General features: G+C 67.3%; 487 protein-coding genes, 7 tRNA genes, 3 rRNA genes, 4 pseudogenes and 2 riboswitches (1 of these 503 cut by a window edge). Of the genes and pseudogenes, 194 read left to right on the top strand and 307 right to left on the bottom strand.

Annotated features, from left to right (window positions below):
- The 9 genes from HPY32_RS23630 to HPY32_RS23590 all read right to left on the bottom strand — a co-directional run.
- Positions 1–600, bottom strand: the 5' portion of a protein-coding gene (locus HPY32_RS23630) for a PD-(D/E)XK nuclease-like domain-containing protein (protein WP_067596226.1). 204 nt of this gene lie to the left of the window's left edge; 600 of the gene's 804 nt are visible here — the first part of the coding sequence; its start codon is at positions 598–600; its stop codon lies off the left edge, out of view.
- Between the two features lie 373 nt (positions 601–973).
- A complete protein-coding gene (locus HPY32_RS23625) occupies positions 974–1,291 on the bottom strand; it encodes a hypothetical protein (RefSeq protein ID WP_067594371.1) in 318 nt (105 codons plus the stop codon).
- Positions 1,288–2,181 carry a hypothetical protein gene (locus tag HPY32_RS23620; protein ID WP_067594374.1) on the bottom strand — a complete coding sequence of 298 codons (894 nt, stop codon included), beginning with the start codon at positions 2,179–2,181 and terminating at the stop codon, positions 1,288–1,290. Before HPY32_RS23620 ends, HPY32_RS23625 begins: the two co-directional genes overlap by 4 nt.
- Entirely contained in the window at positions 2,178–2,891 is a 714-nt protein-coding gene (locus HPY32_RS23615) for a hypothetical protein (RefSeq protein WP_156674715.1), read from the bottom strand. The genes HPY32_RS23620 and HPY32_RS23615 overlap by 4 nt, the downstream gene beginning before the upstream one ends.
- Entirely contained in the window at positions 2,888–3,073 is a 186-nt protein-coding gene (locus HPY32_RS23610; protein WP_156674716.1) for a hypothetical protein, read from the bottom strand. Before HPY32_RS23610 ends, HPY32_RS23615 begins: the two co-directional genes overlap by 4 nt.
- An 87-nt stretch (positions 3,074–3,160) precedes the next feature.
- Positions 3,161–3,457, bottom strand: coding sequence for a hypothetical protein (locus HPY32_RS23605; protein ID WP_156674717.1), 297 nt, complete (start codon positions 3,455–3,457; stop codon positions 3,161–3,163).
- Positions 3,454–3,630, bottom strand: coding sequence for a hypothetical protein (locus HPY32_RS23600; RefSeq protein ID WP_156674718.1), 177 nt, complete (start codon positions 3,628–3,630; stop codon positions 3,454–3,456). The genes HPY32_RS23605 and HPY32_RS23600 overlap by 4 nt, the downstream gene beginning before the upstream one ends.
- Before the next feature lie 70 nt (positions 3,631–3,700).
- Positions 3,701–3,874, bottom strand: a complete 174-nt coding sequence (locus HPY32_RS23595; RefSeq protein WP_156674719.1) for a hypothetical protein — start codon at positions 3,872–3,874, stop codon at positions 3,701–3,703.
- Positions 3,871–4,098, bottom strand: a complete 228-nt coding sequence (locus HPY32_RS23590; protein ID WP_067594384.1) for a helix-turn-helix domain-containing protein — start codon at positions 4,096–4,098, stop codon at positions 3,871–3,873. The genes HPY32_RS23595 and HPY32_RS23590 overlap by 4 nt, the downstream gene beginning before the upstream one ends.
- Positions 4,099–4,269: 171 nt before the next feature.
- Here HPY32_RS23590 and HPY32_RS23585 point away from each other — a divergent pair, with 171 nt between their 5' ends.
- The 3 genes from HPY32_RS23585 to HPY32_RS23575 all read left to right on the top strand — a co-directional run bounded on the left by HPY32_RS23585 (position 4,270) and on the right by HPY32_RS23575 (position 6,033).
- Positions 4,270–4,557 carry a helix-turn-helix transcriptional regulator gene (locus HPY32_RS23585; RefSeq protein WP_171983031.1) on the top strand — a complete coding sequence of 96 codons (288 nt, stop codon included), beginning with the start codon at positions 4,270–4,272 and terminating at the stop codon, positions 4,555–4,557.
- Between the two features lie 393 nt (positions 4,558–4,950).
- Positions 4,951–5,244, top strand: coding sequence for a helix-turn-helix domain-containing protein (locus tag HPY32_RS23580; protein WP_067594387.1), 294 nt, complete (start codon positions 4,951–4,953; stop codon positions 5,242–5,244).
- 66 nt (positions 5,245–5,310) lie between these two features.
- Entirely contained in the window at positions 5,311–6,033 is a 723-nt protein-coding gene (locus HPY32_RS23575) for a hypothetical protein (protein WP_156674720.1), read from the top strand.
- On the opposite strand, the gene HPY32_RS23570 is transcribed toward HPY32_RS23575, so the two are convergent.
- The gene (locus HPY32_RS23570; RefSeq protein ID WP_082871750.1) at positions 6,034–7,506 is read right to left on the bottom strand and encodes a recombinase family protein; all 1,473 of its coding nucleotides are present in this window, start codon (positions 7,504–7,506) and stop codon (positions 6,034–6,036) included.
- Between the two features lie 40 nt (positions 7,507–7,546).
- Here HPY32_RS23570 and HPY32_RS46945 point away from each other — a divergent pair, with 40 nt between their 5' ends.
- The gene (locus tag HPY32_RS46945) at positions 7,547–7,651 is read left to right on the top strand and encodes a DUF8836 family protein (protein ID WP_507236501.1); all 105 of its coding nucleotides are present in this window, start codon (positions 7,547–7,549) and stop codon (positions 7,649–7,651) included.
- A gap of 75 nt (positions 7,652–7,726) precedes the next feature.
- Positions 7,727–7,930, top strand: coding sequence for an Rv3202a family protein (locus HPY32_RS23565; protein ID WP_067594396.1), 204 nt, complete (start codon positions 7,727–7,729; stop codon positions 7,928–7,930).
- On the opposite strand, the gene menD is transcribed toward HPY32_RS23565, so the two are convergent.
- On the bottom strand, positions 7,924–9,549 hold the full coding sequence (gene menD, locus HPY32_RS23560) for a 2-succinyl-5-enolpyruvyl-6-hydroxy-3-cyclohexene-1-carboxylic-acid synthase (protein ID WP_067594399.1): 1,626 nt from the start codon (positions 9,547–9,549) through the stop codon (positions 7,924–7,926). The two genes, HPY32_RS23565 and menD, sit on opposite strands and share 7 nt — an antisense overlap.
- Positions 9,550–9,638: 89 nt before the next feature.
- Here menD and HPY32_RS23555 point away from each other — a divergent pair, with 89 nt between their 5' ends.
- Positions 9,639–10,463: a siderophore-interacting protein gene (locus HPY32_RS23555; RefSeq protein WP_067594402.1), complete on the top strand. Its 825-nt coding sequence runs from the start codon at positions 9,639–9,641 to the stop codon at positions 10,461–10,463.
- Positions 10,464–10,537: 74 nt separating this feature from the next.
- On the opposite strand, the gene HPY32_RS23550 is transcribed toward HPY32_RS23555, so the two are convergent.
- Positions 10,538–10,984: a DUF6918 family protein gene (locus tag HPY32_RS23550; protein WP_067594405.1), complete on the bottom strand. Its 447-nt coding sequence runs from the start codon at positions 10,982–10,984 to the stop codon at positions 10,538–10,540.
- A gap of 85 nt (positions 10,985–11,069) precedes the next feature.
- Positions 11,070–11,726, bottom strand: a complete 657-nt coding sequence (locus HPY32_RS23545; protein ID WP_067594408.1) for a PaaI family thioesterase — start codon at positions 11,724–11,726, stop codon at positions 11,070–11,072.
- 220 nt (positions 11,727–11,946) lie between these two features.
- Here HPY32_RS23545 and HPY32_RS23540 point away from each other — a divergent pair, with 220 nt between their 5' ends.
- From HPY32_RS23540 to HPY32_RS23505, 8 genes and pseudogenes are all read left to right on the top strand, one after another.
- Positions 11,947–12,840 carry a 1,4-dihydroxy-2-naphthoyl-CoA synthase gene (locus tag HPY32_RS23540; RefSeq protein ID WP_067594411.1) on the top strand — a complete coding sequence of 298 codons (894 nt, stop codon included), beginning with the start codon at positions 11,947–11,949 and terminating at the stop codon, positions 12,838–12,840.
- A gap of 192 nt (positions 12,841–13,032) precedes the next feature.
- Positions 13,033–13,425 (top strand): VOC family protein, encoded by a 393-nt coding sequence (locus HPY32_RS23535; protein WP_067594413.1) that lies wholly within the window; start codon positions 13,033–13,035, stop codon positions 13,423–13,425.
- A gap of 113 nt (positions 13,426–13,538) precedes the next feature.
- Positions 13,539–14,717: pseudogene (locus tag HPY32_RS23530) on the top strand (inorganic phosphate transporter); the annotation flags it as partial.
- A 538-nt stretch (positions 14,718–15,255) separates the two neighbouring features.
- The gene (locus tag HPY32_RS23525; protein ID WP_171983030.1) at positions 15,256–15,546 is read left to right on the top strand and encodes a hypothetical protein; all 291 of its coding nucleotides are present in this window, start codon (positions 15,256–15,258) and stop codon (positions 15,544–15,546) included.
- An 18-nt stretch (positions 15,547–15,564) separates the two neighbouring features.
- Positions 15,565–15,873 (top strand): DUF3349 domain-containing protein, encoded by a 309-nt coding sequence (locus HPY32_RS23520; protein WP_067596229.1) that lies wholly within the window; start codon positions 15,565–15,567, stop codon positions 15,871–15,873.
- Positions 15,874–15,976: 103 nt separating this feature from the next.
- Entirely contained in the window at positions 15,977–17,110 is a 1,134-nt protein-coding gene (gene menE, locus HPY32_RS23515; protein WP_067594419.1) for an o-succinylbenzoate--CoA ligase, read from the top strand.
- A gap of 149 nt (positions 17,111–17,259) precedes the next feature.
- Positions 17,260–18,270, top strand: coding sequence for an ATP-binding cassette domain-containing protein (locus tag HPY32_RS23510; protein WP_067594423.1), 1,011 nt, complete (start codon positions 17,260–17,262; stop codon positions 18,268–18,270).
- A complete protein-coding gene (locus HPY32_RS23505) occupies positions 18,267–19,106 on the top strand; it encodes an ABC transporter permease (RefSeq protein ID WP_067594426.1) in 840 nt (279 codons plus the stop codon). Before HPY32_RS23510 ends, HPY32_RS23505 begins: the two co-directional genes overlap by 4 nt.
- Before the next feature lie 340 nt (positions 19,107–19,446).
- Here the strand turns inward: HPY32_RS23505 and HPY32_RS23500 are convergent, their stop codons facing one another.
- Positions 19,447–22,860, bottom strand: a complete 3,414-nt coding sequence (locus HPY32_RS23500) for an AfsR/SARP family transcriptional regulator (protein WP_231951891.1) — start codon at positions 22,858–22,860, stop codon at positions 19,447–19,449.
- Positions 22,861–23,314: 454 nt separating this feature from the next.
- On the opposite strand from HPY32_RS23500, the gene HPY32_RS23495 reads away from it, so the two are divergent.
- Positions 23,315–24,184, top strand: coding sequence for a 1,4-dihydroxy-2-naphthoate polyprenyltransferase (locus HPY32_RS23495; RefSeq protein WP_067596231.1), 870 nt, complete (start codon positions 23,315–23,317; stop codon positions 24,182–24,184).
- A 115-nt stretch (positions 24,185–24,299) separates the two neighbouring features.
- Positions 24,300–25,388, top strand: coding sequence for an IS630 family transposase (locus HPY32_RS23490; RefSeq protein ID WP_231951339.1), 1,089 nt, complete (start codon positions 24,300–24,302; stop codon positions 25,386–25,388).
- 7 nt (positions 25,389–25,395) lie between these two features.
- On the opposite strand, the gene HPY32_RS23485 is transcribed toward HPY32_RS23490, so the two are convergent.
- The 4 genes from HPY32_RS23485 to HPY32_RS23470 form a co-directional block, all read right to left on the bottom strand.
- Positions 25,396–25,779, bottom strand: coding sequence for a phage holin family protein (locus HPY32_RS23485; RefSeq protein WP_067594429.1), 384 nt, complete (start codon positions 25,777–25,779; stop codon positions 25,396–25,398).
- Positions 25,780–25,845: 66 nt separating this feature from the next.
- A complete protein-coding gene (locus HPY32_RS23480) occupies positions 25,846–26,436 on the bottom strand; it encodes a Clp protease N-terminal domain-containing protein (RefSeq protein WP_067594432.1) in 591 nt (196 codons plus the stop codon).
- Positions 26,436–26,657 carry a helix-turn-helix domain-containing protein gene (locus HPY32_RS23475; RefSeq protein ID WP_067594435.1) on the bottom strand — a complete coding sequence of 74 codons (222 nt, stop codon included), beginning with the start codon at positions 26,655–26,657 and terminating at the stop codon, positions 26,436–26,438. The genes HPY32_RS23480 and HPY32_RS23475 overlap by 1 nt, the downstream gene beginning before the upstream one ends.
- A 72-nt stretch (positions 26,658–26,729) precedes the next feature.
- Positions 26,730–27,065: a DUF4229 domain-containing protein gene (locus tag HPY32_RS23470; protein ID WP_067594438.1), complete on the bottom strand. Its 336-nt coding sequence runs from the start codon at positions 27,063–27,065 to the stop codon at positions 26,730–26,732.
- 234 nt (positions 27,066–27,299) lie between these two features.
- On the opposite strand from HPY32_RS23470, the gene HPY32_RS23465 reads away from it, so the two are divergent.
- Together HPY32_RS23465 and HPY32_RS23460 are read left to right on the top strand one after the other, a co-directional pair.
- Positions 27,300–27,533 (top strand): BldC family transcriptional regulator, encoded by a 234-nt coding sequence (locus HPY32_RS23465; RefSeq protein ID WP_067594441.1) that lies wholly within the window; start codon positions 27,300–27,302, stop codon positions 27,531–27,533.
- A 74-nt stretch (positions 27,534–27,607) separates the two neighbouring features.
- Positions 27,608–27,808 carry a hypothetical protein gene (locus HPY32_RS23460; protein ID WP_067594444.1) on the top strand — a complete coding sequence of 67 codons (201 nt, stop codon included), beginning with the start codon at positions 27,608–27,610 and terminating at the stop codon, positions 27,806–27,808.
- A 28-nt stretch (positions 27,809–27,836) separates the two neighbouring features.
- On the opposite strand, the gene HPY32_RS23455 is transcribed toward HPY32_RS23460, so the two are convergent.
- Both HPY32_RS23455 and dapA read right to left on the bottom strand, forming a co-directional pair.
- The gene (locus HPY32_RS23455) at positions 27,837–28,760 is read right to left on the bottom strand and encodes a LysR family transcriptional regulator (protein ID WP_171983028.1); all 924 of its coding nucleotides are present in this window, start codon (positions 28,758–28,760) and stop codon (positions 27,837–27,839) included.
- Between the two features lie 57 nt (positions 28,761–28,817).
- Positions 28,818–29,708 (bottom strand): 4-hydroxy-tetrahydrodipicolinate synthase, encoded by an 891-nt coding sequence (dapA, locus tag HPY32_RS23450; protein ID WP_067594450.1) that lies wholly within the window; start codon positions 29,706–29,708, stop codon positions 28,818–28,820.
- A gap of 70 nt (positions 29,709–29,778) precedes the next feature.
- Between dapA and HPY32_RS23445 the strand changes: the two genes are divergently transcribed.
- Together HPY32_RS23445 and HPY32_RS23440 are read left to right on the top strand one after the other, a co-directional pair.
- Positions 29,779–30,684: a LysR family transcriptional regulator gene (locus tag HPY32_RS23445; protein ID WP_067594453.1), complete on the top strand. Its 906-nt coding sequence runs from the start codon at positions 29,779–29,781 to the stop codon at positions 30,682–30,684.
- A 313-nt stretch (positions 30,685–30,997) separates the two neighbouring features.
- Entirely contained in the window at positions 30,998–31,381 is a 384-nt protein-coding gene (locus HPY32_RS23440) for a hypothetical protein (RefSeq protein WP_067594456.1), read from the top strand.
- Positions 31,382–31,434: 53 nt separating this feature from the next.
- Here HPY32_RS23440 and HPY32_RS23435 read toward each other — a convergent pair whose 3' ends face one another.
- On the bottom strand, positions 31,435–31,908 hold the full coding sequence (locus tag HPY32_RS23435; RefSeq protein ID WP_067594459.1) for an NUDIX domain-containing protein: 474 nt from the start codon (positions 31,906–31,908) through the stop codon (positions 31,435–31,437).
- Positions 31,892–32,653 carry a helix-turn-helix domain-containing protein gene (locus HPY32_RS23430; RefSeq protein ID WP_067594462.1) on the bottom strand — a complete coding sequence of 254 codons (762 nt, stop codon included), beginning with the start codon at positions 32,651–32,653 and terminating at the stop codon, positions 31,892–31,894. The genes HPY32_RS23435 and HPY32_RS23430 overlap by 17 nt, the downstream gene beginning before the upstream one ends.
- Positions 32,654–32,861: 208 nt before the next feature.
- Between HPY32_RS23430 and HPY32_RS23425 the strand changes: the two genes are divergently transcribed.
- The 5 genes and pseudogenes from HPY32_RS23425 to HPY32_RS23405 all read left to right on the top strand — a co-directional run.
- The gene (locus HPY32_RS23425) at positions 32,862–33,044 is read left to right on the top strand and encodes a hypothetical protein (RefSeq protein WP_156674722.1); all 183 of its coding nucleotides are present in this window, start codon (positions 32,862–32,864) and stop codon (positions 33,042–33,044) included.
- A 673-nt stretch (positions 33,045–33,717) separates the two neighbouring features.
- The gene (locus HPY32_RS23420; RefSeq protein WP_067594464.1) at positions 33,718–34,020 is read left to right on the top strand and encodes a type VII secretion target; all 303 of its coding nucleotides are present in this window, start codon (positions 33,718–33,720) and stop codon (positions 34,018–34,020) included.
- A complete protein-coding gene (locus HPY32_RS23415) occupies positions 34,017–35,951 on the top strand; it encodes a T-complex 10 C-terminal domain-containing protein (RefSeq protein ID WP_067594465.1) in 1,935 nt (644 codons plus the stop codon). Before HPY32_RS23420 ends, HPY32_RS23415 begins: the two co-directional genes overlap by 4 nt.
- Positions 35,952–35,976: 25 nt before the next feature.
- Positions 35,977–36,864 (top strand): hypothetical protein, encoded by an 888-nt coding sequence (locus tag HPY32_RS23410; protein ID WP_156674723.1) that lies wholly within the window; start codon positions 35,977–35,979, stop codon positions 36,862–36,864.
- A 267-nt stretch (positions 36,865–37,131) separates the two neighbouring features.
- Positions 37,132–37,278 (top strand): annotated as a pseudogene (locus HPY32_RS23405) (ATP-binding protein); the annotation flags it as partial.
- Positions 37,279–37,704: 426 nt separating this feature from the next.
- Here HPY32_RS23405 and HPY32_RS46215 read toward each other — a convergent pair.
- Positions 37,705–38,148, bottom strand: coding sequence for a pyridoxamine 5'-phosphate oxidase family protein (locus HPY32_RS46215; protein WP_067594467.1), 444 nt, complete (start codon positions 38,146–38,148; stop codon positions 37,705–37,707).
- Between the two features lie 447 nt (positions 38,149–38,595).
- On the opposite strand from HPY32_RS46215, the gene HPY32_RS23395 reads away from it, so the two are divergent.
- Positions 38,596–39,366, top strand: a complete 771-nt coding sequence (locus HPY32_RS23395) for a GAF and ANTAR domain-containing protein (protein ID WP_067594469.1) — start codon at positions 38,596–38,598, stop codon at positions 39,364–39,366.
- Between the two features lie 137 nt (positions 39,367–39,503).
- Entirely contained in the window at positions 39,504–39,875 is a 372-nt protein-coding gene (locus HPY32_RS23390; RefSeq protein WP_067594472.1) for a hypothetical protein, read from the top strand.
- Positions 39,876–40,470: 595 nt separating this feature from the next.
- Here the strand turns inward: HPY32_RS23390 and HPY32_RS23385 are convergent.
- Complete coding sequence (locus HPY32_RS23385) at positions 40,471–41,673, bottom strand: helix-turn-helix domain-containing protein (protein WP_067594475.1); 1,203 nt, start codon at positions 41,671–41,673, stop codon at positions 40,471–40,473.
- A 229-nt stretch (positions 41,674–41,902) separates the two neighbouring features.
- Between HPY32_RS23385 and HPY32_RS23380 the strand changes: the two genes are divergently transcribed.
- Complete coding sequence (locus HPY32_RS23380; RefSeq protein ID WP_156674725.1) at positions 41,903–42,145, top strand: hypothetical protein; 243 nt, start codon at positions 41,903–41,905, stop codon at positions 42,143–42,145.
- Positions 42,146–42,262: 117 nt separating this feature from the next.
- A complete protein-coding gene (locus HPY32_RS23375; RefSeq protein WP_156674726.1) occupies positions 42,263–42,544 on the top strand; it encodes a hypothetical protein in 282 nt (93 codons plus the stop codon).
- Positions 42,545–42,983: 439 nt separating this feature from the next.
- Here HPY32_RS23375 and HPY32_RS23370 read toward each other — a convergent pair whose 3' ends face one another.
- The 3 genes from HPY32_RS23370 to HPY32_RS23360 all read right to left on the bottom strand — a co-directional run bounded on the left by HPY32_RS23370 (position 42,984) and on the right by HPY32_RS23360 (position 45,384).
- Positions 42,984–44,336 carry a DUF3631 domain-containing protein gene (locus tag HPY32_RS23370; protein WP_067594485.1) on the bottom strand — a complete coding sequence of 451 codons (1,353 nt, stop codon included), beginning with the start codon at positions 44,334–44,336 and terminating at the stop codon, positions 42,984–42,986.
- Positions 44,333–45,100, bottom strand: a complete 768-nt coding sequence (locus HPY32_RS23365; RefSeq protein ID WP_082871754.1) for a bifunctional DNA primase/polymerase — start codon at positions 45,098–45,100, stop codon at positions 44,333–44,335. The genes HPY32_RS23370 and HPY32_RS23365 overlap by 4 nt, the downstream gene beginning before the upstream one ends.
- Before the next feature lie 89 nt (positions 45,101–45,189).
- Positions 45,190–45,384: a helix-turn-helix transcriptional regulator gene (locus HPY32_RS23360; RefSeq protein ID WP_067596233.1), complete on the bottom strand. Its 195-nt coding sequence runs from the start codon at positions 45,382–45,384 to the stop codon at positions 45,190–45,192.
- Between the two features lie 151 nt (positions 45,385–45,535).
- Here HPY32_RS23360 and HPY32_RS23355 point away from each other — a divergent pair, with 151 nt between their 5' ends.
- Both HPY32_RS23355 and HPY32_RS23350 read left to right on the top strand, forming a co-directional pair.
- Positions 45,536–46,177, top strand: coding sequence for a helix-turn-helix domain-containing protein (locus HPY32_RS23355; RefSeq protein ID WP_067594488.1), 642 nt, complete (start codon positions 45,536–45,538; stop codon positions 46,175–46,177).
- The gene (locus HPY32_RS23350) at positions 46,174–47,436 is read left to right on the top strand and encodes a tyrosine-type recombinase/integrase (protein ID WP_067594491.1); all 1,263 of its coding nucleotides are present in this window, start codon (positions 46,174–46,176) and stop codon (positions 47,434–47,436) included. The genes HPY32_RS23355 and HPY32_RS23350 overlap by 4 nt, the downstream gene beginning before the upstream one ends.
- 45 nt (positions 47,437–47,481) lie before the next feature.
- Here HPY32_RS23350 and ccsB read toward each other — a convergent pair whose 3' ends face one another.
- Genes ccsB through hemL form a run of 6 tightly spaced genes read right to left on the bottom strand, consistent with a single transcriptional unit; the run spans position 47,482 to position 53,548 of the window.
- Positions 47,482–48,465 carry a c-type cytochrome biogenesis protein CcsB gene (gene ccsB, locus HPY32_RS23345; protein ID WP_067596234.1) on the bottom strand — a complete coding sequence of 328 codons (984 nt, stop codon included), beginning with the start codon at positions 48,463–48,465 and terminating at the stop codon, positions 47,482–47,484.
- A 2-nt stretch (positions 48,466–48,467) separates the two neighbouring features.
- Positions 48,468–50,117 (bottom strand): cytochrome c biogenesis protein ResB, encoded by a 1,650-nt coding sequence (gene resB, locus HPY32_RS23340; RefSeq protein WP_067594494.1) that lies wholly within the window; start codon positions 50,115–50,117, stop codon positions 48,468–48,470.
- Positions 50,117–50,950, bottom strand: coding sequence for a cytochrome c biogenesis CcdA family protein (locus tag HPY32_RS23335; protein WP_067594497.1), 834 nt, complete (start codon positions 50,948–50,950; stop codon positions 50,117–50,119). Before HPY32_RS23335 ends, resB begins: the two co-directional genes overlap by 1 nt.
- The gene (locus HPY32_RS23330; protein WP_067594500.1) at positions 50,947–51,543 is read right to left on the bottom strand and encodes a TlpA disulfide reductase family protein; all 597 of its coding nucleotides are present in this window, start codon (positions 51,541–51,543) and stop codon (positions 50,947–50,949) included. The genes HPY32_RS23335 and HPY32_RS23330 overlap by 4 nt, the downstream gene beginning before the upstream one ends.
- Positions 51,540–52,214 carry a histidine phosphatase family protein gene (locus HPY32_RS23325; protein WP_067594503.1) on the bottom strand — a complete coding sequence of 225 codons (675 nt, stop codon included), beginning with the start codon at positions 52,212–52,214 and terminating at the stop codon, positions 51,540–51,542. Before HPY32_RS23325 ends, HPY32_RS23330 begins: the two co-directional genes overlap by 4 nt.
- Positions 52,211–53,548 (bottom strand): glutamate-1-semialdehyde 2,1-aminomutase, encoded by a 1,338-nt coding sequence (gene hemL / locus HPY32_RS23320; RefSeq protein WP_067596235.1) that lies wholly within the window; start codon positions 53,546–53,548, stop codon positions 52,211–52,213. Before hemL ends, HPY32_RS23325 begins: the two co-directional genes overlap by 4 nt.
- Before the next feature lie 254 nt (positions 53,549–53,802).
- Here hemL and HPY32_RS23315 point away from each other — a divergent pair, with 254 nt between their 5' ends.
- Positions 53,803–54,189: a hypothetical protein gene (locus HPY32_RS23315; protein WP_067594506.1), complete on the top strand. Its 387-nt coding sequence runs from the start codon at positions 53,803–53,805 to the stop codon at positions 54,187–54,189.
- Position 54,190: 1 nt separating this feature from the next.
- Here the strand turns inward: HPY32_RS23315 and HPY32_RS23310 are convergent, their stop codons facing one another.
- The 6 genes from HPY32_RS23310 to trxA all read right to left on the bottom strand — a co-directional run bounded on the left by HPY32_RS23310 (position 54,191) and on the right by trxA (position 57,360).
- Entirely contained in the window at positions 54,191–54,427 is a 237-nt protein-coding gene (locus tag HPY32_RS23310; protein WP_067594509.1) for a hypothetical protein, read from the bottom strand.
- On the bottom strand, positions 54,424–54,924 hold the full coding sequence (mce1N, locus tag HPY32_RS23305; RefSeq protein WP_067594512.1) for a transport-regulating membrane protein Mce1N: 501 nt from the start codon (positions 54,922–54,924) through the stop codon (positions 54,424–54,426). Before mce1N ends, HPY32_RS23310 begins: the two co-directional genes overlap by 4 nt.
- A 297-nt stretch (positions 54,925–55,221) precedes the next feature.
- Positions 55,222–55,743, bottom strand: coding sequence for a hypothetical protein (locus HPY32_RS23300; protein WP_082871755.1), 522 nt, complete (start codon positions 55,741–55,743; stop codon positions 55,222–55,224).
- Positions 55,740–56,717 carry a porphobilinogen synthase gene (gene hemB / locus HPY32_RS23295; protein WP_067594518.1) on the bottom strand — a complete coding sequence of 326 codons (978 nt, stop codon included), beginning with the start codon at positions 56,715–56,717 and terminating at the stop codon, positions 55,740–55,742. Before hemB ends, HPY32_RS23300 begins: the two co-directional genes overlap by 4 nt.
- Positions 56,714–57,010: a hypothetical protein gene (locus HPY32_RS23290; RefSeq protein WP_156674727.1), complete on the bottom strand. Its 297-nt coding sequence runs from the start codon at positions 57,008–57,010 to the stop codon at positions 56,714–56,716. The genes hemB and HPY32_RS23290 overlap by 4 nt, the downstream gene beginning before the upstream one ends.
- Before the next feature lie 20 nt (positions 57,011–57,030).
- Positions 57,031–57,360, bottom strand: a complete 330-nt coding sequence (gene trxA, locus HPY32_RS23285; RefSeq protein ID WP_067594524.1) for a thioredoxin — start codon at positions 57,358–57,360, stop codon at positions 57,031–57,033.
- A gap of 223 nt (positions 57,361–57,583) precedes the next feature.
- Between trxA and HPY32_RS23280 the strand changes: the two genes are divergently transcribed.
- On the top strand, positions 57,584–57,853 hold the full coding sequence (locus HPY32_RS23280; RefSeq protein ID WP_067594526.1) for a hypothetical protein: 270 nt from the start codon (positions 57,584–57,586) through the stop codon (positions 57,851–57,853).
- 138 nt (positions 57,854–57,991) lie between these two features.
- Here the strand turns inward: HPY32_RS23280 and HPY32_RS23275 are convergent, their stop codons facing one another.
- Genes HPY32_RS23275 through HPY32_RS23260 form a run of 4 tightly spaced genes read right to left on the bottom strand, consistent with a single transcriptional unit; the run spans position 57,992 to position 62,911 of the window.
- The gene (locus HPY32_RS23275; RefSeq protein WP_067594529.1) at positions 57,992–59,560 is read right to left on the bottom strand and encodes a bifunctional uroporphyrinogen-III C-methyltransferase/uroporphyrinogen-III synthase; all 1,569 of its coding nucleotides are present in this window, start codon (positions 59,558–59,560) and stop codon (positions 57,992–57,994) included.
- The gene (hemC, locus tag HPY32_RS23270; RefSeq protein WP_082871756.1) at positions 59,557–60,681 is read right to left on the bottom strand and encodes a hydroxymethylbilane synthase; all 1,125 of its coding nucleotides are present in this window, start codon (positions 60,679–60,681) and stop codon (positions 59,557–59,559) included. Before hemC ends, HPY32_RS23275 begins: the two co-directional genes overlap by 4 nt.
- Positions 60,678–62,069, bottom strand: coding sequence for a glutamyl-tRNA reductase (locus HPY32_RS23265; RefSeq protein WP_067594532.1), 1,392 nt, complete (start codon positions 62,067–62,069; stop codon positions 60,678–60,680). The genes hemC and HPY32_RS23265 overlap by 4 nt, the downstream gene beginning before the upstream one ends.
- Complete coding sequence (locus HPY32_RS23260; RefSeq protein WP_067594535.1) at positions 62,066–62,911, bottom strand: redox-sensing transcriptional repressor Rex; 846 nt, start codon at positions 62,909–62,911, stop codon at positions 62,066–62,068. The genes HPY32_RS23265 and HPY32_RS23260 overlap by 4 nt, the downstream gene beginning before the upstream one ends.
- Before the next feature lie 376 nt (positions 62,912–63,287).
- Here HPY32_RS23260 and HPY32_RS23255 point away from each other — a divergent pair, with 376 nt between their 5' ends.
- Together HPY32_RS23255 and HPY32_RS23250 are read left to right on the top strand one after the other, a co-directional pair.
- Positions 63,288–63,548, top strand: a complete 261-nt coding sequence (locus HPY32_RS23255; RefSeq protein ID WP_067594537.1) for a glutaredoxin family protein — start codon at positions 63,288–63,290, stop codon at positions 63,546–63,548.
- 65 nt (positions 63,549–63,613) lie between these two features.
- Positions 63,614–64,654: an HAD family hydrolase gene (locus tag HPY32_RS23250; RefSeq protein ID WP_373686659.1), complete on the top strand. Its 1,041-nt coding sequence runs from the start codon at positions 63,614–63,616 to the stop codon at positions 64,652–64,654.
- On the opposite strand, the gene HPY32_RS23245 is transcribed toward HPY32_RS23250, so the two are convergent.
- The 9 genes from HPY32_RS23245 to HPY32_RS23205 all read right to left on the bottom strand — a co-directional run bounded on the left by HPY32_RS23245 (position 64,644) and on the right by HPY32_RS23205 (position 72,974).
- On the bottom strand, positions 64,644–65,660 hold the full coding sequence (locus HPY32_RS23245) for a lysophospholipid acyltransferase family protein (RefSeq protein WP_067594540.1): 1,017 nt from the start codon (positions 65,658–65,660) through the stop codon (positions 64,644–64,646). The genes HPY32_RS23250 and HPY32_RS23245 overlap by 11 nt on opposite strands.
- Entirely contained in the window at positions 65,657–66,730 is a 1,074-nt protein-coding gene (locus HPY32_RS23240; protein WP_067594543.1) for an NAD-dependent epimerase/dehydratase family protein, read from the bottom strand. Before HPY32_RS23240 ends, HPY32_RS23245 begins: the two co-directional genes overlap by 4 nt.
- A gap of 211 nt (positions 66,731–66,941) precedes the next feature.
- The gene (locus HPY32_RS23235) at positions 66,942–67,043 is read right to left on the bottom strand and encodes a 30S ribosomal protein bS22 (RefSeq protein ID WP_003402602.1); all 102 of its coding nucleotides are present in this window, start codon (positions 67,041–67,043) and stop codon (positions 66,942–66,944) included.
- 317 nt (positions 67,044–67,360) lie between these two features.
- On the bottom strand, positions 67,361–67,585 hold the full coding sequence (locus tag HPY32_RS23230) for a helix-turn-helix domain-containing protein (protein WP_067596238.1): 225 nt from the start codon (positions 67,583–67,585) through the stop codon (positions 67,361–67,363).
- Between the two features lie 145 nt (positions 67,586–67,730).
- Positions 67,731–68,549 carry a pyrroline-5-carboxylate reductase gene (gene proC / locus HPY32_RS23225; protein WP_067594546.1) on the bottom strand — a complete coding sequence of 273 codons (819 nt, stop codon included), beginning with the start codon at positions 68,547–68,549 and terminating at the stop codon, positions 67,731–67,733.
- Positions 68,550–68,582: 33 nt separating this feature from the next.
- Complete coding sequence (locus HPY32_RS23220) at positions 68,583–69,413, bottom strand: thioesterase family protein (RefSeq protein WP_067596239.1); 831 nt, start codon at positions 69,411–69,413, stop codon at positions 68,583–68,585.
- Positions 69,414–69,574: 161 nt separating this feature from the next.
- Positions 69,575–70,441: a sugar phosphate isomerase/epimerase family protein gene (locus HPY32_RS23215; protein ID WP_171983162.1), complete on the bottom strand. Its 867-nt coding sequence runs from the start codon at positions 70,439–70,441 to the stop codon at positions 69,575–69,577.
- Between the two features lie 50 nt (positions 70,442–70,491).
- Positions 70,492–71,982 (bottom strand): Rv0497 family membrane protein, encoded by a 1,491-nt coding sequence (locus HPY32_RS23210; protein ID WP_067594550.1) that lies wholly within the window; start codon positions 71,980–71,982, stop codon positions 70,492–70,494.
- Positions 71,979–72,974 carry a Ppx/GppA family phosphatase gene (locus HPY32_RS23205; RefSeq protein ID WP_231951895.1) on the bottom strand — a complete coding sequence of 332 codons (996 nt, stop codon included), beginning with the start codon at positions 72,972–72,974 and terminating at the stop codon, positions 71,979–71,981. The genes HPY32_RS23210 and HPY32_RS23205 overlap by 4 nt, the downstream gene beginning before the upstream one ends.
- Positions 72,975–73,081: 107 nt before the next feature.
- Here HPY32_RS23205 and HPY32_RS23200 point away from each other — a divergent pair, with 107 nt between their 5' ends.
- From HPY32_RS23200 to HPY32_RS23190, 3 genes are all read left to right on the top strand, one after another.
- Entirely contained in the window at positions 73,082–73,933 is an 852-nt protein-coding gene (locus HPY32_RS23200; RefSeq protein WP_373686658.1) for a DUF3109 family protein, read from the top strand.
- 39 nt (positions 73,934–73,972) lie between these two features.
- Complete coding sequence (locus tag HPY32_RS23195) at positions 73,973–74,518, top strand: NADPH-dependent FMN reductase (protein ID WP_067594553.1); 546 nt, start codon at positions 73,973–73,975, stop codon at positions 74,516–74,518.
- Positions 74,519–74,640: 122 nt separating this feature from the next.
- Positions 74,641–74,964, top strand: coding sequence for a hypothetical protein (locus HPY32_RS23190; RefSeq protein ID WP_156674729.1), 324 nt, complete (start codon positions 74,641–74,643; stop codon positions 74,962–74,964).
- 49 nt (positions 74,965–75,013) lie between these two features.
- Here HPY32_RS23190 and HPY32_RS23185 read toward each other — a convergent pair whose 3' ends face one another.
- From HPY32_RS23185 to HPY32_RS23150, 8 genes are all read right to left on the bottom strand, one after another.
- On the bottom strand, positions 75,014–75,703 hold the full coding sequence (locus HPY32_RS23185; protein WP_067594556.1) for a winged helix-turn-helix domain-containing protein: 690 nt from the start codon (positions 75,701–75,703) through the stop codon (positions 75,014–75,016).
- Positions 75,700–76,956, bottom strand: a complete 1,257-nt coding sequence (locus HPY32_RS23180; RefSeq protein WP_067594559.1) for a sensor histidine kinase — start codon at positions 76,954–76,956, stop codon at positions 75,700–75,702. Before HPY32_RS23180 ends, HPY32_RS23185 begins: the two co-directional genes overlap by 4 nt.
- 409 nt (positions 76,957–77,365) lie before the next feature.
- Positions 77,366–79,417, bottom strand: coding sequence for a CocE/NonD family hydrolase (locus tag HPY32_RS23175; protein WP_067594563.1), 2,052 nt, complete (start codon positions 79,415–79,417; stop codon positions 77,366–77,368).
- Between the two features lie 311 nt (positions 79,418–79,728).
- Positions 79,729–80,475 (bottom strand): phosphoglyceromutase, encoded by a 747-nt coding sequence (locus tag HPY32_RS23170; RefSeq protein WP_171983027.1) that lies wholly within the window; start codon positions 80,473–80,475, stop codon positions 79,729–79,731.
- Between the two features lie 89 nt (positions 80,476–80,564).
- Complete coding sequence (locus HPY32_RS23165) at positions 80,565–81,458, bottom strand: ROK family protein (RefSeq protein ID WP_067594566.1); 894 nt, start codon at positions 81,456–81,458, stop codon at positions 80,565–80,567.
- 33 nt (positions 81,459–81,491) lie between these two features.
- A complete protein-coding gene (locus HPY32_RS23160) occupies positions 81,492–81,983 on the bottom strand; it encodes a type III secretion system chaperone family protein (RefSeq protein WP_067596245.1) in 492 nt (163 codons plus the stop codon).
- The gene (mshA, locus tag HPY32_RS23155) at positions 81,980–83,332 is read right to left on the bottom strand and encodes a D-inositol-3-phosphate glycosyltransferase (RefSeq protein ID WP_067594569.1); all 1,353 of its coding nucleotides are present in this window, start codon (positions 83,330–83,332) and stop codon (positions 81,980–81,982) included. Before mshA ends, HPY32_RS23160 begins: the two co-directional genes overlap by 4 nt.
- Positions 83,333–83,689: 357 nt before the next feature.
- Positions 83,690–84,514 (bottom strand): alpha/beta fold hydrolase, encoded by an 825-nt coding sequence (locus tag HPY32_RS23150; protein ID WP_067594572.1) that lies wholly within the window; start codon positions 84,512–84,514, stop codon positions 83,690–83,692.
- A gap of 85 nt (positions 84,515–84,599) precedes the next feature.
- On the opposite strand from HPY32_RS23150, the gene HPY32_RS23145 reads away from it, so the two are divergent.
- A complete protein-coding gene (locus tag HPY32_RS23145) occupies positions 84,600–85,334 on the top strand; it encodes an SDR family NAD(P)-dependent oxidoreductase (protein WP_067594575.1) in 735 nt (244 codons plus the stop codon).
- A 473-nt stretch (positions 85,335–85,807) separates the two neighbouring features.
- Here the strand turns inward: HPY32_RS23145 and HPY32_RS23140 are convergent, their stop codons facing one another.
- Together HPY32_RS23140 and HPY32_RS23135 are read right to left on the bottom strand one after the other, a co-directional pair.
- Positions 85,808–87,076, bottom strand: coding sequence for a L,D-transpeptidase (locus HPY32_RS23140; protein WP_195117229.1), 1,269 nt, complete (start codon positions 87,074–87,076; stop codon positions 85,808–85,810).
- Between the two features lie 41 nt (positions 87,077–87,117).
- Positions 87,118–88,191, bottom strand: a complete 1,074-nt coding sequence (locus HPY32_RS23135; RefSeq protein ID WP_269456541.1) for a UDP-N-acetylmuramate dehydrogenase — start codon at positions 88,189–88,191, stop codon at positions 87,118–87,120.
- A gap of 59 nt (positions 88,192–88,250) precedes the next feature.
- Between HPY32_RS23135 and HPY32_RS23130 the strand changes: the two genes are divergently transcribed.
- From HPY32_RS23130 to HPY32_RS23120, 3 genes are all read left to right on the top strand, one after another.
- Positions 88,251–88,736: a DUF2505 domain-containing protein gene (locus tag HPY32_RS23130; RefSeq protein ID WP_067594579.1), complete on the top strand. Its 486-nt coding sequence runs from the start codon at positions 88,251–88,253 to the stop codon at positions 88,734–88,736.
- Positions 88,737–88,797: 61 nt separating this feature from the next.
- On the top strand, positions 88,798–89,313 hold the full coding sequence (locus HPY32_RS23125; protein WP_067594582.1) for a DUF2505 domain-containing protein: 516 nt from the start codon (positions 88,798–88,800) through the stop codon (positions 89,311–89,313).
- Complete coding sequence (locus tag HPY32_RS23120) at positions 89,283–90,113, top strand: class I SAM-dependent methyltransferase (protein ID WP_171983026.1); 831 nt, start codon at positions 89,283–89,285, stop codon at positions 90,111–90,113. The genes HPY32_RS23125 and HPY32_RS23120 overlap by 31 nt, the downstream gene beginning before the upstream one ends.
- On the opposite strand, the gene HPY32_RS23115 is transcribed toward HPY32_RS23120, so the two are convergent.
- Positions 90,087–90,695 carry a hypothetical protein gene (locus HPY32_RS23115; protein WP_067594585.1) on the bottom strand — a complete coding sequence of 203 codons (609 nt, stop codon included), beginning with the start codon at positions 90,693–90,695 and terminating at the stop codon, positions 90,087–90,089. The genes HPY32_RS23120 and HPY32_RS23115 overlap by 27 nt on opposite strands.
- A gap of 118 nt (positions 90,696–90,813) precedes the next feature.
- Here HPY32_RS23115 and HPY32_RS23110 point away from each other — a divergent pair, with 118 nt between their 5' ends.
- A complete protein-coding gene (locus HPY32_RS23110) occupies positions 90,814–91,572 on the top strand; it encodes an LmeA family phospholipid-binding protein (RefSeq protein ID WP_082871760.1) in 759 nt (252 codons plus the stop codon).
- 4 nt (positions 91,573–91,576) lie between these two features.
- Here the strand turns inward: HPY32_RS23110 and deoC are convergent, their stop codons facing one another.
- Entirely contained in the window at positions 91,577–92,239 is a 663-nt protein-coding gene (deoC, locus tag HPY32_RS23105) for a deoxyribose-phosphate aldolase (protein ID WP_067594589.1), read from the bottom strand.
- A gap of 104 nt (positions 92,240–92,343) precedes the next feature.
- Here deoC and HPY32_RS23100 point away from each other — a divergent pair, with 104 nt between their 5' ends.
- Positions 92,344–92,904 carry a GNAT family N-acetyltransferase gene (locus HPY32_RS23100; protein ID WP_067594591.1) on the top strand — a complete coding sequence of 187 codons (561 nt, stop codon included), beginning with the start codon at positions 92,344–92,346 and terminating at the stop codon, positions 92,902–92,904.
- Between the two features lie 48 nt (positions 92,905–92,952).
- Positions 92,953–93,843, top strand: coding sequence for a formyltetrahydrofolate deformylase (purU, locus tag HPY32_RS23095; RefSeq protein WP_067594594.1), 891 nt, complete (start codon positions 92,953–92,955; stop codon positions 93,841–93,843).
- On the opposite strand, the gene HPY32_RS23090 is transcribed toward purU, so the two are convergent.
- From HPY32_RS23090 to HPY32_RS23065, 6 genes are all read right to left on the bottom strand, one after another.
- Positions 93,840–94,850 (bottom strand): alpha/beta fold hydrolase, encoded by a 1,011-nt coding sequence (locus HPY32_RS23090; RefSeq protein WP_067596250.1) that lies wholly within the window; start codon positions 94,848–94,850, stop codon positions 93,840–93,842. The two genes, purU and HPY32_RS23090, sit on opposite strands and share 4 nt — an antisense overlap.
- Positions 94,851–94,987: 137 nt before the next feature.
- Positions 94,988–96,007, bottom strand: a complete 1,020-nt coding sequence (locus HPY32_RS23085) for an alpha/beta fold hydrolase (protein ID WP_067594597.1) — start codon at positions 96,005–96,007, stop codon at positions 94,988–94,990.
- A gap of 141 nt (positions 96,008–96,148) precedes the next feature.
- Complete coding sequence (locus tag HPY32_RS23080; RefSeq protein ID WP_067596251.1) at positions 96,149–96,445, bottom strand: DUF2516 family protein; 297 nt, start codon at positions 96,443–96,445, stop codon at positions 96,149–96,151.
- A gap of 235 nt (positions 96,446–96,680) precedes the next feature.
- On the bottom strand, positions 96,681–97,346 hold the full coding sequence (locus tag HPY32_RS23075) for a heparin-binding hemagglutinin (protein ID WP_067594600.1): 666 nt from the start codon (positions 97,344–97,346) through the stop codon (positions 96,681–96,683).
- Complete coding sequence (locus HPY32_RS23070) at positions 97,343–97,792, bottom strand: helix-turn-helix domain-containing protein (RefSeq protein WP_067594603.1); 450 nt, start codon at positions 97,790–97,792, stop codon at positions 97,343–97,345. The genes HPY32_RS23075 and HPY32_RS23070 overlap by 4 nt, the downstream gene beginning before the upstream one ends.
- A gap of 94 nt (positions 97,793–97,886) precedes the next feature.
- Entirely contained in the window at positions 97,887–99,284 is a 1,398-nt protein-coding gene (locus HPY32_RS23065) for a DUF445 domain-containing protein (RefSeq protein ID WP_082871761.1), read from the bottom strand.
- 137 nt (positions 99,285–99,421) lie between these two features.
- Between HPY32_RS23065 and HPY32_RS23060 the strand changes: the two genes are divergently transcribed.
- The 10 genes from HPY32_RS23060 (at position 99,422) to HPY32_RS23015 (ending at position 108,122) form a co-directional block, all read left to right on the top strand.
- Positions 99,422–100,153 carry a TetR/AcrR family transcriptional regulator gene (locus HPY32_RS23060; RefSeq protein WP_067596253.1) on the top strand — a complete coding sequence of 244 codons (732 nt, stop codon included), beginning with the start codon at positions 99,422–99,424 and terminating at the stop codon, positions 100,151–100,153.
- Between the two features lie 302 nt (positions 100,154–100,455).
- A complete protein-coding gene (locus HPY32_RS23055; protein WP_067596254.1) occupies positions 100,456–101,892 on the top strand; it encodes an ABC1 kinase family protein in 1,437 nt (478 codons plus the stop codon).
- 13 nt (positions 101,893–101,905) lie between these two features.
- The gene (locus HPY32_RS23050) at positions 101,906–103,177 is read left to right on the top strand and encodes a saccharopine dehydrogenase family protein (RefSeq protein WP_067594606.1); all 1,272 of its coding nucleotides are present in this window, start codon (positions 101,906–101,908) and stop codon (positions 103,175–103,177) included.
- Positions 103,174–103,824 carry a class I SAM-dependent methyltransferase gene (locus tag HPY32_RS23045; protein ID WP_067594609.1) on the top strand — a complete coding sequence of 217 codons (651 nt, stop codon included), beginning with the start codon at positions 103,174–103,176 and terminating at the stop codon, positions 103,822–103,824. Before HPY32_RS23050 ends, HPY32_RS23045 begins: the two co-directional genes overlap by 4 nt.
- A 69-nt stretch (positions 103,825–103,893) precedes the next feature.
- Positions 103,894–104,307, top strand: coding sequence for a hypothetical protein (locus tag HPY32_RS23040; protein ID WP_156674730.1), 414 nt, complete (start codon positions 103,894–103,896; stop codon positions 104,305–104,307).
- On the top strand, positions 104,297–104,869 hold the full coding sequence (locus HPY32_RS23035) for a hypothetical protein (protein ID WP_067594615.1): 573 nt from the start codon (positions 104,297–104,299) through the stop codon (positions 104,867–104,869). Before HPY32_RS23040 ends, HPY32_RS23035 begins: the two co-directional genes overlap by 11 nt.
- Positions 104,870–104,952: 83 nt before the next feature.
- Entirely contained in the window at positions 104,953–105,591 is a 639-nt protein-coding gene (locus tag HPY32_RS23030; protein WP_324194621.1) for an ESX secretion-associated protein EspG, read from the top strand.
- Positions 105,592–105,756: 165 nt separating this feature from the next.
- The gene (locus HPY32_RS23025; RefSeq protein WP_067594622.1) at positions 105,757–106,605 is read left to right on the top strand and encodes a polyphosphate kinase 2 family protein; all 849 of its coding nucleotides are present in this window, start codon (positions 105,757–105,759) and stop codon (positions 106,603–106,605) included.
- 174 nt (positions 106,606–106,779) lie between these two features.
- Complete coding sequence (locus HPY32_RS23020; RefSeq protein ID WP_231951897.1) at positions 106,780–107,559, top strand: DsbA family protein; 780 nt, start codon at positions 106,780–106,782, stop codon at positions 107,557–107,559.
- On the top strand, positions 107,556–108,122 hold the full coding sequence (locus HPY32_RS23015) for a vitamin K epoxide reductase family protein (protein ID WP_067594625.1): 567 nt from the start codon (positions 107,556–107,558) through the stop codon (positions 108,120–108,122). The genes HPY32_RS23020 and HPY32_RS23015 overlap by 4 nt, the downstream gene beginning before the upstream one ends.
- Before the next feature lie 97 nt (positions 108,123–108,219).
- Here the strand turns inward: HPY32_RS23015 and HPY32_RS23010 are convergent, their stop codons facing one another.
- The gene (locus HPY32_RS23010) at positions 108,220–109,341 is read right to left on the bottom strand and encodes a S1C family serine protease (protein WP_067596256.1); all 1,122 of its coding nucleotides are present in this window, start codon (positions 109,339–109,341) and stop codon (positions 108,220–108,222) included.
- 125 nt (positions 109,342–109,466) lie between these two features.
- A complete protein-coding gene (locus HPY32_RS23005; protein WP_067594628.1) occupies positions 109,467–110,201 on the bottom strand; it encodes a ZIP family metal transporter in 735 nt (244 codons plus the stop codon).
- Positions 110,202–110,300: 99 nt separating this feature from the next.
- On the opposite strand from HPY32_RS23005, the gene HPY32_RS23000 reads away from it, so the two are divergent.
- Entirely contained in the window at positions 110,301–111,353 is a 1,053-nt protein-coding gene (locus tag HPY32_RS23000) for an NAD(P)-dependent alcohol dehydrogenase (protein WP_067594631.1), read from the top strand.
- Here HPY32_RS23000 and HPY32_RS22995 read toward each other — a convergent pair.
- Together HPY32_RS22995 and HPY32_RS22990 are read right to left on the bottom strand one after the other, a co-directional pair.
- Positions 111,320–111,466: a hypothetical protein gene (locus tag HPY32_RS22995; RefSeq protein ID WP_156674731.1), complete on the bottom strand. Its 147-nt coding sequence runs from the start codon at positions 111,464–111,466 to the stop codon at positions 111,320–111,322. The genes HPY32_RS23000 and HPY32_RS22995 overlap by 34 nt on opposite strands.
- On the bottom strand, positions 111,463–112,806 hold the full coding sequence (locus tag HPY32_RS22990; protein ID WP_067594633.1) for a phthiocerol/phthiodiolone dimycocerosyl transferase family protein: 1,344 nt from the start codon (positions 112,804–112,806) through the stop codon (positions 111,463–111,465). Before HPY32_RS22990 ends, HPY32_RS22995 begins: the two co-directional genes overlap by 4 nt.
- 114 nt (positions 112,807–112,920) lie before the next feature.
- Here HPY32_RS22990 and HPY32_RS22985 point away from each other — a divergent pair, with 114 nt between their 5' ends.
- Both HPY32_RS22985 and HPY32_RS22980 read left to right on the top strand, forming a co-directional pair.
- On the top strand, positions 112,921–113,478 hold the full coding sequence (locus tag HPY32_RS22985; RefSeq protein ID WP_067594636.1) for a TetR/AcrR family transcriptional regulator: 558 nt from the start codon (positions 112,921–112,923) through the stop codon (positions 113,476–113,478).
- An 81-nt stretch (positions 113,479–113,559) separates the two neighbouring features.
- Positions 113,560–113,979 carry a hypothetical protein gene (locus HPY32_RS22980; RefSeq protein WP_067594639.1) on the top strand — a complete coding sequence of 140 codons (420 nt, stop codon included), beginning with the start codon at positions 113,560–113,562 and terminating at the stop codon, positions 113,977–113,979.
- A 19-nt stretch (positions 113,980–113,998) separates the two neighbouring features.
- Here HPY32_RS22980 and HPY32_RS46840 read toward each other — a convergent pair whose 3' ends face one another.
- The 5 genes from HPY32_RS46840 to aceA form a co-directional block, all read right to left on the bottom strand.
- Entirely contained in the window at positions 113,999–114,283 is a 285-nt protein-coding gene (locus tag HPY32_RS46840) for a lipase family protein (RefSeq protein WP_067594643.1), read from the bottom strand.
- Between the two features lie 70 nt (positions 114,284–114,353).
- The gene (locus HPY32_RS22970; RefSeq protein ID WP_067594646.1) at positions 114,354–114,551 is read right to left on the bottom strand and encodes an antitoxin; all 198 of its coding nucleotides are present in this window, start codon (positions 114,549–114,551) and stop codon (positions 114,354–114,356) included.
- A gap of 57 nt (positions 114,552–114,608) precedes the next feature.
- Positions 114,609–116,918 carry a 5-methyltetrahydropteroyltriglutamate--homocysteine S-methyltransferase gene (gene metE / locus HPY32_RS22965; protein ID WP_067594650.1) on the bottom strand — a complete coding sequence of 770 codons (2,310 nt, stop codon included), beginning with the start codon at positions 116,916–116,918 and terminating at the stop codon, positions 114,609–114,611.
- A gap of 512 nt (positions 116,919–117,430) precedes the next feature.
- Positions 117,431–118,306 carry a 3-hydroxybutyryl-CoA dehydrogenase gene (locus HPY32_RS22960; RefSeq protein WP_067594653.1) on the bottom strand — a complete coding sequence of 292 codons (876 nt, stop codon included), beginning with the start codon at positions 118,304–118,306 and terminating at the stop codon, positions 117,431–117,433.
- Positions 118,307–118,584: 278 nt separating this feature from the next.
- Positions 118,585–119,871, bottom strand: coding sequence for an isocitrate lyase (gene aceA, locus HPY32_RS22955; RefSeq protein WP_067596257.1), 1,287 nt, complete (start codon positions 119,869–119,871; stop codon positions 118,585–118,587).
- 376 nt (positions 119,872–120,247) lie between these two features.
- On the opposite strand from aceA, the gene HPY32_RS22950 reads away from it, so the two are divergent.
- Positions 120,248–121,378, top strand: a complete 1,131-nt coding sequence (locus tag HPY32_RS22950) for a lipase family protein (RefSeq protein ID WP_067594656.1) — start codon at positions 120,248–120,250, stop codon at positions 121,376–121,378.
- Here the strand turns inward: HPY32_RS22950 and HPY32_RS22945 are convergent.
- The 4 genes from HPY32_RS22945 to uraD all read right to left on the bottom strand — a co-directional run bounded on the left by HPY32_RS22945 (position 121,334) and on the right by uraD (position 126,080).
- Positions 121,334–124,063: a molybdopterin-dependent oxidoreductase gene (locus HPY32_RS22945; protein ID WP_171983023.1), complete on the bottom strand. Its 2,730-nt coding sequence runs from the start codon at positions 124,061–124,063 to the stop codon at positions 121,334–121,336. The two genes, HPY32_RS22950 and HPY32_RS22945, sit on opposite strands and share 45 nt — an antisense overlap.
- Entirely contained in the window at positions 124,060–124,881 is an 822-nt protein-coding gene (locus HPY32_RS22940) for an FAD binding domain-containing protein (protein WP_067596258.1), read from the bottom strand. The genes HPY32_RS22945 and HPY32_RS22940 overlap by 4 nt, the downstream gene beginning before the upstream one ends.
- A gap of 372 nt (positions 124,882–125,253) precedes the next feature.
- On the bottom strand, positions 125,254–125,574 hold the full coding sequence (gene uraH, locus HPY32_RS22935; RefSeq protein WP_067594659.1) for a hydroxyisourate hydrolase: 321 nt from the start codon (positions 125,572–125,574) through the stop codon (positions 125,254–125,256).
- Complete coding sequence (gene uraD, locus HPY32_RS22930) at positions 125,571–126,080, bottom strand: 2-oxo-4-hydroxy-4-carboxy-5-ureidoimidazoline decarboxylase (RefSeq protein WP_067596259.1); 510 nt, start codon at positions 126,078–126,080, stop codon at positions 125,571–125,573. The genes uraH and uraD overlap by 4 nt, the downstream gene beginning before the upstream one ends.
- A gap of 79 nt (positions 126,081–126,159) precedes the next feature.
- Here uraD and HPY32_RS22925 point away from each other — a divergent pair, with 79 nt between their 5' ends.
- Together HPY32_RS22925 and HPY32_RS22920 are read left to right on the top strand one after the other, a co-directional pair.
- On the top strand, positions 126,160–126,792 hold the full coding sequence (locus tag HPY32_RS22925; RefSeq protein WP_067594662.1) for a nucleotidyltransferase family protein: 633 nt from the start codon (positions 126,160–126,162) through the stop codon (positions 126,790–126,792).
- 14 nt (positions 126,793–126,806) lie between these two features.
- Complete coding sequence (locus tag HPY32_RS22920) at positions 126,807–127,802, top strand: XdhC family protein (RefSeq protein ID WP_067594665.1); 996 nt, start codon at positions 126,807–126,809, stop codon at positions 127,800–127,802.
- A 118-nt stretch (positions 127,803–127,920) separates the two neighbouring features.
- On the opposite strand, the gene HPY32_RS22915 is transcribed toward HPY32_RS22920, so the two are convergent.
- Positions 127,921–129,000: an ABC transporter substrate-binding protein gene (locus HPY32_RS22915; protein ID WP_067594668.1), complete on the bottom strand. Its 1,080-nt coding sequence runs from the start codon at positions 128,998–129,000 to the stop codon at positions 127,921–127,923.
- A gap of 53 nt (positions 129,001–129,053) precedes the next feature.
- Between HPY32_RS22915 and HPY32_RS22910 the strand changes: the two genes are divergently transcribed.
- Complete coding sequence (locus HPY32_RS22910) at positions 129,054–130,085, top strand: hypothetical protein (RefSeq protein WP_156674732.1); 1,032 nt, start codon at positions 129,054–129,056, stop codon at positions 130,083–130,085.
- A 169-nt stretch (positions 130,086–130,254) separates the two neighbouring features.
- Here the strand turns inward: HPY32_RS22910 and HPY32_RS22905 are convergent, their stop codons facing one another.
- Complete coding sequence (locus HPY32_RS22905; RefSeq protein WP_067594673.1) at positions 130,255–130,632, bottom strand: nuclear transport factor 2 family protein; 378 nt, start codon at positions 130,630–130,632, stop codon at positions 130,255–130,257.
- Positions 130,629–131,399, bottom strand: a complete 771-nt coding sequence (locus HPY32_RS22900; RefSeq protein ID WP_067594676.1) for a hypothetical protein — start codon at positions 131,397–131,399, stop codon at positions 130,629–130,631. Before HPY32_RS22900 ends, HPY32_RS22905 begins: the two co-directional genes overlap by 4 nt.
- Before the next feature lie 216 nt (positions 131,400–131,615).
- On the opposite strand from HPY32_RS22900, the gene HPY32_RS22895 reads away from it, so the two are divergent.
- The gene (locus tag HPY32_RS22895) at positions 131,616–132,245 is read left to right on the top strand and encodes a phytanoyl-CoA dioxygenase family protein (RefSeq protein ID WP_171983022.1); all 630 of its coding nucleotides are present in this window, start codon (positions 131,616–131,618) and stop codon (positions 132,243–132,245) included.
- A gap of 51 nt (positions 132,246–132,296) precedes the next feature.
- Positions 132,297–132,728, top strand: coding sequence for a hypothetical protein (locus tag HPY32_RS22890; protein ID WP_156674733.1), 432 nt, complete (start codon positions 132,297–132,299; stop codon positions 132,726–132,728).
- Here the strand turns inward: HPY32_RS22890 and HPY32_RS22885 are convergent.
- The 3 genes from HPY32_RS22885 to HPY32_RS22875 all read right to left on the bottom strand — a co-directional run bounded on the left by HPY32_RS22885 (position 132,707) and on the right by HPY32_RS22875 (position 135,347).
- Positions 132,707–133,915, bottom strand: a complete 1,209-nt coding sequence (locus HPY32_RS22885) for an MFS transporter (protein ID WP_067596260.1) — start codon at positions 133,913–133,915, stop codon at positions 132,707–132,709. The genes HPY32_RS22890 and HPY32_RS22885 overlap by 22 nt on opposite strands.
- 185 nt (positions 133,916–134,100) lie before the next feature.
- A complete protein-coding gene (locus HPY32_RS22880) occupies positions 134,101–134,472 on the bottom strand; it encodes a DUF397 domain-containing protein (protein ID WP_067594683.1) in 372 nt (123 codons plus the stop codon).
- A 5-nt stretch (positions 134,473–134,477) separates the two neighbouring features.
- On the bottom strand, positions 134,478–135,347 hold the full coding sequence (locus HPY32_RS22875) for a DUF5753 domain-containing protein (protein WP_067594686.1): 870 nt from the start codon (positions 135,345–135,347) through the stop codon (positions 134,478–134,480).
- A 160-nt stretch (positions 135,348–135,507) separates the two neighbouring features.
- Here HPY32_RS22875 and HPY32_RS22870 point away from each other — a divergent pair, with 160 nt between their 5' ends.
- The 7 genes from HPY32_RS22870 to HPY32_RS22840 all read left to right on the top strand — a co-directional run bounded on the left by HPY32_RS22870 (position 135,508) and on the right by HPY32_RS22840 (position 139,538).
- Positions 135,508–135,819 (top strand): hypothetical protein, encoded by a 312-nt coding sequence (locus tag HPY32_RS22870; protein WP_156674734.1) that lies wholly within the window; start codon positions 135,508–135,510, stop codon positions 135,817–135,819.
- 350 nt (positions 135,820–136,169) lie between these two features.
- Positions 136,170–136,436, top strand: coding sequence for a hypothetical protein (locus HPY32_RS22865; protein WP_156674735.1), 267 nt, complete (start codon positions 136,170–136,172; stop codon positions 136,434–136,436).
- A gap of 255 nt (positions 136,437–136,691) precedes the next feature.
- Positions 136,692–137,132, top strand: a complete 441-nt coding sequence (locus tag HPY32_RS22860; RefSeq protein WP_156674736.1) for a hypothetical protein — start codon at positions 136,692–136,694, stop codon at positions 137,130–137,132.
- Positions 137,129–137,593 (top strand): hypothetical protein, encoded by a 465-nt coding sequence (locus tag HPY32_RS22855; protein WP_156674737.1) that lies wholly within the window; start codon positions 137,129–137,131, stop codon positions 137,591–137,593. The genes HPY32_RS22860 and HPY32_RS22855 overlap by 4 nt, the downstream gene beginning before the upstream one ends.
- Positions 137,586–138,473 carry a hypothetical protein gene (locus tag HPY32_RS22850; protein ID WP_156674738.1) on the top strand — a complete coding sequence of 296 codons (888 nt, stop codon included), beginning with the start codon at positions 137,586–137,588 and terminating at the stop codon, positions 138,471–138,473. Before HPY32_RS22855 ends, HPY32_RS22850 begins: the two co-directional genes overlap by 8 nt.
- A complete protein-coding gene (locus HPY32_RS22845) occupies positions 138,473–138,922 on the top strand; it encodes a DUF3558 family protein (protein ID WP_067594702.1) in 450 nt (149 codons plus the stop codon). The genes HPY32_RS22850 and HPY32_RS22845 overlap by 1 nt, the downstream gene beginning before the upstream one ends.
- Positions 138,923–139,091: 169 nt before the next feature.
- Entirely contained in the window at positions 139,092–139,538 is a 447-nt protein-coding gene (locus tag HPY32_RS22840; RefSeq protein WP_067594705.1) for a hypothetical protein, read from the top strand.
- A 20-nt stretch (positions 139,539–139,558) separates the two neighbouring features.
- On the opposite strand, the gene HPY32_RS22835 is transcribed toward HPY32_RS22840, so the two are convergent.
- The 25 genes from HPY32_RS22835 to HPY32_RS22715 form a co-directional block, all read right to left on the bottom strand.
- Positions 139,559–139,942 (bottom strand): YbaB/EbfC family nucleoid-associated protein, encoded by a 384-nt coding sequence (locus HPY32_RS22835; protein WP_067594708.1) that lies wholly within the window; start codon positions 139,940–139,942, stop codon positions 139,559–139,561.
- A 36-nt stretch (positions 139,943–139,978) separates the two neighbouring features.
- Positions 139,979–140,569: a hypothetical protein gene (locus tag HPY32_RS22830; RefSeq protein WP_067594710.1), complete on the bottom strand. Its 591-nt coding sequence runs from the start codon at positions 140,567–140,569 to the stop codon at positions 139,979–139,981.
- Positions 140,566–142,176, bottom strand: coding sequence for an alpha/beta hydrolase (locus HPY32_RS22825; RefSeq protein WP_067594713.1), 1,611 nt, complete (start codon positions 142,174–142,176; stop codon positions 140,566–140,568). Before HPY32_RS22825 ends, HPY32_RS22830 begins: the two co-directional genes overlap by 4 nt.
- Positions 142,173–142,469 (bottom strand): hypothetical protein, encoded by a 297-nt coding sequence (locus HPY32_RS22820; protein WP_067594716.1) that lies wholly within the window; start codon positions 142,467–142,469, stop codon positions 142,173–142,175. The genes HPY32_RS22825 and HPY32_RS22820 overlap by 4 nt, the downstream gene beginning before the upstream one ends.
- Before the next feature lie 359 nt (positions 142,470–142,828).
- Positions 142,829–143,221, bottom strand: coding sequence for a hypothetical protein (locus HPY32_RS22815; protein ID WP_067594719.1), 393 nt, complete (start codon positions 143,219–143,221; stop codon positions 142,829–142,831).
- Positions 143,218–144,192: a glycoside hydrolase family 25 domain-containing protein gene (locus HPY32_RS22810; RefSeq protein ID WP_067594722.1), complete on the bottom strand. Its 975-nt coding sequence runs from the start codon at positions 144,190–144,192 to the stop codon at positions 143,218–143,220. The genes HPY32_RS22815 and HPY32_RS22810 overlap by 4 nt, the downstream gene beginning before the upstream one ends.
- Positions 144,193–144,207: 15 nt before the next feature.
- The gene (locus HPY32_RS22805) at positions 144,208–144,630 is read right to left on the bottom strand and encodes a hypothetical protein (protein WP_067594725.1); all 423 of its coding nucleotides are present in this window, start codon (positions 144,628–144,630) and stop codon (positions 144,208–144,210) included.
- 6 nt (positions 144,631–144,636) lie between these two features.
- A complete protein-coding gene (locus tag HPY32_RS22800) occupies positions 144,637–145,503 on the bottom strand; it encodes a hypothetical protein (RefSeq protein WP_067594728.1) in 867 nt (288 codons plus the stop codon).
- Complete coding sequence (locus HPY32_RS22795; RefSeq protein ID WP_067594731.1) at positions 145,503–146,351, bottom strand: hypothetical protein; 849 nt, start codon at positions 146,349–146,351, stop codon at positions 145,503–145,505. The genes HPY32_RS22800 and HPY32_RS22795 overlap by 1 nt, the downstream gene beginning before the upstream one ends.
- 33 nt (positions 146,352–146,384) lie before the next feature.
- Positions 146,385–148,013, bottom strand: a complete 1,629-nt coding sequence (locus HPY32_RS22790; RefSeq protein ID WP_156674739.1) for a Gp37-like protein — start codon at positions 148,011–148,013, stop codon at positions 146,385–146,387.
- 43 nt (positions 148,014–148,056) lie between these two features.
- Positions 148,057–148,980: a hypothetical protein gene (locus HPY32_RS22785; RefSeq protein ID WP_067594734.1), complete on the bottom strand. Its 924-nt coding sequence runs from the start codon at positions 148,978–148,980 to the stop codon at positions 148,057–148,059.
- Positions 148,977–154,574 (bottom strand): phage tail tape measure protein, encoded by a 5,598-nt coding sequence (locus tag HPY32_RS22780; protein ID WP_067594737.1) that lies wholly within the window; start codon positions 154,572–154,574, stop codon positions 148,977–148,979. Before HPY32_RS22780 ends, HPY32_RS22785 begins: the two co-directional genes overlap by 4 nt.
- Positions 154,574–154,975: a hypothetical protein gene (locus HPY32_RS22775; protein WP_067594740.1), complete on the bottom strand. Its 402-nt coding sequence runs from the start codon at positions 154,973–154,975 to the stop codon at positions 154,574–154,576. The genes HPY32_RS22780 and HPY32_RS22775 overlap by 1 nt, the downstream gene beginning before the upstream one ends.
- 29 nt (positions 154,976–155,004) lie before the next feature.
- Positions 155,005–155,448: a hypothetical protein gene (locus HPY32_RS22770; protein ID WP_156674741.1), complete on the bottom strand. Its 444-nt coding sequence runs from the start codon at positions 155,446–155,448 to the stop codon at positions 155,005–155,007.
- 106 nt (positions 155,449–155,554) lie between these two features.
- Entirely contained in the window at positions 155,555–156,526 is a 972-nt protein-coding gene (locus HPY32_RS22765; protein ID WP_067594746.1) for a hypothetical protein, read from the bottom strand.
- Between the two features lie 8 nt (positions 156,527–156,534).
- Positions 156,535–156,921, bottom strand: a complete 387-nt coding sequence (locus HPY32_RS22760; RefSeq protein WP_067594748.1) for a hypothetical protein — start codon at positions 156,919–156,921, stop codon at positions 156,535–156,537.
- Positions 156,918–157,301, bottom strand: coding sequence for an HK97 gp10 family phage protein (locus HPY32_RS22755; protein WP_067594751.1), 384 nt, complete (start codon positions 157,299–157,301; stop codon positions 156,918–156,920). The genes HPY32_RS22760 and HPY32_RS22755 overlap by 4 nt, the downstream gene beginning before the upstream one ends.
- Positions 157,302–157,307: 6 nt before the next feature.
- Positions 157,308–157,658, bottom strand: coding sequence for a hypothetical protein (locus tag HPY32_RS22750; RefSeq protein WP_067594754.1), 351 nt, complete (start codon positions 157,656–157,658; stop codon positions 157,308–157,310).
- Positions 157,655–158,200 carry a hypothetical protein gene (locus tag HPY32_RS22745; protein ID WP_067594757.1) on the bottom strand — a complete coding sequence of 182 codons (546 nt, stop codon included), beginning with the start codon at positions 158,198–158,200 and terminating at the stop codon, positions 157,655–157,657. Before HPY32_RS22745 ends, HPY32_RS22750 begins: the two co-directional genes overlap by 4 nt.
- Positions 158,197–158,379: a hypothetical protein gene (locus HPY32_RS22740; RefSeq protein ID WP_067594760.1), complete on the bottom strand. Its 183-nt coding sequence runs from the start codon at positions 158,377–158,379 to the stop codon at positions 158,197–158,199. The genes HPY32_RS22745 and HPY32_RS22740 overlap by 4 nt, the downstream gene beginning before the upstream one ends.
- Positions 158,380–158,451: 72 nt before the next feature.
- Complete coding sequence (locus HPY32_RS22735) at positions 158,452–159,879, bottom strand: phage major capsid protein (protein ID WP_067594763.1); 1,428 nt, start codon at positions 159,877–159,879, stop codon at positions 158,452–158,454.
- A 15-nt stretch (positions 159,880–159,894) separates the two neighbouring features.
- Positions 159,895–161,058, bottom strand: coding sequence for a DUF6582 domain-containing protein (locus HPY32_RS22730; RefSeq protein ID WP_156674742.1), 1,164 nt, complete (start codon positions 161,056–161,058; stop codon positions 159,895–159,897).
- Between the two features lie 14 nt (positions 161,059–161,072).
- Positions 161,073–162,581: a phage portal protein gene (locus tag HPY32_RS22725; protein WP_082871767.1), complete on the bottom strand. Its 1,509-nt coding sequence runs from the start codon at positions 162,579–162,581 to the stop codon at positions 161,073–161,075.
- Entirely contained in the window at positions 162,581–162,883 is a 303-nt protein-coding gene (locus HPY32_RS22720; protein ID WP_067594768.1) for a hypothetical protein, read from the bottom strand. The genes HPY32_RS22725 and HPY32_RS22720 overlap by 1 nt, the downstream gene beginning before the upstream one ends.
- 13 nt (positions 162,884–162,896) lie before the next feature.
- Complete coding sequence (locus HPY32_RS22715) at positions 162,897–163,304, bottom strand: DUF1003 domain-containing protein (RefSeq protein WP_067594771.1); 408 nt, start codon at positions 163,302–163,304, stop codon at positions 162,897–162,899.
- A 209-nt stretch (positions 163,305–163,513) separates the two neighbouring features.
- Here HPY32_RS22715 and HPY32_RS22710 point away from each other — a divergent pair, with 209 nt between their 5' ends.
- On the top strand, positions 163,514–163,792 hold the full coding sequence (locus HPY32_RS22710) for a hypothetical protein (RefSeq protein ID WP_067594774.1): 279 nt from the start codon (positions 163,514–163,516) through the stop codon (positions 163,790–163,792).
- On the opposite strand, the gene HPY32_RS22705 is transcribed toward HPY32_RS22710, so the two are convergent.
- The gene (locus HPY32_RS22705; protein ID WP_197696601.1) at positions 163,789–165,453 is read right to left on the bottom strand and encodes a terminase large subunit; all 1,665 of its coding nucleotides are present in this window, start codon (positions 165,451–165,453) and stop codon (positions 163,789–163,791) included. The genes HPY32_RS22710 and HPY32_RS22705 overlap by 4 nt on opposite strands.
- A 37-nt stretch (positions 165,454–165,490) precedes the next feature.
- Complete coding sequence (locus HPY32_RS22700; RefSeq protein ID WP_067594777.1) at positions 165,491–166,021, bottom strand: hypothetical protein; 531 nt, start codon at positions 166,019–166,021, stop codon at positions 165,491–165,493.
- Between the two features lie 150 nt (positions 166,022–166,171).
- On the opposite strand from HPY32_RS22700, the gene HPY32_RS22695 reads away from it, so the two are divergent.
- Positions 166,172–166,537 (top strand): hypothetical protein, encoded by a 366-nt coding sequence (locus HPY32_RS22695; protein ID WP_067594780.1) that lies wholly within the window; start codon positions 166,172–166,174, stop codon positions 166,535–166,537.
- Between the two features lie 244 nt (positions 166,538–166,781).
- Here the strand turns inward: HPY32_RS22695 and HPY32_RS22690 are convergent, their stop codons facing one another.
- From HPY32_RS22690 to HPY32_RS22680, 3 genes are all read right to left on the bottom strand, one after another.
- Entirely contained in the window at positions 166,782–167,009 is a 228-nt protein-coding gene (locus HPY32_RS22690; protein ID WP_067594783.1) for a hypothetical protein, read from the bottom strand.
- A gap of 73 nt (positions 167,010–167,082) precedes the next feature.
- Positions 167,083–167,409, bottom strand: coding sequence for a hypothetical protein (locus HPY32_RS22685; RefSeq protein ID WP_156674743.1), 327 nt, complete (start codon positions 167,407–167,409; stop codon positions 167,083–167,085).
- 20 nt (positions 167,410–167,429) lie between these two features.
- Positions 167,430–167,783: a P27 family phage terminase small subunit gene (locus HPY32_RS22680; RefSeq protein ID WP_067594788.1), complete on the bottom strand. Its 354-nt coding sequence runs from the start codon at positions 167,781–167,783 to the stop codon at positions 167,430–167,432.
- Positions 167,784–168,141: 358 nt separating this feature from the next.
- On the opposite strand from HPY32_RS22680, the gene HPY32_RS22675 reads away from it, so the two are divergent.
- From HPY32_RS22675 to HPY32_RS22640, 8 genes are all read left to right on the top strand, one after another.
- On the top strand, positions 168,142–168,372 hold the full coding sequence (locus HPY32_RS22675; protein WP_067594791.1) for a hypothetical protein: 231 nt from the start codon (positions 168,142–168,144) through the stop codon (positions 168,370–168,372).
- 231 nt (positions 168,373–168,603) lie between these two features.
- Positions 168,604–169,719 carry a DNA polymerase III subunit beta gene (locus HPY32_RS22670; RefSeq protein ID WP_067594793.1) on the top strand — a complete coding sequence of 372 codons (1,116 nt, stop codon included), beginning with the start codon at positions 168,604–168,606 and terminating at the stop codon, positions 169,717–169,719.
- Positions 169,720–169,805: 86 nt separating this feature from the next.
- Positions 169,806–170,204, top strand: coding sequence for a hypothetical protein (locus HPY32_RS22665; protein ID WP_156674744.1), 399 nt, complete (start codon positions 169,806–169,808; stop codon positions 170,202–170,204).
- 87 nt (positions 170,205–170,291) lie between these two features.
- On the top strand, positions 170,292–170,855 hold the full coding sequence (locus tag HPY32_RS22660) for a hypothetical protein (protein WP_156674745.1): 564 nt from the start codon (positions 170,292–170,294) through the stop codon (positions 170,853–170,855).
- Complete coding sequence (locus HPY32_RS22655) at positions 170,852–171,160, top strand: hypothetical protein (RefSeq protein WP_156674746.1); 309 nt, start codon at positions 170,852–170,854, stop codon at positions 171,158–171,160. Before HPY32_RS22660 ends, HPY32_RS22655 begins: the two co-directional genes overlap by 4 nt.
- Before the next feature lie 8 nt (positions 171,161–171,168).
- Positions 171,169–171,396, top strand: a complete 228-nt coding sequence (locus tag HPY32_RS22650) for a hypothetical protein (RefSeq protein WP_156674747.1) — start codon at positions 171,169–171,171, stop codon at positions 171,394–171,396.
- A gap of 266 nt (positions 171,397–171,662) precedes the next feature.
- Positions 171,663–172,232: a hypothetical protein gene (locus HPY32_RS22645; protein WP_156674748.1), complete on the top strand. Its 570-nt coding sequence runs from the start codon at positions 171,663–171,665 to the stop codon at positions 172,230–172,232.
- Positions 172,233–172,534: 302 nt separating this feature from the next.
- Positions 172,535–172,843 (top strand): hypothetical protein, encoded by a 309-nt coding sequence (locus tag HPY32_RS22640; protein WP_156674749.1) that lies wholly within the window; start codon positions 172,535–172,537, stop codon positions 172,841–172,843.
- Between the two features lie 627 nt (positions 172,844–173,470).
- Here the strand turns inward: HPY32_RS22640 and HPY32_RS22635 are convergent.
- The 22 genes from HPY32_RS22635 to HPY32_RS22535 form a co-directional block, all read right to left on the bottom strand.
- Positions 173,471–173,842, bottom strand: coding sequence for a hypothetical protein (locus tag HPY32_RS22635; protein ID WP_067596263.1), 372 nt, complete (start codon positions 173,840–173,842; stop codon positions 173,471–173,473).
- On the bottom strand, positions 173,842–174,138 hold the full coding sequence (locus HPY32_RS22630) for a hypothetical protein (protein ID WP_067594801.1): 297 nt from the start codon (positions 174,136–174,138) through the stop codon (positions 173,842–173,844). Before HPY32_RS22630 ends, HPY32_RS22635 begins: the two co-directional genes overlap by 1 nt.
- Before the next feature lie 155 nt (positions 174,139–174,293).
- A complete protein-coding gene (locus tag HPY32_RS22625; protein ID WP_067594804.1) occupies positions 174,294–174,479 on the bottom strand; it encodes a hypothetical protein in 186 nt (61 codons plus the stop codon).
- Complete coding sequence (locus tag HPY32_RS22620) at positions 174,476–174,685, bottom strand: hypothetical protein (RefSeq protein ID WP_067594807.1); 210 nt, start codon at positions 174,683–174,685, stop codon at positions 174,476–174,478. Before HPY32_RS22620 ends, HPY32_RS22625 begins: the two co-directional genes overlap by 4 nt.
- A gap of 334 nt (positions 174,686–175,019) precedes the next feature.
- Positions 175,020–175,838, bottom strand: coding sequence for a hypothetical protein (locus tag HPY32_RS22615; protein WP_156674750.1), 819 nt, complete (start codon positions 175,836–175,838; stop codon positions 175,020–175,022).
- A 619-nt stretch (positions 175,839–176,457) separates the two neighbouring features.
- A complete protein-coding gene (locus HPY32_RS22610; RefSeq protein ID WP_067594812.1) occupies positions 176,458–176,691 on the bottom strand; it encodes a hypothetical protein in 234 nt (77 codons plus the stop codon).
- A complete protein-coding gene (locus tag HPY32_RS45750) occupies positions 176,688–176,819 on the bottom strand; it encodes a hypothetical protein (protein WP_269456527.1) in 132 nt (43 codons plus the stop codon). The genes HPY32_RS22610 and HPY32_RS45750 overlap by 4 nt, the downstream gene beginning before the upstream one ends.
- Positions 176,816–177,646 carry a phage antirepressor KilAC domain-containing protein gene (locus HPY32_RS22605; RefSeq protein WP_067594815.1) on the bottom strand — a complete coding sequence of 277 codons (831 nt, stop codon included), beginning with the start codon at positions 177,644–177,646 and terminating at the stop codon, positions 176,816–176,818. Before HPY32_RS22605 ends, HPY32_RS45750 begins: the two co-directional genes overlap by 4 nt.
- The gene (locus HPY32_RS22600) at positions 177,643–177,828 is read right to left on the bottom strand and encodes a hypothetical protein (protein ID WP_067594819.1); all 186 of its coding nucleotides are present in this window, start codon (positions 177,826–177,828) and stop codon (positions 177,643–177,645) included. The genes HPY32_RS22605 and HPY32_RS22600 overlap by 4 nt, the downstream gene beginning before the upstream one ends.
- Positions 177,825–178,265 (bottom strand): DUF6197 family protein, encoded by a 441-nt coding sequence (locus HPY32_RS22595; protein ID WP_067594822.1) that lies wholly within the window; start codon positions 178,263–178,265, stop codon positions 177,825–177,827. Before HPY32_RS22595 ends, HPY32_RS22600 begins: the two co-directional genes overlap by 4 nt.
- Complete coding sequence (locus tag HPY32_RS22590) at positions 178,262–178,756, bottom strand: WhiB family transcriptional regulator (RefSeq protein WP_156674751.1); 495 nt, start codon at positions 178,754–178,756, stop codon at positions 178,262–178,264. Before HPY32_RS22590 ends, HPY32_RS22595 begins: the two co-directional genes overlap by 4 nt.
- Positions 178,756–179,217, bottom strand: coding sequence for a hypothetical protein (locus HPY32_RS22585; RefSeq protein ID WP_067594827.1), 462 nt, complete (start codon positions 179,215–179,217; stop codon positions 178,756–178,758). The genes HPY32_RS22590 and HPY32_RS22585 overlap by 1 nt, the downstream gene beginning before the upstream one ends.
- Positions 179,214–179,666, bottom strand: coding sequence for a hypothetical protein (locus HPY32_RS22580; protein WP_067594830.1), 453 nt, complete (start codon positions 179,664–179,666; stop codon positions 179,214–179,216). Before HPY32_RS22580 ends, HPY32_RS22585 begins: the two co-directional genes overlap by 4 nt.
- A gap of 131 nt (positions 179,667–179,797) precedes the next feature.
- On the bottom strand, positions 179,798–180,166 hold the full coding sequence (locus HPY32_RS22575; RefSeq protein ID WP_067594832.1) for a hypothetical protein: 369 nt from the start codon (positions 180,164–180,166) through the stop codon (positions 179,798–179,800).
- Between the two features lie 69 nt (positions 180,167–180,235).
- Positions 180,236–180,577, bottom strand: a complete 342-nt coding sequence (locus HPY32_RS22570) for a hypothetical protein (RefSeq protein ID WP_067594835.1) — start codon at positions 180,575–180,577, stop codon at positions 180,236–180,238.
- Positions 180,574–181,623 (bottom strand): hypothetical protein, encoded by a 1,050-nt coding sequence (locus HPY32_RS22565; protein WP_156674752.1) that lies wholly within the window; start codon positions 181,621–181,623, stop codon positions 180,574–180,576. Before HPY32_RS22565 ends, HPY32_RS22570 begins: the two co-directional genes overlap by 4 nt.
- Positions 181,624–181,663: 40 nt before the next feature.
- Positions 181,664–182,677, bottom strand: a complete 1,014-nt coding sequence (locus tag HPY32_RS22560) for a hypothetical protein (protein ID WP_231951960.1) — start codon at positions 182,675–182,677, stop codon at positions 181,664–181,666.
- Between the two features lie 95 nt (positions 182,678–182,772).
- The gene (locus tag HPY32_RS22555) at positions 182,773–183,030 is read right to left on the bottom strand and encodes a hypothetical protein (protein ID WP_067594847.1); all 258 of its coding nucleotides are present in this window, start codon (positions 183,028–183,030) and stop codon (positions 182,773–182,775) included.
- Positions 183,027–183,980, bottom strand: coding sequence for a DNA-methyltransferase (locus tag HPY32_RS22550; RefSeq protein WP_067594850.1), 954 nt, complete (start codon positions 183,978–183,980; stop codon positions 183,027–183,029). Before HPY32_RS22550 ends, HPY32_RS22555 begins: the two co-directional genes overlap by 4 nt.
- Positions 183,958–184,242, bottom strand: a complete 285-nt coding sequence (locus tag HPY32_RS22545) for a hypothetical protein (RefSeq protein WP_067594853.1) — start codon at positions 184,240–184,242, stop codon at positions 183,958–183,960. The genes HPY32_RS22550 and HPY32_RS22545 overlap by 23 nt, the downstream gene beginning before the upstream one ends.
- Positions 184,239–185,315, bottom strand: coding sequence for a hypothetical protein (locus tag HPY32_RS22540; RefSeq protein WP_156674753.1), 1,077 nt, complete (start codon positions 185,313–185,315; stop codon positions 184,239–184,241). Before HPY32_RS22540 ends, HPY32_RS22545 begins: the two co-directional genes overlap by 4 nt.
- Before the next feature lie 3 nt (positions 185,316–185,318).
- Positions 185,319–186,170 (bottom strand): PD-(D/E)XK nuclease-like domain-containing protein, encoded by an 852-nt coding sequence (locus tag HPY32_RS22535; protein ID WP_082871770.1) that lies wholly within the window; start codon positions 186,168–186,170, stop codon positions 185,319–185,321.
- 77 nt (positions 186,171–186,247) lie between these two features.
- Between HPY32_RS22535 and HPY32_RS22530 the strand changes: the two genes are divergently transcribed.
- Together HPY32_RS22530 and HPY32_RS22525 are read left to right on the top strand one after the other, a co-directional pair.
- Positions 186,248–186,619, top strand: a complete 372-nt coding sequence (locus HPY32_RS22530) for a hypothetical protein (RefSeq protein WP_156674754.1) — start codon at positions 186,248–186,250, stop codon at positions 186,617–186,619.
- 85 nt (positions 186,620–186,704) lie between these two features.
- Positions 186,705–186,863, top strand: a complete 159-nt coding sequence (locus HPY32_RS22525; protein ID WP_156674755.1) for a hypothetical protein — start codon at positions 186,705–186,707, stop codon at positions 186,861–186,863.
- A 34-nt stretch (positions 186,864–186,897) separates the two neighbouring features.
- On the opposite strand, the gene HPY32_RS22520 is transcribed toward HPY32_RS22525, so the two are convergent.
- The 9 genes from HPY32_RS22520 to HPY32_RS22480 all read right to left on the bottom strand — a co-directional run bounded on the left by HPY32_RS22520 (position 186,898) and on the right by HPY32_RS22480 (position 192,139).
- The gene (locus HPY32_RS22520) at positions 186,898–188,172 is read right to left on the bottom strand and encodes a DNA cytosine methyltransferase (RefSeq protein ID WP_231951898.1); all 1,275 of its coding nucleotides are present in this window, start codon (positions 188,170–188,172) and stop codon (positions 186,898–186,900) included.
- A gap of 11 nt (positions 188,173–188,183) precedes the next feature.
- Positions 188,184–188,441, bottom strand: a complete 258-nt coding sequence (locus HPY32_RS22515; protein WP_067596265.1) for a hypothetical protein — start codon at positions 188,439–188,441, stop codon at positions 188,184–188,186.
- Entirely contained in the window at positions 188,438–189,244 is an 807-nt protein-coding gene (locus HPY32_RS22510; RefSeq protein ID WP_067594866.1) for a DUF6551 family protein, read from the bottom strand. The genes HPY32_RS22515 and HPY32_RS22510 overlap by 4 nt, the downstream gene beginning before the upstream one ends.
- Positions 189,237–190,133, bottom strand: coding sequence for a hypothetical protein (locus tag HPY32_RS22505; RefSeq protein WP_216676359.1), 897 nt, complete (start codon positions 190,131–190,133; stop codon positions 189,237–189,239). The genes HPY32_RS22510 and HPY32_RS22505 overlap by 8 nt, the downstream gene beginning before the upstream one ends.
- Entirely contained in the window at positions 190,130–190,645 is a 516-nt protein-coding gene (locus HPY32_RS22500; RefSeq protein WP_171983021.1) for a WhiB family transcriptional regulator, read from the bottom strand. Before HPY32_RS22500 ends, HPY32_RS22505 begins: the two co-directional genes overlap by 4 nt.
- Positions 190,646–190,661: 16 nt before the next feature.
- Entirely contained in the window at positions 190,662–191,078 is a 417-nt protein-coding gene (locus HPY32_RS22495; protein ID WP_067594875.1) for a hypothetical protein, read from the bottom strand.
- A 190-nt stretch (positions 191,079–191,268) separates the two neighbouring features.
- Entirely contained in the window at positions 191,269–191,676 is a 408-nt protein-coding gene (locus HPY32_RS22490; RefSeq protein ID WP_156674756.1) for a hypothetical protein, read from the bottom strand.
- The gene (locus tag HPY32_RS22485) at positions 191,658–191,882 is read right to left on the bottom strand and encodes a hypothetical protein (RefSeq protein WP_171983020.1); all 225 of its coding nucleotides are present in this window, start codon (positions 191,880–191,882) and stop codon (positions 191,658–191,660) included. Before HPY32_RS22485 ends, HPY32_RS22490 begins: the two co-directional genes overlap by 19 nt.
- Complete coding sequence (locus tag HPY32_RS22480) at positions 191,879–192,139, bottom strand: helix-turn-helix domain-containing protein (RefSeq protein ID WP_082871774.1); 261 nt, start codon at positions 192,137–192,139, stop codon at positions 191,879–191,881. The genes HPY32_RS22485 and HPY32_RS22480 overlap by 4 nt, the downstream gene beginning before the upstream one ends.
- A gap of 173 nt (positions 192,140–192,312) precedes the next feature.
- Here HPY32_RS22480 and HPY32_RS22475 point away from each other — a divergent pair, with 173 nt between their 5' ends.
- The 3 genes from HPY32_RS22475 (at position 192,313) to HPY32_RS43960 (ending at position 194,133) form a co-directional block, all read left to right on the top strand.
- Positions 192,313–192,918, top strand: a complete 606-nt coding sequence (locus HPY32_RS22475) for a hypothetical protein (protein ID WP_156674757.1) — start codon at positions 192,313–192,315, stop codon at positions 192,916–192,918.
- A 406-nt stretch (positions 192,919–193,324) separates the two neighbouring features.
- The gene (locus tag HPY32_RS22470) at positions 193,325–193,717 is read left to right on the top strand and encodes a helix-turn-helix domain-containing protein (RefSeq protein ID WP_067594887.1); all 393 of its coding nucleotides are present in this window, start codon (positions 193,325–193,327) and stop codon (positions 193,715–193,717) included.
- Positions 193,718–193,779: 62 nt separating this feature from the next.
- Positions 193,780–194,133 (top strand): hypothetical protein, encoded by a 354-nt coding sequence (locus tag HPY32_RS43960; RefSeq protein WP_067594891.1) that lies wholly within the window; start codon positions 193,780–193,782, stop codon positions 194,131–194,133.
- Between the two features lie 215 nt (positions 194,134–194,348).
- Here HPY32_RS43960 and HPY32_RS22465 read toward each other — a convergent pair whose 3' ends face one another.
- From HPY32_RS22465 to HPY32_RS22455, 3 genes are all read right to left on the bottom strand, one after another.
- Positions 194,349–195,437: a GAF domain-containing protein gene (locus HPY32_RS22465; RefSeq protein ID WP_156674758.1), complete on the bottom strand. Its 1,089-nt coding sequence runs from the start codon at positions 195,435–195,437 to the stop codon at positions 194,349–194,351.
- A gap of 110 nt (positions 195,438–195,547) precedes the next feature.
- A complete protein-coding gene (locus tag HPY32_RS22460; RefSeq protein ID WP_156674759.1) occupies positions 195,548–195,817 on the bottom strand; it encodes a helix-turn-helix domain-containing protein in 270 nt (89 codons plus the stop codon).
- A 161-nt stretch (positions 195,818–195,978) separates the two neighbouring features.
- Positions 195,979–196,182 carry a hypothetical protein gene (locus HPY32_RS22455; RefSeq protein WP_067594897.1) on the bottom strand — a complete coding sequence of 68 codons (204 nt, stop codon included), beginning with the start codon at positions 196,180–196,182 and terminating at the stop codon, positions 195,979–195,981.
- 117 nt (positions 196,183–196,299) lie between these two features.
- Here HPY32_RS22455 and HPY32_RS22450 point away from each other — a divergent pair, with 117 nt between their 5' ends.
- Both HPY32_RS22450 and HPY32_RS22445 read left to right on the top strand, forming a co-directional pair.
- On the top strand, positions 196,300–196,764 hold the full coding sequence (locus HPY32_RS22450) for a helix-turn-helix domain-containing protein (RefSeq protein ID WP_067594900.1): 465 nt from the start codon (positions 196,300–196,302) through the stop codon (positions 196,762–196,764).
- Between the two features lie 2 nt (positions 196,765–196,766).
- Positions 196,767–198,119: a site-specific integrase gene (locus HPY32_RS22445; protein WP_082871777.1), complete on the top strand. Its 1,353-nt coding sequence runs from the start codon at positions 196,767–196,769 to the stop codon at positions 198,117–198,119.
- A gap of 161 nt (positions 198,120–198,280) precedes the next feature.
- On the opposite strand, the gene HPY32_RS22440 is transcribed toward HPY32_RS22445, so the two are convergent.
- From HPY32_RS22440 to HPY32_RS22425, 4 genes are all read right to left on the bottom strand, one after another.
- Entirely contained in the window at positions 198,281–199,078 is a 798-nt protein-coding gene (locus HPY32_RS22440; protein ID WP_067596267.1) for an ABC transporter permease, read from the bottom strand.
- The gene (locus HPY32_RS22435; RefSeq protein WP_082871942.1) at positions 199,075–199,779 is read right to left on the bottom strand and encodes an ABC transporter permease; all 705 of its coding nucleotides are present in this window, start codon (positions 199,777–199,779) and stop codon (positions 199,075–199,077) included. Before HPY32_RS22435 ends, HPY32_RS22440 begins: the two co-directional genes overlap by 4 nt.
- A gap of 41 nt (positions 199,780–199,820) precedes the next feature.
- Positions 199,821–200,657 (bottom strand): ABC transporter ATP-binding protein, encoded by an 837-nt coding sequence (locus tag HPY32_RS22430; protein ID WP_067594909.1) that lies wholly within the window; start codon positions 200,655–200,657, stop codon positions 199,821–199,823.
- A gap of 67 nt (positions 200,658–200,724) precedes the next feature.
- On the bottom strand, positions 200,725–201,144 hold the full coding sequence (locus HPY32_RS22425) for a hypothetical protein (protein ID WP_156674760.1): 420 nt from the start codon (positions 201,142–201,144) through the stop codon (positions 200,725–200,727).
- 115 nt (positions 201,145–201,259) lie between these two features.
- On the opposite strand from HPY32_RS22425, the gene HPY32_RS22420 reads away from it, so the two are divergent.
- Positions 201,260–201,514 carry a hypothetical protein gene (locus HPY32_RS22420; protein WP_067594915.1) on the top strand — a complete coding sequence of 85 codons (255 nt, stop codon included), beginning with the start codon at positions 201,260–201,262 and terminating at the stop codon, positions 201,512–201,514.
- Positions 201,515–201,706: 192 nt separating this feature from the next.
- On the opposite strand, the gene HPY32_RS22415 is transcribed toward HPY32_RS22420, so the two are convergent.
- The 5 genes from HPY32_RS22415 to HPY32_RS22395 form a co-directional block, all read right to left on the bottom strand.
- Positions 201,707–202,540, bottom strand: coding sequence for a class II fructose-bisphosphate aldolase (locus HPY32_RS22415; RefSeq protein WP_067594918.1), 834 nt, complete (start codon positions 202,538–202,540; stop codon positions 201,707–201,709).
- 11 nt (positions 202,541–202,551) lie between these two features.
- Positions 202,552–203,487, bottom strand: coding sequence for a hexose kinase (locus tag HPY32_RS22410; protein WP_067594921.1), 936 nt, complete (start codon positions 203,485–203,487; stop codon positions 202,552–202,554).
- Entirely contained in the window at positions 203,484–204,662 is a 1,179-nt protein-coding gene (locus tag HPY32_RS22405; protein WP_067594924.1) for an N-acetylglucosamine-6-phosphate deacetylase, read from the bottom strand. The genes HPY32_RS22410 and HPY32_RS22405 overlap by 4 nt, the downstream gene beginning before the upstream one ends.
- A 405-nt stretch (positions 204,663–205,067) precedes the next feature.
- The gene (locus HPY32_RS22400; protein ID WP_082871778.1) at positions 205,068–205,994 is read right to left on the bottom strand and encodes an ROK family protein; all 927 of its coding nucleotides are present in this window, start codon (positions 205,992–205,994) and stop codon (positions 205,068–205,070) included.
- A gap of 10 nt (positions 205,995–206,004) precedes the next feature.
- The gene (locus HPY32_RS22395; RefSeq protein ID WP_231951899.1) at positions 206,005–206,913 is read right to left on the bottom strand and encodes an SIS domain-containing protein; all 909 of its coding nucleotides are present in this window, start codon (positions 206,911–206,913) and stop codon (positions 206,005–206,007) included.
- Positions 206,914–207,067: 154 nt separating this feature from the next.
- Between HPY32_RS22395 and HPY32_RS22390 the strand changes: the two genes are divergently transcribed.
- The 5 genes from HPY32_RS22390 (at position 207,068) to HPY32_RS22370 (ending at position 211,483) form a co-directional block, all read left to right on the top strand.
- Positions 207,068–208,312 carry an extracellular solute-binding protein gene (locus HPY32_RS22390; RefSeq protein WP_067594930.1) on the top strand — a complete coding sequence of 415 codons (1,245 nt, stop codon included), beginning with the start codon at positions 207,068–207,070 and terminating at the stop codon, positions 208,310–208,312.
- An 11-nt stretch (positions 208,313–208,323) separates the two neighbouring features.
- Positions 208,324–209,217: a carbohydrate ABC transporter permease gene (locus HPY32_RS22385; protein WP_067594933.1), complete on the top strand. Its 894-nt coding sequence runs from the start codon at positions 208,324–208,326 to the stop codon at positions 209,215–209,217.
- Entirely contained in the window at positions 209,214–210,134 is a 921-nt protein-coding gene (locus HPY32_RS22380; RefSeq protein ID WP_231951900.1) for a carbohydrate ABC transporter permease, read from the top strand. The genes HPY32_RS22385 and HPY32_RS22380 overlap by 4 nt, the downstream gene beginning before the upstream one ends.
- Positions 210,131–210,922: a DeoR/GlpR family DNA-binding transcription regulator gene (locus HPY32_RS22375; protein WP_067594936.1), complete on the top strand. Its 792-nt coding sequence runs from the start codon at positions 210,131–210,133 to the stop codon at positions 210,920–210,922. The genes HPY32_RS22380 and HPY32_RS22375 overlap by 4 nt, the downstream gene beginning before the upstream one ends.
- Before the next feature lie 126 nt (positions 210,923–211,048).
- On the top strand, positions 211,049–211,483 hold the full coding sequence (locus HPY32_RS22370; RefSeq protein WP_156674761.1) for a DUF4254 domain-containing protein: 435 nt from the start codon (positions 211,049–211,051) through the stop codon (positions 211,481–211,483).
- Positions 211,484–211,647: 164 nt separating this feature from the next.
- Here HPY32_RS22370 and HPY32_RS22365 read toward each other — a convergent pair whose 3' ends face one another.
- Entirely contained in the window at positions 211,648–213,261 is a 1,614-nt protein-coding gene (locus HPY32_RS22365) for an ATP-dependent DNA ligase (protein WP_067594942.1), read from the bottom strand.
- 95 nt (positions 213,262–213,356) lie between these two features.
- Here HPY32_RS22365 and ramB point away from each other — a divergent pair, with 95 nt between their 5' ends.
- The 3 genes from ramB to HPY32_RS22350 are packed head-to-tail and all read left to right on the top strand — an operon-like array spanning position 213,357 to position 216,256.
- Positions 213,357–214,766, top strand: a complete 1,410-nt coding sequence (ramB, locus tag HPY32_RS22360; RefSeq protein WP_067594944.1) for an acetate metabolism transcriptional regulator RamB — start codon at positions 213,357–213,359, stop codon at positions 214,764–214,766.
- A 26-nt stretch (positions 214,767–214,792) separates the two neighbouring features.
- A complete protein-coding gene (locus HPY32_RS22355) occupies positions 214,793–215,329 on the top strand; it encodes a carboxymuconolactone decarboxylase family protein (RefSeq protein WP_098699216.1) in 537 nt (178 codons plus the stop codon).
- Between the two features lie 33 nt (positions 215,330–215,362).
- Positions 215,363–216,256, top strand: coding sequence for an LLM class flavin-dependent oxidoreductase (locus HPY32_RS22350; protein WP_067594951.1), 894 nt, complete (start codon positions 215,363–215,365; stop codon positions 216,254–216,256).
- 63 nt (positions 216,257–216,319) lie between these two features.
- Here the strand turns inward: HPY32_RS22350 and HPY32_RS22345 are convergent, their stop codons facing one another.
- Positions 216,320–217,081, bottom strand: a complete 762-nt coding sequence (locus HPY32_RS22345; protein ID WP_067594956.1) for a TetR/AcrR family transcriptional regulator — start codon at positions 217,079–217,081, stop codon at positions 216,320–216,322.
- A gap of 110 nt (positions 217,082–217,191) precedes the next feature.
- Here HPY32_RS22345 and HPY32_RS22340 point away from each other — a divergent pair, with 110 nt between their 5' ends.
- The gene (locus HPY32_RS22340) at positions 217,192–217,599 is read left to right on the top strand and encodes a VOC family protein (RefSeq protein ID WP_067594958.1); all 408 of its coding nucleotides are present in this window, start codon (positions 217,192–217,194) and stop codon (positions 217,597–217,599) included.
- Here HPY32_RS22340 and HPY32_RS22335 read toward each other — a convergent pair whose 3' ends face one another.
- Positions 217,600–218,460: an NmrA family NAD(P)-binding protein gene (locus HPY32_RS22335; protein WP_067594960.1), complete on the bottom strand. Its 861-nt coding sequence runs from the start codon at positions 218,458–218,460 to the stop codon at positions 217,600–217,602.
- A gap of 95 nt (positions 218,461–218,555) precedes the next feature.
- Here HPY32_RS22335 and HPY32_RS22330 point away from each other — a divergent pair, with 95 nt between their 5' ends.
- The gene (locus tag HPY32_RS22330; RefSeq protein WP_067594963.1) at positions 218,556–218,954 is read left to right on the top strand and encodes a winged helix-turn-helix transcriptional regulator; all 399 of its coding nucleotides are present in this window, start codon (positions 218,556–218,558) and stop codon (positions 218,952–218,954) included.
- A 370-nt stretch (positions 218,955–219,324) separates the two neighbouring features.
- Here the strand turns inward: HPY32_RS22330 and lpdA are convergent, their stop codons facing one another.
- Positions 219,325–220,728: a dihydrolipoyl dehydrogenase gene (lpdA, locus tag HPY32_RS22325; RefSeq protein WP_067594966.1), complete on the bottom strand. Its 1,404-nt coding sequence runs from the start codon at positions 220,726–220,728 to the stop codon at positions 219,325–219,327.
- Positions 220,729–220,826: 98 nt separating this feature from the next.
- Between lpdA and HPY32_RS22320 the strand changes: the two genes are divergently transcribed.
- Positions 220,827–222,935: a prolyl oligopeptidase family serine peptidase gene (locus HPY32_RS22320; RefSeq protein WP_067594969.1), complete on the top strand. Its 2,109-nt coding sequence runs from the start codon at positions 220,827–220,829 to the stop codon at positions 222,933–222,935.
- Between the two features lie 56 nt (positions 222,936–222,991).
- Here the strand turns inward: HPY32_RS22320 and HPY32_RS22315 are convergent, their stop codons facing one another.
- From HPY32_RS22315 to HPY32_RS22280, 8 genes are all read right to left on the bottom strand, one after another.
- A complete protein-coding gene (locus HPY32_RS22315; RefSeq protein ID WP_067594972.1) occupies positions 222,992–223,852 on the bottom strand; it encodes an alpha/beta hydrolase family protein in 861 nt (286 codons plus the stop codon).
- A 9-nt stretch (positions 223,853–223,861) separates the two neighbouring features.
- Positions 223,862–225,544: an NAD-binding protein gene (locus tag HPY32_RS46210; RefSeq protein WP_067594975.1), complete on the bottom strand. Its 1,683-nt coding sequence runs from the start codon at positions 225,542–225,544 to the stop codon at positions 223,862–223,864.
- A 44-nt stretch (positions 225,545–225,588) separates the two neighbouring features.
- The gene (locus HPY32_RS22305; RefSeq protein ID WP_067594979.1) at positions 225,589–226,194 is read right to left on the bottom strand and encodes a TetR/AcrR family transcriptional regulator; all 606 of its coding nucleotides are present in this window, start codon (positions 226,192–226,194) and stop codon (positions 225,589–225,591) included.
- Positions 226,195–226,920: 726 nt separating this feature from the next.
- Positions 226,921–227,037 (bottom strand): 5S ribosomal RNA (gene rrf / locus HPY32_RS22300).
- An 80-nt stretch (positions 227,038–227,117) separates the two neighbouring features.
- Positions 227,118–230,228 (bottom strand): 23S ribosomal RNA (locus tag HPY32_RS22295).
- Positions 230,229–230,548: 320 nt separating this feature from the next.
- Positions 230,549–232,067 (bottom strand): 16S ribosomal RNA (locus HPY32_RS22290).
- The 16S, 23S and 5S rRNA genes sit together here, the layout of an rRNA operon.
- Before the next feature lie 619 nt (positions 232,068–232,686).
- On the bottom strand, positions 232,687–234,309 hold the full coding sequence (gene groL / locus HPY32_RS22285; protein WP_067594982.1) for a chaperonin GroEL: 1,623 nt from the start codon (positions 234,307–234,309) through the stop codon (positions 232,687–232,689).
- Between the two features lie 193 nt (positions 234,310–234,502).
- On the bottom strand, positions 234,503–234,793 hold the full coding sequence (locus HPY32_RS22280) for a DUF222 domain-containing protein (protein ID WP_067594985.1): 291 nt from the start codon (positions 234,791–234,793) through the stop codon (positions 234,503–234,505).
- Positions 234,794–234,887: 94 nt separating this feature from the next.
- Between HPY32_RS22280 and HPY32_RS22275 the strand changes: the two genes are divergently transcribed.
- The gene (locus HPY32_RS22275) at positions 234,888–235,661 is read left to right on the top strand and encodes a trans-aconitate 2-methyltransferase (RefSeq protein ID WP_067594988.1); all 774 of its coding nucleotides are present in this window, start codon (positions 234,888–234,890) and stop codon (positions 235,659–235,661) included.
- Here the strand turns inward: HPY32_RS22275 and HPY32_RS22270 are convergent.
- From HPY32_RS22270 to HPY32_RS22230, 9 genes are all read right to left on the bottom strand, one after another.
- A complete protein-coding gene (locus HPY32_RS22270; protein ID WP_067594991.1) occupies positions 235,658–236,383 on the bottom strand; it encodes a Clp protease N-terminal domain-containing protein in 726 nt (241 codons plus the stop codon). The two genes, HPY32_RS22275 and HPY32_RS22270, sit on opposite strands and share 4 nt — an antisense overlap.
- A 53-nt stretch (positions 236,384–236,436) precedes the next feature.
- On the bottom strand, positions 236,437–237,522 hold the full coding sequence (locus tag HPY32_RS22265) for an NAD(P)/FAD-dependent oxidoreductase (protein WP_067594994.1): 1,086 nt from the start codon (positions 237,520–237,522) through the stop codon (positions 236,437–236,439).
- 82 nt (positions 237,523–237,604) lie between these two features.
- Positions 237,605–238,492 carry an RNA polymerase sigma-70 factor gene (locus tag HPY32_RS22260; protein WP_067594998.1) on the bottom strand — a complete coding sequence of 296 codons (888 nt, stop codon included), beginning with the start codon at positions 238,490–238,492 and terminating at the stop codon, positions 237,605–237,607.
- A gap of 67 nt (positions 238,493–238,559) precedes the next feature.
- The gene (locus tag HPY32_RS22255) at positions 238,560–238,994 is read right to left on the bottom strand and encodes a hypothetical protein (RefSeq protein WP_171983019.1); all 435 of its coding nucleotides are present in this window, start codon (positions 238,992–238,994) and stop codon (positions 238,560–238,562) included.
- Positions 238,991–240,046: a helix-turn-helix domain-containing protein gene (locus HPY32_RS22250; RefSeq protein ID WP_156674763.1), complete on the bottom strand. Its 1,056-nt coding sequence runs from the start codon at positions 240,044–240,046 to the stop codon at positions 238,991–238,993. The genes HPY32_RS22255 and HPY32_RS22250 overlap by 4 nt, the downstream gene beginning before the upstream one ends.
- Before the next feature lie 265 nt (positions 240,047–240,311).
- Entirely contained in the window at positions 240,312–240,665 is a 354-nt protein-coding gene (locus HPY32_RS22245; protein WP_067595007.1) for a UBP-type zinc finger domain-containing protein, read from the bottom strand.
- A complete protein-coding gene (locus HPY32_RS22240; protein ID WP_067595010.1) occupies positions 240,665–242,125 on the bottom strand; it encodes an ATP-binding protein in 1,461 nt (486 codons plus the stop codon). Before HPY32_RS22240 ends, HPY32_RS22245 begins: the two co-directional genes overlap by 1 nt.
- A 13-nt stretch (positions 242,126–242,138) precedes the next feature.
- Complete coding sequence (locus HPY32_RS22235; RefSeq protein WP_067595013.1) at positions 242,139–243,812, bottom strand: NAD(P)/FAD-dependent oxidoreductase; 1,674 nt, start codon at positions 243,810–243,812, stop codon at positions 242,139–242,141.
- 53 nt (positions 243,813–243,865) lie between these two features.
- The gene (locus tag HPY32_RS22230; RefSeq protein WP_156674764.1) at positions 243,866–244,027 is read right to left on the bottom strand and encodes a hypothetical protein; all 162 of its coding nucleotides are present in this window, start codon (positions 244,025–244,027) and stop codon (positions 243,866–243,868) included.
- A 204-nt stretch (positions 244,028–244,231) separates the two neighbouring features.
- On the opposite strand from HPY32_RS22230, the gene HPY32_RS22225 reads away from it, so the two are divergent.
- Positions 244,232–244,690 (top strand): SRPBCC family protein, encoded by a 459-nt coding sequence (locus HPY32_RS22225; RefSeq protein WP_067595016.1) that lies wholly within the window; start codon positions 244,232–244,234, stop codon positions 244,688–244,690.
- Between the two features lie 93 nt (positions 244,691–244,783).
- Entirely contained in the window at positions 244,784–245,482 is a 699-nt protein-coding gene (locus tag HPY32_RS22220; RefSeq protein WP_067595019.1) for an SIMPL domain-containing protein, read from the top strand.
- On the opposite strand, the gene HPY32_RS22215 is transcribed toward HPY32_RS22220, so the two are convergent.
- On the bottom strand, positions 245,483–246,511 hold the full coding sequence (locus HPY32_RS22215; RefSeq protein ID WP_067595022.1) for a beta-ketoacyl-ACP synthase III: 1,029 nt from the start codon (positions 246,509–246,511) through the stop codon (positions 245,483–245,485). It abuts the gene before it with no gap.
- A gap of 277 nt (positions 246,512–246,788) precedes the next feature.
- Between HPY32_RS22215 and HPY32_RS22210 the strand changes: the two genes are divergently transcribed.
- The 10 genes from HPY32_RS22210 (at position 246,789) to mnhG (ending at position 258,258) form a co-directional block, all read left to right on the top strand.
- Positions 246,789–247,502, top strand: coding sequence for a phosphatidylserine decarboxylase (locus HPY32_RS22210; protein ID WP_067595025.1), 714 nt, complete (start codon positions 246,789–246,791; stop codon positions 247,500–247,502).
- Positions 247,499–248,392, top strand: coding sequence for a CDP-alcohol phosphatidyltransferase family protein (locus tag HPY32_RS22205; RefSeq protein WP_067595028.1), 894 nt, complete (start codon positions 247,499–247,501; stop codon positions 248,390–248,392). Before HPY32_RS22210 ends, HPY32_RS22205 begins: the two co-directional genes overlap by 4 nt.
- 35 nt (positions 248,393–248,427) lie before the next feature.
- On the top strand, positions 248,428–250,644 hold the full coding sequence (locus tag HPY32_RS22200; protein WP_067595031.1) for an AAA family ATPase: 2,217 nt from the start codon (positions 248,428–248,430) through the stop codon (positions 250,642–250,644).
- Positions 250,645–250,722: 78 nt separating this feature from the next.
- A complete protein-coding gene (locus HPY32_RS22195; protein WP_067595037.1) occupies positions 250,723–252,063 on the top strand; it encodes a hypothetical protein in 1,341 nt (446 codons plus the stop codon).
- A 203-nt stretch (positions 252,064–252,266) separates the two neighbouring features.
- Entirely contained in the window at positions 252,267–255,113 is a 2,847-nt protein-coding gene (locus tag HPY32_RS22190; protein WP_067595040.1) for a Na+/H+ antiporter subunit A, read from the top strand.
- Positions 255,110–255,493 carry a Na(+)/H(+) antiporter subunit C gene (locus HPY32_RS22185; protein WP_067595043.1) on the top strand — a complete coding sequence of 128 codons (384 nt, stop codon included), beginning with the start codon at positions 255,110–255,112 and terminating at the stop codon, positions 255,491–255,493. Before HPY32_RS22190 ends, HPY32_RS22185 begins: the two co-directional genes overlap by 4 nt.
- Complete coding sequence (locus tag HPY32_RS22180; RefSeq protein ID WP_067595046.1) at positions 255,490–257,106, top strand: Na+/H+ antiporter subunit D; 1,617 nt, start codon at positions 255,490–255,492, stop codon at positions 257,104–257,106. Before HPY32_RS22185 ends, HPY32_RS22180 begins: the two co-directional genes overlap by 4 nt.
- The gene (locus tag HPY32_RS22175) at positions 257,103–257,654 is read left to right on the top strand and encodes a Na+/H+ antiporter subunit E (RefSeq protein WP_067595049.1); all 552 of its coding nucleotides are present in this window, start codon (positions 257,103–257,105) and stop codon (positions 257,652–257,654) included. Before HPY32_RS22180 ends, HPY32_RS22175 begins: the two co-directional genes overlap by 4 nt.
- Positions 257,651–257,911: a monovalent cation/H+ antiporter complex subunit F gene (locus HPY32_RS22170; protein WP_067595052.1), complete on the top strand. Its 261-nt coding sequence runs from the start codon at positions 257,651–257,653 to the stop codon at positions 257,909–257,911. Before HPY32_RS22175 ends, HPY32_RS22170 begins: the two co-directional genes overlap by 4 nt.
- Positions 257,908–258,258, top strand: a complete 351-nt coding sequence (gene mnhG / locus HPY32_RS22165) for a monovalent cation/H(+) antiporter subunit G (RefSeq protein ID WP_067595055.1) — start codon at positions 257,908–257,910, stop codon at positions 258,256–258,258. The genes HPY32_RS22170 and mnhG overlap by 4 nt, the downstream gene beginning before the upstream one ends.
- Here the strand turns inward: mnhG and HPY32_RS22160 are convergent.
- The 5 genes from HPY32_RS22160 to napA all read right to left on the bottom strand — a co-directional run bounded on the left by HPY32_RS22160 (position 258,255) and on the right by napA (position 262,612).
- Positions 258,255–259,532 carry a phosphatase PAP2 family protein gene (locus tag HPY32_RS22160; RefSeq protein ID WP_373686688.1) on the bottom strand — a complete coding sequence of 426 codons (1,278 nt, stop codon included), beginning with the start codon at positions 259,530–259,532 and terminating at the stop codon, positions 258,255–258,257. The two genes, mnhG and HPY32_RS22160, sit on opposite strands and share 4 nt — an antisense overlap.
- A 163-nt stretch (positions 259,533–259,695) precedes the next feature.
- Positions 259,696–260,841 (bottom strand): glutamate--cysteine ligase, encoded by a 1,146-nt coding sequence (locus tag HPY32_RS22155; protein WP_067595061.1) that lies wholly within the window; start codon positions 260,839–260,841, stop codon positions 259,696–259,698.
- A gap of 13 nt (positions 260,842–260,854) precedes the next feature.
- Complete coding sequence (gene sodC, locus HPY32_RS22150) at positions 260,855–261,538, bottom strand: superoxide dismutase[Cu-Zn] (RefSeq protein WP_067595063.1); 684 nt, start codon at positions 261,536–261,538, stop codon at positions 260,855–260,857.
- A 105-nt stretch (positions 261,539–261,643) separates the two neighbouring features.
- Positions 261,644–262,222: a LytR C-terminal domain-containing protein gene (locus HPY32_RS22145; protein ID WP_067595065.1), complete on the bottom strand. Its 579-nt coding sequence runs from the start codon at positions 262,220–262,222 to the stop codon at positions 261,644–261,646.
- Positions 262,223–262,261: 39 nt separating this feature from the next.
- Positions 262,262–262,612 carry a nucleoid-associated protein NapA gene (napA, locus tag HPY32_RS22140; RefSeq protein WP_067595067.1) on the bottom strand — a complete coding sequence of 117 codons (351 nt, stop codon included), beginning with the start codon at positions 262,610–262,612 and terminating at the stop codon, positions 262,262–262,264.
- Between the two features lie 139 nt (positions 262,613–262,751).
- Between napA and HPY32_RS22135 the strand changes: the two genes are divergently transcribed.
- Genes HPY32_RS22135 through HPY32_RS22125 form a run of 3 tightly spaced genes read left to right on the top strand, consistent with a single transcriptional unit; the run spans position 262,752 to position 265,144 of the window.
- Entirely contained in the window at positions 262,752–263,342 is a 591-nt protein-coding gene (locus HPY32_RS22135; protein WP_067595069.1) for a peptide deformylase, read from the top strand.
- A complete protein-coding gene (locus HPY32_RS22130; protein ID WP_067595072.1) occupies positions 263,332–264,303 on the top strand; it encodes an N-acetylglutamate synthase, CG3035 family in 972 nt (323 codons plus the stop codon). Before HPY32_RS22135 ends, HPY32_RS22130 begins: the two co-directional genes overlap by 11 nt.
- A 25-nt stretch (positions 264,304–264,328) precedes the next feature.
- Complete coding sequence (locus HPY32_RS22125; RefSeq protein ID WP_067595075.1) at positions 264,329–265,144, top strand: exodeoxyribonuclease III; 816 nt, start codon at positions 264,329–264,331, stop codon at positions 265,142–265,144.
- A gap of 6 nt (positions 265,145–265,150) precedes the next feature.
- Here HPY32_RS22125 and HPY32_RS22120 read toward each other — a convergent pair whose 3' ends face one another.
- Together HPY32_RS22120 and HPY32_RS22115 are read right to left on the bottom strand one after the other, a co-directional pair.
- Positions 265,151–265,792, bottom strand: coding sequence for a hypothetical protein (locus HPY32_RS22120; RefSeq protein WP_171983018.1), 642 nt, complete (start codon positions 265,790–265,792; stop codon positions 265,151–265,153).
- Positions 265,793–265,881: 89 nt separating this feature from the next.
- Positions 265,882–267,708 carry an acyl-CoA dehydrogenase gene (locus tag HPY32_RS22115; RefSeq protein WP_067595081.1) on the bottom strand — a complete coding sequence of 609 codons (1,827 nt, stop codon included), beginning with the start codon at positions 267,706–267,708 and terminating at the stop codon, positions 265,882–265,884.
- A 239-nt stretch (positions 267,709–267,947) separates the two neighbouring features.
- On the opposite strand from HPY32_RS22115, the gene HPY32_RS22110 reads away from it, so the two are divergent.
- From HPY32_RS22110 to fahA, 3 genes are all read left to right on the top strand, one after another.
- Positions 267,948–268,574 carry a TetR/AcrR family transcriptional regulator gene (locus HPY32_RS22110; RefSeq protein ID WP_067595084.1) on the top strand — a complete coding sequence of 209 codons (627 nt, stop codon included), beginning with the start codon at positions 267,948–267,950 and terminating at the stop codon, positions 268,572–268,574.
- 140 nt (positions 268,575–268,714) lie between these two features.
- A complete protein-coding gene (locus HPY32_RS22105) occupies positions 268,715–269,923 on the top strand; it encodes a homogentisate 1,2-dioxygenase (protein WP_067595087.1) in 1,209 nt (402 codons plus the stop codon).
- Positions 269,920–271,107, top strand: coding sequence for a fumarylacetoacetase (fahA, locus tag HPY32_RS22100; RefSeq protein WP_067595090.1), 1,188 nt, complete (start codon positions 269,920–269,922; stop codon positions 271,105–271,107). Before HPY32_RS22105 ends, fahA begins: the two co-directional genes overlap by 4 nt.
- A 385-nt stretch (positions 271,108–271,492) precedes the next feature.
- Here fahA and HPY32_RS22095 read toward each other — a convergent pair whose 3' ends face one another.
- The gene (locus tag HPY32_RS22095) at positions 271,493–272,161 is read right to left on the bottom strand and encodes a TetR/AcrR family transcriptional regulator (RefSeq protein WP_067595093.1); all 669 of its coding nucleotides are present in this window, start codon (positions 272,159–272,161) and stop codon (positions 271,493–271,495) included.
- Positions 272,162–272,258: 97 nt separating this feature from the next.
- Here HPY32_RS22095 and HPY32_RS22090 point away from each other — a divergent pair, with 97 nt between their 5' ends.
- From HPY32_RS22090 to HPY32_RS22070, 5 genes are all read left to right on the top strand, one after another.
- Positions 272,259–273,650, top strand: a complete 1,392-nt coding sequence (locus HPY32_RS22090; protein ID WP_067595096.1) for a lipase family protein — start codon at positions 272,259–272,261, stop codon at positions 273,648–273,650.
- A 167-nt stretch (positions 273,651–273,817) separates the two neighbouring features.
- Positions 273,818–273,926: riboswitch (TPP riboswitch) on the top strand.
- Entirely contained in the window at positions 273,919–275,544 is a 1,626-nt protein-coding gene (gene thiC / locus HPY32_RS22085; protein WP_067595100.1) for a phosphomethylpyrimidine synthase ThiC, read from the top strand. It overlaps the preceding riboswitch by 8 nt.
- 282 nt (positions 275,545–275,826) lie before the next feature.
- Complete coding sequence (gene thiD, locus HPY32_RS22080) at positions 275,827–276,672, top strand: bifunctional hydroxymethylpyrimidine kinase/phosphomethylpyrimidine kinase (protein ID WP_067595104.1); 846 nt, start codon at positions 275,827–275,829, stop codon at positions 276,670–276,672.
- Between the two features lie 83 nt (positions 276,673–276,755).
- The gene (locus tag HPY32_RS22075; RefSeq protein ID WP_067595106.1) at positions 276,756–278,012 is read left to right on the top strand and encodes a bifunctional glycosyltransferase family 2/GtrA family protein; all 1,257 of its coding nucleotides are present in this window, start codon (positions 276,756–276,758) and stop codon (positions 278,010–278,012) included.
- 67 nt (positions 278,013–278,079) lie between these two features.
- Positions 278,080–278,232: a hypothetical protein gene (locus HPY32_RS22070; protein WP_167490537.1), complete on the top strand. Its 153-nt coding sequence runs from the start codon at positions 278,080–278,082 to the stop codon at positions 278,230–278,232.
- A gap of 29 nt (positions 278,233–278,261) precedes the next feature.
- Here HPY32_RS22070 and HPY32_RS22065 read toward each other — a convergent pair.
- From HPY32_RS22065 to HPY32_RS22030, 8 genes are all read right to left on the bottom strand, one after another.
- Positions 278,262–278,334 (bottom strand) — tRNA-Glu (locus tag HPY32_RS22065).
- A gap of 189 nt (positions 278,335–278,523) precedes the next feature.
- Positions 278,524–279,147, bottom strand: coding sequence for a TetR/AcrR family transcriptional regulator (locus tag HPY32_RS22060; protein WP_067595109.1), 624 nt, complete (start codon positions 279,145–279,147; stop codon positions 278,524–278,526).
- Positions 279,148–279,153: 6 nt separating this feature from the next.
- Positions 279,154–279,942: an enoyl-CoA hydratase family protein gene (locus HPY32_RS22055; RefSeq protein ID WP_067595112.1), complete on the bottom strand. Its 789-nt coding sequence runs from the start codon at positions 279,940–279,942 to the stop codon at positions 279,154–279,156.
- 15 nt (positions 279,943–279,957) lie between these two features.
- On the bottom strand, positions 279,958–281,118 hold the full coding sequence (locus tag HPY32_RS22050; protein ID WP_067595115.1) for an acyl-CoA dehydrogenase family protein: 1,161 nt from the start codon (positions 281,116–281,118) through the stop codon (positions 279,958–279,960).
- Between the two features lie 4 nt (positions 281,119–281,122).
- On the bottom strand, positions 281,123–283,183 hold the full coding sequence (locus HPY32_RS22045) for an acetyl/propionyl/methylcrotonyl-CoA carboxylase subunit alpha (protein ID WP_171983017.1): 2,061 nt from the start codon (positions 283,181–283,183) through the stop codon (positions 281,123–281,125).
- Positions 283,137–284,741: an acyl-CoA carboxylase subunit beta gene (locus HPY32_RS22040; RefSeq protein ID WP_067595119.1), complete on the bottom strand. Its 1,605-nt coding sequence runs from the start codon at positions 284,739–284,741 to the stop codon at positions 283,137–283,139. The genes HPY32_RS22045 and HPY32_RS22040 overlap by 47 nt, the downstream gene beginning before the upstream one ends.
- Complete coding sequence (locus HPY32_RS22035; RefSeq protein WP_067595122.1) at positions 284,738–285,886, bottom strand: acyl-CoA dehydrogenase family protein; 1,149 nt, start codon at positions 285,884–285,886, stop codon at positions 284,738–284,740. The genes HPY32_RS22040 and HPY32_RS22035 overlap by 4 nt, the downstream gene beginning before the upstream one ends.
- Before the next feature lie 5 nt (positions 285,887–285,891).
- The gene (locus HPY32_RS22030; RefSeq protein WP_067595125.1) at positions 285,892–287,607 is read right to left on the bottom strand and encodes an acyclic terpene utilization AtuA family protein; all 1,716 of its coding nucleotides are present in this window, start codon (positions 287,605–287,607) and stop codon (positions 285,892–285,894) included.
- 173 nt (positions 287,608–287,780) lie between these two features.
- On the opposite strand from HPY32_RS22030, the gene HPY32_RS22025 reads away from it, so the two are divergent.
- Complete coding sequence (locus HPY32_RS22025; protein ID WP_507236518.1) at positions 287,781–287,948, top strand: CG2302 family histidine operon protein; 168 nt, start codon at positions 287,781–287,783, stop codon at positions 287,946–287,948.
- A 3-nt stretch (positions 287,949–287,951) separates the two neighbouring features.
- On the opposite strand, the gene HPY32_RS22020 is transcribed toward HPY32_RS22025, so the two are convergent.
- The 6 genes from HPY32_RS22020 to thiO all read right to left on the bottom strand — a co-directional run bounded on the left by HPY32_RS22020 (position 287,952) and on the right by thiO (position 293,245).
- Positions 287,952–288,896, bottom strand: coding sequence for an adenylate/guanylate cyclase domain-containing protein (locus HPY32_RS22020; RefSeq protein ID WP_373686656.1), 945 nt, complete (start codon positions 288,894–288,896; stop codon positions 287,952–287,954).
- A 365-nt stretch (positions 288,897–289,261) separates the two neighbouring features.
- Positions 289,262–290,074, bottom strand: coding sequence for an ABC transporter permease (locus HPY32_RS22015; protein WP_067595128.1), 813 nt, complete (start codon positions 290,072–290,074; stop codon positions 289,262–289,264).
- The gene (locus HPY32_RS22010) at positions 290,074–291,006 is read right to left on the bottom strand and encodes an ABC transporter ATP-binding protein (protein ID WP_067595131.1); all 933 of its coding nucleotides are present in this window, start codon (positions 291,004–291,006) and stop codon (positions 290,074–290,076) included. The genes HPY32_RS22015 and HPY32_RS22010 overlap by 1 nt, the downstream gene beginning before the upstream one ends.
- A 121-nt stretch (positions 291,007–291,127) precedes the next feature.
- Positions 291,128–291,895, bottom strand: a complete 768-nt coding sequence (locus HPY32_RS22005; RefSeq protein WP_067596271.1) for a thiazole synthase — start codon at positions 291,893–291,895, stop codon at positions 291,128–291,130.
- A gap of 22 nt (positions 291,896–291,917) precedes the next feature.
- The gene (gene thiS, locus HPY32_RS22000) at positions 291,918–292,133 is read right to left on the bottom strand and encodes a sulfur carrier protein ThiS (RefSeq protein WP_067595134.1); all 216 of its coding nucleotides are present in this window, start codon (positions 292,131–292,133) and stop codon (positions 291,918–291,920) included.
- Positions 292,130–293,245 (bottom strand): glycine oxidase ThiO, encoded by a 1,116-nt coding sequence (thiO, locus tag HPY32_RS21995; RefSeq protein WP_067596272.1) that lies wholly within the window; start codon positions 293,243–293,245, stop codon positions 292,130–292,132. Before thiO ends, thiS begins: the two co-directional genes overlap by 4 nt.
- A gap of 593 nt (positions 293,246–293,838) precedes the next feature.
- Here thiO and HPY32_RS21990 point away from each other — a divergent pair.
- Positions 293,839–294,645 (top strand): hypothetical protein, encoded by an 807-nt coding sequence (locus HPY32_RS21990; RefSeq protein WP_156674765.1) that lies wholly within the window; start codon positions 293,839–293,841, stop codon positions 294,643–294,645.
- A 574-nt stretch (positions 294,646–295,219) separates the two neighbouring features.
- Positions 295,220–295,444 carry a hypothetical protein gene (locus HPY32_RS21985; RefSeq protein WP_156674766.1) on the top strand — a complete coding sequence of 75 codons (225 nt, stop codon included), beginning with the start codon at positions 295,220–295,222 and terminating at the stop codon, positions 295,442–295,444.
- 89 nt (positions 295,445–295,533) lie between these two features.
- Here HPY32_RS21985 and HPY32_RS21980 read toward each other — a convergent pair whose 3' ends face one another.
- The 31 genes from HPY32_RS21980 to HPY32_RS21830 all read right to left on the bottom strand — a co-directional run bounded on the left by HPY32_RS21980 (position 295,534) and on the right by HPY32_RS21830 (position 321,525).
- Complete coding sequence (locus tag HPY32_RS21980; RefSeq protein ID WP_156674767.1) at positions 295,534–296,769, bottom strand: hypothetical protein; 1,236 nt, start codon at positions 296,767–296,769, stop codon at positions 295,534–295,536.
- A complete protein-coding gene (locus HPY32_RS21975) occupies positions 296,747–297,100 on the bottom strand; it encodes a hypothetical protein (protein WP_067595146.1) in 354 nt (117 codons plus the stop codon). The genes HPY32_RS21980 and HPY32_RS21975 overlap by 23 nt, the downstream gene beginning before the upstream one ends.
- A 3-nt stretch (positions 297,101–297,103) precedes the next feature.
- On the bottom strand, positions 297,104–297,760 hold the full coding sequence (locus HPY32_RS21970) for a hypothetical protein (protein WP_067595149.1): 657 nt from the start codon (positions 297,758–297,760) through the stop codon (positions 297,104–297,106).
- A 52-nt stretch (positions 297,761–297,812) separates the two neighbouring features.
- Positions 297,813–298,109 (bottom strand): hypothetical protein, encoded by a 297-nt coding sequence (locus HPY32_RS21965; RefSeq protein WP_156674769.1) that lies wholly within the window; start codon positions 298,107–298,109, stop codon positions 297,813–297,815.
- 6 nt (positions 298,110–298,115) lie between these two features.
- Complete coding sequence (locus HPY32_RS21960; protein ID WP_067595153.1) at positions 298,116–298,316, bottom strand: hypothetical protein; 201 nt, start codon at positions 298,314–298,316, stop codon at positions 298,116–298,118.
- Positions 298,317–298,352: 36 nt separating this feature from the next.
- Positions 298,353–299,180: a peptidoglycan recognition protein family protein gene (locus HPY32_RS21955; RefSeq protein ID WP_082871780.1), complete on the bottom strand. Its 828-nt coding sequence runs from the start codon at positions 299,178–299,180 to the stop codon at positions 298,353–298,355.
- 102 nt (positions 299,181–299,282) lie between these two features.
- Positions 299,283–299,681, bottom strand: a complete 399-nt coding sequence (locus HPY32_RS21950; RefSeq protein WP_082871781.1) for a phage gene 29 protein family protein — start codon at positions 299,679–299,681, stop codon at positions 299,283–299,285.
- A complete protein-coding gene (locus HPY32_RS21945) occupies positions 299,678–301,420 on the bottom strand; it encodes a Gp37-like protein (protein ID WP_231951901.1) in 1,743 nt (580 codons plus the stop codon). The genes HPY32_RS21950 and HPY32_RS21945 overlap by 4 nt, the downstream gene beginning before the upstream one ends.
- Entirely contained in the window at positions 301,312–302,187 is an 876-nt protein-coding gene (locus HPY32_RS21940; RefSeq protein ID WP_067595155.1) for a hypothetical protein, read from the bottom strand. The genes HPY32_RS21945 and HPY32_RS21940 overlap by 109 nt, the downstream gene beginning before the upstream one ends.
- 47 nt (positions 302,188–302,234) lie before the next feature.
- On the bottom strand, positions 302,235–310,148 hold the full coding sequence (locus HPY32_RS43955) for a transglycosylase SLT domain-containing protein (RefSeq protein ID WP_067595161.1): 7,914 nt from the start codon (positions 310,146–310,148) through the stop codon (positions 302,235–302,237).
- A 21-nt stretch (positions 310,149–310,169) separates the two neighbouring features.
- Entirely contained in the window at positions 310,170–310,499 is a 330-nt protein-coding gene (locus HPY32_RS21930) for a hypothetical protein (protein ID WP_156674770.1), read from the bottom strand.
- 158 nt (positions 310,500–310,657) lie between these two features.
- Complete coding sequence (locus tag HPY32_RS21925; protein ID WP_067595167.1) at positions 310,658–311,035, bottom strand: hypothetical protein; 378 nt, start codon at positions 311,033–311,035, stop codon at positions 310,658–310,660.
- A gap of 34 nt (positions 311,036–311,069) precedes the next feature.
- On the bottom strand, positions 311,070–311,804 hold the full coding sequence (locus tag HPY32_RS21920; protein ID WP_156674771.1) for a phage tail tube protein: 735 nt from the start codon (positions 311,802–311,804) through the stop codon (positions 311,070–311,072).
- 88 nt (positions 311,805–311,892) lie between these two features.
- Positions 311,893–312,279, bottom strand: coding sequence for a phage tail termination protein (locus tag HPY32_RS21915; RefSeq protein ID WP_067595172.1), 387 nt, complete (start codon positions 312,277–312,279; stop codon positions 311,893–311,895).
- Entirely contained in the window at positions 312,279–312,722 is a 444-nt protein-coding gene (locus tag HPY32_RS21910; RefSeq protein ID WP_067595175.1) for a hypothetical protein, read from the bottom strand. The genes HPY32_RS21915 and HPY32_RS21910 overlap by 1 nt, the downstream gene beginning before the upstream one ends.
- Complete coding sequence (locus tag HPY32_RS21905; protein ID WP_067595178.1) at positions 312,722–313,057, bottom strand: hypothetical protein; 336 nt, start codon at positions 313,055–313,057, stop codon at positions 312,722–312,724. The genes HPY32_RS21910 and HPY32_RS21905 overlap by 1 nt, the downstream gene beginning before the upstream one ends.
- A 1-nt stretch (position 313,058) precedes the next feature.
- Entirely contained in the window at positions 313,059–313,442 is a 384-nt protein-coding gene (locus HPY32_RS21900) for a hypothetical protein (RefSeq protein WP_067595181.1), read from the bottom strand.
- A complete protein-coding gene (locus HPY32_RS21895) occupies positions 313,442–313,642 on the bottom strand; it encodes a hypothetical protein (RefSeq protein ID WP_156674773.1) in 201 nt (66 codons plus the stop codon). Before HPY32_RS21895 ends, HPY32_RS21900 begins: the two co-directional genes overlap by 1 nt.
- 142 nt (positions 313,643–313,784) lie before the next feature.
- On the bottom strand, positions 313,785–314,825 hold the full coding sequence (locus tag HPY32_RS21890) for a major capsid protein (RefSeq protein ID WP_067595187.1): 1,041 nt from the start codon (positions 314,823–314,825) through the stop codon (positions 313,785–313,787).
- Positions 314,826–314,867: 42 nt separating this feature from the next.
- Positions 314,868–315,281, bottom strand: a complete 414-nt coding sequence (locus HPY32_RS21885) for a head decoration protein (RefSeq protein WP_067595190.1) — start codon at positions 315,279–315,281, stop codon at positions 314,868–314,870.
- 32 nt (positions 315,282–315,313) lie between these two features.
- Entirely contained in the window at positions 315,314–315,997 is a 684-nt protein-coding gene (locus HPY32_RS21880; RefSeq protein WP_156674775.1) for a hypothetical protein, read from the bottom strand.
- A 21-nt stretch (positions 315,998–316,018) separates the two neighbouring features.
- Positions 316,019–317,110 (bottom strand): hypothetical protein, encoded by a 1,092-nt coding sequence (locus HPY32_RS21875; protein ID WP_156674776.1) that lies wholly within the window; start codon positions 317,108–317,110, stop codon positions 316,019–316,021.
- Between the two features lie 2 nt (positions 317,111–317,112).
- Positions 317,113–318,720, bottom strand: a complete 1,608-nt coding sequence (locus HPY32_RS21870; RefSeq protein ID WP_082871782.1) for a phage portal protein — start codon at positions 318,718–318,720, stop codon at positions 317,113–317,115.
- A 12-nt stretch (positions 318,721–318,732) separates the two neighbouring features.
- Complete coding sequence (locus HPY32_RS21865; RefSeq protein WP_067595203.1) at positions 318,733–320,436, bottom strand: terminase large subunit domain-containing protein; 1,704 nt, start codon at positions 320,434–320,436, stop codon at positions 318,733–318,735.
- 9 nt (positions 320,437–320,445) lie between these two features.
- On the bottom strand, positions 320,446–320,916 hold the full coding sequence (locus tag HPY32_RS21860) for a phage terminase small subunit (protein ID WP_156674778.1): 471 nt from the start codon (positions 320,914–320,916) through the stop codon (positions 320,446–320,448).
- Between the two features lie 69 nt (positions 320,917–320,985).
- Positions 320,986–321,071 (bottom strand) — tRNA-Ser (locus HPY32_RS21855).
- A gap of 2 nt (positions 321,072–321,073) precedes the next feature.
- Positions 321,074–321,146 (bottom strand) — tRNA-His (locus tag HPY32_RS21850).
- Positions 321,147–321,148: 2 nt separating this feature from the next.
- A tRNA-Pro gene (locus HPY32_RS21845) sits at positions 321,149–321,223 on the bottom strand.
- A gap of 9 nt (positions 321,224–321,232) precedes the next feature.
- Positions 321,233–321,305: transfer RNA gene (locus tag HPY32_RS21840), tRNA-Leu, on the bottom strand.
- A gap of 64 nt (positions 321,306–321,369) precedes the next feature.
- Positions 321,370–321,442 (bottom strand) — tRNA-Trp (locus tag HPY32_RS21835).
- Positions 321,443–321,451: 9 nt separating this feature from the next.
- A tRNA-Met gene (locus HPY32_RS21830) sits at positions 321,452–321,525 on the bottom strand.
- 18 nt (positions 321,526–321,543) lie between these two features.
- Here HPY32_RS21830 and HPY32_RS21825 point away from each other — a divergent pair.
- Complete coding sequence (locus HPY32_RS21825; protein WP_156674780.1) at positions 321,544–321,693, top strand: hypothetical protein; 150 nt, start codon at positions 321,544–321,546, stop codon at positions 321,691–321,693.
- A 247-nt stretch (positions 321,694–321,940) separates the two neighbouring features.
- Here HPY32_RS21825 and HPY32_RS46585 read toward each other — a convergent pair whose 3' ends face one another.
- Entirely contained in the window at positions 321,941–322,180 is a 240-nt protein-coding gene (locus HPY32_RS46585) for an HNH endonuclease (RefSeq protein ID WP_373686687.1), read from the bottom strand.
- 173 nt (positions 322,181–322,353) lie between these two features.
- Between HPY32_RS46585 and HPY32_RS21815 the strand changes: the two genes are divergently transcribed.
- Positions 322,354–322,647 (top strand): XRE family transcriptional regulator, encoded by a 294-nt coding sequence (locus tag HPY32_RS21815; RefSeq protein ID WP_067595210.1) that lies wholly within the window; start codon positions 322,354–322,356, stop codon positions 322,645–322,647.
- A gap of 23 nt (positions 322,648–322,670) precedes the next feature.
- On the opposite strand, the gene HPY32_RS21810 is transcribed toward HPY32_RS21815, so the two are convergent.
- Positions 322,671–322,931, bottom strand: coding sequence for an HNH endonuclease (locus HPY32_RS21810; protein ID WP_171983016.1), 261 nt, complete (start codon positions 322,929–322,931; stop codon positions 322,671–322,673).
- A 2,027-nt stretch (positions 322,932–324,958) separates the two neighbouring features.
- Here HPY32_RS21810 and HPY32_RS21805 point away from each other — a divergent pair.
- The 17 genes from HPY32_RS21805 (at position 324,959) to HPY32_RS21725 (ending at position 334,936) form a co-directional block, all read left to right on the top strand.
- Entirely contained in the window at positions 324,959–325,336 is a 378-nt protein-coding gene (locus HPY32_RS21805; protein WP_156674781.1) for a hypothetical protein, read from the top strand.
- Between the two features lie 89 nt (positions 325,337–325,425).
- On the top strand, positions 325,426–325,656 hold the full coding sequence (locus HPY32_RS21800; protein ID WP_171983015.1) for a hypothetical protein: 231 nt from the start codon (positions 325,426–325,428) through the stop codon (positions 325,654–325,656).
- 113 nt (positions 325,657–325,769) lie between these two features.
- On the top strand, positions 325,770–325,979 hold the full coding sequence (locus HPY32_RS21795) for a hypothetical protein (protein WP_067595213.1): 210 nt from the start codon (positions 325,770–325,772) through the stop codon (positions 325,977–325,979).
- A gap of 34 nt (positions 325,980–326,013) precedes the next feature.
- Complete coding sequence (locus HPY32_RS21790) at positions 326,014–326,727, top strand: hypothetical protein (RefSeq protein WP_067595216.1); 714 nt, start codon at positions 326,014–326,016, stop codon at positions 326,725–326,727.
- Positions 326,724–327,077: a hypothetical protein gene (locus tag HPY32_RS21785; protein WP_067595218.1), complete on the top strand. Its 354-nt coding sequence runs from the start codon at positions 326,724–326,726 to the stop codon at positions 327,075–327,077. Before HPY32_RS21790 ends, HPY32_RS21785 begins: the two co-directional genes overlap by 4 nt.
- Positions 327,074–327,346: a hypothetical protein gene (locus HPY32_RS21780; protein WP_067595220.1), complete on the top strand. Its 273-nt coding sequence runs from the start codon at positions 327,074–327,076 to the stop codon at positions 327,344–327,346. The genes HPY32_RS21785 and HPY32_RS21780 overlap by 4 nt, the downstream gene beginning before the upstream one ends.
- 142 nt (positions 327,347–327,488) lie before the next feature.
- Entirely contained in the window at positions 327,489–328,628 is a 1,140-nt protein-coding gene (locus HPY32_RS21775; RefSeq protein WP_082871785.1) for a DNA polymerase III subunit beta, read from the top strand.
- A gap of 122 nt (positions 328,629–328,750) precedes the next feature.
- Entirely contained in the window at positions 328,751–329,167 is a 417-nt protein-coding gene (locus tag HPY32_RS21770; protein ID WP_156674784.1) for a hypothetical protein, read from the top strand.
- 527 nt (positions 329,168–329,694) lie between these two features.
- Positions 329,695–330,165 (top strand): hypothetical protein, encoded by a 471-nt coding sequence (locus HPY32_RS21765; protein WP_067595234.1) that lies wholly within the window; start codon positions 329,695–329,697, stop codon positions 330,163–330,165.
- A gap of 96 nt (positions 330,166–330,261) precedes the next feature.
- Complete coding sequence (locus tag HPY32_RS21760; protein WP_156674785.1) at positions 330,262–330,903, top strand: hypothetical protein; 642 nt, start codon at positions 330,262–330,264, stop codon at positions 330,901–330,903.
- 98 nt (positions 330,904–331,001) lie between these two features.
- Positions 331,002–331,541: a hypothetical protein gene (locus tag HPY32_RS21755; RefSeq protein WP_067595241.1), complete on the top strand. Its 540-nt coding sequence runs from the start codon at positions 331,002–331,004 to the stop codon at positions 331,539–331,541.
- 395 nt (positions 331,542–331,936) lie between these two features.
- The gene (locus tag HPY32_RS21750) at positions 331,937–332,338 is read left to right on the top strand and encodes a hypothetical protein (RefSeq protein WP_067595244.1); all 402 of its coding nucleotides are present in this window, start codon (positions 331,937–331,939) and stop codon (positions 332,336–332,338) included.
- On the top strand, positions 332,335–332,847 hold the full coding sequence (locus HPY32_RS21745) for a hypothetical protein (protein ID WP_067595247.1): 513 nt from the start codon (positions 332,335–332,337) through the stop codon (positions 332,845–332,847). Before HPY32_RS21750 ends, HPY32_RS21745 begins: the two co-directional genes overlap by 4 nt.
- Positions 332,848–332,992: 145 nt before the next feature.
- Positions 332,993–333,229 (top strand): hypothetical protein, encoded by a 237-nt coding sequence (locus HPY32_RS21740; protein WP_156674787.1) that lies wholly within the window; start codon positions 332,993–332,995, stop codon positions 333,227–333,229.
- Between the two features lie 84 nt (positions 333,230–333,313).
- Positions 333,314–333,499, top strand: a complete 186-nt coding sequence (locus tag HPY32_RS21735) for a hypothetical protein (protein ID WP_067595253.1) — start codon at positions 333,314–333,316, stop codon at positions 333,497–333,499.
- A 179-nt stretch (positions 333,500–333,678) separates the two neighbouring features.
- Positions 333,679–333,996, top strand: a complete 318-nt coding sequence (locus tag HPY32_RS21730; RefSeq protein ID WP_067595256.1) for a hypothetical protein — start codon at positions 333,679–333,681, stop codon at positions 333,994–333,996.
- Between the two features lie 352 nt (positions 333,997–334,348).
- Positions 334,349–334,936, top strand: a complete 588-nt coding sequence (locus HPY32_RS21725; protein WP_067595259.1) for a hypothetical protein — start codon at positions 334,349–334,351, stop codon at positions 334,934–334,936.
- A gap of 647 nt (positions 334,937–335,583) precedes the next feature.
- Here the strand turns inward: HPY32_RS21725 and HPY32_RS21720 are convergent.
- Complete coding sequence (locus HPY32_RS21720; RefSeq protein ID WP_156674788.1) at positions 335,584–335,826, bottom strand: hypothetical protein; 243 nt, start codon at positions 335,824–335,826, stop codon at positions 335,584–335,586.
- A 21-nt stretch (positions 335,827–335,847) separates the two neighbouring features.
- Between HPY32_RS21720 and HPY32_RS21715 the strand changes: the two genes are divergently transcribed.
- The 12 genes and pseudogenes from HPY32_RS21715 (at position 335,848) to HPY32_RS44780 (ending at position 342,008) form a co-directional block, all read left to right on the top strand.
- Positions 335,848–336,270: a hypothetical protein gene (locus tag HPY32_RS21715; RefSeq protein ID WP_067595262.1), complete on the top strand. Its 423-nt coding sequence runs from the start codon at positions 335,848–335,850 to the stop codon at positions 336,268–336,270.
- The gene (locus tag HPY32_RS21710) at positions 336,263–336,931 is read left to right on the top strand and encodes a hypothetical protein (RefSeq protein ID WP_067595265.1); all 669 of its coding nucleotides are present in this window, start codon (positions 336,263–336,265) and stop codon (positions 336,929–336,931) included. Before HPY32_RS21715 ends, HPY32_RS21710 begins: the two co-directional genes overlap by 8 nt.
- Positions 336,932–337,124: 193 nt before the next feature.
- Positions 337,125–337,316: a hypothetical protein gene (locus HPY32_RS21705; RefSeq protein ID WP_156674790.1), complete on the top strand. Its 192-nt coding sequence runs from the start codon at positions 337,125–337,127 to the stop codon at positions 337,314–337,316.
- A 29-nt stretch (positions 337,317–337,345) separates the two neighbouring features.
- Positions 337,346–337,843 carry a hypothetical protein gene (locus tag HPY32_RS21700; RefSeq protein WP_067595272.1) on the top strand — a complete coding sequence of 166 codons (498 nt, stop codon included), beginning with the start codon at positions 337,346–337,348 and terminating at the stop codon, positions 337,841–337,843.
- 64 nt (positions 337,844–337,907) lie between these two features.
- Positions 337,908–338,309, top strand: coding sequence for a hypothetical protein (locus tag HPY32_RS21695; protein WP_156674791.1), 402 nt, complete (start codon positions 337,908–337,910; stop codon positions 338,307–338,309).
- A gap of 124 nt (positions 338,310–338,433) precedes the next feature.
- Positions 338,434–338,898 (top strand): hypothetical protein, encoded by a 465-nt coding sequence (locus HPY32_RS21690; RefSeq protein WP_156674793.1) that lies wholly within the window; start codon positions 338,434–338,436, stop codon positions 338,896–338,898.
- Positions 338,898–339,113 carry a hypothetical protein gene (locus HPY32_RS21685; protein WP_156674794.1) on the top strand — a complete coding sequence of 72 codons (216 nt, stop codon included), beginning with the start codon at positions 338,898–338,900 and terminating at the stop codon, positions 339,111–339,113. The genes HPY32_RS21690 and HPY32_RS21685 overlap by 1 nt, the downstream gene beginning before the upstream one ends.
- Entirely contained in the window at positions 339,106–339,456 is a 351-nt protein-coding gene (locus HPY32_RS21680; protein ID WP_067595285.1) for a hypothetical protein, read from the top strand. Before HPY32_RS21685 ends, HPY32_RS21680 begins: the two co-directional genes overlap by 8 nt.
- Before the next feature lie 80 nt (positions 339,457–339,536).
- Entirely contained in the window at positions 339,537–339,788 is a 252-nt protein-coding gene (locus HPY32_RS21675; protein WP_067595288.1) for a hypothetical protein, read from the top strand.
- 622 nt (positions 339,789–340,410) lie between these two features.
- A complete protein-coding gene (locus HPY32_RS43950; protein WP_067595294.1) occupies positions 340,411–341,235 on the top strand; it encodes a recombinase family protein in 825 nt (274 codons plus the stop codon).
- A pseudogene (locus tag HPY32_RS46580) lies at positions 341,132–341,356 on the top strand (hypothetical protein); the annotation flags it as partial. The gene HPY32_RS43950 and the pseudogene HPY32_RS46580, both read left to right, overlap by 104 nt.
- Before the next feature lie 265 nt (positions 341,357–341,621).
- Positions 341,622–342,008 carry a hypothetical protein gene (locus HPY32_RS44780; RefSeq protein WP_067595300.1) on the top strand — a complete coding sequence of 129 codons (387 nt, stop codon included), beginning with the start codon at positions 341,622–341,624 and terminating at the stop codon, positions 342,006–342,008.
- A 34-nt stretch (positions 342,009–342,042) separates the two neighbouring features.
- Here the strand turns inward: HPY32_RS44780 and HPY32_RS44775 are convergent, their stop codons facing one another.
- The 18 genes from HPY32_RS44775 to HPY32_RS21590 form a co-directional block, all read right to left on the bottom strand.
- Positions 342,043–342,660, bottom strand: a complete 618-nt coding sequence (locus HPY32_RS44775) for a hypothetical protein (RefSeq protein WP_067595303.1) — start codon at positions 342,658–342,660, stop codon at positions 342,043–342,045.
- Positions 342,661–342,980: 320 nt separating this feature from the next.
- Positions 342,981–343,511: a hypothetical protein gene (locus HPY32_RS21665; protein WP_156674795.1), complete on the bottom strand. Its 531-nt coding sequence runs from the start codon at positions 343,509–343,511 to the stop codon at positions 342,981–342,983.
- A gap of 53 nt (positions 343,512–343,564) precedes the next feature.
- On the bottom strand, positions 343,565–344,203 hold the full coding sequence (locus HPY32_RS21660; RefSeq protein WP_067595308.1) for a WhiB family transcriptional regulator: 639 nt from the start codon (positions 344,201–344,203) through the stop codon (positions 343,565–343,567).
- Positions 344,204–344,284: 81 nt separating this feature from the next.
- Positions 344,285–344,476: a hypothetical protein gene (locus HPY32_RS21655; RefSeq protein ID WP_067595311.1), complete on the bottom strand. Its 192-nt coding sequence runs from the start codon at positions 344,474–344,476 to the stop codon at positions 344,285–344,287.
- Positions 344,473–344,652, bottom strand: coding sequence for a hypothetical protein (locus HPY32_RS21650; RefSeq protein ID WP_156674797.1), 180 nt, complete (start codon positions 344,650–344,652; stop codon positions 344,473–344,475). The genes HPY32_RS21655 and HPY32_RS21650 overlap by 4 nt, the downstream gene beginning before the upstream one ends.
- A 5-nt stretch (positions 344,653–344,657) precedes the next feature.
- On the bottom strand, positions 344,658–344,993 hold the full coding sequence (locus HPY32_RS21645) for a hypothetical protein (RefSeq protein WP_067595318.1): 336 nt from the start codon (positions 344,991–344,993) through the stop codon (positions 344,658–344,660).
- Between the two features lie 550 nt (positions 344,994–345,543).
- Entirely contained in the window at positions 345,544–346,482 is a 939-nt protein-coding gene (locus tag HPY32_RS21640; RefSeq protein ID WP_067595321.1) for an AAA family ATPase, read from the bottom strand.
- The gene (locus tag HPY32_RS44770) at positions 346,476–346,748 is read right to left on the bottom strand and encodes a WhiB family transcriptional regulator (RefSeq protein ID WP_082871787.1); all 273 of its coding nucleotides are present in this window, start codon (positions 346,746–346,748) and stop codon (positions 346,476–346,478) included. The genes HPY32_RS21640 and HPY32_RS44770 overlap by 7 nt, the downstream gene beginning before the upstream one ends.
- A 63-nt stretch (positions 346,749–346,811) precedes the next feature.
- On the bottom strand, positions 346,812–347,591 hold the full coding sequence (locus HPY32_RS21635; RefSeq protein WP_067595324.1) for a PE-PPE domain-containing protein: 780 nt from the start codon (positions 347,589–347,591) through the stop codon (positions 346,812–346,814).
- Positions 347,588–348,037: a hypothetical protein gene (locus HPY32_RS21630; RefSeq protein ID WP_156674798.1), complete on the bottom strand. Its 450-nt coding sequence runs from the start codon at positions 348,035–348,037 to the stop codon at positions 347,588–347,590. The genes HPY32_RS21635 and HPY32_RS21630 overlap by 4 nt, the downstream gene beginning before the upstream one ends.
- 29 nt (positions 348,038–348,066) lie before the next feature.
- A complete protein-coding gene (ssb, locus tag HPY32_RS21625; RefSeq protein WP_082871788.1) occupies positions 348,067–348,516 on the bottom strand; it encodes a single-stranded DNA-binding protein in 450 nt (149 codons plus the stop codon).
- Between the two features lie 128 nt (positions 348,517–348,644).
- Positions 348,645–350,009, bottom strand: a complete 1,365-nt coding sequence (locus HPY32_RS46205) for a DnaB-like helicase C-terminal domain-containing protein (protein WP_171983013.1) — start codon at positions 350,007–350,009, stop codon at positions 348,645–348,647.
- Between the two features lie 168 nt (positions 350,010–350,177).
- Positions 350,178–351,020, bottom strand: a complete 843-nt coding sequence (locus HPY32_RS21615; protein ID WP_156674800.1) for a phage antirepressor KilAC domain-containing protein — start codon at positions 351,018–351,020, stop codon at positions 350,178–350,180.
- 30 nt (positions 351,021–351,050) lie between these two features.
- Positions 351,051–351,413: a hypothetical protein gene (locus HPY32_RS21610; RefSeq protein WP_067595339.1), complete on the bottom strand. Its 363-nt coding sequence runs from the start codon at positions 351,411–351,413 to the stop codon at positions 351,051–351,053.
- A 126-nt stretch (positions 351,414–351,539) separates the two neighbouring features.
- Positions 351,540–351,713, bottom strand: coding sequence for a hypothetical protein (locus HPY32_RS21605; RefSeq protein WP_156674801.1), 174 nt, complete (start codon positions 351,711–351,713; stop codon positions 351,540–351,542).
- A gap of 67 nt (positions 351,714–351,780) precedes the next feature.
- On the bottom strand, positions 351,781–352,554 hold the full coding sequence (locus HPY32_RS21600; protein ID WP_067595342.1) for a RecT family recombinase: 774 nt from the start codon (positions 352,552–352,554) through the stop codon (positions 351,781–351,783).
- A gap of 60 nt (positions 352,555–352,614) precedes the next feature.
- Positions 352,615–353,070, bottom strand: a complete 456-nt coding sequence (locus HPY32_RS21595; RefSeq protein WP_067595345.1) for a hypothetical protein — start codon at positions 353,068–353,070, stop codon at positions 352,615–352,617.
- On the bottom strand, positions 353,070–354,011 hold the full coding sequence (locus HPY32_RS21590; RefSeq protein WP_171983012.1) for a YqaJ viral recombinase family nuclease: 942 nt from the start codon (positions 354,009–354,011) through the stop codon (positions 353,070–353,072). The genes HPY32_RS21595 and HPY32_RS21590 overlap by 1 nt, the downstream gene beginning before the upstream one ends.
- Positions 354,012–354,407: 396 nt before the next feature.
- On the opposite strand from HPY32_RS21590, the gene HPY32_RS21585 reads away from it, so the two are divergent.
- Positions 354,408–354,809, top strand: coding sequence for a helix-turn-helix domain-containing protein (locus HPY32_RS21585; protein WP_171983011.1), 402 nt, complete (start codon positions 354,408–354,410; stop codon positions 354,807–354,809).
- On the opposite strand, the gene HPY32_RS21580 is transcribed toward HPY32_RS21585, so the two are convergent.
- The 4 genes from HPY32_RS21580 to HPY32_RS21565 all read right to left on the bottom strand — a co-directional run bounded on the left by HPY32_RS21580 (position 354,806) and on the right by HPY32_RS21565 (position 357,843).
- Positions 354,806–355,114 (bottom strand): hypothetical protein, encoded by a 309-nt coding sequence (locus tag HPY32_RS21580; RefSeq protein ID WP_067595353.1) that lies wholly within the window; start codon positions 355,112–355,114, stop codon positions 354,806–354,808. The genes HPY32_RS21585 and HPY32_RS21580 overlap by 4 nt on opposite strands.
- A gap of 483 nt (positions 355,115–355,597) precedes the next feature.
- Positions 355,598–356,215, bottom strand: a complete 618-nt coding sequence (locus HPY32_RS21575; RefSeq protein ID WP_171983010.1) for a class I SAM-dependent methyltransferase — start codon at positions 356,213–356,215, stop codon at positions 355,598–355,600.
- A gap of 143 nt (positions 356,216–356,358) precedes the next feature.
- Positions 356,359–357,159, bottom strand: coding sequence for a helix-turn-helix domain-containing protein (locus HPY32_RS21570; RefSeq protein WP_067595357.1), 801 nt, complete (start codon positions 357,157–357,159; stop codon positions 356,359–356,361).
- A 474-nt stretch (positions 357,160–357,633) separates the two neighbouring features.
- Complete coding sequence (locus HPY32_RS21565) at positions 357,634–357,843, bottom strand: DUF6374 family protein (RefSeq protein ID WP_067595358.1); 210 nt, start codon at positions 357,841–357,843, stop codon at positions 357,634–357,636.
- Between the two features lie 148 nt (positions 357,844–357,991).
- Here HPY32_RS21565 and HPY32_RS21560 point away from each other — a divergent pair, with 148 nt between their 5' ends.
- The gene (locus HPY32_RS21560) at positions 357,992–358,651 is read left to right on the top strand and encodes a pentapeptide repeat-containing protein (RefSeq protein ID WP_082871790.1); all 660 of its coding nucleotides are present in this window, start codon (positions 357,992–357,994) and stop codon (positions 358,649–358,651) included.
- 618 nt (positions 358,652–359,269) lie between these two features.
- Here HPY32_RS21560 and HPY32_RS21555 read toward each other — a convergent pair.
- The 13 genes from HPY32_RS21555 to HPY32_RS21495 all read right to left on the bottom strand — a co-directional run bounded on the left by HPY32_RS21555 (position 359,270) and on the right by HPY32_RS21495 (position 368,807).
- Positions 359,270–360,139 carry a hypothetical protein gene (locus HPY32_RS21555; RefSeq protein WP_156674804.1) on the bottom strand — a complete coding sequence of 290 codons (870 nt, stop codon included), beginning with the start codon at positions 360,137–360,139 and terminating at the stop codon, positions 359,270–359,272.
- Positions 360,140–360,178: 39 nt separating this feature from the next.
- On the bottom strand, positions 360,179–360,811 hold the full coding sequence (locus tag HPY32_RS21550; protein WP_067595362.1) for a hypothetical protein: 633 nt from the start codon (positions 360,809–360,811) through the stop codon (positions 360,179–360,181).
- A 134-nt stretch (positions 360,812–360,945) separates the two neighbouring features.
- Positions 360,946–361,539, bottom strand: a complete 594-nt coding sequence (locus tag HPY32_RS21545) for a histidine phosphatase family protein (protein WP_067595364.1) — start codon at positions 361,537–361,539, stop codon at positions 360,946–360,948.
- Positions 361,536–362,513, bottom strand: a complete 978-nt coding sequence (locus HPY32_RS21540) for a zinc-dependent alcohol dehydrogenase (protein WP_067595366.1) — start codon at positions 362,511–362,513, stop codon at positions 361,536–361,538. Before HPY32_RS21540 ends, HPY32_RS21545 begins: the two co-directional genes overlap by 4 nt.
- Positions 362,514–362,554: 41 nt before the next feature.
- Positions 362,555–363,124, bottom strand: coding sequence for a P-loop nucleotide/nucleoside kinase family protein (locus tag HPY32_RS21535; RefSeq protein WP_082871792.1), 570 nt, complete (start codon positions 363,122–363,124; stop codon positions 362,555–362,557).
- On the bottom strand, positions 363,106–363,825 hold the full coding sequence (locus HPY32_RS21530) for an NTP transferase domain-containing protein (RefSeq protein ID WP_171983009.1): 720 nt from the start codon (positions 363,823–363,825) through the stop codon (positions 363,106–363,108). The genes HPY32_RS21535 and HPY32_RS21530 overlap by 19 nt, the downstream gene beginning before the upstream one ends.
- Positions 363,822–364,718 carry an LLM class flavin-dependent oxidoreductase gene (locus tag HPY32_RS21525; RefSeq protein ID WP_067595372.1) on the bottom strand — a complete coding sequence of 299 codons (897 nt, stop codon included), beginning with the start codon at positions 364,716–364,718 and terminating at the stop codon, positions 363,822–363,824. Before HPY32_RS21525 ends, HPY32_RS21530 begins: the two co-directional genes overlap by 4 nt.
- Complete coding sequence (locus tag HPY32_RS21520; RefSeq protein ID WP_067595373.1) at positions 364,718–366,016, bottom strand: hypothetical protein; 1,299 nt, start codon at positions 366,014–366,016, stop codon at positions 364,718–364,720. Before HPY32_RS21520 ends, HPY32_RS21525 begins: the two co-directional genes overlap by 1 nt.
- Entirely contained in the window at positions 366,016–367,059 is a 1,044-nt protein-coding gene (locus tag HPY32_RS21515; protein WP_171983008.1) for a Gfo/Idh/MocA family protein, read from the bottom strand. Before HPY32_RS21515 ends, HPY32_RS21520 begins: the two co-directional genes overlap by 1 nt.
- Before the next feature lie 155 nt (positions 367,060–367,214).
- Entirely contained in the window at positions 367,215–367,850 is a 636-nt protein-coding gene (locus tag HPY32_RS21510) for a hypothetical protein (protein ID WP_067595377.1), read from the bottom strand.
- Positions 367,847–368,314 (bottom strand): MarR family transcriptional regulator, encoded by a 468-nt coding sequence (locus HPY32_RS21505; RefSeq protein ID WP_067595379.1) that lies wholly within the window; start codon positions 368,312–368,314, stop codon positions 367,847–367,849. Before HPY32_RS21505 ends, HPY32_RS21510 begins: the two co-directional genes overlap by 4 nt.
- Before the next feature lie 20 nt (positions 368,315–368,334).
- Positions 368,335–368,583 carry a hypothetical protein gene (locus tag HPY32_RS21500; RefSeq protein WP_067595381.1) on the bottom strand — a complete coding sequence of 83 codons (249 nt, stop codon included), beginning with the start codon at positions 368,581–368,583 and terminating at the stop codon, positions 368,335–368,337.
- On the bottom strand, positions 368,580–368,807 hold the full coding sequence (locus HPY32_RS21495) for a hypothetical protein (RefSeq protein ID WP_067595383.1): 228 nt from the start codon (positions 368,805–368,807) through the stop codon (positions 368,580–368,582). Before HPY32_RS21495 ends, HPY32_RS21500 begins: the two co-directional genes overlap by 4 nt.
- 1,350 nt (positions 368,808–370,157) lie before the next feature.
- Here HPY32_RS21495 and HPY32_RS21490 point away from each other — a divergent pair.
- Positions 370,158–371,510 carry an NsdA family TPR-like regulatory protein gene (locus HPY32_RS21490; protein WP_067596274.1) on the top strand — a complete coding sequence of 451 codons (1,353 nt, stop codon included), beginning with the start codon at positions 370,158–370,160 and terminating at the stop codon, positions 371,508–371,510.
- Between the two features lie 140 nt (positions 371,511–371,650).
- Here HPY32_RS21490 and HPY32_RS21485 read toward each other — a convergent pair whose 3' ends face one another.
- Both HPY32_RS21485 and HPY32_RS21480 read right to left on the bottom strand, forming a co-directional pair.
- Entirely contained in the window at positions 371,651–371,803 is a 153-nt protein-coding gene (locus HPY32_RS21485; protein ID WP_156674806.1) for a hypothetical protein, read from the bottom strand.
- Positions 371,804–373,892: 2,089 nt separating this feature from the next.
- Positions 373,893–375,494, bottom strand: coding sequence for a LacI family DNA-binding transcriptional regulator (locus tag HPY32_RS21480; RefSeq protein WP_067595385.1), 1,602 nt, complete (start codon positions 375,492–375,494; stop codon positions 373,893–373,895).
- Positions 375,495–375,996: 502 nt separating this feature from the next.
- Here HPY32_RS21480 and thiE point away from each other — a divergent pair.
- The gene (thiE, locus tag HPY32_RS21475; RefSeq protein ID WP_067595387.1) at positions 375,997–376,707 is read left to right on the top strand and encodes a thiamine phosphate synthase; all 711 of its coding nucleotides are present in this window, start codon (positions 375,997–375,999) and stop codon (positions 376,705–376,707) included.
- A 269-nt stretch (positions 376,708–376,976) separates the two neighbouring features.
- On the opposite strand, the gene HPY32_RS21470 is transcribed toward thiE, so the two are convergent.
- A complete protein-coding gene (locus tag HPY32_RS21470; RefSeq protein WP_067595389.1) occupies positions 376,977–377,636 on the bottom strand; it encodes an NUDIX hydrolase in 660 nt (219 codons plus the stop codon).
- A 151-nt stretch (positions 377,637–377,787) separates the two neighbouring features.
- Here HPY32_RS21470 and HPY32_RS21465 point away from each other — a divergent pair, with 151 nt between their 5' ends.
- The 3 genes from HPY32_RS21465 (at position 377,788) to HPY32_RS21455 (ending at position 382,969) form a co-directional block, all read left to right on the top strand.
- Positions 377,788–379,119 (top strand): GlnX family signal transduction membrane protein, encoded by a 1,332-nt coding sequence (locus tag HPY32_RS21465; protein WP_067596275.1) that lies wholly within the window; start codon positions 377,788–377,790, stop codon positions 379,117–379,119.
- On the top strand, positions 379,116–380,090 hold the full coding sequence (locus HPY32_RS21460; protein ID WP_171983007.1) for a glutamate ABC transporter substrate-binding protein: 975 nt from the start codon (positions 379,116–379,118) through the stop codon (positions 380,088–380,090). The genes HPY32_RS21465 and HPY32_RS21460 overlap by 4 nt, the downstream gene beginning before the upstream one ends.
- A 569-nt stretch (positions 380,091–380,659) precedes the next feature.
- Positions 380,660–382,969: a serine/threonine-protein kinase gene (locus tag HPY32_RS21455; RefSeq protein ID WP_444939659.1), complete on the top strand. Its 2,310-nt coding sequence runs from the start codon at positions 380,660–380,662 to the stop codon at positions 382,967–382,969.
- 713 nt (positions 382,970–383,682) lie between these two features.
- Here HPY32_RS21455 and HPY32_RS21450 read toward each other — a convergent pair.
- Positions 383,683–384,897, bottom strand: coding sequence for an acetate kinase (locus HPY32_RS21450; RefSeq protein WP_067595393.1), 1,215 nt, complete (start codon positions 384,895–384,897; stop codon positions 383,683–383,685).
- On the bottom strand, positions 384,894–386,972 hold the full coding sequence (gene pta, locus HPY32_RS21445) for a phosphate acetyltransferase (RefSeq protein ID WP_067595395.1): 2,079 nt from the start codon (positions 386,970–386,972) through the stop codon (positions 384,894–384,896). Before pta ends, HPY32_RS21450 begins: the two co-directional genes overlap by 4 nt.
- Before the next feature lie 107 nt (positions 386,973–387,079).
- Between pta and HPY32_RS21440 the strand changes: the two genes are divergently transcribed.
- The gene (locus HPY32_RS21440) at positions 387,080–387,589 is read left to right on the top strand and encodes a nitroreductase/quinone reductase family protein (RefSeq protein WP_067595397.1); all 510 of its coding nucleotides are present in this window, start codon (positions 387,080–387,082) and stop codon (positions 387,587–387,589) included.
- Between the two features lies 1 nt (position 387,590).
- Here the strand turns inward: HPY32_RS21440 and HPY32_RS21435 are convergent, their stop codons facing one another.
- Positions 387,591–388,556 carry a LysR family transcriptional regulator gene (locus HPY32_RS21435; protein WP_067595399.1) on the bottom strand — a complete coding sequence of 322 codons (966 nt, stop codon included), beginning with the start codon at positions 388,554–388,556 and terminating at the stop codon, positions 387,591–387,593.
- Between the two features lie 175 nt (positions 388,557–388,731).
- On the opposite strand from HPY32_RS21435, the gene HPY32_RS21430 reads away from it, so the two are divergent.
- Positions 388,732–389,256 (top strand): hypothetical protein, encoded by a 525-nt coding sequence (locus tag HPY32_RS21430; RefSeq protein ID WP_067595401.1) that lies wholly within the window; start codon positions 388,732–388,734, stop codon positions 389,254–389,256.
- A 57-nt stretch (positions 389,257–389,313) separates the two neighbouring features.
- Here HPY32_RS21430 and fgd read toward each other — a convergent pair whose 3' ends face one another.
- Positions 389,314–390,366, bottom strand: a complete 1,053-nt coding sequence (gene fgd, locus HPY32_RS21425) for a glucose-6-phosphate dehydrogenase (coenzyme-F420) (RefSeq protein WP_067595403.1) — start codon at positions 390,364–390,366, stop codon at positions 389,314–389,316.
- 417 nt (positions 390,367–390,783) lie between these two features.
- On the opposite strand from fgd, the gene HPY32_RS21420 reads away from it, so the two are divergent.
- A complete protein-coding gene (locus tag HPY32_RS21420; RefSeq protein ID WP_067596276.1) occupies positions 390,784–391,542 on the top strand; it encodes an HAD-IIA family hydrolase in 759 nt (252 codons plus the stop codon).
- Positions 391,543–391,545: 3 nt separating this feature from the next.
- Here HPY32_RS21420 and HPY32_RS21415 read toward each other — a convergent pair whose 3' ends face one another.
- The 3 genes from HPY32_RS21415 to HPY32_RS21405 form a co-directional block, all read right to left on the bottom strand.
- On the bottom strand, positions 391,546–392,760 hold the full coding sequence (locus HPY32_RS21415) for an O-succinylhomoserine sulfhydrylase (protein ID WP_067595405.1): 1,215 nt from the start codon (positions 392,758–392,760) through the stop codon (positions 391,546–391,548).
- A complete protein-coding gene (locus HPY32_RS21410; protein ID WP_067595407.1) occupies positions 392,757–393,179 on the bottom strand; it encodes a rhodanese-like domain-containing protein in 423 nt (140 codons plus the stop codon). Before HPY32_RS21410 ends, HPY32_RS21415 begins: the two co-directional genes overlap by 4 nt.
- Before the next feature lie 19 nt (positions 393,180–393,198).
- Positions 393,199–393,318, bottom strand: a riboswitch (SAM riboswitch).
- A 32-nt stretch (positions 393,319–393,350) separates the two neighbouring features.
- Positions 393,351–393,797 (bottom strand): Rv0361 family membrane protein, encoded by a 447-nt coding sequence (locus HPY32_RS21405; RefSeq protein WP_067595409.1) that lies wholly within the window; start codon positions 393,795–393,797, stop codon positions 393,351–393,353.
- Positions 393,798–394,072: 275 nt separating this feature from the next.
- Here HPY32_RS21405 and HPY32_RS21400 point away from each other — a divergent pair, with 275 nt between their 5' ends.
- Positions 394,073–395,461 carry an FAD-dependent oxidoreductase gene (locus tag HPY32_RS21400; RefSeq protein WP_067595411.1) on the top strand — a complete coding sequence of 463 codons (1,389 nt, stop codon included), beginning with the start codon at positions 394,073–394,075 and terminating at the stop codon, positions 395,459–395,461.
- Between the two features lie 40 nt (positions 395,462–395,501).
- Positions 395,502–396,344 carry an amidohydrolase family protein gene (locus tag HPY32_RS21395; RefSeq protein WP_067595413.1) on the top strand — a complete coding sequence of 281 codons (843 nt, stop codon included), beginning with the start codon at positions 395,502–395,504 and terminating at the stop codon, positions 396,342–396,344.
- A 42-nt stretch (positions 396,345–396,386) separates the two neighbouring features.
- Here HPY32_RS21395 and HPY32_RS21390 read toward each other — a convergent pair whose 3' ends face one another.
- Positions 396,387–397,358, bottom strand: coding sequence for a purine-nucleoside phosphorylase (locus HPY32_RS21390; protein ID WP_067595415.1), 972 nt, complete (start codon positions 397,356–397,358; stop codon positions 396,387–396,389).
- A 64-nt stretch (positions 397,359–397,422) separates the two neighbouring features.
- On the opposite strand from HPY32_RS21390, the gene HPY32_RS21385 reads away from it, so the two are divergent.
- From HPY32_RS21385 to HPY32_RS21365, 5 genes are all read left to right on the top strand, one after another.
- Positions 397,423–397,977, top strand: coding sequence for a hypothetical protein (locus HPY32_RS21385; RefSeq protein WP_067595417.1), 555 nt, complete (start codon positions 397,423–397,425; stop codon positions 397,975–397,977).
- A gap of 161 nt (positions 397,978–398,138) precedes the next feature.
- A complete protein-coding gene (locus tag HPY32_RS21380; RefSeq protein ID WP_067595419.1) occupies positions 398,139–398,738 on the top strand; it encodes a hypothetical protein in 600 nt (199 codons plus the stop codon).
- Between the two features lie 112 nt (positions 398,739–398,850).
- A complete protein-coding gene (locus tag HPY32_RS21375; RefSeq protein WP_067595421.1) occupies positions 398,851–399,951 on the top strand; it encodes a CaiB/BaiF CoA transferase family protein in 1,101 nt (366 codons plus the stop codon).
- Positions 399,952–400,018: 67 nt separating this feature from the next.
- The gene (locus HPY32_RS21370; protein WP_067595423.1) at positions 400,019–402,634 is read left to right on the top strand and encodes a helix-turn-helix transcriptional regulator; all 2,616 of its coding nucleotides are present in this window, start codon (positions 400,019–400,021) and stop codon (positions 402,632–402,634) included.
- A 168-nt stretch (positions 402,635–402,802) separates the two neighbouring features.
- A complete protein-coding gene (locus tag HPY32_RS21365; RefSeq protein WP_067595425.1) occupies positions 402,803–403,138 on the top strand; it encodes a hypothetical protein in 336 nt (111 codons plus the stop codon).
- A 6-nt stretch (positions 403,139–403,144) separates the two neighbouring features.
- Here the strand turns inward: HPY32_RS21365 and HPY32_RS21360 are convergent, their stop codons facing one another.
- Positions 403,145–403,702 (bottom strand): methylated-DNA--[protein]-cysteine S-methyltransferase, encoded by a 558-nt coding sequence (locus HPY32_RS21360; RefSeq protein ID WP_067595427.1) that lies wholly within the window; start codon positions 403,700–403,702, stop codon positions 403,145–403,147.
- A gap of 72 nt (positions 403,703–403,774) precedes the next feature.
- Positions 403,775–403,930, bottom strand: a complete 156-nt coding sequence (locus HPY32_RS21355) for a hypothetical protein (RefSeq protein WP_156674808.1) — start codon at positions 403,928–403,930, stop codon at positions 403,775–403,777.
- 61 nt (positions 403,931–403,991) lie between these two features.
- Between HPY32_RS21355 and yczR the strand changes: the two genes are divergently transcribed.
- Positions 403,992–405,482, top strand: a complete 1,491-nt coding sequence (yczR, locus tag HPY32_RS21350) for a MocR-like transcription factor YczR (RefSeq protein ID WP_067596277.1) — start codon at positions 403,992–403,994, stop codon at positions 405,480–405,482.
- Positions 405,483–405,505: 23 nt separating this feature from the next.
- Here the strand turns inward: yczR and HPY32_RS21345 are convergent, their stop codons facing one another.
- Positions 405,506–406,795 (bottom strand): adenylosuccinate synthase, encoded by a 1,290-nt coding sequence (locus HPY32_RS21345; protein WP_067595429.1) that lies wholly within the window; start codon positions 406,793–406,795, stop codon positions 405,506–405,508.
- 603 nt (positions 406,796–407,398) lie between these two features.
- Between HPY32_RS21345 and HPY32_RS21340 the strand changes: the two genes are divergently transcribed.
- Both HPY32_RS21340 and HPY32_RS21335 read left to right on the top strand, forming a co-directional pair.
- Positions 407,399–408,058 carry a hypothetical protein gene (locus tag HPY32_RS21340; protein WP_171983005.1) on the top strand — a complete coding sequence of 220 codons (660 nt, stop codon included), beginning with the start codon at positions 407,399–407,401 and terminating at the stop codon, positions 408,056–408,058.
- Positions 408,055–408,834: a site-2 protease family protein gene (locus tag HPY32_RS21335; RefSeq protein ID WP_067595434.1), complete on the top strand. Its 780-nt coding sequence runs from the start codon at positions 408,055–408,057 to the stop codon at positions 408,832–408,834. Before HPY32_RS21340 ends, HPY32_RS21335 begins: the two co-directional genes overlap by 4 nt.
- 380 nt (positions 408,835–409,214) lie before the next feature.
- Here HPY32_RS21335 and HPY32_RS21330 read toward each other — a convergent pair whose 3' ends face one another.
- Both HPY32_RS21330 and HPY32_RS21325 read right to left on the bottom strand, forming a co-directional pair.
- Positions 409,215–410,366, bottom strand: a complete 1,152-nt coding sequence (locus tag HPY32_RS21330; protein WP_231951904.1) for an FUSC family protein — start codon at positions 410,364–410,366, stop codon at positions 409,215–409,217.
- An 18-nt stretch (positions 410,367–410,384) separates the two neighbouring features.
- Complete coding sequence (locus tag HPY32_RS21325) at positions 410,385–410,831, bottom strand: DUF3151 domain-containing protein (protein ID WP_067596278.1); 447 nt, start codon at positions 410,829–410,831, stop codon at positions 410,385–410,387.
- A gap of 86 nt (positions 410,832–410,917) precedes the next feature.
- Between HPY32_RS21325 and HPY32_RS44760 the strand changes: the two genes are divergently transcribed.
- From HPY32_RS44760 to HPY32_RS21310, 3 genes are all read left to right on the top strand, one after another.
- A complete protein-coding gene (locus tag HPY32_RS44760) occupies positions 410,918–412,861 on the top strand; it encodes an Rv0361 family membrane protein (RefSeq protein ID WP_082871795.1) in 1,944 nt (647 codons plus the stop codon).
- A 167-nt stretch (positions 412,862–413,028) separates the two neighbouring features.
- Positions 413,029–414,069, top strand: a complete 1,041-nt coding sequence (locus HPY32_RS21315; RefSeq protein ID WP_067595439.1) for a fused (3R)-hydroxyacyl-ACP dehydratase subunits HadA/HadB — start codon at positions 413,029–413,031, stop codon at positions 414,067–414,069.
- A gap of 121 nt (positions 414,070–414,190) precedes the next feature.
- Positions 414,191–415,351, top strand: coding sequence for a glycoside hydrolase family 76 protein (locus HPY32_RS21310; RefSeq protein WP_067595441.1), 1,161 nt, complete (start codon positions 414,191–414,193; stop codon positions 415,349–415,351).
- A 6-nt stretch (positions 415,352–415,357) separates the two neighbouring features.
- Here the strand turns inward: HPY32_RS21310 and HPY32_RS21305 are convergent, their stop codons facing one another.
- Together HPY32_RS21305 and HPY32_RS21300 are read right to left on the bottom strand one after the other, a co-directional pair.
- Positions 415,358–416,056 (bottom strand): DedA family protein, encoded by a 699-nt coding sequence (locus tag HPY32_RS21305; protein WP_067595443.1) that lies wholly within the window; start codon positions 416,054–416,056, stop codon positions 415,358–415,360.
- A gap of 10 nt (positions 416,057–416,066) precedes the next feature.
- Positions 416,067–416,762, bottom strand: coding sequence for a DedA family protein (locus HPY32_RS21300; protein ID WP_067596280.1), 696 nt, complete (start codon positions 416,760–416,762; stop codon positions 416,067–416,069).
- A 163-nt stretch (positions 416,763–416,925) separates the two neighbouring features.
- On the opposite strand from HPY32_RS21300, the gene fbaA reads away from it, so the two are divergent.
- Positions 416,926–417,963 carry a class II fructose-bisphosphate aldolase gene (gene fbaA / locus HPY32_RS21295; protein ID WP_067595445.1) on the top strand — a complete coding sequence of 346 codons (1,038 nt, stop codon included), beginning with the start codon at positions 416,926–416,928 and terminating at the stop codon, positions 417,961–417,963.
- 418 nt (positions 417,964–418,381) lie between these two features.
- Here fbaA and HPY32_RS21290 read toward each other — a convergent pair whose 3' ends face one another.
- Together HPY32_RS21290 and HPY32_RS21285 are read right to left on the bottom strand one after the other, a co-directional pair.
- A complete protein-coding gene (locus tag HPY32_RS21290) occupies positions 418,382–419,134 on the bottom strand; it encodes a hypothetical protein (protein ID WP_067595447.1) in 753 nt (250 codons plus the stop codon).
- 137 nt (positions 419,135–419,271) lie between these two features.
- Positions 419,272–419,784 carry a hypothetical protein gene (locus tag HPY32_RS21285; RefSeq protein WP_067595449.1) on the bottom strand — a complete coding sequence of 171 codons (513 nt, stop codon included), beginning with the start codon at positions 419,782–419,784 and terminating at the stop codon, positions 419,272–419,274.
- Between the two features lie 263 nt (positions 419,785–420,047).
- Between HPY32_RS21285 and HPY32_RS21280 the strand changes: the two genes are divergently transcribed.
- On the top strand, positions 420,048–420,743 hold the full coding sequence (locus HPY32_RS21280; RefSeq protein WP_067596281.1) for a class I SAM-dependent methyltransferase: 696 nt from the start codon (positions 420,048–420,050) through the stop codon (positions 420,741–420,743).
- Positions 420,744–420,781: 38 nt separating this feature from the next.
- Positions 420,782–421,915 (top strand): FAD-binding protein, encoded by a 1,134-nt coding sequence (locus HPY32_RS21275; RefSeq protein WP_082871796.1) that lies wholly within the window; start codon positions 420,782–420,784, stop codon positions 421,913–421,915.
- 81 nt (positions 421,916–421,996) lie between these two features.
- Here the strand turns inward: HPY32_RS21275 and HPY32_RS21270 are convergent, their stop codons facing one another.
- Together HPY32_RS21270 and HPY32_RS46835 are read right to left on the bottom strand one after the other, a co-directional pair.
- Positions 421,997–422,905, bottom strand: a complete 909-nt coding sequence (locus HPY32_RS21270) for a helix-turn-helix domain-containing protein (RefSeq protein WP_156674809.1) — start codon at positions 422,903–422,905, stop codon at positions 421,997–421,999.
- Between the two features lie 368 nt (positions 422,906–423,273).
- Positions 423,274–424,346 (bottom strand): IS630 family transposase gene (locus HPY32_RS46835; RefSeq protein ID WP_444939652.1). Its coding sequence is split into 2 segments (ribosomal slippage): positions 423,274–423,809 and positions 423,809–424,346, totalling 1,074 coding nucleotides; the frame shifts between segments, so codons are not numbered across the junction.
- Between the two features lie 86 nt (positions 424,347–424,432).
- Between HPY32_RS46835 and HPY32_RS21255 the strand changes: the two genes are divergently transcribed.
- The 10 genes and pseudogenes from HPY32_RS21255 to HPY32_RS21210 all read left to right on the top strand — a co-directional run bounded on the left by HPY32_RS21255 (position 424,433) and on the right by HPY32_RS21210 (position 436,027).
- A complete protein-coding gene (locus tag HPY32_RS21255) occupies positions 424,433–425,539 on the top strand; it encodes a GAF domain-containing protein (RefSeq protein ID WP_156674811.1) in 1,107 nt (368 codons plus the stop codon).
- A gap of 668 nt (positions 425,540–426,207) precedes the next feature.
- On the top strand, positions 426,208–427,335 hold the full coding sequence (locus tag HPY32_RS21250; protein WP_067595458.1) for a hypothetical protein: 1,128 nt from the start codon (positions 426,208–426,210) through the stop codon (positions 427,333–427,335).
- Between the two features lie 21 nt (positions 427,336–427,356).
- The gene (locus tag HPY32_RS21245) at positions 427,357–428,052 is read left to right on the top strand and encodes a DUF8176 domain-containing protein (protein WP_067595460.1); all 696 of its coding nucleotides are present in this window, start codon (positions 427,357–427,359) and stop codon (positions 428,050–428,052) included.
- A gap of 71 nt (positions 428,053–428,123) precedes the next feature.
- Positions 428,124–429,929, top strand: a complete 1,806-nt coding sequence (locus HPY32_RS21240; protein WP_156674813.1) for an AfsR/SARP family transcriptional regulator — start codon at positions 428,124–428,126, stop codon at positions 429,927–429,929.
- Between the two features lie 913 nt (positions 429,930–430,842).
- Positions 430,843–431,850 (top strand): hypothetical protein, encoded by a 1,008-nt coding sequence (locus tag HPY32_RS21235; protein WP_171983004.1) that lies wholly within the window; start codon positions 430,843–430,845, stop codon positions 431,848–431,850.
- Between the two features lie 130 nt (positions 431,851–431,980).
- Positions 431,981–432,592, top strand: a complete 612-nt coding sequence (locus tag HPY32_RS21230; RefSeq protein ID WP_067585808.1) for a hypothetical protein — start codon at positions 431,981–431,983, stop codon at positions 432,590–432,592.
- Entirely contained in the window at positions 432,589–433,002 is a 414-nt protein-coding gene (locus tag HPY32_RS21225) for a hypothetical protein (protein ID WP_067585811.1), read from the top strand. The genes HPY32_RS21230 and HPY32_RS21225 overlap by 4 nt, the downstream gene beginning before the upstream one ends.
- Before the next feature lie 236 nt (positions 433,003–433,238).
- Positions 433,239–434,454, top strand: a pseudogene (locus HPY32_RS21220) (IS110 family RNA-guided transposase).
- Positions 434,455–434,754: 300 nt separating this feature from the next.
- Positions 434,755–435,081: a hypothetical protein gene (locus HPY32_RS21215; RefSeq protein WP_067585814.1), complete on the top strand. Its 327-nt coding sequence runs from the start codon at positions 434,755–434,757 to the stop codon at positions 435,079–435,081.
- A gap of 295 nt (positions 435,082–435,376) precedes the next feature.
- Positions 435,377–436,027 (top strand): hypothetical protein, encoded by a 651-nt coding sequence (locus tag HPY32_RS21210; protein WP_156674349.1) that lies wholly within the window; start codon positions 435,377–435,379, stop codon positions 436,025–436,027.
- A 1,025-nt stretch (positions 436,028–437,052) separates the two neighbouring features.
- Here HPY32_RS21210 and HPY32_RS45735 read toward each other — a convergent pair.
- The 10 genes from HPY32_RS45735 to HPY32_RS21160 form a co-directional block, all read right to left on the bottom strand.
- Positions 437,053–437,766 carry a restriction system modified-DNA reader domain-containing protein gene (locus tag HPY32_RS45735; protein ID WP_067585820.1) on the bottom strand — a complete coding sequence of 238 codons (714 nt, stop codon included), beginning with the start codon at positions 437,764–437,766 and terminating at the stop codon, positions 437,053–437,055.
- Between the two features lie 127 nt (positions 437,767–437,893).
- Positions 437,894–438,553 (bottom strand): hypothetical protein, encoded by a 660-nt coding sequence (locus tag HPY32_RS21200; protein ID WP_171983003.1) that lies wholly within the window; start codon positions 438,551–438,553, stop codon positions 437,894–437,896.
- 499 nt (positions 438,554–439,052) lie between these two features.
- Positions 439,053–440,501, bottom strand: a complete 1,449-nt coding sequence (locus tag HPY32_RS21195) for a cutinase family protein (protein WP_171983002.1) — start codon at positions 440,499–440,501, stop codon at positions 439,053–439,055.
- Between the two features lie 813 nt (positions 440,502–441,314).
- A complete protein-coding gene (locus tag HPY32_RS21190; RefSeq protein WP_171983001.1) occupies positions 441,315–442,043 on the bottom strand; it encodes a hypothetical protein in 729 nt (242 codons plus the stop codon).
- Positions 442,044–442,400: 357 nt separating this feature from the next.
- A complete protein-coding gene (locus HPY32_RS21185; protein WP_067585829.1) occupies positions 442,401–443,378 on the bottom strand; it encodes a C40 family peptidase in 978 nt (325 codons plus the stop codon).
- The gene (locus HPY32_RS45730; protein ID WP_216676353.1) at positions 443,378–444,301 is read right to left on the bottom strand and encodes a replication-relaxation family protein; all 924 of its coding nucleotides are present in this window, start codon (positions 444,299–444,301) and stop codon (positions 443,378–443,380) included. Before HPY32_RS45730 ends, HPY32_RS21185 begins: the two co-directional genes overlap by 1 nt.
- A 171-nt stretch (positions 444,302–444,472) precedes the next feature.
- Positions 444,473–445,297, bottom strand: a complete 825-nt coding sequence (locus HPY32_RS21175) for a type IV secretory system conjugative DNA transfer family protein (RefSeq protein WP_171983000.1) — start codon at positions 445,295–445,297, stop codon at positions 444,473–444,475.
- 89 nt (positions 445,298–445,386) lie between these two features.
- Entirely contained in the window at positions 445,387–446,394 is a 1,008-nt protein-coding gene (locus HPY32_RS21170; RefSeq protein WP_171982999.1) for a type IV secretory system conjugative DNA transfer family protein, read from the bottom strand.
- Between the two features lie 264 nt (positions 446,395–446,658).
- Complete coding sequence (locus HPY32_RS21165) at positions 446,659–447,057, bottom strand: hypothetical protein (protein WP_171982998.1); 399 nt, start codon at positions 447,055–447,057, stop codon at positions 446,659–446,661.
- Between the two features lie 60 nt (positions 447,058–447,117).
- On the bottom strand, positions 447,118–447,853 hold a 736-nt coding region (locus HPY32_RS21160), incomplete at its 5' end, for a TraG/VirB4 family ATPase (protein WP_216676352.1).

Genomic DNA, 447,853 nt, shown 5'->3' with positions numbered 1-447,853 from the left:
CGCGAACACGAACGCGGGCCAGGCGCCGAGCAGATGGTCGAGACCGTCGGCGTACCAGTCGTTTTGCATGTCGTAGCCGAACGCGAGCACCGATTTGAGGAACTTCGCGGGATCGGCGGTGTCGGCGGTCTTCACGTCGATGCCGAGCACCGCGCCGCTCGGCGCCGTATACAGGCAATCGGTCCGGAACCGGCGCAGCACACCGGTTTCCCCGTCGAGCCAATAGCCCGACATCTCCGGCGTGCCCCGCTCCAGGGCACGCGCCAAACGTGGATGCAAGCGCAGGTTGTCGGCCATCGTGCGAGCCGCCCGGTACTGGCGGGTGAGCAGCGGCACCTGTCCGGCGGCGCGCGCCTCGGCCCGCTGGCGCTGCGCGTCCTTGGTGCGCCAGTCCCCCGCGGTCACCTCGACCACCGCCGCGCCGACACTGAGTGCGAGTGTGTGCACCGCTGTACCGAACTCGAGCGCCTCGCTCGGCTCTCGATTCGGGTGTTCGCGGTCGTAGATCCATTGCGACGGAACCACTTCTAGCAGATCACGCGCACCACTGGACGACAGCGACGTCCGCGGGTCGCCGCCGTGGTACACCCACTCGGGCACATTCGGATAGAGACCAGGCGCGAATCCCGTTAGCGCCCCGACGGTCTCGTTCGCCCGGTGCCGCGGGCAGTCGCATTCTTCGGTGTACAGGTCAGTGACCGGGCAGACGTCGTGGCTCACGCCGTCACCACCCGCCCAGCGGCCCGCACACGGCCCTCCACGATCGCGTCGACGCGCGCACGCAGAACACTCAACGGCGACTCGAAATCAACGAAAGCCGCTAGAGTCATGAGGATTTGGGCCATCCTCTCGGGATCGCGCGCGCATAGTGCGGCCAAGTGCCGATAGGTTTCCAGCGGCCCCCTCTCGCGCACGCACTCGCACAGGTCGAGCGCATCGGCCGCGCACCGATCCAAATCGGTGTACCGAGCCATCACCACACGCCCGAACGCTCGTCTAGCTCACGATCGCGGGCCCGATCCCACGCCGCGCCGGGGTCGGCCTGGTCCTCGTCGCCGGGTATCTCGATATCGGCCGCGGTGCCGTGGTCGACGTACTCGACATCGATCCTGTCCGGGCGGCACAACACGACCGCGGTACCGGGCAGATGCGCACTGCGCGTGACCAATTCACGCAGCTCGTCGAGGTACAGGTCGCCGGGCTCGGGAGCCGCGCGCAGCGACACCGTCTCACGGGTGCTACGGGCCTGGGTGATCTCCGCGCCCGTCTCGTGGTCGGTCCATATCCTCATTGCCACCCCGCCGATCCGGTGATGTCGGGCCGGGGGAAGGATTCTGCGGTCCAGGTGCCGCCGCGGGGGCGCTGGAACTTCGCCACCGTCTTGTTGGCCAGCCAGGCGTTCCATGCCTGGATGAACAGCGCGAGCTGATCACGGATCGGCATCGTGATCGACTCGCGGCGCAAGCGCCTAAATCGCCTGTCCAACGCGAGAATCGGACTGCCCTCGGCCAGGCCGGTCAGATCGTGCAACTCCCGGAAGAACAACTCGGTGATATCGGCAGCGGCGGCGCCGGTTTTCAGCGCGAACGCGGTCGCCACCGACGGAGCAGCATCGGTACTGACGATCAGGCTGAGTCGGTCGTTGACGAACTCGACCGGCCCCGGATTACCCGACACCCACTGCTGGATGATCGGCACGGTGATCCGGGTGGCCAGCTTGTTGTCCCTGAACAGCAAGCCGCTGTCCCACAACAGCAGAATCCGCACCCCGGCCGCGATGGTGGTCGCGTTCTTCACCCCCAGCATGGACAACTGCTGCCCGGCGTTGCGTTTGCGGCCCTGATCCATCACCAGTTGCGCCTCGGTGGGCAGGCCACGCACGACCAGGAACGGCAGCGACAACGGCGGCGCGCACCCGGCCAGCGCCACCAGGCGATGCCGCCCGTCGATCAAATGGCCCTCCACATCGAACCGGATCGGGTCCGCGGCGAACGTCCACAACCCCGCGGCCATATCGGACTGGTAGCGGGCAACGCTCTGCTTCGACAACGGCCGATTCCGCCGATGACTGGCCAGCCACCGGCGAGCCGTAGCGCTGCTGACCAGCACCACGTCGGTGGAGATGGTGTCGGCGGCCAGGGCCAGCCGGTCACCGTGGCGCTGCAGGGACGAAGGTGTCATGAAATGCCTTTCTGTTGGTTGGTCAACCGGTCGATGACGTACTGCACGGCGTCTCGGGCGCGGATGAGGTCACCGAGGTTCTTGCGGGCGATCTCCTCGGCGTTGCGAGCAAACCGGTCGTCGTCTGTCTTGCCTTTCAAACTTTCCGCAGCCCTGGTCAGCTCAAACGCCTTATGCGAGAACGAATCTGGCAGCGGCGCGCGATTGCGGGGGCGCGGCAGCGGCTTCTCCCCCAGCGGGCCCGGCGTGACGATGGTCGGCGCGGGGGCGGTGATCGCGGAGTTCAACTCCGCCAGCTCGTTAGCCGAAATCAGATCCGTGACCGGTGGTTTCGAGGCCGAAGGCGGGTATGTTCTCCCATCGATACCGGCAATCGCTTCTGGTTCAGGTGTCCCAGATTGGGACACCTGACGCAGATCCTCGGTGATGGTGTTCTTGCTGACGCCTGTTGCTGCCGCGATGGCGCGGGTGCTCATGCCGATCTCGCGCATCGACACGACGATCTCGTGCCGTTCCTCACGCGGCAGACGCAACCGACTCGCACCGAACTCCCGCGTGCAGTAGTCGTCCCACGAGCGATAGCCGAGCACGGCCCATGCCCGCGTCAGGTACGCCCGCCGAATCAGCTCCCAGACAGCCTCGACCCCGACCTTGATTCGCTCGGTCAAGTCGCGGGCATCGACTGCGGACATCGATAGCGGTGGCGTCACAACGGCGCTCCCTCCACCGCCCGGGCGGCATAGCCCAACTGGGCGAGGATGGCGCGCACGCGGTCCGCCAGCTCGGGATGATCGAGGAAAGCGAGGTCTTTCGCCAGCTCACCCAGGCCGACCGCAGCAACAAGGTTGGCAGCCGGGATGCGGCCTACGTCTCCGACTCTGCACTTACCCATTAGGTGGAATCCCTCCGTTCTCTCGGAATGGCGTATCTCGGAACAGGTCCCTGTCCGAGTCATGACCTCGGCATTAATTGGGCTGTGTCAGCGAGGCCGGACGCTCGACGCGGGCGCACCTGCGCCTCCGGCGGCGCTGTTTTCCTCATCGGCGCGAGCAGACGATGCACCGACCACACGCAACGCACGCACCGGCGCGATGGCGACGTGATCGAGCTCAACAGGCGTCGGATCGGCGGCAGCCAGCTCAGCGGCACGACGCACGCACGCAGCGGCATTGGCGACATAAACGGCAGCCATCCGGACATGCGCAGCGGCACGGCGCTCCAGCCAGACACACATACCCACCGCCAGGATGGCGACAACTATCAACACGACGCTCACGGCAACGCCACCGCCCAACTCGTCAGTGACCACCCCACCGCAATACCGGCCAGGATCGGCACCGACGACGACGCGACAAGCCCGAGCAGTTCCCACGCCTCACACTCGATATGCGAGACGCGCTGGTGCGGAATGCGCTGCGGCAGGGGCAGACTCACACGGTGAGTGCTCACCGCTCGGCCTCGTTAGCGTCGAGCTCAAGCAAGACTGCGGCACAGAAGATTTCGGTTACGAAGAGGGCGTTCATGCGGCTTCGCCCGCCTCAGTACGTGCGGCACGCTCACGATTGATTCGCTCGTACATGCGCATGTCACGAATGACGCTGTCGATCCACTCCGGCGGGAAGTGCTTACGCTGCTCGTCGATCCACGCCTGCATCTCGGGCGTACGGCACGGCCGATCGTCTGGCGCGCTCACGACACAATCTCCATCGCTTTGTCGGTGAGCTCGTCCAAGCCGATGTCCAGCACTCGGGCGATGCGTACCAGTTCGGGCACGCGGAACGAGGTCCGTGCCCCCATCCGGCGCGTCCAACTGGTCGAGGAGATGCCAACGTGACGAGCTACCGCCGACTGCGTTTCACCGGCCCGCCGGATCGCGCGCCGTACCGCGTCGGCGGTGGCGACATTGAGAGGATCCATACCGCCACCGTAAACCCCTTTCGGTCCTCTTTCAACCTAGTACAGTTCTGTTCAGTCCACTTCCGGTCACTGCCGAGATACCCCGGGACGTGGCGGGATGTGACGGGATGTGATCAACACACAGCAAGATCGAGTTGCGTCAGACCCTGTTCGGTCCCCAGAATGGACCGTATGGACACCACTGGAACGAGTCCGAGCCATGCGGCGGCGGACTTCGAGGCCGAGACCGCCCAGGTCAACAAGGCCGTCGGTATCGAACTGCGCGTCCTGCGCACCAGGCGGGGATGGAATCAGGAACAGCTCGCCGAGGCCATCGGCGTGGACAAGAAGACAATCGGCCGCCTCGAACGCGGCGACCGATCGATGACGATGGGCCAGATGTACCGGATCTGCAAGGCGTTCGGGATCAAGCCGAGTCAGCTAGTCGGCAGCGTCGAGCGCGAAATCGGCATCCAGTAGCGCGCCTGGATCCAGTCCGCGCCTGCGCGCTTCGACGATCACACACGCCACCGAGACCGACCTTCCGGCGGCTCGCAGATCTCGTAACGCCGCCTCGGATACCTGCGCGTCTGTCACTCCCATGTCCTCTCCCTGCATGAGCGCCGCCGGGGCCACCACCCCCCGGTGAGGGGCCCGTGTGACGGATATCTGCTAGCGAACTTCGGTAAAAAACAGACCCCCAGGGTATTGCCCCATATGGGGCAACGCAAGGCATCTGGAGTACCCAACGCTCCGCTGGCAAAACCCCCTAACGACCCCCTAATACCGTGGTATGGCGGAACGAACCCGGCTGTGCTGTGCCCGTGACTCTTCCGGCACCAGTTTCACGAACGAAACAAGTAGCCTCAGCGAATGGCAGAGCTCAACGCCGCGGTGGCGTACGTGATCAAACGCCTGCGGCTCGAGGCCGGGCTCACCGCCGAGGACGTCTACCTAGCAACCGGCCTGTCCCGCAACGCGTACAACCGACTCGAATGGGACGAGCGAACCTGCAACATCGAACAATTACACGCCATCGCCAGCATCTACGGCCTGCGGGCCTCCGACCTGCTGCACGAGGCCGAAGACTTGGTGAAACAAGGCGCGGTACCCGAACTGCCACCCAACATCACCGCACTGCGCAAGGCACTCGGTCTCGGCACCTGAGCCTCTTTCCAGCCGCCGTGAGACAAACCGGTCCCCCTTGTCGGTCACCCTCTCTACACTGCGGAAATGTTGCTCGCCGTACTCGTCGTCATCGCGATTGCCCTGGTCCGCCTACGCTTTTGGCGTCTCGACCCGTGCACCCGACCATTGACTGTCGGAATGCTCGCCCTCGCAATCGCATCCGTGATTTTCGTCCCCTCCATCGGCCGATGGCTCGACACCACCGGCATCGCCGGTGCGAGCCCGCGCATCATCGTGCAGCATCTGCTCGCCGTCGCCGGGTTCTACCAATTCGGAAAACTCGCGCTGACCTTCACCTCCCGCGATCCGGCCACCGATCCGCGTTATCGCTCCCGGCTCCTCATGTGGCGCGCCGGGCTGCTCCTGGCCGCCGTCGGCATGATCATCACCTACCGGCTCGGACCCGAATACCGCACGCACGCAGAAGAATTCACATTATCCAACCCGCTGAGCATCGCCCACGACTGGCTGACGCTCGCCGTCTGGGGCTCCGCGTTCGTCCTGCTCGCCGTCTCCGCAGCCGCCAAACTCACCCAACCCGGCCCCGACCTGCGAGCAAGCATGCTCGGCCTGCTCGGCATGGGGACGGTCGGCGCGATCTACGTCGCCACCATGGCCGTACTGCTCGTGACACAGCCCGCCTACGTCCACCACCACTACCATGCCCTCGCCGTCAGCGGCGGCATCCCCGCCATGCTCGTACTCGCTTTTGCCGCCACCCCCGGACTCATCGCCGCATGGAGCCGACACAGCAATCCACGCAGATAGCTACGCCGCCAACACCGATGCGTTGGCTGGGCGCACCTCGACGCAGATGTCTGACACCTTCCGGTTCCAACGCATGATCGTGACCGACAGATGACGCCGGATGATATCGCGCCTCTGCTCCAGCTCCAGCGCTTTCCAGCGCCGCCGAGCATCTGGGCCAACCAAGTCCAGCAGCAGAGGATCCACTGAAGCGGTTCTTGCATTAAGCCGCTCCTGAGTCGCCGTGATCTGGGCCTCAATCTGCTCGACGTACACGGCAACAGCCTGCGCCGACATCCGGGTTTTCGCTGCGTCGACCACGAACTGATCCCGCTCGGCAGTAAGGCGATCGATCGTGGCGAGTTCCTCGTCGACCGACACCCTGTCCGCCTCGTCGCGCGCTGTCAGCTTCGCAAGAGCGTCGGGGCGTTCCAGTTCCGAGAAGAGAAACTCCTCAACATGATCATCGACACGCTCTAGGTTCCGGGTGACGCCGTGACACACAGTGCAGGTGTAGCGGTCCGCTCCGCGCTTCGTGCTCTGCTTCTCGTTCTTCAATCTGCCTTTGCGCTCAATCGTCCCCGGATGCTTGCGCTCCTCCAGACACACGCCGCACTTCGCAATATGAGACAACAGGTATTTCGGCTCCACACCGCGGTGCGTCGCGGGCCGACTCAACAGCCCCACTATCGGACGGTACAGCTCGGGATTCAGGACCGGCTCCCATTTGCCTGTCCCGACCACCTCGCCATAGTGCACGCGAAAGCCGTAAGTCGTTGGGCTGGTGAGTATCCGCCGGATATCGCAGAGGTCAAACCGGCCGCCCCCCGCTTCTTTCCAACGCGGCGCGATCGACCGGCTCACGGACCGACTCGATTCATGATCTAGTAGTCGTCGCGCCGCTTCCTGCAGCAACGGTGCCTGCAGTGGGTGCGGCACTCGGTCCACCACCTTACCGCTACGCGGATCCCGCACCAGTTGATAGCCCGGCGCCACTCGACCATGTGGCTTGTTCTCGCTCAGGTTCGCAGCCATCGCTCGCAGGACGCGCTTACGTGTCTTCCCGACCTGTTTCGCACCATCGAGGATGTCCTGCCACACCCGATTGCGGTCGTCGTCGTCGTTGACGTCATAGAGCCGACCCTCGTAATACAACAGAACGCCGCGCTCGGCCATGAGGTCACAAAACGAGCCGAATTCGCGCATGTCGCGGGTGATTCGGGACGGCTCCCACACCAGTAGCACATCACCTGCCCGGAGGATGCTCGGCAGCTTCTTGAAGTCCTCGCGCTCCCGCCTGGAGTGCCGCGACGCGCCACGATCGTTGTCTTTGAGCACATCCCCAATCGGCCAGCCTTCGTCATCGCAATCATCAGTGCAGGAAACGATCTGCTCGTCACACGACCGTGCGCGAGTGCTGTCGTCCTTGGACACCCGGGCGTAGATGATCGCCCGCAGAATCGCCCCATGTGAGCGCCGTTCACGTGCTGTCATGCACACACTATAGGGGTCCGGGTATTGACATGTAAGCGAGGTGACACGCACCGGCACGGCGGTGCGGACCGCGCGGTTCATGGCCGGGCGGACGTTGGCGCTGGTCGAGTACCCGGCCGACGGCGGCCCGCTGCCCGGCGAGTGATCCGGAGGTTGCCAGCGGCTCGCGCCCGGCGCATTCTCGAAGGAGGCAGGACAACCATCAGCGGAGGGAGACCCGATGACCGACCGCATCGATGCCGTTCCGGAAGCCGATTTCGTGGAGCAGAGCGTTCCGGCCTACCCGGACATTCTCGACGAGGACGCCGAACCGGAGCTGCCGGCCGACGCGGGCGAGCGCGACGCCACCGAGGCGGACGTGATCGAGCAGGCCATTCCCGTACCGCTCGAGGACGATTACACGGACGAGGCCGCCGACTACTGACCGATCCCGGCCCGCACCGCCGCGTGCAACTCGCGCAGGCCGGACCGTTCGGTCGCGACCTCGAGCACCCGGATGCCCTGATCGCGGCAGCGTAGCTCGGCGGCCAGCTCGCCCGGATCGACCTGCCGATGCGGAATCCGGTAGGCCGCGCACAGCGCGGCCAGATCCATGCCGTGCGGCGTGCCGAAGACCCGCTCGAACACGCCCGCGTACTGCGGGTCGCCCTGCTCGAGCAGTTCGAAGATGCCACCGCCGTCGTCGTTGGCGACCACGATGGTCAGATCCGCGGGCCGCGGCTCGCCCGGGCCGATGAGCAGCCCGGACGCGTCGTGCAGAAACGTCAGGTCGCCGATCAGCGCGATGGTGCGGCCCGGATGGCTCAGCGCCGCCCCCACCGCGGTGGACACCGTGCCGTCGATACCCGCCACGCCGCGATTGGACAGCACCTTCACGCCGGGCTTCGGGTGGGCGACCAGCGCGGCGTCGCGCACCGGATTCGACGCGCCCAGCAGCAGCTGGTCACCCTCGTGCAGCGCGTCCATCACCACGGCCGCCACGTGCAGGCCCGTCGGCTTGGGATGCTGGGTCAGTTCGTCGCGAACCACGCTGTGCGCCTTGGCATTCACCTCGCGGCAGTGGGTCAGCCACTCCGGCCGCGGCGCGCCCGAGACGATGGCGCGGGTGCCGGTGCCGACCACATTGCCCGACACGTCGGGCCAGCGCGGGCCGGTGGTCAGCGCGAAGACGGTCACGTCCGGATCGGACAGCACCTTCGACACCTGCCGGTGCAGGGTGGGGCGACCGGTGATGATGGCCTGCCGCGGCCGCAGCAGCGACAGCGCCAGCGGATGCAGCGCCGGGCCGTGCATCGGGGCGGTCGGCTCGGCGACGGTCGGCAGGTCCGCCAGCTCCGGGCGGTGGCCCGCGCCATGCCCGGACACCACCACCGTGTCCGGGGACAGGTCGATCTCGAGCGGTACGTCCAGCGTCGCGTACTGCGTTGCGGTCCAAGGCTTTTCGCCGGAGCGGCCGTCCGGTGCGCACTCACCCGGGACGGCGTCGGGCACCAGCGGCTCGCGCAGCGGAATATCGAAGTGCACCGGACCGGCATTGCCCGAGCGGGTGCCGCGCGCGGCCGCCAGCACCCGGCACACCGCCGCGCGCCACACGCTGTTCTGCCGCCGATACCCGTCCTCGCGTTCGGCCAGGCCGAGGCTGATCGCGGCCCGCACCTGGCTGCCGAACAGGCCGAACTGCTCCACGGTCTGATTCGCGCCGCTGCCCAGCATCTCGTAGGGCCGGTTCGCGCTCAGCACGATCAGCGGCTGCCGCGCGTAATTGGCCTCCAGCACCGCCGGGCCCAGGTTCGCGACCGCGGTCCCGGACGTCATCACCACCGGCACCGGGCGGCCGCTCGAGACGGCGAGACCGATGGCGAGGAATCCGGCGGTGCGCTCGTCGACGCGCAGGTGCAGCCGTATCCGGCCCGCGGCATCGGCGGCCTCCAGGGCGAAGGCCAGCGGCGCGTTCCGAGAGCCAGGACACAGCACCACATCTCGCACACCCCCGCGCGCCAATTCGTCGACGACGACCTGCGCCTGTGCTGTAGAAGGGTTCACGCCCCCAGACTGTCAGACCGCACGGCCCCGGAGGGAGTCGGGCCGCTCACAGCGGGTCGCCTAACTTAGGTTTTGCTAACCTAATAGATATGGCCAAGCGCACCAAATACGTCAAGCCCGGGGAACGGCAGATCCTCACCGCCGAGGTGGTCGGGAGCAAGCGGATCAGTCCGAATTTCACCCGCGTCACGATCGGCGGCGCCGGTCTGGCCGGATTCACGCCGATGGGATTCGATCAGTGGTTCCGGCTGTTCCTGCCGGGCCGCAACGGGCTGCGGCTGCCCTCGGCGGCCAGCAACCTCTGGTACGCGCAGTATCTGATGATGGGCAAGGAGCAGCGGCCGGTGGTGCGCAACTACACGGTGCGCGGCTGGCGCGACGCGGGACGGGGCGAATTCGGCGAAACGGCCGAGCTGGACATCGATTTCGCGCTGCACGGGGAGGACACCCCGGCGTGCGGATGGGCCTGCGGCTGCGCCGTCGGCGACCCGGTGGGGCTGCTCGACGAGGGCATCATGTACCAAGCGCCGCAGCACGGTTCGTGGTCGCTGCTGGTGGGCGACGAGAGCGCGCTACCGGCCATCGCGGGCGTGCTGCGCTCGGCCCCGCGCGAGCTGCGCGGCGCGGCGTACCTCGAGATCGCCCACCCGGACGACGCCCAGGACCTCGGCGAACCCGAAGGCGTGCAGGTGAATTGGCTGCCACGCACCGACCCGCAGACGGAGGTCGGCGGCCCGGCGCTGGAGGCCGTGCGGGCCGCGTCCCTGCCGGGATCGGGCGTTTACGCCTTCATTGCGGGCGAGCAGAAACTGGCCTCGAGCCTGCGCCGCCACCTGGCGAACGAGCGCGGAATCCCCAAGGCCGACATAACTTTCACGGGTTACTGGCGGGTCGGGCGCGCCCAGGGCAGCTGACTCGCCCGAATCGTCCGTTCCCTCGGTGGGTCTCGGCGGGTGCCGTCGCCCGCCGAGACCGCGCCTACCGTGTTTTACCCAGCGTGGCGCTGGACCAGGTCACCCAGTCGCGGGAGGGCCTCGGTCACATGCTTTTTGGCCGAGGAGCGCAGCGACGAGTAGACCTTCTTCAGCGCCGGACGCGAGGACGCCTCGGCCCGCGCGTCGGTGACCGCGAGCAGCGCCTCGGCGACCTGGTCCTGCTTGGCGACCAGCAGGTCGCCGAAGCTGCCCGCGCCCGCGCTCTGGTACTCGGCCCAGAAGGGGTCGAGAGCGTCCACGAACTTCGGGGCGAACGAGGCCAGCGCGTCCTCGACGATGGTCGGGCTGACCTTCTTGATCGCGGCGTAACCGCCCTTCACGGCCAGACCGGACGCACCGCCCTTGTCCGACACCTCGGCGTCCAGAACCTTCTGGGCGTCGGCGAGGAAAGCCGGGCGCTTGGCGTCATCGAGCAGGGATTCAGACAGTGCTGCAACCACTTTCAGGTTCCTCCGGATAGTTTTTCGATGAGCGAGCCCACGCAACTATACGCACCGGACGAACCAGGCACACGATGCCGACCCACTACGGCTGCCAGGGCAGCAGTTGCACCATGAGCCCTTCACAATCGGCCAGGATCGTTTCGGATTCGTCTCGCAGCCTTGCGCTTACGAAAGTCTTGCGGCCCTCGACCCGATCGATGCTGCCCTCGACCTCGAGCGGAGTGGTCAGCGGAGTCACCTTGCGGTAGTTGACATGCAGAAACGCGGTGCGGCTGATCGGACGTCCGGCATAGTGCACGAGCGAGCCGAACAGATCGTCGAACAGCAGCGGCAGCACACCGCCGTGCACCGCCCCGTTGCCGCCGAGATGAAAACGCCGGAACTCGCCGCGCATTCGCACACCCTCCGGTCCCGCCGCCACCGTCTGCCAGGGCGGCATGAGCAGACTGCCCCGGCCCGGCAGCCGCGGCGCCCGCCCGGCCGGGCCGACCCGTTCCGGCGCGCGATACGGCTCGAGCAGGTCGATCAGCTCCCGCGCCCGCGTCAGCGCCTGCCCGTAGACCTCGTCCGGGCAGTCCACCGCCACCGCCAGATCCTGCAGCGTGCGCATGGCCTCGACGAACGGCCCGAACCGCGGCCCCGGCTCGGCCTCCACGACCCGCGGGAAACCCCCGTGCGTGTCGTAGCGATCCTCGTCGACCGCGCCATGGTCGATAACGGGTTCCACCTGCTCACTCATACCTGCACGGTAGCGAGGGTTCTTACGGCGTCAAATCAAACCGGGGAGTAGGAATCACTCGCAGGCGTGTGCCACAACGCTCGCAGCCCGAACGGGTTTGCGGTCGGCTCGTCGTTTCGGGGTCGCTGCGTAGGCGACGAAGGAGCAAGCAGCGGCCCCGAAACGACGAGCCTCAGGGACCGCAAACCCCGCCGCGACGAAGGAGCGGCAAGATGACACAGTGACCTTCAATGCGAAACTCTGGGAACCTGTTGCCGGGTTCGAGGATCTGACCGACATCACCTATCACCGGCATATCGAGCAGGGCACCGTGCGGGTGGCGTTCGATCGGCCGGAGGTCCGCAATGCCTTCCGGCCGCACACCGTGGACGAGCTGTATCGCGCGCTCGACCATGCCCGCATGACCCCCGATGTGGGTGCGGTGCTGCTCACCGGCAATGGGCCCAGTCCCAAGGACGGCGGCTGGGCGTTCTGCTCCGGTGGTGATCAGCGCATCCGCGGGCGCAGCGGGTACCAGTACGCCAGCGGCGAGACCGCCGACACCGTCGACAAGGCCCGGGCGGGGCGGTTGCACATTCTCGAGGTGCAGCGGCTGATCCGGTTCATGCCGAAGGTCGTGATCGCGTTGGTGAACGGGTGGGCCGCGGGCGGCGGGCACAGCCTGCATGTTGTGTGCGATCTCACACTCGCCAGCCGCGAGCATGCCCGTTTCAAGCAGACCGACGCGGATGTGGGCAGCTTCGACGCCGGGTACGGCAGCGCGTATCTGGCCAAGCTGGTGGGCCAGAAGTTCGCCCGCGAGATCTTCTTCCTCGGCCGCCCCTACTCCGCCGAGGAGATGCACCGAATGGGCGCGGTCAACGCCGTCGTCGACCACGACCGGCTCGAGGACGAGGCCCTGGAGTGGACCGCCGAGATCCTGGGCAAATCCCCACAGGCGCAACGCATGCTGAAGTACGCCTTCAACCTCACCGACGACGGCCTGGTCGGCCAGCAGCTCTTCGCGGGCGAGGCCACCCGACTGGCATACATGACCGACGAGGCCGTCGAGGGCCGCGACGCATTCCTCCAGAAACGCACCCCCGACTGGTCCCCCTACCCCTGGTACTTCTGATTCCGGCCGAGAGCCCGGCACCGCAACTCACCGTCGGCCCCGGCGTGCCTCGCAACTCACCGTCGGCCCCGGCGTGCTTAGCAACTCACCGTCGGCCCCGGCGTGCTTAGCAACTCACCGTCGGCCCCGGCGTGCTTAGCAACTCACCGTCGGCCCCGGCGTGCTTTTGGCCGGGGCCTCTAGGCTCGCGGTGTGGACATATTGGCCAGCCGGATCATTGTGCGACCGGCGAACTACGAGCGAACGGTGGCGTTCTATCGGGACGGCTTGGGGCTGGCGATCGCGCGGGAGTATCCCGGCGGCACCGTGTTCTTCGCGGGGCAGTCGCTGGTCGAGGTCGCCGGGCACGGGCGTCGGGAGGATGCGCCGACCGATTTCGCGGGCGCGCTGTGGCTGCAGGTCCGCAGCGCGTCCGATGCCGCGGCCGAGCTCGCGCTGCGCGGGGTCGCGATCGATCGGCCGCCGGTGCGTGAGCGCTGGGGGCTGATCGAGATGTGGGTGCGCGATCCGGACGGCGTACCCATCGTGCTGGTGGAGGTGCCCGCCGAACACCCCATGCGCCGGGACACTCGAAACCTGGACTGACGGGCGGTAATCGGCAAACCCACAGCGTCGCGAAACCGCACTACCATCCCGGTTATCAGGCCCGACAGCAACCTGGCAACAGCCTTAACGGATCGATAACGCACACTGATGTCGTGACCGCCGAACTAATCGTTCTGCTCATCGTTGTCTTCACCGCACTAGTTTTCGACTTCACCAATGGCTTCCACGACACCGCCAACGCGATGGCGACCTCCATCGCCACCGGCGCGCTCGGACCGCGGACCGCGGTCGTGCTGTCGGGCGGGCTCAATCTCGTCGGCGCGTTTCTCAGCGTCGAGGTCGCGGCCACCGTCGCCGAGGGAATCGTCCGGCTGAACGAGGTCAGCGGGCCGGCGCTGCTCGAGATCGTGTTCGCCGGTCTGGTCGGCGGCATCCTCTGGAATCTGTTGACCTGGCTGTTCGGCCTGCCGTCCAGCTCCTCGCACGCGCTGTTCGGCGGCCTGATCGGCGCCACCATCGCGGGGCTGGGCTGGCACGGGGTGATCTGGTCGGCGGGCAAGCAGGGCGTGCTGACCAAGATCGTGGTGCCCGCGGTGCTGGCGCCGGTGGTGGCCGCGCTGGTCGCCGCGGTCGGCACCTGGCTGGTCTACCGCCTCACCCGCGGCAGCGAGGAGAAGGTGGTGACCCGCGGTTTCCGCTGGGGGCAGGTCGGTTCGGCCTCGCTGGTCTCGCTCGCGCACGGCACCAACGACGCGCAGAAGACCATGGGGATCATCTTCCTGGCGCTGATCGCCTACGGCTCGGCCAAGCCGTCGGACGCGCTGCCGCTGTGGGTGATCGTGGCCTGCGCGGTGGCCATCGCGGCCGGTACCTCGCTGGGTGGCTGGCGGATCATCCGCACGCTGGGCAAGGGGCTGGTCGACATCACCCCGCCGCAGGGCCTGGCCGCCGAATCCACCAGTGCCGCGATCATTCTCACCTCGGCGCACTTCGGCCTCCCGCTGTCGACCACGCAGACGGTGACCGGCGCCATCCTCGGCACCGGCCTGGGCCGTCCCGGCGCGGAGGTCCGCTGGACGGTCCTGGGCCGCATGGTGGTCGCCTGGGTCCTCACCCTCCCCCTGGCCGGACTCGCGGGCGCGACCTGCTGGGCCGTGGCCCACGGCATCGGCGGCACCCCCGGCGTCCTGGTGGTCTTCGCCACCCTCCTACTCCTCTCCGCCCTGATGTACCTCCGCTCCCGCCGCACCCCGGTCCACGCCGCCAACGTCAACGACGACTGGTCCGAGCAAGCCGCGGAGCCCACCCTCGACGCCCACACACCACCGCCCGGGAACACCGCTGCCGCAAGGCATGCCGTGAACGGCATGGCGGTGCCGGACGCAAGCGGCAGGGCCACGCCCGGCACAAATGCCGCCACGAGGCGCAACGCCAGCGACAGCGCCGCGCACGGTTCGAGTACCACCGCACCCGGGGGTGTCGGCGGCGACGCGGCCGACGGCACGAACAGCGCTGCGGCCGACGGAATGAACGGCGCAGCGGTCGGCCGCACGAACGCCGCGGTGACCGGCAGCACGAACGGCGGTGCAGGGCATGGCATGAACAGCAACGCGGGACACGGCATGAACAGCAACGCGGGACACAGCACGAACAGCAACGCAGGACACAGCACGAACAACAACGCAGGACACAGCACGAACAACAACGCAGGACACAGCACGAACAACAACGCAGGACACAGCACGAACAACAGCGCGGGGCGCGGCACGAACGGGGGCGTGGTGCTGGGCGTGAACGGTGGGGTGGGGCGGGGGGTTGCGTCCGGTCCGGACGGTGGTGTGGTGCGGGGGATCGGGTAGGAGGCGCGGAGTGCAGACGTTGTTGATGGATTTGCGGGAGTTGTGGCGGGTCACGGTGGCGGCGCTGGTGTTCGGGGCCGGGCTGCCCGCGATTTTCGCGCTGGGGGTGCGGTTCCAGTCGCGCAGCGGGATCGGGAGTGCGGGCGGCGGGGCCGTGAGTGTGGCCCGGCGGCGGGCGGCGGCCGCGGGCGCGGTGATCTGCTACGCGGCGGTGGCGGCGACCGTGGTGGCGGGAGTGTTGTTCGTGGCCAAGGCATTTCTGGCGGCCCGGCTCGGCATCCATCTGTTCGGCGCGGGCTGAGCCGGGAAGGATGTGCATGTGAGCGTCGAACATCCGCTGAGCAAGGTGCTCGGCTGGCTGAAAGCCGGATATCCGCAAGGCATTCCGCAGTCCGACTATGTCGCCCTGCTGGCGGTGCTGCATCGCCGCCTGACCGATTTCGAGGTGCGCTCGATCGTCGCCGAGCTGGTGCGCGAACGCGCCGGTGGCGACCGGATCGACCGCGACGAGATCGAGGCGGCGATCTCCCGGGTTGCCAAGGAGCAGCCCGGCGAGGACGATATCGCTCGAGTGGCTTCCCGGCTCGCGGCCGGTGGCTGGCCGCTGGCGACACCGACGTCCGACTGATCCCTGACCCCGAGCAGCCGAAGGGAGCACGGACCCGTTCGCGGGTCGTCGGCCCTGACATGACACGATCGCCAACGTGAGCACCACCCTGCGGACCCTCCCCATGCCCACCGGAGCCGCGGTGGGTGACGTTATGCCGCATTTACGGGACGCCCTGGACGGCAGCGGTCCGGCCTGGCTCCCGGTGCCGACCGGTGACCGCCGCGAATCCCACCGGCTGTCCAACGCGCTGCGCCCCGGCGAGCCGATCGAGGACGACGTGGCGCTGGTCGTCACCACCTCGGGAACCACCGGCGTGCCCAAGGGCACCATGCTGAGCTCCGCCGCCCTGCGCGCCAGCGGCGACGCCACCCACGCCCGGCTCGGCGGCCCGGGGCAGTGGCTGCTGGCCCTGCCGACCCACCACATCGCCGGTATCCAGGTGCTGCTGCGCAGCATCCTGTCCGGCAGCGAGCCGGTGGTGCTCGACGTTACCGACGGCTTCCTGCCGGGCGGGCTGGCGACCGCGGTGTCGGGCATGACCGGCCCGCGCCGCTACACCTCGCTGGTGCCCACCCAGCTGATCAAGGCCCTGGACGAACCCGCGGCCGCGGAGGCGCTGGCGGACCTGGACGCGGTGCTGGTCGGTGGCGCGGCCACCCCGAGGCCGGTGCTGGAACGCGCGCACGCGGCCGGGATCAACGTGGTCCGCACCTACGGCATGAGCGAGACCTGCGGCGGCTGCGTGTACGACGGCGTGCCGCTGGACGGCGCCCTGGTCCGCATCGAGGACGGCCGGGTGCTGCTGGGCGGCGCCATGCTCGCCAAGGGCTACCGCGGCCTGCCCGATCATCCGGCCTTCGTCGAGCCCGGCTGGTTCCGCACCGAGGACGCGGGCACCTACGAGGACGGCGTGCTCACCGTGACCGGCCGCCTGGACGAGGCCATCTCCACCGGCGGCCTGCTGGTGATCCCGCAGGTGGTCGAGGCCGTGCTCGCCACCCACCCGGCGATCAGCGAGTGCGTGGTGCTGGGCCTGCCCGACGAGCGCCTCGGCCAGCGCGTCGCGGTCGCCGTGGTCCCCACCCCCGGCTCCGTCCCCACCCTCGACGAGCTCCGCGAACACGTCATCGCCGACCTCGACCCCATCGCCGCCCCCCGCGAACTCGCCGTCGTCGACGAGATCCCGATGCGCGGCCCGGGCAAGCCCGACCGCATGAAACTGCGCGAGCACCTGCTGGCCGACACCACGCATTAGCCCCGCCCCTGGTCCCGGCGTGCTTTTGGCCGGGACCTTGCGTGAGGTCCCGGCCAAGAGCACGCCGGGACCATGAGTGCTCGACGTCTTGTGTGTGGACGCAATAGGGATGCAAGGGGCGTGCAAGGCGGGCGTTTCACCGTAGGGGCATGAATTCTCATGCACCTGCCGATGCACCCGCCATCGAGGCGGACGGGCTGGTCAAGGTCTTCGGGGAGCAGCGGGCCGTGGACGGGGTCAGCCTGGCGGTGCCGCAGGGCGCGGTGTACGGCGTGCTCGGGCCCAACGGAGCCGGGAAGACCACCACCATCCGCATGCTGGCCACCCTGCTGCGCCCGGACGGGGGCAGCGCCCGCGTCTTCGGCCGCGACGTGGTGGCCGAACCCACCGCGGTGCGGTCGCTGATCGGCGTCACCGGGCAGTACGCCTCGGTCGACGAAAAGCTCACCGCCACCGAGAATCTGGTGATCTTCTCCCGCCTGCTCGGCCTGAGCCGCGCCGAGGCCCGGCGCAAGGCGGGCGAGCTGCTGGAGGAGTTCGGGCTGACCGAGGCCGCCGACAAGGCGCTGGAGAACTTCTCCGGCGGCATGCGGCGGCGACTCGACCTGGCCGCCAGCCTGATCGCCACCCCGCCGCTGCTGTTCCTGGACGAGCCGACCACCGGCCTGGACCCGCGCACCCGCGCCCAGATGTGGGAGACCATCCGCCGCCTGGTCCGCGAGGGCGCGACCGTGCTGCTCACCACGCAGTACCTGGACGAGGCCGATCAGCTCGCCGACCGGATCGCGGTGATCGACCGCGGCAAGGTCATCGCCGACGGCACCTCCGACGAGCTCAAGCGCTCGGTCGGCCTGTCGGCGCTGCACCTCACCCTCGCCGATCCGGCCCGGCTGGAGCAGGCGTGCTCGCTGATCGGCGAGTTCCTCTCGCGCGCCGCGGGACGGCTCGTCGAGGCCGGTATCACCCCCGAGGCGGGCCGCATCACCGCGCCGCTGAGCGACCCGAGCGTCACCACCGATCTGCTGATCCGGTTGCGCGACCACGACATTCACGTCGACGAGATCACCGTCAGCAAGCCCAGCCTGGACGAGGTGTTCTTCGCCCTGACCGGGCACGGCGCCGAATCCGAGCACACCGACACCGAAAGGAGCGCGGCATGACCACGACCATGACCGCCCCCACCGCGGGACGCCATGCGGCCCGCGCCGCGATTCCCGACGCCCGCAATCACATCGGATTCCGCCAGACCGTGGCGAATTCGCTGACGATGGCCTACCGCGGCATCCTCAAGATCAAGCACAATCCGGAGCAGCTGTTCGACGTCACGATCCAGCCGATCCTGTTCACGGCGCTGTTCGCCTACATCTTCGGCGGGAAGATCGGCGGCAGCGTGCACGACTATCTGCCCATCCTGATTCCGGGCATCCTGGTGCAGACCGTGGTGATGACCTCGGTCGTGACCGGCACCCAGTTGCGCGAGGATATGGACAAGGGCGTCTTCGACCGGTTCAAATCCCTTCCCATCGCCCGCATTTCGGCGCTGTCGGGCGCGCTGATCGCCGATATGGTGCGCTACGGCATCGCCACCGCGCTCACCGTCGTGATGGGGCTGATCCTGGGCTATCGGCCCGCGGGCGGCGTGATCGGCGTGCTGGTCGCCGGTGCGGTGGTGGTGTTCTGCTCGTTCGCGGTCAGCTGGATCTGGGCGCTGGTCGGCGTCACCGGCAAGAGCGCGCCCGCGGTGCAGGGCGTCTCGATGATGATCATGTTCCCGCTGACCTTCATGTCCGGCGCCTTCGTCCCGGTGAACACGATGCCGGGCTGGCTACAGGGCCTGAACAAGGTCAACCCGGTCTACTACATGGTCGACACCTGCCGAGAACTGATGAACCACAACCTCTTCACCAGCAAACTGGTGTGGTCGCTGATCGGGTCCGTTGTGGTGATCGTGATTTTCGCGCCGCTGACCGTGCGGGCGTATATGCGGCGGGCGTGATCCCGGCCAAAAGCATGCCGGGAACATGGAGAAGGCACGCCGGGAACATGAGGAAGGCACCCCGGGAACATGAGGAAGGCACCCCGGGAACATGAGGAAGGCACCCCGGAGACATGAGGAAGGCACGCCGGAGACATGAGGAAGGCACGCCGGAGACATGAGGAAGGCACGCCGGGAACATGGGGAAGGCACGCTGGAGACATGAGGAAGGCATGTCGGGAACATGGGGAAGGCGTACCGGGGGCGTGGGGAAGGCATGCCGGGAACATGGGGGCGAAAATGTACCGGGATGACGAGGGGTGCGGGTGCCCGCCGATCGGAGACCGGTTGGCGGGCATGCTCATTCGCACATTCGGGTGTTTATCTCGGCGAGGAGGGTCATGATGCGGTCTGCGCAGCGGCGGCGGCCGAGGCTGGCCACCGAGCGCCGCGCGGCGGCCAGTTCCTCCTCGCCGAGCGTGGCGCGATGCAGGTCCAGGTGCCGCGACAGCCGCATCGACGGGATGTCCTGCCGGGCGACGGTGCGTTCGGCCAGCACCAGCAGTTCCCGGGCGATCTCCGGATCCTGTTCTCGCGCGGCGAGATACGAGCCGATGGCGGCGGCCACCATGCCGATCTGCGGCAGATCCCAGAACTGGACCAGGCGCCCGAGCGCCACCGTCATGATCTGGCAGGGCAGGTCGGGCACCGCGTCCAGGCGGCCGTACAGGATGTGCTGGTCGAGCACCCCGCACGCGCCCATGATGTCGCCCGGACCGGGGCCGGGATGGTCGGTGGGCCACGCCAGCAGGGCGAGGGTGTCGCGCCCGCGCCGCAGCCCGACCTCGACATCCCCTCGGGCGAAGGCCAATTCGGCCCACCCCGCCTGCACGGCGGCCCGCCGATGATTGGGCCGCAGCACCGGGTCGTCGGGTGCGGCGCCGCCGTCGACGAAACGACCCGCGAACTCCAATTCGCGCTGTGCCCGGTCGTACTCGCCCGCACCGATCAGCGACCAGGCCAGGAAGCTGCGGGTCTCGACGCTCTCGTCGTGGGCGCGCAACAGAAGCTGGGCCTCCACGGCACGGCGGTAGTACTCGGTCGACTCCGCGTAGCGAGCGGTCTGCGACGCCAGCTGCCCCAGGTGCTGGCACAGCATCGCGGTGCCCCAGACGTGCTCGAAGACCGGCATCTCCATGGCGCGCAACGAATCACGCAGCGAGCCACGGACATCGCCCATATTCTCCCGCAGATTGGCTCGCACCAGCAGCGACACCGCGCGGACGAGATTGTCCGGCGACCGCGTGCCCGCGGTGAGTTTGCGGGCGCCCCTGATGAAATCGGGTTCGGTGCACACCATCTCGGCGGCGAAGCGGGCGATGGGCGTCAGGACGACACCCGACCGCAGCAACCGGCGGGCCCGCACGCGCACCGCGGCGATCTCCCGGTGCACGTCGCCGGAGTAGAACAGGTGCATACACATGATCACGCAGGACAGCACCTGCAGCTCGGCGTCGATCGTGTCGGGCCGCGGAACCGGTTGCGGCACAGCGAGAATCCTCGGCAGCCAGCTCACCAGCTCCGCATGCGCCCCGCGGACCATCCACAGCGCGGCGACGATCGGAAAGACGGTGTAGACCGTCCGGCCGTCGCCGCGATCGATGGCGTACCGCAGCGCGGCCAGCAGATTGTCGAGCTCGGTCCCGACCGACAGCACCACGCGGACCTGTTCGTCGGTCGGGTACCGCCCCGCGGCATCGAGGGCGAAATCCCTGGCCCACAGCGCCATTCGGGCCATGACCGCGTCGGCCTCCGCGGCGGCGGCGAGCCGTTCCTCCCCGAATTCCCGCACGGTCTCCAGCATTCGGTAGCGGACCGCCCCGGCGTCGTCGTCCTCGAGGACGGTCAGCATGGACTGGCTCACCAGCCCGTCGACGGCCGCGTCCACCTCACCGACCTCCGGGCCACCCGCCACGACTTCGGCTGCGGCGAGGGTGAATCCGGCCGGGAACCGGCACAGCCTGCGCAGGGCGATGCGCTGCGGCTCGTCGAGCAGGTTCCAGCTCCACTCGATCACCGCGTGCAGGGTGCGGTGTCGTTCCGGGGAGCTGCGATCGCCGCTGCGCAGCAGGGCGAATCGGTGTTCGAGGCGGGTCTCGATCTCCTCCACGCTCATGGTCCGCACCCGCGCGGCGGCCAGTTCGATGGCCAGCGGCAGGCCGTCCAGGGTGCGGCACAGCCGCGCCACCACCTCCGGATCCAGCCGGACCGACGGGCGCACCGCGCGGGCCCGGGCCACGAACAGCTCGGTCGCCGGTGAGCCGTGCGCGTCGATGGCCAAGGGCGGCAACGGGTAGACGGTCTCGGCGGTGATGGCCAACGGGGATCGGCTGGTGGTGAGCACGGTCAGCTGATCGCAGGCGCCGACCAGATCGGCGACCACGTCCGCGACCGCGTCGACGAGGTGCTCGCAGTTGTCCAGGATCAGCAGAATCGGCCTGGTGTTCAACGCGTCTCGCAGTCGGCGGCGGGAGTCCAGCGCCCGGTTGCGGCGCACCGCGGCATTGTCGCGGCCGATCTCCCCGACGCCGAGGGTAGCGCTGATCGCCGCCTCGATATCCGCGCGGGTGCCGTCGATATCGTCGGGATCGGCTCGCAGCGAGGCCAATTCGACCAGCACCACGGCTCGTTCCGTCGCCGCGCGCGCACCCAGCTCGTTGGCCACCCGTGTCTTACCGGTGCCGCCGGGTCCGAGCACGGTGGTGACGCGGGCGGTGCGCACCGAACCGGTGAGCGCGGCCAGATCGGCCTCCCTGCCCAGCAGGGGATTCGGGGCCGCGCGCAGGCCGACGGCGCTCGATGTCGCATGCGCGGAATCTTCGAATTCCTTTGCAGGCGCGGGCTTTTGGATAGGCTCCGATCGAGCGGGCCGCTCGGTACCCACGGGAGCCGCGGACCGCCCATCCACCGTCATCGGTTCCCCGCGCAGGATCGCGAGATTCAGCGCCGTCAGCGCCGGGCCCGGGTCGGTGCCGAGTTCGGCGGCCAGCCGCCCGCGCAGCGCGGCGAACACGTCCAGCGCCTCGGTGCCGCGCCCGGACGCGGCCAGCAGCCGCATGAGCACGCCGTGCGCGGGCTCGTCGAACGGGCGGCCCGCGACGATGCGCCGCGCGATCGCCACCGCGCCGTCCAGATCACCGGCCGCCTCCCGGGCGGCCGATTCCAGCTCGTCGAGCGCGTGCCAGCGGGTGGCGGCGAGATCGGCCAGTTCCGCGGCGACCGGTCCGGGCGGCAGATCCGCCCCCGGCTCGCCCCGCCACAGCCCGCGCGCCCGCGTGACCAACTCCACACAGCCGCGATGATCCCCCGCGGCATGCAGCTCCCGGGCCTGCCGCTCCAGCCGCCGTGCCAGCGTGAGATCGACCTCGTCCTCCCGCAGTGCCAGCCGATACCCGGCGGGCCCGATCTCCAACGCCCCCTCCGGCAGCGCCGCGCGCAATCGCGACACCTGTGTGTGCAGCGCATTCATCGGCGCCCGCGGCGGCTGCTCGCCCCACACGTCATCGATGAGCGACTGCGCGCTCCGGCTCCGCCCCGGGTGCGCCGCCAGCGCCGCCACCAGCAATCGCGCCCGCGCTCCCGGCAGGGCGACCAGCTCGCCGCCGCGGCCGACCGCGATCACCCCCAGCAGACCCACACGCACGGCCTCGTGTCCCGCAGGGCCGACCGCCTTCCCGGATTCGGCCACCGCCCCGTCCCCCGCAGAATCAATCACGGCCTCGCCCCCGAAGATTCGATCGCATCCCGACCACCCGCACGGCCACATAGCTCACGTCCCCGGGCGTCGGCGCAACCGCGCGCGGGCTGCGGCGCGGCGCTGCGGGAACCGCTGTGATCAGGAAACATGCTGTCGCAATCGTAGATGGGCGGTCGAGTCATTATCCGGCGCGCGTTGCCCGCCGTCGGTCCCCATTGTTCGCCTACGCTCCGCCGGTGTCCGTATCCGAGGTCGACCGGCAGACGGCGATCGCCGCGGACCCGGCCCGGACCACCGCCGTCGCCGACGCGGTCGGCCTCCGCATCGGCTTCGAAAGGCCCTGGAAGGCAATCGAACAGACGTCCCGAGCGGCATCGTGCCGAGGGATCGGATGGTCGGCCGCGACCTCGAGAAGGGCCCGGCCACCCTGCGGGCGGTTGCCGAGTCCCGAGCGCAGATTAGGCTGCCGATCATGGCTAGTGCAGCACAATGGCTCGAAGGCGCCCGCCCGCGCACCCTTCCCAACGCCATCGCCCCGATCTTCGTCGGCACCGGCGCGGCCGCCTCGCTGGGCGGGGCGGTGTGGTGGAAGGCGCTGCTCAGCCTGCTGGTGTCGCTGGCGCTGATCGTCGGGGTGAACTACGCCAACGACTATTCCGACGGCATCCGCGGCACCGACGACAATCGGGTCGGGCCGCTGCGGCTGGTCGGGTCGGGGCTGGCGAGCCCCGCGGCGGTGCGCGGCGCGGCCGTCGCGAGCCTGACGGTGGGCGCGGTCTTCGGCCTGGTCCTGGCGCTGACCACCGCCTGGTGGCTGCTGCTGGTCGGCGCGGTCTGCCTGGCCGGGGCCTGGTTCTACACCGGCGGCCGAAAGCCGTACGGCTACAGCGGTTTCGGCGAGATCGCCGTGTTCGTGTTCTTCGGCCTGATCGCGGTGCTCGGTACCGAATTCGTGCAGGCCGAGCGGATCGACTGGGCGGGCCTGGTCGGCGCGGTCGCGGTCGGCGCGTTCTCCAGCGCGGTGCTGGTCACCAACAATCTGCGCGACATCCCGACCGATTCGGTGTCCGGCAAGACCACCCTCGCCGTCCGGCTCGGCGACACCCGCACCCGCACACTGCATCTGGCGCTCATGGTGGTGCCGTTCGTGGCCTCGCTGCTGCTGGTGGTCCGCACCCCGTGGGCGCTGGCCGGGCTGCTGGCGATCCCGCTCGCGGTGCGGTCCAACGCCCCGGTGCGCGGCGGGCAGCAGGGCCCGGGATTGATTCCCTCCCTGCGCGATACCGGCCTGGCCATGCTGGCCTGGTCGATCCTGACCGCCCTCGCGCTCGGCATCGGCTGAGCGGACCCGCCGGGCCGCTAGTGCCTCGTCCGGAAAGGTTGATGCGTTAATCGTCGGGGTGTCGGGTTGCTCGCCACTGGTCGGCCGGTGATGCTGCCTGGCGGAGGTGGTGCCGGTGGCTCGGAAGCCGGATGTGTTCGTCAGAGCGGTGACCCCGCAGGAGGGTCGCAAGCTGGCCCAGATCGCCCGGCGCAGCAAGCAACCAGTGCGGATGCGGCGGGCGGTGGTGGTGATGGCCTCGGCGCAGCATCAGCCGGTCGGGTTCATCGCGAAGCTGATGCAAGTATCGGAATCGTATGTGCGGCAAGTGATCCACGATTTCAACGAGAAGGGCTTCGAGGCGCTCGACCCAAAATGGAGAGGGGGCAGACCGGCGAAGACCGATCAGGCGATGCGTGATCGGATCTGTCGGATCGCCCGGTGCTGCCCCCTCGATCTAGGCTGGCCGTTCACGACGTGGAGCCTGTCGAAACTGCGAGAGGTATTGGCGGTCAACAGGATCGCCGAAATCAGCCGCGAGACGCTGCGCAGGATCCTGAAGGCCGGTGGGGTGTCGTGGCAGGCTACCAAAACCTGGAAGGCCAGCAACGATCCCGAGTTCACCGAGAAGATGAACCGGGTGCTCGACCTCTACGACCATCCACCCGCAGACGGGCGCGTGATCTGTGTGGACGAGTTCGGTCCGTTGAATCTGCAGCCGCGGCCCGGTCGCGGCTGGTTCACGCGTCGCCGGCCCAAGCGGCTGCGAGCGACCTACAACAGAACCCAAGGCGTGCGGCACATGCTCGGCGCCCTGGACCTGCGCAGCGGGCAGTTGTACTACCGGATCCGTGACCGCAAACGCTGGACCGAATTTCTGGCCTTCCTCAAGACCTTGCGGGCCCGCTGGGCGGGCGAGAAGTTGTACCTGATCTGCGACAACTACTCGGTCCACAAACGGCGTGAGGTGCGAGAGTGGTGCGCCGCCAACCAGATCGAGTTGGTGTTCCTGCCGACCTACTCCTCATGGCTGAACCGCATCGAATGCGAGTTCGCCGCCCTGCGCTACTTCGCGCTGAACGGTACCGATCACCGCAGCCATGACGAGCAGGACGCGGTCATCGGCGACTACATCCGCTGGCGTAACCAGCACGCCGGACCTGTCCGCAACTTCGCTGTCGGCTCCAAGATCCGGCGACCCGATTACCTACCGAAGGTTGCGTGACAAGGCACTAGTCGCGGTCGCGCACCACCACGCCCAGCACCCAGTTGACCAGGGTGATGATGACGGCCCCGACGACCGCCGCCCAGAAGCTGTGGATCCGCAGGCCGTAGGCGGTGGTCTCGGTGATCTTCGCGGTCAGCAGCAGCATGAGGGCGTTGATCACCAGCAGGAACAGGCCCAGCGACAGCACCACCAGCGGGAGCGACAGCAGCTTCACCAGCGGCTTGATCAGGGCGTTGACCAGGCCGAACACCACGGCCACCGCGAGCACCACCACGATCTTGCCGCCGGTGCCCTTGTCGGCCGGGCTCACCAGCTCGATCTTGTCGACCCAGGCGGCGGCGAGCCAGATGGCGACGGCATTGATGATCAAGCGGAGCAGCAGGCCCATGGCGCCATGCTAGCGGGGACCGCCGCCGACGGCCGGTTGTAGCGATCCGGGCGGTCGGCATTCCGGTCAGGCCGCGCGGTCGAGCAGGTCGTGCACGGCGTCGCGCAGGGTGCGAATGCCGTCCTCGCCGCCGAGCAGGTCCCGGGTCACCGGGTTGGGCGCGCGCAGGATCGCGAGGGTGACGTGTGCGGCCGTCAGCCGGTTGTCGCCGCGCGCGAGCGCCTCGCGCAGCGACAACTCCAGCACCTTCTTCGCGCCTCGGGTGAACGGGATGTGGCCGAAGTTCATACCGCCGCCGCCGAATCCGAAGCGGCCGCGCCGCCCCTCCGGGACCGGGACCGCGCGGTCGAGCGCATCCTCGCCGAAGGTGGCCTCCAGGGAATCGCGCACGGCGTCCAGGTCGATGCCGATGGATCGCAGTGCGGCGGCGTCCTCCTCGCCGAGCGGCTCGTCGGTTCGCTTGCGCACCAGCCCCTCTCGAATCTTCTCGGCGGTAACACCGTTGTCGGCCAGCGCCTTTCGCAGATCATCCGCCGGTGACATGGTGATACCGAGCAGCAGGTGCTCGATATCGATCTCGGGCGAACGCAATTCGCGCGCCTGCTCCTGTGCGACCACGACGGCGTACCGCGCCGCCTTGCTGAAACGTTCGAACATCAGCGGATTCCGCCTCTCCGGTTGTACTTCTGGTGGACCGCCTGCCGGCTGACCTCGAGCGCGTCGGCGATCGCCTGCCAGGACCACCCCCGGGTACGGGCATTGGCCACCTGGATCGCCTCCAGCCGCTCGAGCAACCGCCGCAGCGCGAGCACCGCACGCAGACCGACCTGGGGATCGGGACTGCCGGCGGCGGCCGCCAGAGTCGTTGCTTCACTCATGTCCGTCAATTTACGTTGACATCGAGGGCGCGTCAACGAAAATTGACATGAGCTACGAACGGGGAAAGGGGCCTACACAGATTCTTCGCCGCGCAGCCGGGCCCGCAGCTGGGCCTTGTCGGTGCGGCGCTTCTCGTCGACGGCGGCGATGTCCTCGTTCACCCGGGCACGCAGGCGCTTGAACAGCACCAGCGACAGCGGCAGCGCGACCACCAGGGCGAACAGCAGCGCGACGATGAGCGGGAGATCGACCTTCAGCACGCGCGCGAGCACGAGGATGACGGCCGCGACGGCCGCGACCAGCACCAACCGCGCCAGCGTGTAGATCGCCAGGTTGCGCGCCAGCCGCCGGCCCGCGCTGGGAGCCGGGTCGGCGGATGCGTCGTCCGGCCGGGATGCATCACTCACGCCGACCAGCCTAGGCGACGCCCGCCGAGGGCCTCGACCTGCCCGGCGCGGCCACGATCCGATCGCTGGATGTTCGCGAAAATGTCGCCGAATCGTTGCAGTCAATCCGTACGCATATCCGATTTGTCTATTACTTCCCCTTTACCAACGTTAGATCGTTCGAGTACCTGGGGGTGTCAGTGCAACGATGTCGCTATCTGATGAGGGAACTGTCGATTACGGAAAGGTTTGCGAATGACTGCGATCACCGCGGCGAGCCGCACGTTGGGTTCCGTCAACGGCCAGGAGGCCCTCCTGACCCCTGGCCAGGTTGCGGCGTTGTTCCACGTCGATCCGAAGACCGTCACCCGCTGGGCGCATGCCGGGCGGCTGGGTTCGCTGCGCACACCGGGCGGCCACCGTCGCTTCCGTGAGTCCGAGGTGATGCAGCTGCTCAGGTCCCTGACCACCGAGGCGACCGCAAGGTAATACCGTCGATTTCCGCGTCTGCGGTGCCGCAGGTACGCCCCACGGATTACTCTCGATAGCAGGAGGTGAGTGACGTGACGTACCTGTTGGCACTCATCGCGGTCGTGGCCGTCGCGGTGTTGTGCTGGAAGGCCTTCGGGCCGCAACGCCCACCACGGATCACCGCGGGAAAGACCGCGCGGCGTGACCGCATCATCGGCCCCGACGACGATCCCGAATTCCTCTGGCGCATCTCGCGCCAGCATCGCAACCGAGACACCGGCTCGGACAACTGACCCACTTCTCACCTCCCGCCCGGGTCGGTCACATCACCCGGGCGGCGACCTCCACGAAGCGCTGAATCAGCGCTGAGTCCAGGTCGTTTCGCCAGACCGGCACCAGATGCGACGGGTCCAGGCCGTCCACGCGCACCAGCACGATGCCGGGGCGCGCCATATTCTCCACGACGACCGCGGTCGCGAGCAGCACCATGCCGGTCCGCATCACCGTGTCGAGCACCGGGTCCAGGCTCCAGTCCGACACCAGCGCATGCCGATTGATGGGTTTACCCTCCGGCGTGCGGGGCGGACTCCAGGCGTCGACGAACCAGTCCGGGAAGCTGGGCGGCGGCATCAGCATGTCGTAGTCGGCCAGTTCCTCCGCCTGCACCGAATCGCGTTGCGCGAGCGGATGATCCAGGCTGACCGCCAGCGCACGCGGGCCGCTGTACAGGGGCGGGCCGAAGGTCAGGCCCGGTTCCAGGCCGTCGAATTTCGCCGGATTGTCCGGGAACCACATCAGCAGCAGGTCGGCCGCCTGCTCGTGCAGGGGCGCGCCCAGCTGCCCGGCGAGCCCGTTCACCGGCAGCGTCGAGACCGACACCTCCGGATACTCCTGCTCGAAGGCCGCGACGTAGGCGTGCGCGCGGGCCATCCCGACCGTCACGACGTAGGCGACGCGCAGTGTCCCGCGGATGCCGCGCGCCCGCGCCCGCGCATTGGTAATCGCCCCCAGCAGTTGGCGATACGCCGGTTCCACCTCGGCGAGCAGCGCCTCGCCGGCGGCGAGCAGCTCCACCTTGCGGCTGGTACGGGCGAACAGCGGCTCGCCGACCTGACGCTCCAGCACGCGGATCAATTGGCTGACCCGACCCGGCGTGACGTGTAAGCGCGCGGCAGCGCGCCCGAAATGCAGCTCCTCCGACAGCACGACAAATGCCTCCAGCTGCCGGAAATCCAGCTCCGTCACCGCGCTCACTCTAGCGGGCGCGGAGGTGACGGCGGACGAGGTTGGGCCCGGATGGAACTATCGGATCGGGGTGGGGACGGCGGCCAGCGCGGTCAGGGCCGCGGTCACGGCGATGTCGCCGGCGGGCAGCAGCGGCAGTCGCACCGCCGGGCTGGGGATCCGGCCCTGAGCGGCCAGGACGGCCTTGATGACCACCGGGTTCGGCTCGGCGAACAGGGCCGACGCGAGCGGTGCCAGGCGATTGCCGAGACCCCGGGCGCGCTCGAGCATCCCGTCCCGCCAGGCGGCGATCAGATCCACGTACGCGGTGGTCGCCACGTTGGCGGAGGCCATGATGCCGCCCGCCGCGCCGAGCGCGAGCAGCGGGCTCAGGAACAGATCGTCGCCCGCCAGCACCGCGGTGTCGGCGGAGACGCGGCTCAGGAAGGCGATCGTCGTGTCGTCGATGCCGCCCACGGCGTGCTTGAAGCCGATCACGTTCGGCAGATCGGCCAGGCGGCACAGGGTTTCGGCGCCGAGCGGGCGGCCGGTGCGGTACGGGATGTTGTAGATGATCAGCGGCACCGGGCTGGCGGCGGCCAGATTGCGGAAGTGCGCGACCACGCCGTCCTCGGACGGGCGGGTGTAGTAGGGCACGACGGCGAGCGCGGCCGACACCCGCGGATCGAGGGCGGCGAGCGCCTGCGCGGACTCGGCGGTGGAGTTGGATCCGGCCCCGGCGATGAGCGGCACCCCGCGCGAACGGCACACGCCCGCACACACATCCAGCACGCGGCGACGCTCCGCCACGGTCAGGGTGGCGGGCTCGCCGGTGGTGCCGAGCGCCACCAGACCGGCCGCTCCGGCATCCACTACATCGTTGGCCAGACCCTCCAGGGCCTCGGCGGCGAGTTCACCGGTGGCGGTGAACGGGGTGATGAGGGGAACGTATAAACCGGAGAGCGTCATACCCTCAGGGTGACCGGGAAGATCGTTCAGGTCCATTTCTGATATCTGCTGCCAAGCGTAAGCTGAACTGATGCTGGACGTGCGACGGCTGCGCTTGCTGCGGGAGTTGGCCCGCCGCAAGACGATCGCGGCCGTCGCCGAGGCGCTGGCCTACACCCCCTCGGCGGTATCGCAACAGTTGAGTGCCCTGGAGCGCGAGGCGGGGGTGACGCTGCTGGAGCGTACCGGGCGCAGCGTGGTGCTCACCCCCGCCGCCCTCCGCCTGGTCGAGCACGCGGAAACGATTCTCGCGGTGCTGGAGCAGGCCGCCGCCGAACTGGCCACCGCCCGTGCCGAACTCACCGGAACCCTGCGCATCGGCGCGTTCCCCACCGCGGTGCGGACGATTCTCTCCCCCGCCCTGGTCACCCTCAGCCGCGACCATCCCCGCCTGGAACTGCTCGTCACCGAATTGGATCCGGCCCAGGTCCCGGCGGCGCTGCGCGCGGAGACCCTGGACATCGCGCTGGTCCAGGCATACGACAATGTGCCCGCCGAACCCGAAACAGGTTTGGACACCGAGGCTTTCCTGGAGGAGACGGTCTACCTGGCCGCCCCCGGCCGCGAACCGTTGACCGCGTACCGCAGCACCACGTGGATCTCCGGAACCCCCGGCACGCTCTGCCACGTCATGACGGTGCGGGCGTGCGAGGCAGCGGGTTTCACACCCCACATCCGCCACCACTCCGACGACTTCGGCACCGTGCTCGCGCTGGTGGCGGCCGGACAGGGCGTCGCCTTCGTCCCCGAACTGGGCGCGCTGTCCATCCCGGACACGGTGGCATTGACCCCCTTGGCAACCCGCCGCCACACCCGCCTGGCCTACCGCCGCGGCACCGCGAACCACCCCACCATCGCGGCCGCCCGCACCGCACTGCGCGCCGCGGCATCCACCGTGACACCGCGCCCCGCGGACGTCCTTCGTTCGTCGAAATAGCGGCGGCACCAATCGAAATCGAGGCCCATCCACAACGGCCTCGGCACCGAATCATGACCAGCGTCGCAATGCCGTTCGGCCACCGGCATCGTTCCGGCCGGTCCCGCCACCCGCTTCCCAGCCAAAGGAGTCCAACCCCAGCATGTCCCACCTCCGCCCCTCCCGCCTCCTCCGACACACCGCAGCCGCAGCCGCCTGCGGCGCCCTGCTGCTCCCCGCAGCACTGGCCGTCTCCGCCCACGCCGATTCCCCCGCCGCCCCACACAGCGCCCCCGGCGATCCGAAGGATCCGGGAAAGTCGGCCACGGACACGATGGACAAACTTCTCGGTTCCCCCAAGCCGGGCGGCAGAACCGACCACGACCCAGACCACAATCCCTGCAACCTCGGCGATGCGCTGAAGGGCTTGTTCGGCGGGGGCGGTGGAAAAGACAAACAGGACGGCGACAAGAAGTCCGACAACGACCCCACCCCTGGAGATAAAGACTCGAACGACCCGACCACCGACTCCGCCCCGGAATCGACCCCCGGGACAACAGATTCGAACGCCTCAACCGACGACACCACGCCGCCCAGCGACTCGAACAAAAACGGCCCCACCGCGAATACCGAGGCAACCAAGGACCAGGTAGCCCAATTCGGCACCTATGTAGGCACATTCTTGAAGAACCTCAAGACGGCGATGCAGAAGGACTGACCCGCTTGATTTTCCGGCCGGGGAGTGTCGAACACTTCCCGGCCGAATCTTTTTCAACCGAGATAGGGCCTGGCGCGTTGCTCGGCATGATGTTCCAGACGGAGCCGAACGGTGTCGTGAACGGGCAGCTCGCCAAGTTCGTTCGGGTGGACGAACCGAACCTCCGTGGACTCGTCACTGACCGCAATCCGCCCTCCCCGAACGCGCCCGTAAAAGGTGATGTTGAACTCCTGCCGAACCTCACCATCGGCATACGCGATGACATGCTCCGGGTCGGTATAGATCCCGAGCAACCCCGTGATCTCTATGTCCAGCCCGGTTTCTTCCTTGGTTTCCCGTACCACACACTGCTCCAAGGTTTCCCCGATATCCATCACCCCACCCGGCAGCGCCCAGTTCCCGGAGTCGCTGCGCCGCTGCATGAGAATGGCTCCCCGGTCATCGACAACCAGCGCAGATCCACCAGGAACCAGATTGTTCGCCTTGGGGGCACTGGGATCTCGATAGTAATCACGCCGTCCGCTCATCGGTAACTCCTCGCCCGTAAGGTGTGGTTGTCTCCCATATCTGTTCGATCTGATCGGCGAAAGATGCGAAGATGCCGTGCGGCGACAGGCGTCTCAGATGCAGAGCCGGATGCTGATAGCCCCGGGCACGTACCAGGTAGGGAGTGACGATCATCTGATCGTCGAATCGGAACACCGAGTTGTAAAGATGCGCGGCGTGCAATCCAATCCTGCACTCCGGCACAGCAGTTAGTCCGCCGAGCAGACTGAGCGCATTACGAATACGACCCGACAACGTGCCATGCATCTGCTCGAGGTTGTCTCGCTCGATGACATGGGCGCAATCCGGATCGGCGAACGCAAGTCGTGTACAAGTCCCGCTGCGGCATTTTGCGGCAATGATGTCGGTCGCATTGGGCAAAAGTTCGAGAACGAACGGATACGCATACCCGACAATGTCGATCTGATCTGTCGCCCCGAGCAACGGCGATACCCACAACTCGCTAGGCATATCGGCTCGATGGCCATACGCACCCAGCACCTCGGCCGTAGCCGGTGCCCCCGCGTTCAAGTCGGGCCGAGTCTGCGGCCACAGAGTCGATTCCGGCTCACCCAGCAACTGCGCCACCGCAAGCCGACTACGCCGATGCGGAACCCTTCCCCCTAGCCACCGATTGACCGTCTTCACATCCACGCCAACGGCCGCAGCGAGCGCCGCCGAATCCAGCTGCGCCCGCAGCATGGCCGACCTCAAACGCTGACCCATATCGGCACCATAGAGGACATCCGTGGGACGTTTCGGGGAATTTCAAGTGTCGGCTGAAACGTCCCCGACGAAGTTCAGGCGTCCGCGCCTCAGCCATAGCGTCGGCTGTGGCGCTTGGGGCTGGTAGAGCCCACACCCTCCAGCGCGGGAGCGGAACTCCCGGCCCCGAGCTGCCTTCACCATCCGCCCGAGACGCAAAGAGGTTGCTATGACCGCAGATTCGAGGACGTTCATCTTTCCCGGTGGAATGCTCCAGGTCGTCGCATACGACGACGACAGCGACGATGATCCAGGGGTCTATCTCGAGCTCTACAACTACACCGATGCCGCGAACCGGGAACACGAGGACGGGGACGGGGACGGGGACGACATTGCCACAGAGACCGGGTAGGGCCGAAGGCTTCCGCCTCAGTTCAACCCGGCGTACGAATGCAGCCCGCTCACCACAATGTTGATGATGAACAGCGACTTGGGAGTTTGCTGGTGACTGGACTTTGCGGGACAGGCTCTCTACCTGCGGATTTCGCATTGGTTCCGTTGGATGTTCGCAACTGGTTTCGGCGCTGCTGCGTACCCACTGCGTACGCGTCTCGGATACCGCCCTCGATGCCCCCTGGCCGGGGACCCCTCCCCGTGCGGTGGTTCAGTAGCGCACGGCTCGGTTGCTCGGGCCGTATACGGGTTCTCAGGGATGTTTCCGGTTGGGGGACATCGGCCATGCGTCTGAGGCTGGCCGCGAGAACGCTGGAGACCCCCTCCCCCAGGTTCCCTGCACAGTTGCCCCATATGTCTGAGGGTGGGTCAGAGAGCGGCCGAGGTGGGGTAACAGGCCCGTCTTGCCGCGCGACCGCTCGGAATTCCTGTATTTCTCACAACCCTGAAACCCGTACAGCCTCGCACCTGCTATGCGTGACGCTGGACGAGGACCGCGGCGGAGGGTCCATGCCCCAGGCCACCCGAGGCGGCGCACACGATGCCCACCTTGCCCAATAAGCGAGACATATAGGAGGATCAGACGCCAGTCTGGATACGTTGAGCTGTTCGTTTGGTAACGAGGGGGACCAGTGACGTTGAAGGTCGATCCGGATGCGCTCCGCGCCTGGGCGAAGTGGCTGGACGGACTTTCCGGCGAGATCAAAGACCTCGGGAATGCGGTCACCGCGCCCACCGACGCCAGCGACCCGTTTCCAGGCACCGACCTGGCAGGCAGCATCAACGCCGCGCGGGATCAGGTGAAGTCGGGGCTGACGTTCTTCGCTTCGAGGCCGCAGGAGATGTCCGAGGTCGCCAAGGGCGCGGGCGACAAGTACGAGACCACTGACGACGACTTCGCGGTCCGGTTGCGCGGGATGGGTGGGTTGCCGTGAGCCCCGGCCGACCGACACTGAAGATCTCCGAAGTCGAGAAGTGGAACCCCGATGTCCTCGGCACCGACGCCACCCACTTCGACACCGTAGTGACCAAGGGTGACCAGCTGTTGCAGTCGATGGTCACCAAACAGCACGAGCTTGCCGACACCTGGAAGGGTGCCGGAGCCGACTCCGCTGCCGCGCGGGTGGAGGCCGAGAGAACAGCGGGCAGTCACCTCATGGACAAGATCGGTGGCCTCAAGACCGCCGTGAGCACCCACCAGGGCGACCTCGCTCACGCCAAACAGTTCGTGATCGACAGACGGAACCTGATCGTCGGCATGGGGTTCGAGCTTGCCGACGACGGCACCGTGACCAGCGTCGCGAAACAGCAGGCGCTCAAGGCTGCCTCGGGGCGTAATCCGAAGTCCGATCCCGGCTACCTCGCCAAGGCGCTCCTTGATGTCGAGTACGAAGCAGCACAGCAGCAGCTCGCGATGGTCACGGCCTTGCAGAACGCCGACAACACCGCGACCGCCGCGAAAGCCGCCATCGACATGGCGAAATCCGAGCTAGCACGAGTAGCCCTGTACGAGATGCCACCGAAGGGGATTCGCGCCATGTTCCCGGGCCTGTTGCACCCGGATACCGCCCAGCCCAACGAGCTGCCGCCGATCATCGGCGACGCAATGAAGTTGGAGGAAGGCATTCCGCTCACGGTGACCAACCCGGACGGGTCCACGAAGACCGTCACCCCGAACCCGAACGGCACGCTTACCGTGGCCTCCTCGGTGCAGCAGCCGGACGGCTCGACCATCACCACCGAAACCACCGGGCACAATCCACCGGTCACTACCGTATCCAAACCCCGCCCGGACGGATCGGGCATCGTCGACATGACCATCACCGGCCCGGACGGCAAACAACAGCAGTTCCAGAAAGTCCCGGAAGGGAACGGGAAGACGAGCACGTACACGGCCAACGCTGACGGTTCACGTGGAGTGAAGGTGTCCGAGTCCTACCCGCAGAACGGAGGCACTGTCACCGACAAATTCGGAGCGAACGGTGTCATCGACCGTCAATGGCAGCGGCCGGACGGTTTCCGTGCATTCGAACAGTACGTGCCGGGGCCGGACGGGAAGCCGCATCTGGCAGGGACGGCGAATTCCGCTGGGATGCAATCGCAGATGCAGCAGGACGGCACCGTCAAGACCACCTATCCGGACGGAAAGACAGCGTCAACGTCGCAGCTGCCGGACGGCCGGATCGTGACGAAGTTCCCGGATGGTTCGGTGCTTCAGTACGACCCGAGCAAAGCGCCTCCGAGTGCACCCAAACAATCGATCTGGGACAGCGTGAAATCGTTCACGGGTACCGAGTGGAACAGTCTTTACGGATCGACCAAGGACACAGTGGTTACTCATCCCCTCGCGACTGGATTCTCCGGTGCCAGCGCTGCGGGCGCGGAATGGGCGAAAGCTGGCGGGGCGTCGATGGCAGGACAGGCCGGGGCCGCGATGGCTGAGTCGCACATCAACCAGATGCGGGCGCTCCAGATGCTCGACTCTGGCGCTCCTGGCGCAGGGCACGCTTTTACCGGTGCGATGGATTCCGCCACAGACGCGGCAACCAAAGCAGAGGTCGGCCAGTTCCTGAAGACGGATGGCAAGGCGCTCGGTGGAATTCCACTCGGCGCTGCGGTCAACGCCTACGTCAACTGGGACGATTGGAGACATCACGGAAAACCAGCAGACGAAGCTATCGCCAATGCTGCGGGTGGCACAGTCGGCGGCTGGGCAGGTGCGGAACTCGGTGCAGCTACGGGTGCGCTCGTCTGCACTCCGCTCACCCCGATCGGTCAAGCGTTCTGCGCCGGAGCGTTGGCAGCGCTTGGTGGTTTCGGGGGTGGCTCGTTTGGGGCGTGGGCTGCTGAGCAGCCATTCAAGTAGGCCGAACGCGAGGCAGGAGAGTCGGATGACCGGAAATAGTACGGAGGCCAAATCTCCAAGGCTCGGATGGCCTCAAGAGTGGGGTGTCGAGCGGCTACCCGGGAAGCTCATTGCGGCACTCGTATTCTTTGCCCTCGGCGCTCTCATCTCCGTTCCATACTCGATTGACTTCGCCATTCGTGGCAACTGGTTGAGAGCAGCGTTCGGTGTGGCGGGTGGTATAGCTTTTTTGAGTGTCGTTCTGGCGCTTGCACCACATCTTCGTGTGCGCCGGGACTCGTTGCCGCGCAACCTGAAGGTCGACGTCATCGACGTCGGCGAGCATGTGAACGGCCTTCGCATCGACGTCAAGTCCTCATGGCGGCCCCTGATGGTCGTCTGGCTGATCACGGCAGCGGTGTTTCTGGTCATCCGGGGGGTCTTGTTCTTTACCAACCTGTCGGGCGACGGCGACAGCGTGCGCTCCGGGATCAATGTCGGTGGCTTGCTGATTGTCCTTGCCGCTCTGGGGATGATCGTATTTTTGGGCTTCTACGGCTTCGGACGAGGGCGTCGGTATTTCTTCGCGATATCCGAGTACGGGGTTTCGCAGGCGCTTGGGCATACAGTAAAGACAGTGTCATGGAGTGAGGTAGGACAAGTGTGGCCCGTGCTCGTAAACAACACGCATGTAGTGCGCATAGTTCCTGTGGCGGGCACTAAAGTTCACGTGGACACGGGCCGCAGTCTCATTGACCGCTTACAGCGTGGCCTGATGGAGCGGTCGATCGACCTTTCCCCGTCCGCTCTGAGCATCGATCCACCGCTACTCCTGCACCTCGTGCGCTTCTATTGGCAACATCCGGAAGCCCGCGAGGAGCTGAAATCGGATGCAGTAATCGACCGTATGCGGAGAGGCGAACTGCTGGGCTGAGCGGCTTTCGCGCCCCGGAAACCCGTACAGCCTGAGGACTGCTGTACGTGACGCACGTGAGGGGCCGGGCGGCGGGCAACCGGCCTCAGGCAGCCTTGCTGAAGTCTCCAGCGCGACGGCCCACGGACCGATCTCTCAAGCGCCCCAGCGCCGTGCAATCAAGAACGAGGGGGCTGCTGCATGAGGTAGGTGACAACCGAGGTGGGTTTGCAATGTGGCCAGGCCTGAGAGGATGTCCCAGTGCCCAGGCCGTGTCGAAGGGAGTTCCGCCCGCCGAAGGACTGGTATCCGCTATTCCCGAATCCCGTCGTCGCCGAAAGTCTGCTCGACCGCCTCATCAACACCAGCCACCAAGTCCTCATGGACGACCCTTCCTACCGGCCCCGCAAACGCCCCGGGCGAACCGCCAAATAGCCCCGACACCCCCACACCGCTACGCTGACACCGAGGCCCGCCAACTGGAGGAATTCCGTGACGGCAGGCCGGAGGAATTATCTGACGGTCCACACCTGACTCGCGGTGGTCGGCGTGGCCGTGGATGTGGTGTCGGGCGGCTCGATGCCCGGTGAGTCGATCTCGAGGGCTTGTGCCTGATCGGCAGCACCGGGACTGTTTGAGCCGCTTCCTCTGCTTTTAAAGAAGCATTCTGCGAGCCTGAATGGACTCCCAGGACGTGCCCCGCACTCGGGGCCGCCAGCGCACCTAGGGGATTGTTTCGATTCCGTGCGTGGCAACCGAGTACGTCGCGATACTCACGGTACTCCCGTCTACTCGCACGGGGACAGGATCGAGCTGCGGGAGCACCAAGGCCCCTTTCCTTGGCGCGTGACGATGACCTTCCTATGACCGGGGATGCGGTCCGGCGTGGTCAAGGGCTTCGGCGAGGGTGTCGAGGTATTCGACGCCGGTGACGATGTCGGGGTGGATGCGAATGAGTCGGTCGTGAGAGCCGGGCAGGGCGGGGCGTAGACGGCGGCGGTAGTAAGCGATGTCTTCGGCGTCGGTGATTTCTTCGGCGCGGCCGGTGACGATGACGCACCAGCCGTGCATGGTCTCGTGGTCGATGGTGTCGGCCTGGTAGGCGACGACTTGGCGGTCGGGGGTGAGGGTGGTGCCGGGGTTGGCGTGGATGACGATGGTGTCGTCTTTGTCGACGATGTGGTTGACCGGGCGGATGGTGGGCAGGGCGTAGCGGGAGAACGAGATCCGCCCGAACCGGACATCGGCAAGCAGCGTCAACGCCTGCGTGGTCGACAACTCCCGTGACCGGAGTGAATGCTCCACTGTGTCACCTCGAAAGGTTGTGTCCCCCTGGACCGGGTGGACAGTTCGATGTGGCGCCGGGTGTGGCGCACAGCGCTGGACGGTGCCCGGCAAGGCGGAACCCGTGGATCCGCGGCCGCGCCAGCGGCGGGAGAGCAACCGTCGAGCAGTCGAGTGATCATCGAATCCTGTTGTGCCCCAATCCTTGCACGTTCTCCACCCTCTGGCGTCGGAAATCCTGAAGTGCTGAAATGGAAGATAGTTCCCACCTAGGCGGGTGGGGGAAACCTGCAGGTCGAGGCATTCACGCATCTGGCTGCCCTCCCTTGACCGGTTCCAGCGCCTGTGACCGGCCTTCGGTGCCGGGAATATACCGGCTGTCTTTCAGGTAGGCGACGTCGACGAGGGCGTACGCCTGGAGGCTCGGGGTGCGGTGCGCGACAGGAGTTCAGCGAGGAGTGAACACTGATGCCGCCGGAACGGTTGGGGCCCGACGAACTCGCGGTCGGGCTGGCCGAGCTCACCGCATTGTTGTTGTCCACCCGCGATGTCGAGGACTCTCTACGTGACATCGCCGATATCGCCTCGGGCATGCTGCCGGGGCAGCCGATGGCGGGGGTGACTCTGATGCGCGGCGGAGACGCGATGACCGTGGCCTCCACCGGAGCGCACGCGGTCCTCATCGACGAGATTCAATACACCAACGGACTGGGTCCCTGTCTGGAAGCTATGCGGACCGGCAAACCAGTGTTTGTGCCCGATGTCGTGGAGGAGCGACGCTGGGGGCAGTATTCGGCTCGAATGCTCGCCCATGGGGTGCGGTCGATCCACTCGCAACCTCTGGTGGCCGAAGGGACCCCGATCGGCGCGCTCAACCTGTACTCCAAACAAGCGAACGGGTTCGACAAGTGGGCACGTGAGGCGATCGCGTTGACCGGCGCGCACACCGGGGTGCTGCTGGCTTCGGCAATCGCCTCCGCACGTCAAGCCGAGCTGACCGGGCAACTCCGAGAGGCGCTGGCGTCAAGGTCGGTGATCGACCAGGCGCTGGGAATGGTGATGATGCAGCATCGGTGCACGCGCGACGAAGCGTTCGCGGTGTTGCGAGGCACCTCTCAACAACGCAACGTCAAACTCGCGGTGGTCGCGGTGGAGATGATCCAAACCGTCACCGGGGCAGAACCCGCGCCGCTGCATTTCCAGCATCCCACCAACCATGCCGACGGACAGCACTCGTGACCTCGTCACCCGACGAACGGGCACGCCAGGGTCCATGTCCGCGGAGTACACTGTGACCAACGTTCACTTGCGCACCGTCTTCCCAAGTCCTGAAGCGCGGCTGGGGATCTCGCCCGCCACGCGCTCAGGAGATCGACATGGACGACGCTGTTGTGCCCATCCTGCCCACCGCACCGATAGCAGACGTGATGCTGCCACCGCACCGGTTCTATGAACCCGTCCCCGGACTGGGCGAGAACGCCGCGGCCTTCGCCTATTCCAGCGACCGCCTCGTCCGCCACCTGTTCGACGTCGGCCTGCAACTCCACACCCTGCGGCTGGTATTCGATCAAACCGACGCCACCCCCAACCAGGTCCGGTCGGCCAGTGACGCTGTCGGCCTGGCACTCGACGATCTGGACATGCTCATCCGCGATGCCGGCCTCGCCATGCTCGCCCTCAGCACGGACGCCGTCACAAAGACGACAGGCGACGGACATGGCCCCAAAGCCCGCAAACGCCGCCGCTGACCGGTCCGACGCGAGCACAGCTCCTCGCCGAGCCCCGGCATCCCAGCCGCCCCCCGATACCGCCGAATTAAACGCACCTCAAACACGGCGGCACCGGTTCCATCAAGCCTCTGCCAGATGGGCGAGAACCAGAGCGGCACAGCATCCGCCGCGCCAGCGGTAGAGCCGACACGGGGAAGGTGAAGCGTGCCGAGATTCACGCCTCACCTTTTCGTGCAGACCAGCGAACGGTTTGGGCAAACCTATCCGCAAGAGCTCCGGCGCCTACCGGCCGCAATGCGCGCCTAAGTCTCCCCGGCGGTGTCGGCGGCAACCGATTCGAAATCGCGCATTGAGTCGGTAACATCCGTCATGTACCGGCCGAACGGCTAATGCCCGTGTAAACGTCGATGTCCGACCCGCATTGGCATGAACACCGCCTAGGTCCAAGTGTTGCGGTGGCTGGCGGGACATCACGGTCAAATCCTCGCGGCCTGGCAAAGGCCCGCCGTAATCCGGAAACCCGTACACGCTCGGTTCTGCTATACGTGACGCTGTACGGGCACGGGGCGCGGGGGCAACCTGGCCAGGGCCGCTCCGCAGAACGGCTTGGCTCCTAGCTTTTCCGTGCAGGCTTTCGGCTGCTCTGGCGCAATTCTTCGCCCAGCGCTGCGACGGCATGGTTTGCGCCCCAGCTGAGGGACATTTCGCGGTGGAGTGTCCGAACGAACTTGACCAACCGGGAGCCTGGGGTGGCTGCTCCGACTCGTAGGGCCTCCGTCGCGGCCCGGGAAGCGGCTTCGGGTTCCCCTGCGCCAGCGAGTGCGCATCCCAGTTCTGCGACGTACCACGTTGCCCATTCGGAGGTGAGGATGTCGGGATCGAAACCGGCCAAGCCTCGTTCGAGGGACACGACGGCCTTGTCCCATTGCCGAGCCAGGCGGTAGGCCAAGCCACGCTGCATGTCGATCAGGGAATCGGAGTAGAAGTACTGCGCGTCCGGCCGGTCGGGGTCTCCACGTGCTATCAGTTCGGCGGCCTGGTCCAGCTTGAGTTCCATTGCGTCCAGCTCGCCTTGGATGGCGAGTCCGCGGGCCTCTTGTTGCACGGCCAGCGCGAGAACTGTGGGGCTGAGTTCGGTGCCGTCTCGTTGCGCGGCGCGCGACAGGCCGATCAGCGAGTCGATCTCACCTGCCATCCACGCGACATGCCCGCGCATCGACAGTGCGGTGGATGCCATGTCCCGATTGCCGCTCTCGGTGGCCTGTTCGAGCGCGGCCCGGTAATGCTGTACCGCGGTGCTGTGGTTGCCGAGGTTGGCGTGAAGCCAGCCGGAGAACTGCTTCCACCCCGCAGCCGCATCCAGGATTTCAGCGCGCGCAGATCCTCGAGCTTCCTTCGCCAACAACGACGCGACCCGTGTTTGTCGAATGGTTACAGGCAGAACCAGTTTGGACCCGACCTGATCCTCCAGCCGCCGAGTTTCCGACAGCAGCCCTTCCAGATCGTTGGCAAGGCCGTGGTCGATGTAGCGCCGTTCGGCCAGCGCGCCAGCCTCCCGCAGGTGCAGTTGCGTCGACCGGTCGGCCTCGCTCCTGTCGCTGACCACGCTCTCGAAACTTGCCGACAGCGCACCGTTGGCGTCGAGGATGCGATCGAGTTTACGAACGATGTCAGGCGGAGGTTTGCGGCGGCCGTTTTCGAAACGCGAGAGCGCTCCCGCGTCGTAGTGGAGGGCGCGTGCCAGCTGTCGAACCGACAATCCCGCCCGCACTCGGAACCGCCGCAACTCGGCCCCGAACGCTTCCCACTCCTCCATCCAACCCCCTGCTGAACAGCGTTGCAGCGTTACCCAAAGCCTCTGGCTACACCATGGCCACGGTGCAACGGTACCGCGTAACGCCTGGTCGCAGGAGGCTTCGAACAGGCCCGGTGCCGAGACGATTACCGCGGTGTCGGGTGCCATACCAACGACCGGATCGAATGACAGCAGGGGTGACACGGTGGGGTTCAATTGGTGGCGCGAAAGCGGGGCCGAACAGTCACGCGTGAGTGTGCAGGAGATCGCGGCTCGGGTGCGAGCCGAGGACGCTGACACCGCCTACGCGGCCTTGTTCCCGAATGGCTGGCCACACGAGGCCCCCGACCATCCGCTGAGCGTGCCTGAGGCACACCAGACGATGCAGCGGCACCGCGAGTGCCGTACCGACGAGTGCCCGCGCAAGGCTGCGGCATGGACGACGCTGGTGGAGTCCGGGAAGGTCAAGCCCGACAGTGGGCGCAACTACTGAGCCGTGCGGAACAGCCGGTCGAATTTCCGAAACGCCTCCAGCACAACGCGTTCGCGCATCGCAGGGTTCGGCGTTGTTGCGCGGCCACGAATCCAACGAAATCGGAGAGGGTGTGACGTGACGGGACCGGAAGGCGATTCCCAGCGATGTTCGGAGTTGTCCGGTGGTCGGCACGCCCGCGAGATGCCTGGTATCCGGGAATGGCTGTGCGCCATCGAGGACAAGGCCGGTGCCGGATATCGAGTCGAGCGCGAACCACAGCCGCCGTACGGCTGGAACCTGGTCGACCCTTCCGGGGCGATCGTGTGCAGCGGCACCTTGGATCGCCTCGAGTCGTGGGTGATCGATCGAACCGCGTCTATCGCGGAGTCGACGACAGGCGAACCCGATCAGCCGTGACGGTGCGGCGGGCGGTGCGGCCTCCCACATTCAAACGGGCAGCGCTGACGCCTGCGCGGTGCAGATGGATTGCGGAAGAACGACATAGGAGTACAAGCGTGGAACACGGACAACGAGAGCCGGAACCAAACGACGGCCCATGGATCAGAGCGGAGCACTGCGGCTACGCGAAGTGCGACCCGAAGTCCGGTGCCGTGCTGGAGGTGTTGTGCCCGTCCATCCTCTGTCAGACCGTCGTCGCGGTGGTGAATGGGCGCATCGCCGCGCACGAACGCCAGTTGCGCAACGTCGCACCGGGACCGTGCGTGTGGATCGGAGTGCGAATCGTAGACTCCGATTGCTGATTCACGATTTTCTGAGCTCTGCGCTGGACGTGGGAAAGCCTCACTGCCCGAGGATGTTTCGAGCAGTGAGGCTGGCGTGCAGGAACTTCGATGGGTCAGGCGGCGTCGGGCGTGAGGGGTTCTCCGCTGCCGATCCAATAACCGATTCGAGCGCCGGGTGTGCGGGGCCGGTAGCCCAGGTTCTCGGAATCCCGTCCGGAGCCGTCCGGAGGTGTCGCCATGGGGGTTGACCTGCTCTGATCCTGGGACACCTCTGGTGCGGTGGACGCGTCCGCCGAGGAGAGGTTGTCCGGGTGTTCGTGCTGGTTGTCGCCTTGGTGGACGGCTTGGACGGGTTCGGACGCCTTGTGCGGGAGAGCGGGCAGGTAGCGGTCGAAGGCGTCGAGGAAATCGACCCGCCGATACCCGCGCTCGGTCTTGTCCGGGTTGTGGCGGGTCTTGATCTCGTACTCCTTGAGGCGGTGCCCGAGCTTGGACGGGTTGAGTTCCCAGTCCGCCCAAGGCGATTCCTCGATCGCATGCAACCGGTCGCACAGTGCTTGGGACTTGATGAACGACAGGCCGGTCACCGCGAAAATGTCCCGGATGTCGGCGAGCAGCTTCACGTTGGCGGAGGTGGTGTCGTTGTCGTCCTCGGCGGCGGACACCATCGCTGCTGCGGCGGCCCGGGCGGTCCGGGGCCAGTGCCCACCGGCCATGTCCGCGACCGCGATCAGCGGCTCCCATACATCAGCGGCACGGTCCTCCACTCCCAAATCCGCGGGCTCGTAACTGGTGATCCGTTCGCGCACCTGATCGGCCCACTGCGCCAGCTCGTCACGAACGGAGTGCAGGGCGGGCCGGTCACGGGTACCACGGAACGGTTTCACCTTCTCCGAATCCTTCCGCCGCCGCATCACCACCACCACGGCCCGGTCCTCGATCGTGTCGGGCATGCGCCCGATCCCGGCCAAGGCCGCCATGGCGTAGGTGTTGAACTCGGTCGGGTCATGGTTCGGCCCGGACACCCGCCCATAGGTCATGCCGCGCTGGAACCCGGCATTGAGCAGCCCGCGCAGTTCCTCGTTGTTCTCGGCGACCTTCTTGGACCCGAAAATGGTGTCGGCCTCATCGAACAAAAGCGTCGGCGGCGGATCGATACCCAGGGACCGGAACACATAGGCCACTGATGCATTCACTGTCCGCAACGGGTTGTGGACCAAGCCGTCGACCACTTCCAGCAGCCGGGACTTGCCCGAACGTTTCTCCGCCGACCGGATCACCAGACGCGGCGCGTACTCGAAACCGGACACCAGATGTGTGGCCGCGACCCACAACACCACCCCGTTCAGCGCTGGGCGCGACGGCAGTACGCAGTAACGGCAGATCAGCTCCCGCACCTCGTCGAGGATGCTCGCGCCGTCCAGTGGGGCCAGCTGGGCATTGCTGTAGTCCACGGGTTCGCTCACGAGGCCCTCCGCTCCGCCGACCGCAGCGTGCGTTCGATCTCCATCTGCGACAATCCCACCCGAGCGGCAGCATCGGTGATCGCCTCCAGCACCGCAGTAGAGGCACCCTCGCTGTAAGCACGAGAGGCAGCCCAGAAGAGCACCGAATTACGTTGCCCCGGTTGAGCTTCGGCCACCGCACGCACCAACCCCGAAGCCGATCCTGCCGACCGTGCCGACGCGCGTCGGGAGAACGGCAGCACGATAGGAGCGCACACCCGCTCCCGCAGGTGCACGGGCAACCCCGCGATCGGAGCATCGTTGATCCACCGGTACCGATTCCCGCTGGGGTGCATACTCGGCGGTGCCACCACGTAGCCCGAATGGGTCTTGATGTCGACCCCGGACGCCTCCGCCAACCTCCCGCGTGCCGTGCCCGCACAGCGGAACCAGACGTGCCAGCCGCCCCCGCCGGTGCGCGCAGTCCAGGTTTCCGGGATGGTCCCGAGCGCCTCCACACTGCCACCGTTGCGCGGGTCCACATCAAGCACCACAACCCCGGTACGCGGGCGAATCCCGATGTTGCACGACGCGTTCCGCCACCACCACCCTTCGATCACCTGCGGGTCAGTGGATGCGTCATCCTTGCCGTGGTCTGTCACGGGCACTTTGCCCCCAGGGGCCAGCGGCAGCACCGCCAGCCCGGCACGCGCGTAGGCCAGCGCATGATCCCGCAGCGACTCACCAGCACCAGCCGCCGAATCGTTTGAGCTAAACTCGTTCACTGTTGTTGAAGCATCCTTCCACGTAGATCAGTTGTTTCACCGGCCCCGGTCCGTGCTGCAACACAGACCGGGGCTTTCGTTCGAAACCCTTACGCAACGCCTCCGCGAACCGTCGCTTGCTCCTGCGCCTCGATCCATCGCTCAACCTCGCTGCGCCGGTAGACGACCCGCTTCCCGCGCGTGAACGACGCCGGGCCTTGATCGATGTGTCGCCAGTAGCGCAGCGTCGATTCCGAGAACCCGTACTCTTCTGCGACCTGCTTGGTCGTGAGGTACTGATCCAGGCTCCGAACTTCACCAAACTGCCTGTTGGTCAAGCGATTACCCTCTCGTGTCACTGCGTTGGCACTATTTGTGCCAATTGGTACGGGCTGGTAGTTTACGCCATGTGACCGATAGATTCACACAACGTGACACCCCCTGGGAGGAACTGGCATGACCGAAGGACCGATAGACCGAGATGACGCCCGGTTCGCCGCGAACATGAAACGGCTGCGTGAGATGCGCGGCATGAGCAAGGCCGAACTTGTCCGCGCGCTGACGGATGCGGGATGGACCAATGTCCACCAGACCACGGTGACGAGGATCGAGAACGGTGAACGGCCAGCACGAATCGGGGAAGCGCGAGTGATTGCCGCAGTCCTCGAAACCACCGTGGGCAAGTTGATCCGAGAGCCTGTCCAGGCCGCGATCGAGGATGACCTGGAGCGCAGCAACGAAGGGCTCCGGAACAGCTACAACAAGATCATCGAAGGTGTCGTCGGCGTACTCCACTGGCGCGAGTCGGTCGAACGAGCCCTCGGACAGGCGTCCTCGGGTGTGTGGGTCGATGAAAACGGCACCGTGCACGACGTGCCCATGACTCCACGTCTGCGACAGCTGATTCACCGCGCGGAACTGCTCGGGGGATACAGCATCGAGGCGGCAGAGCAAAACGGCAGGAAGATGTTCGCCTCGACCCACTCCAAGGACCACGTGGACACCGACGAAGAGGAGTACCAGTACTCGGAGGATGAGATCGACGCGTTGGTCGACATGGGGATCGAGAGTGCGATTCAGGGGGAGGGCTTTCTGTGACCACCAAACGCAACCGTCGAGCCGGAGTGGAAGACCTATGGCACCTCAAAAAGCCCCAGCCAGTTCTCGACGAGGACGGTCGCCCCGTCCTGGACAAGCACGGCGACCCTGTCACCACCGACCGATCGAAGTTGTACGGCAAAGGGAAGCGCTGGCGCGCCCGGTATGTCGATGACCAGGGTGAGGAGCACACGCAGCGCTTCGATCGGAAGGCCGATGCCCAATCCTGGCTGGACAAGGCAACGGCGTCGCTCGAACAGGGAACGCACGTCGCGCCCAGGGATGCGCAGCGGACCGTCCAGCAATGGTGTGATGAGTGGATCAAAGGCTATGAGCGCCATAGGGGTACGACTGTCGACCTCGCTCGGGCACACATCAAGCACATTGTCGCCGAGTTCGGGGATCTCCCGCTGTCGAAGGTTCGTCCTTCTGCGGTCAAAGCGTGGACGGCCAAACTGAAAACCAAAGGGCTAGAGGACAGCACCAAAGGGTTGGAGGACAGCACCAAAGGGTTGGAGGACAGCACCATCTACGCCCTGCACAGTCGCTTATCACAGATACTCGGCGACGCCGTGCATGATGGCCTGCTGCACCGCAATCCGTGCTCACGGCGTACGTCGCCGCCTGCGGGCAGACAGAAGGTGTACGTCGCCACGACAGAACAGATCTGGCAGCTTCACGACTCCATGCCGGAACATCTTCGAGTCGCGATTCTGCTGGGAGCCTTCTCCGGCCTGCGGATCGCCGAGGTTTCGGAACTGCGCGTCCGTAACGTCGACTTCATCCGCGGCATCGTTCACCCGAAGCAGCAATGGAAAGAGCGACCGCTGAAGACCAAGGCCAGCGACGCGCCGATACCGATTCCGCACGAACTCACTTTGATGCTCTCGGCCTCGGTCGAGAAGTGGCCAGGCGACCACATGGTGTGCGATGAGTTCGGCAAGCCGGTCTCACCGTGGACGCTCGGACGACATGTGCGCGAAGTCAAGAGCGGCATCAAGGATCTACCCGAATCGTTCAGCTTCCACGACCTTCGCCACTACTACGCCTCCCTGCTCATCTCCAAGGGGGCGGACATCAAGACCGTGCAGGCGCGCATGCGACACGGCAGCGCCATGACGACGCTCAGCTACTACGCGCACCTGTGGCCGGACGCGGATGAGTCGACCCGTACCGTGATCGGCGGCGCACTGAAGGACCGTCTCGAAACTACTGCGTACCCACTGCGTACCGAAGGACCGAGCGCCGCGACCGGCTAGTCAGCCGATAACGCGAATCCGCAGGTCAGAGAAGACTTTCCCGCCTCAGTTCAAACCGGCATAACTGTGCAACCCGCTCACCACGATGTTGATGATGAACAAGTTGAACAGCATCGCCACGAATCCCGCGATGTTGATCCAAGCCGCCTTGGTCTCTCGCCAACCTGAAGTGGCTCGGGCGTGGAGATACGCCGCGTAGATTACCCACGCGATAAAGGAGACTGTTTCCTTCGGGTCCCAGCCCCAGAAGCGGCCCCAGGCGGATTCGGCCCAGATGGCGCCGAGGATTATGCCGGTGCCGAAGATGGGGAAGCCGATGATGGTGGTGCGGTAGGCGAGGCGGTCCAGGGTGCGGGCGTCGGGGAGGCGGCGGGCTATGCGGCCCAGGAGGGTGTTGGATTCCTGGTCGGCCGGTTGGTGGAGGCGGAGGAGGAACAGGAGGCTTGCGATGCCGCCGACGAGGAAGACGCCGCTGCCTACGCTGACGACCGTGACGTGTACCGGCAGCCAGTAGGACTTCAGTGCGGGGACCACGGGGGCGGCGTCCGCGTAGAGCACGGTGCCCGCCAGGAACATCAGGATCAGCACCGGGGCCAGCAGGAACGCCCACATGCCCCGGTAGCGCTCGTCGCGGAGCAGCAGCACGCCGAGGGTGACCGCGGCGGCGGTCGCCATGGTCACGAACTCGTACATGTTGCCGAGCGGGAAGCGGTGAGTCGCGAAGCCGCGCAACACGATCGAGAGAATGTGCAAGCCGAGCGAGACGAACACGACGGCGAAGGCCATATTGCCCAGCCGCTCCGACAGCGGTCGCTCCGGAGCCGCCGCGATCCGGCCGGGAATCGACGCCCCGGTGTCGCCGGAACCGGTGGCGCCCGCACCCACCAGCGCGGGTTCGCGCTGTTCGGCCTTGCGCGTGTACGCCGTCGCGTACTGCACCAGCAGCAGCACGAATGCCAGGGCATACACCACGATCGCCGACTTGAACGCGAGGTCGCTGTACGAGGCGATGGTCTCGTCGATCGGCATCATCACTCTCCCGTCGTCTGCGAGCTCGTCGAATCGCTCAGCAGTCGTGTTCGCAGGCGGTCGAATTCGCCGCCCCAGCCGGCCTGGTCGGTGCGGGCCAGGCCGCCCATCTCTACTACAGTACGTCGTTCATCGCCCGCGCGGGAGTCCGGGTACGCGCGCAACCAGATCCGGCGGCGCTTCACCAGCAGCGACACCAGCAGCCCGGCCATCATGGTCAGCGCGCTCGCCAGCACCCAGCCCTGCGCCGGGTCGTGCGACACCTGCAGATTCGCCCACTGCTGCGCGCCGTCGAAGGTCACCTTGGTGCCGTCGGCGAGCGTGGCCGACTCGCCCGGCCGCAGGTTGACCCGCTGCTCCTTGGTCAGCCGCCCCTGCTTGATCATCTCCGGATCCAGCGCGAACAGCGACTGCGCGCGGCCGGTGTCCAGCCCGGTTTCGCCGCGGTAGATGTCGATGGCCACGGCCGGATCCGTGAGCGACGGGAACGAGGAGGTGAGCAGGCTGCCGTGCAGCAGCGCGGTGGGCGCGAACAGGCCCTCGATCGCGATCTGATGCTTGCGGCGCTCGTCCTCGGAGGCGAACATGCCGCCGGGCGGATCGAAACGCATGACCCCGCTGGACAGGAAGGTCGACGGGTCGTCGGGCCGCCACTGCGTCGTCTCGCTGCGGGTCTGACCGTTCGGGTAGGTGACGGTGAACGTCGGCGCGTACCCGTGCCCCTGCAGGTAGACCCGGTCGCCCGCCACCCGCAGCGGATGGTTGACCTGAATCGTGGTGTCGCGCCAGGTATTGCTCGCCAGATCCGCCCCGGCCTGATAGGCGACGTTGGCGGTGAACATCTGGGCCTGGCCGTTGGGCAGGTAGTCGGCGTGGAAGTCCTTGACCCGCACGCACAGTGGCGTCAGTCCGGTGCCGTCGTTGATCCGACCGGCGCGGAAGGAGTCGAAGACCGACGTGGAGGTCGTGCAGATGCCGGGCCCGCCGTCGGCGACGACGATGACATTGCCCTCGTAGCCGAACAGCTTGCCCGCCGCGACCGCGACCAGCAGACCGACCAGCGCACAATGGAATACGAGATTGCCGAACTCGCGGAAGTACCCCTTCTCCGCCGACAGCGTCACCTCGCCGTCGCGATCCCCGGCCCGCTCGATCACCCGCCAGCCGCGGAACTGCTTGCGCGCCTCGGCGATCACCTCCTCGGCGGAGTCGCCGGAGGTGGTCGAGTAGTGGTGCGGCAGCCGGGCCAGGTTGCGCGGGGTCTTGACCGGCGGCGTGCGCAGCGCCCGGTAGTGATCGAGGATGCGCGGCGCGATGCAGCCCACCAGCGACACGAACAGCAGCACGTAGATCGCGGTGAACCAGAAGCTGCCGAACACGTCGAACAGCTGCAGCCGATCCATCCACGGCCCCAGCGTGGGCCGGTCGGCGATGTACTTGTCGACCTTCTGCGCATTGAGGCTGCGCTGCGGCAGCAGCGCGCCGGGAATGGCGCCGAGGGCGAGCAGGAACAGCAGCATGAGCGCGGTGCGCATGCTGGTGAGCCCGCGCCAGGTGTTGCGCACCAGGGCGATCGCGCGCCGCGGCAGCGACTGGCGGGGCGGACCGGAGGGGGTCGGTCCGGCGGCGGGGGTGGTCACGGTGGCAGTCATCAGATCGGCAGAGTCACATCGGAGACGAAGACATTGCGCACCCAGCCGACGAACTGGTCCCACGCGCCGGTGACCAGCGCAATGCCGACCGCGACGAGCAGGATCCCGCCGACCACCTGAATGGTGCGCGAATTACGGCGCAGCCAGCCCACACCGCGCAGGGCGCTCGCGGAACCGAACGCCAGGATCACGAACGGCAGGCCGAGGCCCAGGCAGTACGCGACGATCAGCAGCACGCCGCGCGCGGCGGTGGTGCCCTCGGTGCCCGCGGACACGGCCATCACGCCGGACAGGGTCGGGCCCAGGCACGGCGTCCAGCCCAGCGCGAACACCGCGCCCAGCAGCGGGGCCCCGACGACGCCGGTCAGCCGCCGCGGATGCATCCGGGTGTCGCGCTGCAGCGCCGGTACCAGGCCCAGGAAGACCAGGCCCATGAGGATGGTGACCACGCCGCCGACGCGTTGCAGCAGTTCCCGATTCACGTTCAGCGTCTGGATGACGCCGAACACCGTCACCGAGGCGAGCACGAACACGACGGTGAATCCGGCGACGAACAGCCCGGCCGCACCGGCCACCCGCGCCCGCCCGGTACCCGCGGCGAGCGCGACCCGCTTACCCTTCGCCTCGGCCACGGTGACCGGCGGCGCCTCGGCTCCGACCAATCCCGCGAGATACGACAGGTATCCGGGCACCAGCGGCACCACGCACGGCGAGGCGAAGGACACCAGCCCCGCCAGCACACACGCCCCCAGGGCGAGCAGCAGCGGCCCGGTCGCCGCCGTCTGCTGGAACGAATCGCCTACGGACGCAAGCACACTCACATTCGCACTCACGAATTACCCTCCGCCGCAATGCGGTCCACCACCGGCTGGAGGTCCTCGGCGAGCAGGGTGCGCAGGTAGATGGCGGCGACACGGTGGTGGCGGTCCAGCACGATCGTGGTGGGGATGGAGCTGGTGGGGAACTTGGCGCCGAGCGCGAGCAGGGTGCGCATCGACGGGTCGTAGACGGAGGGGTAGCCGACGTGATTGCTGGTGACGAAGTCCTGCGCCTTGTCCTGCTGCGGGTCGCGGACATTGATGCCCAGGAAGGCGACGCCGCGCGCCTTGGACTGCTCGTAGACCTTCTCCAGGGCCGGGGCCTCCGCCCGGCACGGGCCGCACCACTGGCCCCAGAGGTTCAGCACCACAACCTGATTCGGGAAATCCGCGACCCCGATGGTCTTGCCGGTCATCAGGTCCGGCCCGGCGAGTGTGCCGATGGTGCCGCGCGAGGCGGGCGGGTCGTAGAAGATCTCGGTCTTGCCGCCGGGCGAGACGAAATCGAAGGTGCCGCCCTGCGCCACCGCATCCTTGTCGGACGTGCATCCGGCCAGCACCGCCACCAGGGCGGCGCAGGCCAGCAGGATCGGCAGCGCCCTTCTCATGCCCCGGTCACCCGCGGATCCGACTCACCGGCAGGCTCGGAGTAGACGATATCGATGAGCGTGTCGCCCTGGTACACCAGCGATGTCAGCGAGGCCAGCGAGCACTGCCGCGAGCGCGGATCGTGCCACAGCCGCTTGCCCTCCAGGAACCGCCGCAGCGTCCACACCGGCAGCTGATGCGAGACCAGCACCGCCTCGTGCCCGGCCGCCTCCACCCGCGCCTTGTTCACCGCGGCCAGCATGCGGTGCGCGATCTGCAGGTACGGCTCGCCCCAGGACGGGGTGAACGGGTCGCGCAGCTTCCACCAGTGCCGCGGCTTGCGCAGCGCGCCGTCGCCGACGGCGACCCGCAGGCCCTCGAAGGTGTTCCCGGCCTCGATCAGGTTGTCGTCCGTGCGGATCAGCAGATCGTGTTGCGCCGCAATGGGTTCCGCGGTCTCCCGCGCCCGCTGCAGCGGCGAGGCCACCACCAGCGTGATGTCGTGATCGGCCAGCGACCGGGCCACCGTCGCGGCCTGGGCGCGCCCGGTCACCGACAGGCTGAATCCGGGGAGCCGACCGTAGAGAATGCCCTTCGGGTTGTGCACCTCCCCGTGCCGCATGACGTGCACGATGGTTTCGACATCGGCGGGAACGTCGCCGGGCGTGGAGGTATGGTCTGCGTCGCTCACGCGCGAGGTCCTTCGGGTGTTGCGGCCGCCGCGGCCGCGGCGGCCGCGGGCAGGGCGGAGGCGATTCGGTCGAATGCGTCCTCGTCGAGCGCCGCGGACACGAACCACGTCTCGAACGCGCTCGGCGGCGGATACACACCGCGTTCGAGCAGCGCGTGGAAGAACGCCGGGAATCGCCAGGTGTCGCTGGCCTTGGCGGCGGCGTAGTCGGTGACCGGACGGTCGGCGAAGAACACGCTCACCATATTGCCCGCGAATTGGACGGTGTGGGCGACGCCCGCCGCCGTCAGCGCCTCGCGCAGCAGCCCGCCCAGCCGCTCGGCATTGCGGTCCAGCGCGGAGTACACCGCGTCGTCGGCGGCGCGCAGCGTGGCGAGCCCGGCGGCGACCGCGACGGGATTCCCGGACAGGGTGCCCGCCTGGTAGACCGGGCCGAGCGGGGCGAGCCGGTCCATGAACTCGGCCCGGCCGCCGAAGGCCGCGGCGGGCAGGCCGCCGCTCATCACCTTGCCGAAGGTGTACAGGTCGCCCGCGACGCCGTCGAGGCCGAACCAGCCCGACGGGCTCACCCGGAAGCCGGTCATCACCTCGTCCATGATCAGCAGCGCGCCGTGCTCGCTGGTCAGCTTGCGCAGACCGGCGTTGAAGCCGGGCAGCGGGGCGACCGTGCCCATGTTCCCGGCCGCGGCCTCGGTGATCACGCACGCGATCTGATCCGGGAACTCGGCGAACGCGGCGGCGACCGCGTCGAGATCGTTGTAGGGCAGCACCAGGGTGTCGGCGGCCTGCGCGCCGGTGACGCCCGGCGAGGTCGGCAGGCCCAGCGTCGCCACGCCCGAACCCGCGTCGGCCAGCAGCGCGTCCACGTGCCCGTGGTAGCAGCCGGAGAACTTGATGATCTTGCTGCGGCCGGTGCAGCCGCGCGCCAGCCGGACCGCGCTCATGGTGGCCTCGGTGCCGGAGTTGACCAGCCGCACCCGCTGCACCGGCTCGACCCGGGCCGCGATGGCCTCGGCCAGCTCGATCTCGGCGGCGGTCGGCGCGCCGAACGACAGGCCGCTCATCGCGACGCGCCGCACCGCGTCCACCACCGCCGGGTGGGCGTGGCCCAGGATCATCGGGCCCCAGGAGCAGACCAGATCGACATACTCGTTGCCGTCGGCGTCGACGAGCATGTATCCGCGCGCGGAGTCGATGAATCGCGGTGTGCCGCCGACGGATTTGAAGGCCCGCACCGGCGAGTTGACCCCGCCGGGAATGATCGCGGCGGCGCGGTCGAAGAGTTGGGCGGAGACCGGCACGGTCACCTGGGTCGCGCGCGGAGAAGAACTCACGGCACCCAGTGTCTCAGCCCGGCCGGAATCGGTCGACGACAGGGTGTAGTTGGGTGATCCAGGCCACGTCGCACCGGCCCGCGCGCCCGGAAAGTGCCCGTTTCCGGCGATTTGCTCCATCGCCATCCGAAAACCGCAGGGAGCGAACACAACCACAACACGCCGGAAAATCTTCGCTCGAATTCGATCGCTGAACGATTGCCAATGCGTACGCTCGACCCGACCGAAACATCCACCAGGGCGGGAGGGATCACATGCGGATCACCGTGCTCGGCGCGACCCTGTTCACCACCCTTGTCGGCGCGGGATGCCTGGCATGTGCCACGGCGTCGGCGGCGGTGCCGATCGCCCAGCCCGATCAGGGCCGCATCGGGATCGATCTGTCCCACGGCGAGACCGCGGCGGTGGCCGACAGCCCGCTCCCGGCGCTGTTCGCCATGGCCGTGCCGATGAACCGGATCGGCGCGGGCATTCGCGGCGACTCCACGCTCTACCGCGACGAGCACGGCGGCGTACACGCCTCGCTGCGGCAGGTGATCCTGGAGGCCGCCAACCACGGCGACGGCACCGTCACCGTCTATCTGAATGCGCCGGGGACGCACGGCTCTCGCGTGCTCGACGTCTATCAGCGCTGGAACTGACCTACTCGCGGCGGGCCCAGCGGACCACGAGATCGATCAGGGCCAGTCCGGCGACGACGACCAGCAGCGCGGCCAGCGCGAGCCACGGCCCGATGTAGCGGGTGGCCTCGAAGGCGGGCTGGTCGCCGTCGGCGGCGAAGAAGGTGGTGCCGATCCCGGCATGCCAGCTGCGGACCGCCGCGACCAGGCAGAGCACGGCGAGCACCGCATCGATGCCCAGCCACAGCCGTCGTCTCACCGCGCCTCCTGTTCACCGTCGGGGTCTCGAGCCAGTGCGGCGGTCAGCTCCGCGCGCAGGCGCCCGTGGTCGCGCGCCCACGCCTGGACCATCCCGCCGTCGCGCAGCCGCAGCCCGATGCCGGTGCGGCGACGCGGTACGCCGCTCAGTTCGCCCAGCGCCCGGGCCGAACGCCAGGGCTCATCCTCCCAGGCGTCCTCGTCGTGTTCGGGGAACACCTCCGCGATGGTCCGCAACGGCAGGGTTTCGACGCCCTCGCGCAGCGCGTCGGCGGTGAGTTCGACGCTCACGTGCCGCCGCCCGGCAACCACCTGCAGCGCAACGAAACCCGCGAGCAGCAGTGCGCAGAACAGCAGGCCGAACCAGTGCACCGGCCCACGCCGGAAGACGAGTTCCAGCACCAGGACGACCAGGCACAGCAGCGGACCGTAGGCGACGGTGCGCCAGCGCACGCCGGGCTCGGCGAACAACACGGGGGGCGTGGGCGCATCGCTCACGCGCGGCCTCCGGGGGTCAGCCGACCTTCCCGGGGAGCAACAGCACCGCCAGGGTGAGCACTCCGAAAACGAGCAACAGGCTCAATACCAGCACATCGCGCCGAAGACTCTGCGGCTGCTGAATGACCACTCGCACCGATGCCTCCGCTCCACCGGAACGACCGCGACGCAATCCGTAGAACAACGTCCGACCTACGACTTCCGGTTCCCAAGTCCGCTGTGACAACCCTCACGATACATCCTGGTCTGTTTCACACAAATTCGCCCGCGTCATCCCGGCATGCTTTTTGGCCGGGATCACCTGCCGTTCATCCGGAAATACTCCTCGGATTCGGCACGATGGCACAGGAATACGGCTCCGCCCGCGATCACCGCCTGCAGAATGGCGGCGGCGCCGGAGAGCATCTGCGCGGTGCCCGACACCGCGCCCAGGCCGATCATCGAGCCGACCGCGCCCAGCACCAGCACCACGGCGGCCACATCGAACAGCGTGCGCGCCCACAGCTTTCCGCGGCGCAGCTGATGCGCCACCGCCAATGCCCCGGCCGCCAGCCCCAGTCCGAACACCACGATCAGGACCTCCAGCACCGACACCATCAGCTCGACCTCGGCGAGCGTGGCCTGCGGCTGCTGGGTGCGCACCTGGTCGTAGAGCTGCTGCGCCAGGGTATGCCGGTCGGCGTAGCGGCCCGCGGCCCCGGCCAGCAGCCGGATCACGCCGAATCCGATGGCAGCCCACCACAATTGGCACGCGGTGCGGACGTCCGTCGGCACGGTCGCACCGGCTCCGGGCTGCCCCGGCTGATTCCACGGATTCACGACAGCCAGTGTGCGGCCTCGGTAGCCCAGTAGGTGAGCACGAAATCCGCACCGGCGCGGCGAATGCCGAGCAGCGACTCCAGGATCGCGCCGCGGCGGTCGATCCAGCCGCGCTGGGCGGCGGCGGTGATCATCGCGTACTCGCCGGAGATCTGATAGGCCGCGACCGGCACGGTCGAGCGGTCGGCCACCTCGCGCAGGATGTCCAGGTACGACATGGCCGGTTTCACCATGACGATGTCGGCGCCCTCGACCAGGTCCAGTTCCAGCTCACGGATCGCCTCCCGGCGGTTGGCCGGATCCTGCTGGTAGGTGCGGCGATCGCCCTGCAGCGAGGAGGCGACGGCCTCGCGGAACGGGCCGTAGAACGCCGAGGCGTACTTGGCGGTGTAGGCGAGAATGCCGGTGTCGACGCGACCGGCGGCGTCCAGGGCGGCCCGGATGGCGCCCACCTGGCCGTCCATCATGCCGCTGGTGCCGAGCAGGTCGGCGCCCGCCTCGGCCTGGGCCAGCGCCATATCCACGTAGTGGGACAGGGTGGCGTCGTTGTCGACCGAGCCGTCGGCGGCCAGCACGCCGCAGTGGCCGTGGTCGGTGAATTCGTCCAGGCAGGTGTCGGCCATGACGACGGTGGCGGCGCCGACCTCGTCGGCGAGGGCGCGCAGGCCGCGATTGAGGATGCCCTCCGGATCGCTGGCCCCGCTGCCGGTCGCGTCCTTGTCCTCCGGGCGCGGGACGCCGTACAGCATGAGGCCGCCGACTCCGGCGGTGACCGCCTCGACCGCGGCCTTGCGCAGCGAATCCATGGTGTGCTGCCGGACACCGGGCATCGATGCGATCTCGCGCGGCTCGTCCAGGCCGTCGGCGACGAACATCGGCAGCACCAACTGCCTTGGTTCGAGGGTGGTTTCGGCGACGAGGCGACGCAGCGCGGGGGTACGACGCAACCGCCGCGGGCGGTCCATTCCGGTCATGATTCGCACGATACGCCCCGGTGGTGGGCGCTGTCGCAGCCGCCTCCGTCACAGCGGCGGGCCCGCGCGTGCGGACCCGCGAGCAGGCCGTGGACCCGGACGTGCAGGCGGATCGGGGCGTGGTCGCCGCCGCACGCGCGCCGGACCCGCTCCTTGAACAGGGCCTGCCCGAGGAATCCGGACAGGCAGTGCTCGCAGCGGATCAGGTGCTCGCACAGCGCGTGCGCGTGGTCGTCGGCGCACTCGTGGTCGAGGAAGACCCACGAGTCGGCCATGGTCTCGAAGCAGTCCACGGAATCCGCCCGCAGCGCGCTCAGCCGAGGTAGGGCGCGAAGCTGTTCAGCAGCACGGCCTTCGGCATCGCACCGGTGACCCGGGCCCGCTCGGCGCCGTCGCGGACCAGCACGGTGGTCGGCACGCCCATGATCGCGTACTCCCGCACGACATTCGGGTTCTCGTCGATATTGATGCGGGCGACGGTGAACCGCTCGGTGTTCTCGGCGGCGACCTCCTCCAGGATCGGCGTCATCCGGCGACACGGACCGCACCAGGTGGCCCAGAAGTTCACGAGCACGGGCCGGGTGTTGTCGAGCACGTCCCGATCGAAGGATGCATCGGTGACCGCGAGGGTGTGGGTGTTCATGGCCCCAGCTTGCGGGAGGCCGCCCCGAAACCCCGAGCATCGTTGCCGACTCCGGGAAAAGGACTTCCCACCTCGGGGTCCCGGCACGCTGCCCTCGTCATCCCGGCACGCTGCCCTCGTCATCCCGGCACGCTTTTGGCCGGGACCTGTCGGTACCCCGGCGTAGAATCGAAGATACGTTCGAAGGAATCGCGCGGATTCCCGACCGAGGGGAGGACCCACCGTGGGCACCACACCGATCGTCATCGACCGCCCGTACATCCCGCTGCAGAAGCGCCCGCTGCCGCCCGGGCGCCCGCGGTCGTGGTATGTCACCCACAACCGCAGGCTCAAGGCCATGCGCCTGGCCATCGCCCTGCTGGACTCCGGCACCTACCGCGCCGACTACGCCGACAACGAAAGGATCCGCCGCACAGCCGCACTCGTCGGCATCCGCCCGCCTTCGGACAAGACGTGCCGGTTGGTGCGGGATCTCATGCGTGCGCGGCGGTGAGGTCCCGGCCAAAAGCGTGCCGGGACCAAAAGGGAAGTCCGCCTGCCGGTCCCGGCGCGGGGTCCTGCCGATCCCGGCGCGGGGTCCTGCCGATCCCGGCGCGGGGGCTGCCGATCCCGGCGTGTTTTTGGCCGGGATCTACCTGCTGCGCCTGCTCTTCTTGCGGGGCGGGGGCAGCAGGCCCTCGGCGCGGAGGTGGGCGGCGTGTTCGGCGAGGGCGTCGACCAGGGGGCCGACCTGGGCCACCTCGGGCTGCACGTCCACGCGCAGGCCGAATTCGATGGCCGTCTCGGCGGTCTTGGGGCCGATGCACGCGACGATGGTGCGCGCGTGCGGCTTTCCGGCGATGCCGACCAGGTTCCGCACCGTCGACGACGAGGTGAACAGGACCGCGTCGAAGCCGCCGGTCTTGATCATCTCGCGGGTCTCGGCCGGCGGCGGCGAGGCGCGCACCGTCCGGTACGCGGTCACGTCGTCGATCTCCCAGCCGCGGTCGCGCAGGCCCTCGGCGAGGGTCTCGGTGGCAATGTCGGCGCGCGGCAACAGCACTCGGTTGACCGGGTCGAAAACGTCGTCGTAGGGCGGGAAGTCGGCCAACAGGCCCTCGGAGGACTGCTCACCGCTGGGCACCAGCTCCGGGTTGATGCCGAACGAGCGCACCTTGTCCGCGGTGGCCTCGCCCACGCAGGCGATCTTCACACCGGAGAAGGCCCGTGCGTCCAGACCGAATTCACCGAACTTCTCCCACACCGCGCGCACCGCATTGGTGGAGGTGAACACCACCCACTGGTAGCGGCCGTCGACCAGGCCCTTCACCGCGCGCTCCATCTGCGCGGGGCTGCGCGGCGGCTCGACGGCGATGGTCGGCACCTCCATCGGGATGGCGCCGTGCGTGACCAGCTTCTCGCTCATCTCGCCGGCCTGCTCCTTGGTGCGCGGCACCAGCACCGTCCAGCCGTACAGCGCCCGCGACTCCCACCACGACATCTTCGAGCGCTTCTCGACCTCCTTGCCGACCGTGACCACCAGCGGCCCGACCAGCTCGGAGGCGGCGGAGTTGAGGGTGGCCAGCGTCGCCTCGATGGTGCGCTGCTGCCGGGTGGTGCCGCGCACGGTCACCGCGACCGGGGTCTGCGGCGCGAGGCCGTGTTCGACCAGGGCACTGGCGGTTTCGGCGAGGTGACCGGAGGTGGCGTGCAGCACCAGCGGGCCCGGGGCGGCGGCCACCGAGGCCCAGTCCACCTCGCCGCGCACGTCCACCTCGGTGTGCCGGGAGCCCAGCGCGATGCCGGCGTACGCGGGCACGGTGGTGCCCGACGGCAGGCCGGGCAGCACCTCGAAACTCATGTGCGAGCGGGTGACGACGCCGACCTCCGCGATCACCGAGTCGGTGGTCAGCGGGTCGCCGGAGACCAGGCGCACCACGTCGTGGCCGCCGCGGGCCTCCGCGATCAGGGTCTTGGCGACCTCGGCCGGTTCGCCCAGCGCCGGGCGCACGTCGACGGGGCGCTCCCCGTCGGCGCCCGGCTCCACCGCGATCCCGATCAGGGCCAGCACGCCCTTGTCGACGTCGGGGTCGGTGAACGCCAGCGTCGCCCGGCCGAGCACCTCGCGGGCCCGCACGGTGAGCAGCGCCGGATCACCCGGGCCTGATCCGACGAACAGGATCCGACCAGGGTGCTTCTTGGTGGCGGCGGCTCGGCTCATTGGTTGTTCTCCATTGGGCTGGGATTACTGAAGGATGTGGACGGGTTCCCCGTCGGTGTGGAGGAGCCGTCGGCCGCAACCGAATCGGCGGCGCTGTCGTCAGCGCTGAGCAGATCGCGTGCCCCCAGCTCCAAGAGCTCACGCGCGAGAGCGCGGCCCAGCTGCTCGGCCTCCGCGAGCGAGCCGACCGCCGACGCCCGGATGACATCCGAGCCATCGATCGCCGCCGCGCACCCGCGCAGCGACAGTTCCTCGAATACCCGACCGTCGTCGTCGAGCGATTCGACCACCTCCGCCAGCGCACCGACCGGAGCGGTGCACCCGGCTTCCAGCTCGGCCAGCAGCGCGCGTTCCGCGACCACCGCGGCCCGGGTGCCGGCATCGTCGAGACCGGTCAGCAGGGTGATCAGCGCGGTGTCCTCGCGGCGGCACTCCACCGCCAGCGCGCCCTGCGAGGGCGCGGGGAGCATCTGGACCGGCTCGAGGGCCTCGGTGACCGCGTCGAGCCGACCGATACGGGCCAGCCCGGCCCGCGCGAGCACCACGGCGTCGAGCTCGCCCTCGGCGACCTTGCGCAGCCGGGTGTCGATATTGCCGCGCAGCGGCCGGATGTCCAGGCCCAGGCCGAGCGCGCGCAGCTGCGCCACCCGCCGCGGGGCCGAGGTGCCGATCCGGGCGCCGGGCGGCAGCTCGCCGAGCACCAGACCGTCGCGGGCGACCAGCGCGTCGCGCGGGTCCTCCCGGGGCGGAATGGCGGCGATGACGAACCGCGGATCGGGCGCGGTGGGCAGGTCCTTGTACGAGTGGACGGCGATATCGACCGCGCCGCTTGCCAATTCGTCGCGCAGGGCGGTGGTGAACACCCCGACGCCGATCTTCTGCACCGGATCCGACGACTTGTCGCCGGCGGTCTTCACGATCACCAGTTCGGCCTGCTCACCGGCGGCGATCAGCGCGTCGCGCACGGTACCGGCCTGGGTCAGTGCCAGCAGGCTGCCGCGGGTGCCGATCCGCCACGGCGCCCGCGCGCTCCCGCGCCGGGTCGTGTCGTGCTCGCGCACCGTCTCGTCATAGTCGCCCACGGTCTCGTGCTCCTGCACCGCTGCCTCCGCCTGGCTCATGCGCCGTGCCCCTGTCCGTCACCGAGGTGACCGGTGGTGAAGTCGTCGGCCAGCTCCGCGTTCAACGTGGCGATCTCCATCGGCGCCGCGACCGCCTGTGCCGCACCGGGTTTCAGTTCGAACAGTTCGCGCAGCGCCTCCGCGTAGGTGTCGCCGCCCGGCGTGGAGGCCAGCTGCTTGACCCGCACCGTCGGCGCGTGCAGCAGCTTGTCGACCACCCGGCGCACGGTGCGCGCCACCTCTTCCCGATCGGGGTCGGCCAGGCCGGGTAGCCGCGAATCCAGCCGCAGCAGCTCGGCCTCGACCACCTCCGCGGCCCGCTGGCGCAGCGCCGCCACCGTCGGCGTCACCTCCGCCATGCGTTGGCCCGCAAGATATTTCGCCAATTCCTCGGCGACGATGGCGCGCGCCGCGACGGTGTCGCCGGCGGCCGCGCCGGCCGCCGGGTCCCGCTGCAGCGTCTCCATATCGATGACGGTGATGTCGGGCAGCCCGGCCACCGCCGGATCCACGTCGCGGGGCAGGCCCAGGTCGCACAGCACCATCTGGCGGCCGTCGCGGCGCGAACTGTGCAGCGCCCGATGGGCATCGGCCAGCGTGATCACCGCCCCGACCGCACCGGTGCTGGTGAGCACGACGTCGGCATCGGCCATGGCCTCGACCAGACCGGACAGATCCCGCGCGGTGGCCTCGGCGCCGTGCATCGTGACCGCCGTGTGGGCGAGCCGCCGGGCGCGCTCGAAGGTGCGGTTCACCACGATGATCCGGCCGATCCCGGCCCGCGCCAGATGCGCCACCGCCAGGCCGCCCATCGCGCCCGCACCGACCACCACACCGGTGCGACCGGTCAGGTCGCCGAGCAGGCCCCGCGCCCGATCCAGCGCGACCGACACCACCGAGGCGCCGGCCTTGTCGATTCCGGTCTCCGAGTGCACCCGCTTGCCCACCCGCAGCGCGTGCTGAGCGAGCTCGTGCAGGGTGCGCCCGGCCGCCTGCTGGGCGTCGGCCGCGGCGTAGGCGGTGCGGATCTGGCTGAGCACCTGCTGCTCGCCGACCACCATCGAGTCCAGGCCGCTGGCCACCGCGAACAGGTGCTCGGCGGCGGCCTCGCTGTAGCGGACGTAGGCGTGCCGGGTCAGTTCCGCCAGCGGCAGATTCGCGTGCTTGGCGAGCAGATCGCCGACCTCGGCCAGACCGCCGTGGAAGGCGTCGACCACCGCGTAGATCTCCACGCGATTGCAGGTGGAGACGATCATGACCTCGGCGATGTGCTGGGATGCGAGCAGTCGGTCGATGAGCTTCGGCCGATCGTCGTCGGTGACGGCGACTTTCTCGAGCACCGCCACCGGTGCGCTGCGATGCGAAATCCCGACGAGTAGCACACTCATGGTGCGACCACCGATCCCTTGCTGTGTGGCTCCGTTGCCGAATGCGTCTGTTGGATCGCCGTGCCCGGTCCGTGCACGCCCGGGCAGCCAGCCACCCGGCGCGGCGCGGACACCGCCGACACGCCCTCCCCCGCCGCAACGTCGTCGGCGAGGCCCTTGGCCTCGGCCTCCGCGCTGCGGGCCCGTTCGAACGACAGCATCTGCATTTCGACGGCCAGATCCACGCGCCGGATCTCGACCGTGGGCGGTGCGTCCAGCGCGACCGGGGAGAAGCTCAGAATGCACTGCATGCCCGCGGCGACGAGGTCGTCGCACACGGCCTGGGCGGCCGCGTCGGGCACGGTGATGACCGCGATGGTCGGTTCGAGCTCGGCGACCGCCGCGTGCAGGTCGGCGACGTCGAGCACGGTCAGCCCGCTGACCGACTCGCCGATCACCTGCGGATCGGAATCGAAGATGCCCACCATGGTGAAGCCGCGCCGCTTGAAACCGCGATAGCCGACCAGCGCGCGACCCAGATTTCCGGCGCCGACCAGGATCACCCGATGGCCCTCGGACAGGCCGAGCACGTCCTCGATGCGGGCGCGCAGCTTGGCCACGTCGTACCCGACGCCGCGAACACCGTTGGGGCCGAGGAAGGATAGATCCTTGCGCAGTTTCGCCGAACCGACACCCGCCGCGACAGCCAGTTCCTCACTCGATACGATGAGCACACCCTCGTCGGCGAGCACGGCGAGCACCCGGAGATAGGTTGCCAGCCGCGCCACGGTCGCCTGCGGGATGTCCTTCTGCAGAGCCCTGCCGGAGACGCCGCCTCCGGGCGTCTCATGCTGCTCTGTCACGTCGTTCGGCTCCTCGTCCGGCCGGGGGTAGGTGTCCGGTTTCGCTTGGTTCCACCGCCGACGCCACTGGCAGACGCCGGTCTGGAGTTCATCGGGGTTCGGGGTGCTTCCGCTGCGTGCAGCAGGCGGGTTGCGTGTCACCACCGTAACTGCTTGTGAAGCCCTGCACAAAGTCGGTGAATTCAGTCACTCGGGGGCGCGCTACCCGAAGCCTCATTCGCCCCATTCAACCCGCAGTCGCGCGTGATATTCCACACAACGCGCCGGAATTTCCGACACCGCGGCCCGCGATGCGTTCCGGATATCGGCCCGATTTGCCGCCCCACCGGGACCGGTCCGACACCGCGGCGGCACGCGGGCGGCCTAGATTGAGCCCATGAGCAATGCCCTTCCCACCGTAACGCTGCTGACCCGAGCGGGTTGCGGGCTGTGTGCGGTCGCGCTGGAACAGCTGCGAACGATCTGCGCGGACTTCGGGATCGAGCCCGGCACGATCGATGTGGACGAGGCGGCGGCCACCGATCCAGGCCTGCGGGCCGAATTCGGCGACCGGCTGCCGGTGGTGTTGCTCGACGGGCGTGAGCACAGCTACTTCGATGTGGACGAGCCCAGGCTGCGGGCCGATCTGGGGCGCTGAGCGGCGTCGGACGGTCGGTCCTCTCGGCTAGGGTGAGAATGTTCGCGCGACGGGCGGAGGTACTGGTGCCGGAACGATCGAAAGAGGCGAGGACGGGGTTCATCGCGGGCAGATTCGGCGAATTCCCGGCACGCTGGAGTCAGGGCCTGTCCGACCAGCTCACCCGCATTACCCGCAGCCCGTTCGGGCCCAGCGAGGAAGAGGTCCGCGCCAACCTCGCGGGCGAGGCCAGCGCCGACGCGGCCCTCGCGCTGCACGACGCCGAACTCGCGGAATCCGGTGGCGGCGAGGCGGATTCGGACCGAACGCCGCACACCCATCCCCCGCGCGATCTCACCGCGGCCGCGTTCTTCGATGTCGACAATACGATGGTGCAGGGCGCGTCCATCGTGCATTTCGCCCGCGGGCTGGCCGCGCGCAAATATTTCAAGACCTCCGATCTGGTCGACATCGCCTGGAAGCAGGTCAAATTCCGGGTCACCGGCAAGGAGAGCAAGGGCGATATGGCCAGCGGGAAGGAGAAGGCGCTGGCCTTCATCGCCGGCCGCTCCACCGCCGAACTGGCCGCCCTCGGCGAGGAGATCTACGACGAGATCATCGCCGACAAGATCTGGCCCGGCACCCGGGCGCTGGCGCAGATGCATCTGGACGCGGGCCAGCAGGTGTGGCTGGTGACCGCCACCCCGGTCGAACTGGCGCAGGTGATCGCGAAGCGGCTGGGCCTGACCGGCGCGCTCGGCACGGTCGCCGAGAGCGTCGACGGGATGTTCACCGGACGCCTGGTCGGCGATATTCTGCACGGCCTGGGCAAGGCGCACGCGGTGCGCACGCTCGCCATTCGCGAGGGCCTGAATCTCAAGCGCTGCACCGCCTATTCCGACAGCCACAACGACGTCCCGATGCTGTCGCTGGCGGGCACCGCGGTCGCCATCAATCCGGATTCGGATCTGCGCGAGGTCGCGAAGAACCGCGGCTGGGAGATCCGCGATTTCCGCACCGGGCGCAAGGCGGCGAAGATCGGCGTGCCCACGGCGCTGGCGCTGGGGGCGGCCGGGGGCGCCGCGGCGGCGGTGCTCACCCGCAAGCGGGAATCCGCTACCCCGTAAAGGGATTCCGCCGCTTGGTCAGCAGCTTGTACAGGGTCTGCTGGATGGTCTCGCGGACCTGGTCGGTGACCTCGAACATGGTCATCGGATCGTCGGCGGCCTCCGGTTCGTAACCGCCGGTCGGAATGGGCGTGCCGAATTCGATGTACCACTTCGCCGGCAGCGGAATCGCACCCAGCGGTCCCAGGTGCGGAAACAGCGGTGTCACCGGGAAATACGGCAGCCCGAGCAGCCGGGCCAGCGGCTCCAGATTCGCGAGTTTCGGATAGATCTCCTCCGAACCGACGATCGAGCACGGGATGATCGGCACCCCGGATTTCACTGCGGCCGAGACGAATCCGCCGCGCCCGAAGCGCTGCAATTTGTACCGCTCACCGTAGGGCTTGCCGATTCCCTTGAATCCCTCGGGAAATACACCGGTCAACTCGCCGGTGCGCAGCAGGCGTTCGGCGTCGGCGGGGCAGGCGAGGGTGTGGCCGGACTTGCGCGCCAGCTCACCGAGGATCGGCAGATCGAAGACGAGATCGGCGGCCAGCAATCGCAATACCCGCTGCTTGGGGTGGTGGTCGTGCACGGCCAGCTGCAACATCAGCGCGTCCAGCGGGACGACGCCCGCGTGGTTGGCCACGATCAGCGCGCCGCCGGATTCCGGCAGATTGTCGATTCCGTCGACCTGCACCCGGAACCACAGTTCCGACAGCGGTCGCAGCGCGGGCAGGACCACCGATTCCAGCAGATGTTCGTCGAGCCCGAACTCGTCCACCTGGTAGTCGCCGGTGAGCCGGCGGCGCGCGAAATCGGCTGTGCCGCGGATGCCGTCGGCGACCGCGCCCCGGACGAGCTCGGTCAGCGTCCGCGGCGCCGGCGGCGCCGTTTCGGCGATCCGGTCGGTCAGCGAGGTCACCGGACTGGGCCCGGACTCGCCGGGCCAGCGTCTGGCGGGCGAGCGATGCCGCGCCTCGACGTCCGGGTCGTGCAGTTGAATCACCTTGGCCACGTCACTCATTGGTGTGCTCCCGAACCGGCCCCGATCAGGCCGAGCAGTCTGTTCTCTGCGGCGTCGATCCACCGCGGATCGATGACGGGCCGCAACGCTGCGCCCCCGACGAAGTCGTCGAATGCCTGCACCGTGGTCCAGTGCGGCTGGAAACCGAGTTCGGCACGCATGCGGGTGGTGTCCAGCCCGCAGCCGAAGTGGAAGTAGTCGATCTGTTCGGTCGTGAACTCCCGCATAGCCGGTCCCATGAAGGTTCGACCCACGGTCCGGAACAGGGCGAACGGCACCGGCAGCTCGAGGCGTCCGGCGCGGCGCACGGCCTGCGACAGCGCCAGCGCACCGTCGCCGGCCACATTGAAGGTGCCGCCGATCCCGGCCGACGCGGCATGCGTCAGCGCGGCGATGGCGTCCTCCTCGTGCAGCAGCTGCAGGCGCGGGTCGCGGCCCAGGATCGTCGGCGTCACCGGCGAGCGGAAGTACTGCACCCCGCGCGAGGCCAGCCGCGGGCCGACGATCGGCGGGAAGCGCACGATGGTGGCCGCGATATCCGGCCGCCGCCGCGCCAGCCCGCGCACCAGGCCCTCCACCTCGATCATGTCACGCGCGAACCACCCGCGCGGTGGCGTGCGCGCGCTCATCTCCTCGGTGAACTTGGCCGGATCCTTCGAGCTGCACCCGTATACCGCCGAGGACGACCGCACCACCACGCGCTGCACGGTCGGCGCCTTCTGGCACACCGCGAGCAGCTGCATGGTGCCGAGCACGTTGAAGTCCTTCATCGCCGCGCGGCCACCGCTGGACGGCGGCCGCGACAGCACCGCCGGATGGATCACGGTGTCGACCTGATTACCGTCGAAAACCTTGCGGATCAAGGGATTTCGAATATCCGCGCGCACGAACTCGGCCCGGCCGAAGCGCCGGGACAGCTCCGGGCTCGGCATCCGCGCGTCGACGGCGATGATGCGCTCGACGGCCGGGTCGGCCGCCAGCCGAGCGATCACGTTGCCACCGAAGAATCCGCTCGCGCCGGTGACCAGCACGACCTTGGGCGGATGTCCGTCCCGCACGCCAGAACCCACGCCGGATCCCACCTACCAGCACCCCGTTTCGCCTGTTCCCGTGTTCCAGGGTAGCCGTCGGCGGGGCGGACTCCGATGCCTTTAACCTGCCTCTAACGGTGACTTCCCACACCGGAAACCGAAATCCTTTTAAAATCATCGGCTTTCAAAAGGAAAAGCCCGTCACCGGACGGTGACGGGCTCCCGGGCAACTCGCCGGATCGGCGGTGGCTCACTTGCCGAGTTTACGGCGCTGCACACGCGTGCGGCGAAGCAGCTTGCGGTGCTTCTTCTTCGACATACGCTTACGGCGCTTCTTGATCACAGAACCCATAGGGTTGTTCCTCGCGTTCTCTCTCTACCTCGGCGCGCACGCCGGTTTACGTACGCCCAATGCTTCGGGTCGCCCGCGGCCGGGCGCACGTTCGCGCGCCGGGCGGCGGCGAACACAACGGTGGTTCATCGTACCGGGCCACCCGTCTGCGAACGAAACGGGTGTCGGCCCCGGCTGACGCCGGGGCTGACGGGACCAGACCGGACCTGGGCCGACGGGACCAGATCAGACCTGGGCCGACGGGACCTGGGCCGACGGACCCGAGCGAACCGAGGCCGACCATGGTGATCGGCCCCGGTCCATGTCAGTCGACGCCGCTAGCCCGCGTCGAAGTAGGACGTCTGCAGATAGTCGTGCACGGCTTTCGCATGGACTCGGAACGATCTACCGACTCGGACCGCGGGCAGTTCGCCCGAGTGAACGAGCCGATACACCGTCATTTTGGACACCCGCATCAGATTCGCCACCTCGGCGACGGTGAGGAACTGCGTGCCTCCACCGATAACGGGTCCCGAACTCGCTGAGCTGTTTCCAGACATCATTGCGCCATTGACCTCCGGCACGTCCGCGCCGCCGGCTTCCCCACCGGCGGAACAGACACGCACGTGCTCCTTGAAGCTTAGCGGGACCAGTGGGATTGCTGCGACGGGTGGGAGAAATCGGATTTTCCGCGTCGGAACCCGCCGGTCAATCGCCCGTTGCGCCCTGTTCCGCGGAGCGTCGCCTGGCGGCGTGCAGCGCCTCCCAGAACGCCGAGCGCACTCCGCCGCGCTCGAGCTCGCGGACCGCGGCGGCGGTGGTGCCCGCGGGCGAGGTGACGGCGGCCCGCAGTTCGCCGGGGTCCTGCCCGGACTCGTCGAGCAGGGCCGCCGAGCCCAGCATGGTCTGCACCACCAGCTGATTGGCCACCTCGTGGGTCAGCCCGAGGCCGACGCCGGCCTCGATCATGGCCTCCACGACCAGGAAGAAGTAGGCCGGGCCCGAGCCGGACACCGCGGTCACCGCGTCCATCTGGTGCTCGGCGACGGTCACCACCTTGCCGACCGCCTCGAGCAGCTCGGTCACCAGGCTCAGATGCTCGGATCGCGCGAACCGGCCCGGTGCGATCGCGCACATGCCCTGGCCGACCAGCATCGGTGTGTTGGGCATGGCCCGCACCACCGAGAATCCGGCGGGCAGCTTCGCCTCCACCCGCGCGGTCGGCACCCCGGCGGCCAGCGAGACCAGCACCTGATCGCGGTCGCCATCGAGGGCGGCCTTGCCCAGTTCGGTGAGCACACCGTCGACATCGTTCGGCTTCACCGCGATGATCAGCACGTCGGCCCCGGTGACGGCGTCGGTGACGCTGTCGGTGGCCCGGATGCCGAACCGCTCGGCGAGGAATTCGGCCCGCACCGGCACCGGCTCGACGACGACCAGATCCTTGCTCTGCCGCCCGGATTCGAGCAGCCCCGCAAGCAACGCCTCCCCGATCCGCCCGCCACCGATCACCGCGATTCTCGTCATGGCGTCAAGGCTAATCGGGGGCCGACCACGCGATCAGCGCGGCAGTGGGATGAGGGCGAGTTGGCGGCTCTGGGCGACGACGGCTCCGGTGGAGTCGAGGACCAGCTGGTCCTCGTCGAACATGCGCTCGCCGATCTCGTGGGTGGTGGCGATGATTCGCAGCCAGCCGGGGGCCGGGCGGCGGCGCAGGTAGGTGGTGAGCTGGACGGTCGGCGCCCAGCCGAATCGGCCCAGGTTCATCGGAACGGGCGGGCTCATGTCCCCCGCCATCATGGCGAAGTACGCGGATACGTCCGGATCCTGCTCGTCGCCCGCGCGGGGGCGGATCCACACCCGCAGCCGGGGCTCGCCCTGCTCGCCGTCGAGGAAGCGGGCCCAGCGGCGGTCGATGGCCACCGAGGCGCCCTCGGCGACGTGCACGAGGCGGCCCATCGGATTGTCCGGGGCGTAGGCGATGGAGTCGGCGGGCGGCTCGGCGGGCATGTCGGTATAGCTGTCGGGGGCGTAGACGGGCGCGGCGTCGTCGAGGTGGCCGAGGGTGACCGCGCTGTGCACCAGGGTGCGGCCGTCCTGCACCAGATCGACGTCGACCAGGCAGATCTGGCGGCCGGTCTTGCGGATGCGGACCTCGTAGTCGACCTCGCCGGGATCGGGCGCGCCCAGGAAGTCGGTGCTGGCCGCGATCGGGAACATCGCGGCGAGTTCGGGTGCGAGGGCGCCGAGTCGGCGGGTCGCGGCCGCCGCGCTCGCCGCGACCATGGTGCCGCCGTGCAGCTTCTTGCCGACGGTCCAGATCGGATCGATGACACCGCGGTATCGACCGTTCCCGGACGGGTCGGGGGCCAGCTCGGTCAGCGCGCACACCCGGCTGAACGGGGCGTCGAGATCTCGGTCCGCCTGCGTCGTGTCGAGGGCCACGTCCGTCACCCGTCGCTCCTTCCTGCCGTCTCGGCCGTACAGCGTATAAGTGTCACCGATGGATACAGGATTCCCGACAGGATGTGACGAACGCACCACCGATCGGCTCAGGCCCGGTGGTGGGCTCCGGTCGGCGCCGGCGCGGGGCGCAGGTTGTCGAGGTGGGTGCGGGCGAAGGTGAGCGCCCGGTGCAGCATGGCCGCCCTATCCAGCGTGGTGCGGGCGTTCTGGGTGTTCACCTCGACCACCGCCTGCCCGCGGAAACCGTTGTCCAGCAGGGCCGCGCAGACCTGCGCGCAGGGCTGCGTGCCCTCGCCCGGCACCAGATGCTCGTCGTGCGCGGCGCCGCGGCCGTCGGCCAGATGCAGGTGCGTCAGGCCGCTGCCCATGCGCGCGGCCAGGGCCAGCGGATCGGTTCCGGCGGTGGCGGTGTGCGACAGGTCCAGGGTGTAGTGCCGGAATCCGGTGTCGGTGGGGTCGTAGGACGGGCTGAACGCGGTGACCGAAAGGCCCGGGCCGCCACGGCGTTCCAGCCGCCGGGCCGCACCCCCGCCGCGGCCGAACAGGGAGTCGGCGCGCATCGGGAACATATTCTCGACCGCCACCGCCACCGGGCCGTTCTCCTCGAGCTCGGCGACCTGGTCGGCGAAACCGTCGGCGTAGCGGCGCTGCCAGCGAAACGGCGGATGCACCACCACGGTCGCCGCGCCCAGCGCCTCGGCGGTGTGCACGCTGCGCTCCAGTTTCGCGACCGGATCCGCGCCCCAGACCCGCTGCGAGATGAGCAGGCACGGCGCGTGGATCGCCAGCACGGGTACGCCGTAGCGGTGCACGTAGCCCTGCACGGTGGCGATGCTCTGGCTGGCGGGCTCGGCCCAGACCATCAATTCGATGCCGTCGTAACCCAATTCGGCCGCGTATCGGAAGGCGGCCTCGGTGTTCTCCGGGTACACCGAGGCCGTCGACAGCCCCACCCTGATGGTGGTTGCCGCCCGACCGTACTTGCCCACTGGCTCACTCCCGGTCAGTTCGTACTGAGGAGGAAGGCGAGCGGACCCAGCGTCACGAAAATGCCCACCACCACGGCGATCACGGTGCTGTAGATGTCGTCGGTGCGGCGCAGCACCCGCACCAGCGCCACCAGCCCGAGGATCACCACCATGGCCAGCGTCAGGGCGACGAACGGGAGCACGTCCCACATCTTCTCGAAGCCCTTGAACAGCAGCATGCCCGCGACGGCCGCGCCGACGGCCTGGCCGCCGAGGATCATCCACTGCTTGCGGGCGGCGTCGTCGTCCTTCTTGCGCGCGGCCCGGGACCGGGCGGCCGCGCCGCGGGTGGACCGGGTGGCGGCCCGCTTCTTCGGCGGGGCCGGTTCGTCGTCCTCGTCGAGATCGATGCCGCCGCGGTCGGATTCGAGCGGCTCGTAGACGTCGGTGCGGTCGTCGTATTCGAGCAGATCGGTGCCGCCGCGGCGTCCTCCGGATTCGCGGCGCTTGCCCGTTCCGCGGCGATCACCGCGCTCGGCGGCGTCGCGGAGCAGATCGCCCGCGACCGTGGGCCCGGCGAGCAACTGCTGGTCCCGATTGGCCATCGACCACATGGCGGTCGGCGCGCCCGCCGGATCCGGTTCGGGGCGGCCGGGTTTGGGGCCCGGGGCGTCGGGACCGGGCCGTCTTCGCGCCGACCACGCGGGCAACCCCGGCTCGGGCGGGGCGTCGCCGCGGCGGCCGGAGCGCGGGTACGGGCCCGGCTCCGCGCGCTGCCCGACCTCGGGCCGCGGACCGCGATCGGGCCGCTCGGCGGTGCGGTCGCGGCGCGGCAGCGCGGGAGCGGCGGGCGGTTCGGGCGCGCGCGTCGGCGACCAGCCCAGCGTGGGGATATTGGCCTGGGGATCGGCCTGCGGCGCCGGGCCGCGGAACGGCCGCACCTCGGTGGTCTCGTCGTCGTGGTCGCGGCGGCGACGGCGACCGCCCGCCGGTGGCGGTTCCGGCATGGACCGATCCGGCTCCGGCCCCTGCTCCGCCTCCAGGCGCTCGCGCCGCGCGCGGCGGCCGCCGGGCGTCGGGTGCGCGCCGTTGGGGCTGGCGAACGGGTCGCGGCGGTCGGCCTCGGCCATGCTGTGCAGGGTGGGCGCCGACGATCCGGCCAGCGGCTCCCAGCCGAAATTCACCGCATCGCGGGGCGCGGGATCCGGTGGGGCGGGGGGCCGGTAGCTCGGCTCCGGGGCGGACGGGGCCAGCGGGTCGTAGTAGGAGATCGGGCCGGACAGCGGCGAGTAGGACGGTTCCACGGCCGCGGGCGGGGCATCCATCCGGTAGTCGGACGGGTCCTCGGCGTCGGGCGCCGCGTGCGAGGACGAACCCTCGCGAACGGACGGGAGATCGCCGGTCAGCTCGGTCACCGAGATACCGCGGCCACCGCGCCGCCGCCGCCCACCGCCGGACGCCGGGACGCCCTGGCCGTTGCGGGCCAGTAGTTCGGCGACCGACAGCTGGGTCGATTCGTCACTCATCGCGACACCGTTTCGGTCGGGCCCGGTACTCCACTGCGTCGGCCGTTTCCGGCCCCGGGTTCGCTGTCCAGGTCGGTATCAAGTTTGCGCAGGATCAGTCCCTCCCGCAGCGCCCAAGGGCAAATCTCGAGAGTATCCAGCGATAACGCCCGCATACTCGCCTCCGCGACCAATGCGCCGGCCACCAGTTGCTGGGACCGATCGGTGCTGACGCCCTCCAATTCTGCCCGGTCGGCAGCGGTCATTCGCGAGATGAACGCAATCAGCTGCCGCAGACCGGAACTGGTGAGACTACGCCGCACCCGCGGGCCCGCGGCAGAGGGGGCGGCGCCGGTGAGTCGCGCCAGCGTCCGGAACGTCTTGGAGGTGCCGACGGCCAGGTCGGGACGGCCGGGCTCGAGCAACTGCTTGGCGGGCACCACCAATTCGGCGTCGAGCCAGTCGCGCAGCACCGCGACCCGGCGCTTACCGGGCGGGTCCTCGCGCAGCCAGTCGCGGGTGAGCCGGCCCGCGCCCAGGGGCAGTGACAGCGCCGAGTCGGGCGCCTCGTCACAGCCGTTGCTCATCTCCAGCGACCCGCCGCCGATGTCGATATTGAGGATGCGCCCGGCGCTCCAGCCGTACCAGCGGCGCACCGCGAGGAAGGTCAGCCGGGCCTCGTCGACACCGGACAGCACCCGCAGCTCGACGCCCGTCTCGCGGCGCACCCGGGTCAGCACCTCTTCGGAATTGGTGGCCTCGCGCACCGCGGAGGTGGCGAACGGCATCAGCTGCATGCAGCCGGAAGTCTTTGCGATGGAAGCGAATTCGGCGACGGTCTTGGCCAGCCGATGGGCGCCCTCGCCGGTGATGCGGCCGTGGTCGTCCATGTTCTCCGACAGGCGCAGGGTCGCCTTTGTCGAACTCATCGGCATCGGGTGGCCACCCCGATGCGCGTCCACCACGAGCAGGTGGACGGTATTGCTTCCCACATCGAGCACACCGAGCCGCACAAGAACACGGTACTGGCTCGAGGTCTCGGATGGTGCCGAGCGGCCTATCGGGACGACAACGGCCCGGTACTGCACTTGACCTTGGAATGCTGTTAGGTTCTGGCGATGTGACGGCAGGAGCTTCCGCGAGCGCCCCGACTGGGCTGCGACCAGCGGCGAAGATCGATCCCACCCCGGAGGTCGATCTCGACTTCCCGCGGGAGTGGGTCGAGTTCGTCGATCCCGCAAACGAAGAGCACACGATCGCGGCCGATCTGACGTGGTTGCTGTCGCGATGGACGTGCGTGTTCGGCACGCCCGCGTGCCAGGGCATCATCGCCGGGCGCGAGGACGACGGATGCTGCTCGCACGGCGCGTTCCTGTGCGACGACGACGATCGCAAGAAGCTGCAGAAGGCTGTGAAAATGCTCACACCCGAGGACTGGCAGCTGATGGACGAGGCCCGCGACGCGACCGGGAAGGTCCGCAAGAAGCTGTACCTCGAGGAGGACGAGCTCGACGACGAACCGGCGTTGCGCACCCGACGCTACGACGGCGCCTGCATCTTCCTCAACCGCCCCGGATTCGAGGGCGGCATCGGCTGCGCGCTGCACAGCATGGCGCTGCGCAAGGGCCTGGAGCCGCTCACGGTGAAGCCGGAAGTGTGCTGGCAGCTGCCGATTCGGCGCACCCAGGACTGGGTGGACCGCCCCGACGGCGTGCAGATCCTGCGCACGGTGATCACCGAGTACGACCGCCGCGGCTGGGGTCCCGGCGGCCTGGACCTGAACTGGTACTGCACCGGCTCCCCCGACGCCCACGTCGGCACCCGCCCGGTGTGGCAGGCATACGCCCCCGAACTGATCGAGCTGATCGGCCAGCAGGCGTACGACGAACTCGCCCGCCACTGCAAGCGCCGCGAGGGCCTGGGCCTGATCGCCGTCCACCCGGCCACCGCCGCGGCAGAGGAAAAGAAATAGCCGGGGAATACGCAGCACAGCAACTGATTTCGTACCTACATGGGTAATTCAGCGGCGCAGCGCGTTCGACTCCTGTTGATATCGGGTAGCACTCGGCCCGGCTCGAGCAATACCGCCACCCTGTCGGCGCTCGCCGAGGTTGCGCCGCAAGGGGTCTCGACACGGTTGTATGGGGGGCTCGCGGAGCTGCCCGCGTTCGTTCCCGGCGACGCGCCCGCGCCACCGGCGGTCGCCGCGTTGCGCGAGGAACTGGCCGCCGCCGATGCCGTCCTGTTCTGCGCGCCCGAATACGCCGGACTGCTCCCGGGCAGCCTGAAGAACCTGCTGGAGTGGACCGTCGGCACCGCCGATCTGTACGAGAAGCCGGTCGCCTGGATCACCGTGGCCCCGCCCGGCCGCGGCGACGGCGCGGCGGCCTCGCTGCGCACCGTGCTCGGCTATGTCGGGGCGCGGGTGATCGAGTCGGCGTGCGCGCGAATCACCCTGCCGGGCAATGCCGTCGGCGCGGACGGGCGGATCGACGACGAGGAGGTCCGGGCCCGGCTGGGGGCGGTCGTCACGGCCGTTTGCGAGTTCCTCGGGTAGGTCCCGGCCAAAAGCATGCCGGGACCTATGGGGAGGCGTGCCGGGATCGACGGGAAGACACCATTTCGCCATGAGGGATTCATTGTGGGGTGGTAGGCATGCTGCCCATGATGAGGAAATTCATGGCTTCGGTTGTGTTCGTCGCCGGGGCCGCGCTGGCCCTCGCTCCCGCCGCGCACGCCGATGATCCCACCGCCGACCCCAACGACTACTCGCTGCAGAACGCCAACTTCGTCAACTACACCGATCCGGCGGCGCTGTCGGCGCAGCAGAACGGCAAGCAGATCATCGTGAGTCCGTACGGCACCGCCAACCCGATCGCCTGCAAGGGCAACGGCACCACCGTCCCGCTGTTCGACTGCATGCAGCACGACGACTTCGGCTGGTTCCCGCTGTCGAGGACCGACCTGCCGCAGCTGGGCACCGCCTGGGTGCACGTGGTCTGACGCTGCGCGCACGAGAACGCCCCTCGGAATTCCGAGGGGCGTTTCCGGCTCAGGCTTCCAGCTTGTATCCCAGCCCGCGCACGGTGACCAGGTGTTCCGGCTTGGCCGGGTCCGCCTCGATCTTCGAGCGCAGGCGCTTGACGTGCACGTCGAGGGTCTTGGTGTCGCCGACGTAGTCCGCGCCCCACACCCGGTCGATGAGCTGGCCGCGGGTCAGCACCCGGCCCGAGTTGCGCAGCAGGTATTCGAGTAAATCGAACTCCTTGAGCGGCAACGTGACCGGCTTGCCGTTGACCTGCACGGTGTGCCGGTCCACGTCCATGCGGACCGGTCCGGCCTCGAGCACGCCGCTCTCGTTGGTGGTGTCCAGATCCTCGCCCGCGCCGCGGCGCAGCACCGCCCGGATGCGCGCGATCAGCTCGCGCGAGGAGTACGGCTTGGTGACGTAGTCGTCGGCGCCGAGCTCCAGGCCGACCACCTTGTCGATCTCACTGTCGCGGGCGGTCACCATGATGACCGGCACGCTGCTGCGGGTCCGCAGCTGTTTACAGACGTCGGTACCGCTCATGCCGGGCAGCATGAGGTCGAGCAGCACGATGTCGGCGCCCGAGCGGTCGAATTCGGCCAGCGCGGATGGACCGTCGCCGACCACGGTGACCTCGAACCCCTCCTTGCGCAGCAGGAACGCGAGCGGATCGGCCAGCGACTCCTCGTCCTCGACGATCAGCACACTCGTCATCGGGTTGCCTCCACACCGTTGGGTCTGGCCCGCCCTGCGGGGCGCGGGCCGGTTTCCTTCTTTCCCACCTGGATTGCCGTGGGACCTTTCTTCTCCGCCGGGTTGACGGAACTCTGTGTGTCGGTGTCGACCGCGGGGATGCGCAGCGTGAACGTCGAGCCGGTGCCCAGCTTGCTCCACAGTGTGATCTCACCGTTGTGGTTGGCTGCCACGTGCTTGACGATAGCCAGCCCGAGCCCGGTCCCGCCGGTGGCGCGCGAGCGCGCCTTGTCGGCACGGAAGAACCGCTCGAAGACCCGCTCCTGATCCTCCTTGGCGATACCGATCCCGCGGTCGGTGACCGCGATGTTCACGTGGCCGCCGCGCAGCGATCGGCTGACGGAGACGTGCGAACCCTTCGGCGAGTAGTTGATGGCATTTTCCACCAGATTCGACAGCGCCGTCACCAGCAGCGTCTCGTCGCCGAGGATTTCGAGCCCGCTGTCGGCGTCGGTGCTCACCGTGATGCCGGCGGCCTCGGCCGCGGTCCGCGAGCGCTCGATGGCGGCGTCGACCACGGTGTCCACCTCCACGGCCTCCAGCTGCGGCAGTTTCTCCGCGCCCTGCAGCCGCGACAGCGCGATCAATTCGGTCACCATCTTGCCCATGCGCCGGGATTCGATCAGCAGGCGCTCCCCGAAGTGCCGCACCGAATCCGGATCGTCGGCCGATTCCAGCAGCGCCTCGGCGAGCAGGCTCATCGCGCCGACCGGGGTCTTGAGTTCGTGGCTGACATTCGCTACGAAATCGCGCCGGGTCGCCTCCATGCGCGCCTGTTCGGAATCGTCGTCGGCGAACAGCACCACGAAATTGGATTCCTCGCGCGACAGCGGCCGGGCCACACCGCGCACCGCGATACGGCTGCGGCCGGGCACCGGATTCTTCGCGGTGAGGTCGAAATCGACGCTCTCACCGCTGGCGAGCACCTTCTCCACGGCCGCCCAGGCGCGTTCCTCGAGTAATCGATTGCGCACCAGCGCCAATTCCTCGGCGCGCGGATTCACGAGTACGACGTCGCGATATTCGTCCACGACCGCGATTCCGCTCTGGGATGCGAGCACGATCAGGTCGAGCACCTGCGACATGGTGAGACCGGAATCGGCCTCGCGGCGCTGCGCCTGCCGGGCATTCACATACGGGATGAGCAAACCACCGACAGCCAGGCCGACAACGGCCGCGAGAACTGCCAGCAGCACGGCCTGGGGAACGCTCACCCCTGAATCGTACGGTCGCAAAGGGGTCGTCCAGGGCCTGGTTCACGAAGTTTCGCGCAGGTCACGGTGGCGTCCGCCGGAGTTCGCCAGGTGTTTACGCGGCGTTCCACCGGGACCCGCCACCCCTCGGGTCACGATTTGCGGACCCGAGAAACCATGCCAGGCGCAGTTTTCCTTGCGGCACCACATATCTCACGAATGCCCGACGCCGACGTGAACGGTCGACCCATCGGACCCGCCGACAGTGTCCCGCGCCGCACCGCCGGACGCATTGTGAAATCCCTCTCATTCCGCATCGGCGAATTTTCCGGCCCCCTCGTCGGCCCGTTCGGCCGCCGCGCGCTCGACGGAAAAGTCCCGGGAGCACACGCCGTTGTGCGCGCCCGGGACACTCGGGGGGAGCCCCGTCTCACCAGCCCGGGTTACCCCGGACCGGAATGTTGACGAAGCTCGGGTTGGCCGGATCCAGTTGCACGTGTTCGGGTTTCAGGCCCGTGTCGACGAGCATCGGCAGGATCGGCAGGCCCTTGGGGAAATTGCCCGCGAAGACATCGATCCGCAGGCGATGGCCGGGCTGCAGGACCGCCTGGGTGCCCGGGAGCGCGATATCGAGGGTGGTCGCCTGGCCGGGGACGGTCGGCTGCCGCTTGTCCAGCGAGGTGAACGCGCGCGGGTCGGTGTAGTCGCCGTTGGCCGAGCGCGTGCTGCGGGCCTCGTCGACCTGCCGCAGCGAGGCCATCAGCTGGCCGGAGGACAGCACCGTCGACTGCCCGTCGGGCGCGACGTCGTTCACCGTCGCCACCCAGTAGCCGTCGGCCGCGTCCTGAACCGTGTTGAGCCGCACCGCGATCGGGCCGGAGATGGTGGTGGCGCCCGCGACCGGCGCGCTGGTGAAGGTGAGCGCGTTCAGCTCCGCGACCCGCGAATCCTTGGCGCATCCATCGATGATGGACAGCGCACCGGCGGTGGCCTGCGCGGCGTCGTTGGAGCACAGCGTGGTCAGGCCGGGGGCCACGGTCAGGCGGGCGGTGTCGTTGTTCGCCGCGGCGGTCAGCGAACCGTCGTAGACACTGTTCGCGGTGCCGCTTCGGTTGGCGGACAGATACATTCGCCGATACGACGACGCCTCCTCGGCCGGGGCGGTGGCGCCGAAGCCGTCCTGGGTGATCCAGCCGCCGCCCTGCTCGCGCAGCGTCACCGGGCCGTAGTTGTCGATCCCGTTGTCGATCCCCTTGAGCCACTTGTCGAACCACGCGCGCTGCAGCACGTCCAGCCGCGGCGGCAGGCCCGGCTTGCCGTACTCGTTGCCGGAGCTGACGTGGTAGGTGTTGCCCATCAGCAGCTGCTTGCGCCCGGGCGGCAGCGGAATCTGGTTGTAGATCTTGGATTCCGAGTAGGTGAACAGGTCGTGCCAGCCGCCGGTCACGAAGGTCGGCACCCGGATCTCGGTCGGATCGCCCAGCCACGCCTTGCGTTCGGAGGTGAAGTCGGTGAGCAGGCCCCGCACCCGCGGATTCAGATCCTCCATGCGCGTGCTGGTGTAGGCGCTCAGCAGCGCGTCCATGTAGGTCAGTGGGTCGGCGGCGCGGTCGGTCAGCCACTTGGTGTCGAACTTGCCGGTGAGGATGGACTGCACATCCGGCACCCACTTCAGGGTGTTGATCGCGGTGAGCCACAGCGGAATGAAGTTGAATCCGAATCCGCCGCCGGGCGCGAGCACGTCGTCGACCAGGTCGCTGCCGGGCACGATGGGGAAGATGGCCTTCAGCGCGGGCGGATGCTTCTCGGCGGCCTGCACCTGGTTGATGCCGGAGTAGGAGATGCCGCTCATGCCGACCTTGCCGTCCGACCACGGCTGCTTCGAGGCCCAGTCGATCACCTCGACGGTGTCCTGCTGCTCGCGCTGGCGCAGCATGTCCCAGTCCCCCTGGGAGAAGCCGGTTCCGCGCACATCGACCACGATCTGGGTGTAGCCGCCGCGCACCAGCTGCCGGTCGACGGAGAAGTTGCGCAGCTCGCCGCCGCCGAACGCCTTGGTCAGATCCGTGATGCCGGACAGCGGGGTGCCGCTGAGGTCGATCTGGCGCAGCAGGCCCAGCAGCGCGTCGGACAGGCCCGGGATCGATCCCGCATGGTCGGCCAGATTGGATACCAGCTTGGTGTACGGGGTGAGGTTCACCACGGCCGGGGTCTGCACGTCCACCGCGCGGCCGGAGGCGTCGGCGGGCCGATAGACGTTGGCCTTCAACACCGTTCCGTCACTCATGGTGATCGGCACGTCCCAGTCGATGTGGATGTTCGGGTACTGCTGCGGCCCGTCCTCGGTGGCGGTCCACGCGGCGCCCGCGGCGCCGCCGTCCGGTCCGGTGGGCAGCGATGCCGCGCTCGCGGGGATGGTGAAGAAGGGAACAACCGCCGCGGCGGCGACGAACGCCACTGTGGCGCGCAGCGCATACTTCATCGGACGTGATCCATCTCTCTGCAATGGCTCGAACGTTCGAGAGTCTAACTACCGACAAGTAAGTTGCAAACTGCCGGTTACACTAACCGCACCAAAATTCTCTCACCGGCTCACGCCCTCACCCGCGGCGCGCGACAACGCGACGGCCTGGGGCTTTACCTACCGAAAGTGTTCCAGACCACTCCCGACCGGCCCGGATCCGACTACCGCGGAACGGGATCGAGCGGGAATCGGTGCCCGGAGCCGGGCAATAGCTACGGATCGGTAGGTGAGAGTGAGGTCACACAACCGCCGCCCGGCTCCGGACGTCCTTACTTGTTGCCCTGGCCCGCGACCGCGGCGGCGCCGGCTGCGGCGGCCTCGGGGTCGAGATATTCGGCCGGGCCGATCGGGCGGAGGTTCTCGTCGAGTTCGTAGCGCAGCGGGATGCCGGTGGGGATGTTCAGGCCCGCGATGTCGTCGTCGGAGATGCCGTCGAGGTGCTTCACCAGGGCGCGCAGCGAATTGCCGTGCGCGGCAACCAGAACGGTCTTGCCTGCCAGCAGGTCCTTGGAGATGGTCGACTCCCAGTACGGGATCATGCGGGCGACGACGTCCTTCAGGCATTCGGTGCGCGGCACCTCGATATCGGCGTAGCGCGGGTCGCCGTCCTGGCTGTACTCGCTGCCGGTCTCGATCGGCGGCGGCGGGGTGTCGTAGGAGCGCCGCCACAGCATGAACTGCTCGTCGCCGTACTGGTCGCGGATCTGGGCCTTGTTCTTGCCCTGCAGTGCGCCGTAGTGCCGCTCGTTGAGCCGCCAGTCCCGCACCACCGGGATCCAGTGCCGGTCGGCGGCGTCCAGCGCGATATTCGCGGTGCCGATCGCCCGCCGCAGCAGCGAGGTGTACACGATATCGGGCAGAATCCCCTGCTCGGCCAGGAGCTCACCGGCCCGCTTACCCTCGGCTATGCCCTTCTCGGTGAGGTGCACGTCCACCCACCCGGTGAACAGGTTGAGGGCATTCCATTCGCTCTCGCCATGGCGCAGCAGCACGAGGGTGTACGTCATGCCCGACATCCTGCCACGGACACGATCGCACTGCGCACCGACGTCGGACCCCATCCGACCTCGCCGAAAAGGTCGCGACCGCACGGCGGGCATCGTCGTCAGCCGTGCGCGGGGGCGCCGGCGAGGATGCCCGCGCCGGCGAGGGTGGCGCCGTTGTGGATTCGGGACTCCAGCACCTGAAGGTCGCGGAGGAAGCCGAGGCGGGCGTGCCGGGCGATCGCCGCCCGCATCGGATCCCACAGCGGCGCACCGGATTCGGAGAACCCGCCGCCGATCACCACCCGGTCGATGTCCAGCAGCGCGGCGGCGGACGAAATCGCCTGCCCCAGTGCGGTTCCCGCACGATCCAGGGCCGCCACGGCAATGGGCTCCCCGGCATGGGCGGCCCGCGCGAGCTCCAGGCCGGAGTCCCCGCCCCAGCCCTGCGACCGCGCCCACCGCACCGACGACATGCCGCTGGCCACGGCCTCCACACAGCCCACCCCACCGCACCCGCACGGATCCTCCGAACCGGGCACCACGATATGGCCGACATGCCCGGCATTTCCGGTCTGCCCACCCGCGACCCGGCCGTCCACGATGATCCCGCCCCCGATACCCGACGACACCGTCATGGCGAGACCGTTGCGCACGCCCCGCAACCCCCCGAGATGATGCTCGGCCAGCACCAGACACGCCCCATCGACGGCAAACCGAATCTCCGCCCGCGGAAACAACTCCCCCACCGCCGCAACAATCGGAAACCCACCACTCCACTCCGGAATATTCAACGGCGCGGTAACCCCCGCGGGCACATCCACCGGCCCCGCCGACCCGATCCCCACCGCCGTAACGTCGACATTCCCCGCCACCGACAGCAGCAGCCCCCGGCAGGTCTCCCACGCCTTCTGCCGCGGAACGGCCGTCACCCGAACATCGCGCACCCGCGGACCTGCATCCATCACCCCGGCCGCAAACTTCGTCGCCCCGATATCCAGCGCCAGCACCGCCATGTGGACCACCTTCCGTCGACGAGCGAGTATGACTCAGTTCTCGTCGGCGTCCACCAGATGTTCGAAGGCGCGGAGGTTTTTGAGGGATTCGCCGCGGGAGACACGCCATTTCCATTCGCGGCGGATGGATTCGGCGAAGCCCAGTTCCAGGAGGACGTTGAAGTCGGCGTCCACGGCCTCGAGGATTTGGCCGAAGACTCGGTCGAGTTCGTCGGGGGTTACCGCGTGGGTGGCCAGGCGGCCGATGAGGTAGATGTCGCCTACGCGGTCGAGGGTGTAGGCCACGCAGTAGAGGCGGCGATTGCGGCGAAGCAGGAATTTGTAGACGCCCTCGAAGTTCTCGTCCGGTTTGCGGCAGACGAAGCATTCGAAGCGCACGCCGTGCGTACCGACCGTCAGCATGACGGTGGTCTTCAGCTTGCGCTCGCCGGGCAGCACCACGACGAAGGTGGACTCGCCCTCGCGGGTGTAGTCGACCTCGCGCTCCCGCAGCGTGTCCTCGATCAGCCGCGACGTGTCGGTCATCGCCGCACCACTCCCATCCGGCGCCGCCACAGCGCCCGCGACCTGGCCTGAGTGCTCTCGACCGAGAAGGTACCCGCCAGCCGCGACCGCATTCCGCGATACCCCGCCAGCGCGACCTCGTAGCTGTCCAGCAGGCCGTCGGCGGTGTGCGCCCAGGAGAAGTTGGTGGCGTGGTCGGCGGCGGCCACGCCCATGCGCACCAGCCGGGCCGGATCGTCCAGCAGCACGCGCAGCGCCGCGGCCCAGTCGTCGGCGCGGTGGCTCGGCACCAGCAGGCCCGAAACACCGTCGCGCACAGCGGTTCCCAGCCCGCCGACGTGCGCCGCGACCACCGGGGTGCCGCTGGCCTGGGCCTCGATGGCGACCAGGCCGAAGGATTCGTTGTAGCTGGGCACGGCGACCAGATCGGCCGCCCGGTACACCCGCACCAGCCGGTGCGGCGGCTGCGGCGGCAGGAAGGTGACCCGGTCGGCGATGCCGAGGGCGGCGGCCAGTTCGATCAGCGCGTCGGGGCGGTCCAGGCCGGTGCCGGACGGGCCGCCCACGATGAGCACCCGCAGCGCGCGCCCGGGCTGGTCGCGCAGCAGGTGCGCGGCGGCACGGATGAGCACGTCGGGTGCCTTGAGCGGCTGGATGCGGCCGACGAACGCGACGATCTGCTCGTCCTGCGACAGGCCCAGTTCGGTTCGCGCGGCGGCCTTGTCGCCCGGCGTGTAGCGGGTCAGGTCGGCGCCCGGGAGCACCACGTCGATGTGCTCGGGGTCGGCGTCGTAGAGCTCGACCAGCTGCCGGGCCTCCTCGGTGGTGTTGGCCACCAGGCGGTCGGACTGGGCGACGAGCTGCTTCTCGCCGATCTCGCGGGCCGGGGGCTCGGGGGTGTCGCCCTCGGCGAGGTAGGCGTTCTTCACCGCGGCCAGCGTGTGCGCGGTGTGCACCAGCGGCACCCGCCACCGGTCCCGGGTCAGCCAGCCGACCTGCCCGGACAGCCAGTAGTGCGAGTGGATGAGGTCGTAGTGGCCGGGCAGCTGCCGGGCCTCCTGCCGCAGCACCTCGGCCGCGAAGGGGCACAGCTGGGTCGGCAAATCGTGCTTGTCGAGTCCCTCGAACGGGCCCGCCACCACATTGCGGACCAGGACGCCGGGGGCGGCCTCGACGACCGGTTCGTCGTTGGAGGAGGTGGCGCGGGTGAAGATCTCCACCTCGACGCCGCGGCGGGCCAGCTGGATGGCGGTCTGCAGCACATAGACGTTCATGCCGCCCGCATCGCCGGTGCCCGGTTGCGCGAGTGGTGAGGTATGCACCGACAAGACGGCAATTCGATGGGGCCGTATGTCCGAGCGCTGACTCACCTCTCCAGTGTGCACGCCCGAGCGAGGCGGTCGGTACGAGCTCCACCGCCAAGTGACAGCCATCACAATGCGATTCGAGGCATCCGGCGCAACGCGCCTGATCAGCAATGTTTCGGCGGCGGAGCGGGGTTGACGGCAAATGCGAAGTGGCACAACCGTACCGAATGCATGCCTCAGCGCGCCGACTCGGCGGCGGCGCGGGCCGCCGTCGGAGTCGCCCGCCACGCCTCGGCGTGTGCCCGAAATCACACGGGATCAACGGGCTCCGGTTCGGCGGAGCCGACTGTCGCAACAGCCGCGCGGGTGCGGATGTTCCCCCGCCCCGGCGGGTCGGAAAACGTTGGCGCGGGCTGTTTCTCAGTCCAGCCCGGCGATGAAGCCGGTGACCTCGGCGACGAAGCGCGCGGTGTCCTCGATGAACAGGCCGTGCTGGGCGCCGTCCCAGTAGGAGGTGCGCACGTCCGGCGCGGCCTCGGCGATGTAGCGGCCGTTCTCGATCGGGACCACCGGATCGGCGGTGCCGTGCAGCACCAGGACCGGCACGTCCAGGGTGCGCAGCGTCTCGGTGTTGTCGACGGTGCGGTAGAACAGGGCCTTGCGCACCCGCGGCGGGGTGGACAGGCTGCCGCCGAACAGCCGCTGGGCGTCGGCGCCCCGGTCCCGCGCGCCGCCGGTGTTGGCGCTGCCGAACGCGCCGAAGCCGCGCAGCGCCCGGCCCGCGCTGTCTTCGAAGACATCCGGAATCGCCTGCTGCATGGCCGGTCCCGGTTGTGCGCCGAGCACACCGCGGCCGATGCCCGCCTGCGAGCCGCAGTAGACGACCCCCGCCACCGCGCCGGTGCCGTAGGCGGTCAGATAGTCGGTGAGCACGATGCCGCCGTAGGACCAGCCGAGCAGCACCGCGCCCGTCTCGATGCCCTCCCCGGCCAGCACGGCCGCGATGTCGGCCGCCCAGTTCTTGGGGTCGTCGTATCCGGTCTCGGGAGCGTCGGAGTAGCCGTGGCCGCGCAGGTCGACCGCGATCACCCGGAACCGGCGCGCCAGCTCGTCCGCCGCCGCGCCCCAGTTGCGCAGGTTGCCCGCCCAGCCGTGCAGCAGCACCAGCGGCCGCCCGTCCGCGGGTCCGGTCACCTGATAGACGATGCTCGTGCCGTCCGCGCTCATCACTTCCCGAATAGCCATGAGCGCCAGGCTAGCCGCCGCCGTCGTGCCCGGGGCGTGCGCAACCACACACGAGCCCGCGGGGTTCGGAACCTAAGCTCGGGCTATGACCACTCGCAATGCCGTCGTGACGGGAGCCAGTTCGGGGATAGGCGAAGCCACCGCCCGGGAACTCGCGAAGCAGGGTTACCACGTGTACATCGGCGCGCGCCGCACCGATCGGCTGCAGCGGCTGGCCGCGGAGATCGGCGCGACCGCGCTGCCGCTGGACGTGACCGACGAGGAGTCGGTGCGCGCCTTCACCGAGGCGATCGACCGGGCCGACGTGCTGGTCAACAATGCGGGCGGCGCCAAGGGCCTGGCGACGGTCGCCGACGCCGATCTGGACGACTGGCGCTGGATGTGGGAGACCAATGTGCTCGGCACGCTGCGCGTCACCAGGGCCCTGCTGCCCAAGCTGATCGCCTCCGGCGACGGCCTGATCGTCACCATCACCTCGGTGGCCGCATTCCGCACCTACGACAACGGCTCCGGCTACACCTCCGCCAAACACGCCCAGGGCGTCCTGCACCGAACCCTGCGCGGCGAACTGCTGGGCAAGCCGGTCCGCCTCACCGAAATCGCCCCCGGCGCAGTGGAAACCGAATTCTCCCTGGTCCGCTTCGCCGGCGACGCCGACCGCGCCGCCAAGGTCTACGAGGGCATCGATCCCCTGGTAGCCCAGGACATCGCCGAAATCGTCGGCTTCGTAGCCAGCCGCCCCCCACACGTCGACCTGGACACCATCATCGTCAAGCCCCGAGACCAAGCCGACGCAGGCCGCTTCGCCCGCCGCCCCTGAGCGATCCCCGTTGCGCGGCCCCAGGGGGCCGCGCAACGGGGAAATGGGTACCGCCACCCAACGGGGACAGGTACCGCCACCCAACGGGGACAGGTACCGCCACCCAACGGGGACAGGCACCGCCACCCAACGGGGACAGGCACCGCCACCCAACGGGGACAGGTACCACCACCCAACCGAGACGGGCACCGCCACCCAACCGAGACGGCTACCGCTACGCAATGGGGACGGGTACCACCCGCGACGGGGACCGGGCACCGCTACGCAACAGGCACATGAAAGCGGGGCTCTTCGCACGAGACCTGAAGACACGTCGATATCCGAAGACATGCCGGAATCCGAGGACACATCGATACCCGAAGAGATGTCGGAACCCGAAGACACGTCAGGACCCGAAGACACGTCGGAACCCCGAGGGGCCCATCGTATTTCCCCGTTGCAGGGCCCCTGGGGCCCTGCAACGGGGATCGAAATCAGTTGCCGCCCACCGGGGCTGGGGGGAGGGGGGTGGCGGAGACTACCGGGGAGGGTTCGCCGTGGAGGGCGGACATGGTTTTCCAGGTGTCCCAGTCGATGGTCCAGTCGTAGATGTCGCCGTCGGCGGCGGAGAGGGCTATGGAGGTGCCGGTTACTTCTACCGGGTCGCCGTAGATGGCGGTGGGGAAGTAGGCCTGGGCGTCGGAGGTGCTGAGGTTGATGCAGCCGTTGGTGACGTTCGTATTGCCTTGCGCCGAGGCCGATTCCGGGTTGGCGTGGATGAATTCGCCGTTGTTGGAGATGCGGACGGCCCAGCGTTCGCGGGCGTTGGTGTAGAACGGCGGATTCGACATGACGAAGTCCTCGTACTTCTCGGTCACCACGTGGATGCCCGAGCGCGTCACGTTGCGCGCCTCGTTGCCCTCGCCGTAGCTGCACGGGAAGTCGAAGACCGTCTGCCCGTCGCGGACCACCTGCACGCGGTGGCTGGGGGCGTGGCCCTGCACGATCTGGCTGCGGCCGATCTTGAATTCGGAGGTGAGGTCGGAGTTTCCGTACCCGCCGTCGCCGAGATCGAGCCCGTACAGCTTGCCGGAGAAGGTGACGTCGGTGCCCGGCGCCCAGTAGTTGCGCGGGCGCCAGTGCGCGCGGGAACCGCCGTTGTCGTCGGGCAGCCAGGCCCAGCCGCCCTCGGTCTCCGGGGTGGTGGTGACGGTGAGCGCCCGCTCCACCGCGGCCTTGTTCGCGACGTGGCTCTTGAACTGCAGGATGATCGACGCCGCGATGCCGACGGTCTGCCCGTCGCCGATGTTGATCGTCGCCGGAACCGTCTGCCTGGGCTGCAGCGTGCTGAATTTGCCCTCGATCGGCACCGGCTTGTTGTCGGTCCCGATCGCGGTGCCCGACCACGTGTAGGTGATGCCGTAACCGAGCGGCTCGTTGACCTTGAAGCTGCTCCGGTCGGGGGCAAAGGTGCCGCTGACCTGTTTTCCGGCGGGGTTGGTCAGCGCCAGCTGGTCGATGCGGCCGTTGGTCACGGTCAGCGAGACCGGCGCCACCGGGCTGATGTCGGCGCTGCCGTTGCCGGGCTCGTAGCCGACCTTCGCGACCGGACCGGGGTCCTTCTTCGGCGCAGCCTTGTCGCCGCTGCCGTTCGAACAGGCGGCTACCAGCGCCGCGGTCGCCAGCTGAGCCATCCCCACCAGCGCGACACGACGGCTGGTCACTCCTCGAACGTTCACTTCCTCGAATTTACCGCGCCCCATCGGCCGGTTCACGGCGCGCCCCCGTTGTTCGCGCCACGCCCCTACAGCGCGATCCCCACCGGAACCGGCTCCGGCTCCAGCCGGATACCGAATCGGTCGGCGACCCCGTCCCGGACTGACCGGGCCAGCTGGACCAGGTCGGCGGCCGTCGCGCTCCCCCGGTTGGTCAGTGCGAGTGTGTGTTTCGTGGAAAGCCGGGCCGGAGCATCGGGGCCTGGGAAACCCTTGGCAAACCCGGCCCGCTCGATCAGCCACCCCGCCGAGAACTTCACGCCGTCGACCGCCGGGTAGGTGGGAATTGTGACATCTCCCACATGCGCGGCGATGGCCGCGCGCACCTGTTCCACCCGCGACGACGGCACCACCGGATTGGTGAAGAACGATCCCGCGCTCCAGGTGTCGTGATCGTCGGGATCGAGCACCATGCCCTTACCCGCCCGCAGCCGCAGCACCGCCGCGCGTACCTCGGCGGCCGGGCGGGTCTGCCCCTCGGCGGCGTCGAGGGCGTGCGCGAGCTCGCGGTAGCCGAGCGGGGCGCTGCGCCCGGTGGCATCCAGCGCGAACTCCACCTCGAGCACCACCGCCCGGTCGCTGTGCTTGAGCACCGAGGTGCGATAACCGAAGCCGAGTTCCTCCGGTGCGACCCAGTCGATCTCACCGCTCGCCCGATCCAGCAACCGCACCCGCCGCAGCACCCCGGCGACCTCCACGCCGTAGGCGCCCACGTTCTGCACCGGCGTCGCGCCCGCCGAACCCGGGATGCCGGACAGGCACTCCAGCCCGCCCAGCCCGGCGGCGACGGTGGCGGCGACCAGCCCGTCCCAGTTCGCACCCGCCTCGGCCACCACCCGGTCGGCGCCGAGGCGTACGCCCTCGGTGGCGATGCGCACCACCACACCGCCGAATCCGGCATCGGAGATCAGCAGATTCGAGCCGCCCGCCAGCAGCAGCACCGGAATCCCGGCGGCGTCCAGCGCGCGCACGGTCGCGACCAACGAATCGGTGCTGGCGCAGTCGGCGACGGTGGCGGGACCGCCGACCCGCAGCGTGGTCAGCTCGGCCAGCCGCACCGAATTCCGCAGCCGGGCACCGGTTGCGGCGAGCAGTTCGCTCACCGCGTCGAACGGCACCACCTGAGAAGTACGCACGACCACAGACGGTAGCGTGTTCGACCATGGCGACACCCTTGGCGTACACGGCCACCTATTCGCACCCGGCCGACGCGGTGCGGGCGGCCCTCGCCGACGAACAGTACTGGAAGGACCGCATCGCCGAGGTCGGCGGACCGGGCGCGCGCCTGGAATCCTTCGACGCCACGGATGACGGTCTGCGCGTGGCCATGGTGCAGGCCATTCCGGAGGAGGAGCTGCCGACCGCCCTCACCTCGGTGCGCCCCGGCGACCTGATCATCCCCCGCACCGAGACCTACTCCGGCACCTCGGGCATCTTCGAGGCCCACGTCGAGGGCGCGCCCGCCCAGGTCCGCGGCACCGTCACCCTGACCGGCGACGACTCCGGCTGCACCGTGGTGGTCGACGGCTCGGTCGAGGTCGCGGTTCCGCTGTTCGGCAAGAAGATCGAGAAGGTCGTCGCCGAGAAGCTCACCGAGCTGCTCACCTCGGAGGCCGAGTTCACCGGCAGCTGGATCGCCGACCGCTGATCGGGGCCGCTTTCGCGCCGCAGCGAAGGTCCCGCTAACTCTCGCGTTACGCTACGTCCTCATGGCCCGTCGACTGGATTACTCAGCACGTTATCCGTTGCACACCACCAAAGAGGTGTACGCGGCGCTGTCGAGCCGCGACTACTGGGACGCGCGGATGGCGGAGATGCGCAAGTACTCCCCCAACGAAGTGGTCGAGCTGGACGCCGGGGACGGCGGTGTGCGGGTCGTGCTCGAACACCTGCTACCCCGCCACATGCTGCCCGAGCTGGCGCAGACGGTGATGCGCAAGGACATGCCGATCACCCGCACCGAGACCTACGGCCCGTTCGGCCCGGAGGTCGAGGGCGAGTTCACTGCGGCCATCCCGTCCGGGCCGGGCACGCTGACGGGCACCATGCGCCTGTTCCCCACCGACACCGGCTGCACGCTGCGCACCTCGTCGACGGCGAAGGTGTTCATCCCGTTCCTCGGCCCGAAACTGGAGCAGCTCATGCTGATCAATCTGGTCGACCTGTTCCGCGCCGAGGCCGAATTCACGACACAGTGGCTCGAAGAACAGAACCCCACCGTCTGAACAAACCGGTCGGCGCGATCACCCGCGGCACCACGGGGATCAACCGATTGCGCCGCAGCGACCGCTGGCTGATGCACGACGAACTGGTGATCGCGCGGCTGCGCGCCGCCCTCGATCCGCTGGTGGTTGATCTCGGGTACGGGGCGAGCCCGGTGACGACGCTGGAGCTGGCGGCGCGGCTGCGGCGGGTGCGCACCGAGGTGCGGGTGGTCGGCCTGGAGATCGCCCCGGAGCGGGTGGTGCCGGGCCGCGACGGCGTCGAATTCGGCCGCGGCGGTTTCGAATTGGCCGGATTGCGGCCGATGCTGGTGCGCGCCTTCAATGTTCTGCGCCAGTATCCGGAAGACGCTGTGCCGCAGGCGTGGTCGACGGTGCTGAACGGCCTGGCCCCCGACGGGCTGCTGCTCGACGGCACCTGCGACGAGCTGGGCCGCCGCTGCGCCTGGGTGCTGCTGGACCGCGCGGGCCCGATCTCGCTGACGCTGGCGTGGGATCCGTTCACCGTCGAGCGCCCCTCCGATGTCGCCGAGCGCCTGCCGAAGGCGTTGATCCACCGCAATATTCCCGGCGAGCGCATCCACACCCTGCTCACCGCGGCCGACCGCGCCTGGGCCCGCGCGGCGCACCTGTCCCCCTACGGGCCCCGGGTCCGGTGGCGCGAGTCGGCGAAGCTGTTGCGCGAGGCCGGTTTTCCGGTCCGCCGCTACCGCCGCCGCATGCGCGACTGTGTCCTGTCGGTCCCCTGGGACGCGGTGGCGCCCGGCTCGGGGCCCTTACGCGCGGGCCAGCGAGCGACGTAATCGCGCCGCCGCGGGCGGGGTCAGAAACTCTGCGGCGGAACGGATTTCGGCACCGGCGCAGCGATGGATGGCGACCGCGTCGGCCACGATCTCGTCCAGTGCGGTCTGGCCGATGCCGGTCTCGGCGAGATCCAGCATCGTCCGCACGGGGGTGGTCACCAGGAACGCCCCCGCCGATTCCACGTCGTCGCGGCGCAGCATGCGGCGCAGCACGACCAGCCGCGAACTGCTGGGCAGCCGTCCGCCGTCGGCGGACATGTGCACGTAGCGCGGGCGCAAGCGGCCCAGGCCGTGCAGTTCGGCGGCGCTGTGGTGGGAGACCGCGGCCGCGCCGTGGAACCAGGCCGCCCACATCGCGTATTCGTCGAGCGGGCCCGCGGGCCAGTCCGTCATGCGCAGCAGGCCGACCTCGACCCGGGCCACCGATCCGTCCTCGAGCGCCGATCGGATCCGGTCCTCGCAGCCGGTGCGCAGGACCAGGCGGGTGGTGAAGTACCCGGCGTGCCGCCCGGCGAGTCGGCGCAGCACCGACCAGCGCTGCTCCGGATCGCGGATACGGCTGGCGGCGGCTTCTCCGGACATGTGACTCAGGTTACGCCGAGGCGCTGTGCGTTATGTCACAATCGAATTCGTCGTGCTGCGCCCAAGCCCACAACCGCTCCACAGAGCGAGCTCAGAAAGCTCGGGAAGAATCGGTGGCATGAGTTCGATCCCTCCAGACACCGCGGTCGAGCCCGCACCCGTCGTGCCGGGTGGGCCCCGACCCCGCAATGTGCGGCGCATGGTCCTGATCATCGGACTCGTCGTGCTGCTCGCCGTGGTCGGCACCGCCGCCGCGGCCGAGACCTATTTCCGCAAGCGCAACGCCGACTGCATCGCCACGCAGGTGCAGCGGGACCTCGGGTCGAAGGTGTCGGTGCACTTCGGGCCGAAACCCTTGCTGCTCACGGCGATCGATCACAATGTGCAGTACGTGACCGTCGATAGCGACGACGCCAAGTTCGGCCCCGCCGTCGGCATGAAGGTGCACGCGCGGCTGAACGACATCACCCTGACCAACGGCGGCAGCGGCGGCGCCACCGTCGGCAGCTCCACCGCCGACGCCGCCTGGAGCGACGACGGCATCGCCCAGACGCTGTCCGGCCTGGTCACGGGCGTACAGTCCAACCCCGGCGACGGCACCCTCGACGTCAAGGTGCTCGGCGGCCTGGCCGACCTGAAGCTCCAGCCGCGGGTGGTCGGCAATCAGATCCAGGTCGGCACGGCCTCGGCCCAACTGCTGGGCCTGGGCATCCCGACCGACCTGGTCGACGGCATCGTCCAGCTGATGACCCAGAGCCTGCAGAGCTACCCGATGAACCTGCAGCCGACCGCCGTACAGGTCACCGACAACGGGATCACGGTTCACCTGACGGGCGGCGCGACGCAGTTGCAGGGCGGCAGTGGCGGTACCTGCTGAAGGGCTACTCCGGGAAACCCGCCAGCACGTCGCGCGACTTGGACAGGCCCAATCGGGTTGCGCCCGCGGTGATGAGGGCGGCGGCGGCTTCGGAGGTGCGGATGCCGCCGCTGGCCTTGACGCCGAGGCGGGGGCCGACGGTCTCGGCCATGAGGGTGACCGCGTGCACGCTGGCGCCGCCCGCCGGGTGGAAGCCGGTAGAGGTCTTGACGAATTCCGCGCCCGCGCGTTCGGCGGCCCGGCACACCTCGATGATCGCCTCGTCGGGCAGCGCCGCGGACTCGATGATGACCTTGAGCAGCGCCCGGTCGCCGATCGCCTCGCGCACGGTCACGATGTCCGACAGCACCGCGTTGTAGTCACCGGCCAGCGCCGCGCCCACATCGATCACCATGTCGACCTCGGCCGCGCCCTCGTCCACGGCCAACCGCGCCTCGGTGCCCTTCACCAGCGAGTGATGCTTGCCGGAGGGGAAACCCGCGACCGTCGCCACCACCAGCCCCGGCGCGCGCACCGGCAGCATCGACGGCGACAGGCACACCGCGAACACGCCCAGTTGCCGGGCCTCCTCGACGGTCGCGGCGACATCGGCCGCGGTGGCCTCGGGAGCGAGCAGGGTGTGGTCGATCATTGCCGCCACGTCGGCGCGGGTCAGGGTGTCAGCCATGAGGACAGAGTGTGGCACACCCACTGTTCGAAATTGATTGCGGACGGGATCGGCCGTCCCGCACACTACGTAGTGGGCCAACTCGTCGGGGAGGAGACGTCAGCGTGCTGATCCGTCGTGAACGGGCCGGCGACATCCCCGCGATCGATGCGGTACATCGCAACGCCTTCGCTCGGGAGTACGTCAACGGCGCCCGACTACGCGGCGAGCCGGACGACGCGCCCCGCGCGCAGGCCGACCCGCCCGAGGTCGACCTGGTGCACCGGCTGCGCAGCGACGCCGCCTGGATCCCCACGCTCTCCCTGGTAGCGCAGGTGCGCGACCGGGTCGTCGGGCACGTCTGCCTCACCCGGGCCAGCATCGGCCCGTTCCCGGTGCTCGCGCTCGGCCCCCTCGGCGTCCTGCCCGAGCGGCAGGGCGACGGGGTGGGCTCGGCGCTCATGCACGCCGCGCTCGGCGCCGCCGACGCCCTCGACGAACCGCTCGTCGGCCTGCTGGGCAGCCTCGACTACTACCCGCGCTTCGGTTTCGTGCCGGGCGCCCGCCTGCACATCGCCCCCGACGAGCCGTCGTGGACCGCGCACTTCCAGGTGCGCCGGCTGACCACCTACGAATCCGGGATCGTCGGCGAATTCCGTTACGCCGAACCGTTCTACGCGCTCTGACCCGGGTGCCGCCCGGCCGTGCCCGGGCCACCTGGGAGGATTGGCGCCATGAGTTCGACCCCCGCTCACCCCGACGATCATCGTTTCGTGCTCACCCTGGGCTGCCCCGACCGACCCGGCATCATCGCCCGGATCACGACGTTCATCGCGGAGTTCGGCGGGTCGATCGTGGAGGCCGGATATCACTCCGACGCCGACTCGGGCTGGTTCTTCACCCGCCAGGCGATCAAGGCGTCCACGGTTCCGTTCTCGCTGGGCGAGCTGCGCGCCCGATTCACCGCCGTGGCGGCCGAGCTGGGTCCGGAGACCGAGTGGCAGCTGCTGGATTCGGGGGCGCGGCGGCGGGCGGTGCTACTGGTCAGCAAGGAGGGCCACTGCCTGCACGACCTGCTCGGCCGCGCCGGCAGCGGCGAACTGCCCGCATCCGTCGAGGCCGTGATCGGCAACCATCCGGACCTGGCCGAGGTCGCGCAGGCGCACGGCGTGAAATTCCACCACGTGCCGTTCCCGAAGGATCCCGCCGAGCGCGGACCCGCGTTCGAGCAGATGCGCGCGCTGGTCGACGCCCACGCCCCGGACGCGGTGGTGCTCGCCCGCTTCATGCAGGTGCTGCCGCCGGAGCTGTGCGCGCACTGGGCGGGCCGGACCATCAATATCCACCACAGCTTCCTGCCGTCGTTCGTCGGCGCCCGCCCGTACCACCAGGCGTTCGCCCGCGGCGTGAAGCTGATCGGCGCGACCTGCCACTACGTGACGGCCGAACTGGACGCCGGGCCGATCATCGAACAGGACGTGATCCGCATCGATCACTCCGACGACGTTCGCGACATGGTCCGCCAGGGCCGCGACATCGAGCGCGTGGTGCTGGCCCGCGGACTGCGCTGGCACCTCGAGGGCCGCGTGCTCGTACACGGCCGCCGCACGGTCGTTTTCGACTAGCTGGCCACGGCCCCCGCGCCGCGCCGCGCGATCCGGACCATCCGGTGCAGCTCGGCGTTGAATTCCTGCGCCGCTTCGATATTCGGCAGGTGCCCGGTGGGCAGCACCGTGTACCGGTCGAGAGTGCCTGCGGCGGCGAGGATTTCCGCGATCTCCTCGGAGTGCACCGCGGGCAGCAGCTTGTCGTATCGTCCGGCGACGACGGTGGTCGGCACGGTGAGATGCGCCGCGGCGTCGCCGAGGTCCATCCGGGCCAGCCCGCGGGCGACGGCGGCGCGCGCCGCGGGGCGGCACGACCGAACGATGGCCAGGCCGAAGTCGGCCTGGTCGGCGTCGCAGGCGCGATTCATGATGCGGGACTTGAAGATCAGGCGTGCCGCGATGCTGCCGGGCAGCGGCACCGGGGTGCCGAACAGCGCCTGGGCCAGCAGCACGGGCGCGGGCCAGACATCGTTGAGCAATGGAACGACCTTGGCGCGCTGCGGAATTCGCCGCGCGGCCGTGGTGGCCAGCAGCACCGCCGAGGCGCGCTCGGCGACCTGCTCGGGGTAGCGCCGCGCCCACGCCTGAATGGTAATGCCGCCCATGCTGTGTCCGACCAGCACGGCGCGCTGGCCGGGGCGCAGGACGGCGGCGAGCACCTCGGACAGATCGTCGGCGAGCTGGTCGGCCCCGAAGCGGCGGGTGCCCATCTCGCTCTCGCCGTGCCCGCGCTGGTCGTAGGCCACCACCCGGTACTCGTCGGCGAACGCGTTGATCTGCGGATTCCAGTACTCGATACAGCAGGACCAGCCGTGGATCAGCACGATCACCTCGCCGTCGGCCGGGCCGTGGGCGTGCACCCGCAGGCGGGCGCCGTCGGCGGTGGTGACGGGGACGACCTCGGGGGACGGGGCGACGTTCAGCGTCGGGGTGTCGTAGCTGCGCGAGCGCAGTTTCGCGCGGTAGGCGGCGGTTACCGTGTCGGCGCGTAGGCCGGTCATCGCCTCGGGCATCTTCACCAGCATGAGCACTCCTTTGTGTTCTCCGCTATCCCCCGGAATACCCTTCCGGCACAAGACCATTCGATTCCCACCGGGCCTCCCCCCACTGATGTGTGTTATCTGCAACACATATCGGTCGCCGAACCTTCCCCGCAACACACCTACGCGCTGGCCACCCGGGCCGGGTACGCGGTCGCCAGCACCCGGTCCAGCTCGGCGTTGAACTGCTGGTATGCCTCCACATTGCCCAGGTGTCCGGTGGGCAGCACCGACATCCGGACCGGAGTGCCGACGCCGCGCAGCATCTCGACGAGGCGCTCGGCGTGCCGGACCGGGGTCATGCGGTCGACCGAGCCCGCGATGACGGTGGTCGGCGCGGTCAGATGGGTGACCGCGTCGCCCAGGGCGAGTTCGGCGAGCAGGATGCCGAACGCGCCCCGCACCCGCGCCGGGCACGAGCGCACGATGTTCAGCCCGAACGCGGCGATGTCACCGGTCGCCGCCAGGCTCATGACGGTGCGGCGGAAGATCCAGGTCACCGGCCAGACCGGCGGTATGAGCAACGGCGAGCCCAGCGCGCGGCGGCCGATTCGGTACGGCAGCCGCAGCGGCCCGCGATTGAGCAGCGGGACGACGGTGGTCTCGGCGATCAGGTTCCCGGCGGCGGTATTGGTCAGCACCACCGCGGCCGCGCGCCGCGCCGCCTCCCCGGGGTGACGGCCCGCCCACGCCTGAATCGTCATGCCGCCCATGCTGTGTCCGACCAGCACGGCCCGTTGGCCCGGCCGCAGCGTGGCGGCGAGCACGGCGGACAGATCGTCGGCGAGCAGGTCGGGGTTCGGCGGCAGGCCGCCCGGGTCGCTGTCGCCGTGCCCGCGCTGGTCGTAGGCGATCACGCGATAGTCGCCGGCGAAGGCGTTGATCTGGGGGTTCCAGTACTCGATGCAACACGACCAGCCGTGCACCAGCACGACGGCATCGGCGTCGGCGGGGCCGTACGCGTGCACCCGCAGCCGCGCCCCGTCGGGGGTGACGACCGGCACCACCTCGGCGGGCAGGACCGGCGCGTCGAGCGCCGCGGTCTCGTACACCCGGGTGCGCAGTCCGGCGCGATGCGCGCGGAGCAGGCCGCGAATCCGGTCCGCGAGGCCCGCCAGGGGGGTTGGCAGCGTTGCCGGCATGAACCACTCCTTTGTGTGTTACCAATCGATACGGTAACTCCACTCCGGGTGTGCTTGCTAGTGCAAGCAGCAAAAGAACCCGCCGACCGGCACGACACGCGTGCGCGGGCGACGGGTTCCCTGTGCGCCTGGGAAGGCTTTCTACCAGCGCGGACCGCGCTGGACCTCGTCCACCTTGGGACGCACATCGGCCAGGTACACGCCGGTGGCGACCACCGAGGCAATGCCGAGCAGGCCGACCGGCGTGCCCACCAGCAACAGGAAGGCCAGCGCCACACCGAGAATCGTCACCCAGATGGGCTTGCTCAGCTTGTCGACCGCGGTGAAGGCGTCGGGCCGCTGCCGGATGGCGTGGACCAGCGCAAAGATGGTCGCGCCCAGCGCGGCCAGTCGTAGAACGAGCAGGATTGCACCAGTCACGGAATACACGCCATCCATCATAGAAGGACCGCTCCGCTGCGGCGTGTGAGCGAGCGGGCGGTCCCGGCCAAAAGCACGCCGGGACCAGGATCGGTGGACGCCGGGACCAGGATCGGTGGACGCCGGGACCAGGATCGGTGGACGCCGGGACCACGAGTGGACGCCGGGACCAGGATCGGTGGACACCGGGGCCAGGACGAGTGGACGCCGGGACCAGGATCCGTGGACGCCGGGGCCGGGTTGGGCGCGGCGATTACTTCTTGGTGGCGGTGGTGGTCTTTCGCGCCGGGGCCTTCTTGGCGGGGGTGGTCTTCTTGGCCGGGGTGGTTTTCTTGGCGGCCTCGTCGGTCGGCGGGGTGACCTCGTCGGTTACCTGGACGACCTCGGCCTCGATGGCCGACTCGGCCTCCTCGGCGGTTTCGGCGGCCTTGCCCAGCAGGCCGCCGACCTGATCGGAGACCTTGCCGAAGACGTCTTCGGCGCGGCTGACCACGTCGTTGTAGAGGCCCTCGACCCGCTCGATCCGGCCCTCGAAGCCCGGGGTGGTGCGCAGCCGCTCGACGGTCTGCTCGCCGCGCTCGGCCAGCTCGGAGTACAGGTCGAGCAGCTGGTGGAAGTACTGGTCGGCGACCCGGCGCACCTCCTCGGGGGTGAGCTTCTCGCGCAGCTCGGCGACGTCGTCCGGCAGCTCCGCGGGCAGGCCGGACAGTCGCTGGCGCAGCGACTCCAGCTGCTCCTGAACATCGGCGGGGAGGTTGGCGAGACGCTCGCGCGCCTCCTCCACCCGGCCGGTCACATCGGCGGTCGCCGCGCGCTCGCGGACCTTGTCGACGAGGTCGTTGACGGCGGCATAGAGCGCGTCACCCGCCCCGACGGTCGCGTAGAGCGGCTTGGTCACGGTGACGTTGGGTTCGGTCATGTCTGGTTCTCCTGGCGTGGCGGAGTTTCGGTGGTGTCGCGCGGAACCTCGTTGTCCCCGATCTCGTTCCCGGTGTTCTCCCGGCGGAACGATTCGTAGATGTCCAGCAGCACCTGCTTCTGCCGTTCGGTGATTCCGGTGTCGGCCAGCAGGGCGTCCCGGACCGGGCTGTGCGGCCTCTGCTCGAGGTAGCCGGCCCGCATGTACAAGACCTCCGAGGAGACCCGCAGACCCTTGGCGATCTGCGCGAGTACCTCGGCGGACGGGTTGCGCAACCCGCGCTCGATCTGGCTGAGATACGGATTGCTCACCCCCGCCAGCTGGGCGAGCTGGCGCAGTGAGACCTGCGCGGCCTCGCGCTGCGCTCGGATGAAGCTCCCGATGTCGTGCGCCGCGTTGGCTACGCGGCCCGCCCGATCCTCGGAAACCTCGGGTTCTGGTCCCATCACTCACCTTCCGGCGGTTGTACGGTTGATTCTAAAACGAGGTGCTAACTCTTGCAAGCACTCTGCTAGCACTGGTTCGGCGAACATTCCGCGGCTATGCCGACCAGCCGGGGAACAACAAATGTGACACGGCGTAGATCGCCAGTCCGGCCAGCGATCCCACGACCGTTCCGTTGATCCGGATGAATTGCAGATCGCGCCCGGCCTGCAATTCGATCTTGCGACTCGCCTCGTCGGCATCCCATCGGGCAACCGTATCGCTGATCAGTGCCGCGATCTCGGAACCGTAGTTCGCGACCAGATAACGAACCCCGCGTTCGGTCCAGCCGTCCACCCGGCCGCGCAGTTCCGGTTCCTCGGCCAAGCGCTGCCCGAGTTGCTGCACATTTTCGGTGATCTTGCGGCGCAGCGTGCTGTTCGGATCGTCGGCCGATTCCAGAATCATCCGCTTGGCCACCCGCCAGGTTGCCCGGGCCATGCCGGTGATCTCCTCGCGGCCCATGATCTCGGCCTTGACCCGTTCCGCCTTCGCGATCATGGCCTCGTCGTGTTGGAGATCGTTCGCGAAATCCTCGCAGAACCGGGTGGCCGCCAGCCGCACCTCGTGATCGGGTTGCGAACGAATTTTCCAGGTGAATTCCACCAGCTCCCGATAAATACGCTCGGACAGCAGCACATTGACGAATTTCGGCGACCACGTCGGCGCGTCGCGCATGACGATCCGGTCGATCGTCTCCTGGCTGCCCAGCGCCCACTGGTGCGCGCGCTCGGCCAGCAGATCCAGCAGCGGCGCCTGCCGATTCTCGGCCAGCAGCTCCGACAGCACCCGCCCGATCGGCGGCCCCCACTGCGGCTCGGCGATGCGCTTGACGATGGTGTGGTCGATCACCTGCTCGACGTCCTCGTCGCGCAGCGCGCCGATCACCGCCCGCAGGATCGTCGAGGTCTCCTGCGAGACCCGCTCGGCGTGCTGGGCGTCGGCCATCCAACGCCCCAGCCGCAGCGAGATCTGCGCCGAATTCACCTTGGCCGCAACGGTATCCGGCGACAGGAAATTGGTGCGCACGAAATCGCCGAGGCTCTCGCCCAGCTGGTCCTTCTTCTTGCGGATGATCGCGGTGTGCGGAATCGGCAGGCCGAGCGGATGCCGGAACAGCGCCGTCACCGCGAACCAGTCGGCCAGCGCGCCCACCATGCCCGCCTCCGAGGCGGCGCGCACGTAGCCGACCCATCCCCCGCCCCAGCCCCGCGACCCCACCCAGCAGCAGAGCAGATAGACGATCGTGGCCGCCACCAGGAACCCGACGGCCACGGCCTTCATCCTGCGCAGATCGCGTCGCTTGCCGGTCTCGTCCATGAGCGCGGCGAAGGACGAGGGTTCGGGTGCCGGTGGTTTGCGCGGCGGCCCGCCTGTGTTGTTACCCACTCCGCGACCGGATTCGCGGGCCGGGCTCGAATCGGCCAGGGTGGGGGCACCCGCAGATTGCTCCATATTTCCATTCTGCGTGGTCGCTCGGTATCCGCCCGATATGCCACGACCCGCTAGGGGCCGCGACCCGAACACGGGCCATCCGCGTTGCCGAGGATTTAAGCTGGAGAGGCCCGTACCCCCGCATTGAGGAGTTCATCCTGTCCACCGAAGATCTCGTCGAGGCCGGCGAACGAGCCACCCGATCGGCTCCCGCGCGCGCGAGCAGAGTGGACGGCCGCAAGCGACGCTGGCACCAGCACAAGATCGACCGGCGCGAGGAGCTGGTGGACGGCACCCTCGCCGCCATCCGTAAGCGCGGCGGCGATGTCGGCATGGACGAGATCGCGGCCGAGATCGGTGTCTCCAAGACCGTCCTGTACCGGTACTTCTCGGACAAGAGCGACCTCACCCGCGCCACCATGGAGCGGTTCATCGAAACCACCCTGATGCCGCGCATCTACGAGGCCATCAGCGACGACCTCGACGAATACCAGCTGGTGCGCAACACGCTCGCCGCGTACGTGCACACCGTCGACGCCGATACCGACGTCTACCGGTTCATCATGGGCAACGGCGCCACCACCGACAAGTCCACCCTGGCCGACTTCGAGAAGTTGTTCGCCGACGTGGTCGCGGCGGTGCTGCGCGACAAGGCATTCGACCGCGGCATCGAGACCGACGGCATCCTGCTCTACGCCTACGTCCTGGTGGGCGGCGTGCAGCTGGCCACCGACTGGTGGATCACCAACCGCGCCATGTCCGCCGACACCATGCTCGACCACCTCACCATGATGGCGTGGAGTGCCATCGAGGGCATGGTCCGCGCGGGCGGCTCGCCCGAGAAGTTCAACGCCCTCCCGCACCAGCTCCCCGCGTCCACCGAGTCGTAATCGCCGTTTCCGGCGTGCTTTCGGCGGAAGGGGGTCCCGGCCAAAAGCATGCCGGGACCGAGTAAGACCGCATGCCGGGACCGAGTAAGGCGCACGCCGGGGCGGCGTGGGCGCATGCCCTTGACCGCAACTCCCATGATCGGCGAGCCTGTTAGAGAACAAACTGGCCGACAGATTTCGCGCGTACATGGGTAACTCGCCGGGTACTCCCGGAACTCAGCCACCTGCACGACGCAGGACCTGTGACCACCCGCGCGGCACCCGACCTGTATGGCAGAAAACGCGGAGAGGCGGAACAGCACTTGCCCAAGGAGTTGCCTACGTCTCGGATTGCCCGGGGCACGAAGCTCGGCGTGGCCGTGGCGGGCAACGTCATTCGCGCGCAGCGCACCCGGCGCTCGATGCGGGGGCGCTCCGAGGCGGTGCGGGCGCGGATGGCCGAGGAGTCGATGATCCGCGCCACCGAGCAGATGGTCATGGTGCTGGGCACCATGAAGGGCGTCGCCATGAAGCTCGGCCAGATGCTGTCGGTGCTCGACCTGGATCTCGTTCCGCCCGAACACCGTGAGCGCTTCCAGCGCCGGCTGGCCGTGCTGCGCGACAGCGCCCCCGAGGTCTCCTTCGAGACCATGTGCGCGGTGATCGAGGAGGATTTCGGCCACCCGCTCGAGAAGGTGTTCGCCGAATTCGAGCCGGAACCCATCGCCGCCGCCTCCATCGGCCAGGTGTATCGGGCCCGCCTGCACGACGGCCGCCGGGTCGCGGTGAAGGTGCAGTACCCGGGCATCGACGCGGCCGTGCGCGCGGATCTGAAGAACCTGGCCATGTTCCGGCGCGTGCTACAGACCGCGATGCCGTGGGTCACCCCGGCCGTGCTCGACGAGCTGCGGCTGAATCTGGAGAGCGAACTCGACTACGTCGCCGAGGCGAGGACCCAGCGCGAGATCGCCGACCTGTACGCCGACCACCCGTTCATCGTGGTGCCCACGACCATGCCCGAGCTGTCCAGCACCCGGGTCCTTGTCAGCGAGTACTTTCCCGGCCGCGGCTTCGAGGAGATCCGGCAGCTGCCCGCCGCGCAGCGCAACCGCATCGGCGAGATCATCTACCGCTTCTACGTCGGATCGCTGTTCACCTTCAACGAGTTCTGCGGCGACCCGCATCCGGGCAATCTGCTGCTCGGCGACGACGGCCGGGTGGCCTTCCTGGACTTCGGACTTTTCAACCGGATGGATCCCGAGCACGTGCGGTTCGAGCTGGTCTGCATCCGGGCGGCCTGCGAGGAACGCGCGGAGGACCTGCGGCAGTTGATGATCGACCACGGCGTCATCGAAACCCCGGAGGAGATCACGCCCGAGGACTGTCTGGAATACGTGCTGGCCGCGTGCGAGTGGGCGCTGATCGATCAGGACCTGACCATTACGCCCGAGTTGGCCAGCGGCGCCTTCGTGCTCGCCGTCGACCCGCGGGCGGGCGAGTACGCGGGCATGAAACAGCAGAATCTGCCGCCGGAGCATCTGTTCTCCCGGCGGGCGGACTTCCTCACCTTCGGCGTGCTCGGCCAATTGGAGGCGACCGCGAACTGGCATCGCATCGCCCGCGAATGGCTCTACGGCGACCCGCCGGTCACCGAACTGGGCAAGGCCCACCATGCCTGGCTGGCCCAGCGCCCCACCCCACCCAAGCGCTCGGCCACCCGCAAGAAGCCGACCTCCGGAAAACGTCGCGGCAAGGCGTAATTCACCCGATCAGATGGGAAATGCAGTGGCAGACAGGGAATTCGATGTCGTGCTGTTCGGAGCGACCGGTTTCGTCGGCAGGCTGACCGCCGAATATCTGGCGGGCGCGGCGCCGGACGGCGCCCGCATCGCCCTGGCCGGTCGCTCCCCGGAGAAACTGACCGCGGTCCGCGACGAGCTGGGCCCCGCGGCGGCGAATTGGCCGCTGCTGGTGGCGGATTCGTCGGATCAGGCGGCGCTGGACGGGCTCGCGGCGCGCACCCGGGTGGTCGTCACCACCGTCGGCCCGTACCTGCGCTACGGCCTGCCGCTGGTGCAGGCGTGCGCGCGGGCGGGCACCCACTACGCCGACCTGACCGGCGAGGCGCTGTTCGTCCGCGAGAGCATCGACCGCTACCACGACCAGGCCCTGGCGTCCGGCGCGAAGATCGTGAATTCCTGTGGCTACGACTCGATTCCGTCGGATCTGAGCGTGTATCAGCTGTATCGGCGCACGCTCGCCGACAACACCGGCGAGCTGACCGACACCACGCTGGTGGCCTGGCTCAAGGGCGGCGCCAGCGGCGGCACCATCGACTCCGGCCGGGCCATGATGGAGGCCGTCGCCGCCGATCCGGCCAAGGCGTCGGTGCTGTCGCATCCGTATTCGCTGAGCCCGGACCGGTCGATGGATCCGGACGTGGGCCGCCAGACCGATCAGGCGCTGCAGCGCGCGTCCGCGATCGATCCCAGCCTGGACGGCTGGGTGGCCACGTTCGTGATGGCCGCCCACAACACCAAGATCGTGCGGCGCAGCAACGGCCTGCTGGGCTGGGTGTACGGCAAGAACTTCCGCTACCGCGAGGTGATGAGCGCCGGGAAGTCCCCCGCCGCGCCGCTGGTGGCGGCCGGGATCGCGGGCGGCATCGCGGCGACGATGGTGGCGGGCGCGCTGCTGTCGCGGGTACGGGCGGGCCGCCGCCTGCTGGACCGGATGCTGCCCAAGCCGGGCACCGGTCCGAGCGAGAACAGCAGGCGCAGTGGCTGGTTCACGATGAAGACGTTCGCGCACACCACCTCCGGCGCGAAGTATGTGTGCACCTTCGCCGGGCAGGGCGATCCGGGGTATCAGGCCACCTCGGTCATGCTCGGCGAATCCGGCCTGTGCCTGGCCTTCGACGAGCTGCCGGAGCTGGCGGGCATTCTCACCCCGGCCGCGGCCATGGGCGACGCGCTCACCGCGCGGCTGCGCCGGGCGGGCCTGACCGTCGCGGTGGACCGCATCGACGGGCGGTCGGACGGGTGAATCTGGCGCGCCGCACGATGAATCACCCGGCGTTCGCGCCGGTGTACGAGCGCGCGTGGCGCCCGGCGTCGTTCTTCCTCGCCACCGGGCGCACCATGCGGGCCGACCGCCGCGACGCCGCGCGCACCCTGCGGCTGTCCGACGCTCGCACGGTGCTCGACATCGCCTGCGGCCCCGGCAATTTCACGCACTACCTGAGCGAGCGGCTGCCCCCGGGCGGCTACGCGATCGGCCTGGACTTCTCACAGCCGATGCTGCGGCAGGCCCGGGCCGACAACGCCGGTCCCCGCGCCGGGTACGTCCGCGGCGACGCCCGCCGACTGCCGTTCCCCGACCGGAGCTTCGACGCGGTGTGCTGCTTCGGCGCCCTGTACCTGATCCCCGAGCCCATGGTCGCGGCCCGCGAGCTGATCCGGGTGCTGGCCCCCGGCGGCCGCATCGCCCTCAGCACCAGCCACCGCACCCCCACCCTCCTCGGCGCGGTGAGCACCCTGGTCGGCGCGGCGGGCGGCCTGCGCCTGTTCGACATCGACGCCTTCCCGGCCCTGTTCGCCGCCTCCGGGCTGATCGAAATCGAGCAGGAGGTCCACGGGCTCCTGCAGTATGTGAGCGCCACCCGCCCGATGGCCCGGCCCACCGGGGAATGAATGGCGAGCCCGGGGAGCGGGGCTCGGGTAAGGTCCGGGGCGACAATGCGAGCGGAAGGGGAATCCCTGGTGACCACGCCGGACGTCGGGCAGCAGGCCGTGCGCCGATTGTTTTCCGCCGCAATGGATTCCGGTGGGGCAGAGGGACTCGCCGAGGAGGCGGCGCGGGGGCTGGTGGATGCCTGTGATCGGCTGGTCGCGGATCTGGCGCGGGCCTGGGAGGTCGAGCCGCCGGTGACCTCGGTCGGCGGATTCCCGAATCTGCCGTCCGGGCAGGCGCTCACGCGCGGCTTCGCCGACAAGGGCCGGGAACTACACGACATCCTCGCCGGATTCCAGCAGACCGCACACATGCTGCAGGCCGCCTACCTGGCGGCGGGCAAGCGCTACGACGAGGCCGAGGCGACCGCCCGCGCCGTCCTGGATATGGCACCGGAATCGGTTGCCCCGCAACCTACTTCGGGTAATCGAGATGGCGGCTGAGCGCGGGGCCGCGGAGCCGTCGCTCGTGCCCGATCGCGAGGTGTTCGGCGCCTACACCCACGAGGAGATCTGGGAGCTCGTCCGCGAGACCCTCGACCCCGCCGCGCTGGGGGCGGCCGCCGAATCCTGGCGGCGGCACGCCGAACTGATCGACCGGGCGTTTCGCGCCTTCGCCGCGAACACCGAGGCCGAGCTCGCGCACTGGACCGGCCCGGTCGCCGACCAGACCCGCCGGGTCACCCGCGACTTCGTCGCCCGCGGCCTGGCGGCGGCCGCCACCTGCGCCGCGCTGCATCGCCTGATGGCCTCGAATGCCGAAGCGGCCCAATCGATTCGGGGCGCGCTGCTGCCGCCCCCGGCACCCTACCGGCCGCTGCCGGACCCGGCCGCCGAGGCCGTGCACGGCGGCCGCCGCCGGATGGAACACGACCTCGAGGCGGCGGCGGCGCTGGCCGACGCCCGCGACGTGATGACCTACGTCTACAACGCCACCCTGCCCGCCTCCGGCGACCGCGTGCCGCGATTCGCCCCGGCGCCCGAATCTGGTGGGGGTCGTCGGTAGTGCAGTGGGTGCTCACCCCGGACGAATTCAGTCACGTCTGGGCCACCGAAACCGGTTTGGATCGGCGTCCTTACCCCGTAAACATGATTCCCGCGGCCACCGCCCGCACCGAATCCGAGGTCGCCGCACTGGGTTTGCGCCAGCGCTTCCGGCACAACACCGATCCGCACCTGACCGCCGCGCTGCTGCTGTGCGCGCGGGTGGACGCCACCACCATCACCGTCTCCGGCGAGCGGTCCGCGCCCGATCCCACGGTCCCCGGCCCGGACCGCATCCTCGCCTTCGCCGCGGTGCAGCAGAACCACGCCGGGATCCTGGTCGCGCGGCCGGACGCGGTGGTGGTGACGGTCTGTCACGCGCGCGGTGTGGGCGAACGGCTGGTGGACGCGATCGGTTCGGCCCCGGCCGGGCGGCAGGGCGCGATGCGCGAACCGCAGGAGGCCGTGCTGAACTCCGAGAACCGGCCCCCGCCGACGAGCGACGGCCCGCGCGGCGCGGCCCGCTTCCGCCGCAAACTGCGCCAGCCGGTCGACTCGCGCGGCTTCATCACCATCACCATCGCCCCCGACGGCCCGATGCCCCCGCCCACCCGGCACCGCACCTGGCTCGACTTCGCGGGCGACGGCCGCTACCTGCTCACCACGGCCGCCGACCTGATCCTCACGCCGGTCGACGACGCGGATTTCGCCGCGAGCTTCCTTGCCCTTTCGGGGATCCACTGAGATCCCGGCCAAAAGCACGCCGGGAACAACACGGAGACAGCACGCCGGGAACAACACGAGACGCCGTCATCCCGGCATGCTGCCCCCGTGATCCCGGCATGCTCTTGGCCGGGACACACCCGCGAAAACACCCGCGACACGCCGTTCGCGGCCATACTGCGAATCATGCCCAAATCTCCCTGGTCCACACCCGCACCGAAAGCACTGCGCGCCGACGGCGTCGATGTCGCCAAGATCGATACCTCGGCCACGCCCGGGTTCAAGGGCGACAAGAAGGTTGGCGAGGCGCTGCTGGCGGAGCGCCGCGAGGTGCTGTCGGACCTGCAGGAGAAGCTGTACGCCAACGGCCGGTCCGGGGATCCGCGCAGCGTGCTGCTGGTGCTGCAGGGGATGGACACCGCCGGGAAGGGCGGCATCGTGCGGCACGTGATCGGGTCGGTCGATCCGCAGGGCGTCGACCACGCCGCCTTCGGGGTGCCCACCGCGGAGGAGCGGCGGCACCACTATCTGTGGCGCATCCGCCGAAAGCTGCCGCGCGGCGGCCAGATCGGCGTCTTCGACCGCTCGCACTACGAGGACGTGCTGGTGGTGCGCGTGCACGATCTGGTGCCGCCCGCGGTGTGGGAGAAGCGCTACGACGAGATCAACAAGTTCGAGGCCAAACTCGTCGATGCCGGAACCACGCTGGTCAAGGTGGCCATGTTCGTCTCGCTGGAGGAGCAGAAGCGGCGGCTGGCCGCGCGGCTGGACCGCCCCGACAAGTACTGGAAGTTCAACCCGGGCGATATCGACGAGCGCGCCTTCTGGCCCGCCTACCACGACGCCTATCAGGCCATGCTGGACCGCACCTGCACCGACCACGCCCCCTGGCACACCGTGCCCTCGGACCGGAAGTGGTTCTCCCGCCTGGCCGTCACCGAACTGCTCATCGACGCCCTGCAGAACCTGAAATTGGACTGGCCCGCACCGCAATTCGATGTGGACGAACAGAAGCGCCGCCTGAGCCGGGCCTGAGGTCCCCGAACTAGGGGTCCGAGGTGGCGGGAATGCGCCGTCGACCGGAATCTCGAGGAGTTCTCAGGTTGACTGGCGATTATGTGGCTGGGCACACCGCCCCGCCGAGTCGGGCGCCGGCCCGTACGATCGGGGCGGCACAGACGGGTGTCCGCACGAATCAAGGAAGGCGTGGTGAACTCGAAGGTGGGCAACAATCCACGGGGGAAGAGCGCGCTGGCCTCGGTGCAGCGCGGGGATCGCAGGCGCACGATCGCGATTCAGATCGGCGTGGCGGTCGTCCTGATCGCACTCATCGCGGGCATCGGAATCAGCATCGCGATCAAGAACGCGAAGAAGAACGATGTCGGACCGCGGCCGTCGGTCACCGCCCAGCCCGCCTCACCGGATGCGATCACCGGCTCGATCACCGACAAGGGCGCGATCCGGATCGGCAAGCCCGGCGCCAAGGCGACCGTCCGCGTCATCGCCGACCTGCAGTGCCCGGCCTGCCAGGCATTCGAGGCCGCCAACGGGCAGATGCTCACCGACGAGGTGAAGTCCGGTAAGGCCGCGGTGGAGTACAACGTCATCGCGTTCCTGGACGCCAGCTCCGGCGGCACCAAGTACTCCTCGCGCGGCGCGAACGCGGCCTACTGCGTGGCCGACGCCGACCCGACCAAGTTCCAGGACTGGCTGACCGCGATGTACAAGCAGCAGCCGCCCGAGGGTGGTAAGGGCCTGCCCGACGACAAGATCGTGCAGATCACCCAGCAGGTCGGCTACACCGATCCCGCTGTCGCACAGTGCATCACCGCCGACAAGTACGACGGGTACGTCCAGAAGATCACCAAGGACGTGCTGAACAGCGGCATCCAGCAGACGCCGACGGTGTTCCTGAACGGTAAGCAGCTCTCGGGTCAGCAGCTGATGCCCGACGCGCTGAAGCAGTCGATCGAGGCCGCCGCGAAGTGATTGCCGCACCCGTACGTTCCGCGTGGATCCTGCTGATCGCGGGTCTCGCGGGCTGGATCGCCTCGGTCACCCTGACCGTCGAGCGGTTCAAGCTGTTCATGAATCCGGACTACAAGCCGTCGTGCAGCATCAATCCGGTGCTGGCGTGCGGATCGGTGATGTCGACGCATCAGGCGGCCATCTTCGGCTTCCCGAATCCGCTCATCGGCGTGGTCGGGTTCTCCGTGGCGGTCACCATCGCGGTGCTCGCCGTGGCGGGTTCGGGCTTCCCGCAATGGTTCTGGGGCGGCCTGTGGCTGGGTCTGGTGCTCGGCATCGGATTCATCTGCTGGCTGATCTTCCAGAGCCTGTACCGGATCAACGCGCTGTGCCCGTACTGCATGGTGGTCTGGACCATCACCCCGATCATGCTGGCCGTGGTCACCGACCAACTGTTCGGCCGCGCGACCGGCCCGCTGCGCGTCATCGTGGAATGGCGCTGGACCTTCGTGGTGCTGTTCTACGCGGTGGTGCTGCTGCTGGTGTTCCTGCGGTTCCAGAGCTATTGGTTGTCGCTGTTCTGAGTTCCCGGCCAAAAGCACGCCGGGAACAGGGAAGGCCGACGCGGGAACAGGGAAGGCCGACGCCGGGAATAGGGAAGGCCGACCGCAGGGCCGCAGGCTAATTCGGCGGTCCCGCGGCGAGCACGATCGCGACCACCCGGTGTGAACCGTTGGGGCCGAGCACATCCACGTGCACCGTGTCGTCGGGCTTGCGCGAATTCAGGGACGCCTTCAGCGACTGGGCCGAGGTGACCGCGCGGCCGTCGACGGCGGTGATCACCTCGCCCTGGGTGAGCCCGGCGGCATAGGCGGGCTGGCCGTACACGGCGACGTCGACGCGGGCGCCGGTGGGGGTGGCGTCGGAGGTGAGCACGCCGAGCGTCGCGGTGGGACCGATGTGCACGGTGTCGGTGGGGGTGCCGGATCGGATCGTGCGCACCACGTCCATGGCCGTATCGATCGGCACCGCGTAGCCGCTGGCCCGCCCGGCGGCCTTGGCCACCTCCCCCGAGGCCGCGGTGACCACCCCGACCACCGACCCGTACCGATCCACCAGCGCCCCGCCGGACTGCCCGGACACCACCGGCGCGGCGATCTCGACCATGCCGGTCAGCGGCTTGCGGCTCAGATCGGCATTGTCGCGGGCCACGATCGAACTGCTCAGCGACGTGACCGTGCCGGGCGTCGCGGTCGGCGAGCCGGTGCCCCCGGCATTGCCGATGGCCAGCACCGAGTCGCCCAGCCGCAGCGGCGCCGAACTGCCGATGCGCGCCACCGGCAGCCGATCCGCCCCCGACAGCGACAGCAGCGCGATATCGGCCGACGAGTCGTAGCCGACCACCGCCGCGGAATACACCGTCCCGGTGCCGAGATCGCCGACGGTGATGCTGTCCGCCCCCTTGATCACGTGCTGGCTGGTGAGGATCTCCCCCTGGGCGGTGAGCACGATCCCGGTACCGGCGGCGCTCATTCCGACGGGCCGCAGCGCCACATTGATATTCACCAGCTCCGGTTCCACCGCCTTCGCGACCGCCGGGGCGTCCATCGGCGGCTGCGGCGGCCCGAGCAGGATCGCGGTGTTCTCCTCACCGTGGGAGGCCCACCCCGGTAACTCCCCCCGATACGCCAGATACACCCCGACCGCCGCGACGATCGCGATCAGGACGGCGACCACGCGCCCGCCCCGCCCCGAACGCCGGGCCGGGTCTGCCGAATCGTCGTATCGCAGCTCGTCGTGCATGGCCACTCCCGCCTCGTGCGCCCCGCTGGCTCCCGGCGATTGTGCTCTTATGTGTACCAAAGCAGGGGGCCGCGGCGCGTCGCTTCGCGCAATACCTGTGTACTCCCACCGGGTCCGACCGCTGCTCAGCGGTGGTTCAGGGCGGCGACGCCGAACATGAGGACCGCGCCCGCGACGGTGGCGAGCAGCACCGCGCGCGACGGCCTGCCCGCGTGCGCCTCGGGCAGGATGTCGGCCGTCGCCAGGTACAGCAGGAAGCCCGCGAAGTAGCCCAGATACAGCCCGGCCAGGTGGCGCGGGACGTGGATCAGGGTGCCGACGACCGCGCCGAGGACGGGCGCGAGCGCATCCAGCCACAGCAGCACCAGCGCCCGGCGCCGCGCGTTGCCGTACAGGGTGGGAATGGTGAAGGCGTTGAAGCCGTCCGCGAAGTCGTGGCAGATCACCGCGATCGCGACGGAGACGCCCAGCGACGACTCGGCCTGGAAGCCGATGCCGATGCTCAATCCGTCCAGCATGCTGTGGAAGATCAGGCCGCAGGCGGCGAGCAGGCCCAGCGACGAGAAATCGTGGGTGTGACTGCCGAATTCGCGCTCGTGCCCCACGTGCACCGCCATCTCCTGCTCGATGATGTGCACGGTGAAAAATCCCACAACCCCGGCGATCAATGCCCCCGGAACACCGGCCACCGTATACCGGGATTCCGCCAATGCGTCGGGCAGCAAATCGAAGGCCACCACCCCGAGCAGCACCCCCGCCGCCAGGCCCAGGACCAGCCGCTGACGGTCTCCGATGCGGGCCGCGACGAACCCGCCCAGCAGGGTCGAACACATCGATACCAGCGCCAGCGCGATCGCCATCGGTCCAGCATGTGGCACCGTCGAGCGGGGTCTGGACAAATCAGACCGGCGAGTTTTGCCGTTTTGCGTGGTCCCGGATGCGGGAGTAGCAATGACAGCATGAGCACTGCTGCCGCGTATTCCGTATCCGCCGCCGACGGCCGGTTCGAGAAGGTCACGATCGAACGCCGCGAACTCGGGGCACACGACGTTCTCATCGACATCAAGTACGCCGGTATCTGTCACTCCGACATCCACACCGCCCGCAACGAATGGCACGGCACCACCTACCCGTGCGTGCCCGGCCACGAGATCGCGGGCATCGTCGCCGCGGTCGGCTCCGCGGTCACCCGGCACAAGGTCGGCGACCGCGTCGGCGTCGGCTGCATGGTCGACTCCTGCGGCGAGTGCGCCGCCTGCGTGGCCGGGGAGCAGTCCTACTGCCTGCGCGGCGCGACCATGACCTACAACACCCCGGTGCCCGAGGCGTTCCAGCCCGGCGGCCACACCCTGGGCGGCTACTCCACGCAGGTCGTGGTGACCGAGAACTTCGTGCTGTCGATTCCGGAGGGCATCGCGCTCGATCAGGCCGCGCCGCTGCTGTGCGCGGGCATCACGCTGTATTCGCCGCTGCGGCACTGGAATACCGGCCCCGGCAAGCGGGTCGCGATCATCGGCATGGGCGGCCTCGGGCACGTGGGCGTGAAGCTCGCGCGCGCGATGGGCGCCGAGGTCACCGTGCTGAGCCAGTCGCTGCGCAAGAAGGACGACGGCCTGCGCCTGGGCGCGCAGCACTACTACGCCACCAGCGACGAGCAGACCTTCCGCGAACTGCGCGGCCGGTTCGACCTGATCATCAACACGGTCTCGGCCAACCTGCCGATCGAGGACTACATGCGGCTGCTGAACCTGGACGGCACCCTGGTCATTCTCGGCCTGCCCGATCGGCCGCTGGCCGTGCAGCCGTTCACGCTGGCCGCGTACCGGCGCTCGCTGGCCGGTTCCATGATCGGCGGCATCCCGCAGACCCAGGAGATGCTGAACTTCTGCGCCGAGCACGGCATCGGCGCCGAGGTCGAGGTCATCTCGGCCGACCGGATCGACGAGGCGTACGACCGCGCCGTCGCCAGCGACGTGCGCTACCGCTTCGTCATCGACGCCGCCACCATGTGATCGGATCCCCAGATCCGCTTGGCGGTGCCGAAGGGGAAGCGGTAGCGGCGCAATGTGATTCGCTCCGGGTCCGGTAGCACCAACCCGTCGTCGTAGAGCACACCACCGGTCATCTCCCCATTCCGGCGCCGCCCGGGTGTTGCCCCATCGATGCTGTGACGGGACGCATTCCGGGCGCGGTCAGGTCGGCGGCGCGAGCGGCGGTGCGGCGCAACCATTCCGAGAGGGCGCGGCGGAACTCGCCCATCTGCGCGGCGCTGCGGTCGGTGGTGTCGTATTCGACCTGGACCGTGAGGCGGCCGTCGTAGCTGAAGGCGGTCAGCTTGGCGGGCATGCCGGGGCCCAGGGCGGCGAGGTCGTCGCGGAGCACGCGCACGCCCGCGGGGGTCGGATGGGCCGGGATGCGGCCGATATTGGAGATGGCCAGGGTCGGGTGACCGGCCACCAGTGCGGCGGTCCGCGGGTCGCGGATGTAGCGGGCCGCCAGCGCCAGCCGGGCCGGATCGCGGCGGTCCAGGGCGGCGCGCACGTCGTCCTCGACGCGGCGGCCGAGGTCGACCGGATCGGCGATCTCGCTCACCGGCAGGCCCGTCCCCCACCCGGAGGCGCAGTTGAGCACCGTGTGGGCGGGCAGCGGCGGGTGCAGCGCGGCGCGCAGGTCGGCGGCGTATCCGCAGACCATGAACAGCGGTGCGGCCGTATCGAATCGGGAGCGCATCGCGACCAGGGCGCAGCCGCTCAGCAGGCTGTTCACCGACATTCCGGCCCGCTTGGCGACGGCGGCGAAGGCCGCGGATTCGGTGTCGCCCAACTCGATTCGCTCCGCGACGAACCGCTGCGGCGCACCGGGCCCGCCGTCGCGGGGCAGCATGGCCGGGGGCTCGCCGACCAGGCCGCGCATCCGGTCCAGCAGATCGGCGCACTCGGCCTCCGAAATCGTCTGCGCCAGAACGTCATCGATGGCCTCCGGCAGCGAGTGCGCGGCGGCGACCGGCAGCGCGGTCCCCTGCGCGTGCGCGGTGTAGCGCCGCCACATCTCGTCCAGCACGGCGACGGACGAACGGCCGTCGGCGATGCCGTGATGCAGCACGAGCACGATCCGGCTCCGGTCGCCGTCGCGCAGCAGCCGCGCGGCGAAAAGCCCACCGCGCCAATCCTGTTCCGCGTCGATCAGGCGTAGATACTCCGCGTCACCGCCGTCCACGACGGTCAGCGGCGGGCGGTAGCCGGGCACGTGCCGCAGCCGCGGCGGCTCGCCCTCGATGACCTCCGTGCCGAGCATCGGGTGGACGGCCGCGAGTTCGGCCAGCACCCGCCGCAGGATGTCGGCGTCGAGCTCGCCCTCGACGACGGAGCTCATCAGGATCGGCAGGCCGCCCGTCTGAATGGGGCCGATCTGGGCGGAGCGGAAGAAGCTCAGTTCGAAGGGGGAGATCGGGCGCTGCGTGATCATCGGGCACCTCTTTCACGGATCGGGATCACGACGCCGACCATACAAGCGTTTCAAACATTTGTCACAAACGTTCGTTTGAAACATGCGTCAGCCGGTCCTTGCTACCCTGCCGACGTGGGAACTCGTGAGGATCTCCTGACCGCGGCCAAGCAGTGCCTGGCCGATCGCGGCTACGCCCGGACCACCGTGCGCGATATCGTCGCCGCCTCCGGCAGCAACCTGGCCGCGATCAACTACCACTTCGGCACCCGCGACGCCCTGCTCAGCCAGGCCATGATCGAGTCGACCACCGACGCGGTGCAGCGCATCCTCGACGCCCTCGCCACCCGCACCGAGGGCGCCCCGGCCGAGCGGCTGGAGAGCTTCCTGCGGCGGCTGACCACCACCTTCACCGAGGACCGGGCGCTGTGGGCGGCCAATGTCGAAAGCCTCGCCCAGGCACTGCATTCCGGCGAGGTCCGCGCCGAGGTCGCCGCCAAACAGCGCGACGCCCGCCGATCGCTGGCCCGCATGCTGGTCCCGACCACCGACACCGCGGACGATGCCCTCGGCGCGGTGCTGCTGACGCTGCTGGACGGATTGCTGATCCAGTGGCTGCTCGATCCGGCGCAGGCTCCCACGGCGGAGCAGATCGTGGCCGGATTGCGCGGTATCGCAACGCTTGTGCGCTGAGCCCACCGGCCCCGGCCGGATCGACGACCGATAGCGTGTCGGCTACACGGCGTCCCGGCCGTGCGGGAGCAAAGGTGGGACATGTCCAATTCCGATGTGATCGCGACGGTGCTCGGTTACCCGGATGCGGGTGTCATGGCCGCGGAGCAGGGGCCGGGCACGGCGTATCGGCTGGCCTATCTGCTCGATGTCCCCGCCGAGGGCGTCGAGGCGCTGATGGTCCTCGACCGGCTGCTGGAATTGTTCCTCGCCGAGGACGGCGTGCCCGAGAGTTCCGATGTGCAGGGCCTGGTCGACCAGACCCACCGCATCGCGACCGGCGGCGTCCCGGTGGACGAGGACTTCCTCGGCGTCGTCGCGGAGGCCCTGGGTTGCGCCGACGACCCGGATCCCGCGCAGTCGATCTATCAGATCAATTCGCGGGTGGTCCGATTCCTGGCCAAGTCGGTCATGATCGCCCGCGGCGACACCGACCGATTCCTCGCCGACGCCGACGAATAGTCGGGTCGGGGTGAAAGTTTCAGGCTTCGCAGGTGATTCCCGGGGTCGACGGGTCGAGGGCTTGTTCGACTATGTGGATGACCAGTTCGGGCGCCAGCACGTCCCAGGTGTTCTGATTTCCCCAGGTGCCGTGCAGCAGCACGACGGGGCGCGGATGCTCCGCCGCCGGCGCGCATTGCCAATCATTCGCGCCGGGCGGCGAAACACTCCCGTCGGCGGGCCGAACCGAATCCGCCACGGCGAGACCCGATGCCATGAATGCCCAGGTGAAAACCGTTGTGAGTAGCGCAACGACCGAACGCACCGACCATCCCTTCCACGATGAAGAGAAGTAACGATCCGTTTGCCGATGCTAGAGCATGTCGGCGGCGACGCTACTTTTCGGTCTGCTCCCGCAGTGCCTTCTTCGCCGCCTCCTGCACCGCGTCCACTTGGCTCGCGAACTTGCCGTCGGTCTGCTGATCGACGAAATCGCCCGCCTTCTCGATCAGCGGATCGAGCTTGTCCGCATGCTGCCCGGCAAGCTCTTTCGCCTTGTCGGCCACATCTTTGAACTGGTCGAACATTCCCATGCCATGCTCTCCTGGATCTCGAAACGAGCGTCCAGTATCCATCAGGCGCCGCCGGGACTACCCCTCGGTCGCGCCCTCCGTGCGCCGCCGCACGCGGCGGGCCGCCGCGACCATGTTCCGCAGCGAGGGCTCCAACTGCCAGTAGTGGCGGGTCTTCAAACCACCATCGGGGTTGGCCCACAGTCGCTCCGGCGTGACGGCAGCCGCGGCCGCGGTGAGCAGGCCGTCGAGTTCGTCGATATCCGGGATGCGCGCCGAACGGCTCTCGTACACACCGGGACCCACGCCGTGGCTGAGGCCGTGGCCCTCCTGGGCGTCCTCCTGCAGGGCCTCGATCACCCATTCGATGGAGCGGCTGGCCACGATCGCCGTGACGTCGGCATCGAGTTCCTCGATCGCCTGCACGATCTCGGCGCGGCTGGAATACGCGATGTGCGTGTGGATCTGGGTCTCCGGCGAGACTCCCGAGGTGGCCAGCTTGAACGCGTTGACCGCCCACCGCAGGTACTCGTGGCGGCCGCTGGGCCGCAGCGGCAGCAGTTCACGCACGGCGGGCTCGTCGACCTGGATGATCGACACCCCGGCCTTCTCCAGATCGGCCAGTTCGTCGCGAACGGCCAGCGCCACCTGGTCGGCCGTCTCGTACAGCGGCTGGTCCTGCCGCACGAACGAGCGCGCCACCATGGTGACCGGGCCCGTCACAATGCCTTTCACCGGCTTGTCGGTCAGCGACTGCGCGTAGGTGGTCCACTCCACCGACATCGGCTTCGGCCGCGACACGTCGCCGTACAGGATCGGCGGCCGCGTGCACCGCGACCCGTACACCTGCACCCAGCCGAAGCGGGTGGTCGCGAAGCCGTCGAGCAGTTCGGCGAAATACTGCACCATGTCGTTGCGCTCGTGCTCGCCGTGCACCAGGACGTCCAGGCCGATGTCCTCCTGCAGGCGGACGGTCGCCTCGATCTCGGCCTCGATGCGCTTGCGGTACTCGTCGTAGGACAGTTTGCCCTCGCCGAGATCGTGGCGGGCCTGCCGGATCGACACCGTCTGCGGGAACGAGCCCAGCGTGGTGGCGGGCACCAGCGGCAGCGGCAGCTTGGCGCGCTGCGCCTCGCGCCGCACCTGGTAGGGTTCGCGCTCGCGCATCTGCGGCGTGACCGCGTAAACCCGTTGCCGCACCGCGTGTTTCTGCTTGAAGTGCACCTCGCGCGGGCGCTTGCGCCACTTGTCGGACGGCCCCTCGGTGAGCGCCTTGGCCAGCGAAACCACCTCGAGCACCTTCTGTTTCGCGAAGGCCAGGCGGTCGGCCACGTTCCCGTCGATGTCGTATTCGACCAGCAGGTCGTAGGGCACGTGCAACAGCGTGGTACCGGTCGACACCACCAGGTCCGGGCACACCTGGGCGAGCGCGTTCAGGTACTCGAGCGTGATGTAGCGGTCGGCCCGCCACACATTGGTGCCGCTGATCACGCCCGCGTACAGGCGCTTGCGCTTGATGCCCGGGATCGCGGCCAGCTCGTCGGGCTGCACCCGGTGGCTGGCCAGGTCGAGTCCGATCGCCTCCACCGCGGTGCCCGCCAGGATTCGCAGCGCCTCACCGAAATCGCCGTACTGGCCGGTGACCAGGATGCGCGGGCGCAGCGGCGCGGTCGAGAGCCGTTGGTAGGCACGCTCGAACGCGGCCAGCTCGGCCGGGGTGCGGTCGCTGGTGAAGCACGGCTCGTCCAGCTGCACACAGGTGGACCCGCGCTTGGCGAGGATCTCGAACAGCTCCTCGTACACCGGCAGCAGCTTGTCCAGCAGCGACAGCTGATCGAATTCGTCGGTGCCCGGCACCCGACCGGCCTTGGACAGCAGCAGCAGCGACAGCGGGCCCAGCACCACCGGCCGCTGCTCGATCCCGCGCGCCTTCGCCCGATCCCACTCGTCGAGCAGGGCCTCCGGGTGCAGCGAGAATTCGGTGTCGGCGTCGAGTTCCGGCTGCCGGTAGTGGTAGTTGGTGCCGAACAGGCGCACCAGCTCCAGCGGCGGCAGGTCCGGTCGGCCGCGCGCCATCAGGAAGTAGAAATCCAAGGGGTGCAAGCCTTCTCGATACGGCTCGAACCGCTTGGGCACCGCGCCGAACAGCAGCGCATTGTCGAGAATGTGATCGTAGAAGGAGAAGGTGTTCCCCGGAACCTGGGTCAGTCCGGTGGCCGCCAACTCGTTGAACTGGGTCTCCTGAATCTCCCGCCCGGCCGCGAGCAGCCGCTCCCGCGACAGGTTCCCGTGCCAGTACGCCTCGAGCGCACGCTTGAGTTCCCGATGCGGCCCGATCCTGGGATATCCGAGGACGCTCGACCCGAACCCGTCGGTGACATTGACCATGAGCGGAACTCCTTCCGAACTACGGGTTCAGCCAGACCCTGTGCGGCCTATGCCCGGTGCCATCGGCGCCATTGGACGCCGTCTGCCTGTTCCCCTTTTCACCGGGGCAGATATTTTGTTGTTTCGATCCCTGTCATCCGGCCCTGGGGGCCGGATGACAGGGAACAAGAAATCCTGGGGCCGGGAGCAAAAAGCCCTGGCGACGGGACGAATCCTGGAGCCGGAAGCAAGAAAGTCCAGGCGACGGAACGAACCCTGGAGCCGGAAGCAAGAAAGTCCAGGCGACGGAACGAATCCTGCAGCCGGGAGCAAGAAAGTCCGGGCGCCGGGACAAGTCCTGCGACCGGGAACGGGAAAGTCCCGGGCGGGACGAGTCCCGGGGCCGGGGACGAGAGAATCCTTGCGACCGGGCACTGCATTTCCTGTTCCCGTTGTCATTTCCTGTTCCCGTTGTGGGGATTTCATGTTCCCCGTCGTTCGGCCCCCTAGGGCCGGGCGACGGGGATCCCACATCAGCGCTTGTTCTCGTACTGGTAGAAGCCCGCGCCCGTCTTCTTTCCCAGCAATCCCGCCTCGACCATGCGCATCAGCAGGGGCGGGGCCGAGTACAGGGGCTCCTTGAATTCCTCGTACATGGAGTCCGCGATGGACTTCACGGTGTCCAGGCCGACCAGGTCGGTCAGTGCCAGCGGGCCCATCGGGTGGGCGCAGCCGAGCACCATGGCCTTGTCGACGTCTTCCTTTGTCGCGAAACCGGATTCGACCATCCGGATGGCCGACAGCAGGTACGGCACCAGCAGCGCGTTGACCACGAAGCCGGAGCGGTCGGCCGAGCGCACGACCTGCTTGCCCAGCACCTCGGAGGCGAACTGCTCGGCGCGCTGGGAGACCGCCTCGCTGGTCTTGAGCGTGGTCACCAGCTCGACCAGCGGCAGCACCGGCACCGGGTTGAAGAAGTGCATGCCCACCACCCGCTCCGGGTTGGCGGTGGAGACGGCGACCTTCATGATCGGGATCGAGGAGGTGTTGGACGCCAGCACCGCATCGGGATCGGTGACGACCTTGTCGAGCTCGGCGAAGATCCGCGTCTTGACCTCTTCGCTCTCGACGACGGCCTCCACCACCAGCTGACGGTCGGCGAAGTCGCCCAGATCGGAGGTGAACCGCAGGCGCCAGGCGGCCTGCTCGCGCTCCCGCTCGGTGATCTTGCCGCTGGACACGCCGCGATCCAGCGACCGCAGGATGCGGGCGCGACCGGCGGCGGCCAACTCCCGGGTGGGTTCGAACACGAGCACGTCCACATGCGCCCGGGCACACACCTCCGCGATCCCGGCGCCCATCTGTCCGGCGCCGATAACACCGACGCGTTGAATCTTTTCGCTGCTCACGTCCCGCTCCTGCTGTTGTCTCGGCTGTCGGTGGCTTGTGTCCATTGTCGGCGTGCGGGCCCGATCGGTGTCCGGCGCCTTCGACGGGAAACGTTATAGGGATGCCCTCCCCGCCGGGGCTGTTCAGCGGGAAGGGCCGGCGGAAGCCGGGATCCAGGTGTGCGGCTGGATCCCGGCCCGCCCGCCGTCCCCCGGCCGGAGCCGGGGTGACGGGCCGCCGCCCGCAGGCGGCGGGGTGTCGCCCGAGGGCGACGGAATATCCCGGATGCGACGGGATATCAGTGGAACTGGCCTTCTTCGGTCGAGCCCTTCAGCGCGGTGGTGGAGCTGTCCGGGTCGACGGTGGTGGCGATCAGGTCGAAGTAGCCGGCGCCCACCTCGCGCTGGTGCTTGGTGGCGGTGTAGCCGCGCTCCTCGGCCGCGAACTCGCGCTCCTGCAGGTCGACGTAGGCGGTCATGCCCTCGCGGGCGTAACCGTAGGCCAGGTCGAACATGCTGTAGTTCAGCGCGTGGAAGCCCGCCAGGGTGATGAACTGGAACTTGAAGCCCATGGCGCCCAGCTCGCGCTGGAACTTCGCGATGGTGGCGTCGTCGAGGTGCTTCTTCCAGTTGAACGACGGCGAGCAGTTGTAGGCCAGCAGCTGGTCCGGGAACTCGGCCTTGACGGCCTCGGCGAACTTGCGGGCCAGCTCGAGGTCCGGGGTGCCGGTCTCCATCCAGATCAGGTCGGAGTACGGGGCGTACGCCTTGGCCCGCGCGATGCAGGGCTCCAGGCCGTTCTTGACGTGGTAGAAGCCTTCCTTGGTCCGCTCGCCGGTGATGAACGGGCGGTCGCGCTCGTCCACGTCGGCGGTGATCAGGGTGGCGGCCTCGGCGTCGGTGCGGGCGATGATCACCGAGGGAACGTCGGCGACGTCGGCCGCGAGGCGCGCGGAGGTCAGGGTGCGGATGTGCTGCTGGGTCGGGATCAGCACCTTGCCGCCCAGGTGGCCACACTTCTTCTCCGAGGCCAGCTGGTCCTCCCAGTGCACACCGGCGGCGCCGGCGGCGATCATGGCCTTCTGCAGCTCGTAGGCGTTCAGCGCGCCACCGAAACCGGCCTCGGCGTCGGCGACGATCGGGACCAGCCAGTTCGGCACCGAGGTGTCACCCTCGACCGCGGAGATCTCGTCGGCGCGCAGCAGCGCATTGTTGATGCGGCGCACCACCGACGGCACCGAGTTGGCCGGGTAGAGGCTCTGGTCCGGGTAGGTGTGGCCGGACAGGTTCGCGTCACCGGCGACCTGCCAGCCGGACAGGTAGATGGCCTTCAGACCGGCGCGCACCTGCTGCACGGCCATATTGCCGGTGAGGGCGCCGAGCGAATTGACGTAATCCTCGGTGTTGACCTGATCCCACAGGATTTCCGCACCACGACGCGCGAGGGTGTGCTCCTCGACGACGGTGCCCTGCAGCTTGGCAACCTGCTCGGCGGTGTAGTTACGGGTGATGCCCTTCCAGCGGGGGTTGGTATCCCAGTCCTTCTGGATTTCCGCAGCGGTCTTCGGGGTGCCGGTCTTCGACATCTCTGACTCCACCTCTTCGTACTGGTCGTGCCCCATGCTGGAGCGGCAATTTGCAGGGTTGCGAGGCCCTTGGGGTGTACTTTCACACGATGGCACACGGAAAAAGTGCCGTCTACCTGTCACTAGTGCGAATCTCCGCTAGGTTTGAGTACCCACTTGCTAAGTCTGCAAAATTTGCGCGCTAATTGCGCGGGCCGACTTTACTTGCCGGTAGGTCTGACATGCGGTTTTTACGTAACGCTTGTACTGTTTTAGTGATCGCCGCCACCGGCCGTGTGAAGCGTTCACATTCCCGACTGTGAGGACGTTCACACCGTCGCGGCGGCGGGAAATGTGTCCCGGGTCACCGATATCGACCCACGATTCGAGGAGCACGATGCGCACACTGTCGATCGCCGCGGCGGTGGCCGCCGTCTGCGCCGCGAGCCTGCTGAACCTACCCGTGGCCGCGGCCGATCCCGGTGCCGTCGAGGGCGTGCAGGCGCTGCCCGCGGCGGCGACCCCGCCGGACGCGGCCCGCACCGAGCGGCTGCTGTACGACACCACCACCGCCCGCGACGAGCCGACCGTGGCCAGCGCGGCGGTGTACTTCCCGCCGGGCGCGCCGCCCGCGGGCGGCTGGCCGGTGATCGCCTGGGCGCACGGCACGGTCGGACTCGGCGATTCCTGCGCCTGCAGCGTCGGCGGCCCGGCCGCTGTCGACCGCGACTGGGCGTATCTGGGCGCCTGGCTGCAGCAGGGCTACGCCATCGTCGCGGCCGACTACGCGGGGCTGGGCACGCCGGGCGAGCATCCGTATCTGGACGGGGTGGTCGAGGCGCACAATGTCGTCGACGCCGTGAAGGCCGCGACCCGATCACATCCGGAGCTGTCGGCGAAATGGGCGGTGGTCGGGCAGTCGCAGGGCGCGGGGGCGGCGGTCACCACCGCGCGGTACGCGACCGAATTCGGCGGGCCGGAGCTGGATTACCGGGGCGGGGTCGCCACCGGCACGCCCGCCTACATCGAGGACATCCTGATGCCGCTCGGGCCGGGCAGGCCGCCGGTGGCGCTGAGCCCGCACAGCACCGCGTACTTGCTCTACATCCTGAACGGGCTGCGCACCGCCCATCCCGAGCTGAATATCGAATCGTTTCTCACCGACTCCGGCCGGTACTGGCTGGAGCGGGCCCGCACCGAATGCCTGATGCCGCTCGGCGAGGCGCTGGGCGCGCGGCACGTGGTCGGGGGGACGCTGTTCGCCAAGCCCCTGACCGACATCCCGGATCTGCACGGGCTGCTCGCGGGCTATCTGGGTCTGCCCGAATCCGGGTACGACCGGCCGCTGTTCCTCGGGCAGGGGCTCGCCGACACCGATGTGATCACGCCGGAGACACTGCGTTTCGCGGCCGTGCTCACCGCCAACCGGCAGCCGGTGACGCTGCACACCTATCCGACCGATCACAACGGCACGGTGAACGCCTCACTGCCCGATTCGATACCGTTCGTGCGCAACCTGTTCGGCTGACAGCAGCTCCCAGATGCGATCGGCGGTGAACGGAAGCCGGTGCGGGCGTACGCCGGTCGCGTCGCGCACGGCATTGGCCAGCGCGGGGGCGACCGGGTTGTACGGGGATTCGCTCATCGACTTGGCGCCCAGCGGGCCGAACTCGTCGGCGGTGTCGGCGAAGAGGACCTCGGTGCGCGGCAGGTCGGCGAGCTGCGGAATGTGGTAGTTCCGCAGGGTTTTCGTGGTCACGATGCCGCGCTGGACCCGCATGTCCTCGTAGAGGGCGCCGCCGATCGCCTGTGCCACACCGCCTTCGACCTGGCCGCGGCACTGGCGCGGGTTGAGCACGAACCCGGCGTCGGCGGCCTGCACCGATTGCAGGATGCGGATCCGGCCGGTCGCGGTGTGCACGGCGATCCGGAACGCCTGCACATTGAACGAGACCGAGCGCGGGCTGCCGTCGTGGGCGGCGGACGCTCGTAATGGCCCGTCCGCCAACAGCTCCGCGGTCGAGGCGGTGCCGCCGAGCGCGTCCGTCCGAGCCCGGACCATTTCCCGCAGTTGCCCGCAGGCGGTATGAACGGCCTTGCCCGCCACCGTGATTCCGGTCGAGCCGAAGGCGCCGGTGTCGTACTCGGTCAGGTCGGTGTCGGCGTGCCGGATACGGATGCGCGACAGGTCCGCGCCCAGGGCGGCGGCGGCCAGCTGGGCCTGCACGGTGGTGGTGCCGTTGCCGAATTCGGCGGTGCCGACCCGGATTTCGTAGCTGCCGTCGGGCAGTAGTTCGGCCTCGGCGGTGGCGCGGTGGCCGCGGGGCGGGATGGTGGCGATCATGGCGACGGCCATGCCCTCGCCGACCCGCCAGTCCCCCTCGGCGGGCGGCGCGACGCCGTTGCCGCGGCGCAGCGCCCGTTCGGCCAGGTCCAGGCACTGGTCCAGGCCGTAGCTGCCGAACGCCAGATCGTCGTGTTCCGCGCAGAATCCGCCGATGAGCGGGTCGCCGGGGGCGACCACATTGCGGCGGCGGAAGTCGAACGGGTCGATGTCCAGGCGGCGCGCGAGCTCGTCGAGGGCCGCCTCGATGCCGAAACCCAACTGGCCCAGGCCATAGCCGCGGAAGGCGCCGGAGGGGACATTGTTGGTGTACACCGCGCGGCCGTCGATGCGCTTGTGCGGGCAGCGATACAGCGCCACGGACTCGTTGACGCCGTGGAACAGCACACCGCCGCTGTGGTTTCCGTAGGCGCCCGCGTCGGCGAGCACGTCGACGGCGAGGGCGGTGAGCCTGCCGTCGGCGTCGGCCCCCGCCGTCACCTCGATGCGCATGGGATGGCGGCAGGTGGCCGAGGTGAATTCGTCGGAGCGGGTGAGTTCGTACTGGACCGGGCGGCCGGTGCGCAGGACGGCGAGGGCGACCAGGTCCTCGGTCAGCATCTCCTGTTTGGCGCCGAAGCCGCCGCCGACGCGCTTGGCGAAGACCCGGACCCGGTCGCGCGGCAGGTCGAACAGGTGGCACAGCTCGTCGCGCACCAGGTAGGGGACCTGGGTGCTGGTGCGGATCACCAGGCGGCCGTCCGCGTCGAGCCAGCCGATGCTGGCGTGGGTCTCCAGGTGGACGTGCTGGGCGCGGTTGGTGTGCCAGACGCCGTGCACCACCTCGGCGGCCGCGGCCAGTCCGGCATCGATATCGCCTGCGGCGCCGTGGATCTCGGCCACCACATTGCGTTCGCGGTCGGCGATGCGGGCGGTGTCGGGCTTGTCGGCGTGCAGCTTCGGCGCGTCCGGGCGCAGCGCCCGCTCCGGGTCGAAGACGGCGGGCAGCGGCTCGTACTCCACCCGCAGCGCCCGGCATCCGGCGCGGGCGATATCGAGGGTGTCGGCGACGACGGCGGCCACCCGCTGCCCGGCGAAGCGCACGGTGTGGTCGAGGATCGCGGTGTCGTCCGGGTCGTCGGCGCGGATCTCGTGCCGGGCGGTGGAGAAGGCGACGCCGGGGTCGTCGGCGTGGGTGAGCACCGCACGCACACCCGGAATCGCTTCGGCCGCCGTGGCTTCGATCGAAACGACCCGGGCGTGGGGGTGCGGACTGGTCAGCACCGCTACGTGCAGCAGCCCCGACGGGGGTCCGTCCACAGAGTTGTTCGTCGCCGCGGACGATTCGGACTGGCCGGTGTCAAGAGTGAATTCTTCAGTTCCGGTGACGATGCGGTACGCGGCCGGGGCGAGGGTGCTGGCGCCGACCGGATTCGGCGCTTCGGGTTCGGCGGGGAGGTCGCCCGAGACCGCCGCGGCGATGGGTCGGTAGCCGGTGCAGCGGCAGAGGTTCCCCTTCAACAGCTCCGGGAGGCGGTCGGGGTCGGGGGTGCCGGTGGCCTCCAGGTCGCAGGCGGTGACGACGAATCCGGCGGTGCAGAAACCGCATTGGAAGGCGGCCGCCTCGGCGAAGCGCCGCTGCACCGGATGCGGGTTCTCGGGGGTGCCCAGACCGGCGGCGGTGGTGACGGTGCGGCCCTCGGCGCGGTAGGCGGGGTAGACGCAGGAGTGGACGGCCGTGCCGTCGACGAGGACCGTGCAGGCGCCGCAGTCGCCCGCGTCGCAGCCCTTCTTGACCGCGAACCGGCCCTGTTCGCGCAGCAGTGTGCGCAGGCACTGGCCCGGGCGGGGTTCGGCGTCGACCGCGCGGCCGTCCACCTCGAATCTCATGGCCGCACCCCGCTCAGCTCGGCCAGCACCTCGCCCGCCAGCACCGCGGCGACGTGCCGCCGCCAGGCCGGGCTGCCGTGCGGATCGTCGTACCAGACGGCGCGATCCAGCTCCATGATGGTTGCGGTGAGGTCGCCCGGGGGCGGGACGGCCGGGAATCGCAGGACCGTGGGGCGGACGGTGGCGGCGCTGAGGGTGATCGCGCACGTCCCGTCGGCATCGCGCCTGCCCATGACCAGCGCGCCGGACCGGCCCAGCGGCGCCAGCGCGATCTTGCGAAAGGCGGTGCGGCAGCGCAGTTTCGCGGCGTCCACCGTGACCGAGCGCAGCACCTCGCCCGGGCGCAGCACGGTACGGCCGGGCCCGAGGACGAAGCGGGACAGCGGGATTCGGCGATCGCGCCCGTCCCGCGCCCAGATCACGGCGGTGCCGTCGAGCGCGGTGAGCGCGGCCAGGACGGCCCCGGCGGGCAGCGCGAGGCAGATGTTACCGCCGACGGTGGCCACGCGGCGGATCTTGTGCGAGGCCAGCAGGGCCCTGGCTGCCTGCGCAAACAGGTCCGCGGCCGCCCAGTCGGGCCGCAGTCGCGCCCGGTCGAGCTCGGCCAGGGTGCAGGTGGCCGCGATCTCCAGCCCGGCGTCGGTCGCGGCGAGCGGGGCCCAGCCCAGGCCCGTGATATCGACCAGCCGCCGCACCCCGTCCTGCGGCTCGGAGAACAGCCAGGTGCCCCCGGCCACCACCGCCGAATCCCCCTCCAGCGCACCGAGATCCGCCCGGCTACGCGCCCGCACGACCTCGGTGATCGTATCCAGATCCATCATGATCACCCGCTCTCACCCTACCCGGGCAATTCACCCACCGCCGGGCCTCGACCACCCATCCCTACGGCGGCCACGCTAGGACCCTCCGGTTGCGCACAGGTTGCAGGAACCGGAGCCGCATTTCGGCTGGGTTACCACCCACCGTCACGACAACGAGCCGGTGCGCCACATCACCCGTCATCCCGCCGGACCGCCCCGTCATTGCCGTAGGCCGCCCTGTCATTCCGGCGTGCTCTTGGCCGGAATCTAACGGTGGATTCCGGCCAAAAGCACGCCGGAATGACACGAGGGCACACGCCGGAATGACACGAGGGCACACGCCGGAATGACAGGTGGGCACACGCCGGAATGACGGATGGGGCTGCCCGCTCAGCTCCCCCGGTAGGTCGAATAGGCGAAGGGGGACAGTAGGAGTGGGACGTGCAGGTGTGGGGTGTCGGTGACCGTGAAGGTGATGGTGACCTCGGGATAGAAGGTCTCGAGGCCCTGGTCGGCGAAGTAGGCGCCCGTGTCGAATCGGAGGCGGTAGGTGGCGGGGGCGAGGTCGGCGCCGAAGCCGGTGATGCGGCCGTCGGCGTCGGTGCGGGCGACGACCGCCTCGGTGCCGGTGGGGTCCAGCAGGGTGACCGCGATTCCGGCGGCGGGGACGCCGCGCACCGCGTCCAGGACGTGGGTGCTCAGCGTGGTCATGCCCGCACCTCGGCGCGAACCAGGCGGCGCAGCCGGATGTGATTGATCTTCGCCAGTTCCGCGCGCACGATGCCCCTTTCGGTGTGCGGGTCGTTGTGCAGCCGGGCCCGCAGGATGTCGAGCAGTTCGGCGGCGGACCTGCCGGTCGCGCACACCAGGTACACGTGCCCGAACCGCTGCTCGTAGGCGCGATTGCCCGCCGCCAGCGCGGCCCGCACCGCGTCCGGCGCCCCTGCCACACCGGCCTGCTCGCGGGCCGAGGCCGCGGTGTCGGGGGTCGCGCCGATGCGGGGATGCCCGGCCAGGGCGCGGTCCAGTTCGTCCTCGGACAGCTCGGCCAGCGCCGCGTCGGCCGCCGCGAGCAGCGCCTCAACGCTGCCGACCGGTCTGGCCGCCGCCACCGCGCCCGCCCACGCGGGCGAGGAGCAGCACGACAGCAGGAGCTCGACGGCCGCCGCTGCGGGCAGCGCGTCGAAGGCACGGAGATCGATCTCGTCGGTGGTCATCGCGTCCAGCATCGAGCATGCCCCGCGCGGCTGCCAGTCGGACGGGCGAAGTTCACCGTGCGAGGCTACCCTCGCCCGCATGGACGACGGGCGCTGCGACGGCATCGTGCTCGCGGCCGGCGCCGGAACCCGATACGGGCGGCCGAAGGTGCTGGCGGCGGACGGCGCCTGGCTGCGCACGGCGGTGGCGGCGCTGCGCGACGGCGGCTGCGCGCGAGTGTTCCTGGTACTGGGCGCGACCGGCCCCGCCCGGCGCGACGCGGACGGCCGGTGGATGGTTTGCGAATCTCCGGCAATCGCCGTTCCGGAAGGCGTGCAACCGGTTTGGGCGCCGGACTGGGCGGTGGGCGTGGCCGCGTCGCTGCGGGCCGGGCTCGGCGCGGTCGCCGAAGCCGCTGCGGCCGAACCCGATCCCGCCCGCTACGCGGCCATCATGCCGGTGGACACCCCGGACGTCGGCGCCGATGTGGTCGCGCGGGTGCTCGCGGCGGCCCGAGCGTCGCGGAGCGGGCTGGCGCGCGCCGTCTTTCACGGCGGCCCCGGTCATCCGGTTGTGCTATTGCACGAACACTGGCCCGCGGTAATCAAATCCGCGCAAGGAAATTCCGGAGCGCGGTCGTTTCTGGACGCCAGACCGGATATCGTGGCCGTCACGTGCGACGATCTGGCGACAGGACGTGACCACGACTATCCGCCCACTCGCGCACGCTGAGTCGGGAGCTTGTGATGCGCGACATCGTCGAGGACCTACTGCGACTGTGGCACAGCGGCCGGACGGGTGGTCTGGCGACGCTGGTGCGGACGTTCGGATTCTCCCCGGTGCCGATCGGGTCGGCGATGCTGGTGGATCCCGACGGCGGCGTGCACGGCTCGGTCTCCGACGGATGTTACGAATCCGCGGTCTACGACGCGGCATTGCTGGCCGCGCGCACCGGCCGCCGCGAATTACAGCGGTTCGATCCCTCCACCGGGCTCGACACCGCCGTGGACTGCGGCACCATCGACGTGTTCGTCGAGCCGTTCTCCCGCAACGACTTTCCCGAATTCCCCGCGGTCGCCAAGGAAATCTCGATGCATCGGCCGGTCACCGTGTTCACCGTGGTCTGGCACGCCGATCCGGAGGTCATCGGGCAGCACCTGGTGACCGACCGCCGACACGGCACCGAGATGGTGTCGCTTCCGGAGTCGGACATCTTCGTGCGCTCGTTCACCGCGCCGCCGCGGCTGATCATCTTCGGCGCCAACGCCTTCGCCGCCGCCCTCACCGTGCAGGGGCGATTACTCGGCTACCGGGTCACCGTCTGCGACGCGCGCGAGAGTTTCGCCGCGCCCGCCTCGTTCCCCGGTGCGGACGTGGTGGCCGACTGGCCGCACCGCTACCTCAACGCCCAGGCCGCCGCGGGCGCCATCGATTCCCGCACCGCCGTCGTCGCCGTCTCCCAGGACCCGAAGTTCGAAATACCGCTGCTGACCGTGGCCTTGCGCCTGCCCGAGCTCGGCTACCTGGGCGCGCTCGGCTCCCGGGCCGCGCACGCCAACCGCACCGACGCGCTCCAGGCCGGAGGCTTCGACAAGCAGACCCTCGCCCGCCTGCACGCCCCCGCGGGCCTGGACATCGGCGCCCGCACCCCGACGGAGACCGCGATCGCCATAGCGGCCGAACTATTGGCCGTCCGGGCCCAGATTCCGGCCCGCCCCATGCGGACCGCCGTTTCCCTCTAATCGACCGGCCCACATGTCATTCTGGCCCCTCGTCATTCCGGCCCGACACATGTCATCCGGCATGCCACATGTCATTCCGGCCCGTCACTTGTGATTCCGGCATGCTCTTGGCCGGAATTTACTTCAGCTCGGGATGCTCGCTGTACAGCTCGCGCAGGACCGACAGGTCGAACAGCTTCTCCGGCTTGATGGTGATCCCGGCCTTGGCCAGGGCCTCGATGTTCTGGGCGATGAGCTGGTCGGTCATGGTCAGCAGGCCGTTGGCGCGGGTGTCGTCGGAGACGACGAGGTCGTTCTGCGCCTTGGCCTCCTGGGTCTGTTGGGTCGGGTCCAGGCGCTGGTCCCGGCCGTAGACGTCGACGGCCAGCCGGGCGCCCCCGGCCGGATCGGCGACGGCGTCCTTCCAGCCCTTGATCTCGGCGGTGAGGAACGCCTTCAGCTTGTCGCGCTCGGAGTCGACGGTCTGCTGCCGCACGGTCAGCGTCTCGGCGGTGAGCGGCAGGCCGTAGTCGGCGAACAGGAAGTGCGCGGTGCGGAAACCCTTGGCGGCCAGGGTGATCGGCTCGTTGGTCAGGTAGCTGACCCAGCCGTCGACCTCCCCGTTGGCCAGTGGGGTCGGGTCGAACTGCGCGGGCACCACCTGCACGTCGCGCGGCGACATCCCGTTGGCGGACAGCAGCGCGTCGAAGATGAGCTGATTGGTGTCCTGCACCCCGATCTTGCGCCCCTTCATCTCCGGCGGCGACATGATCGGCTTCGCCGCCGGGCTGACGATGCAGAACGGATTCTTCTGGTACGTGGTCCCGATGATCTTGGCGGGCAGGCCCTGTAGCACCGCGGGCGCGGTCGTCTGCGGCGCGGACATCCCGATCCAGATCTTGCCGGTGTCCAGCCCGGCCTCCACCGAGGTGCTGGCCGCGCCCCCGGCGACCAGGTTCACGTGCCCGAACCCGGCGTCCCGGTAATACCCCCTGCTGTCCGCGAAGTACTCCCCCACGAATTCGATGTTCTTCAGCCACGACAGCTGCACCGCCACGGTCCCGTACCGGGAACCATCGGCGGAGCTACCGTTCGCATCCCCCGACGAGGCACTCTTCCCACACCCCGCCAGCGCCCCGGTGCCGCCGAGGGCGACACCGGCGAATGCCGAAAAGCGTAGGAAGGACCGACGATCCAGGGACGATGTCACGCGAGTCATGCCGGAAATCTAGGACTTTTGGAACTCCCTCACATCAGATTCGAGTCAGGCCGATGCTAGACGGTCGAAATCTATTGGTAGCCAGACCCTCTCGCCTCAATCGGTCAACCATCTTCCTCGGTTTCAATCTGCTCAAATCGGAGCGATTCGGACCCAATCCCTTCACGCATCCCTTCACAGACCTTCACAGAACTCTCGTTGGAGCAACCATGAAGCAAACAAGTAGGACGACCGGAGACCTGGGCATCACCTCGGCGCCGAGTTCCTGGCGCAGCCACTACGACCAGCTGCACGCCACTGCCGTAGAGGCCCTCGCCGCCGCCGTCCTGGCCACAGACGACGACGGCAGAGAGCTCGATTTCGGCGACTTCCTCGGCAGCGTCCTGACCACCGTCGCTGCCAATGTCGGCAGCGTTGGGCGCCTCGTTGCCGCACGTCCGGGCAGCTGGGAAGCCAGCCGTGTCCGGGATCTCGCTGGCGGGGATATGGCCGATGCCGAATGGCTGGCCCCGTATCGCACGGCACCGGTCGTCGTCCCGTTGAACATCGCGGCGGCGATCGAGCGGATGGGGCGGTGCGAGTCCTATCGGCTGACTGCGGAGGAGGCTGAAGACGCTGTCCGGGAGCGGGCCATCGACGCGGGAGTGAGTGTGGCGGAATATCGGCGGAGGAACGGTGTGCCAACGGTCGGTTCGCGGTGGATTCCGCTGATCGCGAAGACGTATATCGACGAGATCGACGAGATCGACGTCCGGTACGGCGCGGCCGTCGAATCGGGCACAGATCCGGATCGCGCTCAGGCGGAATACGATCACGAAGCCGATGCGCTGAATCGGAAATGGGAGCGCCGATACAGGCTCTACGCCGACAGCTTCGGCAGCTTCGTCCGCTCGAAGGCTGCTCAGATCGGTCTCGATATGAAGCTTGTCCAGCTGAAGGTGGTGACCAATCCTGCCGCCCTCTCCGGGGTGCCGCAGAACCCGAGTCTGTACGGCGGTGACGCCATCGTGGCGACGCTGTGGGAAACCGCATTCGAGAAGACACCGACGTCGTTTCTGACCCTCGAACTCGATCAGGAGTTGTAGCGGGACAGCCGGATCGGGCGATGGCTCTCAGCCTGTACGTGATTGGTGAGCCTGATTGAGAAGACGGCGGTCCCGCTCGGGCCGCCGTCCTTTTCCGTGGCGAGCGGACGGCTCATTGTCAGCGTTCCCTGCCGCCTCGGCTGCGCGCTTAGTTCGTCGAGCGGCGGTGTCAGATGTGTGTCGAGGCCCAATATTCGCGGAGGCTGGCGATCAACGGCCCCTCGAACTCGAGGAGCGCGACTTCACGCATCCGTTTCCGGTTGCCCTGCACGATATCGTCGAAGGTTGCTTCCCACTCGCAGATGGCCGTCTCGCCGTCGACGTAGAGGTTGAGCAGGGTGCAGGTGATATTGGCTTGGGATTCCACAACTTTCGACTTCCAGTAAGCGCGAATCCCCTCGGCGGCGCGGATCGGCTCGTTCAGCACCCGTTCGTGGTAGGTGGCGTCGGGTGTGAAGATTGTGACGATCAGATCCGGGTCCTGCTGGGTCCATGCCTGGATGTAGGTGTCGACCACCTGGTGGACGTGTTGTCTGGTCAGTGTCATTGTGTCGCCTCCACGACATCGCCGAGCCGGATGGGGCCATCACCGTAGGTGTGTTGATCGACCCGAGCGTAGATGAGGGTGGGGTCCTGCAAGGCGATCTCGGGCAGTTCGACATCGTGGAGCGATTGGTCGTCCAGTCGTACCCATTTCCACTGCTGGGCGACGATTCGGCCGTCGTGGGCGTTGCCGGTGTAGACGCCGGTGAGGACGGCCTCGCCGGGGAGCACGGTCAGGTGCAGGCCGCCGAAGTAGTAGCTGTCGGAGATGTTGCGCCATCGGCCGATGAGCTGACGGTCGATCAGCTCAGCCTCGATGTGATGGCGAAACCCCGTCCGGCGCCGCTCACTTCGCGGCTCGGGTGGATAGTTCCGGGCGGCGACGAGTTGCCCGGCGTGCACGGTCACCTCGGCGATGTCGGCGTGGCGGCGGTCCTGACCGAAGGTGAAGCATGTCACCCAGTGCCCGGCGAGTACGGTCGGGGCCAGATTCGAGGTGATAAGCAGCCCGCTGGGACTGTGCCAGCGTTCCCACTCCATCGCTCGGAGATCCCAGAATCGTTGCTGCTGTTCGTCGTCGAGTTGGGCGACCAGCGTCGCGAGCCGTCGTTGATTGCTTTTGCGTAGTTGCGCGTCGGGGCCGTCGCGTCGCCAGCGGTAGATGATGCTCGGGGTGACTTCGACTCGGGCGGCGAAGTCTTCGACGCCCAGGCCCAGGGTTTCTTGCAAGGCGTCGGCTTCGACTCCGGTCCATCGAGCGAGGTGAGTCATGCTGAAACCCCCGGTGTTCCGCCGTTACCGGCACGGTACGCCGGACGGCGGTGTGACGGCTGAACTTTCTGGACTTCGCTGAACTCTCCTCGCCTCCTGAACTCCACCGGTAGGAGCTGGTGAATCCACATGCTCCGGACGGACGCTGAGCCTATGGACGTTGACACGGTCCCCGCACTGATCAGTCGCCACGGGTATGTAGGCCCGGTCGAGTGGATGAGTCCTGTGGAGGCTCGGGCCCTGAGCCTTCATCTCGCGACCGCCTACAGTCTTGGGCGGTGGGACATCGTCCGCAACCCGCATCGGCGTGAACCGTGGGCTCGTGCCATCGTGACCGCTGCCGCGCTGGCGCGGCCGGTGCGGGCGATGCTCGGGCGGGATGTCTGCGTGGAGAACAGCTTTCTGATCATCAAGTGGCCGGGAGCCGAGTTCGTGGTGCCGCCGCATCAGGATGGTATCGATGATCGGATCGAACTGGACCCGGCTCGTGCGGTGTCGTGCTGGGTGGCCATCAGCGACGCCGACGCCACGTCCGGGTGCCTCGAGGTCGTGGTCGGCTCGCACGCCAGGTATCTCCCCTTCGAACCCGAATCGGTTGCGGGCCAACCTGGCCGGGGGCGCGGCTTGACGATCGCGCACGAATACGTCACGCGCATGGTCTTCGATCCGGTGCCGCTCACCGCGGGCCAGGCCGTGCTGTTCGATGTCCGGCTCGTGCATCGCTCGCACAGCAATACCGGTCCGATGCCGCGGATCGGGCTGAACATCCGCTACACCACACCCGACGGCTTCCGCCGAGGCACCCCCACCGGACGTTCCGGCTGGATGCCCCTCGCGCTTCCGTGAGTGAGTCACGGAAGGTATTTCCCATCAACCACTTTCAAGGGGATGAGTGTCATGTCGACACCACTTCTGTCCATCGTGCCCGACAATGCAGTGACGCGGGTGCGGGTACTCACCGGTGAGGACGCCGATGCCGGACGGCGCGGCGGCAAGAGGCCGATCGCCTTGTCGCAGTGCAGCTATTACTGCCCCGACGAGGCCACCGCGGTCCGGTGTATCGAGGCCCTGCGCGACTCCGACGAGCGGTTGCGTGCCCGGCCGGAGGAGCTGATGCTGTGGGATTGGCAGAGCACCTACTGGGAATCCGAACACGGTAACCAGAACGGCGGCGGCACAGTCCTTCTCGGCGTCGCCTGGTACGGCGAGGACTTCTACACCGATCGCCGAGATGCCTGGTTCGGCGCCATGCATACCCGCATCTACGCCACACTCGGTATCCCGCTGGACGATATCGAGGTGACCCACTATCGGGTCGACGCGGCCTGACCCTCCGCCAGCACGACAGCGGCGGACGCCACCGCCGCCGCTGTTCGCGCGTGCAACCATGCCAGCGACGCCACCACCGCCAAAACCCCACCTCCCACGATGAATCCCCGTGCGGGGGCGTCGGCGATGGTGGCCGGGATGACAGCCATGCCCGCGGTACCGCAGGACCGGATGGTCGCGAAGTTCACCGACATCAACCGTCGCCGCTCGGCCGGGGCGAACGCGGCCAACTGCGCGCTGAGCGTGACCGACATGGTCGGCATGACCGCGCCGGACGCGGCGGCGATCACGACCACCCACGCCAGGCTCGGCGCGGCGCCGGTCACGATCAGCAGCAGCCCGCTCAGTGCCCAGGCGGCACAGAATCGGGTCAGGAACCTCGCCCCCGGCCGTATCCGGGAGACGACCAGATTCCCGGCCAGCGCGCCGATACCGCTGGCAGCGAGCACCACACCGTACGCACTCGCGGTGGCATGCAGATGACGCGCGAGCAGCAACGGCATCCCCACGGCAGGAGCGGCATTGACCAGGAACCCGACGCCGTTGACGACCAGGGCAGTGCCGACCGCCGGATGCTGACGGAGCAACCGGCGGGCATCCACTGTCTCCTCCGGGCTGCTGGTGTCCTGCATGCCGACAATCGGCGAGGGCGGCGCGGCGACTCGCGCCAGCACCGTCAGTGCCGCCACCGACACGACGAACGTCGCGGCGTCGGCGACGAACAGCGCCGAGGGCGGCGCGGCCAGGACCACCATCCCGGCCAGCGCGGGTCCGGCGATGCGCGCGATCCGGCCTGTCAGGTCCATTGCGGCCGTCATCGTCGGCACCTCCTGCGGCGCAACCAGATCCGGCACCAGCGCACCCAGATTCGGATCGAACACGCTACCCGCGACACCGAGAACAGCGACGACCGCCAGCATGATCGGCGTGCCACCGGCAGCCCACAGCACAGGCAGTGCGCAGGTCAGGATGCCTCGAAGAAGATCGACGGCCGCCAGCATGCGGAAGGAGGCGAACCGGGCGACGACGCGGCGACCGACCGCCCCCATCACGATGTAGGGAACCGATTCGGCAATCGCGACCGCGCCCATCGCGACCGGCCCGGACCGCTCGAGCGCCATCCACATGATCGCGAGCGCGAAAAACCGATCACCGAGAACACTCAATGTTTGGGCTGACCACAGCATCAGCACAGGAGGGCGACGGAGCAACTGCGCGTACGGCACAGCGCGGCACACTAACCGATCCACTCACACGGCCGACTACGCCACCCCGGCCGGAATCACGGTCGCCAGCGAAGGGGTATTGACGCAATAAAGCGGCCCCCTTCCCGGATCGGAAGGAGGCCGCAGCTACTTTCGAGATTTGAATATCAGTGGTCGAACTCGCCGTCGGCGACCGCTTTGGCGAAGGCGTCCCATTCCTTCGGGGTGTAGACGAGCTCGACCGCTACACCGCCTGTGGAATCGCCGGTTACGGTTGCTCCGCCGTCGTTGTGGAGGTCGATAGCAAGGGTACTCACGTTGCCGGACTCGGCGCTGAGCACCAGGTCGAGAAGAGAGCGCCAGTGTGCGGCCGGGAGAACGGCAGTCGGCTGCTTGTCGGCGTCGCCTACGTACTTGCTGTCCCGGATGAGCACGCGGTCGTCGTCGAACCTCACCTCAACGCAGCCGGTGCTGTCGTTGGAGTACGACGACTTGAAGAAGCCGTCGTTTTTGCAGGTCACTGGCATGGTTGCGCGCATATTCTTCAGGCTATCCTATCCGCGATTTCGCCGATCAACGTCAACGAGTCTTCACGACTCAGCGAATTTTCGAGCTGGCTTTCGTAGATGATCCGCAACTCGCGCACCCTGGACTGGTCCTCGATGATCCCGCGCGTCGCGATGGATTCATGCCAGACCAGTGGCGGCGTTATCGCATTCGGGAAGTACAGGATGTGGAAGGGCGAGCCGAGCTGGATCGGTCGCTGTCGAGCGGTGAGCGGGACGACGCGGATGTCTACCGTGTCTGAATGGTCCTGCATCATGCGCGCCAAGTGCTCGAGCTGCTCCTTCTGCACCTCGGGACCGCCGATCTGCTGGATCAGCGCTGCTTCGTTGATGATCGCTGTCAGTTGGAGTGGGTCACCATCGAACAGTCGTCGTTGTCGGCGTAGCCGAACCTCGATGTACAGGCCAGCGTCGACCGGCCGTACCCGAGCAACGTCGGATGCCATGAGCGCTCGCGCGTAGTTCTCGGTCTGAAGCAGGCCGGGGATGAGCAGGCCCTCGTAGGTCTGGATGGCCTGTGCTCCGTACTCCAGTCCGTACAACCGCCGGGTTTCGTCGTCGTAGAGGCTGGCGTAGTCCATCCACCAGCCGCGTTCACGCGCGCACGCCCGAAGGGCGGTCAGTTCGCGCTCCTCCTCGGAGCCTGCGGCGATCCCGAAGAGCTTGAGTACGGCCTTGAAGTGGTCGTCGGTGAGTGCGCGACGGTCGCTCATCAGCTGCCACCAGTGGTTGGCCGTGATCTTGAGAGCGCTGGCCGCCGTCTTGGGGTCGATGTTCTGTTCTTTCCGCAGGTCGTTGAGGCGTAACAACAGTTCCCAGCGCGCGACCGTGGGCGAGGTGGGTGGCAACGCTACTCCCTTCCGTCCGGGTTCGCCGCAAATCCTACATGCGCCGAAGATTCCGGACCGACGGTTGCGTTGACAAGTTGACAACGCTATCGTCGGACGTGACATCAGTCACTCCAAATCGGTTCTTACCAATACAAACGTCAGACGGGGAGGATTTGCGATGTCAACCCAGAGTTCTGCCGTAACGACGTCCAGCGATTCGGCGCGCTACCAGGCACTTTCGACCAAGAAGTGCGGCCGGGTGGCTTCCTTCCTTCTCGGTCGCACCCTGACGGCGACAGCGGTCGAGATGGACGTCCTGCGGACTCTTGCGCCCGGCGGACAGCTCACCTGTGACCAGTTGTCTCGCGAGACACGGCATACAACGTGGGATATCCGCCATGCGGTCGGTCGGCTCGCACGGCGCGGCCTGATCACGACCGACTACCGGCGGGCGCGCTGGCGGATCACCAGACTCGGCGAACGGCACTGACAGCCAAAGCTTCACTGCACCAACTAAATAAAACTTGCCGCCCGAGCCCGCAATCACCTCGGGAACGGCAAGAACCCCGAAGGCGATGCCTGTATCTGCACTTCCCCACTGGCAGAGACGGTTCGGCCTCGGGGTCGCGAAACTTCCCGCCACCCTCGCGCTCTGCCCGGCGGGAAGGGAGGCTCCCAGGTTGACGGCGGGGGCGAATTGGCAGGCACACCAATTCGATTCCCTGGGGCCTCCGCGCGCGTTCCTTACTTCAATTCAATGACGAAGGATAACGAGATGTACACCGCGACAGCGGATTACCGTGCCGAGCGTGTGCGCTACGGGCGCGGCGGAGGCATCCGATGAACCTCCTCTTGCTGGGCGTTGCCGCCGGGATCGTGACCTGGTTCATCGCCGACGGATTGATTCGGTGGTTGACCAATCGCGGATTGGGTGACGAGGACGAGGCCGATCGTGCTGTCCGGAACCAGTTCTCTTGGCGGCCTGTATCGGAGGCGCGAACGATGCCGCTGAAGCGCCTCGGGTACGCCTCGGCGTTAGACCTTCTTGCGTTGCAAAAGGCTGCGCCGCACCGTGATCCGTATCCCCGCCGAGTAGGTACGAAATAGGGGCTGAGCGATGTCCGCGCCGTCCGGGGTGCCTGTCGAGCCGAGGAAATCCCCTCGGCCGACCGAACCGGACGTGCATGTACGAATCACCTACGCGGACAGGGTTTTCGACTTCAGTGCCTGCTCGACGGCGGCGATCAACTTTCTGACTGGATGGCAGCGAAGCCATCTCCCGGACGCGACGGCCAGTGTCGTCCCGGACGTCCGGACACCCGACTATCAACGATTGCCATGCGAGGGTTTATGGCTTACACCGTGAAAACCGATGTGCAGAAGCACATCTCGAAATTCCGAAGAGCACGGATTGCTGCTTACGAGCGGTCCGGCCTGATCATGACCACCCTTACCGGAGTCAGGGGTTCCCTCCAAGTTGCTTTCATGCACGCTAAGCAGGCCGGGGGCGTCGTTGCCGAATTGGACAGCCGTGGAGTTTCGGCTCCGATCATGGTGTATGCGGGGTCACCATGGTGGGCGTTCCTCCTGTCGGTCGACGCCGATGTCGAGGACTGCATGCGCAATGCCAACGACCGGATCTACTTCCTGCCGCCCGTCAGCACGGTGCCTTTGCCGACACCGGGCCGTGGACGGGCACGTTGGATCAGGCCGCTGAAAAGCCATGCCCTGCTGCCGATGTCAGAGTTCCTAGCGGTCGCCGACAACGTGTTGCTGGCATGCGAGGCGGGTGGGCAGCGGTGACTGACGCGCTGGAGCTCGAGCGCCTGTGCGCGGACTACAACCGGCGTTGGAACGCCGACGCATTCGTCGACGGCTACGCCGTGGTGTTTCATACCGGTCGCCTCCAAATCCTCACCATTCCTGGAACTTTGGCAGCACCGCTTCAGCGAGCACTGGATCGCCGCGGGGTCTTCGCGCCTAGCTTCGAGCACGTGGACACCGGAGTCAGGTCGTTTCTGGTGACAACCAACCTCCGTGCCGTAGAAGACCTCCACCGGTGGAGACGGTTGCTCGATCGATCGCAGCCGACGCTGGGTCTCACCGTTTCTCGCCAGAGGGTGGCGCTGCCATCCGGCAGCGAGTCGACCCGATGGATTGTGGCACCAGTTGGTGCGGACGACTTTCCGGACCTGGCGGAGCTTCTTCGGATCGCCGATGAGGTGCGGGAAACCATCGTGAATGCAGGTGGCAGTCGTGGGTGATCTCGATGACGACGAGCCGCGGGAGACGATGGCGTCGGCGTGGGGGTCGCCGCTCGGGTTCGCGGAGCGCTACCGCGGTCTCGGGTACGGGTCGCTGGCCGACAAGCTCCGTGCTGGCGGTCCGCCGCGCGGGTCGCTGCTGGGTACCCCGGTGATCGTCGATGTCGAGTTCGGTGGCTACCCGCACGCGGCGACCACGCTGGGTTTCGCGGCGGCCAGCATGCGCGCCCTGGCACTGGTGATCCTGCCTGCCGACGTGTCCCGTCGCACCACAGCGTTCGTGCGGCGAAATCTCGCCGCGCACGGGCACCCGGATGTGCCCATCGTCGCCGGGGCGGACCTGGACGCCATCGCCGCGGTGTCGGCCGAGCCGCGCATGCTGCGGTGGATCGGGTTGCGGCAGCCCACCACCCTGTCGCAGACGCTGCGATCGATGCCGGAGCTGGCCGGAAAGCTCGCCGTCACGCACTTCGCGGGGAAACCCGGGCGCGGGCAGCGCGTGTTCGGCCGCGATCTCGACGCGGCCAGACACGTGTTGGAAACCGTCACCGAGCTGCTTCTGGTTACCGATGCCTACGGCATGGCGGTGGTTGTTGCTGCCGCCCAAGAGCAACCGTGCATCGACTTCGGCAGGCAGACGGTCACGGTGGACCCGGACGGACAGGTGCACAGGGTGGCGGGCGGCCGTCCGGTCTGGATCGTGACCCATGTCGACCGCAGCGGCTTCGGGTACTGGCTCGACGACCAGTTCACCAACCTCACCGCCGTGCCGATCGACGAAACCCAGGCCAGACCCCTGACCGAGCGAATAACGGCTCCCCTCAACCCCATTCATCAACAACCGTATCGCACCGAATACCCTGAGAACGGAGAGAAATAATGCACGACACCGACCGACACGACCCCGCGGAAACACTCTGGGACCCCAGTCGGATCAGCCACGACGTCTGGCGGCAGATCGGAGTCGACCCGTCCACGCTCACCTCGAATATCGCAGGTTTCGCGTACCTGCGCGGGTTCAAACGCTGCGGCGGCCACGACATCCCACCGACCTACGAGGTCGATGTGTGGTCGCAAGTCAGTACGGTCGATCACTTCGAACGCGAGGAAGCCGGAGCCGAATTCATCCCGGTCACGATCGCGGGCCGTCACGGGCTGCGGTATCGTCCGACATCCGACAAGACGGGCGATCAGTGCGACCTGATCTTCCCCGCAGCCCAGGGGTCCTACAGCATCGTGGTCGTCAGGCTGAACCCAGACAGTCCTGTCGATCCGTGCGACCGTGTCATCGAGGTCGCGAATATCGTGGTTCCGTTGCTGCCACAGTGACTGTGGGGCACGCAGCGGCGGCCATCCACCCGCGATGCAACGATCAGTAGGGATACTCGAATTCATGAGTTGGCCGGATCGAACCGACCCACAACCGTCTCCCGGTCCGGGTCCCGGCAAGGCTGCACCTCGGGGCAACAACGCCGACACCGTTATCCCAACGGTAGTCGTGGCTGTTCAAGTCGTCGTCGCGATCCTCGCGGTCGCAGCGCGATTCACCGTGCCCGGCTACCTACTCCTCGGCATCGTGCTGACCGTGGGCGCGGTGGCGTTGATCGGCCTCCTACCGATGATCATCGCCACCGCGATCGGAACCTATGTCATGGTGAAGGGGAACTGGCTGCTCCGCATGTTCACCGTGGCCGCGATGACGGTGATGGACCTTGCAGTGCTCACCTTCGCGCTGACCGCTCCCGACGTGGTCGACGATGAGGACACCACCGAGGCCCCGATCACCAACCTGATCCACGGGCGGCACGAACTGTCGAAACCCAACGTCGCCGTGTTCGACACTATTTCCGGACGATCCATGGAGTGCTATCTGGTGGCGGCAGTGATCACGGCGTGTCTGGCCCTCGCCCTCCTGCGGCCACGATGTCGCAGTGCGAGAGGATGAGCGGCGACATCGGTATCGGCTCAGCTATCGAACCAGCCCCGGCGGTGGCGCTCCTCGAAGAACCGGTCCTCGGCCTCCTCGATCTCCCGCTGCCGCCGAGCCCGTTCGGCCTCCGACCGTGCCACGTTGGCCTGCACGAAGGTGGAGGCGGCCTCCACGCGAGGATCGGCCCGCAGTTCCCGCATGGCCTCGTCGACCTTCGGCTCCTTGTCCCGCAGCGCCTCCTGATAGGCGGCCAGGATGATGTCTTCCTCGTCCACGGTCACCGACAACAGCCGGTTCTCGTGATCGATGATCACGCGGACGCCCTTCACCGTGCCGACACCGCGGATCTTCTCCAGCGCGTAATGAGCGCGTTGCACCTTGACGCCGAGTTCCTCGAAAGCATTGTGCTGCTGAGACATTCACTAACACCTACAATTAGTTTGCCGAGGAGCCCGTCAAGAGGGGCGCTTGAGTTCGGTTGGCTGTGGACTGGTCGTGCCTTTGGCAGAACGCGGGTAGCATGGCGATCCCGAATCGAGGCTCAGCGAGCCGTCGCCCATGCCCGCATTCTTGACCGACAGGGAATAGCCGTCCGGTGTCCATACTGCCGCCCAGCGGGATGTCGAGTCCGGATTGAGCCGGAAGCCACGGCCTGTCCAGTAGTTGCGGATCAACTCGAAATAGTGCGAATCCTGGCCCGCGGGAACACCAACGACCCAGTACCCGAGCTGCGCCTGTTCCGGTTTTCTCGGGTCGTCGTTGTTGTCGTCGCACGGGACGCTGATCGCCGCGTCCTCGCCGAGCGCGGCGAGATTCGGGTTCTGCGGTACCCGCGACAATCCCACCCCAGGCGGCAACGCACGCAGAGTATCGAGAAAATAGGCCGTGATACGTTCCCGCGCTGCCGCCTCCGTCAACGTCGTATCCACAGCTACCCCCTTGTCCACCTTGCTGTTTCCGCATCCGGTGAGCAGTCCGGCCACCGCCACAAGCGCAATTCCCAGCGCGACGAGCGCTGCCTTCGGTTTCCGCTGCGTGAGGCTCATTTGATAGCCACCGCTCGATCGCCGTGCCCGGCAATGATGTCGCCCATACCCTGTAATGCCTTGTTGCCAGGGTTCCAGTACTCGCTGTGAGCGCCCGGATCGTATCCAACGATCGGCCATGAGGAACCGGAGTCGGATCTGAACGTTTGGGCACCATAGCCACTCCAGGTGGGGTCCTTGCCGAAATTGTCTCCCACGAACGGCAATCCCCCGCCGACGTCCCCGTACAGGGGGACCGGATCGTTGTCGGCCTTGGTGGCGAAGATGTGCTTGGCCACCTCGTCCTGTGGCACGCCGGTCAGATGGAGATCGCTGGCGTGGCCGACCGTGGTCCCCGGACTAGCCACCAACGTCACCGCGTCCGCGTTGAGGCTGCGACCGTGGCTGGCCGCATCACCGATGAGAGTGGTGCCATAGCTGTGCCCGAGAACCGTGTTGTAGGAGGGCTGACCATCGTGCGAGGCGCGCAAGCCATCCTGAAAACGGTCCAGCGCCGAAGCTCCGGTATCAGCCCAATGCTTCGTTGAAGCGTCCGGTATCCCTGGTGGTGCCTCGTAGCCGAGCCAGGCAATCACCGACGGGCTTTTCGCACCTGCGTATCGGGCATTCTTTTGCATTGCATCGGCGCGGCCCATCTCACGATCGATCGATGATGGTCGCGACGAGGTACCTGGCACATAGGTCGAGACGTTCGATGCGGTATCCGGGTTACCGGCAGCGATTGCCGCATACGGCACCCGACCGCTCTGACTGTCCAGCAACATCAGGTAGCGGTCGGGCTTGTTCACCTCGGCGGCGACCGTTTTCAGGTCGCCGAGCTTGTCCTTGACGGTGGGGTCCCCGTTCTGCGCTCGCGCGAATTCGTCCTGGAGGGTCATTCGATTGTAGTGATCACGGTCGACGGTCGGGAGCCCGTCGTGGTTGCCGAGATAGTGATCGTGCTCGTACAGCGCGTCCTTCTCCGCAGGTGTCAGCGTCTCCCAAAAATCGTGCAGGGCCTTCGGGTCGGTCGGCAACTGCGCCTTGCCGTCGAGAATGGCTTGCACTTGCGTGCCGACAGGCTGACCGTCCGGGGTCTTCTCGTAGTCGCCGAGGAACTGGAGATCGGTCGTGATCGCCTGCGCTGCTTTGCCTTCCGCCTCACCGAACTGGACCAGCAGGGTCTTGATCCGAGCCTGGAATCCCGCTGCCTGGCCGTCGAGCTGCGCCTGAAGGATGAAGGAGAGGACATCGGTCTTGGCGTTGGGGTACTTCGGCGCGGTGACATTGCCCTCGTCGTCGACCGACATCCCCGCATGCGGAACCTCGCCGTCCACGATGCCCAGCAGCGCGGTCCGATAACCGTCCATCTCGCCACCATAGGTGTTGAAATGGTCGGCCAGCGTCACCACCGTCTCGCTGAGATGGTTGCCAGCAAGCTTGTGCGACAGCGCCCGGACCGAGGCAGCGGCAGCGGCCTCGCCCTTCCAACTGTTCATGGCGGTGTCCACGTCACGATCCATCTGCTCGACCCGCGCGGAGAACGTGGCGCTCTGGGTGGTCAGGTCCGACGCGAAGGTGACCATGGTCGCGGGCTGGCAGTTGCGTACGTGGCTGATGGTGGTCATCGTGGCTGTTCACCGCTGGTGTACCGGCGCAGCCGATCCGCGAATACCTGCTCGACCTCCGCGTAGCTCTTGGCACTGGTCTGGGTTGCGTCCGACATCTGCCGGATGTTCCCGCCGAGGAAACCGAATGCCTTGCTCACGGCATCGCCTACCTGGGTGGACAGCTCCTGGACGGGCGAGTCCGCCATCGTGACCGTCGCCGATACCTTGATCTGGCCGATTGCGTCGGCGTGACCGGCAAGCGTGCCGCCGAGCCGGTGCAGCGTGTCGAGGTCAGCCTCAAGATCACTCACGGAATCCCCCTGAGAAAGCTACATTTCAGCCGCCGGTGTCTTCTGCGGACCATAGCACGCCGTGACTCGTTATCTCGACGACCGACAACCGATTCAAGACCAACTGTTCGGCTTCCGACCTGCTGTTATCCGGTTCACGCATCGAGCATCGCAATGCTGACGGCGTGGTGTAACGACGAAATCGCCCCCTCACTCCGAAGTCTTCTTCGCGAGTGAGGGGGCGATTCCTGTTGTGCCGCCGGGTGATCAGGCCGACAGGGAGCTGATCACCCCGGCGAGCTCGTATACGTGCGAGACCCAGTAGGCAAGAATGTCGATAATGACCGGAAGCATGCCGTCGTCCTCCTCTCGCGGTGCGGTTATGTGACGGGGTGGCGGGCGAGCACAGTCGCGACGTCCTCCACCACCGGGGCCGCAGCAGTCGGCGCGGGCGCGGGGACTTCCGACGGGGTGGTGTCTGCCGCGGCCGGGGATAGCGCGGTGGCGGCTGCTTGGGTGCGGGCGTGGCTGTCGGCGAGCGCCTGGATCTCGGCTCGAATCGCGTTGGCCGCGGCGGCGAGGGCGGCCTCGTTGCCGGTCAGGTGGGTGTTGACGGCGCCGATGACGCCGAGCACTGCGAGCGCGACCGACAGGGACCAGGCCGCGATCTGGTTGTCCGGTGGGACCAGTTTGAGCAGGGAGGCGATGGCGGTGATCGCCATTCCGGCCATGCTCAGATCGGCGACGACGGTCTTGTAGGACGGGAGAGTCATCGGCTGCCTCCAGTGGGATTGGTGTCGCTGGCACCGGGCACGCCGGTGTGAGCGGCGAGGGCGGCCAGCAGATCGTTGAGGGTGCGGTACCCGTTCTGCGCGAAGCCGGGGAACGACTTGGCGACGTCGATCGTGCCGTCCGGGTTGCGGACGAGATCCCGTGCGCCGGTGAGCTGTTCGCGAATGTCTTTGATATCGGACAGGCCGGGGCCGACGTAGCCGACGATGAAGTCCGCCAGCCACTTCGTCACGCTGGCGGTGATGGCGTTGATGTCATCTTGATCGAGTGTGGCCATGGGATCTCCTGTGCGAGTGGGGTTGTGGAGGCCGGTGATGTCGTAGCCGAGCCCGAGCGCGGCCCCGAGGGCGGTGATGTCGTAGCCGTCGGCGGAGTTCATGTCGCAGGCGCCGAAGGGCGGTGCGCCTTCGGGCAGGCCGCCGCCGTACCCATGGCCGTCGGTGTATTGGTGGGCGATCCGACCCGGATAGGCGGGGTTGGCGCCGTAGGCGGCGACGACGAGCGCCAGGCCGTCCGGGCGCGTCGGCCACAGCGCGTCGAGGTCGGCGGTATTGCCGTAGCCAATGACGCGGCGGGTGCCGGGCTGGCTGCTGGTACCGAGCCAGTCGGTGAGGCCCCAGTAGAGGCGGTTGATGCCCTCGGACTGGTCGCCGCTGATCTGGCCGCCCCACGACTCCACATCGATCATGAACACGGTCCGCGGATGCGGCTGCCCGACAACATCTTTCACCGTGTCGAGGGTCTTCTCCCAGCCGGAGCGGTAGACGAGGTAGACGATCAGGACGTGCAGGCGCCCGTCGTCCAGCGCACGAGTAGCCCAGGTGTAGTTCTGGACGAAGGTGCGGTCGCGGTAGGTGCCGTCGTTGGCGCGGATGGCCAGCACATCGTAGGGGTAGGAATCGTCCACGGGGACTTGCCATTCGGAGACGTCGGCCCAGAGGGTATCGGTCATGCGGGCGGCCTGCTTTCACGGATGGTGGTGGATGGCGGGTGGATACGCGACGAACGGCACCGGTCCCGCCCAGTCGGGGTCATCGGCGTGCAGGGCGGCGCACAGGTCGTCGAAGAAACAGCCCTCTTGGCCGGGTTGGTAGAGGATGTGCCACAGCTCGTCGTGGGGGTGGGCGAGGCGTTCGAATTCGCGGTGAGCCTCGAGGAAGGTCACGAAGTACCGGACCGCCGCAGTGCCCTGTGCGTCGGTGGGTGGGCCGAGGGGGTCGTAGCCGGGGTCGTCGGCGGTGATGGCCCGCCACAGCGCGGGGGCGACGACGGTGTGCAGGAAGGTGCGGGCCCGGTCGAGCCGGTGATGGCCGACGTATCTGCGGGCACCGAACCCGTCCAATGTCACGGCGTGGAACAGGGCTTTGACGTGAGCGAGCTTGTCGGACACGACGATTCACCTCAGAACGTAGAACGGTAATTTGGTCGACTGGTCGTATTTCAGGTCCGATTCCGGGATCGATGCCGGGATGCTGCCATAGGGGCCCGCGTAGCAGTAGTTCTTGCGCGGGAAGTGGGTGCCGGGCGGCGGGATGAGGTCGGCCAGCGTGATCTGCATGATGCTCGCGCAGGTCTGCAACAAGTTGGTGACTTGCAGGACACCGACGGCCCAGATGTCGTTCTGCTTGGCGTTCACCGTGGTCCCGAGGTCGAAGCGTTGCTCGGTGTTCTGCGTGGTGATCTCCCCGGCGAGGTTGCGGGCGGCGATGTCGGGGGTGACCAGGGTCAGGTTGCCGGTGGCCGGGTCGACCCGGTATACGCCGATGTAGGCGGCGGTGATCCCGGCCCAGGTGGCGGAGCTGCCGGTGATGAATCCGACCTGGGAATAGGTGCGGTCGCGGGTGGTGCGGATGTACCCGATCTCCAAATAATTCGACCCGTGCCCGGCGGGCTGGTAGTCGGGGACGATGCTCAACGCGTGCGAATGGGCGCCGGTATTGCCGCCACTGGCCGAGGCGGTGTTTCCCGCCGCCCCGAAACTCAGCTGGGAGCGGGGAAAGGTGGCGTCCTCGTCGGCACCGAAGGACCCCCACAAGGTCGAGGGGATCGGGACCTGGGAGATCCCTGGTTTCGACGCGACGGCGGTCTGTGCGGCGGTGGCTTGGGCGATGGCCTTGTCGGCGTCGGCGCGCAACTGCTGCGCCCAGCCGCGCAGGTCGATCAGGCCGCCGGTGGCGCCGGTGATCAGGAGCGCGACCTTGGCTTCGAGGAGGTCGACCAGAGCTTCGCCGAACGCGTTGACGAACTGGGGTGACAGCGCCATCAGCTGGGCACCACGTCCACGAGGAACTGCCCGCCCGCCACCAGGACCTGCCAAGTGTCGGTGGTCGCCGCCGTCTGCGTCGCCAACAGAGACAGCGTCGCTGTCGCGCCCGCGGCGACTTGACCGTAGCTGCTGGTCCCGGTGACCGGCGCGGCGAAATGCGGGCCGACCGTCACGACAGCGATGGTTGTCCCGGTCAGCCCCAACCCCATACCCACGATGTCCCCGGAGGCCGGATCACCCACGCGCACAACAGCATCGATGTGGGTGTTGGGGGTGCCGACCGTGTAGAGGTGCCCGTGCACGCGAGGCCGCCAAGCCCAGGGCTGGGCGGGGATGCCGACGGTGGCGAGGGTGGCCGAGCCCGCGTTCCCGGTGTAGGGGGTCAGCGCAGCGGAAGCAAACGGGCCGATGATCCGTTTCGGCGGTGCGGCAACGAGTTTCGATTGAGCGGCGTTGTAGATCAGGGTCCAGCCGTCGACGATCCCGGCCGCCACGACATCACCAGCGGCCAGGACGGTGGCGTTGCTGCCCGCGGGCCCTGGTTGTCCTGCGTTCACATACAACGTCAGATCGTAGACGCTGGCCGTCCCCGGCCCGCCGGGAGACACCAGTGTGGCCGTGGAGGCGGGTGGTGTTGTGCCGTACGGTATTTGGTTGACAATGACGCTGCGGAAGGTCGGCGGCATGCCCGGTTCGCCGTTGACCAGCGCGGGCAGGTTGGACAAGCCGCCGCTGGGTGTGAGGGTCAAGGTCGCGACGCCGGTGGAGAGTGGTTCGGTGGCGCCGGTGAAGACGACGGTCCCGGTCCAGGTGATACTCCCGTCGGGATTGGGTGTAATGGGCATGAAGGCACCCCTTCGATAACGATGTGACGCCGATCAGTTGGCGCTGAGCAGCGCGATCTGCATGGCGTTTTCGAACCCTTGGAGGCGGCGCTGAAGTTTCGCCCACGGCGATTCTTGCGCGCTGCCGTCACCGATTTTCGTGAGGACTTCGACGCGCTTGGATCGGTCGTCGGTGGCGTTGATCTCGCTGATGTAGTCGGAGTACAGCTTGCCCTCATGTATCCAGGACATCAGATCGCCGTGACGATAGTCGCGGCCCAGACTGTAGAGGACACCGTCGAACATCACGGCCTGGCAGCTGGAAAATCCGCGAGTTTCCCATTGGGCAATCTCCAAGGCGAAGAATTCGCCGAACGTGTAGGCAGTGGAGCCCGTCGACGTGAAATATTCGGGGAACCCGAATTTGCCGAGCTTGAAGCGCCGCGGCGCGTTCTCCACCTGCTGGAACGACAGAATGATGTTGTCCAGCATGCCGTCCAGCAGGGTCGGTGCGATGCCGGAGGCGCCGAGCACGGCCAAGACTTCCGACAGTGCCAGCTGGAGCAGGATGTCGACCGTTTGGTTGACCCATTGCGGGCTGCGGCCTCCGCCGATCACCGTGTGCGCCAGCGGGTGATGCTCGGTGATGTGGCATTCCTTGAGCCCGGATCGCGGCACGTCGGGCAGCAGTACCGTCCACGGCCGCTCCCAGTTCACGCCGAACAGCGGGGCCAGGTTGATGCCTTCGGGGCGGTATTCGGAGCTCGCGAGCGGGTCGAGGATTTCCGCGAGCGCACCGTCGGCGATATCGACGGCCTCTTTGATGAGCCCGTCGATGATCGTCCCCGTCGGCCCGGTCACCCCCGATTTGTCGGCGAACCGGACCACGATGCAGGGCTCGGTGAGGGTGTACCAGTCCGGTGCGGGTTGTGGATCGCCCGGTAGCCACGCCTCGGCCGACATGTCGATGCCGTTGTCTTTGCACACTTGATCGGCGAGGGTGGCGATCGAATCCATGCGTCCCGAGATCGCCACCCACTTCGACGCGTCGGTGAGCGGGTTGACCGGCACGACCGCGATCGGGGTGAGTAGCCCTTCTTTCATCAGCGCGGTCGCGAAATAGGCGGCCGGGTCGAGGATGTTGTTGACGATCTCCCAGAGCCCGAATTGCAGCCGGATGCACTGCTCGAAACACATGACCGCCAGCACTGTGCACGCCGGACCGATATACACGGCTTGTTTGGGCACCTGGAATTGAATCGGGAGCGCGAAATTCGGGAACACGAGTATCCGGTGGAACCACTGCCAGTCACTGATCAGCTGCAATGTGTAGGTGGCGACGCCGTCTACGAGGTCCCAGGAGGCGGTGTCGACGCGGCCGGTCCACCGGTAGCCGTTGACGGTGATGATGATCGGCACCACCGTGGTGCGGCAGCGGCGGGCGTAGGCACCCCACGCGTCGTCGCCCTTGAGGACGATGGTCGCACCGGCGGTCGCGTTGCGTTTCCAGGTGACCGTGGTGGAGATGTAGTCGCCGATCTCGCCCTGCTTGCCGTACTGGTTGTCGAAGATCTCGACGAGAAACCGTGGCTTACTGAGGCTTTCGTCAAGCTCCTGTTGGGCGAGCGCGCGATCGACGGTCCGCATCACCAGACGTGCGTCGAGGGTGTCGAGATCGACCACAGCACAACCGCTTTCGCTATCCAGTTATGTCTTGCGGGGTTCGCTATTCCGGCCATCTCCGATAGGGAGTGAGGGAGGCGACAACGCGCGTGACCCCCGCTTGAGCGCCGGTGACCGAGCACGGGATATGCACGGCCGCGCCGCGCGGAATCGGCACCGTCCACCGGCCCTGGAGCAGCGGGTACAGATTGGTGCCCGTATTGATCTCCCTGATACTGCGCAGCCGCGGCAGCGTAGTGATCAACACCTGAACACCGGCGGGCACCGGGCCGAAGATCACCTGGTTGGAGCTCACGCCGTCCCCGAAGGTGAACGTCCCCGGCCCTTGCACAACAAACCTCGCCCAACCGGGTTGATCTCCCCGGTTCCACAACGGCAGCCAGCCCGGCGGATTCCGCCCGGCAGGGTCGGTGAGAATGGTCGGATCGGAGGCGACCAATGCCGATACCGAATCGAAGCTCACCCAGAACGGAAAGTCCGCTCTACCAACCCAATTGACGTCCAGTGTCGTCAACGACGCTGGGGCGGTTTTGATCACGTTGGCGGGGAGTTTCGCGGCGCGGAGATCGATCCACCATTCGCCGAACTGCCGCGAATACCAGGTCAGGCGGCCTTGGGTGCGGGTGTCCCAGGAATCCAGCCACCGATGCATGACCAGCCGGAACTCACGCGGACTCGGAGCGGAGATGTTGACGCCGAGGTCGAGCTCGGTGGCGTCCCACACGGTGTCCTCCCACGTGACACCGTCCTGGCGAGCGCCGACCTGATCCAGATGCTTGAACGACCCCATCGGCCCGGCGATGCTCTGTAGAGCAACACCGGGCTGCACGCCGGGCATGGGTGCCAGGCCGCCGGAGATCGGCCACCGTGACTCGTCGGCGCCGATCCAGGTGAGGACCGAGTCGTCCTCGGCGAGAAGCGAATCCAACTGCCACACCGTCGGCTCGTGGGGTGGGGTGTAGCTCATCGTGCTCCTGCCGAGTAGGCGGCCATCTCACGGGCGATGCGGCGGCCGGTGTCGTGGCCGTCCTCACCGGAGTATTGGTGCAGGTTCTCGATATGCACCCAGCTACGCGGGTTGCCGCCGACCTGGCCCAGTTCCAGGCGGGCGATGGCCTCGAGGTTGCGTTTCTCGCGTGGCGCGAGGACGGCTTCCGGTAGGCCGGTGGCGTTGTTGACCAGCGTGAGGCCGGGCTGAAGCAGCCCGCCCGCGTCGTGGGTTTGCGGTGTGGTCTGGAGCAGGTCGAGCAGCTGCTGAGTCAGCGGCGGCTGCGACGGCACCGCGGTCGACGGGGCCAGCGGCGTTGTCGGCCCCGCACCGGGCAACCAGTCCGGGCGCGCGAAGTGCCCCAGATCCGGTGTCTGCGTGTCCTGATCGGCCTGCGACGGCACGTCATTCGGACCCGGCGACGGCGGCGCCGAGCCCGGAGTGGCGGCGGGCCCGCTGTCGAGGTCGGTGTCCGGACTCAGTGACGAGTCGGGTCCGGCCATGTCGTCGTCGCTGCCGCCGAGATCGGCGGCGGGATCGGTGGTGTCGTCCAGGCCGCCACCGTCGATGGCCGGGCTCGCGTCCCCGGCCGCAGCGTCGCCCTCGGCGTCGAGGGAGTCCTGATCGGCGGAGTCTTGTTGATCCTGTTGTTGTGGTGGCACTTTCGCGAACGGGTTCAGGATCGCGTTGCCGATCCGCAGCAGATAGGACTGGTTCGGATCGGCGAATACGGTGTCGGACAAGCCCAGTGTCTCGAAGGCCGCGTCGACCGCGGTACCGGCGAGTTGTTCGATGGCCTCTTTCGGTGTCAGCAGATGGTTCGGATCGCCCGAACCGTTCCGGCGGGGCTTGACCTGGCTCGGGGACGACCAGGCGGTCCCGGCGTCCCGGTCGGCCTGATCGGCCTGGACTTGGGCGTCTTGGGCGCGCTGGTGGTAGGTCGCGGCGCGGTCGCGTTCCTTCTGCGCCGCCTCGCGGGCCTTCCCGCCGCGGTCACGGGCCTTCTGCGCGGCGTCGAGGTACTTCTTCTTGTCCGCGTCCAGGATCTGCTGCGCGGCCTTGGATGTGTATTTCGCCGCGTCGTCATCAGCCTTCAGCGCGTCCTGATCACGTTGGGCCGCAGCGTCGTTGGCGCGCTGCTCCTCCTTCTGGAGAGTGGTGATCCGGTCACGCAGCTTGCGGGCCTGCGCGTGCAATTTGTTGGCCTGAGACTGCCCTTCGGTCGGCTTCGCACCCGCACCCCGGAGAGGCGGCGAGAACAAGTTACCGGGCAGGTAGTACTTGTCCGGGAACTGCGCATCAGCGGCACCGGTGGCGCCGGGCCCGTACGTGACGCCGTGCGCCGCATTGCTTTCCACATCCGCACCATCGAAAGTGCCTGCCATATGGCCTAATTCGCCTGGCTTCGGGTTGACGCCGATAGAGAAGATTCCGCCCAGCCCGCGCCGGAACCCCAGGGCGAGGAAATCGGAGGTGGTGTTGAACGCCCGGATGGCTGAGTCGCGGCCGAGTAGCGACTGATAGATGCCCGACAAGAACATCGAGCAGTCCAGGCCACCGTAGGAGTAGGCGGTCCCCGCGACCGACCGAATATAGGCCCAGGCGCGATCGATCGCGGTGCGGTCGGCCAGCGCCGTCGTCAACCCCGGTGCGGCGGTGGTGCGCCCGGATTCGCGGTCTTTTTCCGGAGCGGTGAGATGCGGGTCTTTGATACCGCCACCGGCGTAACCATGCGCGGGCAGCGTCGAATTCGCCTGCTGGACACGAGTGATATCGCCGTAGACGGCCTTGATATAGCCCGCATCCGCGACCAGGTTGGCGATCGGGTCGAAAATATTATCCGACAGGCGCGGGTCTCGGTACCGCTGGAAATTCGAATCGATCAACTGCGTCAGGCCCTTGGAGGGGTGCCCGGCTTTCGCGTTGGAGTCCCACAGGTTGATCGCGTTCGGGTTGCCGGAGGATTCCCGCATCACCAGGGTGTGCCAGCCCGGACCCCACGTGGCGGGGTCTACGCCGGTGAGGGCGATGGCTTGGGAGATCCAGGTATCGAGGGTGCCGCTGCCGACCCACGGCGTGCCAGGGCTATCGGAGGCCGGGCCGGAGGCGTTCTTGCGCCCGAAGCCGATCCACCCCTTGGCGGTCTCGACCGCTCGGGCGAGGAAATGCCGGGGGATATCGATCGCGGCCTGCCGCCACAACCCGGCGTCACCGGGAGTATTGCCGGTCTCGCCGAGCACCTTGTCCAGCAGCGAGCGCACGCTCGCGACCGGGTTGGACACGAGTTTGGTGGCCAATCCCGCCGCGCCGGTGATGTCGTTCCAGGCGTTCCCGGCGGCACTGCCGAGGTCACCGAGCAGACCCCCGGCGGCGCGGATCGGCTGGCCCATCAGATCATTCGCCGAGCGGCGGCCGGACTCCGCGTTGAGCTTGGCGATCGTCGAGTATCCGAGCTTCTTGCTCGCTTCGGGCGTGAGGACCGATTCACCCTTCGACAATTTCGCGTTGACATCATCGATGCCCGGCGCGTAGCCGGGGATGGTGCCCGGCCCGGCCCAGATACCGCCACCGGCCGCCCGGAATTGGATTTCCGGTAACTGATGGTGGCCACCGAAGACGCTGTCGATGCGGTTCCAGACCGGGCGAATGCCGCCGTCGTAGACGTGAGTGATGATCCACTTGACCGGGGTCGCGGCGACCTGGCCCAGTTTGCCCCACTCGGTCTTCACCCAGGTCACGGTGTTGGAGAACGCGTCGCGGACTTTGCCCAGCGCGGCGCCGAGCGCGTCGAAAGTGACTTTCAGTGTCCGCCCGTACACCTCGGACACTACGGCACCGAATTCGATGAAAAACGTCCGGACGTCACGGAGGGAGGTACCGAAAAAATCGGTCGTCTTCTGCCAGGCAGAGGTCACATCTGTTGTGGCCGAACCGAATCCGTCGAAGACCGGTTTGATCCAGTCGGTCCACGCCTTGGAGAAGAAACGACCGACCGCCGACAGCGCGCCGGTGACGATGTCGCGGAATCTCTCGGAGTGGTTGTAGGCGTAGATGAATCCGGCGGCCAGGGCGCCGATCGCGGCACCGATCCCGATCACCACTAGGCCCACCGGGCTCAGGGCCGCATCGAGGATGAGCTGGGCGGCGGCCCACGCCTTGCTGGCACTCGCCGCCGCCTTCTGGGCGACGACGAAGTCACGGACCCAGCCACCCGCGTCCTTGAGCACCTGGAATCCGGCAACGAACGCGGTGACCGTCTGCGTCTTCAGGTTGGTGGCCATGCTGACGCCGAGCCCGGCAATGGTGCGCGACAGTCCGGCGATCGACGAACCCGCCGACGCCGCACCGGATTTCAACGCGTCGAATGCCTTGGATGTGCCGGAACCGATGGCGCCCACCGCATTCGACGCGATCTCGACACCGCCGATGGCGGCGTTGCGGATCTGGCCGCCGACCGAGCTGCCGCTCTGAGCGAGACCGCGGGCGTTGGTGCCGATCCAGCCGCTGGCGGCGGTGAGGCCGTCCAGCGCGGCGGTACGAGCCATCCAGGCGGTTGTCCCCGCGCGGGAGTACAGGGCTGCGGCTCCGGTGCCGATCCCTCGGGCGCCTGCGCCGATACCGCGTCCGATGAGGCGCCCGAACGATCCCTTGTCGGCACCGAACAAACCGCCGAGGGCGTTGCCGCCCTTGATGAGTCCCAACGCGCCGGTCAAGCCCAGAGCGGTGAGGCCGCCGTACTGGAGCACGCCTTGGTGGTCGCCGAGGAATGTCGCCAGGCCGACCAGGTGGCGGACGAAGGAGGTCAGCGGGCCTTGGGAGGAGTCGCCGAGCTTGGTCAGGTCGGTGTTGAGGGCACCCCGCAGGTCGGACAGTTGGGCTTTCAGCGTGTCCTGAGACTGGGTGGAGCCCTGGACTTGCCCGTTGGGGTCGGTCCGGTTCTGGTTTCGACCGAGGTCACGGAAGAGGTCGTCGTACGGGAGCGGGCCGCCCTTGTCGAGCAGGTACTGGGCCAGCTTGGTCGTCATCGCGTCGCCGAAAATGGCCTGCTGCGCCTGCGATGGCGACATCGAGGGGTTGAGCCCGGAACGCAGCAGCCGGTTGAACCCGTGGCTGGAATCGTAGAGTGACCGCCACTCCGACAGCACCGCGCGGTCGTCCTCCCCGAGCCCGTTGATGACCTTGTTGAAGCTCTCGGCGTTGATCTCGCCGTGCCCGGCGAATCGGGAAGCGATCGTGCGCTGAAAGTCGGTCATCGACTTCCATTCGGCATCCAGCGCCGCGCGGGCATCGATGGATACCGCGTGGGGGTCCAGATGGATGCGCCCGTCCGCGCCCTTGTACTTGTCGACGCGCTTTTGAATCTGTTCGACCGTGCCGCCCAGCTGGAGGTTCGGGTCGGCGAGCCAGCCTTGGACCTGCGCGGTGCTGATCCCGAACTGGTTGAGCACCTGGGACTGCTTGATACTGGGCCGCTGGAGGGTATTGATGCCGTGCAGCAGCAGTTGCGCGGTGTCGTCGGCGGTGATGCCGTGCTGGGTGACAGCGGCGAACGCGGCGTTGAGACCGACCATGTTCAGCCCGGCGCCCTTGGCCGATTCTTCGACCTTGCCGATCGCTCGCGCGTACTCCTCGAGGGTGACCTTGCTCATCGACGCGACTTCGACACTGGTCGACATCGCCTGATTGACATCCTTCACGAACGGCTTCACGTCGAAGTCGTTCATGGTGGTGGTCAACTGCTCCACCACGGTCCGCAAATTGCTGCCTTCAGCCTTGGCGGCCTGCACACCCGCGGTGAGCACGTTCATCGCCTGCTGGCCGTGGTATCCGGCACGCTCGATGATCAGCAACGCCTGAAGCTGATCGTTGGCCGGTGTCCCCCACTGCGATTGCAGATCGAGCACACCCTTACGCAGCACAGCGATGTTCTCGGTGCTCTCCTTGGCGCCGGTCTGGAGCAGCCGCAGCCCTTTTTCCAGGTCGCCCGCTTTGCTGGCACCGGCGGTGAACGCCGCGGCCATCCCGGCACCGACGCCGACCGTCAGACCGGTGACGGCAGTGCCGAGACGGCCCATCGCGGCGGCGCTGGCCGTGGTGGCCTCGTCCTGCCGACGCTGGGCCTCCATCTTCCGCGCGGCGGCGGCGGTGTCGGCGGCCTGGGCGGCGGACAGGTCACGGGTGGCGGCGGCAGCGCTGCGGATCGCGCGCTCCTGCGACGCCAGCGCCTGGAGATACTGGGACGACTTCTGGCCGTACTTGTCGAGCATCTCGACGGCACGCTGCTGCGCGGCGGTCTTCTGAAGTTCGGAAATCCTGACGCGGTCGTTGGCGCGGACCAGGTTCTCCGCGGTGCGGTCGGCGATCGTGTTCGCCGCCCGCATCCCGGTCTCCATCTTCGCGACCCACCGGTCGAGTTGCGTTGTGGGTGAGGCGAAATAGTCGTGTCCGGAGATGGCGCGGACCATGTCGTTGGCGGCGGTCTCGGCGCGGCTGGTCGCGGTCGCGAATGCCTTGACCAGGCGGGTTTCGTCGAGGCTGGGGATGACGTCGAAGTAGACGCCCTGGCCCTTCATCACGACGCGGCCACCCCCTTCCGGTACTCGGTCTCGAAATGCACAGTCCGCGTGGGCGGCTGGTATTCGCCGCGCATCTGGGCGAGCATCATTTCCCGCACATCCAGATACTGCTGACGCTCGACGCGTTTACGCTCGACCTGTTTCGGGCTCAGGATCAGATCCGGCTTCATATCGCCGCCGTGCGCGGACACGAAATCAGCGCGGTAGCACAGCAGTTCGTTGATGAGGCGGACCAGGAGATATTTGTCTTCGTGCCAATCGCCCTCGCGGGCAGCGGTTTTGGTGGCACTGTCCTCGGGCAGGTGGACGATGTAGGCGTAGAGCTCCTGGGAGGAGATCTCGCCGTGCCACCAGTCGCGGATGCGCAGGCCGTGGTAGCGCGACAGGTCGGCCTGCACCTCGAGCGGATGCGTGCGCAGGACCTCGATTACCTCGAGGGTTTTGGGGCAGCGGCCTTGACCTCGGCGGCCATCGCCTCCCACGCCAACGCCACATGCGCCGACTTGCCACCGTGAGCCAGGAACGTCTCGTGATCGGCGCGGCCGAGGACAGCGCGAGCGAGCCGGACCTGGGTCGGCTCGGCCGCGACCCCGCCGATGGCCGCCGGGGTGGCCGGGATCGAATGCTGTGCACCGGTGTCCGGGTCGGTGACCGTGTCCCGATCCAGATCGCTACCGGTCTGGACGGCCTCGATCTCGGCCAGGCGCTCGTCGGCGACCAGCAGCGGATGCGGGATGTGGATCTCCCCCGCGTCGTCGTCGAGGACCAGGGTGTAGCCGGGCGGCTGCCCCAGCGCGGCCAGCGCCTGCTCCTCGAAATCCTTGATCGACAGGCGACGCGCGGTCAACGGCTTGGACGGACGAGAGGCCATCGATGAACACTCCTCGGTTGAAACGAATCTCGGCTGCACGGAAGAATGGCCCGTAGCGCGGGCAGCCGAGGACACCGCGCTACGGGGGCGAAAGCTGTTGCTGGATTCAGGATTTGATGGTGACCGGGTTGGATTGAGTCGACGGCACCGATTGGCTTCCGTTGGCTCCAGTGGCCTGCACGGAGTAGGCGTCGGTCTCGCCGACGGTCTGACCGGTGACGGTCAGCACCACACTCGCCCCGGAAGACGAGGTGACCGTGACGAGATTCGCCGGGACCGCGGTGATCGTCGGCGTCGGCCCGGTGAGCTTGTTCACGGTGTAGGTGAACGGCCCGGCACCGGCGTGCGGCGGCGTGAATTCCAGCGTCACAGTGGCATTCGATCCAGCGGTGGCCACCGGTGTACCCGGCGCGCCGGTCGTACCGCCGCTCGCCCGCCAGGCCGGGCCCTCCCGGAAGCGGGCCACGGAGAAGCCGCTGTACGGGCAGGGATAGGAATCGAAGGTGAGCGACGTCAGGGTCTCCTGCTTCGCCGACCAGTCCACTTTTTCAGGCTTGATCATCAAAGCTCGTGCATACAGGGTCGCGAAGTACTCGTTGTCCCCGCTCGAGCCATCCACACCCAGCGCCAGCACCTGACGGTACAGCACCTGCGGCACTTTGGGTTTGACGACTCGGTATCCCGGTGTGCCGTTGGCTGGCATGCCCTTGAGGGGCAGGTTCTCGTGCAGATAGTCCACCAGCACAGTCGATTCCGCGCACTGGATCAGGCACTCCTCCTGATCCACGGTCACATCGGTACGCTGAGCCTGCCTGCTCTGCCACACCATGGTGTCCACGGTCGTGTACTTCGGTGTAAACGAGCACCCCTGTTCCGACAACAGTCCAACGTCCCGAAAACCGTCAGTAGTCATCAGGGTTTTCGACAAATTTCCGTCGTCCGGATCGAACGGAGTGAAATTGGCGACGGAAGTAGCAGGCCCGAAATAGTCACGGACCAAGAAACTTCCGTACAGGGCCTTCAAAATTCTGGTGGCGTTGCCGCCGAAAATGGTGTCCCAAAGGACAGATCCACTCATGAAGATTCCTAAATAGGGTGTGCGGTGAGGCGGGAGGCGAGCTCGTACCGCGCCACATACCGGCGAAGATTCTCGTCCTGGTAATCCAAGTACGCAGGTGTGAGCAGCGTGCGCCGGTGATCGATCCGCGCCGGGCCTTCATCCGTTGCCACAACGGTTTTCGCGGTCAGCGCGAGCATGCGCGCATGCATGGCGCGGGCGGCGACACGGGCACCATCGCGGGTGGCGGCGAATACGTCGACCTGGATGGTGCCCCAGTCGGTGATCCCGTCGTCCGAGCCGCTGATCCTGGTCACCAGCCAAAACGGCGTCGGGGGCACGTTGGGCATCTCGGCGCGGACCGCGCCCAGCGGCGCCAGATACGAGATCGTGAACACCTCGATGTCGATGATCACAAGGCGCGCCGGTTCGGCGTTCGCTTGTAGCCGCGGTTGAGCATCTCTTCGCGGGTGTCGGCCATCGGATGCCGGGCTTCCATCTTGACGGTGCCGAATTCGAGCCAGTGCGATTTGTAGTCGGTCGCCATGACACGGACTTTCATCCTGGTGGGGTTCCGGACGATCTGGTACCGGATCGAATCCCGGTAGTCGCCGGGATTGTCGACCCAGCCACTTTTCAGGATGTGCGGTTCACCAGGGTCGGTATTGACCGGCGCGATGGATTTCCAGTACTCGACGGCTTCTTTCCCGGCCTCTTCGAGCTTCGCGTGGATGATCGAGGAGTTCTTGAGGAAATCGGCGAAGACGTTGCGGTCGATCTGGTATCGGGCGGGCATGGTGAGTTACCCCCTCGCTCTGCGTAATTCGAACCGGATGTGATCGATGACGCCGTCCATGTCCGGCCACGGCATCGGGTCACCGAACACCTCGTACCGGTCTCCGCGATAGCGCACGGCATCGGATGCGGTGAGCGCCAGCATGATTCGTGTCGGCGGCGCATACACGATCCAGATGCTCCGGGAGAAGTCCTCGTGGAGGTCCTTCTCGGTGACGTAGCGGGGCTGGACCGAGCAGCCGGGCTGATCGACCGGCGTCTCCACGGTTTCCGGGATACCCAACGGATCGATTGCGGCGGCCGACTCCGTGCGTATCAGGACGGTGATGGTCTGGTCGCCGAGCACGGTCTGTGTCACGAGACCTCCTGGGCCGCATAGCGATCCAGGACTCGCTTGTCCTCGTCGCGTAGCGTGATGCCGGTGGTGCTGTAGACGGTCGCGACTTCGCCGACCTTGCGGCTCTGCACCCACGCGGGATTCTTGGAGATCTGGGTCGCCAACCGGGTCACGACGGCTTGAATATCGTCGGGGATGCGGTCGTAGCCGTGGTCGTAGGTGACGCGCAGGCCACCGGGTACCCAGGGCCACACCGGGCCCCACGTCGGCAGCGTGGGGTTCTCGAGGCCAGCGGTGCAGTAGAGCAGCCCACGGGGCAGCCACCGGTACCAGGCGATCGGCCGCCAATCCCATATTCCGGTCGGGCCGGGCATCCACCCGGCCACCGCCGACACCGCCAGCACCGGCGTCTGCGGGAGCTGCACCGTGCCGTCGGTGCGGGGGTCCAGCAACCTGGTGTCGTCGCGGGTGTAGTCGAAGGCGATGCCGCAGTAGCCCCGGACCAGCTGGGAGGCGTACTCGTACGGGTCGAGCGACGGCGATCCCTGCACCAGTGAGGTCACGTCGTCTCGATGCCTTCCTCGGTGCGCTCAGGGCCGGACTTGGCGGGCGCCTTCACCGCCTTGGCGCGGGGCCGCGGCGTGGCCTGCGGCTCGGCGCCCGCGGTGGACTGCTCGCCGAAGATCTGGCGCATCGCCGGGATGATCGACATGTGGTAGTCGTCGAAATAGCTTGTCGCCATGACGGTTTCCCTTCCAGGAGAGCCAGCCCCGGCAGCGGCGTGCAGCTTTTACTGCCGGGACTGGTGTCTGGTTCAGCCCGCGATGATCTGGACCAGTTCGAACGCGGCCGGGCGGTACACGGCCAGGCCCGAGCGCAGCTGCCCGCGCACGGTCCACAGTCCGTGATCGAAATCGTTTCCGTTGCTGTTGGTCATCTCGACCGAAATACCCTGGCGCCGAAACGCTTCCAGCACTTCACGGGTCATGGACGCGACGAGCGCGGAGCCTTGCGGCATAGCCGGGGTGACGATGACCGGCTTGCCCCACAACGAGTCCGGAGCGCCCTGCTCGTTGCCGTAGGAGGCACCGAAGAAGCTCGGCCCGTAATACTCGTCATTGGCGTCTTTGCCCAACCGAATCACTTGCCAGTCAAGGGGATTGAGTACGTAGTGAGTGGGGGCGATCCACGAGTTGAGCCACACATCGGTCACCCCCATGAACAGGGCCTCGGCGATAGCGCTCGCGATCGGGTAGGCCCCGGCCGCAGCGCCTTTGACCTGGCGGCCGTAGGTCAGCGTCGCCACGGTCTCCGGCGACGTGCCCGCGCCAGGGGTACCCGAGGGCGGGAACATGACACCGCTGACGGTCACCGGGGTGAATCCGTGTTCCTTGGTGAATCCCGCGCTGCGGGCGAGCAGGCCGTTGATGTTACCGTTGCCGCCCCCGGCACCCGCCAGCATCGCGACCTCTTCCTTGCGCTGAAGCCCCAAAACCAGACGGCCGGAAGCGAAGTTGTGGAACAGTGCGCTGTCGGCGATGGTCTCGTCGGTGATCTTCAGGGCGTTGCCGAGTTTGCCGAGCTGCTCGTAGACGCGATCGACTTTCACCGAGCTGTAGGGGTACTGCCCGGCCTCGGCGACCTCGGCAGCGTTGTTGGTGAACGCCGACTCGACGACGTAGGACAAGTTGTTCGTGGTGATCGCGCTCGACGGGATGACATCGCTCAAGGTCAGCGGATAGAACCGCTGCTCGACGATGCCGGGCAACCACGTCGGCGGTAGAAGGGCCGCCGCGGCGCCGGTCGGGAAGAACGGATTCTGTCCCAGCGGTGTCGGGCCGGTGGCGCCGTAGATGGACTCACCGAGCAGGTTCGCCGCCGGGGTCGAGTCCTTCAGGCCGATCTCGAACGCCTTGCTCACCACGCGCCGGGCGTCAGGGTTCACCGCGTCCTGGGCGTCGGTGAAGTCCTTGTGCGCCATGATGCGCGCCGCGAGGGACTTCATTATCGGCGCATCGGTCATCTCGTGGTCGACCGCGGCCTCACCGCGCCCGAGCTTGGCCGACAACTCCCGCGCGGTCTCGGAGTTTCTGATCTCGGTCTCGTGCTCGCTGACGGCCTTGACCAAGGTCTCCAGTCGCTCCGCGCGTTCGGCGGGAGTCAGGATGTCGTCGTCGTTGATGGTTTTGAAATCGGCCCGCAGCTGATTGCCGCGAGCTTTCAAAGTGGCGGTGGTCGCCATGCGTCTCCTTGAGTGTCAGTGGATTTCGTCGCTCAGCGCGTCCTCGGCGAGCGACGCCAGCGCCAGCCGGGCATGCAGCTCGGCCTGGGCCGCGGCCACGGCATCTCCCGACTCCTCAGCGGCGACAGCGGCATCTCCTGCGGCGTCAGCGGGGCCCTGCGGCGCGGCGTCAGCGGGAGGATCAGCGGGTGACGTCGCCGATTCGCCGTGCGAATCTTGCGGCGTGCCAGCACTATTCGGGCTGGCGGTAGTGGCCTCGGTCAGCAGTGCGCTGAGCCGGGCGAGGAAGGTCTGAAAGTCGAGAACAGCAGGCGTGTCGGCGGACTTGGTCTCGGCCGCCGCCACCGCGCGCATATTCGCGCCGTCCTCGTACCCGGTGTCGTCGCCGGGCACGCAGGCGGCACCGAGCTGGCCGGAGGCATCGTGGATAGACTGGATCAGGGCTTGGTCCGATGCCGAATTCCGGGCTCCCGCTTTGACATCGACCATCCCCGCCAATGCCTTGGAGTCGTCGAGTTCGACGCCGTAGCGGTGCGCGGCGGCGCGGATCTTGGATTCGATGTGTGTCAGTTGCTCGGCCGTGTACGGGCGGCGGTTGCGCTGCTGGTGGACGTAATCCCAGGCAGTACGGACCTCCTCGGCATCGCGGAGCGGATATCGCTTCCGCTTGTCGGGCTGGAAGCCTGGATCGGCGTAGTCGGCGTCGGGGCCGTACGGTTCGGTGGCCGATTTCGCCGACAGGATCAACGCCTCGCGGTTGGACGGGACGGCGACGATGCCCGCGTTGAGTACCTCCCGCGAGGGACGCCCGTCCTTGAGGGCACTCTTGTCGGTCATGAAGGCTACCGACACGGTCCGGACGTGGCCTTCCTTGACGAGTGTGCGAACTTCCTGCGCTGTTGCGGTGGAGGCGAATTGCGCTCGGATGCGGAGGTTGCCGTCATCGTCGAGGTAGGGGGTGGCGCTGCCGACCGTGCCGCGCACGCTCATCTCATGGTCGATATCGACCGTAATGTGTTCCGGCAGCGGCGTTTTCCACTCCGAGGTGCGCAGCTGATCGCCGTCGCGATCGAGCGCCGGAGTCGACAGGATGGCCTCGAAACCGCCGTAGGGCGCATCGTCGGGCGCGGCGTCGGCCGAGGTGATCGCGGCCATCGCCTTGGTTATCGAATTGTTCACGGGTCCTACCTGAATTACAGATCGGCCAGAATAAGCGCCACCGAATCGAGAATCAGCTGACGATCCGCGGCATGACGCCGCGCCAACTCCACAGCGACTTGTTCGAGTGACTTGCCGCGTCCCATGCCGCCCTTGAGGGCGCGCACGTATTTCCTGGACTTCGGTGTCGGCGGGTTCGTCGTGGAATCGTCCGGTCCGCCGATGGCGGCCTGCGCTCTCGGGGACTGGCCAGTACCGGCGGTGCCGGGAATGAGAACAGGGATACCGTCGGGGTCGCCCCCGGGTGCCATCGTGCCGGTGATGGTGACGCGTTCGGCGGGCTTGCCGAGCGGCTGAATGCTGGCCTGGGCGTACAATTCATCTGCTTCCGGTCCGGCTTTGCCCAGGTCCATGACCTCCCGGCCTTCCGCGGGTTTCATGACACCGGACAGGACCAGCTTCTGAACGCTGTCGGCGCGGGTCTCGTAGTCACCGCGCAGGATTTCGGCGACCGCGAATCGGGTTTCGAAATTGTCGCCGAATTCGTCGGCGAGATAAAAGTCGAACTGCGATTCGATGAACTCGAGTTTGGCTGAAATTGCGTCGCGGTAGAAACTTCGTAATTGCTCGGTCACATTCGAGAATGTGGCTCTGTCCAGGATGTGCACCATCGGGGGTGCCACGTCGAACAGGGCGCAGACTTCTTCTCGGTTGAGTTTGCGGGATTCGATCCACTGCATTTCGACAGCGGTGAGCTGAATCGGGGCGGCTTTGACACCGTCTTCGAGGACCAGAGTCTTACCCGCGTTGATCGAGCCCGCGTGATTGCTGTCGAACGATTCCCGTAGCCGGGCCTTGCCTTCGCGGCCAAGGATCTTGTCCGAGCTCAGCACGATGTTCGGTCGCCCCGCGTTGCGCCACATCGCGCTCGTCGCGGTACGGCCGGAGTCCTCGGCGACGAGGGTACTGGTCAGCGATTCCAGCCGCGACAGGCCCCGCATCGTCCCGTCGGGGGCGAAAAGCTGGAGCGGGATCACGTCATTTTCATCGAATTCCAGCAGCCCCTGCGACGACGCCGCCGTCTGGAAGATGTAGCTGCGCGACCCATCCACGTTGCGGCGCACCGTGACTCGCGAGGGGTGCATCGGAATCAGGCTGATGGTCTGGCCGCGGTTGTTGCGCACTTTGACCAAGAATGACTCGCCGTAGATCTCGATCGTGGTCGCGACCCAGAGCCAAAAGGAGTAGGGACTGAGCTCCTGGCACGGTCGCTTCATCAACGCCGCGTACGGGCCGTCGTCGAGCGTGCGCAGGTCGCCGTCGACCTTCCAGACCTCGATCCGCAAGCGCGCCAACGCATTAGCCAACTTGTCGATGACGGTGCGTACCCACGGCTGGTAGCGGTAGATCGCGCCGTAGAGCGCCCACTGGCGCTCCAGCTGGACGCCGTCGGACCATGGGTACCAGTAGGATTGGTTGATCTGCGGTGAGAATTCGGCGAGCGCGGATGCGGGCATCGACATCGAGCCGTCGCGCAGCAGCATCACCCACCTCCGGCATCGATCAACTGGCTGTAACGGATCTCGGCGCGATCGACATACAGCGCACCGGCCGCCGGAACCCAGTCGCGACCCTCCTGCAACAGCTTCACATCATCGAAAACCACCGTGGCAGTGGTAACTTCGAGCAGAACACCGCTGACGACCGAACCATCCTTCAAAGTGATGACGAACCGGCGCAGGCACTGCGCGGCGTAGGCGTCCACGAGTTGCTGGCGGTACTCGGCCAGGATCTGCTCGCGGATCTCGGCGGCGAATCGGTCGCGGCGCTCGCGGCGGTTGAACACAGACGCCTCCCGTTCAGGTGTCCGCGCCGAACACGCGGCGCCCTTCGGCGGGGGTCATCACGCCGGATTCGACCACCCCGGCGAGGCGATCGACCGCCGCCTTGATCTCGTCGCTCGTGACCATGGTGTGCAGCGCGACCTCAGCATTGCGCTGATCCAAGCGCCGCTGAGCGACCAGGATGAGCGGCGCGGAGAAGGCGGCCAAGATCCCCAAAGCGAGATTCAGCAGGACGAACGGGCTCTCGTCCCAATGCGGGAACCACGAGACCGTGTTGAGCACAACCCAGCCACAGAGAAACACGGCGAGGGTCGTGATGAAATGCCACGAACCCATACCCCGCGCCGAGGCATCGGCGACACGCTCGGCACGAGTGAGCTCGGTCCCGGTCCGCACACCGGGGTGAGCGTTCCAGTGCGACATGGTCCTCCCTGAACAGGTAAGTCCGGCGTGCGGACGGTGATGGGAACCAAGCCCACCCACAGCGCGCCAGCTGATGATCGGCTGAAGAACTCCGTCGTGCGCTGTGCCCAGGGCAGCCTGACGCGGTGTGATGAATCCACGGACCCACAGGCCGCGGCGCGGTAGCGGGTCTCGGTGTCAGACAACGCTATTCGACGGGAGAGTGGATCATGACGGAAACAGGAACGGCCCGGCGGCGCAGTGCGCGGCTGGCGGGCCGGATCGCGATAACGGCCACGGTGGCAGCGGCACCACTACTGACAGCCGCTGCCGCCTCGGCGGACCCGGCACCGATCGCCGGTGTCCCGGCCGCGAGCACTCCCGGTGCTGCGCTGGTGGATTACGACGACTGGTACCACTGGCACTGCCAGGTTCTGCACGAGTGGTGGCGCCCGCGATGCCACCCGGAGATCATGCCGCCGGTCCTGCCGCCGACCGGCAGTTCCTAGAGGCTGAACACGTCGTAATCGCCTGCGGCATACACGGATCGGACGGACTGGCCGCGCGTCTTCCACGCATTGACTGCCAGGATCGCGGCCGGGACGCCGTCGATGCGTTTGGCGGCCAGCTGCCGGTTGGGCTTGTGCGGGCGGATACGGTCCGGGTCGGCGGCATCGACGACGACGTCGGCCGAGTCGAAGCAGAACCTCGCGACAGGGTTTCCGTGCCAACGGAATTGGCCCTGCTTCACCAAGTCCGAAACATGGTGCATACCGGGGCTCATATGCTGGAAGGTGTTGGCGTAGGCGAAGATGTCGTCACAGTAGACGGTCTGCTGAATCCGTTGCAGCACAGGATCGGACGCGAACTTGTCGGCGTCGCCGCCGAGGATGTTGAAGTGCTGGCTGTCTTCGTCGACATGGGTGTAGAAGACCTCGAAGTCGAGGACGTCGCCCTCGGTGACGGTGAGCCAGCCTCGTTTCATCCAGTCGACGAACCTGCCGTCGTTGGCGGCGTTGAGCCGGGCGTAGGCGGCTTCGGGCAGCCAGAACCGCCACACCAGATCGATGCCGCCCTCGGTGTCCGGGAAGACGTAGCACATGCTGGTGAGATCCTGACGCGCGGCCAAATCGAGGCCGAACCAGCAATCCATGCCCCGGAACGCGTTTCGCGCCTCGTCGAAACTCTCGTAGACCTCCCCCGCCGTTGCGTCGAACAGATGCATCGGCATCCAGCGACTTGTGGCGCTCTGCCATTGGTTGAGCCGGTATTGCCGGAAGGCTACTTCGGCGATGGGATTCTGCCTCGCCTCGATCGCCTGCTTGCGCAGGCCCTCGATCGACAGGAACGTGCCCAGCGCCGGGTTGGCCAGATGCCAGATTTCCTCGTCCCAGGGATCGGCGTCCATGGGCACGTTCCGCAGGTAGACGAAGATGTGTGGCGCACGAGCCGGATCGTCGGCGATGCGTTCCATCTCCTTGTGCATCGTCCCCGCGAACCCTTCGGTATCGCTCCCGGCGGTCGTGGCAGCCACCATGAGCGGCTGGCGGCGGGCACCGGAGCCCATACCGGTGCGCATGCTGTCCCACATGCCCGAGTTGGGCCATGCGAGGATCTCGTCCGCGCCGACACCGTGCGGATTGGACCCCAACGCACCCCCGGCATCGGCGGCCAAGACCCGGTAGAAGGAATTGGTGCGCGCGAAGATGATTCGCTTCTCGGTGGCCTTGATACGCAACCGCGTCCGCAGGACAGGCGAGAGTTCCACCATCCGCTTGGCGACGTCGAAGACCAGGCTCGCCTGCTCCCTATTCTTGGCGCACCCGTAGATCTCGGCGGACTCCTCGTCGTCCATGACGAGCAGGTACAGCATGATGCCAGCAAGGATTTCGGACTTGCCGTTCTTGCGCGCGACCTCGATCCACGCGATTTCGTACTGGCGCTTCAGGCAGCCGTACTCACCCGACCACACCACCCGCCCGAACAGGGGCGCGATGATGTCGTCGAACTCCCAGGCATAGAGCAAAAACGGGCGCCCGGCGTAGACGCCCTTGGTGTGGACGAGCACGTGCTCGAAGAAGTCGCGGGCGTGGGTGGCACGGGCCGCGCAGAAGTGATCACCGGACGCCGAGCAGCGCAGACCGGACAGAATGTTGACGAACCCGCACACCGGAAGCGGGGCGGCTCCCGGTGTGCGGGCAGCGGTGTCAGGCAGTGTGCGGCGGCTGCGCCTGGCCGGTCCCGTCACCGACACTCGGCACCGGAGTCGGCGTCGGCGCGGTGCCAGTCCCCGAGGTGCCACCCGCCGGGGTCTGACCGGTCGGCTGGCCGGGAACCGGAGTCTGACCACCCGGAACCGGGGTCGGCTGGCCACCCGCCGGAGTCTGCCCACCCGTACCCGGCTGGCCGGGGGTCGTCGGCTGGCCTGGGGTGCCGGGCTGGGTCGGGGTGCCGGGCTGGGCCTGCACATCGCCACGCAGGCGGGCGATGACCCGGTCCAATCCACCGAAGTTCATGGTGGCGGGCGCCCCCTTCTTCAGCTCGGCCAGCTCCTTCTCCAGGTCGTCGGCGATGGTGGCCAGGGTGGCGACGTTGGCGTCGAGGATTTCTTGATCGGTCAAAATGGCTCCTAGGGCCTCGAGGATGAGCACCGCCCAGTGCGGGATCGGTGCGGTTTCTGCACGCTCGGTGGCGCGCAGAAAATTGGTGATGCGGTGACGGCGGAACGTCAGTTCCATGCGGGTACCTCGCTAGGGGTGGTCTCGTGGAATCCGTTGCCGGAAACCGGCATTGCTGTCATGCTTGGCGGCGCGCGAGGACTCCTGGCGGGGGAGATTCGCCTATCCGGGCCCGTAGCTCGCGCACGATTCATTCGAGGGGAATTCGCGATGACACGTATCGCCCTGGCAGCCCTGACCGCTGCCGCCGCCGCATTCGCGGTAATCAGCATCAGCACAACGCCCGCGTCGGCGGCACCCGTCAGCGCGGCTGCTGTCGCCGACGACCCGAACGATCTGCTGGGCGCATTCCTGGAGGGCCTCACCTCCGGCAGCTCGGGCGCCCCGCGCGACGCCCCGAGCGACGACGGCATCGTGGGCTACTACAGCAGCCTGCACGACTGCCAGGCCGCCAAACGAGCTATGGGGCTCGCCGACGGCGCGTGGGCAGCGGACAGCGGTGAGCAGTACGGCACCTGCGAGCAAGTCGCTGGGACCGCGGGCGAGTACGAACTGGAAGCCCACACGCTGCCCTGACTTTCCGCGATGGTCTTACTCGTCGAGCGCGCGCTTCCAACCGCCGTCGACGAGTATCGCGGCGCGGTCGGGCGTTGATGACGAAACTGGCTGTGGATCTTCAGCTGTGGCTCACGCGGTGTTCGACGAACGCCGCGTGAGCCACCCCGGTAGCGTCGGCCAAGGCGATCAGGTACTCACGGGGCGGAGTGACCCAGGCGGCCGGGAAGGCCGAGCCGAACTGCCGCGCCGTTCCGTCGAGAACTCACTGATCGCACACGGTCACATGGTGCAGAAACCCGAGAATTGTCTCGTCCGAATCCATCCAACCGGCGACGATCATTGTCCGCGCCGAAAATCCCTGCCGGACAGCAGCATCCGTTATCGCAGGCGCGTAACGAAGGCAATCACCATCCTGGGCCGCATCTCGAGCAAGCGGTGCCAGCACCGTCCGGAACGCCGCCTCGAGACCATCGTCGGTCAACCCAGCCATCCCGAAGTCTCCTGTCCGCCAGTCCATGGCCTCCGCATTATCGGGCCAGGGACCATCATCATCACAGGATGGCTCACCCGTCGATCGCCACGTGCCAGTCACGATCAACGAGGATCGCAGCCCGGTCGACCGGCAGGAACCCACTCGCATGCGTGACACCGCGCAGAACGCCCCAATCGGCATCGTCACCGCGCCATTCGTCGACGCCCGGCCGCGGAATGCCGACCTGTTCGGACAGCGCAGCGAGGATGCTGGCGAGCTTGTAGTAGGCCGCTGAGGGTTTCGTGCCGCGCCGGTAGGTCTGGGCACGGACTTCCTCGAATTTCGCGCCCGTCTTCGCATAACGCTCCACCGTCGCCAACGGCGCGTCCGGATAGCAGCGGACGGTCAGCTCGACCAATTCCTCCCAGCGAGCCGTCATCAGCCGTTGGCCCAGGACTCGGCATCAGCCAGAAAGCTCTCCAGCCCGTCGCCCGGCTCGGCTGCGGAGTCGTAGAGCGGGATCAGCCGGGCGTAGCGCCACATATCCGACCGCAGGCCGGTCAGGATGGTGATCGCCGGGTGCTTGGTCATGCCGCCGCGCTCACCGTCGCGGGTCATACCCTCCATGTGGACCAGGCGCATGGCCTCCTGGTACATCGCCAAACAATCGCAGTAGAGCGCCAATGCGTCCAGATTTACGATGGATGCCCGGCCCTCGCCGTGGATACGCTCGACGTGCCGAATCCAGTGCGGCTCAGCGCCTTCGGCGAGGGGGAACGGCGGCTCGATCATGACGACTCCTTCCCGGCCGCCGACCGGCACGAACTTCGGCCAAGATGCCTCTGACCGGGGCGAAAAAGGTTCTCGCCGAATCGGTTTTGTGAGGGACTGCTGGGGAGAACGGTCCGCCGGCCGCCGCGCCAGGGATACCGAAGGGGGGTACCCGGGATACCCTCCCGGGGTATGTGACAATCCGACCGGTGGGTTCCTATTCGTTTGCCGTATGAACCGGTGGACGCAATTACGGGATGGTCGACCGGGGCAGCCTTCTCCCCTAACGTCGTCACCACACCGCACCGGGCACACCGCAACGACGACCGGGAAGCGAACTCGAATGCACCACGCACCTAGCGAGGAAAGAGAACCCGAAATGCTCACCAACGAAGACGCCCGTCGCGCCGTCATCACGGCCATCGAGGCCAACGGCACCGACGTAGCGCATCGCGACGAGTTCGACATCGAGGCCATAGTCACCGAAATTCGCGACACCACCGGCGGCTACGACATCGAAGCCATGGACGCCGATGAGTTCTGGGCGGTTGTGGAGCGGCACGAGATCACCACTCCCAGCATCGAGACGGACCACACGCCGAAGTCCTAGCCGCTTGCGGGACGCTGCGCACGTCGCAGCGTCACCGCTGGCCGCTAGTGCAGCGGTACCCGATCGTGCCTAACCGTGCACGGTCGACTACGTCTCGGCCGGTCCTGCGACCGATGCTGAAGACAGCACATTACATCCTGACCATTGGCAGCTGAATAGATTCAGCCGAAAAGCAAATTCCGTTGCGGGCAGACCTATGCCCAAAATCACCAGAAAGAAGAGGATCTCACAATGAGTACCATCGAAATCGACCTGAAAGATTTGAGTACAAATCTTACCTTTATCAAGCGCGCTACCACGGTGGGGCGCCGATACAGTCACCCGAGTCTCACACTGTTGCGTATCGCCATAAGCGATGGCATTGCGGCCATTGCGTTTTACGACTATGAGACTGCGGTTACGGTGCGGATGGAGGCTACCGGGGATGACTGCACTTTCGCGGTACAGCTGGAAGAGTTGGTGAACGCTGTCAAGGCTGCTGGCTCGAAGGGCACGGCTGTTTTCTCTGTGCATGAGAAGTCGCTCAGGCTCGAGGTGGACGGTATTTCGATTGCCGCACCGCTCGGCGAGCCTGCCGCAGTGGAGGACGCGCCGAGTGTCCCGGCAATCGACGGGGAGCCCGCATTCATTGTCTCGGGTCCGGAATTCGCGGATGCTATCAACGCGCTCGAGGTGTCGCGTGGCAACGATGACACCTTGCCGATGCTCACTGGTGTCAGGCTGGAATCGGACGGGGCGCGCGTGGATGCTGTCACCACGGACCGATACAAGGTGACCAATGTGCGCATCCCCAGCGCTTCGCTACCCGGTGAATGTGAGGCCCTGCTTCCGGGTAAGCCGCTTGCCGCACTCGGTAAGCGTGCGGTGAAAGAGTCGTCGGTTTCCGTGACGCTCGGCGGGGGCGATACCGTCGCGATCGAATCGGACACGGTCACGTTGGTGTTGCGGAAGCTCGATTGCCAGTTTCCGAAATGGCGCCAACTTTTCACTATGGTCGACAATGCTAGTGCCTCGTTCGAGGTTGACGCACAATCGCTCGCGAAGCGGCTGAAGAGTCTGACAGCGAGCACGCTGTCGGTCCACCTCGGAATTACGGAGGAGAACGTTACTCTGACCGGGCACTCGCGCGACGGGGATACGGTGTGCACATTCGTTCTCGACTCCGGAAACCTCCGCGTCGAGAATTCGATGGTTATCGCATTCAATACGGGATATCTCGCACAGGTTCTTGCCAGCGTCCCGCGTGGCGCGAAGGTGCATTGCAGCTTCACCAAGCCTAATCGGCCGATGCTGCTGGAATGGAACCAAACGCGAACCATGCTTATGCCCGTTCGCCTCCCCGGGTGAAGTTTGTCCTAGCCGCTTGCCTTGTGCGCCGAAATGGTTCGGCGCGCTTGGCTGGCAGCTAGGCCAGCACGGAAAGGAACACGGGGATGCCCGGAAATCTTGACGCTCTGATGACGTTCGGCCACATCGTACGTTCCGACGGAAACGGCAACGCGACCGATGAACTTGAAACCACCGAATACGTACCCGATATCGTTTATGTCGAGCTCGACCCGGACGGGCAGATCTCCTATCCGCTGAATATCGATATGGTCGGATACGGGGATTGGTCGCTATTGCGTGGGTGGACGTCACAGGCACTCAGCCGTCCGGATGATCCGATCATGCATAACTCCGAATTTATCGGAGGGAAGCTCGAAATATTTATCCGCGAGACTTCCGGGCTGTACGTCGCCGTCATGGTTGACGCGTGGGCAGAAGATGAGGACGGCGAGAACATCCCTGTCGGTTGGGCAGTCGCATACAAGGAATCGAGCGGGCCCTAGTCGCTTGCCTTGCGCGTCGCCTTCGTCGGCGCACTTGGTTGGCAACTATGGCCAGAAGAAAACCCGAGTACAGAAAGTGGTAGACCTATGTCCAAAAAAGACGTTCAATCCGCTAACGATATTCTCATGGAGGTAAAGGGAATGTTTGACGCTGTCTTCGACCAAATGGAGTGGGCGGAAGATGAAATCGAGCGCGCCCAGCGTCGCTACCCGCACGCGAAAAACAAGCTGTATCACTCTTTCCTGCTGCTCAGGGCAACCCACGATTTGATGGGCACCGAAATCGTGTATCGCGCGCACTGCCGCGAAATTCTCGCCCGTGTTGTCAAAGGTGAGGACACCCGTCCGGGAACTGCGGCGGAGATTTGCACCATGATGAGCGAAATAAGCCTGCGCACGTCCTTGAACACGGCGGCATTCGGTTTGTATGCGCGTGCGTGGAAGCTGGCAGGCTTGCCGGGGGACCAGTTTGACAGCTTGCCCCATTATGAGGCAATCGCGGGATCGCGTATCGACGATTTCGAGGCAGAGTCTCGCGCGAAGCTGGCCGTTCCGGATCGGCGCTTCGGAGTAGACGAATGCGGTGGTATGCATCATGGTGACAAGGTTGATTGCGAATTCGCGGCCAAGTCCAAGGGCGAAGCGGCATGACCGAGCAATGCTGGGTTCGTACTACGGTTAACGTCGAGGCCAATCCGCCTCTGAATCCATACCCGCCGTTTATCACAGTGCGGGTTACGCGATGGGATGGCTATACGGCGGATTCGGCATTGAAGAACCGTATTGAGCGATTGCGTTGGACGCGCACAAATTTCGATCTCGACCGCGCCAACCGGCGAATTTCGCTCACCCGTCGGCGCGAGGGCATCGACCCGATTGCACGCAGTCGCCCGACAATCGAGCATGTCACTATCGAGTTTCTCGATACCGATCCGAGTCAGGACAATAAGGAGTAGATCACCCGGTGAATGTCATTCGCGAATATGCCAATGGCGCAAAGGTCTACGAAATCGACAGCGACACACAGTTCGGTGTTAGCCCGGATGGGCGTATCTACTGGGCAACCTCCGAAGGTTGGGTTTGGGTCATGAAGTCTGACCGTGTGATTCAGAATCATTACAAAATACTTGGCGATTCTACCGGTTGGCCTACCGTCGGCGGTACCGAGTACTACTACCTCGGTACTGAGTAATGGCTACGCTCGAAGGTCGCATTGTCTGGGCTTGCCGCGAATCGAGTACGGGACCCACACGGGGAGATCTGTCCTAGCCGCTTGCCTCGCGCGTCGGCAGCGTCGGCGCGCTTGGCTGGCGACTAGGCCACCTAGAAAGGGTACGAAGAAACATGATACCGATTCTGATAGAAGACATCGAATAACTGATACACCAACATTCACAGTGGCGTAGTTCTTCGGGCCTGTCGACTGATATAGCCGATTACGGCACGATCCAAGACTATATGGCTATCATTGCGAACTTTCTCGTGACGCAAGGTGTCGAACTCGGCTGGAAAGATGGATCGAAATACAGTAGGACCGGGCACGTACGGACGTATACGGGCCGCGAAACCGGGGCCAGATTCGCTCACTGCGAGAACTGCGGATGGAATCAGCACAGTAACGACCATGCACACATCGATTCTGCGGCGGCGCGGCATGACTGCCGAGAACGCAGCGGGATGAGCAGCGGTACTCGCGTGGAGAAGGTTGCGCGCGGAGATCTTGTCATGGTGGAACGAGTGGACACGATTTACCCGTTAGTTGCGTCACCGTACGAAGAGATCGTGGTGCTGATCGGTGTAGTTATGTCCGTCACGAACGGAGGGCAGGTCAAGACGTGGGGCGACTGTCACGGCGCTAGCCATAGTAGAGCCTATGACCCGCTCGGGACGCGGTACCACGTCGTAAGCAAGGCCAGCATCGATGTTGCCGCAGCAATGGAGTTCGCGGCGAGCATTCCCTGGCCCCCTTTCGGTTCTGTTGACGAAGCGCGCGAAGCGCTCGGCCCGTTTTATGTTCACCGTCCCTGACTGCCAGTCTGGATTTCAATTCTGAGAGGTACAGATGGAATACGGCTACTTCAATAACCCCGACAATCCCGTTTGCTCGGCCTGTGGAGACCCTAACGAGGGGCAATGCGCATATTCGGAATGCGCGTTTTGCGGACTGTATGTCTGCGAGGAATGCGATATCGATTACAAGACTGATGTAGGAGCCTTGTGCCCGCGCTGCGCAAAGCGCGGAAAGCATTTCTAGTCGCTTGCCCTGCGCGTCGGCATTGTCGGCGCGCTTGACTGGCAACTAGGCCAGCGCGAGAAGAGGATTAATCACAATGACGGCAGCTACAGCCCTGGCAGCGAACTCCGATGCACTCAGGGGTTATATGGGCAGCACCAAGAGAGAGCTTGCGGAAATTCTGGCACGTGCGGAGCATGCGACAGAATGCCTCGCGGACGGTAGTGCGTTCACGGCAATAGTGCTGGAAATATCCAACACGGGTAATTCGGCCGTGCGCGTAGTGCTGGAAATCGATGCGACGCCGGGCGAAATGCTCTGGGTACGTGAAGGGCATCGCGTGTCGTTTTCGACCAGCGCCGATTTGCCTTCCGATATCGATCTCGCCTACTACGAAACGCACTGAGACGGCAGAGCCCAGGCAACCGGAACCCCCGCCAGCATCACCCGCTGGCGGGGGTTCCGCGCGTATACGACCAAACCCAGCCGACTCGAAGGAATTATCACTGCGACGATAGGAGTACGGAGAAGGTAGAAAGCTAGGCGCCGACCGGCGCAGAGCGGCCCACAGAGCCGCTCGAAATCTACGCCCCGCGTGCAACGGCACAGCGGGGAATCCCGCTCACCGCCCACGAGGCGGTACCGGCCGAGATGACGCTGTCCGACGCGACCGCGGACGCGCGGCCCCTGGGGCGGTCGGCGGTGCGCGCGATGGCGTGCGCTACGGCCGTTCACCTGGGCGCGAAAGGCCCGCGCCGGAAGGGGATGCGACACGCCGAAGCGATGGCGACACGCGCCGTTATCGACCCGTGATAACCGAGGAGGTAATCAGTCATGGAGTGCATACCCCCAGGTCAGACATGAACAGGCCGAGCGGTCGGTCGTTGCGGGGGCTCACGTTCTGCTCGACGGTTCCTTCATCGGCCTGCGAAGGTGGGCCGCCAGAAATTTTTTTCCTACGCGCGCCACCGACGTTTCCGAACGCGACGCGTGGGCGCACGATCGGCAACGGGCCTGATGCGGGCGACGATGATCAGCGCGACTTTCTCCAGTTGTTGACGCCCTGTGTCCGGGCAGTGTGCCGGTTGTGGCAGTACTCGCACAGGGCACGCCCGTATTGCGGGTCGTCGGGGTCGAGTCCGGCAGCAACCAGTTCGCGCCGCGACTGCGGATGGTGGTCGGCGCGGTCTCCGTAGCCGCCGCAGATCTGGCAGGTGTAGTGGTCGCGGTGGAGCACCTCGGCGCGGAATCGCACGACATGCTCTGTGCCGTAACCACGCTCGGTACGGCTGCCGCGGAGCATGTCGTTGCGCTTGTAGTGCAGGGCCAGGTGCCGCGCGCACTTACCGCCTTTGACCGCGGCCTCACCGCAATAGGTGCATGGCCGCCGGTACGCCGTCGGCATCAGCACCACCGCAACGGATGCCGCACCCGACGACCGATCACGGTGAGGCCGCGGAGGGTCTGCTCCACCAGGATGACCGCGGTGTGCAGCTGCGCACGGTCGCGCAGCGCGCAGCGCGAGCCTGAGCAGGGCAACCAGCCCACGATCATGCCGTGACGGTGTACTCCGGCGCTGGCCGCCCATGACCATCCGTGGTGGGAGCGGCTGGCGTCGAATTGGATGCCGAGCAGCGCTGTGTCGGTCGTCGGCTGGTAGGTCATCGCGTACAGGCCGGGCCGGTGCGTGTGGATCTCCACGAGACAACTCCTCGCGAGAGTGCGGGGACGGGCGGCCGAGGACAGCGGGCCGCGGCGGCGGGGATCTCCCTGCGACCGGGACCTCCTCGGCACCCGGAATTCCTTGGCGCTCCGGGTCTTTGCGGAACTCCTCGTTTCCGGGAGTTCGTCGATTATCAGGAATTCCTGGCGGGTATGTGGATGAGGACGCTGCCGTCGTCGCCGTGGGAGATCGTGGCGCCGAGGTCGGCGCGTTCGAGCAGGCCAGTGACGATCATGATGATGCTGGCGCGTTGGCCGTCGGTGAGGGTGCCGAGGATCTTCGGGGCGTCGACCGCGGGCTTCTTTCTAGGCTTCTTCATTTGCGTCGCGGCTTCGAGGTCTTCGGGTGCGGCATGAAATGATTGCGGCGAAGGAAGTGGATAATGCCTTCTGCGACTTTCTGTTTCACCGCATCACTCGCGCCGTCGAAGAGCACCAGGCGCAAGTCCTGGCCGCCGGGGTGCGGGAGCGTCGACAAGGTGTTGGCCAAGGCGAGGACGGCGGGGTCGGTTTGTTCGTCGGTCACAAGATGTCCTTCCGACGTGACGTGAAGCCCCTCATGGTTGCGCTGGAGGGGCGGCAGCGGCGCACGCGGACCGGAGGCGAAAGGGCGATTCTCCGGTCGGGCGCTGGGACGCGGACCTCGGGGTGTCGGGGCGAGGCAGCGTCCCTGGACAAGAGAGCACCCCGGCAGACTGGGGGTACCGCCGGGGTGTCTGTGCAGTTGTGGAGCCGAGGGTTTTGGATTCATAGCCGACGCCCCAGGCGCTTCAGCCTAACCATATTCTGTTCGGGGTTTTCCATCCCCTGCTGGTCATTCGGCGTGTCAGATGCTGTGGGTCGTAGCCGGTTTCGCATTCTCACGCGGCCAGCACACGTGGCTTCGCGCCGCCGAGGGCGGCGAGGACATCGGCGGCCGAGTAGAGCTTGCGGCCGGTGGTGTCGGTGAGATGCCGGACCGGGTTGCGGCGCCGGTAGCCGAGGTCGTGAATCCTCTTTGTGGTGATGTCCTGGCCGAGGCGCGTTTTCACGATGATGACGATCTCGGCGGCCTCGAAGTAACGCCGGTAGATCTCGTCGTCCACATTCACGTCCACATCGGCGCGGGCGACACGGGCGCCGCAGCTGCGGCAGCGCAGCTGATCGGCCTCGCGCAGCCCGAACAGGCCACCCTCGCAGTGCGGGCACGGCCCGACGAACACCGGCAGCTCGCGGCGGTCGATGGTCGCGGCGGCCAGGGCGACGGCGGCGGCGATCTCGTCGGCGCATTGCGCGGCGGCGGGCAGCTTCGGGATGTGGGCGGTGTGGTGGGCGAGCCAGCCCGCGAAGTCGGCTGCGGTCGGCCGGTGGGTGCGGCGAATCCGCTTCTGCCCCTGTGCGGGAGCGAACGGTGTGCCGGTATGGGCGGCGAGTTCCTCGGCCCACGCGCGGAGGGTGTCGCGCAGGACGTAGGCGGCCTCGGAAGCCGCGGCGTTGTAGGCCAGGGGTGTCTCGGGGGTGTGGCTGCCGTCGCGGTACGGGCCGCCGAGCCGGTCGCGCCGGGTGAGGGTGACCTGGAGCTGCCGCGACAACCACCCGACCGCGCGCAGGTCACGGTACAGGCGCCGATTACACGGGTCGCAGATGACATTCGGGGTGGAACGGTGACAATTCTCCATCCCGCACTCACGATCTTCCATAAACGCAGTTTATACTGCGTAAAGTCGCGGTGGGACTCGATGTCTGGAGCCGGTCCGACCTGGACTCTATGATCCATGACGTGTCAGATGAAAAGCCGAGGCAATGCCAGAAGTGCCTCGAACGCCCTGCCGGGCCTGGCGGCGTACTGTGCCCTCAATGCCGCGAGGCGATCGAACAGTTCAACCGCACCCACTGGGGTGGCGAAGTCTAGGCCCGCCGGGTCGGGGCGGCCTGTGATGAGTCCGATGGGTCGGCTCGATCCGCTGCGTGGCGAGCCGGATGTGTCCGCGCCGATTACCGATCTATCGATCCCCGACCCCGCATCCCCGTCCGCCGGAAGACCTTGGCGGATCACAGGACACGTGTCGGTGCCCGCGTGTATCGTGGGCCACTGTCCGGCCGGAGAGTTCCCGCGTCAGCGGGGATGAACCCTTGCACGAGTCAATCGTGTCCTGCTCCCCGCACGCGCGGGGATGACCCTTGGTCCAGCAGTCACGGTGATGAACCGGAGACTTGCTCCCCGCGTCAGCGGGGATCGGGTTCATACTCCCCGGCCGGACGTGTCCCTACTCCTGCGGCAGTGTGGTCACTCCGGCACGTTCCTCCATGATGCCCTCATCAGCGGTCGTTCCTGCGTTCGTGCAGCGCCTCGGAGTAGTTGATGGTCACTGCGGTGAGCGCGGCAGCTGTTGCTGCCCAGCGCCATTCGCGGAACAAGGCCAGGGCGTGGCCGCCGAGTTCGGCGCCGGAGATTGTGCCGATGCCGACCTCGATGACGTAGATGACGAGCAGGACCACGAACGGGACCGTCGCGGCGAGAGTGCCGAGCCAGGCGGCGCGGAGCGTACTCATACGGCCGCCGTCATCCAGATCATCAGCGCGATCCATCCGGCGGTCGAGAGCACCAGCAGCAGGCACGCGGCGAGTGATCGGTAGAACCCGCGTGCGTCCGAACCCGGCGGGGAGCCATGCGGATTCATGCCATACCGTCCTGGGGCAGGTCGGACAGTAAGCGCTGCAAGCCTTTCGGCGTCACGCGCGGCTGCGGCGGATCAAGGACCAGTTCACCGGTTTTCGGGTGGTAATGGCTCTGTGGGAGCACCGACATGTAGCCGTGCTCGATCGCGTACTGCATCACCCGCCAGCGGCCGTCACCGGCTCGGAAGATCCAACCGCGCTCGGCGAGTTCGGCGAACAGACGTTGCTGACCGGTGGTGATCCCGGCGCGGGTGAGGGACTGCGCGGCGTCGCGGACGCTCAGGTCGCCCTCGGCGTCGAGCAGCTTGGCGGCCACCTCGGCCTGGGGTTCCAGTTCGGCGACCCGCTCGGTCAGCGCGGCCACCCGCCGCGCCGACACCTGAAGGGCACGGTCGATCAACTCGTCGTCCGACAGCGAGGACACCGGCGTGCGGGCGCCGCTCTCGGTGTCGAGCAGGTAGTCACGCACCCGCCGCGCCACCGGCGAGTCCCGCAACAGCATCCCCACCCGCAGCACCGCACGACGCGAGAACAGCGCGAAGGAACTCGCGGAGGACAGTGACAGCTTGTCACTCTCCTCGAACATGGCGCGAAACGCGGAGCGTGTGACAACGCGGTATCCGTCTGTGTCGAACTCGTCACGGTTACGGACGACCGTCTGTCGAATGACATCGATGCTCACCTCGTAGAACTCGGCGACCATCTCCGTGGTGACATGCAGGTCGCCGGGCAGGGTGCGCAATACACCGACCTTGTCCAGCACATCGGTGCGGGGTGCCAGTGCGTCACGCTCGGCGCGCGCACCGGCTACGGTCAAATCCGTGCTCATGTGGGGTCCTCGAAGTTCCAGCGGATACGGGTGAGTCGGGAGACCGGGATGGGGACGAGTTCGCCTGCGCCGGTGCGGCATTCCGCGTACGGGAACGGCCACGCCCGGACGGCGTGCACGACCACCAATTCGGTATAACCCGGCGCGGCTGCCAGTGCGCCCCTGGGGAATTCGCGTCTCACGCGATCTCCTGCCCAGCCACCTCGGCCACGTCGGTCACGCGGGCCAGCTCGATAGCGTGGGTGAAGACGTGTTCGACGTGGGCGAAGGTGGTGTCGAAGCCGTCGTTGAAGTCGGTGATCGTGCGCACCGGCGCCGGGACATCGTCGTCGGCCGTGCTCGGCGGGCGCTCGTAGCCGAGCGCGGTGACGGCCGCCGCCAGGCACCGGATCTCGGCGCGGTCGCCGTAGGCGCGAGTGAAGTCCGTGGGCTGCGGTGCCACGACCGCGTGCACGGCACCGACCGAGCAGTAGCCGAAGCAGTGCTCCCCCTTCGCCGACACCGTGTCGTCATCGTCGCCGACGTCGACGTCCTCACGGGCCCGGCGCAGGCTGCCCTTGATCCAGCCGCCGGTACGCAGCAACTCCAAGGCAGCGGCGAGATTATCTTCCGTGGTCATTTCTCGTGTCCTCGTTGATATTTCGCGGTGTAGTAGCTGCGGGTGCAGCCGTGACATAAGCCGTGCGCGCCGTAACGGACACCGCCGTCGGGGACCGGGGCGCCCTGGGCGACGGTGATCCGCCCGCACCGGCGGCACGGTGTCCCGGAGGTCTCCCGCTCCGATGTCGGCCGGGGGACGAAGGTGAGGCCGTGCCGGGCGGCGACACGGCGGCGGGCCTTCTCGCAACGTCGGGCGTTGGCGCTGAATCCGAAAACGACTCCGGCGCAGACGATTCCGTTGAGGTCTTCGCCGGTGTTCAGGACGTGGTCGTGTGCCCATTGGGCGCAGTGGCGGGCGACCGGGCAGCCGCGGCAGACCCGTTCGGCCAGCCGGGCGCGCGTGACATGGCCGTCGGGGTAGTTGTCCAGGTCCCACGCCGCCGGGTCGGCGTAGCGGCACAGCGCCGCGGCCATCCACGGTTGCGGCGGCGGGGACCAAGCGCGCGGCACTACTGCCGCCTGTCGTCCTCGCCTGCGTCCTCGGCGAATGCGATGGCGGTCTCGGCGACCTCGCGCCAGAACTCGATGTGGGTGAGGGCGACAGCGGCGCGAGTGGTCAGTGTCCGGCAGGCGTGCTCGGCGTACAAGGCGCGGGCCAACTCGTCACGGCGCGCGGCACGCGCGTGGTCGGCGCGGGCGCGCTCGGCGGCCTTCTCGGCCGCGATCTCCTCGGCGAACTTGATCTTGGCCATCTTGAGAAATTGGTATCGGTTGGTGGCCGAGCGCATCGCCCGGCGGGCTTCGGCGATGGCCGGTCCCAGCCGGACCTCCAGGTCGTATCGGCTGTCGGTTTCGCTTCCCAGGCGGGCGATCTGCTGGTAATCCTTGCCGCGCAAGTAATCTCCGCATCGCTCGATCGGCACGCTGCGCGCCTGCCCGTCCTCGTCGATGCTGGTGTAGTGGATCGTCATCGGTGGTCCTTGGTAGTGGTGAGCACGTGCCGGGCGACGACGAGCCAGGCGTTCTCGTGCAGTGGGGTGCGGGCGTAGAGCTGGCTCAGCTCGTCGGCGAGCTGCTGCTCGCGTTCGTCGTCGGCGCCGCGAATCTCGGTGTGCGCCTTGACCGTCGAGACCGTGAGCCGTTCGGTGTCCCAGTAGTGGAGGGCGGCGGCGAAGAAGCTCCGGCGGCCCTCGGCGACATCCACATCCCGCTGGGCATTGGCGCAGGCATTCACGAGATTGCGGCGGATGTCGGCTTGGGCGGTGACCAGGGCGCGCTGGTCCGACGGTGTATCCCCCTCCGGGCGCAGCGGTGCGTAGAAGCGCCTGTTCCCGTCGCCGAGCAGATAGTTGCCCTCGCGGGTGATGACACATTCCCCGGACCCGGCACTGTCGTCGGCGGCACGGTGTTTTCCTGACATTCGACTTCCTTCCGTGATTCCCCGGTGGACGACTCCCCTTGCGTCTCTTTCCGATTCGATCCTCACATCGAATTCGCGAAATCTTTCCGCTAGGACAACTCGACCGAAGCGGGGCGTGGCTAGCGTTGCGGCTATCGGGCAGCGATCTGTGTCTGTAGGACGGCGTCGAGCAGGATCGCTTGCGCGGCCAGCGCGGTCTCGGTGTCACGTTTCGGTGAGAAGGCGTCGACGATGACGTCCGGGTCGGCGACGACGAGGCTGGCCATGATCGTGTCGGCGCACAGCTCGAATTCGGTGGTGCCGAAGAAGACGGCGTGGGGGTCGAAATGATCGCGTATGACCCGAGCGAGCCGTGCGGCCGTGTGCTGCTGCGGATTGCGCGCAATGGGGTCGGTGCACATCGGCTTGCCGTGGTCGTCGTGGTGGGCGAGTGCGTCTGTGCGGGAATCGGACAGGTGAGCCCGCTCGGCCGACTGCGGTGGAGTGTCGCGGTCAGGCACGGGTGTGTTCCTCGGGGTTGTTGCGTTGGGCGAGTGCGGCTTTCACGGCTTCGGCGCCGCGATCGGTCATCAGACGGCCTTTCGATCAGCGAGAGCGCGCACGAGGGTCATCACCTCTGCGCGCCGCTCACCGGACGCCACCGCAGGAAGTACTGCGCGGTGCGCTTTTTCACGTTCGGCGCGGTCGCGGCGGATGTCGCGGGCATGGTGGATGAGGTGTTTGGGCATGGCACGGTCGGCCGATTCGCAGTAGTGGCGGGTGACGGCGTCAAGCAGATCGGGCAGCGGCAGGTCGTAGCGGGTGAACGCCTCGGCCCAGCCGTGCGCGATCACGGGATCCGGTTTGGGGAACGTCGGGTCGAATGCCGCGCATTTGGCGAGCACCTGGGCGGCTTCGGCGGGTGTGGTCATTGCTGAATCGCTTTCTGGTCGTGCGGTTTCCGGTCGATCAGGGGCGTGGACGGGTCGGGGGCGAGTTGAGCGCCGAGGGCGAGCCAGCCGCGGGCCTTCATGGTGGCCGCGCCCTCTCCGGGCCCTGTTGGTGCTGGCCGGGATCGGGTGCGGACGACTTCGGAGACCAGCGACGCCAGCGCACCGGGACCGAGATGCGGTTTGGCGAGCCACAGCGACAGTGCTTGTCGCACATCGCTTTCGGGTGTCCCGGACCGCAGCAGTGCCCCGGCGCGGAGGGCGAGGTCGGTGCGCACGGCGTGTGGATGGTCGTCGGGGATGGTGTCGCGGACGAGTTTCCAGCCGGTCGGGTCGACCGCTGGACCGAGCGGCGTTTCGTCGTTTCTCGCGCTACTTACGTAAGGGCCGCACGGGGGGTGACCCTCTATTTCTTTCTCTATCTCTATCTCTGGTTCGATTCCGTTCGTGTTTTGCTTCAGCGCCTGCTCTAGCAATGCCGAAGCATTTGCTTCGCCGCCCCGGCTCGTTTCCGCTGGTAGCCGAGTTTTGACCGTGTCAACGCCGGTCGGTTCCGCGGCCGTGGCGCGTGACGGGTTTCGCGGCCCGGAATCGGCCGAATTTCCGTGCTCCGTTACCGTTTCGTGACTGTGCGGGGGTGAAGCATCTGCTTCGCTGGTGCTTCGCGTTTTGCTTCGCCGTGTCTGTCCGGATCGCTGGCCGCCCTTGCGGCCCGCCTCGGCCCGGACGGCGCGCCGGGCATCGAGTTCTCCGGCGCTGGGCTGATGCTCCAGCCAGTCGTGCATGACCGCGGCACCGTCTCGCAACCCGACGAGCCCGGCACCGACAAGTTCGTTGCGCGCCTTGGCCGCCCAGCGTTTCGTCCAGACCGTCAACGGGATACGGCCATCGTTGCCGGTGCGACGACACAGACACCATGCCTCCACGAGCGTCCGGAACGCCTTATCGGACAACGGTTCCACCTTCGGGTGCTCGGGCATACCACTGTGGACACGCACGAACTCCCGCGGGTCCAGAGCCCGCGTCATAAGCCAGCTCCTCGTTCGCTTCCGCGCCGCCGCCCAGGCATCACGCGACCTCGATTCCCGAACGGCATCCATACGGTGAGCAGCCGTCCGGGTCGCCGTACTCGGCGAGCTCGTCGAAAATGTCGATCTGCCGGTCGGCCCATTCGCGACTGCTCACCCGGTCGATCGGGGCGAGTTCCAGGGGTAGCCGAGAGCGGTGCAGGAACGCCTCGCCGTTGAGCCGACCGACGCCGATACGGGTGCCTCCCTGACGGATTCGGCGATCGAAATCGACGGCATCGGCCCATTCCCGCGGCCGGTGATCGCGCATCTCCCGCCACTGCCGGTTCCCGTGGTACGGGCACCCGATACACGCTGATCTCGCCACATCCGGCCACCCGGCCGCGCGCAGCCAGCGCTGACAATCCTTGCGGGACATGCCCAGTTCGAGCAGCGGGTACCGCTTGCGGGTGTACCGGTTCTCGGGCCGGTCGTTGACGCGGTGCACCTCGTCGGTACTGAATCCGATCCACTGCTCGGCGACCCGACCGCGCGGCACCCGGCGGTAATCCGGCGGGGCCGCGCCGAGCAGTTCACGAACCTTCCGGTTGATCGGACCCAGTTTGTACTCGGCAGTGCACTGACGGCGCCCGATCCCTTCCAACTCCCGACGCGTCGCCGGTCGCTCGACCGTGCCCGTAACCACATATCCGGCGTTTCCACAGTCCGCACAGTCGGCGGGTCTGCCCTCGCCGAGGGGATCGGATTCCGCGTCGTAGTCACACCACCCGCACCCCCGGTTCGGGCACGGCGCGGTGACCGGTTGCCGGATAGTGTGGTTCGGTGCCAGCGTGTAGTACGGCACCGAGACGAACCGCTTGCGCGGATCGAGGGTATCGGCGCGCAGGTCACCTTTCGATACCCGATACAGCGGTATTCCAGCACGATCAAGCTCGGCGGTGAGCCGATCAAGATGCTGGTAGACGTGGACGGGCTCCCACCGGGTATCGGCGAAGATCGCGGCGTCCACACGCATCGAATCACCGTTCGGCAATACCTCACCGCGACATGCCATCAGCGCCAGCGTCGTCGACTGGACACCGGCACCCAGACTCAGAATGTGCAGCCGCGCACCGTGATTCGTCGAGACTAGCTCGCTTGTTCCGGGCATCAATCACCCTCCGAACCGTTCAGATCCAACATCGGTGCCGCGACGGCGCAATCGGAGCGGCAGTCGGCACACAGCCGATCCCGCGGCACCTCGACGTCAGGGCGAAAAGGCCGACGACAATCGCGGCAATCCATCAACACGACAGGGCCGTGCTTGCCGACCTTGTAGCGGTGCGGGACCGGCCGCCGCAGCGGTTGCCCCGGCGTGAGCCCATGCCGATCGCTGCCCGGCCAGGGACCGATCACGACCGAGTTCACGGTGCGTCCTCGAGGTCGAGACCGGGCTGTCGGAGCCGGGTCCGCAACGACAACTCAAGGTAGTCGCGGTTCAGGTCGACTCCCACGTATCTGCGGCCGTGACGCGCAGCGGCGAGACCGGTGGTGCCCGAGCCGGAGAACGGGTCGAGCACGGTGCCGCCGGGCCTGCATCCGGCCCGCACGCACCGCTCGGCCACCGCGAGCGCCATCACCGCGAAATGCGCGTCGGGGAACGGATGCGTGCCGATCGACCACACATCACCCGGATTCCGGCCACCCGGATGCACAGCCTGTGCCGGATCGAATGTGTTCGGGTAACCGATCCCCTGCTGCGAGCGGTCCGGCGCGGTGCGACCGCGTGCCGCACGCGCAATGCTCGCTTCCGCGTGGTTCTCGCGGACGGAGTCCAGATCGAACCAGTACCGTTGCACCTGGGAGAACAAGAAAACCGTCTCGTAGCGGCTGCTCAGTCGATCGGTCACACTCTCGGGCATCGCGTTCGGCTTGTGCCAGGTGATCGCGTTCCGCAGAATCCAGCCGTCGGCCTGCAAGGCGAATGCGCCGCGCCACGGGATACCGAAGAGGTTCTTGCCAGGGATGCCGGTCACGGCACGTTGAGCGCAATGACCGCGAGCGCGTGTCGTGCCGCTTCGGACGTCACAGGTCGACCGGTTGCCCCCGCTGTAACTGTCGCCCAGGTTCAGCCATAATGTGCCATCGTTGGCGAGCACCCGGCGCAGCTCTGCGAACAGCACCCGCAGCCTCTCGACATACGCCTCCGGTGACGCCTCGAGCCCATACTGACCGGGCACGCCGTAATCGCGGAGCCCGTAGTACGGCGGCGAGGTCACGATGCAATCGACCGAATCCGTCGCCAGCTCCCGCGCCACCATCAGCGCGTCACCGTGGTACAGGGTCACCGAGTCGTCAGCGAAATATGGTGCGATCATCGCCGTCTCCGGTGCCGAACAGGGTCGTGATGAACGCGCGGACGCGAGCGAGGTCGGCTGGCGAATCCAACGCGCCGGACCCGACCGCGGCGATGATGTTCGCGAGACGCTGCTCGTCGATCAGCTCACCGATCTTGCCGACGAGCGCGAGCAGCGCGTGCGCCGTTGCGGCGCTAGTGATCTCGATCTCGGCCAGGATGCCGATCTCGCGGGGCAGCGTGGACAACGCTTCGAACGCCTTGGCCTCGTGGTAACTGCTCACCGGTCACCACCTTCGACCGGCTCGCCGTCGACAGGCAGTTGCCCGGCCGCGGGCGCAGTCATCAGGAACTGCGTCAACGTCGCACATTCGGAGGCGGTGAGGTCGGCCGGGTCGCCGATCTCGCGCCGGAATTGGGTGTCGAGGTAGGCGAGTTGCGCTTTCCGGCTGCGCAGTCCCTCGGCGCGCAACGCGGCCCCGAGTTGGGTGATCTGATCCTGGGTCGGCGCATCCTCGCGCGGCGCGGTATCGGCGGCGGCCTGTTCGAGCTCGGCCGGGTCGGTGGCCCGCGGTGGTTCCGGTTCCGCGGCGGCAGGCGCGGCAGGTTCGTCGCTGGGTGCCTCGGGCATGTCCGGTTTTTCGACCGGGTCCGAGGTGGGCTCGGCGAGCAGTGCGGCGGCGCTGACTCGTTCGGATCGCACTCGCACCGGTGCCGGGTTGTCGGGTTCGGGTTCGGATTCGAGGTCTTCGCGGGTGTGGGCGATGCCGAGCAGGACATCGGGGGCGAGCTTGCGGCATACCTCGGCCGCGGCCTTGGCGTACAGCATCGCCTGCGGGTCGCTGAGGTACTTCTCGTTGCCGATCAGCTTGCCACTGCTGTTGGTCTTGTACTTGCCGGTCTTCTCGTCGACGGTGGGCACGTATCCGGCCTTGCTGGCGCGGTCCACTGTCCATGTGCTGGTTTCGGTTTCGCCGTCCGGCGTGGTGCCGGAGACGGTCACCGATTCGTCGCTCGAGGACACGGTGCGGATGCGGTAGCCCTTGGCCTTCAGCAACGCGACCATCGTGCGGGCGTAGATCGCGGGGGCGCCGTGCACCGTGAAAATCTGTTGCAGGCTCTGGATCGGGTTCAGGCCCAGCTCGGCGCCGTACAGGATCGCGACCGCCCCGTCGGCGGGTTTGCTGCGGTAGATCGCGGGTACGAGCGCGGTCCGGCACAGCTTGTCGGCGAGCTCGTAGGCGATATCGATCGCCTGCGCGTACCGCGCAAGACTGTCGATCGGATCGGAGATCGATACATCATGGGCCACAACAGATTTCGATCCAGAAGGGATGTGGTCGAGTTCAGTGGTCACGGTCTAGTCCTGTCTGTATGCCCATGCGGGCTGGTCGATTTCGTGGACGGTGTCGCCGTAGCCGGGCCAGTGGCCGCAGGCACGGCATCGGGTGTAGAGGTCGATCGCGGCTCGGTTGCGTTCATGCCCGTGCGCGGCGAAGGCGGCCGGTACCTGGTTGAGGGATACGAGATGCGGCGGCCGTCGGCCGACCGTGATGAACAGGAATCCGGCATCCACGCCGAGCTCGGCGAGCCCCTCGGTGTACCAGGCGTCTTGCTGGTGGTAGCCGAATTTCCGGATGGTCCTGGCGAATTCGCGTGGGCAGGCGGTCTCGGCGGTCTTGAGGTCCATCGCGAGCGCGGGCCCGGACGCGGCGGTGTACAGGGCGTCGATCCGCATCCGCCGCGTGACGCCGGTCTCCGGGTCACGAAACCACCCGGAGATCTCGCGCTGCGCCGCGTCCAGGCGTGGACCGATCACCGGGTGCAGCCGCACCGCGTCGGCCATCGCGACCGCGCGCCGGTATTTCGCGGTGAGCAACGCAATCTCGCCCGCGGCGCGGTGTTCGCGCCGCGCCTGCTGCGCGGCCTTGTACGCCCAGCTGTCGGCACGGACCTCCACGACGCGTGCGCCGACGCCGAGGGTCAGCGAATGCACCGCCGAGCCGAACTCCATGATCTCGTTCACCTCGGGCACGACCGGATGGGTCCAGTCGTAGATCCATTGCGCCGGAACAGTTGTGCCGAGCGCTTTCGCACCCGAGCACGACAGGGCATCGAGATCACCGTGATACTCGCCCTCGGGCACACCCATATACAGGCCAGGCTCGAACAGCGGTGCGCCCTGGATGATTTCGCCGCTCACACTACTCATCGCCCACCCCCTTGCAAGGGTGTCTGACACCCTGCTACATTGGGTGTCAGACACCCCAAGAGAATGGAGCAAATCCCATGAGCAACACCGGCTCTCGAAGCGGAAGCCGCCTCGACGTGCTCGCCGAACGCTACGCCGCCGAAATCGCCTACCTGCGCACCAATTACGCCGCCGAGCCGACGGTCACGACCACGGGCGGGGGCTGCACGGCGTTGCAGGCGCGGTTGGGCAGGCTGCGGATGCTCGCCACCAACGGCGACCATTGCCTGATCGGCCCCGACCAGGACGAGGAGTACGAGGGCGTGCCCGTCGAGTGGCTGGTCGCCCTCTACGGCCGCGACGACGCCACCGGTGACGATCGGGTCGCCCAAGGCGAGGCGGCTGATTTCGAGGCGGCCGTCGCCGCCGCCGTGGCCTCCTACGAGTGTGGCGACTTCGTTCCCGAATGACGGTCCCCAGACATCGATCCGCAGCACCATGGGGAGATGACCACGATGCCCCTCGTATCCGGCCCGGTGGCGAATCGAGTCGCCGGTGACTAGCAAGGGCACACCACGGCGGACCCTCCGTATCGCCGACGAGATCTGGGACCCGGCCGAGGCCCGCGCCGAACGCGAAGGACGCAAGGTCGTCGACGCGATCCGCGAGTTCCTCATCACGTTTGGGGAATCCGAAGGAACCGAAGAGAAATGAGTGCTGTCGACCACGGTCTGCGGCGCGCCCGAGCTCATCTCGCCACCTGGCATACCGTGTGCAGGTGACGAAACCCTGCCACCGCTTGGGGTGGCACCACACCGTTCCCGATGACGCGCAGTTGCTCGATCCGCGACAGGCCGAGCGCGGGATCGGTGACCCACCCATCGGGCCAGAACATCATCCATTCGGCGAATCGGGCCGACAAGCGCATGCGCCCATGGCGCGTGGGTTCCGTGGGCGGGGGCGCGGGCCGGGAAAGGCGTTGCTGCCGGACGATCCCCGCCTCGTAATCGCCCCACCGTGACGAGCCGTGATACAGCACGTAGTCGATCAACTGTGTCGCATGCCCCGCCCGGGTCTGCGGGTGCGCACTGCCACCCGTGCCATCGGACGCGTTCGGCGTCGGCGGCAACCGCTGTACGGCAGACGGCAACATCAAATCACCAGAACTGCCACGTTGGTTGGGACCGCCTTTCGCTCCGTCGCTGGCACGCGGTGTCGGCAGCAACGCGCCCTCGCCGTAGGCGCGGGCGAGGCCACCGAGCAGCAGCTCGTCTCGACGATCGCCCGACCGCGTGACATGGCCCCCCGTCCCGTCCGCGACCGACGACGTCGGCAACAACACCGTCACCGTTCCCGGCACGCCCCTGGCGATATCCGGCTCACCGTGTCCGGCAACGTGTCGTCTCCGGCCGTGCGCGCTCGCCCCGCTCTGGTCCGGCCCGGCCGGTTCGCCGCGCCCTTGTGATCGCGCGCGGTCGGCGTCGGCAGGGTGGGCCAGCACCAGGACCCGCGTGCGCTGATGGCAGGCACCCACGTCGCACGCTCGAACGCACGTCCATTCCGCGTCATACCCGATGTCGGCCAGGTCGCCGAGAACGGCTCCGATCGCCCGGAGAACAGGTCGACTTGGCCCGTCTGCCACAGCATCCGGGTCGGACTCCACTCGGCGAACGGCTGGCGCATTGAGCAGCCCTCTCACATTCTCGATCAGCACCCAGCGCGGGCGAATCACCTCGATCGCGTCGCGCATCCGCGACCACAACCCCGACCGCGTGCCATCGGACAGCCCGGCGCGGAGCCCGGCGGCCGAAACGTCCTGGCACGGAAAACCTCCCGTGATCACGTCCACGGGCTCCACTGCGGTCCAGTCGATTTCGGCGACATCGCCGAAATTGAGAACATCTGGCCAGTGATGGGCGAGTATCTTCGATGCGGCCGGGTCGTTTTCGCAGTGCCACGCCACCGACGCGCCCGGAAACACGTGCAGCGCGGCCACATCGAGCATCCCGGCACCGGAGAACAACGAACCGATCCTCATGCCGTCACCACCCGGCCTGCGGCCCGCACACGATCCTCGACGATCGCGTCCACACGCGCACGCAGGACGCTCAGTGGTGCCTCGATGTCGACGAAAGCGGCCAGCGCCATGAGGATCTGCGCCATCCGCTCCGGGTCGCGCGCACACTGCGCGGCCAGGTGCCGATAGGTTTCCAGCGGTCCCATCTCCCGCACCCGCTCACATACCGTGAGCGCGGCGGCGGCGCAGTCGTCCAGATCGGTGTAGCGGGTCACGACGCGCCCCCGCCGACCGCGCCGAGGTTCCACCACGGGTCGATACGTTTGCCGGTGCCCCGGTTGTAGAAGGCCACCATCGTGTGCGCGTAGCACTGATCGGCCGGATTGCCGGTCGCCTCCCGCATCGACTTCGCCGCCCGCCGCAACTCGACCAGGCCCTTGCGGGCCAGCCGCGAGGCCAGCCGGGCCTCGTCGATACCGTCGCCGTACCGGTCTTTGATCAACGCCAGCGCCGCGATCGGTTCCCGCTTGAACCCGTCGTAGCCGTAGGTGTCGCGGATGACGCGCAGCGCGAACCCCAGCGAACCCGGACCATGTTTGCGGTAGACACCGACGAGCGTGGTGACACACCCGATCTCCTCCAGAGCGGGATTGGCACCGATCTGCAACCCCAGTGCCCGCACGATCCGGTCGATATCGGTCTCGACCGGCTTGCCCGCGGTCAACGCCACCTTGTACCGGCCCATCGGGCCTTGACGTTTGGTGCGGTTCAACTCCAGGAACAATTCCGCTTCCTGGGCACAGGTCAGGCCCTCGTACACATGGCACTGCACCTGCTGATCCGAACCGAGGAACGTCATCGCCGCGTCGCGGCGGTGCTGGCCGTCAACGATGTAATACCAGCCATCCCGCAGGGACACGTGGATGAACCCCATCAGATCCGGATCGAAATCACGGGCCAGCTCATCGGCCCACGCCCGATCCAGCACCCGCTGCGCCTGCGGATTGACCTTCATCTGATCCAGGCGCACCCACCGCAACCGACTGGTGACCTCGATACGCGCCGGTGCCCTACCCATTGGCGATCTCCTTGACATGCTTGCGAATCATGGCCAGCGACCGGGAGATGCCATCAGTCAACGGTTTCCGCTCACCATCGCGAATATCTTGGGGCCGAATGAATTCCAGTGTTGCGACGATCCCGCGCAACATCCCGTCGATGTTGCCGAGCATCTCGTTCGGATCACCCTTCGGACCACCGCTCCCGCGGGCGCCAAGCGCGGGAATAGGCTGCGGATGCTCCGGTTCACGTTCGGGCACAGGCGGTTTCGCTCGGTCTGTACATTTGCGGGCGACATTGGCGCGGGACAGGTTGCCCTCGGCCTTCGCCTCGGCGATGACGTCGTCGAACTGCTCGTCGGAGATCCCGTCGGTGAGGTGGTAGATCCCGCCCTGGGTGTTGGACAGCTCGTGAACGCCAGCGAAGTCGGTCGGCTTCGGCTTGACGTTGTCGTAAGCTACGACACCATCCCGGATCGCCGCACCACGAGCCGACGCCTCCGACTTCGTCTCCACCGTCCCGTGCGCTTGCCCCTCCCGGATGGCGACACCGAGACCGCGCTCAGCGCGGCGGCAGAACTCGGCCGCATCCAACTGCATCTCCTTGCCGAGCCGCAGCTGCTTGGCGATCTCCTGAATCGCCGCGGCCTTCGCCTTGAACTCGACGATCCGCGGCAGATCCTGCGCGGCGACCGCCGCCAGCAGCCCGGTCCGGGCCTGCGACAACAACACCGTCACCGCCCGCGCCTGCTGCTGCGGATCATCCAGACATCGCAGCGCAGCCACCCGCGAATCCACGTCCGCAGCAACAACTTCAACACCCGCACCTGCCGCGGCCGGTGGATCGGCGAACCACGGCTCGCGGTCGGGGTGACGGTTTATCGCATTGCCTGCCTCTATCACGCTCATGCGATCCTCCTGCGGCGCGTCGGGGCGTCCGGTTTCGTGAGGTGGTATCGCCGACGTTGGTAGCAGCGCGAACACAAGCCCAGCGCCCCGTACACGCGAAACTGGGTGGGGTGCCCTGCTTTTCGGTGGTCGTCGCTGGTGAGCATGGGCTGGCGGCAGTCGGGCGCGGCGCAGTGCCGCAGCTGATGCGCGAGGATCGGTGGTGGTTGGGTGCCGTAGGCGATGCGCGCCAGGCGGGCCCGGTCACCGGCCGAGGTGAGGTGGCCGCCGTCGGTGCCCACGGCGATGCCCGCGACGACGACGCCGACGGTCCTCGGCTGTCGGCAATGCCACGCCGCGCACTCACGCAGGACCGGGCAGCCCCGGCACCGGGCGGCAGCCACCCGATCGCGGTCACGACCCACCGGCAGCGACTCGGTCGCCCAGTACGCCGGGTTGCGGTCCTTGCACAGAGCCCGGTCCTGCCAACCCGCCGCGACCGGCACCCCCACTCGAAAAGGATTGTTGTTCATGGGCTCTCCACCGTTTTCACCGCGGTCTCGCGGCGACGAGTTCGGCTTGCAGCGCATGCTGTTCGGCGTCGCTGAGTCCCGCGATCTCCGGGCAGAACAGATCGGCGGACTTCACCGCCAACCCCCACCCGAGCCCGTTGTCCTGCTCGTACTGCGCGCGGTCGAGCCAGGCCGCTTCACTGCGCGTGTGGCAGATGCCGAGCGTGACCATCAGGGTCACCGCATCGTCGCCGTTGTGGCGGTCGAAGATGGCTTGCGGGTCGATGCCCAGTGCGACAACGGCTTTGCCGATCAGGCACGACCCTGCGAGGGTGCCGGTGCTGTCGCGTTCGACGTTGACGCACTCACTGTGCTTGTACACGAAAGCCGGTGCTGCGGCGGCGGTCTCGCGGACCTTAGTGATCAGGTCGTCACCGGTGACGGTGAGCGTCATGCGGTCACCGCCTCGGCTGCCATGAGTGGGTCGGCGGCACCCGGATAGATGGTGTGGGCGACGGTGCCGGTGCTGAGGTGGGGGTATGTGGACATGGGTGTCCCGTCTGTCGAATTCGAGAAGGGTTCGGCGAATGCCGCAATGACGTGAAATACGCTGTGATGCACAGGATTACGGATACTGCGGCTTATCAGAGAGACAGTGCGCCTATGGTGGCTTTACGGTCGGCGTACTCGATGGCCGTGCCCCACGGCACGTCGCAGTCCTGATGCGCCTGCACGCAGTGCAGCCATCGGGCTTGTGTCCCGTTGTCCCAGCCCAGCAGTGCCAGCCATTCCGGGACATCGATGAACCGAGTGTTGAACAGTTTGCCGGATACTGTCCGCTGCTCGAAGACAGCAAGTGGAACGCCCAGAGCGACAAGAGCTTTCCCGATCAGGCAGGAACCCTCGCCGCCGAGCACGTACGCGCACACCGGGGTGCCGTCCTCGGTCGTCGCGGCATAGATGTTGTCCGGTGCTCCGGCAGCGATCTCACGGACCTTGACGATCACACTGTCGGCAGTGGGTGGGGTGAACGTTAATTCGCTGGGAGACATAGTGTTTCGCCCTTTCGAGTGCGGGATATGGCGGTGGCGTGCAAGGCGTAGAGCCATCGGCGAAGACTCAGCTCGCTACCGCCGAGACAGGCCCGCCACTGCGCCTGCTCGGCCATCTCCTCGAGCTGGCCGGTGGTGTAATCGGCGAAGCGCTGCCACGGGGGGAACGAGCCGGGCAGCCCTCGCGGCAAGCTATCGGCCGTCATCGGCTCTTGTCCTGGCATGTGGTGCAGCGTGGCTGCTGGACGATGTCGCGCGGGTCGGCGCCCAATGCGCTGGCCCAGGCGCGCATCAGCTCGTCCGACGCCCCGCGGTATCCGAGTTCGATGTTGCGGATGGTGTCCTCGTGCACTCCGGGGCCGCCGTGCTCGACGATGCGGCGGATCAACTCCCGCACGGTCATGCCCTGGGCTTGGCGCAGATTGCGGATTCGCACTAACGGACCGACAGCTCTAACGGTCATGCGTTAGAGGCTAACCATAGGGGGCGACAGGTACAAGGCCGAAACCACCAGGAAATCGGGCAGATAGGCAGGTCGAGACAGGATCTTGAGCTAACGTCATACAGTTAGATCTGCGGAAACATTGCTGCGTTCAGCGCTAGACCTGTCCGTCCTGGCGGTGCATGATGGTGGCCATGAGTGACGACCGGCGGGAAAGCGATGCCCGATGGGCGGAGCTGGGCCCGATCGCGCAGCGGCGACGAGAGGAACTCAGGCTGACACGGAAGGCTGTTATGGCCGAACCCGGCGCACCGTCGGATGCTGCGCTACGCGCGTTCGAAACAGGGAAGATGCCGCACCCGACCATCGGCAAGCTGGGGCCGGACAAGCGGCGGGCACTGGAACGCCTCTACGGCTGGAAGCCCGAGTCGATCGACAAATACGTACGGGGCGGTGAGATCGAGGTCGAGTGGGAACTGGTGCGAGTGCCGACCACGCGGCTCGTGCAGACCGACGAGGGGCCCGCTCTTGCGATGGTGCGGAGTGCCCCCGTCGATTACGGGGTTCAAACAGCGCAGATCGCGTTGCTGGCCGGTGCGCGGGACGCGATGCGGGCGTTCGAAGAGGGACATGGCTCGATTGATACTGCGCGCGAAAAGTTCTGGCGGCTCTACAACACCCTGATCACGGAGTACGCCAGGGCGCGAGGGGAGAGCCCGGAAGCAGTGCTCGAGATGGGTCGAGCACTGCTGGACACGATCGATCAGACGACCGGCGTGGTAGGTATCGACCGCAGGTAGGCGGCCAGCCACGCGATGGAGATGATCACCTCCTTCGGGCCGACTGAAGCGGTGGTGCCCGGTTCGACGTCTCCGCCGGGTGGCTCCGTCAAAGGTTCGTCGACCGCTTCGATGACCGGTAGCGGTGGCTCGCTGGGCCGTCTCCGGTTTGTGTTGTTCACTCTCTGCCCTCGCTGGTCTCGTCAACCTCTGCCCATGCGGCCTGCCCCGACGCGGGTGAGCACCCAAGCCGCCCTCGCGATGCTTCGGAACCAAGCCCTCCCGTCGAAGCATCGAAACCGACAGTAATACCCATTTTTGGGTACTGCAACACACAATATTCCCAGCTAGTCTCAACTAATCTCCAGCAAATCTTATGAGCCCCACTCGCCTGGTGTGTCAGGGCGTGCGCCGTTACCCTGATGCCATGGCGACCATCAATCCAGTGGATGTCACCGAGGGCGACCGGCTCAACGCCGCCGTGGCCGAAGTGGTGCGGGATCGTCGTGAGCAGAAGGGACTGACCAGGGACGATGTTTGCTCCGCCACCGGTATCCCGCTGAACACCTACATTCGGTACGAGACCGGTGTCACGGCACCGAATACCGGACGCCTACACGACATCGCCAAGGCGCTGGGCACGACGGTCGTCGGGATCATCAACGCGGCCAGGCGGTCCTCCGGCATCCGCGAGCCTCTGCCACGCGGTGGGGCCGAGCATGACGAAGCAGCTGTCGAGTACGAGTTCGTCCCGCTCACGGCCGATCAGATGGCCGATCTCGAAGCGCGCGAGTCGCCGAGCGCGAGGCAGGACAAGTAGGGCACCCGCACGCCCGTCACCCATCTACCACCGGACAAGCACCTACCCCGGCTGTCGTCTATGTGTCCGATCCGGATGAGATCCGCGGCGCGGCGCAGCATCCGATGCTCGATATCGGTCAGCCCGATCCGGGGCACCACCTCGAGCGCACCGTCGCTCGAGCGAATCACCGCCCCGATCTCGATCATGCCGCCGCCGACAACGATCCGCCCGGATGGCGGGCCGATCGTAATACCGTGCGCTGCACCCGATTTCCTGTCCATCGTGCCCGCCCCCGAGCCTCGGCGATCCAACCTGGTACGGACCCCTACCATCAGCGCTCGCGCCGTTCGGGCAGCAGACGGCATCCGCCGATACGCTCTATGGTGATCAATGTCAGTGCAACGCATCAGCATCGGCGGCTCGATTCCAGGTAGCAGTCACTGTCATTCCGCACGGTCGTAAGGTGCGGGGTCGCTGCCAGTCCGAGACCCATGTAGAACCGGTCTCGCCGGGTCGCCCGACCGTCAAAGCCAGCGGGCGTGCGTACCTCGCATGATAATCCGTTCACCCCGAGTTAATCCATGATTCGTCATGGAAGGGCGTCCGGTTCCGGACAGCGACGGCGAAAACCCGCGCGTCGCCGCGAGAATCAGCTCTCGATCGTGAACCGCACCAGGGCAGCCGTCACGTTGCGGTCGACGGGCACCAGATCCGCTCGTGCGCTGATGCGCACCCACTCCCCATCCACCCCGCGCACCCGCAGGGAGCCCGTCGTCGACGATTTCGACAGTCCGTTGGCCATCGCGAGCATCACCGGCCGATCATCCGGATGGACCGCGGGCTCGGGCTCGGTCGCGATCCGACGCCACGCGATCCTGTCCGGCGGCGTCGTACCGTGCCTCCAGCGCACCAGAGTCAAACTATCCAGATCGACGATCGCCTGATACTCACCCGGAGTGCTCGACGCCTCGATCAACCTGTGCTCGAGCAGCACAAACGGTTCCGGCTCGCTATCGGGCTGCGTCTGCACCCGCTGACTGAGACCCAGACCCACCAGATGCGTCTCGCCGCCGATGGACTCCTCGACCGTCCGATGCGACCAATGCGACTGCCACTCCGTACCGTCCCGCCGCTTGATCGTCCAAAAACCCTGATTCGTCTCCCCCGCCTGCGGAGCGACGATCCTCTTGAGCGCCACCGACTCCCGGTGGTCGGTCGTCACCTGCGCGAAAACCGTTGCCAGCGACGCGGCTTGGCCCCGCTCCTCGGGCGGCAGATCAGCCATCTCCGCCCACTCCGGCGAGCCCAATGCGGTTTTCGTCGTGAAATCGACCCGCCACGCAGCCACCAGCGGCCTCTCCGGCACAGCATCACCATCATGGCCCGACCAGTACTGAATACCGTGCAACCGGCCACCGACGACATGCGGGACGGCCTCCACCCGGTAGCCTTGATTACTCTCCGAGTACGGCTCGCGAGTCTCGGCGACCGTCGTGATAGCCCGGTCGATTCGTGCGATGGACGACCCCTTGAGCGCCGTCTTCACCGGCAGGAACGCCCGGGGCCTACCACCCCAATTCACAATGGACACACCATCTTCCGGCCACGTGAATGTCTCGATCAGCAGCCACTGGCCGCCCTTACCTGCCCTGTCTTCTCCCGAAGGAGCATCTTGTCTATCGGTCATCCGACCATCATGACAACCGAGCGGCACAGGCGACACGTAATACGCGATCATCCGATGGACGATGGCCTGGGCACGGAGCGCGAGGCGTCGCCCCAAGCGTGTCCGGCGCCGGACGCTGATCACCCGTGATCGCCGACTGCGGTCACGGGTGATCAGCGGTCTTATCGTGCCGCCGCAGCCTCCTCAGTGCTGCCGAGGGTGTTCGAGTTCAGGTACTCGGCGATGGCGCTCTCAGGGTAGAGAACCTTGGTGCCGCGCTTGACGAAGCGGGGCCCGGTACCACTGCTGCGCTCGTTCGCCAGCACCTTCGTGGTGGTGTGGAAGTAGTCAGCCAACTCATCCGGCGTCCACAGCTTGTCCATCAGGGAGGTCTGTTCGATCATCGTCGAGAGTCGCTTCTCGGCAGAGGGGTGTCTGGTGATCGTGACCATGATGGCAACCGGGGCGGCACAGCGGCACGCAAAACGCGATCGTTCGGTGTACCGACGACTAGTGGTGCGGGTAGGGCGATCTTGACTTGCGCGCACGCACCGAACAGGCACACAACGCCCCTGCGACTTTCTCGGATCGCAGGGGCGTCGCTGCGTACCGCTCAGGCAGTGCGGGCGGCGGTGTTGGCCGTCTCGTACTCCCGGATGGCCCGCCAGCTATAGCGAACCTTGCGGCCGACCTTGATGAAGGCCGGGCCGGTGCCGTGGTAGCGCATGTCGGCCAGATATTGCTCGGTCACCCCCCATCGGACAGCCAGCTGATGCGGTGTGACCAGCGGCTCCTCGCTGGCTCGGGTTTCGCTCATCTGCGCCTCCTCTGATCAGCGATGCCATCACAACGATGGCTATCGCTATCGGAAAGCTAGCAGAAACTATCCAAAAGCATGCACTAGCAATAGATCGGATATGCCATACTGCCGCCCATGACATCACCACCAGAAGAACTCGGCGACGCCATCGCAAAGATCATCGCCGAACGCATCAAGCAGTTGCGCGAGGACCTGGGCATCGGCTACGCCGAGCTCTCCAGGCGCCTGAAGGCGATCGGATGCCCCATCCCCGAACTGGGACTGAGCAAGATCGAATCACGAGATCGCCGCATCTCCGCCGACGAACTGCCCGCCCTCGCATACGTCCTCGGCGTCTCGCCGATGACGCTCCTGATGCCGGATGCCGCCGCAAACGACGCGGTCGACGGCACCGGGCTCACGGCAGAGCAGCTGTGGGCCTGGCTGCGCGGCGACGAGCCGTTCGGCTCCGCGCCGGGAGATCGAGGCGGCCGGGCACGGCTGGAGTTCCTGGCGCGCAGCCAGCCGTCATGGATCGTCGGCGAACTCGACGACGCAATCCGCGCCATTCAGAGAAAGCGTGACGAGGGTCGGGGATAGCGATGGGCAGCAAGCTTGCGGTCGGAGAGCAGGGTAAGCATTGGCCAGCGGAGCCGCGATGGAACGATAAACGAAACTACTTCGAATGGTCCGTCACGATCGGCGAACCGTTCGGAGAACCTTCCCGCGTGTGGGCGCACGGAGCGTCGCCGGAAGCGTGTCGCCGGAATCTTCAGAAGCGGGTGAAGGCATGGAAGCCGAGAGCAATCGGCTGCGCCGATACCGAATATGGTGATGATCCTACCGTACTCGAAGTCGTGCGAGCTTGGTACAACCGCGAGAAGAAAAAACCGGTAACCACACGGCGACTTCAGACCCTCAACATTTATTATAAAGAAATTGAGGTTGCAGCAAAAGGGCGCAAGAATACCATCAAGATCGCAAACTCCAGCCTGGCCAAGGTGAAGGCACTACGAGCGACGCGAAGGGACATACGTGGATATCTAGAGTTGCTCAACAGCTTTTCAAACAAACAATCGGTTCATAAGACCATCCTCAACCAAGCTTTTCAAATGCTTGTCGATGACGATTTTCGCGACGACAATCCAGTAGCGAGCATTAAAGGCTACAACGGCGAAAATGCCTCCCGAAGAGCCCGCAGAAAAGTTGGCGCAAACCCCTATTTCTCCGAAGAACCGATGCCGTTCTCGAAAGCGGAAATGGATCTGTACTGGTCCCTCGAAGAAAAGTACTTCACGGGGAAGCCGAGGCGCAATCCCATCTTTCGTGACTACACATTACTGCTATACGAAACCGCAGGTCGCCCTGGCGAATGCCTTGCCATCGAGTTCGACAGCATCGACTACAATGCAGGAACCGTCACCATCGAGGCCACACTTGTATATACGGTACTTACGATAGAGGATGTTCATCGCCTTATCGAAGAATTCAAGCTTAGCTCGAACCAGATCATTCTTCCGGAGGACTGGAAGACGCTGAGCCCCACAGCAAGAATTTACGTCTTGTTCCGGCAACCCTTCCCAAAAACCGAGGCATCATTGCGGGTCATCAAGGTAAGCGCACGGGCGCTCGCCGCACTCAAACGATTGAAACTACTCGCGAAACCTGGGCAGAAACTCGTATTCATAGGTTCCTCGGGCGCAATGCTGAACCCGGACAATGCCGAAGTTACCTTCAGGAAAATCGTCAAAGGAACACCGCTGGAAGGAGCCACACTGAGGACTCTGCGATCGACGAAAGCGACACGCATCGCCGAGGCGTATATCCGTCGTGGTCTGGACTACGCTCTCGCACGGGCTCGTGAGATCCTGGGACACGAGATCGGGAGCCCGGTCACGCTGGAGAACTACGTGGCTATCGACAGGCCAGTTATCGACTTCGTCGATGTCGGCTGACCGGACCCATCTGAAAACCCTTCACAGATACCTTCACAGACCCCCAGAGAAGCGGTTCTTCGTACCGCAATCAACCAGCTCAGAGCTGCTTTCCCTCCTTCTCGGCAAGGAAATCTAGGACTTTTCGATTTCGGATTCTTTGCTTTCGCGAGACGAATCGGTCATTCGTTACCGGCCGTCGAGCCGAATCGTGCCGATATCAAATTTTCGACGACGCCGACTATTGCATACAGAAGTACCGAAACAATGGTGACCAGCACGATCGAGGCCCAGAGTTTGTCGTACTGGAACGTCGGTATGGCGCGAACCAGGCTCGCCCCGAGACCCGTTCCGCTGCCCAGCCATTCGCCGAGCAGGGCGCCGATCAGCGCCCCCGGCACCGAGATTCGCGCGGCGGCGAACACCGACGGCCACGCGGCGGGCACCGCGACCATGCGCAGCCGGGTCCAGCGCGAACCTCCGTAGGCGGCAACGAGTTCCATGGCCTGCGGGGAGGCGGAGCGCAGGCCGGTCATGATCATCACCAGGGCGGGGAAGAACACCACGATCGCCGCCATGACGGTCACCCCGGCCAGGCCGCGGCCGAAGATCAGCACGATGATCGGCGTCAGCGCCACCAGCGGCACCGAGCGCAGCAGCATCGCCACCGGCAGGAACGACTGCTCGACCGCGGGCAGCGTGACGAACAGGGCCGACACCACCAGCGCCACCACCATGCCGACGCCGAAGCCGATGGCCGCGTCCCGCAGCGTGATTCGCAGATCCGACTCGATCGCCCGCCGTGCGACGGCGGCGGAGTCGCCGGTGACCAGGTAGTTCCAGACATCGCCCGGCGTCTTGCCCACCCGTGGCCCCACCTGCGGGAACGCATGCAGGAAGGCATACCAGACGAGCAGCATCACGATCAGCGAAATAATCAGGGGTGCAAGGAATCTCGCGATGCGTCGCAGTGCGTTCACGCCCGCGCCTCCCGACCGGTCCACGGCGCCAGCAGCCGGGCCACCAGCGCCACCACCGCGTAGCCGAGCCCGGCCAGCGCCGCGGCGGCCAGCGCCATGCCCCAGGTGCGCGGCACGTTGTAGGAGGTCTGCGCCGCGGTCAGCGCCACCCCGATACCGCTGTCGATCCCGCCCAGATACTCGCCGATGATCGCGCCCAGCACCGCCGAGGGCGCGGCGATCTTCAACGCCGCCAGCGTATTCGGCAGCGCCGCGATCAACCGGACCCGCCACAGCTGCTGCCAGCGCCCGCCGCCGTAGGCGCGCACCAGATCCAGGCTGGTCCGGTCGGCGGACCGCAGCCCCGACACGGTGCCGACCATGGTGGTGAAGAAGCAGTACATGGCGGCCAGGAACACCGTCGGGGTGCGCCCGCCGAACACCACCAGGATGATCGGGCCCAGCGCCAGCAGCGGTGTGCAGTAACCGAGTATCGCCAACTGGGTGGCCAGCGATTCGATCGGCGGCACCAGCAGCACCAGCACGGCCAGCGCGATCGCCAGCCCGTTGCCCCACAGGAACCCCTGCAGCGCACCGGAAGCCGTGATCCGGAAGTTCGGCCCGTACAGCGCCCAGCCGTCGGTGTACACGCCGTGCAGCACGGTCCACGGGCTCGGGACGGTGCCGCCCGCCACCCGCAGGTCGGCCAGGATCCACCACATCGCGATCAGCGCCGCGATACCCAGCGCCCCGCCCACGCGCCTCACCGCGCACCGCCCGGAACATCCAGGGCCGCTTCGGCTTCGGCCTCGATGCCGCCCCGGCCGCCGCGCCCGAACAGCAGCTCGGACAGGTAGTCGCAGAGCCGGTGGAACTCCGGCGCGCGCATCATCTCCGGCGTGCGCGGGCGGGGCAGGTCGATCGGCACCAGCTCCACCACCCGGCCCGGCCGCGGGCTCAGCACCGCCACCGCGTCGGACAGGAACACCGCCTCGCCGATGCCGTGCGTGACCATCAGTGTGGTGGCGGGCTTCTCGGTCCAGATGCGCAGCAGCTCGAGGTTCAGCCGCTGCCGGGTCATATCGTCCAGGGCGCCGAACGGCTCGTCGAGCAGCAGCACCGTGGGCTGCACCACCAGCGCCCGCGCGATCGAAACACGTTGGCGCATACCGCCGCTCAGCTGTGCGGGCCGGGCCTTCTCGAAGCCCTCCAGGCCGACCAGCGCGATCAGGTCGGCTATTCGGTCCGATTCCACCGGCAGCCCGGCCACCTGCAGCGGCAGTTTGATATTGGATTCCACGCTGCGCCAGGGCAACAGCGCCGAATCCTGGAAGGCGATGCCGAATTCGTGGCGGCGGCGCAGTTCCGCCGGGGTCGCACCGTTGATGCGGGCGGTCCCGGCGGTGGGTGTCTCCAGCCCGGCCAGAATGCGCAATACCGTCGACTTTCCGCATCCCGAGGGACCCAGCAGCGACAGAAACGCGCCCCGCTCGGTATGCAGATCCACCGATTCCAGCGCCTGGACGGCGCGCCGCCCGACCCGGAACGTCTTACTCAGCCCGCCGATGTGAATACCGGTGCCCGCGGGTTCCCTACTCATGAATGCACAGATTAGGAGCTGACCGTTGCGCCGATATTGCGAATCGGCGCATCGGATTTCGGCGGAGTTACCGGCCCGGGGCGCGGGCGGGCGGTTCGAACCAGGCGCGGGCCGAGGGCCGGAACAGCAGCACGATCATCGCGAGCGCGCCGATCGGTCCCAGCCACCCCGGCGGATGACCGAGCACGATCGACGGCACGGTCCACAGCATGCTCAGCGCGGCGAGCAGTACCGCGCCGACGCGGATGCCGTCGCCGACCGCGCCGAAGGCCAGCGCCACCACCCCCAGCAGCCAGTTCGGCACGAACGACAGCGCGATCATCAGCGCGGACCGCGCCCCGAACAGCCATCCGGCCGCGGCCGTGCACACGATTCCGACACCGGCCGTCGCCAGCGCGATCCACCGTGCCGCCCGCACCGCGGTGGGCATGCGGTAGGCGTCGAACGGGTCCGCGCCGGGCGCGGATCGAAACCCGCTGTCGGACATGCTCAAACTGTACCGCTCGGTCTGCAACTATTTCGGCACTACCCGGTCACGACCCGAAAATACCCACTCTGACATTGGATAATTCACATAGGACATCAATAGCCTCACCCCGGGGATGCGCAAGGGAGACGCCATGGCCATCGGCACCTTCAGCTACACCGATGCGGACGGAAACGGCCGAGTCCTCACCGACCCGATCGACACCATCGCCTACAACGTGCAGCTGTGGATGGACGCCGAGGTGGTCAACCACACCGACACCACCGCCTGGCTGCACGAGGCCGAGGACGGCGACGGGTGTTCCCGGCCGCTGGCCCCGGGGGACCGGATTCAGCTCGGTGACCTGGTTTCCAGTGTGGTGTTCGGCTGACGCGGGGATGATCCCGGCCAAAAGCATGCCGGGATCATGACGAGAGAGCCATGCCGGGATCATGACGAGAGAGCTCGGACCGGGATCATGACGAGAGAGCTCGGGCCGGGATCACGACGAGAGAGCTCGGACCGGGATCACGACGAGAGAGCTCGGACCGGGATCATGACGAGAGAGCTCGGGCCGGAAGTATCACGCCGGTGCGGCGAGCAGGTGCAGGAAGCGCTCGACCTCCGCGGTGACCGCGGCCCGGCCCGGCCCGAGGTACTTGCGGGGGTCGGCGAGGGCGGGGTCGGCGGCGAGGACGCTGCGGACGGCTTCGGCCATCACCACATTCAGGCGGGTGGCGATATTGATCTTGGTCATGCCGTGCCGGACGGCCGATCGCAGGCCCTCGTCGGGGACGCCGGAGGAGCCGTGCAGGACCAGCGGGACCGGGACCTTGGCGGCGAGGCGGGCGATGAGGTCGTCGTCCAGGCGGGCATCGCGGGTGTGCATGGCGTGGGAGGAGCCGACCGCCACCGCGAGCGCGTCCACCCCGGTGGCCGCGACGAAGGCGACCGCCTCGTCCGGATCGGTGCGCGCGCCGGGCGCGTGCGCGCCGTCCTTCCCGCCGACCTCGCCGAGCTCCGCCTCCACGTGCACCCCGTGCTCGTGGCACCAGCGCACGACTTCCGCTGTGCTGTCCACATTTTCGGCGTAGTCCAGCGTCGACCCGTCGTACATCACCGACGACACCCCGAGTTCCACCGCCTCCACGATCAATTCGCTCGAGGTGGCGTGATCCAGGTGCACCGTGAGCGCGGCCCCGCTGTCCGCGGCGATCTGCAGGCAGGCCCGGGCCAGCGGCGCCACGCCGCCGTGATAACGCGCGGTGTTCTCCGAGATCTGCAGCACCGCAGGCCGTTTCGCGGCCTCGGCCGCCGCGGCGATGGCCTCGGCGTGTTCCAGGGCGATCACGTTGAACGCGGCGAGGGCGCCGGGCCGGGCGGCGGCGAGCAGGTCGGGCACGGACAGCAGGGGCACGAATCAATCTCCTAGGTAGAGCTGGACAACTCGGTGACCGTCACGGTCGGCGCCAGCCGGGCGCGCAGCGAACGGTCGATCTCACCCGCGACCGGAATGACCACGGCCGCCGCCGACGTCGCGATGGCGTCGACCAGCAGTGCGGGCCAGTCCGGTTTCGGGTTGTCGGCGAGCCCGGCGATCACGGCGGCGGCCGCGGCGTCGCCCGCACCGGTCGGATTCCCGGACACCGACTCCGGCAGCGTCGCCGACCACGCGCCCGAACCGGTGACCGCGATCATGCCGTCCGCGCCGCGGGTGGCGAGCACCGCCCGCGCCCCGCCGTCGAGCAGCGGCCGCACGGCGCGCACCACCTCCGCCGGGGTCCCGGAGTCCGACCCGGTGAGCCGCTCGAGCTCCTCCCGATTCGGCATCAGCACCACCCCGGGCACCTGCGCGGCCAGTTCCAGCGCGCGGCCGTCCACGTCGCAGACGGTGGGCACGCCGCGCTCGAGCCCGGCGCGGGCGAGCTGGGCCGGGACCGTGTCGGAGACGCCGCCGGGCAGCGATCCCGACACCACCATCCCGCTCACGTCCGGCAGGAATCCCGCCACCCGCACCAGCAGCTGGTCGACGGCGTACGGGTCGCTGACCCGGGCGCCCGGCTCCCAGAGCGAGGTGGCGGTGCCGTCGGCGGATTCGCTGATCACGACCGTGCGCCGCACCCACGGCAGGGCGTGCACGAAGTCCACCGGTAGCTCCAGCTCGGCCGCCGCCGAGAACAGGTGGTCGGCGAACCCCGTTGCGCGCGAATACTTTCCGAGCTGGTTCAGCACTCGGCTGACATTGATGCCCTTGCCCCCGATGCGCTGTTCGACCGACAGCACCCGATGCACCCGGCCGCGCTCGAGACGCTCCACGCGGTAGGTCATGTCGTAGGCGGGGTTCATGGTCACGGTGAGGATCACGTCAACCACTGTCCATGGTGCAGGACCCGGCGCAAGCCCAGGGTGGCATCCAGCACGATCGCGTCGGCGTAGAAATCCGGCCGCAGGTCTCCTACCTGGGACAATCCGATCGCGGCGGCAGGGGTCGCGGTGGCGGCACGCACCGCGTCGGCGAGCGGCACGCCGCAGTCGTGGACCGCCCAGCGCAGGCAGCGCAGCAGGGTGGCGGTGCCACCGGCGATCGACCCGTTGGCGATCCGCGCCACCCCGCCGGTGACCCGGACCGCCTGCGGGCCGAGCCGATACTCGCCGTCGGCCAGCCCGGCGGCCTGCATGGCATCGGTGATCAGGGCTATCCGGCCGGGCGCGGTGGCGAAGGCAAGCGCGCCGAATCCGGCGTCGAGATGCACGCCGTCGCCGATGAGCTCGACGATCACCCGCCCGTGCGCCGCGGCCACCAGCCCCGCCGCCACCGGCCCCGGCGACCGGTGGTGCAGCGGCGGCATGCCGTTGGCCAGGTGGGTGACCAGCGTGCCCGGCCCCGCGGGCGCGAGCGCGGCGAGGAATCGGTCGTACGGCGCATCGCTGTGGCCGAGGGCGACCACCACGCCCTGCGCCGCGAGCCGGCGCGCGGCCGCCTCGAAGCCGGGGCGCTCGGGCGCCATCGTCATGACCCGCAGTTGCCCGTCCGCGGCCGCCAGCAGCCGGTCGATCAGCTCGGGGTCGGGATCGCGCAGATACCGGGGATCCTGTGCACCGCACCGCGTTTCGGACAGAAACGGCCCCTCGGCATGAATTCCGGCAACCACCCCCTCGGCCACCAGCCCCCGCAGCATCGCCACCTGCGCCACCATCTCGTCGGGCGGAGCCGTCACCAGCCCGGCGACCACCGACGTACTGCCCTGTGCCCGATGGAATTCCGCGGCCCCCCGAGCCTGTCCCGCATCGGTGCTATCGAACCGATACCCGAACCCCCCGTGACAGTGGATATCCACCAGCCCCGGCACCACAATCCCCGCGAACGGCGGCGCCTCCGACTCGGGATGCCGCCCAACCCATTCCGCAAACGACTCGACGACCAGGACCCGCTCACCCCGCACCGTCAGCACACCGTCGTCGAGTTGTCGTGTGGCAGTCACGATTCGACCACGCACCACCACGTCGCCCGAACCCCGCACTCCCGCACCCTCACTCATCGCACCTCCTCGACCTGTCCACAGTCGTACACAAGACAGGCATCATCGGCCGAGGACATGCGGCCCGCCCGAGCTCCCGGCCAAAAGCATGCCGGGAAAAGGGAGTACGCGAAGCATGCCGGTACAAGGGGACATGCGCCACCGGGAAATCGGAACTGTGCGTCGCCGGGAGAACGGGAGCGTGCACCACCGGGAAAACAGGAGTGTGCACCACCGGGAAAACAGGAGTGTGCACCACCGGGAAAACGGGGGCGTGCGCCACCGGCGAAACGGTAGTACGCGTCGCCGGGAAGACGGGGGCATGCGCCACCGGCGAAACGGTAGTACGCGTCGCCGGGACAACGAGGGCATGCGCCGCCGGGACAAGGGAGTATGCGCTACCGGGAGAAGGGCTTCCCGCTCGGTTCATTCGAGTGCTCCTGCTCTGGCGAACAGGGCGGCGCCGACAAGGCCTGCGCGGGCGCCGAATTCGCCCAGGACTACTCGGGGGACGGGGGCGACGCGGAGTAGTTCGGTGAGGCGGTGGTGGAGGGCGTCGGTCAGGGTTGTGCCTGCCCCGGCTAGGCCGCCGCCGAGGACGATCAGGGCGGGGCAGGCGGCGTGGATGACGCCGAACAGACCCTCGGCGAGGGCGTCGACGGCGTCGGCGAGTACCGCGCGGGCGTCCGGGTCGGTGTCTCGGGCGGCGAAAACCGCCTCGGCGCCGGGGATTTCGCGGCCCGTGCGGGCGGTGTAGGCGCGCGCGATGGCGGCGCCGGAGGCCACCGTCTCCACGCAGCCCACATTGCCGCACGGACACCGCAATCCGTCCCGGTACCGCACCGGGATGTGCCCGTACTCGCCGGCCTGTCCGGCGCCGCCGCGCACCAGGCGCCCGGCGACGGACAGGGTCCCGCTGATGCCGGTGCCCAGAATGATCACGCACACGTCGTCGCTGCCGCGGCCGGCGCCGTATCGCCATTCCGCCCAGCCCGCGACGGTGACGTCGTGCTCGATCAGCACCGGCATCCGCCACAGGTCGTGAAACCTGCTGCCCACCTTCACATCTCGCCAGCCGATATTGGAGCTGAACACCGCCAGCGAGCGGGCGGAGTCGACGATGCCGGGCATGATCACCGCCGCCCTGGCCACCCGATCACGCTGCGCGGCAGGCAGTTCGGCCAGCAACCCGGCCCCCAGCTCGCCCATGGCGTCGAAGGCGGCCTCCCCGCGCGGCGTGGCGACCGTGGCCGTATTCAGCACTCGCCCGGCAACATCGGTGATCTCGCCCTTGGTCGTGGTGCCGCCGACATCGACGGCGAGCACCAGATCGTCGGGTCCGACGGTGGTCACGACGCGCCCGTCACCCGAGGATCACCGAGCGATTCAGGCTGCGCGGATGGTCCGGGTCCAGGCCCAGATCCGCCGCGCGCAGCATGCACAGCCGGTGCACGCGCACCAGATCGGCCATCGGGTCGATGTCGCGATGCTCGAAATGCGCTCCGGTGGACTTGATGTCGTCGGGCAGGCTCTCGGCCACCGGGCCGAACGCCCACACCGCGCGCCCCGGCGCCGCGATGCTGATCGGGCCGTGCCGGTACTCGGTGGCCAGGTAGCCCTCGGTCCAGGACTGGCAGGACTCGCGCAGCTTGAGCCCCGCCTCGTCGGCGATCGCGGCGGCGAAACCCATTCCGACGAAACTGATCTGCTCGGCCCGGCGGACACCGGCGAGCCCGGGCTCGGGGTCCTCGGCCAGCACCGCGCGGGCCTGCGCGATCACCGGGGCCAGGTCCTCGCCCAGATGCCAGCGCAGGATCGCCAGCGCCGTGGTCGCGAAACGCGTTTGCACCACGGACTTCTCGTCGATCTCGTCGATGAGGATCGGGTCGGCCAGGTCGAGCACCGGGGTACCGGGGCTGGAGCAGATGACGGTGCGCGGCACGCCCTTCGGGATCGCGCGCATGGCGTCGACCACCTCGGTGGTGGTGCCGGAACGGCAGATCACCAGGTAGCGATCGTAATCGCGGTAGCGCACCTCGCTGGCGGGCCAGGCGTCGGTCAGACCGTGACCGGCGGACTCGCGCAGCGCGGAGATGGCGCGGGACATGAAAAGCGAGGTGCCACACCCGAAGACGGCCACCCGCTCACCGGGCTGCGGCAGCAGCGCGGCGTGCTCGGCGGCGACGGACGCGGCGCGCGCCCAGTCGTCGGGTTGTGTGGCCACCTCGGCGGCCAGATGGGTTTCGGGGATTCGCTCGGCAGAGGTCGGCACGTCACCAGAATCGACCCGCTGCTCGTTCATGTCAACTTTACATTCAAAACGGTCACATTCGATCATCATCCGCGCTAGATTCGGACCAATCGAATCGTTCGCTTCATCATCCGCGGTTCGTATCGCGGGGTGTGCACATTTGAAAGGCTTGCTAGTGAAACGTCCACTCCGCGGCGCACTTTCGGCATTCGCGCTGCTCACCGGCCTAGCGCTGACGATCTCCTCGTGCGGGTTCGGTGGCAACAAGTCGGACAGCTCGGACCCGAAGACCCTGTCGTTCCTCGTCCCGTCCTACAGCGACGGCACCAAGTCCGAGTGGGACAGCATCATTGCCGATTTTCATAGGCAGAACCCGGACATCACGGTGAATCTGCAGGTGGAGTCGTGGACCCAGATTCCCGATGTGGTCCGCACGGACCTGCAGTCGGAGTCGAGCACACCCGACATCCTCAATATCGACGCGTACTCCACCTACGCCTCCGACGGCAAGCTGTACCCGGCCAACCAGATCGTGGACAACTCGGTGCTGAGCGACCTGCAGCCCAGCTTCGTCAAGAACGCCTCGATCAACGGAACCCAATGGGCGCTACCGCTGTTCGCCTCCACCCGCACGCTGTTCTACAACACCGACCTGTTCGCCAAGGCGGGCATCACGGCCCCGCCGAAGACCTGGGCCGAGCTGACCGACGACGCCAAGAAGATCGCGGCGCTCGGCGGCGGCGTGTACGGCTACGGCCTGCCGCTGGGCAAGGAGGAGACCCAGGCGGAGACGTCGCTGTGGACCTTCGGCGCGGGCGGCAGCTGGTCCGACGGCAACAAGATCACCGTCGACACCCCGCAGAATCTGGAGGGCGTGCAGGCGCTGAAGGCGATCGCCGATGCCGGTGTGACCGAACCGAACCCGGGCTCCACCAACCGCACCCCGCTCATCAACGTCTTCATCCAGGGCAAGATCGGCATGATCGAGGGCCTGCCGCCGCTGATCAACATGATCCAGCAGCAGAACCCGGGCCTGAAGTACGCCACCGCCCCGACGCCGACCAAGGACGGAGCGCCGGTCACCCTCGGCGTCGCCGACCATCTGATGGCGTTCAAGAAGAAGACCGACAAGACCGCCGCGATCAAGAAGTTCCTCGACTTCTTCTACCAGTCGAAGGTGTACAGCACGTTCGTCAAGGCCGAGCACTTCATTCCGGTCACCACCTCCGGCGTGCAGGCCATGGCCGACGACCCGGTGGTGAAGGCGTTCGCCGCGACCATGCCGGTGGCCAAGTTCTACCCGAGCAACGACCCGAAGTGGGCCGCCGTGGAGGGCGCCATGAAGCAGCAGCTGGGCACCGTCACCCAGGGTGCCGACCCCGCGACGGTGCTGAAGGCCGTTCAGCAGGCGGCGAGTTGAGGGGCGCCGCAATGAAAACCGGGCACCGATCCACGGCGACGCTGCGGGCGTTGCCGTGGATCGGCCCCGCGTTGGTGCTGATCGCCGCGATCGTCGCCTTCCCCGCCGCGTACATGATCTGGACCTCCACCCGGAAGCTGACCTCCTACGGTCAGGACCTGGGCCCGGCGGGAATGGCCAACTACCAGCGGCTGTTCGGGATCGGCGCGCTGGGCAGCGTGCTCGTGCACACGGTGATCTGGGTGATCGCCGTCGTGCTGATCACCCTGCTGCTCTCGGCCGCCCTGGCGCAGTTCCTGAACAAGAACTTCCCGGGCCGCACCGCGGTACGGCTGGCGGTGCTGGTGCCCTGGGCGGCCTCGGTGGTGATGACGACGACGGTCTTCGAGTACATGCTCGACCCGGACGTCGGCATCGCCAACAGGTTCCTGGTCGACATCGGCGTGCTGCATCGGGGTTTCGGGTTCACCAAACAACCGGTCCCGGCGTTCATCACGGCCATGGCGATCGCGGTGTTCGTGTCCATCCCGTTCACCACGTACACCATCCTGGCCGGGCTGCAATCGATTCCCGCCGAGCTGAACGAGGCGGGCCGGGTCGACGGGGCGAGCGCGTGGCAGCGGTACCGCTATCTGACGCTGCCGCAGCTGCGCCCGGCGATCGCGGTCGCGGCGATCATCAACATCATCAATGTGTTCAACTCGCTGCCCATCCTGCAGGTGATCACCGGCAGCATCGCCGGATTCTCCGCCGACACCACGACCACGCTGACCTTCAAGCTGATTCAGCAGAACCAGCAGCTGGACACCGCGGCCGCGCTGAGCGTGCTGAACTTCGTGCTGATCGCGGTGATCATCGCGGTCTATGTGAAACTGATCCGCCCGGCCGGCGAGGAGGCGCGGTGACCACTTCGGAATCGTTGACCGTGCGACCGGCGTCCGGCGCCGACGCCACCGATCCGCCCTCGGCGCAGCAGGTTTCGGCCGTCACCCGGAAGCGGCCACGGCGCCGCTGGGATCTCACGCTGGTCGGCATCGTCGTGGCGGCGATCTTCCTGATCCCCTACCTGGTGATGGTGCTCGGCTCGCTCAAGCCGCACTCGGAGATCCTGCAGATCCCGCCGACCTACCTGCCGCACAGGTGGAGTCCGGGCAACTACGCCTCCATGTGGCACACGCCGGAGACGCCGCTGCCGTTCAACCTGGTCAGCACGATCGTGATCTCGGTGTGCGCCACGGTGATCGTGCTGCTGGTGGCCATTCCGGCCGCGTATTACACCGCGCGGCGGCGCTTTCCGGGCAGGATGGCCTTCCTCGGGCTGGTGCTGATCACCCAGATGCTGCAGCCGGTGGTGCTGGTGACCGGCCTGATCCGGGAGTTCTTCGCGCTCGGCATCAACGACACCTGGCTGGCGATGATCCTGGTGAACTCGGCGTTCAACCTGTCGTTCGCCGTGTGGATCCTGCACAGTTTCTTCGCCTCGATTCCGGTGGAGGTGGAGGAGGCCGCGCAGCTCGACGGGCTGAATCGGCGGCAGATCCTGACCAGGGTGAGCCTGCCGCTGGTGTGGCCGGGCATCGTCACCGCGACGATCTTCGCGTTCGTCTCCTGCTGGAACGAATTCGCGGCCAGCCTGGTGGTGCTGACCACAGCGCAGAACCAGCCCCTGTCGGTGGCCTTGACAAAGTTCATCGGGCAGTACGACACGGCTTGGCAATATGTCTTCGCCATCTCTACGGTCGGCATCGTGCCCGTTGTCATTTTGTTCGCGCTCATCGAGAAGCGCCTGGTCGCAGGTCTGACCGCAGGAAGCGTGAAATGACCACTGCGACGGATCGGTCCCAGCGCTGGAATCGGCTGCTGGAGCTGCTGGCCGACACCGGCCGGCTGTCGGTGGAGGAGGCGGCCGAGCGACTCGGCGTCTCCCCCGCCACCATCCGCCGCGACTTCACCGCGCTCGCCGACCAGCAGCTGGCCACCCGCACGCACGGCGGCATCGTCGCGACGGCGGTGGCCTACGAGCTGCCCGCCCGGTACCGCAGCGGGGGTGACGTCGCCAAGCAGCGGGTGGCCGAACACGCTGCGGGACTGGTGAATCCGACCGAGGTGGTGGGCCTCAACGGCGGCACCACCACCACGGCGGTGGCCCGCGCCCTGGCCGGGCGCCCCGACCTGCCGACCTCGGCCGACCATCAGCTGACCATCGTCACCAATGCGCTCAATATCGCCGGTGAGATGGTGCTGCGCCCGCACCTGCGCACCATCTGCATCGGCGGGCAGGCGCGGCGCGAATCCTACGAGCTGCACGGCCCGCTGGCCGAGCGGGCGATGTCCGAACTGTATTTGGACACTTTGATTCTCGGCGTGAACGCGATCACCGCCGCGGGCGGCGCCCAGGGCCGCCATCTGGACGAGACCGGCATAAACGCCGAAATGGTGCGCCGCGCCAAGCGAGTCGTCGTCGTGGCCACCGCCGAAAAACTCGAGGCCACCGCCCTGGCCCGCATCTGCCCCATCGAGGCGGTCGACGTCCTGGTCATCGACACCGCCGCCAGCCCCGAGGAAATCGCCGCCATTCGCGAGGCGGGGGTGCGGGTCGACCTGGTCTGAGCGGTCACATTCCGGCACGGACGGCCCGTCATCCCGGCACGCTCGGCCCGTCATCCCGGCACACTTTTGGCCGGAACCGCGAATGCCGTTGCCGATCGGAAACATTGGGCGTGCAGGATGGCGGCCGTGGTTGTGCTCCCACCGAAACAGGTTGTCCTCGAGGCATGCCGGGGTTTGCCGCCGGAGGACCATGTCGTGCTGACCTGCGCCTGCCGGCTGACCGAATTACACGAGCGTCGCCTGTCGACGGCGCAGACCTGGGACATCGACCGGTTACGCGCGGAACTGGTGCACGAGATCGACCGATGGGTGACCGAGGAACTACCGGCGGCCGAGCCCGACGCCCGGCTGCACACCGAGACGGTGGGCACGGTCATCGATCGGCTCGCCCAGTTCTCGGCCCTCGCCTACCTGTCGCTCACGCAATCACCGGAATCGGCGATCCTGGACGCGTGGCGGCGCCTGTCGGAGCTGGCGGTCGCCTACGACGACCTGGCCGCCGAACTCACCTCGGGCCGCTGCCGCCTGCCCTACCTGGGCCATCACGAATACGAGCATTGATCGCCGCCGTGCGATCGGCCGATCGGCGGCGCCGGCGAGGGTACGGCGCCGCCGATGGCCGGGGATGGACGGATCAGGGCAGTTGATCCGCGTCGGTGCGACCGACATCACAATCCTGCGCGCCCTACCTCGAGAAGCTGTGCGATGAAACTGTGAATCCGCTGTCAGCCCAGCATGGCGCGCACGGCCTCGATGGTGTCGGCGTCGGCGGGATCCTTGTCCGGTCTATACCGGACCACCCGCGCGAACCGCAGCGCGACCCCGCCCGGATACCGCGGGCTCACCTGCACCCCGTCCAGCGCGATCTCCACCACCAACTCCGGCCGCAGATACACCGCGTACTCGTCGCGGGCCCGCTCGTGCCGCGGGAATTCGTCGGTCTGCCACTGCAGCAACACATCGGTAAGCCCCTTGAACGTCTTACCGACCATCACCGGCTCCCCGCCCTCCGGATCCCGCGCCCCCAGATGCAGATTCGACAAATACCCCGTCCGCCGCCCATACCCCCACTCCGCCCCCAGCACGATCAAATCCAACGTATGCGCCGGCTTGATCTTCTGCCACGCCCGCCCCCGCCGCCCCGCCGCATAAGGCGCCGACAACGACTTCACCATCACCCCTTCATGCCCCGCCGCCAACGCCGCCTCGAAATACTCCGCGGCCGCCTCCGCATCGGGCCGCACCAACGCCGGAATACTATGCTCCCCAGCCACTTTCACCAGCGCCCCCCGCCGCTCCGCCAACGGCACATCCAACAGATCAACCCCATCCACATGCAAGCAGTCGAAAAAATACGGATGCAACAACAAATCCCGCGTCGAAGCAACCACAGGCGGCCGTAATCCCATCTCCCGCACCGAATCGTCCACGGGTGAACCCACCTCCTGTTCCCGCGCCGAGGTCGCCCCAGGCGGCCTCGGCGCGGGATCCAAAGCAAACCGACTCATAGTCTCCTGAAACGGCCGTGGGCGACCCGAATCCGTCAGCGCCAACGTCTCCCCATCCAAAACCACACTCTCACACGGCAATCCGGCCACCAACTGCACCAACTCGGGCACCCCCGAAGTGATATCGCGCAACGTGCGGGTGAATACCCACACCTGAGACCCCTTGCGGTGCACCTGAATTCGCGCGCCATCCAACTTCTGCTCCACCACCACATCCCCGTCGAACTCGCCCAGCGCACCGTCGAATGTGGCGCCGGGCGAGGCCAGCATGGGCTGGATCGGCCGCCCCACCTCGAGGCGGAACTCCGCCAGCGCCGTCGCCCCGCCGGTCATGGCCGCCACCGCCGTCACCGGCAGCTGGCCGGACAGCATATAGGCGCGGCGCACCAGGTCCACCGGTACCTCGGCGGCGGCGGCCACCGCCTCGGCCACGATCGCCGTGAGCGCGCCCTGCCGCAGTTCTCCGGTCAGCAGCCGCAGCAGGAATTCCCGCTCGGCCGCGGTGGCCGAGCCCAGCAGCGCGACCAGCACCTCCCGCCGACGCGCGGCCGATCCGGACCCGTTGGTCGCGGCCAGGTCGCCGAAGATCCGGTCCACCGCCGCCACGGTGAGGCTCGGGGCGGCCGCCGGATCCACCGCGATGCCGGTCAGGGTCCGCCAGCCGGTGCCGATCCGGCCCTGCAGCAGCTCACCCGACACCCACGCCACCACCTGGGCCAGCTCGTCGGGACCGGCGGTGCGGACCAACTCGGCCAGGGTGGCTATCTTGGTCTTACGCGAGGAGGTCGCCCGGACGGTGTCCGACGCCTGCGCGACAACGGATAGCAGCACGGATTCGACGGTAGCCCGCGCATGTGACATATCCCTCGGCCGCTCTGCTAATTTCGCCATTGGCAGCACTGCGAAGGCATCCATAAACTGGGCATATGGCCAAGACTTACGTCGGCGCGCGCCTGCGGCAATTGCGCACCGAACGAGGGCTGAGCCAGGTCTCGCTCGCCAAGAAGCTGGAGATCTCGGCGAGCTACCTCAACCAGATCGAGCACGACGTCCGCCCGCTCACCGTGCCGGTGCTGCTGCGCATCAGCGAGGTCTTCGGCGTCGACACCAGTTTCTTCTCCTCCCAGGACGACACCCGCCTCATCGCCGAGCTGCAGGAGGTCGTCATGGATCAGGAACTGGGCATCGAGGCCGACGCCCAGGAGATCGCCGACATGGTGTCGGCCCATCCCAGCCTGGCGCGGGCCATGGTCAACATGCACCGCCGCTACCGCAACACCACCGCGCAGCTGGCCGCCGCCACCGAGGACCGATTCTCCGACGGCAGCGGCTCGGGCTCCATCTCCCGCCCGCACGAGGAGGTGCGCGACTTCTTCTACCAGCGGCAGAACTACATCCACGAATTGGACACGGCCGCAGAGGAACTCGCCACCCGCATGCGCTTCCACGGCGGCGACCTCAAGCACGAGATCGCGCGCCGGCTCACCACCGCGCACGGCGTGCAGATCGTCGAGCGCATCGACCTGGGCGAGGGCGTGCTGCACCGATTCGACCCGCAGGAGCGGAGATTGGAGATCGCGCCGTATCTGTCCGGCGGGCAGCGGGTGTTCAAACTCGCCGCGGAACTGGCCTACCTGGAATGCGGCGATCTGATCGACAAGCTGGTGGCGGAGGAGAATTTCGCCTCCGAGGACACCCGGGTGCTGGCCCGGCTCGGGCTGGCCAACTACTTCGCCGCCGCACTGGTGCTGCCGTATTCGCACTTCCACGAGATCGCCGAGGATTTCCGCTACGACATCGAGCGGCTGTCGGCGTTCTTCACGCAGAGCTACGAGACCATCTGCCACCGGCTCTCGACGCTGCAGCGGCCCAAGCTGCGCGGGGTGCCGTTCTCGTTCGTGCGCGTCGATCGCGCGGGCAATATGTCGAAACGCCAGTCCGCCACCGGATTTCACTTCTCCTCCAGCGGCGGCACCTGCCCGCTGTGGAACGTGTACGAGACCTTCGCCTATCCGGGCCGGATCATGACCCAGATCGCGCAGATGCCCGATGGCCGCCGCTACCTGTGGATCGCCCGCACCGTCGAGCGCCGCGCCACCCGCTTCGGCGAGCCCAGCAAGACCTTCGCCATCGGACTCGGCTGCGAACTGCGCCACGCCTCCCGCGTCGTCTACGCCGACGGCCTGGACCTCAACGACCCCCAGGCCACCCCCATCGGCGCAGGCTGCCGCGTCTGCGAACGCGCCCACTGCCCGCAACGCGCCTTCCCACCCCTGGGCAAATCCCTGGACATCAGCGAACACCGCAGCTCGATCTCGCCATACGTCCTGCGGTGACGGGTGCCCCTGTTAGCGTGGGGAAGGTGTCGACGGAGCCACGCATAGCACCCGGGCGCATTCGCGAGCTCGGGCCGATCAACTGGGTTGTCTGGCAGGCCCTGTCGCGGGCCGCGGGCACCCCCGACGCGCATCTGTTCAGCACGCTGGGCCGCACCGGCGGCCTGTTCCGCGGCTGGCTGCACTACTCCGGGCGGTTGATGCCCGGCGGGCGGCTCCCCCGCTACGAGACGGAGCTGGTCATCCTGCGGGTGGCGCACCTGCGCGACTGCGATTACGAGACCGACCATCACATCCGCCTGGGCCGCCGCGCCGGGGTGACCGCCGAGATCCTGGACCGCCTCCGGGTCGGCCCCGACGCGCCCGGCTGGTCGCCGCGCGAGCGCGCCCTCATCACCGCCGTCGACCGACTGGTGCGGACCCGCGATCTCGACGACGAGACCTGGTCGGCGCTGTCCGCACACTACGACGAGCGCCGCCTCATCGAAATCGTGCTGCTGATCAACCAATACGAGGGTCTGGCAAGCACTATCACGGCGCTGCGCATCCAGACCGACCACTGAAGGATGTCGGTGCCATCTGGTAACGATGGACCCATGACAACGCTTGGTGCCGTGTTCCTGCCCGAGAATCCCCCGGAGCGCCTGCGCGAGGTGGCGCGCGCGGCCGAGGAGGCGGGCCTCGAGGAGCTCTGGCTCTGGGAGGACTGCTTCCAGGAGGGTGGCGTGGCCACCGTCGCCGCCGCGCTGGCCTGGACCGAACGGTTGCGGGTGGGCATCGGCGTCTTCCCGGTGCCGTTGCGCAATGTCGCCCTCGCCGCCATGGAGATCGCCTCCGTCGAGCGCATGTTCCCCGGCCGCACGGTGTGGGGCGTGGGCCACGGCGTACAGGACTGGATGGGCCAGATCGGCGCCCGCGTCGATTCCCCGGTCACCCTGCTCCGCGAATACGTCGACGCCCTGCGGAAACTGCTTGCGGGCAAACAGGTCTCGACCGAGGGCCGGTACGTCCGGCTCACCGACGTGGCGCTGGACTACCCACCGGCCACCGCCCCCGCCATCATCTCCGCCGCCACCGGCCCGCGCACGCTGCGCCTGGTCGGCGAGGTCGCCGACGGGGCCATCCTCACCTCCGGCACCTCCCCGAACGCCCTGCGCGCCGCGCGCGAACTGCTCACCGAGGGGCGCGAAAAGGCCGGTCGCACCGACGGTTTCGCCACCCTCGCCAACCTGATGGTCGCCACCGGCCCCGACGCCCTCGCCCGGCTCCGCGCCGACGCCCAGCGCATGGGCCGTGAACTGACGGCCGAATTCGGCATGCCCGGTCCCGACGGAATCGGCGTCGCGGGCGACGCGAAGGCGGTCGCCGAGGCCGTCGGCCGCCTGGCGGAGGCGGGGGCCGACACCGTAATCCTCCAGCCCACCGCCGATTTGGATCCGGTGGAGTTCATCCGCTTCGTCGCCGACGAGGTTCGTCCGCTGGTGCCGTGAGTGGGGTCCCGGCCAAAAGCATGCCGGGACCATGAGATTCGGATACGCCGGGCCGCGACGGGATCAGTCCCCGTCGATCAGTACGGCCAAGCCGTCCAGGAGGCGGGTGAGGCCGAAGGTCCAGGCGTGGTCGGCGCTGTAGGCGCTGTCGTGGGCCTGGCCCGCGGCGGCGCCCACGCGGGCGGCCAGGGGGTAGCGGGTGGTGTCGAAGACTCGTTCCAGGATCGGGGCTGTGCGGGACCACCATTCGGCGTCGGACATGCCGCTGTCGGCCGCGGCGCGGTCGGTGTCGATGGCGATCCGGGCGACCGATACGACGAAGCCGAGGACGTGGGTCAGGGCGGCGTCCATTGTCACGTCGTCCAGACCCAGGCCGTCGAAGGCGCGTAGTTCGTGGTCGTACTTGGCGGCCACGCCGGGGCCCAGCGGGGGGCGGGTGGTCGGCAGATAGGCGACCCACGGGTGCCGCATCAGCATCGCCCGATTCTCCGCCGCGATGGTGGAAACCCTTTCCCGCCACGGCATTCCGTCGAGATCGGCGCGGGGCATCTGCGCGTAGACGACATCCAGCATCAGGTCCAGCAGTTCCGCCTTGCCCGGCACGTAGGTGTAGGTGGCCATCGGCGTGAGGCCCAGCTTCGCGGCCACCGCCCGCATGGTGAGCGCGGCCAGGCCGTCGGTATCGGCGATCTCGACGGCGGCCGCGACCACCTCGTCGATGCTGCTGCGCTGCTTGGGCCCGCGGCCGGACGTGCGCCCGGGCTCGCGCCACAGCAGCTCCAGGGTCCGCGCCGGATCGCCCGCGCCGCTGCGCTCGGCCCTCATCTCCCTGGTCACCTCCCGATCCTATCGAGCGCGCTCGACACCCGAGCAAAAACCAAGTACAAAGTATAGAGTACTTAGTACAGAGTTTCAGCGGCCCATCAGGAGGCACCGTGAACATCACCGCATCCGTCGTCTCGCTCAACGTCCCCGACCCCGTCGCCTCGGCGAAGTTCCTCGTCGACCACTTCGGCTTCCACGAGGACATGTCGGCGGACGGCTTCGTCTCCCTGAGCCGCCCCGATGCCACACCGAACGTGGTCTACCTCCGCACCGGCCTGCCCACCTTCAAACCCGCCCGCATCGCGGGCGACGCGGGCCGGGGCACGCTACTCGCCTTCGCGGTCGACGACATCGACGCGGAATACGAACGAATCCAACACGAGGGCGCCCCGATCGAAACCCCCATAGAAACCGAGCCGTGGGGCGAACGCTACTTCCAAACCGTCGACCCCAACGGCATCGTCATCCAACTGGTCCAGTGGGTAAGCCCACCCACCGATGCGAAGTCCTACGCCTGATCACTCCCCCGCGAACGCCGCCCGAAACACCTCGGCCGCAGGCGTAGACGCGCGGCCGATCAGCTTCTGCAGGTCTCCGCTCGTCACGTCGAGCCATCCGGCCTCGACCCCGCTGTCGGCATCGGCCAGGGCGGCTGCCATGTCGGCGGGCAGGCCCGCCTGTTCGAGGGCGGCGGCGTACTGTTCCTGCGGCAGGTCCTGGTAGCGGACCGGCTTGCCGGACAGCTCGGAAAGCACCTGTGCCAGTTCCGAATACGTCAGGGGCTCGTCGCCGCCGAGCTCGTAGACCCGCCCGGCGTGGCCGTCGGTGGTGAGCACGGCCGCGGCCGCGTCGGCATAGTCGGCGCGGGCGGCCGCGGCGACCCGGCCCGCACCCGCGGCGCCGTAGAGCACGCCGCCCTCGAGGGCGGACCGCGCACCGTTGAAGTAGTTCTCCCAATACCATCCGTTGCGCAGGATCGCGTGCGGCACGGTCGATTCGGCCAGCACGGCCTCGGTGCCGCGGTGCTCCTGCGCCAGGATCATCGGATTGTCGGTGGCATCCGGAATGCTGGTGTAGGCGAGCAGTTGCACGCCAGCCCGCTCGGCGGCGCGAATCACGGTGGTGTGCTGGGCGATTCGCGAGCCGAACTCGTTACCCGACACCAGCAGCACCCGGTCCACACCCGCCAGCGCCCGGTCCAGGGCCGCGGCGTCGTCGTATCCGGCCTGCCGGACCACGACACCGCGCTCGGCCAGATCGGCCACCTTCGACGGATCCCGGACGATCGCGACGATCGACCCCGGCTCCTGCGTGCGCAACAGCGCCTCCACGACGAGACGGCCCAGCTGACCACTGGCTCCGGTGACTGCGACGGTCATTGTTACCTCCAGAAGTAAGTACAGAACATCAAGCACTAACTATTCGTTAGTACACCATATTCCATCACTACTGGGGAAGTCGGTAGCATAGGAGCATGACCAGCCAGGAGATCACCGCGGCGGCCGCCGACGATCCGACGCTGGAGGCCGACGTCTTCGCCCGCAACTGCACGTCGCGCCCGGTGCTGCAGAATGTCGCGAGCCGCTGGGGCACGCTCGCCCTGGTGGCGCTGCGCGAGGGCCCGTACCGGTTCAGCGCGCTCCGCCGCCGGGTAGACGGCGTGAGCGAACGCATGCTCTCCCAGACCCTGCAGGCCCTCGAGCGCGACGGCATGGTGCACCGCGAGGTCGTGCACACCATCCCGCCGCGCGTCGAGTACACCCTCACCGACCTGGGCGCCCAGGTCGCCGGACATCTCGAGGCCCTCATCGTCGTGCTGGAAACCAATATGGACACCGTCCACGCGGCCCAGGCGGCCTACAGCCGGGACTGATCGGACCGGCGCCCAGGCCGAAACCGAGCAATCCGCTGCGGCGTGCCGGTTGGTCAGTAATCGCAAGGGCAGCAGTGGATTTCGACTGCGCGCCTCGGCCGCGACGAACCCGACGAGCAGCGCGAGGCGAGCAGAACCCAAAGCCACACCAGACTCGAGGCCACACCAGTACTCGAGGCCATACCAAACTCGGACGACATCGGAACTCAAGGCCACCCAGACTCGAGACCGCTCAGCAGAATCACCAGGGCCCACGGCATTCCGTTTTCCCCGCCGCACGGCCCCCTAGGGCCGTGCGGCGGGGATCCATGCCCGGCACAGAAACAACTCGGCCGCCCCGGGAAACCCGGGGCGGCCGAATACTACGAACTCAGAAGTTGATCATATGCCCCGCCAGCCCGTGAATGGCTTCCTGCAGAGCCTCACTCAGCGTCGGGTGGGTGTGGACATTGCGGGCCAGTTCGTTGACGGTGAGGTCCCACTTCTGGGCCAAGGTCAGCTCGGGCAGCAACTCGGAAACGTCGGGGCCGATGAGGTGGCCGCCCAGCAGTTCGCCGTACTTGCCGTCCGAGATGAGCTTCACGAAACCGGTGGCGTCGCCCAGACCGTGGGCCTTGCCGTTGGCGGTGAAGGGGAAGTTCGCGACCTTCACGTCGTAGCCCTCGGCGCGGGCCTGCTCCTCGGTGAGGCCGAAGCTGGCGACCTGCGGCTGGCAGAAGGTGGCGCGCGGCATCATCCGGTAGTCGCCCAGCGCCAACGTCTCCGCGCCGCCGATGGTCTCGGCGGCGACCACACCCTGCGCCTCGGCGACGTGCGCGAGCTGCAGCTTGGCGGTGACATCACCGATGGCGTAGATGTGCGGCACATTGGTGCGCATGTAGTCGTCGATGGCGATGGCGCCGCGGTCGGTCAGCTGCACGCCGGTGTTCTCCAGGCCGTAGCCCTCCACCCGCGGCGCGAAACCGACGGCCTGCAGCACCTTGTCCACGGTGACCGTCTCGAGCGCACCGGACTTGTTGTCCTTGATGCTGACGGTGACCTTGGAGCCGTTGTCCTCGATGGACTGCACCGCGGCACCGGTGGTGATGGTGATGCCCAGCTTCTTGTACGCCTTGGTGATCTCCTTGGAGACGTCGGCGTCCTCGTTCGGCAGCGCCCGGTCCAGGAACTCCACGATGCGCACGTCGACGCCGTAGTTCTTCAGGACGTAGCCGAACTCCATGCCGATGGCGCCCGCGCCCACGATGAGAATCGAGCCCGGCAGCTCCCGGGTCAGGATCTGCTCCTCGTAGGTGACCACGTTCTGCGACAGCGTGGTGCCCGGCAGCAGCTTGGTGACGGTGCCGGTCGCGATGATCGCGTTGTCGAAGGTGACCGTCTCGGTGCCGCCCTTGGTCAACTCGACCGAGAGAGTGTTCGGGTCGGTGAACGTTCCCTTGCCGTCGAACTCGTCGATCTTGTTCTTCTTCATCAGGAAGTGGACGCCCTTGACGCGGCCGTCCGCGACCTTGCGGCTGCGGTCGAACGCCGCGCCGAAGTCGAAGCTCGCCTCGCCGGTGATGCCGAACGTCTTCGCTTCCTTGGTGAAGATGTGTGCGAGCTCCGCATTGCGCAGCAGCGCCTTGGACGGAATGCACCCGACGTTCAGGCACACCCCACCCCAGTATTTCTGCTCGACGATCGCTGTTCGCAGGCCGAGTTGAGCGGCACGGATCGCGGCGACGTAACCGCCGGGACCAGCACCGAGAACGACGACATCGTAGTGGGAAGTCACGTCCCCGAGCCTAGCTCTGCCCCGGATCGCGCAACCAGCCACCTCCGAATCTCGCGGGTAAGTTCGATCACTCCGCCGGGTCGGCAACAATGGCTGTCATGAGCGCCGCCGAGGAACAGCACAGCGATCCCTATCTGTGGCTCGAGGAGGTGACCGGCGATGACGCCCTCGCATGGGCGCGCGCACGCAACGAGGTCGTGATCGAGCGGTTCGCGACCTCGGATCGGTTCACCGAACTGGAGCATCGCCTGCTCGACATGCTCGATACCGACACCCGCATCCCCTATCCCACGCGCCGGGGCCGGTGGCTGTACAACTTCTGGCGCGACGGCGAACATCCGAAGGGGCTGTGGCGGCGGACCACGTTCGAGCAGTACCGCACCGACGATCCGGACTGGGAGATCCTGATCGACCTGGACGCGCTGGCCGCGGCCGAGGGCGAGAACTGGGTGTGGGGCGGCGCCGCGGTGCTGCGGCCGGACCAGTCGCGGGCCCTGATCAGCCTGTCGCGCGGCGGCGCGGACGCCAAGGTGGTTCGCGAATTCGACATGGCCACAAGGGAATTCCGCGAATCGGCAGACGGCGGCTTCTATCTGCCGGAGGCCAAGTCGCAGGCGCGCTGGATCGACGCCGACACCCTCTATGTCGGAACGGATTTCGGCCCCGGCTCGCTCACCGATTCCGGATACGCGCGCATCGCCAAGCGCTGGCGGCGCGGCACCCCGCTCGCGGACGCCGAGACGGTGTTCGAGGGCGAGGCGGGCGATGTCATGGTCTCGGCGGGTTACGACCGAACCCCAGGCTACGAGCGACATTACGTGGCCCGCGCCACCGACTTCTTCAACGAGTCGGTGTACCTGCTCGAGGACGACGGCACGCTGCGCTTCATCGACGTGCCCAGCGACGCCTCGGAATCCTGGTACAAGGACTGGATGCTGGTGCGGCTGAAGTCGCCGTGGGAGGTGGGTGGCCACAGCTACCCGGCGGGCGCCCTGCTCGCCGCCGACCTGAACGAATTTCTCGACGGCGCACGGGATTTCGAGGTGCTGTTCACCCCCGACGCGCACACCTCGCTGCACGGGTACGGGTGGTCGGAGAACCATCTGCTGCTGATCACGCTGGAGGATGTACAGACGAAACTGTATGTGCTGACGGCGCCGGGTCCCGGCCAAAAGCATGCCGGGAACAACGAGGGGAAGCATGCCGGGAACAGCGCGGGGAGAGGCTGGACCCGGGAGCCCCTGGCCGACACCCCGCCGATGGCGACCACCAATGTCATGAATCTCGACCCCCTGGAGGGCGGCGACGAATTCATGCTCACCACAAGCGGTTTCACCTCGCCCGCCACGCTGCTCGCGGGTTCGGTGGGTGGGCAGGCCGTGCCGCTGAAGCGTGAGCCCGGTTTCTTCGATGCCGACGGGCTGGTGACCGAGCAGTTCTTCGCCCGCTCCGACGACGGAACCATGGTGCCCTACTTCGTGATTCGGCATCGCGACCGGATCGGCGCGCCCGGCCCGACGGTGATGTCCGGGTACGGCGGGTTCGAGGTCTCGCGCACCCCCGCCTACAGCGGGGCGTCGGGCATGGGCTGGCTGGAACGCGGCGGCACCTGGGTCATGACCAATATCCGCGGCGGCGGCGAATACGGCCCCGAGTGGCACACCTCGGCGCAGAAGGCCAACCGGCACCGGGTGTACGAGGACTTCTCCTCTATCGCGAAAGACCTTGTGGCACGGGGGATCACGACCGCGAACCAACTGGGCGCGGTGGGCGGCAGCAATGGCGGGCTGCTCATGGGCGTCATGCTCACCCGCTACCCGGAGCTGTTCGGGGCCATCGTCTGCCAGGTGCCGCTGCTGGACATGAAGCGCTACCACCTGCTGCTGGCGGGCGCGTCCTGGATCGCCGAATACGGCGACCCGGACAAGCCGGAAGAATGGGCGTACCTGTCCGAGTACTCGCCCTACCAGCACGTAGCGCCCGCCGCCGCACGCGGCTACCCGCCGATCCTGCTGACCACCTCCACCCGCGACGACCGCGTCCACCCCGGCCACGCCCGCAAGATGACCGCGCGACTCGAGGAGAACGGCCACACCGTCTGGTACCACGAGAACATCGAGGGCGGCCACGGCGGCGCGGCCGACAACAAGCAGCTGGCCTTCCAAGCAACGCTGATCTACGAGTTCTTCACCCAGATGCTGATGTAGACCTTTCGTTTCCGGCATGTGTAGGCCATACGTTTCCGGCATGCTTTTGGCCGGAATCAACTGTCCCGCACCCACTTCTCGATCCGATCCACGGTCGACCCCGGCTCGGTGATCCAGCCGTTGTGCCCCAACGCCTCCGGCTGGTGCCAGGTGGTGATGCGGGCCTCGGGCAGCTTCTCCAGCAGATGCCTTGCCGACCCGCGCGGGGTGAGATCGTCGCCCTCGACGGTGATCGACAGCACCGGCAGCCGCAGCCGCGCGATGCGCTCGTCGTAGTCGATATCGGCACCGGCCGGGGCGAAGCGGCCGGTGCGGGCCAGGCGCGCCCAGTCGGAGATGAGCACCTTCGACTGGCGGCCGAACCCGCCCGCGGTGATCCGGTCGCCGGGCCAGAAACCCGCCAGATTCGCGGTCAGCGAGACGGCGGCCGGGGCGATCAGCATGGCAGGGCGGGCGATACCGCCGTATCCGCGGAAATACGGTGTGCCGGAGGCGATCAGGATCAGCCCGCCCAGCCGTCCGCGCACGCGCGCGGCGTACATGACGGCGAGCTGCCCACCCATGCTGTGCCCCAGCAGATACGGTGTGCTGGCGGGAAACCGCGCGCGCACCACCTCGAACATCGCGGGGAAATCCACCGACACCAGCTCGTGATAGCCGTAGGTGCTGGAAGCGCTCGGCGCGGGCCGACTGTCGCCGTTGCCGCGCAGCTCCCCGACCGCGACATCGAACCCCCGCCCGGCCAACTCGCGAGCCACGTCGCCGTAGAACGCGCCCGGCACCCCGAGCCCCGGCACGATCACGATCACCGCCCGCGGCGCATCCGCACTGATCGCGCGCGCATGCGGCCCGCGCGCCGCCCACAGTCGGACCGGAATGGTGGATCCGTCCGGCACCTGGATCGGAACAGTCTCCATGCGCGCAACCTACACCGGAGCGGCCGCCACGGCGGTTGCACCGCCTTCGCTGGAACCCGCGCTCCGGGCCAGCAGCTCCTGCAACCCCGTCCTGGTCGTCACCACGACCGGCTGATTGCCCTGTGCCAGCGTGGTTTCCGGGGCGGGCCGCCATTGCAGCTCCGCACCCAGCTCGCGTTGCAGGGCGATCACCCGGGTGTGCTCCGGGAGCACCACGGCGTCGATCTGCTTGCCCGCCAGGGCCGAGCCGTGCTCCACCGGAACCTCGGCGACCATCAGGGTGGAGTGATTCACCGACAGCGTGGCGATCACCCGGCGCTCGGCCATGGCCGCGGCGAAACCCTCCGCCGACAGCTGGAACACGCTGCGCACCACCACCTTGTCGGTCAGGCTGCGCTGCACCCGCTCGGCGAGGTCGTCGTCGGACAGCCGCAGCACCACGCGCAGGTCGTCGCGGTAGGACTGGCCCAGCATGGCCGCCTCCAGATTGACCGCGTCGTTACTGGTGACCAGCACCAGCGCCCGCGCCCGCGGCACCCCGGCGGCGCGCAGCGTGTCTTCCCAGGTGGCCTGCCCGATCACGACCGGAACGCCGAGGGTATTGGCGAGCACGATGCCGCGCGCGTTCTCGTCCACGTCCAGCCCGACCACCCGCACGCCCAGATCGCTGAGCTGCTCCATGACGCGCATGCCCACATTGCCGAGCCCGGCCACCACGACGTGGTTCTCGTATCGGGCCGGATCGGGACTGCCGGAGGCGGCCAGCTGGGCACGCAGCACCCCGCCCACCACCAGCGCCGTGATCACGGGGGTCATCGCCAGGCCGGTGAAGGTGATCAGCAACTGGAGCGCCTTGAACAGCGGCTGCTTGTCCGGTTCCGGCGCCGCGGCACCCGCCGCGTCCAGCATCGTCTCGTAGACCGCCGTGCCCCAACCGTTTCCGATCCCCACCAGCACGCAGCAGCCGACCGCGATCAGCCCGAGCAGGCCGAGCAGCAGCCGAATCAGCTCGTGCCGCACCAGATATCGGGCCAGGCTCAGCCAGCGCCGCGGGGTACCGGGCGAATACGGCACCCGGGCCGCCAGCGCCAGCACCCGGTCGGTGGGCGCCGAGCGCGGGCGCAGCGTGATGCCGTCCGGCTCGGGCCCGTCCGACAGGCCGCACACCACCCGCTCCGGGGCCGGGTCCCCGGCGCTCGCGACATACAGTGTGCGGTCACCCAGGCGCAGGTAGTCCAGGGTGCGCTCGCCGAGCGCGGCCGCGATGAACGACGGCGCCGCCATCTCCGAGATGGACAGCACCACGCAGTCGGCGAACAGCTTCCGGACCCGAAACCCCAAGCCGGTGTTGAACATTCGGATCACCAGCCGGATCTGCGGATTGAGCTCCTGCGCCCGCAGCGCGGCGTGGAAGTTGTCCACGTCGGCCTGATCGAGCAGGGCCAGCGCCCGCGCGTGCTCGATCCCGGCCGCCCGCAGCGTCGCCTCGTCCAGACGCGCGGCCGACAGGATCCGCACCCCCTCGAGCTGCTGCAACTGCGGGAGAAACGTGCAGTCGAGGTGGGGCAGCACCACGGTTACGAGCGCGTCGGGAAACCTGTCGTCGAGTTCCCGCGCCAGCTGATAGACGAGCGGATTGTCCCCGCAGACAACGAAACCGGGAGCCGAACCGTGCCCCGCCGCGACATTCACACTTCCGACTCTAGGGGCAATCCGCCGTCACCGTCAGTCGTTCCCTAGGCGCTCACCGCGCCGATTATCACCCGGCGCAGCACCCGGATCACGTCGTCGAGCTCGGGACGCGGTAGCGCACCGCTCCAGGCGTCGACCACATAGTTCACCGCGCCGATGATCGCCAGCACCCGCATCTCGTAGTCGCCGGGCGGGATTTCTCCGTGTAGCGCGGCGTCCTCGGCGGCGCTGGCCAATAGCGATCCCCAGGCACGTCGCAATTCCAATCGGAATTTCTCAACCTTGGGACCCGCGCCGACCACCTCGACGAGCGCTACGCGCGCCTTGCGCGGATCGCGTCCGATGGATTCGACATAAGCCCTTATGGCCGCGTCGATGATCTCGACCGCGCTCTGATCGGCGTGATCGGCCAATGTGGCCGCCACCGCTTCCCGCGATTCTCGATCGATCTGTTCATAGAGCTCGAGCAGCAGCGATTCGCGCCCGGTGAACTCCTCGTAGAACTGCCGAGAAGAGAGTCCGGCATCTTTACAGATGGCACCCACGGAGCTGTTGGCATAGCCGTCTCTCGCGAACACCGTGAGGCCGGACTCCAGAAAACGCGCACGTCGCTGCCGTTGCCGGTCTTCTACGGGCTGCCCGGCGTACATCCTGCCCGCGTTCGTTTCCTGTGACATTGCGCGAGACTTTACCGAAGGGCCCGATCCCCTCGTCATAGATCGGGCCCTTCGTTTACACCTCCGGCTTTCCGCGCGTTAGCCGAAAGTTGTCTCTATGACCGACAATTGCGATAAGTAACTGCATTTGCCGGGTCACTGAGTGTTTGCCGTCGCGAGACGTTACCGAGCGGCCAAGCCAAACCTAAAGGCTTTTCGAGTATTTGTCTAGATTTTATTTGCCGGGGCGGTGCCTCGCCGGGTGTCACAGGACGGCGAAAGGGCCCGGCCCCCTCATCCAGGGCCGACCCCTTCCGTTCCGAGGAAATCGATTTCACCCTCCGGGGTGCCCCACGCGAGAACAGATGAATCGGTCATATCCGATACTCCGTTCTCTCGCCTTGCATCCTGCCGGGTGTTCGCGACTCGGACGATACCCGGGAAGCCGGGCGCGGACAGCATTTTGGAGGAACTTTGTAGAACTTTTCGTAGGTGACGCCGCCTACGAGCTCGATCGAGCGCAGGGTGGCTTGGTGGCGCTACCGGGTAGTCGGTCCAGCAGTGGCGGCCGAATCTCGGTCAGCGAGGCCGTGAGCGCCCATGAATCGCGCGGCTGGGCGTGGGACGGCAGCAGCCCGCCCCCGCCCCAGGCGCCAGGGCATTTCTGCCTACAAACGCAAGTAGGCCCCCGACATAAGTCGAGGGCCTACTTGAAATATTGTCCGGCGGTGTCCTACTCTCCCACACCCTGGCGAGTGCAGTACCATCGGCGCAGGTGGCCTTAGCTTCCGGGTTCGGAATGGGACCGGGCGTTTCCCCACCGCTATAACCGCCGTAACACTATGAAACTATCCACACCCCCCACGGGGGATCTGTGTGTTGTTTCAGATACCGCACAGTGGACGCGTAGCAGCTTTGTTGGTAAGTCCTCGGCCTATTAGTACCGGTCACCTGCACCAGTTACCTGGCTTCCAGTTCCGGCCTATCAACCCAATGGTCTGTTGGGGACCTTACCCACTCGAAGTGGTGAGAAACCTCATCTTGGAACAGGCTTCCCGCTTAGATGCTTTCAGCGGTTATCCCTTCCGAACGTAGCCAACCAGCCATGCCCCTGGCGGGACAACTGGCACACCAGAGGTTCGTCCGTCCCGGTCCTCTCGTACTAGGGACAGCCTTCCTCAAGTTTCTGACGCGCGCGGCGGATAGAGACCGAACTGTCTCACGACGTTCTAAACCCAGCTCGCGTGCCGCTTTAATGGGCGAACAGCCCAACCCTTGGGACCTACTCCAGCCCCAGGATGCGACGAGCCGACATCGAGGTGCCAAACCATCCCGTCGATATGGACTCTTGGGGAAGATCAGCCTGTTATCCCCGGGGTACCTTTTATCCGTTGAGCGACACCGCTTCCACATGCCGGTGCCGGATCACTAGTCCCGACTTTCGTCCCTGCTCGACCTGTCGGTCTCACAGTCAAGCTCCCTTGTGCACTTACACTCACCACCTGATTGCCAACCAGGCTGAGGGAACCTTTGGGCGCCTCCGTTACACTTTAGGAGGCAACCGCCCCAGTTAAACTACCCACCAGGCACTGTCCCTGAACCAGATCATGGTCCGAGGTTAGAAGTCCAATACGATCAGAGTGGTATTTCAACGACGACTCCACCCGAACTAGCGTCCAAGCTTCACAGTCTCCCACCTATCCTACACAAACCGTACCGAACACCAATACCAAGCTATAGTAAAGGTCCCGGGGTCTTTTCGTCCTGCCGCGCGTAACGAGCATCTTTACTCGTACTGCAATTTCGCCGAGTCTGTGGTGGAGACAGCAGAGAAGTCGTTACGCCATTCGTGCAGGTCGGAACTTACCCGACAAGGAATTTCGCTACCTTAGGATGGTTATAGTTACCACCGCCGTTTACCGGGGCTTAAATTCTCAGCTTCGCCCCCCGAAAGGGACTAACCGGTCCTCTTAACCTTCCGGCACCGGGCAGGCGTCAGTCCGTATACATCGTCTTACGACTTCGCACGGACCTGTGTTTTTAGTAAACAGTCGCTTCTCTCTGGTCTCTGCGACCCAACCCAGCTCCCACCGCAAGGATGTTCACCAGACCGGGCCCTCCTTCTCCCGAAGTTACGGAGGCATTTTGCCGAGTTCCTTCACCACAGTTCTCTCGATCGCCTTAGTATTCTCTACCTGACCACCTGTGTCGGTTTGGGGTACGGGCCGTGTACCAACTCACTAGAGGCTTTTCTCGGCAGCATAGGATCACTGAATTCGCCTCAACCGGCTACGCATCACCTCTCAGGCTTGATGCTGTGCGGATTTGCCTACACAACGCCCTACAGGCTTACACCAGGTAATCCATCACCTGGCCCAGCTACCTTCCTGCGTCACCCCATCGCTTGACTACTACAATCAGGGTCCCGTGCAGCCACTTCTCTTCACCCGAAGGTGATAGGTCCGCTTTTGGACGGTTAGCACAACTGATTCGCCATTGGGCGCGGATACACGGGTACGGGAATATCAACCCGTTGTCCATCGACTACGCCTGTCGGCCTCGCCTTAGGTCCCGACTCACCCTGGGCGGATTAACCTGGCCCAGGAACCCTTGGTCATCCGGCGGACGAGTTTCTCACTCGTCTTTCGCTACTCATGCCTGCATTCTCACTCCCACACCCTCCACAGTTCGGTCACCCGACTACTTCCCTGGGTGCAGGACGCTCCCCTACCCATCCCAGCTCCTGGCTCGAAAGCAGGATAATGCTGAAATGCCGCGGCTTCGGCGGTGTACTTGAGCCCCGCTACATTATCGGCGCAGGATCACTTGACCAGTGAGCTATTACGCACTCTTTCAAGGGTGGCTGCTTCTAAGCCAACCTCCTGGTTGTCTAAGCGACCCCACATCCTTTTCCACTTAGTACACGCTTAGGGGCCTTAGCCGGCGATCTGGGCTGTTTCCCTCTCGACTACGAAGCTTATCCCCCGCAGTCTCACTGCCGCGCTCTCACACACCGGCATTCGGAGTTTGGCTGACTTCGGTAAGCTTGTAGGCCCCCTAGGCCATCCAGTGCTCTACCTCCAGTGTGAAACACGCGACGCTGCACCTAAATGCATTTCGGGGAGAACCAGCTATCACGGAGTTTGATTGGCCTTTCACCCCTACCCACAGCTCATCCCCTCAGTTTTCAACCTAAGTGGGTTCGGGCCTCCACGACGTCTTACCGTCGCTTCACCCTGGCCATGGGTAGATCACCCCGCTTCGGGTCCATGATGTGCGACTCGGGCGCCCTATTCGGACTCGCTTTCGCTACGGCTCCCCCACACGGGTTAACCTCGCCACACACCGATGACTCGCAGGCTCATTCTTCAAAAGGCACGCCATCACCCCACCATAGGAGGGCTCTGACGGATTGTAAGCGCACGGTTTCAGGTACTATTTCACTCCCCTCCCGGGGTACTTTTCACCTTTCCCTCACGGTACTAGTCCGCTATCGGTCACCAAGTAGTATTCAGGCTTACCGGGTGGTCCCGGCAGATTCACAGCAGATTTCACGAGTCCGCTGCTACTCGGGCACTCACTACGAGAGAGCACATGTTTTCGCCTACCGGACTCTCACCGTCTACGGTCGGCCATCCCAGACCAATTCAGCTAACACGCACTTTTCTGACTCTCGCTCCCCACGGCAGTGGAAAGAAAATGAGCCCCACAACCCCGCATACGCAACGACTGCCGTCTATCACACGTACACGGTTTAGCCTCTTCCGCTTTCGCTCGCCACTACTCACGGAATCACTATTGTTTTCTCTTCCTGTGGGTACTGAGATGTTTCACTTCCCCACGTTCCCTCCACACACCCTATATATTCAGATGCGGGTGACACGACATCACTCGTGCCGGGTTTCCCCATTCGGACATCCTCGGATCTCAGCTCGGTTGACAGCTCCCCGAGGCTTATCGCAGCCTCCTACGTCCTTCATCGGCTCTCGGTGCCAAGGCATCCACCGTACGCTCTTACACACTTACAAACAAAGATGCTCGCGTCCACTGTGCAGTTCTCAAACAACACACCCGCACCGGACTGAATCAAGGACCTGACTGGCAACACCAGCGGTTTCACAAGAGGCCCGAGCGGATCGTTTCTTGCCTGGAAAGAACGTCTGTTCTTTCAGGACCCAACAGTGTGTCGATATATCCACCGCGACCGGAGACTCGGCTCCGACCACAAGCGATGAAGCCTGTCAGCGTTCCACCCATGAGCTTCCGCGGTCCCACATGCGGGGACTCGAACGGTCTCTGCCACAACCACTCTCGACTCTTCGAGGCGTCGTGGAGATGTGCTCCTTAGAAAGGAGGTGATCCAGCCGCACCTTCCGGTACGGCTACCTTGTTACGACTTCGTCCCAATCGCCAATCCCACCTTCGACGGCTCCCTCCCACGAGGGGTTAGGCCACCGGCTTCGGGTGTTACCGACTTTCATGACGTGACGGGCGGTGTGTACAAGGCCCGGGAACGTATTCACCGCAGCGTTGCTGATCTGCGATTACTAGCGACTCCAACTTCACGGGGTCGAGTTGCAGACCCCGATCCGAACTGAGACCGGCTTTAAGGGATTCGCTCCACCTCACGGTATCGCAACCCTCTGTACCGGCCATTGTAGCATGTGTGAAGCCCTGGACATAAGGGGCATGATGACTTGACGTCGTCCCCACCTTCCTCCGAGTTGACCCCGGCAGTCTCTCACGAGTCCCCGCCATCACGCGCTGGCAACATAAGATAAGGGTTGCGCTCGTTGCGGGACTTAACCCAACATCTCACGACACGAGCTGACGACAGCCATGCACCACCTGTACACCAGCCACAAGGGAGGCTACATCTCTGCAGCTTTCTGGTGTATGTCAAACCCAGGTAAGGTTCTTCGCGTTGCATCGAATTAATCCACATGCTCCGCCGCTTGTGCGGGCCCCCGTCAATTCCTTTGAGTTTTAGCCTTGCGGCCGTACTCCCCAGGCGGGGTACTTAATGCGTTAGCTACGGCACGGATCCCGTGGAAGGAAACCCACACCTAGTACCCACCGTTTACGGCGTGGACTACCAGGGTATCTAATCCTGTTCGCTACCCACGCTTTCGCTTCTCAGCGTCAGTTACTGCCCAGAGACCCGCCTTCGCCACCGGTGTTCCTCCTGATATCTGCGCATTTCACCGCTACACCAGGAATTCCAGTCTCCCCTGCAGTACTCTAGTCCGCCCGTATCGACTGCAAGCGCACGGTTGAGCCGTGAGATTTCACAATCGACGCGACGAACCGCCTACAAGCTCTTTACGCCCAGTAATTCCGGACAACGCTCGCACCCTACGTATTACCGCGGCTGCTGGCACGTAGTTGGCCGGTGCTTCTTCTACTCCTACCGTCACTTGCGCTTCGTCGGAGTCGAAAGCGGTTTACAACCCGAAGGCCGTCATCCCGCACGCGGCGTCGCTGCATCAGGCTTCCGCCCATTGTGCAATATTCCCCACTGCTGCCTCCCGTAGGAGTCTGGGCCGTGTCTCAGTCCCAGTGTGGCCGGTCACCCTCTCAGGTCGGCTACCCGTCGTCGCCTTGGTAGGCCGTTACCCCACCAACAAGCTGATAGGCCGCGGGCCCATCTCGCACCGATAAATCTTTCCACCACACACCATGCAATGCGTGGTCATATCCGGTATTAGACCCAGTTTCCCAGGCTTATCCCAGAGTACGAGGCAGATCACCCACGTGTTACTCACCCGTTCGCCGCTCGTGTACCCCGAAGGGCCTTACCGCTCGACTTGCATGTGTTAAGCACGCCGCCAGCGTTCGTCCTGAGCCAGGATCAAACTCTCCGTTGAAGACTCTCAATTGCGTCCGAAGACGTAATCGGAAGAATTAACCAGAGTCCGAAAACCATGGCAAAAATCAAACGCCAGCAAAAGTATTTGCTGACTAAAATGTCCCGGCACCCACACGGGGGTGCAGACACCGGAACCAAATGTAAATATTTGGCACTGACATTCATCGACACACTATTGAGTTCTCAAAGAACACACGCACACACCATCACCCCGGGCTATTCACCCGCTCGATCGTGAGGCAACTTGAACCAGCTTAGCCCAACCATCCACCCCGAACCAAATCCGGAGCTCACAGCCGAACCAGTGTGATCGCCAGGCGCTCCCCGTCCAACCTCGTTCACCCCGGCCTCTCGGCCCCGGGTCGGTGTCCGTGTCGCTCTGACCTGGAATAAGTTACGTGGCTACCGCTTTCAATGTCAAATCGCCTGGTCACACGCCCAATCGGCGATCTTTACCGACATCGTCTCGAATCCGGCCGAACGGTTTCCTGGAATCCCGGAAGTTCCTTTCCGATAAACGCCGGAAGCCGGCCCACCCGAGGGTGAACCGGCTTCCGTGTTCCCGGCCAAAAGCACGCCGGGAACATGACGTGCCATGCAGCCCGTCCGACGTGGACTCAGAAGTCCATGCCGCCCATGCCGCCGGTCGGGTCGGCCGCGGGGGCCGCCTTCTCCGGCTTGTCGGCGACGACGGCCTCGGTGGTGAGGAACAGGGCCGCGATCGACGCCGCGTTCTGCAGCGCGGAGCGGGTCACCTTCACCGGGTCGGCGACGCCGGCCGCCAGCAGGTCCTCGTAGTCGCCGGTCTCGGCGTTGAGGCCCTGGCCCTGCGGCAGGCTCGCGACCTTCTCGGCCACCACGCCGGGCTCGAGGCCGGCGTTGAACGCGATCTGCTTCAGCGGCGCGCTCAGCGCCACCTTCACGATGTTCGCGCCGGTGGCCTCGTCACCGGACAGCTTCAGGTCCTCCAGCGCGGGGGCCGACTGCAGCAGAGCCACGCCACCACCGGCGACGATGCCCTCCTCGACGGCGGCCTTGGCGTTGCGCACCGCGTCCTCGATGCGGTGCTTGCGCTCCTTGAGCTCCACCTCGGTGGCGGCGCCGGCCTTGATCACCGCAACACCGCCGGCCAGCTTGGCCAGGCGCTCCTGCAGCTTCTCGCGGTCGTAGTCCGAGTCGGAGTTCTCGATCTCGGTGCGGATCTGCGCCACGCGGCCCTGGATACCCTCGGCATCGCCCGCACCGTCGACGATCGTGGTCTCGTCCTTGGTGACGACCACCTTGCGGGCCTGGCCCAGCAGGTCCAGGGTGGCGGTCTCCAGCGACAGGCCCAGCTCCTCGCTGATGACCTCACCGCCGGTCAGGATGGCGATGTCGGCGAGCTGCGCCTTGCGGCGGTCACCGAAGCCCGGGGCCTTCACGGCGACGGACTTGAAGGTGCCGCGGATCTTGTTCACGACCAGGGTCGACAGGGCCTCGCCCTCGACGTCCTCGGCGATGATCAGCAGCGGCTTGCCGGCCTGGATGACCTTCTCCAGCAGCGGCAGCAGGTCCTTGACGGTCGAGATCTTCGAGCCGACCAGCAGGATGTACGGATCCTCGAGGACCGCTTCCTGACGCTCCGGGTCGGTGACGAAGTAGCCCGAGATGTAGCCCTTGTCGAAGCGCATGCCCTCGGTCAGCTCCAGCTGGAGGCCGAAGGTGTTGCTCTCCTCGACGGTGATGACGCCTTCCTTGCCGACCTTGTCCATGGCCTCGGCGATCAGGTCACCGATGGACTGGTCGCCGGCGGAGATGGCGGCGGAAGCGGCGATCTGCTCCTTGGTCTCGACCTCCTTGGCCGAGCCGAGCAGACGGTTGGTGACGGCCTCGACGGCCTTCTCGATGCCGCGCTTGAGGCCCAGCGGGTTGGCGCCGGCCGCAACGTTGCGCAGACCCTCGCGCACGAGCGCCTGGGCCAGCACGGTGGCGGTGGTGGTGCCGTCGCCCGCGACGTCGTCGGTCTTCTTGGCGACTTCCTTGACCAGCTCGGCGCCGATCTTCTCGTAGGGATCCTCGAGCTCGATCTCCTTGGCGATGGAAACGCCGTCGTTGGTGATGGTGGGGGCGCCCCACTTCTTCTCGAGCACGACGTTGCGACCCTTGGGGCCCAGCGTCACCTTGACAGCGTCGGCGAGGCTGTTGAGGCCACGCTCGAGACCGCGGCGGGCCTCTTCGTCGTACGCAATTGTCTTGGCCATTGCGTTGAGATCCTCCAGATCAGGGGAATGACACGATCTGGCCAGGCTCGGTGCCCGCGACGGACGACCGGGGGTGTCGTGGCACCCGGCCTCACCGTCCCGACCTGGCACTCACCGGTCCGGAGTGCCAGATCCCTTTCTAGCACTCGGAGGTATCGAGTGCAAGGTCCGGCAGTGCGGCGGTGGCGTGGGTTCAGGTATCGGTGACGCGCAGCGCGAGCGCGAGAAATGCGTCGGCGCGACGCTCCTCGGGGCTGCGAGGTTCGCCGCGATCGATGGTGACCTGCTCGGCGTCGTGGAGCAGCAACTCCGCCTCGATCCGCATGATGGCGCGGATGAAGGGCGGCGCCACCTCGGGCGGGAGGTCGCCGTTGACGATGTAGCTACCGTCCGGACCGTTCTCGGTCTGGACATACGACAGCGCACGCAGCAGGTCGTCGCGTAATTCGCCTGCCACTAGGTCGGAATCGGGGTCATCCGCCATAGCAACATCGTATCCGGACAACCCTTGTGCAACTCCATCTTTCCCCAATACAGTACGTACGTACGGTTTGGTAACGACAGATCTGGAGGCTCCCATGTGGGATCCGAAGCAGTATCTCGCCTTCGACAACCACCGGTCCCGGCCCTTTTTCGAGCTGGTGAACCGCGTCGGCGCGGAGCGGCCGCGGCGTGTCGTAGACCTCGGCTGCGGGCCGGGACATCTGACCGCCGTGCTCTCCGAGCGGTGGCCGGATGCGGTCGTCGAGGCCTCCGACTCCTCGCCCGAGATGGTCGCGGCGGCGCGTGCCCGGGGCGTGCACGCGGTGCTGCAGGACGTGCGCGACTGGGCACCCGAGGACGACACGGACGTGGTGGTCTGCAATGCCGTGCTGCAGTGGGTGGAGGGCCATCCGGCGCTGCTGTCGGACTGGGCGGGCAAGCTGCCGCCGGGCGCCTGGCTGGCGATGCAGGTGCCGGGCAACTTCGACGCGCCCTCGCATCGGTGCATCCGGGAGGTGGCGGGCCGGCAGGAGTATCGCGAGCGGCTGGAGCCGACCGGGGTGCTGCAGCCGCGCAATGTGCTCGAGCCCACCGGCTACGCCACCGTGCTCAGCGCGGCCGGATGCGCCGTGGATGCCTGGGAGACCACCTACATCCAGCGCCTCACCGGGGAGGACCCGGTGCTGACCTGGGTGTCGGGCACCGCGCTGCGGCCGGTGCGCGATGCGCTCGACGATGCGACCTGGGAGCGGTTCATCGCCGAGCTGGCGCCGATGCTGCGCGATGCCTACCCCCGGCACGAGGACGGCACCACCTGGCTGCCGTTCCGACGGCTGTTCGCGGTGGCGCACAAGGCCGACCGGCGCTAGCTCTTGCCCTCGCGCTCGGCCATGATGCGCTCGATACCGGCCACGACCTCGGCCTCGGTGTGCTCGTGGTCGATGCCCAGCCCGGCGAGAACCCCGGTGCCGTCGCCGAGTTCGAGCAGCGCCAGCAGGATGTGCTCGGTGCCCACGTAGTTGTGGCCGAGGCGCAGCGCCTGCCGGAAGGTCAGTTCGAGGGCCTTCTTGGCCTGGCCGTTGAACGGGATCTGCTCGGGGATGTCGTCGACCGCGGGCGGAAATGTCGCGGTGGCGACCCGGCGGACGGTGTCCGCGGACACGCCCTGGTCGACGATCGCCCGGTAGGCGAGGCCGTCCGGCTCGCTGAGCAGACCGAGAATCAGGTGCTCCGGGGTGATCTGCGTGTTACCCGCCTTGCGCGCCTCCGCCTGCGCGGCGACCACCGCGCGGCGGGCCCGGTCGGTGAACCGGGTGAAGCCCGAACTCGCGTCCATGCCCGGATCGACGGGCAGTTTGGGCACGAATCGCTTCTGGGCGGCCTGCTTGCTCACGCCCATGCTGCGGCCGATATCGGTCCAGGACGCGCCGGCGCGGCGGGCCTGGTCGACGAAGTGGCCGATCAGGTGATCGGCCACCTCGCTGAGGTGCCCGGCGGCCACGACCGCGTCGGTGAGTTGTTCGAGTACGTCGTCGGGACGGGCGGCCTTGATGCTCTCGATCAGATCGTCGAGGCGAACTTTCGGTGTCATGCGTCAACTGTAGGTTGACTTCACGACGAAAGTCAACGGTTGGTTGACGATGATCATGGTCGCGCCACCCGGCTCGCGCCGCGCACGATCAGCTCCTTGAACCACGCCGCGGCCCGGCCGGTGAGCACGCGGTCGGTCATGGCGTCGTCCGGGCGGACGAACTGGATCACGCCGTCGCGGCGACCCAGGCTCAGGCATTGGAAGCGGTACCGGAAGCGCAGCGGCGCGGGCCGTTCGCCGCGCAGCCGGGCGGCGACGGCGGTGGCCGCGTAGGCGCCCGTCGGCAGCGCGGTCGCGCAGGCCATGCGCAGTTCGCGGCCGTCGGGGCCGGGGATCACCGCGCTGTCGCCCGCGGCGTACACATTCGGGTCGGAGCTGCGCAGCGCGTCGTCGACCAGGACGCGGCCCCGGCCATCGACCGCGAGACCGGCCGCGGCCGCCAGCCGCGGAACCGCGAAACCCGTTGTCCACAACACCGTTTCGGCCTCGATGACGCCGCCGTCGGCCGACCGCAGCCCGGTCGGCGCGACCTCGACCACCTTGACGCCCGCGTGCACCTCGACGCCGAGCCGATCGAAGGCGGCGCGAATGTGCTTGCGCGCCTTGACCGACAGCCACGCGCCGGGCTCCTCCGCGCCGACCAGGGCGACCCGCAGGTCCGGCCGGGCCTCGGCGAGTTCGGCGGCGGTCTCGATGCCGGTGGCGCCGCCGCCGACCACCGCCACCCGGCCGCCGAGGGCGCGCACCCGCTCGACGTCGGCGAGCGTGGCCACGGTGTGTGCGTAATCCCGCACGCCCGCAACGCTGTCCACGTCCGCGCCGCTGCCGAGGGCGTAGACGAGGGTGTCGTAGCCGAGGCCGGATCCGTCGGACAGCGCGATGCGCCGGTCCGCGAGGCCGATTCCGGTGACCGTTGCCTGCACGAACTCTATTCCCTTGCGCCCCAGCAGGTCTCGCAGATTGCGGCGAGGTATCGACTGCCCGGCCAATGCCTGGTGCAGGCGGACCCGCTCGACCAGGTCCGCGCGGGCATCGACGACGGTGATCCGAGTGCCGGGGGCCGTGCGCGCCAATCGCCGCGCCGCCGACAGGCCCGCGTATCCGGCGCCCAGGACGACGATCCGATGGTGTGCGGTCATGGGGTGACTCCTTCCGAAGAGGCCGACACCCCTCAGACCGGACGGCCCGCCGATCCCTGACAGCCGCCGCCGGTGATCCGCGTCACCGCTGCCGGTCGGCGCGCGTGAAGTAGGCGAGCTTGTCCGGGTTCACCATGATCCGCACCGCCGAGATCCGGTCGCCGACACTGTCGATCGAGCCGATGAGCAGGACGTGGCCCGCGACCCGGGCCACCGCGGCGGGCGCGCCGTTGACCTGTTCGATCGAGAGCTCGAGCCCGGGAATGTCGCGGGCGAGCAGGCCGACCACGTAGCGGGCGACCCGATCCGCGCCGGTAACCGGGCGGCGCGCCGCGTTCACGATCCCGCCGCCGTCGGCCGTCGCCACCACGTCAGCGGCCAGCAATTCCCGCAGCGCGGCCACATCCCCGCCGCGCGCGGCCGCGAGGAAACGCTCGAACAGCCGATCGGCATGGGCCGGGTCGGGGTCGAAGCGCGCGCGGTCGTCCCGGATGCGGTGGCGCGCACGGCGGTACAGCTGCTGGGCATTGGCCTCGGTGAGGTCCAGCACGGCCGCGATCTCGCGGTGCGGGTAGCCGAACGCCTCGCGCAGCACGAACACCGCGCGTTCGGCCGGGGTGAGCCGCTCCAGCAGGGTGAGCATGGCCAGCGAGACCGACTCCCGCTGCTCGGCGGACTCCAGCGGCCCGAGTTCGCCGCGACCGGTCGGCACCGGTTCCGGCAGCCACGGGCCGACATAGCTCTCGCGGCGCGCCCGGGCCGAATCCAGCCAGCTGCGGGACAGATTCAGCACCACCGTGGTCAACCACGCCTCGGGGGAACGCAGTTCGGCGCGGTCGGCGGCCTCCCAGCGCAGATAGGTCTCCTGCACCGCGTCCTCGGCCTCGCTGGCCGAGCCGAGCATGCGGTACGCCAGCGCGAACAACCGCTGCCGCTGCCGTTCGAATTCGGCGAGCCCCGCCTCGTCCACACACCACCAGCCTTCGCCTCGCACGTCGCAGGGCGAACGATACCGCGCGGTTCGGCTGGGCGGCGGGCTACTTGGGGGTCACGCCGATCGCGACCGCGACCGGGACGTCTGCCTCGCTGGAGGCGAGGCAGACCAGTTTCGCGGTGCCCAGGGCCAGGCTCGGGTTGCCGTCGAGCTTCGAGCCGGGGTTGTCCGCGAGAACCTTTTCCACCACGGTCTTTTCCGCGTCGGCGTCCATGGCCTTGAAGTCGCGGCAGATGGTCTGCGACGTGGGCTGGGTCGCGCCCCCGGCGGGGGTGGCGGATGCGGGGGTGCCGGGCGCGGGCGACGGCGAGGGCACGGCGGCGGGGGTCGTCGGGGCGGCGGATCTGGTGGCGGTACTGGTCGGGGCGTTCTTACGTAATCCGCTGGCAGCGCTCGACGAGTTGTCGTGCCCACCACACGCGGTGAGAACCAGCGCCAGCACACCCAGCGCGGCAGCGGTCGCCGAAAGTCGTTTCATATCCCCGCATTCCCCGATGGTTCCGATGCGCCGGGGCTGTCCGACGCGGCTCGCAGCGTACCGGCCGGGGGCGCGGTTGGGAACCCGTGACCCGCATACGCCTCGCGCCGCCACTGCCCCGGCGACATGCCGTAGGCGGCCCGGAATCGGCGCGCGAAATGCGACGGGTCCCGGAAACCGCAGCCGTAGGCGACGGCCGCGATCGAGCGGTACCGGCACTCGGCGCGGGCGAGTTCGGTGCGGGCCCGTTCCAGGCGCTGCGCGATGATCCACTGCTCCAACCCGATTCCGGCGCGGGCACACAGCTTGTACAGGTAGCGCACCGAAATATGGTGTGCGTGAGCGATACTCGCCGGGCACAGGTCGGGGCTGGTCAGTCGGCGCCGCACGTACTCGCGGATCTGGGCGAGCAGCAGGTCCGCCGGAACCATCGTCCCGTCCGCGCTGTCGCGGGTGGCCGCCGAAACGATCAGGGCCCGCAGCATTTCCGTGGAGGCGTCGCCCAGGCCCTGGGCCCCCGGATCGCCCTCCAGTTCGGGGATGGACCGGGCCAGTAGGCCGATGTGCTCGACCATCAGTCGATACAGCGGGCTGGCGCGCAGGCAGCCCAGGCCCGCGCGGATGGTCTCGGTGGGCAGTCCGAGCCGCTCCAGCGGGACGAACAGCACCGTCACCCCGCCGCCGCGCCAGTTCAGGTCGTAGGGCAGGTTCAGGTCGAAGGTGGTCAATTCGCCGGGGCCGGTGAGGTCCCGGACCTCCGCGTGGATCCAGTGCAGGGCCGGGGCGCCCCGGGGGTCGACGACGATCGTGGCGAGCGTCGGGCTGGGCGATACCCGGATCTGCCGGGCCGTGCGCACTACCCGGAGACCGGACAGTTCGAGGCGGAGTACGTCGAGGTGGCCCAGCCCCCAGGCGTACATGCGCCCGGTGACCGGGCCGGACGAGGGTGCATACTCCAGGTACGCGGGCGCCGAGACCCGGAGTATGGCGGCCGCCAGCGCATCCGCGCGGTCGCAGGGGTCCAATGTGTCGGTGTCGAGCACGAGTGCCATGTCATCCTCCACACGTCACAGGCCGGGGCCGCGCCCGGCGCCCGCGGTCCCCGTGTGCGCTGTGGGGCAATGGATGTGCAGGCACAGCACAGTCGGGGGCGGCACGGGCTCCTATCGTTCACAGTGAACGGGCACTCGCCGCGGGACAGGAAACACCCGCGGGGATACCCGTTCACCGGGAACGAAACCCTGGCACGGTGTACCGGTAGGGATGGTCCGCCGCACGACCCGCCGACGTGGTCGCGCTCGTGCGGCGGATCCGGCCTCAGTGTATGCGGTTCTGCCAGTCGCGGGGCACCCGTTCGCGCGGTCCGGGCACCGTCTGTGTGCGCGGATGATGCTGCGGCGGCGCCAGTTTCGGGCCCTCGCCGAACATCTCGCCGGTGCGGAAATCCCAGAACCAGTCCTCGCCCGGCTCGAAGCTCTGGATGAACGGGTGGCCGGTGTCGGCGAAGTGCCGGGAGGCGTGCTGCTCCGGGGAGGTGTCGCAGCAGCCGACGTGCCCGCACTGGGCGCAGCGCCGCAGATGCACCCACCAGCCCTGCGCCGCTTCGCATTCCGCGCATCCGGGGCCGCTGGGCGGCACCGCCGGATCGATACCCTCGATCGCCTGCGACATCACTGCACCTCCGGATTCGGTTGCGCTGCACGATTTGTCGGGTTCAACGGCAACCGGACGACGAATCGGGTGTCGCCCGGCTCCGATTCCACTCGTATGTCACCGCCGTGCTTGTTCACCACGATGCGGAACGAGATGTCCAGGCCCAGACCGGTGCCCTCGCCCACCGGCTTGGTGGTGAAGAACGGTTCGAAGATCCGGTTCCGGATCTCCGGCGGGACGCCCGAGCCGGTGTCGCACACCTCCACCGCGGCGCAGTCGTTCTCCCGGTAGGTGCGGACGGTGAGCGTGCCCCGGCCGTCCATCGCGGCGACCGCGTTGTCGATCAGGTTGGTCCACACCTGATTCAGCTCCGCCGGGTAGCAGGGCACCTGCGGGAGGGCGCGGTCGTACTCCTTGACCACGGTGATGCCGTCGCCGATCTTGCGGGCCAGCATCACCAGCGTGCTGTCCAGCAGCTCGTGCAGGTCGACCACCTGGAACGGCGCGCGGTCCATCTGCGAGTACTGCTTGGCCGCGTCCACCAGCGAGGAGATGCGGGTGGTCGAGTCGGTGATCTCGGACATCAGCAGCTCGGTCTCGACCGTGTAGTTGAGCCAGCGGATCGCGCCCTCGAACACGCCGCCGTCGCAGCCCTCCAGGGTGGCCGCGACCTTCTCCAGCCAGTCGATGTCGAATCCGGCCTGCACGAAGGTCGGCGCGATGTCCCAGCCGTTGGCGATGCCGTGGTTCTCCAGCCAGTCGCCGAGTTCGTCCTCACGGTCGGCGGCCTCCATCGGGGTGAGCGTCGGGGCCTTCGCCACCTGGGTGGCCGCCTCCTCCTGGAGTTGCACCAGCGCCTCCAGCGCGGCGGAGTCGAACTTGCCGTGCGCCATCATCTTCAGCTTGTGCCGCATACCGGCGACCCGGTCGCGCAGCGACGCGGTGGCCCGGACCGCCGCCGCCGCGGGGTTGTTCAGCTCGTGGGTGAGACCGGCCGACAGCGAGCCCAGCGCCAGCAGCCGTTCGCGCTGGCCGATGATCTCGTTGGCGTTGCGGTTGCCGAAGAACACGCCCTCCAGCAGGTGCAGGGCCATCGGGAACCACTCCTGCATCATCCGCGCGAAGGTGCCCGCGTCGAGCACGAAGAACCGCGACGGCTCGGTCACGTAGAACGAGCCGGAGTAGCTCTGGTCGACCTTGTCGCCCATGTACGCCGACCACGCGCCGGAGTAGGAGCCGCGATGGCTGGTGCGCACCAGCTCGATCTCCTCGCCGCCGGACCGCTTGGTCAGCACGACCTCGCCGTCCATCAGGACGTAGAAGCAGGTGGCCGGGTCGCCCTCGCGGAAGACCAGGCCGGGCTCGAAGTGCTCGACCCGGCCGTCGCGGCACAGCCACGCCAGCTGGTCGTCGTCGAGCTTCTCGAACAGGAACAGCGTGCGTAGTTCGTCGGGATCACAAATCAGTTGGGTGCCCATCCGAGCACACCTCCTACTGCTTGGCGAGGTATCGGTGGACGAGCATGACCGCCATCGCGCCCTCGCCCACGGCGGACGCGACCCGTTTCGCCGACTCCGAGCGCACGTCACCGGCCACGAAGACGCCGGGGATGCTGGTCTCGAGATGGCCCGGTGGCCGCGGCAGTTCCCAGCCCGCCGGGCGCTCGCCCTCGATCATCAGATCGGGACCCGCGATCACGTATCCGGCCTCGTCGCGCCGCAGCAGGCCGTCGAGCCAGTCGGTCTCCGGGGCGGCCCCGATGAACAGGAACAGGCGCTCGGCCTCGACCTTGTCCTCCGCGCCGGTCGCGTTGTCGCGCAGCACGATCCGCTCCAGATGGTCGTCGCCCTCGGCGCAGACCACCTCGGTGCCGGTGCGCACCCTGATGTTCGGGATCTGCTCGATCTGCCGAATCAGGTAGTGCGACATGGACTTCTCCAGCGAATCGCCGCGCACCAGGATGTGCACGGTGTTCGCGTTGCGGGACAGGAACACCGCGGCCTGCCCGGCCGAATTCGCGCCGCCCACGATGTAGACGTCGCGGCCGGCGCAGTCGGCGGCCTCGGTCATGGCCGAGCCGTAGTAGACGCCGCGGCCGGTGAAGTCGTCCACGCCCGGGGCCGGGTGGTGGCGGTAGTTGACGCCGGTGGCGATCAGAACCGAGTGCGCCGCAACGGAACTGCCGTCGTCGAAGCGCACCACCCGGGCCGAACCGCAGATCTCCAGCCCCACCACCTGTCGCGCGGTGACCAGCTCGGCGCCGAATTTGACGGCTTGGCGCCGCGCCCGGTCGGCCAGCTGCGCGCCCGACAGGCCGTCGGGGAAGCCCAGGTAGTTCTCGATGCGCGAGCTCTGGCCCGCCTGGCCGCCGGTCGCGGTGCGCTCCACCAGCACGGTGCGCAGGCCCTCGGAGGCGCCGTACACCGCCGCGCCCAGCCCGGCCGGGCCGCCGCCGACCACGATCAGATCGTAGAAATCGCCGGTCGGGTCGGTGCTCAGGCCGACGCGCCCGGCCAGTTCGGAATCGGTGGGGGTGATCAGCGTGTCGCCCGCGGGATCGATCACCACCGGGCATTGCTCGGGATTCGCTCCGGCCGCCTCCAGCAGCCGCGCGCCCTCCGGTTCGTCGGCCAGGTACCAGCGGTAGGGCAGCTGGTTGCGGGCCAGGAATTCGCGGACCTGCGAGCAGCGGGCCGACCAGCGGTGACCGATCACCTTGGTCTCGTACACCGGGCGGCGATCGTCGCCGCGCCAGGATTCCAGCAGCGCGTCGACCACCGGGTACAGCTTCTCCTCCGGCGGATCCCACGGCTTGAGCAGGTAGTGGTCGAGGTCGACGACATTGATCGCCTCGATCGCGGCGTTGGTGTCGGCGTAGGCGGTGAGCAGCACGCGCCGGGCGTGCGGGTGCACGTCCATGGCGTGCTCCAGGAATTCGATGCCGTTCATGCCGGGCATGCGGTAGTCGGCGATCAGCACGGCGACCGGCTGGCCGCGCAGTTTCATCTCGCGCAGGGCCTCGAGCGCCGACGCGCCCGATTCGGCTCGCAAGATCCGGTAATCCGCGCCGTAGCGGCGGCGCAGGTCGCGGACGACCGCGCGGGAGACGCCGGGGTCGTCGTCGACGCTGAGGATCGCCGGTTTGGCGACAGCTGGTGAAGTCACCTCAAAAGTATGGGCGGTACGCGCAAGTGTTGCCGAGGGTGTTCACCCCGGGCTCACAGCAGGTGGTGTTCCACGAGATCGAGTTCGCGTTGCGTGAGGAGGCGTTCCAGCCGTTCCTCGCGGGCGGAACCGGCGGGTGCTGTTCCGGAGTCGCCGTCGGGGAGCAGCGGCAGCGCGTCCGCGCGCCTGCGGTGGAGGAGAAAGCGGAGTTTCACGGCCGATCACCTCGCGTCTGACGGAACCTGGGCCCAGGTGTGCTGCTTTGTTGCTTGCCGACTCGTCTATCAGCCATTGTGTGCCCGGTATTACAGGCTCGACACCACAACGCACCAGAATGTGACCTAGTTGATCTTCGACCCGGCGGTACGATTTTCCGGTACCGGAAGTTACATCTCTCGCGAGGCACCTCGGAGGCAGCGTTGCCGAACACTCTCGAAGCCGCGATCCAGATCGCCGCGCCGCCGGACCGCGTCTGGGCGATCGTCTCCGATCTGCGGCGAATGCCGGAGTTCAGCCCCACCACCATCCGGATGATCCCGCTCGGCAGCCCGCGGGCCGGGACCTGGACGGTCAACCTCAATCGCGACGGCGCCAAGCCCTACTACGTCTACCCGACCACCTCGCGGATCGTGCGCTACGAGCCCGACCGCGCCTTCGCGTTCCGGATGACCGAGAACGGCACGGTGTGGAGCTACACGCTGGAGCCCGCCGACGGCGGCACCCGCCTCGTCGAACGCCGCGACGTGCCCATCGGAGTGCGCAAGCCGGTGCGGATGATGATCGACCGATTCCTCGGCGGCGAGGAACAATTCGAGGCGAACCTGATGACGGGCATGCAGGCGACATTGGAGAAGATCAAGGCGGCGGCGGAGTCCTGATCCCGGCCAAAAGCACGCCGGGACCGACAGGATTGTCTCGGTGCGCGCGGCGTGTTCTGTCGACCTCCCGCGCGGAGCGTGGGAGGTTGGGGCATGCGACGAATGACAGGCTCCGTCGCCGTGCTGGTCGGCACGGCTCTGCTGCTCACCGGGTGCGGGACCACGAGTTCCGGCAGTGGTTCGCGTGATGTCACGGTGGTCGGCTCCGGTCAGGTGCGCGGCGCGCCGGACACCTTGAACGCGGATCTCGGCGTGGAGGTGATCGCGCCCGATGTCTCCACCGCGATCGGCCAGGCGAACGACAAGGCCAAGGCCGTCACCGATGCCGTGGTCGGGGCGGGCGCCAAGCGCGAGGACGTCCAGACCGCGGATGTCGCGCTGCAACCGCAGTTCGGGCCCGATCACACCGTGACCGGGTACCGGGCCACGAACTCCCTGCACGTGACGGTCCGCGATCTGCCCAGGGCGTCGGCGGTCCTGTCCGCGGCGGTGCAGGCCGGCGGCAACGACGCCCGCATCCAAGGAGTGTCCTTCGGGCTCGACGACAATTCGAAGCTGCTGGCCGATGCCCGCGCCCGGGCCTTCGCCGACGCCAAGGCGCGGGCCGAACAGTACGCGGTGCTGGCCGGGCTGAAGCTGCGCGATGTCAAGACGATCAACGAAACCAGCAGCGGCACACCGCCGCCCACCCCGCGGTTCAATCAGGGGGCGGCGGCGGGGCCGGACATTCCGCTCGAGCCGGGGACGCAGACGGTGACGTTCACCGTGACCGTCACCTGGGACCTCGGCTGATTACTGCCAGTTCGGCAGCTTCACCACCTGGGCGGCGTAGGACAGGCCCGCGCCGAACGCGACGAGCAGTGCGTCGGCGCCGGGCTTGGTCTCGCCCTTGCGCAGCAGCGCCTCCATGGCCAGCGGGATGGAGGCGGCGGAGGTGTTGCCCGCCTCCTCGATGTCCTCGGCCAGGGCGCAGCTCTCCGCGAGCCGCAGCTCCCGGGCCATGATCTCGATGATCCGGCCGTTGGCCTGGTGCGGGACCATGGCGTCGAGGTCGCTCGGCGACAGGCCCGCGCGCTCGATGGCCTCCAGGCACACCTTCTTCAACGAGTGTGCGGCCCAACGGAATACCGCCGTGCCCTCCATGGCCAGATACGGTCGCACCGCGTCGGCGCCCTGTTCCTCGACCTCGCGGAAGAATTCGATCCAGTTCTTGTCCTGGCGGATGGCGTGGTGCTGGGTGCCGTCGGAGCCCCAGACCGTGGGGCCGATGCCGGGCTCGTCGGAGGGGCCGACCACCACCGCGCCCGCGCCGTCGGCGAACAGGAACGCGGTGCCGCGGTCGGCGGGGTTGATGGTGTCGGTGAGCCGCTCCACGCCGATGACCAGAACGTGACCGGCGGTACCGCCCTTGACCAGGTCGGAGGCCAGCGTCAGCGCGTGACAGAACCCGGCGCACCCGGCGGAGATGTCGAACGCGGCGGGATGGTTCATGCCCAGTTCGGTGGCGATCTGCGGGGCGGCGGCGGGCGTGAGCAGCAGCCAGCTGGAGGTGGCGACGATGACGCAGTCGATCTGGTCGGCGGTGACACCGGCGGATTCCAGCGCGTCGCGGGCGGCCGCCACGCTCATGGCGATGACCGTCTCCTCCTCGGAGGCGAACCGGCGGGTCCGGATGCCCGAGCGGGTGCGGATCCATTCGTCGCTGGAATTGATCGGTCCGGCGACTTCGTCGTTGGTGACCACCCGACCGGGGCGATATACGCCGAGTCCGAGCATGGCGGTGTACTCCGCCCCGTCCACCTGGGCGAGTCGAGCAGCCATCGTGCGTCTCCTATGCACCTGCCGGCAGGCGTTTGCGGGCTCGGGGCCCCACCCGCTCATCGAACGTTCCCCTCAGCACCGGCTCGCTAGGCGACCACAGACGTGAGGCCCCCTCATGTTATCCCGAAAAGCCGCCCTACGGGGGCGTATTGTCACATCAAGTTCGGGTGTCGCCGGTGCGCGAACGGATCCTCGTCACACGCTGCGGAGCCCGGCGTCCCGTAAGGTGTGAGCGCGGTCCAGCACCGCCCACCGTCCGCGCACGAAAGAGGAGCCCGTGGCCCGCCGCCCGACCCCGCCAGGCACACCCGAACGCGCCGGTCTCGGCCATGTCGCCGACCTGGTCCGCGACGCGATTCCGCCGCTGCACCCCGCCGGCCTGCCGTTCGTGGCGGCGCCGCTGGCGGTGGCGCTGCTCGGCGGGCGCCGAAAGTGGGTGCGCCGCACGGGTTTGGCGGCCGCGGCGGCCTCGGCCGCGTTCTTCCGGCATCCGCACCGGGTGCCGCCGAACCGAGCCGATGTGGTGGTCGCCCCGGCGGACGGCCAGGTCGCGCTGGTCGATACCGCGGTGCCGCCCGCCGAGCTGAACCTCGGCGACGCCGCGCTGCCCCGGGTGAGCATCTTCCTGTCGGTGCTCGACGTGCACGTGCAGCGCACGCCGGTGTCCGGCACCGTGCGGGAAATCGTCTACCGGCGTGGACAATTCCGCTCCGCCGATCTGCCCGAGGCCAGCGCCGCGAACGAGCGCAACACCATGGTGCTCGAGACCGCGTCGGGACGGCTGGTGGCGGTCGTGCAGATCGCGGGCCTGCTGGCGCGCCGCATCGTCTGCGAGGCCGCGGTGGGTGACACGCTGACCATCGGCGACACCTACGGCCTGATCCGCTTCGGCTCCCGCGTCGACACCTACTTCCCGGCCGGCACCGAGCCGCTGGTTCTCCCCGGACAGCGCACGATCGGCGGGGAGACGGTACTGGCCGAGCTGTCATGATCGAGGAAACCGTGGTCGGGCCGGGGCGTCGGCGGCGGTCGGTCCGGCTGCTGCCCAGCATCGTGACGATTCTGGCGCTGTGCGCGGGATTGTCGGCGGTGAAGTTCGCGCTGGACAATTCGCTCGAGGTGGCGCTGGCGATGATCGGCGCCGCGGCGGTGCTGGACACGCTCGACGGCCGCCTCGCGCGCATGCTCGACGCCACCACCAAGATCGGCGCGGAGCTCGACTCGCTCTCGGACGCAATCTCTTTCGGCGTCGCGCCCGCGCTGGTGCTGTACGTGGCGTTCCTGCGCGAGAACAGCGCGGGCTGGATCATCGCGCTGATCTACACCGTGAGCCTGGTGCTGCGCCTGGCCCGGTTCAACACGCTGATCGACGACGACACCCGGCCCGATTGGCAGCGCGAGTACTTCGTGGGCGTGCCCGCCCCGGCCGCGGCGCTGATCGCGCTGGTGCCGGTCGCGATGCACGAACAGTTCCACAGCGGCTGGTGGAACAGCTTCCCGGTGGTGGGGGCGTGGACGGTGTTCGCCGCGCTGCTGGCCGTGAGCACCATTCCGACGCTGGCGATGAAGTCGGTGTCGGTGGCCCCGCAGGCCGCGGCGCTGCTGCTGGTGCTGGTGGCGCTGGCCGCCGCCGCCCTGGTCACCTTCCCGCTCGTCCTGCTGCTGGTGCTGGTGGCGCTGTACCTGTGCCACATCCCCTTCGCCTGGCGGTCCCAACGCTGGGTGGCCGCCCGGCCCGAGGTCTGGCACCACAAGCCCGCCGAGCGCCGGGCCCAGCGCCGGGCCTCCCGCCGCCGCCCCGCGCTGCGTGTCTCGGTCTCCTCGGCGCGCCTGCGCCTGCGCCGCCCCGATCACGGTCGCCGAGACGACCTGCGCCGCTGAGGAGCCGGGCCGCGCCCGAAACCGGCACAGGCACAATGGGCAACGTGCCCGAACTGTCGCTCACTGCTCGTTTGAATCGCTCGGCCGCCGATGCTCGGCGGGGGGTGGTGCGGTTGCATCCGGAGGCGCTCGCGGCGCTGGGGCTGCGGGAGTGGGACGGAATCGCGGTGATCGGGTCGCGGCGGACCGCGGCCGTGGTGGGGGTGGCGCCGAAGGGGACGCCCGCGGGCGCGGTGCTGCTGGACGATGTGACGCTGTCGAACGCCGGAGTGCGGGAGGACGCGACGGTGGTGGTGTCGCCGGTGACCGTCTACGGGGCGCGGCAGCTCTCGGTGACCGGGTCGGTGCAGGCCACCCGCACCATTCCGGAAGCCACGCTGCGGCAGGCGCTGCTGGGCAAGGTGGTCACCGTGGGGGACGCGGTGTCGCTGCTGCCGCGCGACCTCGGTCCGGGCACCAGCACCTCGGCCGCGACGCAGGCGCTGGCGCGGACCTTCGGCGTCGCCTGGACCTCGGAACTGCTCACCGTCACCGCGACCGACCCCGCGCCGGGTCCGGTCAGCGTGCAACCCAACAGCGCGGTGGTGTGGGGCGTGGGCGCGCCCGTCTCCGCCTCGCACGATCCGGGCGGCGCGGCCGCGGCGCCGGGCACCCGAATGCTGGTGCGGGAGCGGCCCTCCGCGGTCGCGGTCGCGGATCTGGCCGGGGTGCGCGCGCAGGCGGGCAAGCTGTCGGAATGGCTGAGCCTGGCGCTGGACGAACCCGAACTGCTCAAAACCCTCGGCGCCCCACCGCATCTCGGCGTGCTGGTGACCGGCCCGGCCGGGGCGGGAAAGGCGACGCTGGCCCGCGCGGTGGCGACGCCGCGCCGCATCGTGGAGCTGGACGGGCCCACCGTCGGCGCCACCGAGAGCGGCACCCGGCTGCGCGAGGTCGGGCTGGCGGTCTCCGAAATCTGTTCCGGCCCGGGCGGAGTGTTGCTGATCACCGATATCGACGCGCTGCTGCCCGCCGACCCGGAACCGGTCGCCACGCTCATCCTCGATCAGCTGCGCGCCGCGGTGGCGACGGCCGGGGTCGCCTTCCTCGCCACCACCGCGCACCCCGCGGGGCTCGACAGTCGTTTGCGCGCACCGGATCTCTGCGATCGCGAGGTCGCCCTGACGCTGCCGACCGCGGCCGTGCGCAAGGACCTGCTCGAACAGCTGCTGCGCAAGGTGCCGGTCGACGGCCTGAAGCTCGACGAGATCGCCTCGCGCACACCGGGTTTCGTCGTCTCGGATCTGGCGGCGCTGTGCCGGGAGGCGGCGCTGCGGGCGGCCTCGCGGGCCAGCCGCGACCACACCGATCCCATCCTGACCCAGCCGGATCTGGTGGACGCGCTGCAGGTCATCCGCCCGCTGTCGCGTTCGGGCGCCGAGGAACTCGCGATCGGCAGCCTCAGCCTCGACGACGTCGGCGATATGGTCGAGACCAAGCAGGCGCTGACCGAGGCGGTGCTGTGGCCGCTGCGGCACCCGGACTCCTTCGCCCGCCTCGGCATCGACCCGCCGCGCGGCGTGCTGCTGTACGGCCCGCCCGGCTGCGGTAAGACCTTCCTGGTCCGCGCGCTGGCGGGCAGCGGTCAGCTCAGCGTGCACGCGGTGAAGGGCGCGGAGCTGATGGACAAGTGGGTCGGCTCCTCCGAGCGTGCGGTCCGCGAACTGTTCCAGCGCGCCCGCGATTCCGCGCCCTCGCTGATCTTCCTGGACGAGATCGACGCGCTGGCCCCGCGCCGCGGGCAGAGCAGCGACTCCGGCGTCGGCGACCGGGTGGTGGCGGCCCTGCTCACCGAGCTGGACGGGGTGGAGCCGCTGCGCGATGTGGTGGTGGTCGGCGCGACCAACCGCCCGGAGCTGATCGATCCGGCGCTGCTGCGCCCGGGCCGCCTGGAGCGGCTGGTGTTCGTGCCGCCGCCGGACGCCCACGCGCGCACCGAAATCCTGCGCACCGCAAGCAAATCCGTGCCGCTGGACGCCGCCGTGGATCTGGCCGCGCTGGCCACCGAGCTGGACGGCTACTCGGCCGCCGACTGCTCCGCCCTGCTGCGCGAGGCGGCGCTGGCGGCGATGCGGCGCGATGTGGACGCCGCCGACGTGACCGCCGCCGATGTCGCCGCGGCCCGATCGGCGGTGCGACCGTCGCTGGACGCGCAGCAGGTGGAATCGCTGCGCGGGTACGCCGAGCAGCGCGCCACCGGCGGCTACCTCTGAGCCGGGCGAGGGAGGCAAATCCCTCGTAACCGGCACGTCGGACCCGGAAGTGGCCCGGTGCACAGGTATTTTCGCCTGGTGCGGACCTCGTACGGGGTGGTCGAGACGGTGACGGCCTGCCTGGCCACGCTGGTAGCCGGGCTGTCGCTGCTATTGCCCATCGACTTCGCGTGGACCGCGGACACCACGACGCTGCAACTGGATCTGCTCGCCTACAGCCTGCCGCGCGCCATCGCCGCGGGCGCCCTCGTGGCGGTGATCGTCGCGGTGATGGCCACCACCGTCAATCACGCCCTGGCCGCCTGGGGTTCGGCGCTGTGCGGGATCACGATCATGCTGATCAACCATCTGATCGGGCATCGCGGCGATCCGGGCGTCTCGCTGCCCACGCTGAACTTCATCGACTCCCTGTCCGGCGGCATCCTGCTGGGCGGCATCGCGGTGGCGGTGCTGCACGGCCGGATGCAGGTGTTCGGCTGGACGCTGGGCGGATTGGGCAGCGTGGTGATCGGCGCGGCCATGCCGACCGGGCACATCGACGAGGTGCTGGAGGCGGATCGCCCGATGCACTGGCCCGCCACGGACTCCCCGCCGCTGTGGCTGATCGAGCTGACCGTGGCCCTGGTCGCGCTCGGCACCCTGGTGAACCGGCACCGCACCGGGGTGGAGCGCCGCTCGGTGGAGCTGCCGATGGCGCCGATCCTGGCCGGGCTGCTGTTCGTCACGATCACGCTGTTCGGCGCGGAGTGGCTGACGCGGCGCGCCGACGACACCGCGGATATCGCGCTGGCGGTGGCGGCGATCGTGGTCGCGGGGCTGATCGCCGCGATGCTGCTGCCCCGCCGGGACGGCACGCTGATCCTGCTGGCGGTGTCGCTGTCGGCGGTGGGCGGGGCGCTGATGCCCGCGTGGCTGCCCGGCTGGGCCGCGGCTCCGCTGGTGGCGCTCACCGGGTTCGGCATTCTGCTGGGCTTCCGCCGCCCGGCCCCGATGGCGACCCTGGTCCTGCTGGCGATGCTGGCGCTGGGCAATGCCCTCACCGCCGCGGCCGTCGGACACGAGCGCACCCGGGCCGCGACGATCAGCGTGCTGCTGGCGGTGCTGGCCGGGTACTGCTTCGGCAGCGCGGCGCCGCGCTACAACCCGACGCGCGTGCTCGGCCTGTCCATCGTGTTCGTGCCGTCGATCGTGCCCGCGCTGCGCGATCGGGTCAGCCGCGGCGACTTCACCGATGTCACCGTCGACGGCGGCCACTGGTACGTGTGCCAGGTCCCCATGGCAAGCTCCCCGATCCCGAGCTGGACCGCACTGGCCGTCACCACCGGCTGCATCGTCGGCCTGATCGCCCTGCGCCGCTGGAGAACTCCGACGCCGAATCGAACGGTCGAGACGGCGGAGAGCGGTGAGGAGCGGGAGTAGGCCCCGGCCAAAAGCGCGCCGGGGACACAGAACCCGGCGTACCGAACCGGAGCCGCGAAGTGACCCCGAACACAACTGCGGTTGCAGGGCTATAGCCGTACTGGTGGGTTCGTGGTTGAGGCTTTGGTGCCGCAGGCGGGAAATGCCGGGGGGACACGTAATATCAAGCCGAACCACCCGCCGCCGACTCGACGGAGGGCCGTTTGCTCGCCATCCTGCTCGCTCATGCCGTGACCGCTCTGCTGGCGCCCCCGTGCGTCCGGGTGCTGGGGCGGCGCGGGTTCTATCTGCTGGCGCTGGCGCCGCTGGCCGGGTTCGGCTGGGTGCTGGCGCACTGGAACAGCGGGCAGCGCATCGACATTCGCTGGGCGCCGAGCATCCACCTGGACCTGGCGCTGCGCTTCGACGGGCTGGCCTCGATCATGTCCGCGCTGGTGCTCGGGATCGGCGCGCTGATCCTGGCCTACTGCGCCCACTACTTCGACGATGACGATCGGCAGCGGCTCGGGATCTTCGCCGGATATCTGGTCGCATTCGCGGGCACCATGTTCGGCCTGGTGCTCAGCGACAACATGCTGCTGCTGTTCACCTTCTGGGAAGCCACCACGGTGCTGTCGTTCCTGCTGGTCGGCCACCACGCCGACCAGCTGCCGGGCCGCCGCGCGGCGCTGCAGGCGCTGCTGGTCACCGGCGCGGGCGGGCTGGCCATGCTGGTCGGCATCATCATGGTCGGGCAGCACTACCGCACCTATCTGCTGTCGGAGCTGCTGCCCCGCATCGACCCGCACGACTGGTGGACCGGTGTCGCGCTGGTGCTGCTGCTGATCGGCGCGCTGAGCAAGTCCGCCATCGTGCCGCTGCACTTCTGGCTCCCCGGCGCCATGGCCGCACCGACACCCGTCAGCGCCTACCTGCACGCGGCGGCGATGGTGAAGGCCGGTGTGTACCTGGTCGCGCGGCTCGCGCCCGGCTTCGCGGCGGTCGCGCCCTGGCATCCGATGGTGCTCGGGCTCGGCGTGCTGTCGATGGTGCTGGCCGGTCTGCGCTCGCTGCAGGTGTACGACCTGAAACTGGTGCTGGCCTTCGGCACCGTCAGCCAGCTCGGTTTCCTGATGGTGCTGGTCGGCATCGGCACGCCGGACGCGGCGCTGGCCGGGGCGACGATGATCGTGGCGCACGCGCTGTTCAAGGCGTGCCTGTTCATGGTGGTCGGCATCATCGACCACGGCGCGGGCACCCGGGACCTGCGCCGGCTGTCCGGCCTGGGCCGCCGCGAACCGGTGCTGTGCGCGATCGCGATCCTGGCCGCGCTGAGCATGGCCGGGATTCCGCCGATGCTCGGCTTCGTCGGCAAGGAGAGCGCGCTGACCGCCGCGCTCGGGGCCGACACGCTGTCGCCGTCCGGCCGGATCGCGGTCACCGTCGGCATCGTCGTCGGTTCCATGCTGACCGTCGGCTACAGCGCCCGATTCCTGTGGGGCGCTTTCGGTACCAAGTCGGTGGCGGTGGGCGCGCCGGAGCCGCGGCGGCGCTGGCACCCGCCCGGAGCGGCCTTCCTGGTGCCGCCCGCGGTGCTGGCGGCGGCCAGCCTCGCCGCCGGGCCCGGCGCGGCGTGGCTGGATCGGCGAGTGCGGCCGTACGCGCAGACCCTGCCCGGCGCCGAACCGCCGCACCTGGCGCTGTGGCACGGCTTCGGCACCCCGCTGACGCTGACCATGGCGGTGATCGCCTGCGGCCTGGTGCTGTTCGAGATCCGCGACCGGATCGGCGAATCCGCCAGCCCCCGCCTGGGCAACGCCGATCGCGTCTACGACGCCACGCTGCGCGCGATGGATCAGCTGTCGCTGCGCATGACCGGCGCGACCCAGCGCGGTTCGCTGCCGCTGAACCAGGCGCTGATCCTGATCACGCTGATCGCGCTGCCCACCGTCATGCTCGTCCTCGGCGGCCGCACGAGAGTGCCGCTGCGCCTGTGGGATTCGCCGCTGCAACTGGTGATCGGCGCCATCATGGCCACCATGGCGCTGGGCGCCACCGTGATGCGCAACCGCCTGGCCGTGGTGCTGCTGGTCGGCGTCACCGGCTACGGCTGCGGCGTGATCTACGCCCTGCACGGCGCGCCCGACCTGGCGCTCACCCAGTTCCTGGTCGAGACGCTCACGCTGGTGATCTTCGTGCTGGTGCTGCGCAAATTCCCCGCCGAGATCACCCCCGAGCGCACCGCGGCGTTCAAGGTGCGCCGCGCGCTGCTCGCGATCGGCGTGGGCGCCGCGGTGGCGGTGCTGGGCGCCTTCGCCGTGGCCGCCCGGTCCACCGAGCCGATCTGGCATCGAATCCCGCAGGCGGCCTACCAGTTCGGCGGCGGCAAGAACGCGGTGAACGTGCTGCTGGTGGACGTCCGCGCCTGGGACACGCTCGGCGAGATCTCGGTGCTGGTCGTCGCCGCCACCGGCGTGGCCTCGCTGATGTTCCGCAGCCGCCGCTTCGGCACGCTGCCGCGGGTGGCCGACGCGCCCGGCTATGTCCCCGATCCGGATCGCGCCTACTGGCTGCCCGCGGCCGGGCTCGTCGCGAAACGCGACCGCTCGATGGTGCTGGCGATGACCACCCGCCTGCTGTTCCCGACGATCATGGTGCTGTCGGCGTACTTCTTCTTCTCCGGCCACAACGCCCCCGGCGGCGGCTTCGCGGGCGGGCTCACCGCCGGATTGGCCCTGGTGCTGCGGTATCTCGCGGGCGGGCGGTACGAGCTGGCCGAGGCGCTGCCGGTGGACGCGGGGCATCTGCTGGGCGCGGGGCTGACGCTGGCGGCCGGAACCGCGACCGGCTCGCTGCTGCTCGGCGCGCCGCCGCTGTCCTCGGCGATCGTCGAGCTCACGCTGCCGGTGTTCGGACACGTCAAGCTGGTCACGGCCATGCTGTTCGACCTGGGCGTGTACCTCATCGTCGTCGGCCTGGTCCTCGATGTGCTGCGCAGTCTGGGCGCCCGATTGGATACCGAGACCGCCGGTGGCGCAACGGTGTCCCGCACGACACAGGAGACGCGATGAGTGCGAATGTCACCCTGCTGGTTCTCATCGGCATCCTGGTCGCCTGCGGGGTGTATCTGGTGCTGGAGCGAGCGGTGTCGAAGATGCTGCTGGGGATGATCCTGTTCGGCAATGCGGTGAACCTGCTGATCATCACCGTCGGCGGGCCGGACGGGCGGGCCCCGATCCTCGGCGAGACCGACCGGGTGCACCACGACACCGCCGACCCGCTCGCGCAGGCGATGGTGCTCACCTCGATCGTGATCACCATGGGCCTGGCCGCCTTCGTGCTCGCCCTCGCCTACCGGTCCTTCGCCCTGACCACCACCGATCGGGTCGAAAACGACCCCGAGGACGTGAAGGTCGCGTCCCGTCGCGAGGGCGAGGATCCCGAGCAATGACCCTGTCCCCCGGACTCTTACCGGTCCTCACCCCGCTGCCGGTGCTGATCCCGCTGCTCACCGCGGCCACGACGCTGATCACCGGGCGCAGACCGCGACTGCAGCAGAGCATCTCGGTGGCCGGGCTGGGCGCGGTGGTGGTGATCACCGCGCTGCTGCTGTATCTGGCCGACCGGCACGGCATGTCCGCGGTGCAGGTCGGCGACTGGCACACCCCGATCGGGATCACGCTGGTGGTGGACCGGCTGTCGGCGGCGATGCTGCTGGTGTCGTCGATCGTGCTGCTGGCGGTGCTCGTCTTCGCCGTCGGGCAGGGCATCAGCGACGGCGCCGAGCGCCAGCCGACCTCGATCTTCCAGCCGACGTATCTCATTCTGAGCGCGGGGGTTTCGATCGCCTTCCTGGCGGGCGACCTGTTCAACCTGTTCGTCGGCTTCGAGGTGCTGCTGGCCGCGTCGTTCGTGCTGCTGACCCTGGGCGCGAGCGCCGACCGGGTGCGCGCCGGGGTGTCGTACGTGATGGTGTCGATGGTGTCGTCGCTGATCTTCCTCACCGGCATCGCGCTCGCCTACGCGGCGACCGGCACCCTGAACCTCGCGCACATGGCGGCCCGGATGCCCGAGATCCCCGACGGCACCCGCAATTCCATCTACGCCGTGCTGCTGGTGGCGTTCGGGATCAAGGCGGCGGTGTTCCCGCTGTCGAACTGGCTGCCGGACTCGTATCCGACCGCGCCCGCGCCCGTCACCGCGGTCTTCGCCGGTTTGCTCACCAAGGTCGGTGTGTACGCGATCATCCGGATGCACACGCTGCTGTTCCCGTCCGGTCGCTTCGACCGGATCCTGATGGTGTGCGGCCTGCTGACCATGCTGATCGGCATCCTGGGCGCGATCGCGCAGAGCGATATCAAGCGACTGCTGTCGTTCACCCTGGTCAGTCACATCGGCTATCTGATGTTCGGGGTGGGCCTCAATACCGCGGCGGGCCTGACCGGCACGGTTTTCTATGTGGCGCATCACATTCTGGTGCAGACCACGCTGTTCCTGGTGGTGGGCCTGATCGAGCGGCAGGCCGGATCGGCGTCGCTGAGCCGGCTGGGCGGGCTGCTCGCCGCCAGCCCGGCACTGGCGGTGCTGTTCGGCATCCCGGCGCTGAATCTCGGTGGTATTCCGCCGCTCTCGGGCTTCCTCGGCAAGGTGACGCTGCTGCAGGCGGGCGTGGCCGACGGCAGCGCGCTGGCCTGGGTGCTCGTCGGCGGGTCGGTGCTGACCAGCCTGCTCACCCTGTACGCGATGGCGCGGGTGTGGAGCAAGGCGTTCTGGCGGCCGCGCGCCCAGGCGCCGGAAGGCGATCTGGCCCATGCCACCCCGTCGGCGCTGATCGACGAGTCCACCGACATCGCCTTCGACGAGCGGGTGGATCCGGGCCGGATGCCGCGGCTGATGCTGGCGCCGACCGTCGCGCTGATCGCGGTGGGCCTGGGGATGACGGTATTCGCGGGACCGATCCTGGGCATCGCCGGACGCGCCGCGGACGACCTGAAACATCCGCACACCTATCTGGAAACCGTGCTGGGACCGTCGGATTCGTGGCAGTCGGGAGGGACGCGATGAGCCGCGACGTCCTGGTCCGGATCGGGGTGCTGGTCTGGCTGGCGCTGGTGTACACGGCGCTGTGGGGCGATCTGAACCTCGCCAACGCCCTGGCGGGGCTGGCGATCGGCGCCCTGGTGATGCTGGCGCTGCCGCTGCCCCGGGTGCCCATCCACGGGCGGCTGCACCCGCTGTCGCTGCTCGAATTGGTCGCGCTGAGCGCCTATTACGCGATCGAGTCCAGCGTGCAGATCGCCTGGTTCGCGATTCGCCCGTCCGGGCCGCCGGTCTCGGGTGTGCTGCGGGTGCGGCTGTCGATCCGGTCGGATCTGGTGCTGGTGCTGTGCACGGACCTGCTGAATCTCATTCCGGGAACCATGGTTCTGGAGATCGACCGCGAGACCCATACCGTGTGGGTGCACGTGCTGGACGTGGGCAGCGACGCGGCGGTCGACAATTTCTACCGCACCACCCGGCGGCTCGAGCACCTGCTGATCCGCTCCTTCGAGCGCCCCGCCGAATGGCACGAGACCACCACCCCCGCACGGCGTTCGAAGGAGGAGCGATGACGGTTGTGGCCCTGATCGCGGCGATACTACTGATCGGCGCCGCCGTCCTCACCAGCTACCGCATCCTGGCCGGTCCCGGCACCCTGGACCGGGTGGTGGGCGTCGACTCCCTCGTCGCCATCGCCGCCTCGGGCCTGGCGGTGTGGGCGGCCTACAGCGACGACACCTCGGTGCTGCCGGGCATCGTGGCGCTGGCGCTGGTCGGCTTCCTCGGCTCGGCGGCCGTGACCCGCTTCCGCGTCCGGGACGACCGATGAGCTGGCTCGGCACCGCGCTGCACTGGCTGTCCGGCGGCCTGATCGTGCTGGGCGCGGCGCTCGCGCTCACCGCCGCCATCGCCATCGTGCGCTTCCCCGACACCCTCTCGCGCATGCACGCCGCCACCAAGCCGCAGGTCGTCGGCCTGGTCCTGATCCTGATCGGCGCCACCATCCAGCTGCGCGGGCACGGCAACGTCTGGCTGCTGCTGCTGGTCGGCCTGTTCACCCTGCTCACCGCCCCGGCCGTGGCCCACCTCATCGGCCGCACCGCCTACCGCGAACAGCGCCACCGCGACGGCCTGCTGCTGATCAACGAGCTCGGCGACGACGTGGACGAGCCCTAGCGGGCCGACAGCGGCTCCGGCGCTGGCCGGGTGACCGCGGCGCGCCCGAACCAGGTCGCGGCGAACGCCCACGCGTAGGCCGCGAACAGCCCCAGCGCCATGGCCCCCGCCGGGAACGGATGCTCGGACATCCACACGGCCAGAAAGCGATACGACAGCAGCAGCACCGCCAGCAATCCGATTCCCGCGCCGACCAATCCGATGCGCGCGCGGTCCCAGCCGCGACCGGGGGCGCGCAGGGCCGACTCCACCGTCAGGCACAGCACCGCGCCCGCCAGCAGATCCGCGCCGTAGTGATACCCGAAGCCCAGGGTGGCCGTCAGCGTGGCGAGCACCCAGAACGCGCCGCCCCAGCGCAGCCAGCGCGGCGCGGGCGACCCGTCGGGGGCGCGGCGGGAATGCAGGAAAACCGTGGTGGCCCAGGCGGTGTGCATGGACGGCATGCAGTTGCGCGGGGTGGCGTTGTCGAACGGCATGGCGCCGGGCACCGATTCCCGCGGCGGGATCGCGTGCGGCCAGTAGTCGCCCAGTTGCAGGCCGTGCCCGTCGGCGGCGAAGGCGAACATCGGGCCGACCACCGGGAACAGCACGTACACCACCGGCCCGACCAGACCCAGCACCAGGAACGTCCGCACCAGATAGTGCTCGGGCCACACCCCGGTCGACACCACCCGCCGCAGCTGCCAGACCGCCACCACCATGGCCGCCACCGGCAGCTCGATGTAGACCCAGTGCAGCACCGCCGAGACCGCGGGCCCGAGGGCGTCGAGGGCCTGCCCCATCAGCCAGGACGGCTCCCCGAAGGCGTGATCGGCCAGGACCACGTACCGGTCCAGCACATTCGGGCCCGCCATCACCGTGATGTGCAGCCAGACGTCGCCGACCTTGGTGGCCAGGATCAGCAGCGCGCCCAGCGCGGCGGCGTGCAGCGCATCGCGCTTGTCTCGGCCCTCCCAGCCGAGCCAGGCGACCAGCGCCAGCCCGGTCAGCGCCACCACCGGCCCGTTGCCGATGGTCAGCGGACCGCCCAGCAGCACCCGGACCAGGGCGTAGACGGCATCGATCGCGACGGCGGCCCCCGCGGTGAGCAACCGCCGCCGCCAGGACAGCCCGACCAGGGCCAGCGCCAGGCCCGCCCACGGCACCGACACCGACTTCGGCGTGCCCGCGTAGTCCCCCCACAGGCTCTCCAGCGGACCCTGGAAACCATTGTGGGCGGCCAGGATCTGCAAGACGACGAGCAGCACCGGCACGGCCGCCACCCCGGCCGCGATCCGGACCCGCCGCGATACCGACGGCCCGGTCCGACGGCGGGCGTCACCATCGAAATCGGAGCGTGGATCGTCGAGCAGCACGACGCCCATAGTAAACACGTGATGAACGCCACCCCCCTGCGCAGCTGAACTACGGGCTACCAGCGGGCAACATTCGCGGCCGTCAGCCGTTCAGCTCCTTGACCAAGGCGTCGACCACCGGCACCAGGTCGCCCTGCGCGGACGCCGCCACCCGGCGCTGCCGCTGATACGACGCCCCGCGCTTGGGGATGTCCGGAACCAGCGACAGCTCGTTCTCGCACCCGAGCCGTCTCGCGGTGGGCTCCAGCCGGTTCAGCAGATCGGCGAGGTCGTCGGTGACCAGCCGCTCGTTGCCGTCGGCGTCGGTGATGATGATCGCGTCCAGCCCGTAACGCGCTGCGCGCCACTTGTTCTCCTGCACGTGCCAGGGCGGCAGGGTGGGCAGCGCCAGCCCGTCCTCGACGCACCGGTCCAGGTACACCACGAGGCAGTGGATGAGCGCCACCAACGCGGAAAGCTCGGTGCGCGTAGGGGTTCCGTCGCAGATCCGCACCTCGATGGTGCCCCACTTCGGGGCCGGGCGGATGTCCCAGTGCATCCCACCCAGCTGTTCGAACACCCCTGTTTTCATCTGATCGTGCACGAAACGCTCGAACTGGCCCCAGTTCTCGAACTGGAACGGCAGCCCGGCGGTGGGCAGCTGCTGGAACATGAGCGCGCGATTGCTGGCGTATCCGGTGTCCACACCCGCCCACATGGGCGAGGACGCCGACAGCGCCAGCAGGTGCGGATACGACAGCAGCAGCCCGTTGAGAATCGGAAAAACCTTCTCCGGGTGCGAGACTCCCACGTGCACGTGCACGCCCCAGATCAGCATCTGCCGCCCCCACCACTGGGTGCGTGAGATCAGCTCGTCGTAATGCTCTGTGCGCGTGAGCAATTGCGACGACCACTGGGCGAACGGATGGGTGCCCGCGCAGAACAGGTCGACGCCGATCGGATCGGCGGCGCGGCGCACGGTGTCCATGGTGCCGCTCAGATCGTCGATCACCCCGGGGACGGTCTCGTGCACGCCGCTGACGATCTCGACGGTGTTGCGCAGCAGCTCCTTGGTGACCTGCGGGGTGCCGTCGTGGGCCCGCAGATCACCGACCGCGTCGAAGACGGCCGCCGCCTTGTTGACCAGATCGCGCGTCTGCTTGTCGACGAGCGCGATCTCCCACTCGACCCCCACGGTGGGGCGGGGCGAGCCGTTCCAGGAAACCTTGCGAATGCCTGCCCCACCCATGGGTCACCTGCGCTTACCCGACAACGCCGCAGGCTACCCGCGCCCCCGCGTCACCGGTCGCCATGGTCTCGGCGTCCGGTCCGGTGGTGCCGTTGGCCTGCGTGTATCGACTCGGAATATTGCCGAAGTTGTCCGCCCCCGCGTGGATCATCAGGGCGCGGCCCTTCAGATCGTCCAGGGTGACGGAGTCTGTGGTGGTGACCAGGTGGGCGGTGCCGTCCTGGCGCACCTCGAGCGAGGTGAGATCGCCGCTGGCCGGGTGCGCGGTCGAGCCACCGACCTGCAGGTGCCCGCCCGCGGAGAGGAAGTCACCGGCGGGGCCGCCGGTGGGCGCGACGGAGTTCGGCTCGCACTTGCCGACGCTGTGGAAGTGCAGGCCGTGGAAGCCCGGCTTGAGCCCGTGCGCGTCGACGGTGATCTCGAGGTGGTTGCCCTGCTTGGCCACCGTCGCGGTGCCGACCTCGGCGCCGGCGGGGTCCTTCAGCTGCACCGAGACCGAGTCGCCGGACGGGGCGGCGGTCTGCTCACCCGCGGCGGTGCCGCCCGGCGCCGCCGAACCGGTCCACACCGGGGGCGTGGTCCCCTTGACGTCACTCGACTCCTGGCCGTTGGTGCACGCCGCCAGACCGAGCACCGCGACCGCCAGCACCGGGGTCACGGTCCACCAGGACGGGCGACGAATTGTGGAGGGGGCCATCGGGGAACTCCTTTACGAGTCCGAGTTTACGAGTAATGCTGGCTGAACAGATTCGTTACCGGACAAGATGATGCCAGAGCCGTTATCCGGAGTAGTGGTGGGGCTTCAGTTGCCGGTGACGATGACGATCACCCCGGGGGGTGTGTCCGCGATACCGGGGAATCGGGGTTCGGCGGAGACGCCGAGGCTATTGGCGATGGCCTGGGCCGCCGCGCGTTCGCCCGGCGAATTTCCGTAGTAGACGGTCGTTTTCGGAATGACACCGTTGGGATAGTTCCCGGTTTCGGTGACATTCCAGCCTTCCGCGGTCAGCTGGTTCCCGGTGCGGGCGGCCAATCCGGCCACGGTGCTGTTGTTGAGCACCCGCACCGCTACCGATTTGTCCAGCGCCGCAGCCGTTGTCGTGGGCGCGGCGGTGGTGGTTGTCGTGGGCGCGGTCGTCCGGGGCGCGGCGGTGGTCGTGGACGAGCCGGGGAGCGCGACCGAGCCCCCGCCGGAGACGGACGGTTTGGCCGCGGTGCCGGTGGCCGCCGGGGCCTGGCCCTGGGCGGACTGCGTACCCTTGGATTCCGATTTCGACAGCGACATCGCGCCGAGACCGGCGAACACGATGGCCAGCGCGATGAGCACCATGGCGAGCGCGCGCAGCGGCGGCCCGCCGGAGGGCGGATTCGGGTTGCTCACCTGATGAACCCTAGTCGCACCGGTCGGCGGACGCCCGCATCACACCTGGAAGCCCAGCCGACGCGCCGCCCGCGCCTTCTGTCGGCTCGCCCGTAGTCGACGCAGTCGTTTCACCAGCATGGGATCGGCGGCCAGCGCCTCGGGTTTGTCGACCACCGCATTGAGCACCTGGTAATAGCGGGTCGCGGACATGCCGAACAGCTCGCGAATCGCTTCTTCCTTGGCGCCCGCGTACTTCCACCACTTGCGCTCGAAGTCGAGAATGTCGAGTTCGCGCCGGGTGAGTCCGTCGGCGTTGTGTTCGTCGACCGGCACCGCCACCGCGGTGTCCTCTCCCGCCGAAGAGCTGTCCTCGCTTGCGGAAAGATTCCGGGCCGCTGCGCTGTCCATATTGCTCCCTCGCCGAGTTACAACCAGACGATAAATGGTGCTTATACGTCGCCGCTCATTCAACCACGGATGGCGACGTTCCCGGATGCGCCGTACGGCGTGTCGGAGGTGCCGTGGGCCCCGCGTAAAGTGTGCGACCATGGCGATTCTCCCGATCCGCATCGTCGGCGATCCGGTCCTGCACACCCCTACCGAGAAGGTCACGCAGACGCCGGAGGAACTCGCCGAACTGATCGCGGACATGTTCGAGACGCTCGACGCCGCACACGGTGTGGGCCTGGCGGCCAACCAGGTCGGTGTGGGGCTGCGCCTGTTCGTCTACGACTGCCCGGACCCCGACGCCGAGGGGAATATGCGGCGCCGCCGGGGCGTGGTGGTCAATCCGGTGCTGGAGACCTCCGAGATCCCCGAGACCATGCCCGATCCGGACGACGACGAGGAGGGCTGCCTGTCGGTTCCCGGCGAGCAGTTCCCCACCGGCCGCGCCGACTGGGCGCGCGTCACCGGCACCGACGAGCGCGGCGAGCCGGTCGAGATCGAGGGCCGGGGCTTCTTCGCCCGCATGCTCCAGCACGAGGTCGGCCACCTCGACGGCTTCCTGTACGTGGACGTGCTGATCGGCCGCAACGCCCGCGCCGCCAAGAAGGCCATCAAGCGAAACGGCTGGGGCACAGCGGGATTGAGCTGGGTGCCGGGCACAGTGCCGGATCCGTTCGGCCATGACGACTGACCTACCCGAGCTACCCGAGGTCCCGCCCGGCCGACGGGTGGTGGTGCGCTACCGATTACCCGCCGGATATCCGCACCAGTTCACGGATGTGATCGGCGAGCTGCTGTCGCTGGACCCGCTCACGGTGCGCACCGCTGCGGGCGAGACGGTGTCGGTGGCCACCGATCGGGTGGTGGCCCTGAAACCGCTGGGGCCCAGGCCGATTCGCACCAGCGAGATCCGCGCGCTGGAGGCCGCGGCGACCGACGGCTGGCCCGGCATCCACCGCACCTGGGTGGACGGCTGGCTGGCCGCCGCCGGGAACGGCTTCACCAATCGCGCCAATTCCGCTGTGCCGCTGGGTGACTCGAACGGACCGGCGCAGACGCACCCGGACGTGCTGCACCGCCTCGGCGAGTGGTACACCGCCCACGGCCTGCCGCTGCGGCTGCGGATCCCGGACCGGCTGGCCGCGGTGCCGCCGGGCTGGCGCACCTGGAGCGAGACCGTGGTGCTCGGCATCGATATCGAGAATTTCGTTCTGCCGCAGGGGCCTTCGATGGTGCGCATCGATCCCGAGCCCGCGCCCGCCTGGCTGGAACTGCACCGGTTCCGGGGCGAGGACCGGGTGGACGTGCCGCCGCCGCTGCCGGATCCGGAGGTGCTCACCGCGGTCCGCGACGGCGATGTCGGTTTCGCCACACTGGGTTTGCCCGATCCGCTGGCCATCGCCCGCGGCGCGCTGACCACCGCGCCGGACGGCCGCCGCTGGCTGGGACTGACCTGCGTCGCGGTCGCGGCCCCGCACCGCCGCCGCGGGCTGGGCACCCTGGTGTGCGCCGAGCTCATCCGCTGGGGGCATCGGCACGCCGCCACCCACGCCTACGTCCAGGTGGAGGCCGACAACGCCGCCGCCCTGGCGATGTACGGTGACATGGGCTTCGTGGAGCATCACCACTACCGCTACGCGGCGCCGCAATGACGAGCACCGACGAAAGAGGCAGCACGTGCGGTTGGCCACCTGGAATGTGAATTCCGTTCGGTCCCGGGTGGATCGGGTGATCGCCTGGCTGGACCGCGCCGACGTCGACGTGCTCGCCATCCAGGAAACCAAGTGCCGCGACGACCAGTTCCCGGAGGAGCGGTTCGCCGAAGCCGGTTACGAGATAGCGCATGTCGGGCTCAGCCAGTGGAACGGTGTGGCGATCGCCTCCCGGGTCGGCATCGAGGATGTCGAGATCACCTTCCCCGGCCAGCCCGGTTTCGACAAGGATGCCGGGGAGTCGCTGCTGAGCGCGCCGGTGGTGGAGGCCCGCGCGATCGGCGCCACCTGCGGCGGCGTGCGGGTGTGGAGCCTGTACGTCCCCAACGGCCGCGCGCTGTCCGACCCGCACTACGCCTACAAGCTGGAATGGCTTGCCGCCCTGCGCGATACCGGCGCCCGCTGGCTGCGCGAGGACCCGCGGGCGCAGATCGCGCTGGTCGGCGACTGGAATATCGCGCCCACCGACGACGACGTGTGGTCGCCGGAGTTCTTCACCGGCAAGACCCACGTCTCCGTGCCGGAGCGGGAGGCGTTCGACGCGGTGGTCGAGGCTGGTTTCACCGATGTGATGCGCCCGTTCGCCCCCGGCCCCGGCGTCTATACCTACTGGGACTACACGCAATTGCGCTTCCCCCGCAAGGAGGGCATGCGCATCGATTTCATCCTCGCCTCCCCCGCCCTCGCCGCCCGCGTGACCGACGCCACGGTCGACCGCGAGGAACGAAAGGGCAAGGGCGCCAGCGACCACGCCCCGGTAATCGCCGAACTCGCCGACTGAGCGGCGTTACCCCGCCGGACGCGTCTTGATCGCATCCTGCGAAATGAACACATCGTAATTCCCAGGCGTAGCGATCACCGCATTCCCGTACGCCGAGCGCACGAACGGCTTGGTATACCACGACCCCCGCTGCATATCCGCGAAGAAGTCCTGATCCCCACCGCCCAGGAAGATCTGATTCTGCTTGGGCGACACCCCGTCCAGGCGCTGCCCGAACAGCCGCGTCACCTTGTACCCGGAGTGGAAGCCGAGCGTGTTCACCCAGTGCTCGAGCTCGACGATGTTGGCCTGCAGGACCCACATGTCGCCCTCGATCCGGTACTTCCGGTGCTGCTCGGCATGGTCCTCGTCGCCGAAGAGCGTGAGATCCACGTCCAGCGTGTGCGGTTCGTTCGCGACCGCGGCCGCCACCACATGCGCGGCCTTCACCTCCCCCGTCAGCCCCAGATACGTCTGCAGCAGCGTGGTCACCCACAGCGCCACCACCGCCACCAGCACGAGCGTGAACGCCCCCAGCCCCCGCCGCGCCAGCACCCGCCACCCCACCCGCCGCACCCGGACCAGCGCCGTGACCAGCAGCACCACCGCAATCACGAAGAGCCCGACCAGAATTACCTGCATCCAGCCGAAGTCCACGGGGAAGACCATGCGGTAGTTGTACCGCTGTGACGCACGCAACGCGACTGCAACGCGCGGCGGGGAACGTAAACGGGGCTACGTCAAGGGAGGTAGCTACCTCAGAACGCGGCTTCGTCCAGATGCATGATGTCGTTGTCCAGGCTCTCCAGGACCGTGCGGACGCCGGATAGGAGGGGGAGCTGGTTCTTGGCGAACCAGGAGGCCACCGCGACCTTGCCGGTGTAGAAGGGGCGGTCCTTGTCGGTGGGCTGGGCGTCTAGGGCGGTCTGGGCGATGGCGGCCTGTTCCAGCAGGCGCCAGGCGATGATCAGGTCACCCGCGGCGTGCAGGAAGCGGACCGAGCCCAGGCCGACCTTGTAGATCTCGGCCGGATCCTGTTGCGCGGCCATGGCGTAGTTGGTGAGGGCCGCGGCCATTGCCTGGACGTCGGCCAGGGCCGTGCCCAGCAGGGCGCGTTCGGCCTTCAGCCGGGCGTCGCCCGCCTCGACGAACTTCTGGATGAGGCCGGAGACGTGCCCCAGCGCCACGCCCCGGTCACGAATGATCTTGCGGAAGAAGAAGTCCTGCGCCTGGATGGCGGTGGTGCCCTCGTACAGCGAGTCGATCTTCACATCGCGGATGTACTGCTCGATCGGGTAGTCCTGCAGATAGCCGGAGCCGCCGAAGGTCTGCAGCGTCTCGGTGAGGGTCTCGTAGGCGCGCTCGGAGCCGACGCCCTTCACGATCGGCAGCAGCAGATCGTTGACCCGCGCGGCGGTATCGGCGTCGGCGCCGAAGTTGGCGGCCGCCACGTCCTCGTTCTGGTAGGCCGAGCAGTACAGGTACAGCGCGCGCAGGCCCTCCGAGTACGCCTTCTGCAACGCCAGGCTGCGGCGCACGTCCGGGTGGTGGCTGATGGTGACGCGCGGCGCGCTCTTGTCGGTCATCTGCGTCAGGTCCGCGCCCTGCACGCGAGTCTTGGCGTACTCCAACGCATTCAGATAGCCGGTGGACAGCGTGCCCGCCGACAGCACGCCCACCATCATGCGGGCGTTCTCGATCACCTTGAACATCTGCGCGATGCCGTTGTGCACATCGCCGACCAGATAGCCGACGGCCGGTTTGTCGGCGCCGTAGGTCAATTCGCAGGTGGGCGAGGACTTGATGCCCATCTTGTGCTCGAGGTTGGTGACGTACACGCCGTTGCGCTCGCCGAGTTCCATGGTCTGCGAGTCGAACAGGAACTTCGGCACCATGAACAGCGACAGGCCCTTGGTGCCCGGCCCGGCGCCCTCCGGCCGGGCCAGGGTGAGGTGGAAGATGTTGTCGGCGGTATCGCCCACGTCGCCGCCGGAGATGAACCGCTTGACGCCCTCGATGTGCCAGGTGCCGTCGGGCTGCTGCACCGCCTTGGTGCGGCCCATGCCCACGTCCGACCCGGCGTCGGGCTCGGTGAGCACCATCGTCCCGCCCCAGCGGTGCTCCCAGGCGTGCTCGGCCCAGCGCTGCTGCTCCGGCGTGCCCTCCCGGAACAACACGGTGTGCATCAGCGGGCCCATATTGAAGAAGCTTGCCGAATTGTGCGCGGCCACCAGCATTTCCTGCGTCGCCCAGACCAGCGGCGAGGGGGCCGCGACGCCACCCATCTCCTCGGGCATGCCCAGCCCGGACCAGCCCGCCTCGTTCACCGCGGCGACGGTCTTGCGCAGCAGGTCGGGGACGATGATGGCGTGGTTGGCGGCATCGAACTGCACCGGGTTGCGGTCGGCCTCGACGAACGACTCGGCGACCGGGCCCTCGGCCAGCCGCAACACCTCGGCCAGGATGCCGCGCGCGGTCTCCGCGTCCAGATCGCCGTACGCGCCCGAGTCGAGCAGCGCACCGATTCCCAGCACCTCGAACAAGTTGAACTCGATGTCTCGCAGGTTCGCCTTGTAGTGCGACACGGACCGGCCTCCTCGGAGAGTTGATGTACCCCCCAGGAGGTTGCCGTACGATCGTCCGCTTACGCAACCGTAGGGAAGTTTCCTTAGACGTTCCCTTATTCCTACGATGTACAGTTCCCCTGTATCAGGTGATTCTTCATCTCGGAAGCTCCAAGCGGAGAAGGTTGCCAATCGTTTACCAGCCGTGCCGGTCGCGACGAGACCCGGGGGCGCGACGACCCGCTGATATCTTGGTCGGCATGGGTTCGGAATCGGTGGTGCGGCCACGACAGCGCGCGCAGCATCTCGGACCCGAGCGGCGACGACCCCAGGTGCTCGACACCGCCCTGCGCATCGCGGTGGAGGACGGGATCGCCGCGGTCACGGTCGCGGCGGTCGCCGAGCGCATGAGCGTCACCCGCCCGGTGATCTACGCCTGCTTCGCCGATCGGGTGGAACTCATCGACGCGCTCATTCAGCGCGAGGAGGGCTACCTGCTCGACGGCATCGTCGCCACGCTGCCGCGCCGCCGCGTCGAGGCCGACGAGGAGGTCTTCGTCGAGGGCTTCCGGGCGCTGCTGGAGACCGTCGCCACCCGGCCCGACACCTGGAAGCTGCTGTACGGCAATCCCGATCCCGCCGTGGCGAATTCGTTCGGCCGCGGCCGCGCCCTGGCCGTCACCCGCTGCACCCGCCGCCTCCGCCCCACCCTGCGCGCCTGGGGCATCGCCGACGCCGAACGCAAGCTCCCCGCCCTGGTGGAACTGTGGGTCTCCGCGGGCGAGGGGGCCGTGCGCACGCTCCTCGAGAGCGACCACGCCTGGACCCCTCAGGATTTGGGGGCCTTCATCGGTGCGGCCGTGTACCGGGCGCTTCGCAACGCCTGAGGTGATCCCGGCCAAAAGCATGCCGGGATGACGGATAGCGATTCAATTCGGATTGACGAAGTCGCTCCTGCGAGGCAATTCGGATAGCTAGGATCGGGATCAAGCGACTATCCGACCAGCAAAACGGTGAGAGGCCGGTCATGGCGTTCTATCGGCAAGTAGGTTCGGTGCCCCCGAAGCGGCACACCCAGCACCGGGATCCCGGCGGCGGGCTGTACTACGAGGAATTGATGGGCGAGGAGGGCTTCTCCGGCGACTCGTCACTGCTGTATCACCGCGGGTTACCGCCCGCCATCGTCGACTCCACGGTGTGGCAGCTGCCGGATCAGCGGACGGTGCCCAATCATCCACTGCGGCACCGGCATCTGAAGCTGCACGACCTGTTCCCCGGCGATGCCCCCGCGTCCACCGACGTGGTCACCGGGCGTCGGCTGGTGCTGGGCAACGACGACGTGCGCATCTCGTATGTGGTGTCCGCCAAGGACTCTCCGCTGTACCGCAATGCGATCGGCGACGAACTGGTGTACGTCGAGTCCGGCTCGGGCACCGTCGACACCGTGTTCGGCGCGCTGCCGGTGCGCCGGGGCGACCAGGTGCTGCTGCCCCGGTCCACCACCCACCGGTGGCGTCCGGCGGGTCCGGAACCGTTGCGCGCCTATGTGATCGAGTCCAACGGCCACATCACCCCGCCCAAACGGTATCTGTCGAAATTCGGTCAGTTCCTGGAGAATTCGCCGTACTGCGAGCGCGACCTGACCGGCCCCGGCGAGCTGCCGCAGGAGCAGGGCACCGAGGTCGAGGTGCTGGTCAAGCACCGGCCCGGCCGCGAGATCGTCGGCACCCGGCTGGTGTACGCGGCCCATCCGTTCGACGTGGTGGGCTGGGACGGCTACCTGTACCCGTTCACCTTCAATATCGAGAACTTCGAGCCCATCACCGGCCGCGTGCACCAGCCGCCGCCAGTACACCAGGCGTTCGAGGGCACCAATTTCGTGATCTGTAATTTCGTACCGCGCAAGGTCGACTACCACCCGCTGTCGATTCCGGTGCCTTACTACCACTCCAACGTCGACTCCGACGAGATCATGTTCTACTGCGGCGGAAACTACGAGGCGCGCAAGGGATCCGGCATCGGGCAGGGCTCGGTGTCGGTGCATCCGGGCGGTTACGCGCACGGCCCGCAGCCGGGCGCCTACGAGCGCAGCATCGGCATCGAATTCTTCGACGAGCTCGCGGTCATGGTCGACACCTTCCGCCCGCTCGGCCTCGGCGAGGGCGCCTTGGCCTGCGAAGACCCCGACTATGCCTGGACCTGGTCCGGCCGCGGACCGAGCGGAGAGCGCGCATGACCGGCACGACCACCCGCATCGAGGTGCCCGCCGATTCCCTGTTCGGACCCGAGAACCTGCCCTACGGCGTCATCGCACCCGCGGGCGGCGCGCCCCGGGTGGGCGTGCGGCTCGCCGACAGCGTGTTGGATCTCGCTGTGCTGCTGGACGATTCGACCTTCGCGCGGCCGAGCCTGAATGCCTTTCTGGCACAGGGCCCGCGGCGCTGGCGCGAGGTGCGCGAGCGGGTGCAGGCGCTCGCGGAGTCCGAACTGCCCGCGGCGGCAGTGCATTCGCTGGCCGCGGTCCGGCCGGTGCTGCCGATCGAGGTCGCCGACTACGTCGACTTCTACGCCAGCATCGACCACGCCACCAATCTCGGCCGCCTGTTCCGCCCCGACGGCGAGGCGCTGCTGCCGAACTGGCGGCACCTGCCGGTCGGCTACCACGGCCGGGCGGGCACCGTGGTGGTGTCCGGCACCGACGTGGTGCGTCCCCGCGGCCAGCGCCGAACCGAGTCGGGCACACCGGATTTCGGCCCGTCGCAGCGCCTGGACATCGAGGCCGAGCTCGGCTTCGTGGTCGGCGTCGGCTCCGAGCTGGGCCGCCCGATCCCGGTCGACGATTTCGCCGCGCACGTGTTCGGCGTGGCACTGGTCAACGACTGGTCCGCGCGCGACATCCAGGCGTGGGAGTACCAGCCGCTGGGCCCGTTCCTGGGCAAGTCGTTCGCGACCTCGCTGTCGGCCTGGGTGACCCCGCTGGCCGCCCTGGAGGCCGCCCGCATCCCGCTGCCGCCGCAGGAGCCCGAGCCGCTGCCGTATCTGCGCGGCCGCGAATCCTGGGGCCTGGACCTGGAATTGACCGTGGAGTGGAACGGCGAGCGGGTCGCCCGCCCGCCCTACGGCCGGATGTACTGGTCCCCGGCCCAGATGCTCGCGCACCTGTCCGCCAACGGCGCCGCCACCCGCCCCGGCGATCTCTACGCCTCCGGCACCATCTCCGGCCCCGACCGCGACCAGCGCGGCTCCTTCATCGAATTGTCCTGGGGCGGCCGCGAACCCGTCACCGTCAAGGGCGAAGCCCGCACCTTCCTCCGCGACGGAGACGAGGTAACCATCACCGCCACCGCCCCGGGCCCCACCGGCCGCCCCATCGCCCTCGGCGAGGTAACCGGCCGAATCCTCCCCGCCCACAACGAATGAGCGGCTAAGAGATTCCGGCCAAAAGCACGCCGGAACCATGAGAGTTGACGCCCAGTTCCCGGCGCGCTCCACCCTCTTGGTCCCGGCGTGCCTCTGGTCCCGGCGTGCCTCACCCTCTTTGGTCCCCGGCGCGCCTCACTTCTTGGTCCCGGCGCGCTTCACTTCTTGATCCCGGCGCGCTTCACTTCTTGATCCCCAGCGCGCTTCACTTCTTGATCCCCAGCGCGCTTCACTTCTTGATCCCGGCGCGCTTCACTTCTTGATCCCCAGCGCGCTTCACTTCCTGGTCCCCAGCGCGCTTCACTTCCTGGTCCCCAGCGCGCTTCACTTCCTGGTCCCCAGCGCGCTTCACTCTCTTGGTCCCGGCACGCTTTTGGCCGGGACCTCAGGCCCGCCGCCCCACATCCACAGCGCGAACGAATGTCACCAGGTCCTCGGCCAGCACCTCCGCCGAGCGCCCCTCCTCGTTGTTGTGCAGCCAGTCGGCGACCAGCTCGAACATGCCGCCGATGGTGGCCAGGGCCACCGCGAGGCGGCGGCGTTGGGCCTGGCGGTCGGGGTCGGGATCGCCCGCCCACTGGCGGTCCAGGAATACCGCCGACCAGCGGCGGTTGTTGCGGCGCTGGGATTCCACGGCCGGGGAGATGCCGCCCGCCTCACCGAAACTCACCCGTGCCAGTCGCGGATCGTCCGCGATGGCGTGCACGAACGCCTCGATCACCGCGGCCGAGCGCTGCGGCCATTCCAGCTCGGCGGCCGCGGCCGCCGCCTCGGTCACCCGTTGCTGAATCTGCGCGGTGATCTGCTCCAGCAGGGCGGTGTAGCACGCCTCCTTGCTGTCGAAGTGGTCGTAGAAACCCTTCGTGCCCACGAACGCGTGCTGACAGATCTGCTCGATCGAGGTGCCCGAAAAGCTTTGCCGGGCAAAAAGTTCGGTCGCCGCATCGAGGAGCTGGCGGCGGCGCTGGGCGCTGCGCTCCTCGGCGTCGAGGCCACGGATTCGGCGCCGCGCCGGCGCCGGAGCGGGCCGCGCGGCGGATTTGCTGCGGGTCATACGGAGACCATAATAAAGCTTTGTTCAAAAAGATCCCTTGTTAGTAACAGGATGCCATGTTGTAATCGCTGACACACCGATGAGGAAGGGACCGGACGTGTCAGGGATCAACGCAGATCGCCGCGGCCGCCGCTTACTGGCCTCGGCGCTGACGGCGGCCGTCACCGTCGCCACCGCGCTGCTGCTGGGTGGAGTCACCGCCGCCCCCGCCGTCGCGGAACCGCCGGTGCCCCAAGCCGATCCGTTCTACCAACCACCCGCGGGCTTCGAATCCGCCGCGCCCGGCGACGTGCTGCGCTCGCGGCCGGTACAGCTGGCGGTGGCGACCATCCTGCCCGTGCACGTGCGGTCCTGGCAGCTGCTGTACCGGACCACCGATCTGAACGGGCAGCCCACCGTCGCGGTCTCCACGGTGGCGCTGCCCGAGGGCGCGAATCCGCGCAACCACCGCCCCCTGGTCTCGCACCAGTTCTACTACGACAGCGCCGCGCCGCAGTGCGCCCCGTCCTACGTCCTGCAGCAGGGCACCGGGCTCACCGGCCTGGAGGGAATCCATTCCAACAGCGAATATCTGGCACTCGCCGCGTCCATCAGCGAGGGCTACGCGATCTCGATTCCCGACTACGAGGGCCTGAACGGGCATCTGGCCGTGGCGAAGGAGCCGGGTTACATGGTGCTCGACGGCGTGCGCGCGGCCGAGCGATTCGCGCCGCTGGGCCTGGACGGCGCGAATACGCCGGTGGCGCTGTGGGGTTACTCCGGCGGCGGCATGGGCAGCGGCTGGGCGGCGGAGCTACAGCCCAGCTACGCACCGGAATTGACCATGAAGGGCGCGGCCCTGGGCGCGCCGGTCTCGGATGTGCAGTCGCTGCTGCACGTGAACGGGTCGATGTTCGCGAGCCTGATCGGCATCGGCATCTCCTCGCTGCGCAACGCCTATCCGAAGTTCGCCGCCACGACCGAGAAGTACCTGACGCCGGAGGGCCTGGCGCTCATGGATCGCACCGCCCACCAGTGCCTGCCGCGCAATGCCCTGACCCAGATGTTCGTCGACTACCAGAAGCTGCTGACCATCCCGATCGAGCAGTACCTGGCGCTGCCCGACATCCGCGAAGTGTTCGACCAGACGGTGCTCGGGAAGACCGCGCCCACCATGCCGATGTTCGTCTACCAGGGCGTCCTCGACGAGGCCGTGCCGGTGACCACCAATGACAAACTGGTGCAGGAATACTGCGACGCGGGCGCATCGGTGCGCTACAAGCGCGACCACCTCAGCGAACACCTGACGCTCGTCACGATGGGCATGGCCGACACCTTCGACTGGATCAAGGGCCGCCTCGCCCCCAACGCCCCCGCCCAGACCGGCTGCCGCACCGACAACGAACTGTCGATGCTGTTCAACCCCGACGCCTTCGTCGAGCAGGTGATCATCAACCTGAACGCCACCGCCGGCGCCCTGGGCTGGCCGATCGGTCCGCACGAGAACTGAACCGGCACCCCCTGCCCGGCGTCCTCCCCACCTGGTCCCGGCGTCCTCCCCACCTGGTCCCGGCGTCCTCCCCACTTGGTCCCGGCGTGCTTTTGGCCGGGACCTCGCGAGATTCCGATCTCCGAGCGCGCGCACCGGATGGGCGAGTATGGTCGAGCGGGAAAATTCAACAAGCCAACGGGGGCTCGCACCAGCGGGCTGAGAGGACGGCTAGGGCCGTCGACCGTATGAACCTGACCGGGTAATGCCGGCGTAGGGAGGAAGCATCATGGGCACACCCGTCGATTCCGTGACCACGGGACCCATTCAGGGCAGTGTCAAGCACTATCGGGACGTGGACGGTCTGCGCATCCCGGTGCGCCGGATCAATCTGACCAACGGCGAGCACTTCGACGTCTACGACACCTCGGGCCCGTACACCGACGACGCGGCCACCATCGACGTCGAGGCCGGGCTGCCGAAGCTGCGCGCCGAGTGGGACAAGCCCGAGGTCGGCGGCCCGCGCACCCAGCTGGCCTGGGCCCGGCACGGCATCGTCACCACCGAGATGCGGTATATCGCTGCGCGCGAAGGGGTTTCGCCGGAGTTCGTGCGCGAGGAGGTGGCCGCCGGGCGCGCGGTCATCCCGGCCAATCACCACCACCCCGAGTCCGAGCCGATGATCATCGGCAAGAAGTTCGCGGTGAAGATCAACGCCAATATCGGCAACTCGGCGGTCTCCTCGTCCATCGCCGAGGAGGTGGAGAAGATGGTGTGGGCCACCCGTTGGGGCGCCGACACCATCATGGACCTGTCCACCGGCAGGAACATTCACGAGACCCGCGAGTGGATCCTGCGCAACTCACCGGTGCCGGTCGGCACCGTGCCGATCTACCAGGCGCTGGAGAAGGTGAACGGCGACCCGACCAAGCTCACCTGGGAGCTGTACCGCGACACCGTGATCGAGCAGTGCGAGCAGGGCGTGGACTACATGACCGTGCACGCGGGCGTGCTGCTGCGCTACGTGCCGCTGACCGCCAAGCGCGTCACCGGCATCGTCTCCCGCGGCGGCTCCATCATGGCCGCCTGGTGCCTGGCCCATCACCGAGAGTCGTTCCTGTACACCAACTTCGCCGAGCTGTGCGAGATCCTGGCGAAATACGACGTGACCTTCTCCCTCGGCGACGGCCTGCGCCCCGGTTCCATCGCCGACGCCAACGACGAGGCCCAGTTCGCCGAGCTGCGCACCCTGGGCGAGCTGACGAAGATCGCGAAATCCCATGGCGTGCAGGTGATGATCGAGGGCCCCGGCCACGTGCCGATGCACAAGATCGTGGAAAACGTTCGGCTGGAAGAGGAGTGGTGCGAGGAGGCGCCCTTCTACACCCTCGGCCCGCTGGCCACCGACATCGCGCCCGCCTACGACCACATCACCTCGGCGATCGGCGCGGCCATGATCGCCCAGGCGGGTACCGCCATGCTGTGCTACGTCACGCCCAAGGAGCACCTGGGCCTGCCCAACCGCGATGACGTGAAGACCGGCGTCATCACCTACAAGATCGCCGCGCACTCGGCCGATCTCGCCAAGGGCCACCCGCGCGCACAGGAGCGCGACGACGCACTGTCCAAGGCGCGCTTCGAATTCCGCTGGCTCGACCAGTTCAACCTGTCGCTGGATCCGGACACCGCCCGCGAATTCCACGACGAGACCCTGCCCGCCGAACCGGCCAAGACCGCGCACTTCTGCTCCATGTGCGGTCCGAAGTTCTGCTCCATGCGCATCTCCGCCGACGTGCGCGAGTACGCGGCCAAGCAGGGCCTGACCGACGCGCAGGCGTTCGAGGTCGGCATGGCGGAGAAGTCGGCGGAATTCGCCGAGGCGGGCAATTCGGTATATCTGCCGATCGTCTCGTAATCCCTTCCCGCCCTGCGTGATCGCGCCGCTGGGGGGCGCGATCACGGGCCGGGCCATGCCGACGCGCCTCCGCCCTCCCGGCGGAGGTCGGGGTTCCGCCTAACCCCGGCCTCCGCCGGAACGACGGGGGCGTGCACCTGCCCCCAGCCAGATCGGTCTTGTTCAGCGGCACGTCCGCGAATTCCACCCGATCCACCAGCTTGAAACCGTTCTCGAACTCCCACTCGAAGCTCACGGCCACCGGCATCGGGTCCCGGCGGGCGGGGTCGTAGTGTCTGTTTCGTGAAACTCTTGCCGTTGCCACCCGATGGGCAGACCCCGGTCCGCGTGCTCACCATCGCCGGAACCGATTCCGGCGGCGGCGCGGGCATTCAGGCCGATTCCCGCACGATGGCCCTGCTGGGCGTGCACGCCTGCGTGGCGGTGGCCGCGGTGACCGTGCAGAACTCGCTCGGCGTCAGCGGCTTCCACGAGATCCCGCCGCAGACGGTGGCCGATCAGGTGCGAGTCGTGGTGGGCGACATCGGGGTCGGCGCGGCCAAGACCGGCATGCTGGCCTCCACCGCCATCATCGAGGCGGTCGCGCAGGTGTGCGCGGAGGTGGGCATCGGGCAGCACGGATCGATCCCGCTGGTGGTGGACCCGGTCGCGGCGTCCATGCACGGCGACCCGCTGCTGCACGCCTCGGCGCTGGATGCGCTGCGACACACGCTGATTCCGCTGGCCACGGTGGTGACCCCGAATCTGGACGAGGTGCGGCTGCTCACCGGCATCGACGTCACCGACGACCGCGGTGCGCGCCGCGCCGCGCAGGCGCTGCACCGCCTGGGGCCGCGCTGGGCCATCGTGAAGGGCGGCCACCTGCGCTCCTCGGACTTCAGCACCGATCTGCTCTACGACGGCGACCGGTTCCACGAGCTGTCCGCGCCGCGCATCGCCACCGGCCACGATCACGGCGGCGGCGACACCCTGGCCACCGCGACCGCGTGCGCCCTCGCACACGGCTACGATGTGCCCTCGGCCATCGCCTTCGCCAAGGAGTGGACCACCCGCTGCCTGAAGGCCGCGTATCCGCTCGGGGCGGGACACGGTCCGGTGTCGGCGCTGTGGAGACTGCGCGAGGGCTGACCGCAAGGTTTCAGCTATTTCTCCCAGGAAGCTCCCAGCCCCGGCGCAGCGACACCCAAGGCTGGTGATCAACGGTAAAGGCCATGACCGACACAGTGGCCACCGCACAGCCGGACAAACCGGCCGATGCGGTTCTGACCCCCGTGCTCGACGTGGTGATTCCCGTCTACAACGAGGAGCGTGACCTCGGCGTCTGTGTGCGTCGCCTGCGCGCGTTCCTCGCCGACGGGTTTCCGTTCTCGGCCCGTATCACGATCGCCGACAATGCCTCCACCGACAGCACGCTGGCGGTCGCGCGGGAGCTGGCGTCGGAGCTGGACGGGGTGCGGGTGGTGCATCTGGACCGCAAGGGGCGCGGACGTGCGCTGCGCGCGGTGTGGGAGAGCTCCGATGCGCAGGTCGTAGCGTATATGGATGTGGATCTGTCGACCGATCTGAATGCCCTGCTGCCGCTGGTTGCGCCGTTGGTGTCGGGGCATTCGGATCTGGCGATCGGTACCCGGCTGGCCAAGTCGTCGCGGGTGGTGCGCGGGCCCAAGCGGGAGTTCATTTCCCGCTGCTACAACCTGATCTTGAAAGCCTCGTTGCAGGCTCGGTTCTCGGATGCGCAGTGTGGTTTCAAGGCCATGCGCACCGATGTCGCCCAGCAGGTGTTGCCGTTGGTCGAGGATGGGGAGTGGTTCTTCGATACCGAGTTGCTGGTGATCGCCGAGCGTGCCGGGTTGCGGATTCACGAGGTGCCGGTGGACTGGATCGATGATCCGGACTCGCGCGTGGATATCGTCGATACCGCCCGCAAGGACCTGCTCGGCGTCTGGCGGCTGTGCCGGGCGCTGACGACCGGCGCACTGCCGGTGGAGCAGTTGCGGGCCGCGATCGGGCGCGAGCCGCTGGTGGACGGCGTGCCGTTGGGGATGGTCGGGCAGGTGGTGCGGTTCGGCATCGTGGGCGTGATCTCCACCCTCGCGTACATGCTGCTGTATCTGCTGCTGCAACCGGCGCTCGGACCGCAGGCGGCGAACTTCCTGTCGCTGCTCGTCACCGCGATCGGCAACACGGCCGCGAATCGGGCCTTCACCTTCGGCGTGCGCGGCTCGACCAAGGTGGTGTCGCATCAGATCCAGGGCCTGCTGATCTTCGGATTCGGGCTGCTGCTGACCAGTGGTTCGCTGTTCGCGCTGCACCGCTGGGCGGCGCCGGACGCCCGGGTGCATCTGGAACTGCTGGTGCTGGTGATCGCGAATCTCATTGCCACGCTGACCCGTTTCGTCGGGTTGCGGTGGGTGTTCCGCAATGCGGTGTCCGGTTCGAGCAGCCGCGGGGCGAACCAACAGCGCTGAGCCGCAACGATTCCGAGGCCGCAAAGCGCCTCGGGCGGATGGGCGCGGATCTACGCTGGAAACTGCCATGAGCACGCCCCATCCACTCAGTGACGAACACCGCGAGGCATTCTGGCGCCGCGTCGGCTGGTCGCCGGAGCTTCCGGAACGGCAGCGGCTGGCCATCGAAACCCGCTGGGATGACGAATCCATCGAGATGGCAGAGATTTTCGGATGGTAGAACCCGCCGATTCGGCGGGCCTTCCGCTGTAGCCCCGACGGGATTTGAACCCGCGCTACCGCCTTGAGAGGGCGGCGTCCTAGGCCGCTAGACGACGGGGCCAGGACTCGCTCGCCCGAATGAGCAAGCTCGGCAAGCTTAACCGGCCCGGGCCCGGCGACCAAATCCGGTAATGGGGATCACGTGGGACGGGATCCCGGCCAAAAGCATGCCGGGAACAAGAGGGGAACCATGCCGGGGACAAAAGGGGGACCATGCCGGGAACAAGCGGAACAAGGGGACGTGGCGGGGTCAGGTCGGCTTGGGGCGGGATGCCAGGGCCTCGTGGAGGGTGGCGGACCACTGGTGGACTATTTCCTTGCGGCGGGCGGAGTCGTCGGTGAGGACGTCGGCCAGGCCGAGGCCGCGGGCTAGGTCCAGGGTGGCCTGGACGAGATGGTGGGCGACGGGGTCGGTGTCGTCGGCGTCGAGCGCCTCGACCGCCATGCGGTGCGAGACCCGGCCGAAGCGGGCCTCGAGCGGCACGATGCGTTCGCGCAGCGCCGGATCGGCGGCCGCGTGCGTCCACACCTGTAATGCCGCCTTGAACAGCGGGCTGGTGTAGGACTCGACCAGCCCGGCCACCACGGCCTCGGTGCGGCCCACGCCCTCGGCGATCTCCGCGAACAGCGCCGCCTCGGCCTTGGCCTGCGCCATCCGGGTGTCGAACATGTACTCAAGCGCCGCGGTGATCAGATCCTCCCGGGTGGGGAAGTGATGCTGGGCGGCCCCGCGCGACACCCCGGCCCGCTCGGCGACCACGGCCACCGTCGCCGACACCCAGCCCAGTTCGGCCAGGCAGTCGATGGATGCCTCCAGCAACCGCTGCCGGGTGGCCCGGCTGCGGTCCTGCTTGGGTTCGTGCGGGGTAGCCATGATCAGCTATTGTGCCCAGCTCGGTGGGCGGCGCTGGAAGAAGGCCGTCATACCCTCGATCACCTCGGGGGTGCCGAAGAAACCGCCGGACCGGCGCGCCAGTTCGTCGGCGGACCGATCGAACTCCGCCAGCAGCGCCGCATTCACCAGTCGCTTGCTCTCGGCCAGCCCCTGCGGGGAACCCAGGCGCAGTTCCCCGAGCAGCCGCGCCACCTCGGCCGCCGGATCGGCGGCGGCCACGGTGATCAGCCCGATGCGTTCGGCCTCGGTCGCGTCGAAGGTCTCCCCGGTCTGGAAGTAGCGGGCGGCCGCGCGCGGGCTCAGGCGCGGCAGCAGGGTCAGCGAGATGACGAACGGCGCCACGCCGATGCGCGCCTCGGTGAGCGCGAAGCTGCTGCCGGGCCCGGCCACCGCGAGATCGCAGGCGCCGACGATCCCCATGCCGCCCGCCCGGACATTGCCATCGATCTGTGCGACAACGGGTTTCGGCAGTTCCAGGATGGTACGCAGCACCGACACCATCCAGCGGGTGCGGATGTCGGCGGCCGCCGCGGGGTCGGCGTCCAGCGCCTCCTTGAGATCCGCACCGGCACTGAAGGTATTACCGGTGTGGGTGAGCACCACGCCGCGCACGGCGTCGTCCTTGCCCGCGTTCTCCAGCGCGGTCAACAGCTCGGTCACCAGCCGCGCGGACAGCGCATTGCGGTTGTGCGGGGAGTCCAGGGTCAGGATCGCGAATCCGTCCCGCACCTGCGATCGCACGAAAGGCGTTGCCGCGTCGCTCGTTTCGGTCATGGCGCCGTCCCCTTCTCAGTACGACTTGGGCAGGCCCAGCGAGTGCTGGGCGACGAAGTTGAGCACCATCTCCCGGCTCACCGGGGCGACCCGGCCGATGCGGGCGGCGGCGAGCATGCCCGCCAGGCCCACGTCGCGGGTGAGCCCGGAGCCGCCGTGGGTCTGGATGGCCTGGTCGAGTGCCTTGATACTCGCCTCGGCCGCAGCGTATTTCGCCATGTTCGCGGCCTCGGCGGCGCCGAAGTCGTCGCCCGAGTCGTAGAGCACGGCGGCCTTCTGCATCATGAGCTTGGCGAGTTCGAGCTCGATCTTCACCTGCGCCAGCGGATGCGCCAGGCCCTGGTGCGCGCCGATCGGCGTCTTCCACACCTGGCGTTCGCGCGCGTATTCCACGGCCCGGTCGATGGCGTAGCGGCCCATGCCGACCGCCATGGCGGCGCCCATGATGCGCTCCGGGTTGAGCCCGGCGAACAGCTGCGCCAGCGCCGCATCCTCCTGTCCGACAAGGGCTTCCGCGGGCAGCCGCACATCATCGAGGAACAGCGTGAACTGGCTGTCCGGCTCGATGATGTCCATCTCCTGCCGGGTCTTCTCGAAGCCGGGGGCGTCGGTGGGAACGATGAACAGCGCGGGCTTCAGCTTGCCGGTCTTGGCGTCCTCGGTGCGCGAGACGATCAGCACCGCCTCGGCCTGGTCCACGCCGGAGATGAAGATCTTGCGCCCGTTGAGGATCCAGTCGCCGCCGTCGCGCCGGGCCGTGGTCGTGATGTGGTGCGAGTTGGAGCCCGCGTCGGGCTCGGTGATGCCGAACACCATCTTCGACGAGCCGTCGGCCAGGCGGGTCAGCCAGTACCGCTTCTGCTCCTCGGTGCCGTACCTGGTGAGGATGGTGCCGCAGATGGCCGGGGAGACCACCATCAGCAGCAGGCCCGCGCCCTGCGCGGACAGCTCCTCCAGCACCAGCGACAGCTCGTAGATGCCCGCCCCGCCGCCACCGTACTTCTCGGGCAGGTTCACCCCGAGGAAGCCCAATCGCCCTGCCTCGTCCCACAATTCGGACAGCGGCTGGTTGGCGCGGGCCTTCGGCGAGACGTAGTCGCGGAAGTTGTACTTGCCCGCCAACTGGGCGACCGCCGCCCGCAATTGCTTGCGCTCGTCGCTTTCGATGAAGCTCATGGCCCTACTCCTGGGTCTCGGTGGAATCGTCGGACTGCACGACGGCCAGCACGGCGCCGACGTCGACCTGCTGTCCCGCGGTCACATTCAGCTCGGCGAGCACGCCCGCGGCGGGAGCGGCGATGGTGTGCTCCATCTTCATCGCCTCCAGCCACAGGATGGGCTGGCCCGGCTCGACCCGGTCTCCCGCCGCCGCGCCCACCCGGATCACCGAGCCCGGCATGGGGGCCAACAGCGAGCCCTCGGCGACCTGATCGGCCGGGTCGGGGAAGCGGGGCAGGCGGCGGACGGCGACGGGGCCGAGCGGTGAATCCACGGTGACCAGATCGCCGTACCGGGCGACCTCGAAGGTTCGACGCACCGGGTTGACGCCGAAATCTCCGGGAACCAGCAGAGTAACGGAATCCGGTGTGGCTTCGACCAATTCGAGCCCATCGAACCCCTCGACCTCCAGCCCGCCCCGGGTGAGCCGATAACGCACCTCGTGCGTCCCGCTCGTCCGGCTCTCGTAGGACTTGGACTGCGGTTGCGACGGGAGATTGCGCCAGCCGCTGGGCAATCCACCGCCGACGCGCGCGGCCGCCCGATTGGCCGCGGCCTCGGCGAGCGCGGCGGCCACGATCGACAGCCGCTCGTCCGACTCGGAAACCAGTGGGGCCGAAAGGTTTTCCAGCCCGTGCGTGGCGAAGAACGCGGTATCGGTGTCACCGGCCAGGAACGCCGGGTGGCGCAGTATCCGGACCAGCAGATCGCGATTGGTGACCAGGCCGTGGATCCGGGCCCGCCGCAGGGCCGTGGCCAGCAGGCGCGCCGCCTCGTCGCGGGTGTCGGCGTAGGAGATGACCTTGGCCAGCATCGGGTCGTAGAACACCCCCACCACCGAACCGTCGACCACGCCCGAGTCCAGCCGGATTCCGGGCCGGTCGAGCACGGTGAAACCCGGTGCGCCGCCGCCGAAGTCGATGCGATGCACGACGCCGCTCTGCGGCTGCCAGTCGTGCGCGGGGTCCTCCGCGTACAATCGCACCTCGATCGAATGACCGTGCGACGGCGGCGGATCCGACGGCAGCCGGTATCCCTGCGCCACCTGTAGTTGCAGCCGGACCAGGTCCAGCCCGGTCGTGCACTCGGTGACCGGATGTTCCACCTGCAGGCGGGTGTTCATCTCCAGGAAGTAGAACTCGCCCTTGTCGTCGGCGAGGAATTCGACGGTGCCCGCGCCCTCGTAGGCGATGGCCTCGGCGGCCAGCCGGGCCGCGTCGAACAGCCGCCCACGCATGCCCTCGACGCGTTCCACCAGCGGAGAGGGGGCCTCCTCCAGCACCTTCTGGTGCCGCCGCTGGATCGAGCACTCGCGCTCGCCGACCGCCCACACGGTGCCGTGGGCGTCGGCCAGCACCTGCACCTCGATGTGGCGGCCGGTCTCCAGATAGCGCTCGCAGAAGACGGTCGGATCGCCGAAGGCCGACTCCGCCTCGCGCCGTGCGGCTTCCAGCTGCCCCGGCAGTTCGTCGAGCGAGCGCACCACCCGCATGCCGCGGCCGCCGCCGCCCGCCGACGCCTTGATCAGCACCGGCAGCAGCTCCGCGGTGACCTCGGCGGGATCGAGTTCGGCCAGCACCGGGACACCGGCGGCGTCCATCATCTTCTTGGACTCCACCTTGGAGCCCATCTGCTCGATGGCGGTGATCGGCGGCCCGATCCAGGTCAGGCCCGCCGCGATCACCGCGCGCGCGAAATCGGCGTTCTCCGAGAGGAATCCGTACCCGGGATGCACGGCGTCGGCCCCGGCGGCCAGGGCCGCCTCGACGATCAGCTCGCCGCGCAGATAGGTCTCGCCGGACGTGTTGCCGGGCAACCGAATCGCCGCGTCCGCCTCGGCCACGTGCGGGGCCGCGGCGTCGGCGTCGGAGTACACCGCGACGGTGCCGAGGCCGAGGCGACGGCAGGTGGCGAACACCCGGCGGGCGATCTCGCCACGATTGGCAACCAGAACAGTCGAAATATTCACGGCCGCCTCACATTCGGAAGACGCCGAAGCCCTCGGCGCCCTTGATCGGGGCATTGTGGATGGCCGACAACGCCATTCCCAACACCGTGCGGGTATCGCGGGGGTCGATGACGCCGTCGTCGTAGAGGCGCCCGGACATGAACATCGCCAGCGACTCGGCCTCGATCTGCGCCTCGATCATGGCGCGCATCCCGGCATCGGCCTCCTCGTCGAACGGCTGCCCCTTGGCCTCGGCGGCCGCCCGGCCCACGATCGAGATCACCCCGGCCAGCTGCGCGCCGCCCATCACCGCGGATTTCGCGCTGGGCCAGGCGAAGACGAAGCGCGGATCGTAGGCGCGCCCGCACATGCCGTAGTGGCCCGCGCCGTAGGAGGCGCCCATGAGCACCGAGATGTGCGGCACCGTGGAGTTGGAGACCGCGTTGATCATCATCGCGCCGTGCTTGATGATGCCCTTCTGCTCGTATTCCCTGCCGACCATGTAGCCGGTCGTGTTGTGCAGGAACAGCAATGGGGTGTTCGACCGATTGGCCAGCTGGATGAACTGGGTGGCCTTCTGCGACTCCTCGGAGAACAGCACGCCGCGGGCATTGGCGAGGATGCCGATCGGATAGCCGTGCAGCTCCGCCCATCCGGTGACCAGACTCGACCCGTACAGCGGCTTGAACTCGTCGAAGTCGGAGCCGTCGACGACGCGGGCGATCACCTCGCGCGGGTCGAAGGGGATCCTGAGGTCGGTCGGCACGATGCCGAGCAGCTCCTCCTGGTCGTACAGCGGCTCGATGACCTGGCTCGACGGGCGCGGGGCCGGGCCCTGCTTCTTCCAGTTCAGCCGCTTCACGATGGACCGGCCCAGGCGGATGGCGTCCGGCTCGTCCACGGCCAGATAGTCGGCCAGACCCGAAACGCGGGAATGCATGTCGGCCCCGCCGAGGGATTCGTCGTCGGACTCCTCGCCGGTCGCCATCTTCACCAACGGCGGGCCGCCCAGGAACACCTTGGAGCGCTCCTTGATCATGACCGTGTAGTCGGACATGCCGGGAATGTACGCGCCGCCCGCGGTGGAGTTGCCGAAAACCAGTGCGATGGTGGGTATTCCGGCCGCCGACAGCCGGGTCAGATCCCGGAACATGCGCCCGCCCGGCACGAACACTTCCTTCTGCGTCGGCAGATCCGCGCCGCCCGACTCCACCAGGCCGATGACCGGCAACCGGTTCTCCAGCGCGATATCGTTCATGCGCAGGTTCTTTCGCAGCGTCCACGGATTGGATGTGCCGCCGCGCACCGTCGGATCCGGTGCGACGATCATGCATTCAACGCCCTCGACGATGCCGATGCCCGCGATCACGCTCGCACCCACATGGAATTCGCTGCCCCAGGCCGCCAGCGGGGCCAGCTCCAGGAACGGGGAGTCCTCGTCGATGAGCAGTTCGATGCGCTCGCGCGCGGTCAGCTTGCCGCGTTTGCGATGCCGGGCCATCTTGTCCGGCCCGCCGCCCGCGATGTTCTTGGCGTATTCGCCCTCCACCTCGATGAGCTTGGTGGTCATGGCCTCGGCGGCGGCCCGATAGTCCGCCGACGTCGAATCCAGGGAAGTGCGCAGAATACTCAAGACTGGAACCCCAATCGCTTGGCCGCGAGGCTGGTCAGGATCTCGGTGGTGCCGCCGCCGATACCGAGGATGCGCACATCCCGATAGTGCCGCTCGACCTCGGACTCGCGCATGTAGCCGAGCCCGCCGAACAGCTGAACCGCTTGGTGCGCAACCCATTCGGCGGTCTCGACCGCGGTGTTCTTGGCGAAGCACACCTCGGCGATGAGATCGGTGTCGCCGTGGGCGGCGCGCTCCACCACGTGGCGGGTGTACACCCGCGCGACATCGATGCGACGCGCCATCTCCGCCAGGGTGTTCTGCACGGCCTGCCTGCCGATCAGCGGGCGGCCGAAGGTCTCCCGGTCCCGGCACCATTGCAGGGTCAGGTCCAGGCAGCGCTGCGCGTGCCCGTACGCCTGCGCGGCCAGGCCGACGCGCTCGCTCACGAATGCCTGTGCGATCTGGGCGAATCCGGAGTTCTCCGGCCCCACCAGATTCGAGACCGGCACGCGCACATCCACATACGACAGCTCGGCGGTGTCGGAGGCCAGCCAGCCCATCTTCTCCAGCTTGCGGCCGACCGTGAAACCGGGCGTGCCCTTCTCCACGACGAGCAGCGAAACACCCGCCGCGCCGGGGCCTCCCGTGCGCACCGCCGTCACCACGTAGTCGGCGCGCACACCCGAGGTGATGAAGGTCTTGGCGCCGTTGACGACGTATTCGTCGCCGTCGCGCACCGCGGTGGTGCGCAGGTGGCCCACGTCGGAACCGCCGCCCGGCTCGGTAATGGCCAGCGAACCGATCTTCTCCCCCGCCAGCGTCGGCCGCACCCAGCGCTCGATCTGCCCCCGATCGCCCGCGGCGATGAGGTGCGGCACCGCGATGCCACAGGTGAACAGCGAGGCGAACAGCCCACCCGAACACCCCGCGTAGTGCATCTCCTCGCACACCACGACCGCGTCGATGCCGTCGCCGCCGGAACCGCCCGCGGCCTCGGGGAACTGGATGCCCAGCAGGCCCAGCGCCCCGGCCTTCTTGTGCAGTTCGCGCGGGATCTCCCCGGCGCGTTCCCAGTCGTCCAGGAACGGCAGCACCTCGCGCTCGGCGAAACCGCGCACGGTGGCGCGCAATTCGCGCCGCTCGGGCGTCTCCCAGGGGTTCACATGACTCATGGCAGCAGCTCCACGGGAATATCGAGGTGACGGGACCGCAGCCATTCGCCGAGTCCCTTGGCCTGGGGGTCGAATCGGGCCTGATAGGCGACGCCCTGGCCGAGCAGCCCCTCGACGACGAAGTTGAGCGCCCGCAGATTCGGCAGCACGTGCCGGGTGATCGGCAGCGTCGCGGTCTCCGGCAGCAGCGCGCGCAACGCGTCGACGGTCAGGGTGTGGGCGAGCCAGCGCCACTGATCGTCGGTGCGCACCCAGACGCCGATATTGGCATTGCCGCCCTTGTCGCCGCTGCGGGCCAGGGCAATGGTCCCCAGCGGGACGCGGCGGGTTTCACCGCGCGGCAACGGGTCCGGCAGCGCGGGCGCGGCAACCTCGGCCAACTCGCGCGTGGTTGTGGTATGCGGGATGTCCACACGCGTGCCGTCGGGCAGGACGGCCCTGTGCGCAACCTCGGCCGCATCCACAGAGCCGGGTGTGAAAACCCCGTAAGGCGAACCGTTTCCGGGTGGGGAGGTCAGGGTGAACCCGGGGTAGCTCGCCAGCGCCAGTTCCACCGCTACATTCGAGAAGCCGCGGCCGACCCGATTCGGATCCGGATCGCGCACCACGCACCGCAGCAGCGCGCTGGCCTGTTCCTCGGTGTCGGCGTCGGGGCGATCCAGCCGCGCCAGGGTCCAGTCCAGTTCGGCGGGCCGCACCGGCAGCCACTTCTCCAGCTGCCGCTGCGCCAGGTGCGCCTTGGCCTCGATGTCGAGACCGGTGAGCACGAAGGACATCTCGTTGCGGAAGCCGCCGAGCGTATTGAGCGACACCTTCAGCGTCGGCGGCGGGGCCTCCCCCCGCACCCCGTCGATCAGCACCCGGTCCGGCCCGTCCGCGGTGAGCCGGATGCTGTCCAGCCGCGCGGTCGCGTCCGGTCCGGCGTAGCGCGCGCCCTGGATCTCGTACATGAGCTGGGCCTCGACGGTGTCGACGGTGACCACGCCGCCGGTGCCCGGATGCTTGGTGATGACGCTGCTGCCGTCGCGGCGGACCTCCGCGATCGGGAAGCCGGGCCGGTCCAGATCCTCGATCTCGGTGAAGAAGGCGAAATTGCCGCCGGTGGCCTGGGTGCCGCACTCGATCACGTGCCCGGCCACCACCGCGCCCGCCAGCGCGTCGAAATCCTCACGCGCCCAACCGAAATGCGCCGCGGCCGGGCCGACGACCAGCGCGGCGTCGGTGACCCGGCCGGTCACCACCACATCCGCGCCCGCCCGCAGGCACGCGGCGATTCCCCACGCGCCGAGGTAGGCATTGGCGGCCAGCGGCGACCCGAGCCCGAGTTCCCCGGCGCGCGCGAGCAGATCGTCGCCCTCGACGTGCGCGACCCTCGCCGCGACGCCGAGCCGGTCGGCCACCTCGCGCACCCGCCGCGCGAGCCCGGCCGGATTCAGCCCGCCCGCATTGACGACGATCTTCACCCCGCGCTCGAGCGCCAGGCCCAGACCGTCCTCCAGCTGGCGGACGAAGGTCTTGGCGTAGCCGAGGTCCGGGTCCTTCATCCGGTCGCGGCCGAGGATGAGCATGGTGAGTTCGGCGAGATAGTCGCCGGTGAGCACGTCGAGCTGCCCGCCCTCGAGCATCTCCCGCATCGCGCTCGCCCGGTCGCCGTAGAACCCCGAGCAGTTGCCGATCCGGAGTACCTCCGGGTCGGCGGCCAGACTGGTCATATCGCGCGCCGCCTCCTCGAGACCTGGCTCTGCGCAGCCGCTTCGCTGCATTCGCCTACAGGGTCACATCGGGCCACGAAAAAATCAAGCCTGCGTGCTTGTTAATTAGCATCATCGCAGGTGAACAGGGCTGCCGCAGGGTGCGGTACCCGCCGAAAACGCGACACGGCATGATGGGGCACGTGTCCCACTCCGTGATCGTGGTCTTCCTGTTCGCCCTCGCCGGTTTCCTCTTCGGCGGCGCCTACACCACGTGGAAGAACACCCGCTGGCTCGCGGTCGCCCTCGCCGTCTGCGGCGTGCTGGCGGCGGTCGGCGCGATCACCTGGATGATGGGCTGACTGCTACTCGCCGTCCAGGCGGAAAATTCGTAGGTCTTCCGGTACCCCGCTCAACGGGGCCGCGAAGAAGCTTCTGCGGTACGGCCGTGCGCTGCAACCCAATTCGGCCAGCGTCTCCGGCTGCAAGGCCAGCAGCGTGGGTTCGGACAGCATGGTGTTGCCGTTGCCGCCGGACTCCATGACGCGGGCGGCGATGGTCACGTCCACGCCCAGCCAGTCGCCGCCGAGTTCGCGCGGGCTGCCGGTGTGCAATCCCACCCGCATCTGCGGCTTGTAGCCCTGCACCTCGATGCGGGCCAGCCGCTGCTTGGCGGCCACCGCCGCCCGCACCGCGCCGTCGGGCGAGGCGAACACCGCCATCACCCCGTCGCCCATGCGCTTGACCACCTGGCCGCCGCGGTCGGCGATCGGCGGCTCGACGGCCTTGGCCACCCGCCGCAGCAGCTCCAGCGTCGCCTCGTCGCCCGCCGACAGCGACCAGCTCGAGAAGGCCACCAGATCGGTGAACATGACCGTCACCTGCTGACTGCCCTTGCCGCGGCCGACGCGCTCCATCATCGCCTGCCAGACCTGCAGGGCGCCCAGGCCGATCTCGCGCGCCGCGCTCGGCGAATCGCCCACCAGCTTGTCCGCCGCCCGCGCCACCGCGCGCGGGCCACCGGGACCCGACACCGACAGCGGGTCGCCGAAAGCCGGGTCGCCGGGCAGGTTTTCGCGCGCCCGGCGGATCACGCCGATCAGATCGGCCCGCTGATTCGCGGCGGCCATCAGGGCCGACAGCTGACCCGGCCGCAGCCGCCCGCTCGGGCGGCGGACGTCGCCGGACTCGGGCTCGCCCTCGGCGTCGACGGGAGTCAGCGGGATCACCACATCCGACCGGCTCGGCGAGTCGTCCGCGCCGGCCGGGCGACGCGCGTTCTCGCCGTCACCGGAGGGTGTTTCGCTCACGCCCAGAGCGTATCTCAGCCCGCGCTCACCGGGTGGTTCCGCAATGATCGCCACGTTGCACCTCTCAACCGGACGGAGCGGGCACATCGATGGGGCCGCCGATGGATAGCGCTGTGGTTGCTGGAGCGACTCTACCCACCACCTTTTCCCTGGGGAAGCGGTGTGAGTCACAGTTAACCGACCATTTCCGAATAGGATGTTTAGATCCCGAAAACGCACCGGCCCGATGCGAGGAGTTCGCATCGGGCCGGTGCTGTCACGTCGGCCGGGCAGTGGCCGGCGTGACCCCTGGGTGCTGCGGTCCCCCGACGGGACCGCGCCCCCGTCCCGGGCGGCGAGGGAATGCGCCCGGGAGCGGGCAGGTCTCACGCGTCGCGCTTGTTCACCACGTATACCGCGGCGCCGAAGACGACAGCGACGATGAAGGCGAAGTAGAGCAGTGCGCCCCACTGACCCCAGTGCCAGGGCTGGCCGCCGCCATCGGTGCTACCGATGAAGCGGCCCGCGTTCTGGAAGGGCAGGAACACCTGGATCTCGCGGCCCCACTTGCCGAATGCGCCGACGATGGGTTCCACGACCACCGGCCACACGATCAGCAGCGACAGCGCACCGGCCGACTGGCGGATGAGCGCGCCGACACCGACGGCCAGGAACACCACCAGCGCCACGAAGATCGGCACCGCGTAGAAGATGTGCAGGTTGTGATTCAGGCTCAGATAGCGGCCCTCGTCGGCGGAGAGGATGGCCTTCATCAGGAAGAAGCTGAGGAAGGTGAGCACCACCGACAGCACCGCCGCCGACGCCGCGATCAGACCGGCCTTGGCCACCAGCACGGTGGTGCGGTTCGGCACCGCCAGGAAGGTGGTCTTGATCGTCCCGAAGCGGTATTCGCTGGTGATGGCCAGCGTCGCCAGGATCATGATCAGGATGTAGCCGAAGCCCGGCATGCCCTGGGCCGCACCGGTGATGCCGATACCGGCCAGCGAGTTGTCCGCGTAGCCGCCCGCGCCGGTGCCGGGCTCGCCGCCCGCCTGACCGTTGTGCGCGTCGGCGCCCGCGTTGAGGATCAGGCTGAACAGCACGATGATGCCGAGCGCCGCCACCACGGTCAGCGCGGTGCACCACATCGGCGACTTGGTGGAGGTGAGCTTGATGCGTTCCGCTGCCAGCACGCCCATCAGAGCGCACCTCCCATCGACTGGTCCAGGCCCTCGGCGTGGTACTGCACCGCGCCTCCGGTCATGCGCATGAACGCCTCCTCGAGCGACGCCTGCATCGGGGCCAATTCGTAGAGTGTGATGCCGTTCTCACCGGCCACCTTGCCGACGGCATCGCTGGTCTCGCCGACCACGACCAGGGCCGGGCCGTCGTCCTCGCGCACCGTCATGCCGGCCGAGGTGAGCAGGCTGCGCAGCTGGTCCAGCTGCGGGCTGCGGACCCGGATGGTCGACTCGGAGGCGCGGTCGATGAAGTCCTTGGTGCCGGTGTCGGCGATCAGCTTGCCGCGGCCGATCACGACCAGATGGTCGGCCGTCTGCGCCATTTCCGACAGCAGGTGGCTGGAGACCAGCACGGTGCGGCCCTCGGCGGCCAGGCGCTGCATGAACCGGCGGATCCACAGGATGCCCTCCGGGTCGAGGCCGTTGACCGGCTCGTCGAACAGCAGCACCGGCGGGTCGCCGAGCAGCGCGCCGGCCAGGCCGAGCCGCTGCGACATGCCCAGGGAGAAGCCGCCCGCCTTCTTGTCGGCCACCTCGGCGAGGCCGACCAGGCGCAGCACCTCCTCCACCCGGGACAGGGGTAGATCGTTGGCCGCCGCCATCCAGCGCAGATGCGAACGCGCGGAGCGATTGGGGTGCACCCACTTCGCGTCCAGCAGCGAACCGACCGTGTGCAGCGGACGATCCAGCCGCGTGTACGGCTGACCCTCGATCAGCGCCGTACCGGCGGTGGGCCGATCCAGGCCCAGGATCATGCGCATGGTGGTCGACTTACCGGCGCCGTTCGGGCCGAGAAAGCCGGTCACCTGCCCCGGCTGGACCGTGAACGACAGATTGTCGACCGCGACGGTCTGGCCGAAGCGCTTGGTCAAACCCTTCACTTCGATCATGCCGACAAGTCTTGCCGATGATCGCCGCACGCACTATCGCTCACAGGTCGCGTGTCCGGTCATCCTCGAGGATGACCGAAACCCGGAGTCGGACCTGGGAATCCCCTGATCGAGGGAGGTATCAGCGCGCCGGGGAGGACGCCTGGGCCCAGAACCGCTTGGGAATCCGGCCCGCCCGGCGAGCCAGATAACCGGCCTTGACCGCATCGGCCATGGCGGCGGCCATCAGCTCCGGGCGGCGGGCCCGGGTGACCGCGGTGGCCAGCAGCACCGCGTCGCAGCCCAGCTCCATGGCGAGGGCGGCGTCGCTGGCGGTGCCGATGCCCGCGTCGAGGATCACCGGCACCCCGGCGGCGGCGACGATCATCTCGATATTGTGCGCGTTGCCGATGCCCAGGCCGGTGCCGATGGGCGCGCCCAGCGGCATCACCGCGGCGCAACCGGCGTCCTCGAGCCGCCGGGCCAGCACCGGATCGTCGGTGGTGTAGGGCAGCACCGTGAAGCCGTCGTCGACCAATTGCTCTGCGGCGCCGACCAGTTCGATGGCGTCGGGGAGCAGGGTGCGCTCGTCGGCGACGACCTCCAGCTTGACCCAGTCGGTCTCGAGCGCCTCGCGGGCCAGCTGCGCGGTGAGCACCGCCTCCGCGGCCGTGCGGCAGCCCGCGGTGTTCGGCAGCGGCTCGATGTCCAAGCGGCGCAGCAGATCCAGCACGCCGGTGCCGCCGAGCGCGTCGACCCGGCGCATCGCGACGGTAGTCAGCGCGGTGCCGGAGGCGATCAGCGCCTCCTCGAGCACGGCCAGATTGTCCGCGCCGCCGGTGCCCATGATCAGGCGCGAGCCGAATTCCCGGTCGGCGATCCGCAGCGGTTCCACCAGCGTCGCCGACATCGGTTCCATGACTGTCATCGCATTACCCTCCCTGTACCGCGGTCAGTACTTCGATCTCCCAGCCGCGACCGACCCGCTCGTCCCAGCGCGACCTGGGGAACACCGCGCCGTCGACCGCCACCGCGACGCCCCGGCAGGGCAGTCCCAGGCGCTCGAGCACCTCGCGCAGGGTCGGCGGCTCGGCGAACTCGTGGTCCCGGCCGTTCACGGTCACTCCCACGGGTATCGTGGCCGTCACAGCGCACCTCCTGAAGTCGTTGCGGCGGTGACTCTTTCGCTGGTCACCCGGCCGCGGATGGTCGAGAAACGATGGGGGTCGGCGGCTTTCGCCTCGGCGAGCGGCTCGCCCGCCAGCACACCCAGCACCGCGTCGGCGGTGAGTGGGATGTCCAGAATTCCGTTGCGGCCGTGGCCGGTTGCCACGACGATCCGCTCGTCGAGCGGTCCGATCAGCGGGAGATTGTCGGGGGTGCCGGGGCGGGAGCCCGCATTCGCCTCGGCCAGTTCGTATTCGCCCAGCGCGGGCAGGATCGCCTCGGCGTCGGCGATCAGGTCGCGGACCCCGGCGACGGTGACGGCGGTATCGAAACCGGCCTCCAATTGCGTTGCGCCGACCACGATTCCGTCGGCGCGGGGAACCATGTACAGCTCGCGGCCGTGCACCCGGGCGCGGACCACGTGTTCGGGGACGGGCGGCACACCGGGGCGGTGCCGCAGCCGCAGGATCTCGCCCTTCACCGGGCGCACCGGCAGCTCCGGGCGCAGCAGCGCGGAGGCGGCGCCGGCGGCCAGCACGATCCGGTCGTGCGGCAGCTCGCCGAGATCGGCGACCGCTTCGGCGCGCACCCGCACCCCGGCCGCGGCGCAGCAGCGGCGCAGGGCGTCGAGCACCAGCCGATTGTCCACGGCCGCTTCGGTTACCGAGAGCAGCCCGACGCGCACGGTGCGGGCCAGATTCGGTTGCACCTCGCGCACGCCCGCCCGGTCCAGCAGCCGCAGGTCGTACCCACGCTCGCCGACGAATTCGGCGACGGTGCGCAGGTCGGCCGCGTCGGCGGCGTCCAGGGCCACGGTCAGGGTTCGTTCGGCGACGAAGACCGATATTCCGGTCGCCGCCGCGAGCCGGGCGGCGAATCCGGGCCAGCGGGCCAGGGAGGCCGCGCCGAATTCCAGGGGTTCGTGTTCTCCGGGCCAGCCCTCCGACAGCGGGGCGAGCATTCCGCCCGCGACCCAGGAGGCTCCCCGCCCGACGGCGGGATCGATGACGGTGACCGACCAGCCCGCCTCGGCGGCGCGCCACGCCACCGCCAGTCCGATCACACCCCCACCCACGACGGCCAGACTTCGCATACCTTCCACCTCGCTCGGTTCCCGACCGGGAACCGCCGAATTGCCTCTCCGCGCGGCCGCCTTCGCGCCGGAGATGTCCACTTGTTTCGCTTACCAACGATAGCGCGGCTACCGATCAGAAGATGACCCGCTCCCCAGTGGCCGACTGGTGCATGGCGCATACAAGCTGGTAAAGAGGATTTTTCCTCCGTTTCGGGCAGCCTGCCAGGCGATGCCGCGGGACGCCGGATCGATGCGTCCACACCCTCGGAACCCCAGTATGGGAAAAATTGGGAATAGCGCCCCGCGTACCTACAGCCGCCACGCTCCCGTCAATGCAGTAGCCGGTGGTTAGCAGCTCCCCCGCCGCCCTCGCCGCACTTCCCTGACGCTCAACCTGGACACTAGTCAGCTATCGCTCTACCTGCGTAGATGTCGATCCAGCCGAAATAGCGCACCTTGACGGACGTTGCAGATACGCGGCAAACTCGCGATTGCACTACCGATCGCGCCGAGGCTCATCCACTCGAAAGCGAAGTGCCACAACAAAATGCCCTCCGCTGGACTGGTCCTCCAGCGAAGGGCTTGAACCGAGAAGAATGGAGCTTCCCGGCATGACAATCATGTCACAGTCACCCTTGCTCGCCGACGCCCCGTCGTCCATCGCCGACTTGGTGAAGCGCATCAACGACGACGCTGACGCCAGTGTCTCGGCCCGGCTTGGCCAGGCTGCCGCGAACCTGGCAGACCAGCGCATCATGCTCGCTGAGGAGCTTTGCGCGCGTCAACTTTCCATCGCCACCATCGCCGCCCGCACGGCCGCCGAAGCGGCTGGAGAGGCGAGTAGGACCAAGGCCCAGATCGCCCGCGCGGACGCCGAGGCGCAGCGCTGGGAGGCGAAGGCCCTTGCTGACGAGAAGCGCATCACCAGCCCGTACGGCAAGGTCGCCCTGGCGAAGAAGATCTCGACCCGCATCGACTATGCGCTATACGGCATGGTCGCTGTCGGCATCGGTATCTCGGCCCTCAACATCCAGCGGACCGTCACGACCCACGGGACCGCCGACCCGCTCACCTGGCTCGCCTTCGGTATGGAGGCAATGGTGACCGTGCCGATCGTCGTGACCATGGTCGTCGCGTCCCTAGGCATGCGCCTCGGCAAGTCGTTCAACCGCAAGCCGTTCGCCATCATCGAGGCCCTGCTGCTCGTCGCGGCCGTGGCGCTGAACGTTCTCCCCCACGCCTTGGCCGGTGACCTGCTAGCGGCGATTCAGTTCGGTTCCGTACCCGCGCTCTTGGCCGTCTCCGTAGCCCTGCATGGCTTCGTGTCCTCGCTGCTGTCCACGTGGACTCGCGAGGCGGCAGTGGAAGCCAGCCGGGAGCGCGAGATCACCCAACTCTCCGAGGCACTTGCCGCTTAGCTGCGCCCGGCCGGTAGCCCCAGCACCACAACTGAACAAGTAACTGTGGCCGCTGTCGGCGGGCGTGTGCCGCTAGAGTCGGTGGATGCCGGGGTGGTCTCCAGTTCACCTCGGACCATCACCGGAGGGCGCGCTGCAAGACAGAGTGCAGGGCGCTGTTCCCCTGGAGGCATACCCGGCCTCCAGTACTTCGGCGGTAGGTATCTGAACTATGTCTCGATCAGCATACGAAGACAGGGAACGCGACGCCGGGGACCGAAGTCCCCGGCGTACCCCCCGCTCGACCGGTCTCCACCTCTCACCGGACATCGTGGTAGGTCCGGCCGAAACCGTGACCCAGCTTGTCCGGTTCAAAGGTGACTCGCCCGTTGTGAGGATCGTCGGATAATGCGGGAGGCGAGTAGGGCTGGCAGGAGGTATCGGGATGGTTGGCCCAGCCGAGGGTAGTCCCGAAATGGCGTTGCGGTCGGTGCTGGCACCGTTTGCTCGTGATGCTGCGCGGGATGGCGATTGTTTGCGTTGTGCGTCCGCAGTGACGGATGCGGCTGTCCAGGAGGGATTTTCAGCACGGACGGTGACCGTCGCCGGTTGGATGGATCACGAGGAGCGCATTCTGGGGTACCTGCATCACGTAACCGTGTGCGGCGGCGAGTGGGTGCTCGACGGAACAGCGAGGCAGTTCGGAAAGGTCTTCCCGGCTGCCTGGGTCGCACCGACGCGTGAGTATCTGGACGCTCTGGCAGGGGCTACCCGGGTGGAATACGCCACGTTCCTCGACCACAGCCCGTTCCAGGGCTGAGGATCGCATGTCGGCCGTGGGCGTAACCAACCGATTTGCAGCAATATAGGACGTCCGTACGGCCCGGCCAGTCCGACGTACAGGCACCGTCAGAGCGCGGTGAGAATCCTGATGTCATCCCATGATCCGGAATTGCTGAAAAGCCTACGGGACGCGCAAGCGCCTGCCATCGGATTAGTTCCCGGAGCCTGGCCGAGTAGGCTGGTCATCAGTTCAATCTTGTTATTGATCTCTAGCCAAGCACCTTCACCGTTGGCGCAGAACGCAATACGGTCACCGTCAGCGATCGGGACTGAAGCAGAAATGTAGTCGGTGAAGATCGGGCTCGCTAAACCTCCAGTGAATAGCGAGATGTATGCCTTATCGGAAAAGACGTTCACGGCGAGGCCGGAATTTCCATCGGCTGTGGTGCGGAGGACTAGACTCACAGCGGCCGAGCTGCTGGGGTAGCGGACCGTGCCCTCGACCCTCTGTGCGCCGTGTGCGACTCCGGTGTCGCGGACGATTCCTCGGGAGCCGTCAGCCGTTCCTGTCGAAGACCATCGGCCAAAAACGATACCAGCATTCGTGCCGTATTGGGTCCATCCGTTGCCAACCGGACCGTTTTGGCGTTCGAAGTCGTCATAAATGACTTCGCGATGCCATGTGATACCGGTCTGGATATCGGCCGGTCGGTCGAAAAGTATGAAATTCTTGAGGTAGGCGGGGGCGCTGGTCTGGTTCAAGAAGTTGAGACCGCGCCGGTTGGGTCCTGCCGCGTACTGCGACGGCAACCAGAACGTGAACCGTACAACATCGTTGATGAAGACCCGGAGATATCTGTCGCGCTCTATCCAGATTCTCACCCGATACCAGACCTTGTTCATCATCTGCGAGAGGTTGGGGGACTGCCACAGTGTTTCGATTTCAGCCAGCGAGTGATAGACGATGATGCGGAGATTCTGGGTGATCGATGCCGCATTCCGCCAGACGGCGAGGATGGGAACTTCGGTAAGGTCTGTGAAACCTACCTTTGCCCAGGATGAAGAGATCGCCATGCCGAAGAATTGGCTTTGGATGATGTTGCCGTCGATATTCAGGTCGAACTCGCAACCCCAGTTCTGCGTATACGGCATCTGTTCGTAGGAGACTCCGCCGACCTGAAACGGAGTCTCCAAGTAGTCGGAGATGACAACCTGGTTGTTGATCAGATTGACCGTGCGATTCATGTTTGTTTTTCGCCACGGCTTTTGTATCGGCGTCTCGTCCGGCCGGGCGTGCTCGTCGTCCAGGTCGCGCCAACCAGCCCAAGCCCAGGGAAGATTACGACGCAGGAGGAAGCTCATCGTCCGGGTCCTTGTCTGGGATGGGGCCGGAGATTGTGCTGTCCGGAGAGTCGATGATGAACGCTCGCATCTTTTCCAGCAGATCACGGTTACCGCGCAGTTTTCGCCAATCGTCAGCTGACAGGTGCGGGCGTAGCGAATCGGGATCGGAGTTGAACTTGGCAATCGCCTTGTCGATCACCCGCACCGCTTCGGCCGCGGGGGTGATGTCGAATAGGGAATCCAGAGAGTCGCGTTCGAACGCGGCGCACCATAGCGCCTCTTGGTGCGGGTAGAGGCTTGTGATGCTGACGTTCGTGGCCTCGTTTTTGATGCATTCAAAGATCTTCACTTCTCACGCCTCGGTAATAGATCCGAAAACAAGTATCTGAAGGACAGTCGGGGCCGTGGAGCCGGGCACGGCTGCGACGTTCCAAAATACTCGCTCTTTATCCGCTACTGGGATATCCACTTGGGCACTCCACCGCGTCACGTTCGCTCCGAGCTTCGCCGTGTGCACCACGGTCGCTGTCGTGCCATTGGCGTCCCACTTCTTCGTTTCGATCGTGACCCCGTTGGGCTGTGTCAGCAACGCGATGTGAATATCGGTAATTCTGCGCATCTTGCCCAGCGGCACATTCTGGGCGAGACCGATCAGCAACTCATTCACGCCTAACAAAACCTCGGCGCTCGCGACCACACATTCAGCCTCCCAATAGGAGGCGTCAACGTAGGCAACGTCTGCTTTCCGTTCCGCCGACGCGGCAGTGTTCGCCGCTGCCTGCGCCGTCGTGAGCGCTTTGTCAGCGGAGCCGCTGGCTGACACGGCGACGGTGTAGGTGTGGGCGATTTTCTCGTTGTACTGGGTGTGGTGGGCGTCTTGGCTGTTGCCGAAGCTGACCTTGACGCCGTTGGTCATGGCGGCCTTGGCGGACTGCTCGGTGATGTCCTGGCCGAAGCGCGATCCGATGACGAAGGCACCGTCCGGCGGCTTCTGATTGGGCATCGTCATCGGATGCGCGGCTCCTATTCAATTGGGCGGTTGACGGTTCAAGTCAGCCGGGTTAGAGGTCGTCGGCAATCTCGGGCGGCACCGGGGGAAGCGGGTCCGGGCACAACTTGAGCAGTCGCCGAGCGTAGTCGATGAGGAGTCGGTATTTGCGGTCGCTGACCCGTAGTTCGGCTTCGAGGTGGCCGACCCGTTCGCGGAGTTCGCGCAGCTCGTCACGCAGTGGTTGCAGCACGGCGTTGAAGTCGGAGCGCTGGCTCTCCAGGGTCGGCACCCTCGATCCGAAATAGGTGATCAAGGCGACCGCGATAGCCGAGATGAAGGTGGCGGCGGTCGCCAAGATCGCGGGCAACAACGGCTATCCCCTATGGTCCTTGGGTCCGTGGCTCACGTTCGACACAGCGACGGAGGCGGCACCGATGCCCAGGACGGCCTCGGCGACGTTGAGGATCGGGTCCACGTAGTCGGGGGTGATCACGTGCAGTGCGGCCAGCAATGGCAGCACGGCAATCACGATCTTGTAGACATATGAGCGGGTTTCCGGGGTGAAAGTGAGCATGGCTTTCCTCGTCCTATTCAGTTGTGTACCGAGCGGTTAGGTGGTTTCGGTGGTCTTCGGGTCGTGGCAGCCGCCAACGCCGAGTTTTTCGCCGATCGCCGCCAGGGTGTCGACGACGGTGCGGTTGCCGAGCTGTGGCCAGCCGGGGAAGCCTGCGCCGCGAGCGGTGCCGAGGCCGCCGAGCTGGTCCAGGATCTGTGTGACGTGCAGATCGGTGTAGCGGAGGATGTCTTCACGCGAGACTCGGTCCCCGGTGAGGTTTTCGACCTGCGCGCCCCAGCCATCACAAGTACCCATGTCGGTGTTCCCATCTTCAGTTGTCGGTCGCCGGTCGATGATCGCCTGAACATCGCGGCGGAATGCGTTCATGTCGATCCCAGCGGGGTCGATCTTGCCTTCGGAGCTGTACTCCTTGTGTCCGGCGCAGTCGTCGGCATTGCGGCCGATGCGGCGCAGGATCGCGGCCACGCCGCGCTGGTAGGCGTCGAGCTGCACAGCAGGCCACGGCTGGCCCACACCGTTGTTCACAGCCTCGATGCCGATCGTGTGGAAGTTCGCGTTGTTGGTCGGCCAGTCCGACCAGCTACCACGCCCGGCGTGCCAGCAGACACCGGCCGCGATCACGCGGAAGGTGCCGTCACGCTCCAGAACCAGCTGTGCGAGAGGGCCTTCCAGGTCGGGGCGGCCGTACTGCACGATCTTCCAATCGTTCGTGCCGCCCCCGGCGGTGTGGTGACAGAGGACGCCACGCAGATCACCGAAGTCGCCGTGGCCGCGGTCTCGCCAGCCGTCATGCTCGATCACGTTCAGTCCTTCGGCTCGCAGCACATCCGCCAGCCAGACCGGATCACCAGACCACCCCATGGCAACACCTCATCACTATTCCGTTGCTTTTCGACGCCGCTCCAGAGTGGGCGACGGATCTGGATACGATTGTTGACGAGGTTTGCCGGGCGCGAAAGATGATCAGTCGGTTACCACGTAGGCGACATCGCGTGGCGGTTCCGGGTCGTTGACGACACCCATGTCCTTGAGCTGTCCGACGATGACTTCCAGCTCCTGTGGGGTGTATTCCCGCATGTTGGGGATTACAGGAATCGGTGGGGCCGGGTCATCGATGCTTCCGTAATGGCCGCTCGGGTTGAAGGCGTCGCGAGGACCCCGAAATGGTGCGATGAACTTCTTCACTGCCAAGTCCTGATGGACCCGCACTCCTAGCTCGTGCTGGTGGACCGCGAATGTTTCCGCCAGTGCTGGCGCAATAACCATCGGCGCGCCAGCCACTCCCGGTACGTTCCAGAAGGTTTCCTTCAACGCCTCGATCTCAGCCTGCTTGACCGCATCCTCGTCATTTTCACTGCTCACAGCATCCCCAAATCATGCAATGCACCCAATATTTCCTGCAATCTCTTGAAAGCTTGGATAACCGGGTCCGCGGGCTCACGGTGGCCGAGCGTGATCTTCCACGTCGCCGCCTTCTCCCGGCTCCATTCCAAACCTACCTCGGTAACCTGATCGACAAAGATCTTTCCGATCCGCATGCCCCGGACGGTCGTGCCGACTCGATCGCCGATGTAGAAATGCCCGAGCCCCCGTTGGCCGATCTTGTATGGCGCACCATCGACCACCGTGAGTTCGTGACCTATTTTCCGCTCAGTACTGAAGGCTCCCAGCCGCTGGGAAATCAGATAGCCGAGGGTGTAGGCACGGTCCGCGCCCTCCTGAAACTGCTCCCTGAAGTGATTTCGACCGAGCCGGGCCGCGCGCCCGGGAATCTTCGTCGCACCGAAAGCCATGAGCGTGTCGCTGTATATCGGCTTCAATACTGCGTCCGCCACGCCGCCAAGTGGCGGGGTGAATGGAATCATGGCGGTGAGGTCGCCTACCATTTGGACCGTCTGACTGATGATTTCGTTGACGAACGGCATACTGTGACCGCCCGCAACAATCTGCACCGCCGTTGCTGGTTTCATGGAGAATTCGGACGTTGCAATCGCCGTGTGAACGCCGTCTCGATAGGTCACCCAGGGAGCGCGGGGCATGGTTCCCTGCCAGTTGGGATCGCTGTATTCGGCGGGGAAATCGGGGTCTTTGATGATGTCGACGCCCTCGGTCATACCGTCGTTGCCGACCGTGGTCTTCTGCCGGATCAGACCACCGAACAAATCGCCACCCATACTGGTTTCGCCGAAGCGGTTTCCCTTGTCCTCCAAGTCGATGACAAGGCATCCATGGCGGAGGTTCGCGCCCGGCCAGGGCGGTTCATCGCCCTCCAGGAAGCGGCGGAACGTCCATGTCAGTTGCGCATCCTCGCAGACCGATTTAGTCGCCTCATGCACGGATTTCATGCGGGCGTGGACCAGGGATAACGGCGACGTGTCGTTGCCTATTGCGTCGGGCTTGACGACCATCCACCACGTGTCAGGCCCACCGATCGGCCACTGAGCAGGGTCTAAGGGGTCGTCGGGCAGCTGCCAGAAATGTCCCTCGACACGCATTACGTTCAGCAGGGCTGTCAATTTGCATACGAAACGAGCAGGCCCGAACGCGAGCCATAATCGGGGAAATTGCACCTCCGGACCGAGAAACGGATTGGGGAAAACAATCAGCTTCTTTAACTCTTCGAAATCATGCTTGAACGCAATTCGTAAATGGTCCGAGCCGTCTTCCATCTTTACTACGGCGAACTCGTCCATGCGTCCGCTCCACCTGACCCCGTCCTTTTCCACGGTGCAGTGGATTACCTCGGTGCGGTTTTCGAAATCGATGATCCATTCACTGATGTAGTAGTCGAGAGGGAGCGTGAACACGGCGGTTCCGGTCTCGTTGTTCTTCTCGACAACGTTCGCGGTAATGATGCGTTCGACGCGTCCGCGCAGATCCCAGTTGCCGTCCCAGAAACGCACCAAGGGAGGTGTCAATCGGGCCTGTCGTTCGACAGCTCGGGCCGTCATGAATTCAGCGAATGCGGCGTCGAAATCGATCGTTGCGACGCTCATTGCAGGCCCCAGGGCCGTGACCACGTTCGCGCGGCGCGCACCTGGATACCGACACCGGCGGCCGATTCGGACACCGACACCGGTAGCTTCGTCGGTGGCGTCCACGCAGGCACCGGATATACGAAGGTGACGCCGTTCATGAGGCTCCACACCTGCGTGCCCGACGGGTCGCGCAGTTGCTCCTCGAATGGGTCGGTATCGACGAGAAACGTCTGACCATCGTTTTGTTTCGGGAGCGAGATCCGGCGATTCGCGTCGAGCGTTCCCCGGCGGAATCGTTCATCGGCCCACGAGAAGTCGGGAAGTATCCAGCGGCCCGGCCCCTGGCAAACCCATTTCAACCAGATCTCCTGGTCGGTCGGGTTGGCGACCGTGACGAACCCGCTGTCGCTCGGGCCGCTGGAAACGAAGGTGTCGGTGGCGTCGGCTTCGAACCACCACGGCGTCGACGCCACGCACGTCATGACGACCTTTTCGATCTTCGTCAGATGCGGGTCGTGCTCGGGGTGAAACTGCGGCTGCTCCGACATCCGCAGCCGCAGGAATCGCGTGGAATCCTCGGTGGTGATCCACAGCTTCGATTCCTTGCTGTAGCTCCACGCCTTCCGCCACGCCGAGTCGTTCTCCTGCCAGGAGCGCGACGGCGTATTCCCGATGTGGACGCCGAAAACAACGTCTCGGCTCAACCAGCGAGTCGCCTGATAGTCGCTACCGATCTGCGTGGCATGGGCCTGGTACAGCGTCTTGACCGGGGCGTCGTAAATGCCTTGGACATCAGTTCCCAGCCAGACGCCTTGCTCGCCCATTCGCGGCCCGGCGATGCGGAACCAGCTGCCGTCGCAGCCCTCCAGCTCCACGATTGCTCGTGACATGGTCTTTCCCTATTGAGTTGTTATTCAGTTATTGGTTGTCGGGCTGGCTACTTGAACCCGAGGGTCTGTTGCCAGCGGCGGATGGTTTCTTTGCGCATCGCCTCGTCGATGTCGGTGACGTGGTAGTGGACGGTGCCCGCGGCGGTGGCCTGCTTTTCGGCGTAGGACTGCTGATCCGTCGACTTCTTGTAGGCCATCGCTTGATCCAGGGCGTTGCTCAGTGCGCCGCCGCCCGATAGGCCGACATCGGAAAGGAACTGGCGCACGTTGCCGTCGATGAACCCGAGGCCGGTGTGAACGAGCTTCTTGCCCACCGTGTTCGGGGACAGGCTCGCGTACTTCGCCGCGTTCGCCGACGCCGTAACGGCGTCGGTCGTGGACACGCTCGGCATGGCCGTCACGACATCGGTCGTAACGTTCTCCGGTGGCGGTTGCGGTGGTGCCGCCGCCAGCGCGGCCGGGTCCGGTGGTGTCGGCGGTGTCTCGGGCGTGACCGTCATCGGGTCGGGCGTGACCGAGGTCGCTGTATCCGGCGGCGGAGTCGTCGCGGGAGCTGGAACCGTCGTCGGCGCGTGTCCCGTAGGTGTCGGTACCTTTGGCGCAGTCGTCGGGAAGATCGTGTCCAGCTGCTCTGGGGACAGCAGGTCGGAGAGGGCATCACGCAGGATGTCCTCGGCGACGTTGGTGTTCTCGGTCGGCAAGACGTTCTGCTCGGCGCTCGGCACCGCCGCCTGCCCGGTCGCAGTGCCCGGCGTCGTGGGAGGAAGACCGGTTCCGGCCGGGTCGGTGTCGCCCGGGGTGTTCAGGCCGTTGCCGATGCCCGCGCCCGCAGCGTGGGCGTCGTCGGTGCCGTTGCCCGTGACTGGCGTCGACGGTGCTGTTGGCGTGGAAGTCGCCGGAGTGGTCTCGGTCGTGGTTGTAGTCCCGGTGGTGGCGGTGCCGCCGCTGGACTTGCCGACGATGGCGGTGAGGATTGCCGTCATCTTCTCGGCGAACTTCGTCGACACGTCGGCGATCGACACGGGTAGCGCCGTGACATTCTGCGGCGCAATGAGTTTCACGAGTCCGCTAATGCCGCCGATCAAGGATTGGATGCTGCGCCACTGGTCACCGGTGAACACCGGTTCGGGCTCGCCACTGGTGTTCCAGCCGATACCGCCATCGGGTAGCCACCCACCCTGGTCGTAGCCGTGGCCTTGGTAGGCCGCGGCGAGTGATCCGTAGCGCGCGAGCGCATAGTTGATCGACGCGCGGAGGTTGGATTCGGGATCGTAGATGTCGGTGTCGTAGCCCGGGTGGTCCGCGTACGTGCGGAAGGTGGGGTCGATGACCTGCATGAGGCCCTTGGACGGTGTTCCGTTGAGTGCGTTGCTGTCCCACAGGTTGATCGCTCGCGGATCGCCGCCGGACTCGGTGCCCATCTGCACGAGCACGCGATTGACCTCCGACAGCGGCAGCCCCTTCTCGCGCAGGATCTTCTCTACCAGCCCACGCCACTGCTCCACCCCGGCCACGCCCGAGTAGCCGACCAGACCGCCGGACGCCCCAGCGAGTGCCTGCACAGCGTGAACCGCGGCGTCGGTGACGGATTTGCCAAGGTCGGTCGGCAACGCACCACCGAGCAGGCTTGGGCCGAAATCCGGTGCAGCAGACAGGGACTCCTGCATCGGGTCCACGAGCACGGTCTGGATCTGGTCCTGGAGGCCGGACACGAACGAGCCGAGGCTTCCGGTGGCCATGGAGATCATCCGACCGTCCGACGCGATCTCGCCGAGGTTGGCCCAGTGGACGTGATCGGTGTGGCCTTCGTTGGTGGACGTGCCGTAGTCGAAACGGTTGCCGTCCTTGAGGTTTCGCCACCCGGCCAGCGGCCAATGGATCAACTCGGTCGATTGCGGGTACCGCGTGTAGATCCATCGGGCGATCTGGTCCAGCGGCCCGACCACATCGATGGCATTGCCGGTGTTGTGGTAGTCGCGGTGGCCTTCGGTGTGGATGGTGCGCGTCGCCGAGGTGAGCACCGCGCCAGGAAACGCCGTCCGCACGGCATTCCACAGGCTCCGCTGCACCGCCGAGATCGGGTCGTCGGTCGCGACGGTACGGCCGACGATGCCACCCGCGGCGAACGCGCCGTCCAGGTAGCTGCGAACACCAGCGACACCGCCCTGGCGAGCAGCAGCATTCGCGCCGTTCACGTAGTCGGCACCCACCGCACGCGTCCACTCCGGGCGCATGATCGCCTCACCGCCGCCGACCGCGATCACCCGGTCATCGACACCCGGCGAGTAACCGGACATCACACCGTGGATACCGCCGGTCGAGTAGCCGAATTTCGGGAACTCGGCCTTCCACTCCGGCAGGTTCGGGAGTATCACCCGCAATTGCGCCCAGGCGTTCTTCAGCGCGACACCGAATACCTGCCCGAAGATATAGTCCAGAGGCTCGGCGATGGCCTTCTTGATGCCCGACCACTGCGCCGACACACCCGCAACCCCGGTACCGAAGTTCGTACCCAACGTGTTCAGCGCATCGACCAGCCGCTTCGCCCAGTAATCATCGGTGATCGTGGTGATATCGGCGTCGATGGTGGTCTTCAGCTTGCCCCACTCCGGCAGCAGACCCTGATCACCGGAAATGCGGTCGGCAAACAACCGCACCAGCTCGTCGAACGCAGGCGTCGCAACGGTCTTCGCGTCCACGACCGCTTGGCCGACAGCGGCGGCCTTCGTCGCCATAGCCGACAGCGCCGGATCGAGCTTGTCCTTCCAGCCTTTCTGTACGTCGTCGGCGAACGCCGTGAACGTGGTCGACGCCGGGGCGAAGTCCGGAACCTGCGGAGCCACCGCCGGTTTCGGGATTTCGGCAGGCTCGGGCGGGGTGGCGGCCGATGGTGTCGCAGGCTGCTGCGTTGCGGTCTGGCCGGACTGCGGCTGCGGATTCGACTGCGCGCCTTGAGGTTGCGCCCCCGACTGCGCGCCCTGCTGGCCGGATGGTTGGCCGCTCGGCGGCGGAGCAGCGGGCGGAAGCTGGTGCGGTGCAGGCGGATTGTGGATGTTGTCCAGGTTGAGGTACCGCAGGTCGTCAGCGTTCAGTCCAAGCGCAACGTTGGTCCCCTGCAACTGAGCAAGGGTCATCGCATTGAAATTCCCGCCGTACCTGGCCATCTTCTCCAGCACCTCGGCACGGGCCTTCAGCACCTCATCGATGCCCTTGTTCTTCGCCAGCGCCTTGTAGTAGGCAGCCGATGTGGTGTCGGTGGGGTCGCCGTCTGGGCTCAGCTGCGAGAGAAAGCGCCGCTCCTGGCCGGAAAGGGTGACACCGTACGGGTTCTGGTCGCTGACGCGGCCAGCCTTCTCGCGCTTCTTGTCCTTCAGTAGGTCGTTCACTTGTGCTGCGAACGGCGAGTTGGGGTTCAGCTGAGCGAGGATGCTCTTGGTCTTCTCGATCGCCGTATCGAGATCGGAGGTGTCGACTGTGGGTTTGATCGCTGGCGCGTCGGCCAACTGATCGAGCATCAGCCCGTAGCGGCTCAGCACAGCGTCGATCTGGTCTTGCGGCAGCGTGTCGGCGAGCATGGTGCTCAGGGAGTCGCGAAGCTCGGTGATCTTCTTGCGCTGCGCCTGCTGTGCCTGGTCCGCGTCCTTGGTCTGGTTGTAGACCGACGTGTACTCCGCTGCCGCGACGCCCTTGTAGTCCACGGCGAGGTCTTGCAGCAGCCGGTTCAGGGTCCGCCCAGCCTCGATCTGCGTGTTGAACAAGCCGTCACCCTTGACGAGGTTGCTGAGGTTCAACTTGCCCGTGGACTCGTTGCCCTTCAGCAGGTCACGCAACGTATCGAGCCCGGCGTACGCGGCGCTTTCGGAGTTCTCCAACGCGAGCGCGTCGGCCTGTTGCCGCTTGAAGGAGTTACGCAGTGCTTCCACAGCATCGGCCGCGCCGACCGCGCGATCACGGATCTTGTCATACGCCTCAGCCGTCTTGGACGCGGCGTCTTGGCCCTTGAGGAACTGCTCGCGCATCGAGTCCAGGACCGGAATCAGGTAGCCCGAGTTCTGTCCCGCCACATCGTTGATGCGCTGTTTGAAGGCGTCGAACTGGGCGTTGGTGCCGACAATTGCGTCCTGGACGCGCTTGATCGGCATGTCGAGCTGGTCCCAGGCGTTGAGAGCCTCACTACCCCAGGTGTTTTGGGCCATGCCGTGGAGCAACTTGTCCCAGGTCTCGCTGTGGCTGCCGCTGGTGAACGCGTCCTTCAGCGCGGCCGATACCGAGTCCCTCCACGACCCGACCTTCGCATCCTTGAGGGTTTGGAAGTCGCCGAGGAACGACTGGAACTGTGCGCCGACCTTGCCGCGTACCGAATCATCGACGATGCCACCGGAATTCAGCAGCGAGGCCGTGATTCCCTGCCGGAACTCAACACCGAAGTTCGACCACTTCGCCTGCACGTGGTCGATCGACTTGAGCTTCTCGCTCAGTTCGCCGACCTTCTGCGAGAACAAGCCAACCGCCAGCGTGGCTCCAGCGATGTATCCACTCCACCTGGACATCGCGGTGCCGATCGCGCCGACCGCCGACCGGCTACCCTCCATGCCGCGCCCCTGCGCGAAGGTCTGCATGCTCGTGCCCCAGCGGTCGAACATCGAGCTGAGGGAGCCGATCACTTTCAAGGCGAGCAGCGAGGTAACCAGGCCCTTCACCACCGGCGTGTATTTGTCGAGCGTGGTCAGCGCTTGCAACAACGTGGTGGCGAACGAGAACAGAATCCCGTATGTGCCCTGGACCGCCGGGTACAGCGTGTTCTTGAGCAGGGCGACCGCGTTGCCGATGAGTGTCGACCACTTGGTCCACTCGGCGCTCACGTCGCCGAAGAAGCCGCGGATGTTGTTCTGGCCCGCCGCGCTGCGCAAGTTCGTGCGCAGCCGCGCCAGTCGGGTTTCGAACCGGGACAGCATGTCGTCCCCGCGGCCGGTGATCGCGGTGAAGATGTCCTTCACGACTCCGGCCGAGTCCTTCAGGACCGTGCCGACCTGCCCGGCCTTGGCCATGCCGCGATCGATCAACGTCGCCAGCTCGCCGGAGGCGCGAAGCACCGCAACGCGGTTGTCGAACTCGGTAGCCCAGTCGGCGATTGCGCCGGTCAACCGAGGCAGAAACGCGCCGCCCGTGCTCATCAGGTTCAGCAACGAACGGGTAGCGGGAGCGAACGCGTCACCCAATCGTGTTGCCGCGCGGCCAGACTCATCGAAGAACGTCTTCAGCTGGCCGACCTCGCTCACCAACGAGTGCACCGACGACCGGACGCCTTCGTTGATACCTGTAGCGATGCCGGACAAGCCCGACTTGACCTGCGGCAGAATCGTGCCGCCCAGGTTCTTCATGTCGGTCGCGAAACCCTCGAACAGGTTGTCCTGCACCTGCTTTCGCAGGCTGGTGAGGGTGCCGTCCATCTGGTGGAGCTGCTCCACGAAGGCGCGGGCGTTCGGGCTGAGCTTGCCGAGGGAGTCGATGTACTTCTGTTGCGCGTCGGACTGGTATGCCCGCTGCCGATCGCGGATCGCATCCTGTTGCGCTTCCAGCGCTTTGGTGACCGCGTTCTCGGCGTTCGCGGTGGCGATAGCGACATCGCGGACCGTCTTGCCGCGTTCGGTCTCGGCGTCGCGGACGTTGCCGATAGCGTCAACTACTTGCTGTTTCGACTTGACGACATGGTCATCGCCTTCGACGCCCTTGGCGTTGGCCTCCATCGCGTCGCGCTGGAGCCGCCGGTTGGACGCGATCGTGTTTTCCCGGTCCTGTTTGGCCTGCTCGACGTTGTCCATCGCCTCGCGGTAGTCGAGCCACGTCGCGTCCTTGTTCTTCCACAGGTTGGCGAGCGTCGCCTGAGCGCGCAGATAGCGGGTCTCGGCCTGGTGCTCCGACAGGGGGATGCCCTTGAGGGCATGGTTGTAGTCGTTGATCTTGTCCACCGCGTCGCGGCGAGCCGTCGACAGGTCCTTCTGCGCCTCCGCGGCCGAGCGTTGCGCGTCCTGGACACGCTTCTCGGCGGCGGCGATCTTGTCTGCGCCGTCCGAGCGCGTGATCGCGGCGTCGCGCACCGCGTCGCTGACGGCCCGGTCCGAGTCGCGGACCTTGCGCTGCGCGTCGGCCACCTTGTCGGCCTGGGTCTGAGCCTGCAAGGCGGTCTGGTGACGAAGGTCGGACTCGGCCTTCAGCGCATCCTTCACGCCGACCGCGCCGACAGCGATCGTGCCGACAGCAGCAGCTGCGGCAGCCGCGAGCGCCGGGACGACCGCCAGGGCGGTGCCCATCCGTGTAATCGAGGCAACCACCGGCACCAGGTTCACTGCACCGACCCCAGCCAGCGCCGCGCCTGCGCTGACCGCGATCGTGGTGACCGAGGACAACATCCGGCCGACGAACAACAACTTCTGCGACAGCGCCTCGGCGGCCTTCTCCGCCCGCGCATCGATCCACTCCGACGAGCGATGCAGGATCGGCATCTCGACACGGCGAACCAACGCGCCCTGGCTACGGTCGAACCGGTTGCGGGCGACGCCGAGCAGAGCGCTCGCGTCGAAATGGTCGTCGCGGGCGTAGCGCTGCATGGCTTGGGCGTGGTCGAGCCGCTCCCTGGACCGCGTCAGCTTCCTGACATCGGTTTCGCCGCGGTCGAGAAGCTCCCGGTGTGTCTTCTCGGCCGTAATCACGGCCGTTGTCGCGCGCTCCACGTTCGCCCTGGTCCGTGCCAGGGTTCGCTCCGCCGATTCCAGGCGTGACGCTGACGCCAAGGCAGTGCTGATCGCGTTTCGGTCGCCGGACAGCGGCAGATCTTCGACCATCCGGCCGCGAAGCAAACGCTCAGCCTGCCGGGTGACCCGCAGCTGCGGACGATCCGTCCACGAGTACACATCGGCGTGCGGTGTACTGCGTGCCGCGATGGCGGCAATGCTGGCGCGAGCGGTGTTCAGCTGCCGTGTGATCCGGTCATGGACCTGACGCATCTGCACCGTCAGATCTCCAGCACCAACCAGGTTCGTGTAGGTGCGCCGCGCGAGGTCGCGGTCGGCGGTGACCTGCGCGCGCCGACCAGCGACCATCCGGCGCACGTCGCGGTGGGCGTCGAGCTGACGCCGCGCCTGGCCGAGCCGCTGCTCGAGAGCAGCCGAACTCGCGCGCCCCGCGAGGAGGGCGGGGTCTTCGCGGAGCTGCCGCTGAAGTTCGGTGATCCGCCGCGAGCGGGTGGAGCGGGTCAGTGGCTCGCCGAAGCCGCGGCCTTCCGCGGCGGCACCACGCAGAGTGTCGATCTCCCGCGTGATCCGGGTAATTTCCCTGCGCCACAACGCATTCAGATCGGCGGCGCGTTCGCGCATCAGGGCGGCGACGCGAGCCTCGGTCTTCTCCACGGCGCGGTCGGCGGCGGCGAAGCGACGGTTGTAGCCATCCAGGCGACGCGACGCCTCGCGGTAGTCGGCGGCGGCCTTCTGTTCCACGGCGCTGAGCGGGCGCTGCGGCGAGTACCGGTTCGTCTCCCGGTCGGCGGCCGTCTCGTTCACACCGATCCGGCGCGCCGCCTGGCGGTTGGTGCGCCGCTGTTGCTGGCGGTACGCGTTATCGAAGTCGCGGGCGGCTTCGCGTCCGGCCCGCGCTACGGAGTCTCGATCGGTGCGGACCTCGCCGCGATAATGGACCGTCCCGGCCTGCCTCTGGGCTCGAGCCCGCGCTTCGGTGACGGTCCTGTCTCGTAGTGCAACCTGCGCGTCGATCGTGACGGGGCCGCCAGCGCTCGCTTCTTTCCGAGCCCTGGCGACCGATGCGGCGTCGATATCAACCGAGACCGGAATCGACTTCCCGGCTCCGGCAATGGCGGCTTTAATCTCGGATTCGAGCTTCTCTTTGAAGCCGGTCAGGTCGGGGCGGATGACGATTTTGGCGACGCCCGCTGAATAGCTCGTTGCCATACCTATCCCCGATCCATTTTCTCAGAAACCCATCTCTGCCAGCGTTTCGTCTACCGCCGACCTCTCACGTATTGCTTTCTCTCGATCGACCGCGCTCACCGGGCGCGGCATCGGCTTCACCTTCGGCGGCGTCTTGCCGGGCGGCATATTGACCGCGATCACGGTGGTGATCAACTGCTGCACCAGGTCACAGACGGACAGCAGCAAAAATGAATCGATCGAATAGCCCGCCGACGACGTGATCAGAGGCAGCCCGTCAGGGGCCGCCCCACCGTCGTCGTCGAATACTTCCGCGCCACGTTCTTCCCTGACACGGAGATCGAGGATATGTTTGGCCAGGCCCTCGTCCATGTCCAGTGCCGCCTTGTAATGGGAGCCCGGCGGTAGGCGCTGGAGGAATCGGTAGAGCCGATGCCAGGAATGGACCCCTCGGAAGAAATCCAAGAGGTCCACATTCCAGTAGTGGAACAAGTCCCACTCGATGGCCTCATAATGCTCACAGACGAGCGTTATGAGGCCGACTCGCCCCCCGGCAGATCATCCGCCCCAGCATCGGGGACGGCATCGAAGTGCCGATTGATGTCATCGATCAGAGCCATAGCGACATCGACCGGCTCGTCACGAATGGCGTCCCACACGACCGGGAATGCGTCACGGCCGACCAGCGCCAGAATCATCGGCTCCATATCGCGGATGGCGATACCACCCCGCGAATCCAGCATCGACGCCAGCGCGAGCGAACGTTCCAAGGTGTCGGGCGCGGTGATTTCGACCGGAGGATTCGCGCCGTCGAACACGTACGGATCGGGTGCGCTGTAGTTCTTCTTGGCCTCACGCTTCAGCGCCTCCCAGCGAGACACCGGCTTCGCAACCTTCTTGGCAGCCATAGATTTCCCCTCTATTCAGTTGTGCAGACTTCGATTACTTGCCGCGCGATTCTGCGGCGGCGTTGTCCTTAGCAGGCGGTTCAGGTGGACTCATCGGGGCCGCTGCGGCGGTGAAGCCAGCGTCGGCGGCGATGGCCTTCCAACCCGGGCCACCGAAGATGGTCCGGATCGCGTAACCGGCAGTCTCGTCGATAAAGGCGCGGCCGGTGATGTCGTATTCGATTGCGTTATCCGCGTTCCACTTCTGCTCACCCACCGAGGTCACAGTGAACTTCGGAACTTCCTTGATGACCCAGATCCGATTCGCGCCCGCGCCATCCACCGTCACGAACAGTGCCCGATGGTAGGTGATCGTAGGCTCGGTAGGGTCAGCGAATCGCGTTTCACCGGTATCCTTGTCGAACTTGACATTCGACAGGTCGGCGTTGTGATACAACTCCAGATTCAGCTTGTGCGTTTCGAGGCCGGTCCACTTGATGGTCGTCTTGCGCGAAACCACGTCCGTGCGGGCGGGTTCCAGCAGACCCCACGCGTCGACATCCTTGGTTTCGGTCTCCGGCGTGAAAGTCGGCGCATTCTCCTTCGAGATATGACCGATGCTCTGGAAACCCGCGGCCTTCAAATCGACGAGATCGCTGGTCACGCCGCTAAAATAGGAAGCTGGGAGCGGAGTGGCGAACGGCGCGAGCAATACGGCACCAGCCAGCGGCTTGCGGATCAGCTTCTGCTTCAGACCTTGGACAGTGGCGAAATCGGTAGCACCCGCCATGGAAACCCCTATATTCAGTTATGTATTCAGTTGTGTATTCAGTTGTACAAGCACATTCCGCCGCCGGAGCGGCGTCACCCAGCCGGGATCACCAGATTTCCCGGAACGACACCCAAAACGCCATATCGACAAACCGATCGTCGATATCGAGGTCCTGCTCTTGGTTGTTGCCGATGATTTCCTCGGTGGAATCGATCAGCGCCCCGCCGACCTCGGTGGCCCCCGCCGCGCGCAGCCGCTGACGGACCTTGGCCGCCGTCGCCCACGCCTTGGGGCGAGTGGCATCGACCACGCAGATCGACATCATCGCCCGGTCCGTGATGCCCTCCGAGTCGATGCCGCCGCCGGAGCGATGCACACCGATCAGAGGGAACAGGCTCGACCACCGGCCGCCGTCCGGTAGCGCCGTGCAGGCGTATCCGAGGTCGTCGAGCAGGGCCATACACACCAGCTCCGCGTCCGGGAAGCCCGCCATCAGCTGGCCCCCATGATGCGGATGATCTCCTGCCAGGTGCGTGACGCCTTGGTTTTGCCCGGCCGTCGCTGACGGACCGTGCCACGCTTGGTCAGGTTGCGGGGGGTGTCCCTCGCCGCCATACCCCGCCAGTTGCGGCGACCGAAGTTCACGGCCGCCGAATACCCGGCCTTCGCCTCCACGTCAGCGACCCAGCGCGGCGACGCGGCACCCAAAGGCCCGTCACCGGAATCCATCAGGCGCATCGAGATCGCCGCCGAGTTCGCCAGTTCACCGGACTTGCGGGGCGCGCGAGCCTGCCATAACCCCACCGCCTTCACGCCCACCCGCTGCACTGTCGCGCGCATCTTCGGCCCCACCAACAGTGCCGCAATCGCTGGATTCGTCCAGCCGTTGGGCGAGCGCGTGCCGTAGTACTCGAAAGTGTTCTTCGGTGCCGCCATTACCCACTCACCTGCCGCAGAGTCGCCACCACACCCGCCCGGCCACCCGGTGTGGCCGCCTTCCACCGCTGCGGCTTGCCTTCCACCGCGTACACACCACCGCCGGGCAACTCGGCCTGATCCGACGCGAGCACATCCGCGCCGGGCCCGAAGTACGCGGTCACGTCATCGACGATCGTGTCGCGGAAATCGATTGCCGCCGAGCTTGTTTTGGTCCGCGTCCCCGAGGGACTCAACAGCACGTTGTGTTCCTCGTGGTGTGCGTCGAACTCGGTGTCGCCGAACTTGTCACGGCCCGTCCGGCGCAGGATGATCACTGTTTGCCCGGTCAGCACGTCACACCGCCAACCAGCGCGGGCCGCCGACACCGATCACTCCCACCCGCCGCCGACGCCGGAACAGCGCCAGTTGATCGGCGGTGAAGTAGATTTCCTCACCCATCGCCTCGGATCGGAACGTCACCTCGAAAGGCCCCGACCGCTCCGAGAGCACGCCCGCCGGGTTCCGCAGCGGGCGAAGCACCGCGTCACACACCACGCGCTTCGCGTTCGCCAGCGTGATCGTCGGCAGCCCGCCGGTCCCTGCGGCCAGCGCGGGAACCTCGGTCTTCAGCAGCGCCTCGGCGTCGGCGATGCGGGCGGTGACCAGCTTCTCCTGTTCCGGGGTCAGCGCGGCACCGAACCGGTCGGAAACATCTGTGGCGGTCGCGAAATCGCCCACTATGCCGCGTCCTTCACTACAGGCTTACGCCCGCGGCGCGCCGCGTGCGGCTCTCCCTCGTAGACAGCGCCGTCCGGTTCCGGATCGGGGTCGTCGTCGCGGTGCGCCCACACGGCAGGATTGGTGATCGCCTCGACTGCCCAGTTCGGCACCTGATCGCCGGGTCCGAAGATGTGCGTGACGTTCCTGTCGTCCTGCACGTGCACATATGTATTCAGTTGTGACATAACCTATTTCCCATACTCGGGCGAAGAAGAGTCCTCACCGCGCCGGGGGCGACGTTCGTGATCCACCGACAGCAGACGATGAGTGCGATGTCCCGGCCAGATGATTGCCCCGCCGTCAGGCGACGGTGGCCACCATCAGCGCTTCCGGCTTCTGGAGCACCGGCAGCAGCAGCGAATCGACGAAGGTGCTTTCCTTGTACGGAGGACCCGACTTGGTCACCACGCCCACCAAGCCCGGTGCGTTCTGGAAGCTCATATCGGTCTGCTGAGCGCTCATCAGTTCCATCGCCGTCGCCGTGATACCCCACGCGACGAAACCCAGATCCGCCGGATTCGGCGGCAGGAAAATGACCTTTCCCTCCGGAATCACGCGGGTATCAGTGCCCTGGACATTGATCACGGTGTCATAAACGTCGGCGATACCCGGCAGGTTGAAGTCATCCAGCACGGAATTCACCACCGAGCGCGAGACGATCTGCGGCGTCCCCGAGACCATCTGATTCGCGTACGATTTGAACTCCGAGTTACGATGCAAATAGCCAGCGGTCTTGCGGGAGATGATCATGCCGCCGGGCGCGTACCCATTCACGGTGGTGTAGTACTCGATCCACGACGTGATATCGGTCACGACCTTCGCGTTCGCTACATCCGACCACACGGTAGCCGGGGCCACAAAATTGCCCGCGGGAACCTTGTAATCGGCGGTCAGCGAGACGCCATTCTCGTTCAACGTCATCTTGCCTGTGGACAAAAGCTCACCACGTGCGACCTCGACCCTGTTACGGATCGCGAGGACACCGGCCTCGATATCGTCATAGATCGCGTTGGTGATCGCTTCCAGATTGCCGCCCTGCTGGCGCATACGCTCCAGCTGAAGGCGCTCCAACTCACCCTTCATGCCCTGCACGGAAATCGGCAGCAAATCGACTTCGCGAGTATCGAAGGTGTCTCGCTCGAGCTGCGGAATCGACCCGTCGAAGGTCCGGAATTGGGCCGTCCTGTTGACGCGGGTCACATTCGCCAGGCGAATGGTCTGCTCCTGCACCAGCTTATCCGGGAGGAACTGAGCCAGTTTATGCTCGCTCGGGGTCGGAACCTCGCGAGCGAAAATGATGGTGTCGTCCGGAACCAGAGGCCCATCGAAAACCAAAGCCATGGAAACTCCTATATTCAGTTATAAAGACCAGCGGCCGGACGGCTAGAAGAACTTGAACCAGGACAGCGCGGTCTTGGCCTCCGCATCAAGGCCCGAATTCGCCGGGAGCTTCGTTTCCTTGATCAGGCCGATACCCACCCACAGCGGTGCAGCCTCGCGGCCCGCCGGATCGGTCGGGGTAAACGTGTTCCACAGAAATCCCGCTGGAACCTCTCGGCCATCGGTCGCATTCTTGTCGTACGGGCCGTACAGGCCCTGATTCGGGCCCGCCTGAGTGATCTGCCCCAGAACAATGCCCGAGGGCAGGTATCCCTTCGGGTAGTGAGTCGCGGCGGTGAACTTGGTCATGTCCAAGGTGACGTTCACTCGGCCGCGCTGCTCGCTCTGATCCCAGAGAACCCACACCCGAGCATCGCCGTATCGAGTGCCGGTCTGCCGCACCGCAATATTCGCCATATCAAATCCTCTTCAGGGAAAGCACTGTTCGGTTATTCCTTCGGCGTCCCGAAACGCCGGGCGGCCTCCGCGCGGCCACTCTCGCCGCGCCGGGTCTTCGTTTCGCCGCCCTGTCCCTGTCCCCAATTCGGGTGCCGCTGGCCGTTCGGCGGTGGGGTCGGCGCGGCCGCGGTGGTGCCGTACATCTCACGCAGATGGTCGACGACTTTCTCGCCGTTCAGCTCGCCGTTCTCACTCAGGAACGCGTCCGCGTTCGTGGTGCGCAGCCAGCCGTTCAGCTTCTTCTGGTCGGTCAGGACGATGCTGGCGTACCCGCGCAGCTCAGCCTCCCGCAGCTTCGGCAGCAGCTCCTCACGAGCCTGCTGCGCCGCTTCGGCGCGGGCCGCCTCGATGGCGTCGGCATGGGCGCGTTCCCCCTCGGAGAGTCGTTCGCGCTCCAGCTCGGCTATCCGATCCTTGAGCTTCTGGGCGTCGTCGGCCGTCACGCCACCGCGCAGCGCCTTGGAGGCGTCCTCGTGTCGGCGGCTCTGGTGCTTCCAGTACGCCAGCTGCTGCTCGGTTGCCATCTCCGCCAGCGGCGTCTCCGCCGGAAAGCCGTGCTTGTTGATCTGGGCAGCGGTGTCATTGTCGGTGCCGAGGACGGGGTCGGTGGCCGTGCCGGTCTCCGAAGTGGCGCTCGCTTCTGTTGTCGCGCTGGTCATCTGGTCAGTTGCCATATTCAGTTTTCCCTTGCCGGGTCATTCACGATGCATCGAAGGCCGTGCCGGACTTCGATCTCTACTGCTTGCCGCGGAGAATCGCTTCGTAGCGGGCGATCTGCCCACGCTGGTAGGTGACCGGCTGCGAGCTGTCTGCGAAACCGTTCGCCGTGTTTGAGCGAGAACTTGGCGCATCAGCGGCAGCTGCCGCTGTGCGACTTCGTACTGCTTCTCGAACTCGTCCAAGTCCACCGGAGCAGCGAAGCCAGTGGTGCGCGGAACCGTCTGTCCGCGCGTTTTCGGGACCAGCACCGCCTGTAGTTCGCCGTGCTGATCAATCCGGTATCGGGTGCGCTTCAGATCCGATGCGTAGGTGCTCGTCGCGTCCTGGTACAGACGCTTCAAGTCGTCGTCGTTCAGTTCCCGGCCGGGATCGCTCGCGCGAGTGACCGGCATGGTTTCGCAGCGGCACCGAGCATGGATCGGCTTCAAATCCTGCACCCTATAGATACGGTCAGATGCCGCGACACACAACCCGCACGAACCGGTTTTCGACACTTCGGGATGGATCACGCGCCGCCACCCGATGACCTTCTTGTTCTGTCGATGCGCTTCGCGCAGAATTTGCGTCTCGGCCTCGCGTTCCGCCAGCGTCAGATTGGTCTCAGCAATGATTTTCACACGCTCCACCGAATTCGCAAGAGCATCGTCGAACGGCGTGCCCCTGGCCACCTCGGCACGTAATTGCCGCGCCGGACGCTGGAAGACCTCTGCTACCGCCAGTCGCTCGGACCTGCGGCCGTTCGCCGATACCTGCACCGGCCGACCGAACTGGCCCGCCACCCCGTGCGGGAAGGTCCGCACTTCGGCGGGCACATCCGGCATCCACCCGTCCAGGTCGACATCCAGCTCCGACAGATAGATCATCTGCGCGGCCGTGGCCATCGACACCATCGCCTGCTGCGCGGTCGCCATCAACGGGACGGCCTGGTCGACGAAGTAGGACACCTGGTCGTCGTCATAAGGGTCGGTGAGCCTCCACCAGACGTCCAACCGGTCCAGCAACAGCTGCTCCAGCGTGTCCCGGCGAGCCGCCCGCGCCTGCACCATCCCCAACAGCGCCGAAGTCATCGTCACGCCGCCTGACCCGCTGTCCCAGCGCTCGCCCGTCCCACCGCCCGGCCTGGCTGCCGGTCCCGCGCCTGCGGGGAACCCTGGCCCGCGGGTTGCCGCTCGCGCTGGTCCTGCACCTGCTGCGGCGGTTGCCCGGCCTGTCCGGTCACAGCTGTGGGGATCGCGAACGCTTGCGCGGCCAGCTGTTCCTGCATCAGCTCGGCTTCGTTCAGCTTGGCCTCCGCCGGTGTGAAGGCCATGAACTTGATGACCTGACGCTTGCGGGACACCACGCCGCGCGTCTTGGCGACCGCCTCGGCCTGGGCGGCGATCCCGTCTCGGGAGATCGGCTTCCACAGCAGCTTCACGCCCTGAATCCGGTTCACCTGGCCCGCAAGAGTGAACGCGATCTTCCACGTCAACGCCCAGGGAGCGGTCATCCGCGCCTGGCGATCGAACACCTTGTCCTCCAGCGTTTCCCGCATCAGCGACGCACCCTCGGCCGACCCGTTCGCGGCATCCGGTGTGATCACGTGCAGCGGAGTCCGGGTGGACGCGGCGAACTCCTTCACGTCATCGCGGATGGCGGTGAGCTGCGGCACCAGATCCGCCTGCCCCGACTCCCAGAAGTCCACATCCGGCGGCACCAACCACAACGCGCCCGGATCGGCCGTGAACAAGTCCTGAACATCGGTATCGGCCACGCGACGGATGAAGGAGCCGAGATCCTCGTCTGGGCCCGAGAAGTCCGCACCACCCTGCAAATCGCCCTTCACCGCACGCTGCCGGAAACTTTGGTACCACTGAATGACAATGCGCTGAAGAACACCATCCATGATGCGATCCAGCAAATCGATATTCGGCTCGAACTCACCCAAACCGAATTTATTGTCGAACCTGACCGCGGGAACACCACCGAAGATGTCCAAGTTGGCCAGCGAGGTCTGATTCGTCAACGTCCACTCATCCGAACTGAACGTATTGGTGTACATACCGGGGTCGCGGCGGAATTCGTATTGCACCGAGTTCACATACAGCTGACCGACCTGCTGATCATTGATCTCGTCGTTGAACACCTTCACGAACGCCTTCAACCGGCGTGGATACGTCGGATCGGGAATACCCAGAGCGAAGCGTGGATTCTCAGCGGTGATCATCGGCATCGCACCCTGCACGCCCGCGAGCGGAGGAATCACCAACGCATATGCCTCACCGAAGAGATACATGTAGGTTTGCAGGTCACGCTGCATCGCCTCCCAGCCCGACTCCTCACCGATCTGTCTCGCGATATCGTCGCCATCGACATCCGCGTCCGCATCGGTCAATACGCCGGTCAGCACGGACTTGTCCGTCATGACATCGACGCTCATCGCGGCATAGTTGTTCCTGGCCTTGCGCAGAATTTCACGGAACGTCTCCCGGTACTTCTCCTGCACGTTCGGCAACGGCGGATCGCCGATATAATAGGACCAGGCCAGGTCCAGACGTTCCCGCCGGGTCTTCGGCGTATGCGCCGTGACCGCGTTCCGCTTGTCCTTCAACTTCCGATCGAAACGCTTCACCAGAAATTCGAACCATTGCTCCGGCGCCCATGCAGCCGAAGCATCAACCGCCGTATTATCGGCCATACCCGTCACCCATTATCTAATCCGCACCACAGCGCGTGGTCTCCGTGGAAGCCCTATCCCCTTCGCCACCGCATCGAGGCGACACTGCCACGCGAGCGTCGCCGCCACCGCAGCGTCGATCTTGTGCGGCGAATCGGGCCTTTCCTTCATGATCTGAACACCTTTGGTAGTGGAGCGTCGGCGGGCGTTCAAGATATGGGCCGACAGCTGGAGATCCCCGGTATGCCGCATCTGCTGGTCCAATATCGCGTTCTCGAATTCAGCGAGGGCCTTCACGCTCTTATAGGCCCGATCGCCGGTCATCCACCATTCGATCGGATGCGCCTGCGTGGATTTCACCCTCAAGCGAGGGCCGTATTTTGCTTCCCAACCCGCGATGGTCGACTCCCACCGAGCAGGGTCGGCATAGAAGCCGACCACGGCATACGTCTGGAACGCATACTGCACCGTGGCCTGCACATCGTGCTCCGGCACTTCCCAACCGTCCTTGTAGAACTGGCCGGGGTCCTGCTCCCAAATCTTGACCGGCCACACCAGGCCGTCCGAGACCCGACAGGCAATCAGAGCGGTAGAGTCCGTGACGCCTCGGCGACGCTTCCGGGAACCATCGAAGCCCAGGACAATGACATCCCTGTCCTTCGCGGGCTCGATGACATGCACCTGCGGCCCACAGGAATCCCACTGATATTTCGCGACCCACGCGCCCTCGGCCGAATGCTTGGCGTTGAACCAGTAGCGGTACGAATCAGCTACATCGGTACGCGGATCGAGAATCGCATCCACATAGCCGGATATGTCGTTCCAGGACGCACAGTCCCCATAGGAGTCCAGCAGCGCCGCCCGGATCTTCTCCTCGTCCTCCAGATCCTCCGGCGCGATATCGCCGAAGCGATGATCGAACAGGGTCCGGGTGGGCTTCTTCAGCTTGCCGCTGCGGTAATCCTCGATGACCTGGTACGTGTCCTCGGCGACCGACTCCTCGCCAGGGTTGTACATGGTCGTGGTTTCCAGATAAAACGTGCCCGCACTCTTGCGCCGCTTACGCAAATTGCGCACCAACGTCTTGTGCATTTGCTTCAATTCGGGCCGGTTGTACAAATGCGATTCGTCGAAGATCACCAGCGTCTCTTTGCCGCCGTCCTTACTCGCAGAACTTGCGGTAGACGGTTTGATTTCACCGCCGCCCGGGACCAGAATCCGGGACAGGCCAGCAGAGTCCTTGTGCTCCATGGCCACCGCGAGCGGACCGTCGGTCACGTTGACGTAGATGGTGTCGTAGACGAGGCCGGATTGATCTTCTTCGGTTGCGCAGCAACGGACTTCGGGACTGTTGACCCGCTTGCCGATCGGTTCGCCCGGCGAATACGTGTAGGTGAAACCGGTCCCGTACGGGCAGGCGAACACCTCGCCGCCCTCGGCGTACCGGTCGAATCGCGAAGGCCCGAAGGTATCGAAAAGCGCTATGAGAGCGGCGATTTCAGACTTCGCGCACCCCTTCGGACGCGACAGGAAACCCGCATCGTACAAGCGGGAGCCGTCTTGCTCGAGCGCGTACAAGTCGACGATGAACGCCGCGTACTCGTCCACCAGAGCGACCGGCTCGCCAGCGATGTCGCCGGAGCCGTGGATGGTCAACGCCTCGATCCACTCGATCGCGAGCCAGCCCAGAGACAGCTCCCGATCGTGCTGCGGGAGCCGAATAACGTCGTGCGGCATCTCGCCCCGCTACGACGCCGAATTCATCAGCCGGGCGCGGCGGGCCGCGGCCATCGGAACGACCTTCTCCCCCGGCGACGCGGTCACTTCGGCCTCGTCCTCGACCGGCTTCACCCGGATACGCGCACGCTGCATATCCAGCTCGGTCAGACTCAGCGCCGAACCCAGCGTCGCCACGATGGCTTTGAAGTTCTCGCTGCCGGGACGGCTGAGGTACCGCTCGATCAGCGGCAGCGTCATATGCAGGGTCAGCCACGTACCCGCGCCGTACGTGCGGGCCTGCGGAAGCCGGGCCAGCTGCTCGTAAATCGCTCGGCCCCGGGAGCCAACATCGATCCACTCGGGAATAGGCGGGACCGAGCCGTCGAATGGTTCGTCGGGCAGCTCGGTCCAGCCGTCGCCCGCGATCAACGGATCTGCATTCCTGCGCGCTCGTTCGTGCGGCTGCTTCGGGGCCGTGCCGGGTCGCCTACCTGCCATATTCAGTTGTCCTTGTCCCTGTCGGGTTCGCTCTCCGTCCGGCTGCCTGTAGGCGTCTGCCTGACGTTGCGGAAAGCGGAGGATTCGAACCCCTGGCGCAGGCGCGCCCGACCCGCTTTCAAGGCGGTCCCGCGACCGATCGCGGTTCACTTTCCGGAGTGACCTGTGGGACTCGAACCCACTTATCCGGGATCACAACCCGGCGCCTCAACCGGTTCGGCCTAGGCCACGGTCTGGATAGAAGGATTCGAACCTCCGCCATCCTGCTCCCAGGGCAGGCGCTCTGACCACGCTGAGCTATATCCAGTAATCAGAGTCCCTCTGGCACGATTCGAACGTGCACCGCGCGCTTTTTGAAAGCGCCGCCTCTGCCATTGGGCTACAGAGAGAAATGCGCGTTGTTTTCATCCGCCACTCAGACACACGGACAGGTAGACGCGCCCCTACCTCATGCAAGGACGACAGGACTCGAACCTGTAGCCTGTGGTTTTGGAGACCACCGCTCTGCCGATTGAGCTACATCCCTATGCGTGAGTTGCGGAGGCCGGATTCGAACCGGCGGCCTTCTGATTATGAGCCAGACGAGATACCGAACTTCTCTACACCGCATCGTTCAACCACAAGGATATGGCGCTTATTCAAGCGCGCAAGATGATGGTCCCGAACGCCCATCACAGCAGCTACTGTCGCGATATGACCACATATGTCGATGATGTGATCTCCTGCCTGATCGAACAGTGGCACGACTCCAACGACGACCGCACCGCTGCCGAATAGTTAGGAATGTCCACCATCGAGTACGGGCGCTGGACGGCAGGACTGATGACAGGGCACGAACTACAGGATTGGGCAGATCGGCGCGGCGTCAACCTCGAAGACACTGCGGAGGACGCCCTATAGATCCGATCACCCACCCGAATACCGAAGCGGCCATGCTGGAATCGGCACTAAAACCCCAGCAGCGGCAACACAACGCCGAGTATTTTCACGACACAACCGCCGATTTCGACAAGATCAGCAACATTCATAACAACCCCGGATGCTTCCGTTTGTGATCGACATGGATTGCAGCGGCCCGGCGGCGGTGAGTACCCTCACGGGCCTCGCCCTGGGTCTTCTTCTGATGGCAGGAAACACACACCGCCTGAAGGTTGTCGAGCCGATCAGAACCCCCACGCGCAAGACCCACTTGGTGATCCACTTCCGACGCCAACCCCAAGCACCCCTCCAGCCGAAGCTGACACAGCCCGCCATCACGCCGCATCGCCCGCGGACGATTCCGCACGAACTCGGCCGAACGCCCCGAACCCGACCACGCCATCCCAACCTCACCCCAGCCGCCAACACCACTGCACCAGCCAGGATCTCGCGGAAACATGCGCATGCATAGATGATTGCTCTATAGCCGAGATGTAGGCTGTGTGCTACAAATGGCGTATGGCCACCAGCATCGACGAGCAGCGGAACAGGATCACCAACTACGTCGACGAACGCGGCGAAGCCGAACACCTCGCACCCCTCCGGCGCCAACTCGCCCTTGCCCTCCTCGACCACTTCGTGGCCCTTGAGATCAGTGACACCGAACTGGCCGAACGAGTCGGACAGAACCGCGTCGAGATCTCCAAGCTCCGCAACGGCAAGCTCGACAAGTTCTCCGTCGACCGGTTGATCCGGATCGCCGAGAAGGCCGGACTGAACGTGAAGGTCAACTTCCTCGGCGTAGCTGCCTGATATCGAGGTCACCGTGACGGCAATTATGCCGCCACGCGGTTCAGCGCGTCGTGCTCCGGCGCAAGCAGGCGGACTACCGACTCCAGCTCCTCGATACGCGCGAGATACGACTGCCGCGCCAACATCTCCGCCGTATTCTCAGCGTGCGTTACAGGCTGAAGATGGTCAGGGTTGACGCAGCCACTGTTTCCACACTTGTGATGCGCTGCCAATACACCCAACGGAGCGCCGAGCTTCGCCTCCAGTACCATTCGGTGAACCGGGAAGTTCTTCTTCTTTCCCAATCTAACCTGCGGGTAACCGTCCCTGGTCCGCCTGCTCCAAATTTGACACTCCCCAGATGGCGCGGTCTTGACAGCGACCGCTTGAAGGAAGGCTTCGTAATCTCGATCCTCCCAAGCCTTCCGGAGCGGAGAGCGCATGTCTTTCTGAGGTTTGGGTTCTGGGCGAGGCGTCGTCGCATAACGGGCACTCTGATGCTGCGCCCTCATCTGCTGGCGGCATTCACCGGAGCACGCCTTCGTGCGCGCGTACTCGGATGTGAACGAGTTCCCACAGATCACACACTGCCGCTCTACCGGCTTCTTTGCGCGGCTTTCACGAGGCGGTCGTCGCGACTGGTTGTACTCACGGAATTTCGCGAGCCGTTTCTCGCGAGCATCGGGATCTGCCCAGTATCGCTCGCGCTCGACGCGTTTCCGATTCTGGTCGTAGCAGCCTCTCGAGCAAAACTTGCTCCGACTGTTGGGAAGTTCGAATTGTTCGCCGCAGACTAGACAGTCTCCGCGCACTGGCTCACGGCGTACCGCAGCCAAGCGAGCAGCATGTCGCCCATCCGATCGGCATCGAAGTTCGTAAGCGGCTTGCCTGCATCGGGTCGGACAATAAGTCGGTTCAGGTCCGGTCTTGGATCGACGTTCGAGCGGAGCGTCGCAATGCGCGCATACCCGTATCGCAGGCATATTCAGTTGTCCCTCTATTAAGTTGTATACGGCTGTCGCCGCCAGAGTCGATTATAACGGTGAGATAACAAACGAACCTTCAACGTCGTACATGTTCCGCGCCACAGAGTGGGACGGTGCGCTATCGACCCCACCCAGGGGGCTTGGGCGGCCTGGGGTTTCGCGCCTCCCCAGGGCGCAGCGTCGGCAGGGCGCAGCGTCGGCAGGGCGCAGCGTCGGCAGGGCGCAGCGTCGGCAGGGCGCAGCGTCGGCAGGGCGCAGCGTCGGCAGGGCGCAGCGTCGGCAGGGCGCAGCGTCGGCAGGGCGCAGCGTCGGCAGGGCGCAGCGTCGGCAGGGCGCAGCGTCGGCAGGGCGCAGCGTCGGCAGGGCGCAGCGTCGGCAGGGCGCAGCGTCGGCAGGGCGCAGCGTCGGCAGGGCGCAGCGTCGGCAGGGCGCAGCGTCGGCAGGGCGCAGCGTCGGCAGGGCGCAGCGTCGGCAGGGTCGCTAACGCTCCCCGCCAACCCCGCACACAAAGGGGTGTGCCATCCCAAGTCCGCCCCTTCTTCCGAAACCACAAGAACACGGCGTAGCAACCATTTACGTCACTTGACCAGCGCTTTTAAATTCAGTGTTGACATTGTTGTAGGCCCTGGCCTACATTTGTGCCATGCCGCCGGAAGGCAGGCAGCAAGCGGAACTCAACTCCTCTCGCTGCGGTCGGTCCGGCGCAAGGTTTCAAACCATCGAGTGAGGCCACGAACGGAGTACTGAAGCGGCGGGCGGCGGGATGCCCCCAAAGCGCGGATGCTTTTCCCTTTGAGGGTTGCGAGCGTCTATAGGGAAACAAGTAACTGATGTGCCGATCCGGTGGGGCCGAAGGTTTCTGGCACCGATCAATGTGGCTTGCATGATTGGCCTAGTACCGGCAATGACGGCGGGTAGCGCAACCCTTGGGGAACTATCCAATGTCGGCGTCGGTGCGTTGTAACGGCTAACTTGCGGCATTGATACGAGCTACAGACCGTAAAACGGCAGGTTACCGGCATTCGGTAGCTTCGGTGGCAGCGAGCGAGCCGGGTCAGGAATTCCGGTCACAATCCTTTGGGGTTGTCGAGCCTTTTCCTGCGGGGTGAGCGAGCGAATCACTGTCCCGGTTCGGGCGATAAACGTTCATCCTTCGCGGTGAATAGTCCGGACCGACCGGGAGAGACACACGCACCGGGTATCGAGTGAGTGGGTAACCAGAGACTTTGGAGAGCGGGGCTGTTTCGGCGGCCCCTTCTCTCGTGTTTTCAATCGGGAAGTTACGGCGCGCTGGTTGTGGCTGGCGTGCCGCTTCGGTCAATCATCCAGCTTTTCGGAGGTGAGCTATGTTGGATTTCTTGCCGAATGAGCGCCGCAAGGTGCGCGGATCGCATAACCCCCAGTGGGATGGTATCGGTCTGTTCACCAAGGGTAATGCTCGAAGGCCGGGCGATATCAATCGTCACGAAACCGATCCGTATACGTGCCGCAGGTGCGGCACGGATCTGCCGTTCAATATCAGGAATTACCGGCGTGGTGTCTGGTGTGAGTCCTGCCAGGCTTCGCGGTCGGCCGGTGAGGTCGCAGGTACGGGGCGGTCGGAGACTGAGATGCTGGCCGAGTATGTGCGGCTGTATCGCGAGTTGCCGCAACGTCGGCGAGCCGGGTTTCTCTCGCGTATTCCCAAGCGGTTTCGTGAGGCTGTGGCGTCGGCGTCGGCGTGAGTCGGTTTCAAGTCAGCGGGGGTGTCCCGCTGGTTTGGCCGTCGATTCACTCTGAATCGTGATCGGTGAAACTCGGGAAGGTTTCTTACATGTCGTCTGTGTATGCGATTGTGTCGGTTGCGGATGAGTCCGGGCCGGGCCGGGTGCTGTTGAGGGGTAGTCGCCGGATGTGTCGGCAGGCGATGTTTTCTGGTGCGCTCACGTTCATCGAGCGGGGATTCCGGGTGGAGCGGATCGGCAACGATGCTCGTCTGCGGGTTTTCCATCGTACAACTGGCGAACTGGAAATCGAGCGTCATCTGATCGCACTCGATATCTAGCCAGGGCTAGGGCGTGCACGCGGGTAACTCGCTGTTCCGTCTGCTGGACGGTGGCGGCGGGGTGCCCTATGCATGAGCTAAGTCGTTCGTGTATGGAATCTGGGAGGGCTCAAATGGAACGTTCGAAAGCTACCCTGTCGCGCATTGTCGATGCCGTCGCCGTGATCGGCGATTCGGAGACATACAACCGGGTGGTGAATGTGTACAACATCGGCTGGCCCATTGCCAGGCTGCGGGCAGGCGGGGAGATCCTGTTTGCCGGGATTACTGACGGGGGTTGGATTGCTGTGGATGAGTTGCACGCGCACTTGTTCGGCGCGTAACACGCAGCCTGCGTGATTCTCGGGAGGTTTCGACATGTTTGGTTATCAGTTCATCGGCCGTTTGGGTGACGAGTCCGCGGAAATGCGGTTCACGGTGTCCAGCGCGACAGGGGATTACCGTCATGAGGATGCGTTCGGCCTGGACTGGCGACGCAACCGGAAGGTGACCGGCGGGGATTCGTTCCTCAAGGCTATCGCCGGTCTGGGAGGGGACGCGAAGCAGGTCGCGGTGTATCTCGAGGTCCCGAACACGTGCCATGAGACGAGCATGCCGGGTGGGGCGTCGGTGGAGAGCGAGGTGAATGCTCGCTACCTGCGGGAGACGTACGCGGTGAGCATGTTCTCCGATTCGGTGTATGTGCTGGTGTTCGATGGGCCGGGCGCGGGTCTGGGGGTCGAGGTGGACGACGGCCTGGCCGACATGGTGGCGGGCCTGTATGCCGGTCACGACATCGACGATGGCGAGACGCGCCAGGTGATCGAACGGGAATTGATCGACAAGTCCTGGGACAGCTGGGTTCGCGGGCAGGTGGCGCAGCGGCTGTCGGACGCGGCCGAGTCGCTGTGGTGGGACTCGACCCCGGCGCAGCAGGACACGTTGCTCGGTGAGGCGCTGGATCGGTTCTATCGGGTCGATGGTCATCGGCTGGAATTCGAGGACGACTCGTGGTCGGTGGATCACGAGGAGTTCGCGAAGGTTTTCCAGGCCGTGGTCCTGGCTTCGGCGTGGTCGGGGGTGTCGGTGTGAGGGTCGTCGACGTGACCGAGGAGTTTCCGCAGATCACCCACCGCGCGGGCCAGACGCAGCGCCACTATCGGCGGGGTGAAACGGCGGTGATTGTGACTGTGGCCGAGCAGCGGCGTTATCTGCCTGCCCGTCCCGGTGAGCGGTCGCGCTGGTATCGGGTGACGATGCAGATCACGAGTGGTTCACCGTCGCGTCATGCGCGGTTGGCGAAGCAGATCGCTGCGGAGCTGGAGTTGCCGGATACCGCGGGCGCGCAGCTGTATCGGTTCTATCGCACGAAAGAGGGTCGGCCGGAGTCGTCCTATGCGTTCACCCATGGGTTGTCGAGAGTCGCGGGAGTTCGATCGTGAAGATTTTCATTCTCGGTGCCGCGTTCACCGCGTCGGCTCTGGTGGGTGCTGCGGCAGGTTGGTTCGTCTCCGGCGGCATGGTGTCGGTGTCGGACGAGGCGGAGGTGGATTCGTGCCTGGTCGGTGAACCCGTTGACCCTACGACACTGTGGGCGCTCGCCGACGGGTATTGGGTTGTGGTGGATGCGCCGGATTGCGGCTGCCCGTGGGAGGAAGACAGTGGCGACGGGGGAGACGCGTCACGTGGTGGGGAACTTGTATTCCTCTAGCACGGCAATGGTGGGGCAGGCGATGCAGATTCTGGGGTACGCGGGCGTGGTGTAGCGGAGATAGCGGGGCGCGGGAGCATGGTTCCCGTTCCCTGGCTACCGCGCTATATCGGTGTCGGGTGGAACTCGGGAGGTTTCGAATATGTCTGATGTTGTGTCGCGCCAGCAGGTGGCGACGTTTACTGCTGACCTCAAGACGCTGGCCAGCGATATTTTATTTATCAAGCGTGTGACCGGTTTCCGGCGCGCGCATCTTCCTGTGCTGGAGTTGGCGACGGTTACTGTGCGCGATGGTGTGGCCGCGATCAGCTTCTACAATTTTGATGCTGCGGTGACGGTGCGCATGCCCGGTGCCGGTGATGACACGTGTTTCGCGGTGAATCTGAATGTGCTGGCCGACGCGGTGAAGGCGGTCGGCGCGACGAACACCGGCACGTTCACCATGCGTGCCGGTGAGCTGAGGATCGCTGCGGCGGGTGTAGCCGTGACCGTGCCGCTCGCGGGGGCCGAGCTGACCGAAGACATGCCGGTGCATCCCGTGGTGGACGGCACGCCGGTAGCGATCGTCCCCGGTGCCGAGTTCGCCCGTCTCGGCGCGATCACCGCTACCGCTGTCGGCAGGGATACCGACCTGCCGATGCTGACCGGTGTCCGTGTCGAGTGCAGCGGCACCCACCTGCACGCGGTCACGACCGACCGCTACAAGGTGGCCATCGCGGAGGCGACAAACCGGTTCTGTGTGGCCGAGGACACTGCGTTGCTGGTTCCCGGTCACCCGTTCCATCACTTCGCGAAGCGCGCGGGGTCCTCGGGCACCGTGACGGTCTCGGTCGGCGCGAATGGCATGGTGTCGCTGGAGTCGGATGACTGCACGGTCGCCGTGAACCAGCTCGACCACGAGTACGTCAAGTGGCGGAATCTGCTGCCGTCCACCACATCGGTGTCGTTCACCTTCGATCCCGCGGCGCTGCTGCGCGCCGTCAAGGCGATGCCGAAAGGTGCGTCCACCATCAACCTGCACATCAGCGATGGCGAGGTCAGGGTGGTCGGCTACAGCGGGCGTGAGGAGTCCCCGTTCTCGTCGATGCTGCTCGATGTCACCGACATCGAGTGCGACCAGGACATGGTCATCAAGTTCTCGGCCCCGTATGTCGCGACGATTCTCGGCGCGGTGCCCAAGGGCGTGAAAGTCCAGTGGCGCGGCACGACGCCGACACGTCCCGCACTGTTTGTGTGGGAGTCCGCGCGTGTGCTGCTCATGCCGGTGCGGATACCCGGCTGACAGCCGGGGCGAAATCCGGCTCCGATAGAGCATGGCAAAGGACGCCCGGAAGGTGCGGGTGTTCATTTGTGTGCGGGGACCGCTTGTCCAGTATCCGGGGGGCGCTCACCTGTGGGTGAGCGTTGCGCGATCAACCGGGGCTGTTGGTGATGAAATTCGGGAGGGTTCACATGTTCGACAGCGTGGAGAATCTGGAGATTATCGCGCGGGCACAGGCGATGGCGTTCGCCGATGAGTCGGGTGCCGCGGCGTTCGAGGCGGTGGCGTTCGCCAACTTCTGGGTCTGCATCGGTATGCACGAGTACGGGGACATGAGGACAGCGATCGGTAGAGCATACAACGGTGATCGCCGGTTTCGGGAGTTCTACGACGCCGAGGGCGAGGCTACCGTCCCCAACAACTGTTACGGGCGGGTATGCGCGGCCGAATCCTTGGTCGCTGCGCTCCCTCGTGTCCGTTCTGAAAGGTTCTGCCATGACACCGCGTCGAGTGGGTGGCTGGTGGGCAAGTACCGTGAATCGCTGGCGGTGGCGAAATGACCTGGATTGGTGTACTGCGCGCCCGGTATGCACAGGCGCACAGGGATTCGGATCGTAGGCCGTCGCGATTCAGTGCGGGCGGTCGGGCCGATCGGGAATGGGCTGCGCGGGCGGATTCGTATTGGACGGTGATGTCGTGAGAAAATGGAAGGTCCCGGACTGGGACAGCCCGCATATTCGGTCGATCAATCCGGCGGAGCAGAGTGCACGTTGGGGCTGGTATGACTCGACGCCCGGTTTCGCTCCCCGATACCGGAAGGTGGCGATTCCGGTGGGCGCGGTGGTCCGGGTGAAAGATCCGCAGTATCGGTCTGAGGGTTGGATCGGCCGGGTAACAGCGCACATGGTCGATCAGTCGGGGTTATTACGGTCTGTCGTTGGCGGAGTGTCTGGACACGGGCGGGTTCTTGAACAAGCGGGTCGGCCGGGTGGATCAGGTTGAGATCGTCCATTGCCTGATCCTGCCGCCCGCTCCGGAGGTGGGGTAGATGTGTCGTTGCGTGTGCGCTGCGCGTGAGCGTATCGAGATGTTGGACAATGGCGCGAGCATCTATATAGCGCCAGATTCCGACTATGCGGTGTCGCCTTACGAGGACGGCGATTACATGCACATGACGGCGGTAGTTCGCTCTGCCCGTGGCCGTTACGACACGTTCGAGTCGTGCGATACGGGGATGCCGATTCGCGCCGATGTGGTTGTGGACGCGTTGCGTGAGCACGATTGCCGAGTGGTTGTCCGGTGGCTGCGGTCAGTCTACGGGCTGACGGTGGTCGCCGACGGCGACGATATCTATTACTCGCGTGAACCGGTGTCGGATGTGCGATCGGAGATTGCGCTGTTGGATGCGTGGCGGCGGGGTGAGACGGGCGGATGGGTTGTGGAAGATTCCGCCGGGCGGGAGATCGGTTCTTGTTGGGGTTTCTACCTCACTGATTCGGAACGCGCATACATGGTCGAGCGGCCGCGCGAGGTCGCTCGGGCATTGAAGGCGGCGTAGCCCGCTGTTTTCCAGTGTCTGGGGAGCACTCATCTGCGGGTGAGTGTTGCCCGATCAACTGGAATTGGTTGATTTCGTAGTATGGGAGGGTTCTTTATGGGTTCCGATATCGAGGATCGTGGCGCTGTTGTTCGGGTGCTGCGTGGCCATTCGGATGCGGAGTCGGCGTTCGTGGTGGATGACTATCCGTACGGTTTCCGGCTGCGTTGCAAAATCCGTTATTGGATGGAGCAGGCCAGCAAGGGCCAGTACAAGGCGCACTGGCGGATGGTCACGCAGACGACCAATCCGAAGCGGCCGGGTGAGGTGTGGAACAAGCCGAAGGCCAGCCAGTACACGGGCTACGCGGTGCTGGTGCAGTACGAAAACGATCACGTGGGTCAGGTGGGCGTGAGTTTGTACATGTGGACTGACGATTGGATGCGTTTCTATCTGACGGGCGTGTGGCCGTTGATGAACGATGCCGAGCGTGGTCGGGTGGCGTTCATTCAGTCGCTGGCGGAACGTGGCTCGAAGGATTCGTGGGCTACGTGGTCGGCGCTGGTGCAGTCGCTTCCAACTACTGAGGAGCTGAGCTACGAATCGTGGCTGGAGCGAGGCATTGTCGACCACTACGGGCGACCGCCGTCGGAGCGGGAATTCAGTTTGGCGCTCGCGTATGTGCAGGCGGGCGGGCCGGTCTCGTTGTCGGGCAAGTGGTGGCAGCTGGATTCGGCGGCGGTTGTGGATCTCGATTGATTGTCCAGCATCCGGGGAGCGCTCACCTTCGCGGGGTGAGCGTTGCCCGGTCAACAGGGTGTTGATCAGTGTTGATATTCAAACTTGAGAAGGTGCAGATGACCACCGAAGAATTGGCTGCGGCTATCCGTTCGGGCGCGCATCCGAAGCTGACCGGCGACGAGTATGTCCGTCTGATTCTGGTCGGTCGACAGAGCGCGTACATTGCGGAGCATCCGCCCATCGTGCGCACTAAGTTTCCCGTCCCGCCGCTGTTGGAATGGTTCGTCAGTGGTGGGAAGCTCGGGCCGAAGGATAGCGACGACGAGGATCTCGTAGATATGTCCACGTTGGAGCCGGAACCGAAGCCGAAGCGGGAGCCGAAGCCTCGGGTGTACAAGTCGTCGGCGGTATTGAAGGAGGAGCGGGCGAAGTTGCAAAGCCAGCTCGATAGCTTGACGGGTGGGAACGATTCAGACGATGTCGCGTCGATCAATCTATCCCCGTTCAGTCGAAACCGGGCGGCCCGCACCGCAGGTAGACGGCGGTTCGAGAAGTTGGATCGCGACATTCAGAAGGGCGCGGCCTTGATTCGGAAGATCGAACAGTGGGATTGCAAGATCAGAGCCGCCGAAGCGCGAGAGGCGAAGGCCCGATAGGGCTGCCCCAGTATCCGGGGAGCGCTCACCGTGGGGTGAGCGTTGCCCGATCAACTGGAATCGTTGGTCAACCCCTGAAACTTGGGAGGTTTCATTATGCCGTTGTTTGGCATTGGCGATGCTGCATTGCGTATACCACGGATCACGTTGGAGGGCGTGTTGTTGGAGCAACGCTATCGGTGCATCGCGGATCGACACGAAGGGCACACGTACAACGTGGGGAGCGATAAGACGTGGTGTCACTGCGGCTATGTCGTACGGCCGGGCGATCACGGGTCCTACTCGAGTGCGTATGAGCGCGCCGAGGCCGACCGTGACCGGCGAGACGAGGTGGGCCGGAGCGCACGGTCCTATCTGTCTGCGGCACACAGGATCTCGGTGAACTGAGGGCGGCTATGTATTGGCGTTACGACTTGATGGTGTGCACGAATCCGGATGTAACGCCGGGTGCACACGATGGGTATTGCACGTTCGCGTTCCGGCGATCGGAGTGCGATTACGCCTACGTCAAGGCTTTCGAGCTGGCGTGCGCGGAGACACATGCGGTGGTGATGTGTTCCACCGGCAGCAGGATGGCTGTGCATCGCTCGTTTGAGCATGTGACAGGCGGGCGGCTGTGTGAGTGGTGCGGCAAGGGGCGTGGACCGCTGCTGAATCTGTCGTTTGGGCACCGTTTTCTGTGCGACTCGTGCCGCGCTGATGGCCTGCGTGACGAACGGGAGTTCGCGAAGCAGCACGGAATTACTCAGTCGTCGATCTACTTCCGGCCTGTGTTCATGCCGGGTGAGGACAAATGATGAGCAGTTGGATTGACGAGATCAACGACCAGCTCGAGCGGATGAAGTCGGCCGGGTCTGCGACAGCGGTGTTGGAGATCGTCGGTGCGGCGGCCGGGTCTGATGAAGGGTTCTTCGACGGCAGCGAGGAGAGCCTGTTGGATGCGCTGACGAAGGCTGGTTGGCGGGTTGTCTGGTCACGGGCGGCTTACAACTGGAAGGCGCAGGCACCGGACGGTTCTCGGTTGATATGTGTGGAGGGCGATCTGTACGCCGAACACGTGGGCAGCGGAAGTGGTTTGTACAGGCCAGAGTCTGCGCCGAAGTATGCAGCGAAGTTCGCGGCTGCGACTGTGTCGTACGAGCCGCCGCGATGGGAGGAGCCGACGGACGAGGCTTTCCGGCGGCGGTTCGCTCATTGCGTGTGTGTGCCGGATGCCCGTATGTATCCGTTGATCCGCGAAGCGTTCGAGAGGGAGTACGCCGAGAAGATCTCGGCGGCGAAAGCGGCGATGGGGACTGAAGGGTAGGGCTTGCACATCGGCCGTAGCGTTGTCTGCGGCCGTTGGGCGGAGGAACCACCTCCGATGCCTTATCTGAATATCGTTGCATTGGTGAGGCTCTGACGCTCCGGCGTCGGAGTCTCCGTTGTTTTCCCCGATCGGAGTAGTGGTGATGAGAAACCTGTCCAGAGATACCGGTGGTGGCCGGTTCACGTCGGCAGCGTTGCAAGCCTTGCTGTTTCTCGCCCGCGATCACGGCCTGACGTTGTGCATGTGGGTGGATATCGGCGGCGGGGTAACGGTGCGGCAGCCGTTGGCGGCATGCGGTTCCTTCGTGAGCGTGGAGTATGACGGCGAGCTGATCGAGGACATTCACCCCTCGCATGTCGTAGAAGTCCGCGTTCAATAGTCGAGTTGACACTCAAACATTGCCACCGTGGTGAGACCCTGACGCTTCGGCGTCGGGGCCTGTCTTGTATTGCAGGGAGTTTCGATGAATCAGGATGTACTGGATGTGCTGGAGCGGTCGCGGGTGCACGGGGTGGTGATCTGGCCTCTGGTGGCCGACATCATCGACTCGTTCCGCCTGGCCATGGCGACCGAGCAGGTCGATGCGGCGACGATCGACACGGTGGTGAAGACGGTCGCCGACTACGCCACCAACAATTACGACGACTAGGGACGCGCCGCCATGACGGTGTCGCCGTCCGAGGTTTCCGACGAGCAGGTGTGTTCTGTGTGTGAGGAGCCCGAAGCCGAACGCGAGTGCGCAATCTCCGAATGTGGTCATTGCAGGCGGTATGTCTGTGAGGCGTGCGATGCGGGTTACGAATTCGATTGGGGCGCATTGTGTCCGCGATGCGCGAAACAGGGCAAGACGTTGCCCGGCGTGAAGGAGCGGTACTGAAAATGGATCGTATTGACCTGTTGGTGGGTGATCAGGTCCGGCTGACGATGCCGTGGTCGGAAGTGGTGATGCATCTGCGTCTGGCTGACCAGGCCGTGGAGATCGAGGTATTGGACGGCGGGATGGCTCAGATCTGGCGGGACGGTCGGACGGTGAGCTTCCCGGTCACCTGGGGCGAAGCCGGAATCTACAGCGGAGGAACATCCGGCCCCTATACGTATGGCGGGCAGCTGGTCGACGGCCCGAGCCGCAGTGGAGGTGGACAGTGAGCGACAACGAAAAACTGGGCAGGGCGGGCGCGAGGGCGTACACCGGCGTCCTCGGCCGGTGGGGTGGCGACTATCTGCGCACCGTGACGCCGTGCTGCGGGGCCGGAGTACGGATCTACCGGCACAACGAGGAACACAAGGACTGCCCCGACTGCCTGTGGTGCTATATACGTGCGTCTGGCAACTCGATACCGACCACATCGAATGGACCAGTCGCGGATACGGACGCGACCGGACACCCAGGCGCAAGCGCTGATAGGGCCGCCGCGCCCGACCGGAATGAATATTGTTCTATCAGCGAGACTCCCACGCTTCGGCGTGGGGGTCTCTTTGTGTTGCAAGGAGTTTCGTAATGGCAGAGGTGAGTGTCGTCCTGGAGTGGTTTCGTCGCAGTGAACGCGACGAGGTCGCGGTGAGCGGGGACTATACGGCGACGGTGACGTCCCGGCTGGGTGGGGGTAATCCTCGTGGTCAGTTCTGGGTGGTGTCGGCGGCGGCGGATGTGGTATTCGGCCGCGGTTACGAGTCGAGTTTCGCGGCGGCGGAGTCGGCGGTCCAGGCAGCCATCACCACCGACCGCGCGGTGCTGGCCGGTCGCGGTTCGCGGACACGGTGCGATGTTGCGCTGGACAGAGCTGGCGCGGCGTATGCCCGCTGGATCATGGCGCTCCGGTCGCGTACCGAGTCGTGGGATCACGCGGAAATGTTCGACCATTTCGAAGCGAAGAAGACCGCCGTCGAGCATATGTGCCGGGTCAACGGCGAGAGCATAGACGCCGCGACGGACGCGGAGTTGGCCGATCTGGGCATGCAACGAATTCCCTGGCGCCCAACAGATCTGACGGATTATCAGCGGGCGTGGATCGATCAGCATATCGCCGAACGCGCGGTGGAATCCCTGGTGCAGCAGGCCCTGCGTTCCGCGGCCGGTGGTGTCTAATGCCCGAGGTTGCTGAGGTGCGTGTGCTGTTCGTGTACACGCCGCAGTTCGAGCCCGACCCGGTAACGGCCGTATTCGTGGATGAGCCGTGGACCCACGGATGCGTCGGACGGTCGGCTGATGTCGTATGCGCACCACGGTCAGCACGCCAGCGCGGATCGGGAATGGGTCGCGGGTCAGCGTCCGGCGACGATGGCCGAGTACTCGGAGTTGACGCGGGAATTGTTCCGGGTCGGGTATCGACCGCTGGTGGTCGATACGTTCGAGGAATGCGAGTGTCTGATGGCTGATTCAAGTTGCGGGGCATCTGATGTGCGGGGACTCAAAAGGGGACACTGGGGCCTGCCAAGGAGAGCGAAGTTTCTACAATGAAACCGAATTTGGATAGGCGCGCACAAGAATTGTTCAAAGAAGCGTGCGAACCGATGGACAGATTTTCCTCTGGCCGAAACTGGCACGAATGCGACGAATGGGTTCGTCGCATGTGGCGAGAGATCGCGGCCGGAACCTATGTATCACTACAGTATCCCGAAATAGAAAATCACGTACCCTCACCTGGGAAAGAGGGGACGAAATGACTACAGCCCTCACGTTGTTCGCGAGCAGGTGTTTTCGCTGTGGGGTCTGCCGGATCTACTGTCCGACTTCTAGATTCGGCTGATCCGGCGCTGCTGCTGGTCGAGTTCCGGGATTCGCCGCAGGGTGGTCTGGAGTTGTGGTGTCGGCTCGCTGGGCATCGCGTGACCGATGTCGAGGCTGGCGATCATGTGGGTTTGCTGCAGTCGATCGCTGTTGATCATTTCACGATGTGTTCCGCGCAGTGCGCGGCTGGTTAGGAGATTGTTGTTGTGTCTGATTTCGTTTTCCCTGAGTTCGCTGATCGGGTTCACGCGGTCGCGGATTGGTCGGGGGTGCGGATATGGGTTTTCTACGGTCCGGGAGCGTCCTTCGCGCCCCAAGAGCTGACGGATCTGCTGCGGCTGGAGGAGGGGTTGTTTCCGCTGGCCGCCCAGATGTGGGCCGAATTCGCCGAACCCGAGCGCGTGGAGGAATCGATCGGGTTGCTGACCTCGGTCACCGCCTCCACCGTGAACGACTGGCGAGGATGGACCCAAGCGATACTGGTGTGGGACGGCTCGGGAATGTTCGCACCCGGCGCAGGCGGCGGCATCGTCCGGACCATAGAGGCACCCCGTAGGGATGCGACCGCGCCGATGTCCGGGCGTGCCGACAGGGGGCTGAGCCTGCTGTCGTTCACCCCGGACGACACCACACCGGCCAAGGCGACCGAGGCGGCCGAGGGGATCGGTTCGTCGGAGGCTCACGATGGGTGAGGTCGTCGGCGGGCGAATCCTGCGGGTGTTTCGTGACTGCTTCGATGAAGCGTCGGCCGTCGAGACGGCGGGATGTGTGGGCGGCACCCAGGAGGGTGTGTGGGCGGCCCGGCACTGGCTACAACACGACCCGGACCCCGCCCCGCACGGCCGGGTGCGCGACGTGGTCCGCAGCACCCAGCTCCCCCGCCACGGCCAACGCCTGACCTGGCAACCACCGGCCTACGGGCCGTGGCACCACATCCTGCTCCTCGTCGAGAAAGCCAACGGCACCGTCACCACCCGGTCGCTCGGCCGATCGATCTCGGTGTGGGCGTGGGTCGAGCTGCACGCCACCGGGATATGGCCGCTCCTGCACCCACCGGAGCGGGCCAGGATCGGGGAAGCGGTACAGGCCCACATGGACCGCTACATCGACCAGCGGGACTGGTGGCTGGAACTGATCGAGGTCGTCCGGGAGTTGGGGGTCGAGTCACTGGAACAGTTCCGCGCCCGGGTCACCCGCAGTTACCTCGATGTCGACGATCCCGATCCTGACTACGTGTATCTGCGGATGGGCGACAACGTGGTGAACGCGGTCGACGAGTACATGTTCGACATGACCGCCGCCTACATCCGCGACAGCGGACCAGACCTCCGCGAAACCGCATGGTGGACATAATGAACCGGCGACAACGCCACGTGTTGCCTATCGAGTCGCGGGATCACCGGTCGCCCCAGCGGGGCTGAACTCGAAGGGTGTCGTCGCAGGCTTTGCCACTACCGAATGTCGGTGGCGGGTGGTTCGATTCCACCGACGACACGGCACAGTCCGCCACCCGGGCGGGCTGCTTGTTATGGAGGGAAACGACACGATGAGTGACTTCACCATCGGCGACATGGACGAGCGGGAGATCGCGACCGATCTCGCCCGCGTGATCGACGGCACGACTTTCGAGCAGGTCACCTACGAGGCCGAGGAGAAGGACCTGTCCATCATCGTGACGGCGACGGTCGGCAACGAAACCAAGACGTTCGAGCTGAGCGTGGCCGAGATCCACGACTAACATCCACCAGCCGATCGGAGGGAGGCGGCATGGCATCCGACAACAGCGAGGCCGGGCGGCCGGTCACCGGGTATCGGCCGCTCACCGATCTCCAGCGGGAGGCGCTGCGCCGCCTGTACGTGCAAGGCGGCGACGGCCAGGTGTGGGACCGGCTCGGCGTGACCAAACGCGAGATGCTGGCCCTTGAGCGCCGCGGTCTGTGCACGGTCACCGACACCGTGGGCCTCGATGGCTGGAACACCGGTTTCAGCAACCGGTACACCGCGAAACGAATGTGGTACGCCAAGATCACCGCCGCCGGGCGCGAGCTGGCGGAGATGCAGGCGAAGGCCGACACGCTGGCCTACATCGACAGCCAGCTCGAGTCACAAGCCCTGGCCGAGTTCGACACCGACGCCATCCTCTGCGACCTTCGGCACCAGACCGGAACCTACGACTACCGCACGCTTCCGCACCTGGATTTCCTGCGGCTCGTCGGCAGCTACAACCGCGAGGTGAAGGCCCAGCGCAGGGCGCAGGAAGCGTGAAACCATTCATTCGCCGGGACATCCGGGCTACCAGCCGTCGTCGGCTGGCCGAGGAGGACTGATCGTGTACCCATATGTGAGGGGCCTGTACCAGCCGCAGCCTGCCGCGTTCGGTTGGGTGGTCACCAAGGATCTAGTGAGCGAGGACTCGCAGGAGAACTGGGTCGGCGCGGCTGGGCCGAGTGTGATCGGGGGTTCAGCGATCGTGGCTCAGGTGGAACGCGCCCGAACAGGGCAGCAGGTAGCCACCGGTTACGAGAAACATCACTGGGCGCTCTACGACGACGACGGCAATCCCGGGCTGGAAGGCTACGCGGTATGGGAGTCGGCCCGATTCGCTGAGGACGGGGACTGTGAGGATTTGTTCGAGTCCGCTCTGATGTCACCACTCGGCGATCTCGGCGAAGCCGTATTCGGTGCGACCAAGGTCCGTTACACAGGCCATCCCGAATGGGATATCGGCTAAGGTTCATCTTCGTTGGCCCGCACCGTTTCGGTGTGGGCCTTTTCGTTTACAAGGGCACGACTCGGACCGGATTCTCTCCCGTCCGGGTCCGGATTTCTATTGTTGCAGAAAGGATTTGAGTTCGATGGCGAAGACTTCACGTGACGTGCTGTACGACATCGCACAACAGAAGCGGGTGACACGTAACCAGGTGAACACTCTGATCGCGGACACCCACTCGTGGGAAGAGAACGCCGACACGTGGAAAGAGCCCTTCGACGCCCTCGCCGACCTCGAGGTCCCCGATGACGTGAACACCGACGGCCTGGACGACATTCACGTCGACGACCAATCGTTCGAGGATGTCGCCGAAACGCTCACGCAGGTGAGTGGCGTTAAACAGGCCGCGACGACGATCAGGGACACGCTGGCCGAGATCGAGGGCCTGTGCTTCGATTTCCGCGAGCACGCCGAGGTGTGGGTGGACGAAGACGCCGATCGGGAGGACCGTGCGGAAGCGAAGGAGCAATTGCAGGGCGCGGCCGAGAGCCTGAACGAGAAGCTGTCGGAACTGGACAGCTACAACATCGATCTGGGGACGGCACGGTGATGACCCCGGCAGAGTTCGTCCGGGCGCACAGCCTGGTGCCGGAGCGGGAGGCGCACCGGATTCAGGACCTGATCACCGAGACGGCATCGCTGCGTCAGGTCGGGTCCGCTGCGAAAGATCTTGTGGCGGAGGTCTTTCGACGGCGCGGGCTGACGGTGTGGGCGGCGTTCGCCATGCTCGGCTCGTCCACGCGGGAGGAGGAAGGTCGTGGCTGAGCTGGCATTGCACGAGATCGTTCAGGACGACCTGTCCCGATCGGTCTTCTTCGATCGCAATCCCGGCGCGGAGGTCCTGCGACCGTTGGTGGATTTGATGGCCCAGTACGGGGACGACTTGTGGCATGGGCTGTTCCTCGAACTGGCGGACAAGAAGCTCCACGCCAAGCAGTGGGCCGAGGCGGCGTTCGATGCCGAAGAGCCGGTGGAGATCATGCCGAACAGTACGTCGCGGTTTCTGCGGGAGACCGATCAGATCCACGCCAGCGCGGTCGATCGTGTCGAGACAGCGCGGGCGGCGCTGGATCTCATCCTGCACGGCCCGAACGAGGACCAGGAGTAAGGCAGGTAATTCGCGTGTTGCCGCGCCCTGCGAGAGATTCTCTCTCGCAGGGCTTTTCGTGTTCTGGGAGAGGTTTCGCATTGAGTTGGTATCTGGTTGGCGTTCATGCGCGGCGGGCGGCACGGGCCCGGCACGAGGCACTGCTCCAGACGATGGACGGCCACCGCGCACTCGCCTTGCTGGAGCAGGCCGCGCAGGTTCACTACCGCGATGTCGCGGCGTGGACGACGTGGAAGGAGATCTTCGAATTGACCGATCAGGAAAGAGCGGCGCTGGTGTGCGCCGAGATCGAACGGCACACAGCGAAACGGGTTCGGGCATATGTGCATTGACTGGCCCGGTGCCGCGTATCGGACATCCGCCGCCCTCACCCGCTCGTGAGTCGCCGTGACGGTTGGGGTAAGAACTCGTGGAGCGACCCCACCTTCTGGTGTTACAGCTGCTTCTTGTGTAAACGCCGAGGCACCCGCGGATTCGAGCCCGCACCCGGCGAACACCCCGCCAGCATGAGCGGGCTCGTCTGCTGCGTCAACAAGAATCGCTGCTTCGATCGCTGGGAAGAATACATCCGGGTCCGTGACGCGCTCCCGCCCGGAACCATCGACCTCGACAACGCTGACGCCGCGGACTCACCGCGTCGCAGATCCAGGAGCACACGAACCCGAACGCACCGGCCTGTCGAGCCGATCGGCATCAGCGACAATACGGTGCCGTCACGCTCGAGACCGAACCCGTTACGGGAGAAGCGAAATCAGAAGTGCTGGCTGTGCGAACAACGCCGCAGCTGCATCCTCGCCGAACGGGGTTGGGAATGCCGCACCTGCCGCAAGATCCGCTGACCGGCACATCGCTTAGATCGCCGAAATACCGACCGATCACATACCCGCCGGGCCTGATCAATGAGAGGAATGTGACTGTGCGCGTTCTGATTACACCGAGCACTCAGGAAGGGTTATGACCATTCAGTTCGGGCCGCCTATCGACCTGGCTGACCTGCCGAACTTCGGGCGTACGGATATGCGTGCCCGTCGTCCGGTGTTCGTCGGCAGGTGCTCCACCAAGGACAATCAGAATCCCGCCTCGTCGCTGCCACGACAGGTGGTCCTCGCCTCGGCGCGGCTGGAGGCGGGCGAGGAGTTCGCCGGGTATTACTGGGATGTTGAGTCCGGGATGTTGCCGCCGCAGCTGCGCAGCCTCGCGCCGCGAGAGATGTATGAGGCGCTTGGTGTGCCGCTTCCTCGCGACGGTGGGCTGCAAGATCTCGTGGATAGGGCGGAGCAGCTGGGCGTCACTCATGCGCTGGCCGAGCGTTCGGACCGGGTGGCGCGTTTCATGCTGACGAGCCTCACCGTCGAGCACGAGTTGGCCAAGGCCGGGGTGGAGGTGGTGTACGCCAACGAACCAGTCGGCGGCACCGAATCCGGGCGGCTGCGCACTCGCCGTCAGGGCCAGGTCGATGCGGAGATCTACCGGGCCACGCTGATGGAGATGTCGATGGGTGGGCAGATTCAGCACGTCATCGGTGGCTGGAACCACGGATATCCGCCCTATCCCTACATCGCGGTGATCGACGAGACCGCGCCGGTGGCGGCGCGGGGACGGTTCGGTGCGATGCGGCCGAAGCGGGAAACTCGCTCCCCATCCCGACTCGCGCCGGTTCGACGCAGCCCGGGAGTTGTGTCGCCTGCGACGGGAGGAGCACCTGAAGTCGGCGGACATCATCGCCCTCCTGGCTGCGGAGCCCGACCGGTACCCGATCGAGGGCCGGTGGACGCATAACCTGGTCGAGGGCCTGGCCGCAAACCCTAAACTCACCGGCTACCAGGTGTACAACCGGCGCGCGACCCGCACCGGCCGACCCGGGTACTCCCGGTGGAATCCGGTGTCGGAGTGGGTATGGTCGCCGGAGGTCGTGCACGAGCCGGTGGTCAGCTTGCAGGAATGGAAGCAGACTCAGGAGGTCACCGCGGCGCTGCGAGCGGGGTCGCAGGAGGGCTCGCTGTCACGTATCCGCGCCACGGCCCGTCTGCGGGGCTCACTGTCACCGCTGTCAGCAGCAGCGAGACGCACACGCTGTATCGGATCGGGAATCGGAAGATGGTGTTGCCCAACCCTATCCCGGACGTGGTCGTGCAACAGGTCATCGCCGACATGGCGAGTACGACGTGAGCGAGAGCATCGAGTGCCAGGCCACCAGGCGCGGCCGGGCTTGGGTGGCGCACGTTCCCAAGTACGGAGTGTACGGGTACGGGCGGACGCTGAAGGCGGTGCGCGAGAACATCGTCGACGGACTTGCCTACGTCGGTGTGACCGCAGAGGTCGCTGTCATCGCGGTGACACCGGAACTAGAGCGCCTGCGGTCCGTCGAGGCCGCCTACAAGACGGCCTTGCGCGAGGCGGTGGCTGCCTTGGCACTGCGCTCGATTACACCGAGGGATATCGCCCTGGCAACAGGAACGCCGACCAAACGAGTACAGACGCTTGTGGCCGAGCGGGCGGCGCATCCGGCGAGCCTCGATCCGGCGTCGATCCCGGACGGGCCAGAACGCTGAGGTTCAACTCGTCCACCGGGCGGAATGATCGGGTTCACCGCTCCGAAGCGATGGAATCGGAATCAGCAGTACGGCACGCCGGACATTCGCCGGAGCCTTGGCAGTTCTCGCACTCGTCGCCGTCCGGGTCACAGCCGGTGCCCTCACAGTCGCCACATTCACCCGTGCCTGCGCAGTCGGAACACGTGTCGGTGTCCTCACCAAGGTGCACGGCGTGGTCTGGGATGTCACCGACGAGGGCCATGGCTGCGGCGAGGGCGGCCTCGACATCGAGGCTCAGTTCCCGCCAGGCGGTGCGAGCGTTTCGCTGCCGGGCGGTGATGTAGGTGTCCGGATCGGGGCGGCGGGTTCCACCCGTCTGGATCTCATCGGCCCACCGGTGCGCCTCAGCGCGGAAAGCAGTATCGGTGATCGGCCGCAGAGACAGGAAGGAGTTCCAGCCGACCGCCGCGTGAAGCGCGTGGCTGTAGGTGTAGAGCCGGTGAGCGTATGCCGCGATCGTGTCGGCGAGATCGGACAGGGCTGCGTTGCACGCCATTCGGTAGGCGTCGCTGACATCCAACGGCGCATCCCGCGAGCTGAGCAAGCGGGCGCAACGTTGCCCGACCTGCCGTGCTTCGCTGGTCAGCGTGGGGTCGGTGTCGAGGGGCACAGCAGCGAGTATGTGCCGCCGTCACCCGCTGGACAACCACAGCTCACACCGAGCCGCAAGAGTCGAAACGTAGTGCTGGCGAACGTAACTCGACACGGAATCGGCGATAAAGCAAGCCATCGGTCGGTGTTGGACTGGCGAATGCGCCGGGGGCGCTGCGTGGCGGTGTGAATCGCACACATAATCGCCTCCGGCGTCGCCACTCGAATTGTTATCCGATAGTGACCAACAGGATTACTGGGCCGCAGCGCGGGGGGCGGCGAGCAGGTTGGTCGCGCCGGGGAACTGGTAGTAGGCGGGGCCGATCGCGTCGGTGGTGGTCATTTGCGGTCCTTGTGGTGGTTGTGGGTGGCGATGATCTGGCGGGAGTAGGCGAGGGCGGCGTAGGCGACGTGGGCTCCGACATCAGGGCGTGCGTCGTCGCGCAGCAGCCGGGCGGCGGCGAGGATCTCGCCGAAATCGCTGGTGGTGTAGTCGATGTGGATGCGACGGTTCGTCGGCTGGCTGGGGGCGGTGGCGGTGTGGGTGTCGCTCAGCATCCCAGGGTAGGCGGTGCGTGGGCGCTGCTGGTCGTCGCCGGGTGCCGTCATCGCCTGCTTCATGTCGGTCGCGTGGATACGGAAGGCCGTCTCGCTCGCGGCGGCCACATCGTGCGCCTTGCGGACTTCGTCGACGAGGGTCTGTGTCACGGCCGTGAGGTCGTGCAGGCTGGTGAGCAGTGTGGGGGCCACGTCGCGGTCGAGGGTCACCCTCGTCTGGTTGCTTGCGACGCTCTGTGCGGCCAGTCCGGCGAGCCAGGCAGAGGCACGGGTCGCGATCAGCCATTTCGGTAGTGCTGCAACGTTTTTCATAGCGGCCTCAACCGGGACAATTCTCCATGGGGACCATTGGTGGACGATGTGCATTACGCGGCCTGCACTACTTGTGCCGAGAGGCCCTTGGTGTAGCGCCAGATGGTGCGCTGGCTGACGTTGTATTCGACGGCGAGTGCGGCGACTCCCCCGTGTCCGATCGTTTCGCAGTTCTTCAGGTACTTGGTTCGTACCTCGTCCGACTCGGCCGGACTGAGAAGCGGTTCCTGCGGCGGGCGGCGCATCCCTTTCGAGATACGCAGTTGCATACGCTCTTTCGCGGTTTGGCCGCCCCAGATCCCTTCGTCGCAGAAGTTGGCGAGAGCATGGTCGAGGCATTCGCTGGTGACCGGGCAGGTTTTGCAGATCGCGATGGCGCGTTCGGCGTCGCGGCGCTGGCTCTGGCGCGGGAAGAACGGGTCGATCTCCTGCTCGTCCAGATACTCGGTCAGCGATTCCGGGACGATGTACACGACGCGCCCGATGACGGTGCTGCGCAGGCTTCCCCGCCGTCGCATCCCGTGCACAGCATGACGGCCGACGCCGAGGATCTCGCAGACTTCTTCGACTTGCAGTCCACGGCCTTCGGCTTCAGCCACGGCGGTGTAATGCTTGGCGAGCCGCAGGGGGTCGAGGTGCTCTCCTTCGGCGCAGGCGGCTCGGCTTACCCAGTCGTATTGGGCGGTTCCCATGTCGGTTTCCAATCATTCGGCCGAGCAGGTGGTAGGGGCCGACGCGCGGCGCGGCGACGCCCTACGCTTCGTCGGCGTTGGTCATCTCTCGATGTCGATGTCGGTGTCGTTCGGGAGGACGACGCGCAGTGGCCCGTGTGTGTAGCGGACTGTCGCCACGATGTAGGAATTCATGTATTCGATGTCGAGCAGGGTTCCGCGTTTGCGTTTGCTCCCTGCTCCGGTGACAAGTGTCATTCCTATGTGGTCGTAGTTGAGGTGCGCGGATTTCACGGCAGGTGCTCGTCAATGAGGTCGAGTACACCGTCGATGGCGAGGACTGATATTCCGAGATCGTCGGCGCCTTCGACGATGTGCTGAACGAGTTGCTCGAGGAGTTGTGTGAGTACTTCTTGTGGCTGATTGTCGAGGTACGTGATTCGTGACAGCAGGTGTTTGGTGCTGAGCATGTCGGCTACCATTCGGCTTGGCGGGAGCGGATTTCGTCGAGTCCGATGCGGTATTCGCGGTGAATCGTTCGGCCTCGGTTGCGCAGGCGGATGTAGACGGTGCCGTTGCGGCTGATGTCGGGCGAGCCGCTCCAGGTCCGTTCGAGGTCTTTCGGGTGGTCGGCGAGGTCTTCGCCGAGACGCTCGCGGAGGATCACGGCGAGTGTCGCGATGTCGTCCACGGCGTTTCTGTGATGCGATCCGATCCGGACGAGTGTTCGAGCGGGGCCGATCGAGATCGCGGTCCAGTGGTTCGCGGGCTGCCGGATTTCGAATTTGGGCGCGGTGAGTACGGCTGTCATGGGTGCTCGAATCCTGTCGGTGAGATCAGATTTGAGTGAGGGCCACCATTCCCCCGATGAAAAGGACTGCGGCGGAGGCTATTTGAGCCCGGTAGCGCATGGCTGTATACCGCCGATTCGTCGTGTAGTCACGACCGGCGTCGACGATTAAGAGGTATGCGAGGGCTGTGAGTATCGCCCAGCATGTCATCGAGTGGGGAGTCCCGCCCGGACGTACCTGGTGCGGATTCGGGGGGCGATCAGGCTCCGTGTCGCGGCTGTCGCCTCGCGCCACAGGATCATGAACGGATCGTGGTCAAGTTCGATGACGACAAGCGGTGCCGTCTTCGTGCCACGGTCTTTTCTTGCCTGGCTCGTGTATTTACTGTGGGCTGCAAGGCATTCCGCACAGGCTTTCTCGGCGTTGCGTCGATGCCGAGCGTATCCTGCTGGGGTGCCTCGCCTTTCCCGGCAAGCGTGTGACGCTTGCCCGGGGCCGGGGGTTGTTGGCATGGATTGAAATGTAATCAAGATGTTCATCGAGTGCAAGACGGTGAACATCTCGTGTGGTTCAGATCACTTCGTTGGCCGCAGCCTGGTCGACGCCCTCACTGGCCTTCACCTCGGGCCACTGCGTGACGGGGAACTGTTCAGCTATCTGTCGGATAGTGTCCGGGTCGACGTACCGACCGCCGCTCCGGCGTGCCCGTTCCTCATTGTTATCGAGGCACTGTTCAAGCTTGGTTTTGATGTCGAGCACCTGGAAGTCAGCCCCGAGTTCTGCCGCAAGATCAGCCCACCGCCGGGCGTGTGCCAAGCGCAGGTTCGTGTCATCCACGATCACCGAGCGTCCGGCCGCGATCAGTGCACGCACGGCCGCCTCCTGGACGCGGGTGATCAGCTGTTCCTGCTCGCCGGTGAGGATGCCGGAGCGGTTGAAAAGGCTGGCACGCAGGTCATCTCGGCTCGGCCCCTTCACGCGTCCCTCGGCCTGTTCCACCCAGGTTCGAGCGCGGGTGGTCTTACCGCTGCCGGGCCAGCCACGCGTGATGACGAGTTCGGTCATGATGCTGCTCCGATACATGCCAGTACTGATGATGTGAACGGATTCGGCTGTGTACGTGGCGATTTGGATGTGGACGCCGGATGGTTCGTCTGGTTCGGCGATTCTCTTGGCCAGCGGCATCGCCACAACCTGGCTGTCGTCGCGGTAGGCGATGCCGTCGATGGCATCGGCTACCGCGCGAGCCAGCTTCTCGATATCGGGGCGCTTCGTCGCCGGAGGCGTCGGCCGGGTCTTGGGTGTGGATTTCGGGCGCGGCAAGACGAACTCCATGCCGAGCACCACAGGACCCTCGTACAGCGGCACCCCGGCCGTACGAGCCGCGGCGTTGACCGTCTCCCGCCAGGGCTTGAGCCGGGGGGACGACTCGATCATCCGACCGTTGCCGACGTGCCTCTTACTGCCTTGCGGAGCCGGGACACCGGGCACGAACAAGGTGGTCACCACGGCTTCAGGTCCCCATCCGCGATACGTTCCAGCCGTCGCAATGCCCGCTTGTAGTAGTCGGTGCCCGGCATTTCCGGTACCGGTACTCCGGCCCACACCATGCCGCGAGGCTCGAAAGTCAATGCGTACGTGGCGCATTCACGTGCGACCTTGCAGCCGGTGCAGGCGAGCACTACCTCCGTTTGTTGCGCGCCACCTCGGTTGTCCGATTCCCATTGCGCCCATTCCTCGGGCGTTGATGCGGTCCGGCACTTGGCCAGCCGCATCCAATCACGTTCCCTGTCACCCAACCCCAACACCAAACCCTTGTATTCAGTTGTGCCCCAGAACTACTCGGGGAATCCCTCGTCGATCAATCGTGCGAGTTCCTCGGTGTATGTCCGGCCACCGGGCCAGATCCGCCGAGACCCGTAGCAGGTGTGCTCGCCACGCACCGCGTAGTTGAGCGCCTCGTCGACCCAGGCGGCAACATCGTCAGTCACCCCCCGCAGGAACCATCGCTGCATCGTTTCGGCGTTCGTCCTCTCCACAAGTTGCCGTCCCCACCACACCGGGTCCGCAACGCTGAATGCTGCTGTCAGGTCGGCGAACCCGCGCAGCGGGCTGGAACCGGGAAGCGAGCAGATCGGGTCACGCGGTTGCGCAACCTCCCAAATCGGGAAGCCGTCCGGCCACGGGCCGTGCTCACCCGCGATGCCGTAACCGGAATTGCTGCCGTCGATCGACACCCAGCCCTGCGCCCGCATGGGGTTCGCGATCAACCCGACGAACGCAACCTCCACATCCGGGTAATCGCCCCGCACCATGCCTTCCAGCAACCGGGAAACCACCGTAGACCCCTGCGAATACCCAAGCAGACCAACGAGATTCGTCGTGCTGCGAATCTCGGCCAGCAACGCTTCCACGCCCTGATCGACAGACCGCACATAATCCAGACCGAGCACACTGTCGCCACCGACCGGGCCGTAGGACGCCGGATAGGCCACGTTCCACGTAGCGAACCGGCGCTCGTCGAGGTGCTTGGCCACCTCGGCGAGCATCCCCACGGGCCGGTCGCTACCCCGCGGCGCGTGCTCCCCGGTGCCTGGAACGCACAGAACGTCGATCATTCGAACCTCACCCGGCCCTCAGCCAGGGCCGCCCGCAGCCGCCCGCGGGCATCCACGTTCCCGGGGTCGAGATAGGTGAGGCCGAGCAGGCGGTTCAGATCGGAGGTGAGCTGCTCGGGCGAGCGGGCCTTCCCGAGCGCGATCTTCACGGCTATAGCAGCGCGGCCGACCTCGATCATCTGGTCGAGATCGTTCTCCGGGACGCGGGGACCGCCGTCCGGGCCGTTCTTGATTCGCCAGATGGCGGTGCCGGGAGTCTTCTCGACCTCGGGCAGCTCCACCACCACGGCGTCGCGGATCGCGCGGAACGGGCCGCATTCGATATAGGGCGCGCCGGTCAGGACGCCGTACTGGTCGCCGTCGTCGTCGGTGGCACTGATGACGAACACTCGCCGGTCATCAGACTGGTACGGGTTCTCGCCGATCCTGACGAGCGTGAATTTCAAGTCATCCATTATTCAGTTGTCCCTGGTTCTCAGAAGGGGGTTTCCATTGCGGTAGCGCCGCCCGGCGTGCTCCACACCTCACCGCCGCCCGCAGCGGTACGAATACCGTTTCCGTCTCCGGAATTCCGGGTGATCGTCGCGGTTGCGAACATCAGGGATGGACCGATATCGACCATTTCCATTTCGATGACCATGCGCTTTTCGCCGTCTTTCTCGTAGCTGCGCTGCTTGAGATGACCGGTCACGATGACACGGGAGCCTTTGGACAGGCTATCTGCTACGTTCTCTGCAAGCCTCCGCCGCACAACGCCGCGCAGGAAAAGCGTTTCACCGTCCTTCCACTCGTTGGTGTTCTTGTCGAACACGCGAGGCGTGGAGGCAACGGTGAGGTTCAAGAAGGCCGTTCCACCTGCTGTGAAGCCGAGTTCGACATCGTGGGTGATGTTGCCCACAATGGTGAGTGGTGTTTCTCCAACCATAATCTCGTTCCTCTATTCAGTTTTCTGTTCACCGGTCGATGGCGACGGTCTACATCATAAGGCCGGGTGCCGCGAAGAACCCGCCTATGGTTCCTTATGAATTGCGCCTGTATGTGGTTGTCGGAACGTTATCCGATTCGTGCCATATGCCCGCGCCAGGGCAGTGTGACGACCGCGCCGTGCGGGCCGGTGCGATTTTTGCCGAGGCGGATTTCCACATCACCAGTAGGTTCGCCGTTGATCTTCGGGTGATGCAGCAGACACACCACATCCGCGTTCTGTTCGATGTCGCCGGATTCTTTCAGGTCGCTGGCGACGGGCGGCCGGTTCTCCTGCTCGGTCCCCCGGTTCAATTGGCACGCGAGCAACACCACGATGTCCAAGTCCTTGGCCATGACGCTGCACTGCCAGCTGGCGTGACCGATCGCCTCCCGGCGTGACAACCCGTTCCGCGACTGCTTGATGAGGCCGATGTGGTCGATCACCAACAGCCCCAACCCAACCGCCTGCTGCATCTGCTCGGCGTAGGCGCGGATCTGCTCAATCGTCAGGCTGGTTTTGTCCAGCATCCACAGGTTCGTCGAGTCCGGCCGATCCGACTCCATGTAGTCCTGGACACGGCGAGCGTGATTCGAGTCCAGCTGGCGGCGGGTGATCTGCCCGTAGTGGGCTTGCGAGCCCGCCGCTACGAGCCGCGACGCCATCTCGAGGTCGGGCATTTCCAGGCTCACCACGAGTGTAGGGGCGTGCCTCTCGGCCACGTGCTGCGCAATGTTCAACGCCGACACCGTCTTTCCCGCACCCGGACGGCCAGCGAAAATATAGGTACGGCGCGGATGCAGGCCACCCGCCAGGTGATCGTCCAGCGCCGCCCACGGTGTGGAGAACACACGCCGCTCCGATGCCGGGGTGTGCAGCCACTGCCACCAGTCCCCCAGTACCTCCGAGAAGCTGCGCACCCCGTCGGGCATCGGCAACCGCATCGGCCGGAGTTCGCCGAGTTCGAGCCCGGCAGCGATATGGTCCGCCGCGTCCTTGCCCACGGCCGGTTCCACGATCCCCGCATCGCAGATGTCACGGACGAGCGCGAAAACCCTTTGCGCGTGCGTTAATCCGGGTTCGTCCATGTCGCGGACCACCAGCACCGGCCGCCCGGCGAGCGGCGTCCAGTCGAACCGTGCCGGGTCGGTGTTCGCGCCTTGCGGCGGTGATACGGCCGCAACGCCGATCGCCTGGAAGGCGCGGACATCTTTCTCGCCTTCGACGACCGCGACCGGGACGTTCACATCGTCCGGGATCGTTTCGACACCGAAAAGTGCTGTGCCCGTTTTGTTTCCACCTTGGGCGAAGCGTTTCTTTCCGGTGTTCTTGTCGTAGAAGCGGATGACGCGTCGACCGTCGCTGTAGCCGTACTCGGTCCGGTCAGTGTCGAACAGGTCGGCCATCGACAGGCCGATCCGCGACAGTACCTCGTCGCGGTCGCCGTTGTGCACCCACAGCAGTACCCCGTCCGCGACCCTGCGGAAGGTTGTGCCGCGGTCGCCGGGGCTGTGACCGGGAGTCTGCGCGCAGCCGTGGTCGCCCTTGTCGTCGACCACGACCCCGGCTCCGCGCAGCGCCGACACCAGCCGCTCGTACGCGGAGGGGAATTCCATTCCGGGTCAGCCGATCGGCACATCGACAAGGCGGGAGCAGCTGGCCGCACCCGTGCCGACACCGATCGTATTGCGGATGAACTCCACGCCACTTGGCCGTACGTAGGTGGTGTAGCCACGCTCGGTGCCGTCCTTGGCATACGCCACGATCTTGAAATGCTTCATGTGCCTACGCAGTGGCACATTCCACATGTTCGGCTGACTCGACAAAACACCGACTTCACGCAATCGCTTCAGCATCGTATTGCGACCCCACCCGAGCATGTCGGCGACCACCGCCATGCCGTAGGTCCCGTCCGCCCCGAGGAATTCCTCGAAGGCCGCCACCTTCGGCGCGTCGATCGCGATCTTCGCGTCTCGGGCGGCGATCCGTGCTTTCTGTTCGGCGATTACGTCCGCCGACTCCAACACCGCACGCGCCAGCAGCTCCTCCCGAGTGAACGGTCGCGCGACCTCGGCATGCCGAGTCTGGATCGCGAAGTACGCCTGCGCGGCAGCGACTTCCGCTTTGTTCGGATCACCGTTCATCGCCACCAGGTAAGCGGCGAAGCGGGACAGCTCGTAGTCCGCCCGTTCGGTGCCGCCGCCCTGCTGGCGCCCCACCACTTTGCGGGATACCGCAAAGTGGCTGGTCGCGTCATGTCCTTGGTTCGCGGCGGCCTTCATCGCTCGCTCGAGCGGGACCATGAAGTTGCGCCACGCCGTGTATCCCATCAGCGGCATCAACTCGCGGGAACTCCAGTACTCCGAGCCATCCGAGCGGATGCGACGGATCGCGTCGAATGGGCTCTTGGGTTCAAGGCCGATAGTGGTGGTTACCGGCTCACTCGATAGCGCAAGGTGGGTCATGCTTGGCCCCTTCCGTTCTCTCTTCAGTTGTTATTCCGTTGTGGCACTGCGTGGTTCACGCGAGTCGAGCACGCGGGACTTCATTTCCGCCCAGTTGTCGCGCACCCACGCCTTCAACTCATCGACGTGGTAGGCGCGTTCAGCGGCCGTGTCGCCGCGGACGCCGTCCGGCAGAGGCAGCGTGGGCCACCACTCCATCCCGGTGAGACGCTGGATCTGCCCGCTGTACGGGTATTCGGCCCACCGCCTGATGAATGCCCGGAACCGGGCTTCCGAGGCGTGTGGAGGCAATTCGGCCACCGCTGCGAGCACCCGGGCAGGCATGATCGAGTACACATTGCTCGGGTCGCGGTAGTACTGCCGCACTGCTTCCACGGCTTCCTGCGGTTCCATGTCCGAACCTTCGAACAACGCCGACCATGCCGCGATCCGGTCCGGTGTCGGGGGCGGGATGCGGCGGTCGATCGCCGCTGCCGCCGAATACGCTGCGGCAGCGGCTTTTTCAGCGGTCGGGGACAATCAGGTTCGCCTTTCCGGGTTGAGGATGTCCCAACGGATCAGGTCGTTGGGGTAGTCGCAGGTGAGGTCGACGAGGTGTTGGGTGCAGTAGTGCTTGATGCCCCACCACCGCCAGTGGACGGATGCGGTGGCGGGTGCCCGGCACGACTCGAGCAGGTCGGCGTGTTCGCACACTGCCCACCATGCGGATGGCGGCGGCATCAGTCGGCGAAGTGCGGGACGGCCGACTCGGAGGCCGGGCTCATACGATCTCACCCGCCTCGGCCAGCTGGTCCGCGGTGATGTCGAGGACATCGCCGTCGTCCACGTCGAAATCGGTGGCCGGGATGCCGCCTACCGTGCCGTCGAGATGTCGGCGCGGCTGCGGTTCCGGCGCGACGTGAACGTAGGGCTCGAGTTCTCTTATGGCGGTCTTGCGGTACATGACGCCGGTCGGCAGCTGCCATGGAGAGGTCGGCTTGTCGGAAGCGAACGACTTCGCTTTCGCGGTCGCGATCCGTTCCGGAGTCGCCTCTGCCACCGTCGACGGCGTGCCGTCCCAATGGACAGCAAACGCATAGGCCGACAACGGCTTGCCGCGATCACCCTGAGCGGGGACATGGTTCGGCACGATGTCGGTCAGCGGGTCGAACGAGTAGGTGTCGTTCGAGAAGACGGTGCGGGCGACCACGCTGCGGTAGAAGCCCGAGTTGAGGACTCGCTTGATGATTCCCCGGTAGCTTTCCTCGCCGCTGATCGCGTTGCCACGCTTGATGAAATGAAAGTCCTTCGAGCCGGGCTCATGCCCCAGCCGGGCACATTCGACGAGCGCCCGCATGTAACTCGCGCCCTGGTCGGCTTTGGTGACGGCCATGATGTCTGGGTTCTTGCGCGCGGCGTTCTCAGCGGCCATCAGCCAGCGGTCGGGGTCCTGGCGCAGCACGGTCGGCAGAACGGTGCCCAGCTCGCGCTTGTACCGGGCGACAACGGCCAGCGGGTTCTGCTGAGTGGCAACAGCTTTCGAGATCTCCGACATATGTTCCTCTACTATTCAGTTGTGGTGGAGCGTTATTCGGCCGGTCGCGGTGCGGCACGCTCAGCCATAGCGGACCCGGGCCGGGATGCGGCGAGGCTTCACTTCGGTGAAAGGGATGCGGGCGGCCTTAATACGGGCAACGCAGTCGAGGGTGCCGCGCGAGTCGGGGAGCGGGAACGCGAACGCCGCCAGGTACCCGCCCAGGTCCACCATGGCCTGATTGCGTTCGGGACCGCGGCGCGGGCACTTGCCGGGTACGGCGGGGCGCTTGTGGTAGCAGTCCGCGTCGCAGTACCGAGTCGTCATGGGCACGGCGCGCACCGGCAGCCAGAGCGCCTGCCACACGTCGGCCCCCTGCTCGTCCGCGCCGCCGTACGGGCATTCGCCGTGCACCAACTCCACGTCGTTCGGGCGGCCGTTGGCGTCCCACCAGCCGATCAGCGTGTCGGCGATCAGCTGCGGGTCCGCCCAGCGCCGCGACCCGGTGATGAGGATACGGCGGGTGTTGTCGGCCATTACGCTGCTGCCTTGGTGATCGAGGTCGGGGTGGTGCCGGGGCGGGGTGCGGATTTCAGGTACGGGTCGCCGCCGTTGGCCGGGCGGACGCGGTAGGCGAGGTTCTGGTCCCCGCAGCGGGCTTTCCAGCCCATGCCGATGAGATCGGCGATCTGGGTCCGGACCTCCATGTACTCGGCGTCGGCGGCCTCACGTTTGGCCTGCACTTCCCACCAGCGGTCGGCGAGTGACGCGGGGGCGTCCACGATGACCGAGCGGTCGATGTCGGGGTGCAGCTCGCGCACGGCCTGGTAGGTGGCGAGGTGGCCGTCGAGGTTGGGTGGGATGTCGTTCTGGAACTGGGTCCAGAACTGCTCACCCTCGCTGCGGAGGAACTCGAGGTCGCCACGGGACGGGCGGATGCGGTAGGACCGGGCATCGTTGCCACCGATCAAGGCGCGCAACGCCATCGACTCGAGACCCAGAACGTCGCAGTACCAGGCGATTTGGCAGCGATAGTAGATAGGAATGTTGTCTGATCCGTCACGGCCCCACTTCTCGGAGTAGTCGGGGCCGGGAGCTTTGATCTCCACACCGTCCACCAGCTCGTCTCCGGACCAGATCAGCAGGTCGGGGTTGGCGAGCTGCCAGCGGCGCTGGTGGTGCCGGTAGGTGGCTCCGGTGGTCGCGCGTTGACCGCGGTCGATGTGGTTGGCGATGTATTCGGCGGCGATGACCGGTTCGAGGAGCGTGCCCCATTTCATCGGGGCCGTCTCCGCAACCGTGGCGAGGTGGTCTTTCTTGCGGTGCCAGAGACCGAATCGGCCCTCCCAGGGGGACAGGCCGACAACGGCGGAGATTTCCGAGCCGCCGATTCCGTTCGCGCGGGCGGCGTGCCATTCGGGGCTGCCGGAGATGAATTCGCCGACAATTTCCGCTTGCCCATTGACAGCAGGCGTCACCAGATCTCCCATTCATGGGTTTCTCGGACGCCCGAAGCATCACAAAATAGAGTGTTCGGTGCGAGGTTTGCACGCCTGCCAGTCCGTCGCGCGCATCCCAGGGGCGGCATCCTTGATCAATGCTGACCAGTGCTTTCGCCGCTTCACCCCCGCCTCGCCCGAACGACATTACTCGAGTCTGCTCCGCCACACCAAGCGGAGGGAACATCGATCCGGTGCCTTTTGGCTCACAGTGGACAGGTGCCCGAAATAGTCACGCACGCAGAAGTTCTGCCTGTTTGTAAAGCCCTTGTTTTGGGTACCGGCCGAGGCATGGCATCGTTGCGCTTCGGAAGTGTTGCATCGCCAACTACACTCCTGCATCATGGGCGGGTGCAGGCGGGAACACAGGCAACAATGAGCGACACGTCAACAGATGACGACGCATGGCTCGTTGATGCAATGCGCATGGCAGGCATTGTGGATACCCGCACAGGCAAGCCCTCCCGTGTCGAGTTGGCGAAGCGCGCTGGTATCGCTCGCGGAACCGTGTACAACCTGCTGAGCGGCAAGGTCGGACACATCCTCGATCCGTCGATCCTGCTGCGGCTAGCGGCCACGCTCAAAAAGCCGATCGGCGAACTGATCGGTTACATCGAAGGGCAGCAAGCCAAGCCGATGTCGATGCGGGTCACCGCCGACATGCAGGAGATCGTTCTCCTCGCCCTCTTCCGCGGGCTTCGCACACCCGAGGAGCAGGCCGCCCTCGTCGAGGGCCTCTTCGAGGCGTACAAGGACAGCACGGACACCGAGGACTAGCCGACTACACGTAGTCTTCCCACACCAGAGCGCTCGGCGATACCGGCGCGCAGCAATTTGTCGACAATCTCGCAGAATCTGGTTGTCTCGGCGACTACCCGGCCCTTGAGGCGCGCCAGCTCGTCCAGCTCGAAGTCCTGGACGTTGTCGATCGAGTCGCCCCTGGTGAGTGTCACGGTGAGGTCGAGACCTTCGGCCCACAGCTCAAACCCGAAGCGTTCACCGAGCACGCTCGTCTCGTCGGACTTGATCGTCCGCGCTCCCTCATCCGCACCCACCTGCGTTTCGAACAACTCAATCCCCATCGTTCGTACAACATTCGACAACCTGACAAGTGAGCCAGCTCCTGGCGATGATTCCGGCTTCCGTGTCGCCGCCGACCCACCCCTTACCGCATCACCTCGCGCATCCCCCGCCTGCGAGGCTCTCCGTGAGTCTCACATTCTGCCCGATTCGTCCGGCGCAGCCCATGAAAACAGCTTTCGCCCGCCGCTGTCCAGCAGAAGGCAACGCTCGAGGTCACCAAAATTTTTGGTACCGAGCGGAAGTACCGCCCACTTGCCACGGGGACACGCATATCTGCCAGCGCAAATCGGCTCGGCCAACTCGAACTATCGGGGTGTCCGGACCGGACGGATTGGTGAATCGTCTGGGAATTTCCGGAGCTTCATCGTCAGGCGTTTGATGGCGAATCTGTGATCGACGATGCTCGGCCTGCCGCACCGCAGGCCAGAGCGCGGGTGCCCCGCAGCCAGAACGGTTCTGACCGCGGGGGACTGGCCGAATTGTTATCGTCGCGCTTGCCAGAACGCCATGCCGAGCCTCGCGGGTTCACATGGAATCTCTTCGACATCGGCGAAACCGGCGTCGCGAATCAAGGCGGGGACGCGTCCATCGAGATTCGCATCGAGGACACCCCGGCCATGGGACAAGCGATGGCCGTAGGAGCCGAGTTTGGCGAGCATGCCACGCGGCTGGCCGAGGTCGAGGATGTGCAGCCGTCCCTCGGAACGCAGCAGTCCGTGCATGCCGCGCAGTGCCGACAGTTTCTGTTCCGTGGTCAGGTGATGCAGCACGAAACCGGTCAGGATTCGATCGAAGCTGCCCGGTGCGAGGGCGAGATCTTCCAGTGTCCCCAAACGGAACTCGATATCCGCGCCAGCGGCGGCGAAACGTCGGCGGGCGATCCGTTGCATCCTGGGATCGACATCCACGCCGATGACCTGAGCACCCGGACAGGCATCCTTGATCAGCAGCGCCAATTGCCCTGGCCCGCAACCGAAATCCAGCACCGTCATTCCAGGCTGGATGTCGGCCTGGTCGACGAGCTGCTTGCGGATCGGCTGGAGGACGCGCATCAGCGGCTCGTACGCTGGTGTCAGCCAATCGAATCCGAACGCGGGCACGAACGACCGCTTCTCATCTGTGGTACTCATGTGTTTCCTCCACTGTCTGCCTACTGGTTAGGCAAGGCTATCCATGTCAACGTCGAAGTGCGGGCTGTGCTTCTGAAGCGATGGAGGCGCGGAGCAATCGTCGATGAACTCGATCACGGGAAATCCCGCCAAGAGGGGACAGGGGTTTCGAGGGCTTCCTGTATGACGCCAACATGCAGGCTATGCGTGATGTTCTTGGTGAGCGGCCACACCAGAAGCTGCTCCACCACGGTCACCTCCCGCTCGTTGCCCGGTTCGGGTATCCACACCCGTCGTTTCGGTTTGGACGGCCAGGTAGTGCATAGGTATCCGGAGTTCCAGAAGGACCGGAATTCCGGATTGCCACCGAGGTCGTCCAGGATCTCGGCGACTTCGGGGCGAAACTGAGGCGACGACGCGACATGGCGGACATGACCCACCAGGTCCCTCACGTCCGGTTCCCAGTCCGGGGAACGCAGTTTCGCTTCGTCGGTGAACCACCAATGGACGAACGATTTGGCTTCCGAGGCTCCCGGCCACAGCCTGTCGAAAGCCGGGGTCGCCATCGGAACACCGGCCCGGGTCCGCGCCACCGACCATCCGATGAAGTAGGCCGCCATCGTCGCATCGGTGAACGTCGACAGCATCATGAGCGCCAACTCCTCCGACACCGGCTCGCGATGGGACTGGTAATGACCGCTGAGGACCAAGAGGTGGATGTGCTCGTCGGGCGTTGGCGCAAGCGCGTCGACCAACCTGATCAGCATCGTTTTGCTGAGCCTGTCGACCTGATCCTGCTCGATGTTCCGCAAGGTGGTGACGCTGAAATTGGTCCGCCTCGCAAGTTCCTCTTGTGTCAGACTTTTCCGAATCCGCAGGGCGGCAACAAACTCGCCCAGCGTCGGTAGTCCAGTCATCTTCTCCTGCTTCGCCACGCATCCCTCACTGCTCGGTACCGGTCAGTCTGTACCCACCTATACCGGCGGCGGCCTGGAACTTACACATCGTGGCGATCCGAGCTTTGCGCTCACTGCCTCGGTCTCACTGGCAGCGAGCGGCACCACGGGGACGAGCCAGCTTCATCGCCGCCCGCCGACCTCGGAGCACCGCCAGAGGCCATACGCCAACACACGTGACCGACACCAGTGTTCGAGACATCGACGCCACCACAGCCCTTGACCGCAGAGGCCGATGATGCGCCATGGCGAGAACGGGCAATCGATCCAGCACCAGAACTACCCAGCGCCGACGAGAAGCCTTCCCCGATACCGGATGTCGGCCATCCAGCGATTTGCCGCGCCACCGACAACTCCGACTACCTGCACCGCTGGTCCCGAGACACGGCAAACCTCAACTACAAGCCCGAGGTACCCAACGGCGGCACCCCTGGATGAACATCGCACACCCCGCTAGCCCCCGCGACCGGGGGCTTCGGCATCTTCGACCTGCGCAAGGTGCTGGGTCTCTTCGAGGAAGATCCGCAGCCCCTCCGCGATCTTCCCGGCAGCATTCTCCAGCTGTTCGGGCGGCAGATACTTCCCGAACGCAGCAGCGTCCAACAACTGCGACCGAACCTGCTCCAGGTTCATCGTCGCCCAGTCTCGACGAGAAAGAGGCATGGCCAGACGATACCTCGAGTCGAACTCATGTTCGATACCAGATGGTCTGTCGCTACGCAGGGCTGCCTGTTGCCGTGTGAGTAACCTCGGCAGTGTCTACGCTGCCGGGTGTCGCGCGTGACGGGCCTCCGCGCGATAGGTTGAGCAGATGGGGCAGATCGACAAGGACCAGGAACGAGAGTGGCTTGAGCCGTATCGCACTGCTGGCGAGATGCTGAGTGCTGACAACCCGATCCAACGCGCAGGCGGCATCCGAATACTCGAACGAATTATAAAAGATTCGTCCTCCTATCGGGTTGCAGCCCTGGAAAGTCTCGCGGACTTCTTGCGATACGCTACACGCCAGGAAAGAGGCGCAGACTCAGATCAGATACCTGCCGATATTCTCGCCGCCGTTACTGCGCTCCGTCGATACCCAGCCGAGGAAAGTGTCAAGATGCTCAACCTTCGCGGAGCCCATTTCGATCACACAGATCTTTCAAATATCAATCTCCGCGGAGCGGATCTCACGTCCTCGGTATTAATCAGTACAGACTTCTCCGGGGCAGATCTTTCCGGGGCGCTCCTCCGGGAGGCCAATCTTACCGGCGCTGATCTGACAGGGGCAAAACTACGTGGCGCGGACCTCACCCGCGCTCTATTACCGAGTGCCAACCTGGACGGCACAGACCTCACCGACTGCACTCTGGCTGAAGCGGATTTCAAATACGTCGATATCTCTACAGCGATCGGGCTTCCCCCGGATCTGACGGGGAAGTCTGGCGATGAACTGTGGCACGCCATCCTACGGATACAGCAGAACGGCTAGACTCGGTATTCAGTCGGCTACGCTCGCCCGCCCTTTTCGGGTGCGCGGTTCCATATCCGGTCACGCTCGGCAGCGCGCCCCCGATTAAGTCACGCAGAAGGATCGGGATCGGAGTGTGCCTGTGGAGACTGTGGTATTCGCGGGCCTGTCTGCCTCTCCCACGCGTCCCATAGGTCGGGTGCTTCGAAAGGGTCTTCCGGGTATTTGGCGCGAGCTTCGGGGGGCAACTGACCGAGCATACGCTGATATGCGGCGCGCATGCGCGCATGAGGATCTGATCGGGAGGTCGTCAAGGCCGCTGTCAGTCGCGACATGACCTCGTTTGTGTCGGGTGGATTGAAATCGCCCGCAAATTCTGAACCCGGGCATAGAACCAACGATGTATCGGCCGATGCTTGGTATCCGATTCGGTCTTCTCCCCGAAGCGTCATCAGTATTGAACGCTCGGTAAGTGGCAATACGTGCCATCTCGCGTCACACCATTCGTGCGGGCAGCGTCGGCTGCTCTGCGTATCATCGTCGGTCATATCTCCGCCTTGATTGGTTCGACTGGGTTTGGTATCACTTTCCACCCCTTTGCGGTGTGCGGTATCGGACGCGTTCATTCCGGTAGTTTCACTAGCGGGTTCGACCAATGCCCCGTTCCAGTGCCTGTGCCCGTGCCTCCCGGCCCGCCCTGGTTGTACCGTCGTGCGGGGCTGGACCGTTCCGCAGGACTTCATCTGGTGTGAGAAAGGATCTCGCTAGTAGATCCGCTACTTCTGGAGCGTGCGGCAACATAGCCCGCACGGCTTGTTCGTGGGCTACGCGGGCTAATTGTGCCTGCTGTAATTGCTGGCTTTCCTGCGCGGCGCGTTCGTCGGCGATTTCCCGTCCTCGGGGTTGCTGGCTTGGGGGTGTGAATTCCCGTGCCACCCGTTCCGCGGCTTCCCGTTCGACCCTCGCGCGTTCCTCGGCTGTTCGCGCCTGTTGTGGCGTATCCCGTTGCTGAGCCTTCTGCTGGCGCGCCAGCTCACCGACGCCCGGAAGTTCGAGTTGCTGACCACGCTCCATCTCCAGGCCACGCGCCCAAATCTCGCGGGCCTGGTCTCGGGTGATCACTTGATGCGTGAATTTGTCCGGATGATCTCGGGCCAGTGCCTCGATCAGCGCCTGCGCCTCTTTCGATACCGCCTCACCTTCGACGGATCGGAGTAGATGATGCTGAACTTCTCCCCTCTCGATCAGAGTGCGAATTGCTTTCAGCTGGTTCTCGTCCTTCGTTCCGCCGATCCTGCCGGATTTGTCTTCGATCGTATAGACCAGCCCCCGATCTTCCTTTACCTTATCGAACCGGATTCTTTCTTTTTCGGCCTCATAGATTCGGGAACCGGGGACGTATCCTTTTTCCCAATCACGGAAATACCGATACGTGCCGTTTTCGAAGATTCTGCCGCGCTGGTTGCTGTCGAATGGTTTGCGATCGCGGCTATAACCGTCATCAGGCATGGAATCCGCCCCCGGATTGCGGAATACTACTTCACATGGTCACATGAAAGGAGGATGGTACGGGAAATCTTGGCGCGCTTCGGAGAACGACGGTGCGCCTTCCTTGCGCAGCCTCCAGAACGACACGGATACCAGCTCGATTATGGAGATGAATTCGTTCTCGATAATATATTCGGTGAGAAATTCTGCCGAGCAAGTTTTCCAGCCCTCGAATTTGAATGCTATACCTGGTTCGATACCAGGGTAGAAGTGTTTATCACCGCAGTCGTTGTATCCGGATGGCATGTCCTTATATTTTGCGATATCAATCCACTGTGCATCAAGGTACTTGACGAACCACTCCCCGGTGAAGCAGACGAGTTGGTCAACGAGGTCGGCATTGTCTGGAAGGTACATGGCCTCGATATCCGGGAACAGTTCCGCGACCACGTCATTGATCTGACTTGCCTCGTCCGACTCGAAATCCCACGGTTCGGGCGGCAAGGCAGGCAATTCGGCGCGCTGGAGGAATTTCCGGGCTTGCGCCGCGTGGCGCTGCGGGTCGACCCACTTTGCCCACGCGGACTCCTCGACGTCCAGATCGAGGTCCATGCCCAACTGTTCGTCATTCCCCACGATGACGCCTCCGCTTCCATCGCTATCGTTGCTATTCGATTCGGTCACGAATTCCACTGGCACTCTTGCTGTTCGGCATCCACTGCGACCAGCTCAACAGCAACGTACACCAGGGCACCGACACCACGGGTGACCAATGGCGAGGCACTGGACATGTCGTCGGGTGTGTCGGTAGTGGTGCTGTCGATACGTTATGAGCTGTGACGGCGGAGCAGCTCCAACGAGGCGCGCGGGTGCTCCAGGACACTCAGCGGTGGGGGGATCGGTTCGTCGAGGGGGTCGTGGCGGCGGCCGTTGAGGACTGCTTCGACCAGCCTCCAGCAGGTGCTGTGCCCGACGACGGTCAGGGTCGTCTGCGGTGGCAATGTGTTGTGCAGATCGAGCAGTCGACCGAATATCCGTGTTTCGACCTCCCGCAACGATTCGCCGCTCTCGGGTCGGACGTTGTAGGAGGTGTCGGCCGCGGGCCAGGTCGGGTCTTGTTCGAGGTCGGTGAACGAGCGGCCGGTATATCGGCCGAAGTCTCGTTCTCTGAGGTGCTCGTCGGGTACCGGGTGAAGGTTGGCGGGAGTGCCGATGAGTTCGGCGGTGCGCAGTGCGCGAGGTTGGTCGCTGCTGTAGATCACCGCCGCCGGATCGAGGGCCAGAGCGCGGCCGAGTTGGTCGGCTTGGACCAGGGATTCGGGGAGTAGCGGTGTGTCGGTGCGTCCCATGAGGATGCGGTCGATGTTGGCGGTGGTGCGGCCGTGGCGGATCATCAAGAATCGTCCGGGAGCGGTGTTCATGCGCGGACTCCGTTCGTGGTCCAGCCGTCGGCAGTGGTGATGACTACTTTGAGCCGGTCGGCGGAGGGCTGGGTGTACATGCGGTAGGCGGCTGCTGCTTGGGTGATGGGGAATGTGTGGGTGAGCAGCAGCGTCAGCGTGTCGAGGTGGGCGCACAGATAGTCTTCGGCTGGCGCGAAGAATTGCTGCCAGGGCGGGGTGATGCTCGTGGTCAGGGTGAGATTGGCTCGGAGCAGCGCTTCGTAGGGGAAGGCGTATTCCGTGTCGTCGGGGACGCCGAGGGCCAAGATGGTGCCGCCGTGGCGGGTGATGGCGATGGCATCGCGGATGGTGTGCTGCTGGTGGCCGACCGCCTCGATACAGATATCGACGTTGCCGCGGGTCCGCCTGGTGGTGGGCCAGGCGGCGGCGCTGTCGCGCAGGTGGTCGGTGATACCGAACGCGGTGGTCAGGTGCGTGCTGCGGGCGACGGGATCGACGCCGGTGATGCGCGCCCCGAGCTGGTTCAGGACGTGGGCGCACAGCAGTCCGATCGGTCCGAGGCCGAGCACGGCGACGTGGGTTCCGGCGACGCTGCCGAGTTTCGCGGTTGCGTAGAGGACGGTCGCCAGGGGCTGAATCAGGGTCGCTTGGGTGTCGGTGAGATGGGCGGCGCGGATGGGGTGGGTGTGGGTGTGGTCGGCCCGGTACAGCTCGGCCAGGCCGCAGTCGTTGTTGGGCATCGCCAGTACTCGCTGGCCGGATTCGAGTCCGGGGCAGGCGTTGGCGTCGACGATGTGGCCGACGCACTCATGGATGGGAAACCCGAGCTGGCCGGAGCGGTGATCGGCGGTGCTGCGGAACTTGGGGAGGTCGCTGCCGCAGATCGCGGCTGCGCTGAACCGGACGATGACCTCGCCGGTGCTCGGGGAAGGAGCGGGGGCGTCGGGGACGTGCTCGAATTCTCCTGGGGCGCATAGGCGTAGAGCATGCATGGGCGAATCCTTACGCGGCGGTGGAAGGTGCATCGCCGCGGCTATGGGGTGTTGGAACCGATCAGTACGCGTAGTTCGGCGGCTAGGGCCTGCACGTTCATAGTGTGGAAATCGGTGGTGTCGATGGTGCGCACGGGGCCGGGCAGATCTAGAGGTTCATAGCGGCCAGCGAGCAGCTCGGACCGGAATTCGTCGAGGTTGCCGCTGTCGCGATGCCCAGGGTGACGTTCGTCGGAGTCCGATCGCGTGGCGAAGCGCTGGAGTAGGACATCACCCCGTGTGACGCATTGGACCTGCACAGCGTGGGCGCCGGTGTTGTCCAGCAGCCGGTGGAAATCGGCGCTGGATTGCGATGGGCGGAAGTTGGACTCGCTGACACAGCTGACGCCCACGCTCAGGGTGTGCTCCAGTAGTGCGAACAGTACGCTCGCCGCCGCCGTGCCCAGTTCCCGGGATCGCTGGCGATCCGACCAGCCCAGCGTGTCGAACAGGGCTTCTTTGATGACGTCACGGCTGAACAGCGGCAGCCCCAAGCGGGAGGCGAGTTCTGTTGCGAGGGTGGACTTTCCGGTTCCGGGTGGCCCGGAGACGATCACGATTGCTGGGGGCATAGGACAGCTTTCCGGCTCGGAGTGACAGTGAGATCCGTGAGCGTTTCGACGTGCAGCCAGTCACCGCTGAATTCGGTGAAAGCTACCGTCCCACCGGGGACCAGGGCGGCCAGGGCACGGGTGTGGCTGATCGGGGCGCACGGTGCGTGCCGCATCAGGTCCAGCACGTTCGTGGTGAGCAGGTAGGCATCGAGGAGTTCGTAGCGTCCGCCCTCGCGGTGCGGCCATCGGTGCCAGGAGGTGACCGTACCCGCGTGGGCATCGACCGTATGGTGTCGGCTGGTACACCATCGGCTGCTTCCGGCCACGACGGGGCGGCCGTCGCGATCCCACTGGCGGAGGAGGCGGGGTAGTAGCAGCGAGTAGGGCAGTACGACGTTTCCGGACACCAGCACAATGGGTGCGGGGAGCTGGGCCGCGACGCCGAGTACTCCGGCTGGCCCTGGTGCGTTTTCGCGGATGGCCCGGATTCGCTGGTCGATCCGGTGTCGCCAGCCCGGTACCGCGGTCTCAACGTCGCGGGCACGGTGGCCGGTGAGCAGCACGATGGGCGCGGGGGCGGGGACGGCCGGACAGGCTTGGGACAGGACCAGTTCCAGCAGCGGTGTTCCGTCCAGTTCGAGCATGGTCTTTTGCCGCTGGGCTCCCGCCGGTCCCAGGCGGCTGCCCAGTCCGCCGCACCGCACGAGGACCGAGGTCATGGCCGAACCCCGCATCTGGGCAGCACTGTCGATGCCAGCCTGTCGAGCAGGCCGAGGTCTTGGGTGCACACGCTCAGGTAGGTCACCCCGGCGGCGGCGCGGTCCTGTAAGGCGGTGGCGATCTGGTCGGGGCTGCCGCCGAGGGTCCACCAATCCCGGGCCGCGTCCTCGGGTGCGATCGGGTCGACACGGCGGATCTGGAGGTGGATGCCGCACACCGGGGCCGACGCTGGGCGGGCTCGGCGAACTGTCGCGATCTGTGCCGCCACCGATGCCGCTGTCGGTGTGGCACCAGCCAAGCGTGGCCGAGTCGGCACCGTGAGCGCGACATCGTCGGCGAACCGGGCCGCCAGCCGCAGCATCAGGTCAGTACCCGCCGCCACGACCAGGCGCGGCGCATCGGTGCCAGCCGCCAGCACGCGCGTGGTCGGGGTCGTCGCCGGGTCCTCGCCGGTGCGGGCATCGGGCCACACCTGCCGGAACAGGTGCAATGTGTGTTCCAGCGCGGTGATTCGCACCTCGGCCGTCCGCAGGCCGGGGGCGAGGGCGGTGAGGTCGGTGCGCTGCCAGCCAGCGCCGATCCCCAGCTCGAATCGGCCGCCACTGATCTGTTGCAGGGTGGCCGCGCTGCGCAGGGTCTGCGCGGGGGCGCGTAGCGCGTCCAGCACGGTCATGGTGCCCAGGCCGATGGTCGTGGTGTCGGCGGCCAGGCGCGCCAACAGCGCGAACGGGTCCGCGACGGCCACCGGGCGGCCCTCGTGCAGGCGGGAGAGGTGATCGGGAAGGGCGAAGCAGGCATACCCCATGGCCTGGACCTCGGTGGCCGCTCGCACGATCGCCTCGATCGGCTCACCGGGAACGGGGGTGTAGTGCACCCCGATACGCAGCCCCATCAGTACCGTCCGCTCATCAGTTCCGTCACCGGCGGATACAGCGCCGGGACCCGCGGCGCGGGCGCGGTCAGCTCGACTCGCTTGTAGCCGAGTTTGGTGGCCGCGTAGTGCGAGAACCGTGTCGCATGGCCCAGTTCCGGGACCGTGTCCTCGCTGCTGGGGGTGCGGCTGGTCATGCCGTGCAGCAGGCGTTGGACGAGCGCGAACATCTCCACACCCATCGCGAAGTTGTCGGTTTCGTCCTTGGGCAGGTGGGCGTGCGGCAGGGTGAGAGCGTTGACGATCCGCCCGGTATGCAAGCCGGGCCGGAACAGGGCATTGATCAGGAAACTGATCTCGAGTCCGTAGCCCGGCGCGAGTTCCATTGCCGCCCAATCGGATAGAGTCGCTCCTTGGTCGCCGTGCAGTAGGAAGCTGAAGCGGGCCAGCCACCGTTCCACCAGGTTGTCTCGGCGGCTGGACAACCACAGCGACAGCGCTCGCGACGACCGGCCACCGTGCTTGGTGCACCGCTCCACCGCCGCCTCCAGTTCCGCGAATCCTCCGGCTCCCAACAGGTTTCGCAGGGTTTCGCGGGTCGGGACCATCCCGACCGGCAGGCGTTCGCTCACCGGCGGGGCGTGCGGCACACAGCGCGCCAGCGCCGTATCCAGCAGGTCGACGAACCTCCAGGTCCGCTCACCGTCCGGCTTGACCAGCTCCGGACCGACGGCCAGGCGCAGGCTGCCGCCCTTGGCGAAACTCACTCCCGCATACGGTTGATCGCTGCACCCGGTGTGCTCCGCGGCAAAGCCCAACGCCCATGGCGCATACAGCGCGAACGCGTCTTCCGGGTCGTAGATCACGTAGTCGTTATCGATGAACACCACGAACTGCCGCTCCGGATCGCTGCCCTCGGCCAGCAGCACGGCCAGACACGACAGCAAATGCTCGGTCTTACCGACCGCGGGCACGGGCATACCAGCATGGGTCAGTGCTCGGCATCCGGTCAGAAGCCGCACCCGGCGATCCAGCTGCGCAGTCAGCGCCTCCGGTGCCGGGTCGCCCTGATAGCTGACCGCCAGCCGCACTCCCGGATCACAGTCACACAGGCTGATGAGGCTGCGGCACAACCGCGCGGTGGTCGCGAATCGCAGCAAATCCTGCCCGTGGCACAACACGATCAGATGCACCGTCAGCCCATGGCGGCACAGCGCCGCCGCGACCTGACGCACCACCTGCCGACGCCGGACGCCGCCAGGGCCGAGCAGGCCGTCGAGGTCCACATCGACGATCTTGTCCGGCTCCGGTGCGAACATCACCGCACCACCGGTTGGGTGACCGCGGCTGCCGCCGCGTACATGCGGTCGATCACCTCGGCCACGACCGCAGCCTCCGATCCGGGGCACAACGGCCGCCCGCCCGTGCGGATCGCCGCGACGAAGTCGGAGTACATCGATGGTGCCCGGCTCGGCACCTGCTCGGGGTCGATGTGCTGCGGGTTGTTTCCGTCGCGCAGCACAGTCAGCAGGTAGTGCCGGTAGGAGTCGCCGATATTGGCCACCCGCAACGCCGCCTGAGTACCGCGAAGCTCCAGCAGCACCTGCTCACGGCGCGGCAGATGCCCCAGAAACGACAGCTCCACCTGGACGGAGGCGTCGTTGTCGAGGTGCAGCATCCCGACCGCGGTGTCTTCGACATCGCCACCGTCACACCGCAATTGGAGCAGTCGGCTGCTGGTGGCCGCCGTCAGCTCCCGCACGTCCGGGAATCCGAGCGTCCACAACGCCAGGTCGATTCGGTGGGTCCCCAGATCCATCAGGACCCCGCCACCGGCACGAGCCCGATCCCGGTACCACGACCCCGGCGCATTGTCCCGCCGAACCCACATCGTCCGCGCGAAATACACCTCACCAAGCCCACCACCACGCACCAGTTCCCGAGCCGCCCAATGCGCCGGGTCCGCCCGGAAATCATGCAACGCCGCCAGCACCAGGCCACGATCCTCAGCCAACCGCACCAGTTCCCTGGCACGATTGCCCGTCGTCGTCATCGGCTTCTCCACCGCCACATGCTTGTTCGCGAGCAAGGCTCGCTCCGCCAACTCCGCATGCGCATCGTTGGGGACCGAAATCACCACAGCCTGCACCCGCGGATCTTCCACCAGCTGATCGAACCGCACCGTCGCCACGCACCCCGGCCCCGCATCGGCCAGCGCAGCATCCGCTCGCCCGCTGTCAACATCGCACACCGCGACCACCGTGCTCTCCCCCGGCCGCTCCCAGCCACGCACGTGCCGCAGGCCATGGCGCAGGCCGACAATGCCGAACCGCACCGCCGACGACATGTCATCTCTTCGCATGATATGTGCCATCGAACCTTCCAATTCATTAAATATGTTGTGCTACAACAGGATTGAATAGGTCTTCCGCAGCCGGGTACTCGTCGGCAGTCGCCGTGATATAGCCGAGCACCAGGGCTTGGGGATCGGTGAGCACCAGCCCGTGGTGGGCATGGTCACTCGTGTTCGGCGGGCAGCTGCTGCTTGCGCCAGTAGCGGTGCGCCGAGGTGCTGGGTGTCAGCTGGGAAAGAATGTCTGCGTTGATGATTGGTTCCAGGCTGAGCGCGGCGGCCCAGACGCTCGCCGAGATGGCTCCGTCGAAGAATCGGCGCAGCAGCCACTGTCTCGGCTCGGGGGCGAGGGTGTCGTAGTCCCATTCGATCAGGGAAGGGTCGGGCGGGCAGATGACGACCCCGCGGGTCATGCCACGAGCATCGAACACGACTGCACCGCAGACAAGATCGCGTATCCGGAACGTGCGGCGACCGCCCGGTGCGGCGCGGACGGCGTCGGGTGGCATGTTCGCGGTGTCGGCGAATTCGCTGCCGCTGGCGAAGATGCTCAGCCCGTACCCCCACAGGTTGGGCAACTCCTCCTCGAACCGATCAGCCATGTCGAGCACGGCTTCTGGGGAGGTGACACGGCGGGTACGCAGGTCATTGATGTTGTGCTCGCCGGTGGCCCCGCATCCCCACAGGTACATGCTCGTGTCGGCGGGCTCGTCGGGGACCACGCGGGCGCGGTTGCCCGCCATACCCACCAGCATCGACCGCACGAGGCCCGGCCTCGGATACTCGCTCCCGGGCATCATTTCCCCTCCCGCACCGTCGGCTTACCGGGCATCGAGATGCCGGGATCGAGGTGCCACGTCGGCACCGACTCGACCCACTGCGGTCTGTGGAGGGCGAGCCAGTGCACGGCCCTGGTCATCGGGGCATACGAGCCGCCGATGGCACGCGCCAAGCCGTGGGACGTACGCGGCCACGGCACGTCACGCATGGCCAGCAGGGCACGGATCGTGGTGCCGGTGAGCCAGTGCTCCGGCGCGACAGGATTCGCCGGGGCAGCCTTGGTCAGCATCCACGCCGGTTGCCCCCGACGCACCGTGCTGTCTTTCTCCAGGAGGGCCAGGATCGCCGGTATCGATGGCCTGGCGCGTCCGTCGACGGGTAGGCCGGTGAGGTGGGCTAGCTCGGCGACGGTGCAGGGGTCGGGCGAGTTGGCCAGCGCGGCCAAGACGGAGGCTTGCTCGTCGAAGAAGTAGCGAGAGCCCACAATCGTCCCTCCTGGACTGTCTAGTGTTCGTGAATCCATTGCTGTGCAACGTCTTTCAGATAGCCGATATCGGTCGCGGACGCTTCGCGCACCAGCGCCCCGGCTTGGTGCACGCGCAGGACACACGAAGATGCGGCGGTGGCATGGATTTCGAGGTTGTAGACGCCGTGCAGGCGCACGAGCCAGTACTCGCCGACATCGGCGACCAACTGCCATCCATCCGTCGCGTCTGCGGGCCGGATCGGGCCGCGCGGCTCGGTGCTGTTCACGCGATCGGCTCCGACGCGCGAGCCAGCGCCGCGAAATACTGGAGGCAGTCCGGCCCGTGGCCCGCGTGCTCGCCGAGGACGAAACGCGCCTCGTCGAGTTCGGTGATCGGCGGTGGCTCGTCCTGGCAGTACTGGTGACGCAGCCGCCACAGGTCGACCGTCGCCGCATTCACCGCGTCACCCCCGGCACCGCCGACCGAATCCTCGGCCGCACAATCTCCCACGCCGCCGCCGCCTTGCACGGGCAACGTCGGAAATCGCAATCCAGGTGGGCGAGCATCGCGCGGTGCGCCTGCGTGACCGTGAAGGGCGCCGAGCGGCGCGTCGTGGCTCACCGGCACGCACCGACCGTCGGCGGCGAGACGTTGCTGCAAATGCGCGACCGACACCCTGGACCGTGTACCGCAGGCGTGTGCGCCTTGGGGATGACCGGCATTGCGGGCGCGGACTGCGCCGACTACCGCCGCACTGATCCCGATCATGAACAGGAACATCACTGCTACTGCTGCGATCATCGTCGGACCCCCATCGACGGCGAGATGTGCGCTTCCCGCAATGTTTGTGCCGCAGCGGTTTTGCGAGCACAACTAGCCGGGCAGTCGCCGTGAAGCTGCATGGCCATCAGTGCGCCGGTCACGGTAAGGGGTTCGTCGGGGGCGTCGTGCGGGAACCCGGGTGCCCAAACGGTTCCGTCCATCGGGGACTCTCGGTGAGGGTGGAGGGTGTGGTGTCGGGGTGCCCGTAGCGGTAGGCACAGCGCAGCGACGGTGAATGCGATCATCCCTCCAGCCAGCAAGATCAGAGACCAAGTCATTGAGACCTCTGGGTGTGTTTTGGCGGGTGAGGGGTCCCGATACGAGGCGTTACGGCTGCATGAATGCCCGTAGCGGCCGACGACGCTTTCAGGCCCCGGAATTTGCGCGGTCATCATGGACCCGCGTTCCAGACCACGGGCAGCGTTCGCCTTCCCGTACCTGATGAGCCGCGATCTTGCCATCTACCAGCGGAAACAATCCGTAGCACAGGAACGACGGGCACGACACGCTCATAACGTGCCCCGTTTCAGGAGAGGCGTGGCCGATTCCGCACTGGGACAAGAGGATCCATGGAGTGCTTTTCTCACACATCGGCGGAAGCCTCCGTAGCCGTGACGGTCAGAGCATTCGCCTGTACCCGAACGTGAACTCGTTCACCGAGATGGTCCGGCGGCGTTGATTCTCCAATACCCCAGGCGTGCAACAAGATTCGGACCGACTCGCCATGTGATCCGCATGGTTGTCTGCACATATACCGGTAGTGGTCAACTCGGGTCGCCGCAATCTCGGTGGTACGTCGCCGCTGTACCGTCGTCATTTCGAACACCTTTCGCTTCGGAGTTGAAGCGCGCCCGGTGCAAGTGCTCAGAACATGCGATCCCCCACAGGCGGAGTTGGTGGCGTCACTGAAAGGGGATGCAATCACCATGCCGCCGGGCGCAATCCGAGTGTGGTGTGCGTCACCGGCTCGGAGTAAGTTCGTCTGGGGTGTTGAAAGGTGTTGAATCGGCGGCCGACCAGATCTGAGCAGGTGGAGTGATGGAAGCTCTGAACATGCAGCTTTCCGATTGGCTGGCCCGCTCCGGATGGAGCCGCGGAGAACTCGCTCGCCGGATTCGTGCGCACGCGATCGAGTGGGGTGAGCCGCAAGTGCGGCCGGACACGTCGAGCGTAGGCCGATGGCTGGACAAGGGTGAACACCCTCGCGCGCCGGTCCCGGAGATCCTCGCCGACCTGTTCTCAGCGCGATTCGGCTACCGCGTGACTACATACGACCTCGGTTTCGACGACCGGCCCACGGTTGACCGCGCCCTGGTCTACAGCCCATCGTTGAAGGAGACCGTCGAAGCTGTAGCAGACCTCGGGAGAGCCGACGTGGATCGTAGGAAGTTCCTCACCACCGCTCCGTTCGCCGCCGCAGCGGCGATAGGGCCGTCCCGCGACTGGTTGCTGAGTACCCTCGATCAGTTGCCGGACGACCGCCAACGGGTTCGGCTCGAAGATGTCACTGCCGTGAAGAACATGTTCACCCACTTCCAAGAGATGGACATCTTCCAAGGCGGCGGAAGTGGGCGCCTCGTGCTTGCGGCCTACATGAACGAGCATGTGTACCCGCTGTTGCGACGCACCTACACCGAAGATGTGCAGCTCGCGCTCGCCGGGGCCGCCGCAGAACAGACCTACTTGTTGGGATGGATGGCATTCGACAACGGTGAGCATGGGGCGGCCCAGCGGTACCTGATTCAGGCGCTTCGCCTCGCAGAGGAGTCGAGGGACGCCGCGCTGGGTGCGCATGTCCTCGCTGGCATGGCCGATCAAGCGACTCTGCTCGGCCACCCCCAGGAAGGCCGCCGCCTTGCGCAGGCTGGTCGCCAGGGGCTTGCCAAGGCAAACTCGCCTGCTTGCCTGGCCGATTTGTGGACCTTGGAGGCTCGCGCCCTCGCAACCATGGGCGAGAAGCGTGGCACCGCACACGCCATCAACGAGGCCGAGCGCGCCTTCGACCGCATCGACCGCGACAGTGAACCCGAATGGGCACGGTTCATCGACCCGGCCTACATCTGCGGCGAGTGGGCAAATGCCTTCCGAGACCTCGGGCTCTCGACCGACGCTGAGCCCCACGCTCGCCGGTCGATCGCTTACGCGCGCAACCAGAACCGGGCTCGGCGCGGTGCTCTGTCTCACGCGGCTCTCGCCGTGACCCATATCCAGTGCCGAGACTTGGAAGCAGCCTATGTTGCTGCTGTCCGAACCGTCGACCTATCCCGCAAAGTCAAGTCGTCCCGGTCGGTTGAAGCTGTCCGAGACGTTCAGCGACAAATGATGACGTTCGGTCCACACCCGCTCGTCGCGGACTTCAACGAGCGCGCTCACGCGCTTCTGGCTGCTTAAGGCCAAGCAGCGGACGGCCACCCAGCTCGTGGCGCGACGGGCGAAGCGTGAGGAAATGCCACCGCATTGAGGCTGGCAGCGCCCACCAGATGGTGCGACTCGGTTCCTTTACGGATCTCGCCGCACCATCGGCGTATTCGCTACTCGTCGTTGTACTCGTCGTTACGGTCAGCGGCCTCTTCGGCTCGATCGGCGAACCCACTCGTTGCGGTCGCCGAGTCAGGGTCTCGGTCGGCCGCCGCGCTGATCCGATCGGCCGCTTCGTGATCCATCGGGGTACTGCCCTTGCCCATGATGTACTCCCTTCTGCTGCGACAGGTGGCAAATGCGACTCAGGTCGCGCGTGCGCACGCCTGTAGACATGTGGAATGGTGAGGTGGGGCGCTCGGCACAGCCGAGCTGAAACCCCCTTTTCGACGTCGGCCAAGCCTGACGTCGGTTGGTTGCACATCCGGCCGCGATGCAGGTCCCGGAACCGCCGTCGGCACAGCCTGGCGGGGAGCACGGCTCCGGCCACCGTCAGTATGCGACCAGGCCGTACAGCGTGGTCTGATTGCTGGCAGGACATGCGGAGGACAATCGTGTGACCTGTCGGAGCGACTGCACCCATTTCGGGTCGTGGATCGACCAACGGCGGGACCTTCTGATACGCGGCGACGTGTGCGATCGTGGTATCCGGGTATCCCCCCGATTCCAACCCGGCTCCATCCGCGAAGGGAGCAGCACATGTCAGAAATCCCATCGTGCGAACTCATCCATAGTCCACCTGTGGCCGCAGCCGGACGTGTTGCGTTCATGCCCGGCGAGTACGACATCGGTTCGGAACCACGGGTTCTCACCGTCTGTGGGTCGTGCCGGTCGATGTTCACGACGCTGTTCGGCACCAGACCGAACCGAGAATTCAACTGGGTGAAACCGCTGGATCTGCCCTAGCAGTCCGCCCCACCGGACTGCTTCGGAGGGAGTGAGGAAGGTGAGCGAGGCAGGGTTACCCTTTACCGCAACAGCAGCAAAGGGAAACCCAGAACGCGCTTCGTCGGTCGGTCGTCGGATCGCTTCGTTCAAGGTCACGCTGCTGGGAATTACTCAGCAGCCGGGACTGGGATACTCACGAGAACTGGTACAGCCGCCACAGCTGTCCCCGTCCGAGTCCGCCTTTACCGGGTCAGTTACTCGTGATCGGAACGCACGCCTGTTCCAGGCATGACTAGGCAATCCCGCTATCGAGGCTGGTCTTTCACAGCGACCGGGGACGGCACCGAGGGCAAGTCGGCCCACCCGTCAGTACTCCACGGGCGCACGGAGAGAAGACGCCCTCGAGCCCTGATTCACGCATGCAGTCAGTACGCCGTGCCGCCCGTGCCGGAATGGTGGGTCGCGCAAGGTATGTACGTATGCAGTTGTGCAACAGAGGGTTTCGCGGTCAATGCCGCTAGGGGGCGTGCGAGATCAACCTTTCTCTGGCTAGGTCAGAGGTTGGCCACAGGGACCTCGGACGCACGCGGCATCACAAAGAAACTGGCGGGGGCATCCATGCACATCGGACGCGCCGACCGCCAGCAAGAACAGTTATATGACAGGTCACCGCCACAGGCAAGACGATGGAACACCGATCGTCGCGAGGCGGGAGAAGCGGGGAAAATGGGCAGGCTGGCGCTCAGTAGCGCCGATAGCCGCCACGAGATAGACTCGTGCACGACTCGACCTCCGTAACAGGTTCGGGTCCGTGCCCCCGAGTGTTCCAGCACTGCGGGGGCTTCTTCTGTTGTCAGAATCTGACTGTACACGCGAGTTTGCCAGACGGAAAGCTAAGAGCCAGAAGACATTCAACCTCCAGCTGGCCGGAAGCCTATACGCGGCAACGCATCCTAATATATGCGATGCATGGCAAATTCCCCGCGAGTATCGAGAAGGCTGGACCGTGGCGGCGAGGTCTGCCACGATGCCGACCGAACAGAATGCGCGCGAGGGACCAGCAGGCGTGCGAAATCTCTACGGAGAGGCCACGCATGACTGAGTCTGCCCTGTCGCAACTCGGGACGATCCTCTACACGCCCGATGCCGTCGCGAAGGCACTATCCCTGACTACGCACTGGCTGGAGGAAGCCGCCCGGAAGCGGGAGATCAACCACACTCGCGTCGGTCGCCGCCTGCTGTTCACTCGGACGCAAATCGACGCTCTTGTACGCGCCCACGCCGTATCTGCCGCCATCCCTGGGGAATTCGTGCCAGCACTGCCCAAAAGGCCGTCAGCGGGCAAAGCAGCGGACGGAAACTCGGTCTCAACGGAGTTAAGGAACCTGCGACCCAAGAAGCCACGTCACTCGGCTTGAACAGCGACCCCCACGAGCCCAACAGATCGTGGGGGTCATCGGCTGCGGGTCACGCAGCAATCGACAAGCCGATCTCCTTGGCGCGAGCGTAAAGGATCTCGTCCAGGAGCGGAACCACCGATCGCGGATGCAGAGCAAGCCGCGCATCCACCGCGCGCCACCACCGCGCTTCCAGTTCCTCGACCAGATCGCCGCGCATCTTCTGTGTCACGTGCGTGTAGACCGCCTGCACCGACGTATCGCTATGCCCGATCCGCTCATCGATCAGCACCTTCGGTACACCCATCTCGGTCAGGATCGTCCGGTGCGAATGCCGATTCCAGTGCGGGCGAGTCACATTCGTGATCGGCGACCACTCCCCAGACGCCCGCCTTGCCGCATACGGGCCGCGAACCGGAACACCGGGAAACTCGGTCGCATCGACCACGACCGGTCGACGAGGCTCGCCTTTGCGGTGAGGCGTGTAGGTGCCGGTCGCAGCCGGAACATAGATCCACTTGTAGTAGTCCCCACGCCACCAGTGCGGCTGAATCTCGTTCGGGTTCGGCGGGATGTATCCCAGCTCGCCCGCAGCGTCGAGGACGCGGCGACGGGTGTCCTCCGAGATCTGTCCTGGAGAACCGAAAGCGATCTGCACTGTCCTCTTCGACACGCCCAGATGGCGTGCGACGCTCGCCAGGGATACGCCGTCGTTCAGACTCTTGGGGTTCTTACGCGGACGCCCGGAGAACACGAATGTCAGGCCGTGGCAGGGACAAGACCGCGGACTGGCACGTGCGATGTGGTCTTCAACCAGCTTGCCCAGGAATGGCGGCAGATCGATAGCGCGGAACGATTCGTCCTTCGGGTCCTCCACGAACTGCGCGCCGTCGATCTCGGTCAGCTGCGCCTCCACATGGATGCGCCCATTCGCAACACATTTCGTCTGCAACCCCCATAACTCACCGGTTCGCAACCCGCACCACCGCCGAGTCGTCTCAGCGACAAATTCATCGGGCCGCCTCGACAGGACCGCGGCTCGCTCAGCCAGCAGCAGCCCGTCGAAATCGCCGATGATCGGTGCCGCCAGCACCGCCGCCCGGCGGTGACGGTTTGTCCGTCTTCCCCGGCCCCGTTTCCGATCAGCAGGGTTCCGGCCGATCGACGGGTACTCATCGAGGGCGTCGGACATCACCGTGTGCAGCAGGCTGCGCCAATTGTGGATGCTGGACCGATTGTTGCCCGCCTCCTCGCGCTCGTAACGCTCCCATGCGGCGACTATGTCCTTGTCGATCTCGTCGAGCCGTTTCTCCCCGAAGTAGGGGATCAGGTGGTTCTCTAGGCCACGCTTGTAGTAATCCATCGTCCCGCGCGCGAGATCTTGCCGCCCGTACCAGCGGTCCGCGTAAGCCGCGAAGGCTGGGAGGTCCCGCGAGCCGCGCATATCGGCTGGCGTTCCGTAGGTTTCGGCGACCGCCATGGCCGCAGCCTGAGCCACCTTGTAGTTGATTTCAGCGTCATCGGCAGCCTTCTGGGCTCGCTTCTCGGTGTCGAACTTCTTGACCCGCCCGGTTTCCGGGTCCTTCACCGGTTCGTAGACCTGTGGAGCGACTGCGAAGTACGCGGTGTAGTGGACATCCCGACCGGTGCCGCGCTTCTTGGGGTACGCCATGCGAACTCTCCTGGGCGTTGCGCGGGCCAACGCGCGGATGGATAAGGGGCGAACGGAATCCACTGCGATGGAGCGTGCGGATTGCCGTCGTTCGCGTCACATCTCATCCATTGGACGCCCCCTGCGTTTGGCTGACGCAGGTTCTCGGCGGAGAGGATATCGATCGGCCTTGGATCAGGCAACCAAACCAGGCCCCGAGAGTGACTTCCATCACACATGCCGAAGAAATCTCGGCAACCGCTGGGCAGCACAGGCCAGCAGCAGTTGCTGAGAAGTGGGTCCCGAGTCACCTCAAAGCGACCGATTTTGGGAAAAATTGGGAAAAATCTGCCTGGCGAGGCGGTCCGAACGCTGCCGAAACCGGCCGAAACGGACACTGCTGCGACGCCCCCGACCGGGCCGAAAACAGCGCTTGAGCTGCTAGACCACACTTTTGATCTGGCGATCCACTGCGAGAAGCCCGAATTCGCTTACCCACGATAGCGCGGCTACCGTTCCAGTCGTGCAGCCGTCCCATCCCCACCGATCCGTGACACCGCGCGAGCGCCTCGATTCGGCGCTGCTCTACCTGTGCACCGACGCCCGCCGCGACAAGGGCGATCTGGCCGCGTTCGCCGACGCGGCGCTGGCGGGCGGGGTCGACATCATCCAGCTGCGGGACAAGGGCTCGCCCGGTGAGGCGAGGTTCGGGCCGCTGGAGGCGCGCGGCGAACTCGGGGCGCTGGCCGAGCTGAAGGCGGCCGCGCGCCGGCACGGCGCGCTGCTCGCGGTGAACGATCGCGCCGATATCGCGCACGCCGCCGGGGCCGACGTGCTGCACCTGGGGCAGGACGATCTGCCGCCCTGGTACGCGCGCAAGATCGTCGGGCCGGATGTGCTGCTCGGCCGCTCGACCCACGACCGCGACCAGGCCGGTCTGGCCGCCATCGACGAGCACATCGATTACTTCTGCACCGGACCGGTGTGGGCCACACCCACCAAGCCCGGCCGTGCCGCCGCGGGTATCGACCTGGTCCGCGCCACCGCCGCCGATCGCCCCTCCCGCCCGTGGTTCGCCATCGGCGGCATCGACGGCGACCGACTGCCCGAGGTGCTGGACGCCGGTGCCACGCGAGTGGTCGTGGTCCGTGCCATCACCGACGCGAGCGATCCGCAGGCCGCGGCCCGTGCGCTCAAGCACAGGTTGCTGGAAAACGTGTACGGCACCAAATGATTCCGGCGTGCTTTTGGCCGGAATCCTCGGTGAGATCCCGGCCAAAAGCACGCCGGAATCAAGAAGGTGGCACGCCGGAATCAAGAAGGTGGCACGCCGGGATCAAGGAGCTGGCACGCCGAGAACAAGGAGTTGGCGCGCCGGGAACAAGGAGCTGGCACGCCGGGAACAAAGCGTTGGCACGCCGGGAACAAGGAGTTGGCGCGCCGGGATCAGGGAGTTGGCAGGCCGGGAACAAGGGGCTGGGGTGAGTCTGTTGCGGGCGTGGGTCAGGAGAGGACCTGCTCGAGGGTGAGCAGGAGGATGTTTTCGGATGGATCGGTGGGGTCGTCCGGGGCGGTGATGCGGGCGGGGCGGCCCGTTGTGCCGGGGTGGAGCCAGACGAAGCCTCGGTTGGCGAGGTCCAGGGTGCGGGGGAGGGCGGCGGCGACCGTGTCGGGATCGGGGAGTCCGGCGAGGCTGAGGCGGGCCGATTCGGCGCGGAGTGTGGGCCAGGCGGCGGCGAAGCCGGGGTGCAGGGGGCGCTGGGTCACCTCTTCCTCAGGGACCCAGGCCAATTCGGCGCTCTCCTTGTTCGCGATGGTGGGCAGGGGCTCGAGGGCGTCGGCCACCACCGTGGTGTAGGTCCAGCCGCTGGGGGCGGTGGCGGTCACCCGGCTGCCGCGCACCCGGACCGCCTCGGGCTTGATCCCGGCCTCCTCGTTCGCCTCCCGAACCGCGGCGTGCACGCTGGTCTCGTGGCTGTCGCGGGCGCCGCCGGGCAGCGCCCAGGTCCCGCCCTGATGGCTCCACGGTGCGCGATGCTGAAGCAGGACCGCCGCTCCGCCGCCGGGAAGCGGGGCGCGCAGCAGAAGACCGGCCGCTCCGTACAAACCCCACTGCCGCGTTCCGTCCGGGTTTTTTACGAAGCCGTCTCCGTCACCCTGCATCTTCGCCTCGTCTCATCCCATATCAGCGGTGGCCGGCACCGCCCAGCCACAAATTTCCGCGGGTTGCGGGGCGACGCACCCGAGACGGCGCCGATACGACCACAATAAGCTCAGTCGCTACGGCGCAGCCCATGACGGAACGGAGGTGATCATGGCTCGCACCGGGCAACCGCGACTCGACGAGCTCTCGCCGCGGGCCGCGGCCGCCGCCGTCCGCCGCCAGCTCGACGCCACCGACCTGCGCGCCTTCGTCCGCTCCTCCCCCGCCAAGCTGATCGCGATGGGCCTGCTGCTGCTCGGCCTGTGCCTGATCGCCGGGGCGGTGACCGCGGCGACGGTGAGCAATCGCCAGCAGGCGCTGGACCATCTGCTGGATCAGGCCGAGCCGGACGCGAATTCGGCTCAGCGCCTGTACACCTCGCTGTCGGTGGCCGACGCGGCCGCGGGCACGGCGTTCATTTCCGGTGGGCTGGAACCGAAACCGGTGCGCGACCGGTACACCCAGGCGATCGGCGACGCCGCGGCCGAGCTGATCACCCAGGCGGCCACCGGCGCCGGGGAGACCGATGCCCGGCTGCGGACGGGACTGTCCACCGAACTGCCCGTCTACACCGGCGTGATCGAGACCGCCCGGGCCAACAATCGCGACGGACATCCCGTCGGCGCGGCCTATCTCAGCGAGGCGTCGAATCTGATGCAGACCACCATGCTGCCGATGGCGCAGGAGCTGCAGGAGCATCGCTCGGCCGCGATCACCGACATTCAGCGCAGGCACGTGCAGCCGCCGTGGCCCGCGATCGTGCTGCCGGTGCTCGCGCTGGGGGCGCTGGTCGTGGTGCAGGTGTATCTGGCGCGGCGCTGGAATCGGATGCTCAATCCCGGCCTGCTGCTGGCGTCGGGCACGCTGGTGATCCTGTTGGCGTGGACCGTGATCGCCGGATCGCTGTCGGCCATCTCCACCACCGAGGGCCGCGACAACGGGACCGTGCCCACCTCGGACCTGACCGAGAGCCGCATCCTGGCCCAGCAGGCCCGTTCCGCGGAGACCCTGAAACTGGTCCGCCGCGACGCCAGCGGCGACTACGACCACACCTACGACGACGCCACCGCGAAACTGACCGGACTGCTCGACGCATACCCCAAGCACCATCCGGGCGCCGACGATGTCGCCGCCGCCCGGGCCGCGCTGGACCGGTGGCGGGGAGCGCATCAGCGCATGAACGACGCCCTGGCCCGCGGCGATTTCCCGGGTGCGGCCGCGGTCGCGATCGGTTCGGGGCCCAGCGAGGCGGCGGCGGCCGTGGACGCGCTCGACGCCGCGCTCGCCAACGGCATCACCAAGGCCCGCGAGACCCTGCGCTCCGACATCTCCGCCGCCGCGCGCTCGCTGGATTTCCTGTCGCCCGGCGCGATCGCCCTGTCGGTCGTGGCGGCGCTGTGCGTGCTCGGCGGGCTGTGGCCCCGGCTGCGGGAGTACCGATGACGGGCGCGCGCCGGACGCTGATCGCCGCGCTGGCGATGACGGCGCTGCTGGGCGGCTGCTCCGGGGTGCCCTCGGCCTCGCGGGTGCTGCGCACCGGCGACTACACCGAACCCCCGCTGCCCGCGAAAGCCGCTCCGGCGCAGACCAGTTCGCCGGTGCCGCCCACCCCGGTCCCGGCCTGCGACAACCCCACCGCCAGCCTGCGGCCCGACGGCAGCACGCACGGTCCGACCATCGACGCGATCCGCGCCCGCGGCCGCCTGCTGGTGGGCCTGGATCCGGGCAGCAATCTGTTCAGCTTCCGCGATCCGATCAGCGGCACCCTGGCCGGATTCGATGTCGACATCGCCAAGGAGATCGCACGGGACCTGTTCGGCGACCCGGAGCGCATCGAGTATCGCATCCTCAATTCCGCCGATCGGGAACGCGCGCTGGAGGAGCACACCGTCGACGTGGTGGTGAAGACCATGAGCATCACCTGCGAGCGGCGCCGCAACGTCGACTTCTCCACCGTGTATCTGATGTCGCACCAGCGGGTGCTGGTGGTGAAGAACTCCGGCATCGGCGGCCTGGCCGACCTGGCGGGTAAGCGGGTGTGCGTGGCCACCGGGACCACCTCGCTGGACCTGATCCGGCGCGACCAGCCCGCCGCCGCCATCGTGACCGTGCCCGCCTGGGCCGACTGCCTGGTGGTGCTGCAGCAGCGGCAGGTCGACGCGGTCAGCACCGACGACGCCCTGCTGGCCGGGCTGGCCGTGCAGGACCCCTACACCGAGGTGGTGGGCGACAACCTCAGCGTCGAGCCGTACGGCGTCGGCATCCCCAAGGGCAACGACGACATGGTCCGCTTCGTCAACGGCACCCTGGACCGAATCCGCACCGACGGCACCTGGACCCGCCTCTACCAACACTGGCTCCGCTCGGTCCTCGGCCCCACCCCCGGCCCCCCACAACCGATCTACCAGGACTGACCCCCATGCCCGCCCCCCACGAACCAGACCCCGAACCAAAGCAAACCCGTTCCGGCACAAACAAACCCCGCCCCGCCCACTCCGAACAACCGGCGACCCCGCCCGAGGAAGCACAAGCGGCCCAGCCGGAGGAGAAACACAAGACTTCGCCCGAAGGGACACAAGCGAATACAGCCGAAGGAACCCGGGCGACCGCCCCCAGGACGCCGGAGACTCCGCCAGTAGGGGCGCGCGAAGGCGGTGGGGCACAAGCGCTTCCGGATGCTAGGACGGATGGCGCTGCGCCCGAAGAGAAACAGACCAATACACCTGAAGGAACCCGGCTCGCTGCACCGGGGGCGCAGGCAGCTCAACCGGGCGAAGCACCCGGAGGCGCTGGAACACAAGCGACTCCAGAAGACCGGACGCACGCCGCTGCGCCCGACAGGAAGCAAGCGAACTCACCCGAAGGAACCGGAGCGGCTGCACCCGAGACCCAGGCGGATCCGTCGGGCGAAGCAACCGGAGGTGCTGGGGCACAAGCCAATTCAGAAGGACGGACACGGGATGCTGCACCCGGCGGGACGGGCGTGAATTCGCCTGAAGGAACCCGGGCGGCGGGGCTCGAGGCGCAGGCGGGTTCGCCGGGTGGAGCACGCGGAGGCGTTGGGGTGCAGGCGGTTTCGGGGGGCGGGGCACAGGACCGCGGGGCGGGGCTGGTGGAGACGGGGGTTATGGCGGGGCGGGGGGAGGGGCAGTCGTCGGGGCGGACGGGGAGGAGTGGGCGGACTCGGGGGGCGGTGCGGCGGTTGGGGGCGGGGCTGGTGCCTATTGCGGCGGAGGCGCCGGTGGATCCGCGGACGGCGGTGCTTGCCGATCCGGTGGTGGCGGAGGGGCGGCGGTTCTGCTGGCGGTGTGGGAAACCGGTCGGGCGGGCGACGGCCGAGCATGCGGCGACCAGTTCGGGGGTGTGTGAGACCTGCGGGGCGGCTTACGATTTCCGGCCGCACCTGCATGCGGGCGAGGTGGTGGCGGGGCAGTACGAGATCCAGGGCTGCATCGCGCACGGCGGGCTGGGGTGGATCTACCTGGCCGTCGACCGCAAGGTGAGCGACCGCTGGGTGGTGCTCAAGGGCCTGCTGCACGCCGGGGACACCGAGGCGCAGGCGGTGGCCGTGGCCGAGCGGCAGTACCTGGCCGAACTGGCGCACCCGAGCATCGTCAAGATCCACAACTTCGTCGAATACCCGAGCCCGGACGGCACGTCCGTCGGCTACATCGTCATGGAATACGTGGGCGGCCGCTCGCTGCGCGCCATGCTCGACACCTACGAGCGGCCGCGGCGCATGCCGGTGGCGGAGGCCATCGCCTATGTGCTGGAGGTGCTTCCGGCGCTGGAGTACCTGCATTCGCTGGAGCTGGCCTACAACGATCTCAAGCCGGACAACATCATGGTCACCGAGGACCAGGTGAAGCTCATCGACCTGGGCGCCACCGCACCCTTCGAGTCGTACGGAAACCTGTACGGCACCAGGGGTTTTCAGGCGCCGGAATTCACCAAGACCGGGCCCAGCGCGGCCTCGGACATCTACACCGTCGGCCGCACGCTCGCCGTGCTCACGCTGAACGTGCCGATGGAGCGGGGCCGCTACCTCGACGTGATCCCCGAGCCCGCCGACGAACCCGTGCTGACCCGCTACGAGTCGTTCCACCGGCTGCTGCTGCGCGCCACCGACCCGGACCCGCGGCGGCGTTTCCCGTCGGCGCGCGTGATGGCCAACCAGCTGGCGGGCGTGCTGCGCGAGATCCTGGCCACGGACACCGGCACCGAGCATCCGCAGCTGTCGACGATGTTCAGCCCCACCCGCACCAGCTTCGGCACCGGGGAACTGGTCGCGCAGACCGACGCCTACGTCGACGGCATCGCCCGCGGCAAACACCTGCACGCCTCCGATGTCGCTGCGGCACTGCCGGTTCCGCTCATCGATCCGGCGGATCCGGCGGCGGCGCTGCTGGCCGGGACCGCCCATCCCGAGCCGCAGCACGCGCTGGACGCGGTGCGCATCGCCCGCCAGCGCGCCGCGGCCGAACCGGGCGGGGCGCCGGAAACCTTCTCGCTGGAGGCGACTTTCGCCGAGGTGCGCATCCAGCTGGATCTGGAGCATCCGGCCGCCGCGCGCGACCTGCTGAGCGCGATGGACGATTCCGACTGGCGGGTGGACTGGTACCGGGGCCTGGCCGCCCTGCAGGAGCGCGAATACGAGCAGGCGTACGGCCACTTCGACGCCGTGCTGCAGGCGCTGCCCGGCGAGATCGCCCCCAAGCTGGCGCTGGCCGCCACCGCGGAACTGGTGCTGCAGCACTGGGATTCGGCGGATCCGGAGCAGTGGCGCGCCTGCGCGGAGAAGTTCTACGGCACGGTCTGGCGCACCGATCGCGGCGTGGTCAGCGCCGCCTTCGGCCTGGCCCGCCAGCTCGCCGCGGCCGGGCGGGTGATCGAGGCCGTGCGGGCGCTGGACGAGGTTCCGGCCGCCTCCCGCCACTACAGCGAGGCCCGCATGACCGCCGTGCTGTTGCTGCTGACCGCGGCCCCGGTGGACGAGCTCGAGGAGTCCACCCTGCACATCGCCGCGGCCCGGGTCCGATCGCTGCCGCCGGGTGAACCGCGCGCGGCCCAGATGCGGGTGCTGGTGCTCGGGACCGCGCTGGCCTGGCTGCGCGCCGGGCGCACGCCCAAGCTGTCCGATGCCACGCTGTTCGGCGAGCCGTTCGCCGAACGCGATCTGCGCCAGGGCGTCGAGTCGGGATTGCGCGCGCTGGCCCGCACCGCGCCGGGCCGCACGCATCGTTACGCGCTGGTCGATCTGGCCAATTCGCTGCGGGCCAAGACCTGGTTCTGAGTCGCCCGGTAGGCGTGCCCGCTCCATCCGGCGGTGTGGACAGATAGGTATCCACTCCATCCGGCGGGGCGAACACGCCACCCTCCGCAGCAGGACATGGTCCGAGCGAGGGACCTGCACACACCCCCTCCGGCGGAACGAACGCTCGCTCCCTCCGGCGGGACACGTGCCGCCGTGCATCCCTTCCGTCGGGAATGGTCGCACAGCCCGGTTGCGGAATGGTACGCGCCCGGTGGAATACCCGCCCGGAGGGGGCGGGCGCGTGGGCGCCCGCCCCGTCCGGCCGGTCGGGCGCCCCGGGCGCGGGGAAGGCCGGGGCGGGATCGGCCGGGGAATCCCGGTCGGCGCATCCGGGCCCTGCGGTCACGAACGGGGGCAGCCGCTCGTGAGGGGGGCGAGGGCACTCGCTGTTCCCGACCGCAGTGTGCGTGGTGGCCCGGGGCGCGCCGACCGGGGTGTCCGATCCGAAAACCACTGTGCCAAGGGGTTCGTGAGAATTTCGTGAACGATTCCGGCCAAAAGCACGCCGGAAACAGGAGAGGCGAAGCACGCCGGAAACAGGAGAGGCGAAGCAGGCCGGAAACGGCAGAGGCGAAGCAGCCGGATGAGAGGAGTCGGCAAGCCGCAACAGGGGAGCCAGCGGGCCGGAACGGGGACCAGCAAGCCGGAACAGGGGGTCGGCGCGGGCGGGAAATAGAGGCGTCAGGGGGTGGTCAGCGGATGAGGTGGGCGGCGGCGCGGGCTATGGCCAGTTCTTCGTTGGTGGGGACGACCAGGACGGCTATGTCGGCGCCGGGGGGTGAGATGTGGCGGGCGGTGCGGTCTTTGGCGGTGTTGCGGACCGGGTCGACGGTGATGCCGAAGCGGGTCAGCCCGGCGAGGGCGTCGGCGCGGACCTGGGCGTTGTTCTCGCCCACCCCGGCGGTGAAGGTGATGGCGTCCACCTGGCCCAGCTCGACCAGATAGGCGCCCAGGTAGCGGCGTAGCCGGTGGATGTAGACGCCGTAGGCGAGGCGGGCCGCGGCGTCGCCGGTGTCGATGAGCCGCCCCAGCTCGCGGAAGTCGTTCACCCCGGCCAGCCCCTTCAGGCCCGAATCCCGGTTCAGCAGAGCGTCGATCGCCTCGATGCCCATCCCGGCGGTGCGCGCCAGATGCAGCAGCACGCCGGGGTCGATATCGCCGGAGCGGGTGCCCATCACCAGGCCCTCGAGCGGGGTGAGGCCCATGCTGGTGTCGACCGCGCGCCCGCCCCGGATCGCCGAGGCCGAGGCCCCGTTGCCCAGGTGCAGCACGATCTGATTCACCGTCGCCGGATCCCGTCCCAGCAGCCGCGCCACCTGACCGGACACGTACTCGTGCGAGGTGCCGTGGAACCCGTAGCGTCGGATCCCGTGCGCGGCAGCCACTTTCGTATCGATGGCGTAGGTCTTGGCGGCATCGGGCAGGCCGTGGAAGAAGGCGGTGTCGAACACCGCAACCTGCGGCACGTCCGGCAGCAGCCGCCGCGCCGACTCGATACCCATCACGTTCGCCGGATTGTGCAGCGGCGCAAGCGAAGACAGCTCCTCGATGGCGGCCACCACGGCGTCGGTCACCAGCGTCGGCCGGTAGAACACCTCGCCGCCGTGCACCACCCGGTGGCCGACCGCGGCCAGCCCCTCGCCGGTCAGGTCGTGACCGCTGCGCGCGAACAGATCGAACACCACCCGCAGCCCGGCGGCGTGGTCGGCGATCGGGCCGTCGTGCTCGAATGTCCGTCCGCCGCCGTAATGTTCGACCGTCGGCGCGCCGGAGGCAACCGACTCACCGATCCGCGACACCTGCCCGTGCGCCGACACGGTACCCGAATTCGGGTCCAGCAGTTGATATTTGATCGATGACGACCCGGAGTTGATGACCAGGACCTGCATTGCCTCTCCTGCGCTCATTCCTGTTCCGCCTGAGCCTGAATGGCGGTGATGGCGATGGTGTTGACGATGTCGGCGACCAGCGCGCCGCGCGACAGGTCGTTGACCGGCTTGCGCAGCCCCTGCAACACCGGCCCGATGGCGACCGCGCCCGCGCTGCGCTGCACCGCCTTGTAGGTGTTGTTTCCGGTGTTCAGATCCGGGAAGATGAAAACCGTTGCGCGCCCGGCGACTTCGGAGTTCGGCAGCTTGGCGCTGGCCACCGTCGCATCGATCGCGGCGTCGTACTGGATCGGCCCCTCCACCAGCAGCCGCGGCGCCCGCTCGTGCACGAGCTTGGTGGCGGTGCGCACCTTGTCGACATCGGCGCCGCTGCCGGACTCCCCGGTGGAGTACGACAGCATCGCCACCCGCGGCTCGATCCCGAACTGCGCCCCGGTGCGCGCGGAGGAGATGGCGATGTCGGCGAGCTGCTCCGCGGTCGGGTCCGGCACCACCGCGCAGTCGCCGTAGGCGAGCACCCGGTCGGCCAGGCACATGAGGAATACGCTCGACACGGTCGACACGCCCGGCTGCGTCTTGATGATCTCCAGCGACGGCCGGATGGTGTGCGCGGTGGTGTGCGCCGCGCCCGACACCATGCCGTCGGCGATGCCGCGATGCACCATCATGGTGCCGAAATACGAGATGTCGCCGACGAATTCGCGCGCCCGATCGACCGTCATCCCCTTGTGGGCGCGCAGCCGCGCGTACTCCTGCGCGAAATCCTCGCGCAGCTCGGAGGTGCGCGGATCCAGCACGATCGCCGCGTCGATGTCGAGGCCGAGCTCGGCGGCGCGCCCGCGCACGGCGGCCTCGTCGCCCAGGATGGTCAGGTCGGCGATCTTGCGTTGCAGCACCCGCCCGGCCGCGCGCAGGATGCGATCGTCGTCGCCCTCCGGCAGCACGATCCGCCGCCGGTCGGCGCGCGCCCGCTCGACCAGCTGATATTCGAACATCTGCGGGGTCACCACCGACGGCACCGGAACCTCGATGAGCTCCATCAGTTTCCGCCCGTCCACCCGCTGCTCCACGAGCGCGAGCGCGGTGTCCACCTTGCGGATGCTCGACAGCGAGACCCGGCCCCGGGTGCGGGCCGCGGCATTGGCGGTGTCGAAGGTGCCCAGGTCGGTGGTGAGGATCGGCAGCTTCGGCCGCATGCCCTCGATGAGCCGGGCGATGGCCGGATCGGGGGTCAGGCCGCCGTTCATGATGATGCCCGACAGCGACGGAAAGCCCTCGGCCTCATGGGCGTTCACCAGCGCCAGCAGCGCGTCGGAGCGGTCGGCGGGCACGATCACGGCGACGCCGTCGGTGAGCCGCTCCAGAATGTGCTCGGCCGTCATGCCGCCGACCATGACGCTCATCGCCTCGCGCTGCATGAGTTCCGGGTCGCCGGAGTACATCGCGCCGCCGATGGCGGTGCACAGCTCGGTCATGGTGGGCGCGGTGAGCAGCGGCACCTCCGGCAGCGTCCAGGACGGCACCCCGACGGCCGCCATCGCCGCGTCCACCGCGTCGAGTTCGCCGGGATCGCAGCGGTTGACGATGATCGCCATCGCGTTGGCGTGCTCCTGCGCGAGCTCGTTCTGGCACAGCTCGGCGACCTGCACGACCTCGGCCGGGGTGCGGCCCGCGCCGCGCAGCACCAGCAGCACCGGCGCGCCGAGGTTGACCGCGATGCGCGCGTTGTAGCGCAGCTCGCTCGGACCGGCCACATCGGTGTAGTCGCTGCCCACGACGACCACCGCGTCGCAGACCCGGGCCACCTCGTGGAAGCGCATCACGATCTCGCTGATCGCCGCGTCCGGGTCGGCGTGCACCTGGTCGTAGGTGACGCCGACGGCCTGGTCGTAATCGATATCGGCGGTGCAGTGCTCGAGCAGCAACTCCAGGATGTAGTCCGAACCGCCCGCCGACCGGGTGATCGGCCGGAACACTCCCACCCGGGGCGTGGTCGCGGACAGCATCTGCAGCATGCCCAGCGCCACCGTCGACTTCCCGGTGTCGCCCTCCAGCGAGGCGATGTACACGGTGGACGGAGCTGATTCGACCATGGCCCCGAGCTTAGTGAGCACGCCACCCCTATCCGACGGCCTGTGCCGCAACTTTTCGGAAAATCACATTCCGCGGGTGCATCCGGTACCGCCTAGGATTTGCTGCCATGACGGCACAGTTTCCGAATCGGACCTGGGGTTCGCGCACGAGCCTGATCTCCCGGGCGGCGGTCAAGTTCTCTTCGACCAAGGTGGGCAGCCGCGCCATCCAGTGCCTCATTCCGTGGGATCGAAAGCTCCTGCAGCGCACCGACGGCCGCTACACCATGCTGGGCCCGATCGGCGCGCCGACGGTGCTGCTGACCACCATCGGCCGGAAGTCCGGCGCGCCCCGGACCTCTCCGCTGCTCTACGCGCACGGCGGCGACGTGCTGTACATCATCGGCAGCAACTTCGGCGGACCGAACCATCCGGCCTGGACGCTGAACCTGCTGGCCCACCCCGAGGCCGAGGTCGCCCTCGCGGGCGAGCGAATTCCGGTGCGGGCGAAGCTGATCGAGGATCCGGCCGAGAAGGAACGCGTCTTCGGGCTGTTCACCGACATCGCCTCCACCTACACCGCCTACCGCAGCCGCACCACCCGCGATCTGCGCATCTTCGAGCTGCGCCGGGCCTGAGTCAGCCCGCCCGCCGCATGGCGCGGCGGCCGACCCGCTGCGCGGCATCGAGGAAGGTCCCGAGCAGCGGGGCGACGTGGTCGGCGTGCCAGACGGCCGTGAGATGCAGCGGCGGCAGGCCGACGACCGGGATCAGGGCGATGCCCTGCAGGCTGACGCTGGCGGTGAGGTCGGCGACGGTGAGGTGGGCGAGACCGGTGCGGGCCACGGCGTCGAACACCACGTCCAGCGACCACTCGGGGGCGGCGGTGCGGCGGCGAATGGGTTGCCCGGCAGGCGTTTCCGGGGGCGCCCAGGCGTCCACGTACCACTGTGGCAGCCAGTCCGGCGGCTGATAGAGCTCGTATTCGGCCAGCTCCTCGGCGTGCACCGAGGTCTCGGCGGCGAGCGGATGATCCAGTCCGACGGCCAGCGCCCGGGGGTGCGACACCAGCGGGGGGCTGAATTCGAGATCGGGTTCGTGTTCGGCGATCCGCCGCGGGTGCTCCGGAAGCCACAGCAGCAGCAGGTCGACCGAATTGTCGCGGACCGGTGCGGCGAATCGTCCGCCGACGTTGAGGACCTTCGTCGACACCAGGGCGCCGGGGCGAACCCGCTCGAACTCCGAGACGTACCCGTGCACCCGCGCCATGCCGACGCTGATGAGGTACGCAACCCGCAGCGTCGCCGTCGAAATCCGGGCCTGCTGTTGGGCATTGGCGATCGCGGCGGCGATGCGCCGGTACGCGGGCGCCAGCTCCACCAGCAGCGACCGGCCGAGCGGCGTCGGAATCACCTTGCGGCTGGTGCGGGTGAACAGCGCCTCCCCGATCCGCTGCTCGAAGCCGCGGATCAGCTGGCTCACCCGCGCGGTGGTGACGTGTAATCGCTCGGCGGCGCGACCGAAGTGCAGCTCCTCGGCCAGCACCAGGAACGCCTCGATCTCCCGCCAGTCCACGTCCGCGATGATCTGTGTCGACGTTTCCACAACCACTCCCCTCCCGATCAACGGACTCCGAACATCTCGACCACCGGGCGCGGACGGCGGGCTATCGTGATCCCCGAGTCGCGGTCTCCGGCGCCTAGGAGGGCACCACCCGATGGTCGGTCCGGCATCGATCCATTATCCGAGGGACGAATCGATCAGGGCACTCGCCCGGTGGATGCTAGACCATCACGAGGGGTGGGGCTCGCCGCCGATGTTCTTCGGATTCGCGGCGGACGCGGACGGCGAACTGGCCATCGCGGCGGGACCGCTGCACGACGACGAGGCCGAGGAATCGGGCATCCACCCCGTCCACTTCCGGGCCGCGCAGCTGAAGAAGGCGCGCCTGCCGCTGTGGGGATTCGGCCTGCTGTTCGAGGGATTCTGTGAGGAATTCAGCCCGGAGGAGATCGCCTCCGGCGAGGTGCGCCGCACCATGCTGGCCGGACACTTCCACGAGCGGCCCACCGCCGACGAGATGTGCAATGCGGTGATCTACGACGCGCGCGGAAACGAGTGGGCCGCACTGATCTACCGCTACCTGCCCGATCGGGGCGTCTCGGAGTTGTTCACCCCCGCGGACACCATCACCAGGCCGCCGCTGGGCATGGCCGGGTTCCTGTGGTCGGCGGCGCTGCTGCTCGATCCGGCCAATCGCGCCCGGGTGTTCGCCATCGTGGCCGCCGACGAGGACGAGAACTGAGCCCGCCCGGGCCGCCGTCCGAAACGGGCGGCGGCCCAGGCGATTACGGCGCGAGGATCACAGCGCGCGCAGGCGGGGGGCGAGATCGCGGGCGAACAGGTCCAGGAACCGCCGCTGATCGTGGCCGGGGGCGTGGAACACCAGGTGGTTGAGCCCGGCGTCGACGTACGGCTTGATCTGCGCGACGGCCTCGTCCGGATCGCTGGCCACGATCCAGCGCTTGGCGATCTGCTCGATCGGCAGCGCGTCGGCCGCGGCCTCCATCTCGATCGGGTCGGTGATGCTGTGCTTCTGCTCGGCGGTCAGCGACAGCGGCGCCCAGAAGCGGGTGTTCTCCAGCGCCAGTTCGGGATCGGTGTCGTAGGAGATCTTGATCTCGATCATCCGGTCGATGTCGTCCACGGTGCGGCCGACCTTGGCGACGCCCTCCCGCACGGCGGGCATCAGCTTCTCGGTGTAGAGGTCCATGCCCTTGCCGGAGGTGCAGATGAAGCCGTCCCCGGCGCGGCCGGCGTACCGGGCCACCAGCGGACCGCCCGCGGCGATGTAGATCGGGATACCGCCCTTGGGCACGTCGTAGATCGAGGCGCCGACGGTGTGGTAGTACTCGCCCTCGAACGACACCCGGTCGCCGGTCCACAGCGCGCGCATCAGGTCGATGGACTCGCGCAGCCGGGCGAAGCGCTCCTTGAACTCCGGCCAGTCGCCCTTGTATCCGGTGGCGATCTCGTTGAGCGCCTCACCGGTGCCGACACCCAGCATGATCCGGTCCGGGTACAGGCAGCCCATGGTGGCGAACGCCTGGGCGATGACCGCGGGGTTGTAGCGGAAGGTGGGGGTCAGCACCGAGGTCCCCAGCTGAATTCGCTTGGTGCGCTCCCCGACCGCGGTCATCCACGCGAGGGAGAACGGGGCGTGCCCGCCCCTGTGCCGCCACGGCTGGAAATGGTCGCTGACCGTCGCACTGTCGAGCCCGTGTTCCTCGACGAGAACCCCGAGCTCCACCAGCTCCCGGGGCCCGAACTGTTCCGCCGACGCCTTGTACCCGAGCTTGAGTTGAGTCACTGCGCCACTCCTGTTCGCTGTCACTTGCGTACGCGGGGCATCCATATCCCCCGTCGACCGTGTGCAGCGCCGCCCGGCCGCCGAGCATTCCGCGGCGCGCATCGCGATCGCCTTCGACCTTAGTCAGGGGGCGGTGATCCCGGCCAAAAGCGTGCCGGGATGACGAGAGCAAGCAGGCCGGGATGACGAGAGAAGCAGGCCGGGATGACGAGAGAAGCGGACCGGGAAGACGAGAGAAGCAGACCGGGAAGACGAGAGAAGCGGACCGGGAAGACGAGAGAAGCAGACCGGGAAGACGAGAGAAGCAAGCCGGGAAGACGGGAGCACGTGGGCCGGGAAGGCGGGAGGAGGTAGGCCGGGGCGATGAGGAATACGACAAGTCGGGTGCGTATCGGGAGTTCAATAGCTCAGAATTGACTGGTGACTGCCGACGATGAGCCGATCCTGTCCTACCTGACCGATATGGATGGGGTGCTGGTCCATGAGGATCATCTGGTGCCCGGTGCCGACAAGTTCCTGGCGGAACTGCAGGCCAACGGGGTTCCGTTCCTGGTGCTGACCAACAACTCCATCCGCACTCCCCGCGATCTGCAGGCCCGGCTGCGGCACACCGGACTCGACATTCCCCAGGAGTCGATCTGGACCTCGGCCCTGGCGACCGCCACCTTCCTGAACGAGCAGAAGCCCGGCGGCACCGCCTATGTGGTGGGCGAATCGGGGCTCACCACGGCACTGCACGAGATCGGGTACGTCCTCACCGACAGCGATCCGGACTACGTGGTGCTGGGCGAGACCCGCACGTATTCGTTCGAGGCGATCACCACCGCCATCCGGCTGGTCGACCGCGGCGCGAGCTTCATCGCGACGAACCCGGACCCGACCGGCCCGTCGCGCGAAGGTCTGCTACCCGCAACGGGTTCGGTGGCGGCGCTGATCACCCGCGCTACCGGGCGCGAGCCGTACTACATCGGCAAGCCGAACCCGCTGATGATGCGGTCGGCGCTGCGGCGGATCGGGGCCCACTCGCAGTCGTCGGTGATGATCGGCGACCGAATGGACACCGATGTCATCGCGGGCCTGGAGGCGGGCATGCGAACCGTGCTGGTCACCTCCGGCATCTCCGACCGCGCCTCGATCCAGAAGTTTCCCTACAAGCCGACGCTGGTGATCGACTCGGTCGCGGACCTGGTGGGGCGCACCGGAAATCCGTTCGCGGACTAGTCCTCAGCTCAGGGCTTGGTCCAGGTCGCCGAGTAGGTCTTCGACATCCTCGAGGCCCACCGACACTCGCACGACGCCGTCGGTGATCCCCACGGCCGCACGGCCTTCCGGGCCCATGGCGCGGTGTGTGGTGGTGGCAGGGTGGGTGACGAGGGATTTCGCATCGCCCAGGTTGTTGGAGATGTCGATGATGCGCAGGCGGTTGAGGACCTCGAAGGCGCGCTTCTTGGCCTCGTCGGGCCGGGCCACCAGTTCGAAGGTGACGACCGTGCCGCCGCCGGACATCTGCTCCAGCGCCAGCGCGTGCTGCGGATGCGACGGCAGGAACGGGTATTTCGTCCACGACACCGCCGGATGCCGCTCCAGGAATTCGGCGATGCGCAAGGCGGACTGCACCGACTGGCGCACCCGCAGCGGCATCGTCTCCAGGCCCTTCAGCAGCGTCCAGGCATTGAACGGGCTCAGCGCCGGGCCGGTGTGCCGCATGAGGTGCTTCACCGGGCCGTCGATGTAGTCCTGCGCGCCCAGGATGGCGCCGCCGAGCACCCGGCCCTGGCCGTCGATGTGCTTGGTGCCCGAATACACCACCACGTCGGCGCCGAGCTCCAGGCTGCGCTGCAGCAGCGGGGTCGCGAAGACGTTGTCCAGCACCACCGTCGCGCCCGCCGCGTGGGCCAGCTCCGACACCCGGCGCACATCCACCAGCGTCTGCATCGGGTTGGACGGGGTCTCGAAGAACACCGCCTGCGTCGGCCGCGACAGCGCCCGCTCCCACTGGTCGAGATCCTCGCCGTCGACGAAGACCGTCTCCACGCCCCAGCGCGGCAGGATCTCGTTACACACCACGAAACAGGAACCGAACAGGCTGCGCGCGGCCACCAGCCGATCGCCGCGGCCGAGCAGCGCCGCGAGCGCGGTGAACACGGCCGACATGCCGCTGGCGGTGGCGAAGCACGCCTGCGCGCCCTCCAGCAGCCGCATCCGCTCCTCGAACATGGCCACCGTCGGATTGCCGTAGCGCGAATACACGAAGTGCGGCACATCGCCGGTGAACGCCGCCTCGGCCGCCTCGGCGCTCTCGTAGACGAAACCGGAGGACAGATACAGCGCCTCGGCGGTCTCCTCGAAACCCGAACGCCGCAGTCCGCCACGGACTCCCAGCGTCGCCGGGCCCACGCCCTCGGGCAGCGGCCGGTCGAACGCGCCGCCGGCGATCACGACTGCCGCCAGGGCAGTCCCTCGGCGCGCCAGCCGGCGCCGCCGCGATGCCCGCTGGCGTCGAGCGGACCCTCGAAACCCTCGAGCACGTTGTAGGACGGGGCGTAGCCGGCCGCCGTCGCCGCCGTCGCCGCGCCGATCGACCGCTGCCCGGACCGGCAGAGGAAGATCACCGGCGCGGTGCTGTCCGAATCCCGTTCGGCCAGTACCTGTTTCAGCTGATCGGTGAAGTGCGCGTTGGGCGCTCCGGTCCCGTCCACCCACTCGATCAGGGCCGTCGGCCGATCGATCGAGGCGGTGTCGGGCACCCCGACGAACCGCCACTCGGCCTCGGTGCGCACGTCGATCAGCACCGCATCGGGATTGTCGCGCAACAGCTCCCACGCCTGTCGTGGGGTGATGTCACCCGCGTAGCTCATTCGATGAACCCTCCTCGCGAATCCGCACTTGCCGCACTCGGGAGATTCCGGTGCGTGGCCAGGTCGTCACCCGGAGCACCCCACCGCGGAGGAGGGTTGCCGACCAGCGAGCCGGGGCTTGACGCTGGTACTCATGACCTTCACTGAGAGTGCCTGGCCCGCGCTCCGGTGTCAATTGCACACCAGCCACGTCTTCCCGTCCGCCCGAGTCAGATTCCAGGTGGCCGTCGTCTTGCGGCCGTCGACCTCGCTGGTCACGGTCGCCTTGGCGCGGTCGCCGTCGATCGCCGGATCGGTGAGCCCGGTGATGTCGACCTTCTTCCCGGCCGCGCCGGGACCCAGCGGCGACTTCGCGGGATCGAATCCGGCGCAGGCCGCGGCGGCGCGCCGGGCAGGATCGGATTCGGCCTGCGCGGCGGCGAAGTTCTTGACGGCGGCCGCGATTCGGTCCGCCTGTGTGACATTGTTCTCAGCCGGTCGCAGCAGCGCCATGGCAATCACCGCGATGACGACCAGCACCGCGATCACGGCCGCGATGAGGAACGGCAGCGCGGACCGGGTCGCCTCGCGCTGGTCGATCGGGGTGGCCTGGGTGGAGCCGTCGGCGGCATCGCTCATGCACCGATCATCCCCGGTGGGCCACGGTGGCTCAGCTCACACCCATATTTCCCGGACCGTACCGGGAATAGTGATCACACCCCACGCCGATAGAATCACCAGAACCCCCGGCCGCGGCCGGGTGGCTCCGCGTCCCCGCGCAGCAACGAAGCGGCATCGATTGGGACGGCGAACACGCCGGGTGACATCCGGCCCGCGCGTCAACTTAGCCTAAGCTAAGAAGGACGGGCCACAATACCGACGACAGAGCTTTCGACCAGAGGGTGCGCATAAGAATGACCGAACAGAGTGCAGCGACCCGACCACTTCGCATCGCGATCGTGGGCGCCGGACCGGCCGGAATCTACGCCGCCGACGCGCTGATGAAGTCCGATGCCGAGGTGAGCATCGACCTGTACGAGCGGATGCCCGCCCCGTTCGGCCTGATCCGCTACGGCGTCGCGCCCGATCATCCGCGCATCAAGGGCATCATCACCGCGCTGCACAAGGTTCTGGACAAGCCGCAGGTACGCCTGCTCGGCAATATCGACTACGGCACCGACATCACCCTGGCCGATATGCGGCGCTTCTACGACGCGGTGATCTTCTCCACCGGCGCCAACGCCGACCGCGCGCTGCCGGTCCCGGGCATCGATCTGGACGGCTCCTACGGCGCGGCGGACTTCGTGTCCTGGTACGACGGCCATCCGGACGTGCCGCGCGACTGGCCGCTGGAGGCGGAGAAGGTCGCGGTGCTCGGCGTCGGCAATGTGGCCCTGGACGTGGCCCGCGTGCTCGCCAAGACCGGCGACGAGCTGCTGCCCACCGAGATCCCGCCGAACGTGTACGAGGGGCTGAAGGCCAACAAGGCGCTCGAGGTGCACGTGTTCGGCCGCCGCGGCCCGGCGCAGGCCAAGTTCACCCCGCTGGAACTGCGCGAGCTGGATCATTCGCCGAACATCGAGGTCATCGTCGCCCCCGAGGACATCGACTACGACGAGGGCTCCGAAGCCGCACGGCGGCATTCCAAGCAGGTCGATATGGTCTGCAATACGTTGGAGCAGTGGGCGATTCGCGACGTGGGCGACCGTCCGCACCGACTGTTTCTACACTTCTTCGAGTCCCCGCACGAGATCGTCGGCGAGGACGGCAAGGTGGTCGGGCTGCGCACCGAGCGCACCCAGCTCGACGGCACCGGAAACGTCAAGGGCACCGGCGTGTTCAACGACTGGGACGTGCAGTCGGTGTACCGGGCCGTGGGCTACCTGTCGCAGAACATCCCGCAGCTGCCGTTCGACGAGCAGGCCGGGACCGTGCCCAACGAGGCCGGGCGCGTGCTGATCGACGAGGACGCCGACGGCGCGGCCCGCTACCTGCCCGCGACCTATGTGACCGGCTGGATCAAGCGCGGCCCGGTGGGCCTGATCGGCCACACCAAGGGCGACGCCAACGAGACCATCGCCTGCCTGATCGACGACGCCCCCGCCTTCACCCCGGCCGAGCAGCCGGATCCGGAAGCGGTCACCGCGTGGCTGGAGGGCAAGGGCATCCCGTTCACCACCTGGGCGGGCTGGTACCGCCTCGACGCGCACGAGCGCTCGCTCGGCGAGCCGCAGGGCCGCGAGCGGGTCAAGGTCGTCGAGCGCGAGGACATGCTGCGCGCGAGCGAACCGCACAAGGTCTGACTTCGCTCCCTGTGTCACCGTTCTGAGGCATGCTGATCACGTGTTCGATGCCCATGTCCACATCATCGATCCGCGGTTCCCGCTGATCGAGAACGAGGGCTACCTGCCGAAGCCCTACACCATCGCGAACTACCGAAAGCGGATGGCGCGCTTCGACGTCGACGCGGGCGCGGTGGTGAGCGGCTCCTTCCAGGGCACCGATTCCGGGTTTCTGCGGGCGGCGCTGGCCGAGCTCGGGCCCGGCTGGGTCGGGGTGATCACGCTGCACCCCGACGCCACCGACGAGGAGATCCTCGACCTGGACCGGGCGGGCGTGCGGGCGCTGCGGTTCAACCTCAAGCGCGCCGCGGGCGACATCGTGGCGCTGACCATGCAGGCGCTGCGCGCGCACGAGCTGGCCGGGTGGCACGTCGAGCTGTACATCGACGGCTCCATGCTGGGCTCGCTGGAGCCGGTCATCTCCAAGCTGCCCGCGCTGTCCATCGACCACATGGGCATGTCCGACGAATGCCTGCCGTACCTGCTGAATCTGGTGGATCGCGGGGCGAAGGTGAAGGCGTCGGGGTTCGGCCGGGTGGCGATGGACGTGGGCGTCGCGCTGCGCCGGATCCACGCCGTGAATCCGGAGGCGCTGATGTTCGGTTCCGACCTGCCCGGCACTCGGGCGGGCCGCCCGTTCCGCGACCGCGACATCGAGCTGATCGCCGACGCGGTCGGGGCCGACGCCTACCGGGTCTTCGAGGACAACGCCCGCGCCCTCTACCGCCTGCCGGTCAAGGTGCGCCCCGCCCACCAGGAGCCCCCCACCCTCCGCCTGAACCGCCGCGACCTCCCGAAACTCGCACCGGGAGATACACTTCCGCTTCCGGTGATCGATAAGTAGTCCCGGCCCGCCCTCTTGTTCCCGGCATGCTTTTGGCCGGGATCAATCCAAATTCGGGTGCTTCATCAAATAGTCCGCCGCCGCCGAGGCAACCCGATAAGCATTGTCGACCGCCAGCGGGAACCCCGGTGAATCCGCGCCCCCGTCGATGCCCCTCAGCAGGTCTCCCACCGACTGCCCCGGCCGCGGCCGGTCGAAATTGCTTGCGGTGCGCAGGCATACCCACCGGTTGAGCTTCCCCGCCCGGGCCAGCGCGGCGGCGGTCGCGTTGTCCTCCATCTGCGAGGTGCAGTAGCGGCCCTGGCCGTTGGTGGAGGAGGAGACGATGGCGGCGGTCTGCGCGGAGGAGTCCGCGCCGGACCAGAAGTTGTCGCCGGTGGCGGTATCGCATTGCGTCACAACGGGTTTGTGGCCCTCCTGGCCGGGGAAGGCGGCCCGGGCCCGGTCGGCGGCCGGGCTGTCGGCCAGCTCGACGTCCTTGGTATTGCGGTAGACCGCGTCCACCAGGCGGCCGTCCAGCTCGTACACCTCGGTGCCCGCCTTGGGCATGGCAAGGTAGCCGTAGTTCGGGATGGCCGGATCGTCCTGCGGCAGCACGTGATGGCCGAGATCGATGTCGACCGCGTAGCGCGCCCAGGCCGCGAAGCCGAGCGTCCCGGCCTCCGGCGGGGTGCCCGCGATACCGGCCGTGATGAAGTAGGCGTTGTCCAGGTTCAGTTTCGGGCTGGCCAGCATTGCCGAGGTGGACAGCGCGGCATTCGCCTTGCCCATGTCGGTTTCCATCATGCACAGCCCGGAGTCGTTGCAGCGCACCGGATTCCGCATACCGGCCACGGAAACCTCGTGCGACCATCGCCCCTTCTCGATCCAGGGCTTGGCCTCCGGGTCGAACATCGTGATGATCATGGCCTTGACCGCGATGCGGTCGTCGCCGGAATCGTGCTTACCGCAGCCCGTGGCGGCCAGCGCCACCGTCAGTGCCGCGGCCAGCAGGCCGAAGGCCCTGGTGTACATGCCGACCTCCCGTCGTCGAGAAATGATCTTGCGTCGACCATAGAGACAGTGCATCGTACGGGAGGTGCAATTGTCCGAAACCGAGGCCCTGTTCCTCGGCGGCCGGGCCGGATCCGGCAAGACCAGCGTCGGCGCCGAAATCCACCTGCGGCTCGCGACCGCCGGGATCCGGCACGGCCTGATCGAGGGCGACAATCTGGACCAGGCGTATCCGCCGCCGTGGGAGCACGGCCTGGCCGAGCGGAATCTGGCCGCCATCTGGGCCAACTACCGCGACCTCGGCTATCGGCGGCTGATCTACACCAATACCGCCAGCGTCTTCGCCGACGTCGCCGCCGCGCTGACCGCCGCCATGGGGGACGCGCCACGGCTCACCGCGGTCCTGTTGACCTGTTCGGACGAGACTGCCGCGCAACGGCTTTCGCGGCGGGAGATCGGCAGTGGGCTGGGTGACCACCTCGACCGCAGCGGGGCGATGGCGCGGCGGCTCGCGCGGGAGGCGCCGGGGTGGGTGCATCGCGTGGATACCGACGGGCGGGATGTGGGCGAAATCGCCGGGGAGATAATCGAACTCGCGGGGTGGATCCCGGCCAAAAGCACGCCGGGACCCGATAGGTGAGCATGCACGCAGGGACCCGACGGGGGAGCATGATCGCCCCGAAAATTGAGGGTGGGGAACGGACCGGACCGTCGCTAATCTGGACATGACCGGCGGCTGCGGGCATGGGGGTCTGCGCGACGAGTGTCGTCGGGTTCGTAGATGCTCGGAACGGAGATCTCATGCGACTCGTCGGTTTTCTCGCCCTCGCCGCCGCGACCGCGGCCCTGTCCGGATGCGGCGCGGCCACTCAGTCGGCCCCGGTGCACCTGGTCGCCTCCCCGGCCGCGCTCACCGAGACGGCCGGGCCGATGCCCACCCAGGATTTCCCCACCACCACACTGCCGCAACCGCCGACCACACCACCGGTCACGACCACGGTCGCGCCCCCGACGACAACCGTGCCACCCACGACCGTGCCGCCGACGACGACCACCACCACCACCACGCCACCGCCCACCACCACGACCACCTGGCCGCAGCCGACGATCACCCCGTCCTGGCCGCCGACCACGACCACCACCCCTGCCCCCGCGCCGTGGCAGACCGACTGCGGCATCCGCGTCGCCGGGCTCGAGGTCTTCGCGGTGAACATCCCGTGCGCCATCGCGATTCCGGTGGCGCACGAATACGCGCGGGTGGGCTGGGCGATCGGCCACACCGTCACCGTCCAGGCCGCCTGGTCGACGTGGGACTGCCAGCAGCAGCTCGGCGATCCGAATCCGTACCAGGAGTGCACGAATCGGCAGTATCCGGAACAGAAGGTGCAGCTGTTCTCCTGAACCGCACGCGCTTCGACTCTCGCCAGGACCGTCCGGTTCCTCTTATTGTCATACTGACAACACCGGGCCGTGATCCGGTGCACAGGGATCGACGACGAAACCGAGGTACGGCGTGAGCACACCATCCACCGCTCCGAAACAGGGCCCGCTGGCGGGCATCCGGGTTGTCGAGCTGGCCGGTATCGGCCCAGGACCGCACGCGGCGCTGCTGCTGGCCGATCTGGGCGCGGACGTCGTGCGGGTGCAGCGGCCGGGCCTGCTGCCCGGGTACATGGAGCGGCCGCAGTGGCGCGGGCGCACCATCGTCGAGGCGAACCTCAAGGACCCGGCCGCCATCGAGCAGGTGCTCGGGCTCGTCGACCGGGCCGACGTGCTCATCGAGGGCTTCCGGCCCGGCGTCACCGAGCGCATGGGCCTGGGCCCGGACGTGGCGCTGGAACGCAATCCGCGGCTGGTGTACGGGCGGATGACGGGCTGGGGGCAGTCCGGGCCGCTGGCCGACCGGGCGGGTCACGACATCAACTACATCTCGCTCACCGGCGTGCTGAATGCCATCGGGCACAAGGGCGAACGACCGGTGCCGCCGCTGAACATGGTCGGCGACTTCGGCGGCGGTTCGATGTTCCTGGTGTTCGGCATCCTGGCCGCGCTGGTGGAGCGGCAGGGCTCGGGCCGCGGGCAGGTCATCGACGCCGCCATGATCGACGGCGCGCTCGCGCTGTCGCACATGATCTGGGGCATGCGCGGCATGGGCCTGTGGTCCGACGAGCGCGGCACCAACCTGCTCGACACCGGCATGGCGTTCTACGACACCTACGAGACCGCCGACGGCCGATACATGGCGGTCGGCGCGATCGAGCCCCAGTTCTACGCCGAACTGCTGGCGGGCCTGGGCATCAACGCCGAGGGCCTGCCGCACCAGATCGACCCGAACGGGCAGGAGCGGCTGAAGAAGCTGTTCGCCGAGAAGTTCAAGACCCGCACCCGCGACGAGTGGGCGGCGGTCTTCGAGGGCACCGACGCCTGCTGCACCCCGGTGCTGACCTTCACCGAGGCCGAGCAGAACGCGCACATCGCCGCCCGCACCGGCCTGATCGAGATCGATGGCGTGGTGCAGCACGCGCCCGCGCCGCGCTTCTCCCGCACGCCGAGCGGTATTCCGACACCGCCGCCGGTGCAGGCGACCCCGATCGATCGCGTGTGGGCCGACTGAGCCGCGTTGTCCCGGTGGCGGGTTGGTTCGCCGTGCTCACAATCGCTGAGGCACTAAAGTAATTTCCATGGCTCGGAACTGGCCGATGATCGAGCGTGGGAGCGAACTGGATTCGATCCGGGCCGCGCTCACCGGAACGGAATTCGTCGGCGCGGTACTCACCGGCGACGCCGGGGTCGGAAAGACGACTCTGGCCAGGCAGGCGACCGCCGCTATCGGCGGCAACATCCGCTGGGTCGCGGGCACCGAGTCGGCGCGCAGCATTCCACTGGGCGTGTTCGCGCACATGGTCGGGGTCTACACCGCCCACGATCCGGTGACCTTCATGGCCGCGGCCCGCGAGGCGCTGCTGGCCGACGGGCACACCATCATCGGCGTGGACGACGCGCACCTGCTGGACCAGCTGTCGGCAACGCTGTTGCTGCAGTTGGCCATCGACAAGGCGGCGCACATCGTGTGCACCGTGCGCAGCGGGGTCCCGGTGCCCGACGCGGTGACGTCGCTGTGGAAGGACGGGCACCTGCTGCGGATCGATCTGACCCCGTTCAGTCAGCGGCAGAGCGTGCAGCTGGTCGAGTCCATGCTCGGCGGGCAACTGGAGGGCTTCACGGCGAACCTGATGTGGGAGTCCTCCGGCGGCAACGCGCTGTTTCTGCGGCATCTGGTCGAGGGCGCGCTGGAGGCGGGCACGCTGCGGCAGGTCAACGGGGTGTGGCAGCTGCGCGGGCGGGCCGCGGTCACCTCGGAACTGGCTGCGCTGCTGGAGGATCGGGTCGAACAGCTGCCCGACCCGGTGCTGCGGGTGCTGGAGCTGCTCACCTTCTGCGAGCCGATCGATCTCGACGTGCTGTCGGAGCTGGCCGGGGAGGAGGCCGTGGAGACGGCCGAATCCCGCAGCGTGATCCGCATTGTCGAGAACACCCACCAGCTCCTGGTGCGCTACAACCATCCGCTGTTCGGCGAGGTGATCCGGCGGCGGCTGGGCATCGCGTCGGCGCGGCGGCTGCGCGGCCGGTTGTACTCCTCGCTGCGGGAGCGGCCGATCGACTCCGCCTCCGATCGCATCCGGCTCGCCGAATTGGCCCTGGACAGCGACAAATCCGCGGATCTGGAGCTGTTCGTGGCGGCGGCCGAGGACGCGATCGGGCTGGCCAACATCCCGCTCGGCGAGCGCTTCGCCCGCGCGGCGGTGGAGCGGCGCGGCGGGGTGGAGGCGGCCGATCTGCTCGCCCGCGCGCTGCTGTGGCAGGGGCACCGCATCGAGGCCGAGCGCACCCTGGCCAGCTTCGATCCCGAACAGCTGAACGACGTGCAGCTGACCCGGTGGGGCAGCACGCGGGTGTCGAATCTGCTGTGGGCCATGGGCGATGCCGATCGCGCCGACGAGGTGCTGGCCCTGGTGCGCGAGCGGGTCACCCATCCCAAGCTGGCGGCGACGCTGCGGGGCCTGTCCTCGGCGTGCGCGGTGAACGACAACCGCCTGGAGGACGCGTTCGTCGACGCCGACGGCGTGATGACGACCGCGGACGCGCCGCCGTGGGCGGTGTGGTGGGCGTCGTTCGGCGGCGGCCTGGCGCTGGCGCTCATGGGCCGCGGGGACGCCGCCCGCGCCTACGCCGCGCGCGGGCACGAGGTCGAGGCGCACATCGACGGGCTCAACCGGTTCATGTCCACGCACGCGGAGGTGCTGGCGCTCACCTTCACCGGCGATCTGGACGCCGCCCGCCGGTGCGCCACCACGTATTTCGGCTACTCGGCGCCGGGACAGTATCTGGCGTGGGGCTTTTCGAAGATCCTGCAGGGCACCGTCGACGTGGCGCAGGGTCGGTTCCCCGACGGCATCGAGAATCTGGAGCAGGCGCTGGCCGCGCTGCACGCGGAGGGCGCCGCGGCGTGGATGTTCCCCGCGAGAATCCGTCTGGCCGAGGCGTATTCGGCGCTGGGGCGGGCCGCGGAGGCGGCCGAGTCCATCGCCGAGGCGATCGCGCGCGGTGGGCGGCACAGCGCGGTGTACGAGCCGCAGCTCGAGATCGCGCGGGCCTGGCAGGCCGCCGCCGAGGGCACCGTGACGCCCGCGGTCCGGCTGGCCATCGGGGCGGCCGACGCGGCGGCCCGGTCGCATCAGCACGCCATCGAGGCGCGGGCGCTGCACACCGCGGCCCGGTTCGGCGATCACTCGGTGGCGGGCCGCCTGGCCGACCTGGCCGCCCGCATCGACGGCAAGCTGGTGCAGGTGCAGGCCCGGCACGCGGTCGCGGTCGCCTCCCACGACGGACCCGGATTGGACAATGCCGCAGCGGAATTCGAGGCCCTGGGGGCGCTGCTGTCGGCCGCGGACGCCGCCGCGCAGGCCGCCTCGGCCCACGAGCGGTCCGGCGATCGCCGCCGCCTGCTGGAGTCGGCGGCCACCGCGAACCGCCTGGCCGCGGCCTGCGGCGGCGCCAGCACCCCGGCGCTGCGCCAGTCCGCACAGCCGCTGCCGCTGACCGCCCGCGAGCGCGAGATCGCCAACCTGGTCGCCGCCGGGCTCACCAATCGCCAGATCGCCGACCGGCTCACGGTGTCGGTGCGCACGGTCGAGGGCCACCTGTACCGCGCGTGCATCAAGCTGGATGTGACCGACCGCGAGGCGCTGGCGGAGCTGATGCGCGGCGAGCCACCGAGCGGCAAACAGCGCGGCTGACTGCCACCGCAGAGCGTCCGGTGTCGCATTCGACGGTATGGCTAGGGGCCTTCCCACCCACTACGATGCAGGGCGGCGGCGATCGGTCGTCGATCGATATATCGGATCGTGAGGGGTGGTCGCGTGGCGCGGCGAAATCGGAACGTAGCGGGTGGGATTCGAGCCGGAGTGGTCGCGCTGCCGTTCGCGTTGGCGGTGACCTGCGTCGGCATCGCCGTCGCCGGCGCCGATCCCGCGGTGCAGCCGGGCGTGATCGCGCCCAGCGCACCGGCCGACCAGCAGGCCGACCAACCGGCCGAATTACGGGCCGCGGCGCCGCAGAGCACCGCCCCGGCGCCCCGCCCGCGTCCGGCGCCCGAGACGACCACACCGGACGCCCCGCCGCCCGCGCCGCGCACCGTGCGCGTCGGCGACGCCAGCGTCCCGGTCCCGGACGGCGTCCCCGACGACGTCGTGCGCGGCATCCAGAACGCCATCGACCCGAACGCCCAGCCGAACCGCTAGCGGGCCTCAGAACAGCGTCGGCTCGCCGAAGCCCGGGGTGCGCTCGATCTCCAGCAGATGCTGCTTGGTGGTGAGCCCGCCGGGGGCCGAGAAGCCGTGCAGCGCATGGTCGGCGGCGAGCACGCGGTGGCAGGGCACGATGAGCGGAATCGGATTGCCGCCCAGCGCCTGCCCGACCGCCTGGGCGGCGCCGGGCTGACCGACCCGGGCCGCGACCTGCCCGTAGCTCAGGGTGTGCCCCGGATCGATGGCGCGGGTGACCTCGTACACCGCGCGCTGGAATTCGGGAATCCCGGTGTGGTCCAACGGAATCCAGCGCAGATCGTCGAGCGCGCCGCCGAGGTGGGCGCGAATCCCGGCGACCGCCTCGGCCATGGCGCCGGTGGGCTCGGCCTCCCGCACCTCGACGCCGCGCGGGCGCAGCATCCGGGTCCGGGTGGTGGCGGGGGTGGCCTCGGGCAGCTGGAATCGCACCACCCCCACCTCCGTCCAGGTCATGGCGCACGGGCCGATGGCGGTGTCGAAGAGCGCCGCCGCGAGCGGCGGGCGGTCCGATTCGAGCATGCGACCAGTGTGCACCGCGCCACCGACATCCCGGAAAACTCCGGTCCAGTCAATACAACTGGACTTCCATGCCTAGCCTCGGCGGGCCGCGCCCCAATCGGTGAGCGAATGCCGGACCCGCAGCGTCGCCCGGCGAAACTCCCTGCGCTCATCGGGTGACGGGAGGTAGGCGGGGATGATGGTCGTCGCCGCGGCGACGACCGCGATGAGGATGAGAAGCGCGGCCATAAGCCCAGCTTGCGCCGATCTGGACTTGAAAGACATAGCCAGCGTGACCATACTGGCCTGCATGGCAATCCGTGTGATCAGTGCCGCCACCCTCACCCGTGACCTGGGCCGATGGCGTCAGGACGAGGCCGGGGAGGGGCGGCGGACCTCCCGTCCCGCGTATCTGGCCCTGGCCGAGGGCGTCCGGCTGCTGATCCACGACGGGCGCGCGCCGCTGGGCGTCGCCCTGCCCAGCGAACGCGATCTGGCCACCGCACTCGGCGTCAGCCGCACCACGGTCACCTCCGCGTACGCGCTGCTGCGCGAGCACGGCTACCTGATCAGCAGGCAGGGTTCCCGCAGTACCGTCGCGCTGCCCACCGATGTCAAGCACGACGGCAGCAAACCGGCGCGCAGCATTCTCGCCATGATGCTGCCCGGCGAGGTGCCGACCATCGACCTCACCTACGCCGCCATGTCCGCGCCGCCGGAAATGAGCGACGCGTATTCTTCTGCGCTGCAAGGACTTCCGATCTACCTCGGCACGCACGGCATGGACCCGGTCGGTATTCTGCCGCTGCGCGAGGCCATCGCGCGCCGCTACACCGCACGCGGCCTGCCCACCGAGCCCGATCAGATCCTGGTCACCCTCGGCGCCCAGCACGGCCTGCGGCTGCTGCTCAATGTGCTCACCGCGCCCGCCGAACGGGTGCTGATCGACCACCCCAGCTACCCCAATGCCATCGAGGCGATCCGCGACGTGGGCGCGCGGCCGGTGCCGGTGCCGCTGCGCCCGGAGCATCCGGCGGCCGGGTGGGATCTCGACGGAATCCGCAGTGCCGCACGGCAGACCGCGGCCAGCACCGCCTACCTGGTGCCGGACTTCAACAATCCGACCGGGCTGCTCATGGACGGCGCGGGGCGCGCCGAGCTGGCCGCCATCGCCCGCGAGACCCGGATGACGGTGATCGTCGACGAGTCCATGGTGGATCAGCAGCTCGACGGCGAAACCCAGCCCCCGGCAGCGGCTTTCGCGCGCGGCTCGGAGATCGTGACGATCGGCTCGGCGTCGAAGTCGTTCTGGGGCGGCCTGCGCGTCGGCTGGATTCGCGCCAATCAGACGCTGATCGGCAAGCTACTGGGCACCCGCTCGACGGTCGACCTGGGCACGCCGGTGATGGATCAGCTGGCCACCACGTACCTGCTCGAGCGCGCCGACACCATCCTGGCCCGCCGCCGCGACCAGCTGCACAGCCGCCGCGCCGCGCTGCTCGACGCGCTGGCCGAGGAGCTGCCCGACTGGCGCGCGGTCGAGGGCGCGGGCGGCATGTCGCTGTGGGTGCAGCTGCCCGCCCCCGTCTCCACCGCCCTCGCCGCCACCGCCCCCAACCACGGCGTACTACTCGCCGCCGGACCGAGATTCGGCGTCCAGGGCGCCTTCGAACGCTTCCTCCGCCTCCCCTTCACCCACGAGGAATCCGACCTCCGGCTGGCGGTGAAGTCCATGGCGGCGGCGTACAGCGCGCTGACTCCGCATGCGGCGGAGCCATTGGCCCCGCTCACCTGCTATTGAGCAACCCATGAGGTCGGGGAAGCTCAGCCCAAAATATCGTGGCGGACGATGGTTTCGTCGCGGCCGGGGCCGACGCCGATGCAGGACATGCGGGCGCCGGACAGTTCCTCCAGGCGCAGGACGTAGGCCCGGGCGTTGGGGGGCAGGTCGTCGAAGGTGCGGGCGTGGGAGATGTCCTCCCACCAGCCGGGCATCTCCTCGTAAATGGGCTTGGCGTGGTGGAATTCGGTCTGGGTGGTGGGCATCTGCTCGACGCGCTCGCCGTCGATCTCGTACGCCACGCAGATCGGCACCCGGTCCAGGCCGGACAGTACGTCCAGCTTGGTCAGGAAGTAGTCGGTGATGCCGTTGACGCGGGTGGCGTAGCGGGCGATCACCGCGTCGAACCAGCCGGTGCGGCGGGCGCGGCCGGTGGTCACGCCGACCTCGCCGCCGGTCTTGGCCAGGTACTCGCCGGACTGGTCGAACAGTTCGGTCGGGAACGGGCCCGAGCCCACGCGGGTGGTGTACGCCTTGAGGATGCCGAGCACGGTGCCGATCTTGTTGGGCCCGATGCCGGAACCCACCGCAGCGCCGCCGGAGGTCGGGTTCGAGGAGGTCACGTACGGGTAGGTGCCGTGGTCGACGTCGAGCAGCGTGCCCTGCGAGCCCTCCAGCAGGATGGTCTCGCCGTTCTCCAGCGCCCGGTTGAGCAGCAGCCGGGTGTCGCTGATGCGGTGGGAGAAGCCCTCGGCCTTGGTGAGCACCTCGTCGACCACCTGCTGCGGGTCCAGGGCGCGGCGGTTGTAGATCTTGACCAGCACCTGGTTCTTGAATTCCAGTGCGGCCTCGACCTTCTGGGTGAGGATCTTCTCGTCCAGCAGGTCGGCGACGCGCACGCCCACCCGCGCCACCTTGTCCTGGTAGCAGGGGCCGATGCCGCGGCCGGTGGTGCCGATCTTCTTGTTGCCCAGGAAGCGCTCGGTCACCTTATCGATGGCGACGTGGTACGGCATGATCAGGTGCGCGTCGGCGGACAGCAGCAGCTTGGAGGTGTCGACGCCGCGCTCCTCGATCCCGGCCAGCTCGGCCAGCAGCACGCCCGGGTCTACCACCACGCCGTTGCCGATCACATTGGTGACGCCGGGGGTGAGGATGCCGGAGGGGATCAGATGCAGCGCGAAGTTGTCGCCGTTGGGCAGCACCACGGTGTGACCGGCATTGTTGCCGCCCTGGTAGCGGACAACCCACTGGACTCGACCGCCGAGCAGATCGGTAGCTTTGCCCTTGCCCTCGTCGCCCCACTGGGCGCCGATCAGGACGATTGCCGGCATATCGAGTCTCCTACGGTTCGACGCGCAGCATCCCGTTTCGATACTGCAGCTACCTGCCGTTTCCGAGGCGGTGGCCGGGAGCACAGTCTAGTGGATGGGTGCGCGGGCGCCCCGGACATCCACCCGCCGACTGTGGTGCGAGACACAGGAATGTAACGAATTGGCCGCGGCCACAAGGGCTTTCGCGATGTTCGACACGCGCGTCCGGTGCCGGATGACCAATGTCACACCGCGAGCCGGGTCGACTCCACCGAGAATCGCCGTCCACAACCGGTCGCGCCGATCCCGGCCGCCGGACCGCGCCCCGCGCCGCGCGAACCCCCCATTTCCGGGGGCTCACAAGGGGAAACGCGCTCCGGGCCGCTCGGGCCCACCGACGCGGCGAGCCGACCCGTCCGTCCGGCACCGGACGCACCCGACATGACCGGCGAGTCACGGCGACGCGCCGGACGGCAAACCGTGACCGGGCACGAACCCGCCGAGCGGAGCACGGCGGCCGAACTCGGACACGGCTATCGTGGCTGCGGGAGGCGGACCGGCAGGGGGTCCGCCGAGCGCAGCGAGGACGATGGAGTTGTCAGGTCCAAGGAGGGTGTACGGCAGTTGAGTACCCATGTTCTCCGCTGCAACGGCGCTCCGGTGCCGATCGCACTCGCGTCGCTGCCGACCACGCAGACCGCGGCGATCCCGGATACCGCGCAGCTCGACGAACTGCTGCCGGTGCTGGCCGCCGACAGTCTGCCGCGGCTCATCGTGCTCGGCGAGGACGCCGGGCTGGCCGCCGTGCTCACTCACCTGCTGCGCACCGACCGCCTCGGCGTCGAGATCGGGTACGTCCCGGTCGACCGCACCTACGGCTCGCGTGCCTACCAGATCGGCACCGGATCCGCCGCCGCCAAACGGGCGCTGGAGGGCAAGTCCGCGCCGACCCCCCTGATCCGCGACGACACCGGCATGGTGCTGGTGGGACGCGCCACCGTCACCGGCCGCGACGGCGGCAAGCTCGAGGGCGAGGCGTACGTCGACGAGACCCGCCTGTTCACCGGACGCGTTACCGCCCTGCATGTTTCGCCTACATTGGAGATGCCGGGCGTGCGCGCCGCCGTACATCGCGGGCTGCGCAAGCGGCGCTGGGTGGCCGGGCGCGCCGTTCAGCTGGGCACGCCGGGCGCGGTGGTGACCCGCGACGGCATCGCCTCCGACCGAACCGTGCCGCGGTCGAGTTTCTACCGGCACAACGAGCCCTGGTTGTTGGTCCGATGAGTCATCCCTTCGGGGCCCGCCGCACCGCGGTCCGCCCCAGCCCGATATTCCTGCTGATCGTGGTCCTGGCCGCGGTCGGCGGCGCGCTCGCCTGGGACGCCGAGGTGACCTCGAACCAGGCCCGGTTCGGCGTGTTCATCCTGGTGGTGTTCGGCTGGATCGTCACCGTGTGCCTGCACGAGTTCGGCCACGCCTACACGGCGTGGCGGGCCGGGGATCGCGAGGTGGAGCTGCGCGGCTATCTGACGCTGAATCCGCTCAAGTACACCCACCCGCTGCTGTCGATCGGCCTGCCGATGCTGTTCATCGCGCTCGGCGGTTTCGCGCTGCCGGGCGGCGCGGTCTACGTGCACACCCAGAACTTCTCGGCGCGCACCCAGCGGATGATCAGCGGCGCGGGCCCGGCGGTGAACGCGGTGTGCGCGGTGGTGCTGCTGGTGATCCTGCGGCTGTTCGGCTCGGCGCACGAGCACGCCGCGTTCTGGTTCGGCCTGGCCTTCCTGGCGTTCCTCCAGGTGACCGCGACCATCCTGAATCTGCTGCCGATCCCGGGAACCGACGGTTACGCGATCTTGGAACCGTCGCTGAGCTATCAGACCCGGCGCTCGCTCGATCAGGTCAAGCCGTTCGGGCTGCTCCTGCTGCTGGCGGTGTTGTGGGGCATCCCCGGCGCGAATCACGCCTTCTTCAACGCCATCTACGACCTGTACGAGCTGTCCGGCGTGCCGTCGATCTGGTCCGCCTTCGGCAGCTACCTGACCCGGTTCTGGACCTAGCGCTGTCCCCATCGGGCGGCCCGACCCTCTTCCCCCATCGAGCCGCCCGGCCCGCCACCCTGCCGGGATGCGGCGCCCAGAATCACCGCGCCCGGCCCTCGTTCCCCCGCCGGGCCGCCCGTCCTCCCGAACCCCCCGGTGCGGGCGACCCGCTTCGCTCGGGAACAGATACCGGACCCGGTCGGCCACCACACCATATGGCCGCTCGATGTCCGCTCCCTTGCGAAGTATTCGACCGCGGCACCCCTCGTGGACGCGGTCGTGTACGAAGTTACGAGCGCGACGGGCCCGGCACACGAGTAGTCCACTACCCCAAGATCTTCGCGACGAGCCCTCGGCCCCGAGGCGGTCACTCGCAATGTCCGGTCCGGTCGGCGCGGTCAATCCTCCGGTGCGACATAGGGATGCCGCACCGTCGGCGGCAGCAGGGCGATCGCGGACAGCCGCTTCATGCCGCAGACCTGCATCAGGTCGACCACGACCGAGCGCAGCTGGGCGAACACCACGTGCGCCGACAGTCCGGAGCCCTCGACCAGATCCTTGGTGGCGCCCTTCGCGACTCGGCGCAGTATCCGGGTCGCCTCGGCGGCGTCGGGCTGCTCGCCCGGATCGGCGAGCATGTAGCGGCGGATCACGTCGAGGGCGGTGCCGAGCGCCTCCACCTCGTCGATCAGCCGCGGGTCGAGAATCTCGTCGTCGCGCACCAGGGTGAGCGCGCGCCGCAGCAGCACGCGGACATTGCGGACGGCGTTGTCGAGCGGGTCGGCCGCCGTGCGCAGCAGCTCCAGCCGGGGCCGCGAATTCCAGTACAGCGGCGAGATGCGGCTGACCTCGCGCCCGCCCTCCAGCGTGTTGCGCAGCGCATCGATCTGGGGCTGCGTGCCGCGCGCGGATTGCAGTGCGAGCCGGATCTTTTCGGGATCCTGCTCGTGCAGGCCGTCGGCGCAGTCGGTGAGCGCCCTGCCCATCACACCGAGGATGTCGGCGGCCTGCTGACGGGCGCGCCGCACCGGATGCAGCGGAATCAGACCCACCACCACGATTCCGACCAACCCGCCGACCAGGGCGTCGATCATGCGGTTGACGCCGCCGTTGCTGTGCGGGGGCAGCAGGGTCGCCACCAGCACCGCCGAACCGGCCGCCTGCATGGGAATGACCGCGCCGCTGTCGAGGAAGATCGCGATCGCCATGGCCACCGCCACGACCAGGGCGATCTGCCAGGGCCCGGTGCCGACCCGGGTGATGAAGAAGTCGCCGATGCCGATGCCGACGGTGACGCCGGCGACCAGTTCGACCGACCGCCGCAGCCGGGCGCCGAAGGAGACGCCGATCGAGATGATCGCCGCCGACGGCGCGAAGAACGGCTGCGGGTGGCCGACGAGCCGGTGCGCGACGAACCAGGCCAGCGCCGCGCCGACCGCGCACTGCACGATCGGCAGCGCGGATCTGCGCAGGCGCTGCCAGCCCTTGCGCAACCGCTCCTTACTGCCCTCGCGGACGGTCTCGACGCTGAGTGAACTCTCTAATACCAACGCTGCGTACGAACCCGATCAATCCAGGCCGAGTTCGGCGGCCGCGCGCGGGTCGCAGTCCTCGAGCAGATCCAGGCAGCGGGCGTACTCGTCGGACTCGCCGATGATCTGCGCGGCACGGGCCAGCGCGCCGACCGCGCGCAGGAAGCCACGGTTGGGCTCGTGGCTCCACGGCACGGGACCGAAGCCCTTCCAGCCGTTGCGCCGCAACAGGTCCAGGCCGCGGTGGTAGCCGGTGCGGGCGAAGGCGTAGGCGGCGATGACGTCCGCGCTCACCACACCCTCGCTCGAATCGTGTGCCCGGCCGAGGGCGTCCTCGGCGAGCTGGGCCCAGGCGATCGACGCCGTGGGATGCGCGGCGGCGACCTGCACGGGATCCTGATTGTCCAGCAGCGCCTCCTCCGCTTCGGGGTGTTCGGGAAGCATTACCGGCTGCGGTCCGAGGAGATCACCGAAGGAGGTCATGGGCTTCATTGTGCACCGCCGCCCGGAATGCTCGTTAGGCTGACCGTCGGAGGTTTCACCTGTTGACATTGAGCGAGGGGTAACGCGTGTCCGACCCGAAGGACGACCAGAAGCCGGATCGGCAGACCCAGCCGGGCACTGCCGGCGCCCAACCGTCCGCGCCGCAGGGCGAGCAGCCCGATGCCGGGAAGACCGAACGCATCTCTCGTGAACCGGGACCGTCCGCCTCCGCCGCGACCCAGTTCATCCGCAAGCCGGGCGTGGCGCCCGGCCCGCCCCCGCCGCGCCCGGGCGATCGCCCGCAGCCCGCGCCCGGCGGGCCGACGAAAAAGCCCACCCCGCCGAAGAATCCCGCGCGGCCCTGGTTCGGCCCGACGGTGGTCGAGTCGACCGGCAATGCGCCCACGCGGCCGGTGCCCGCGCAGGACAAGCCGGGCGCTCCGGCGAATCGGCCGGGCGGCGCGCCGAAGGATCAGCGCGATCTGCCGCAGAATCCCGCGCGCCCCGGATTCGGCCCGGCGGGGGCTCGTCCAGGGCCGACATCGGCCGCGGCGGCGCAGGATTCGACGAAGGGTCCCGAGCAGGCCGGGGCGACGGGCGATCCGGCGGTCTCCGGCAGCGCGCCGACGCGGCCGATACAGACGAAACCGGGCGCTCCGGCGGCTCCCGGACGCGGCGATAACGCTGGTGCACAGCGGGATTCGGGCTCGAAGCCGGAGGACCGGAAGCCGGAGAATTCCGCCGCCGGGCGCACGGAGAAATCCGACGCGGGGACCGCCGCCGGGGCGAAGGGCGCCGAAGCGGGCTCCGCCCCGGACAAGACGGCGAAGCCGAAGGCGAGCGGCGCGGACCGAAAGGATCGGCCGGACGCGGGCGACCAGGGCGATTCGGGTGACGCGCCGAAGCAGGCGCAAACAGGCGCTCCGGGAGCGACCGCAGCGGGTGCGGCGAAGGCCGCGGACTCGGCCGCCCCGACGCGACCTGTTCCCGCGCAACAGAAGCCGGGTGCCGAAAGCACCCAGAAACCCGGCGGTCCCGCCTCCGGCAAACCGAATTCCCCTGGCGGGCAAGCGGATCAGAAGTCCAAGGCGGAGCGTACCGAGGCCGCGAAGCCGCCGCAGCCCCCGGTCGGCGATCCGAAGACCGTCATGATCCCCAAGCCGAAGCAGGGCGACCCGAAGCCGCCCGAGCAACCGGCCGTCGACCCGGAAACCGTTGCCATTCCGAAGATCTCGAATCCGTCGGACGCGGCGACCACGATCCTGCCGGTGCAGCGGCCGGGCGGTGCCGGGCCCAGCCCGATCACCAAACCACCGGCCACGCCGCGCCCCGGCACCGGGCCGAAGAACCCGGCGCCCCAGGGCCCGGCCGGACCCGCCCAGGCCCCGCCGCCTCCGCCGCCGCACCGGCCGTCGGCCGCGCCGCAGCAGGTGGGCGGCGCGCCGTCCCCGGCCGATACGCAACCGACCGAACCGGCGGCGATGCCCCAGCAGCCGCCCGTACCCCCGCAGCCGCGCCCCCTCGCGCAGCCGCAGCGCGTGCCGCCCGCACCCGCCGCCGCGCCGACACCCGCGGCGGCGCAAGCGAAGCCGCGCGGTCGGCGCCCGCTGATCGTGGCCGGGGCGGCGGTGGTGGCGGTCCTCGCGATCGTCGGCATCGTGCTGGCGCTGGTGCAGCACGCCAAGGACAATTCGCCGCAGGCCCAGATCCGTTCGGCCATCACGGGATACACCGACGCGCTGGCGAGCGGGAACCTGAACACCCTGCGCGGCGCGACCTGCGGTCGGCTGCACGACTTCTATCAGAACATCGCCCCCGACCAGTATGCCGGCGTGCACAAGCTCTCCGTGGATCAGAAGAAGATCCCGAAGCTCGGCAGCGTCGACAACGTGCAGATCACCGGCGACAAGGCCGTGGCGCAGGCGAGCGTGTACACCGACGCCGACCCCACCCGGGTCGCCCGCACCTTCGACCTGCAGCAGACCCCCGACGGCTGGAAGGTGTGTGATCCGCCGAACGCCGGTCGGTGAGCGACGGCCGCCGGTAGGCGATGTGATGTGCGCCGCGAGACTGTGACGTTGCCGCGCCCGCCCGCGATGAACGTCACAGACAACTGGTCACCGGTCCTGGTCCATCGGTAGCATGGCCCGGATTTCGCGCCAGGATTTACGCAGTAAGACACGAGGGAGCAAGGGATATGCCGGAGCTGGCACCCGATGCGCCGGCACCCACGGCCCCGGCCGGTCGGCATTTCCGGGTACGCGACCACTACGAGGTCGGGCGGGAGAAGATTCGCGAATTCGCCCGCGCCGTCCAGAACGACCATCCGGCCCACCGCTGGGAGGCGGACGCGGGCAAGCTGGGCTGCGACGGCATCGTCGCGCCGCCGACCTTCGCCTCGGTGGTCGGCATGACCACCACGCAGGCGCTGCTGGACACGGTGCTGACCGATTACGACCTGTCGCAGATCCTGCAGACCGACCAGGTCTTCGAGATCCACCGCCCGATGGTGGCGGGCGACCGGCTCAGCAGCGAGGCCGAGATCGTCTCGATCCGCCGGATGCGCGGCAACGACTTCATCGTCGTCAAGGCCACTGTCACCGACGAGCAGGGCAGCGTCGTGCAGGTCGGCACCACCACGATCGTGGCCCGGCTCGGCGCGGAGGTCGATCCCGATATCGTCCGCCTGGTCGAGGGCCTGGTCATGCACCGCCGCGACGGCAAGGCCGACCCCGAGGTGCTCGTGCCCATCTCCGCCGAATCGGCCACCGCCGCACCGGAACTCGCCGATTCCCGGCGCGAGGCCCCCGTGCACGCCGCGCCGAGCTTCGACGATGTCGCCGTCGGCGACGAGTTACCGGCGCTCACCATGCAGCTCACCCGCGGCGACCTGGTCAATTACGCTGGCGTGTCGGGCGATTCGAATCCGATCCACTTCAGCGACCGCGCCGCCGAACTGGCCGGGCTGCCGACGGTCGTGGCGCACGGCATGCTCACCATGGGCCTGGGCGCGCAGTACCTCACCTCCTGGCTCGAGGATCCGACCGCGATCGAGACCTACAGCGTGCGGTTCTCCGGGTTCGTTCCCGTCGAGCCGCTGTCCCCGGCGCAGATCGAGTTCACCGGGCGGATCAAGTCGCTGGACCCCGAACGCCGCACCGCCACGGTGTTGCTGGGCGGTACCTCGGCGGGTAAGAAACTGTTCGGCCGCGCCATGGCCCAGGTGCGCCTGGCCTGACCGACCCGCCGGGCGAGACGCCACCGCGGACGCGGTGACAACCCCCGGCCCATTGCGGTCCGGCGGCAACCGGGTAACAAAACGGGCGCGAAGCACGCCGCCGGGCTGGCACCATTGAGCCATGACTTCGCGACCCCGGCCACCGGTCGACCGCGCCGCCGAGCCCGCCGCCACCGTCTGGGCGCAGCGGGCCGACCGATCCGAGTCCGCGATCCTGTCTCGGCATCTACGCAGGCTATGGTCGGTGCCGGGGTCCGCGCTGGCGGTGGTGGGCTGGCCCGCCACCCGCCGGGACCGCCTCTTCGCCTCCTGGCACTACTGGTGGCAGGCGCACGTGATCGACTGCGAGATCGACGCCGCCAACCGCGAGCCCACCCCGGCGCGCACCCGCCGCATCGCGGCGCTGGCGCGCGGGCATCGGGTCCGCAACATCACCGGCTGGACCAACGACTACTACGACGACATGGCCTGGCTGGCCATCGCCCTGGAACGCGCCGAGCGCACCCAGGGCATCACCGAGGTCCGCGGCGCGCTCGTCACGCTGAAGAAGGTGCTCGCGGCGGGCTGGGATCCGCGGTTCGGCGCGCTGCCGTGGCGCAAGGGCTCCGACTTCTACAACGCACCCGCCAACGGTCCCGCGGGTATCGCGCTGGCCCGCCTCGGCCGGATCGACCGCGCGACCGATATCTCCGACTGGCTGGACAAGACGCTGCGCGACCCGGACACCGGGCTGATCCTGGACGGCATCCACCTGCCCTCCGGCGAGATCGAGCGGCCCACGTTCAGCTACTGCCAGGGCGTGGTGCTCGGCCTGGAGACCGAATTGGCCGTGCACACCGGCGAATTCCGGCACATCGAGCGCGCGCAGCGGCTGCTGCACGCGGTCGAGGAGCGGATGACCGAGAGCGGCATCGTCAGCGGCGGCGGGGGCGGCGACGGCGGCCTGTTCAACGGCATCCTGGCCCGTTACCTGGCCCAGCTCGCGCTGATGCTGCCGGGCGACGAGCCCGCCCAGGCGCACGCCCGGCACACCGCCGCCGCCCTCGTGAAGGGCTCGGCCCGCGCCGCCTGGGAGCACCGCCTGGAGGTGGAGGGCGACCCGCTGTTCGGCCACGACTGGGCGGCCCCCGCCCGGCTGCCCGCGGGCACGGCGGGTGCGGGGCGCTTCACCTCCGGCGGCTCGGTGACCTCCTCGCGCACACCGGAGCGCGACCTGTCGGTGCAGATCTCGGGCTGGATGCTGATGGAGGCGGCCTATCTGGTGACGGCCGCCGGAATGTGATGGGGCTCAGCGGGATTCGGGTTCGGCCCCGACGCAGGGCGGCCGATCCTCCAGCTCGAATTCCTCTGCGGGGCGCGCCATTTCGATGCGGTACTGCCGAATGCCCAGCCCGGTGCCGATGATCAGGCCCGCCACCAGCGTGCCCACCACCGTCGGCATCAGCCACGACACGTGCTCCAGGAAGCCGCCGGTGTAGTAGCCGATCAGCAGCAGCACCGGGGCCCAGAACACCGCGCCGAGCGAACTGGCCAGCGTGTAGCGGCGGTGGTTCATCCCGGCCGCGCCCGCGACCAGCGGGCACAGCGTGCGCACCCACGGAATCCAGCGCGCCACCAGCACCGCGAGAAAGCCGTGGCGGCGCAGCAGTTCGGTCACCCGGGCCAGGTTGCGGGCGTTGATGTAGCGGCCGTTCTTGCGCGCGACCAGGTGGTGTCCGGTGCGGTGGCCGATCACGTAGCCGACCTGGTTGCCCGCGATCGCGGCGATCATGGTCGCCACCGCCAGCCCCCACACCTGGGCGTGCCCGGTCTCGTGCGAGGCCAGCACGACGCCCGCGGTCAGCAGCATGGAGTCACCGGGCAGGAACAGCCCGATGATGAGGGCGCATTCGAGAAAGACGAAGATCAGCACGACGGTCCAGACCAGTACCGGCCCTGCCGATTGCAGCGAATCGAATCCGCTCAGCGCGAGGGTATGCGGCGACATGGACAAGATGTCAGCGCGTGGGATCGTTCGTCGAGACGGGGATCTCGTCGCGCGCCGGGGCGGCGTCGCGATTCAGCAGTTTTCTGGCCACCGAGACGATGCCCGGCAGGATCGAGACGAGCACGATGAGCAGGAAGATCGCCTCGACGTGGTCGCGGATGAAGCCGACATTGCCCAGGAAGTAACCGAGCACGGTGACGCCGCCGCCCCACAGGATGCCGCCGATGATGTCGAAGGTCAGGAACGTGCTGTAGGTCATCTTCGACACGCCCGCGAGCACCGGCATGAAGGTGCGCACGATCGGCACGAAACGACCCAGGATGATGGTCTTCGGGCCGTATTTCTCGAAGAACTCGTGCGTCTCGGTGACATAGCGCTGCTTGAAGAAACGCCCGTCCTGCTTGTGGAACAGCGCCGGACCGATGGCCCGGCCGATCCAGTACGCGCACTGGTCGCCCGCGACCGCGGTGATCGCGACGGCCGGGACCAGCACCCAGATCGAGACCGGCGGATGCGGGTGCGCGGACAGCAGGCCGCCGGTGAACAACAGCGAATCGCCGGGCAGAATCGGGAACAGCAGGCCCGTCTCGATGAAGACGATGACCAGAATGGCGGGCAGCACCGCATTCTTCAGCCACGTTTCCGTGAGCAGGTGCATCGGGTCGAGCAACTCCTTGATCGGGTTACTCGCTACGACATCGGACATGGCCAGCAGGGTCACGGGCACCACAGTACCGGGCCGGTCTCTATCGCACCGAACGTCTCGCCAACCTCACAGGGGGCGGTCCCGGCGAGACCGGGGCCGACGGGGGTATTTAGGGTATTGGGTACCAGTCGATTTTTGCCGCATACATACGGAGGTCACCGCCGTGCCCATCGCGACTCCGGAGGTCTACGCCGAGATGCTCGGTCGGGCCAAAGAGAACTCCTTCGCCTTCCCCGCGATCAACTGCACGTCGTCGGAGACGATCAATGCGGCGATTCGCGGATTCGCCGAGGCCGGGAGCGACGGCATCATTCAATTCTCCACCGGCGGTGCGGAATTCGGTTCCGGCCAGGGTGTGAAGGACATGGTCGTCGGCGCCACCGCGCTCGCGGAATTCGCGCACGTGGTCGCCGCCCGCTACGACGTGACCATCGCGCTGCACACCGACCACTGCCCCAAGGACAAGCTGGACACGTTCGTGCGCCCGCTGCTGGCCATCTCGGCCGAGCGGGTCCAGGGCGGCCGGAACCCGCTGTTCCAGTCGCACATGTGGGACGGTTCCGCGGTGCCGATCGACGAGAACCTGGAGATCGCGAAGGAACTGCTGAAGCAGACCGCCGCGGCGAACATCATTCTCGAGGTCGAGATCGGCGTCGTGGGCGGCGAGGAGGACGGCGTCGAGAACGCCATCAACGAGAAGCTCTACACCTCCACCGAGGATTTCGAGAAGACCGTCGACGCCCTGGGCGCCGGCGAGAACGGCCGGTATCTGCTGGCCGCGACCTTCGGCAATGTGCACGGCGTGTACAAGCCGGGCAATGTGAAGCTGCGCCCGGAGGTGCTGGCCGAGGGCCAGCGCGCGGCCGCCGCCAAGCTGGGCCTGCCCCAGGGCGCCAAGCCGTTCGACTTCGTCTTCCACGGCGGTTCGGGCTCGCTGAAGTCCGAGATCGAGGACTCGCTGAAGTACGGCGTGGTGAAGATGAACGTCGACACCGACACCCAGTACGCCTTCACCCGCCCCATCGCGGGCCACATGTTCGCCAACTACGACGGCGTCCTGAAGATCGACGGCGAGGTCGGCAACAAGAAGGTCTACGACCCCCGCAGCTACCTGAAGAAGGCCGAAGCCTCCATGTCCGCCCGCGTAGTCGAAGCCTGCAACGACCTCAACTCCGCAGGCAAGTCGGTCAGCGCGAAGTAACACGCCACAAACAGCACGAAACAGGCTGTGGCCGACCCAAACCGTCGGCCACACCCTCGTTGCATGTTGCATGCCAACCCACCGACTGATTTCGTAAGAACATGGGTAACTCCATGTACGCACGTCGAACTAGCTTGCGATTGGCACCGTTGTCAAGACCTAGCAGTATCGAGTGTTGTTGGGGTCGATGGCTCCTGAACTGCGAATACGTCCACCCGCCATCCGATTCGGCATGTGATATCGAACACTGGCGTTGGCGTTCGTTGGCGGCGTTGGGTGACATCAGCCATTAAATGGCGGGATTGATGACAACCGGCCACGGTCAGCCAGCAACCGCTGGGACACCGGCCTGCTCGAGCAGGCCGACAACCCGCGTTGAACTCGGCGTGATCACGGCTGGGGTCAACACCTGATCGTGTCACCGTTGTCGCGGTTCGCGTCCGCGTTCCTGCACGCGGGATTCTCGTCCCGCGCGGGTGCGCGCGGTTTCCGCGTCCGGCAGCTCACCGGCCGTCCGTGCCTCGAGCTCCTGCGCTGGAGGTGGCATGGCTAGCTCCAGGAGATGCGCCACCTCCGGTGGAAATCTGGCCAGTAGTTGCGCGCGGTCTTGCTGTAGGCGGGCCAACGCTTGCTGGCGAGCTCTTTCCGCCGTCTTTTCCGCTTCCTGGCGGGCTACCGCGCGGGCAACGGCTTCTTGTACCCGGGTCTTGTTCTCCCTGGCTCGCTGCTGCTGGGAGCGGATCAGCTGGGGTACGTCGTGTAGTTCCCGTTGCACGCCCTGTGCTTGTTGCTCCAGTGAGCGGCCGAGCTTACGGGCCTTCTCCGCTTCCTCCCGGGAGATCTCCACTACCTGAAAACGGCCGGGGAAGTCTCGGTGCAGGGCGTCGAGTTGTTGACGGAGCGTCGCGTCCGCCGCACCGGCGCGCATCACCCAGGTACCGGTCGCGTTCTGATCCCGGGTCAACACCTCACGGTCCAGGATGAGTTGATTGAGCGTCTTCGCGTCCGCGCGGACTTGCATGCCGTACTTGTATTCGGTGAACTCCCGCCCACCCTGCTCGTTGGTGCGGGCTGTATCGTGAATCCTGGTGTTGCCCTTACCTTTACCGAGCACGATGGCTTGTTCGTGCTGCCATCCGCGTGCCGGGGTTTCCCCGCGCAGCTGTGCCATCCCCCGATGGAACTGGCGGCCCCGTTCCCGGGACTTCTCGGATCGTTCCCTCCGCCGCCGTTCCTCGTCGTCTTCGTTCATATTCTGTTGTCCCCCAACAGATCACACCAAGGTAGAGCTATCCGGTTCGTAGCCGCCTACGTGGCGGAGTCGGCGTAATCCTCTGCGCGGGTGATGATGTCGTCGGCGAACCCTTCGCCGTGTTCGCCGATGGTGAGCAGCATGTCGACGGGGTTGTCGACGTCGGAGGCGTAGTTGTAGCAGACCGACGGCCCGAACCCGTCATAGACAGGGCTGCCGTTGCCGGGCACGTTGAATCGCAGGCCCCCGGCGTTGCGGACCAGGTATTCGATCAGGTAGCAGACGAACTGGTCTGCGGCATCGGTGTTGTCGGCCAATGCTTTTCGGGTGGGAAACATCGCGAAGGCGGCGTATTCGACCCACTCGAGCATGGCGGGACTGTAGCGCGGAGCCTGCGGCCGAGGCGGCACGGTCTCTCCCAGTGCGGCGTCGTCGGCGACCGGCAGCGCGGGCAGCGTCTCGTCGAACAGGGTGTCGATCTGCATGAAGGATCGGCGCGGGTCGTCCCACTCGGCCCACTCGGGTGTGTCCTGCGCTGCCTCGTCGTATACCGACGCAAGATCGGCCATAACCGCTCACCCTTCGAATCCGTCGATACTGGGTTGGTCGACGGATCGTAGCAACGAGGGGTGACAGGGCAGGTGTGCCCGGATCGAATGCGCGGCGGGGTCGTGCGCGCTGGTGCGGCGGTATGTGGTTACGGAACTGTGACCATCGGCCCTCGATGGCTATTGGCCTGGTTGTCGAGGAGGTCATTCGACCATAGTCCGCCGAGTTGCGCGAACTGAGCGGTACTCTCGGGTCGGGTCGAAACGAGGGGTGCGGGGTGCACATGGCTGAACGCCAGTTAGATCCATCTCTGGATGCGGGGCAAGCGCCGTATTTGGCGCAGCAGCGGGCGTCGCAGTCGCTGGTCTTCGATCAGTTGGTGAAGCGCTACGCGATGGCCTACGGGGACAGGCCGGAGCAGATTCGCGCTGGGACGTGGCTTGCTGAGCACCTTGGCCCTGGTGCGCGAGTGTTGGACGTCGGTTGTGGCACTGGCGTTCCTACCGCCCGTCAACTCGTCAACGCCGGACTTCAGGTGGTGGGCATCGACATCTCAGCCGCGATGGTCTCTGCCGCCGCCGCTGCGGTTCCCGAGGCCGTCATCTACAACTGTGACGTCTTGAATCTCACTGAAACTGGCTTCGACGGTGCGGTCGCGTTCTTCTCACTGCTGATGCTGCCCAGATCCGGTATAGCTCAAGCACTTTCGGTGTTGTATGAGGCCATCAAACCAGGTGGATACCTGTTGATCAGCATGGTCGAGGCGGACCTCGATGACGTACCGGTCAAATTCCTCGACACCGATGTCCGGGTCAGCGGCTACCAACGCGACGCGCTCTGTGGAGTCGTGGAACAGGCTGGCTTCGGCATCGTCGACATGAGGGTTGTCGCCTACACGCCTGCCGTAGCTCAGGCTGACCCCGAGATTCACCTGTACGCCTTCGCCCGACGGCCACATGGTGATAGGGAAAGCGAGTAGCGGCCCGCATTCACACGGAGCTCCGATACAGTTCGGCTATGACGGATGCGGACCTTCGTGGTGCGATGCGTGATTTCGGCGGAGTGGTCCGCCGCACCCCTCGTCTAGTGGCTCGGCCGGGTTCGGTAGCGGAGATCGTCACCGTCATCCGGGAGGCTGCGACGGGAGCCACCGATGTGGTTGCGCGAGGTTGCGGCCATTCCACGCGGGGTGAGTCCTTGACCGATGGGATCGCCCTTGACATGCGCGGCATGACCACCGTGCATTGGGTGGGCGATGACCGTGTCACAGTGGACGCAGGGGCAACATGGCGTGAGGTACTTGAGGCGACGCTGCCGTACGGACGCATGCCGCCGGTGCTCACCGACTACCTCGACCTGACCGTCGGTGGGACGCTCTCGGCCTCCGGTATTGGCGGCACTTCCCATATTCACCGTACTCAGGCAGCGAATGTCTTCGAGCTTGAGGCCGTCACACCCGAAGGGGAGGTCGTCACCTGCTCGCCCACTCACCGTCGCCGCCTTTTCGATACGCTGCGGGCTGGGATGGGCCGTCACGGCGTCATCACGACGGCTACCCTTCGCCTGATTCCAGCACCGGAGCGGGTGCTCTCGTGCCGCTCGCGTTGCGCCTCCGCCGCCGAGCTCATCGCCGCGCAGAGCCGCATCAGCGCAGACCACATATCCGGGCAGTACAATTCTTCCGGTTTCGAGCTCAAGGCCGTGGTGTACGACGCAAGCAGCCCGCCCAGCGGCCTGTCACCCACCGAAGTCGAAGAACTCACGTTCTTCGACTTCGCCGACCGCATGCGTCCAGACGTGGAGAAATTCATCGAGTTGGGAGAATGGGAACAACCCCATCCGTGGGGACAGGTCATCCTCCCTGCCGCTCTAGCTGCCAACTTCATCGAGCACACGCTGGCCGACATCACGCCTGCCGACATCGGCCCCAGCGGCTACATACTCATCAAACGCTTCTGCCCTGGTCACGTGCCGATGCTCCGCGCCCCGTCGGACGCGGTGATCTTCGCTCTCTTGCGGGCGGCAGCCCCCGGCTGCCACACGGTTGCCCAGATGTGTGTGGCCAACGACCAGTTGTACGACCGGGCCCAGGCTATCGGCGGTGTTCCGTATCCACCGCTGCCCGTTCCGGAACTCACTCAGGCCACCTGACGCAGAGCATCGGTTTTTAGCTCTGCGCGTAGAGGACCAACGACTTGGTCTGCACGGCTGCCCCGGGCAGGCTTGCGGGTCTCAGCTCGGGGGACGCTCGTTGAGCGGCTTGCCGATATAGAAGTGAACCCGTTCGCCGTTCGTGAAGGCTACCCAGATATTGCATTCCACCCGGTGTATCTCTCCACTGTCCGGGTTTCTTAGCAACTGGTAGGGATACGGTCGCTGCACGTCGGAATTTCCCCGATCGAAGATTGCCTGAAGCTCGGGTGATGCATCCAAGCACTTCCGTAGTATTGCCCGAGCCTCGCCGTTGTGAGGGTTGGACGCAGCTTGGCGCATCGAGTTCCCGAGCAGCTCAGTCTCCAAATCCCACTCGACCAGAACATCATGCGCGATCGGGTTGAAGATGGCCCACTCCAGGAGGTTGGTGCCGACCGTAATGCCGGGGAAGGCCCGCCGATACTCTTCATTGTTGGCAAGGATGTAGAGCTGCGGAGTTCCATAAGCGGCCAACATCGGTGAGTAGATGTCGGGGTCGGGTGCCTCGAACAGCCCGGCGGTAAACGAACCGTTCCCGCCCGAGAGCGATGGATGAGGTAACGCTTCCTTAGTAGCCGGAATGCTGCTCGTACCATCCTGTCTCACGTCACGGTGGCGAACCGATCCTCCTCCCACCCGTCGATTGACGAACCCTAGATCCGATGCCGAGCACCCGAAGAGGCATTCGAATTCGGCGACCAGAGTGTGAGGCCATGTGCAGTAGCCGCGCTCGAGTCGTGACACCGTGTTGGCGGTGATGCCTGTCGTTTTCCCATGTTTGGCGGCGAGATCGGCGATTGCTCTGGCCACTTGTTCCTGCGTCCAGCCACGGGCGAAGCGGCGTTCGACAAGTCTGGTGTTCGGGCGCACCCTCACCCGGTCCAGATCGTCAGCGATCCGGCCGTTACCTGCGGACGAGGAAGCGGAACGTTCCTGTTCGCTGGGCATGCGTCCCGGCGAACACCCCATAGTGGGTCTCGATTGTCTGGTTTTCATCGCGACCCCCAATCGGACTCTGCGATCCGCCACGACCGACCTTCGCTGTGGCGCATACCACACTACCTCAGCAACTATGTCGCATACCACCAATCGTGCACATCGGCGCAGGTCAGAGCTGTATGCATCAGATCAACTCGAGTCCCGATGGGTGTCTAGCGCCCTGGCTTGAGAGGGCGATCCGCCCAGCTTGAAGCCTAGTCATCAGCCTTGTATTCGGCCGTTCTCCAACGAGCCGATGGCTGGTCGAATGGACTACGGCATACGGCGCTTCCGCTATCAGGCGCGCCAGCACTACAGAGGCTGATTTCGTGTTGTCGTCATGATCGTTTCGGGGTGGGTGTGAGTCCGGTTGCGGTGAGGCAGCCGTCGATCAGGTTGGGGTGGTAGCCGATGCGGTGCAGGTCGCTGCGCACGATGCGCATGAGGTGGTCGGGGTCGGTGATGATGCGGTTGGCCAGCCGGCCTCGCCGCAGTAGTGACCAGATGCCTTCGGTCGGATTCAGATCGGGCGCGTAGGCGGGCAGTTGGTAGACAGTGAGCCAGTCGTGGCCGGTGACGAATCGGCGCATGCCGGCGGTGAGGTGGGTGTTGAGGTTGTCCCAGCAGACCACGATCGGCCCGCCGAGTTGCCGGTGGGCGGCGATGAGCAGGTCCCGGTAGTCGGTCCAGGCGAAGCTCTTCCTGCCCGAACTATTTCGGTCGTGCCGATACGGTCGCCAGATCAGCCGGGACCGATGGCCGGGCTTGTAGCAGGTCAGCGCGGCGATCGATATCCGGCGGGTGGTTCGGCCCCGGACCCGCACGATCGGGGTGTGCCCGCGTGGCGCCCAGGTCCGTGCGGTCGGCGGCGTCATCGTGAACCCGGCTTCGTCTTCGAACACGACCCAGGCTCCGAGCGCCGCCGCGGCGGTTTTACGTGCGGCCACACGTCCTTCACCCACGTCGCGACCGCCGCGTCGTCGCGTTCGACCGCCCGGCGGGCAGGTTGCTGACGGCTCCACCCGTGCCGGTGCAACAACAACGACACCCCCTTGATCGTGTAGGAGATGTGGAACCGGCGCCCGATCACGGTCTTGATCCTGGCCAGAGTCCATTTCTGGTCCGGCCAGCCGTGCTCGGCCGGGCCCTTGGCCAGCTCGTGTTCGAGTACCTGGAACTGTTCGTCGGACAGCAACGGCAGCGACGCGGGGCCCTTGGACCGCAACGCTTCCCGCCCCGCCGATCCCCACGCCTGGCGCCACCGTTGCACCGACCGCACGCTGACTCGCAGCCGGTGGGCGATCACCGCATTGTCCTCGCCCCGGGCGAAAGCGTCCGCGGCTTCCAGCCGCAACCGCTCCCGCAACATCCGTCGCTCGGCGGTCAGCCCACCGCCTTGCGGATACCGCACCCACCAGATGTACCCCACCCACCAGCCACGGCCGTCAAGCCCAGCGACAACACGAATTCAGCCGCTGTAACTAGGGAGGTGCGGCGATGAGTACTGTGCAACATCACGCGCGCCCACCGGCATCGGTGGGTGAAACGCTCGTAACGAGCAACTCGCAGGCGAGTCGAGGGCTCCTTCCTGTGGGCAATCCCGCCGAAGCACCTGGGAGGCACCGTCTTCTGGTCGAGTGCCTTGCGGGCGACACCCTGGAGCCGACCGTCATCGTCGACGACCAAGGGCCCCGCCGATTCAACCGGCTGTTTCGCGCATTCCGCGGGAGCGAGCTGGGCCGCATCTTGCCATCGGTGGATGCAGGGCTCGCATTGCTGGCCCAGGCTGCACGCAAGGCGACGCCGTACAGCGAGGATCTGCCCGGTCGCGAGTGCGCAGTACCCGCCAAGTGCATCCCCGTTCTGGGTCCGTCGGGTGCCGTGCACGCCGTTCGGATGGATTTGGGTGACATCGGAACCGACAGTGGAACACCGGTTGTTCCGCTCGAGTTCGACTCCCGCTACATCGCGCGATTCGGCACCTCGCACGGGCAAGTACCCGCCTCGTTCTGCACGGACACCACCTGGACTTTGCCAGCGTTGCTGGAGCAGGTCGTTTGGCTCGACAAGCGACTCGAACTCATTGCCATGTTCGACCCAATCGACCCAGCCTCCCGCTGGTGTGAAAGTCTCGTCATCCACGACCCGGGCACAGGATCGAAACGTCACCTGTGGATGGCAGTCCGATCAGCCACCGACCAGCAAGGTACCCGCGTCGTTCGTGGGGTAATCGCTGATATCACCGCCATCATTCCAGCGCCCAGCCGAGACCCCGTGACCGAGCATCTTTCAACTCGCACGCCTCGTGGCCACGGCTCGGCGCTCATGGATCTGCGTACGACCTTGATGCACTCGTTCTACTGTCGGAACGACCCACGCCTGGCCCCTTGGCGGCATCGCAACCCGCAGATCCATCCCAGCGATCGGCTCGCTGTCCTCCAGGTGCTCACTGATCTCGCCGGGAACCGATCGGCACAGATCGCCCTACGCATTCGGTTCACGGACGACGAGCCCTGGACCACGTTGCACGCCATCTGCTCGCCGATGGCTAATTATTCTCGGCCCCAAGCGAATATCGATTTCTGGATAGAGAACCACAACTAGACGACCGCTGTATTGTCGTGCCAAGTTTGCCGACAGAACAGCTGCCCCTCTGAGAATTCCGGCGATTCGAGGTCAACCGGCGCCGATGTGCTCGGCCGCTACTGATTCTTCAGTACACGGCCACCGTTTCCCAAATGGGAAGCGACATGTTATCGGACCTCGGACTGCCGCCGCGCTTTCGAGGTCCGGACACCGAAGCCCCATCGGTCCGACTCGAAAGCCACGCAGATGAAACCCTATCGGCCATCAACACATGCGCAGCAGCTGCCGACAGCGATCCTCGTCCCCGCCGCACGCGACGGTGACGACGTACTCGGCATGCCATTGCGCCCGTTTGCGCAACCGCCGATGCACCTTCACTCGGTCTGCATCATCACCGTTCTGGTCAAGGACATTCGGCGCGGTAGGTATCGGGGCAAGTGTGCGCTGGTCGCTCGACGGCTCTCCGAACAAGCATTCACCCCTGCTGACGAGCAAGCGGAACGCATAGGGTGCCTGTCTTGCACTGTCCGTCGCCCGTTTTCCGGCGGCGCGAATCGTTTACCCAACCATTTATTGCACTCCGCCCGCGCGGTGTCTCGCCGACGCATGTGCCGAAGGCGAACGGTGCGTCCAGCTCGGTGTGCGCCGTTGATCTCGCGAGGCGGCAATCGAGGAAGGAGTCTGTCATGAACTGGTCGATGGGTAGGCAGTCGGAGGTGGCGGCGGCGTTGGAGGCCGCCACTCGCGTGGGGGCGGATTCGGTTGCGGCGGCGGGGATGTGGGTGGTTTGGTTGCGGGCTGGTCGCGTGCTGGGGTGTGAGTGGTGTGCGCGGCTGGATGTCGAAGTGCCCGTGGAGGTTCGCGCCGATGCCGATGCGGTCGTGGTGATCGCTGTTGCACCGGATCGCGTCGAACGCCCGGTCGTCGGACGCGCCAGCGTGATCTGTGAATATTTGGAGGCCAAGGGATTACGTGCACACGCGGTCCACGTGCGCGGGCTGCGGGAGGGGACGCTGTGGACCTCGTTACGCGGGCGGGCGGTGGGCGGGGTCGTGCCCGCGCTGCATCGGTCACCGCGGACCTGGTCGCATCGGTCTCGGCTGCCGCATCTGGGAGGTGCTGCGCTGGTGGTGCGGCTACTGGTGGCGGCGTGCGCGGCGGTGGCGATGCTGGTGTGTGCGGTTCCCGCGCTGGCCGCGCCCCCGGACGGTCAGCCGGGGGTGGTCATCGAACCGCACTCGGGTGGGCAAGCCGGTGTTACCGCGCCCCCGCGCATCGCCACCCCTGTCGCGATGTCTCCGAGTGGCGCCGACGCGAGTACGGCTGTGGTGTCGCAGGACTCCACCGAGTCCGCGCAGGCGGCTCCGGCGAGTTCCGGGCGGTCGGCTCCGAGTTGGTCGGTATCGACTGGTTCGACCCTGGTGGCCGAGCCCGCGTCGCCCGCTGAGCCGGATACGGTGCGGGTGGGTGCGGTGGAGCTGCCGCGACCGGACTGGGTGCCCGTATCGATCGCTGCGCGAGAACGCGGCTGGAACACCTTCCTCACCGACCGGGCAGCCACCGCTATCGCGCAGGCGGGGCTGGGTGATCCGCGTGTGGACGCTGTGCTCGGCGCTGCGGGTGGCAATCCGGTCCCGGTTCCGCAGGAATTGGCTTGCGTGCAGACGGCGGCGACCGATCCGCAGGCGTTGATCCCCGTGGCCGCTGAGGTGGCCGAGCCTCTGGTGAGCGCGGCGGTCGAGCCGATGGCCGCGCTCGCTCCGCAGGCCGCCGACGCGATCGAGGGCCTGCTGGCGCAGCTTCCGGCGATATGAGCGGCGAAGGAGGTCGATCCTATGAATGACATCGACGACCGCATGCCCGACCAGGTCATCCTCGACGATCCGACGGGCGAGGCTGTAGGGCTGGCGCACTGGCTGGCCACCCGAGCCAACACACCCGACAACGCCACGGAAACAGCCGCGCCGACGGCCCCCGCCCACCGCCGCTGGCGCGCGGCGGTGGGCGGGACGTGCGCGGTCGCGCTCGCCGCCGCGGTTACCGCCACAGCACATCACAGCCCGCACACGGCTCCGAGCGGCCACGCGGCCTCGCCTGTGATCGTCGCGCAGACCCCGGCGGTGTCAGCAGTGTCGCTGGTGAGCGGCGATTCGGCTGGATGCCCCCGCTCTTCGGGTGAGGCCGATCTCCTGGCGGCGGTGTCCAGAGCGGTGCCGCTGCAGGCGCGTGGTGGGGCGCAGGCGGTCGCGTTGTTCGAGGCTGCCTATTTTCGGGCACGCGACGGCGGCCGGGCGCGCCAGGTCGTGGCCGCTTCGGCCGCGATCCGGGACGCGGCGGGTATCCAGGCCGGGATCGACTCGCTCCCGGCGGACACGACCTACTGCGTCCACATTGATGCGCTCGCCGCGGGCCTGTACGCGGTGGAGATTCACGAATCGAGTCCCGGCGAGCCGGAAACCGTCTGGCGGCAACAGATCTCGACCAACGACGGCGACGGGCACACCATGATCACCGCCATCACACCCCTGTAACCCGATAGACGGCCAAACAGTATGGGGTCCGCGAGAAATCACATGAGCATTTCCGAAAGGTGGTGGTGGCGATGTTGATCGCAGTCGCAGGGGTGGGCAGCCCCGGCGCAGGGGCGAGCACAACCGCCCTGGTGCTGGCCGCTGCCTGGCCTACCCGGCAGCCGGTAATCGTCGTGGAAGCCGACCCGGCCGGTGGCCGCCTCGGTGATCTGCTGTCGGGGAATCCTGGTGCCGGGCTGGGGAGTCTGGCTCGTGCTGCCCGCTCGCCGCACCTCCCGGTCCGACTGGCCGAGCACGCTCGTCTGTTGCCGTCGGGTGTGCCGGTGATCGCCGCGCCCCGGGCACCGGCCGAGGTCCGGGCGATCCTGACTGCTCCGGTCTCGGCCGGGCCGGACGGGCCTGTGTGGGCCGCGGATGCGGTGCTGATCGCAGATTGCGGCCTGGCCGATCCGGACTCAGCGGCACTGCCGCTGATGGCCGGTGCCGACCTGTTGGTCGTGGTGGTCCGCGCCGATCTGGTGGACTCTGCGACGCGAGCCCGGCTGGCCCGCCTCGCCGTCGGGGGCCCGCCGAAAGCGTTACTGCTTATCGGTGAGGGACGCACCGGTGAGATCGCCGCCGCGCTCGGAGTTCCGGTCGCTGCGGTCTGGCCGCTGGACCCGGCCGCTGCGCAGGCCATCGTGACCGGAGACTGCACCACAGCCCGCACCGGCTCCCTGTACATCGCCGCGCGCGGTCTGGCCGACACCGTGGCCGCTCAGCTGATCGGCAGCGCCCGCCCCCGGTGTGACCGGCAACGGCTGACCCGCTGGTGGCGTACCCGGGCGGGTGCCCCGCGTCGCCGTGTGCCCGGCGTTTACCGACTCGACACTGCCGTCTCGGCCCCCACCGCCGCCATCGACTCCCCACCCGGACCGGCAGCAGAACCACCGATCCAACCGGCTGCGGCCCACGGCTCGGCGGTCGTGCGGGGCTGCACGACCGGCAGCGACGCCGCTGTGGGCGGATCGGTCGAGCCAGCGGCGGTCCCCGCATCGTCGTCGGCTGTGGTGGTGCCGTTGTCTGTCGAGGTATTCGGTCGGCTTCGTGTGCTGTGGAACGCGAGCCCGGACACCGATCCGGTCGAGATCACCCGGCTGCTGCGGCCCCGCGAGCGCGAACTGCTGACCGTGCTGGCGGTACACCCGGACGGTGTCACTCGCGACACTCTGGTCGAGGCCCTGTGGGCCGGGCAGAACCTTCGCCGCCCCGCGAACGCCCTCAACACGGTGCTGTCGCGGCTGCGAGCCTCGGTCGCCGCAGCGACCGGTGGCGTGATCACCGACATCCTCGACGGGGACAAGGTCCGTTACCGGCTCGACCCCGGCCGGGTTCGCGTCGATTACCGTGACTTCAGCGCGGCTGTCACTGCCCTGCGCACCGCCACCAGCGACGACGACCGGAAGCATGCGTGCCGCGCGATCCTCGCCGCGGCCAGCGGAGTCCTCGACGAAGATTTCACCAGTGACTGGATCGCACCGATCCGGGAGAACGCGCGCCGAGACCGACTCAATGCCCTGGGCAACCTGGCTCAGATGATGGTCGACTCCGACCCCCGCCAAACCCTGGCACTGCTGGAAACCGCGCTCGTCGCCGACCCCTGCAACGAACCCATCTACCAAGACATCCTGCGCCTGCACGCCCTCCTCGGCGAGCCCGCCGCGCTCAACCGCACCCTGGCCCTGCTCAACCGACGCCTGCAAACCATCGGCGACATTCCAACTCAGAAAACCCTCGATATCGCCCGGAGATTACGGGACCAACCACCCAACAATAGAAGCAACGTCGACGGGCGCGCTAAAAACCCGCGAGAGAAACACCGACCTTTACCCCCATGACCCGCGGAAGGTCTCCGAAGACACATTAGGGAACCTTCCCAGCCGCTTACCGAAACAGTTCGGAAAACGGGAGAAGTGCGGTCATGATGAGCGTGTCGGTAGCCGGGCGGAACGAAAAGAATCGCTGCCGGACGCGGACGGAGAAAAGGATTGGCATCGGCCGGGAGTGGAGAATTCGATGATATTCGTCCAGCGTTGAGAGTCCGTCATTGAGACCTGGCCGGTATTGGGCTTCGTTCACGCCGGAGGGCCGCGCAGATCGTGTCTCACCGCGAGGGGTTGGAGTGGTGCGCGTTCAGCGTCGACCACCCCGGGCGAGCGGGGGGAAGCCTCGGATGCACTGTCCGCCGATACGGGGGCGAATAGGTGGGCGAATACGGGGGCCGATACGGGGGCCGGTTGAGATCGGCCCACCCCCGCAGTCGTATATATGCAGTTAGATAGGGTATTCGGATCGGCTCCCGTGTCCAGGCTGTATGGAATACAACAGGGATACGACATCGCGGGCGGTGGTGATGGCTTGGTCGACGAGCTGGGCCGGGTGTGCTGTGTGGCGGTTCGCGAACGGTTCCGGTGGGTGTTTTGCTTTCTGGAATCGTTCGAGTGCATGTATTGATGTTGCGCAATTCCGGACGAGTCCGGTCCTGTATGTGCCGGAGAGGGTTGTCGTGGCTTGCTGTGTCGAATTCTGGCGCGAGGCTGATGCGAGGTCGGTGCCGTGGTTCGGGTGCCGGTAGGCCGGTTGTGAAAGTTTTTCGGGAATGGGGTTGAATTCGTGGGTGATGCAGAGATAGCTTCGACATATCCCGGGGTGAAACATTGCAGGACCACCCGAATTGCCAGACATCACGCGCCGCGCATGCAACCGTTCACCGGAATGCCACGCGACCCGTTTTCCGATAGGAGTTCCGAAATGACTGACCGCGCCCCCACAACCACTGCCGGTACCCGTTTGGCCAATGGTGAATTGCGCGCCATGGTGGCGCGTGCGCTGGCCGAGAACCCCGGCACCGAATACGGGCCCCGCCAGGTTCACGCCATCATCGGGCATTCGGCCGGTGCGATCGGCAACGCGCTGGCATCGCTGGCCGCTGCCGGGGACGCCGATCAAACCCAGCAACGGCCCCGCCGCTACCGCGCCAACGCCGCCACCGCCACGGCCGCCGCCGGGGCACCGGCCGCCGTCGCACCCCGGCGGGCCCGCCCCGCCGCCGCGGCGGCTACCCCGTCCGCCGCCGCAGCGGGCCCGCTGCCCGACGCCGCCGCCCTCGGCTATCACGCCGCCGCGTTCGGCCGCTGCGCTGCCGCGCTGGGCCGCCAGCACGCCGCCGCATGGGGCCGCCGCGCCAGCGCCGCCCTGGGCCGCACCACCGCCCGCGCGGTCGCTGCCGCCAAGGCCGCCGCCCTAGCCGCCGCCACCGCCGAACCCGTGACCCCACCGGTTGCCCCCGCCCGCCCGGCCGCCACACGAACCCCGGCCAAGCCCGCCACCCGCCGCGCAACCCGCACGTCGGCGTCGGCTACCCCCGCGCCCGAACCAGCCAGCGCCAGCTCCACGACGGGCGGCACCCCTGCCCCCACGCCGGAACCCGCCGCCGCTGCGCGGCCGGTGTCGGGCGACGCGTCGCACACCAGCACCAGCACCACCCCGGCCGCCAAGCGCGCCCCGGCCACGCCTGCCAGCACCCGCAAGACCACCAAGAAGGCCGCCGCCGAGCTCGCCCCGGCCGCTACCACCCGCCCCGGCAAGCCCGCCCCCAGGGCCAAGCCTGCCTCGGCCACGCCCGCGGGCACCGGTCACCCGAGGACCGCACCGGCATCGGCCTCGAGCACCCCGGCCGCCCCGGAGAAGGCCGGGACGGGCGCACCCGCCGGGCCCGGACCCGCGCGGCCCGTGCCGGACGCCGCGCACGCCGCCTGACCTCGAACGCCGGGGCGCTGACCGCACCGCCGCCCGCCCCCGCCCCGGCATCGAGATCGCCCCCGCTGCCCCAACCAAGGCCAGCGGATAGCGAAACATCCTCTACCGCAACAGGATCGGAGAAATCGAGATGACACCCTACTACCCGTCTATCGGACCGACCGGCCCGCGGTATCTGCGCCCGCGTGATGTGATCGCGGCCCGCGAACGCCAGCACACGCGCGACACATTGCACGCGGACCTGGATCGGGCCTGCGCCGCCGACGATATCGACACGGCCCTGGCCTGTGAGGATCTGCTGGTGCGGTCCGGCATGGACCCGGCCGACCGTCGCACCTGCGGGCGGTGCGGGTGGTGGGCCGACCACGCCCACCCCGCCCGCGACGACCGGGCGGACGACTGGGCGACGGTCGGCGGTCAGTCCGGGCACATGCGGGCCCGCGACATCCGTGACGCGCTGATCGTGTTCGACCGCGCCGCCACCGCGACCGCCTGGACCCCGTGCCCCGGCGGGGCATGGACCGAAATCACCCACGGCGACACGACTTTCACCGTGGTGCTGGCCGATGAACCGGTGTGTGCGGCGTTCATCGTGGACCGCGTCCGCGGCGAGCGGCGCGACTACACGCCCGCGCTGAACGTGTGGCTCGACACCCGCGCCTGGGCCATCGCCGAGGCGTACCACAACACCCCGACCACCGGATCGCGCACCCGGCTCGCAGGAGACGAGGACCCGTCATGACCCACGATTCCCACACCCCCAAGGAAGCGAGGCACAAGCCCGTGAACACCGACCCCACCACCCCGGCCCCGCAGCTGACCCTCGCCCACATCACCGGCGGGTGCGCCCAATGGAACGACGTGATCGTGTTCGCCGAACGCCACGGCGTCCCGCTGCGCTACCGCCTGCACATCGACACCCACCTGCACCAGTCGTACTTCCTGGTCGAGGCGTACGACCCGGACCGGCGACAATGGAACGGGCTGTGGACCATCCCACCGGCCACCTACACCTTCAACGGCTACGCGTGGCAGGAAGCCGCCCCCGAATGGCCACACATCGCCAGCCCCGACGACCGCGACCCATTCCACAAGATGACCAGCTGGCAGAAGATCATCGACAGCCTAATGGGAATTGATCAGCGAGCCTAAGCCCGGTGGTGACTGGGAGCGGGCAAGCTGATCGCCCGAGCCGCCGGTCGGTGAGCACTATTACAGCCTGGAGTGATGTCTGATTCCTAGGGTTAGATCGTGCCCCGGCCGGTCGGTGAGGCTTCCTGTAGCGCTGATGGGGTGTCGTACCGGTTGAGTACTGATCCATTAGGTCGCCGCCGGGTTGCCTTGGGCTCCAACAAGATTCGACGGATCAACAGTGGAGGAGGTGACCGATGATCTTCGTCGGCGACGACTGGGCCGAGGATCATCATGACATCCATGTGATGGACGAAAACGGTAGGAAACTCATCGCACGGCGGCTACCGGAAGGCTTGGCCGGGATCAGCGGGTTCCACGACCTGCTGGCCGCACGCGCCGACGATCCGAGTCAGGTCGTGATCGGTATCGAAACCGATCGCGGCTTGTGGGTCGACACCCTGGTCGCGGCCAGGCTATCAGGTGTATGCGGTCAATCCGCTCGCCGCCGCCCGCTACCGCGACCGGCACAGTGTGTCCGGCGCGAAATCCGATGCCGGGGACGCGAAACTACTCGCTGACCTGGTCCGCACCGACCGCCACAACCACCGCCCGATCGCCGGGGACTCACCCGGAGCCGAAGCGATCAAGGTCTTGGCCCGCGGGCATCAGAACCTGATCTGGGCACGCACCCGCCACACCAACGCGCTGCGGTCGGCGCTGCGGGAGTACTACCCGGCCGCGTTGGAGGCCTTCGACGACCTCGCCGCCCGCGACGCTTTGGCCGTGCTCGCCCGCGCCGCCTCACCAGCCGAAGGGGCCCGGTTGAGCCTGTCGGCGTTGCAGGCGACACTCAAACGTGCTGGGCGACAACGCAATATCGAATCCAGAGCCGAACAGATCCAGACCGCGTTGCGGGCCGAGCACCTGCACGCCACCGACGCGGTCACCACCGCGTTCGCGGCGACCACCCGAGCGGCGGTCGGCATCATCACCGCCATCAACACCCAAATCCAGCACCTGGAATCGGAGCTGGCGAACCATTTTGACAAACACCCGGACGCCGAGATCTACCTCTCCCTGCCAGGACTCGGTGTCATCCTCGGCGCCCGGGTACTCGGTGAATTCGGGGACGACCCGAACCGATACACCAGCAGCAAGTCTCGCAAAAACTACGCCGGAACATCACCGTTGACCGTCGCGTCGGGGCGGAAACGCGCCGTACTGGCCCGCCACGTCCGCAACCGGCGCCTCTACGACGCCATCGACGCCTGGGCCTTCTGCGCCCTCACCCGAAGCCCTGGCGCCCGCGCCTACTACGACCAACACCGCGCCGCCGGCGATCTGCATCACCAAGCCCTGCGAGCCCTGGGCAACCGCCTCGTCGGCATCCTCCACGGATGCCTACGCCACAACACCCCCTATAACGAGGACACCGCCTGGTCACACCGCCAAAACACCCAAGCCGCTTGACAACTTACGCACCTGGGATGTCTAACCCGCTACGCCGACCGGATACTGGCACCCCCCACCCCCGCCGAACGTGTGGACCGCGCCCGCGACACCAACAGCCACACCGACGGCGGCGGCGCGGAACCCGACCCGGACCCGACGCAAGCAGCGCCGGACCGCTGACGGCCAGACAGGGCCCCGCACCGGTGCCCGTACCCCGGTACGGGCACCCACCGGACCGCCGAACCAGACCACCCGAGCGTGACACGACCGCCGGGAACCTTTGGGCACCAACCACATTCGGAACAAAGGAAGAGAAAAATGGCAGAATCGTCAAGCAAGGGCGGCGCGGTAGCGTCAGCCGCGCTCGTCCCGATCTACGAGGTGAAAAACACCGTCACCGGCGACCAATTCATCATCTACGCCCCCGCCGACCACGACGATGAGGGAATGTTCATCGCAGCACACGTGACCGGCGCGCCCATCGGCTCCGCAGCCGCGCCGCGCATCCTCATCGTCCACCCCGACGACATCGGCGAATACGCCACGGACACCGTGCGTCTCATGCGCTCCGCCTCCACCGGTTTCGCCGCGATCGTGCGGACCAACAACACCACCGGCGAATTGCTCGCCCAGTTACCTCAGTGACCGCACGAGCGCGACGTCAGCCAACTGGGCAGGGCCCGTCCCCCGCCGTTGGCGACAACAGGAAAGGCCCACCGGGCGCGGTGGGCCCTTTGGCCGTTGGAATGTGTGGCGGCCCTATGGTGCGCGCCGATGTTTTGTAAACCGTTCTGGCTTCGCATGCCCCGGGCTGGGGTGAGCTACCGGATCGGTTGTTGGCGCGGCAAATTCGCGGCCGTCGTTTCGGCTGTGCGCCTCATTCGAGCCGGGGACGGATGGGGGCGGGGGTTGACATTCACGCCGTATCGAGCGTCAATCATTGATGATGGGGAATTTAGGCGACGCGGCGTGGGCTGTGTTTCCCGGCCATCAATCGGCGTGGGGTATCCCGGATGGGATCATTCCGGGCGCTTTTCATTCATGGAACAGGAGCGGTGGCATCGTGAAACGTCGAATTGTGGATACCGTTGTATTTCATGCGTTGCGGAGCAGCGACCTCGAGGCATTGACCGGATTTGTTGCGGCGAAGGTCGCCGAGGGCTATCAGGCCGGTGACCCGTTCGTCGCCTACGAGGATAAGTGGCAGGTCAGTATCTGGCGGTCGGCCCCCGCCGACCCGGGGCGCGTCGAAATCGAGGCCCAGTGCACGGCCGTGGGGATTACCTATATGCGCGAGAGCATCGAGCACGTGATGCGGGATAACGCGACCCATGATGATCGGGGCGCGATCAAACTATCGGCCAGGCTCAGCGGTGCCGATTACGTGTCCGTGCAATGCAATTCGACCGGGCGGATCGGCCGGTTGCTGTTGATGGACCCGGGCCGATGCAACCACGGCATTACGGTGTGCCGGGAATGCGTCGGAAGCTGGGAAATAGATTACGACGTGCGGTACTCCAGCACCCAAGCCGGACGGGAACTATCGGCACAACGCGCCACCGCCAAGGAACGAACCGCGCCCACCGGATAGGCAACCCCGGTTCCCCACGGCCCGGGGCAATCCACTACCGCGCGGATCGCCCCGGGGCCGGTTCGGATGCTTCGTGCGTACCCATCAACAATCCCGCGCGGGCAACAGTCGCCCCGTCGACGTGTACACGCCACCCGATTTCCATCCAGGCCACCCGGCATCGACCGGTCCTGACGCCCGCACGCCGCAGCCGCCGGAAAAACGGGCGTCGGAGGTTCCCGCCCGGCGGCTGCGACCCGTATCCGATATCGCCGGGGCACTGATAATCCGCGCGGGTGGTGCCCCGGTGGGACGGTCGACCACTCCATTCCCAGCCACCGACGCTACCCGGGCCGTGACCGGCCACGGCGGCGAATCGTCGCAACCGGTCCGGAATGTCCGCAGCTCGCCGAATGACTCGGCCGTCGCACCCGCAGGTCTAGGTATCGAGCTCAGGGCCGCGCGTCGAGCGTGCATGCAGCGCCCCTCCCCTGTCCACCGGGTTCCTGCGCGTATCGTGATTGGTCGCATCCGCTCGAGCGGGCGCTGTGGGGATCGGGGTTTGATTCTGCGCGGAACTATAGGCGAGAATCGGGCAAAACGGTCTGATTGGCGTCGTGGTGAGGCGGCTTGTCGACTGTGACATAGCAAAAGGGTGACCGGGGAGAAGAAGGGGGGCTGGTCGTTGATGACTGTTCCAGGGTGTGAGAACAGGGTGCGACATCCGCAGAGGCGGGTACCGGCGGTGGTGTATCAGCGGATCCTGTACCCGCGTGGGGGCGGCGTTCACCCGGCCGGGGGTGCAGGTGTTGCGATGTTGCCGCGATGGATGGCGGTGTGCAGGGAGTGCCGCGACAGCATGCGCCGGGCCGCCCGCGTGGCCTGTGCGGATCTGCCGAGCCTGACAGTCGACGAGGTTCCCGTGGACGCCGCTCGCGCGCGTGTTCGTGCTCGGCAACCATCGCCGCGCCGGGTGTGCTGTTGACGCCGGTTGCCCCGCACGCGCCCGTTCCCGTGCGGGTGGGTGGGGTCGGGGTCGGCCGGTGTCAGTTGGGGCAGGTGTCGGGGCCGCTGGGGTTGCTGGACATGCGTCGGACGGCGTGGGCGGCGGCGGAGGGGTTGGAATAGATCCGGCCGTCGGTGAGCATGAGGCCGCCGTCGCCGGTTACTACCGCGCTGGCCTCGCTGTGTGAGTCGTTGGTGAGCACGGTGCCGACCTGGATCTGTCCGGCCTCGATGAGGTCGCGGACCGTGATTCTGGGGCCTCGCTCGAACGGGAAATCGTCGCTGAACTCGTAGTCGGTCCACTCCCGGGCACAGGTGGCGCACACCGAGCTGTGGTCGTGGCTGCATTCGTCGCTGGGCATGATCGTGAATTGGTATTGCCGGATCGCTCCGAACCGGCCGGGGCGGTCGGGGCGTGTGTAGGTTTCGTCGAGTGTCGCGGTCACCGTGTCATACAGTCGCGCCGTTCGGGTGTGGCCCTGCGCCGGGGCTGGCTCGTCGGATTTGCCGGTGCGGGTGTCGGCGCATTTGGTGCAGCCGTTGTGGTGGCGGTCGCCGCATTCGTCGAATTCGGCGTGGTCGGTGATCCAGTGCTGGGCGGCGTCGAGGTCGCCGAGGTGGCGCAGCAGACCAGCCAACGCATCGACCTCGGCCCGGCTCAGCCACCGGGCGACGGATTCGGAAACGTCTCCGGAGAACACGTGCCGGAACCGGGACAGGATCTCGTCGTCGGGATAGGGGGTATCGGTACTCATCAGTCGCCTCCACGGTGTCGGGGCAAGGGTGGAACGTTTCGGTTGATGGAGAGGGGAACATGCAGGGGCCCAACGAAATCCGGGCCCCTGCATGTCGTGTGCGGGATCGGCGTATCGCGCCGGGAATTCAGGCCCCGTCGGCCAGGGCCCATTTCTTCGGGGCGTCGCTGGTGCGGCGTGCGATACCGAGGGTGGTCAGCTTTTCGAGGGCATTGTTGATCGCGCCGCTGGACAGGTCGCGTTGGTGGATGTCGTCGAGCCGATGCTTGAGCGCGGTCGGGCTGAAGTCCTGCCCGGGATTGTCGCGCAGGAAATCTTCGACCATTCCCCGCAACCCGCCCGAGGGCAATTTCTCCGGCTTGGTTCGCTGCGCCGGGGTGCTGCCGGACCCAGCGGCCGGTGCCGGTGCGGGCCCGGACGCGGGGGCCGCATCGGTGGCCTGCGGGTCGGCCCCGGCCGGTTCCCCGCCGTCGCTGTCGGGCGGGGTGGCGGCGGTGTCCGGGGTCGCCGGTTCGGGTGCCGGGGCGGCGGGCGCGGGGCCGGGGGCCGTGTCGGCGGCGGTGTCGGTGGCCAGGGCCCATCGGTATCCGGCGCGGGGTGCGTCGGGGTTGCTGGTGCGTACCGCGGTGCCGTCGGCGGCCCAGCGGGACAAGATGGACCGGGCAGTCGACACACTCATTTCGGCAATGTAGGCCAAATAACTAGCCGTCGACCCGGGATGGGCGGCCAGCGCCGTATGCAGGGCGGTTTCGTTGGCGTTCGGTGTGGTTGTTGCGGGTGTGGACATGACGTCTCCCGTCGGAAAATCGTGAATTCGATGTGGTTGGGTCATGTCCCGGCCGGGACGGTTCCCCGCGCGCGAATTGCGTCGCCGTCATTCGGTTGCGGGGTACCACCTACATGGACGCTCGCTACCCGCGTGAATGTCAAGCCGATATCTAATAAGATGCCCGTCTTCTTTCAGCGCGATAACCGGGGCCCGTGGTGACTATTTTCCCGGCCGGTTTCCGGCCAGCGGACGCGGGAATTCCCAAGAGAAGCGCTCGGTGAAACAAATACCTCGCGCGCCCTATCCGGCTACAGTGCCTGGCACACGGACTTTCTGTGATCGCATGAGTCCGGCGAGGCCGCCAAAGATATTGGCGACCTGCGGTACTCCGGGAAAGCGCACGCTGCGGCGCAGCCTGGTGAACACGCGTCGCCGCCCCGTCGGCCGCTGGTGCGCGCGCCCCCGCGTCCCGCCGGGCTGGTGCGAGCCCGGTGCGCGCACCGGCCCGGCCCAAGGATTACCGGGCGCGGTCGAGGAGCTCGGTCAGCCAGGTGGTGAGTTGCTGCAGACCTGTGGAATATCCGCTCTGGTGCACACCGGAAGCGAAGAACTGAGCCGCGTCGGTGCCCTGGCGGGCGAGATCGGTCAGTGCCGAGGCGGGGGTGCTGCCCCCGGATGCGGCGGCGGTGCCGAGGGAGGCCAGTGGTGCGGCGGTGGTGCCGGTGAGCGCGGCGGCGGCGACTGCGGCGAGGTCGGCGGCTACGGGGACCAGTCCGACGAGTTCCAGGCCCGCGCCGAGTGGGTCGCCGGTGGTGAGTTTCTGCACGGCCTGCCATGCGACCTCTTGGGCGGTTCCGGCGTCGGTGGCGAGGCGGTTGATGTCTAGGCGGGCCAGGACTTCGACGATCTGTGCTGCGGCCCCGGTGACGCCGCTGGTGTCGGCGGGGGCGAACAGGGTCAGGATCTGGGCGATCAGATGCAGGTCGACCTGTGAGGCCATGGTGATCAGGGGATGGAACTGGTTGTTGAGGTCGGCGGCGATCTGGTGGGTGCCCTCGATATCGACCGCGGCCAGCTTCTGCGGCAGCGCGAGCAGGTCGGCGCCGATCGTGGGCAGATTCGCCGCGGTCGAGGCCATCCCGGCCAGCACGATCAGGACTTGCCGTGTCACGGTGGACGCGTCCAGGTCCCCGAGTCCGCTATTGGTCGCCGTGCTCTGCGGGGAACCGGGGGTGGTGGGGGTGGGGTTGCCGGTGAACGCGCGCCCGATGGTGGTCACGACCGGGTCGGTCTGCGGGGACACCGAGCAGTAGAGGTCGCCGGTGGCGCAGACCGTGCGGACCCGGCCCGCCAGGACACCGAAACCTCCGGTGCGGGGGCCTTCGACGCCTTCGCCACCGGCCGGGCTGCCCAGCTGCGGGGTGGACGAGTCACGGCGGGGGTCGGCGACCAGACCGACGGCAAGGACCCGCGAGGCCGGTAGCGGGCCTTGGTTGTTTCCGATGCGGGCGGCCAGGTCTCCGGCGATGTCGGCACCCTGGGAGTAGCCGACCAGGATCACCTGTGTGGAGGCGCACAGCCCGGACAGCACCGACGACAATGCTTGCGCGCCGGAGGATTCCGAGGACGCATAGGTCGGGCTGAGTGAGGCGGAGTAGGGTAGCGACTCGATCGCGAGGTCGCTGCCGTAGCGGGTCTGCAAGGCGTGGGCGACCGGGGCCAGCATCCCCGACACCGGCTGGCCCGGGTCGGCGGCGGCGCTGGTTTCCCCGGTGCCTTCCACGAACACCGCGGTCCACTTCGCACACCCCGGGACCGGGGCGGCCAGGCCGACGACGGGAACCGCAGACCCTGCCGCGGCCAGCACCGTGGCCGCGCACACGGCCACACTCACCGCCCGCCGCCGCAGTGGGCTGCGACGCCGCCGCAGATCACCGGATGCGACAACAACGCGTGATTCGATCATGGGGAACCTCCCGAACGTGCCGAGTACGGACGCGGAGGCTGAACTCCTCCGCTACCGGAAGGACTCCTGTCCGAGAGCCGAAAACGGACAACCGCGATGGAATTGGATGGAGCCGATCAGGTGTGGAACCACGCCGGGCCCGGAGCTCGGCCGGGTCGATGGGTCGTTCCGGCGGGGGTTGTCCGGGCGATCACCATGGACATGCAGGTCGGACCCGGGCATGCCGCTGTAGCGCCCTAATGCGGCCGGGGCCAGCACTGCGCGGGGCCCTGCGCATGGCCTGGTAGGAGCTCACGGTGACCGGCGCTCCCACGGGAGGCGTTCGGCGAACAAGTGCATTTCGCGCCAGGTTCGAGCGCATTGCCGACACACGGACTTTTCGTGATCACACGAGCTGGGTGTGGCCGCGACAGGGATGTCGACCTCGTCTATCCGGAACACCACATCCCGTGAACCGTCGGGAATGTAGGAGCATTCTTGCAGTGCGCTGATTGTCTTCTTTTTCGCTGACATGGCAAGGGTCCTTTCGTGTGGATGGTCGCGTGCACGGTGCCTGATTCTCGTGCTAGTGATAGGCTGTAGATCTGTTCTGGTAGCGCCGGACACAACAGTCCGATCCAGCGAGTATCAGATATCTTTTCGAGGTGGTGACATGGAAGTATTCAAGTCCCTGTCGTATTCGTTGCGGCGCTTGTGAGTCGTTTTCGTTTCTTGGGGGGCCGGAAGATTCCGGCGGCTCCCGGGCAGTTGGCACACGAAGGCGCGGGCCGCATTCGCGCTCGATCCGCGCAGTGCTCCGGATTTCATGTTGGCTCATCGGAGGGGTTTTGTTGTTCGGCGGACCGTGAAATATGGGTGGCCCGAGTCCGTGTTCTGGATGCGAGCAATGATGTTGTCGCCCGGTTGGAGGTCTTCGGCGCCGATCTGCAGCAGATCCAGCTCGATGCGTTCTGGCTCGTGCGGGATCCATCCCAGCGAGCGAAGGGCCGCCTCGAGGGTGCGGCCGTGATAGTCCATGCGGGATTGGAAGGTCTGCCGCGGGTCGTGGGCGCGGTGAGCCCGGTCCTTCAGGCCCATGCGCATATCGGACACGGTGTAGGGCACCCCGGTGTCCTGCCGTCGGCTTACCTGCGGTTGGGCAGTGATGGCTTGTTCGGGGTCCCACCCGTCGCGTAGTCGTTTCCGCAGGGTGGCTGCGCCGCAGTTGGCCCGGTCGTCGACTGCCCATTGGGATATTGATTTCGTTTCGCCGAATGCTGTCACGACGATCCTGAAGTTCGGGTCGTCGGGTCCTTTGGCGAGCGCCTGCGCGAGGGTCATTCGACGTCTGGTGGTCCTGAGGAGGAGGGTGTTGTATTCGATCCCGCTCTGTTCGGCCCATTCGCGCAGCGTCAGGGTGCGCCCCTTGTGCGTGAATAGTTGCGGCGCAGCGGTACGTTTCGGGCGGATGATGGCATCGCCGGGGTCCCAACCCGCAGCGAGGCGAGTGCGTAACAGGCGCTGCTTCACTGTGCACCGCGGATCGTTCGACCAGGCGGTCACGGTCTTCGATTCTCCGAAAGCGGTGATCATTCCGTGTGCTCGTTCCCACTCGAGTTCGCGGTTTACCTGCTTCGTGCTGGTCTTTCTCATGGCCGGTCATTCCTCTCTGCGCGGAGTCGATGACAGTGTTTTATTGCTTTGCCTCAGCGGTCGCGTGAGTCAGGTTTCTCACCGACTTTGCGGCGGAGATTCTCACCGGTATTGCACATTCCTCGGCCAGCAGGTGCGCTGGTAGCCGATATTTGCCAGCGCAAAGCATGCCGAGCTGCTGACCTGTTACTTCGTGATCTGCGCGCTTGAATGGTGCAGAGTCGGCGCAAGATTGGCGAGAAGGCGCAATCAGTCATGAGATCCTACCTACACTTTTCGAGCTGGATGTGTCGCGGCGAGGAAGTCGTCGCCGGGGTATCGGAATGGTTTGATTTCGACGCGTTTTCCGAAGTCGGGTGCGTCGATCAATTTTCCGGCTCCGAGATATATGCCGACGTGGTGGATGCCGTCTTTGTTGTTGGCGTAGAAGATGAGGTCGCCGGGATGGACTTGGGTTTCCGGGATCGGGGTGGTGGCGTGGTATTGCTCGTCGGCGGTGCGGGGCAGGTCGATTCCGGCGGCGGCGTAGGCGGCTTTTGTCAGGCCGGAGCAGTCCCAGCCGCCGGATGTGTCGGGGCCGTTGCCTCCCCAGACGTAGGGTTGGCCGAGCTGGGAGCAGGCGAAGGTGAGCGCGGTGACCGCGGCCGGGTCGAGGGCCGAGATGTGTTGGCAGTCGGTGGATTCGGGTTGTGGTGTGGCGCGGTAGCGGGCGGCTTGGTCGAGGACTTGGTGGACATACCAGTCGGCGTGGTTGTAGGCGAACAGGGCGCGGTGTAGGTCGGTGGGTGCGCCGGTGTCGCAGAGTTCGTAGGCGGCGGCGTGGATGGCGTCGCTGGCGTTGTAGCGCGACGGTGGGCTGGCCCCGCCCGGCGGCAACCGGTGCCGGGCGGTCACCGAGTCGAAGGTGGCTGCCAGGAACTGCATCGGACCTGCCGCGCCCGCGGAATTTTCGCCGCCGCTGACTCCTGGCAGGGGGCTTCTGCCGTGGTCTGTCTCGACTTTGCCGATGGCGGCCAGGATGGTCCAGTCCAGGCCGGGGCAGTCGCGCGACGCCTGGCGGTAGAGCGCGAGTTTGTCGGCGGGGATGTCGGCCACGGCGTCGGGGCTCGGCACCGATCCGCCGGTGGCGGGGGCGGTGAGGCTGGTGCGGGCGGAGTCGACGGCGACGACGGTGACGGTGACCGCGCCGATGGTGACGGCAGCGAACAGGGCCGTGGCGGCGGTACCCGCGGCTGCGCCGAACATCACGGCGTGGCTTCCCGGGGCGGGCGTGGTGGCGGTGGTGGGAGCACGGTGCGCCGGTCCGCCGCCGGGTTCTCGGTGTTGTCGGGTCCGGTGGTGCCGGTTGGCTGTGGCCAGGCGGTGGTGAGCCGGTGCAGGGCGAGCCGGGTCCGGCCGCCGCTGGCCGCCGGGGGGTGCAGCGGCAGCCAGACCGGCCCGGCCGGGTCGGTCTCGGCGGCGGCGGTGTAGTCGGCGGCGGCGGTGGCGATCGGCACGGTGGCTGGGTCGGGTAGTGCGGCGGCTGTGGCGTGCAGGGCGGTGCGGGCGGCGGCTTCGCGCCCGCTGGTGGGTAGCCACAGCAGTAGTGGGGTGGTGATGCCGGTGGCGGTGGCCAGGTTCGCGTAGCCTGCGAGTTTGCCGCAGACCTGGGTGAGTGACTCTGTGCCGCAGTCGTATTCGAGGAAGAACTCGACACCCGGGAGGCCGGGCTGGGTGGGGTCGAGGCGGCCGTAGCCGTCGGGGCGGGCCAGGTCGCCCCACAGCCGGGTGCAGCGGGTGTGTGACCACCACGCGGTCAGCACGCCCTGAGTGGGGCTGGTGGTGGCGAGGTCGGTGAACCAGTCGTTGACGGCGACGTCGTGGCGTAGCCGGAGGCTGTGGGCCAGTGCGAGTGCGCGGTCGTGGCGCCAGCGCAGCTCGCGGATGTCGAGGCCGTGCTCGCCGGCCAGGACCGCGGCTCCGGCCGGGGCGAGGATCCAATGCCAGGGTGCGGTGCCGACCAGGCGGCGGGGCCGGAAGCGGTCGATCACCCCGGTCTGGTGCAGGGTCTGCAGGCGTCGGCTGGCGCGGCGGTCGGCGGTGAATGCCAGCGCCGCGATCTGGGTGGTGGTCAGGACGCGATGCTCGTACAGCATCCACAGCAACCACCGATCCCGCCCGGTCAGCACCGTGGCCAGTGCGGCCTGCCCCGGCCGGGACGGCCCGCCGGGGTGCGGGCGGGAATCGGTGCGCGCGGGTCGGTCCGCGGCGGGTGACGTGGGTCATCGGAATACACCTCCAGCGGCGGGGGACGGGGATGGCCGGGGTATACGGCGGGAATGCCGGGTGGCAGGGCCGTGTCAGCGGCGGCGCGGGTCGTGGCGGGCGGTGCCCGGGGCCGGTGTCGCCGATCGGGGGCGGGACGCGGGCGGGGTGGGCGTGGGCCGTGCGATGCCGTTGGTTGCGATGCCGTTGGTGTGGGTGCGGGCGGCGGCGCGGATGTGGGCCGATCGGCCTCGGATGGGCGGGGGAAGCGGTGCGGTGGCGACGGTGAACGGGGGCGCGTTCTGGCCTCGGACGAACAGGCGCGCGGCGGCGTGGTAGGCGTCCAGGTGGGCGAGGTCGTGCTCGCTGAGCTGGGGCAGGGTATGGCGGGCCAGGTCGCGGGCGTCTTCGGGTGACACGGCGAAACAGATCTTGTTTCTGGCGTTGGTGGAGACCGCGTCGCGCAGGGTGGGGGTGAGCTGGCCGAGGTTCTGATGCGCCAGCACCATCGACAGTTTCAAGGCCCTGGCCTCGGCGAGCATGTCTTCCACCGGTGTGGACGAGTGCAGGAAGTTGTGGAATTCGTCGAGGTAGAGCGCGGCGTCGCGGCGCTGTGTGGCGGGTGTGGCGGCGCGGGCGGTGACGGCCTGCCAGGTGCGAGCCACCAGCAGCGCACCGACCAGGCGGGTGGTTTCTTCACCGAGCCGCCCTTTGGGCAGGCGGGCCAGCACCAGGCCGCCCTGGTCGAGAATCTGGCCGATGTCGACGGTGGCCGGGCCACCGGCCACGGCGGTCTTGACGAAAGGCCGCAGCAGCAGGTGGCGCAGCTTGTTCATCAGCGGCGCGGTCAGCTGGCCGCGCCCGGCGTCGCCGAGGGCCTCGAAGTTGGTCCAGAACCCGTGCAGCACAGGGTCGCTCACGGTGGCGGTCAACCGGGCCCGGTAGGTGTCGTCGGTCAGCAGGCGCGCGACGTCGGCCAGGGTGGCGGGTGCGGGTTGAGTACATACCGTCAGCAGGCTGGAGCGGAAACAGGTCGTCGGTGCGGGGGGCCCCAGAACTGGTGGTAGATGCGGGCGAAGATGGTGCCGAGGTTGTCCACGACCAGGTCGAGGTCTGCGCCGACGGTGGTGGTGTCGAGGGGATTGATACACGGAGGCGGGCTGGCGGAGTCGGCGTCGAACAGCACCACGGTGTCCGCGCAGCGGCGTGGTAAGCGTTTGAGTAGGTCGGTGATCAGGTCGCCTTTGGGGTCGATGAGGACCAGACCGCGCCCGGCGTCGGCGTCGGCGAGCACCATCTGCCCCAGCAGCGTCGATTTTCCGCATCCGGTGGGCCCGAGGATGTGGACGTGGTGGCGGGCGTCGGCGACCCGCATGGCCACCGTCCGCCCCGGTGCGGCGTCGGCTGTCCCGAGCGGTTTCGTGGCCGGTCCGGCGAAGGCGACGATCGCGCTGGGGGCCAGCGCGCGGGCTCCGGCGCGGTGGATCTCGGCGATCCCCGCGTCCAGGGGCAGGTGCGCGATCGTCGCGAGTTCCGGCGTCGACAGCAGGTCACCGCGCCCGAGGCGTCGCTCGGTCAGCACGGTGGACAGCCGGAAGCGGCGGTGCCGCGCGTAGTGGTTGTAGTCCGAACAGCTCGAGAAGCAGGACGACAGCGCATGGGCGCGGCCCCGGGCGACCTTGCGGGCACGGACACATGCCTGCGTGTCGCTGCCGGTGGGGACGGGGGCGGTGACGGCGTAGCGGATGACGGTGGCCCAGTGTGTGCCGCGGGTCTTGACCGCGGCGGCGCGGTCGCGCGCGGATTGTTCCAGGCTGGCCTGCCGATCAGCGGACCGCGGAGCGGGCCGGGGTGCACCGTTGCGGGTCTGTGCCCGGCCGAAGAACAGGCCGAACATCTCACGAACCAGATCCCCCGCTATCCCGGCCAAAGACCCGATGCCAGCCCTGCTCCCCGGCCGGGGCGGCTGGTATGGCGGGCGCGGGCGGCCGAAGACGGGGCGGGCTAGGACCTGCATGCACGCATGGTAGCCGGGGGGCATGCCTGCGGCGGCCGGCGATCAATGCGGCGGCGGAGTCGCCGTGGGAGTCGGTGCGGATCGGCCAACTGCTCCGGTCGACCGAGCCGCAGCTCCCCACCCACCAGCACGTTCTGGTGCCCGGCGACAGGCGGGGGCATCGGCGGTGCGGCGGCCACGGTGCGGGTGCGCGCTCCGCGCCAGGATGCGGCGACCGCGTTCTCGACCAGGTGCGGCGGACAACCGACGGCACCCAGATCCGGATCACCGCACCGTCCGTCCGGGCTGATCCGGTATTCGAACCCGAGGTGTGGGGGTTCCGAACAGCATGCGCCGCCACAGTGGGTGTTCGAGTGCGCCGTGCAGCTGCTCCCACAAGACTTCTGCGCTGGTGGGCTGGACCTCGGGCGGGATGAGGATCTCGACGTGGCGGGCCCCGTCGGCCCAGCGCCGCTCGCGCAGCCTGCGTACCCGGGCGGTCAGGGCGAGGATGCCCGCCGCGGCGAGGACGGTAATTGCAGGCCGCCGGGACCGCGTAGTGGACGGCGAGCGCGAGAACGCGGTCGCCGACAAACGCCGGGGTGCGTGAGCAGCTCCCCCACCGTCGGTCCCGTAGCTGCCGCCGTCTGCGGGAGTGGTCTGGGTGTGATATCCGGTGCCCATCACTGCGGCACCTCGACGTAGGGGTCACCGTCACCGTCGTCGGCATCGGCATCGGCATCGTCATCGGCATCGGCATCGTCCGGTGAAGTCGTTTTCGTTGTCGACGTCGATGTCCTCGTCGTCTTCGGCAGGCCAGTCGACTTCGTCGGCGCCGAGGTCGATCTCGGTATCGTCGGTGTCGTCGCCGGGGAGGGCGATGTAGCCGGGGTCGTCGGTGTCGGTGTCGAACTCCGGGGACGTGGTCGCCAGCTGGTGCTCGGCGAGGGAGGCGACCGAGGCGAAGACGGTGCGCTGGTGCGCGCCGACAGCGAGGAGGCCGTGACCGCGGTCGGCGGTCAGCAGGAACCGACGCTCCCCCTCGGACAGGCCGAACGCGTCGCCGACCTCGTCGATCGACTGCGGGGCTTGGCGCAACAGCACCTGGGTGGCCGCATTGGCGACGATCGCTCGACCGAGATCGGTGGACAGCACGTCGGGTCCGTCCTGGGTGGCAACGGTCAACCCGGCCAGATACTTACGGGCCGACTTGGCCAGCCGGAACAAGAACCTCGCTCCGGCCGGTTGCCGCATCAGCAGCCATGCTTCGTCCACCACGACCAGGCGGGGCCGCCGCGTCACGGGGTCGCTGACCCGACGCCAGGTCGCGTCCAATGCGAGCAGGGTGCCGATGGTCTTGAGTTCCTCGGGCAGGGCCCGCAGCGAGTACACGATCAACCCGCCCTCGGCCCCGTGGGTGGTGGCACCGTCGAGCAGCTCACCGAACGCACCACCGCGGACATACGGGGCCAGGGCGGCG

The organism is Nocardia terpenica, from assembly GCF_013186535.1.
Taxonomy (GTDB): Bacteria; Actinomycetota; Actinomycetes; order Mycobacteriales; family Mycobacteriaceae; genus Nocardia; species Nocardia terpenica.
This window is presented reverse-complemented; position numbering and strand designations above follow the sequence as displayed.

Excerpts from the sequence above, each read along its gene's own strand:
- HPY32_RS23625 (WP_067594371.1), bottom strand. The coding sequence starts at position 1,291 with ATGAGGATATGGACCGACCACGAGACGGGCGCGGAGATCACCCAGGCC.
- HPY32_RS23620 (WP_067594374.1), bottom strand. The coding sequence starts at position 2,181 with ATGACACCTTCGTCCCTGCAGCGCCACGGTGACCGGCTGGCCCTGGCC.
- HPY32_RS23610 (WP_156674716.1), bottom strand. The coding sequence starts at position 3,073 with ATGGGTAAGTGCAGAGTCGGAGACGTAGGCCGCATCCCGGCTGCCAAC.
- HPY32_RS23590 (WP_067594384.1), bottom strand. The coding sequence starts at position 4,098 with ATGGATCCTCTCAATGTCGCCACCGCCGACGCGGTACGGCGCGCGATC.
- HPY32_RS23585 (WP_171983031.1), top strand. The coding sequence starts at position 4,270 with ATGGACACCACTGGAACGAGTCCGAGCCATGCGGCGGCGGACTTCGAG.
- HPY32_RS23580 (WP_067594387.1), top strand. The coding sequence starts at position 4,951 with ATGGCAGAGCTCAACGCCGCGGTGGCGTACGTGATCAAACGCCTGCGG.
- HPY32_RS23575 (WP_156674720.1), top strand. The coding sequence starts at position 5,311 with ATGTTGCTCGCCGTACTCGTCGTCATCGCGATTGCCCTGGTCCGCCTA.
- HPY32_RS23570 (WP_082871750.1), bottom strand. The coding sequence starts at position 7,506 with ATGACAGCACGTGAACGGCGCTCACATGGGGCGATTCTGCGGGCGATC.
- HPY32_RS23565 (WP_067594396.1), top strand. The coding sequence starts at position 7,727 with ATGACCGACCGCATCGATGCCGTTCCGGAAGCCGATTTCGTGGAGCAG.
- HPY32_RS23555 (WP_067594402.1), top strand. The coding sequence starts at position 9,639 with ATGGCCAAGCGCACCAAATACGTCAAGCCCGGGGAACGGCAGATCCTC.
- HPY32_RS23545 (WP_067594408.1), bottom strand. The coding sequence starts at position 11,726 with ATGAGTGAGCAGGTGGAACCCGTTATCGACCATGGCGCGGTCGACGAG.
- menE (WP_067594419.1), top strand. The coding sequence starts at position 15,977 with ATGCCCACCGGAGCCGCGGTGGGTGACGTTATGCCGCATTTACGGGAC.
- HPY32_RS23510 (WP_067594423.1), top strand. The coding sequence starts at position 17,260 with ATGAATTCTCATGCACCTGCCGATGCACCCGCCATCGAGGCGGACGGG.
- HPY32_RS23505 (WP_067594426.1), top strand. The coding sequence starts at position 18,267 with ATGACCACGACCATGACCGCCCCCACCGCGGGACGCCATGCGGCCCGC.
- HPY32_RS23495 (WP_067596231.1), top strand. The coding sequence starts at position 23,315 with ATGGCTAGTGCAGCACAATGGCTCGAAGGCGCCCGCCCGCGCACCCTT.
- HPY32_RS23485 (WP_067594429.1), bottom strand. The coding sequence starts at position 25,779 with ATGGGCCTGCTGCTCCGCTTGATCATCAATGCCGTCGCCATCTGGCTC.
- HPY32_RS23480 (WP_067594432.1), bottom strand. The coding sequence starts at position 26,436 with ATGTTCGAACGTTTCAGCAAGGCGGCGCGGTACGCCGTCGTGGTCGCA.
- HPY32_RS23475 (WP_067594435.1), bottom strand. The coding sequence starts at position 26,657 with ATGAGTGAAGCAACGACTCTGGCGGCCGCCGCCGGCAGTCCCGATCCC.
- HPY32_RS23465 (WP_067594441.1), top strand. The coding sequence starts at position 27,300 with ATGACTGCGATCACCGCGGCGAGCCGCACGTTGGGTTCCGTCAACGGC.
- dapA (WP_067594450.1), bottom strand. The coding sequence starts at position 29,708 with ATGACGCTCTCCGGTTTATACGTTCCCCTCATCACCCCGTTCACCGCC.
- HPY32_RS23445 (WP_067594453.1), top strand. The coding sequence starts at position 29,779 with ATGCTGGACGTGCGACGGCTGCGCTTGCTGCGGGAGTTGGCCCGCCGC.
- HPY32_RS23440 (WP_067594456.1), top strand. The coding sequence starts at position 30,998 with ATGGACAAACTTCTCGGTTCCCCCAAGCCGGGCGGCAGAACCGACCAC.
- HPY32_RS23435 (WP_067594459.1), bottom strand. The coding sequence starts at position 31,908 with ATGAGCGGACGGCGTGATTACTATCGAGATCCCAGTGCCCCCAAGGCG.
- HPY32_RS23430 (WP_067594462.1), bottom strand. The coding sequence starts at position 32,653 with ATGGGTCAGCGTTTGAGGTCGGCCATGCTGCGGGCGCAGCTGGATTCG.
- HPY32_RS23425 (WP_156674722.1), top strand. The coding sequence starts at position 32,862 with ATGACCGCAGATTCGAGGACGTTCATCTTTCCCGGTGGAATGCTCCAG.
- HPY32_RS23410 (WP_156674723.1), top strand. The coding sequence starts at position 35,977 with ATGACCGGAAATAGTACGGAGGCCAAATCTCCAAGGCTCGGATGGCCT.
- HPY32_RS23395 (WP_067594469.1), top strand. The coding sequence starts at position 38,596 with ATGCCGCCGGAACGGTTGGGGCCCGACGAACTCGCGGTCGGGCTGGCC.
- HPY32_RS23390 (WP_067594472.1), top strand. The coding sequence starts at position 39,504 with ATGGACGACGCTGTTGTGCCCATCCTGCCCACCGCACCGATAGCAGAC.
- HPY32_RS23385 (WP_067594475.1), bottom strand. The coding sequence starts at position 41,673 with ATGGAGGAGTGGGAAGCGTTCGGGGCCGAGTTGCGGCGGTTCCGAGTG.
- HPY32_RS23355 (WP_067594488.1), top strand. The coding sequence starts at position 45,536 with ATGACCGAAGGACCGATAGACCGAGATGACGCCCGGTTCGCCGCGAAC.
- ccsB (WP_067596234.1), bottom strand. The coding sequence starts at position 48,465 with ATGCCGATCGACGAGACCATCGCCTCGTACAGCGACCTCGCGTTCAAG.
- resB (WP_067594494.1), bottom strand. The coding sequence starts at position 50,117 with ATGACTGCCACCGTGACCACCCCCGCCGCCGGACCGACCCCCTCCGGT.
- HPY32_RS23330 (WP_067594500.1), bottom strand. The coding sequence starts at position 51,543 with ATGAGAAGGGCGCTGCCGATCCTGCTGGCCTGCGCCGCCCTGGTGGCG.
- HPY32_RS23315 (WP_067594506.1), top strand. The coding sequence starts at position 53,803 with ATGCGGATCACCGTGCTCGGCGCGACCCTGTTCACCACCCTTGTCGGC.
- hemB (WP_067594518.1), bottom strand. The coding sequence starts at position 56,717 with ATGACCGGAATGGACCGCCCGCGGCGGTTGCGTCGTACCCCCGCGCTG.
- trxA (WP_067594524.1), bottom strand. The coding sequence starts at position 57,360 with ATGAACACCCACACCCTCGCGGTCACCGATGCATCCTTCGATCGGGAC.
- HPY32_RS23275 (WP_067594529.1), bottom strand. The coding sequence starts at position 59,560 with ATGAGCCGAGCCGCCGCCACCAAGAAGCACCCTGGTCGGATCCTGTTC.
- hemC (WP_082871756.1), bottom strand. The coding sequence starts at position 60,681 with ATGAGCCAGGCGGAGGCAGCGGTGCAGGAGCACGAGACCGTGGGCGAC.
- HPY32_RS23265 (WP_067594532.1), bottom strand. The coding sequence starts at position 62,069 with ATGAGTGTGCTACTCGTCGGGATTTCGCATCGCAGCGCACCGGTGGCG.
- HPY32_RS23255 (WP_067594537.1), top strand. The coding sequence starts at position 63,288 with ATGAGCAATGCCCTTCCCACCGTAACGCTGCTGACCCGAGCGGGTTGC.
- HPY32_RS23245 (WP_067594540.1), bottom strand. The coding sequence starts at position 65,660 with ATGAGTGACGTGGCCAAGGTGATTCAACTGCACGACCCGGACGTCGAG.
- HPY32_RS23235 (WP_003402602.1), bottom strand. The coding sequence starts at position 67,043 with ATGGGTTCTGTGATCAAGAAGCGCCGTAAGCGTATGTCGAAGAAGAAG.
- HPY32_RS23230 (WP_067596238.1), bottom strand. The coding sequence starts at position 67,585 with ATGATGTCTGGAAACAGCTCAGCGAGTTCGGGACCCGTTATCGGTGGA.
- proC (WP_067594546.1), bottom strand. The coding sequence starts at position 68,549 with ATGACGAGAATCGCGGTGATCGGTGGCGGGCGGATCGGGGAGGCGTTG.
- HPY32_RS23210 (WP_067594550.1), bottom strand. The coding sequence starts at position 71,982 with ATGAGTGACGAATCGACCCAGCTGTCGGTCGCCGAACTACTGGCCCGC.
- HPY32_RS23195 (WP_067594553.1), top strand. The coding sequence starts at position 73,973 with ATGGGTAATTCAGCGGCGCAGCGCGTTCGACTCCTGTTGATATCGGGT.
- HPY32_RS23190 (WP_156674729.1), top strand. The coding sequence starts at position 74,641 with ATGGCTTCGGTTGTGTTCGTCGCCGGGGCCGCGCTGGCCCTCGCTCCC.
- HPY32_RS23185 (WP_067594556.1), bottom strand. The coding sequence starts at position 75,703 with ATGACGAGTGTGCTGATCGTCGAGGACGAGGAGTCGCTGGCCGATCCG.
- HPY32_RS23175 (WP_067594563.1), bottom strand. The coding sequence starts at position 79,417 with ATGAAGTATGCGCTGCGCGCCACAGTGGCGTTCGTCGCCGCCGCGGCG.
- HPY32_RS23170 (WP_171983027.1), bottom strand. The coding sequence starts at position 80,475 with ATGTCGGGCATGACGTACACCCTCGTGCTGCTGCGCCATGGCGAGAGC.
- HPY32_RS23165 (WP_067594566.1), bottom strand. The coding sequence starts at position 81,458 with ATGGCGGTGCTGGCGCTGGATATCGGGGCGACGAAGTTTGCGGCCGGG.
- HPY32_RS23160 (WP_067596245.1), bottom strand. The coding sequence starts at position 81,983 with ATGACCGACACGTCGCGGCTGATCGAGGACACGCTGCGGGAGCGCGAG.
- HPY32_RS23150 (WP_067594572.1), bottom strand. The coding sequence starts at position 84,514 with ATGGCTATTCGGGAAGTGATGAGCGCGGACGGCACGAGCATCGTCTAT.
- HPY32_RS23145 (WP_067594575.1), top strand. The coding sequence starts at position 84,600 with ATGACCACTCGCAATGCCGTCGTGACGGGAGCCAGTTCGGGGATAGGC.
- HPY32_RS23140 (WP_195117229.1), bottom strand. The coding sequence starts at position 87,076 with ATGGGGCGCGGTAAATTCGAGGAAGTGAACGTTCGAGGAGTGACCAGC.
- HPY32_RS23130 (WP_067594579.1), top strand. The coding sequence starts at position 88,251 with ATGGCGACACCCTTGGCGTACACGGCCACCTATTCGCACCCGGCCGAC.
- HPY32_RS23125 (WP_067594582.1), top strand. The coding sequence starts at position 88,798 with ATGGCCCGTCGACTGGATTACTCAGCACGTTATCCGTTGCACACCACC.
- HPY32_RS23115 (WP_067594585.1), bottom strand. The coding sequence starts at position 90,695 with ATGTCCGGAGAAGCCGCCGCCAGCCGTATCCGCGATCCGGAGCAGCGC.
- HPY32_RS23110 (WP_082871760.1), top strand. The coding sequence starts at position 90,814 with ATGAGTTCGATCCCTCCAGACACCGCGGTCGAGCCCGCACCCGTCGTG.
- deoC (WP_067594589.1), bottom strand. The coding sequence starts at position 92,239 with ATGGCTGACACCCTGACCCGCGCCGACGTGGCGGCAATGATCGACCAC.
- purU (WP_067594594.1), top strand. The coding sequence starts at position 92,953 with ATGAGTTCGACCCCCGCTCACCCCGACGATCATCGTTTCGTGCTCACC.
- HPY32_RS23090 (WP_067596250.1), bottom strand. The coding sequence starts at position 94,850 with ATGCTGGTGAAGATGCCCGAGGCGATGACCGGCCTACGCGCCGACACG.
- HPY32_RS23085 (WP_067594597.1), bottom strand. The coding sequence starts at position 96,007 with ATGCCGGCAACGCTGCCAACCCCCCTGGCGGGCCTCGCGGACCGGATT.
- HPY32_RS23080 (WP_067596251.1), bottom strand. The coding sequence starts at position 96,445 with ATGGATGGCGTGTATTCCGTGACTGGTGCAATCCTGCTCGTTCTACGA.
- HPY32_RS23075 (WP_067594600.1), bottom strand. The coding sequence starts at position 97,346 with ATGACCGAACCCAACGTCACCGTGACCAAGCCGCTCTACGCGACCGTC.
- HPY32_RS23070 (WP_067594603.1), bottom strand. The coding sequence starts at position 97,792 with ATGGGACCAGAACCCGAGGTTTCCGAGGATCGGGCGGGCCGCGTAGCC.
- HPY32_RS23065 (WP_082871761.1), bottom strand. The coding sequence starts at position 99,284 with ATGGAGCAATCTGCGGGTGCCCCCACCCTGGCCGATTCGAGCCCGGCC.
- HPY32_RS23050 (WP_067594606.1), top strand. The coding sequence starts at position 101,906 with ATGGGAAATGCAGTGGCAGACAGGGAATTCGATGTCGTGCTGTTCGGA.
- HPY32_RS23035 (WP_067594615.1), top strand. The coding sequence starts at position 104,297 with ATGGCGGCTGAGCGCGGGGCCGCGGAGCCGTCGCTCGTGCCCGATCGC.
- HPY32_RS23030 (WP_324194621.1), top strand. The coding sequence starts at position 104,953 with ATGATTCCCGCGGCCACCGCCCGCACCGAATCCGAGGTCGCCGCACTG.
- HPY32_RS23025 (WP_067594622.1), top strand. The coding sequence starts at position 105,757 with ATGCCCAAATCTCCCTGGTCCACACCCGCACCGAAAGCACTGCGCGCC.
- HPY32_RS23010 (WP_067596256.1), bottom strand. The coding sequence starts at position 109,341 with ATGCACGACGAGCTGCGATACGACGATTCGGCAGACCCGGCCCGGCGT.
- HPY32_RS23005 (WP_067594628.1), bottom strand. The coding sequence starts at position 110,201 with ATGGCGATCGCGCTGGCGCTGGTATCGATGTGTTCGACCCTGCTGGGC.
- HPY32_RS23000 (WP_067594631.1), top strand. The coding sequence starts at position 110,301 with ATGAGCACTGCTGCCGCGTATTCCGTATCCGCCGCCGACGGCCGGTTC.
- HPY32_RS22995 (WP_156674731.1), bottom strand. The coding sequence starts at position 111,466 with ATGACCGGTGGTGTGCTCTACGACGACGGGTTGGTGCTACCGGACCCG.
- HPY32_RS22990 (WP_067594633.1), bottom strand. The coding sequence starts at position 112,806 with ATGATCACGCAGCGCCCGATCTCCCCCTTCGAACTGAGCTTCTTCCGC.
- HPY32_RS22980 (WP_067594639.1), top strand. The coding sequence starts at position 113,560 with ATGTCCAATTCCGATGTGATCGCGACGGTGCTCGGTTACCCGGATGCG.
- HPY32_RS22970 (WP_067594646.1), bottom strand. The coding sequence starts at position 114,551 with ATGGGAATGTTCGACCAGTTCAAAGATGTGGCCGACAAGGCGAAAGAG.
- metE (WP_067594650.1), bottom strand. The coding sequence starts at position 116,918 with ATGGTCAATGTCACCGACGGGTTCGGGTCGAGCGTCCTCGGATATCCC.
- aceA (WP_067596257.1), bottom strand. The coding sequence starts at position 119,871 with ATGTCGAAGACCGGCACCCCGAAGACCGCTGCGGAAATCCAGAAGGAC.
- HPY32_RS22950 (WP_067594656.1), top strand. The coding sequence starts at position 120,248 with ATGCGCACACTGTCGATCGCCGCGGCGGTGGCCGCCGTCTGCGCCGCG.
- HPY32_RS22945 (WP_171983023.1), bottom strand. The coding sequence starts at position 124,063 with ATGAGATTCGAGGTGGACGGCCGCGCGGTCGACGCCGAACCCCGCCCG.
- HPY32_RS22940 (WP_067596258.1), bottom strand. The coding sequence starts at position 124,881 with ATGGATCTGGATACGATCACCGAGGTCGTGCGGGCGCGTAGCCGGGCG.
- uraH (WP_067594659.1), bottom strand. The coding sequence starts at position 125,574 with ATGACCACGCTGAGCACCCACGTCCTGGACGCGGTGCGCGGCGTCCCC.
- uraD (WP_067596259.1), bottom strand. The coding sequence starts at position 126,080 with ATGACCACCGACGAGATCGATCTCCGTGCCTTCGACGCGCTGCCCGCA.
- HPY32_RS22925 (WP_067594662.1), top strand. The coding sequence starts at position 126,160 with ATGGACGACGGGCGCTGCGACGGCATCGTGCTCGCGGCCGGCGCCGGA.
- HPY32_RS22920 (WP_067594665.1), top strand. The coding sequence starts at position 126,807 with ATGCGCGACATCGTCGAGGACCTACTGCGACTGTGGCACAGCGGCCGG.
- HPY32_RS22915 (WP_067594668.1), bottom strand. The coding sequence starts at position 129,000 with ATGACTCGCGTGACATCGTCCCTGGATCGTCGGTCCTTCCTACGCTTT.
- HPY32_RS22910 (WP_156674732.1), top strand. The coding sequence starts at position 129,054 with ATGCTAGACGGTCGAAATCTATTGGTAGCCAGACCCTCTCGCCTCAAT.
- HPY32_RS22905 (WP_067594673.1), bottom strand. The coding sequence starts at position 130,632 with ATGACACTGACCAGACAACACGTCCACCAGGTGGTCGACACCTACATC.
- HPY32_RS22900 (WP_067594676.1), bottom strand. The coding sequence starts at position 131,399 with ATGACTCACCTCGCTCGATGGACCGGAGTCGAAGCCGACGCCTTGCAA.
- HPY32_RS22895 (WP_171983022.1), top strand. The coding sequence starts at position 131,616 with ATGAGTCCTGTGGAGGCTCGGGCCCTGAGCCTTCATCTCGCGACCGCC.
- HPY32_RS22890 (WP_156674733.1), top strand. The coding sequence starts at position 132,297 with ATGTCGACACCACTTCTGTCCATCGTGCCCGACAATGCAGTGACGCGG.
- HPY32_RS22885 (WP_067596260.1), bottom strand. The coding sequence starts at position 133,915 with ATGCTGTGGTCAGCCCAAACATTGAGTGTTCTCGGTGATCGGTTTTTC.
- HPY32_RS22880 (WP_067594683.1), bottom strand. The coding sequence starts at position 134,472 with ATGCGCGCAACCATGCCAGTGACCTGCAAAAACGACGGCTTCTTCAAG.
- HPY32_RS22870 (WP_156674734.1), top strand. The coding sequence starts at position 135,508 with ATGTCAACCCAGAGTTCTGCCGTAACGACGTCCAGCGATTCGGCGCGC.
- HPY32_RS22865 (WP_156674735.1), top strand. The coding sequence starts at position 136,170 with ATGAACCTCCTCTTGCTGGGCGTTGCCGCCGGGATCGTGACCTGGTTC.
- HPY32_RS22845 (WP_067594702.1), top strand. The coding sequence starts at position 138,473 with ATGCACGACACCGACCGACACGACCCCGCGGAAACACTCTGGGACCCC.
- HPY32_RS22835 (WP_067594708.1), bottom strand. The coding sequence starts at position 139,942 with ATGTCTCAGCAGCACAATGCTTTCGAGGAACTCGGCGTCAAGGTGCAA.
- HPY32_RS22830 (WP_067594710.1), bottom strand. The coding sequence starts at position 140,569 with ATGAGCCTCACGCAGCGGAAACCGAAGGCAGCGCTCGTCGCGCTGGGA.
- HPY32_RS22825 (WP_067594713.1), bottom strand. The coding sequence starts at position 142,176 with ATGACCACCATCAGCCACGTACGCAACTGCCAGCCCGCGACCATGGTC.
- HPY32_RS22815 (WP_067594719.1), bottom strand. The coding sequence starts at position 143,221 with ATGACTCTCCCGTCCTACAAGACCGTCGTCGCCGATCTGAGCATGGCC.
- HPY32_RS22810 (WP_067594722.1), bottom strand. The coding sequence starts at position 144,192 with ATGACCGATACCCTCTGGGCCGACGTCTCCGAATGGCAAGTCCCCGTG.
- HPY32_RS22800 (WP_067594728.1), bottom strand. The coding sequence starts at position 145,503 with ATGGCGCTGTCACCCCAGTTCGTCAACGCGTTCGGCGAAGCTCTGGTC.
- HPY32_RS22795 (WP_067594731.1), bottom strand. The coding sequence starts at position 146,351 with ATGCCCATTACACCCAATCCCGACGGGAGTATCACCTGGACCGGGACC.
- HPY32_RS22785 (WP_067594734.1), bottom strand. The coding sequence starts at position 148,980 with ATGAGCTACACCCCACCCCACGAGCCGACGGTGTGGCAGTTGGATTCG.
- HPY32_RS22780 (WP_067594737.1), bottom strand. The coding sequence starts at position 154,574 with ATGAAGGGCCAGGGCGTCTACTTCGACGTCATCCCCAGCCTCGACGAA.
- HPY32_RS22770 (WP_156674741.1), bottom strand. The coding sequence starts at position 155,448 with ATGGCCTCTCGTCCGTCCAAGCCGTTGACCGCGCGTCGCCTGTCGATC.
- HPY32_RS22765 (WP_067594746.1), bottom strand. The coding sequence starts at position 156,526 with ATGAGTGGATCTGTCCTTTGGGACACCATTTTCGGCGGCAACGCCACC.
- HPY32_RS22755 (WP_067594751.1), bottom strand. The coding sequence starts at position 157,301 with ATGCCCGCCCGATACCAGATCGACCGCAACGTCTTCGCCGATTTCCTC.
- HPY32_RS22740 (WP_067594760.1), bottom strand. The coding sequence starts at position 158,379 with ATGGCGACAAGCTATTTCGACGACTACCACATGTCGATCATCCCGGCG.
- HPY32_RS22735 (WP_067594763.1), bottom strand. The coding sequence starts at position 159,879 with ATGGCGACCACCGCCACTTTGAAAGCTCGCGGCAATCAGCTGCGGGCC.
- HPY32_RS22725 (WP_082871767.1), bottom strand. The coding sequence starts at position 162,581 with ATGCTGCTGCGCGACGGCTCGATGTCGATGCCCGCATCCGCGCTCGCC.
- HPY32_RS22715 (WP_067594771.1), bottom strand. The coding sequence starts at position 163,304 with ATGTCGCACTGGAACGCTCACCCCGGTGTGCGGACCGGGACCGAGCTC.
- HPY32_RS22710 (WP_067594774.1), top strand. The coding sequence starts at position 163,514 with ATGACGGAAACAGGAACGGCCCGGCGGCGCAGTGCGCGGCTGGCGGGC.
- HPY32_RS22700 (WP_067594777.1), bottom strand. The coding sequence starts at position 166,021 with ATGGAACTGACGTTCCGCCGTCACCGCATCACCAATTTTCTGCGCGCC.
- HPY32_RS22695 (WP_067594780.1), top strand. The coding sequence starts at position 166,172 with ATGACACGTATCGCCCTGGCAGCCCTGACCGCTGCCGCCGCCGCATTC.
- HPY32_RS22690 (WP_067594783.1), bottom strand. The coding sequence starts at position 167,009 with ATGGCTGGGTTGACCGACGATGGTCTCGAGGCGGCGTTCCGGACGGTG.
- HPY32_RS22680 (WP_067594788.1), bottom strand. The coding sequence starts at position 167,783 with ATGATCGAGCCGCCGTTCCCCCTCGCCGAAGGCGCTGAGCCGCACTGG.
- HPY32_RS22675 (WP_067594791.1), top strand. The coding sequence starts at position 168,142 with ATGCTCACCAACGAAGACGCCCGTCGCGCCGTCATCACGGCCATCGAG.
- HPY32_RS22670 (WP_067594793.1), top strand. The coding sequence starts at position 168,604 with ATGAGTACCATCGAAATCGACCTGAAAGATTTGAGTACAAATCTTACC.
- HPY32_RS22665 (WP_156674744.1), top strand. The coding sequence starts at position 169,806 with ATGCCCGGAAATCTTGACGCTCTGATGACGTTCGGCCACATCGTACGT.
- HPY32_RS22660 (WP_156674745.1), top strand. The coding sequence starts at position 170,292 with ATGTCCAAAAAAGACGTTCAATCCGCTAACGATATTCTCATGGAGGTA.
- HPY32_RS22655 (WP_156674746.1), top strand. The coding sequence starts at position 170,852 with ATGACCGAGCAATGCTGGGTTCGTACTACGGTTAACGTCGAGGCCAAT.
- HPY32_RS22645 (WP_156674748.1), top strand. The coding sequence starts at position 171,663 with ATGGCTATCATTGCGAACTTTCTCGTGACGCAAGGTGTCGAACTCGGC.
- HPY32_RS22640 (WP_156674749.1), top strand. The coding sequence starts at position 172,535 with ATGACGGCAGCTACAGCCCTGGCAGCGAACTCCGATGCACTCAGGGGT.
- HPY32_RS22635 (WP_067596263.1), bottom strand. The coding sequence starts at position 173,842 with ATGCCGACGGCGTACCGGCGGCCATGCACCTATTGCGGTGAGGCCGCG.
- HPY32_RS22625 (WP_067594804.1), bottom strand. The coding sequence starts at position 174,479 with ATGAAGAAGCCTAGAAAGAAGCCCGCGGTCGACGCCCCGAAGATCCTC.
- HPY32_RS22615 (WP_156674750.1), bottom strand. The coding sequence starts at position 175,838 with ATGGAAGATCGTGAGTGCGGGATGGAGAATTGTCACCGTTCCACCCCG.
- HPY32_RS22610 (WP_067594812.1), bottom strand. The coding sequence starts at position 176,691 with ATGAGTACGCTCCGCGCCGCCTGGCTCGGCACTCTCGCCGCGACGGTC.
- HPY32_RS45750 (WP_269456527.1), bottom strand. The coding sequence starts at position 176,819 with ATGAATCCGCATGGCTCCCCGCCGGGTTCGGACGCACGCGGGTTCTAC.
- HPY32_RS22605 (WP_067594815.1), bottom strand. The coding sequence starts at position 177,646 with ATGAGCACGGATTTGACCGTAGCCGGTGCGCGCGCCGAGCGTGACGCA.
- HPY32_RS22595 (WP_067594822.1), bottom strand. The coding sequence starts at position 178,265 with ATGACCACGGAAGATAATCTCGCCGCTGCCTTGGAGTTGCTGCGTACC.
- HPY32_RS22585 (WP_067594827.1), bottom strand. The coding sequence starts at position 179,217 with ATGACGATCCACTACACCAGCATCGACGAGGACGGGCAGGCGCGCAGC.
- HPY32_RS22580 (WP_067594830.1), bottom strand. The coding sequence starts at position 179,666 with ATGTCAGGAAAACACCGTGCCGCCGACGACAGTGCCGGGTCCGGGGAA.
- HPY32_RS22570 (WP_067594835.1), bottom strand. The coding sequence starts at position 180,577 with ATGACCACACCCGCCGAAGCCGCCCAGGTGCTCGCCAAATGCGCGGCA.
- HPY32_RS22565 (WP_156674752.1), bottom strand. The coding sequence starts at position 181,623 with ATGACGCGGGCTCTGGACCCGCGGGAGTTCGTGCGTGTCCACAGTGGT.
- HPY32_RS22560 (WP_231951960.1), bottom strand. The coding sequence starts at position 182,677 with ATGGCATGTCGCGGTGAGGTATTGCCGAACGGTGATTCGATGCGTGTG.
- HPY32_RS22550 (WP_067594850.1), bottom strand. The coding sequence starts at position 183,980 with ATGATCGCACCATATTTCGCTGACGACTCGGTGACCCTGTACCACGGT.
- HPY32_RS22535 (WP_082871770.1), bottom strand. The coding sequence starts at position 186,170 with ATGAGTAGTGTGAGCGGCGAAATCATCCAGGGCGCACCGCTGTTCGAG.
- HPY32_RS22530 (WP_156674754.1), top strand. The coding sequence starts at position 186,248 with ATGAGCAACACCGGCTCTCGAAGCGGAAGCCGCCTCGACGTGCTCGCC.
- HPY32_RS22510 (WP_067594866.1), bottom strand. The coding sequence starts at position 189,244 with ATGGGTAGGGCACCGGCGCGTATCGAGGTCACCAGTCGGTTGCGGTGG.
- HPY32_RS22505 (WP_216676359.1), bottom strand. The coding sequence starts at position 190,133 with ATGAGCGTGATAGAGGCAGGCAATGCGATAAACCGTCACCCCGACCGC.
- HPY32_RS22500 (WP_171983021.1), bottom strand. The coding sequence starts at position 190,645 with ATGAACAACAATCCTTTTCGAGTGGGGGTGCCGGTCGCGGCGGGTTGG.
- HPY32_RS22495 (WP_067594875.1), bottom strand. The coding sequence starts at position 191,078 with ATGACGCTCACCGTCACCGGTGACGACCTGATCACTAAGGTCCGCGAG.
- HPY32_RS22490 (WP_156674756.1), bottom strand. The coding sequence starts at position 191,676 with ATGTCTCCCAGCGAATTAACGTTCACCCCACCCACTGCCGACAGTGTG.
- HPY32_RS22485 (WP_171983020.1), bottom strand. The coding sequence starts at position 191,882 with ATGACGGCCGATAGCTTGCCGCGAGGGCTGCCCGGCTCGTTCCCCCCG.
- HPY32_RS22480 (WP_082871774.1), bottom strand. The coding sequence starts at position 192,139 with ATGACCGTTAGAGCTGTCGGTCCGTTAGTGCGAATCCGCAATCTGCGC.
- HPY32_RS22475 (WP_156674757.1), top strand. The coding sequence starts at position 192,313 with ATGAGTGACGACCGGCGGGAAAGCGATGCCCGATGGGCGGAGCTGGGC.
- HPY32_RS22470 (WP_067594887.1), top strand. The coding sequence starts at position 193,325 with ATGGCGACCATCAATCCAGTGGATGTCACCGAGGGCGACCGGCTCAAC.
- HPY32_RS22465 (WP_156674758.1), bottom strand. The coding sequence starts at position 195,437 with ATGATCGCGTATTACGTGTCGCCTGTGCCGCTCGGTTGTCATGATGGT.
- HPY32_RS22460 (WP_156674759.1), bottom strand. The coding sequence starts at position 195,817 with ATGGTCACGATCACCAGACACCCCTCTGCCGAGAAGCGACTCTCGACG.
- HPY32_RS22455 (WP_067594897.1), bottom strand. The coding sequence starts at position 196,182 with ATGAGCGAAACCCGAGCCAGCGAGGAGCCGCTGGTCACACCGCATCAG.
- HPY32_RS22450 (WP_067594900.1), top strand. The coding sequence starts at position 196,300 with ATGACATCACCACCAGAAGAACTCGGCGACGCCATCGCAAAGATCATC.
- HPY32_RS22445 (WP_082871777.1), top strand. The coding sequence starts at position 196,767 with ATGGGCAGCAAGCTTGCGGTCGGAGAGCAGGGTAAGCATTGGCCAGCG.
- HPY32_RS22435 (WP_082871942.1), bottom strand. The coding sequence starts at position 199,779 with ATGTGGTGGATCCTGGCCGACCTGCGGGTGGCGGGCGGCACCGTCCCG.
- HPY32_RS22430 (WP_067594909.1), bottom strand. The coding sequence starts at position 200,657 with ATGAGTAGGGAACCCGCGGGCACCGGTATTCACATCGGCGGGCTGAGT.
- HPY32_RS22425 (WP_156674760.1), bottom strand. The coding sequence starts at position 201,144 with ATGTCCGACAGCGGGTTTCGATCCGCGCCCGGCGCGGACCCGTTCGAC.
- HPY32_RS22420 (WP_067594915.1), top strand. The coding sequence starts at position 201,260 with ATGCGCAAGGGAGACGCCATGGCCATCGGCACCTTCAGCTACACCGAT.
- HPY32_RS22405 (WP_067594924.1), bottom strand. The coding sequence starts at position 204,662 with ATGAGTGAGGGTGCGGGAGTGCGGGGTTCGGGCGACGTGGTGGTGCGT.
- HPY32_RS22385 (WP_067594933.1), top strand. The coding sequence starts at position 208,324 with ATGAAAACCGGGCACCGATCCACGGCGACGCTGCGGGCGTTGCCGTGG.
- HPY32_RS22375 (WP_067594936.1), top strand. The coding sequence starts at position 210,131 with ATGACCACTGCGACGGATCGGTCCCAGCGCTGGAATCGGCTGCTGGAG.
- ramB (WP_067594944.1), top strand. The coding sequence starts at position 213,357 with ATGGCCAAGACTTACGTCGGCGCGCGCCTGCGGCAATTGCGCACCGAA.
- HPY32_RS22350 (WP_067594951.1), top strand. The coding sequence starts at position 215,363 with ATGACAACGCTTGGTGCCGTGTTCCTGCCCGAGAATCCCCCGGAGCGC.
- HPY32_RS22345 (WP_067594956.1), bottom strand. The coding sequence starts at position 217,081 with ATGAGGGCCGAGCGCAGCGGCGCGGGCGATCCGGCGCGGACCCTGGAG.
- HPY32_RS22335 (WP_067594960.1), bottom strand. The coding sequence starts at position 218,460 with ATGACCGTCGCAGTCACCGGAGCCAGTGGTCAGCTGGGCCGTCTCGTC.
- HPY32_RS22330 (WP_067594963.1), top strand. The coding sequence starts at position 218,556 with ATGACCAGCCAGGAGATCACCGCGGCGGCCGCCGACGATCCGACGCTG.
- HPY32_RS22320 (WP_067594969.1), top strand. The coding sequence starts at position 220,827 with ATGAGCGCCGCCGAGGAACAGCACAGCGATCCCTATCTGTGGCTCGAG.
- HPY32_RS22315 (WP_067594972.1), bottom strand. The coding sequence starts at position 223,852 with ATGGAGACTGTTCCGATCCAGGTGCCGGACGGATCCACCATTCCGGTC.
- HPY32_RS22305 (WP_067594979.1), bottom strand. The coding sequence starts at position 226,194 with ATGTACGCCGGGCAGCCCGTAGAAGACCGGCAACGGCAGCGACGTGCG.
- groL (WP_067594982.1), bottom strand. The coding sequence starts at position 234,309 with ATGGCCAAGACAATTGCGTACGACGAAGAGGCCCGCCGCGGTCTCGAG.
- HPY32_RS22280 (WP_067594985.1), bottom strand. The coding sequence starts at position 234,793 with ATGGCGGATGACCCCGATTCCGACCTAGTGGCAGGCGAATTACGCGAC.
- HPY32_RS22275 (WP_067594988.1), top strand. The coding sequence starts at position 234,888 with ATGTGGGATCCGAAGCAGTATCTCGCCTTCGACAACCACCGGTCCCGG.
- HPY32_RS22270 (WP_067594991.1), bottom strand. The coding sequence starts at position 236,383 with ATGACACCGAAAGTTCGCCTCGACGATCTGATCGAGAGCATCAAGGCC.
- HPY32_RS22265 (WP_067594994.1), bottom strand. The coding sequence starts at position 237,522 with ATGACCGCACACCATCGGATCGTCGTCCTGGGCGCCGGATACGCGGGC.
- HPY32_RS22255 (WP_171983019.1), bottom strand. The coding sequence starts at position 238,994 with ATGAAACGACTTTCGGCGACCGCTGCCGCGCTGGGTGTGCTGGCGCTG.
- HPY32_RS22250 (WP_156674763.1), bottom strand. The coding sequence starts at position 240,046 with ATGGCACTCGTGCTCGACACCGACACATTGGACCCCTGCGACCGCGCG.
- HPY32_RS22245 (WP_067595007.1), bottom strand. The coding sequence starts at position 240,665 with ATGTCGCAGGCGATCGAGGGTATCGATCCGGCGGTGCCGCCCAGCGGC.
- HPY32_RS22240 (WP_067595010.1), bottom strand. The coding sequence starts at position 242,125 with ATGGGCACCCAACTGATTTGTGATCCCGACGAACTACGCACGCTGTTC.
- HPY32_RS22220 (WP_067595019.1), top strand. The coding sequence starts at position 244,784 with ATGCGACGAATGACAGGCTCCGTCGCCGTGCTGGTCGGCACGGCTCTG.
- HPY32_RS22215 (WP_067595022.1), bottom strand. The coding sequence starts at position 246,511 with ATGGCTGCTCGACTCGCCCAGGTGGACGGGGCGGAGTACACCGCCATG.
- HPY32_RS22205 (WP_067595028.1), top strand. The coding sequence starts at position 247,499 with ATGATCGAGGAAACCGTGGTCGGGCCGGGGCGTCGGCGGCGGTCGGTC.
- HPY32_RS22200 (WP_067595031.1), top strand. The coding sequence starts at position 248,428 with ATGGGCAACGTGCCCGAACTGTCGCTCACTGCTCGTTTGAATCGCTCG.
- HPY32_RS22185 (WP_067595043.1), top strand. The coding sequence starts at position 255,110 with ATGAGTGCGAATGTCACCCTGCTGGTTCTCATCGGCATCCTGGTCGCC.
- HPY32_RS22180 (WP_067595046.1), top strand. The coding sequence starts at position 255,490 with ATGACCCTGTCCCCCGGACTCTTACCGGTCCTCACCCCGCTGCCGGTG.
- HPY32_RS22175 (WP_067595049.1), top strand. The coding sequence starts at position 257,103 with ATGAGCCGCGACGTCCTGGTCCGGATCGGGGTGCTGGTCTGGCTGGCG.
- HPY32_RS22170 (WP_067595052.1), top strand. The coding sequence starts at position 257,651 with ATGACGGTTGTGGCCCTGATCGCGGCGATACTACTGATCGGCGCCGCC.
- mnhG (WP_067595055.1), top strand. The coding sequence starts at position 257,908 with ATGAGCTGGCTCGGCACCGCGCTGCACTGGCTGTCCGGCGGCCTGATC.
- HPY32_RS22155 (WP_067595061.1), bottom strand. The coding sequence starts at position 260,841 with ATGGGTGGGGCAGGCATTCGCAAGGTTTCCTGGAACGGCTCGCCCCGC.
- sodC (WP_067595063.1), bottom strand. The coding sequence starts at position 261,538 with ATGGCCCCCTCCACAATTCGTCGCCCGTCCTGGTGGACCGTGACCCCG.
- napA (WP_067595067.1), bottom strand. The coding sequence starts at position 262,612 with ATGGACAGCGCAGCGGCCCGGAATCTTTCCGCAAGCGAGGACAGCTCT.
- HPY32_RS22135 (WP_067595069.1), top strand. The coding sequence starts at position 262,752 with ATGGCGATTCTCCCGATCCGCATCGTCGGCGATCCGGTCCTGCACACC.
- HPY32_RS22130 (WP_067595072.1), top strand. The coding sequence starts at position 263,332 with ATGACGACTGACCTACCCGAGCTACCCGAGGTCCCGCCCGGCCGACGG.
- HPY32_RS22120 (WP_171983018.1), bottom strand. The coding sequence starts at position 265,792 with ATGGTCTTCCCCGTGGACTTCGGCTGGATGCAGGTAATTCTGGTCGGG.
- HPY32_RS22110 (WP_067595084.1), top strand. The coding sequence starts at position 267,948 with ATGGGTTCGGAATCGGTGGTGCGGCCACGACAGCGCGCGCAGCATCTC.
- HPY32_RS22105 (WP_067595087.1), top strand. The coding sequence starts at position 268,715 with ATGGCGTTCTATCGGCAAGTAGGTTCGGTGCCCCCGAAGCGGCACACC.
- fahA (WP_067595090.1), top strand. The coding sequence starts at position 269,920 with ATGACCGGCACGACCACCCGCATCGAGGTGCCCGCCGATTCCCTGTTC.
- HPY32_RS22095 (WP_067595093.1), bottom strand. The coding sequence starts at position 272,161 with ATGACCCGCAGCAAATCCGCCGCGCGGCCCGCTCCGGCGCCGGCGCGG.
- thiC (WP_067595100.1), top strand. The coding sequence starts at position 273,919 with ATGGGCACACCCGTCGATTCCGTGACCACGGGACCCATTCAGGGCAGT.
- HPY32_RS22075 (WP_067595106.1), top strand. The coding sequence starts at position 276,756 with ATGACCGACACAGTGGCCACCGCACAGCCGGACAAACCGGCCGATGCG.
- HPY32_RS22070 (WP_167490537.1), top strand. The coding sequence starts at position 278,080 with ATGAGCACGCCCCATCCACTCAGTGACGAACACCGCGAGGCATTCTGG.
- HPY32_RS22060 (WP_067595109.1), bottom strand. The coding sequence starts at position 279,147 with ATGGCTACCCCGCACGAACCCAAGCAGGACCGCAGCCGGGCCACCCGG.
- HPY32_RS22055 (WP_067595112.1), bottom strand. The coding sequence starts at position 279,942 with ATGACCGAAACGAGCGACGCGGCAACGCCTTTCGTGCGATCGCAGGTG.
- HPY32_RS22050 (WP_067595115.1), bottom strand. The coding sequence starts at position 281,118 with ATGAGCTTCATCGAAAGCGACGAGCGCAAGCAATTGCGGGCGGCGGTC.
- HPY32_RS22045 (WP_171983017.1), bottom strand. The coding sequence starts at position 283,183 with ATGCCCCGATCAAGGGCGCCGAGGGCTTCGGCGTCTTCCGAATGTGAG.
- HPY32_RS22030 (WP_067595125.1), bottom strand. The coding sequence starts at position 287,607 with ATGACCAGTCTGGCCGCCGACCCGGAGGTACTCCGGATCGGCAACTGC.
- HPY32_RS22025 (WP_507236518.1), top strand. The coding sequence starts at position 287,781 with ATGGGGCACGTGTCCCACTCCGTGATCGTGGTCTTCCTGTTCGCCCTC.
- HPY32_RS22015 (WP_067595128.1), bottom strand. The coding sequence starts at position 290,074 with ATGGGCGTGCTGGCAGCGGAACGCATCAAGCTCACCTCCACCAAGTCG.
- HPY32_RS22010 (WP_067595131.1), bottom strand. The coding sequence starts at position 291,006 with ATGATCGAAGTGAAGGGTTTGACCAAGCGCTTCGGCCAGACCGTCGCG.
- HPY32_RS22005 (WP_067596271.1), bottom strand. The coding sequence starts at position 291,895 with ATGTCGGCGACGCTGGTGGAACCGCTGCGGATCGCCGACCGGGAATTC.
- thiO (WP_067596272.1), bottom strand. The coding sequence starts at position 293,245 with ATGCGAAGTCTGGCCGTCGTGGGTGGGGGTGTGATCGGACTGGCGGTG.
- HPY32_RS21990 (WP_156674765.1), top strand. The coding sequence starts at position 293,839 with ATGACAATCATGTCACAGTCACCCTTGCTCGCCGACGCCCCGTCGTCC.
- HPY32_RS21980 (WP_156674767.1), bottom strand. The coding sequence starts at position 296,769 with ATGAGCTTCCTCCTGCGTCGTAATCTTCCCTGGGCTTGGGCTGGTTGG.
- HPY32_RS21970 (WP_067595149.1), bottom strand. The coding sequence starts at position 297,760 with ATGACGATGCCCAATCAGAAGCCGCCGGACGGTGCCTTCGTCATCGGA.
- HPY32_RS21960 (WP_067595153.1), bottom strand. The coding sequence starts at position 298,316 with ATGCTCACTTTCACCCCGGAAACCCGCTCATATGTCTACAAGATCGTG.
- HPY32_RS21955 (WP_082871780.1), bottom strand. The coding sequence starts at position 299,180 with ATGGGGTGGTCTGGTGATCCGGTCTGGCTGGCGGATGTGCTGCGAGCC.
- HPY32_RS21940 (WP_067595155.1), bottom strand. The coding sequence starts at position 302,187 with ATGTCACGAGCAATCGTGGAGCTGGAGGGCTGCGACGGCAGCTGGTTC.
- HPY32_RS43955 (WP_067595161.1), bottom strand. The coding sequence starts at position 310,148 with ATGGCAACGAGCTATTCAGCGGGCGTCGCCAAAATCGTCATCCGCCCC.
- HPY32_RS21930 (WP_156674770.1), bottom strand. The coding sequence starts at position 310,499 with ATGGACGAGGGCCTGGCCAAACATATCCTCGATCTCCGTGTCAGGGAA.
- HPY32_RS21925 (WP_067595167.1), bottom strand. The coding sequence starts at position 311,035 with ATGGCTGCCAAGAAGGTTGCGAAGCCGGTGTCTCGCTGGGAGGCGCTG.
- HPY32_RS21920 (WP_156674771.1), bottom strand. The coding sequence starts at position 311,804 with ATGGCGGGTGCTACCGATTTCGCCACTGTCCAAGGTCTGAAGCAGAAG.
- HPY32_RS21915 (WP_067595172.1), bottom strand. The coding sequence starts at position 312,279 with ATGGCGGGCTTCCCGGACGCGGAGCTGGTGTGTATGGCCCTGCTCGAC.
- HPY32_RS21910 (WP_067595175.1), bottom strand. The coding sequence starts at position 312,722 with ATGGCGGCACCGAAGAACACTTTCGAGTACTACGGCACGCGCTCGCCC.
- HPY32_RS21890 (WP_067595187.1), bottom strand. The coding sequence starts at position 314,825 with ATGGCTTTGGTTTTCGATGGGCCTCTGGTTCCGGACGACACCATCATT.
- HPY32_RS21885 (WP_067595190.1), bottom strand. The coding sequence starts at position 315,281 with ATGGCGAATATTGCGGTGCGGCAGACCGGCACTCGATACGGCGATGCT.
- HPY32_RS21880 (WP_156674775.1), bottom strand. The coding sequence starts at position 315,997 with ATGGCAACTGACCAGATGACCAGCGCGACAACAGAAGCGAGCGCCACT.
- HPY32_RS21875 (WP_156674776.1), bottom strand. The coding sequence starts at position 317,110 with ATGACTTCGGCGCTGTTGGGGATGGTGCAGGCGCGGGCGGCTCGCCGG.
- HPY32_RS21870 (WP_082871782.1), bottom strand. The coding sequence starts at position 318,720 with ATGGCCGATAATACGGCGGTTGATGCTTCGGCTGCATGGGCGCCGGAG.
- HPY32_RS21865 (WP_067595203.1), bottom strand. The coding sequence starts at position 320,436 with ATGCCGCACGACGTTATTCGGCTCCCGCAGCACGATCGGGAGCTGTCT.
- HPY32_RS21860 (WP_156674778.1), bottom strand. The coding sequence starts at position 320,916 with ATGGCAGGTAGGCGACCCGGCACGGCCCCGAAGCAGCCGCACGAACGA.
- HPY32_RS21825 (WP_156674780.1), top strand. The coding sequence starts at position 321,544 with ATGGCGCTTATTCAAGCGCGCAAGATGATGGTCCCGAACGCCCATCAC.
- HPY32_RS46585 (WP_373686687.1), bottom strand. The coding sequence starts at position 322,180 with ATGCGGCGTGATGGCGGGCTGTGTCAGCTTCGGCTGGAGGGGTGCTTG.
- HPY32_RS21815 (WP_067595210.1), top strand. The coding sequence starts at position 322,354 with ATGGCCACCAGCATCGACGAGCAGCGGAACAGGATCACCAACTACGTC.
- HPY32_RS21805 (WP_156674781.1), top strand. The coding sequence starts at position 324,959 with ATGTTGGATTTCTTGCCGAATGAGCGCCGCAAGGTGCGCGGATCGCAT.
- HPY32_RS21800 (WP_171983015.1), top strand. The coding sequence starts at position 325,426 with ATGTCGTCTGTGTATGCGATTGTGTCGGTTGCGGATGAGTCCGGGCCG.
- HPY32_RS21795 (WP_067595213.1), top strand. The coding sequence starts at position 325,770 with ATGGAACGTTCGAAAGCTACCCTGTCGCGCATTGTCGATGCCGTCGCC.
- HPY32_RS21790 (WP_067595216.1), top strand. The coding sequence starts at position 326,014 with ATGTTTGGTTATCAGTTCATCGGCCGTTTGGGTGACGAGTCCGCGGAA.
- HPY32_RS21775 (WP_082871785.1), top strand. The coding sequence starts at position 327,489 with ATGTCTGATGTTGTGTCGCGCCAGCAGGTGGCGACGTTTACTGCTGAC.
- HPY32_RS21765 (WP_067595234.1), top strand. The coding sequence starts at position 329,695 with ATGTTGGACAATGGCGCGAGCATCTATATAGCGCCAGATTCCGACTAT.
- HPY32_RS21760 (WP_156674785.1), top strand. The coding sequence starts at position 330,262 with ATGGGTTCCGATATCGAGGATCGTGGCGCTGTTGTTCGGGTGCTGCGT.
- HPY32_RS21755 (WP_067595241.1), top strand. The coding sequence starts at position 331,002 with ATGACCACCGAAGAATTGGCTGCGGCTATCCGTTCGGGCGCGCATCCG.
- HPY32_RS21750 (WP_067595244.1), top strand. The coding sequence starts at position 331,937 with ATGTATTGGCGTTACGACTTGATGGTGTGCACGAATCCGGATGTAACG.
- HPY32_RS21745 (WP_067595247.1), top strand. The coding sequence starts at position 332,335 with ATGATGAGCAGTTGGATTGACGAGATCAACGACCAGCTCGAGCGGATG.
- HPY32_RS21740 (WP_156674787.1), top strand. The coding sequence starts at position 332,993 with ATGAGAAACCTGTCCAGAGATACCGGTGGTGGCCGGTTCACGTCGGCA.
- HPY32_RS21735 (WP_067595253.1), top strand. The coding sequence starts at position 333,314 with ATGAATCAGGATGTACTGGATGTGCTGGAGCGGTCGCGGGTGCACGGG.
- HPY32_RS21730 (WP_067595256.1), top strand. The coding sequence starts at position 333,679 with ATGCGCGAAACAGGGCAAGACGTTGCCCGGCGTGAAGGAGCGGTACTG.
- HPY32_RS21725 (WP_067595259.1), top strand. The coding sequence starts at position 334,349 with ATGGCAGAGGTGAGTGTCGTCCTGGAGTGGTTTCGTCGCAGTGAACGC.
- HPY32_RS21710 (WP_067595265.1), top strand. The coding sequence starts at position 336,263 with ATGGGTGAGGTCGTCGGCGGGCGAATCCTGCGGGTGTTTCGTGACTGC.
- HPY32_RS21705 (WP_156674790.1), top strand. The coding sequence starts at position 337,125 with ATGAGTGACTTCACCATCGGCGACATGGACGAGCGGGAGATCGCGACC.
- HPY32_RS21700 (WP_067595272.1), top strand. The coding sequence starts at position 337,346 with ATGGCATCCGACAACAGCGAGGCCGGGCGGCCGGTCACCGGGTATCGG.
- HPY32_RS21690 (WP_156674793.1), top strand. The coding sequence starts at position 338,434 with ATGGCGAAGACTTCACGTGACGTGCTGTACGACATCGCACAACAGAAG.
- HPY32_RS21685 (WP_156674794.1), top strand. The coding sequence starts at position 338,898 with ATGACCCCGGCAGAGTTCGTCCGGGCGCACAGCCTGGTGCCGGAGCGG.
- HPY32_RS43950 (WP_067595294.1), top strand. The coding sequence starts at position 340,411 with ATGACCATTCAGTTCGGGCCGCCTATCGACCTGGCTGACCTGCCGAAC.
- HPY32_RS21665 (WP_156674795.1), bottom strand. The coding sequence starts at position 343,511 with ATGAAAAACGTTGCAGCACTACCGAAATGGCTGATCGCGACCCGTGCC.
- HPY32_RS21660 (WP_067595308.1), bottom strand. The coding sequence starts at position 344,203 with ATGGGAACCGCCCAATACGACTGGGTAAGCCGAGCCGCCTGCGCCGAA.
- HPY32_RS21650 (WP_156674797.1), bottom strand. The coding sequence starts at position 344,652 with ATGCTCAGCACCAAACACCTGCTGTCACGAATCACGTACCTCGACAAT.
- HPY32_RS21645 (WP_067595318.1), bottom strand. The coding sequence starts at position 344,993 with ATGACAGCCGTACTCACCGCGCCCAAATTCGAAATCCGGCAGCCCGCG.
- HPY32_RS44770 (WP_082871787.1), bottom strand. The coding sequence starts at position 346,748 with ATGCGGCTGGCCAAGTGCCGGACCGCATCAACGCCCGAGGAATGGGCG.
- HPY32_RS21635 (WP_067595324.1), bottom strand. The coding sequence starts at position 347,591 with ATGATCGACGTTCTGTGCGTTCCAGGCACCGGGGAGCACGCGCCGCGG.
- ssb (WP_082871788.1), bottom strand. The coding sequence starts at position 348,516 with ATGGTTGGAGAAACACCACTCACCATTGTGGGCAACATCACCCACGAT.
- HPY32_RS21615 (WP_156674800.1), bottom strand. The coding sequence starts at position 351,020 with ATGACCCACCTTGCGCTATCGAGTGAGCCGGTAACCACCACTATCGGC.
- HPY32_RS21610 (WP_067595339.1), bottom strand. The coding sequence starts at position 351,413 with ATGGAACCGCAGGAAGCCGTGGAAGCAGTGCGGCAGTACTACCGCGAC.
- HPY32_RS21600 (WP_067595342.1), bottom strand. The coding sequence starts at position 352,554 with ATGTCGGAGATCTCGAAAGCTGTTGCCACTCAGCAGAACCCGCTGGCC.
- HPY32_RS21595 (WP_067595345.1), bottom strand. The coding sequence starts at position 353,070 with ATGGCCGACAACACCCGCCGTATCCTCATCACCGGGTCGCGGCGCTGG.
- HPY32_RS21585 (WP_171983011.1), top strand. The coding sequence starts at position 354,408 with ATGAGCGACACGTCAACAGATGACGACGCATGGCTCGTTGATGCAATG.
- HPY32_RS21580 (WP_067595353.1), bottom strand. The coding sequence starts at position 355,114 with ATGGGGATTGAGTTGTTCGAAACGCAGGTGGGTGCGGATGAGGGAGCG.
- HPY32_RS21565 (WP_067595358.1), bottom strand. The coding sequence starts at position 357,843 with ATGCCTCTTTCTCGTCGAGACTGGGCGACGATGAACCTGGAGCAGGTT.
- HPY32_RS21560 (WP_082871790.1), top strand. The coding sequence starts at position 357,992 with ATGGGGCAGATCGACAAGGACCAGGAACGAGAGTGGCTTGAGCCGTAT.
- HPY32_RS21555 (WP_156674804.1), bottom strand. The coding sequence starts at position 360,139 with ATGCCTGATGACGGTTATAGCCGCGATCGCAAACCATTCGACAGCAAC.
- HPY32_RS21545 (WP_067595364.1), bottom strand. The coding sequence starts at position 361,539 with ATGAACACCGCTCCCGGACGATTCTTGATGATCCGCCACGGCCGCACC.
- HPY32_RS21540 (WP_067595366.1), bottom strand. The coding sequence starts at position 362,513 with ATGCATGCTCTACGCCTATGCGCCCCAGGAGAATTCGAGCACGTCCCC.
- HPY32_RS21535 (WP_082871792.1), bottom strand. The coding sequence starts at position 363,124 with ATGCCCCCAGCAATCGTGATCGTCTCCGGGCCACCCGGAACCGGAAAG.
- HPY32_RS21530 (WP_171983009.1), bottom strand. The coding sequence starts at position 363,825 with ATGACCTCGGTCCTCGTGCGGTGCGGCGGACTGGGCAGCCGCCTGGGA.
- HPY32_RS21525 (WP_067595372.1), bottom strand. The coding sequence starts at position 364,718 with ATGGGGCTGCGTATCGGGGTGCACTACACCCCCGTTCCCGGTGAGCCG.
- HPY32_RS21520 (WP_067595373.1), bottom strand. The coding sequence starts at position 366,016 with ATGTTCGCACCGGAGCCGGACAAGATCGTCGATGTGGACCTCGACGGC.
- HPY32_RS21515 (WP_171983008.1), bottom strand. The coding sequence starts at position 367,059 with ATGCGAAGAGATGACATGTCGTCGGCGGTGCGGTTCGGCATTGTCGGC.
- HPY32_RS21510 (WP_067595377.1), bottom strand. The coding sequence starts at position 367,850 with ATGATGCCCGGGAGCGAGTATCCGAGGCCGGGCCTCGTGCGGTCGATG.
- HPY32_RS21490 (WP_067596274.1), top strand. The coding sequence starts at position 370,158 with ATGGAAGCTCTGAACATGCAGCTTTCCGATTGGCTGGCCCGCTCCGGA.
- HPY32_RS21485 (WP_156674806.1), bottom strand. The coding sequence starts at position 371,803 with ATGGGCAAGGGCAGTACCCCGATGGATCACGAAGCGGCCGATCGGATC.
- HPY32_RS21480 (WP_067595385.1), bottom strand. The coding sequence starts at position 375,494 with ATGGCGTACCCCAAGAAGCGCGGCACCGGTCGGGATGTCCACTACACC.
- HPY32_RS21470 (WP_067595389.1), bottom strand. The coding sequence starts at position 377,636 with ATGCAGGGTGACGGAGACGGCTTCGTAAAAAACCCGGACGGAACGCGG.
- HPY32_RS21465 (WP_067596275.1), top strand. The coding sequence starts at position 377,788 with ATGGCTCGCACCGGGCAACCGCGACTCGACGAGCTCTCGCCGCGGGCC.
- HPY32_RS21460 (WP_171983007.1), top strand. The coding sequence starts at position 379,116 with ATGACGGGCGCGCGCCGGACGCTGATCGCCGCGCTGGCGATGACGGCG.
- HPY32_RS21450 (WP_067595393.1), bottom strand. The coding sequence starts at position 384,897 with ATGAGCGCAGGAGAGGCAATGCAGGTCCTGGTCATCAACTCCGGGTCG.
- pta (WP_067595395.1), bottom strand. The coding sequence starts at position 386,972 with ATGGTCGAATCAGCTCCGTCCACCGTGTACATCGCCTCGCTGGAGGGC.
- HPY32_RS21440 (WP_067595397.1), top strand. The coding sequence starts at position 387,080 with ATGACGGCACAGTTTCCGAATCGGACCTGGGGTTCGCGCACGAGCCTG.
- HPY32_RS21430 (WP_067595401.1), top strand. The coding sequence starts at position 388,732 with ATGCTAGACCATCACGAGGGGTGGGGCTCGCCGCCGATGTTCTTCGGA.
- fgd (WP_067595403.1), bottom strand. The coding sequence starts at position 390,366 with ATGGATGCCCCGCGTACGCAAGTGACAGCGAACAGGAGTGGCGCAGTG.
- HPY32_RS21420 (WP_067596276.1), top strand. The coding sequence starts at position 390,784 with ATGGATGGGGTGCTGGTCCATGAGGATCATCTGGTGCCCGGTGCCGAC.
- HPY32_RS21410 (WP_067595407.1), bottom strand. The coding sequence starts at position 393,179 with ATGAGCTACGCGGGTGACATCACCCCACGACAGGCGTGGGAGCTGTTG.
- HPY32_RS21405 (WP_067595409.1), bottom strand. The coding sequence starts at position 393,797 with ATGAGCGATGCCGCCGACGGCTCCACCCAGGCCACCCCGATCGACCAG.
- HPY32_RS21400 (WP_067595411.1), top strand. The coding sequence starts at position 394,073 with ATGACCGAACAGAGTGCAGCGACCCGACCACTTCGCATCGCGATCGTG.
- HPY32_RS21390 (WP_067595415.1), bottom strand. The coding sequence starts at position 397,358 with ATGTACACCAGGGCCTTCGGCCTGCTGGCCGCGGCACTGACGGTGGCG.
- HPY32_RS21380 (WP_067595419.1), top strand. The coding sequence starts at position 398,139 with ATGCGACTCGTCGGTTTTCTCGCCCTCGCCGCCGCGACCGCGGCCCTG.
- HPY32_RS21370 (WP_067595423.1), top strand. The coding sequence starts at position 400,019 with ATGGCTCGGAACTGGCCGATGATCGAGCGTGGGAGCGAACTGGATTCG.
- HPY32_RS21360 (WP_067595427.1), bottom strand. The coding sequence starts at position 403,702 with ATGCTCGAATCGGACCGCCCGCCGCTCGCGGCGGCGCTCTTCGACACC.
- HPY32_RS21355 (WP_156674808.1), bottom strand. The coding sequence starts at position 403,930 with ATGGCCGCGCTTCTCATCCTCATCGCGGTCGTCGCCGCGGCGACGACC.
- yczR (WP_067596277.1), top strand. The coding sequence starts at position 403,992 with ATGGCAATCCGTGTGATCAGTGCCGCCACCCTCACCCGTGACCTGGGC.
- HPY32_RS21345 (WP_067595429.1), bottom strand. The coding sequence starts at position 406,795 with ATGCCGGCAATCGTCCTGATCGGCGCCCAGTGGGGCGACGAGGGCAAG.
- HPY32_RS21335 (WP_067595434.1), top strand. The coding sequence starts at position 408,055 with ATGAGTCATCCCTTCGGGGCCCGCCGCACCGCGGTCCGCCCCAGCCCG.
- HPY32_RS21325 (WP_067596278.1), bottom strand. The coding sequence starts at position 410,831 with ATGACCTCCTTCGGTGATCTCCTCGGACCGCAGCCGGTAATGCTTCCC.
- HPY32_RS21315 (WP_067595439.1), top strand. The coding sequence starts at position 413,029 with ATGCCGGAGCTGGCACCCGATGCGCCGGCACCCACGGCCCCGGCCGGT.
- HPY32_RS21310 (WP_067595441.1), top strand. The coding sequence starts at position 414,191 with ATGACTTCGCGACCCCGGCCACCGGTCGACCGCGCCGCCGAGCCCGCC.
- HPY32_RS21305 (WP_067595443.1), bottom strand. The coding sequence starts at position 416,056 with ATGTCGCCGCATACCCTCGCGCTGAGCGGATTCGATTCGCTGCAATCG.
- HPY32_RS21300 (WP_067596280.1), bottom strand. The coding sequence starts at position 416,762 with ATGTCCGATGTCGTAGCGAGTAACCCGATCAAGGAGTTGCTCGACCCG.
- HPY32_RS21290 (WP_067595447.1), bottom strand. The coding sequence starts at position 419,134 with ATGGCACAGCTGCGCGGGGAAACCCCGGCACGCGGATGGCAGCACGAA.
- HPY32_RS21285 (WP_067595449.1), bottom strand. The coding sequence starts at position 419,784 with ATGGCCGATCTTGCGTCGGTATACGACGAGGCAGCGCAGGACACACCC.
- HPY32_RS21280 (WP_067596281.1), top strand. The coding sequence starts at position 420,048 with ATGGCTGAACGCCAGTTAGATCCATCTCTGGATGCGGGGCAAGCGCCG.
- HPY32_RS21275 (WP_082871796.1), top strand. The coding sequence starts at position 420,782 with ATGACGGATGCGGACCTTCGTGGTGCGATGCGTGATTTCGGCGGAGTG.
- HPY32_RS21270 (WP_156674809.1), bottom strand. The coding sequence starts at position 422,905 with ATGCCCAGCGAACAGGAACGTTCCGCTTCCTCGTCCGCAGGTAACGGC.
- HPY32_RS21255 (WP_156674811.1), top strand. The coding sequence starts at position 424,433 with ATGAGTACTGTGCAACATCACGCGCGCCCACCGGCATCGGTGGGTGAA.
- HPY32_RS21250 (WP_067595458.1), top strand. The coding sequence starts at position 426,208 with ATGAACTGGTCGATGGGTAGGCAGTCGGAGGTGGCGGCGGCGTTGGAG.
- HPY32_RS21245 (WP_067595460.1), top strand. The coding sequence starts at position 427,357 with ATGAATGACATCGACGACCGCATGCCCGACCAGGTCATCCTCGACGAT.
- HPY32_RS21240 (WP_156674813.1), top strand. The coding sequence starts at position 428,124 with ATGTTGATCGCAGTCGCAGGGGTGGGCAGCCCCGGCGCAGGGGCGAGC.
- HPY32_RS21235 (WP_171983004.1), top strand. The coding sequence starts at position 430,843 with ATGACTGACCGCGCCCCCACAACCACTGCCGGTACCCGTTTGGCCAAT.
- HPY32_RS21230 (WP_067585808.1), top strand. The coding sequence starts at position 431,981 with ATGACACCCTACTACCCGTCTATCGGACCGACCGGCCCGCGGTATCTG.
- HPY32_RS21225 (WP_067585811.1), top strand. The coding sequence starts at position 432,589 with ATGACCCACGATTCCCACACCCCCAAGGAAGCGAGGCACAAGCCCGTG.
- HPY32_RS21215 (WP_067585814.1), top strand. The coding sequence starts at position 434,755 with ATGGCAGAATCGTCAAGCAAGGGCGGCGCGGTAGCGTCAGCCGCGCTC.
- HPY32_RS45735 (WP_067585820.1), bottom strand. The coding sequence starts at position 437,766 with ATGAGTACCGATACCCCCTATCCCGACGACGAGATCCTGTCCCGGTTC.
- HPY32_RS21200 (WP_171983003.1), bottom strand. The coding sequence starts at position 438,553 with ATGTCCACACCCGCAACAACCACACCGAACGCCAACGAAACCGCCCTG.
- HPY32_RS21195 (WP_171983002.1), bottom strand. The coding sequence starts at position 440,501 with ATGATCGAATCACGCGTTGTTGTCGCATCCGGTGATCTGCGGCGGCGT.
- HPY32_RS21185 (WP_067585829.1), bottom strand. The coding sequence starts at position 443,378 with ATGTTCGGCGCAGCCGCGGGTACCGCCGCCACGGCCCTGTTCGCTGCC.
- HPY32_RS21170 (WP_171982999.1), bottom strand. The coding sequence starts at position 446,394 with ATGCAGGTCCTAGCCCGCCCCGTCTTCGGCCGCCCGCGCCCGCCATAC.
- HPY32_RS21165 (WP_171982998.1), bottom strand. The coding sequence starts at position 447,057 with ATGGGCACCGGATATCACACCCAGACCACTCCCGCAGACGGCGGCAGC.